Here is a 447456-nt window from a genome sequence, read left to right as displayed (position 1 = left end):
GCGTACTACCCGGGCACCCGGGAGTAGCGCAGGTCGGTGATGTCGCGGCCGGCCGCGAGGCCCTTCCGCTCGAACTTGGTCACCGGGCGCTCGGACCAGCGCTCGGTGACGCCGCCCTCGAGCAGCGGCTCGGCGTCCAGCACCTCGACCATCTGCTCGGCGTAGTCGCCCCAGTCGGTGGCCAGCCGCCACTCGGCTCCGGGCGCGAGCCGGGTCGCGGCGAGGCGGGCGAACGCCGGCGTCACGAGTCGCCGCTTGTGGTGCTTCTTCTTGTGCCAGGGGTCCGGGAAGAAGGTCCACAGCCCGGCGAGGCTCTCCGCCTCGACCAGGTGCTCCATCGACCAGACCGCGTCGACACTGAGCATCCGGACGTTCTCCAGCGCGGCCTCGCCGATCCGGGCGAGCGTGTCCGCGACGCCGGGGCGCCAGACCTCGAAGGCGACGACGTCGTGGTCGGGACGGGCGGCCGCGAGCGCGACCGTCGACTCGCCGATCCCCGAGCCGATCTCGACGACGAGCGGCGCCGTACGCCCGAACATCCCCGCCAGCGTGAAGCCGGGGTCGTCCACCGCCTCGTCGGGCAGCCACCACCGCTCGGCGTACGCCGCCCACGCCTGCGCCTGCCGCGGTGTGAACCGGGCGCCGCGCCGCGAGTAGGTCAGCACCTCGCGCATCGTCCGACCGTCGTCGGTCAGCTTGTGGTGCGGGCGTGCGGGTCGGACGCGCTGTTCGGCCATGTCGTCTATCTTCCCCACCATGATCGATCGCGCCCGCATCGCCGCCCTCCGCGCCACCGAGGAGGACCGGTTCGCCGACCTCCATCCCCGCTCCGCCGCGCTCGCGGAGGAGGCCCGCGGCCCCCTGCTCGCCGGGGTGCCGATGCCGTGGATGACCCGGTGGCCGGGCCGGTTCCCGCTGTTCTTCGACACCGCGGCCGGGGCGCGGCTCGTGGACGTCGACGGCATCGAGTACGTCGACCTCTGCCTCGGGGACACCGGCGCCATGACCGGCCACGCGCTGCCCCAGGTCACCGACGCGATCGCCGCCCGCGCGGCCCGCGGCATCACCACGATGCTGCCGTCCGCGGACGCGGTCTGGGTCGGCGAGGAGCTCGTGCGCCGGTTCGGGCTGCCCTCCTGGCAGCTGGCGATGTCGGCGACCGACGCGAACCGCTTCGTGCTGCGCTTCGCCCGCCACCTCACCGGCCGGCCGCGGGTCGCGGTCATGGACTGGTGCTACCACGGCACCGTCGACGAGACCCTGGCCGTGCTCGACGGCGACGCGGTGGTGGCGCGGCCGGGCGCGCTCGGCCCGCAGGTGCCGGTGTCCGAGACGACCGCGGTGGTGCCGTTCAACGACGCCGACGCGCTCGACCGGCGGCTCGCGGTCGGCGACGTCGCGTGCCTGCTGATGGAGCCGGCACTGACGAACATCGGCATCGTGCTGCCCGAGCCCGGCTACCTCGACGCGGTCCGCGAGATCACCCGCCGGTACGGCGTGCTGCTGGTGGTCGACGAGACGCACACGCTCTGCGCGGGTCCCGGTGGCGCCACCGCTGCCTGGGGACTCGAGCCCGACCTGCTGGTGGTCGGGAAGCCGATCGGCGGCGGGGTCCCGTGCGCGGCCTACGGCATGAGCGCCGAGGTGGCGGGCCGGCTCTCGGGCCCGATGCTCGGCCACGAGATCGACGTCGCCGGCGTGGGCGGCACGCTGACCGGCAACGCGCTGGCGCTGGCGGCCATCAGGGCGACCCTGTCGACCTGCCTGCGCGAGGAGGACTTCGCGGTCGCCGTACCCCTGGCGGAGCGGTTCGCGGACGGCGTGGCCGGCGTGATCGCGGACGCCGGCCTGCCGTGGCACGTGCAGCGGCTCGGCTGCCGCGCGGAGTACTGGTTCTGCCCGCCTCCTCGCGACGGCGCCGCGGCCGCGGCCGCGGTCGACGAGGAGCTCGAGGGCCTCCTGCACCTGTGGTGCCTGAACCGGGGCGTGCTGCTGACGCCGTTCCACAACATGGCGCTGTTCAGCCCGCACCACACCCCCGCCGACGTGGACCGGCACACCGAGGCCTTCGCCGAGGCACTCGCTGCCCTGCTCTCCTGACGCCGAGTCGGCGCAGTCTCAGCTGAGACTGCGCCGACTCGGCGGGCATCCGGACACACAGAAGGGCCCCGACCGCCTTGCGGCGGCCGGGGCCCTTCTGGTCAGTGCTGGATCAAGCCGGGTGGGTCTGGATCACTTGGTGATCTTGGTGACCCGGCCGGCGCCGACGGTGCGGCCACCCTCGCGGATCGCGAAGCGCAGGCCCTCGTCCATGGCGATCGGCTGGATCAGCTCGACGGCCATCTCGGTGTTGTCGCCCGGCATGACCATCTCGGTGCCCTCGGGCAGCGTGACGACGCCGGTGACGTCCGTGGTCCGGAAGTAGAACTGCGGACGGTAGTTGTTGAAGAACGGCGTGTGGCGGCCGCCCTCCTCCTTCGAGAGGATGTAGACCGAGGCCTCGAAGTTGGTGTGCGGGGTCGTGGTGCCCGGCTTGATGACGACCATGCCGCGCTCGACGTCCTCGCGCTTGGTGCCACGGAGCAGCAGACCGACGTTCTCACCGGCCTGACCCTCGTCGAGCAGCTTGCGGAACATCTCGACACCGGTGACGGTGCTCTTCTGCGAGCCCTCGCGGATGCCGACGATCTCGACGTCCTCGCCGACCTTGACGATGCCGCGCTCGATACGACCGGTGATGACGGTGCCACGACCGGTGATCGTGAAGACGTCCTCGACCGGCATGAGGAACGGCTTGTCCGTCTCACGCTCGGGGGTCGGGATCGACTCGTCGACGGCGTTCATCAGCTCCATGATCGACTCGCCCCACTTGGCGTCGCCCTGCAGCGCCGGGAAGGCGGCAACGCGCACGACCGGGATGTCGTCGCCCGGGAACTCGTACTCCGAGAGGAGCTCGCGCACCTCCATCTCGACGAGCTCGATGAGCTCCTCGTCGTCGACCATGTCGCACTTGTTGAGCGCCACGACCAGGGCCGGCACGCCGACCTGGCGGGCGAGCAGCACGTGCTCACGCGTCTGCGGCATCGGGCCGTCGGTGGCGGCGACCACGAGGATCGCGCCGTCCATCTGGGCCGCGCCGGTGATCATGTTCTTGATGTAGTCGGCGTGACCAGGGCAGTCGACGTGCGCGTAGTGGCGCGCCTCGGTCTGGTACTCGACGTGCGCGATCGAGATCGTGATGCCGCGCTGACGCTCCTCGGGAGCCTTGTCGATCTCGTCAAACGCCGAAGCAGCGTTGAGATCGGGGTACTTGTCATGCAGCACCTTGGTAATCGCCGCGGTCAGCGTCGTCTTACCGTGGTCGATGTGACCGATGGTGCCGATGTTGACGTGCGGCTTGGTCCGCTCGAACTTCGCCTTAGCCACTGGGGCTCCTCCTGTGTGGGTTGTTACTTGACTCGTACAAGTTGTTGCAGCCGAGGGTCCTGACGAGGGTTACTCGCCGCGGACCTTCTTGATGATCTCGTCGGCGATGTTCGTGGGAACCTCGGCGTACGAGTCGAACTCCATCGAGTACGAAGCCTGGCCGGAGGTCTTGGACCTCAGGTCGCCAACGTACCCGAACATCTCGGACAGCGGCACGAGGGCGTTGATGACCATGTCACCGTGACGCTCCTCCTGTGCCTGGATCTGGCCGCGTCGGCTGTTGATGTCGCCGATGACCGTGCCGAGGAAGGTCTCCGGCGTGGTCACCTCCACGGCGAACATCGGCTCGAGCAGCACGGGCTTCGCCATGCGGGCGGCCTCCTTGAAGGCCTGGTTGCCGGCGATCTTGAAGGCCAGCTCGGAGGAGTCGACGTCGTGGTAGGCGCCGTCCTCGAGCGTGAACTTCACGTCGACCATCGGGTATCCGGCGAGCACGCCGAACTCCATGGCCTCCTGGCCACCCTGGTCGACCGACGGGATGTACTCCTTCGGCACGCGGCCACCGGAGACGTTGTTGACGAACTCGTAGCCCGCACCGGTGCCGGTCTCGGGGTCGATGTTCGGACCGAGCGAGATGACGACCTTCGCGAACTGACCCGAACCACCGGTCTGCTTCTTGTGCGTGTAGCTGTGGCTCTTGACCTCCTTGCGGAGGGTCTCGCGGTAGGCCACCTGCGGCTTGCCGACGGTCGCCTCGACGCGGAACTCGCGCTTCATCCGGTCGACGAGGATCTCCAGGTGGAGCTCGCCCATGCCGGCGATGATCGTCTGACCGGTCTCCTCGTCGGACTTGACCGTGAAGGTCGGGTCCTCGTCTGAGAGGCGCTGGATCGCGGTGCCCAGCTTCTCCTGGTCGCTCTTCGTCTTGGGCTCGATCGCGACCTCGATCACCGGGGCCGGGAACGTCATCGACTCGAGGACGACCTGGTTCTGCGGGTCGGACAGGGTGTGACCGGTCTTGGTGTCCTTCAGGCCCATGACGGCGACGATCTGGCCGGCGCCGACCGACGCGATCTCCTCACGCTTGTTCGCGTGCATCTGGTAGACCTTGCCGATCCGCTCCTTGCGGCCGTTGACCGAGTTGACCACGGTCGAGCCGGCCTCGAGCTTGCCGGAGTAGACCCGGACGTAGATCAGCTTGCCGAGGTGCGGGTCGGACGCGATCTTGTAGGCCAGGCCGGAGAACGGCTCGTCGTCGGACGGCTTGCGGGAGATCTGCTCCGCCTCGTCCTTGACGGAGTGGCCGATGATCTCGCCGATGTCGAGCGGCGAGGGCAGGTACTTCACGACCGCGTCGAGCAGGGGCTGGACGCCCTTGTTCTTGAACGCCGTGCCGCAGAGGACCGGGTTGAGCTTGTCGGCGAGGGTCGCGCGACGGATCGCGGCCTCGAGCTCCTCGACGGTGAACTCGCCCTCCTCGAGGAACTTCTCCATGATCGCGTCGTCCGCGTCGGCGAGCGTCTCGAGCAGCTTCTCGCGGTACTCGGCGGCCTGCTCGGCCAGCTCGGCGGGGATCTCCTCGACGGTGTAGTCCTCACCCATCGTGGTCTCGCCGCGCCAGGTGAGCGCGCGCATGCCGACCAGGTCGACGACGCCGAGGAAGTCGGACTCGGCGCCGATCGGGAGCTGGAGGACCAGCGGAGTGGAGTTGAGGCGCTCGACCATCATGTCGACGCAGCGGAAGAAGTCCGCACCGGTGCGGTCGAGCTTGTTGACGAAGCACATCCGCGGCACGGCGTACTTGTTCGCCTGGCGCCACACCGTCATGGTCTGGGGCTCGACACCAGCGACACCGTCGAAGACCGCGACCGCGCCGTCGAGGACGCGCAGCGAGCGCTCGACCTCGGCGGTGAAGTCCACGTGGCCGGGGGTGTCGATGATGTTGATCTGGTGGTTCTTCCACCAGCAGGTCGTCGCGGCGGACGTGATGGTGATGCCGCGCTCCTGCTCCTGCTCCATCCAGTCCATCGTGGCAGCGCCCTCGTGGACCTCACCGATCTTGTAGGTGATGCCGGTGTAGAAGAGGATGCGCTCGGTGGTGGTGGTCTTGCCGGCGTCGATGTGCGCCATGATGCCGATGTTGCGGACCTTGTTGAGGTCCGTGGTGATGTCGACAGCCACTGTCTGTGCGTTCCTTAGAAAGTAGGAAGAGCCGGTGGGCGGGAGCGACGTACGCCGCTCCCGCGCAGATCACCAGCGGTAGTGCGCGAAGGCCTTGTTGGACTCGGCCATCTTGTGGGTGTCCTCGCGCTTCTTCACAGCGGCACCGAGGCCGTTGGAGGCGTCGAGGATCTCGTTCATCAGTCGCTCGTGCATGGTCTTCTCGCGACGGTCAGCCGCGTAGCCGACGAGCCAGCGCAGCGCGAGCGTGGTGCCGCGCGTGCCCTTGACCTCGATCGGGACCTGGTAGGTCGCGCCGCCGACGCGGCGGGACTTGACCTCGATGGCCGGCTTGACGTTGTCGAGCGCACGCTTCAGCGTGACGACCGGGTCGGTGCCGGTCTTCTCGCGGCAGCCCTCGAGCGCGGTGTAGACGATCCGCTGAGCGACCTGCTTCTTGCCGTCCTGCAGCACCTTGGAGACGAGCTGGGTGACCAGCTGCGACCCGTAGACCGGGTCGACGTCGATCGGCCGCTTCGGAGCGGGACCCTTGCGCGGCATATCAGCTCTTCTCCTTCTTGGCGCCGTAGCGGCTGCGAGCCTGCTTGCGGTTCTTGACGCCCTGGGTGTCGAGGGTGCCGCGGATGATCTTGTAGCGGACGCCGGGGAGGTCCTTCACCCGGCCGCCGCGGACGAGCACGATCGAGTGCTCCTGGAGGTTGTGACCGACACCCGGGATGTAGGCGGTGACCTCGACGCCGCTGGACAGGCGCACGCGGGCGACCTTGCGCAGGGCGGAGTTCGGCTTCTTCGGGGTGGTCGTGTAGACGCGCGTGCAGACGCCTCGGCGCTGCGGCGATCCCTTCAGGGCAGGCGTCTTGTTCTTCGACACCTTGTCCTGGCGGCCCTTGCGGACCAGCTGATTGATGGTGGGCACCTGTGTGGTTCCCCTTCTTTTCGGCTCTCAGTACGAACGCTCTGCTCGCACGGTGTGCTGCTGCGTGTCCGGGTGGTGCGATCCCAACCGGCGCCGCTCTACCCCCGAGGTCGGGCGTGTCGCCCGGCCCCACGTTCAGCGAGAACTCGCGGTCTCGCCAACGGGGATTTCCGTGCCGGAGTCGGGAACCTGTCCTCCCGACTGCCTCCGGGCACGCGCAACGGCCTGGTTGTCCCAGACACGAGGAAAAAGACTACCTGTGGGCTCAACCGCATGCAAAACGCTGCGAGCACCCCCGCGGAGCCGCGCGTAGACGGCCAGCGCCAAGAGTACTCCCGCGACGGTGAGGGCGCCGCCGATCATCAGGCTCCAGCGCGCCCCGAGGTGCTGCCCGACCCAGCCGATGATCGGCGAGCCGAGCGGCGTACCGCCCATCACGATCGTCATGTACAGCGCCATCACCCGGCCCCGGATGGCCGGGTCGGACTCGAGCTGGAGCGTCGCGTTCGCGGAGTTGAGCAGGGTCAGCGTGCAGAACCCGATCACCGGGCAGAACAATGCGAACGCGAGGTACGTCGGAAGCACGCCGGCGACCATCTCCGCGACGCCGAAGCCGAGCGCGGCCACGACCAGCAGCCGCAACCGGATCCGGACCCGGCGGGCGGCCATCAGCGCACCGGTCAGCGACCCGACCGCCATCGCGGAGCCCAGGATGCCGAACTCACCCGCACCCTTGCCGAACACCTCGGTGGCCATCAGCGCGGAGGTGATCTGGAAGTTCATCCCGAAGGTGCCCGCGAAGAACACCATGATCAGGATCATCACCATCTTGGGCTGGCTGCGGATGTAGCGGACCCCCTCGATCAGCATCCCCGGCGTCCGGGCGCGGAGCTCGGGGGTGTTGAGCAGCGCGATGTTCATCCGCTGCAGCTGGGCGATCACCGCGAGGTAGGACACCGCGTTGATGAGGATCACCCAGCCGGTCGCCTCCGCTCCCCCGCCGAGCGCACCGATCATCAGGCCCGCGAGACCGGGCCCGAGGATCCGGGCGGCGTTGAAGCTCGCCGAGTTGAGGCCGACGGCGTTGGTGAGGTCGTCCTGGCCGACCATCTCCGAGACGAACGACTGGCGCGCCGGCGCGTCGAACGCGGCGCCGATGCCGAACAGCAGCGCGATCGCGTAGACGTGCCACGTCTGGGCCACGCCGAGCACGGCGATCACGCCGAGGACGAGCGCCGCGACCGCCATCGTCGCCTGGGTCAGCTGGAGGAGGCGACGCTTCGGGAAGCGGTCGGCCACCACGCCGGCGTACGGGCTCAGCAGCAGGACCGGGAGGAACTGGAGCCCGGTCGTGATGCCGAGCTCGGTGCCGCTGTTGCCGGGGAGACTGAGCACCAGCCAGTCCTGCGCCACCCGCTGCATCCAGGTACCGGTGTTCGACACCGCACTACCGGCCAGGTACAGCCGGTAGTTGGGGTTGCGGAGGGCGCGGAACGTCGGGCTCGTCGCTATCAGTCCTTCCGGGCGATGTTCTCGATGATGGGGGCGGCCTTGCGGAGGACGGCGCGCTCCTCGGGCGTCAGCTCGCGGAGCCGCTGCGAGAGCCAGGCGTCCCGCCGGTCGCGGTCGGCCAGCAGCCGGGCCCGGCCGGTGTCGGTGATGGCCACGACCACCTGTCGGCCGTCGGTCTCGTGCGGCCGGCGTTCGACGTCGCCGCTCTGCTCGAGGCAGTTGACCGTGCGGGTCATGGACGGGGGCTGGACCCGCTCGCTGCTCGCGAGCTCGCCGATGGTCAGCGCGCCGCCGTTGCGGAACAGGCAGCCGAGCACCGCCATCTGGTTGAGACTCAGCTCGTTGTCGGGGTGGCGCTCGTTCGCGAGTCGCCGCCGCAGGCGCATCACGCTGAGCCTGAGCTCCGAGGCGAGCCCGCCGTCGGTGCGCGCGGCCTTCTCCACTGTCGGCATATCGTTAGCATAACTCATTACCTGTGCTAAGTATTCCGGTCCGGGGTGGTAGGTCCGACCTGGAGGGTGGGCGGCGGCGTGGGCCGCTCGCTGTCGGCCCCCGAGGTCACGGCTTCACCAGGGGATGTGGTCGAACCCGCCCTTCCATGACCTTCCCACCGTGGGAGGTGCAGGCTTCCCTGCTGACCCTGGTGAAGCTGCGACACCCGGGACCGGCCGGCGACACCAGCTGCGATCACTCCGCAACGCACGAGCCGGCGCACGCCACGGGTGGTGGCGTACGCCGGCTCGGCGGCGGTGGGTGAGCTGGGGTCAGGTGAGCCAGCTGGTGATCGGGTGGATGAAGAAGTAGAGGACGAACATGGCGGCGACGACCCACATCAGCGGGTGGATGCCGGCGGCCTTGCCGCGGACCAGCTTGATGAACACGTAGGCGATGAAGCCGGCGCCGATGCCGACCGTGATGGAGTACGTGAACGGCATCAGCACGATGGTGAGGAACGCCGGGATGGCGATCTCGAGGTCCTCCCAGTCGATGCCCCTCACCTGCTGCATCATCAGGAAGCCGACCAGGACCAGGGCGGGGACCGCGGCCTCGGAGGGGATGATCGCGACCAGCGGCGCCAGGAAGATCGCGAGCAGGAACAGGATGCCGGTCACGACCGAGGCGAGGCCGGTGCGCGCGCCCTCACCGACGCCCGACGCGGACTCGATGTAGGACGTGTTCGACGAGACGCCGGCGGCGCCACCGGCGGCCGCGGCGATCGAGTCGACGACCAGGATCCGCTGGGTGTTCGGGGGCGTGCCGTCGGGCTGGAGCAGGCCGGCCTCGGCGCCGATCGCGGTCATCGTGCCCATCGTGTCGAAGAAGTCGGCGAGCATCAGCGTGAACACGAACAGCAGCGCGGTGACCACGCCGGCGTTCTGGAACGAGCCGAGCAGGCTGAAGTGGCCCACGGTGCCGAAGTCCGGCGTGTCGAAGATCTTGTCCGGCCAGGCGGGAGTGGTGAGGCTCCACGCCTTCGGGTCGCCGATCGCCTCGACGATGATCGCGAGGATCGTGGTCGCGACGATCGAGATCAGGATCGCGCCCTTGACGTGGCGCACCCACAGCGCGATCACGAGCAGCAGGCCGACGGCGAAGACGAGCACCGGCCAGCCGGAGAGCTGCCCGGTCTCACCGAGCTGGACCGGGACCGTGGTCTGCGCGGCGTCCGGGATGCGGTGCACGAAGCCGGCGTCGACGAAGCCGATCAGTGCGATGAACAGGCCGATGCCGACCGAGATCGCCACCTTGAGCTGGGCGGGTACGGCGTGGAACACCGCCTCCCGGAACCCGGTCAGGACCAGGACCAGGATGACGAGGCCCTCGATCACGACCAGTCCCATCGCGTCCGCCCAGGTCATCTGGCTGGCGATCGCGAACGCCACGAACGCGTTCAGGCCCAGACCGGTGGCTAGCGCGAGGGGGTAGTTCGCGACCACGCCCATGAGGATCGTCATCAGACCCGCGACCAGCGCCGTACCGGCGGCGATCATCGCGAGGTTCGGGACCGTGCCGCCGCCCAGGAGGTTGCCGTCCTGGTCGGGCGCGTAGCCGAGGATGAGCGGATTCAGCACGATGATGTAGGCCATCGTGAAGAACGTGACCAGCCCGCCCCGGACCTCACGGCCGACGGTCGAGCCCCGCTCAGTGATCTTGAAGTAGCGATCGATGCCGCCGCCGGCGGCCAGGGTCTGGTTGCTCACGGGCCGCAGCATCCCAGAATCGGAGCCCGTCGACTAGCGTGGCGCGCGTGGAGTTCGACGAGGAGCAGCCGAGGACGCACGAGTTCGGCGACCGGACGTTCTTCGTGGCCGACGTCGAGCCCCTCGACGTCGACGGCGTCCGGACCGTCGAGGTCGGTACGGCGCTCTGGCTGATCGGCTTCCTCGCCCTGCTGCCGTTCTACGGCCGGCTCGAGGACTCCGGCAACGAGTGGTGGCTGTGGACCTGCCTGGCCGGCTTCGGCCTCGGCCTGTTCGGCCTGGAGTTCTGCCGCCGGCGGCGCAAGGCACGCACCGAGGTGCGCGACGCCGAGACCGCCTAGCAGAGGCCTAGAAGAGCTCGATCTCGTCGGTGCTGACGGTGTCGAAGACCGGCTCCGGGAGCGGCACCGGCTCGTGCTTCTTGGCGAGCCGCACCTCGCTGTGCGCACCGCAGCCGTGGTCGAAGGAGACGATCCGGCCATCGTCGTTCGCATCGCCGTTCGCGCAGACCCCGAACGTCTCCGCGAGCGGACCGGCGATCCGCATCAGGAAGCCGCAGGTCGTGCACGAGTCCGGGGCGGAGCGGGCCACCGGGGCCTCGGGGCCACCGTCACCGTCGTACCAGCGCTGGGCGGCGAGGTCGCGGCCCTCCGGTGACAGCGTCCGGACCCGGCCCAGGCCGAGGTCCTTGGCGACCGCCCGGACCTGCGCCTTGTCGTCGGCGTCGAGCGGGTCGTCGCCGAAGGAGTACGCCGGGACCAGGCGCGGGTCGTCGTCGTCGACCGGCAGCAGGTCGCCCGGGGAGAGGTCACCGGGCTTGATCCGCTCGCGGTAGGGCACCCACGCCGGAGCGACGATCGCCTCGTCGCCGGGGATCAGCACGACCTCGTCGACGGTCACCGCCTTCTGGCGGGGTGCGCGGGCCACGGTGACGGACCAGCGCCAGCCGATGTATCCCGGCCGCTCACAGGCGAACAGGTGGGTCACCACTCGCTCGTCCTCGACCAGGTGGCCGAGGTGCTCACCGACGTCCTCGGCCGGGACGTTCTCGAGGAGCGCGGCGCGGGCGGCGTCGACCGCCGCCACCGTGGCGGAGTCGGGCTTGGCGCGCGCGATCGTGGTCACAGACGAAATCATGACCCATGGGGGATGGCGATGTCAGGTCGGGTGGCCACCGACCGGGCAGGATGGACTCATGACGGACCTGCCGGACCCCACGGCGCCCGCCGGCTCGAAGGTCGCGCGGGGTCTCGGCGCCACGGCCCGGGCGACCCGTCGGGCGGGCCGCTTCACCATGCGTACGGCGAAGCGCGCGGCCGACGCGCAGGGCGCCGGCGAGTCCGGCCTGTCGCGGCTGATCCAGATGCACTTCTTCAACACCGCCGGCGACGCAGCCGTCGCGATCGCGCTGGCCGGGACACTCTTCTTCACGGTGCCCTCGGGCGAGGCGCGCGGCCAGGTGGCGCTGTTCCTGGGCCTGACGATGCTGCCGTTCGCCATCGTGGCGCCGCTGATCGGGCCGTTCCTCGACCGGTTCGCGCACGGCCGCCGCTGGGCGATCGGCGCGACCATGGCGATCCGCTGCTTCCTGTGCTGGGTGCTCGCCGGCGCCGTGCACACCGACTCCAGATGGCTGTTCCCCGCGGCGCTCGGGGTCCTCGTCGCGTCCAAGGCGTACGGCGTGACCCGCGCGGCCGCCGTACCCCGCCTGCTGCCGCGGGACTTCACCCTGGTCAAGGCGAACGGCCGGGTGTCGATGTCCGGCATCGTCGCCGTCGCGATCTCCGCGCCGATCGCCGGGCTGGCGTCGCTGGCCGGGCCGGAATGGGTCCTCCGCTACGCCTTCCTGCTGTTCCTGGTCGCCACCGTCACCGCCATCCGGCTGCCGAGCCGCGTCGACTCGAGCGCGGGCGAGGGCGACCTGGTGCTGCGCGGCGACGCCGGCAGCGCCCGGACCGGCAGCATGCGGATCCCCCCGGCCGTGTCGTACGCGCTGCGCGCGAACTGCGGGCCGCGGTGGATGTCGGGATTCCTGATCATGTTCATGGCGTTCCAGCTGCGGGAGAACCCGATCGACGGCTGGAGCACCGAGGTCCTGACCGCGGTCGTGGTGGGCGGCGCCGCGACGGGCAACTTCCTCGGCGTCGTCGCGGCGTCCGTGCTCAAGCAGATCAACCCGGCGGTCACGGTCTCGGCCGTCCTCGTGGCCGACCTCGCCGTCGTCGTCTTCGGCTTCCTCCTGTACGGCGTGCTCGCGCTGCTGCTGCTCGGCCTGGTGGCCGGGCTGGGCCAGGCGCTCGCCAAGTTCTCCCTGGACGCGACGATCCAGCGCGACGTGCCGCACCGCGTCCAGGCCAGTGCGTTCGCCCGGAGCGACACCACGCTGCAGCTGGCGTGGGTCATCGGCGGGTTCGTCGGCATCGCGATGCCGATCGACCCGCCCCGGCTCGGCCTCGGCGTCGCGGTCGCCGTGCTCGCGGCGTGGGTCCTGTTCGTCCTGACCCGCCACTCGCCGCGGCTCCGCCGCGAGATGGCCACCGGGAACTAGAGCTCGAGCTCGTCGGCGAGCGCGCGGAGCAGCTTGGCGGTCGGCTTCGCCGTCTTGGGGTCCGGGTACCGGCCGTGGCGGTACGCCTCGCCGGCGCCGTCGAGCAGCCGGATCAGGTCCTCGACGATGGTCGCCATCTCGTCGGGCTTCTTGCGCTTGGCGTCCCGCTGGTTGCGGCTCACCGAGGCGGGCCGGTCGAGGACCCGCACCTGGAGCGCCTGCTCGCCGCGCCGGCCCTGGGCGATGCCGAACTCGACGCGGGTGCCGGGCTTGAGGGTGTCGATGCCGTCGGGCAACGCGTCGGCGTGGACGTAGACGTCCGGGCCGTCCTCCTGCGACAGGAAGCCGAACCCCTTGTCGGTGTCGAACCACTTCACCTTGCCAGTGGGCACGGGTCTGTCCTCTTCCTGCGTACGGGGGATGCTGCTGCAGCGACCGAGTCTAGAGGCGTTCGTTCATCGATCCCGAACGGAATCCGCGGGGATCGACGCCGGCCTCGTCGAAGCCGGCGGCGCGCACGCCCGCGAGCAGCCGCTCCTCGACGTCGGGGGCGAGCGGGAGCAGCCCGGCGTCGATCTCGACCGACGCCCGGGCGCCGAGGTCGCGGACCCTCAGGTCGACCGGCCCGGCACCCAGTGCGGACCGTACGGCGGCCTCGGCGCGCTCCACCCGGCCGAGGCGGTACGGCGTCACCTCGACGCCGTACGCGACCCGGGACGACAGGCACGCGGCCGCGGGCTTGTCCCAGGTCGGCAGGTCCCAGCGCCGGGACGCCTCCCGGACCTGGGCCTTGGTCAGCCCGGCGTCGCGCAGCGGAGCGATCGCGCCCCGCTCGGCGGCGGCCCGGATGCCCGGCCGGAACCCGGCCACGGCGTCGTCGGCGTTCGTCCCCGTGGCGACGTGGGCGAGCCCGCGGTCGGCGGCGATCGGCCCCAGCACCTCGATCAGCTCGGCCTTGCAGAAGTAGCAGCGGTCCGCACCGTTGGCGCGGTAGCCCTCGCGCTCCATCTCGTGGGTCTGCGGGGTGAGCACCTCGACACCGAGCGAGGTCGCGAACCCCCGCGCCGGGTCGCGCTCCACCTGCGGCAGCGAGTGGGAGTAGCCGGTCGCGGCGACGACGTGCTCCGGCCCGAGCGCCCGGACCGCGGCCGCGAGCAGGAAGGCGCTGTCCGCGCCGCCGCTGTAGGCGACCAGCACGGAGCCACGCTCCCGCAGGTCGGCCTCGAGGGCGTCGAGCCGCAGCTGCAGGAGGTGGTCCTCGAGCCAGGCCGGGAACGCGCCGAGGTCGTCGAGCACGACGTGCGTGCCGGCCGCCAGCAGCTCCTCACGGGTGCAGCCGCCGGTGAGCACGGAGACGCTCAGCGCCCCGGCGGCCAGCGCCCCCTCGACGTCGTGGACGTGGTCGCCCACGTAGATCGTGGCTCCCTCGCGGCGCAGCACGTCGGCCTTGCCGACACCCCACACCCAGCCCTCGAGATGGTCAACGTCGAGGGCGAGGTGGTCGAGGTGGAGCCGGGCGTTGGCCGGGTACTTCCCGGTCACGACCAGCACCCGGCCCGCGTGCCGGCGTACCGCCTCGATGGCCTCGTGCGCGCCCGGAAGCACGGGCGTGCCGGTGATCGCGTGGTCGGGGTAGAGCGCGCGGAACCGGTCGCCCGCCGCCGCGATCGCGTCGGGCGCGAGATACGGCTCGAGCAGGAGGTCGAGGGGCGGGCCGAGCTTCGCGGTCATCTCGGCGACCGGGAACTCCACCCCCAGCTCGGCGCCGAGGGCGTGCAACACCTCCGCGAACCCCGGTGCGGTGTCGATCAGCGTCATGTCGAGGTCGAAACCGACGACGAGGGGCGCTGACTGCATGTCCCCAGCGTAGGGAACGAGGTGTGGAGTTCCGAAACGCCTGTCACAATGAGTGGCTCACGTGACAGCAGTGTTCGAGGGGGAACCGTGCGAGCGAGGGCCGCGACCGGTGCAGCTGCGCTGGCGGTCGCCCTCGGCGTCCTGGTCCCGGCGCACCCGGCCACCGCCGCGCGCGGCGCGGAGCTCTACCTGGTCACGCTCGAGGGACCCGGCGCCAGCGGGCTGCTGGGCAGCCTCTCGCTGAGCGCCGAGCAGGACCGGGTGCTCACCGCCGTCGGCGCTCCCGAGCCGGTCTACCGGTGGACCACCGCGCTCAACGGCGTCGCCGTACGCCTCACCGCCGGGCAGGCCGCTGACCTCCGGCGGAACGCCGAGGTGGCGCTCGTGGAGAAGGACGAGGTGCGCCCGCTCGCCGGGCGGACCGGCCGGGCCGGGCTCGTGCCGGGGCTGCCGTCGCGCGACCGGGGCGGCGCGCGCGCGGTGATCGGCGTCGTCGACACCGGGATCGCGCCGGAGAGCCCGGTGTTCTCGACCGTGTCCGGCCTCGGGCGGGCACCGCGCGACTTCCACGGTGCCTGCCAGCCCGGCGACGGGTGGGCGACCGACACCTGCACCCGCAAGCTGGTCGGCGCCCGCTGGTTCGTCGACGGCTTCGGCGCCGACCGGGTGCGCTCGTCGGAGTCGCTGTCCGCGCGCGACGACGACGGCCACGGCACCCAGGTCGCCTCCATCGCCGCCGGCGACTCCGACGTGCCCGCGCGGGTCGCGGACCAGCACCTCGGCACGTACGCCGGGGTGGCGCCGCAGGCCCGCCTCGCGATCTACAAGGCCTGCTGGACCGCCCCCGACCCGCGTGACGACGGCTGCTCCACCGCCGACCTGGTGAGCGCGATCGACGCGGCCACCCGGGACGGAGTCGACGTGCTGAACCTCTCGGTGGGCGGGCCGGCCGGCTTCGACACCGTCGAGCGCGCGCTGCTCGGCGCGGCCGAGCACGACGTCGTGGTCGTCGGTGCGGCCGGGAACTCCCCCGACCGGATCGCCGCCCACGGGTCGCCGTGGGTGACGACGGCCGGCGCGACCACCGGGCCGGTGCGCGAGGGCCGCGTGGTGCTGTCCGACGGGAGGTCGTTCACCGGCGCGATGGCCTCCGCGGACCGGGTCTCCGGCAGGCTGGTGATCGGCGCCGACGCCGCCGCCGCGGACTCGACGAGGAGTGCGGCCCGGGTCTGCACCCCCGGCAGCCTGGACGCCTCGGAGGTCGCGGGCCGGGTGGTCCTGTGCGACCGCGGCGCGATCGGCCGGGTCGACAAGTCTGCCGCGGTCGCGCAGGCGGACGGCGCCGGCATGGTGCTCGCCAACCGCGGCCCGGGATCCGAGGTCGCCGACTTCCACACCGTCCCGACGGTCCACGTCGACGCAGTCGCCGGCCGTGCCCTGCGCCGGTACGACGGAGCTGTGCGGCTGGTCCCGCTCGGCGCGGAGCGGACCCCTCCGCACGTCGCCCGCTGGTCGAGCACCGGCGACCCGTCCGGACCGGTCCTCAAGCCCGACCTGGTCGCGAACGGCACCGGGGTCCTCGGCGCGGTGCCCGGCGATGACGCGTGGGACCTGGCGTCTGGGACCTCGGTCGCCTCCGCCGTCACCAGCGGAGCGGCCGCCCTGCTGGTCGCCCGGCATCCCGACTGGGCGGCCGCGACGGTCCGGTCGGCCCTGGTGACCACCGCCCGCCGGGTCCCGGGCACCGCCGTGCTGAGTGCCGGTGGAGGCAGGGTGGTCGCCGACCCCGCGCTCCGCCCCGGCCTGGCGTACCAGGTCGCGCCCGGCGACTACCGCGCCTGGCTGACCGGCACGCTGGCCGGAGACCTGAACACCCCGTCGATCCTGCTCACCGGGAGCGCGGACACCGCCGTTCGCACGATCACGAACGTGACCGGCCGGCGGCTCTACTTCTCGTCGCGGGCGACCGGGTTCGTCCACCACCGGGTGCGCGTCACCCCGGCGGCGGTCCGGCTCGGCCCGGGCGAGAGCGCGACGTTCACCGTCACGGTCGGCCGCACCTCCGTGCCGCAGCCGGACGACGACGGCTGGATCACCTGGCGCGGCGCGACCGGGACTGTGACCCGGATCCCCGTCGTAATCTCGCGCTGACCAGCAGCACCCCCCGAAGCGGCCGTCGAGTGACGCGAACTGGCTGGAATCCGGGCCGGATCACGACCAGTTCCCGTCACTCGACGGGAGATGACCGGCCTCAGGACAGGCCGAGGGCCCGCGCGGACTCCTCGCGCATCTGGACCTTGCGGATCTTGCCGGTCACGGTCATCGGGAACTCGTCGACGACCATCACGTAGCGCGGGATCTTGTAGTGCGCGAGCCGGCCGTCGACGAAGGCGCGGACGGCGTCCGCGTCGAGCGGCTGAGCACCGTCGCGCAGCTTGATCCAGGCGCAGAGCTCCTCGCCGTACTTCTCGTCCGGTACGCCGACGACCTGGACGTCCTCGACGTCGGGGTGCTGGTAGAGGAACTCCTCGATCTCGCGGGGGTAGATGTTCTCCCCACCGCGGATCACCATGTCCTTGATCCGGCCCACGATGGTGCAGTAGCCGTCCTCGCGCATCTCGGCGAGGTCGCCGGTGTGCATCCAGCCGTCGGCGTCGATCGCCTCGGCGGTCTTCTCGGGGTCGTCCCAGTAGCCGAGCATCACCGAGTAGCCGCGGGTGCACAGCTCACCCGTCTCCCCGCGCTCCACCGTCGCCCCGGACACCGGGTCGACGATCTTCACCTCGACGTGCGGGTGGACCCGGCCGATCGTGGCGGTACGACGCTCCAGGTCGTCGTCGGAGCGGGTCTGGCAGGAGACCGGCGACGTCTCGGTCATGCCGTACGCGATCGAGACCTCCGCCATGTGCATGTCGTTGACGCAGCGCTTCATCACCTCGACCGGGCAGATCGAGCCGGCCATGATGCCGGTGCGCAGCGACGACAGGTCGTGCTCGGCGAACGTCGGATGGTTCTGCATCGCGATGAACATCGTCGGCACGCCGTACACGCCGGTGCAGCGCTCCTCGGCGATCGTGCGCAGGGTGATCTCGGGGTCGAAGCCCGGCGCGGGGATCACCATGGTGGCGCCGTGGCTGGTGCAGCCGAGGTTGCCCATCACCATCCCGAAGCAGTGGTAGAACGGCACCGGGATGCACAGGCGGTCCTGCTCGGTGAAGCCGATCAGCTCGGTGGTGAAGTAGCCGTTGTTGAGGATGTTGCGGTGGCTGAGCGTGGCGCCCTTGGGGTAGCCGGTCGTGCCGGACGTGTACTGGATGTTGATCGGGTCGTCCGGCGACAGGGTCCAGGTCACCACGTCGGCGAGCGATCCCCGCGCCGAGGCCAGGGCGTCCCACTCCGGCGAGCCGAGGTAGACGACCTGCTCGACCGGGGTCTGGTCGACGACCTCGGTGACCATCGCGCGGTAGTCGCTGGTCTTGAACGAGGGCGCCGAGACGAGCAGCTTCGTGCCCGACTGGTTCAGCGCGTACGACAGCTCGTGGGTCCGGTACGCCGGGTTGAGGTTGACCAGGATCGCGCCGATCCTGGCGGTCGCGTACTGGGTCAGGGTCCACTCGGCGCAGTTGGGCGACCAGATGCCGACCCGGTCGCCCTTGCCGATCCCGGCGCGGACGATCCCGACGGCGAGTGCGTCGACATCGCGGTCCAGCTCCGCCCAGGTCCACCGCCGGCCGGACGCCACGTCGACGAGGGCCTCGCGCTCGCCGTACGCCGCGACCGTGCGCTCGAGGTTCGCGCCGATCGTCTCCTCGAGGAGCGGCGGCTGGGTCTCTCCGGCGGCGTAGGACTCCATGGAGGCGAAACTACGCCTGCCTCCTGAAGACCTGGTACTGCACGCCGTTGGAGAACGCGATGCTCTCGGCAAGGGTCAGCTTCACCTTGTCCTCGGCGTCGTCCGGGAACAGCCGGCGGCCGCTGCCGAGGATGACCGGGAAGACCGTGAGCCGCAGCTCGTCGACCAGCCCGGCCACCAGCAGGCTCTGCGTGAGGGCGATGCTGCCGGTCACGTTGATCGGCCCGCCGTCGCCCTCCTTGAGCGCCGCGACGTCGTCGAACGAGATGACCGTGGAGTTGTTCCACGCGGGGTCGGTGACGGTCGAGGACACGACGTACTTGGGCATCGCGTTGAACTTCGCGAAGTAGTCCATCGTGGGCCAGACGGCCGCGAACGCCTCGTAGGAGCGGGCGCCCAGCAGGAGGGCCGCTGCCTCCTCCTGCTCGCGGGCCTTGGCCTCGTAGACGGCCGGGTCGGGCTCGACGTCGAGCGTCCAGCCGGTGTGCCGGTAGCCGGGCTCCCCGCCGGGCGCCTCGGCGACGCCGTCGAGGGAGACGAAGTGGGTGGTGACCAGGGTGCGCATCGGAGTTCCTCCCGTGGGTGTGGATCTGTCAGCAACTCCACGAACGGGCGTGCCCCGGTACGACAGGTCGGGTCAGGACTTGTGCTCGGCCATCCGGACCAGGGCCTCGAGCGCCTTCGGGGTGTCACCCGTGACGATCGGCCCGACGTCGGCGGCACCGGGCCCGGAGAGGTGCGTGCGCACGGTGACCTCCGAGCCCGTGTCGGTGGCCTTGACCTCGTGGTCGATGTGGATGACCAGGTCACCCATCGTGACCCGGTCCAGGAACCGGCTGTTCGGCTCGACGATCTCGAGGACGAACGGCGCCTCGAGGCCACCGACGAGGGTCATCGTCCCCGCGGCGCCCTCGGCGAAGTGGCCCTCCATGCAGACCTGCTGCACGGACGGGTCCCAACAGTGCCAGCTGCCGACGTCCGACCACAGGTGCCAGACGTCCTTCGGAGATGCGCTCGTCGTGACGGTGCCCTCGTACTCGAAGCTCATAGAGGCACGCTACGCATCCACCTCCGTCGCGGGAAGGCCGCGGGAACCACCGGGTCGAGATAGTTCTGGACGCCATGGTCGGCCGCACACGAAGCGATGGGCCCCGCCGATCCCTTGGGGATCGACGGGGCCCATCACGTCATCCGCGTGTCAGCTGGCCTTCGGGGTGTGGACCCGAACGATCATCACGCCGTTCCTCTTGACCTTGAGCACCGTGATCGTGGTCCCGGTCTTCGGCGGGTTCACGCCGATCCAGCCCGGCTTGTACGAGCCGGGGTGGTCGGCCGCACCGTGCTTGTCGCGCGAGTGCCACCAGGTCTGGGTGTCGTCGAACTTCGACACGGCCTTGCGGGCGGGGAGGTTGACCTTCTCGCCGTTCAGCCAGACCGTCTGGGCGTCGGTCTTCCTGACCCCGAACGTGGAGTCCAGCGTCTGGACCTTCGTCCGGAGCAGCTGGTCGCCCAGGTGCACCAGACCCGGGTGGGCGTCGACCGGGAGGATCTGGCCCTCGCCGGGGTGGTCACCCACGTTGTTGTCGCTGTACTCGGTGTTCCAGTACGAGATCAGCGCGCCCGGCTGGAACTTCAAGAAGTCCACCCAGTTCGACATCTTCAGGCTGTGCACGTTGCGGAAGTTGTAGACGTGCGACAGCAGGTTGTCGTTGCCGACGTACTGGCGGTTGTCGACGATGTAGGCGTTCATGAACGACTGCATCTCGTGACCGGTGGTGGTACGGAAGCCGTCGAGCGTCCAGCCCTCGTCGGTCTCGGCGGTGCCCAGGGTGGTGCCGTCGAGCGCCACGTTGTCGACCCGCAGGCCGGTGCCGGCGACAGCCGGGTCCGTGACGTAGTGGAACCGGACGCCGGTCGCGTCGGCCGGGATGTCGGCGGTCAGGTCGACCCACTCGCCGTCGGTGGTGCCCGATGTGCCGTTGTTGTCAGCGTCGTCACTGAGGTTCGTCGGGACCGGCGCCCAGTCCGAGCTGGCGGTCTTCGACTCGACGTACCAGTAGTCGTAGTCCTTCTCGGTGTCGTAGCTGACCTCGGCGGTCAGCTGGCCACCAGCGGCGACGTCGTGGGCCATCGAGGTGCTGATCTCGTTGCCCTTGTCGCTGTAGAAGTACTTCGTCCCGCCGTCGGCGGCCGGGTCGCCCAGGTCCAGCGGGACCTGGCGGTTCGGCAGCATGACGAGCGCGGCCTTCTTGCCGGCGCTGTCGGACGAGTTCGGGTTGATCCGGAACGTCTCGTTCTTGCCGAGGCCGACCTTGCGGTAGTTCAGCCAGCCGAGCTGCAGCTTCTCCCAGGCGCCGAAGGACTGCGGCCGGTCGCCGATGCCCTGGTCGCGCTTGGCGGTGCCGCGGGACTGCGACATCAGCGACCAGTGCTCGACGGTGTTCGAGGCGCCACCGGTGTTGCCGGAGGTGTCGTACAGGTCCGGCAGGCCGAGGTCGTGGCCGAACTCGTGCGCGAAGACGCTCAGGCCGCCGTTCTCGGGCTGGATGGTGTAGTTGCCGACCCACACGCCGGTCGGGTTGTTCGGGATGTCGACCTTCGCGCCGTTCGGGTCGGACAGACCGCCCTCACCGACGTTGACGCCACCGAACTTGCCGCCGTCCGTCGGGCCGGTGCCGTACGGCTCGATCTGCGCGAAGGACTTGTGGCTCCAGATGGCGTCGTTGCCGTACAGCGGGTCGCCGTCGGCCTCGTCGCCGCCCGCGTGGACGATCTGGAAGTGGTCGATGTAGCCGTCGGGCTCGTTGAAGTTGCCGTCCCCGTCGTAGTCGTACCGGTCCTGCTGGTCGAACGACTTGAGGTAGGCGGTGATCTCGTCCATGGTCTTGCCGGCCCGGAGCTGGTCGTCGACCCAGATGGCGAGGGCGTCGCGGATGAGGAAGTACGTGCTGCTGCACACGATGTCGCCGCAGTAGTCGCGTCCGTAGCGGGCCTCGTTGAACGGGACCTTCACCCAGTCGGTGACCGTGCCGTCGATCGAGTAGTGGCCCGAGGACTGCTGCTGGTAGAACTCCTTCATCCGGTTGAAGTAGAGGTTCTGGTAGTGCGACTGGTCGTAGTCGGGCTGCCAGTTGGTGGAGTTGTCCACCTTGCGGTCCGGCTTCGGGATCTGGTTGTGCAGCGGGCCGTCGACGCGCTGGGCGTCGTCCGACTGGCCGGGGTACGCCGAGTGCTGGGTGTTCCCGAACTCGGCGAGCACGACGAAGATCTTGTCGGTCTGCTCGGGGGTGCCGACGCGGCCGTACTTGCCCTTGCCGAGCTTGACCGAGTCACCGGTGCCGCCGGTGCGGATCTGCTTCTCGAGCGCGGCCCGGTTGCGCTCGTCGTACTTCTTCTCCCACGGCTGGTCGAAGACGTCCGAGACGACCTTGCCGAGGGCGGGTGCCCCCGGGTCGGCGTACCGGTCCGTGTCGGACGGCGCCGCGCCGGCCTGCGGGGTGGTGAGCGACAGCGCTGTTGCCGCCGCGATGAGGGTTGCGGTCGCCGTGGCGGCGACGCGGGTCCTTCGCAAGAGATGCCTCCTGAGGTGTCGGGGCGTGGTCCGCCCGGGATTCCTGGCAGAGTCCGACACCGGATCGCAGTGCCGAGTCACTGGTCAGGGGGGAGCAGTTGACACGGCCGGACGCGCCGAGCGGAAGAGCCGGGCCCGTTCGTTATCGGACCGTGACCAAAACCGGGAGATGTCCCGCTCAGGGCTCCCGCGCGACCGACATGATCCGGTCACCGAACCGGACGTGGTCGCCGTCGAGCAGCGTCGTCGGCCGCCCGGCGGTGAGATCGCGCGCGACGCCCTGGCGCAGCAGCACCGATCCGTTCGTGGATCCGCGGTCCAGCACCACCAGCACGCCGTCCGCAAGGACCTGCAGCTGCGCGTGGGTCTTCGAGAGCGACATGTCCTCCGAGCGCAGCGCGACCAGGTGCCCGGGCGTCTCCCCGGACCGCGGCTCGGGCTTGCGGCCGACCAGGGTCAGGCCCTCGACGACGAACGACTCGCCCGAGTCGAAGCTCACCCGCCACCGCGCGACCGGTCCCGGAGCGTCGGGCACCAGCGGGTAGCCCAGCTGCTGCTTCGGCGGGACCGCCTCCCGCACGGCGGCGCGGTGCTGCGGGGGGGCCGCAGGGGCCGGCCCGGGTGGAGTCACCGGCGGAGCCGGCGGAGGAGTCGCCGGTGGGGGCACCAGTCGCATCGCGGTGAGGTTCACGACGTGCCGAGGCCCCACCTCGACCTCCTCCGGCTCCTCGGGCGCCGGGCGTACGTCGAGCACCTCCGAGCCGCACACCCGATCGTGCCAGCCGTGCCGGCGCCCGCTCGGGTCCATCGCCGCGGTCCAGGCGAGGGTCGCGGTCCCGAGGCCGAAGCTCGGCAGCGTGGCGAGCCCCAGGACCAGCTGGCGCAGCAGCGCGGGACCGGCGCCGATCGGGGCGCCGGTGCCGACGCCGAGGACCCGGATGCCGACCACGGCGTTGCCCGGGGAGCTGCCGGTGACACCGAGCACGACGGCGAACCCGGCGTACACCACCAGCACGACGGCCGCGACGGTGGCGACGCCCGCGACGACCCGGCCGTCGTCGACGAGGTAGCGCCACGCGAGGTACGCCGCGACCGCATCGATCGTCCACGCGACCAGCCGGTCGACCGCGAACGCGTAGAACCGGCGGTCCAGGTCGGCCGGTTCGTCGGGCCGGGGGCTCACGGGTTGACGACCTGGATACTCACTCCGTCCCCGAGGTCGAGCACGGCGCCGGGGATCAGCTGGACGGCGACCCCGGCCTTGAGGTCCTCGGGCGGCAGCCCCGGCTGGACGAGGAGGGTGCCGTTCGTGGAGCCGAGGTCGGTGACGACGGCGGAGCCGTGGTCGGCACCCGACCCGGGACGGATCTCGAGGTGGGTCGCGGAGATCTCCTGGTGCGGGCTGTCCACGCGGACCTGGCGCGACTCGTCGCCGGCGCCGGCGCGGGTCTCCGGCGCCCGACCGACCAGGACGACGCGGTCGACGTCGACGGCGTGGCCGCCGGGGAACAACAGCCGGGCGACCGGCCGGGCCGTGACGGCGGGGGCCGGGGGCTGGCCGGGGATGCCGGGCAGCGCCCGCTCGGGGGTCGGGGTGCCACCCTGGGTGAGGCCGTCGTGGTCGACGTCGCTGCGGGCGTCCTCGTCCTGCCACTCGGCGGACGCGATCCGCACCAGGCCACCGGACAGCACCAGGTCCTCGGCGCCGTGCTCACCGGACACCTCGAGGTGGATCCGGTTGACACCGGCGATGGTGCGCTCCACCCAGGTCGTCGCGGAGTCGCCGTCGACGTGCACGACCTCGTCGCCGGCCGCGAAGTGCGCGTACGCAGCGCCCCGGAGCACCACCCGGGTCTCGGCGCCGTCGCGGCTGACGAGCACGAAGCCCGGCAGGTCGCGCAGCCCGGCGGAGATCAGCGCGTCGAGGGTCTCGTCGAAGCCGGCACCGTCGTCGACGAGCTCCCAGACGCCCGCCACCCGTGCCTTCTCCGACGGCGGCAGCACGACGACGGCGTTCTCGCCGAAGATGCCGAACCAGTCGCCGCCGCGGTAGGACCAGCTCACGAGCCGCCCCCCAGCTTCTCCTCGAGGCTGGCGCGCTGGCGCTCGGCGTCGTAGGCCTCGTCGGCGCCATCGGCGGAGATGCCGACGACGTCGACGACGACGGCGGTGGCGTTGTCCTCGCCGCCGGCGACGACCGCGGCCGCGACCAGCCGGTCGGCGGCGTCCCGCGGGTCGGCCGCCTCCGCGAGGATGGTGGCGATCGTGTCGTCGTCGAGCATGCCGCTGACGCCGTCGCTGCAGAGGACGATGCGCTCCGCCTCGGCCAGGGGTACGACGAAGTAGTCGGCCTGCACGCCCACGTCGTCGCCGAGGGCCCGGGTGATGACGTTCCGGTCCGGGTGGGTCGCGACCTGCCCGGGGGTGATCTGCCCGGCCTCGACGAGCTCCTGGACCAGGCTGTGGTCGGTGCTGACCTGGTCGAGCCGGCCGTCGCCGAACCGGTACACGCGTGAGTCGCCGAGGTTCGCGAGCAGCCAGGCCGGGCCGCCGGCCTCCTCGACGAGGAGCGCCGCGACGACGGTGGTCCCCGCGCTGCGGCGCCGTTCGATGCCGTGGCGCTCCTGCTCGTCGGCGTACTCCAGGATCCGGCGCTGCGCCGCGTCGAGAGCGCCGGCCACGGCGTCCCGGCCGCGGGTCGGGTCGTAGCCGGCCTCGGCCATCCGGCCGAACTCCTCGACCGCGATCGCGCTGGCGACGTCACCGCCCGCGTGGCCACCCATGCCGTCCGCGACGACGTACACAGGCGGTACGGCGAGGTAGGCGTCCTCATTGACCTCGCGGACCCGCCCGACGTCGGTCGCGGCACCGTGGTGCAGCTCGACCTGCCTCATCCCGCGCACCCTGCCGGTAATTTGGGAGGGATGTCCACGGGATACCGCTCTCTCGCCGACCAGCTGCGCAGCTGGCCGGACGACCGGCTGTCCCGCCTGCTCATCGACCGTCCCGATCTCGCCACACCGGCCCCTCACGACTCAGGCCAGCTGGCGTCACGTGCGGCCACCCGGTCCTCGCTGCTGCGTGCGCTCGACCAGCTGACACACGCCGAGCTCAGTGTCCTAGATGCCCTCGTGGTCGCCGGCCAAACCACCGGACCCGGGCTCGCGGCGCTCGTCGACGCCGCCCCGGCCTCGGTGGAGGCCGCGGTGGACCGGTTGCTCGGGCTCGCGCTCGCGTGGGAGACACCGCAGGGTCTCCGGGCGCTGAGCGGGGTCGCCGACGCGCTGTCACTCAGCGGGCTGCGGCCGTTCTCCGCCGAGGCGCCGGCGCAGGAAGAGGTGCGCCGACGGCTCGGCGAGCTGTCGGAGCCGGCCCGGGCGCTGCTGGAGCACGTGCTGGCGTCGGGCGGCGAGGCGACGACCGGCACCTCGCGGCACACGGTGCTCCCCGAGGACGCGGAGACGCCCGCGGAGGAGCTGCTCGCGCGCCGGCTGCTGGTGCCCCGCGGAGGCGGCGTCGTGGTGCTGCCGGGCGAGGTCGGTGTGGCGCTGCGGGGTGGCCGGACCACCACCGAGCGCGTCGACGACGTGCCGGAGCCGGCCACCTCGGAGCGGGCGGAGTCGCTGGTCGACCGGGCCGGTGCGGGCGCGGCGTTCGAGGCGGTCCGCCGCGTCGAGCTGCTGCTCGACCACTGGGGGCTCCACCCGCCGGCCGCCCTGCGCAGCGGGGGCCTGGGCGTCCGCGACCTCAAGGCGACCGCTGCCGAGCTGCACGTCGACGAGCCGACCGCGGCGACGCTGATCGAGACGGCGTACGCCGCGGGGCTGCTCGCGACCGCCGCCGACCCGGACGGCAACCCGGTCTGGATCCCCACCGACCTGTACGACCAGTGGGTCCAGCGGCCGGTCGTGGAGCGCTGGGCGACGCTGGTCGCCGCGTGGCTGGAGAGCCCGCGGATGCCGGGACTGGTCGGCGGCCGCGACCCGGCCGGCAAGGTGTGGAACGCGCTCGCGCCCGAGCTGGCCGGGGTGCACCAGGTCGAGAGCCGGCGGATGGCGCTCGCGGAGCTGGCCGCGCTGCCGCCGGGGACCGTGCTGGCGGCCGGCACCGGCGTCCCGTCGCTGGTCAAGCGGGTCGCGTGGGTGCGCCCCCGCCGGCCGCGCACCCGCGCCGACCAGGTCGTGTGGTCGCTGGACGAGGCGGCGGTGCTGGGGCTGGTCTCGCTCAACGGGTTGACGTCGTACGGCCGCGCGTTCCTGGCCGGCGACCGCCCGGTCGCGGAGAAGTCGCTGGCCGCGCTGCTGCCCGAGCCGGTCGACCACGTGCTGCTCCAGGCGGACCTCACGGCGGTGGCCCCCGGGCCGCTGGAGTCGCAGCTGGCCCGCAAGCTGCAGCTGGTCGCCGACGTCGAGTCCCGCGGCGGGGCGACCGTCTACCGGTTCACGCCCGGGTCGGTGCGGCGCGCCCTCGACATGGGCTGGTCGGCCGCGGAGGTGCACGAGTTCGTCGCGTCGGTCTCCCGGACCCCGGTCCCCCAGCCGCTGTCGTACCTCGTCGACGACACCGCCCGGACCTTCGGCACCGTGCGGGTCGGCCACGCCGAGGCGTTCCTGCGCTCCGACGACGAGGCCGCGCTGACCGAGCTGCTGCACCACCCCCGTGCCGGGACCCTCGGGCTGCGACGGCTGGCGCCGACCGTCCTGGTCGCCTCGACGCCGCTGGACGTGCTGCTCCCCCGGCTCCGCGACCTCGGCGCCGCTCCCGTGGTCGAGGCCGCGGACGGCACCGTGCACGTCGCCCGGCCCGACGCCCTGCGCGCTCGGACACCGAGGGAGCACCGCGGCCGCGCCGTCCGCTCCGCGCGGGACGCCGCCCACGTCTCGCACGCCGTGACCGCGATCCGGGCCGGGGACCGCGCGGAGTCCGCCCGCCCCGAGGCGCCCGCGGCGTCGCTGTCGCCCAGCGGCTCCATGGCCGCGCTGCGCGAGGCGGTCGAGTCGCGGTCGACGGTGCTGATCGGGTACGTCGACAACCACGGCACCACCTCCGAGCGGCTCGTCGACCCGCTCCGCGTCGAGGGTGGCTCGCTGACCGCGCACGACCACCGCAGCGACGACGTGCGAACCTTTGCCGTGCACCGCATCACGACGGTGCGGCCGGTAGACGCCTGATCCGTACGATTGAACAGTGGACTTCCTCAAGTACGCCGAGGCCTCGGCCGCGCTGCTGAACGCCGACCTGTCGCAGGTCGACGGCCTGACGGCGTACCTCGAGGGCCGCGACCGGCTCCGCGAGCGGGCGACCGACCGCGACTGCATGCTGCTGCGGAAGTTCCAGCGCGAGCTGCGGCCGGTGTTCGAGGCCGGCCAGGCGGACCGCGTCTCCGAGGTCGTCGGCGGCCTCAACGAGCTGATGTCCCGGCACCCCATCACGCCGCGGATCTCCGACCACGAGCACGGCGACCTGCACCTGCACGTCGCGACCGACAACGCCACCGTCGCCGACCTGGTGGTCGGTGAGTCCCTGCTCGGCCTGGCCACGCTGGTGTGCGACCTCGGCCCCGACCGCCTCGGGGTCTGCTCGGCCGCGCCGTGCACCCACGTCTTCGTGGACACCTCGCCCAACCGGTCCCGCCGCTACTGCTCCGAGCGGTGCTCCTCCCGTGCCAACGTCGCCGCGTTCCGTGCGCGGCAGAAGGCGGGCGTCGTCTCGTGACCCACGACGGTCCCCTCATCGTCCAGTCCGACAAGACCCTGCTCCTCGAGGTCGACCACGAGCGCGCGGCCGAGTGCCGCAAGGCGATCGCGCCGTTCGCGGAGCTGGAGCGGTCACCCGAGCACGTGCACACCTACCGGCTGACGCCGCTCGGGCTCTGGAACGCGCGCGCCGCGGGGCACGACGCCGAGCAGGTCGTCGACACGCTGCTGGAGTACAGCCGGTACGCCGTACCGCACGCGCTGCTCGTCGACGTCGCGGAGACCATGGCGCGCTACGGGCGGCTGCGGCTCGAGAAGCACCCCACGCACGGCCTGGTGCTGGTGTCGAACGACCGGCCCGTGCTCGAGGAGGTGCTGCGCGCCAAGAAGGTCGCCGGGATGGTCGGGGCGCGGCTCGATGACGACACCGTGGTCGTGCACGCGTCCGAGCGCGGCAACCTCAAGCAGGCGCTGCTCAAGATCGGCTGGCCGGCCGAGGATTTCGCGGGGTACGTCGACGGCGAGGCCCACCCGATCGCGCTCGACGAGTCCGAGTGGCACCTGCGCACCTACCAGCGCGAGGCGGCGGAGTCCTTCTGGCACGGGGGATCCGGCGTCGTCGTGCTCCCGTGCGGCGCCGGCAAGACCCTGGTCGGCGCGGCCGCGATGGCGGAGGCGAGGGCGACGACCCTGATCCTCGTGACGAACACCGTGTCCGCGCGGCAGTGGAAGGACGAGCTGGTCCGGCGTACCTCCCTGACGGAGGACGAGATCGGCGAGTACTCCGGTGCCGTCAAGGAGGTGCGCCCGGTCACGATCGCGACGTACCAGGTGCTGACGACGAAGCGGAAGGGCGTCTACCCGCACCTCGAGCTCCTGGACGCCCGCGACTGGGGCCTGATCGTGTACGACGAGGTGCACCTGCTCCCGGCGCCGATCTTCCGGATGACCGCGAACCTCCAGGCCCGGCGGCGGCTCGGCCTGACCGCGACGCTGGTGCGCGAGGACGGCCGCGAGGGCGACGTGTTCTCGCTGATCGGCCCCAAGCGCTACGACGCGCCGTGGAAGGACATCGAGGCGCAGGGCTGGATCGCACCGGCGGACTGCGTCGAGGTGCGGGTGTCGCTGCCCTCGTCGGAGCGGCTGGTCTACGCGACCGCCGAGCCCGAGGAGCGCTACCGGCTGGCGTCCTGCACGCACCACAAGATCGACGTGGTGCGCCAGCTCGTCTCGTCGCACGCCGGCCAGCCGACGCTGGTGATCGGGCAGTACATCGAGCAGCTCGACGAGCTCGCCGCCTCGCTGGACGCGCCGGTGATCAAGGGCGAGACCCCGGTGCGCGAGCGCCAGCGGCTCTTCGACGCGTTCCGCTCCGGTGAGGTGGGGCTGCTCGTGGTCTCGAAGGTCGCGAACTTCTCGATCGACCTGCCCTCCGCCGAGGTCGCGATCCAGGTGTCCGGCTCGTTCGGCTCCCGGCAGGAGGAGGCCCAGCGCCTCGGCCGGCTGCTGCGGCCCAAGACCGAGGGCCGGTCCGCGCACTTCTACACGATCGTCTCCCGCGACACCGTCGACGCCGACTTCGCCCAGAACCGGCAGCGGTTCCTCGCCGAACAGGGGTACGCGTACCGGATCGTCGACGCCGAGGACCTGCCTGCCTGAGTCCGGCCCGGCCCCGGATACCTGCACCGTCGGAGCCCGGCGGGCCCTACGCTGCGCGCATGTCCCAGCAGCAGGCGCCGCAGCCGACGGGGTGGATCCGGCTGACCGTCGCGGGCAACTCCCTGACGAGCAACATGATCAGGCCCGCGATCAGGTTCAACGGCTACCCCGTGCACGCCGGGTACGGCGAGTCGACGCACCCGGTCCCGCCCGGCCGCTGGCACGTCGACGCCCGCTGCCAGTGGCTGCGCGAGTACGGCCAGGCCGAGCTCGACGTCGACGTCGCCGAGGGGCAGGCCGTGGACGTCTTCTACGCGCCCCCGTGGCACCAGTTCTCGCGGGGACGGATCGGGCTGGCCCACCAGCAGCGCCCGGGGCTCTGGGTGTTCGTGGTGACGATGCTGTTCGTGCTCCTGATCGTCGTCGGAGCGATCCTCCTCAGCCTCTGACGAAGACCGTCCGCTCGAACCGCGACCTGCCCAGCTTGAGCTTGAGCGTCAGGGCCTCGCGGCCCTCGGCCACGGCGTCCTTGCGGGTCGGGATCCGGAGCGTGACCTGGGTCCGGCCGGCCTTGAGCTCGTCGAACACGTAGGGGTGGTAGGACCACAGCGGCTTGGTGAGGTCGAGGTCCTCGCCGAGGTGCGAGCGGAGCCAGGTGCGGGACACGTCGCCCGCCGCCGCGTTCGGCGCCGGTCCGCGAACCACCCGGCCGGTGACGAACAGGTCGTAGTCGACCGGCCGCGAGAGCGTGACCTGCCACTCCGCGCGATCGCCCTCGGCGACCGTCCGCTCGACCGGGCGGACGGTGATCCGCGGCGTCGGGTCGTCGTCGAGGACGGTGAGGTCGCCGACGTACGCGTCGGTCATCATGTTGCGCACCGCCCACGTCGAGACCTGCGTGATCAGCTTCGCGAAGTCGTCGCGCCGGTCGGGCTGGTAGCTGATCGGGATGCTGCCCGAGGTCTGCCCCGGCGCCAGGTCGATCGTGAACCGCTGGATGTCGCCGACCTGCTGGCCGACGGTGACCACGGAGAACCGGGCCGGGCGGGTGACCGCGCCGCTCACCGTGAACGGCAGGTGCGCGGTGGCCGTGCCCGGGCCGTCGCCCTCGGGGATGCGGACCCGGCCGACGTCGATGGTCGGCAGCCGCTGCTCGGGTACGTCGGCCAGCGCGGCCGGCGCCGTGCCGAGGTCGGCCACCCACACGCGGCCGCCGTCACTCGCGCTGACCAGGTCGACCTGGGTGATGCGGGTCAGGTCGACGCCGGTCGCGCCGGAGGGGTCGACCATCAGGGTCTGCGCCCAGAGCTTCTCGGTGCCGAGGCCCTGGCCGAGCCCCGGCAGGGTGCCGCCGCCGACGGGGGTCAGTACGGCGGCGTCGCCGTCCGCGTCGGTGACCCGGACCCGCAGGTCGACGTCCCCCGCTTCCGGGTCCACGATCGTGCGCAGCGCGAGCCGGCTCGTGCTCAGGTCGAGGGGGTCGTCGAGGACCATGCCGCCGGACTGGCCCGCCGCCGTCCAGCTCATCTCGAAGAACTCGCGGGGCACCAGCCGCTCGTACTGCTCCGGCCAGTGCGGGTGCACCCCGGCCCAGTCGATGCCGTAGGTGCAGGACGAGCGCTTCGTGGAGTCGTTGACGCCCTGGCACATCCGGGTGCTCGCGCCGTCGGCGAGGTCGAGCGGGGCCGAGCCACCTGGGGTGCGCACGTCGCGGCCGCCCCCGACCGCCTCGCTGAGCACCTGGGCGTCACCGATCGAGGGCACGGTCGCGCGGGAGCCGTCGAACAGCGGCAGCACGGCCTGGTCGTCGTCCGCGAACAGGTGGACCGCGCCGGCGACGTACGCCGTCCCGACCGACTGCTGCTCCGCCGGCGTGAGACGGTCGGGGTTCTTGGTGCCGCACTCGTCGCGCTTCGCGCCGTACCAGTCGTCCCAGGCCGGCGCCTGGGCGAGGCCCGGCGTCCACTCGGTGTTGAAGTAGTTGTGGTTCGCGCCCATCACCAGGACCGAGCTCTTCAGGGACGTGTCGCCCGTCGTGAGATCACGGGAGACGTCGGTGAACCGCTGGCCCTGCAGGTCGCTCACGTCGCCGTCGCAGAACGGCAGGAGCGTCACCGTCGGGACGAACGGCGCGGTCTGGGTGCCGAAGTTCGTCGGCGCGATCAGCACCTGGCCGACGATGCGGTACGGCGCGGTCAGCGGGATCTGGATCGAGGCCCGGTCGACGCCCTCGCCGCCGCGGCTGTGCCCGACGAGCACCACGCGGCTGAGGTCGACCTGGTGGTCGGCGGCGAGACCGACCCAGTGGTCGAGGTGCCGCTCGACGATCTGGGCGCGCGCGTCGGCGCCACCGTCGGGGAGGCGGTAGTCCTGGGCGTTGATGCCGTTCACGCGGATCGACACGGTCGCGTAGCCCTGGGACGCCAGCACCCGCTGGATGTAGTCGTACCCGAGCTGGCTCGGGATCTCCTTCATCGGCGGCTGGCACGGCCACGAGCCCTCGTCGCCGGAGTCGCCGGGGTCGTAGCAGACGCTGTGGCGGCCGTGCAGGAACAGCACCAGCGGTCGCGGGCCGGTCGGGGCGTCGGCCGCCGGCTCGACGACGTGGCCGACCATCTCGATCGGCTCGGGCATCCCGGCGAGCTTGACCGGGTCGAGCTGGTAGTCGCTGGTGGCCACGGCGTACGGGCCCGGGCTCGCGGGGTCGTCCGCGAGTGTGACCGTGCCCGGGAGGTCGAGCGCCTTGCCCGTCGGCGTGCTCCGGGAGGTGACGCGGGCGCGGTTGTCGCCCGTGTCGTCCAGCCGGTCGCCGGAGAGCAGCACGTCGAGGTCCGCCGGGTCGGGGCGGGTCGCCGAGGTGACGACCGCCTGGACGGTGCGCCCGTCCGCGGCGATGGTCGGGGCCCCGAGGAGCATCCCGGCCGGCCCGACGATGGTCGGTCTGTCGCTGCTGAGCGGGAACCGGCCCGGTGAGCGCCAGGCGACCTGGTACCGGTCGCCGCCCAGGGACTGGACCTGCCAGCTTCCCCGGTCACCGGCCACCGTGGCCCGGTCAGGGGCCGCGGCACCCCCGGTGGCGGCGACCGTTGAGGCCGTCGGCGCCAGGATGGTGGTGAGGGCCGCGGCGAACGCGACCAGAACGGCGCCGGTGCGCCTGCGTGCTCCCATGCCGTGCATCATGCCGGTCCCCGCCCTCCACGTCCTGCTGATGATGCACGTACGACGCGCCACGCGCGGATCCGGTTGCAGTCCGCGCCGGCGTCGGCCGGTTTCCGGGTTCCGCCACGACGGCCGGCAGAGCGGTGTCTCCTGGGTGCATGAGCATCCGTACCTTCGTCGCGACCCTCGCGATCGTGCTCGCCGGCCTCGTCTCGGTGCCGGCGCACGCGGCACCGCCGAGCGACGTCAGCCTCCGGCTCACCCACCCCTGCACGCGCACCTCGAGCGGCAGCTGCATCCGAGGCGGCGCGTTCTGCCCCCAGGCGAGCTACGGCCACAGCGGCTGGGACGCCCGCGGCCGGCGGTACGTCTGCAAGGGCGACCACACCCACCCGCACTGGATGAGGCCCTGACGCCGCGTCCCAGCGTTCGGCGGCGTTTCGGCCGCACGCCGGGTCCGACCTAGGCTGGCTGACCGTGAAGGTGTTGTTGCTGGAGAACATCCACCCGGTCGCCGTCGAGATCCTCGAGGCGCGCGGCTTCGACGTGGAGCTGCGGACCGGGTCCCTGTCCGAGGACGAGCTGATCGGCGCGCTGCCCGGGGTCCAGCTCCTCGGGATCCGGTCCAACACCCACCTGACCCGGCGGGTGCTCGACGCGGCCCAGGACCTGCTGGCGGTCGGCTGCTTCTGCATCGGCACCAACCAGGTCGACCTCGTCGCGGCCGCCGAGCGCGGCATCGCGGTGTTCAACGCGCCGTACTCCAACACCCGCAGCGTCGTGGAGCTCGTCATCGGCGAGATCATCGTGCTGGCCCGCCGGCTGGCCGAGAAGACCGAGAAGATGCACGCCGGGGTGTGGGACAAGTCCGCCAAGGGCAGCCACGAGATCCGCGGGCGCACGCTCGGCATCGTCGGCTACGGCAACATCGGGACCCAGCTGTCGAACCTGGCCGAGGCGATGGGCCTGCGGGTGATCTTCTTCGACACCGCGGACCGGCTCGCGCACGGCAACGCCCGCCGGGTGACCAGCCTCGACGAGCTGCTCGCCGAGGCCGACGTCGTGAGCATCCACGTGGACGGCAGGCCCGGCAACGCCGGGATGTTCGGCGCCGAGCAGTTCGCCAGGATGCGGCCGCGGAGCCTGTTCATCAACGCCTCGCGCGGCATGGTCGTCGACGACGTCGCGCTGCGCGAGAACATCCTGTCCGGCCACATCGCCGGCGCCGCGCTCGACGTCTTCCCGGTCGAGCCCAAGGCGCAGGGCGACCCGTTCGAGTCCGCGCTGCGCGGCCTCGACAACGTGATCCTCACACCGCACGTCGGCGGCTCCACCCAGGAGGCCCAGGAGGAGATCGGCTACTTCGTGGCGGGCAAGCTCGGCGGCTTCGCGCTGGAGGGCCGCACGGAGCTCTCCGTCAACATCCCCGCCGTCCAGGCCCCGCAGCTCACCGCCGGCCACCGGATCGGCTTCCTGCACGTCAACGTCCCGGGCGTGCTCGCCAGCGTGAACGGCGTGCTGGCCGACGCCGGCGCGAACGTCACCGGGCAGTACCTCTCCACGCGCGGCGAGCAGGGGTACGTCGTGACCGACACGCTCGACCCGCTGCCCTCCGACGCCCTCGCCAAGCTCGCCGAGGCCGAGCACGCCATCTGGCTCCGGACCTGGGACGCGTGAGCTGCCCCGGGTCCGAGCCTGCGAGGACCCGGAACAGCAGCCAGGTCGAGTAGCCGCCCGGCCGACGCAGGAGGTCGGGACCGGCGTATCGAGACCTGAGCTGCCCGGGTCCGAGCCTGCGAGGACCCGGAGCAGCAGCCAGGTCGAGGGTCTGCGTCCGCAGCTCGACCGTTGCGGCCCGACGTACTGTCGGGGCGTGAGGGCGGTACGAGAGAGGCTCGGTCAGCAGCTGTTCCTGCGCGTCGCGGGACCGGACGGCGCGGCGCACGCCCAGCGGATCCACGGCACGCCGGGGCCGCGGTGGTTCGAGCCGGACAGCCCGATCGCCCGGGTGCACGGCGACGCGGCGATGTTCATCGGCGGGATCCGCGCCGTGCTGCTGCAGACCCTCCACCCGGCCGCGATGCGCGGCGTCGCGGAGCACTCCGGCTACCGCGGCGACATGTGGGGGCGGCTGGCCCGCACCAGCCGGTTCATCGCGGTCACCACGTTCGGGACCGTCGAGGACGCCGAGCAGGCGGTCGCGATCGTGCGCGCCATCCACGACCGGGTCACTGGCAAGATGCCCGACGGGTCGACGTACTCCGCCAGCGACCCGCACCTGCTGGGCTGGGTGCACGCGGCCGAGGTGGACAGCTTCCTGCGGGCGCACGACGTGTACGGCGTGGAGCCGCTCGTCGGCGCCGAGCGGGACACCTACGTGGCCCAGAGCGCGGAGATCGCGGCCCGGCTCGGCGTGGTCGACCCGCCGACGACCGAGGCGGAGCTGGCCGAGGTGCTGACGGCGTACCGGCCGGAGCTGCGCGGCACGCCCGAGGCGCGCGAGGCCGTCACGTACCTGGTGCTGCACCCGGACCTGCCGCTTCTCGCGCGGGCGCCGTACGGCGTGCTCATCGCGGCCGCCGTGGGCCTGATGCCGCGGTGGACCCGGCGGCCGCTGCGGCTGCCCTGGCTGCCGGTCTCGGAGCGGACCGTGGTGCGGGTGCTCGGGGGGCTCGCCACCGGGACGATCCGGTGGGCGATGACTCCCGGCCGGGACGAGCGCGTCTTGAGGAAAGCCTGAACCTTCCTTGCACGGCGGTCCGGACGGGGCTCCCTACGATGAGGCCCATGCGCTCCCCCGCTCGCCGCGTCCGCGCCGTCCTGGTGCTGCTCGTCGCGCTCGTCGCGACGCTGGCCGCCGCCGGTGCCGGCACGCCGGCGCAGGCCGCGGGCGACAAGGGGATCGTGAATGGGGGCATCACCTGTCCGCCCAAGCACTCGAAGTGCCCGGGTCTGAAGCTCCTGTGGTTCGACAGGAACTGGACCTATCTCGGCCAACGAAAGCTCGGCACCGGGGCGCACGGCTACTCGCTGACGCTTCCGGCCGGCACCTACCACCTGCAGTTCGTCGATCAGCGGCCGGCGTACGACGTGACGAAGTACGCGCCCACCGACACCCAGGTGACGGTTCGCCCGAACGACCTCAGTGTCCGGAACGTGACGATGCAGGCGGGCGCCGTCATCACCGGCACAGCCAGGAACGGCCACGGTAGGCCGCTGGGCGGTGCCACGATCGTCGCAGCCAGCAAGGGCCAGCAGTCCTTCTCCACCCAGGCCAACAGCAAGGGCCAGTTCGCCATCGGCGGTCTCCCGCAGGGCCAGTACTCCGTCTTCACCTTCGACAGGTCGAAGACCTGGGTGGGCAAGAGCAGCTGGGCTGGAGCGGTGAAGCCGGGCTCGCCCAAGAACATGACCATCAGGCTCACCAAACGGGCGGGGCAGATGACCGTCTACCTGTTCTCGCCGAATGGTCTCGTGAAGCAGAAGACGACCCTGACTGTCACCAGCAAGCAGACCGGCCAGTGGTGGTCGGCGACGTCCGGCAACGGCACGTTCGTGTTCAAGGGGTTGTACGCAGGGGGCTACGACGCCGAGTTCAAGGGGGCGGGTCCGTGGCTCGCGAAGACCGGCGCGGTGCAGAAGGCCGACGTGAAGCCCAACGGCTTCACGTCCGGCAAGTTCAACGTCACCCGGCACGGGGCCTGGGTCGAGGGCAATGTCGTCGACGCATCCCAGACCGGTCGAACCCTCCAGGGCGCGAGGGTGCAGGTCTGGTCGAGTACGGGGAGCGAGCTGGGTGAAGCCACCACTGACGAGAACGGCTACTTCCAGGTCACCGGACTCATCTACACGCAGTCGGATGTGACCATCGTCGTGCAGCCCGGACCCGATTCCGACTATCTCGGGACGGAGCCGAACCGCTGCCAGTACGTCAGGACCGAGCACGCCGACTTCGACGTCACCGAGAACGAGCACACCTTTGTCGGCGACCTCGGCATCGATCGCCTGTCCCCGCAGACCAAGCCGGGTTGTGAGGCCTAACCGATGACCATGTCGTCGTCGCCCCAGTAGGCGCGCATCGACGTGATCTTCCCGTCGTCGTCGAAGGCCATCACGTCGAACGGCGCGAGGGTGTAGGTGACCCCGTCCGCGAACGTCTGGACCTCGAAGTGGAACGCCGCACCCCCGCCCGCGACCCGCAGCGTGATCAGCCGAGTCTTCTGCTCCAGGCCCTCGAGGCCGGAGTAGAAGGCGGTGATCGCCTCGGCGCCGGTGAGCACGTCGGACCCGACCGGGTCCTCGATCGTCGCACCCTCGGCGTACAGCGCGGCGATCTCGGCGGCGGTCCCGGTCGCGACCAGGCGTACGTACTCGTCCACGACCTCGCGGATCCGCTCCTTGCTCGCGGTCATCGGTCCCCCTGATTTCTGCAACACGTTCTATTGGTCTGGCACACCGTAGCGCCCCGGGTGCCGACCCTGCTTCCATGTCCGTCGTGGACCTCCTGCCGGCCTGGCCGCTGCCCGGCGCCCGCGAGCTCGGCGCGCAGCTCGTGGCGTCGTACGCGCACCCCGACCGCGGCTACCACGATTCCCGCCACCTCGCGGAGGTGCTGGAGCGGATCCACGAGCTGGCGAGCCATGACGAGGACTTCGACCGGATGGCGGTCGTGCTCGCGGCGTGGTTCCACGACAGCGTGTACGACGCCCAGCCGGACGCGGAGAAGCGCTCGGCCGCCTGGGCCGCAGAGGCGCTGCCGACGATCGTCGACCCGGCGACCGTGGCCGAGGTGGTCCGGCTGGTGCTGGTCACCGAGCACCACCGCCCCGCCGACGACGACCGCAACGGCTGCACGCTCTCCGACGCCGACCTGGCGATCCTGGCGGCGCCGCGGGACCGGTACGACGAGTACGTCGCCTCGGTGCGCCGCGAGTGGGCGCACCTCTCCGACACCGACTTCGCGGCCGGCCGTGCGGCGATCCTCCGGGACCTGCTCGACAAACCGCACCTGTTCCAGACCGCCTACGCCCGGGCCACCTGGGAGGTCACCGCCCGGGCGAACGTGGCGGCGGAGCTCGGCGCGCTGCTCGGGTAGTCCCTGCCCGAAATGTCCTCCAACCGGCCTGCGAACGACATTTTCGTCAGGGACTACCGGTCTTGCGACGCCGAAGGCCGGCCTCGCTGAGCAGCCGCACCAGCTCCCGGGACGAGATTGCGGTGGCGCCGGCGGCCACCACCTGGTCGTACCACTCGGCGGGCACGTCGTAGTGGTCGCGGTCGAAGCCGCGCTCGGGGATGCCGATCACGCGGGCGAACGCGTGCAGCTCGTCGTACGACACGTCGCTGGCCAGGTGCGACCAGAGCCGGCCGTGCCCGGCGGCGTTCGGCGGGTCGATGTAGATCATCCGGCAGTGCGCTGCGCGCGCTCCGTCGCGTCGTCGAGCAGCAGCCGCCACGAGCGGACCAGGCCGGCGTCGACGTAGGACCGGTACGACGCGCCGGTGCGCGCCTGGCGCTCGAGCCGGAACTGGCGGACGCCGGCCCGGACGAACCACGGCACCTGCTCGGCGACCAGGCCGCCGCCGGGCATCAGGGTGCGGGCCACCAGGGGGTCGCCGGCAACCAGGGCGAGGAGCTCGTCGTACCCCGCCTCCAGGCCGCGCGGCGAGCCCGCCGAGCAGACCGCGACCAGGTCGGGCAGGTCCGCGAGCCGGCGCCAGGAGCGGCGCAGGTCGAGGGTGTCGTCGACGGCCCGGCCGAAGGTCCACGGGACGTTCGGCAGCTGGCCGGCGAGGTAGCCGCACACCTCGGCGTCCACCTCGAGGTCGGCGTCCAGGAACTCGAAGGACACGCCCGTGGCGCCGGATCCCAGGTAGTCCTCGGCCAGCCCGACCAGCCGGGTGAGCTCGCCCCCGGTGGTGCTCCAGGTGTCGTTCAGGCGCAGCACCACGAAGACCGGGAGGTCGGTCTCGCGGCAGGCGGCCGACACGGTCGCGGGCTCGGGCGACATACCCTCCGGTGTCGCGAGGTGCAGCCGGTCGGCGCCGCCCTCCTGCGCACCGGGGACGTCACGCGGGTCCAGGACGGCGACCTCGAGGAGCGAGGTGTCCATGCGGGCATCGTAGGTCCGCCGGCCGGGCCACGGACGGAGCCGCGCTGGCCCGGTCGCCTTTCCGGCGAGGGGCATGATGGGGGGATGGACAACACCCTGCTGTTCGACGCGCGCGCCCGCGTGCTGGCCGACCTGCAGGCCCGTCAACAGGCGACCGCTCCGGCGGTGTCGGCGCTCGAGGACGCGGTGTCCCAGCGCAAGTGGTGGGCGGAGCAGTGGCCGGAGGGTGCGCAGTACGTCGCCGGGCTGGTCGCCCAGGACGTCCAGGACGCCCTGTTCGAGACCGTCGGCCGCTGGCCGCTGTGCCTGGACTGCGGTGACCGCGCCCCCGTGCACGCGCTGTACATCCAGCCCGACCTCGGCGGTCCCGACCCGGTGTGGGTCTGCGAGGAGACCGGCGACGTCGTCGCCCCCCTGGGCGGGCTGTGAGGGTCTATCCCTCCGAGCCCACCTGGATCCACATCGTGTAGCGGTCCGCCCGGTACACCGTCCGCGACACCTCGACGACCTTCTCGCCCGAGAGCCCGCGACGCGAGTGCCGCAGCACCGGGCCGCCCGTCTCCATCTCGAGCAGCTTGGCCTCCTCGTCGCCGGCGACGTCGGCGTTCACCGAGTCCTCGGCCCAGGTCGGCCGCAGGCCGCGCGACTCGAGCGCGTCGTACAGGCTGGTCGGCATGCCGCTCTGCAGGAAGCCCGGGATCAGCACCTCGTTGAGGTAGGCGTCCTCCACGCACATCGGCTGGCCGTCGGCACGGCGCAGGCGCCGCCAGTGGATGACGGCGTCACCCTCGGTCACGTTCAGCGCCCGGGCGACACCGGGTCCGGCCTGCTCGCGGCGGGCCAGGAGGGTCTGCGACTCGCCCAGCAGGCCGCGGCGCGCCATCTCCTCGGTGTAGCTCGTCAGCCGGCTCGCGGCCCGGCGCGGACGGGCGACGAACGTGCCCCTCCCCGGGATCCGCTCGAGAAGGCCCTCGACGACGAGGGCATCCATGGCTTGTCTCACGGTCATGCGGGCGACCCCGAAGCGGTGCACCAGCTCACGCTCGCTGGGTGCAGGTGAACCGGGTGCCGCCCCCGTGACGAGAGTGCGCACGTATTCGCGCACCTGGACGTGCTTGAGCGCGCGCCCCTCAGTCACCAGCAACTCGTCCACAGGGGGAAATGTAGGTGGCCTAGCCCGGTTTCGTCCCCGGATCGGCGAAACCGCCGGCGCGGCGGCCCCGCCCGCGGTCAGTCGGTCGCGATCGCCCTCAGTACGTCGAGACGCGCGGCCCGGCGCGCCGGGAAGACCGCCGCGAGCACCCCGATGACCACCGCCAGCGCCAGGAAGACGGCCAGCTGCCCGTACGGGACGCTGATCACCTCGAGCCCCTGGTCGCGCACGGCGTACATGAGGGCGACGCCGAAGCCGATGCCCAGCAGCACCCCCAGGACGGCTCCGAGGACGGCGATCACGACCGACTCGAGGGTGATCATCCAGCGCAGCTGCCGTCGACTGACGCCGATCGCGCGCAGCAGGCCGACCTCCCGGGTGCGCTCGATGACCGACAGCGCGAGCGTGTTGACGATCCCGAGCACCGCGATCACCAGCGCCAGGCCGAGGAGGGCGAAGATCATCAGCACGAACTGGTCGATCGGCTCCCGCTGCTCCTGGGCGAACTCGGCCTGGTTCTTGACGGTCACGACCGGCAGGTCGGCGACGACCGCGTCGAGCCGGTCCTGGATGCCGGCCGAGTGGTCGGTGAAGATGATGAGGACGTTGTCGCTCTCGGTGAAGCCGGCGGCGCTGAGGTCGTCGAGGGTCATCAGCACGGGCGCCACCACGATCGGGTTGTCCTCGAAGATCCCCGCGATCCGGTAGGTCCGCTCGCCGACCGGCACGTCGAGGTCGACGTGGTCGCCGACCCCGAGGTCCTCGTCGTCGGCCCAGGACCGCTGGACCAGGACCGAGCCGGTGGCCAGCCCGTCGGCCGCGCCGTCGCTGACGTCGAGCTCGAGCGGGCCGACGTCGCCGGGGGCGAGCGCGGACACCGACATCCGGTCGCCGTTCCGCTCGACCTGCTTGAACCGCTCGCGGACCACGCGCCGGACGCCGTCCACCTGTTCCATCTGGTCGCCGATGGCCGGGGTGAACTCCGAGCCGATCACGTTGCTGACGACGTAGTCGCCGACGAAGTTCTCCTCGATCGACCGGTCCACGCTGGCCTTGGCGGAGTCGCCGACGATCGCCATCGTGCAGGCGAGCGCGAGGCCGATCATCAGGGCCGAGGCCGTGGCGGCGGTCCGCCGCGGGTTGCGCAGGGCGTTCTGTCCCGCCAGGTGGCCGACGGTGCCGAACAGCCGGGCGTACACCGCCCTGGCGACGGCCAGGAACGGCCGGGAGATCACCGGGCTCGCCGCCGCGACGCCGAGCAGGATCGCGAGGATGCCGCCGCCGGTCTGCCAGCCGCCGTGCGGGAGGTCGCCGAACAGGCCGAACCACAGGCACCCCAGCCCGAGCGCCACCAGCACGGCGCCGGCGACGAACCGGCGGCGCAGCGACGACTCCGGGAGGGCCACGTCGTCGCGGAGCGCCTGGACCGGGGCGATCCGGGCGGTGCGCCGCGCGGGGAGCCACGCGGCGGCCATGGTGACCACGATGCCGACGGCGTACGCCGCGAGGAACGTGCGCGGCGCGAAGATCAGCGGCTGCCCGGACAGGTCGAGGCCGAAGTTCGCGAACAGGGCGCGGATGCCCATCGCGAGCAGGACACCGAGGCCGAGGCCGACTGTCGAGCCGACGACCCCGAGCACGAAGGCCTCCAGCTGCACCGACCAGGTGACCTGCCGCTTCGAGGCGCCGAGGGCGCGGAGCAGCGCGAGCTCCCGGCTGCGCTGGGCGACCAGGATCGAGAACGTGTTGACGATCAGGAACGCGCCCACCACCAGCGAGATGCCGGCGAAGATCAGCAGGAACGTGGTGAGGAACGAGATCGCCTTCAGCAGGTCGGAGGCGGACTCGTCGGCCGCGTCGTCCCCGGTGACGGCCTCGGTGCCGTCGGGCAGCTCGGCCGCGACCGCGTCCCGCAGGTCGCCCTGGCTGACGCCGTCGCCGGCGGTCACCCACGCGTCGGTGTAGACGTCCTGCCCGCCCAGGAACAGGTCCTGCGCGGTCCGGGTGTCGAACGCGGCGTACGTCGCGCCGTTGAGCGACCCGCCGCCGGGGAACCCGGCGATGCCGACCAGCGTGGGTTGCAGCCGGGTCGGCGGCTGGAGGGTCTCGCCGGGCTCCGGCACGGACGTCGTGGACGGGATGATCGTGACGGTGTCGCCGACGGCGTACCCGGCCCGCTCGGCGGTCCGCTCGTCCAGGACCACCTCCCCTCGCCCGTGAGGCTCGTGACCGTCGACGATCTCGAGGCCCTCGAGCCCGTGGCCGGCCGGCGCGTCGGACCAGTTGCCGCCGATCGCCGGTGGGCCGAAGCCGCTGACCACCTTGCCGTCGTCGCTGACGACGAAGACGCCGATCGCGCTGACGTTGCCGTCCACCCGGGCCGCGCCCGGGACGTCGCGGAGCTTGTCGAGGAGACTGGCGGGGAGCGTGACGCTGGACGGCGCACCGTCGGCCGTCGTACCGCCCTCGGGGCGGACCACGACGTCGCCGACCGTGGAGGCGAAGAGCGCCGTGAAGCTGCGGTTCAGGGTGTCGGAGAAGATCAGCGTGCCGGCGACGAACGCGACGCCGAGCACGATGGCGAACGTGCTCATCAGCAGGCGCACCTTGCGCCCGAGCAGGCTCTTGAGGGCGGCGCGGATCATGCCGTCGGCTCGGGCGCCCGCTCGGCCATCCGGTTCATGACGTCGAGGACCTGCTCGCGGGTCGGGCTGCGCAGCTCATCGACGACACGGCCGTCGGCGAGGAACACCACGCGGTCGGTGTACGCCGCCGCGACCGGGTCGTGGGTGACCATCACGATGGTCTGCCCGTGGTCGACGACGCTGCGGCGCAGCAGCTCCAGGACCTCCGCGCCGGAGCGGGAGTCGAGGTTGCCGGTCGGCTCGTCGGCGAACACGATCCGGGGCCGGCTCGCCAGCGCCCGGGCCACCGCGACCCGCTGCTGCTGGCCACCGGAGAGCTCGCTCGGCTTGTGGCTGAGCCGGTCCGCGAGGCCCACGGTGTCGACGACCGCGTCGTACCAGGCGTGGTCGGGGTGCCGCCCGGCGATCGCCATCGGGAGCTTGATGTTCTCCTCGGCGGTCAGGGTCGGGACCAGGTTGTAGGACTGGAACACGAAGCCGATCTCGTCGCGCCGCAGCCGGGTCAGCGCCTTGTCCTTGAGCCGGGTGATGTCCTGGTCGCCGATGAACACCTGGCCGGCATCGGCGGTGTCGAGGGCAGCGCAGCAGTGCATCAGCGTGGACTTGCCCGACCCGCTCGGTCCCATCACGGCGGTGAACTCGCCGGCCGCGAGGTCGAGCGTCACGTCGTCCAGCGCGCGGACCAGCGCCTGCCCGGTGCCGTAGGTCTTGGTGAGGTTGCGGACGCGCGCGGCCGGCGGCGAGCTGGGGGGAGCCTCGGTCATGGGGCAAGCCTCCCGTGCACCAGGTCGCCGCGCCACGGGAAATGGTCCCGTCCCGTCCCTGATTTCACCCTGACGGGGTCGAACACGTGTTCGATCGCGGCGTATGCTCGATGCATGGACTTCCAGGGCTCGCTGTTCGAAGCACCGGCCGTCGACGCACCGACGTTCGACGCGATCACCCGCCGCACCCTGACGCGCGGCGCCTGGGTCGACGTGTGCCCGGCCTGGCTGCCCGAGGCGGACGAGGTCTTCGCCACGCTCGTCAGCGACGTCCCGTGGCGGGCCGAGCGGCGGCAGATGTACGACCGGGAGGTCGACGTACCCCGCCTGCTGCACACGTACGGCGTCGGCGAGGCGCTCCCGCATCCCGCGCTCGGCCGGGCCCGGGGCGCCCTGTCGGCGTACTACCGGCCCGAGCTGGGCGAGCCGTTCGTGACCGCCGGGTGCTGCTACTACCGCGACGGCCGCGACAGCGTCGCCTGGCACGGCGACACGATCGGCCGCGGCCGGACCCAGGACACGATGGTCGCGATCGTCTCCCTCGGCGACCCGCGCCGGCTCGCGCTCCGGCCGCGGCTCGGCGGCGGCTCGATCTCCGTCGAGATGGGGCACGGCGACCTGCTGGTGATGGGCGGCTCCTGCCAGCGCACCTGGGAGCACGCGGTGCCCAAGGTCGCCCACGCCGGGCCCCGGATCTCGGTCCAGTTCCGTCCGATCCACGTGGCCTGAGTGAGCTGCCCGGCCCGAGCCTGCGAGGGCAGGGAGCCAGCAGCCAGGTCGAGTTGAGCTGCCCCGGCCCGAGCCTGCGAGGGCTGGGATGCAGCAGCCAGGTCGAGTAGCCGCGCGAGCGAGGAACGAGCTCGCGACCGGCGTATCGAGACTGAGCTGCCCCGGCCCGAGCCTGCGAGGGCAGGGAGCCAGCAGCCAGGTCGAGTAGCCGCGCGAGCGAGGAACGAGCTCGCGACCGGCGTATCGAGACTGAGCTGCCCCGGCCCGAGCCTGCGAGGGCAGGGAGCCAGCAGCCAGGTCGAGTAGCCGCGCGAGCGAGGAACGAGCTCGCGACCGGCGTATCGAGACTGAGCAGCAGCCAGATCGCGACCGAGGACCATGCCGCGACATCGTGTGACTTTCCGCGACGCGGGTACCACCCGGTCATGACCACCCTTTCCGCCGCGGAGACGATGCGCTTCGGTCCGCTCCGGATCGCGTTCGACGGTCGCGTGCTGCGGCCGCGTCCGTGGACGGAGGCCCAGTCGGTGTGGGCGGCGGAGATCCTCGCGAGCGCGCCACCCGGCCCGGTCCTCGAGCTGTGCTCCGGTGCCGGGCAGATCGGGCTGCTCACCGTCGTCGGGTCCGGCCGGCCGCTGGTGTGCGTCGACCTCAACCCGGCCGCGTGCGAGTGGGCCCGGCACAACGCGGAGCAGGCCGGCCTCGCGGACCGGGTCGAGGTGCGCGAGGGGCCGATGGACCGGGTGATCGAGGACCCGGAGCGGTTCGCGCTGGTGGTCGCGGACCCGCCGTGGGTACGACGGGAGGAGGTCGGTCGCTACCCGGAGGACCCGGTGGTCGCGATCGACGGCGGCAGGGACGGTCTGGACGTCGCGTGGTCCTGCGTCGAGGTCGCGCGCCGACACCTGGCACCCTCCGGGACGCTGCTCCTCCAGCTGGGCACGGTGGAGCAGGTCGACGCGCTCCGGGCCCGCCTGCGCGGTGGCGTCTTCACGATCACCGAGGTCCGGTGGTGCGACCGCGGCGTGCTGGTCCGTCTCGACCTCACGTAGGTCGGAGCTTGGCCGGCAGCACCCTGTGGGTGCCGTCGCACCAGGGGAACGACGCCGACCGGTCGCACCGGCAGACCGCCGTGACCGGCCTCGTCGTCTCGTGGGGCACGCCGTCGGCGTCCTCGATGGTGTGCTTCCCGCGCAGCAGCATCGGACCGCCGGGGCAGACCACGACGTCCGGATGCTCGAAGTGCGTTCCCGCGGCGCTCACGCGACCTCCTCCTCCACGCCCCACCGGGCGAGCATCGTCCGGGCGAACCGGTCCTCGAGGTCGAGGCAGGTGAAGGCTCCGAACCACAGGTCCTCCTCGAGCTCCGGCTCGTCCTCCAGCAGCGCGGCGCAGATCGTCCGGACGGCCAGCTGCTCGTGCACCGCGTCCGCCTCGACGTGCTCGGCGTAGTAGTCGACCATCTCGGCCGGGAACTCCAGCCGCTCCAGCCCCTGCGCCATCCGCCGCGACGGCAGCGAGCTGGTCGCCTCGAACGCCGCGAGATGGCCGAGCGCGGAGCCGCGCAGGCGCCGGTGCAGGCCGAACATGCTCAGCGTGTTGTTCTGCTCGAGCACCTCGAGCGGCACCAGGTCCAGGTAGGCGTCGTACGCCGGCTCGAGGCCGCTCGCCCGCATCCCCTCGGCGAACAGGTGGTGGTGGAGGCGGTTCGGGTCGCCGGCGCCGTACTCGTCGTACTGGAGCTCCATGAGCGCGGCCTTGGCGCGCACCCCCAGGCGCGGCACCACCCAGGCGGTCGGGTCGGCCTCCTTGAGGTGGTACAGCGAGCGGAGGCGAAACAGCTCGAGCACCTGCTCGCGGTCGGCGTCGCGCTGGACGTGCCGGGCCAGCGAGGGGCCCTCGTGCCCGTCGATCCAGTCGAAGACGTCCTCCACGAAGGACAGTCCCTCGGGTGCGGTGAACCTGTCCCGGAGCCGGTTCTCGAGGTCGTGCTCGAGGACCCGGCGCACGCGGATCAGCTGCGGGTCCCACTCCAGCTGGTCGGGGACCTCCCCGAAGCCGCGGTAGTGCAGCTCGTGCAGCACCCACAGCGCGAGCGCGGCGTCCTCGCCGGTCGCCGTGGGCGCCGCCGCGAGCACGGCGTAGAAGTCGTCGGTCCCGGACCGGAGAGCACCGAGGAGCTCCTCGGTCAGCGGCCCGCGGGGGTGTGGCAGGTGCATGTCGCGGGAGTACCCACCCCTGCGGCCGGCACACCCAGCACACTGGCCGGTCGAGCAGCGAGCGCCAGCGAGCGTGTCGACCCCCCCGGCCTCGGTACGCCGGTCGCGTCCTCCTTCGTCGGGCGCGCGGCTACTCGACCTGGCGCCCGGCTCAGAACTGCACCTGCGGGGCGTTCTCCTGCCCGGCGGGTGCCTCGTAGAAGTCGCGCTTGTGCACGTTGGCGATGCCGGTGAACAGCATCCAGGGGATCGTCTGGGTCAGCTTGTTCAGCGTCGCGACGGCGTCGTTGTAGTACTGGCGGGCGAACGAGATCTGGTTCTCGGTCTCGGCCAGCTGGCTCTGCAGCTCGAGGAAGTTCTGGTTCGCCTTGAGGTCGGGGTAGTTCTCCGCGACCGCGTTCAGGTTGACCAGAGCGCCCTGGAGCCGGGCGTCGGCGGCGGCCTTGGCCGGGACGTCGTCGCCCTTCGCGGCGGCCTGGACACCGGCCCGCGCGGCCGTGACCTCCTCGAAGACGCCCTTCTCGTGCGCGGCGTACCCCTTGACGGTCTCGACCAGGTTCGGGATCAGGTCGGCGCGCCGGGTCAGCTGGACGTCGATGCCGCCCAGCGCCTCCTGGGCGCCGATGTCGCTGGTGCGCAGCTTGTTGAAGCCGGCGATGACGAAGCCGACCACGGCGACGAGCAGCACGACGATGACGATGATGGCGATGAGCATGTGAACCTCTCAGATGGGTGGGACGAGCCGGGTGGTCACCAGGAGCCGCCGCCCCCGCCGCCGCCTCCGCCACCACCGGAGAACCCACCGCCGCCGCCGGACGACGACGACTTCTGGGTGGCTTCGTAGGAGGAGATCGCGGAGCTGACGGTGGAGTTGAAGTCGCTGACCATCGACGATACGGCGGTGCCGACCGCGGCGCCGCCGTAGTAGCCGGGGAAGTACGACGGGACCGGTGGCTCCGAGCCCATCTCGACCCGGTACTTCTCGGCCCACTCGTCAGCACAGCCGAAGGCGACCGCCCACGGGATGTAGGCCGTGTAGAGGTCCTTGCGGGCCGCGAAGTCGAAGCGCTCCTCGGCCGACGGGGTGGACAGGATCCGGCGGAAGCCGCCGGCGCGCGACCAGACCTCCCGGCCGGCACGGGTGCGGCGGGTGCCGGCGCCGGTCGCCGCCAGGCTCGCGCCGAAGATCACGAACAGGCCGGGGATCAGCCCGAGCAGGGTCATCTCGAACGGGTTGAACCAGACGATGGCGCCGACGACGAGGAGCAGGCCGCCGAGGACGAGACCGCCGCGCCCGCCCAGCCCGCTCTTGACCATCAGGCCCTGGCTTCGCGCCCAGGTCCGGGTGTTCTCCTCGAAGCCCTCGATCTCGGTCTTCAGCCGCTTCCCCGCGGTGACGTCCTTCGGGGTGGCGCTGAAGGACTCGCCGGGCCCGCCGAGCAGGTGGGCGACGCTGCCGGTCACCGGGTCGAGGCCGGACCAGCCGTCCGCGCCGTTCTTGTCGGTGATCGTCCAGGTCTCGTTCGACCGGTTCAGGTCGATGGCGCCCTTCTCCGCGGCATACAGCAGCGTGGCGACGTACTGCTCGGAGTCGACGTCCTCGCTGACGAGGTAGGCCGCCTGCGCAGGCCCGACGCCCTCGGGCGGGGCGTACATCAGTGGGAACTGCGGGTTCCGCTCGCGGGCGCGCCGGGCCAGCACGTAGCCGAGCAGGCCGGCCAGCACCGAGAAGACGAGCACCGCCAGCAGCGCGACGACGCTGGTGCTGAGCACCTGGTCGAACCGGGGCGTCCACGGCACCTTCGTGCCGGGCGGCGGGGTCGCCATGTCCAGGCCGGCCTTGACCGTCACCGGCGTGTTCGGGTCCAGGGCGCCGGTCTGCACGTGGAGGGTCTCGGTGCCCTCGCCCTTCGCCCGGCAACCACCGGTCTGGCCGGCGCCGACCGCGCACTGCACGTCCTGGGCCGCGGTGGGGAGGGTGACGGTGAGGTCGGCCTGCTCGATGGTCTGCAACCAGCCGCCGGGCACGAGGTTCCAGTAGAACTGCGTCTGGTGGCCGCCGGAGCCCTCGGTGAGGACCCCGTCGATGGCGTAGCTGATCTCGTAGACGTGCTCGCCGGGCGAGACCGTGGCGTCGGGGTCGCCGATCCGCACGTTGAGGTAGCGGTCGTGACGGACCGTGGTCTCCTCGGTCGGCACGTCCCCGCCGTCCATGGTGACCTCGACGTCGTGCGGGACGAAGCGCAGGTGGGAGTCGTTCTGGTAGGTCTTGTCGAAGTACCGGAAGATGCCGTGCTTGCCGGACGGGAAGTCGACCGTGAGCGTCTCGACGACGTCCATGTCTCCCTGGTCGTCGACGTCGAAGGTCGCGACGTACGACGTGATCGTGGTGTCCTCGTCGCTGGCGCCCTCGTCGTTCCAGGTGTAGAACGCGGCCGGCGCGAAGAGCAGGAGCAGCAGCACCGCGAGACCGACCAGGTATGCCACCACTCGCTTCATGAGCCGGAGCCTAGGGCCGGGGCGGCTCGCGGCGTCGGAAAACCGCGTGCTCGGTGTCGGTGGCCCCTGTTTGACTGGACACGATGAGCGCTCCGACCTCCACCAGGCCCACCCTCGCCTCGTTCTGGCACGACCTGCCGCGTGAGGGCAAGCTGCTGCTCTCGGTGGTGGTCCTGGAGTTCATCGGCACCGGGCTCGTGCTGCCGTTCCACGTCGTCTACCTCCATGAGGTGCGCGGGTTCGACCTGGGGCACGTCGGGCTGCTCCTCGGCCTGCCGCCGCTGGTCGGGTTCCTCATCGTCGGGCCGGGCGGCTCCGCGATCGACAGGTTCGGCGCGCGCCGGATCCTGATGGGCGCGCTGGTCCTGCAGGTGGTGTCGAACACCCTGCTCGCGTTCGCCGGCACCGAGTACGCCGCCGCGTTCGCGCTCCTGCTGTCCGGCGCCGCGTTCGGGGTGACCTGGCCCGGCTTCCAGAGCCTGGTCGCGACCGTCGTACCCGTCGACCTGCGGCAGCGGTACTTCGGCGTGAACTTCACGCTGCTCAACCTCGGCATCGGGATCGGCGGCATCCTCGGTGGGCTGTTCGTCGACGTCGAGCGGGTGGCGACGTTCCAGGCGATCTACCTCGCCGACGCGGTGTCCTACCTGCCGGCACTGTTCCTGCTGACGGTGCCACTGCGGCACGTCGCCGGCCGGGTCGAGCACCCGCAGGGCCAGGCGCCCGCGAAGGTGAGCTACCTCGAGGTCGCACGTCGTCCGGCGGTCGCCACGCTGATGCTGCTGAGCTTCGTCTCCTCCTACGTCGGCTACTCCCAGCTGAACGCCGGCATGCCCGCCTTCGCCCGCGCCGTCGGCGAGGTGTCGACCCGGGGTCTCGGCCTGGCGTTCGCGGCGAACACCCTCGTCATCGTGGTGCTGCAGCTGTTCGTGCTGCAGCGCATCGAGGGACGCCGGCGCACCCGCGTCATCGCGGTGATGGGCGTGGTGTGGGCGGGATCCTGGCTGCTGCTCGGGGCGACCGGCCTGGTCTCCGGCACCTGGGGCGCGACGCTGCTGGTGGCCGCGTGCGCGTCGGTGTTCGCGTTCGGCGAGACGCTGCTGCAGCCGACGATCCCGGCGCTCGTCAACGAGCTCGCCCCCGACCACCTGCGCGGCCGTTACAACGCGCTCAGCTCCGGCACCTTCCAGCTGGCCGCGATCATCGCGCCGCCGGTCGCCGGCTTCATGGTCGGCCACGGCCTCGGCGCCCTCTACATCGCGACGCTGGTCGTGGGCTGCCTGCTCTGCGGCGCCATCGCGATCCTCCGCCTGGAGCCGCAGCTCACGCCCGAGGTGAACGGCGTGCGCAAGCGCCTCGTCGACGACCCCGCCGAGCTGTCCTCGCCGTCCTCGAAGACGATCAGCGCCGCGACCGACTGACCAGCCAGCGCAGCACCACCAGCGCGAGCAGCAGGCCCGCCGCCTGCTTCCAGTACGTCTTCAGGAGCACCGGCAGCACCGCCGCCCCGAGGTCCAGAGAGTCGTCCTGCGCCGGTGCCGGTGGCGGGGTCGCCGGCGCCTCCGCGACGTGCTTGGGTGCCGGTGTCTCGGGTAGTCCCTGCCCATTCGGTCGTTCGGAGGGCGTCTCGAGAGCATTTTCGCCAGGGAGTACGCCGCCGGGGGCACCCGAGAGGCGCTGCTCGAGGCAGGCGACGAACTGGCCGAGGAGCTTGTCGGAGACGTCCTGCATCACGCCGCGGCCGAACTGGGCGGGCTTCCCGGTGATCGACAGGTCGGTGACGACCTCGACGTCGGTGGCCGTCCCGGACCCGGCCATCGTCAGGGTCACCGTGGCGCCCGCGGTGCCGTTGCCGCGCTTGTCCTTGCCCTTGGCCTCGACGACGAACCGGTGCGCGGACTCGTCCTTCTCCACGAACGTGCCGGAGCCGTTGTAGACCAGGGCGATCGGGCCGAGCTTGACCTTCACCGAGCCCGCGAACGTGTCCCCGTCGACCGACGTGACGGTGGCACCGGGGAAGCACTCCGCCACCGACGCGATGTCGTTGAAGTGCGCCCACGTCTCGTCGACCGACGTCGGGACGGTGAACCGGTGGGTCAGGTCCATCAGGCGGCTCCGGCGGCCGCGAGCACCGCGCGCCGGGTGAGGACCCGGGCGAGGTGGCGGCGGTAGTCGGCGGCGCCGTTCAGGTCCGACGGCGGGTCGGTGCCCTCCGCGGCCTGCTGGGCGGCCGCGCGTACGGCGTCCTCGGTCGCGGGCTGACCGGCGAGCGCGTCCTCCACCGCCCGCGCCCGGACCGGTGTGGAGCCCATGTTCGTGAGCCCGATCCGGGCCTCCGCGATGCTGCCTCCGTCGACCCGGACGGTCGCTGCGACCGCGACGATCGGCCACTGGTGGGCGACCCGCACGAACTTCTCGTAGTGCGCGCCCCAGCCGGTGCGCTTGGGGATCCGGACCGCGGTGAGGATCTCGTCCTCGCCGATCGCGGTCTCGAACAGGTCGACGAAGAAGTCGTCGGCCGCCACGGTGCGGGTGCCGCCCGCGCCCTGGATCACGAACTCCGCGCCGAGCGCCAGCGCCGGTGCGCCGAGGTCCCCGGCCGGGTCGGCGTGCGCCAGTGCGCCGCCGAAGGTCCCCCGGTGCCGGACCTGGGCGTCCGCGAGGTGCTCGATCGCCTTCGCGACCAGCGCGGCGTGCTCCGCGACCAGCGGGTCCGACCCGACGACCGAGTGCGGCGTCATCGCGCCGACCACGATCGCGTCGCCGTCGTCGCGCACCCCGCGCAGCGACTCGATCTTGCCGAGGTCGATGATCATCTCGGGCGCGTTCAGCCGCATCCGGAGCACCGGCAGCAGGCTCTGCCCACCGGCGATGATCTTGGCGTCGTCGCCGTGCTGGGCCAGGGCCGCGAGCGCGTCCTCGACCGAGGTCGGCGCCACGTAGTCGAACGCTACGGGGATCATGCGCCCGCTCCTTCCGTGCTCGAGGTGCCCGGTTGCTCCTGGTTGCCCATCGCGCCGCCGCCCTCGCTCGTGCCGGATGCTTCGGCTTCGCCGAAGTGCGGCATCGCCGCACCCTCCGTCGAGCCACCGGCACCGGCCCCGTTGATCGCCCGCCACACCCGCTCGGGCGTGCACGGCATCTGGATGTCGTTGACCCCGAAGTGGCGTACGGCGTCGACCACCGCGTTCACCACCGCCGGCGTCGAGGCGATCGTCCCCGCCTCGCCGACGCCCTTGGTGCCGAGCGTGTTGGTCAGGCTGGGCGAGGTCGTGTGGTCGATGTCGAAGCTGATCGTGTCGGCCGCGGTCGGGAGCAGGTAGTCCACGAACGAGCCGGACACGAGCGTGCCGGACTCGTCGTACACCGCCTCCTCCCAGAGGGCCTGGGCGATGCCCTGGACCAGCCCGCCGTGCACCTGCCCGCTCACGATCAGCGGGTTGATGATGTTGCCGATGTCGTCGCAGCAGACGTACTTGCGCATCCGCAGCTCGCCGGTCTCGGTGTCGACCTCCATGGCGCACAGGTGGGTGCCGTGCGGGAAGTTGAAGGCCACCGGGTCGTACGTCGCGTCCGAGTCCAGCGACGGCTCGACCCCGTCCGGGAGGTTGTGCGCCGCGAACGTCGCCAGCGCGACCTCGCCGATCGCCATCCCCTGGTCCGTGCCCCGGACCGAGAACCGGCCCCCGGTGAACTCGAGGTCGTCGGCCGATGCCTCGAGCAGGTGCGCCGCGATCGGCTTCGCCTTCTCGATCACCTTGTCCGCGGCACGGACCAGCGCCTCGCCGCCGACCACCAGGGACCGCGACCCGTAGGTGTCCATGCCCTTGGGCGCCACCTGGGTGTCGCCGTGCAGGATCTCGACGTCCTCGAACGCGACCCCGAGGCGGTCGGCGACGATCTGGCTGAACGCCGTCTCGTGGCCCTGGCCGTGCGCCGAGGCGCCGGTCACCACCTCCACCTTGCCGGTGGCGAGCATCCGGACGCCCGCGTGCTCCCAGCCACCGGCGCCGTAGTCGAGCTGGCCCAGGACCCGGGACGGCGCGAGGCCGCACATCTCGGTGAACGTCGAGACACCGATGCCCAGCTGCACCGGGTCGCCCGACTCGCGCCGGCGCCGCTGCTCGGCCCGGAGCTCGTCGTACCCGATCATCTCCTTGGCGCGCGCCGTGGCGGCCTCGTAGTTGCCGGAGTCGTACTCGAGCCCGGCCACCGTGGTGAACGGGAACTCCTCGTGCTTGATCCAGTTCTTCTCCCGGATCTCCAGCGGGTCCACCCCGACCTCGACGGCGAGCTCGTCCATCAGCCGCTCGATGGCGTACGTCGCCTCGGGGCGGCCGGCGCCGCGGTACGCGTCGGTCCAGGTCTTGTTGGTGAGCACGGTCTGCACGGAGAAGTGGTAGGCCGGGAACTTGTAGATCGCGTTGAACATGAACGCGCCGAGCACCGGCACGCCGCCACCGACGATCGCGACGTAGGCGCCGAGGTCGGCGAGCAACTCGACCTTGAGCCCGGTGACCGTGCCGTCCTTCTCGGCCGCGAGCGTGAGCTTCTGCCACTGGTCACGGCCGTGGTGCGCCGACACCAGCGACTCGGAGCGGGTCTCGGTGTACTTCACGGGCTTGCCGAGCCGGCGGCCGACCGCCCAGGCGATCCACTCCTCGGGCGTGGTCTGGAGCTTGCCGCCGAAGCCGCCGCCGACGTCCGGCGCGATCACCCGGATCTTCGACTCCGGTACGCCGGTCGTGGCAGCCAGGGCGAAGCGCAGGATGTGCGGGATCTGGGTGGCGGAGTACATGACGTACTGCTCCCCGGTCGGGTCGACGACGACCGAGCGCGGCTCCATGAACGCCGGGATCAGCCGCTGCTGGCGGTACTCCCGCTCGATCACGATGCCGTCGGCGCGGGCCCTGCTGATCGCGTCCTCGACCGGCGCACCGGTGCCCGCCTCGCCGGAGTCGAACACCCAGAGCGCGGACTTGTTGGTGCCGAGGTCGGGGTGGGCGAGCACCACGTCGGCGGCGGCCGACTTGAGATCCAGGGCGGCCGGGAGCTCGTCGTACTCGACGTCGACGAGCTCGGCCGCGTCGCGGGCCTCGGCCGCGGTGCGCGCCACGACCACCGCGACGATCTCGCCGGCGAACGCCACCCGGTCCGCGGGCATCGGCGAGTGCGTCGGCGTGACCTGCTCCGGCGTGATCGGCCACGCGTTGATGTTGACGCCCAGCGTCTCGCCGAGCTCCGGTCCGGTGAACACGTCGACGACGTTGGTGGCCGCCTTGGCGGCGCTGGTGTCGATGCTGACGATCCTCGCGTGCGCGAACGGGCTGCGCACCATCGCGAGGTGCAGCATGCCGGGCAGCGTCAGGTTGTCGGTCCAGCGGGTGCGCCCGGTGATCAGGCGCTGGTCCTCCTTGCGCCGGCGGTCGCGGCCGATCTCGCGCTCGACCTCCTCCGAGGGGCGCTCCTGGGTGGCGGTCATGACGTCGCCCCCTGGGAAGCGGCGTGCTGCACCGCGCGCACGATGTTGTGGTAGCCCGTGCAGCGACAGAGGTTGCCCTCGAGCCCGAGCCGGATCTCCTCCTCGGAGGGGTTCGGGTTCGTGCTCAGCAGGTCGACGCTCTGCATGATCATCCCCGGCGTGCAGAAGCCGCACTGGAGGCCGTGGCACTCACGGAACGCCTCCTGCACCGGGTGCAGCTGCCCGTCCCGGGCGAGGCCCTCGATCGTGGTCACCTCGGCCCCGTCCGCCTGGACCGCGAGGACGTTGCAGGACTTCACGCTGGTGCCGTTGAGGTGGACCGTGCACGCGCCGCAGTTGCTGGTGTCGCAACCGATGACGGTGCCGGTCTTGCCGAGCTTCTCGCGCAGGTACTGCACGAGCAGCATGCGGGGTTCGACGTCGTCGGAGACGTTGGCTCCGTCGACCGTGAGGCTGATCCGGGTCATGCAGCGCACGCTAGGCGCGGCGGGTTGGCTATACGTTGGCGGCGAGCTCCGGCGCGAGCTTCCGGGCGAGTACGGCGCGCGCGACCTCGGCCGCCTGGGTCCTGATCTCGGGGATCGCCGTGGACTCCCAGAGGGTGCCCTTCCGCGGCGGGCCGACGGCGTACAGGCCGGGGACGACGGTGCCGTCGGCGCCGAGCACCTCGCCGGCCGGCGTCGAGTCGAGGCCGAGCCGAAGCGGGTCGGGCACGATGAGGCCGCGCGCTTGGAGCGCCTGCAGGAGCGGCTCCCCGGACCGGCTGATGTCGGTGAGCGGTCCGGTGCAGTTGACCACGGCGTCGGCGAGGACCCGGTCGCGCAGGTCGGGCAGCACCAGCTCGGCCAGGCCGCCGACCTCGTCGACACCTCCGACGCCGCCGGCGGCGAGCGTCAGCCGGCCGTCGCGGAGATAGCCGCGGATCCGGTCCGCGACCTCGGGCGCCATCCGGTGCCGGCGCACCTCCCAGTCCCGGGCGTGGGCGGCCAGGAACCGCCGCCGCTGCTCGAGGTCGAGCCGTCGCCAGATCGACTGCGTCTGCGGACGCAGCCCGTCGACGACGTTGCGCCAGTCGACGCCGTGGCTGCGGGCGGCCTCGACCTGGCCGCGCACGAAGGCCGCGATCCCGTCGGCGGTCAGCGGCCCCTCGGGCACGTGGCTGACCCAGGCCGTCGACTGCTGCTCGATGTGCGCGTGCGGCAGCAGTCCGTGCCGGCTGACCATCACCGCGCGCCGGCGCGGCTCGTCCTCGAGCAGCGTGATCGCGGTGTCGATCGCGGTGAGGCCGGTCCCGACGATCACCACGGTCGCGTCGCCCGGCAGCGCCCGGATCGCGGCGAGGTCCCAGGGGTCCGCGAGGTGGCCGGGCAGCCCCGCGAGCTCCGTCAGCGGCTGCGGCCTCTGGTTGCCGTGGGCGAGGACCACGGTCGCGGCCGACGTGGAGCGGTCCCGCGTGCGCACCTCGAAGCCGCCGGGCACCGGGACGATGTCGTCGACCCGGCCGGCGCTGATCGTGAGCCGGTGGTCGGCGACGCCGGCGAGCGTGTCCTGGAGGTACGCCGCGAACTCCATCCGCGGCAGGAACCCGAGCGGGTCGGGGTCCCGGCCGGCCCGGACCGCCCAGTCGAGCAGGTCGGACGGCACGTCGGCGTACGCGCTCATGTGCCGCGCGCGGACGTTGAGGAGGTGCCGCGGGTCGGACGTGCCGTAGGCGATGCCGCGGCCGAGCACACCGGTCGCCTCGTGGACCGTCACCGCGAGGGACGAGTCGCCGGTGCTCGACAGCAGCTGGAGCGCCGTGAGCACGCCGCTCGCGCCGCCGCCGACCACCGCGACCCGGTGCCGGTCCGGCACCCCGGCCGCCGTCACTGACTGCTCCACCTCGACCACACCGCCCATGCCTTAAGAGTAGTAAACGAGTCCAGTTAAACCGGCATCGACCCGCTCAGAGCAGCTCGACCACCTGCCCCGCGCGCCCGTGCGCGACCAGGTCGACGACGGTGCGGACGACCGCGCCGACCGGCACCAGGGGGCCCAGCCGAGCCCGCTCGTCCTCGCCGAGGGCGGCCCACTCCACCTGGGCGCGGGGCAGCCCGATCCAGCCCGGGACCACCGCCATCACCCGGGCGCGAGCCGCGGTCCCCGGGTCGGAGAGCGCGGTGGTGAGACGGATCAGGCCGGCCTTGGCCGCGGCGTACTCCGGCGAGCCGTAGCCGTCGGTCCCCACCGCCGCGCTGGAGGCGACGTTGACGACCGCGCCCACGCGGCGCGGTCCCCGGCGCTGGTCCAGGCCCTCGAGGAAGAGCTGGGTGAGCAGCATCGGTGCGCGGAGGTTGAGGTCGAGCGTGCGCGACCAGGCGTCGTACGGCGCCGCGGGGTACTGGTCACCGGCGGTCCAGCCGCCGGCGTTGTTGACGAGCACGTCCGCGCCGCCGAGGTCGCGGGCGCGGTCGGCCAGCGCGCGCAGGTCGGCCTCCTCGCTGACGTCGGCCGGGAACGCCCACCCGCCGACGCGCTGCTCGCGCACCAGCCCAGCGGCCTCCTCGGCGGCCGCCGGGTCCCGGTCCGCGACCAGCACCGCCGTCCCCCGGCGCGCCATCGCCACCGCGACCTCGCGACCGAGCCCGGCCCCGGCGCCGGTGACGACGGCCAGCGCGTAGCGCAGCTCCACTAGCGCCGGGCGGCGGCGAGCCGCCCCTTGAGCAAAGGGACGGCGGGGTGCGGGGTGCCCGCCAGCCGGGCCAGGCAGACCTCGACGACCTCGGTGTCGTACGGCGCGAGGTCGCTGTAGCGCACCACCGCGTCCGGCTGCGGGTCGGCGAGCAGGGCCTCGCGGACCGCGACCGCGACGTACTCGGCGAGCTCGGTGAGGGCCGGGGAGTTGGTCCCGGGCAGCAGGTCCCCGCCGTACGCGTCGACCGCGGCGGCGACCCGGCCGCCGCGGAGCAGCGCGAGCACGAGGTCGACGTCGGTCGCGGCCGGCATCATCAGCCGGTAGGGGCGTGAGGCGAGCTGGCCGCCGAGCGCGGCCCGCAGGTGTGACACCTCGGCCTTCAGCGTGGACAGCGTGACGGCCTGGTCGCCGTACACGAGGGCGTGCAGGTGCTCGAGCGAGAGGCCCTCGGGGTGGATGGCGAGCAGCGCCAGCACCTCGGTCTGGCGCCGGTTGAGCAGCAGCCGCTGGCCGTCCAGCCAGGTCTCGGCGGTGCCGAGCAGCCGCATCACCAGGCCGGGCTCGTCCTGCTCGTCGAGCACGGCCGGACCGGCGTGGGCGCGCGAGGCTGGCATGGCGGTCTCGATGAGCCGCGCGAGCACCCGGGCGGTGGCCAGGCCGATGGGGTGCGTCCGGTCCCAGGTCGTGGAGATGTCGATGACGCCGAGCTGGGTCCCGGTGACCGGGTCGTGCAGCGGCGCGGCCCAGCAGACCCAGTTGTGCACGATCGAGGCGTAGTGCTCGGCGCTGAACACCATCGCCGGCGCGGCGAGCCGGTTCGCGAGGTCGAGCGCGTTGGTGCCGACGGACTCGTCGTCCCAGCGCCCGCCGGCCACGAAATTCACCGTCTCCGCCTTGCGGCGCATCACGCGACCGCCGTACGTCCACAGGATGCGGGTCTCCGGATCGGTGACCGCTACCACGAGGTCGCCGTCCTCGGCGGTACGCCGGAGCTCCGCCTCGACCCGGCCCACGGCGGTCTGCAGCGGCGAGCCGTTCCAGTACGCCGCGGTCTCGGCCTCGTCGGCGAGCGGCGCCTCACGGACGTCGGTGGTGATCGCGGCCTCGGACCGGGTCCAGCTGGTCAGGATCTCGGGGCGGACGGCCGGCAGGGTCCCGTCCGCGTGCTCCAGGAACGAGGTCCAGGCACGGACCGCGTCCATCCTGCGGGTCTGGAGCTCGCTGCGAGCCATGCGGTCGAAGGTAGCACCGGGAGCGTGACGCGGATCACCCTCAGTGGAGGTCGCGGTGGATGCGTCCCTCGAGGGTGCCGAGCCGCTCTCCGGACCCGCCCCAGCGGCCGGCGACGATCTCCGCGGCGATGCTGATCGCGGTCTCCTCCGGCGTCCGGGCACCGAGGTCGAGCCCGATCGGGCTGGAGAGCCGGGCGATCTCCTTCTCCTCCAGCCCCGCCTCGCGCAACCGCTCGAGCCGGTCCTCGTGGGTGCGCCGGGAGCCCATCGCGCCCACGTAGGCGATCTCCGGCAACCGCAGCGCCACCTCCAGCAGCGGCACGTCGAACTTCGGGTCGTGGGTCAGCACCGTGACCACCGTGCGGCCGTCGACCCGGCCCGCCTCTGCCTCCGCCGCCAGGTAGCGGTGCGGCCAGTCCACGACCACCTCGTCGGCCTCGGGGAACCGGCTGTTCGTCGCGAACACCGGCCGCGCGTCACACACCGTCACGTGGTAGCCCAGGAAGCTGCCGACCCGGGCGACCGCGGCCGCGAAGTCGATCGCCCCGAACACCAGCATCCGCGGCTTCGGCGCGAACGCCCACACGAACACCCGCATCCCCTCACCGCGACGCTCGCCGTCCGGGCCGTAGCCCAGCGTCGCGTTGTGGCCCGCCGCCAGCAACCCCAGCGCGTCGTCGTGGACCGCATCGTCCGCGCGCGGCGACCCCAGCGACCCGGCGAGCGGCTCGTCCGGGCGCACGACGAGCCGGCGGCCCAGCCAGGCCGGGTCCGGGTGCTCGATCACTGTCGCCAGGGCCACCGGCCGGCCGGCCTCGACGTCCTCGGCGATCTCCCCGAGCCCGGGGAACGTCTCCCGGTCCACCTTCTCGACGTACACGTCGAGGATCCCGCCGCAGGTCAGCCCGACCGCGAACGCGTCGTCGTCGGAGACGCCGTACCGCTCGAGCACGGGCGTGCCGGACTCCACCACGGACTGGCCGAGCTCGTAGACCGCGCCCTCGACGCAGCCACCCGAGACCGAGCCCACCGCGGTCCCGTCCGGACCGACCAGCATCGAGGCGCCCGGCGGCCGCGGCGCGGACTGGAACGTCGCGACCACGGTCCCGACCCCCACCGTCTCCCCCGAGCGCCACCACGCCAGCAGCTCGGGCAGCACGTCACGCACGGGAGACCACCTCGACCAGCTCGGCGAACGTCGCGAGGGAGTGCCCGGCGACGAAGTCGTCGCAGTGCGGCAGGGCCGCGACGACGCCCTGCTGGACCGGCTCGTAGCCGGCCTTGCCGCGGTGCGGGTTGACCCACACGACCCGGTGCGCGATCCGCCGGAGCCGCGCCATCTGCTCGCCGAGCATGGTCGGGTCACCGCGCTCCCAGCCGTCGCTGAACACCACGACCACGGCGCCGCGGGCCATCCCGCGCTGGCCCCACCGGTCGAGGAAGAACCGCAGCGTCTCGCCGAGCCGGGTGCCGCCGGACCAGTCGGGCACGGTCTCGCCCGCGGCCACCAGCGCCCGCTCCGGGTCGCGGACCCGCATCGCGCGGGTGACGTGGGTGACCCGGGTGCCGACCGTGAACGTCTCGACCGACCCCGACGACCCGGCCGCCTGGGTGAACCGGTGCGCGAGGCGGAGCAGTGCGTCGGCGTACCCGCTCATCGATCCGGAGACGTCGACCAGCAGGACCACGCGGCGCGGCCGGGTGCCGCGGCGCCGCCAGGCGATCTCGGCGGGCTCGCCCATCCGGCGCAGCGAGGCGCGCAGGGTGTGCGAGGCGTCGACCCGCCCGCGGTGCCAGCGCTGGTGCCGGGCAGTGCGCCGGACCGGCGGGCGCGGCCGCAGCGTGGCGAAGAGACCGACCAGGCGGTGCTTCTCGGCGGCCGAGAGCGCGGCGACGTCGCGGTGCCGCAGCACCTCGGTGTCGCTGGCCGTGGCCCGCACGACCTCCTGCTCGTCGGACTCCGCCGCCCCGGTCCCCTCGTCGAGGGGCAGCCCCGAGAACGCGGGCGCCTCCACCCGCTGCTTCGGCCGGGGCAGCGGGAGGCCGTCCCGCGAGCCGAAGTACTCGTGGAACACCTGGTCGTAGCGGGCCAGGTCGTCCGGGCCGGCGCAGAGGGTGGCCCGGCCGGCCAGATAGGCCGCGCGCCGGTCACCGGCGCCCAGCACCGCCGTCGCCGCGAGGAAGCCCTGCGCGCGGTCGTGCGTGACGGGGACGCCGGCGGCGCGGAGCGCGCGCGTGAAGGCGAGCAGAACGACGTCCGGGTCCCTCATGGCCGCAGCATCTGGTCGAGGGCGTGGCGGACCCGCTCGGAGTCCTCGCGGTACTTCACGAGCGCGCCGAGGGTGGCCGCGGCCGTCTCGATGTCGATCTCGGCGGTGCCGAGGTGGTGGAGCGCGCGCGCCCAGTCGAGCGTCTCCGCGACGCCCGGTGGCTTCTGGAGGTCGTCCCGGCCGCGCAGCTGCTGGACGAGCTCGACCACCTGCCGGCGCAGCGTCTCGGACACCTCGGGCGCCCGGCTGCGGAGGATCTCGACCTCGCGCTCCAGGCCCGGGTGATCGATCCAGTGGTACAGGCAGCGCCGCTTCAGCGCGTCGTGCAGCTCGCGGGTTCGGTTCGAGGTGAGCACGACGATCGGCGGGGTCGCGGCGCGCACGGTGCCGAGCTCGGGGATGGTCACCTGGTAGGTCGAGAGCACCTCGAGCAGGAACGCCTCGAACTCGTCGTCGGCCCGGTCCACCTCGTCGACCAGCAGCACCGCCGGGCTCTCCTGGAGCGCCCGGAGCACGGGGCGGGCGAGCAGGAAGCGCGCGTCGTACAGGCTCTTCTCGGCCTCCTCGACGCTCTGCTCGCCGCGAGCGGAGCCGGCGGCCTCGAGCGCGCGCAGGTGCAGGATCTGGCGCGGGAAGTCCCAGTCGTAGAGCGCCTGGGTGGCGTCGATGCCCTCATAGCACTGGAGCCGGACCAGCGGCAGCTCCAGGCTCTCGGCGATGGCCTCCGCGAGCGCGGTCTTGCCGGTGCCGGGCTCGCCCTCGAGCAGCAACGGCCGCTGCATCTCCAGCGCGAGGAAGGCCACCGTCGCGAGCGCGTCGTCGGCGAGGTAGCCGGTGCCGCCGAGGCGGTCGGCCACGGCTGCAGGGGACTCGAGGGCCATGCAGCCAAGGCTACGCGGGGCCTGTTGGTCAGGGGTTGGGGCGATCGACGTCGCGGCCCGACGCCAGGTCGGCGCACTCGACGACCTCGACGTCGTGGCTCGCGAGGTAGCCGCGCGCACCCCGGTCGCCGTCGGTCTCGGCGACCACGCCCGCCCAGTGGTCGCGGCCGATCACCACCGGGTGCCCGACCTGTCCGTCGTACGACGCGCGCCGGAGCGTGGCGGCCGAGGGGGGCGGGTCGAGGAGCCGGCGGACGACGTCCGCACCGACGTCCGGCAGGTCGACGAGGGTGAGGACCACCGCGTCGGCGTCCGTGCCGTCGACCGCGACGAGGCCCGCGCGGAGCGAGGCGGACATGCCCTCGGCCCAGTCCGCGGCGACGACCGCGGTGGCACCGGTGCCGTCGAGCAGCGGCAGCGCGTCCTCGGCCCCGGCGCCGAGCACGGCCGTCACCTGCGAGCACCCGCCGTCGGCCAGCGCGCGCACGGCGGCGACCAGCCACGGCTCGCCGTACCGGTCCCGCACCAGCGCCTTGGGCATGCCCATCCGCGAGCCCGCCCCCGCGGCGAGGAGCAGCCCGGCGACCGTCACCCGAAGGCCTGGTCGTAGAGCGCGGCCAGGTCGGCGGAGTACGGCGCACTGAACCCGCACACGGTCACCTGGCCGTCGCTCGCGCTCACGAGGTACCGCCCGCCGTCCTCGAAGTGCACCGCCCCCACGAGGTCCTGGAGCGCCTCCTCCGGCGCCTGCACGCGGACCAGGTCGGTCGGGCCGCCGGCGTACCAGTGCCCGACGGTGAGCGTGACGACCCGGCCGGCCACGGCGGTGACGGTGCCGTCGAAGGCCAGCGACTGCTGCGCGAGGGTCTCGGCGTTCGGCACCATGCACCTCGCGTCGTACGTCGCCGGGCTGGGCGCGCCGAGCTCGGTGACCGTGGTGTGGTCGGCCGCCGTCGGCGGCGCGGCGGGGTCGTCGTCGTGGCTGACGACGGCGAAGACGCCGACACCGGCGATGATCAGCACCGCCGCGGCCGCGACGAGCCAGGTGAGCGGGCCGCGGTTGCGGGTGCCCGTCGCGCGGTTCTCGGTGGTCAGCTCGGTGCTCATGACGTCCTCCACGAGTCGGGTCGCCCGCTCGGGGCCGGCCGGCGGGAGGGAGGAGGCCGGGTCGGCCGCCCGCAGGCGGTCGCGCAGCTCGTCGTGCTGGTCGTCGTGCTGGTCGGTCACGGTCTTCTCCCCTCTCTCGACTCCTCATGTCCGGACGCGGCGCCGTTCTTTCGCAGCAGGTCCGCGAGCTTGCCGCGCGCCCGGTGGAGCCGGATGCTCGCGGCGTTCGCCGTGATGCCCAGGACGGTAGCGATCTGCGCCGGCGCCAGCTGCTCCCACGCCCACAGGCGCAGCAGCTCGGCATCGTTCGGCCGCAGCGCGGCCAGCGCGGCGGCGAGGTCCTCGTCGCGCTCCTCGGGACCCGGCAGGGCCTCGGCCGGCGGGTCGATCGCGGCGACCTTCGCCGCCACCCGCTCCTGGCGGCGCGCGGACCGCTCGGCGTTCCGCAGGCACATCCGGGCGACGCCGTACACCCACGGCAGCGGGTCCGGGGGGAGGTCGTCGGCCCGCCGCCAGCACACCAGCAGCGTCTCGGCGAGCACGTCCTCGGCGGTGGCGGCGTCGGTACGACGGGCGAGGTAGCGGCGCACGGGCTCGATCAGCCCGGGCGCGACCTGTTCGAAGCGTTCGCGGCGGCTCTCGTCCACGGTCACCACTCTGCCCCACCCCCACCACTCCCGTTGAACCGGCCGGCGGGAGACGGCGAACGGCCCCAGTCCCGGGGGACTGGGGCCGTTCGAACGATGCTACGTGGAGCGGGTCGGACTCAGAAGTCCATGCCGCCCATGCCGCCGGACGGGTCGCCCATCGGGGCGGACTTCTCCGGCTTGTCGGCGACGACGGCCTCCGTGGTGAGGAAGAGCGCCGCGATGGAGGCGGCGTTCTGCAGCGCGCTGCGGGTCACCTTGGCGGGGTCGATGATGCCCGAGGCGATCATGTCGACGTACTCGCCCGTGGCGGCGTTCAGGCCGTGACCAGCGGTCAGGTTGCGCACCTTCTCCGCCACGACGCCGCCCTCGAGGCCGGCGTTGATCGCGATCTGCTTGAGCGGGGCGTCGGAGGCGAAGCGCACGATGTTCGCACCGGTCGCCTCGTCACCCTCGAGCTCGAGCTTGTCGAACGCGGTGGCCGCAGCCTGCACCAGGGCGACGCCGCCACCGGCGACGATGCCCTCCTCGACGGCCGCCTTCGCGTTGCGAACGGCGTCCTCGATGCGGTGCTTGCGCTCCTTGAGCTCGACCTCGGTGGCCGCGCCGACCTTGATGACCGCAACACCGCCGGCCAGCTTGGCCAGGCGCTCCTGCAGCTTCTCGCGGTCGTAGTCGGAGTCCGACTTCTCGATCTCCGCACGGATCTGGTTGACGCGACCAGCGATCTGGTCGGCGTCGCCCGCGCCCTCGACGATGGTGGTCTCGTCCTTGGTGATGACGACCTTGCGGGCCTGGCCGAGCAGCTCGATGCCGGTCGACTCGAGCTTGAGGCCGACCTCCTCCGAGATGACCTGGCCGCCGGTCAGGATCGCGATGTCCTGCAGCATGGCCTTGCGGCGGTCACCGAAGCCCGGTGCCTTGACGGCGACGGACTTGAAGGTGCCGCGGATCTTGTTGACGACCAGCGTGGACAGGGCCTCGCCGTCGGTGTCCTCGGCCAGGATCAGCAGCGGCTTGCCCGACTGCATGACCTTCTCCAGCAGCGGGAGCAGGTCCTTGACCGACGAGATCTTCTGGTTGGCGATCAGGATGTAGGGGTCCTCGAGGACCGTCTCCATCCGCTCGGGGTCGGTGACGAAGTACGCCGAGATGTAGCCCTTGTCGAAGCGCATGCCCTCGGTGAGCTCGAGGTCGAGCCCGAAGGTGTTCGACTCCTCGACGGTGATGACGCCTTCCTTGCCGACCTTGTCCATCGCCTCGGCGATGATCTCGCCGACGGTGGTGTCAGCGGCGGAGATCGACGCGGTGGCGGCGATCTGCTCCTTGGTCTCGATGTCGATCGCCATGCTCGAGAGCTGCTCGGACACGGCGGCGACGGCGGCCTCGATGCCGCGCTTGAGGCCCATCGGGTTCGCACCCGCGGCCACGTTGCGCAGACCCTCGCGGACCATCGCCTGCGCGAGGACCGTCGCCGTGGTGGTGCCGTCACCGGCCACGTCGTCGGTCTTCTTGGCGACCTCCTTGACCAGCTCGGCGCCGATCTTCTCGTAGGGGTCCTCGAGCTCGATCTCCTTGGCGATGCTCACACCGTCGTTGGTGATCGTGGGGGCACCCCACTTCTTCTCGAGAACGACGTTGCGGCCCTTGGGGCCGAGGGTGACCTTGACGGCGTCGGCGAGCGTGTTCATGCCTCGCTCGAGACCGCGCCGGGCCTCCTCGTTGAAAGCAATCAGCTTGGGCATAACTCCTGCGATTCCTCACGCTTAGAGTTCGTGGATCCGGCTCGATGGGTTGCCCGCGACGGACGGCCCCGCTGACCCGGCGAACCCTTTCTCGCCGGCGCGGCGGGCCTCAACTGGCACCGATCCGGTTGTCACTCTCGCTAGGAGAGTGCCAGCGTCATGTTTAGCACTCGACCCCTGCGAGTGCAAGAAGCGGGGCCCTCAGCACAGCCGGGCGGCGGACCTCACCAGGTCTTCGGGTAGGCCCGGGCGGCGACGGCCTCGGCGAACGGCAGGGCGTTCAGCGGGAGGACGTCGAGGTACAGGCCCGGCTCCGTCAGCTCGACCTCGCTGACCACGAGGCGGTCCCGGTAGCGCATCATGTCGACCCGGCCGTAGACGATCTCCTCGCCCAGCAGGTCGACCACGGTGGCGATCGCCTCGGCCGCCAGCGACGCGGCCTGCTCCCCCAGCTCGACCGAGCGCGAGCTGCCGCCGTACTGCTCGTGGACCCGGATGTCATTGGCGCTCGGGGTCTTCTGCGCCTGGCTCACGGGCCGGCCGCCGATCACGAAGACGGAGATCTCGCCCTCGGTGTGGATCGACTCGACCAGCGGCTGCACCACCCAGGGACCCTCGTGACCGTCCTTCGGAAGCCAGACCCGGCCGTCCGTGACGACCTCGAGGCCGCGGCCGCCGGCGCCGACCCGCGGCTTCACCACGGCCAGGCCGAACCCGTCGGCGGCGGCGCGTACGTCGAAGATGGTGTCGGCCGCGACCGTCGGGACGACCGGGAGGCCGGCGTCCTGGAGCTCGATCAGGTAGCGCTTGTCGGTGTTCCAGCGGAACACCGACGCACCGTTGAGGAGCGTCGGGCCGACACCGGACGCCCAGCCGAGGAACTCCCCGAGCCGGCCGTCGTAGTCCCAGGCCGAGCGGACCGCCACGACCTCGGCGGTGCCCCAGTCGACGCCGAGGTCGTCCCAGACGACCCACCGGCTCGCGAGGCCGTGCGCGGCGAGCGCCGCGTCGAGCGCGCCGTGGCCGGGCTCGCCCTCGGCCCACTCGCGACTGGTCGCGAGCAGGACGAGTGGCACCTGGGCCTCACCGCGATGCTCCATGGGCAAATGCTAAGCGGTGGCTCAACTGCTGTCGCGGACGACCAGACGGGTGGACAACATCCGTGCGGCGTGATCGCGCTCGGGCGCGGCCATCGTCTCGAGCAGCAACGCCACCATCTCGCGGCCCATCCGCTCCGGGGACTGGTGCACCGTCGTGAGCGGTGGATGGGCCGACTGGGCGATCGGCGCGTCCTCGAAACCGACCACCGCGACGTCCTCCGGCACCCGTCGGCCGGCGTCGCGGAGCACCTGGAGGGCGCCGACCGCCATCAGGTCGTTCGCGCAGAAGACCGCGTCGAGGTCCGGCGCCTGCTCGAGCAGCGCCCGCATCGCGTCGGCGCCGCTCTGCTGCCCGAAGTCGCCACGCTCGACGAGCCGTTCGTCGACTGCGCGCCCGGCGGCGGCCAGCCCGGCGACGTACCCCTCGTAGCGCGAGCTGCCGGCGACCATGTCGGTCGGGCCGGCGATCGTGGCGATCCGGCTGCGGCCGCGCTCGACCAGGTGCGCCACCGCGAGGCCGGCGCCCTGCACGTTGTCGACGTCGACGGAGCCGTTCGCGACGTCCTCGCGGGGGCGGCCGCCGACCACCACGGGTACGCCGTGCGCACGGATCCGCTCCGGCAGCTCGTCGTCGTCGTGGAGGGAGAGCAGCAGCACGCCGTCGACGTGCTGCCGGGTCAGGTAGCGGTCCAGCCCGCCGCGCCGCTCCGACGCCTGGGCGAGCAGCAGCACCAGCTGCCGGTCGGCCGCGCCGAGGGCGGACCCGATGCCGCGGACGATGCCGGCGAAGAACGGCTCGCCGAACACCCGCTCCTCCGACTCCGCGATCACCAGGGCGACGGTGTCGGTGCGGCGCTTGACGAGGGCCCGGGCCGCGGCGTTCGGGACGTACCCGAGCTGCTCGATGGCCTCCTCGACCGCCCGCCGGGATCGCTCGGAGACCTTCTCGCCCCCGTTGATCACGCGGGAGGCGGTGCCCCGGCCGACGCCGGCGAGGGCGGCGACCTGCTCGAGGGTCGGCTGGGTCATGGCGCCAGTATCCCGTCGAGCAGCGGGCCCGGGACGTCGAGGAGTTCCCGGGCCCGCCACACGGATGGGCCCGCCGCGGAACCGCCGTTCGCGGCAGGCACCCCCACACGTCCGGCCAGGGCCATCATGCGGTCCACCCCCGGTCGGTCGTGGTGAGTGGGAGCGTTCCCATTGCGCTCACTCTGGCCGCTGGCGACGACCCTGTCAAGGGCTCCGGAGCCGGTGTCCGAACGGCACGTCGACGTCCATCCCGAGCGCCTCACGCGTCCGTTCGGGCAGGTCCGGGTGAACGGCAGCTGTCGATTCTGTCAGGCCTCGCCCGTCATCGCGGTGACAGACTCATCCCACGTCGAGAGGAACCACCATGACCACCTACGCCGTTCTCCTCCCCGGTGACGAAGCCACCTGGGAGTCCGCCTCCGAGGAGCAGCGCGCCGCGATGTACGCCCGGCACGGCGAGTTCGCCCGGCTCCTCGGGGAGCGCGGTCACCAGGTGACCGGCGGCGCCGAGCTCACGCATTCGCGCAACGCCAAGGTCGTCCGTGCCAGCGGCGTCACAGACGGGCCGTACGCCGAGACCGTCGAGCAGCTCACGGGCTTCTACCTGGTCGAGACCGACGACCTGGACGACCTGCTCGAGGTCGTGCGCGTGCTGGCCGGCACCGACGGCGCGATCGAGGTGCGCGCGACCGTCGACAACAACGGAGGCGCCGCCTGACCGAGGAACAGCTCGCCGCGGTGCTGCGGGACGAGTGGGGCCGGTTGCTGGCCCTGCTGGTCGCGCAGTTCCGCCGGCTCGATCTCGCCGAGGACGGCCTCGCCGACGCCTTCGAGGCCGCCGCGCGGACCTGGACGGTGCCGCCGGACAACCCGCCCGCGTGGCTGCTCACCGCTGCCCGCCGGCGGATCGTCGACCGGCTGCGCAGCGAGGGCGTCGCGGCCCGGAAGCTGCCGATGCTCGCGGTCGAGGCGTCGGTGCAGGAGGAGGCGCAGGCGTTCATGGCAGATGCCGGTGAGACCGTGGTCGACGAGCGGCTGCGCCTGGTCCTGCTCTGCGCGCACCCGTCGCTGCCGCGGGAGTCGGCGGCGGCCCTGACGCTCCGGCTGGTGCTGGGCGTGCCGACCGACGACATCGCGCGGCTGTTCCTGGTGCCGACGCCCACGATGGCCGCCCGGCTGACCCGAGCGCGCAAGAGGCTCGCCGGCGAGTCGTTCGCAGTACCCGCCGACCTGGCTCCTCGGGTGGCGGTGGTGGCCGACGTCGCCTACCTCGCGTTCACGACCGGCTACGCGCCGGGCTCGGGCCCCGACGTGCTGCGCGCGGACGTGGCCGGCGAGGGGATCCGGCTGGTGCAGGTGCTGCGTTCCGTGCTGTCGTACGTGGACACCGAGCTGGACGCGCTGCTCGCGCTGATGCTGCTCCAGCACTCGCGCCGGGACGCCCGGGTGGACGGTGACCGGCTGGTGCTGCTGCCGGACCAGGACCGCAGCCGCTGGCACACCGCCGAGATCAGCGCCGCGCTCGACCTGCTGCGGCCGTGGGTCGACGCGGCACCCTCGCCGTACCTCCTCCAGGCGCTGGTCGCGGCCGAGCACGCGATCGCGCCGACCGCCTCCGCGACGGCCTGGGACCGGATCGCGGCGCGCTACGAGGAGCTCGAGGAGCTCACCGGCTCGCCGGTCGTCCGGCTCAACCGCGCGGTCGCGGTCGCCGAGGCGTCCGGCCCGGCCGCGGGGCTCGCGCTGCTCGACGGGCTGGTGCTCCCCGGCCACCGGCTGCCCGCCACCCGCGCCGAGCTGCTCGCCCGGCTCGGTCGGTCCGCCGAGGCCGGCACGGCGTACGACGAAGCCATCGGCCGCTGCTCGAACCTCGCCGAGCGCACCCACCTCATCGAGCGCCGCGCCCAGCTGTGACGCGGGATCAGCAGCCGCCCGCGACCGCCGGGATCACCGAGATCTGGGTGCCGTCGGGCGTGGGCGTGGCCAGGTTGTCGAGGAAACGCACGTCGTCGTTGTCGACGTAGACGTTGACGAACCTGCGCAGCTCGCCGGACTCGTCGAGGATCCGGCCCTTGATGCCGCTGTAGTTCCCGTCGAGGTCGTCGAGAACCTCGGCGAGGGTCGCGCCCGAGGCGGTGACCTCGGACTCGCCCCCGGTGTAGGTGCGCAGGATGGTCGGGATCCGGACGGAGACTGACATGCGACTCCCTTTCAGGCGAGGCCGGTGGCGGCGAAGGCGGCGTACGTCGGTGCGATGGTGGCCGCCGGGGCGACCGAGCCGGAGACGGCGTCGAGGGTCTTGAGCCCGTGGCCGGTGTTGATGACGACGGTCTCGAGGGACGCGTCGAGCTGGCCGGTCTCGACGAGCTTCTTGAGTACGGCGACCGTCGTACCGCCGGCGGTCTCGGTGAAGATGCCCTCGGTGCGGGCCAGCAGCACGATGCCCTCGCGGACCTGGTCGTCGGTGACGTCCTCGACCGCGCCGCCGGTCCCACGGCAGATGTCGAGCACGTAGATGCCGTCGGCGGGATTGCCGATCGCGAGGCTCTTGGCGATGGTGTCCGGCTTGACCGGGCGGATCGCGTCGACGCCCGCCTTGTAGGCGCCGGAGACCGGCGAGCAGCCCTCGGCCTGCGCGCCGAAGACCCGGTACGGCTTGTCCTCGACCAGGCCGAGCGCGATCAGCTCCTGGAACGCCTTGTGCACCTTGGTCAGCTGCGAGCCGCTCGCGACCGGGATCACGATCTGGTCCGGCAGCCGCCAGCCGAGCTGCTCGGCGATCTCGTAGCCCAGGGTCTTCGATCCCTCGGCGTAGTACGGGCGGACGTTGACGTTCACGAACGCCCAGCCGTCCTCCTCGCCGGCGATCTCCGAGGCGAGCTTGTTCACGTCGTCGTAGTTGCCGTCGACCGCGACCAGCGAGTCGGTGAAGACCGCGCTGTTGACCTGCTTGGGCTGCTCGAGGTTGCTCGGGATGAACACGACGGTCTTGATGCCGGCGCGGGCGCCCGCGGCGGCGACGGCGTTCGCGAGGTTGCCGGTCGAGGGGCAGGCGAAGACCTTGGCGTGCAGCTCGCGAGCGGCGCTCAGCGCGCAGGCGACCACCCGGTCCTTGAAGGAGTTGGTGGGGTTGGTGGAGTCGTCCTTCACCCACAGGTCGGCGATGCCGAGCTCGGCGCCGAGGTTGTCCGCCTTGAGGAGCCGGGTGAAGCCGGGCTCCATGTTCGGGCTCTGCTCGATGTCGGACGGGACCGGCAGCAGCGCCTTGTAGCGCCAGATGTTCGCGGGTCCGGCCTCGATCTGCTCGCGGGTGACCTCGCCGAACTCGTAGGCGATCTCCAGCGGGCCGAAGCACTCCGGACACGCGTAGAAGGGCCCGAGGTCGACCCGGTGGCCGCACTCCCGGCAGGACAGGGCGACGGCGTTGCCGAACGCGCCCTCACGGGTGGTGGATGCCTTCTCGACGACAGCGGCGCTCATGAGTCCTCCTTCTCATCTTCCCCGGCTGCGACGGTCGCGCCGGGCGGAATTGGCACCGTTTCCGCGAACCGCTTCCCGATGTTCCGGGCGGCGGAGGCTCGCGGCGGTTGCCGGGACTTCACAGGGCCGTATCCCTCTGTCCCTCTGGATGAGCTGTCAGGAACTGTACGCGGGCCGTCTCAGCATGTGCACACCGCATCCGCATGCTGGACGTGCGAACGCGGTAGTCCCTGCCGAAAATGTCGTCGGCACGGCGTGTCGAGAGCATTTTGGGCAGGGACTACGCGGACGTCAGGCGGCGGCGGTGGCGCCCCGAGCCTCGGAGGGGGCGGGGACGAGGGCGCCGCGGACGACGTCGAGCACGTCGCCGACCACGTGCACCGTGACCGACTCGAGCACGTCGGCGGGCACGTCGTCCAGGTCGGGCTCGTTGCGCAGCGGCACGAAGACCTCGGTGAGTCCGTTGCGCTGGGCGGCGAGCAGCTTCTGCTTGAGGCCACCGATGGGCAGCACCCGGCCGTTGAGGGTCACCTCGCCGGTCATGCCGACCTCCGAACGCACCGGGCGACCGGTCGCGAGGGACGTGAGCGCGGTGACCATCGTGATACCCGCGGACGGTCCGTCCTTGGGCGTCGCGCCGGCCGGCACGTGCACGTGGATCGCCTTCTCGAAGAACGCCGGCTCGACGCCGAGCTCGGCCGCGTGGGCGTGGACGAAGGACAGCGCGATCTGCGCGGACTCCTTCATCACGTCGCCGAGCTGGCCGGTCAGGGTGAGTCCGGCGGTGCCTTCCGACGCGGACGCCTCGATGAAGAGCACGTCGCCACCGAGACCGGTGACCGCGAGACCGGTCGCGACACCCGGGACCGAGGTCCGCTCGTGCGTCTCCGGCGTGAACCGTGGCCGCCCGACCAGGTCCTTGAGCTGGGGTACGTCGATGTCGACGTGCGTCTCGCCGGTCGCCAGGCGGGTGGCCGCCTTGCGCAGCGCCTTCGCGAGCAGCCGCTCCATCTGGCGTACGCCGGCCTCGCGGGTGTAGCTGGCGGCCATCTCGCGGAGCGCCGCGTCGGACACGCTCACCTCGTCGGCGGTCAGCGCCGCCCGCTCCAGCTGCCGGGGCAGCAGGAAGTCGCGGGCGATCGCGACCTTGTCGTCCTCGGTGTAGCCGTCCAGCGTGACCAGCTCCATCCGGTCCAGCAGCGCGGACGGGATCTGCTCGACGACGTTGGCGGTCGCGATGAACAGCACGTCCGACAGGTCCAGGTCGAGCTCGAGGTAGTGGTCGCGGAAGGTGTGGTTCTGCGCCGGGTCCAGCACCTCGAGCAGCGCCGCCGCCGGGTCGCCCCGGTAGTCCGAGCCGACCTTGTCGACCTCGTCGAGCAGCACGACCGGGTTCATAGACCCGGCCTCCTTGATGGCCCGGACGATGCGGCCGGGGAGCGCGCCGACGTACGTCCGCCGGTGCCCACGGACCTCGGCCTCGTCGCGGACGCCGCCGAGGGCGACCCGGACGAACTTCCGGCCCATGGTGCGGGCGACGGACTCGCCCAGCGAGGTCTTGCCGACTCCCGGAGGCCCGGCGAGCAGGATGACCGCGCCGGAGCCGCGGCCGCCGACGACCTGGAGGCCACGCTCGGCACGCCGGGCGCGCACGGCGAGGTACTCCACGATCCGCTCCTTGACCTCGTCGAGGCCGTGGTGGTCGGCGTCGAGCACGGCGCGCGCCGCCACGACGTCGTTGACGTCGTCGGTCGTCACGCCCCAGGGCAGCTCGAGCACGGTGTCGAGCCAGGTGCGGATCCACGCCGCCTCGGGGTTCTGCTCGCTGGAGCGCTCGAGCTTGTCGACCTCCTTCAGCGCGGCCTCGCGGACGCCCTCGGGCAGGTCGGCGGACTCGACCCGGGCGCGGTAGTCCTCCGCGCCCTCGGGCTCGCCCTCGCCGAGCTCCTTGCGGATCGCGGCGAGCTGCTGGCGCAGCAGGTACTCGCGCTGCTGCTTCTCCATGCCGTCGCGCACGTCCTCACCGATCTTGTCGGTGAGCTCGGCCTCGGCGAGGTAGTCGCGGGTCCAGCCGATCAGCTTCTCGAGCCGCGACTCCACGTCGGGGTCCTCGAGGAGCTCGCGCTTGCGGTCGATGGAGAGGTACGGCGCGTAGCCGGCCGCGTCCGCGATCGCCGCCGGGTCGGACATCTGGTGCACGGTGTCGATGACCTGCCAGGCCTCGCGGCGCTGGAGCACGGCGACGACGAGCCGCTTGTACTCCTCGGCGAGCTCACGGGCGTGGTCGGTGACGACGTCGTCGACCGGCTCGACCTCGACCCACAGGGCGGCACCGGGACCGGAGACGCCGCTGCCGATGCGGGCGCGGGGACCGGCCTTGAGGACGGCAGCGGGGCTGCCGCCGGAGAATCGGCCGACGCGCTCGACGGTCGCCACGACGCCGTACGACGCGTAGCGGTCCTCGAGACGCGGGGCCACCAGGACCTGGCTGTCGCTGCCGGCGCGGGCGGCGTCGATCGCGGCGTGCGCGGCGTCGTCGAGCTCCAGCGGCACGACCATGCCGGGCAGGACGACCAGGTCAGAGACGAAGAGAACAGGCAGCTTCAGGGACATGCCTCCAGAACGCCCCGGGTGCGGCCGGTGTTCCGGAGAGGCCCTCCTGTTCGCTCAGGACGAACGCGCGTCGGCCGTGAGCCGCCGGAGCAGGTCGAGCACTCCCTCGGGTCCGCGGACCACGACATCGGCGCGCTCGGCCAGCGCGCTCACCTCGTCGGAGGCCGAGCAGACCAGCAGCGTCGGCATCCCCTCCTTGGCCAGGGCGGCGACCGCCTCGAACGCCTCGACGTCGCCGAGGTCGTCGCCGGCGAAGAGGAACGCACCGGCGCCCACCTCCTCGACCAGCGCCTCCACGGCCCGACCCTTGTCCATGCCGGGCGCCCGCACCTCGATCACGTTCCGGCCGGGCTCGAGGACCAGCCCGTTGCGGTCCGCGAGGTCGCGCAGGGGCCCGAGCAGCCGCTGGAACGCCGCGTCGGGATCGGCCATCCGCCGGGTGTGCACCGCGTGGGCGAGGCCCTTGTCCTCGACCCAGGCGTCCGCGGCGTCGGCGTTGCGGAGCGTGCGCGGGAGGTCCCGCAGGAACGTCGCCAGCCCCTGCGGCGGCCGGGGCGAGACGATCCGGCGGCGGGTCGAGCTCCACCGCTCGTTGCCGTACTGCCCGAACAGGTAGAGCTCCTTGCCGTGGTCGCCGATGGTGTTGCCGACCGCCTCCAGCCCGCCGAGGTCGAGGGCCTGGCGCGCGGGGCGCCCGGTGATCACCGCGACGGCGGCGACCACGTCGGCGAGGTCGACGAGGACGTCGCCCGCCTCCGCGTGGATGTGCGCGCGCTCCGGGTCGTCCACGATCGGGGCGAGTGTCCCGTCGAAGTCGAGTCCGACGACCGCCCGGTCGGCGGCGCGCACGAGCGCGGCGTACTTGTGCTCCCCCTCGGGCGAGGTGAACTCCATGCCTCCCAGCCTGTCACCCGGAGGTGAGCTCAGGACAGCGGCCCCGTGAGGATCACCGTCAGCCGGTCGAGCCGCATCGGGTCGACGGCGGGGGCGGTGCGCTTGATGCCCAGGTCGAGGGCGAGCTGCTTCGCGGCGGCCTTGAGCTTGGCCGGGTAGTACACCGTCGTCGCCGGGATGGTGCCGTACCAGTTGTCGGAGCCGACGACCTGCCAGCCGATCCCCGTGGCCCGCTCGCCGACCTGTCCGGCGAGGCCGGTGATGCCGGAGTTGTTGTAGACCTCGACGTAGACCTTGCCGCGCTGCACCTTCGGCGGCTGCGGCTTCGGATCCTTCGACGGGGTGAACGTCGGGGACGGCGTCCCGGTCGGGGTGCCGGTCGGGGCGCCGGTCGGAGTGTCGGAGACGGTGGTGACCTCGCGCTCGGTCGGCTCCGCGCCGCGGGTCGCGACGAAGGCGATGCCGGCCATCGCCACGGCGATCACGCTGAGCATCACGACCGGGGACGGCATCGCGACGCCGCGCTGGTTGCGGGTGCGCACCTCAGACCTCGAAGCCCAGGCGGCGCGCCGACCGCTGGCGCTGGCGGGCGGAGCGGAGCCGACGCAGCCGGCGGACCAGCAGGGGGTCCGCCTCGAGCGCCTCGGGGCGGTCGATCAGGGCGTTGAGGACCTGGTAGTACCGCGTCGAGGACATGTCGAACTTCTCCCGGACCGCGGTCTCCTTCGCGCCGGCGTACTTCCACCACTGGCGCTCGAAGTCGAGGATCTCGCGGTCGCGGTCGCTCAACGCCGGCGTGGCGTCGGCGGCGCCACCGAGAGCGTTCGCGGCGTCCATGCGGTCCTCCGGGATCACGTCCTACAAAGCAGGTCAGGCTTCACTGTAGGTGACGAACCACAACGATGTCATTCGCCTCGCGGGCGCGTCGCTAGTCTCGCCCCATGACGACCCGGTGGGGCATCCTCGCGACCGGCAGGATCGCGCACACGTTCGCGCGCGACCTGGCGCTGGTTCCCGGTGCGGAGCTGGTCGCCGTGGGCTCGCGCCGGCCCGAGAGTGCTCGCGCGTTCGCGGCCGAGCACGGCGGCACGGCGTACGGCTCCTACGAGGAGCTGGTGGCGGACCCCGCCGTCGAGGTCGTCTACATCGCCACCCCGCACGCCCTGCACCTGGACAACGCTCGGCTCTGCCTCGAGGCCGGCAAGCACGTGCTCTGCGAGAAGCCCCTCACGCTGACGGTCGCCGAGGCCGAGGAGATGGTGCGGCTCGCCGGCGTCCACGACCGGTTCCTCATGGAGGCGATGTGGACCGCGTGCCACCCGGCCGTGATCACGCTGCGCGAGCGGCTCGCGTCCGGTGAGCTCGGTACGCCGCGCCAGCTGCACGCCGAGCTGGGGTTCCGGGTCGACGCGCCCCCGGCGGACCGGATGCTCGACCCGGGCCTCGGCGCCTCCGCGCTGCTCGACATGGGGGTCTACCCCCTGACCTTCGCCCACCTGATGCTCGGCGAGGCCCTCTCGCTGGCCGCGACCGCCGAGCTCTCCGACCGGGGCATCGACCTCGACGTCGCAATCGCCGGCCGCTACCCGGCCGGCGCGCTGGCCACCCTGAGCGCGTCGATGACGTCGTGGTCCAGCCGTCGCGCCGGCATCGCGACCGACCTCGGGCGGATCGACGTCGACGACTTCCACCACCCCTCGCGGATCGTGTTCACGTCGTACACGACCGGTGACACCAACGACACCGTGGTGATCGGGGACCCGGAGGCGATCGAGCCCGGCCAGCCGCTCCTGGGCCGCGGGTACGCCCACGAGATCGTGGAGGTCGGTCGCTGCCTGAAGGCGGGACGGCGCGAGAGCCCGCTGGTCCCCCACGCCCAGACGCTGGCGATCATGCGCCAGATGGACGAGGTGCGCGCGCAGGTCGGCGTCAGCTTCCCCGCCTGACGCTGCGCGCGCCGTCAGCTGCGGAGGAAGGCGAGGACCGCGGCGACCCGGCGGTGCTGGGCGTCGTCGTCCGGCGCGAGGCCGAGCTTCGCGAAGATCCGCTGGGTGTGCTTCTCGACCCCGGCGAGCGACACCGTAAGTGCGGCGGCGATCGCGGCGTTCGACTTCCCCTCGGCCATCAGCGACAGCACCTCGCGCTCGCGCGGCGTGAGGTCGGCGATCGGGTCGCGGTGGCGGCCCATCAGCTGCCGCACGACCAGCGGGTCGAGCACGGTGCCGCCGGCGGCGACCGCGGCCACCGAGCCGAGGAAGTCGTCGAGGTCGCTGACCCGGTCCTTGAGCAGGTATCCGACGCCGCCCGTGCCGGCCGCGAGCAGGTCGTCGGCGTAGGACACCTCGACGTACTGCGAGAGCACCAGGAGCTTCGCGTCCGGCCAGGTACGGCGCACCTCCACCGCCGAGCGCAGCCCCTCGTCGGTGTGGCTGGGCGGCATCCGGACGTCGACGATGCCGAGGTCCGGCCGCTCCTCGAGCATCGAGGAGACGAACGCCGGGCCGTCGCCCACGGAGCCGACCACCGTGTGGCCGGCCTCGGTGAGCAGGAGCTGGAGCCCTTCACGGAGCAGCAGCGAGTCGTCGGCGACCACGATCCTCATGCAGGGATCCTCGCGACCAGCGTCGTGCCGCCCCACTCCGGGGAGGTGATCTCGAGGGTGCCGTCGACGGCAGAGAGCCGCTGGCGCAGCCCGGCGAGGCCCAGGCCCTTGGCCGGGTGCGCGCCGCCGACACCGTCGTCCTCGACCCGCACCACCACAGTGCCGCCGTCGAGGACGACCGCGACGTCCGCGGACTTCGCGCCGCTGTGCTTGGCGACGTTGGTGAGGGCCTCGGCGACCACGAAGTAGACCGCGGTCTCCACGTGCGGCGGCAGCTGCTCCGGCACCTCGATCCGGCTCGAGACCGGCACGACGCTGTGCGTCAGCATCTCCTCGAGGGCGGCCGCGAGCCCCCGGTCGACCAGCAGCGGCGGTGCGATGCCGCGGGACAGCGAGCGCAGCTCGGCGACCGTCTCGCGGGCCTGCGTGAGCGCCTCGTCGAGCGTGGCGGCGGCGCGGTCGGGGTCGTCGGCGACCTGCTTCCTGGCCCGGCCGAGGTCCATGGTCAGCCGCACCAGCCGCTGCTGGGGCCCGTCGTGGATGTCGCGCTCGAGCCGGCGCAGCGACTCGGCCTCGGCCAGCCGGGCGGCGTCGCGGCTGTCCTCGACCCGCACCACCTGGTCCTGGAGCTCGGCGCGGCTGCACAGCAGCACCGAGGCCAGGCTGGAGTGGATCAGCGCCGCCAACCGCATGGCGAACGGCAGGGTCACCAGGAGCAGCACCCCGATCGCGAGGTTGAGGAGGCTCTCGGCCGTACGCCCGCTGCCGAGGCCGATCAGCTCGGCCAGGCCCTCGTCGTCCGGGTTGTCCGGGATCCACATCTGCCAGAACCAGTAGGTCAGGCCGGTCAGCATGGCGGCCCACCACACCACGGCGACGGCGAACGCGAGCGTCCCGGTCACCAGGCCGACCAGCGACCAGACGACGTCCAGCCACGACTGGGGGTCCCGGAGCGGGGTCAGCATGCGGCGCCAGAAGCCGGAGCCCTCGGGTGCGCAGAGGTACCGCGGGGCGGGCGCCTCCTTGCCGAGCATGCCGCGCATCCGGATCCGCTCGAACCGCGCGAACCCGCGGGCGACCATGACACCGACCGGGATCAGCAGGACCCCGCCGATCAGGATCGACAGCGAGACGCCGAGCGCGATGTCGAGCAGCACGACGACGAACGCCACCAGGGCGATCACGAACGCCGACAGGTTGTAGCCGGTGTCGTACAGGACACGTCGGACGCCGCGGGGTCTTGCGGACGCCGCGATCGGGAACTGGGTGGGCATGCTGACCGTCTCCGTCATGCCGACAACGCTAGGAACGCCGCGGCCTCGGCACGATCCTGCCAGCCCGAGGACCTCGGTCGGGCGAGCCCGACACCTCGCGCGCGGACTAGGGTGACCGTCGTGGGTGCACCCGGCTCTGCAGACCTCGTCATCGTCGCGAACCGCCTCCCCGTGGACCGCGTGGAGGAGCCCGACGGCTCAGCGGGCTGGCGGCGCTCGCCAGGGGGCCTGGTCTCGGCGCTCGAGCCGGTGATGCGTGAGAACGACGGGATCTGGATCGGCTGGCCGGGCGGCACCGAGCAGGACCTCCAGCCGTTCCAGGACGACGGCCTCGACCTGGTGCCGATGACGATGACGGCCGAGGAGATCTCCGACTTCTACGAGGGGTTCTCGAACGCGACCCTCTGGCCGCTGTACCACGACGTGGTCGCCAAGCCGGAGTTCCACCGGAAGTGGTGGGACGCCTACGTGTCGGTCAACCGCCGCTTCGCGGAGCGCGCCGCGGAGGTCGCCGCCGAGCACTCGACGGTGTGGGTGCACGACTACCAGCTGCAGCTGGTGCCGGCGATGCTGCGCGAGCTGCGCCCCGACCTGCGCATCGGGTTCTACCTGCACATCCCGTTCCCGCCCAACGAACTGTTCTCCCAGCTGCCGTGGCGGCGGCAGCTCCTGGAGGGGCTGCTGGGCGCGGACCTGGTCGGCTTCCAGCTCAGCGGTGCCGCCCAGAACTTCATCCGGCTGGTCCGCAGGCGCGTCGGCCACAAGACGCACCGCGACCTCGTCTACCTGCCCGACGGCCGGATGGTGCGCGCGGCGGCGTTCCCGATCTCGATCGACGCGACGGCGTACGAGGACCTGGCCCGCTCGCCCGAGGTCACGGAGCGCGCCAAGGAGATCCGCGAGGCGGTCGGCAACCCGCGCCGGATCTTCCTGGGTGTGGACCGGCTCGACTACACCAAGGGCATCTACGCCCGGCTGCGCGCGTTCGGCGAGCTGATCGCCGAGGGGAGCCTCGACGTGGAGGACGCCGTGTTCGTCCAGGTCGCGACCCCGTCGCGCGAGCAGGTCGAGCAGTACCGCATCCTCCGCGACGACATCGAGCGCCTCGTCGGCCGGATCAACGGCGACCTCGGGAAGATCGGACAGCCGGTCATCCACTACCTGCACTCGTCGTATCCGCGCGAGGAGATGGCGGCGTTCTTCCGGGCCGCCGACGTCATGGTCGTCACGCCGTTGCGCGACGGGATGAACCTGGTCGCGAAGGAGTACGTCGCGTGCCGGTTCGAGGATGACGGCGCGCTCGTGCTCTCGGAGTTCGCCGGCGCCGCCGAGGAGCTGCGGCAGGCCTGGCTGGTGAACCCGTACGACATCAACGGCATGAAGGCGGCGCTCCGGGAGGCCTACGACGCCGACGGGCGCGACCTCGCCCGGCGGATGCGGGCGATGCGGAAGACCGTCACGCAGCACGACGTCTCCGCCTGGGCGCGGTCGTTCCTGCACGAGCTGTCGTCGGTGCGGCCGTCGCACGGCAAGACGGTCCGCCCCGCGAAGCGCTCCTGACCCGTAGTCTCCCGCCATGGACCTGGTGCCCAAGCCCGACCAGCTGGTCGCCGCCGCGGGCAACGTGGCCCACGTCGTGATGTACGGCGGGCTCGCCGATCTCCGCCCGATGCCGCGCACGCTCATCGACGAGGGCACGCTGCGCGAGGTGTACCACTACCGACCCGCGGTCAACGTCCGCGCCCAGGGCGACCCGGTCCTGCTGGTCACCCCACTGGCCGCGCCGGCGATCTGCTTCGACCTCCGGCGCGGCTGCTCGGTGGTCCAGCACTTCGTCGAGGGCGGGCGGCCGACGTACCTCGTGGAGTACGGCAACGTCTCGTTCCGCGACCGCAACCTCGGCCTCGAGCACTGGGTGGAGGAGGTCGTGCCGACGGCTGTGCGCGAGGTGTCCGCCCACGCTGGCGGGCGCCCCGTGCACGTGGTCGGCTGGAGCCTCGGCGGCATCTTCGCGATGCTCGCGGCCGCGGACGCCCCCGACCTGCCCATCGCGTCGCTGTCGGTGATCGGCTCCCCGGTCGACGTCACCAAGGTGCCGCTGGTCGCGCCGCTGCGGCCGCTGCTCGACCTGACCCGTGGGCACGGGCTGGTGACGCGCGCCTACCGCGCGGCCGGCGGCGCGCCCACGCCGCTGGTCCGGTGGGCGTTCCAGCTCTCGTCGTTCCAGAAGCTCGTCACCAAGCCGATCGCGATCGCCACCCACCTCGACGACGCCGACTTCCTGGCGCAGCTCGAGGCGGTGGACCGGTTCACGGCGCAGATGACGGCGTACCCGGGACGCAGCTTCGGGCAGCTGTACCACCGGTTCGCGAAGGGGAACGCCCTCGCGGCGGGCTCGGTCCTCGTCGGCGCCCACGAGGTCTCGCTCGCCGACATCAAGGCACCCGTCCTCGTCTTCGCGGGCGCCACCGACGGCATCGCCCCGGTCGCGGCGGTCAGGGCCGTCGTGCCGCTCCTGTCCGGCGCGCGGGACGTCCGCTTCGAGATCGTCCCGGGCGGCCACCTCGGCATGCTCACCGGCCGCGCCGCGCGGGGTACGACGTGGCGGGTGCTGGACGAGTGGATCGAGCAGTGGTCGGGCACCGACGATCCGAAGGGCGTCGTGCCGAGGAAGAAGCCCGCGACGCGCAAGAAGGCGGCGCCGGCGAAGAAGGCGGCCCCCGCGAAGAAGACTGCCGCGGAGAAGACTGCGGCGAAGAAGCCCGCCCCGTCCACGGACAGCATCGGCTCGAACCCGAGCCGGCGCTACGGGTCCGGGGGTTCGCGGGCGCTCTCCCGCTGAGGCCCGCTAGTTTGCGGGCATGCCAGCGACCGACAGCCTGCCGCGCTCCGTCCGGGTGGGCTACGGGTCGGGCTCCGTGGCCACCGGCGCCTTCGGCACGGTCCCGGGCCTGATGCTGCTGCCCTACCTCACCGACAGCCTCGGCATCGCCGCGCTCGCGGCCGGGTTCATCGTGTTCCTCCCCAAGGCGTGGGACGTCGTCCTGAACCCGGTCGCGGGCCGGATCAGCGATCGGACGGTCGACCCGCGCGGCCCGCGCCGGCCGTGGTTGCTGCGCGCCGGCCTGGGCCTGGCGGCCGGGTTCGCGCTGCTGTTCGCGGCTCCGGACATGGCGGTGGGACTCGAGGCGCTGTGGGTGCTCGCGCTCTTCCTGGCCTGCGCGACGGCGTACGCCTTCTTCCAGGTGCCGTACGTCGCGATGCCCGCCGAGCTGACCGCGTCGTACGACGAGCGCACCCGGCTGATGACGTGGCGGGTCGCGATCCTGGCCTTCACGATCATGCTCGCCGGCGCGACCGCGCCGGCGATCCGCGACGCGGTCGGTGGCCGGGCCGGCTACCGGGTGATGGGCGTCGTGATGGCCGTGATCATCCTGGTCGGGGTGGTCAGCGCGTACGTCGGGACCCGCCGCGCTCCGGTCACCGCGCCGCAGCCGGGCGCCGGTGGCCTGCGCGACCAGCTGCGCATCGTCGCGACCGCGCGGGACTTCCGCTGGCTGCTCACGACGTTCGTGATCCAGGCGCTCGCCACCGGTTGCATGCTCGCCGGCGTCGACTACCTCGCGAGGAACGTGCTGGGCAAGGACGGGGCCTCGACGATCCTGTTCGTCTGCTTCGTCGGCCCCGCCCTCCTGCTCACGCCCGCCTGGGCAGCGATCGGCACCCGCATCGGCAAGAAGAGCGGGTACGTCGCCTCCTCGGCCTTCCTCGCCGCCGGCGCCCTGCTCGCCGCGACGGCGCAGGTGGCGCCGGCCGCGCTGGTCTACCTCGCGGTCGTGCTCGTCGGCGTCGGGTACGCCGGCTGCCAGGTGTTCCCGATGGCGATGCTCCCGGACGCCGCGGCGGTCGACGCCCGGCGCACCGGCTCCAACCGGGCCGGCGTCTACACCGGCGTGTGGACCGCCGGCGAGACGCTGGGCCTCGCGCTCGGCCCTGCGATCTTCGCGCTCGTCCTCGCGATCGGCGGCTACCGGTCCTCGACCGACGACGAGCACGTCCTCCAGCCCGACTCCGCGCTCACCGCGATCACCCTCGGCTTCTCGGTGCTGCCGGCGGTGCTGGTCCTGGCCAGCCTGTGGTGGCTGCGGAGGTACTCGCTGAGCGCCGACGAGGTCAATGAGAGCGTGCCGGCATGAGCGACGCCCTCGCCCGCCTGCGCGAGATGCAGGCCGCCGACCTCCCGGTGCACGGCGGCCGCACCCTGGCCTACGTCTACGACTCCGGGCTGCCGGACGTCGACCGCATCGGCCGCGAGGCCGTCGCGGCGTACGCCGGCTCGAACGGCCTCGACCCCACGGCGTTCCCGAGCCTGCTCCAGATGGAGAACGACCTGGTCGGATTCACCGCGGACCTCCTGGACGCACCCGGCACCGCGGTCGGCACCGTCACCTCCGGCGGCACCGAGTCGTGCCTGCTCGCGGTGCAGTCGGCCCGCGACAGCCGCCCGGACGTCGAACACCCGCGCATGGTGGTGCCGTCGACCGTGCACGCGGCGTTCCTGAAGGCCGCGCACTACTTCCGGGTCGAGGCCGTGGTCGTGCCGGTCGGACCCGACTTCCGCGTCGACCCGGCCGCGATGGCCGCCGCGCTCGACGACGACCTGCACCGCACCGTGCTCGCGGTCGTGTCCGCGCCGTCCTATGCCCACGGGGTCGTCGACCCGGTCAGCGAGGTCGCGGCCGCGGCGGCCGAGCGCGGCCTCCGCTGCCACGTCGACGCGTGCATCGGTGGCTGGGTGCTGCCGTACGCCGCCCGACTGGGTCGCCCGGTCCCGCCGTGGACGTTCGCCGTCGACGGCGTCACGTCGATCTCGGTCGACCTGCACAAGTACGCCTACGCACCCAAGGGCACGTCGGTCCTGCTGCACCGCACGTCGGAGCACCGCCGCCCGCAGTACTTCGCGCACGCCGACTGGCCGGGCTACACAATGCTCAACTCCACGATGCAGTCCACGAAGTCGGGCGGGCCCCTGGCCGGCGCGTGGGCGGTGGTGCGGTCGCTGGGCGACACGGGGTACGAGCTCCTCTCCCGAGAGGTCTTCGAAGCCGTCGACCGGATCGTGGCAGGCGTCGCCGACATCGCTGCCCTGCGCCTGGTCGTCCCGCCCGACTCCACCCTGCTCGCGCTAGCGACCGACGCGACCTGCGACCCGTTCACCGTCTGCGACGAGATGGCCGCGCGCGGGTGGTACGTCCAGCCGCAGATGGGCCACGGCGGCTGGCCCGCGACCATCCACCTCTCGGTCAGCGCGGCGACGAACGCGCACGTGGACGAGCTCCTCGGCGCGCTCCGCGAGGCGGTCGCGGCGGCCGTCGCCGCGGGGCCCGTCGGCGTCGACCCCGGCGTCGCCGCGTTCATCGAGGCCCTCGACCCGGCGATCCTCTCCGAGGAGGACTTCGACGGGCTGCTGGTCGCCGCGGGTCTGGTCGGTGCCGGCGACCGGCCGGGCGGCCTGGCGCTGCCCGACCGGATGGCTGAGGTGAACGCGATGCTCGACCTGGCCTCGCCGCGGATGCGCGAGGCGCTCCTGGTGGCGTTCCTCGATCGCCTCCAGCGCCCGAACCGCTAGCCGGCGAGGGCCACCACGGTGTCGAGGTCGTAGCTCCCCGCGTCGGTGCCGAGGCCCGTCGCCACCTGCGCGGCCGTCGCGCAGCCGAGCCGGGCAGCGGCCCCCAGGTCGAGACCCAGCGACAGCCCGCGCAGGAACCCGGCGGAGAACGCGTCGCCGCAGCCGGTCGTGTCCACCACGTCGATCGGATACGCCGGCACCTCGATCACCTCGTCCGCGGTGACGACCAGGGCGCCCTTGCTGCCCTGGGTCACCGCCACGCAGCCGGCGCCCGCGTCGACGAGCGCGCGGGCGCCGTCGGCCAGTGACGAGGCGCCGGTGAAGCCCAGCACCTGCTCGTCGTTCGGCAGCAGGTAGTCGGTGTGCGGGAGCGCGTCGCCGATCCAGGCCAGCAGGTCCGGGTCGCCCGGTGCGAGGATGTCGAGCGAGGTCACGGCACCGGTCGAGCGCGCGTGGGCGAGCAGCTTGCCGGCCGCCTCGCCGCCCAGGAACTCCGGCCCACCGAGGTGCACGTGCGTGATGCCGTCCAGGTCCGCCAGGTCCAGGTCGTCGAGGGTGAAGGCGCCGTTCGCGCCGATGCAGTGCCACGCCGGGCGGTCGCCGTTCGGGCGCACCGGGATCACCGACGCCGAGGTCTGGTGGCCGGGCTTGCGGACGAGCCCGCTCACGTCCACGCCCTCGCGGGACAGCAGTGCGAGCAGGGTGTCCGCGATCGGGTCGGTGCCCACGGCACCGAAGGACAGCACCTCGGCGCCGAGCCGGCTGAGCACGACGGCGGTCCCGCCCGCGGTACCTGCCGGGGACATCCGGATCGTCTCGACCAGCTGGCCGTCCGAGCCGTCCGGGATCGACTCGATCCCGATCACGTGGGTGTCGAGGACGTGGACGCCGACGGTGGCGATCTTCATCGGGGGTTCTCCTGGGTCGTGCCGTAGCTGGTCTGCAGGGCCTGGGTGATGACGTCGAGCTGCTGCTGCTCGGTGAGCAGCCGCGGGGTGCCGAGCGCGGTGGCGCGGTGGTGGAGGGCAGCGAGCCACTCGAGCAGCAACGCGTTCTCCACCGCCTTCGCGAGGGTGGCGCCGACCGCGACGGAGCCGTGGTTGGCCATCAGCGCGGCCTGCCGGCCGTGCAGCGCGGCGAGCACACCGTCGGCGAGCTCGGGCGTCCCGAACGTCGCGTACGGCGCGACGCGCACCTCTCCGCCCAGCAGCAGCTGCTGGTAGTGCAGCACCGGCAGCTCGACGAGGACGCACGCCGCCGCGGTGGAGTACGGCGCGTGCGTGTGGACGACCGCGGCCGATCCGCTGCCGGCGTGGACGCCCAGGTGCAGGTCGAGCTCCGAGGTGGGGACGAGTGTGCCCTCGAGCACCTCGCCGGTCGGGGACACGACGGTCACGTCGTCGGCGACGCACTCGCCGAGCACGACACCCGTGCCGGTGACCGCGATCCGGTCGCCCTCGCGGGCCGAGACGTTGCCTGCGGTCCCGATGAGGAGTCCCTCGGCCGCCAGCCGCCGCGACGCGGCGGCGACCTGCTCACGCAGGCTCACTGCCTGACCCCCTTCAGGCCGGCGGGGGTGGCGTAGCGCTCGAGGTAGGCGGTCATCATCGTGATGCCCTCCTCGACGAGGCGCTGGTTCCCGGCGTCGTCGTGCTCGTAGGCGAGCTGGAAGACGCGGTCGCCGACCTCGACGGCCAGGGTCGCGATCTCGAGGTCGATGTCGGGCCGGGCCAGGCCGGAGCCGACGGCGTACTCGAGCAGCATCTTGGCGGTGCTCGCGTTGTGCTCGCGCCCGAACCGGTGCACGGCGAGGTTGGTCCGGCCGCGGAGGTAGATCTCCACGAACGCGGGGCGGCGGCGGTAGACCGCGACGTACGCGCCCATCGTGGTGCGCACCAGGGACGCGACCGACAGCACCTCGAGCGCCGCCAGGTCGTCCGCGACCTGCGTGTCCATCTCGTCCATGTCTCGTTGGGCAAGCGCGAGGAGGACGTCCTCCTTGTCGGCGAAGTACTGGTACAGCGAGGCGACCGGGGCGCCGGCGGCTTCCGCGATGTCGCGGGTCGTCAGGGCCTCGACGCCCCGCTCCACCACCAGCCGCGCCGCCGCGTCGAGGAGACCCTCGACGCGGCGACGGCTGCGCTCCTGCCGCGGGACCCGTCGCTTCGGGGATGTGGTCGGGATCGCAGCCGCAGGCATGGCGACGAGTGTAGGGTACGAAACCGAATCTGACACACGTTCACATTCAACCCCAGGAGCCGCCATGACGCTCACGCGCCGATCCCTCCTCGGCAGTGCCGCCGCCACCGGAGCCCTGCTCGGCACCGGCGCCCTGCACGAGGCCGTCGCCGCCGCCTCACGGCAGGGCTCCCTGCCGAAGCAGGTCGACGCGGTCGTGGTCGGCGGCGGCATCTCCGGGCTCGTCGCCGCGCGCGAGCTCGCCCGCACGGGGCACGACGTGCTGCTCCTCGAGGCCCGCGACCGGGTCGGCGGCCGGGTGCTCAACCACCACCTGTCCGGACCGGGCACCCACGGCGCGACCATCGAGTCCGGGGGCGCGTTCATCGGCCCGACGCAGGACCACATCGCCGCCCTGGCGAAGGAGCTGAAGGTCCCGACGTTCCTGGAGTACAACACCGGGTCGAGCGTCTACGTCTCCTCGACCACCGGCCGGATGGAGTACTCCGGGACCGTCCCCCCGGACCCGACGATCCTCCCCGACGCCGCCGTGCTGCTGCAGCGGATCGACAACATGGCGGCGGAGATCGACGTCGCCGCGCCGTGGACGCACCCGAGCGCGGCCGAGTGGGACGCCCAGACGCTCGGCGAGTGGATCCGCGCGAACGCCGTCAACGGCGAGGGCGTCGAGAACCTCATCGAGTGCTGGACCCAGCCCGGCTTCGGCGCCGACCCCAACGAGCTCTCGCTCCTCTACGTCCTCTGGTACGTCGCGTGCTCGGGCAACGAGCAGAACCCCGGCACCTTCTCGCGCAACTCCGACACCGCCGACGGCGCCCAGGAGCGCCGGTTCGTCGGCGGCTCGCAGCTCATCCCGCTCGGCCTGGCGAAGAAGCTCGGCGACATCGTGACGCTGCGCGCGCCCGTGCGCCGGATCGAGCAGAAGGACGGGCACGTCGTGGTGCACAGCGCCCGCGGCGTGGTCCGCGCGAGGCGCGCGATCGTCGCGGCTCCCCCGCCGCTGGTGCTCGACATCGACTGGTTCCCTAAGCTCCCGGCCAAGCGCCTGCAGCTCCTCCGCCACCTCGACATGGGCCAGCTGATGAAGTGCGACGCCGTCTACGCGAAGCCGTTCTGGCGCCAGGCGGGCCTCAACGGCTTCGGCATCAACGACTCCGGCGCGTGCCGGGCCGTCTTCGACAACTGCCCGAAGGAGGGCGAGCCCGGCGTGCTGCTCGCGTTCGTCGGCGGCGGGACCTGGCGCCAGTACGGCGTGCTGTCCCGGGCCGAGCGCAAGCAGGCCGTGCTCGAGGGGTTCGCCGCGATGTTCGGCGACGAGGCCCTGCACCCGATCGACTACGTCGAGCACGACTGGACCGAGGAGCGCTGGACGACCGGCGGTCCGGTGGCCAACTACGCGCCGGGCACGATGCTGCAGTTCGGCTCGGCGATCCGGAGGCCGTTCGGCCGCGTGCACTGGGCGGGCACCGAGACCTCGACGTACTGGACCGGCTACATGGACGGCGCGGTGCGGGCCGGCGAACGCGCCGCGATCGAGGTGGGGGAGCAGCTGTGAGGCGGCTGCTCGCCGTGCTGGTCGCGGCACTCCTGGTGGCCGCTCCTGCGGCCGCCGTACCTCGAGAGAAGTGGGACACCCAGGTGTTCTCGCTGGTCCCGGCGCCGGGCTACCCGGCGTACGTGCACGTGCACACGAACGGCCGGGTGTACGCCGGCACCTACATCTCGTCGGGCAGCACGGTGCCGTCGAGGGTGTTCGAGTGGACGAAGGACGGCGCCCTGCTGCGGTCCTGGCGGGTGCCCGGCCAGCACCTCGACGAGGACCACGGCGTGCAGGTCGCGAACCAGACGAGGAGAGGGCGGCTGGTTCTCCTGGAGACCTCGACGAGGTCGGTCCTCACCCTCGACGTGACGACCGGGAGGTTCCACCGGGTGGCGACCTTCCCGGAGGGCGCGATCCCCAACTATGCCTCGTGGGGCCCGGGCGGCGCGCTCTACGTCACCGACTACGGCCAGGGCGTGATCTGGCGGCTGCCGCACGGCTCGCACACGCCCCAGCGGTGGCTCGAGTCGCCGGCGCTGGCGGGCGCGATCGGGTTCGGCACCACCGGCATCCGCTACCGCCCCGGCCGGCACGACTTCCTCATCACCCAGCAGACCGTGAGCGACGGCAGCGACCTGCCGACCAACGGGGCTCTCTACCGGCTGCCGGTCCGAGGCGACGGCTCGCCCGGAGAGCTCGAGACGCTGTGGACCTCACAGCCCGGCGACCTGCCGGACGGCTTCGGCATCGGGCGGTCCGGCCACCTGTACGTCGCCCTCGCCGGGCTGTCGAACCAGCTCGTCGAGCTGACCGCAGCGGGAGAAGAGGTGGCGCGCTTCCCGGACGCGCCGCTGACCGGAGACAACGGCTCGCCGATCCCGTTCGACACCCCGTGCAGCGCGACGTTCCTCGGCAAGCGGGTGCTGGTCGCCAACCAGTCCGCTGTCGAGGGCGACAGGACCCACCAGGCGATCCTCGACGTGTACGTCGGCGAGGCCGGGCGTGCGCCGTACCTGCCGAGGCGCGCGACCCTCTAGCCTCCCGGCATGGGCGGCGCACTCGCGGGACTCGTCGACAAGGGGCTGATGGCGCCGGACTGGGCCGAGGCCCTGGCGCCGGTGGACGACCGGATCGGCGCGATGGGCCGGTTCCTGCGGGAGGAGAACGCCGCGGGCCGGGGCTACCAGCCCGCCGGCGACCGGGTCTTCCGGGCGTTCCAGCGGCCGCTGTCCGAGGTCCGCGTGCTCGTCGTCGGGCAGGACCCGTACCCCAACCCGGGCCACCCGATCGGCCTGTCCTTCGCCGTCGACGCCCACGTGCGGCCGCTGCCGCCGAGCCTGGTCAACATCTACACCGAGCTGCGGTCCGACCTCGGCATCGAGCCACCGCCGCACGGCGACCTGACCGCGTGGGCCGACCAGGGCGTGATGCTGCTCAACCGAGCACTGACCGTGCAGCCGCACAAGTCGGCCGCGCACCGCGGCAAGGGCTGGGAGCCGATCACCCAGTGCGCGATCGAGGCGCTGGTACACCGCGGCGGCGCGTGCGTTGCGATCCTGTGGGGCAGCGACGCCCGCAACCTCAGGCCGATGCTCGGCGCGGTCCCGGTGGTCGAGTCCCCGCACCCGTCGCCCCTGTCGGCGTACCGCGGCTTCTTCGGCTCCCGGCCGTTCAGCCAGGTGAACGCGCTGCTCGAGCAGCAGGGCGGCGAGCCGGTGGACTGGCGGATCCCGGCGGCCTGACCAGCGGGACCTTCGCGCGTTCCGGCTGCGCGGGTGCCGCAACGCCTGGCACCCGGGCTGGACTGGGGGTCTGGTCCCGGCGCCACAGGGGAATACAGTTGAAGATACAACCAGTTGAGGTGAACATGACCGACCGGATGCCTGCCCTCTACATCGGCCACGGTGCGCCGCCGCTCCTCGACGACCCGATCTGGTCCGGCCAGCTCGCGGCCTGGGCGCAGGACCTGCCGCGCCCGAAGGCCATCCTGATCGTCAGCGCGCACTGGGAGTCCGCGCCGGTGATGCTCTCCGCGAGCGGCGCGCCCCTGGTCTACGACTTCGGCGGCTTCGACGAGAAGTACTACCGGATGACCTACGAGACGCCGGACGCGTCCGCGCTCGCCGCCCGCGTGGCCGCGATGATGCCGGCGACCGAGCCGGTGCACCAGCACGCCAGCCGCGGCCTCGACCACGGCGCGTGGGTGCCCCTGCGGATCATGTACCCCGAGGCCGACGTCCCGGTGCTGCAGCTGTCGCTGCCCACCCAGGACCCGGTCCGGCTGCTGGCACTCGGCGAGCGGCTCCGGCCGCTGCGGGACGAGGGCGTGCTGATCATCGGATCCGGCTTCCTCACCCACGGCCTCCCCTTCCTGACCGAGTGGCGCATCGACGCGGCCGCGCCGGGCTGGTCCACCGACTTCGACGCGTGGGCCGGCGAGGCCCTGGCGCGCGGCGACGTCGACGCGCTCGCCCGCTACCGCACCGAGGCGCCCGGCATGCCGTACGCCCACCCGACCGTCGAGCACTACACGCCGCTCTTCGTCACCCTCGGCGCCGCCACCGACCCCGAGTCCCCCGGCCTCCAGGTCATCGACGGGTTCTGGATGGGGCTGTCGAAGCGCTCGCTGCAGGTTGCCTGACACGTCGGGTTTCACCGGCTGACCGGAGAAACCCGACCGACACGCCGGGCACCATCGGCGTGTCCGTCGGGTTTCCCCGGACAAGTTCAGCGCGCGGTGACCGCGTCGAGCTCGACCAGGTCGTCCTCGGAGGGCCGCCAGCGCAGCGCCGCGGCGTTCGCGCGGACCTGGTCGCCCGAGGTCGCACCCGAGATCACCGAGGCGACCGCGGGTTGGGCGGCGAGGCCGGCGACGGCCACGTCGAGCGGGGTGAGGTCGCGCGCCGCGGCGTACTTCTCGAAGGCCTCGATGCGGTCCCAGTCGGCGTTCCTCAGCCACGAAGACCGGGCCGGGTCGAGCGCGGCGCGCGATCCCGCCGGCGCATCGGCGCCGCGCTTGTACTTGCCCGTCAGCAGGCCGTACTCCAGCGGGAAGAACGGCAGCAGGCCGAGGCCGAACTGGGTCGCGGCCGGCACGACCTCCGCCTCGACCGTGCGGTCGAGCAGCGAGTAGCGGTTCTGCACCGAGACGAACGCCTCGAGGCCGGCGGAGCGGGCCGTCCAGGCGGCGTCGGCGACCTGCCAGCCGGCGAAGTTCGAGCAGCCGACGTACCGGACCTTGCCCTCGCGGACCAGGTCGGTGAGCGCGGACAGCGTCTCCTCGATCGGCGTCACGCCGTCGGGCTCGTGCAGCTGGTAGAGGTCGATGTGGTCGGTCCTCAGCCGCCGCAGGGACGCCTCGACCGCACGGCGTACGTAGCGGCGCGAGGCGCGCGCGCCGAAGTCGGCACCGTTCGCGCCACGCATGTCCATGCCGAACTTGGTCGCGACCACGAAGTCGTCGCGCTGCCCCTGCAGCGCCTCACCGAGCAGCTCCTCGCTGGCGCCGGCCGGATCGCCGTAGATGTCCGCCGTGTCGAGCAGCGTCACGCCGACGTCGCGCGCCGCGGCCAGGATGCCGCGCACGCCGGCCAGGTCGACGCGCCGCCCGAACGCGTTGCAGCCGACACCGACCGCGCTCACCATGAGTCCCGAGCTGCCCAGCGGGCGGTAGGTCATCTCCACGGCAGCGACAGTACGTCGCGGTGTCACACCCAGTACGTGTCGTGGCGGAGCATGAATTCCGCCCGCTGCTCCTCGGTCATCTGCTCGCCCCTCGCGAGGGTCTCGAAGTAGTCCTCGCGCGGGCCGCCCGGCGCGAACATCAGCAGCATCGACGCCCCGCCACTGCCGCGGAACCCGTGCAGCCCGCCCTCGGGCACGTAGAGGAAGTCGCCGCTGCGCGCGGTGACCCACTCGCGCCCGTCGTACAGCCGCACCTCGCCGGAGAGCACGTAGAACTGCTCGGAGATGGCCCGGTGGAAGTGCGGGTCCGGCCCGGTCTCGGCGGCGCCGAAGGTCCAGCGGTAGAGCCCGAAGCGGCCCGCGGTCTGTCCGCCGGTGGCGAGGTACTCGCACGTCCCGCCGCCGCGGTAGGTGATCTCGGGCGGCTCGTCGTCACGACGCAGCCACGCCGAGACCTCACCGCCCTCGCCGTGGTAGGTGTCGGGCGGGTACGGCCGGGGCAGCGACATGCCCCCAACGTACGACGGTCAGCGGATGCCGGTCTTCCGCATCATCCGCAGCCCGCCGAGCATCCCCTTGACGTACTTGTCGTAGTCCTGGCCGGGCTTCGCGCCCATCACCTGCTTCTTCAGCACGGCGAGGTTCTGGACGTCGGTGTACTTGAGCAGGCCCTGGTCACCGTGCCGCGCGCCGACGCCGGACTGCTTCACGCCGCCGGACGGCGTGCCCTTGGAGGCGAACGCGGTCGCGAGGATGTCGTTGACGTTGACGTTGCCGGACTCGATCCGCCGGCCGACCTGGCAGGCGGTGCTCACGTCGCCGCCCCAGACCGAGGCGTTGAGGCCGTACTCGGTGTCGTTCGCGAGCGTGACCGCCTCGTCGACGGTCCGGTAGGAGTGCAGCGCGACGACCGGGCCGAAGGTCTCGGTGACGCCCGCGAGCATGTCCTTCGTGACGCCCTCCAGGATCGTCGGCTCGAAGAACGCCGGGCCGAGGTCGGGCCGCGGCCTGCCGCCGGTGAGCACCGTGGCGCCCTTGGCGACCGCGTCATCGACGTGCGACTTCACGCGCTCCATGTGGTCGGGCGAGACCAGCGAGCCCATGTCCGGACCGAAGTCGTACGCCGCGCCGATCGTCAGCGCCTCCGTGGCCGCGACGAAGCGGTCGCGGAACTCGGCGTACCGCGACTCGGGCAGGTACATCCGCTCGATGTGCATGCAGATCTGCCCGGTGTTGCCGAACGCACCGAAGATCGCGCCGTGGACGACCTCGTCGAGGTTCGCGTCGTCGAGCACGATCATCGGGTTCTTGCCGCCCAGCTCGAGGCAGCAGCCGATCAGGTTGCGCCCGGCCCGCTCGCCGATCACCCGGCCGGTCGCGGTCGAGCCGGTGAACATCACGTAGTTCGCGTTGTCGATCAGCGTCGGGCCGACGTCCGGGCCTTCGCCGCACACGACCTGGAAGAGACCTTGCGGCAGGCCGGCCTGCTCGAGCATCTGCACGCCGTACAACGGCGACAACGCGGTCTTGTTGTCCGGCTTGAGCACGATCGCGTTGCCGGCCATCAGCGCCGAGATGGAGTCGGAGATGCCGGTCGCGAACGGGAAGTTCCAGGGCGCGATGATGCCGACGACGCCCTTGGGCTGGCGGATCTCGGTGGACGTCGACAGCAGCGGCACCGGCCCGCCCCGCTTGACCGGCGCGAGCAGCTTGGGCGCCCGCTTGAGGTAGTGGCTCATCACCATCACCGGGTCGCAGGTCTCCTCGATCGCCATCCGGCGGTTCTTGCCGCTCTCGGCCTGGATCAGGTCGGTGGTGGTCTGCGCGTTGTCGAGGAACAGGGTGTGCGCGCGCTTGAAGACCGCCAGCCGCTCCTTGAGCGGGCGCGCCGCCCACTCGGCCTGCGCCGCCCGCGCGGTCGCGAACGCCTGCTCGATGTCAGCGGGCGTCGACTGCGGCAGCTCGACGAGGAGGTCACCGGTGTAGACCTCGGTCAGCTTCCACGAGCCCCCGCTGGTCGACGGCACGCGGGCGACCAGGCCCTGGAGGAACGAGTCGGTCAGGGTGGCGGGTCGTTGCAGTGTCATGTCCTAGTGCCCCTTGGATGAGATACGGCCGAGCACGAGGTCGGCGCCGCGCTCACCGATCATGATGGCGGGCGCGTTGGTGTTGCCGCCGGTGATCGACGGCATGATCGACGCGTCGCAGACCCGCAGGCCCTCGACGCCACGGACCCGGAGGTCCGGCGTGACGACCGCGAGCTCGTCCACGCCCATCCGGCAGGTGCCGACGCCGTGGTAGACCGACGTGGCCCGGTTGAGGATCGCGTCCCGCAGGTCCTGGCCCTGGAGCGCGGCGCCCGGGTGGATCTCCTCCTTGACCGCGCCCTTGAACGCCGGGCTCGCGAAGATCTCGCGGGCCATCTCGGAGCCCTCCGCGAGCACCTCGAGGTCGGCCGGGTCGGAGAGGTACTGGAAGTCGATCAGCGGCGACGCCGTCGGGTCCGCGGACGCGAGCCGCACGGTGCCGCGGCTCCTGGGGTAGATCAGCGTGGCCAGCACCGTGAGCGCCGTCCGCTTGTCGACGTCGTGGCGGATCGGCTCGTCCTGGTTGGGCGAGACGTAGGCCCACGGCAGGAGGTGCAGCTGGAGGTCCGGTACGCCGTTGGCCTGCGACGTGCGCAGGAACGCGACGGACTCGAAGACCGAGTTCGCGAGGAAGGTCCGCCCGGGCCGCAACGTCTCCATCAGCACCCCCTTGGCGAAGTACGCCGGGGTGCCGCGCATCTTCGTCGACGTGACGTGGAAGGTCAGCGCGTGGAACAGGTGGTCGTGGAGGTTGTCGCCCACGGGCAGGTCGCCGAGCACGTCGATGCCGTGGTCGCGCAGGTGCTGCGCGGGTCCGATGCCGGACAGCATCAGCAGCTGCGCGGAGCCCACGAAGCCCGCCGAGAGGATGACCTCCCTACCGGCGCGGACGGTGCGCTGCGAGCCGTCCTTGTCGGTGACCTCGACGCCGGTCGCGCGGCCGTTATCGATGACGACCTTGCGGACCAGCACCTCGGTCTGCAGCTCCAGCGTCGGCACGTCGAGGTGGTGGAGGTACCCGCGGGACGCCGAGTAGCGCAAGCCGCGCGCGGCGTTCTGCTGCATCCGGCTGACGCCCTCCTGCGAGGCGGCGTTGTAGTCGTCGAGCACGGGCACGCCGAGTGCCTGCGACGTCGCCTCGAGGAACTGCAGCGAGCCCTCCTGCGGGATCCCGTTGCGGGTCACCTTGATCGGGCCGCCGGCGCCGCGGTAGTCGTTCGCGCCGTCCTCGAAGTCCTCCATCCGGCGGTACGCCGCGTTGACCTCGTCCGCCGACCAGCCGGTGTTGCCCTCGGCCGCCCAGGAGTCGTAGTTCGCACGGTTGCCACGCACATAGACCATGCCGTTGATGGAGCTCGAGCCGCCGACCACCTTGCCGCGCGGCACCGGCATCCTCCGGTCCAGCATGTGCTTCTGCGGGGTGGAGTAGAGGCCCCAGTCCACGCGCGCCTTGAGCTTCGGCTCGGCGTGCATGGGGCCGATCATCCCGGGCTTCTTCACGAGGTACTGCTGGTCGCTCTTGCCGGCCTCGAGCACGATCACGCTCGCCCCGGACTGCGCGAGCCGGCCCGCGATCGTGGCTCCGGAGCTCCCCGATCCGACCACGACGTAGTCGGCCTCGTTGCGGTACGACGACTTCTTCGCCACGTGCTACCTCTGCTTCACATACCGAGAGAATGTGCGGATCGCCATACTGTAACAAGTTCTAGTTCTCCAGCGCGAGAGGATGCACCGGTGAAGATCCTGTCGATCCAGTCCTCGGTGGCGTACGGCCACGTCGGCAACTCCGCCGCGGTCTTCCCGCTCCAGCGGCTGGGTCACGAGGTCTGGCCGGTCCTCACCGTGCACTTCTCCAACCACACCGGGTACGGCGCCTGGCGCGGCCCGCTGCTGGCCCCCGAGGACGTGCGCGAGGTGATCGCCGGGATCGACGACCGGGGCGTGCTGGGCGAGGCGGACGCGGTGCTGTCCGGGTACCAGGGCGACCCGGCCGTCGGAGGCGTCATCCTGGACGCCGTGGCGCGGGTGAAGGAGCTGAACCCGGACGCCGTCTACTGCTGCGACCCGGTGATGGGCGACGTCGGCCGCGGCATGTTCGTGCGGCCGGGCATCCCGGAGTTCATGCGCGACACCGTCGTACCGCAGGCGGACATCCTCACGCCGAACCACTTCGAGCTCGACTTCCTCGCCGGCCGCTCGACCTCGACCCTGCCGGACATCCTGATCGCCGTCGACGAGGTCCGCGACCGCGGCCCGCGTGACGTGCTGGTCACCAGCGTCATCCACGGCGACGTGCCGGACGGGAGGCTGGACATGGTCGCGGTGTCCGGCGACGGCGCCTGGGCCGTCGAGACGCCGCTGCTCCCGATCACCCCGAACGGCTGCGGCGACGTGACCGCCGCGCTCTACCTCGCGCACCTGCGCAGCACCGGCTCCGCCCCGACCGCGCTCGCGCGGGTCGCCGGCACCGTCTTCGCCGTCCTCGAGCAGACCATCGCGGCCGGCACCCGCGAGATCCAGCTGGTCGCGGCGCAGGACGCGATCGCCGACCCGCCGGCGACGTTCGAGGTGCGGCGGCTTCGCTAGCCGTACGGCCCGCTGGACGACTGCCAGAGCCGGCTCGGGCGACAGCCTCCGCTCACGACGCGCTTGTACCGCTCCATCCCGATGACGACCTCGGGGTGCGCGTTCAGCACGTGCAGCAGCGCCGTCGTCCCCGAGCGGGCGAGACCGACGAGGAAGAGGAGCCGTGGCGTGGTCACCGAGGAGGCAGCCTGGGACGACCGCCCACGCACCTTCGGGTCGGGACGAGAGCCGGTGACAGGAATCGAACCCGCGACATCGTCTTTACAAGAGACGCGCTCTACCAACTGAGCTACACCGGCAGCGCGCACATCCTAGGAGACGCTCAGCTCATCCCGCCGTCGTGGGCGATGATCGCGCCGGTGACCATCCGCGCGGCCGGCGACGCCAGCCAGACGATGGTCTCGCCGATCTCCGCCGGCGTGATGGCGCCGCCGGGGAGCATCATCATCAGCCGGTCCGCGACCCGGGTGTCGAGGTCGTCGGTGAGCTTGTGGAACACCTGCTCGACGATCGGGGTGTCCACCGTGCCGGGGCAGATCGCGTTCACGCGGATGCCCTCGGGTGACAGCTCCAGGGCGAGCGCCTTGGTGAGCTGCGTGAGCCCGCCCTTGGCGGCGGCGTACGCCGTGGCGTACGGCTGGGCGACGTTGCCGGCGACCGACGAGACGTTCACGATGTTGCCGCCGCCGGCACGGATGTGCGGCAGCGCCGCCTGGATGAGGAAGAACGGGCCCTTGAGGTCGACCGCGTGCACGCGGTCCCACTCCTCCTCGGTCACGGTCTCGATCCGGCCGAACTGGACGATGCCGGCCACGTTCGCCAGCACGTCGATGCGGCCGTGCACCGCGCAGGTCTCGATCGCGGCGTCGACCGCGGCCCGGTCGCCGACGTTGCAGGGCACGTAGGTCACGCCGTCCGGGACGGTGTCGTTGATGTCCAGACCGAACACGGTGTCCCCGAGGTCGCGGAACAGCTCCGCGGTGGCGCGGCCGATGCCGGAGGCGGCCCCGGTGATGACGACGACGCGGTTGCCAGGCTGGTTCATGCGAGCCCCTTCAGAGGGTGATGGTGAGGTGGTGGTCGAGGTGGCCGGAGCGACCGATGCCGAAGCGGCGCTCCAGGAACTTCCAGCCGCGCTCGCCGCCGATGAAGGTGTCGACGTAGGTGCCGGTGATGATTGGCTGGAGCGGCACGTCGGGCAGCGCCTGGAACACCAGGTACGTCGACGTCACCGTCACGGTGCCGTCCGCGGCCGGCTCGTCGAAGGTGGTGTTCGCGACGACGTGCTGGGTGCCGGGGGTCCCGTCGTCGTGGAGCCTGACCAGGCCGGCGTACAGCCGCTCGACCTCGGCGGCACCCGTGGCGATCGTCGTGCCGTCCTCGGTCCTCAGCACGGCGTCGGCCATCAGGACCCCGACGCCCGCGAAGTCACCGGCGTCGATGAGCCGGCAGTACGTCGCGAGCAGGCCGCGGATGCGGTCGCCGTCGGTGAGCTGCACGGACGGGACGGTACTAGAACAGGTTCTATTTGGGAACTTGAACGATGGTTGAAGTTCCGTCAGGGTGGAACGCATGACGCAGCTGACCATCGGGCACCTCGCCGAGCGCGCCGGGGTGGCGACCTCGGCCATCCGGTTCTACGAGTCCAGGGGGCTGATCTCCTCGGTGCGCACCACCGGCAACCAGCGCCGCTACGAGCAGTCCACGCTGCGGCGGATCGCGTTCATCCGGACGGCGCAGCGCGTCGGCCTCTCCCTCGAGGAGATCGGCGAGGCGCTGGCCACGCTCCCGGACGGGCGGACGCCGACCAAGGCGGACTGGAGCCGGCTCAGCCAGGCCTGGCGGCCGCGCCTCGACGAGCAGATCGAGCGGATCCAGCGGCTCCGCGACCGGCTCGACAGCTGCATCGGCTGCGGCTGCCTGAGCCTCAAGACGTGCGCGCTCAGCAACCCCGGTGACGAGATGGCGGCGTACGGGCCGGGCCCCGTCTTCCTGGAGCCCAGGGGCGCTCGCCGGTGACGCTCCTGCACGAGCCGCACCACGACGGCTCGCCGCTGTACGTCCCCGACGACGCGCCCGCGCCCGGTGCGGAGGTGCTGGTCCGGCTGCGCACGAGCGCCGCCGACCCTGTGGACCGCGTGTGGGTGCGCACGTCGTACGACGCGGAGCCGACGTACCACCCGTGCGTCGAGTCGTCCCGCGACGAGCACACGGTCTGGTGGGAGGCCCGGCTGCCGGTCCACAACCCCGTCACCCACTACCGCTTCCTGCTGGCGACGTCGGCGACCGACGGGCCGGGCCGGCAGCGCTGGCTGACCGGTGCCGGCGTGGTGGAGCACGACCCACCGGACGCGTTCGACTTCCGGCTCAGCTCGCACCGCCCGCCGCCGGACTGGGCGCGGGACGCGGTGGTCTACCAGGTGTTCCCGGACCGGTTCGCGCGCTCGGCGGCCGCGGGCGAGCGCGAGGTCCCGCCGTGGGCCGAGGCGGCCGGCTGGGACGACGAGGTGGTGTTCGAGCTCTCCGACCCGCGCACGGCGGTCCAGTACTTCGGCGGTGACCTGGACGGGATCACCGAGCACCTCGACCACCTCGCCCGGCTCGGGGTGACGGTCGTCTACACGACGCCGGTCTTCCCCGGCGAGAGCAACCACCGCTACAACGCCTCCACCTTCGACGAGATCGACCCGTGGCTCGGTGGCGACGCGGCGTACGCCCGGCTCGCGGCCGCCGTGCACGACCGCGGCTGGCGGATCCTCGGCGACCTCACCACCAACCACACCGGCGACACCCACGAGTGGTTCGTCGCGGCCCGGGACGTGCCCGGGGCCCCGACGCGGTCCTTCTACCACTTCCTGCCCGACGGCTCCTACGAGTGCTGGATGGGGTACGCCACGCTCCCCAAGCTCAACCACGCCGATCCGGCGCTGCGTGCCGCGATGGTCGACGGGCCGGGGTCCGTGGTGGCGCGGTGGCTGCGGCCGCCGTTCGACCTCGACGGCTGGCGCATCGACGTCGCGAACATGACCGGCCGGCTCGGTGCGGTCGACATCAACCACGAGGTCGCGCGGCTGGTCCGCCGGACCGCGGAGGCGGAGCGCGCGGACGCGTTCGTGATCGGTGAGCACAACCACGACGCCTCGGCCGACCTCGACGGCGACGGCTGGCACGCGACCATGAACTACTCCGGGTTCTCCTGGCCGGTGTGGTCGTGGCTGCGCGACCCGGGCTCGCCGGCGAGGCCGTTCGGGCGGCCCGTGCCCGTGCCACGGCGCGACGGCCCGGCCGTGGTCCGCGGCCTGCGCGAGTGGCAGGGCCGGTACGGCTGGCGGGCGACGACCGCGTCCTGGAACATCCTCGGCTCCCACGACAGCGCGCGGATCCGCACCCTCACCGGCTCCGGGGCCGCGCACCGGGTCGCGGCCGGGCTGCAGTTCGCGCTGCCGGGCGTGCCGATGCTGTTCGCCGGTGACGAGATCGGGCTCGAGGGCGTGACCGGCGAGGACGCGCGCCGGCCGTTCCCGTGGGCGCACCCCGAGGCGTGGGACGACGCCACGCTCGCGACGTACGCCGGGCTCGCGCGGCTGCGTCACGAGCAGCCGGCGCTGCGCCGCGGCGGGCTGCGCTGGGCGCACGTCGGCGACGACGTGCTGGTGTTCGCTCGCGAGCACCCGTCCGGGTCCGTCCTGGTCGCCGCGCGCCGCTCGGCCGCGCCCGCCGTGGACCTGCCGGCGGGTCCGCTCGGCTTCGCAGGCGGCACGCTGCTGCTGACGACCGGCGCCGACGGGGACCTGGCCGAGCGCGACGGCGTGGTCACGGTCCCGGCCACCGACGGACCGGCGGTGTCGTTCTGGAGGCTCTAGCCTGAGCGGCATGCGGATCGTCGCGAACCGTGCCGACCCGGCGCTGCTGACCCTGCCGTGGTCGCTGCCGCTGGACCAGTGGACCGAGCACGTCGTGCAGCTGCCGCGCGGCCTGTCGCGGCACGTGGTGCGGATCGTCCGGCTCGGCGACGCGACGTACGCGGTCAAGGAGACCACCGAGGAGATGGCGTTCCGGGAGTACCGGACGCTGCGCGACCTCCAGCGGATCGGGCTGCCGGCCGTGCACCCGCAGGGCGTCGTGACCGGCCGGCTCGACGCGCACGGCGAGGAGCTGCCGTCCGCGCTGCTGACCCAGCACCTGCAGTTCTCGCTGCCGTACCGCAGCCTCTTCGCCCACGGCCTCAGCGCCGACAGCCTGCCGGCCCTGGTCGACGCGATGGTGGTGCTGCTGGTCCGGTTGCACCTCGCCGACTTCTACTGGGGCGACGTGTCGCTCTCGAACGTGCTGTTCCGCCGCAACGCCGGCGGCTTCGCGGCGTACCTCGTGGACGCGGAGACCGGGGAGCTCAAGACGAGCCTGTCCCGACAGCTGCGCGAGTACGACCTGACCGTCGCGACCGAGAACGTCTTCGCCGAGCTGCTCGACCTGCAGGCCAGTGACTCACTGCCCCACGAGGTGCCGGCCCACGACGTGGTGGCCCTGCTCGAGGACCGCTACCAGGCACTGTGGGACGAGTTGACCGCGGCCGAGCAGTTCTCCCCCCACGAGATGTGGCGGATCGAGCAGCGGGTCGCCCGCCTCAACGAGCTCGGCTTCGACGTCGACGAGCTCGACATCGTCACCGACTGGGACGGCGAGCAGATCCGGATCCAGCCGAAGGTGGTCGAGGAGGGCCACCACCGCCGCGAGCTGCAGGCGCTGACGGGGCTGAACGTCGAGGACGCGCAGGCGCAGCGGCTGCTCAACGACATCGCGTCGTTCACCGCGCACTTCGACCTCGGCCGCGAGGACCGCAGCCTGGTCGCGAACCGCTGGCTCACCGAGATCTACGAGCCGGTCATCGACCTGGTGCCGCCCGAGGCCCGCGGCAAGCTCGAGCCGGCCGAGATCTTCCACGAGATCCTCGTGCACCGCTGGTACCTCTCCGAGCAGGCCGGCCACGAGGTCGGCATCTTCGAGACCGCCCGCGACTACATCGACCGGTACCTCATGGAGAAGCCCGAGGAGCAGCTCGCCGCCGACGAGTGACGCCGACCCGGCGCAGTCTCAGCTGAGACTGCGCCGGGTCGGCGTCAGGGACGGCAGACCCGGCAGGGCGTCAGGTGCCCGTTGCTCTCCCCCACCGGGTGCAGGTCGGCGCGGTGCGCGATCAGCGCGCAGTCGCGGCGGTGCATGGTGGTGCCGTCGCCGGCGGTCACCGGCAGGGCCGAGACGTCGACGCCGTCGTCGCGCAGGTTCGCCGAGCGCGAGGTGACGTCCGCGAGGAGCAGGAGGGTGTCCGCGAGCCGGCGCTGCGACTCCTTGGCGTCGGCCGCCAGCCGGGCGAGCCACGCACCGAAGTACAGGAACCCGCCGGTGAAGGTGAGGCCGAGGCCGAGCAGGCCGCCGGAGACCAGGTAGGACAGCTGGTCGTACTGGTACGGCGTGTTGGCCGCGCCGTACCAGCCCAGCACGATCACCACGAGGCCCAGGGGCAGCAGGATCGCGCCCGCCCAGAACAGCACCAGCTGCAGCAGCTGCCAGTGGTTGTCCTTCAGCGGCGCGGCGCCGGACGCGGAGCCGGTGCGGCTCCCGGCCCGCGGGAGCCCGACCGAGAGCCGTTCGGCGTCGGAGGAGGCGACCGGGGTCGTCATGTTCATGGTGGTCATCGGTCAGGCCTTTCGGAGGTCGGGCAGGCCGCTGTCGAGGCCGTGCGGGCAGGAGCCGGCGCCACCGAGGGCGATCACGCCGATCCTGCGGAGCCAGGTGCCGCCGACGGCGGCGAGCGCGATGCCCCCCATCAGGATCGCGCCGGGGATCGAGTAGAGCGGGGGCAGCCCGGAGCCGGTGAGCTGGCTGGGCGGCAGGTCGCCGTCGGCCGCGGGCGTGTCCCCACCCGAGGCCGGTCCGGGCGCGGTGCCGGACGGGGTGCCGCCGCCCGCGGAGGTCGGGCCGGACGACGCGCCGCCGCCGGCGTTGCCGGTCGTGCCCGGGTCGTTGTCCGGCACGGTGGTCGGAATGGTGATCCCGTCCACGGTCTCGACCTGGGTCGTCGCGGTGGCCAGCGTGATCACGACCCGCGGGGACAGTCCGGAGATCGCCTGGAGCGTGCTCTTGAGCTCCTTGGGGTCGTTGGGCAGCTGGTTGATCAGGTCGTCGATCGGCAGCTGGTGCAGCTGCTTCATCAGCGTGGAGGTGTCGATCTGGATCTGCAGCGCGGAGATCGTGCTGCTGGCCGTGTCGCCCTTCTTGTGCAGCTCGGGCTTCGGGAGCACCAGCTTCAGGCCCAGCTGCGCCAGCGCGGCGGCCGCCTGGTCCGGGATCGCCGGCGCGTCCCCGTGCTGCGGACCGGCGCTGTAGCCGGACGGCCCGAAGGAGAACTCCTGGCCGGCGACCGTCATGCCGCCGAGCACCGACCGCCCGGACGCGGTGTTCGCGGACCCGTCGCTGCCGCTGGTGCTCGTGGCGACGATGCCGTCGAGCGTGACCAGTCCGCCGAGCAGGGCGACGTCGCCGAGCGCCGCTCGGGAGACCGTGGTGACCTTGCCCTCCTGGACGACGTTCTGGCTGGACGAGGTGTAGCCCTCGAGGTCGACCAGCGCGGCGAGCTCCGGCGGTACGCCGGGGGTCGTGGGCGCCGGGTCGTCCGCCGGCGCGTCGGCCGAGGCGCTGGACCCGCCGGTGATGGCGGCGCCGAACTGCTGGAGCAGGTCGCCGGCCGACGGGACCCCGGGGAGACCGGGAAGAGTGGGGGCGCCGGGCGTACCTTCGCCCCCACTCCCGTTCCCACCGTCCTTGCCCCCGCCGTCCTGCACCTGGCCGTCGGGGGAGAACCCTGCCTGGGCGATCGTCCTGGTGTCGCTCGCGCTGGTGCGCATCACGGCACCGGGGAACGGCTCGTCGGCCTGCTGCTGCTCGCCGGAGGGCTGTCCCGAGTTCACCTGCACCGGGTAGCCGTTCTCGAACAGCTGCGGCGGCAGGTTGAGCTGCTCGCCGAACGTCTTCGCGCCCTCGCCGACCGGGTCGCCCGGCCACAGCCAGCTGGCCCGGCCCGCCGAGCTGCCGGAGTCGGCCTCGACCTTGGTGTAGCCCATCTCGACCTCGAACTGCGGGTTCGCCGGGATCGGGATGGTGGGCTCGTAGAACTCCATCTTCACCGGGCTCGCCATCGCGACCGAGCTGTACCCGAAGGCCTGGTCCGCAGCGGACGCCGCGGGCGCGCCCGCCGACACCGGCAGAACGATGCCGGCGAGCGCTGCGGCCGAGATGGGGATGAGGATCCGCTTCATGCTGCGCCTCCGAGGATGACGTCGGACATCGTGTCGAGAATCTCCGTGGGCTCACCGGTGGCCACGATCCGGCCGCCGGTCATCACCGCCGCGTAGTCCGAGACCCGCAGCGCCGTGCGCGCGAACTGCTCGATGCACAGGATCGAGACGCCGCTCTGCGCGATCTGCGCGACGGTCTCGTACAGCTCGTCGACGATCAGCGGCGCGAGGCCCATCGACAGCTCGTCGAGCAGCAGCAGCGCCGGGTCGGAGGCGAGCGCCCGCGACATCGCGAGCATCTGCTGCTCGCCGCCCGACATGGTGCCCGCGAGCTGGTGGCGGCGCTGGTGCAGCCGCGGGAAGTAGGAGTACGCCGTCTCGAGGACCGCGTCGATCGCGACGCCGGCGTACGACATCAGCGTGAGGTTCTCCTCGACGGTGAGGTTCGGGAACACCGACCGGCCCTCCGGGACCGTGCACAGCCCGAGCCGGGCCAGCTCCTCCGGTGCCGCACCCTGCACGTGCACGCCGCCGAGGTGGATGTCGCCGGACGTCGCCTTCTTCTGCCCGCTGACGACCTTGACCAGGGTGCTCTTGCCGCCGCCGTTCGGGCCGAGGAGCGCCATCACGGCGCCCTTCGGGACCTTGAGGTCGACACCGCGGAGCACCTCGATGCGGCCGTACGCCGCGTGCAGGTCGACGATCTCGAGGATGGGGACGGTCATCGCACGACCTCCAGCTCCTGGGTGAGGTCGGACGGCTCGGCAGCGGGCTCGGCGTCGGAGTAGCCGAGGTAGGCCTGCTGCACCTGGGGGTTCGCACGGACCTCGCCCGGCGGCCCGGAGGCGATCACCCGGCCGAAGTCGAGGACGTGGATGTCGTCGCAGACCGACATCACCAGGTCCATGTCGTGCTCCACCATCAGGATCCCGCGACCCTCGGCGGCGAGCTGGGCGAGCAGCTCGCCGAACGCGTCGGTCTCGGACTCGTCGAGGCCGGACGACGGCTCGTCGAGGAGCAGCAGCTTCGGCTCGCTGGCCAGGCAGCGCGCGAGCTCCAGCAGCCGGGCGGTGCCGGTGGGGATCGAGTCGGCGCGCTCGTCGGCGTACGCCGCGATGCCGACCTGCTCGAGCAGGCCGTCGACGTCCGCCTGGGCCGGGCGGACCAGGCCGCCGATCCCGCGGGCGATGTCGCGGGCGACCCGGACGTTGTCGCGGACGGTGAGCGAGCCGAACGCCTCGAGGCGCTGGAAGGTGCGGCCCATCCCCCGGCGGGCACGGCGGTGCACCGGCAGCCGGGTGATGCTGCGGCCGTCGAAGCGGACCGTGCCGTGGTTGGGCTTCTGGAGCCCACTGATCACGTTGAAGCAGGTGGTCTTGCCCGCGCCGTTGGGGCCGATCAGGCCGGTGATCCGGCCCGCCTCGGCGGTGAAGGCGGCGTGGTCGACCGCCGTCACCCCGCCGAACTGGACGACGACGTCGTCAACCTCGAGCAGCGACATGCGCGCCCACCTCCTCGTCCTTCGTGCTGTCCGCCGTGCTGTCCGTCGTGCTGTCCTCGGGGAGGCCCGCGGAGACGTCCCCCCGGATCGTGATCTCGTTGAGCGGCACGGCGTTCTCGGCACCGTCGTCGGCCCGGCCGCGCGGGAGCGGCAGCACGGGCACGACCGCGCGCACCCGGTCGCCGAACCTGCGGTCCAGCAGCCGGCCGACGGTGAACAGCTGGTTGGCGAGGCCGTTCGGGTCGCGGCCGAGGGCCACGGCGCCGAAGCCGAGCACCGCGAACACCAGCCCGGCCAGCTCGGGCCGGCTGCTCTGCAGCACCGGCAGCAGCATCAGTCCGACGCCACCGAGCGCCGCGCCGGTCACGGAGGTCACGCCGCAGACCACGGCGAGCAGCAGCAGCGGGAGGCTGTTGAACAGCTGGAAGTCGGCGGCGCCGATGGTCCCTCGCAGGCCGGCGAAGAGCCCGCCGGCCAGGCCCGCCATGCCGGCGGAGAGGCCGAAGAGCGCGACCCGGAACCAGCGCATGTCCAGCCCGAGCGTCCCGCACGCGGCCGGGCTGTCGCGCATCGCGATCAGCACCCGCCCGAGCGGGCCGCGGCGCAGGAGCAGCAGGAACAGCGCCATCAGCACGAAGAACGTCGCCATCACCAGCACGTAGCCGCCGAGGGAGTCGAAGGACCGGCCGAGCACCGAGAGCCGGTCGGCCTTGAGGGTGCCGTTGTAGCCGAACGCGAAGTCCGCCTGGAACACCATCTTGTCCATGAGCACGCCGAACGCCAGCGTCGACAGCGCGAGGTAGAGGCCGGTCAGCCGCAGCACCGGCAGCGCGACCAGCGCGCCGACGATCGCGGCGATGAGCGCGGACAGGAACAGGCCGTACAGGTTGGGCTCGTCGAGCTTGGCGTAGGCGAGGGCCCCGACACCCGCGAAGGTGAACTGCGCGAGCGACACATGGCCGCCGAACCCGGTGAGCAGCACCAGCGAGAGCATCACCATCGCGTACGTCGCGGCGGTGCCGACCAGCAGCAGGTTGGCGTCGGACATCGCGACGGTGAGGAACGCGACGAGGGCGATCAGCGCGATCCCCCAGCCGATCGACCTGGGGAAGGACGGCAGCGGCGCGGACACGATGCCCTTGACCTGGCCGATCCGCAGCTGCGCCTGCGGCATCAGGATGATCACGACGAAGAGGAACAGCGCGGGCACGACCGCCCGCAGACCGGCCAGGTTGCCCTGGCTGGGCAGGTACGCGACCGCGAAGGACTGGAGCACGCCGAGGCCCATCGCGCCCACGAACGTCAGCGGCAGGCTCTTGAGCCGGCCGAGCATCGCCGCGGCGTACGCGTTGATGACGAGCAGCGTCAGGTCGAAGTACGACAGCCCGATCACCGGGGTGAGCAGGATCCCGGCGAGCGCGGCGAGCGAGATGCCGATCGCCCAGGACAGCGACGCCACCCGGTCGGGCTTGCCGCCGAACAGCTGGAGCAGGACCGGGTTGTCGACCGAGGCCCGCATGGCCGTGCCGATGCGGGTGCGGTTGAGCAGCAGGTAGAGCAGCGCCGCGACCACGGCCGAGAGCACGATCGTGATGATCTGGTGGGCGGTGACGTAGGTGCTGCCGATCTGGACGCCCTTGTCGGGCAGGAACGGCGGGAGCGTCCGCGGCGCCGGCGGCCAGATGTACTGGGCGACGCCGATCAGGCCGACGAACAGGCCGACGGTGACCACCAGCGAGACGCTGACCGGGCCCTCACCGAGGCCCCGCGTGACGAACCGCTGCACGAACCAGCCGATGCCCGGCGCGACCACACCCAGGACCAGGATCAGCGCGAGCCAGGTCGGCATCCCCTGCCGCTGGCTGAAGTCCCAGAACGTGAAGGCCATGACCATGCCGAACGCGCCGTGCGCGATGTTGAACACGCGGGTCGTCGTGTAGGTCAGCACCAGTCCGCTGGCCGCGATGGCGTACGCCGCGCCCGTGAAGAGGCCGAGGATGGTGAAGGAGAGGATCGTGGACATCGTCTAGTTCCCGTTCAGGAGCGGGCCGCACTGGAAGCCGGCCGGGGAGACCTGGCTCCACTTGCCGTCGTTCAGCTGGAACACGGAGCCACAGTTGGCGGTGGTCTTCTGGCCGACCTGCTGGGGCACGTGCAGCCCGTTGCCGGTCCAGTTCTTGACCTTGCTGAGCGCGCTCACCAGCGCTGCACGGGTGAGCTTGCCGCCCAGCGCCACGGCCTGCTCGACGAACAGGCGAGCGGCGGACCAGGCGTAGAGGCCGTAGTAGTTCGGCACCGCGCCGGGCTTCACCTGCTGCAGCCACGCGCGGTAGAGCTGCATCTCCTTGACGCTGTAGTCGTCGAACATCTTCGTCGTCGACCAGGTGTAGACGCCGTTGCCGTTGTCGCCGGCCTGGTCGACGAAGTTCTGGTCGTAGATGGTGGCGTCCTGGACGAACGCGTCGAGGTCGAGGCCCTGCTGCTGCATGGCGTCCAGGAGCTTCACGGTGTTCTGGTACGGGCCGATGTAGACGACCAGCTTGATGCCCTTGTCCTTCATCTGCTGGACGTACGGCGCGTAGTTGAACTCCGAGACGTCGATGCCCTGGTAGTAGTCGACCTTCCACCCCGCCCGGTTGTAGGCGTTGCGGAAGAAGGCGGCGTTCACCGCCGCGGCGCCGGCGTTGATGTAGAGCAGCGCCGCGTGCTGCGTCGCGTCCTTCATCTTCGACAGGAAGTACCGCGGCATCGCGCCGTTCACCAGGCCCGGGTCGACGGCCTGGGCGGCGAAGCAGGTCGAGCAGTCGCGGCGCTCGGGGGTGGTCGTGGTGGAGCGGATGTCCGGGAGCCCGCAGGACTGCGCCGGGCCCGCACCGCCGGAGTCGAAGGCCGACATCGACCCCACCGCGGCGAACGCGTCGTCGCAGGCCTTGGTGTAGGCCTGCTGGTCCGCGCCGGCGTCCGCCCGGCTGTCGAGCAGCTCCACGTCGAGCTTGCGACCGCAGATGTCGCTGGTCGAGTTGAAGTACGCGGCGTACGCGCGGGTCGCCTGCTGGGCGGACTCGAAGATGCCCGGGACCGGCCCGGAGATGTCGGCGACGTTCGCGATCGTGATCGTCTTGTCGGTGATGCCGGTCTGGTTCTTGAAGCCGTTGCAGGAGCCGGCCCTGGTGCTGCCCGTCGCGGCGTTGTCGCCGGTGCCCTGGGTGCCGCCGGCCGGTGCGTCGGAGCCGCCGCCGGTGCTCCCGCCTCCGGTCGTGCTCGTGCCGCCCCCGGCGGTGGAGCCGGGGACGGAGCCGCCCGGCGACGTCCCGCCGTCGGAGCCACCCGCCGCGGTGCCCGCACCGCCGACCGCCTGCCCGCCGGTAGCGCTCGCGACCGTGCTCGGGTCGAGCTGCGAGCCGCACGCCGCGAACGCAACGCACAGGGCCGCGGCGGCGACGATCCGGAGCAGGCTACGCATCGGTTTCCCTCCCCGAGCGCTGACGTTTTCTGCCGTTCCAACGACCGGTGGGGGGCGAGGTGACGCGGAGCACAGTCCGGCGGTTCACAGTGTCTAGGCCTCAGCTGCTCGTCGTACCGCTGCAGGTGTACTTGGTGCCGCCGACCGGCACCCAGCGGCCGTGCTCGAGCTGGATGAACCGCCAGCACTCGCCGGTGTGGTGCGGGCCGACGTGCTGGGGCGAGTGCATGCCGTTCGCGGTCCAGTCGTCGACCTTGCGGAGGTCGGAGACCAGGCTCGCGCGCGTCAGCTTGCCGCCGAGGGCGGCGGCCCGCTCGACGAACAGCCGGGCGGCCGACCAGGAGAAGAGCCCGAAGAAGCTCGGCTCGGCGCCGGGCTTCACCTGCTGGAGCCAGCTCATGTACAGCTGGAGCTCCTTGTTGCTCGAGGCCTCCTCGAACGGCGTGAAGTTGATGAACAGCGTCGTGCCCTCGACCGCGTCGCCGCCGCTCTTCACGAAGTCGGTGGTGTACGCGGTCGGGTCGAGCATGAAGACCTCGGGCTTGAAGCCCTGCTGCTGCATCGCCTGGGCGAGCCGCACGAACTGTGCCGTGGCGCCGATCATCTGGACGTACTCGATGCCCTTGTCCTTCATCTGCTGGACGTACGGCGAGTAGTTGAACTCCGAGATGTCGATGCCCTGGACGTAGTCGAAGTGCATGCCGCGCTTGTTCATCGCGGCGACCTGGGTCTTGCCGTTCTCGGCGGCGGCGCCCGCGTTGATGTAGAGCATCGCGGCGTGCGCCGCGGCGTCCGGGTGGTTCTTGATCACGTAGTCCGGGACGGCGTTCTGGAACTCGTTCGCCATCGTGGACTGGGCACCGAAGCAGGTGGTGCACGCCTGACGGTCCGCGGTGACCGAGGCCGACCGGATGTCGGGCAGGCCGCAGCCCTGCGCGGTGCTCGCGCCGCCGGAGTCGAACGCCGACATCGACCCGACCACGGCGAACGTCTCGTCGCAGGCCTTGGTGTAGTTCTGCTGGTCGGCCGCGGCGTCGGTGCGGCTGTCGTACGCCTTGAGCTCGAGCTTGCGGCCGCAGATGTCGCTGGTGGCGTTGAAGTACGCGACGTACGCCTTGACCGCGTCCTGGCTCGCCTCGAAGAGGCCCGGCACCGGCCCCGACACGTCCGAGCTGTTGCCGATCGTGATCGTCTTGTCCGTGATGCCGGTCTGGTTCTTGAACCCGTTGCACGAGCCGGCCCTGGTGCTGCCGGTCGCCGCGTTGTCGCCGGTGCCCTCGGTGCCGCCCCCGGAGCCGCCGCCCGTGGTGGTCGTCGACCCGCCGCCGGTGGCGGTCGTCCCACCGCCCCCGGTCGAGCCGGGGACCGACCCGTCCGGCCCGGTGGCGGTCGACCCGTCGGCGCCGACGACCTGGCCGTCGGAGTTGACGGTCGTGCCGTTCACCTGGGCGACGGTGTCAGGATCGAGCTGCGAGCCGCAGGCGGCGAGCGAGAGCGCGACGAGCACGCCGACGGACGCCACGGCGGCGCGGGAGAACGGGACCACGGGGCCCTCCACACAGATCTAGAACACGTATCAGTTCTGGACCAACGACGCGGGCGCGGAGAGGTGACGCTCGCCACCCCGGGAGCGCCGATCTGGCTATCCCTCCGGATAGGTGAGCGGCACCCAGCTCCCCGTCTGGTAGGTGCCGTCGGTCTGGAGCGTGACCCACTGGATGCCGGCCGGCCGGCCGTCGCGGTAGGTCACGAGGCTGATGTCGGCGGGCCGCCGGGGCTTGCTGCCGAGCGCGATGGCGTACGCCGCGCCGCCCGCGGTCCCGGTCGTGTATGTGTAGCCGACCTCGCCGTCCGGGCCCTCCACCCGGTCCGGCCCGGCGCGCACGTGGGTGTGGCCGGCGAGCACCAGGTCGGCGCAGCCACGCTCCAGCGCCGGCGCGCCGAGGTCCGCGTCGTGGACCAGGATCGTCGTCACCCGCACGTCGGAGTCGCAGGCGGCGTCGGCGATCCGGTCCGCGACCTCGGAGAAGGTCAGGCCGGTCTCGTCGCGCCAGTTGCCGAGGCCGCTGGAGCGCGGGTCGTCCACGCCGAGCAGCGTCGTACCGGCCGGACCGGGCACCACGTCGCCGTCGAGCATGGTCCAGTCGTGCTCGGCGAGGTACTCGTGCACGAAGTCGCCGTGGTCGTGGTTGCCCGCGACACCCCAGCGGTCGAGCCCGTCGAACGCGGCGCTCACCGAGTCGAGCGAGAACGCCTCCCAGCTCTTGCCGGAGGAGGTGTCGTCACCGCCGTCGAACACGGCGGTGGCGCCGCCGGCGTCGGCGATCGCGCGCGCGACCTGGTCCATGCCGATGTTGTCGTGCCGGTCCGAGACGAACGCGACGACCGTGTCGCCCTCCCGCGGGTCGCGCAGCGGCAGGTCCACGGCGCGCTCGGCGGCGTCGGCGTAGAAGGTCTTGCTGGTGTCGTAGGTGTCGATCGCGCTCTCGATCAGACGCTGCGTCGAGGCGGTGGTGACGTCGCCGCGCACCTCGACGCCCTCGAGGCCGTCCGGGAGCGGTACGGCGGGTCCGAGGAACGCCGTCAGCGGCTCCCAGTCCTCCCCCGCCTCGACGGGGTCCTCGCCACCGGACCAGGGCTGCCACAGCGCGAGGGCCAGCAGCACGGCGACCACCAGCGCGAGCATCGCCTGCGGCAGCCCCACCCGGGCGGCCAGCTGACGTCGGCGTACCGGACCCACGAGCACCCAGACCGCGACCGGGACCAGGCCGATCCCCGCGCCGCGGATCAGCGCATCGACGGCCATGCCCCGCACGACGTCGGTGACCTTCTCGACTTGGCCCTCGGGCTGGCTGGCCAGCAGCGCGTAGCGGTGCACCAGGTCGTCGACCGAGGCGGCGTCGGTCTTGCCCAGCCGGATGTCGACGCCGACCGGGCTGCCGCTGTCGACGCGCACGTCCGGCACGACCGGCCCGGTGTGCAGCACCGCCGAGCCGCTGAGGTCCGGCGTGATCACGGCGTCGTGGCTGGCCACGACCGTCGTCCGGCTGGTGGTGAGGAACAGCAGCAGCGCGGCCAGCACGGCGCAGCCGAACCAGACCCCGACCAGGGACAGCCCGTGAGCGACCTGTCGGCGGGTCTCGACACGCCGGTCGCGACCTCGCGAGCTCGGTCCCGCGGCTCGCTCGACCACCATCAGTGGGTCCGCTGCCGCGTCCCCACTAGCGGCGCGCCTCGGCGATCGCGTAGAGGGCGATGGACGCGGCGACGCCGGCGTTCAGCGACTCCAGCGACGAGGCCATCGGGATCGAGACGAGCTGGTCGCAGGTCTCGCTGACCAGGCGGCCCAGGCCGTTGCCCTCGGAGCCGACGACGACCACGAGCGGTCCGTCGCCGAGATCGAGGTCGGGAAGGCTGACGTCGCCGTCCGCGGCCAGGCCGACCACCATCAGGCCGGCGTCCTGGTACGCCTTGAGCTGGCGGACCAGGTTCACCGTCTGCGCCACCGGCGTCCGGACGGCGGCGCCGGCGCTGGTCTTCCAGGCGGAGGCGGTCATGCCGGCCGAGCGGCGCTCGGGGATCAGCACCCCGTGGGCGCCGAAGCCCGAGGCGCTGCGGACGATGGCGCCCAGGTTGCGCGGGTCGGTGACCGAGTCGAGCGCGACGATCAGCGGCGGCTCGCCGTTCGCGGCGGCCGCCTCGAGCAGGTCGTCGGGGTGGGCGTATTCGTACGCCGGGATCCGCGCGGCCAGGCCCTGGTGCACCGCACCGCTGGTCATCCGGTCGAGCTCGTTGCGGGTGACCTCCATCAGGCTGAGGCCGCGGTCGGCGACGATGCCGAAGGCCTCCCGCAGCCGGGCGTCGCGCTCGGCACCCTCGGCGACGTACACGCCGGTCACCGGCACGCCGGCCCGCAGCGCCTCGATGACGGAGTTGCGCCCCGCCACCCACTCGGCCTCCGTGCCCGACTTGCGCTTCGGCCTGCGGGCCGCGGACTTCTCCGCGCGCTTCGCCGACTTGTGCGCCTGGTGGTACTCCCGGTCCTTGGCCTTGGGCGTCGGGCCCTTGCCCTCGAGCCCGCGACGCACCCGGCCCCCCGACCCCGCGGTCGGGTTGCCCTTGCTGCTCTTGCGGATCGCGCCCTTGCGCTGCGAGTTGCCTGCCACGTCAGTGTCCTTTTCGGTGGTCGAGTAGCCCGTGAGGAACGAGCGGGCGTATCGAGACCCCAGCCATTACTTCGTTCCTGCTTCCAGTGACCACGTCGGGCCGTCGGGGGTGTCCGTGATCGCGATGCCGGCGGCCTTGATCTGGTCGCGGATCGCGTCGGCGGTGGCGAAGTCCTTGTCCGCCCGCGCCCGGGTGCGCTGCTCGAGCAGGCCGCGGACGAGCACGTCCACGGCGTCGGTGAGCCGCTGGTCGTCGCTCGAGGCCGGGCCCCAGGCCGGGTCGGCCGGGTTCAGCCCGAGCACGTCGAGCATCGCGAGCACCTGCGCGGCCTGCGGTGTCGGGTCGTCGGCCCGGTTGCCGGCCCGGACGACGTCGAAGAGCACGGCCAGCGCGGCCGGCGTACCGAGGTCGTCGTTCATCGCGGCGACGAACGCCTCGGGCAGCTCGCCGGGCTCGACGGTGCCGGCGCGCTCGAGGAAGCTCTCGATCCGGCGGAACCCGACCGCCGCCTCGTCGAGCGCCTCGAACGAGAACTCGACGTGGCTGCGGTAGTGGGCGGCGACCAGGTAGTAGCGCAGCTCGATGCCGCGGTACTTCTGGAGCACCGCCGGGATCGTCAGCGAGTTGCCGAGCGACTTGCTCATCTTCTCGCCCGCGGTGGTGATCCAGGCGTTGTGCATCCAGTACGACGCGAACGGGCGGCCGGCCGCGCGGGACTGGGCCTGCTCGTTCTCGTGGTGGGGGAAGCGGAGGTCGACGCCACCGCCGTGGATGTCGAACCCGGGACCGAGGTACTTGCCGGCCATCGCGGAGCACTCGATGTGCCAGCCCGGGCGGCCGGGACCCCAGGGGCTCGGCCAGGCAGCCGTCTCCGGCTCGGACTCCTTCTTCCAGCCCTTCCACAGCGCGAAGTCGCGCGGGTCGCGCTTGCCGCGGGGGTCCGCGTCCTCGGCGGCCTCCATGTCGTCGATGCGCTGGTGGGTGAGCTCGCCGTACTGCGGCCAGGAGCGCACGTCGAAGTAGACGTCGCCGGAGCCGTCCTCGGCGGCGTAGGCGTGACCCTTGGCGATCAGCTCCTGGATGAGCACGATCATCTCCGGCACGTGGCCGGTGGCGGCCGGCTCGTACGTCGGCGGCGCGACGTTGAGGGCGTCGTACGCCTGGTCCAGCTGACGCTTCATGCGGGCGACGAGCTCGTACCAGCGCAGGCCCTGGTCGGCAGACTTCATGAGGATCTTGTCGTCGATGTCGGTGACGTTGCGGATGAACGTCACGTCGTAGCCGAGGTGGCGGAGCCAGCGCTGGAGGACGTCGAAGTCGACCCCGGAGCGGACGTGGCCGACGTGCGGCTCGGACTGCACCGTGAGACCGCAGACGTAGACGCCCGCCTTCCCCTCCTCGAGGGGAACGAAGTCACGGACTTCGCGGGTCGCAGTGTCGTACAGCCTGAAGGTCACCGGCCAAGTCTAGGGTTTGCGGGTGCGCCGCCTGACATCCGCGATCGTCGCCTCCGCGCTGCTCGTGCCGGTCGCCACGCCTCCAGCCGACGCCGCCCCCGCGCGAAGGATCGCCCACACGCAGTGGGACTCGCCCGCGGAGCTGCGATCGGGCGCGGCGAGAGACGTGCGCGTCGCGGCGGGACGCGTCTCGCTCGCGACGGGTTCGGCATCGGGTACCTGGACCTCGCCGTGGGCGGCGCCCGGGTTCGCACTGACCCGGCTGATCGCCTCGTGGTCCGCGCGCACGCCCGGCGACAGCTTCCTGCGGGTCCAGGCGCGGGGCCGGTCCGGTTCGCAGCTCTCGAGCTGGGACACGCTGGCGACCTGGGCCGCCGGCGACAGGTTCGTGCGGCGTACGACGTCGTCCGGACAGGCCGACGACCTCGCCTCGGTGAACGTCGACACCTGGGTCGTGCCCGACGGCGTCTCGTCGTACCAGCTCCGGGTCACCCTGCGGCGGGCCGCCGGCCAGGCTGCCTCGCCGTCGGTCGACGCGGTCGGTGCAGTGGCGACGCGGCTGCCCGACGTCTCCACGGTGCCCACGTCGCGGCCGGGGGTCGCCCGCGGGATCGTGCTCGACGTGCCGGCGTACTCGCAGATGATCCACCGCGGCGACTACCCGGAGTACGGCGGCGGCGGCGAGGCGTGGTGCTCGCCGACGTCGACCTCGATGGTGCTCGGCTACTACGACGCGCTCCCGCGCCCGGCCGCCTACGCGTGGGTCGGCGACCGCCCCGACCCGTGGGTCGACCACGCCGCGCGGATGACCTACGACTACGACTACGAGGGCACCGGCAACTGGCCGTTCAACACGGCGTACGCCGCGAACCTCGCCGGGCACGCGTTCGTCACCCGGCTCCGCTCCCTCCGGGAGGCCGAGACGTACGTCCGGGCCGGCATCCCGCTGGTCGCCTCGATCGCGTTCGGCCGCGGCGAGCTCGACGGCGCCCCGATCTCGTCGACCGACGGGCACCTGCTGGTGATCGTGGGCTTCACCGCGTCCGGTGACGTGGTCGTCAACGACCCCGCGGCGGCGTCCGACGCCACCGTGCGGCGCACCTACGACCGCGGGCAGTTCGAGAACGCCTGGATCCCGACGTCCGGCGGCACCGTCTACGTGATCACCGACGACGAGCACCCGCTGCCCTGACCGCACCTAGACCCCGTACCCGCCGTCCACGTCGAGCTTCTGGCCGGACACGAACCCGGCCCGGTCGGAGGCGAGGAAGCAGACGGCCTCCGCGATGTCGTGCGCGGTGCCGAACCGGCGCATCGGGATGTTCGCCCGGGTGATCGCGAGCGCCTCCTCGGACAGCTCGCCCGACGAGATCAGCCGAGCGGCCATGCCGTCGGTCAGCATGCCGGGACCGACGGCGTTGACGCGGACGCCGTACCGGCCCTCCTCGGCCGCCAGCGCCCGCACCATCGCCTCGACCGCCGCCTTGGGTGCCGAGGACAGCCCGTCGCGGACCGGGAAGCGGGTCGTCGCGGCGGTCGTCACCGCCACGATCGAGCCCTCCGACTCGCGCAGGTGCGGCAACGCCGGCTGGACGACGGCGAAGAACCCGGCCGCGTCGGCCGCGAGCTGGGCGGCCATCGTCACCGGCGCGACGGAGGAGAGGTGGGCCATCCGGACGTGCGGGCCGGCCGCGTAGACGAGCGTGTGCAGACCACCGTGGTCGGCGACGACGGCGTCCACGACAGCGGTCGCGTCCGCGGCCGCCAGGTCGAGCTCGTACGCCGAGGCGTGCACGCCCCACTCGCGGGCCGCTTCGACCGCGGCGGCGCCGGCCGCCGGGTGCGAGCGGTAGGTGACGGCCACGTGCGCGCCGCGCTGTGCCAGCAGCCGGGTGATGGCCAGCCCGAGGCCACCGCTGCCGCCCACCACGAGCGCGGCGCCCGTCCGTCCGCTGAAGTCGCCCACGGTTGCTCCCCTCAGTCCGTCGCCTTCACGTGGATCGTGTGCCAGCCGGTGGCGCCGTCGGGGACCGCCCCGTGGACCTCACCGGTCTGCACGGTCCCATCCTTGCCTGTCGCCCGCACCCGCAGCACGCGTTCCCCCGGCTCGAGGTCGAGCGTGACGGCCCACTGCACCCACGTGTCGTCGCTCGGCACCCGTCCGAGCCCGGCGGGCTGCCAGTCGCCGCCGTCGACGTTCACCTCCACCCGCTCGATGCCGGTGTGCTGCGCCCACGCGACGCCGGCGACGCGGGCGCCCGTCGCCGCGATGTCCGTGTAGTCGCGCGGCACATCGATGCGCGAGGAGATCTTCACGGGTCCGAGCTCCGACCAGCCGCGGTCGGTCCAGTACGCCGAGATGTCGGCGAACCGGGTCACCCTCAGGTCCACCACCCACTTGCACGCGGACACGTAGCCGTAGAGCCCCGGCACGATCGTGCGCACCGGGAAGCCGTGGTCGACCGGCAGTGGCTCGCCGTTCATCGCGACGGCGAGCATCGCGTCGCGGTCGTCGGTCAGCACGCCCAGCGGGGTGCCGCAGGTCCAGCCGTCGTCGGACGTCTGCAGCACCGCGTCCGCGCCGTCCTGCACCCCGGCCTCGCGGAGCAGGTCGGCGATCCGGACCCCGCTCCACCAGGCATTGCCGATGAGCGGGCCGCCGACGTCGTTCGAGACGCAGCAGATCGTCACCCAGGCCTCGGTGAGCTGCCGCGCGATCAGCTGCTGGTAGTCGAGCACGATCTCGCGGTCCACGAGGCCGTGGATGCGCAGCTGCCAGTCCTGGGGCCGGATCGCCGGCACGTAGACGGCGGTGTCGATCCGGTAGAAGTCGTCGGCGGGCGTCAGCCACGGCGTCATGTCGGGTACGTCGACGCGCGCGCCGGCCGGCACCCGCGGCACCGTGACTCCGGGAAGTCGCAGCAGCCGCCTGGCCTCCTCGACCTGCCGCCGGCCGAGGCCGACCGCGCGTCCGGCCGCGCCGGCGGTCACGCCCAGGGCGGCGACCACCCCGACCCGGAGCAGGAAGCCGCGGCGGGTGTGCGCGGCCGCTCCGGGGTCGCCGCGGTGCTCGGAGCCCGCTGAGCCCTCTGCTCTGGTGAGCGGCGCGATCAGCAGGGCCAGGCAGGCGAGCCAGGTGAAGAACCCGACCACGAGCGCGACGGCGTCGACGGGGGACGCGCCGCGCTGCGAGCCGACCGCCACCGCGCCGACCAGCGCGAGCCCGGCGTACACGGCGATCGCCGCCCACCACGCCCGGCGCGCGAGCAGGCCCGCCATCGCGAACAGCAGCGCCAGCAGCACCAGCACCGTGACGACCAGCAGCGTCTTGTCGTGCCGGCCGACCAGCTGGATCGCCCGCTCGACGGCCGGTCCGGGCGTCAACCGGATGACCAGCTCCGCGACCGCGCTCACCGGGTCGTCGCGGGTGGTGAGCACCATCGCGACGCAGTAGCTCGCGGCCAGCCCGGCGAACCCGGCCAGCAGGCCGGCCAGCGCCCAGGCGCCGCGAGAGGTCCTCACCCGCCGATTGTGGCCCAGCGGGCGGCAGCGGCGGCCGCTCGGGCATGATCATTCTGTGACGGAACGGATCGGCATCGGCACCGACGTGCACCGCCTTGTCGACGGCGTCCCGATGCACCTGGCCGGGCTGTCCTGGCCGGACGAGCCGCAGGGCCTCGAGGGGCACTCCGACGCGGACGTCGCCGCGCACGCCGCCTGCGACGCGTTGCTGTCCGCGGCCGGTCTCGGCGACCTCGGGTCGAACTTCGGCACGTCGGACCCGGCGTGGGCGGGCGCGTCCGGGACGGCGCTGCTCGCGGAGACCGCGGCCCGGGTCCGGGCCGCGGGCTACGAGATCGGCAACGTCGCCGTCCAGGTCATCTGCAACCGGCCGAAGGTCGGCCCGCGCCGGGCGGAGGCCGAGGCGGCGCTGGGCGGCGCCGTCGGCGCACCGGTGAGCGTCTCCGCCACCACGACGGACGGCCTCGGCCTCACCGGTCGCGGCGAGGGCGTGGCCGCGATCGCGACCGCCCTGCTCACGTCCTGACCCCCCTCAGGCGGCCGCCTCCTTGCGGCCACCGACGTGCACGACCCCGTCGACGACTCGGACGTCGTAGGCCGGGACCGAGACGTGGTCGTCGTCCAGGCACCTGCCGCTGCGCAGGTCGAACGCGTGCTTGTGCGTGGGCGAGGCCACGAACGGCACGCCGTCGCGGACGCCGACGATGCCCCGCGCCAGCGTCGACGCCTTCGCGTACGGGTCGTGGTTGCCGAGGGCGTAGATCCGGTCGTCCGGGGTCCGGAAGAGCGCGACCGCCTGGCCGTGCACGAGCGCGGTCGCACCGCGCTCCACCTCGAGCTCGGCGACCCGGCAGACCGGTTGCCACATGCCGAGAAACGTAGGGGGGCGGTGTCACGCCCCTGTTTCGCCGTGTGACATCCGTGAAAAACTCGGCGGGTGCCTGCCGCCGTCGTGATCCTCGCCGCGGGCGCCGGCCAGCGGGTCGGCGCCGGCGCCAACAAGGTGCTGCTCCCCCTCGGTGAGCTGCCGGTGCTCGCCTGGTCGGTGCGCGACGCGCTCGCCCTCGACGGCGTACGCCGGGTGCTGGTCGTGGTGCGTCCGGGCGAGCTCGACGTCGTGGCCGCGGCCCTCGCGCCGTACCTGGACGAGGCCGAGGTCGGCATGGTCGAGGGCGGCCCGACCCGGCACGCGTCGGAGTGGAACGCGCTGGTCGCGCTGCGCCCGGAGATCGAGGGCGGGCAGCTGGACGTGGTCGCGATCCACGACGGCGCCCGGCCGCTCGCGGGTCGGCAGCTCTTCTCGGCGACCATCGCCGCCGCGCGCGAGCTCGGCGGCGCGATCCCCTGCGTCCGCCTGTCCGGGCTGCTCGCGCTCGACGGCCGCGAGCTGCCCGCGGAGCTGGACGGCGTGCAGACGCCGCAGGCCTTCCGGGCGGCCGAGCTCCTGGCGGCGTACTCCCGGGCCGAGGCCGACGGCTTCGACGGGACGGACACCGCGACCTGCTGGGCCCGGTACACCGACCTCCCGGTGGCGGCGGTGCCGAGCACGCCGGCCAACCTGAAGATCACCTTCCCCGAGGACCTGGATCTCGCGCTCAAGCTCGGGTGAGCGCCTCCAGCACGCGCACGTCCTCCTCGGAGCCGACCCGGCGGGCGGCGGGCGGGGCCTCGACCAGCTCGACCGGGTAGCGGCGACGGAGCTCGGCGACCAGCGCGACCAGGTCGGTCGACGGCAGGCCCCCGAGGGATGCGACGACAGTGGCCGGCAGCACGACCGGCGACGCGACGGCGACCAGGCCCTCCCGGTCGAGGGTCGCGCCGACCAGGCCGTCCTCGACGACCTTGACGGTGTCGGTGACCGGTCGGACGCCGACCACGACGGCCGCGCGCTCGACGGCGCGGGCGACGCACTCGGCGATGAAGGCCGGCGGCGTCATCGGGCACAGCGGGTCGTGCAGCACGAGCGGCTCCTCCGCCTCGACGAGCGCCGCCCACGGCGTACCGGTGTCGATGGGCGTGACCCCGGCCTCGCCGAGCGCCCAGGCCGCGGCTGCCACCAGCGCCTCGCCGTGGATCAGCGCGAACGGCAGGTGGCCGCGGTCCTGCTCCAGGACCGCGCCCAGCGCGGGATGGGGGGCGTCAGGGTCCACGGTGCCCAACCTACAAAGACGACCCGTCATGACGACGAGGCCCCCGGATCGCTCCGGGGGCCTCGTCGGTGGAGATCAGGAGGCGAGCACCTCGTCGAGGAGGGCCTCGGCCTTGTCCTCGTTGGTGTGCTCGGCCAGCGCCAGCTCGGAGACGAGGATCTGCCGCGCCTTCGCCAGCATCCGCTTCTCGCCGGCGGACAGGCCGCGGTCCCGCTCGCGGCGCCACAGGTCGCGCACGACCTCGGCCACCTTCATCACGTCACCGCTGTGCAGCTTCTCGAGGTTCGCCTTGTAGCGACGCGACCAGTTGGTCGGCTCCTCGACGTGCGCGGCACGGAGGACGTCGAACACGCGGTCGAGACCATCCTTGTCGACGACGTCGCGGACACCGACGAGATCGAGGTTGCAAGCGGGTACGCGTACGACCAGGTCCTGCTGGGCGACGATCCGGAGTACGAGGTACTCCCGGTCCTCTCCCTTGATGGTCCGCATCTCGATGTCCTCGATGATCGCGGCCCCGTGATTCGGGTAAACAACCGTCTCGCCGACAGTGAAAGTCATATGTCAGGTACCCCTTCCTAGGTGTCCATTCTAACACGCGTCCGAAGCGGCTCCGACCGCGTTTGCGCAGGTCAGGGGCACAATGCGGGCTTGACAGAACGCGGGTCCATGTGATGGCGACCCTCCCGTCGCGCCGAATCCCGCACGGTTGAGCGGGTCTGGCTGATACTGCGGGGTATGTCGCCGACCCTGCGCCGCCGGAAGGACGCCATCGCCGCCCCCGATGCCGCGTCCCCCTCTCGCGAACGGCGCCGCACCCTGTCGCACACGACCCCGGTGCTGCTGCTCCGCGCCGCCCACCCGCGCCAGGCGCTGATCACCGCGGGCGGCCTGGCGATCGCCGCCGCGATCAGCGGGCGGCCCGGCCGCGAGGTGGGCCTGGTGCTCGCGACGGTGCTGGTCGGGCAGGCGATCCTGGGGTGGCACAACGACCTGGTCGACCGCCGCCGCGACGCCACCCGGCTGCCCAGCGGCAAGCCGATCGCGGACGGCTACCTCGACCCGGGCACGGCCTGGTTCGCGCTGATCTGCGGGGTGCTGCTCGTCGTACCCCTCTCCATCCAGAACGGCGTGCCGGCCGGTGCGGCGTACCTCGCCTCACTCGCGGTCGGCCTGGTCGGCAACGTCGTGCTGCGGCGCGTCTGGCTCTCCTGGCTGCCGTGGGCGGCGGCGTACGCGCTCTACCCCTTCTTCCTGTCGTACGGCGGCTGGGGCGGCGACGCGACCGGCAACCCGCCGGAGGTCCCGCTGGTGGTGCTGGCCGCGCTGCTCGGCGTCGGTGTGCACGTGCTGTGCGCGCTGCCGGGCCTGGTCGCCGACCACGAGGACGGCATCCGGCACCTCCCGCTGCGGATCGCGATGCGCATCGGCGCCACCCGCCTGCTGGTGCTCGCGCTCGCGTGGACGGTGCTCGACCTGGCTGCCCTGCTGGTCGTCGCGAACAGCGTCGGGCTGGCTCAGTAGGCAGGTCCGCCGACCGCTAGGCTGTGGTCCGCACATCGCCGCAGTCGACCGTGAAGGCATTGAAGATGCAGCTCCGCATGTCCGCCCGCGTGCTCGCCGCCGCCGGGGCGCTCGCGCTCGCCACCGTCCTCAGCTCGTGTGGCTTCGACTACGCGACCGACCGCGTCTACACGCCCGGTGCGGGTGTGAACGACCGGGACGCCATGGTCGACGTGCTCGGTGCGGTCGTCGTCTCGGCGCAGGACGGGTCCGGCACCCTGATCGCGTCGTTCGCGAACAACGACCAGGAGAACACCGCCACGGTGTCCTCGATCGCGGGCACCGGGGACGACTCGGACGTCAAGGCCGACTCCTTCCAGCCGATCCAGGTCGACGCGGGCCAGCTCGTCAACCTCGCCACCGACGGCGGCGTCGTGCTCACCGGCGACGCCATCTCCTCGGGCGGCCACGTGATGCTCGAGATCGGCTTCGGCGACGGGGACAGCGTCGAGCTCGACGTGCCGATCGTGCCGCCCTGCTACGAGTACGAGGGCCTGGACAAGTCCGGCGACGGCTCGGCCGCGACCGAGGACTGCACGGTCGAGTCGCGCGACGCGGGCGAGTAGCCGTGAGCCACACCCTGGTCCTGCTCCGCCACGGCGAGAGCGAGTGGAACGCCAAGAACCTCTTCACCGGCTGGGTCGACGTCCCGCTCAACGACAAGGGTCGCGCCGAGGCGGTCCGCGGCGGCGAGCTGATCCGCGAGTCGGGGCTGCTCCCCGACGTCGTGCACACCTCGCTGCTGCGCCGTGCGATCAACACCGCGGCGATCTCGCTCGACGTCGCCGACCGGCACTGGATCCCCGTGCGCCGGTCGTGGCGCCTGAACGAGCGGCACTACGGCGCGCTCCAGGGCAAGAACAAGAAGGAGACCCTCGACGCGTACGGCGAGGAGCAGTTCATGCTCTGGCGCCGGTCGTTCGACGTACCTCCCCCGCCGATCGAGGACGACGGGGAGTGGTCGCAGGCCGGCGACCCGCGGTACGCCGACCTCGGGCCCGAGATGCCGCGCACCGAGTGCCTGAAGGACGTCATCGAGCGGTTCCTGCCGTACTGGGAGTCCTCGATCGTCCCCGACCTCAGGGCCGGCCGGACCGTGCTCGTCGCGGCGCACGGCAACAGCCTGCGCGCCCTGGTCAAGCACTTGGACGGCATCGGCGACGAGGACATCGCCGGCCTCAACATCCCCACCGGCATGCCGCTGGTCTACGAGCTCGACGACACCATGCGGCCCACCGTCACGGGCGGCCGCTACCTCGACCCGGAGGCCGCCGCCGCGGCTGCCGCCGCCGTGGCCAACCAGGGTCGCTGAGTAGCGTCGAGCGACGAAGTCGCTCGATGGTGCGCAACCGTCAGGCGCCGACCGAGGCAGGGTTCTCGCCGGTGACGACGAAGACGACCCGGTTCGCGACCGAGACGGCGTGGTCGGCGATCCTCTCGTAGTACCGGCCGAGCAGCGCCACGTCGATCGCGGCCTCGACGCCGTGCTCCCAGTCCGCGGAGAGCATCTCGGCGAAGGTGGTGCGCCGGAGGTGGTCCATCTCCTCGTCGGCGTGGACGAGGGACCGGGCCTCCTCGACATCGCGGTCGATGATCACCTTCGACACGCGACGCACCATGTCCTCCGCGACCTCGGCCATCCGCTCGATGGTCGGGCGCATCGGTCCCGGTACGGCGACGTTCGGCACGCGCAGGCGGGCGATCTTGGCGACGTGCACCGACAGGTCGCCCATCCGCTCGAGGTCGCTCACCATCCGCAGCGCCGCGACCACGACGCGCAGGTCGCTGGCGACGGGCTGCTGGAGCGAGAGCAGCAGGAACGCGGAGTCCTCGACCCGCTCCCGGGACCGGTCGATCTCGACGTCGCCGCTGATCACTCGCTCCGCGATCGCGGGGTCACCGCTGAGCAGCGCCTCGGTCGCGAGGCGGACGGACGTCTCGACGTCGCCGCAGATCCCCGCGAGATCGTGGAAGATCGCGTCGAGCTGTTCGTGGAAGGCCTCTCGCATGGGCCCGAGCCTAGGTGGGTCAGGTGTCCAGCCGAGGCCGCAGCGTGAACGCCGGGTGAATATCTGGTAGGTGGTCCTCACGTGGCGAGCTCCGGGCGACCTGGCTCGTACGATTGCGGTGTGGATCCGACGACGCAGGCGTTCCTCGCCGCGCTCATCGGAGCCGTTGTCGCCGGCGGCGCCGTGCTCGCGTGGCACGTGAGCGACCGCCAGCAGCACACCGCCGGACCCGTCGAGGAGCCGGTCGTCCCCGTCGGTGTCGCCGCCGTCCTCTCCGTGCTGCGCAGCAGCGCGGTCCTCGTCGACGACAGCGACGTCGTGCTCAAGGCCTCCGCGCCGGCGTACGCCATGGGCCTGGTGCGCGGCACCTCCCTGGCCTCGGCGGAGCTCGCCGAGCTGGTGCGCCAGGTACGCCGCGACGGCCAGATCCGCGAGACCGAGCTGCTGATGAGCCGTGCCGGCACGTCGGCGCGGCACGTGACCGCCCGCGTCGCGCCCCTGGGTGCCCGGATGGTGCTGGCGCTGGTCGAGGACCGGACGCGGGAGCGCCGCGTCGAGGCCGTGCGCCGCGACTTCGTCGCCAACGTCAGCCACGAGCTGAAGACCCCCGTCGGCGCGATCCGGCTGCTCGCCGAGGCCGTCCACGACGCGGCGGAGGACCCGGAGGCGGTCAAGCGGTTCTCCGACCGGATGCTGACCGAGAGCGACCGTCTCTCCAGGCTGGTGCAGCAGGTCATCGAGCTGTCCCGGCTCCAGGGCGACGAGCCGCTCGACGCGCCGATGCCGGTGGACGTCGACGAGGTCATCAAGATCGCCGTCGACACCAGCGCGATCGATGCGGACTCCAAGCGGATCTCGATCGTCTCCGGCGGCACGCCGCACCTGGAGGTCTTCGGGAACGAGGAGCAGGTGACGGCCGCGGTCGCGAACCTCGTGGCCAACGCCGTGTCGTACTCCGAGTGCGACGCCACCGTCCTGGTCTCGACCAAGAGCGACGGCGACATGGTCGAGGTCTCGGTCGTCGACCAGGGCATCGGCATCCCCGCCGGCGAGATCGACCGCATCTTCGAGCGGTTCTACCGGGTCGACCCGGCCCGGCACCGTTCCACCGGTGGCACCGGCCTCGGCCTGTCCATCGTCAAGCACGTCGCGGCCACCCACGGCGGGGAGGTCCGGGTGTGGTCCGTCGAGGGCCAGGGATCCACGTTCACCCTCACGCTCCCCCGACACATCTCGGCCCGAGAGATCCAGGAGGCAGGCCGATGACCCGCGTACTCGTCGTCGAGGACGAAGAGAGCTACAGCGACGCTCTCGCGTACATGCTGCGCAAGGAGGGCTACGAGGTCGCGATCGCGGCGGACGGCAATGCCGCGCTGATCGAGTTCGACCGCAACGGTGCCGACATCGTGCTGCTCGACCTGATGCTGCCGGGCCTGCCCGGCACGGAGGTGTGCCGCCAGATCCGGCAGACGTCGAGCGTGCCGGTGATCATGGTCAGCGCCAAGGACGACGAGGTCGACAAGGTGGTGGGCCTCGAGCTCGGCGCCGACGACTACGTCACCAAGCCGTACTCACCCCGGGAGCTGGTCGCCCGGATCCGGGCCGTGCTGCGGCGCGGCCAGGAGCCCGACCTGGCGCCCGCGACCCTCGAAGCCGGGCCGGTGCGGATGGACGTCGAGCGGCACGTGGTGACCGTGGACGGTGCCGCGCAGCGGCTGCCGCTCAAGGAGTTCGAGCTGCTGGAGATGTTCCTGCGCAACCCCGGGCGCGTGCTCACCCGCGGCCAGCTCATCGACCGCGTGTGGGGCTCCGACTACGTCGGCGACACCAAGACCCTGGACGTGCACGTGAAGCGGCTGCGGGCCAAGATCGAGCCGGACCCCAGCGAGCCGAAGTACCTCGTCACCGTCCGCGGGCTCGGCTACAAGCTCGACCTCTGATCTCGGGGCGGGCGGTTGGCGGGATCCCCGGCTAACCGGGGATGTTGGCGCTTGGCGGGCATTGCAACGCCCCAAAAGCGAGGGGATCCCCGGTTGACCGGGGATCCCTGTGACGGGTGGGACTGGCAGCAAGTCGCGGATACGCGTCCGATTTCCGCGTGTCTGGTGTCGGTGGTGATCCCTAGGCTGGCTCCTGTGACCAGTACGACGACCCCGCCCTCCGCCCCCGACACCAACACGCCACCGGCCTGGCTGCCGGTGACGGCGGTCGCGGTGACGCTGGCGTTCTGGGCGTCGGCGTTCGTCGCGATCCGCCACCTCGCGGACGACTTCTCCCCCGGCGCGCTGAGCCTCGGCCGGCTCGCGGTCGGCGCGGTGTGCCTGGGCGTCGTGGCGCTCAGCCGCGGCCTGCCGCGCCCCACCGGCCGGCAGTGGGTGTCGATCCTGAGCATCGGCGTGCTGTGGTTCGGCGTCTACAACGTCGCGCTCAACGCCGGCGAGCGCCGGGTCGACGCCGGCACGGCCGCGATGCTCATCCAGGTGTCCCCGGTGCTGATCGCGCTGCTGGCCGCGGTGTTCCTCGACGAGCGGTTCACGCTCTACCTCGGCCTGGGACTGGCGCTGGCGTTCGCCGGCGTCGGCCTGATCAGCCTCTCGATGACCGGCAGCGGGGGCAACGACGTGGTCGGGGTGCTCCTCTGCCTGCTGTCCGCGGTCGTCTACTCCGTCAGCCTGATCCTCCAGAAGCCGCTGGTCGCCAGGCTCCCCGCCATCCACGTCGTCTGGCTCGCGTGCACGGTCGGCGCGGTCGTCTGCCTGCCGTTCACGCCGACGTTCCTCGACGAGGCCGCGGACGCGCCGGCGTCCTCGCTCGTGTGGATCGTCTACCTCGGCGTGTTCCCGACCGCGATCGCGTTCACGACCTACGCCTACGCGCTGCGCCACATGAGCGCCAGCAGCCTCGGGGTCACGACCTACCTGGTCCCGCCGATCACGATCGTGATGGGCCTGGTCTTCCTCGACGAGGCGCCGCCCGCGATGGCGTACGTCGGGGGTGCGCTCGCGCTCGTCGGCGTCGCCGTCGCCCGGCGCAAGCCGCGCACCGTCGCCGACGAGGTCTCGCCGCCCGCCTGACCTGCCATGATGCGCGGGTGGACGTCGTCGCGTACGCGCTGGCCGGTCTCGTCGCGGCCCTGCACCTGTACTTCCTGGTCCTGGAGATGTTCCTGTGGAACAAGCCCGCCGGGCGGAAGGCCTTCGGGCTCGACCCGGAGTTCGCCGACGAGACGAAGGTGCTGGCCGCGAACCAGGGCCTCTACAACGGCTTCCTGGTCGCCGGCCTGGTGTGGGGCATCGCCGGCCAGCGCGACGACGTGCTGGCGTTCTTCCTGGCCTGCGTCGTGGTGGCCGGCGTGTTCGGCGCCGTGACGGTCAGCACCCGCGTGCTGTTCGTGCAGGCGGTCCCGGCAGTGCTCGCGCTCGGGGCCCTCGCCCTCGCCCAGTGATCCCCCGCTACGAGGGGTCGATGCCGGACTCGAGCCAGCCGCGGAACGCCTCGAGGTTGTGGGTCGGCTCGCCGCGGAGCTTGCGCCACTCCCACTCCTTGCGGATCGAGGAGGCGAAGCCGAGCTCGAGGATCGCGTTGAACGACTCGTCGGCGTAGGTCAGCACCGAGCCGAGCAGCCGGTCCAGCTCGTCGGGCGTGACCGCCGCGAGCGGCAGCCGGCCGTCGAGGTAGATGTCGCCGAGCCGGTCGACGGCGAAGGCCACGCCGTACATGCGCAGGTTCCGCTCCAGCAGCCAGCGGTAGACGCGCTCATGGTTCTCGTCCGGTTTGCGGCACACGAACGCGTGCACCCCCAGCGCGTGCGATCCGACGTCGAGGCGGACCGCGATCTGCAGCTTCTTCTCGCCGGGCAGCGAGAAGGAGAACACGCCGTCGGCGACCTCCTCGAACTCCACCTCACTCGCGGCGAGGTGGTCGCGGATCACCTGCTGCGGATCGGATGAGCTCACACGGTCTCCCTGAGGTCGGCCCGGGCTCGACCGTAGACCTCCAGGACGCGCTCCGCGGTGCGCTCCCACGAGAACCGCCGGGCCTGCTCCAGGGCGCCCGCCTCGAGGCGGACGCGCAGCGCGTCGTCCTCGACCACCCGCCGCAGCGCGTCGGCCCAGGCGACCGGGTCGTGCCCGTCGACGAGCAGGCCGCTGCGGCCGTCGCGGACCACGGTCGTCAGGCCACCCACGGCGGCCGCGACCACCGGCGTGCCGGTCGCCTGGGCCTCGACGGCGACCAGGCCGAAGGACTCGTTGTACGACGGGACCGCGACGAGCGTCGCGGCTGCGCACCATCGCGCCAGCTCGTCCTGGGCGACCGGCGGGACGAACCGCACCACGTCCTCCAGGCCCAGCTCGCGGGACAGCTGGGCCAGCGACTCGGGGTGCTCGAGCCCGCTGCCGGACGGGCCGCCGACGACCGGCACCACCAGGCGCGAGCGCAGCGACGGCGTACGCCGCAGCAGCTCGGCGACCGCGCGCAGCAGCACGTCGGGCGCCTTGAGCGGCTGGATGCGGCCCGCGAACAGCAGCACCGCCGCGTCGGCGGGCAGACCCAGCCGGGCGCGCACCGTGGCCCGGTCCTGCGGACGGAACACGTCGAGGTCCACCCCGGGGTGGACCACCTCGACCCGCGACGGGTCGGCGTCGTACAGGTTGATCAGCTGCTTGGCCTCGAGGTCGGTGTTCGCGATCAGCATGTCCGCGGCCTCGACCACCTGCTCCTCGCCGATGATCCGGGCGAGTGGCTCGGGGGTGTCACCGGCGGCGAGCGCCTCGTTCTTGACCTTGGCCATCGTGTGCATCGTGTGCACCAGCGGCACGCCCCAGCGGTCGCGGGCGAGCGCCCCGACCTGTCCGGAGAGCCAGTAGTGCGAGTGCACGACGTCGTAGTGGCCCTCGGGCTGCGCGGCCTCGGCGCGCAGCACCTCGCGCGCGAACGCGCAGAGCTGGCCGGGCAGCTCGGCCTTGGTCAGCCCCTCGAACGGGCCGGCGTGCACGTGCCGCACCGTCACCCCGTCGCAGGCGGGTACGACGGGGTCGAGCGCGGAGCTCGTCGAGCGGGTGAAGATGTCGACCTCGATGCCCCGGGCGGCCAGCCGTCGGGACAGCTCGATCACGTAGACGTTCATGCCGCCGGCGTCACCCGTGCCCGGCTGGTCCAGCGGGGACGTGTGCAGGCTGATCATCGCCACCCGCCGGATCGACTCGTCCACGACCATGGAGAACATCCGACCGGTCCGGTTGATTCCCGCCTCAGGCGGCGTGGGAGCCGCGGGACCGTGCGACCGGCTCCGGCCGGCGCGCGAGCGCGGCCACGGACACGACCACCGCCGCGACGCCGGCGACCGCCAGCACGCCCTGGTCGTCGAGGCTGTCCCGGAGCACCTGGAGCACCGAGCCCAAGAGCGCGAGGAAGCAGACGGCGACCAGGCAGCGCAGCCACACCGCGCTCCGGCTCACCAGGCCGGCGCCGGCACCGAGGACGGCCACCGCCAGCAGCACCGCGCCCGGCCACGCCAGGGCGTCCACCCAGGGGGCGACGACCCAGCACAGCCCGCCGAGCAGGCCGGCCACCGCAGCCGCTGCACGCATCGCACCCACCTCCTCCGAGCAAGGACACGGTCGGGATCGCGGGTCAGTGTGCCACGGCATCCCGGGCCCGACCAGAATGGCGCCCATGGACCAGACCCGCACCGCCGTCGTGACCGGGGCGAGCAGCGGCATCGGCGCCGCCACCGCCCGCCACCTCGCCCGCGCCGGGTTCCACGTGTTCTGCGCCGCCCGGCGTACCGACCGGATCGAGGCGCTCGCCGCCGAGATCGGGGGTACGCCGGTCGCCTGCGACGTCACCGACGAGCAGTCGGTCGTGGGGCTGGCGCGGGCCGTCGGGGACCGGCTCGACCTGCTCGTCAACAACGCCGGCGGCGCGTTCGGGTCCGGGCCGGTGGCCGAGGCGGACAGCGACGACTGGCGCCGCACCTTCGACGTCAACGTGATCGGCCTGGTGCAGGTGACCCGCGCGCTGCTGCCCGCGCTGCTGGCCAGCGGCGCCGGCACGATCCTCAACGTCGGGTCGACGGCGGGCCGGATCGCCTACGAGGGCGGCGCGAGCTACACGACCGCCAAGCACGGCACCCAGGTCGTCAACGAGACGCTCCGCCTCGAGCTCTACGACCGGCCGGTCCGCGTCATGGAGATCGCGCCCGGCATGGTGAAGACCGAGGAGTTCGGCCTGGTGCGCTTCAAGGGCGACCGGGAGAAGGCTGAGGCGGTGTACGCCGGCGTCGCCGAGCCGCTCACCGCCGACGACGTCGCCGAGACGATCACCTGGATGGCCACCCGGCCCCCGCACGTGAGCATCGACGAGCTGGTGATCCGGCCCAAGGCGCAGGCCGCCCAGCACAAGGTGCACCGCGTCGTCTGAGAGAGTGGCCCGCATGCAGACCATCGGACTCCTCGGCGGGATGAGCTGGGAGAGCAGCGCGGCCTACTACGAGGGCCTCAACCAGGCGGTCGAGCAGCGGGTCGGCGGTCTCGCCTCCGCGAAGACCGTGATGACGTCCGTCGACTTCGCCGAGGTCACCGCGCTCCAGGCCGAGGAGCGCTGGGACGAGGTCGCCGAGATCCTCGCGGGCGCGGCCCGCGGCGTCGAGGCGGCCGGTGCCGACTTCCTCCTGCTCTGCACGACGACGTTCCACCGGGTCGCGGACCAGGTCGCGGAGGCCGTCCAGATCCCGCTGCTGCACCTCGCCGACGTGGTCGCGGACGCGTGCCGGGCCCAGGGCCTGTCCGAGGTCGGGTTCCTCGGCACGACGTTCGCGATGTCGCGCTCGTTCTTCACCGACCGGATCGCCTCGCACGGCCTGACCGTGCACGTGCCCGACGAGCGGCACCACGAGACCGTGAACCGGGTGATCTACGAGGAGCTCGTGCACGGCAAGGTGCTCGACTCCTCGCGCCGGACCGTGGTCGGCCTCATCGACGAGCTCTGGGACGCCGGCGCCGGTGGCGTGATCCTCGGCTGCACCGAGCTGGAGCTGCTGGTCCGCCAGGCCGACGCCGACATCCCGGTCTTCCCGTGCACCACGCTGCACGTCGCGGCCGCCCTCGACCGCGCGCTCGCCTGACCGACTAGATCAGCAGCTCCGCGATCCGCGCGAGGTCGGGCGTGAGGTGCTGCTCCGCGACCCGAGCGCGCGACCCGCACAGGTCGAAGTCGTAGACGTACCGGTCCGGCTGCGGGTCACCGCCCGGCACCGTCGTGAGGTCGACCCGGTCGACGAGCCCCGACAGCTCCCGCGCCCGCGGGTCGTCACCGTCGAGGTCGACCTCGCCGCCGGCCCGCAATCCGCCGAACCCCCCGGTGCGGCGCACCGCCACCCGGCGGCCGCTCGCGACACCGACCTCCGACCACGCGCGGCGTACGGCGTCGGCGTGCCCGCCCGCCGCCGCCACCGTGGCGGCCGCGAACCCCGCGAAGTCGGTGTCCGGCCCCACCGCGCCGCCAGTCAGCGCGTCGTACCAGACCCGGCCCGCGCCCTCCCAGGTCGTGCCGCCGATGGCGACGGCGGCGAGCTGGAAGGCACGGTTCGGGATGCCGGAGTTGATGTGCACGCCGCCGTTGTCGTCGTCGGTGTCGACGTAGTCGGCGAGGTTGCCCACCTGCGGGTCCTTGCCGAGCGCGGGGTCGTCGTACGCCGTGCCGGGGTTCGCCATGTCGCGCAGGGCCCGTGCCCGGACGCCGGGCAGGAAGATGCCGGCCCCGATCAGCCAGTCGGCCTCCGCCGGCGACTGGCCCAGCAGCCGCTGCTTGAGGCAGGAGGCGAAGACGTCCGAGACCGACTCGTTCAGCGCACCGGGCTGGCCCTGGTAGCGCAGCCTCGCGGTGTGCTCGGTGACCGCGTGGGTGAGCTCGTGGCCCAGGACGTCCACCGGCCGGGTGAACCGTCCGAAGACCTTGCCGTCGCCGTCGCCGAAGACCAGCTGGGTGCCGTTCCAGAACGCGTTGTCGTAGTCGCTGCCGTAGTGGACGGTCAGGTCCACGCGCGCACCGCCGCCGTCGTACGACGCGCGGCCGTAGACGTCCGCGAACAGCGCGAGCGCCCCCGTGATGCCGTCGGCGGCCTCGTCCACGGCCGCGTCACCGGAGGCCGGCTCGCCGGCGGAGCGGACCGTGCGGCCGGGCAGGGTCGTGTCGTGGTCCGCGGCGTGCACGACCCAGGCCGGACCGCCCGGGGCCAGGGCCGTGCGGCCCTCGAGGTGCAGCGCGGTGCGTCGCCCCCGCAGCGTCTCGTCCAGGACGAGGCTCTCGGGGGCCACCCGGCTGAGCAGGTACGGCGGCACGAACCGGCAGTGCGTCACCCCGACAGTGTCACCACAGGTGCAGGCGAGCGGAAGGCTCGCGCACCACGATGGCGTCGGTGTACGCCGTCGGACCGGTGTCGAACCGGACGTAGACCGACCAGGACATCGGCAGCCCCGGGATCGAGCTCATCTCCCAGTCGTAGCTGCAGGTGCTGACCAGCGGGACCGTGGTGGCGTCGGAGAAGTCGCTGGCGTTCGAGATCGTCACGCTGGTGGCGCCGACGGGCGGGCGGACCGAGAGCTGCACGTCCGGCGTGGGGGTCTCCGTCGCACCGCCGTTGATCGTCACGCCGACGGCTCCGCTGCAGCTGTCCCCGCCGACCGGCGCGGACCGGGCCGCGCCCTTCCCGGAGCCGTTGCCCGCCACCACCACGCAGCGCAGCAGCTTGCCGGCGTCGGCGGCTCCGACCGTGTACGTCCGGCCGTTGGCGATGGTGTCACCGTTGCGCTGCCAGAGGTAGAGGTAGGTGATCACCGGGTCACCGGTCCAGGTGCCGGGGTCACAGGTGAGCACCTGCCCGACCGCGGCCGAGCCGGTGATCGCGGGCCGGGTCGCGCTCGCCGGTGCGTGCCCGGACGGCCCGGCGACCTGCGTGCCGGCCGACGTGGAGGCGGTGCTGCCGGAGTCGTTGACCGCGGTGACCGTGCACGTCAGTGTCTGGCCGACGTCCTCGGAGAGGACGACGTACTGGGGCGCGGCGGTCTGCGGGATGGGCGCGCCGTTGCGCGACCAGGAGTAGCGGTACGTCGACGGGTTCCCGGTCCAGGTCCCGGTGCCGCAGGTCAGGGCGGTGCCGACGACGCCGCTGCCGGTGACCGCCGGGACGGCCGTCGCGGTGGGGACGCCGGTCGAGCCGCCACCACCGCCGCTGCCCGGGACGGTGAGGGGGAAGGTCGCGAGGGCGCCCTTGCCGTAGCCATTTGCCACGACGACCAGGCAGACGAGCGCCTTCCCGGAGTCGGCCGACGTGACCGGGTACGTCGTGGCCGTCGCGCCGGCGACGTCCGCGCCGTCGCGCTGCCACTTCGTCGTGTAGACGAGCTCGGGGATGCCGCTCCAAGACCCGGCGTTGCAGGTGAGCGTCTGCCCCACCGCGGCCGTCCCGGTGATCGTGGGCGGCACGTCGTTCGACGGCGCGTGGCCGGACCAGCCCGTGACGGTCGCCGGGGCCGACGTCGCCGACACCGGGCCGGCGGGGTTGGACGCGGTGACGGTGCAGGCCAGGGTCCCGGAGAGGTCACCGGAGAGCACCGTGTACGTCGGCCAGGCCGCCCGCGCGATCGGCGTCCCGTTCAGCTTCCACTGGTAGGCGTAGGTGTTGCCGCTGCCGGTCCAGGTGCCCTGCGTGCAGCTCACGACGCTGCCCGGCGACGCGCCGCCGAGGACCTCGGGCGCCGCGGTGTTGGTGGGCAGGCCGGTCCCGATGACCACCGGGGCCGAGGTCGCGGGGCTGCTCGCCGCCGAGGTCGGCGTCGAGGCCGTGACGGTGCAGGTCAGGCTCTGGCCGTTGTCGGCGGCGACCACCGTGTAGGTGTTCGAGGCGCCGACCGGTGTCGTGCCGCGCTTCCACTGGTAGGTGAAGGTGTTGCCCGTGCCGGTCCACGTGCCCGGGTCGCAGGTGAGCACCTGCCCGACCGCGGGGCTGCCGGTGATCGTCGGGAGCACCGTGTTCGTCGGCCCGCCCGGGTCGCCGCCGCCGGCACCGACGGTCACGGCAGCCGAGTCCTTCACGGTGTTGCCGTTCGCGTTGCTGGCCCGCACCCGGCAGGTCAGCTTGGCGCCGTCGTCGTCCGCGACCACGACGTAGGAGAGGCTGGTGGCCGAGGGGATCGCCGTCCCGTCGCGCAGCCAGCTGTAGGAGTAGAGGACCAGGTCGCCGCCCTCGTCCCAGGTGCCCTTGTCGCACGTGAGTCCCTGACCGACCGCCGGCGTACCGAGGATTCTCGGGGCGGTGACGTTCGCCGGCCCGTCGCCGGTGCTGCCGCCGCCGCCGTTGCCACCGCCACCGCCGCCACCGTTGCCGCCACCGTCGCCGCCGCTGCCGCCGCTGCCGCCGCTGCCGTTGCCGGGCCGGACGCCCTTGGCCCAGAACGTGTAGCCGCCGGTGTCCCAGCGCTGGATCCGGTTGTTGTCGGTGTCGGCGATGAACAGGTTCCCCGACAGGCCGCCGCCGTCCTGCTCGTGCTGGGCGATGGCGCTCGGTCCGTTGAGGCGCCCCGCGGCGCGGCTGGCCCGCGGCGGGTGCCCCAGCGTGCGGTAGAGCGAGAAGTCGTGGTTGGCGTCCAGCAGGTAGAGCGCGTTGTTCGCCATGTCGCTGACGGTCAGCTGGCCGTACTTGTCGACCGCGAGGCCGGCGGGCGCCGGCTTCGCGCCGCCCGACGGCCGCCGGAGGGTGTAGGTGTGCGTGGGCCGCGAGGAGCTGCGCAGGGAGCCCGCCTTGAAGGCGAGCACCTTGCCCTGGTCGGGGACCGCGACGTACACGAACGCGGGGCGGCCGGCCTGCGGGCCGCCGTACGTGATGCCGCGCGGCCGGCCGGGCAGCCCGATGGTCGCGACCAGGTCACCGTTGCGCGCGTACACCGACATGCTGTCGTGGCAGCGGTTCGCGATGTAGACCCGGTTGCCGTTCGCGGTGATGCCGCCGTAGCGCGACGCCGGCGTGCTCGAGTCGCACGAGCGCACCGGGTCGTGGTCGAAGTGCGCCTGCACGCTCCCGGACGGGCCGAGGAGGGAGAACCCGGTCTCGTAGTCGACCCAGATGTCGCCGCCGTTCGTGACGAAGAGCCCGTCGACGGCCTCGTCCTGGTCCAGCGGTACGCCGCCCTTGAGCTTGCCGCTGGACGAGACGCGGACCAGCTTGCCACCGGTGGAGAAGCCGACGTACGACGTGCCGTTGGGCGCCACCCCGATCGCGGTGGGGCTGTCGGAGGTCGCGGCGCTGGCGGCGTCCGGGGTCGCCAAGCTCGCGGTCCCGAGCCCCGCGCAGATCATGGCAAGGCCGACAAGGCGACCCAGGGGGGCTTGGGCGCGCACGCGCCGAGACTAACCGGGCGAGGGCCGTCCGACGGACGGTCTGCGGGGGCTGACTGGACCGCTTTTCAGGCCGGCGCGCGGTCCGGCGGGAACCCGCCGGTCGCGACCGGGCCCCACCGGTCGACCGTGATCCGGATCAGCGACTTGCCCTGGCGGCGCATCGCCTCGCGGTACTCGTCCCAGTCGGAGTGCTCGCCGGCGATGCAGCGGAAGTACTCGACCAGGCCGTCCTCGGCCTCCCGGCCGGGCATGTCGAGCACCTCGGCGGTGCCGTCGACCTGGACCCACGCGTCGTCCCACTCGTCGGAGAGCACCAGCACGGTGGCGGCCGGGTCGCGGCGCAGGTTCGTCGCCTTGGCGCGGTCGGGGTACGTCGAGATCACGATCCGCCCGTCGGCGTCGACGCCGCCGGTCACCGGGGAGACCTGCGGCCGGCCGTCGGCGCGGGTGGTGACCAGGACCAGGTGGTGCCGGGTGCGGACGAAGTCCAGGAGCTGCTGGCGGTCGACGCGGTCGTTCGTGGCGATCCTCGGCATGCCGCCACTGTAGGCAGGCTCAGTGCCGGGGCACGACCGCCGCGGAGCTCGCCTGGTCGGACCCGGACGGGTTGGTGCCGGTGACCAGGCAGGTGAGCCGGTGACCGCGGTCGTCGCCGAGCACCTCGTACTGGTCCTTCTCGGAGCCGCCCAGCGCGGCGCCGTCGCGGCGCCACACGTAGCCGAGGACCGGGGCGTTCCGCCACCGGCCGGGGTCGCAGAAGAGCGCGGTGCCGACCTTGGCCTTCCCGACGATCCGGGGACGTGCGACGTTCTCGGGACGGCCGACGTGACCGGTGCCGCCGCTGCCGTCGTCGACGGCGACCGGGTCGCTGAGCGCGACCTTGCCGGCGCCGTTCCTGTTCACGGCCGCGACCCGGCAGGTCAGGTCGTGGTAGCGGTCGTTGTCGGTGACGAGGTACTCCGGCGCGTTGGTCCCCGGGAGCAGCTGCCCGTCGCGCAGCCAGCCGCGCAGGTACGACGTCGGGTGCCGGCCGGTCCACGTCCCGTTGCTGCACCGCAGCACCGAGCCGGACCGGGCGGTGCCGCTGATCGCCGGACGCTCGAGGACGTACGGCGGCGAGTGGGCTCCCGGGATCGGGAACGCCTCGCTCGAGGTGGGTGCGGAGCTCGCGCCGCTCGCGGCGTGCGCGGTCACCGTGCAGGCCAGCTCGGTGGACACGTCCGCCGACGTCACCGTGTGGTCGAGGTCGTGGGCGCCGGGGATCGGCAGCCCGCCGCGCAACCAGGCGACGTCGTACGACGCCAGGGCGGCGTCCCAGGTCCCCGGGTCGCAGCTGAGCACCCTCCCGGCGTACGGCTGCCCGGTGATGCGGGGCAGCCCGGCGTTGACCGGTGCACCGGGGTCGCCGGGCGGCTGGGCGTCGGCCATCCAGTCGGTGGTGCCGAGGTGGTCCCAGTGCTGGATCCGGCCGTTGCCGGTGTCGGCCACCCAGAAGCCGTCCCGGAAGCTGCCGTCGGCGTTGTCGAACGCGGTCGCCCGGTCGAGGTACCCGCGGTCCGACGCGGCGTCCGGCGGGTGGCCGAGGGTGCGGTAGTACCAGTAGTCCTCGGGGCCGTTGTAGAAGTGCACGGCGTTGTTGGCGACGTCGACGACGGCGAGCTGGCCCTTCTCGTCGGCGGCCAGCGGGCCCGGTGCCGGCTTGCGGTGGCCGGAGAACCGCTTGATCACCAGCGTGCGGGCGGGCTGCGGGTCCGAGCGCAGCGACGCGGTGTTGTAGGCGTAGACCTTGCCCGCGTCCGGCACCGACACGTACATCCGTGCGGGCAGGCCCTTCACCGCCGGCGCGAGGGCGACGTCCCGCGGGTACGCCGTGCCCGGGAGGTCGACGCTCGCCAGCAGCTGCCCGTCGTGGCGGTAGATGCCGACCGTCGCGACGCAGCGGCCGGCGACGTAGACCGCGTCCCCGGTGACCTCGAGGCCGCCGTACCGCGCGGGGTCGTGGGCGCGGTCCACCGAGCAGGACCCGCCCGCCTGGACCGCGAAGTGCGTGAGCACCGTGCCGTCGGTCGAGAGCTCCGACACGCTGGTGCCGTAGTCGACCCAGACGTTGCCGTCGGGCCCGACGTCGAGGCCCGTGACCGGCTCGTCCTGGTCGAGCGGCACCGAGCCGGCGTACTCACCGGTGGCGCTCAGGCGTAGCAGCCGGTCGCCGGCGGCGTACCCGACGTACGACGTGCCGTCGTCGGCGGCGGCCACCGCGATCGGCCGCCCGGTCGACACCGCGACGGCGGGCTCGGCGCGCAGCGCGACCAGGCCTCCGACCACCAACGTCGTCGCGAAGCCCCCCGTCAGCGCACGCCGCAGCGCTCCCCCCACGTGTCCGAGGGTAGGTGTCCGGCCGCTCTCCCCGTGGCGTTTTCCGTGAGGTCGCGGCCCGTCGGGTTTCTCCGGCTGACCGGAGAAACCCGACCGACACGCCGACGCGGTACGGCGTGTCGGTCGGCTTTCCCACGACAAGTTCCGGCGCGCCGGGCCGACTGCCGTCCACAGGAGGGTGCCGACGCACGGCTGTCCCCAGGTCCGGATCCGGCTCGGTACGGCGTCCCGGCATCGCGGGATCTCCACCCCATGATGAATTCACCCCGGATCGTCCTGCACGACGACAACCTGATGACCACTGCCGACCTGCTGGCGATGGGCTACCACGACAAGGCGATCGCCCGGCTCGTCAAGCGCGGGGAGCTCGTCCGGATCCGCCAGGGCGCCTACACCTACGCGGCGCACTGGGAGCAGCTCGAGGAGCGTGGCCGGCACGACCTGCTCTGCCGGGCGGTCCTCCGGAGGGCTGTCAAGCCCACCCTGTTGGCCGGGCCCACGGCCGCGCGCGTCCTCGGTGCGCCCACGTGGGACCTCGGCGAGGAGATCCACATCAACAGCGTCGATCGCAAGGCCGACCGACGCAACGCCGGACGTCGTCCCCATCGCGGAGACCTGCGCGTCGAGGACACCACGATCCGGTCGGGGCTCCCGGTGACCTCGGGCACCCGGACCGCGCTCGACCTGATCGAAATGACCGACGAGGAGCATGCCCTGGTGGTGATCGACGGACTGCTGCGCGCCGGCGAGACCACCCTCGGCCTGCTCGAACGGCGAGCCCCGGGCATGCGCTACGACCCGAGGTCCCTCGCCGTACCTGTCGTCCTCATGCATGCGGACGGTCGCCACGAGTCCGCCGGCGAGACGCGCACAGCGGTCATGCTCCGCCGAGCCAACCTGCCCAGACCAGACCCGCAGTACGCCGTCCGCGACGGCTCCGGCCGCGTCGTCGCCTGGCTCGACTTCGCGTGGCCGAAGCTCGGGGTGTTCCTCGAGTTCGACGGCAAGGAGAAATACCTCCGCCATCGCCGCCCGGGCGAGAGCGTCACTGACTGCGTGCTGCGCGAGAAACGGCGCGAGGAGCTGATCTGCGGCCTGACCGGCTGGCGCTGCATCCGGATCACCTGGGCCGATCTCTACCGGCCGCAGCTCGTCGTCGCTCGAATCGTGGCGGCGATGCGGGGCGAGAACTGGGTCGCCTGAAGCCGAGCTTGTCCGCCGAAACCCGACGGACACGCCGTGGGCTCTCGGCGTGTCCGTCGGGTTTCTCCGGCTGACCGGAGAAACCCGACGTGTCGGGCGTCACCCAACACCGACGATGAGGGCGCGGAGCGCCCCAACAACTAGACTCGATCCTCGTGCCTACCACCGCTCGCACCGATCTGCGCAACGTCGCCATCGTCGCCCACGTCGACCACGGCAAGACCACCCTCGTCGACGCGATGCTCCGTCAGGCGGGCGCGTTCACCGAGCACCAGGCCGAGAGCGTGGCCGAGCGGGTGATGGACTCCGGTGACCTCGAGCGCGAGAAGGGCATCACGATCCTCGCGAAGAACACCGCCGTGCACTACGCCGGACCGGCCGCCGAGGGCAAGCCGATGGTCATCAACATCATCGACACCCCCGGGCACGCCGACTTCGGCGGCGAGGTCGAGCGCGGCCTCTCGATGGTCGACGGGATCGTGCTGCTCGTCGACGCGTCCGAGGGCCCGCTGCCGCAGACCCGCTTCGTGCTCCGCAAGGCGCTGAACGCCGACATGCCGGTGATCCTCGTGGTCAACAAGACCGACCGTGGCGATGCCCGGATCGCCGAGGTCGTGGACGAGACCTACGAGCTGTTCATGGACCTGCTCGACGAGAGCCACAGCCAGGACGCGCTCGACTTCCCGGTCGTGTACGCCTCCGGCCGCGCCGGCGTCGCCGGCCTGACCGCCCCGGAGAACGGCGAGCTGCCGGACTCCGAGGACCTCGAGCCGCTGTTCAAGACGATCCTCGAGACGATCCCGGCCCCGACGTACACCGAGGGCGCGCCGCTGCAGGCGCACGTCACGAACCTCGACTCCTCGCCGTTCCTCGGCCGCCTCGCGCTGGTCCGCGTCCACGAGGGCAACCTGAAGAAGGGCCAGCAGGTCGCGTGGATGAAGCGCGACGGCACGATCAAGAACGTCAAGGTGACCGAGCTGCTCGTCACCGAGGGCCTCGAGCGCAAGCCGGGCGAGACCGCCGGTCCCGGCGACATCGTCGCGATCGCGGGCATCCCGGAGATCACCATCGGCGAGACCCTCGCCGACCCGGAGAACCCGGTCGCGCTGCCGCTCATCCACGTCGACGAGCCAGCGATCTCGATGACGATCGGCACCAACACCTCGCCGCTCGTCGGACGGGTCAAGGGCGCCAAGGTCACCGCCCGCCTCGTGAAGGACCGGCTCGACTCCGAGCTGGTCGGCAACGTCTCGCTGCGGATCCTCCCGACCGAGCGCCCCGACGCGTGGGAGGTGCAGGGCCGCGGCGAGCTGGCGCTGGCGATCCTCGTCGAGCAGATGCGCCGCGAGGGCTTCGAGCTCACCGTCGGCAAGCCGCAGGTCGTCACCAAGGAGATCGACGGCAAGGTCCACGAGCCGACGGAGCGGCTGACCATCGACGCCCCTGAGGAGTACCTCGGCGCGATCACCGAGCTGCTCGCCACCCGCAAGGGCCGGATGGAGCAGATGGTCAACCACGGCACCGGCTGGGTGCGGATGGAGTTCGTCGTGCCGGCGCGCGGCCTGATCGGCTTCCGCACCGAGTTCCTGACCGACACCCGCGGCACCGGCATCGCCCACCACATCTTCGAGGGCTACGAGCCCTGGGCCGGCGAGATCCGCTCGCGCAACAACGGCTCCCTGGTCGCGGACCGCAAGGGCGCGGCCACGGCGTACGCCATGACCTCGCTGCAGGAGCGCGGCGTGATGTTCGTCGAGCCGACCACCGAGGTCTACGAGGGCATGATCGTCGGCGAGAACTCCCGCGCCGACGACATGGACGTCAACATCACCAAGGAGAAGCAGCAGACCAACATCCGGTCCGCGACCTCCGACAACTTCGAGAAGCTGATCCCGCCGCGCAAGCTCTCCCTCGAGCAGTGCCTGGAGTTCTGCCGCGACGACGAGTGCGTCGAGGTCACGCCCGAGCAGGTCCGGATCCGCAAGGTGATCCTCGACCAGAACGAGCGCGCGAAGATCGCCGCGCGGGCGCGCAAGTCGAAGTAGGTAGGGTCGCCCACCGTGAGCCACCCCACCTACGACCAGCTGGTCGACCTCCCGGCGTACGTCGAGCAGCCGGTGCCGATCGCGTTCGAGGACGTCAACGGGCACCTCAACGTGCGGCACTACACCGGCATCGCGAGCGAGGGCCTCGACGAGTCGCTGGTGCCCCTCGGGATCCCGCAGAGCTGGCCGGCGCAAGGCCACGCCTGCTTCTCGGCCGAACACCACCTCACCTACCTCGCCGAGCTGCGGACCGGCGACCGGATGTCGTCCCGGGTGCGGCTGCTGGGCCGGTCGGAGCGGGCGGCGCACGCGCTGGTCTACCTGCTCGACGACACCCACCGGCGGCTGAGCTACGTCATGGAGGAGGTCTTCCTCCACATCGACATGGCGACCCGGCGTACGGCGCCGTGGCCGGAGGACGTCGCGGCGGCGCTGGACAAGCGCATCGCCGAGGACGGCGCGCTCCCCTGGGACGCGGACACCAAGGGCTGCCTGAAGCTGCGCTGAGGCTCACCCGTCTCCGGTGAGGCGGCGGGCCGCCCTCCGGGGCGACACTGCGGGCGTGACCGTCCCCGTGCGACGGCTGCCCGACGACGCGGCGGCCGCGTTGACCGCAGTCGACCTCGTGGTCGGCGCCGTCGCGGTCACGGCGCACCTCGCGGAGTCGACGATCCGCACCCTGCGCCTCGCACCGCTGGTCGCGCGGGGCGCCCGCCCGTTCCTCGACATCGGCCGGACCGTGCGCGAGCGCGTCGTCCGCGAGGCCGACGCGCTCCTGCCGTTCCTCGTCAACGCGGCGGTACGGCGGTACGTCGACGTGGACGGCCTCGTCGCGACCGTCGACCTCGACGCGGTCGCGCAACGCCTCGACGTCGAGGCCGTGATCGAGCGGGTCGATCTGAACGCGGTGGCCGCGCGGATCGACGTCGAGGCGATCCTCGACCGCCTCGACCTGACCGACACGGTGCTGACCCGCGTCGACATGAAGGTCGTGATCGACCAGGTGCTGGCCCAGATGGACCTGCCGGTCCTCGTCGAGGGCGTGCTCGACGAGATCGACCTGCCCGACATCATCCGCGGCTCCACCGGCGCGATGGCGTCCGAGACCGTCCGGGGCGTCCGGACCCAGGGCGTGAACGCGGACGAGGCGGTCACCCGCGTCATCGACCGCCTCCTGATGCGGCACCGGCCCCTGACCGACGGGGTCGAGTGAGCATGTCCGACCACGAGCTGTCCGCGATCCCCAAGGACGCGCGCGCCTTCCAGGGGCACCGCGCCGGCATCGTGACCCGGGTGGTCGCCGCGGCGATCGACAGTGCCCTGGTCGGCCTGGTGCTGGTCGCGGCGTACCTCGGCTTCGCCGGGCTCGTCTTCCTCGTCGATCCCCGCGGCTTCACGTTCCCCGACACGAAGCTGTTCCGGAGCCTGTTGATCGGCGCCCTGGTGCTCGGTCTCTACCTCACCGTCGCGTGGGCGGCCGGCGGCCGGACCTACGGCAACCTCCTGATGGGCCTGCGGGTCGTCGGCGTGTACGGCGGCGACGTCGGCTGGGTCCGGGCGCTGCTGCGCGCGGCGTTCTACGTGCTGTTCCCGATCGGGCTGCTCTGGGTCGTGCTCGACCCGCGGCAGCGCTCCATCCAGGACCGGGTGCTGGCGACGTCGGTCGTCTACGACTGGCAGCCCCACAAGCCGCGCTGACTCCGACACAATCGACCCGTGCTCCTCGACGTCCAGCTCGACGCCCGTCCGGACCTCGCCGCGGACCGCGCCCGCGACCTGGTCGCCGCCGGGGTCGCGGGACTGTTCACGTTCGAGGGACCGCACGACGTGTTCCTCCCGCTGGCCGCGGCGGCGGGAGCGGTCCGGACGGACCTGATGACCAACGTCGCGATCGCGATCCCGCGCAGCCCGATGCATCTCGCGCACACGGCGTACGACCTCCAGCTGATGTCGGGCGGCCGGTTCCGCCTCGGGCTCGGGTCGCAGGTCAAGCCGCACATCGAGCACCGGTACGGCGCCACGTGGAGCCGGCCCGCGGACCGGATGCGGGAGACCGTGCAGGCCGTGAAGGCGATCCTCCGCTCCTGGCAGCACGGCACCCGCCTCGACTTCCGCGGGGAGTTCACGCGGCACACGCTGATGCCGCCGACGTTCGTCCCCGGCCCGAGCCCGTACGGCGTCCCGCCGGTGCTGCTGGGCGCCCTCGGACCGCTGATGACCCGCACCGCGGCGGAGGTCGCCGACGGGCTGCTGGTGATGCCGTTCCACAGCCACCGGCACTTCCGGGAGCGCACGCTGCCCGCCGTCGACGCCGGGCTGGAGGCGGCCGGCCGCAGCCGGGACGGCTTCGCGATCCTGCCGCAGGCGATCGTCGCCATGGGGCGCACCGAGGAGGAGCTCGCGGCCGCCTCGACGGGCGTGCGCGGCCTGCTGGCGTTCTACGGCTCGACCCCGGCGTACCGCCCCGTGCTCGACGTCGAGGGCTGGGCGGAGGTGCAGCCCGAGCTCAACCGGCTGTCCAAGGAGGGCGACTGGGAGTCGATGCTCGGACTGGTGACCGACGAGATGCTGACGACGCTCGCGGTCCGCGGCACGCCGGAGGAGTGCGCGGCCGAGATCGAGCGCCGGTTCGGCGACGTGGCGGAGCGGGTCTGCGCCTACTTCCCCGGGTACGACGCGCCGCTCGACCAGGTGGGCGACCTGGCCGCTGCGCTCAGGTGAGGCGCCGGCGGTTCTGCGGCGACGTCGCCTGGATGGCCACGCCGGCGAACCCGAGCACGAGCAGCAGCACGGTCGCCTTGGAGAGGTACTCCGGCAGCAGGCCGGAGATCGGGAACGTCAGCGCGTGCGCGATCAGCGCGAACGGCACCCACCGGGGCGTGGTCCCCGCGCGCAGCAGCGCGATCGCCAGCAGCACCTCGCCGAGGTAGAGGCCGGCGAGCCAGGCGTACAGGAAGATCGCGAGGCCGGCGTCGGACGCGACGTCGTCGAGGCCCTGGGCCTGGATGGTCTGGGTGTTCACCAGCGCCCGGAAGAAGCCCATCAGCATCGCGAAGCCCGCGGTCCCGATGAAGCCGACCTCCAGGACCACCGCGGCGATGACGCCGATCGTCCAGCCGCGGCGCTGGCACAGCGTCATGATCGCGGGCAGTCCGAGGGACAGGCAGATCGAGGAGATGAACAGGACGACCGCGGCCGCCATCCACTGGCCGCCCTGCTCCTGCACGATCCGCAGGGACTCCGCCGAGCTGTCGGACTGGGGCAGCAGGAAGCCACCGAGGCCCAGCGCGAGCGCCCCGGTGAGCAACAGCGCCGCCGACACCGGCAGCCAGTCCATCCGCACGAGCCGAGGGTAGGACCATGCGGGCACCCGTGACCCGGAAACGCGGCAGTGCGTCAGCCCACCAGCCCGGCCAGCCGGTGCACCTGGTCGACGTCGGCGCTCGTGGGGATCAGCTGGACCTCGTCGGCGCCGAGGTCGGCGACCCGCTCGAGCAGCTCCACGAGCTGGCCGGGGGTGCCCGCGAACCCGGCGGTGGCGGCGAGCGCGTCGACGTACTCGGCGGGGATCCAGTTCATGTAGTGCCGGAGGTGCCGGTGCACCTGCTCGCGGGCGGAGCCGTCGCCGTCGTCGACGGCGAACCAGAAGGACGTGGTGAGCCGCGGCGCCGGGCGCCCGGCGTCGCGCCACGCGTCCCGCGCGAGCGTGAAGACCTTCGCCATCCCCGCGAGGTCGAGGTCGAGCGACATCCCGGCCAGCCCGTCGGCCCAGGCCGCGGCGCCGCGGATCGTGCGCGGGCCGAGCGTGCCGACGAGCAGCTCGGGGCCGCCCGGCCGCACCGGCGGCGGGCCCACGGGTCGTACGGCGTCCACGACGCGCTCGCCCGCCCACACCCGTCGCATGATGGCGACCCGCTCGGCGAGACCCGCGATGGTCCGCGTGCCGAGGTCGGCGTCCGCGGCGCGGTAGTCCTCGTCCCGGCCGCCGACGCCGAGCCCCACGGTGAGGCGGCCGCCGCTGAGCCGGTCGCCGGTCGCGAGCGCCTTCGCGAGCGGCACCGGTGCGTGCAGCTGGGGCACGACCACGGTCGTCACCAGCCGGACCCGCCGGGTCCACGCGGCGGTGGCGCCGAGGAGCGTGAGCGCGTCGGGGTTGTCGAAGGCCATCCGCTCCCCGAAGCACAGCGAGGACCACGGGCCCTCGTCGACCGCGACGGCCCACCGTTCGAGGGTGTCGGCAGCGGCCCAGAGGTCCGGCTCCATGACCGGCAGCGTCATCCCCACGTCCACCTGCCCAGTCTGGCGGAGTCGAGCCGCTGGCGTCGGGCCATGTCCTCACGCGTCGGGGGTGCGTTGGTCGCGATGTTCGCGCTCGTCGTGGTGGTGGCGACCGCCCTGATGTGGGTCGACTTCCGGCACGAGGTCGACGAGACCGCGTCCCGGACGGCCCACGACGCCGGCACCGCCGCCCCGAGTCCGACCGCCACGCCCACCGTCGCGGCGACCGTCCACTCGCTCTGGATCGGCGACGGCTACACCGCCCAGTCGTGCGGCGCGGCCCGGAGGCTCGGCTGGGAGTGCACGCTCGACGCGGAGCAGGGCACCGGCTTCCTCAGTGACGGCGTCGCCTTCGACCCGGACAACGAGACGCTGGCGGACCGGCTGCCCGGGCTGCCGCACCAGGAGCCCGACGTCGTGGTCGTCGACGCGACGGACAGGTCGTCGACCCGGACGGCCAGATCCTCGTCGACACCGCCCTCGCCGACCAGATCCGGGCCTTCGACCTCGCCGTACCGGTGGCGAAATAGAGGTAGTCCCTGACGAAAATGCTGTCGACGCGCCGCGTTGACGACATTTTCGGCAGGGACTACCGGAGTGGAGCGCTACTTGATCGAGAAGACCTTGTCGTTGACGTCGAAGAAGTAGTTGTCGACGGAGCGGACCATGATCCAGGCCGTCCGGGTCTTCCTCTTCGGCAGCTTCACGGTCGCCTTGCCGTCGTTCGCGGTCCTCTTCGCGAGGACGGTCGTCCAGCTCTGGCCGTCGTCGGTCGAGAGCCGGATCTGGACGTCCTTGGCCAGCTTCCGCGTGCCGTTGACCTTCCAGGTGACGTCGACCTTCTTGCCGCCCTTGACCGACGCGCCCTTCTCGCCGAACGACGAGACCAGGAACGGCCCGGCGTTCGGGTCGACCTTGATGGTCACCTGGTCCCAGCCGACACCGCCGCCCTGCGGCACCCGGTCACGCGCGGTGAGCCGGAAGTGCATGGCGTGGGGCGTCATGCCCGGCGTGCCCTTGTACGACGCCGTCGGCAGGAACTCCGAGTAGCAGTTGAGCGGCCGGCGCGGGACCGGGACGTACGGGTCCGTGACGATCTTCACCTTCGGGCACTTGCCGGTCTTGGCGTTGGTGGCGCCCGCCAGGATCTGCGCCATGTCGGGGAACGTCCGGGTCCGGTCCGCGTCGGTGGCGAGGTTCTCGCCGGGCGACTCGTACTCGAGCGTCGCCTTGTCGGTGACGTTGGCGTATACGCCGAAGACCCGGAACAGCGGTCCGAAGATCTTCTTGTTGGCCACCAGGGCGGTGCCGTCGTGGCGCCGGGCGTCGTCGTTCTGCTCCCACAGGTAGATCAGCGGGTCGCCGTCGGCGTCCGTCGCGGAGCCGGTCAGCGTGAACGGCGTCCGGGTCGGGATCGTCCTGCTCGCCGGGGCGGTGACCACCGGGTCGTGGTTGTCGATCGGGTTCACCTGGAAGCCGGTGTTGCCCGGCTCGCCACCCTTGGCGGTCTCACCGACGTGCACGTACGAGGCACCCGGTGCCGTGACCTGGAGGTCCGGCTCGTCCGTGCGGTCGCTGTCGTTGGTGTACGGGTCCGGGTCGCCGGCGAACATCACCTGGAAGCCACCGAGGTTCGGCTCGGTGAGCGTCGCCGGGTAGGTGCCCTCGTCGGTGTAGATGAGGGCGTACGGGTCGTAGCCCCAGCCCGCGACGGTGACGTCCTTGCCGACCAGCGCGGAGAGCTGGGTGGCCATGTTCGCCGCCGTGTACGCCGAGGCGCCGGTCGTGGTGCCGACCACGAACGACTTGGTGCCGACCGCGCCGGGGAACCCGACCGTGACGGTGTCGCCGTTCTCGAGGCCGCGGAACGCGACGTCCTGCACCTCGACCGGGTCGGCCGCGGGGCTGCCCGTGTACCTGTTCACCTCGGTCAGGGTCCGCTGCGAGAAGTACGGGTCGGTGTGCGGCTGGAGGTTGTCCTGGCGGCAGATGCCGGCGTACGCCATCACCGACGAGCCGGAGCCCGGCTCGACACTGGTGGTCGACTCGCGGTTGCCACCCGAGCAGTTCCACTGGTTGCCGTTGAAGGTGTGGTTGCCGCCGAACTCGTGGCCCATCTCGTGGGCGACGTAGTCGATCGCCATGAAGTCACCGGTCGGGTCCGGCAGGCCGGTGCAGCCCATGCCCTTCTCGATGCTGCCGACCACGCCGAGGCCGGCGATGCCGCCTCCGTTGACGCCGAGCATGATGTGGCCGATGTCGTAGTTGGAGGCGCCGATCAGCTGGCCGAGCACGATCTGGTTCCGCTCGAGCGTCCCCACGTCGCAGTAGGCGATCTGGCCCTGCACGTAGCCGCCGTTGGCCGTCGCGTCCGGGTCGTCGACCCAGCAGGGGTTGGCACCGCACGGACCGTCGGGGCCGGTGGCCATGGCGTCCGTGGCGAAGTTCAGCTTGTCCTCGCCGTTGACCAGCTGCATGTTGATCGCGAGGTCGTCGTTGTAGATCTGGTTCACGCGGTTCATCAGCGTGACCTTCTCGGCCATGACGTTCTCGGCGCCGAAGTAGGCCGCGTACGTCGGATCGGTCACCAGCGCCAGCCGATAGACCTTCTGCTGCACCATCCCACCGACCGGCGCCTTGGCGGCGCCCCGGCGGGCGATGGCCTTCTGCACGTCCGGCATCTCGCGCTCGACCATCTGCTGGGCCTGCTTGCCGAGCGAGCCGCCGTAGTAGCTCAGGTGCGTCGTCGTGCCGCGGAGGTTGTACGCCGGGTCGACGTACCAGGAGCTTTGGCCGCCGGCCGGCCGCACGCTCGCGTGGAAGCCCATCGGCGTCAGGTCCATCGCCACCGAGGTGCCGCGGTGGTCGAGGGAGCGGCCCGACCAGGTCTGGATCTCGGGGTGCGCCGCGGCGAGCTTCGGCTGCATCAGCGAGGTGCGCTGGACGGCGAAGTGCTCGACACCGCCGGTCGGCGTCGGGATCGCGATCTCCGCGCTGCCGTCGGCACCGGCGGCGGGCGCGTCGGCGAGGGCCGAGCGGACCTGGGCGGTGTCGACGCGGAACGCCTCGAAGTGGTCCGGGCTGACCCGCACGTGCGGACCCGATGGTCGGAACCCGTCGAGCGAACGGAACATCGCGCCGTCCGGTGCGGCGTTCGCCGAGGTGCTGCCCGGCAGCACGGCAACGGCGAGCGCTGCTGCGGCCAGAGCGGCAAGGGATCTGAGATGACGCGGCATGGCACTCCCTCGTGGACCGAGCCCGCCCGACCGGACGGAACTGGCACTCTAGCCGCGGACGTCCTCCGTGACACCTCTACTTTCGGGGGAAACAGTCCAGCGTCCGAGCAGGGTTCCCGCATGTTCGAGCAGGAGATGGAGCTGCAACGGGACGTCCACCGGTGGGCCCTGGGTGATGCGGGGGTGCTCGCCGCCCACCAGGCGCGGCACGATCGTCGCGCAGAGCTCGTCCACGGCGCCGGCGGCCAGGAGGTCGCGGAGCAGGTGCGGCCCGCCTTCGCAGAGCAACTGGGTGAGCCCGCGCTCGGCCAGCCGCTGCTTGAGCAGGGGGAGGTCGACCCGCTGCGACCCCAGCACGAGGACGTGCTCGTCGCCGAGCAGCCCGCTGGCCTCGTCGAGCAGCTCGGCGGAGGCGCAGGTGGCGAGCAGCACGGAGCCCGGCGTACCGCCGCGCAGCAGGTCGGGCACGTGGCCACGCCGGCTGACCACCACGGTCGGCCTGTCGACCGGCGCGTAGCCCTCGACCCGCGCCGTTCCCGCGCCCACCAGGATCGCGTCGGCCAGGCTCCGCAGCTGGTGGTAGACGACCTTGTCGACGGCGTTGTTGATGGAGCCGCTGCGGCCCGACTCGCCGGTGGCCGCGCCGTCGAGCGTCTCGACCATGTTCACCCGCAGCCACGGGTCCGCGGGGGCGGCGTACAGCTCGGCGAGATCGGCTCCCGGGTCGAGGTCGGGCCCGACGAGGACCTTCACCACTCCCACCTCGCCACCCAGTAGCGGACGCCGTACGGATCGCCCTCGTAGTCGACGCTACAGGCGCAGCCGGCCGGCACGACGCCGTCGAGCTGCGCGATCGCCTCGGTGTCGGCCCAGAGCTCGCGGGCCAGGTCGGCGTCGATCCCGGAGAACGCGCCGGCGCGCAGCCGGCTCCCGAGGTCGTCGTCGAACGGGATCGCTCGCTCGTCGACGTAGCCCGGCGAGGTGTCGACGCGCTTGGCCGAGCCGTTGCCGACCACGAGGTACGACGGGTGCGCCGCCGTCCGGGTGGTGGTCCGGAGCAGGTGGTCGGCGACCCGCCGACCCTGGGGGCCGGCGATCACGGTCACCTCGGTGCCGAGCCACCCGACGGCGTCCAGGCAGGCGGCCCGGATGTCGGCCACCGGGTCCTCCAGGCCGGCGTACTCGGGCAGCAGCGCGAGCACGCCGGGCACCAGCACCGCCCTCACGCCAGGCCCCGGATCGCGCGCAGCGGGGGACGGCGGCCGGCGATCGACCAGGCCATGTCGACCAGGTGCCGGGTCTCGCGGACCTGGTGCACGCGGTGGATCCGCGCGCCGGCCATCGCGGTGATCGCGGTGGCGGCGTAGGTGCCGTGCATCCGCTCGCCCGCCGGCAGCCCGAGCGTCTCGCCCACGAAGTCCTTGTTCGAGACCGAGACCAGGACCGGGTAGCCGGTCGCCACCATCTCGCCGATCCGGCGCGTGACCTCGAGGGAGTGGAAGGTGTTCTTCCCGAAGTCGTGCGCGGGGTCGATCACCACGCTGCGCGGGTCGACGCCCGCGGCGACAGCACGCTCGGCCAGCCCGACCGTCGTCTCGATGCAGGCGGCCACGACGTCGTCGTACTCCTGGCGGAACGGGTCGGTGCGCGGGCTCAGGCCGCCGGCGTGCGTGCAGATGACCGCGGCGTCGTGCTCGGCGGCGACCGCCACCAGGTCGGGGTCGTGGCCGCCCCAGGCGTCGTTGATGACGTCGGCCCCCTGCTCGAGGACCGCCCGCGCGACCTCCGCGCGCCAGGTGTCGACGCTGATCACCAGGTCCGGGTACGCCGCGCGCACGCGCCCGACGAAGGCCGCCACCCGGTCGATCTCCTCGGCCGCGTCCACGTGCGGGCCGTAGCCGGCCCGGACACCGCCGATGTCGACGATGTCCGCGCCCTCCTCGACCACGAGGCGGACGCGCTCCCAGGCCTTGTCCTCGGCGTACGTCGCGCCCTGGTCGAAGAAGGAGTCGGGGGTCCGGTTCACGATCGCCATCACCAGCGGCAGGTCGTCGGTGAAGGTGCGGTGACCGAGCTTGAGGTTCACGGAATCCCCGGCGGCGAGGTGGGTGATGGGGTAGGCATGGGCGGCCGAGCCGCCCGAACAGGAGAAGAGTATGCAGACAGAGCCCGTCGTCCCCGACCTGGACCCGGCCGAGGTCGACGCACTCCTGGACGCGGCGGACACCTTCTACCCCCTGCTGGCCGCCACCACCGAGCGGTACGCCGAGGACCGCGCCGCGCTCCGGCGCGTGGTGACCGACCTCGCCTGGCAGGCACGCGCCCGCGGCCGCGCGGTCCCGCCGGTGCCCGACGAGCTCACCGGCCACGCGCAGCGGGTCGCGCGCTACTACGCGGGCCAGCGACTCCGGTTCGACTTCCGGTTCCGCGAGCTCCAGCGGGTCATCGAGCCGTGGCTCGGGTCCGGCGACGCGCTGCTGACCGCGCTGGCCGGGTTCGCTGCCCTCGGGCGCGGGGAGCCGATGGGCCGCGCGCTGGTCGAGAGGTCGCTGGCGGCCGCCGACGCCGACGACAAGTCCCGCCACGTGTGCCTGCACGCCCTGTGGTTCAGCCGCGATCGGGAGGACCTCACCCTGCTCCTCGCGCTGTCGGAGGAGATGCTCGCGGCCGGGGCCGGCGGGGCGAACGCGCACTACCGCCGGGCCGGCGCCCTCCGGCGCCTCGGTCGGTACGACGAGGCGATGGTCGAGATCGAGCTCGCGATCGAGCGGCACGGCAGCGGGGACACCGCGGTCCACCAGGACTACGTGCGGGAGCGTGAGCTGATCCTTGCGGTGGCGGCCACCGCCGGCGTCGCCGACGCCACCGTGGCCCGGCTCGCCGGCCTCGAGACGCGGCTGGACGAGCGGCTCGGCAAGGCGGAGGACCTGGTCAACGACAGCCTGCTGCGCACGATCGAGATCCTCGGCCTGTTCCTCGCGCTCACCGGCTTCGTTGTCGGGACGTCGACGGCCGCGGTGAAGTCGTCGGACTGGTGGCAGCTCGTGGTCGCCATGGGGCTGCTGGTCGCCGGGTCGGCGGCCTTCCTCCTCATGATGCGCTGGGTCGTGAGCTCCCAGCGCGAGCGCTGACCAGACCGCTCCCCCGAATCCGCCCCACTCCGGACGGAATCGAGGTCTAATCAGCCATGTCCACCTCACAGGGGGAGCCTCGCCGAGGCAGAGGGCGGCCACGCACGCCGGGCGCCGAGAAACGCATCATCGACGCCGCGCTCGAGGAGTACGGCGAGCACGGCTGGTCGGGCTTCACGATGGACGGCGTCGCGCGCCGGGCCGGGGTCGGGAAGTCGACGGTCTACCTGCGCTGGCAGGACAAGGACACCCTGCTGACCGACGCGGTCGGCACCAGCAGCGGGCAGCTGGGCGCCGTGGACACCGGCTCGCTGCGCGGCGACCTCCACCAGGTCGCGGTGAACCTGTTCGAGCACTTCCGCGAGCCGGCGGGCTGGGCCACGCTCCGGATCACCATCGACACCGCGGGCGCCCCGCAGCGGCTGGGCCGCTTCTCCGAGGCGGTCGCCGACGTCCAGGTGGACAACATCGAGAGGATCCTGCAGCGGGCCGGAGCGCGGGGCGACAAGATCGAGGGCGTCTCCCCGAACGCGGTCGCGGAGTGCATCTACGGCTCGGTCATCATGCAGACGCTCGGCTTCCGTCTCGAGGACCGGGAGCTGGACGCGCAGGAGATCGACAGGCGCGCGACCGAGCTGGTCGGGGTCGTCATGGACGGCGCACTCAGCGGTGCCACGAGGACGGACGGGTAGCGCCCACGCGGAGGTCCCGGAGCACGTCCAGGACGTAGTCCTGCTCGAACATCACCTCCTCCCAGGTGAAGCGCGCCACCCGCTGCCCGAGCCGCACGAACGAGGTGTACCGGCGTACGTCCCGGCGCAGGCCGGCGCGGTCGGCGTGGAACTCGAACGAATCGGCCTCGATGACCAGCGCCCGGGCCCGGTCGTGGAGGTCGACGCGGCCCACCCGCCCCACCCACTGCTGCGGCTCGACGTCCAGCCCGGCGTCGATCGCCAGCGCCCGGAGCACGGACTCGAACGGGTTGTCCGCCCGGTCGTCGGCACGCTCGACGACCCGCAGCGCCCGGCGACGACCGGTCCGGGGTGCGTGGCCGGCGACCGCGAGGAGATCGACCCGGTCCAGACCCGCGCGCAACGCCGAGTCGGCGACGGCCAGCGCCACGTCGAACGGGTAGGTCCGCGCGCAGTCGACGACCGTGCGGAGGGGCTCGGTCACCCCGCGGCTCACGTCCTCGCGCCGGAGGTCGGCCCAGTGCAGCTCGACGCCGTCGCTGTCGAGGCGACAGCTGCGCCGCGGGACGGTCACGCACGGAAGCGCGGGCGGCAGCTTGAGCTTCCACCCCCAGTGCTGGGCAGCGCTGAGGTGCGAGACGACGCCCCGAGGCGGGCAGCCGCAGCGCGCGCGTCGTCCACTCCGGGCAGCGCCCACCGGCGTGGGCCGACCCGGACGACCCGTCCCGCACCGACCGCCGACCGCAGCCGACGGCGGCTCGTGCAGCGCAGCAGCTCCTGCGTCGTCGCCACCCCGCCGAGCACGGTGATCGCCTCGACCGCGTCCATGCCGGTCTCCTGCCCCGTCGACCGGTGGTACGGCGCGTCGTCCACAGGCCGATCTCGTGGGCAGTTCACCCGCACGACGCGGAGGTCAGAGCGGGGCGCCGAGCCCGAGCCCGCGAACTGCCCCGGGATTCGGCCGCTACCGGTCGAGGAACCGGCGTACGGCGTCGGCCAGCGCGGCGGCGTACGTCTGGCGTCCGTGCGGGCTGGTCATCCGGTGGGCTTCGGAGGCGTTGCGCATGTTGCCGAGCTCGACCATGACCGTGGGGATGTTCGAGAGGTTCAGGGTGCCCAGGTCGGAGCGGAAGTCCAGGCCGTCGCCGCCGGCGATGTAGTTGGCTACCCGGAGACCGTGCGTCTTGAGCGCGGCGCGGGTGTCGATCGCGAGCCGCTTCGAGGGCCGGTAGATGTCGTGGGTCCAGGGCCGGCGATCGGTCGGCGCGATCACGTGGAAGCCGCGCGCTCCGGCGGCGTACGACCCGTCGCCGTGCACCGAGATCTTGGCGTCGGCGTGGACCTTGTTGCCCGCGCGGCCCCGATCGTCCACGCAGGGGCCCCAGCGGCGCTCGCTGTTGGTGTCGCGGGTCAGCCGCACCTTCGCGCCGAGCCGCTCGAGCCGCGCCTCGAGGGCCCGCGAGACCCGCCACGCGAAGGTCGCCTCGGGGTAGCCGCCGTCGGTGGCGGTCCCCGTCGTGTTGCAGGGCTTGTCGAAGCCGCCGGCGGGCACCGGGCGGTTGATCTCGCGCGGGAAGTTGTGGTTGCCGAGCTGGTGGCCCGGGTCGATGACGACCACCCGGCCCTCCAGCGGCCGCCCCGCGCCGGCGTCGGCGGTCGCGCCGTGCACGGGGGACGCCACGCCGCCGACCAGGAAGGCGGCGGCCGCGAGCCCCGCGACGGCGTACCTCACTCGTAGCCCAGGATCTCCCGGCGCTTCTCGCCCCAGGCCAGCGCGGAGGCGATGGCGTCCTCGAGGCTGAGCTCGGTGCGCCAGTCGAGCAGCCGGGCCGAGCGGTCGACGTTCGCGAACGCACCGACGGCGTCGCCGGGCCGCGGCGGCGCCTCGCGGACCGGCACCTCGTGGCCGAAGACGTTCTGGAACGCCGTCACCAGCTCACGCACGGTGACGCCCTCGCCGGTGCCGACGTTGATGATCACGCTCGGGGCGGCGGCCTCGGCGATCACCTCGTCGAACTTCTCGATCGCGCGGACGTGCGCCCGCGCCAGGTCCCACACGTGGATGTAGTCGCGGATGCCGGTGCCGTCGCGGGTCGGGTGGTCGACGCCGGTGATCGTGAACGCGTCCTTCTGCCCGCGCGCGGCCATCACCAGCTGGCCGAGGACGTGCGACGGCTCCTTGGCGTAGATCCCGGACTCGAGGTCGGGGTCGGAGCCGATCGGGTTGAAGTAGCGCAGGATGATCGCGCGCAGGTCGGTGGCGACCGCCATGTCCTGGAGGATCTGCTCCATCATCCGCTTGGTCCGGGCGTACGGCGAGGGCGGGTCGAGCGCGTCGTCCTCGGTCACCTCGAAGTCGTCCTTGGTCGCATAGAGCGATGCGGAGGAGGAGAACAGCACCCGGGTCTTGCCGAGGTTGTCGAGCTCATCGAAGAGCTCGAGTGACTTGGCGACGTTGTCGCGGTAGTACTCGTAGGGCAGCTCCACCGACTCCGGCACGACGATCCGGGCGGCCATGTGGATGGTGGCCTCGATGTCGGGGTGCTCGTCCACCACCCGGCGCAGCAGGGCGCGGTCGGCGATGTCGCCCTCGTAGAAGGTCCGGTCGCGGACGAAGGCCAGCGGACCGGTCAGGAGGGAGTCGAGGATGACCGGGGTGTGCCCCGCCTCCTCGAGCGCCTTCGCCGTGACCGACCCGATGTAGCCGGCGCCGCCGGTGACCAGAACCTTCATGCGGGCCACCCTAGCCACCGCCCGATGGTCTGTACCGGCACCCCCGAGGGCTCAAGTCGGCGTCCGGGCCGCCGATGGAGAGGGCATGACACGTTCTCTCGGGTCGTGGCTTGCCGCGCTCCGCAGGCAGCCCGCGGAGGCAGAGCTCCTCGAGCGCGGACGCGGCTGGGAGCCGCTGCCCGAGGACGTCGCGGAGTGGATGGGCGCCAAGCCCTTCGACCTCGAGCAGAGCGCCTAGGGTCGCCACCCCGGGTCTCGGCCGATGAAGCCGAGCATCCGGGTCTGCACGTCCGCGTCGGCCGGCACCTCCACGCGCGCGCCGTACTGACCGCTCGACCGCATCGCCTCCTCGATCGGCACCATGCCCTCGAGCAGCGCCGCGCACGTCGCCGGGTCGAGGGTGTCGTCCTGGCCGGTCGCCCGGGCGAGGTCCCACGTGTGCATGAAGACGTCGGCGGTGTAGATCATCTCGACGAGGTCACCCAGCGACCGGCCGCCGAGATACGGGTCGTCGACGAGCACGCCGGCGTCCGGCCCCTCGAGGAGCTCCTGCACGGCCGCGGCGTGGGCCTGCCAGGCGGCGGCAGGATCGGCCAGGTCGACCGGTCCCAGACCGGGCAGCCCGCGGGAGTCGAGGAACTCCGGCAGCCACGTGACGAGGTGGCCGACGACGTCGCGGGCGCGCCAGCCGTCCACCGGCGCGGGTGCGTCCCAGTCGGTGGTGCCGAGGACCGTCGCGGTGAAGACGCCGGCCACCGCGCGGTGGTGCTCGGCGGGGGTCATGCGAGGAGCCGCTCGAGCTTGGCGTAGCCCTCGGTCACGCCGACGTCCATGCCGCTGGACAGGACGAGGTCGCGCACCTCGATCGTCTCGACGACCGACGTACCGACGATCCGGCAGCGGCCGCCGGGCAGCTCCTCGAACGTCATCGTCTCGAGGCTGACGCCGTCCGGCGCGCCCTCCCAGGTGAACGTCTGCACGATCCGCTCGTGCGGCCGGACCTCGTGGAACGAGCCGTAGAAGCCGGTGTCGAGGCCGTCCGCCTCCCGGGTGTTGCGGTAGGCGTAGTGACCCCCGGTGCGCGCGTCCCACGCGGTGATCGTCGTGTCGATGCTGTTCGGCCCGACCCACCGCGCGAACAGCTCGGGGTCGACGTGCGCGTGGAAGACCCGCTCCGCGGGAGCGTCGAACTCCCGGGTGATCCGGATGACCGGGAGGTCCGGCACCGCCTCGATCGTCGTCTCGCTCATGACGCGGCTCCTTCGGCATCGGCGGGCGTGTCGAGATCCTGGGCGAGGACGGCGTCGAGGCGGCGGTACCGCTCCTCGGCCTCCCGGCGGTAGCGCTCGATCCACCTCGTCATGAGGTCGAGCACCTCCGGCTCCAGGTGCACCGGGCGCCGCTGGGCATCCCGGCTGCGGCTGACCAGGCCCGCCTCCTCGAGCACCTTGAGGTGCTTGGAGACCGCCTGGACGGTCACGTCGTACGGCGCGGCGAGCTCGCCGACCGACGCGTCCCCTGCGGACGCGAGCCGCGCGACCAGGTCGCGCCTCGTCGGGTCGGCCAGGGCCTGGAACACCCGCGAGAGCTGGTCCGTCATCTGCCGCCTCCTCAACCTGTCAGTTGAGCACCGACCCTGGCATGGCCGTCCCAGCATGTCAACCGATCGGTTGCACACGGAACTTTCGGCGAATCGCGAACAAGCCGCGCGACGCCGACCCGGCCGCACGGTCCAGTTCTTTCCTCGACGGGCACCCGGTCGGGAGCCCGGTCCCGGTCACCGCGGGCTCGGTCGTCGGACCCGGTGGCACCGGCGGGCCGGCAACGCCAGCCGGGTCGCGGTGCGCTACCGCTCCCCCTGACCGGAGCGGCTGGCACAATCCGTCCATGCCGACTGCGCTCATCACCGGGATCACCGGCCAGGACGGGTTGTACCTGGCCGAGCTCCTGCTCGCCAAGGGGTACGACGTGCACGGCGTGATCCGCGGGCAGAACAACCCGAAGCTCGACCTGGTGCGCGACCTGGTCCCCGACGTACGCCTGCACAACGGCGACCTGACCGACATGTCGAGCCTGATCCGGGCGCTGCGCGACTCCGACCCCGACGAGGTCTACAACCTGGGCGCGGTCTCCTTCGTGGCGTACTCGTGGGAGAACGCCCAGCTCACCACCGACGTCACCGCCAAGGGCGTCCTCAACATGCTCGAGGCGGTGCGGCTGCACACCGGCGACAAGCCGGCCGGGATCCGCTTCTACCAGGCGTCCAGCTCCGAGATGTTCGGCAAGGTGCAGGAGATGCCCCAGCACGAGCGCACGCTGCTGTGGCCGCGCTCGCCGTACGGCGTGAGCAAGGTGTTCGGCCACTACATGACGATCAACTACCGCGAGTCGTACGGCATGCACGCCTCGTCCGGGATCCTCTTCAACCACGAGTCTCCGCGGCGCGGGCCGGAGTTCGTGACCCGCAAGATCAGCGAGGCCGTCGCCCGGATCAAGCTCGGGCTCCAGGACGAGCTGGTGCTCGGCAACCTGGAGGCGGAGCGGGACTGGGGCTTCGCGGGCGACTACGTCGAGGCGATGTGGCTGATGCTGCAGCAGCCGCACGGCGACGACTACGTGATCGCGACGGGCGAGACGCACTCGATCCGGGACTTCCTGGACGCGGCGTTCCGGCACGTCGGGATCGAGGACTGGGCGCCGTACGTCCGCCAGGACCCGCGGTTCATGCGGCCCGCCGAGGTGGACCACCTGATCGGCGACGCGAGCAAGGCCCGGGAGGTGCTGGGCTGGAAGCCGAAGGTGTCGTTCCACGAGCTGGTCGCGCTGATGGTCGAGGCGGACCTCTCCGCCACCCGGCAGGGCTGGTAGATGACGCGCGCCTTCATCACCGGCATCAGCGGCCAGGACGGCAGCTACCTCGCCGAGCGGCTGCTCGCCGACGGGGTCGAGGTGCACGCCCTGGCGCACGCGCTCGAGCCGCCGCCCGAGGCGCCGGGTGTCGAGCTGCACCGCGGCGACCTGACCGACTCCGACGAGGTGCGGGCGCTGCTGGTCGACCTGGCGCCCGACGAGGTCTACAACCTCGCGGCCCTGAGCTCGGTCGCCCGCTCGTGGGAGGAGCCCGACCTCACCGCGCGGGTCAACGGGCTCGCGGCGGCGGCCCTGCTGGACTCCGCGCTGCTGGTGCAGGAGAAGCAGGGCCGGCCGGTGCGGTTCGTGCAGGCGTCCAGCGCGGAGATCTTCGGCGAGCCGGACCGCAGCCCGCAGGACGAGTCGACGCCGGTCCGTCCGGTCAACCCGTACGGCGCCGCGAAGGCCTTCGCCCACCACATGGTCGACGTCTACCGGCACCGCGAGCTGCACGCCGTGAGCGCGATCCTCTACAACCACGAGTCGCCGCGCCGGCCCGACCACTTCGTGACCCGCAAGATCACCTCGACGGCCGCGGCGATCGCGCAGGGCCGTGCGGACGTGCTGGCCCTCGGAAACCTCCACGCGCGGCGCGACTGGGGCTGGGCGCCCGACTACGTCGACGCGATGGTGCGGGCGGCGCGCGCCGACGTACCCCGTGACTACGTGGTGGCGACCGGCGTCGGCCGCTCGGTGCGCGACTTCGTGGCGGCGGCGTTCGCGCGGGCCGGGCTCAGCGACTGGGAGCGGTACGTCGTGGTCGACCCGGAGTTCGTGCGGCCGGCGGACCCGACCGAACTGGTCGGCGACGCGACCCTCGCCAGGACCGCGCTCGGCTGGTCACCGACCGTCGGGTTCGACGAGATCGTCGGGCGCATGGTGGACGCCGACCTGGACGGATGACGCGCTCAGCACCTCCAGGGCATGGCGTACCTCGTAGGCGGTGCCCGCGGTCGGCAGCGCCCTGACCTGGTCGTCGGTGATCGGCGGCACCGGCACGTGCGAGACCAGCGGGTGCTGCGGACGGATGTCGCGCGGCTCGTCGTCGGCGAACAGGTCCTCGTGCATCTTCTCGCCCTCGCGCAGCCCGGTGAACTCGATGCGCACCGGCGTGCCCGACTGCTCCATGAGCTGCTTGGCGACGTCGATGATCTTCACCGGCTCCCCCATGTCCAGCACCAGCGCCTCGCCGGGCCGGCCGATGGCCGCCGCCTGGATGACCAGCTGGCACGCCTCCTCGATGGTCATGAAGAAGCGGGTGACGTCCGGGTGGGTGACCGTCAGCGGGCCGCCCTCGGCGATCTGGCGCGCGAACGACGCGAGCACGGAGCCGCGGCTGCCGAGCACGTTGCCGAAGCGCACCGAGAGGTAGACGCCGTCGGCCTCGCGGGCCTGCTCGGCGGTCATCCGCTCCGCGACCCGCTTCGACCAGCCGAGCACGCTGCACGGGTTCGCTGCCTTGTCGGTCGAGATGTTCACGAAGCGGTCGACACCCACCAGGTCCGCGGCCTCGAGGACCGTGCGGGTGCCGAGGACGTTCGTCTTCACGGCCTCGGCGGGATACTGCTCCAGCATCGGCAGGTGCTTGAGCGCGGCGGCGTGGAAGACGACGTCGGGGCGCCGGGTGGCGAAGATGCGGCGCACGCTCGCCTCGTCGCGGATGTCGCAGAGGATGACCTCGTCGGAGTCCAGGAGCGCGCGGCCGTGGATGGAGAGCTGCACCGCGTGCAGGGCGGACTCGTCGCGGTCGAGCATCATCAGCTCGGCGGGGCCGTAGCGGTGGATCTGCCGGCACAGCTCGGAGCCGATCGAGCCGCCGGCGCCGGTGACCAGCACCTTGCGGCCGGCCAGGTAGCCGGCGATCGCCGCCACGTCGGTGTCGAGCTGGTTGCGACCGAGGACGTCGGTGATGTTGATGTCGCGGAGGTCCCGGATGCCGACGGTGTCGTGCAGCAGCTGGGTCGTCGACGGGAGCACCTTGACCGGCACGTCCGCTACGAGGGCAGCCAGCCGGATCCGGTTGATCGTGGGCGCGGACGCGCTGGGGATCGCGATCACGACCAGGGCGGCGGCCGCCTGCTCGACGCGCCGCTCGACCTCCCGGGTGCCACCGACCACGGGGACACCCTTGATCCGGAGATGCCGCTTGTGCGGGTCGTCGTCGAGGAGCGCGACCGGCAGGTAGCGGCGCTGGGGGTCCCGCAGCATGGAGATCACGAGCTCGCGGGCAGCCTCCCCGGCCCCGACGACGACGGTGCGGACGGTGTCGTCGCCCGCGCCGGTCCGCGCGTCCCTCTCCTGGAGCATCCGCCACGTCGCCCGCCCCCAGGCGGCGAGCACCAGCGCACCGAGGGTCGCGCCCGCCGGGATGCTGCGCGGGATCCACTGGCCGACCAGGTTTGCGACGAAGACCGCGAAGCCCGTGCCGCCCATCAGGACGCCGAGCAGGACCGCCTCCTCCAGGCTCGCGGTGCGCGCCCGCCCCTGGTGCAGCCGGAACGGCACCGCGAGTGCGACGTACAGCGCGGCCGTCACCGCGGCGACCGCCATCACGTCCCGCCACGGCACCTGGGAGGCATCGTTGTCGAGACGAAGCCACGCGAACGCGGCATAGGCGAAGAGCCACGCCCCGACGTCGAAGACGATCGCCAGCGGCGCTCGATGACGCCTCATACGCGCGACCAGGTCGCTCACGATCTCTCCCCCGAATTTCTTGACGCTGTGCTACCCCGGCAGCAAGTGTCACCGACCCGGCCGATCACGTCCTCGGTTCTCGACCCGGTCTAGGCCATGACTTCCCGCCGGCGCGGCAGGACTTGGCACGCTAGCCCCGGACAACAGGCGCGCGCATGGTCCGAGCGGGTGGTTCTCAGGACTGGAGGGACTCACTCCGGCCGTAGTCATCCTCGAGCCGGCAGATGTCGTCCTCGCCCGTGTACGCGCCGCGCTGGACCTCGATGATCACCAGGTCCTCGTCGTGCACGTTCGTGATCCGGTGCGCGGTCCCGATCGGCACCTCGACGGTGTGACCGGGCAGCGCGACGACCGTCTCCCCGTCCAGCAGGCAGGTCGCGGTGCCGGACACCACGATCCAGTGCTCGGAACGGTGCGCGTGCGTCTGGTACGACAACCGCTGGCCGGGGCGCACCTCGATGCGCTTCACCTTGTAGCCGTCACCCTCGTCGAGGACGTGCCACGTGCCCCACGGACGTACTTCGAAGTCACCCATCATGACCAGTCTCCCCCCAACGAACCGGCCCTGTCACCAGTCCGTGACCAACGGTAGCGGCGGATCGCCGACAACGCCGCCGGAACGGCGGATAGTCTTCGCAGGCGGTGCGACGATGGGGAGCGCCCGACCAGGGATGAGGAACGCGTGGAGCTCAAGGACTACTGGCTCACGGTGCGCCGCCGCTGGCGGATCATCGTGCTGGTCGTCGCGGTGTGTGTCGCGGCGGCGGCGGCGTACACGTGGCAGGCGACGCCGCAGTATTCCTCGACCGCCAGCGTGTTCGTCTCCACCAGCCCGTCCGACACGGCGGATGCCTACCAGGGCAACCTCTTCGCCACCCAGCGCATCAACTCCTACGCCGAGCTGGTCGGCAAGCGCAGACTCGCCGAGCGAGTGGCGGGCGACCTGGGCGGCGGCCTGAGCCCGACGACCCTGCAAGGCGCGGTGTCCACGAGCGTGAACCCGGACACCGTGATCCTCGACATCACCGCAACCGACCCCGACCCGGTGCAGGCTCGTGACATCGCCCAGGCCTACGCGGAGGCGCTGAGCACCGAGGTCGCAGATCTCGAGTCGACCGGCGGCAAGGATCCCGTGATCCAGACGTCGGTCGTCGACGATGCCCAGGTGTCGACCTCGCCCGTCAGCCCGCAGCCGGTCCGCAACATCGCCCTGGCGGTCCTCCTCGGCCTGCTGCTCGGCGTGGGCATCGCCGTGCTCCGGGAGCTCCTCGACACCACGCTGAAATCCACCGAAGACGTCGGTGAGGTCACCTCGGCGCCGATTCTCGGCCGCATCAACGCTGACAGCAACGCCGTCCGGAGGACTCCTGCCGAGGCCTTGGCCGATGCCACCCCGTGGTCGGAGTCCTTCCGGGTGCTGCGCACGAACATGCAGTACGTCGAGGTGGACCACGACCAGCGGGTGTTCGTGGTCACCAGCTCCCTGCCGAGCGAGGGCAAGACGACGACCGCCGTCAACCTGGCCGTGACCCTCGCCCAGGCCAACCAGCGCGCCGTGCTCGTCGAGTGCGACCTGCGACGACCGTTGATCGCCGAGCGTCTCGGCCTGGATGGCGGGGTCGGCACCACCAGCGTGCTGATCGGCAAGGTGCACCTGCGCGACGCGCTCCAGAAGTACGCCGACACCGACCTCTGGGTGCTGTCCAGCGGCCCGATCCCGCCGAACCCCTCCGAGCTGCTCCAGTCGAACGCCATGGAGAAGCTGATCGGCCAGCTCCGCGACGAGTTCGACATCGTCATCCTGGACGCACCGCCCCTGCTGCCGGTCACCGACGCGGCGCTGCTCGCGGCGCAGGCCGACGGCGCGCTGATCGTGCTCCGGCACGGCAAGACCACCAAGGACCAGCTCACCCACGCGATCGAGCGGATCGAGGCGGTCGACGCCAAGGCGGTGGGAGTGGTCGTGAACCTGGCCCCGGCGCGCAAGAAGGGCCACGGCTACGGATACGGGTACGGCTATGGATACGGCTACGAGAGCCGCCCTGCTAGCGGCGGGTCAGGGAAGCCAGGGCCGGACGGACGTCGGCGAGGTAGACGCAAGCCGCGATCGTGAACGCCACGTTCACCAGGAAGATCGGCCCCCCGAAGACGATCTGCGCCGCCAACCCGAGCCCGAGGATGATCGTCCAGGCCGGCTTCGTGAGCTTGTTGGCGGCGCTGTAGGCCTCAGCCGAGTAGAGCAGCGAGTTCACGAACGCGAACAGCTTCACGGCGAGGAGCGCCAGCTCGACGATCGTCGTGAAGGTCATCTCGGCCTGGAGCACGTGCAGCACTCCGACAGCGTACGTGTCAGGACGCGCGGTTGCGGAACGCGCTCGGGCCTGTCAGCGACAGCTCGGGCTGCCCTCGGCATCGGCGTTGGCCAGGATGACCGCCTCCAGGACGGTGTCCAGCCCCATCCAGTCGGCGACGTCTGGGTCGTGTGCGACAGCGGTCATGTGCTCACCTCTGCTCGCCACGGTCGCGCGGGTGGAGCCGACGGAAGGCAGACGCCGAGCAATTTCCCCAAAATGGGGTAGGACGCGCGCGTCGGGGCCCGGAGCAGTCGCTCCGGGCCCCGAACGGGAGCCGTCTAGAACAGCGTCAGTTGCTCATCGTCTCTTCAGTTGCCGACCTTCGAGGCCGCGTCGGTGGTGGCCGAGGCGGCGTTCGAGGCGGTCTTCTTGGCCGCGGTCGCGGTCGCCTTCGCGCTGCTCTTCGGCGCCGTCGAGGACTTCTTGGCGGTGGTCGACGCCTTCTTGGCGGTCTTCTTGGCCGTGGTGCTGGTGGCCTTGCTCGCCTGGGTCTTCGTGGTCCTGGCCTTCGCCGTGGTGGTCCTGGCGGACTTCACGGTCGCCTTGGTCGACTCCTGGTTGCGGATCCGGCCGACCAGGATCTCGCCGCGCTTGGCGAGATCGGCGTAGGTGTCACCCACCGACGCGACGTTCTCGTTCAGGGCGCTCTGCAGCTCGGCGACACGCGCCTCGATCGCGGTCCGGCGCGCCTTGGCGTCCTTGGACAGCGCGTCGACGCTGGCGCTGACGACCGTCGCCGCCTGGTCGCGGAGCGCCTTCGGCTCGAGGTCCAGGCCGGTGACCCGGGCCTGCACGTCCTTCTGGACGCCGGCGAAGCGCTTCTGCACGTCGGCGACGTACTCGCGCACGAAGCCCACGGCGAGGTCGGTGACGCCGACCCCGGCGTAGATCGGGCGGGTCGCCTCGGTCTTGATGTCGAACTTGGCCTTGGCCATGTCGTTCTCCTTCGGTTGGGTTGTCACTCGCTGCCCTTGTTGAGGGCGAGGAACGAGGCGTAGACGTCCAGCAGAGACTGCTTCTGCCGCTCGGTGAGCTGGCTGTCGCCGAGGATCGCGAGCTCCACGGAGCCGCCGACGCCGCCCTCGGGATGGACGATGCCGGCCCGCAGGTAGAGCTGCTCAGCGGAGATCCGGAGAGCTTTCGCGATCTGTTGGAGCACCTCGGCGGACGGTCGGCGCAGTCCACGTTCGATCTGGCTCAGGTACGGGTTCGAGACCCCGGCCTGCTCGGCGAGCTGCCGGAGCGACAGGTGGGCGGCCACCCGCTGCTCCCGAAGGTAGTCACCGAGCGACTCGACGGTCTTGCCGACCTTGCCCTTTGCCACGCCTTCATCGTGCTCGCTCGTGCTAGCAACAGCAAGCACTCACGGTGTGCCTTGACTCACAAGCGCGCGATTTTGCCTGACAATTCAAGGGTTTCGTGTGCTAGCAGGCGCAATCAGAGCAGCGGCCGGATCTCCCCGACCGGTTGGCCACCACCGAGCAGCAACGCCTCCCCGGTACGCCGCACCGCAGTCCCGTCGACGTCGGGCTCCGCATCGACCCCCGACTTCCGCAGCGCGGCCGCCATCAGCACCGGCCGCACCCGGGCCGCCCCGTCGTCGGTCTTGAGCGCGAAGGCGCGGCCGTCGCGCAGGGCGACGACGTAGCAGGACTCCGCCCCCGCCTTGCCGATCGCGCCCGGGATCGCCTCCAGCAGGATGCGCTCGTCCCGCCCGGTGCCCGAGACGTGCGCCGGGTGTCGGCGGACTGCGTCGGCGACCCGGCGCTCGGGCCCGTCCTCGGCCACCGCGAGCCGGCGGAACGCACCGGCGAGGCCGACCAGCGAGGTCGGCAGCAGCGGCGCCCCGCAGCCGTCCACGGCGACCAGTGCCGCGCGCTCCCCGGTCAGCTCCTCGAAGGTGGCACGGATGCCCTGCTGGAGCGGGTGGTCTGCCTCCAGGTAGGTGTCGGTGTCCCAGCCGTTCACGACGCAGGTCGCGAGCATCGCCGCGTGCTTGCCGGAGCAGTTCATCTGCAGCGAGGTGCGCCCGCCCCCGGCGCGGAGCACGGCGTCGCGCTCCCCGTCGTCGAGCGGGTAGTCGGGAGGCGTCTGCAACGCGGACTCGTCCAGACCGGCCGACGCCAGGATCCGCCGGACCGCCTCGAGGTGGAAGGGCTCCCCCGAGTGCGACGCACACGCGAGCGCGAGCAGGTCGGGTGGCAGGTCCAGCCCGAGACGGACCATGCCGACCGCCTGGAGCGGCTTGTTGCAGGAGCGGGGCAGCACCGGCTCGGACACCGTGCCGACGGCCCAGTCGACGGCGCCGTCGGCTGCGAGAGCGACCACCGACCCGTAGTGGTGACCCTCGACGAACCCGGACCGGACGAGCTCTGCGACGACGGGGGCAGGTACTGGGCTGGACATGGCCGCAGGGTAACGAGCGGGCGTTTGGCAGGATTGCCCGCGTGCCCCTGCCCCCCGTCCCGCAGTACTGCCCCTCGCCGCGCGAGCTCGACGACCTCGAGCTGCTCGTCACGGGCGCCCTGGTGCCGACGGTGGTCTTCAACGAGCCGGGCAGCCCGGTCACGCTGGAGCTGCCGCCCGCCGTCGCGGAGCTCGCGGCCGAGGCGGGTGCCGTCGAGCTCGTCGACCCCGAGGGACTGCCGCTCGCGCAGGTCGACGTACCGGCCGGCACCATCGAGCCCCTTTCCCACGCGCAGTACGGGCCGTTCCGCGGCTACTACCTGAGCCCTGCACAGACCCGGGACCGGTACGCCGGACGCACGTTCGTCCCGCTCGTCCACGCCCTCACCCACCCGCAGCTCACCGCCCTCGCGACCGTCGGGCCGGTGGTGCTGCTGCCCCTCGTCGGCCACGGCACCCCGGAGCTCTCCCCCGTCGCGCTGATCCGGGCCACGCTCGCCGCGGCGACCCACCTCCCGGACGCGGAGGTCGTCGCGATCCCGCTCGCGTCCCGCGGCGACACCGACGTCGACCACCACCTCGGCGTCCAGGTGGTCGCCAACTACGCCGGTGACGACCCCGTCGTCGGCGTCACCGAGGACCCCTCGGGCAGCTTCACCCCCGAGATCGACGCGATCGTGACGGCCGACCGGCCGGCGCCGGAGGACCAGGGGCTGGTGCTGTTCTTCACCGGCCTCTCCGGGAGCGGCAAGTCGACACTCGCCCGCGCGCTGATGGACCGGCTGCTCGAGCACGGCGGCCGCACGCTCACCAGCCTGGACGGGGACGTCGTGCGCCGGAACCTGTCCGCCGGGCTCTCCTTCTCCAAGGAGGACCGCGAGACCAACATCCGCCGGATCGGCTGGGTGGCCGCCGAGATCTCCCGCCACGGCGGGGTGGCCGTGTGCAGCCCGATCGCGCCGTTCGACGAGACGCGCAAGCAGGTCCGGGCGATGATCGACGACGCCGGTGGCGCCTTCTTCCTGGTGCACGTCGCCACCCCGTTGGAGGAGTGCGAGCGGCGCGACCGCAAGGGGCTGTACGCCAAGGCACGGCGCGGCGAGATCCCCGAGTTCACCGGCATCTCCTCGCCGTACGAGGAGCCCGAGGACGCCGACGTCCGCGTCGACACGACCGGCCGCAGCATCGAGGAGGCCCTCGACGACGTCCTGGTCGCGCTGCGCCACTCCGGCCACCTCGACCTGCTCTCCCCACCGGACCCGGTCGAGGACCCACTCCTCGACGGCCGAGTCGCGAGCGCCAGCGAGCGTATCGAGACCACCACGCCGCCCCCACCCCTCGGTGGTCGAGTAGCGAGCGCCAGCGAGCGTATCGAGACCCATCCGCAGCAACCCGAGCCCGTCGACGCCGGCCTGGACATCCGGGCCGCGGAGCAGGACGACGAGAAGCACGCCGAGGCGGCCGCCGGCTTCGAGCCGCGCGTCCGATCGGCGCCACCCTCGGCGCCGAGCACCAGCACCGGCGGTCACGAGCCGCCGCTGCGGATCCTCTACATCTGTACCGCCAACATCTGCCGCTCGCCGTTCATGGAACTGCTGTCCCGGGACCTGGTCGGGCCGCACGCCGGCGCGACGTTCGCGAGCGCGGGCACGCACGGGTTCGACTCCCGGCCGATGCCCGACGAGATGGCGGCGACGCTGATCGGGCGCGGCGTGCCCGGCGTGGCCCAGTTCCGGAGCCGGCCCTTCACGAGCGACCTGATGCTGAACGCCGACCTCGTGCTGACCGCCGAGACCGCGCACCGCCAGTTCATCCTCGACGACCACCCGGCGACGTTCCGCAAGGTGTTCACGCTCGGCCAGTTCGCGGAAGCGGTGCGGATGGCGCCGCCCGGGCTGGCCGGCCGAGCGCTGCTCGACACCGTCGCCGAGCGACGCGGGACCGCCAATGCCGATTTGGACGTGGCCGACCCGTTCGGGCAGGGTCCGGACGCCGCCGAGGCGTGCGCCAGGTCCCTGGAGGACCTGCTGCGCGTCGTGCTGCCCGCCCTGACCGGATCGAGGAAGATCAGCCCATGAGTGACGTGCTCACCACGACCTTCTTCTCGATCCTCGCAGCCGGCTTCTTCGTCGGCATCGTGGTGGGCCTGACCGGCATGGGCGGCGGTGCGCTCATGACACCGGCACTGATCTTCCTCGGTGTCGGCGACGCGGCCACGGTCGTGACCGCCGACCTGACCGCGGCGGCGATCTACAAGTCGGGCGGCGCGATCGTGCACGCCCGCGAGGGCTCGCCGAACTTCTCGCTCGCCAAGTGGCTGATCCTCGGGTCGGTGCCGCTGGCGCTGCTGGGGCCCTGGCTCATCCATGCCGTCGCCGGGGGCGAACCGGAGTCGATCGACACCCTGCTCAAGGAGTGCATCGGCTTCGCCCTGCTGCTGGCCGCGTCGACGTACGCGCTCCGCCTGTACATCAACCTGCGCCGGGTCCGGCGGGGCGTCGGCGACGCCGACCCCAACCCGCCGATCCGACCCCTCCTGACCCTCCTGGTCGGCGCCGTCGGTGGCCTGCTGGTCGGCGTCACGAGCGTCGGTTCGGGCTCGGTCATCATGATCGCGCTGCTGATGCTCTACCCCGGCCTCTCCGCGGTGCGCCTGGTCGGCACCGACCTCGTCCAGGCGGTGCCCCTGGTGCTCGCCGCCGCCATCTCCAACATCGCGATCAACGGCCTCGACTGGTCGATCCTGGTCCCCCTCGTGCTCGGGTCGGTGCCGGGCACGATCCTGGGCAGCCGGATCGCCCCTCGCGTGCCGCAGTCGGTGATCCGCCGCGGCATCGTGATCGTGCTGACCATGTCGGGCGTGGCCCTCCTCGACAAGGCCGGTTGGGGGCCCCTCGGCAAGGAGGAGACGCACCCGGGCCTGATCGGCGGCATCGGCATCGCCATGGTCGTGCTGCTGCCGCTCGTATGGGGCCTGATCCGCAAGACCCAGGGCCTGCCGATGTTCGGCTCGCCCACCGTCTCGGAGCTCGACGGGGACTTCCCGCGCACCGACCACGAGACAAGACGCCGCGCCCGCCGGGCCTGACCCGTCGTACCGTCGGACCGCGAAGTGAACCAGATCACTCCACTTCGGCGGCGCTTCGTGCCCGGACGTCTCCGGCGGCTACGATGACGGCTGCTGTCCCGACGAGAGGTCCCCAGTCAGTCATGACCGAAACCCATGCCGACTACCGGCTGAGTCAGCTCGACCAGCTGGAGGCGGAGTCGATCCACATCTTCCGTGAGGTCGCCGCCGAGTTCGAGAAGCCCGTCCTCATGTTCTCGGGCGGCAAGGACTCCATCGTGATGATGCGGCTCGCCGAGAAGGCCTTCTACCCGGCCAAGATCCCGTTCCCCGTGCTCCAGGTCGACACCGGGTACGACTTCCCCGAGGTCCTCGCCTGCCGCGACAACTGGGTGAACCGGCTCGGTGCCCGGCTGATCGTGGCGAGCGTCGAGGAGGCCATCAGGGACGGCGTCGTGGTCGACGACGGCAAGACGAGCCGCAACCGCCTCCAGATCGGCACCCTCCTGAACGCCCTCGAGGAGGGCGGCTTCACCGCCGCCTTCGGCGGCGGGCGCCGCGACGAGGAGAAGGCCCGCGCCAAGGAGCGCGTCTACTCCCACCGCGACGAGTTCGGCCAGTGGGACCCGAAGATGCAGCGCCCCGAGCTGTGGAGCCTCTACAACGGCCGCATCCACGAGGGCGAGCACATGCGGATCTTCCCGATCTCCAACTGGACCGAGCTGGACATCTGGCACTACATCGGCCGCGAGGGCATCGAGATCCCCTCCATCTACTTCTCGCACCAGCGCCGCGTGTTCGAGCGCGACGGCATGCTGCTCTCCGAGTCCGAGCACAACCCGACCAAGGGCAACGAGACCGTCGAGGAGCGGACGGTGCGGTTCCGCACCGTCGGCGACCTGACGCTGACCGGCTGCGTCGAGTCCGAGGCCGACACCATCGACAAGATCATCGACGAGATCGCCGTCGCGCGCGTCACCGAGCGTGGCGCGACCCGTGGCGACGACCGGTTCTCCGAGGCAGCCATGGAGGACCGGAAGAAGGAAGGCTACTTCTGATGAGTGACCTCACGAAGGCCGAAGTGGCCGAGCAGACCCGGGAGATGGACCTCCTCCGGTTCGCGACCGCGGGCTCCGTGGACGACGGCAAGTCGACCCTGATCGGCCGGCTCCTGCTGGACTCGAAGTCGATCTTCGAGGACCAGCTCGAGGCCGTCGAGGCGACCAGCCAGTCCAAGGGCTACGACTACACCGACCTCGCGCTTCTGACCGACGGTCTCCGCTCGGAGCGCGAGCAGGGCATCACCATCGACGTGGCGTACCGCTACTTCGCGACGCCGACCCGCAAGTTCATCATCGCCGACACCCCGGGCCACGTGCAGTACACCCGGAACATGGTCACCGGCGCCTCGACCGCCGACCTCGGCCTGGTGCTCGTCGACGCCCGCCAGGGTCTGACCGAGCAGTCCCGCCGCCACGCCGTGCTGCTGTCGCTGCTGCGCGTCCCGCACCTCGTGCTGGCGATCAACAAGATGGACCTCGTGGACTTCTCCCAGGAGATCTACGAGAGGATCCACGCCGAGTTCACGCAGTTCGCGACCAAGCTCAACATCCCGGACCTCTCCGTCATCCCGATCTCAGCGCTGGCCGGCGACAACGTCGTCAACCGCTCCGAGAACATGGCGTGGTACTCAGGCCCCACGCTCATGCACCACCTCGAGCACGTCCACGTGGCGTCCGACCGCGACCTGCAGGACGTCCGGTTCCCAGTCCAGTACGTCGTGCGCCCGAAGTCCGACGAGCACCACGACTACCGCGGCTACGGCGGCATGGTGGCCGGCGGCGTCCTCAAGCCCGGGGACGAGGTCGTCGTGCTGCCGAGCGGCATGACCTCCAAGATCGCCGGCATCGACCTCTTCGACCAGGAGGTCACCGAGGCCTTCCCGCCGATGTCGGTCACCGTCCGCCTCGAGGACGATGTCGACGTCTCCCGCGGGGACATGATCGCGCGGGTCAACAACGCGCCGAAGCCCTCTCAGGACATCGACGCGATGATCTGCTGGATGACCAACGAGCCCCTGCGCCCTCGCCAGAAGCTCGCCATCAAGCACACCACGCGGTCCGCACGGGCGCTGGTGAAGGACATCCAGTACCGCCTGGACGTCAACACCCTGCACCGCGACCAGGAGACCAAGGAGCTCGGCCTCAACGAGATCGGCCGCGTCCAGCTGCGCACCACGGTGCCACTGCTGTGCGACCCGTACTCGAAGAACCGCACCACCGGCTCGTTCATCCTGATCGACGAAGCGACCGGCGTCACTGTCGGGGCCGGCATGATCAACTCAGGAAGCTGAGCAGAGCGACGACGTCCGGGGGTGCTAGTGAACGCGCTCGGATTCCTGCGTGACCCTGACCGCTCGACGGTCATGCACCTCAAAGGCCACGTCGCCCGCGTTCTAACCCATCCGCTCGTTGGCCGCGCCATCGGCGCGGCCGGCGGGGGGATGGTGAGATCCCACGGTATACGGATCGACACCCGGTCCTCCGCGGTCAGCCCCCGAACCCGCGCGATGTTGCGGCTTGGGATCTATGAAGGTGCTGAGGTCCGGCTGGTGCGCAAGCACCTTCGCCCCACTCCCGCCCTCGTCGACCTGGGCGCCAGTCTCGGCGTCCTGTCCTGCGTATCGAGCCAGCTCCTCGCGCCGGGTGCTCGACTTGTGGCGGTCGAGGCCAACCCCGACCTTCTCCCGTGCCTCCGGGCTAACCTGAACCAACATGCCCCCCTCCTCGACCGCGTCATCGAACACGGCGCCGTCGACTACTTCCACGCTCCCGGCGCCGATGTCCTCTTTGGCAGAGGACTGGACCACGCGGGTGCGGCCCGGGCCGACACCGCCGAAGATGGCTTCACCGCGCCTGCTGTGCGACTGTCGGACGTGCTAAGCAAGCACGAGATCGGCGAGTACACGCTGCTCTGTGACATCGAAGGCGCCGAGGTCGACATTCTGTTGTCGGACCGTGACGCGCTTGCCGCGTGCACCGAGATGGTCATAGAACTGCATGACACGACGAGACCAAACGGCAGTTCCTACCTCCGCACCGATCTTGCCGGGCTCATTCGAGAACTGGGCTTCGTCGAGGTAGCGGCATACGGCTCGGTTCACGTGTTTCGCCGCCCGGGCGCAGCGGAGAACCGGCCAACGTACGCCGTCGTGACCACCGCCAGCGCCGAACTCAGCCACCTCGCCGACGGCCTGGGACGTCGACATCGGCTCGCGGCGTACGGCCACTCGATCGTGACGCCGCGGGACCTGCGCGCGCCGCGATTGTTGCCGAGTCGCTTCGAGGCCAAGATCTCGGGACGAGTCGCGCCCCTGCATATCCCACCTGCGCGTCAGCATTCCCTGGCCCCGATCGAGGAGATGCTCCGGTCGGCGCTGCCGCGCCCGCTCGCGGACTCCGCGAAGTCGCTGAGCTACGCCCGGTCCGTCCGGATGTCGCGCGCGGCCGTCGACCTGAGCGGTGAAGTCTTGGTTGTGTCGCACGCGGCCGCCCGAGAGGCGTTCACCCAGACTGGCCACCGGTTGCGGGTGCTGAACATGCCGACCGTTCACCCGGCGTTCAGGAACCGGACAATCCTCGAGGAGGCGGAGCGCTTTCCCGCCCTCGCGAACACCATGTTCGGCAACATCGTCCCCAATCGGCAGTTCGACCGGCTTCGCGAGGAGCTCGACCTCGCGGATGTCGTATTAGCCGGCTCCCGTTTTGCTGCCGGCACCCTGATCGCCGAAGGCGTGGCCGCCGCGAAGGTGGTCGTAAGTCCGTACGGCGTCGCGGCCGTCGATCTTCCTCGACGCCTCCCCAGTGACGGACTCCGCGTGCTGTTCGCCGGTCGGTTGACCCAGGCCAAAGGCTTGGCCTACCTGCTCGAGGGCTACCGGTCCGCAGCCCGACCCGACTGGTCCTTGCGTGTCATCGGACGCCCGCAGGGCAGTACCGAAGGATTTCCTGGAATCGGTGATTGGTGGGTGCCGTCCGCTCCCGTTCCGCGCGGTCAGATGTCAGGGATCTTCTCCAACGCCGACGTTCTCGTGCTGCCGACGCTGTTCGAAGGCCTACCGCTAACCGTTCTCGAGGCGATGTCTCACGGTCTGCCCGTGATCACGACGCCAACTGGAGCAGACGAGGTCGTCGACGACGGTGTCGAGGGATTCCTCGTTGCGCCGCATGATAGCGCCGCGATTGCCGACCGGTTGGAGGCGCTCGACCGAGACCCTGGGGTACGCCGACGGATGGGGGAGGCCGCGATACGGCGCGCCCGGGAGTACTCGTGGGAGGCGTATGTCGAGCGAACCGTAAACGCCGTGGACGAGGCTTGGAAGGCCCGCTCAGCGCAGTGAGCCGAGCCGGTACGTCGGGTTCGGCTCGGTAAGCTCGTAGTAATCGACCTCGAAGTCCCTGAGCATGGCGGCGAGGTCGTCGCGCTCTGCGGCGGTGAACGGCAGTTCGCGCTCACGTCCATAGTCAGGGCTAGCGTGGCGACTCGGCCGGTCGAGGCTCATAAGGGCTTGGCCTGCGTCGAAGTGGTCTAGGACTCCCGCCAATCGTTCTACCTGAGTAGCCGGATCGGCGACGAGGTCCTCGTAGTGGATAACGTTCGCAAGCGTTCTCGAGGACACCTCACGAACTGCCGTCGTGTTGTCGGCGAGCCAGAGGGCCATCAACCACCGGCTCTGAGCCGAGTTGCGGGGAGCGATCTCGTGTGGGTGGACGCCGAGAGCCGCTGCGGCCGGCGGTACGACGTCGTCCCAATCCAGTGCACCCCACGCTCCGCGGTGCATTGAAGCTACGACCGCGAGCGGATGACGGATGATCAGCTGGGTCCTGACCTCAGAAAACTGGCGCTCGATCCAGCCGGCCATCCGATTCGCGCGGACCTCCTTGACGATCAGCTGGTCCGCCGATGGCAAATCGCGCAACTCCAGCTGGGCCGTCGACCACCGGCTGAGGTGGCGCCCGCGGAAGATTCTCCGCAGCAAACCTTCCATGTCCCAGTCGATGTCCGTCGGCGCCAGCCTGGGGTACCCATGTCCGGGAACGACTCTGTCGACGGCGCGGATGACGGACGGCCGCAGCGGTTCGAAGATCGCCGGGGCAGCAGCGCCCACCGACATCGACTCCATCAATGCGGTCGTACCACTTCGCCCCGACCCGAGCACGACTGTCACCCGCGGAGCGGTGCGGGGCGCGAGCAACGGCTCAGCCGCGCGCAGCCCTGCGTTGTAGGCATGCCTGGCAAGGGTCCGGGCTCTCACCTTGCGCCGTCTCCTCGTGATCCCGCAGGGCGCAACTGCGGGACCTCGCGGGGTGGCTTGATGACGTGATTGAGCACAACGATCAGGACCAAAGGGGCGTTCTTCACTAGGAGAAACAGCGGCAGTGAGGCCAGGCTGTCCCGGTAGATCTGGACCAAAGAAGCCGCCAGGAGCAGATACAGGAAGTGCCCGGTTGACCCGAATCCACGCGCGTATGCTCGGCAGAAGGCCCACAGGCTGAAGCGGGCGAGCACAAACGCGCCTACCACGATGCCGAACCAGCGGAAGTCCACATAGAGCGACCCGGGGAGCGTGAGGACCGCGCCCATCGACTTCAAGGGTCGGTCGGGCGTCGAGAGGTCCACGATCGTCTGGTTCGTCGGTGGCTTGTCCGGCCACAGGGGCCTCGGAATCGGAAGGAAGACGAGATCGAGGTAGTTCTGTCCGTATAGCGGTCGCCCGAGACGATCGCTCTGCTCGACCGCGACGCCGAGTGAGTCAAGGCCGTGTTGATCGTTAGCCTGCCCCTTGAGTGCAACCTGGCTTGATTCGGAGATGATTGCGGAGGCGTTGCTGAGGCTCAATTCGTTCGTGCGGAAGGCCGTGCCGAACGAGTCCATGCCCACGAACACGATGAAGAGCGCGGCCATCGCCGCGATTACTCGCAGTGTTGGGACCCGCTTTCCCCGATGGTCCAGCCACATTTGGCACAGCAGGATCGCAGGGAGTACGACGCGGAACCTTCCCTGGCCCTGGAGTGCCATGTAGACGAGATAAGCCGCCAACGGCAGCAGCAACTGCCACTTGAAGCCCTTGATGTAGATCAGAGCCAGAAGCATCAGCCCGGGCCAAGTCACCGCCACGATCTGGTACGACGTAGAGAACTCGATCGAAGCAGTACCGCTACCTTTGCCGTACGTATGGGTCAGCAGGAAATAGAGGCCGATCGGCATCGCAGCCAGCGCGACCGCGTACACCATCGTGGGACGTATGTGCTCGGGGTTGGCGACGGCAAGGTTCCACCCCTTACCGGGTGCGATGCACCAGCCGACGGTGGCGCACGCAAGGAACAAGTCCGCCATGAGGAGGGCCTCGGCGGCGCTTGCAACTGACAGGCCCAGCACCGGCGGCGCACCGCCCTCGATCGTCCACCCGCGATAGGTGAACACCAGAATGTGGAAAATCAGGTAGATGACGCCCGGGTGCGTGTGGCGGAACTGCTTGCTACGTGCGAGAAAGAACCCGCAAATCAGGACCGACGCGGCGTCGACGTACAACGCGTCGCCTAGCGCCAGTGTCATGTCGGGCTCTCCCGCTGCTCATAGTTGCGACTGATCACGGTCGACAGAAGGACCACCGCCGTCGTAGTGGCGCCGGCGAATGTAGCCAGAGCCGCCCCCATCATCCCCCACGGTCTAGCGGCTACGAAGACAATCACGAGCATGATCAGGCCGCCGAACTGCGCGATCATCAGCATCTGGAGCTCCTCCCGCGCTTTGAGAGCCGCCGCGAGAGCGAGACCGCCGACCCGCAACACCGAGCCGAGCAATAGCAGAGTGAGCGGGTCGACGGCTTCTACATACGCCTCGCCGTACAGCAGGCTGATCGCGGGGCGGGCGATCGCCAAGAGGAGGAGGGATGCCACCAGGGCAACCCCGACACCAGTGCCGGCGACAAGGAGGATGCTGCGGGTCGAGTGGCGCCGGGCGACGAATCGCGGGAACAGTACCTGGTCCAGGGTCACGCCCAGGATTTGAACGACAGCCGCAATCGCGGCCGCGACAGAATAGATGCCGAGCAGCGCCGGCGACATCAACAGGCTCATCAAGAGTTGGTCGGCTCGGACGCTAACTCGCTGCGGAAGAGTGGACACGACGAGACGTCGACCGTAGCTGACCACGGATCGGCGATCCTCAGCACTGGTCTCGGGGTCGGCCTTGCCGTACCCGATGAACACGAGCACGGCGGAGGTCAGCGCACTTCCTATTACCATCGCCAGCACCCCGTAGAACACGGTCAGCTGACCGGAGGCGAGAAGCAGCGCCGCACCGATCGCGTAGACCAGCGGTTGCGTCATCCGCACGGTGTTCCAGATCGTCAGCCTCCGCGCAGCCTTGAGCGGGGCTACGCCAAGAAGGTTGACCGAGTTGAGCGGGACGATCAGGCCGACGAGCAACACCGTCGCCCAGGTCTCGGCAGTGGACGGGCGCACGATCTGGATCGCCATTCCGACGAGGACCGCTGTTCCGACCACGGTCTGCAGGATCGCGTCCCCGGTTAGTATCTTGCGGAGGGCCCAAGCCCGCGGCTCACTGCCGCCCGCCTCGAAGATGATGGCTTCGTCCAGCCCGATCAGCGTGAATGAGCCGACTGCGGCGCCCCACACGAGCAGCGACACCAGCTCGCCTCGATCACCGGGTTCCAGGCCTCGGGCCGTGAGTACGCCGCTAACGAGGCCAAGCAGCATCGAGACGGCGTTGACAAGACCGGTGGCTGCGACGGACTTACCGAGGCCCTTGATGGGGGTCGAGAGCGACAACCTCAAGCTCGGCCGCCTCGCCCGTCGCCCATCATTGCCGACGTCACCGTGCGGGCGAAGTGCTGTGCAGAGACCTCATCCGCCGCGCTGGCGTCCGGACGCGAACCGTTGGCCAGCCGCTCGACTGCGTCGGCGATGTCCTCCGGTCTCGAGCAATCGACGACCGCGACACCGCCGGTCCGGGAGGCATGGTCGCGGTAGGCGATCTGATCAGATACCACGACGCGAAGTCCCAGGCTGAGTGCCTCCGAGTATGTCAACGGCGCAGGATCCACGCGCGACGGGATCACGAGGACGTCCCGTCCGTGCAACTGAGGGGCAATCGCGGACAGTCGCTCCGGGTTGCGAACATCGACGAGGCCGGCGGCGCTCTGTCGAAGGTTGTCGCGGTCGGTCCCCCACGCGACCGCGCCCACCCCACGCGGACCCAGGATCCGGGCCGCCTCGACAAAACGGTCAAACCCCTTGCGTGCTGAGTAATCACCGAGAAAAACGGCGCGCGGCGATGCAACGCCAGTGGGGTCCGCGAGGCGGGACAGCTCAACCGGGTTGAGAAGCCGCAGCACCTGCACCTCGCGCCTGGCGAGCTCTCGCACATACTCCTCGCTCGCACCGGACGGGACAACGCAGTACGACGCTGGTGACAGCCAGGATCGTCGAAACGCGACCGCAGGGCGACTCAGATTCTTCGAGGTCAGCCTGCTCGACTCGACCCATGCACCTAATTGGGCCCCCGTCGCGCGGCAGTAGGCGGAGGCTAGAACGGAGGCCGATGTACTCCACCCGGCCGCAAATACGTGCGTCGGCCGAAACCGAGCGAACAAGTGCAGCCCGGGGTGCGCGGAAAACGACCGGTTCCGGATCCGGCGCGGGCGGTCAGCAAGGAACGTGTGCGAGAAATCGAGCTCGTCGTCGGGCGTGAAGAACCAGTCGTCGCGCTCGGCGGGCGAACGTCGGTATTGGTACGCCACCATCCCGGACCCACCAGTGCGGGAGGCGAACTCGTTGAGCATCGCCCGGTACAGATGAGTGCGGTAATACGACGGCAGATTGTTGAGGATCAGGAGCCGAGGCGCCTTCACGGCGTGACATCTCTGGCGACGGACTCTCCATACTGGCGTGCCCGCTCTCGCGGTGACGGCACGGCGGCGGCGACGCGAATCCCCGCGGCGACCTGTTCTGCGAGGACGTCCGGGGTCGCAAGAGCCTTTGCGATGACCTCCGCGGCTGCGACAGGGTCTAGGGGATCGAAGTACGTCGCCGCGTTGCCGCAGACCGTCCGGTTGAAGTCTCGGTCCGACACGAACAACGGTGTGCCCAAAGCCAGAGCTTCGAGCGGAGTGACCGAGCTTGCCTCGAGGAGGCTCGGGAAGATCGCAGCATCTGCCTGCTTGTGCAGCCAGCGAAGCTCAGCGACGCCCACATGACCGCGGTTGTCACACACCGCCCGGAAGGCGTCCGAGCGCTCCTCCCACGCCGGCCCCTGGAGCGTCACCAGGAATCGCGCCTTGATGCGGTGCCGGTTCCAGAGCTCGTGAGCGAGCAGGGGGAGGAACTCGTGGTTCTTGTGCGGATAGTAGGCGGCCGTGTAAAGCATGGTCAGCGACGATGCAAGGGCCAACGGGCCGCGCGTGATCGGGCCACCCTGGACGGCGAGCCGACTGGCCGTGTTCGGAGCGACCACAACAGCCGGCGGGGTCCCGGGTACGCGAGCAACAAGTCGGCGGGCTATCTCCTCCGTCTCCACCACAACGACGTCGTGCCGCGCGATCTCCCTCAGTGCCAAATGTCGACGAAACGCCCGCCTGAGCCGTGTTGGCCACGGCGCCGCGGGCACCCCGGTGGGCCGTTCGTAGAGGCTCGTCACGTCCGCGAATCCGCACACCGAGCGCTTGCGGCGCAGCGGAAACCAGGCGGGCCCGAAAACGACCAACGCAGCGGACTCCCGACGTCGGCGGTCCGCGAGCCACTGCCACGGCGAGAACGGGCGGCGATCGACGATGTCATAGTCCAAGGTCTCCAGCACACCCGTCTCGACGTTCAAGGCGACCTCGGGCGATAGCTCGTAGTGGATGTCAAGCGCGAGCTCGCCGTCAGCGACAAGCTGTGCGAGCTCCCGAACTAGCGACGCAGCAACCTGGACGCCGCCCCCCACATGTAGGTTGGACGCAACCAGCCAGACACTCGTACGACCGGCAATCGCAGTCATGTGAGCCGTTCGCCTCGCTTCCTCATGAGCGCGCCCTAATACCCGCCCAGTCCTGATGACGACCGGCGGTTGACAACAGGAACCGGACGACTCGCCGGCTGGTGTCGGGTACCAGGTAGTCCGTCGGAACGGCGGTGGACGACACGGGGTCTGCCATCACGACCCGGAGCGCTTGAACGAGGTCGTCCGCTACTAGTCCCGTCATCATGAGAGCGCCAGTCTCCAAGGCCTCCGGTCGCTCGATCGACTCCCGCAGAGTCACGGCCGGGAACCCCAGAACAGAGCTCTCCTCGGCGATGGTCCCACTGTCGGACAGGACGCAGGCTGCATTGATCTGGAGCTTGTTGTAGTCCCGGAATCCGAACGGCTCCAGCCATCGGATGTCGCCATCGATGGTCGTGTCCAGTTCCGCGAGCCGCCTACGGGTCCGCGGATGGGTTGAGACCACGATTGGCAGCTGCCAGGTGTCGTGCACTCGTTGCAGACAGTCAAGAAGCATGCGAAGCTGACCGGGCGGATCGACATTCTCCTGTCGGTGCGCCGATACGAGGAAGTAGCCGCTCGGCTCAAGACCGAGCCGCTCAACCGCGTCCGAGGCGTCGATCTGAGGTCGGAAGTACTCGAGCACCTCCCGCATCGGCGACCCCGTGACGATTACGCGGCGCGGGTGCAAACCCTCGGCTAGGAGGTTGCGGCGCGCGTGCTCGGTGTACGCGAGATTGAAGTCTGCAACGTGGTCGATCAGCCGCCGATTCGTCTCCTCCGGGACGTTCTCGTCGAAACACCGGTTGCCGGCCTCCATGTGATACACGGGCACGTGCATCCGTTTGGCCATGACCGCCCCGATGCACGAGTTCGTGTCGCCGAGAACAAGGAAGGCATCAGGACGCTCGGCCTCGATGACGCGCTCCACACCGCCCAAGGTTCCGCCGAGGACCGACCCTAGCGATGAGGTGTCCACGTGGAGGTTGTGGTCGGGAGGGCGCAGTCCGAGATCGTCGAAGAACACTTGGTTGAGCTGGTGATCGTAGTTCTGGCCGGTGTGCACTAGGACGTGGTTAACGGTCTCGTCGAGTCGTGCAATCACTCGCGAGAGACGAATGATCTCGGGCCGGGTTCCGACGACGGTCATGACCTTCACGGTGCGCTCACCTCTACACGCTCGGGGTACTGGTCAGGATCGTGGGGGTCGAGCAGCTGGTCGGCCCAGAACACCGTCACGAGCTCGGAGTCACCGACGTTGGTGATGTTGTGAACCCACATCGTGGGCATGTCGACGAAGGCAGGGGCGTCTCCCGAGATCCGGAAACGCAACACGCCCGTATCGTAGAGACGACGCAGCGAGATCTCCGCCTCGCCGCTCACCACGGCGAAGCGCTCGACCTTATGCAGGTGGTAGTGGTCGCCGCGGGTCGCGCCTGGCAGGGTCGTCGACACGAAGGACTGGCCGGTGCCGCCGTGCGAGCGGACCGTCTCGAACAGCCGTCCACGAGTGTCCTCGTGGAGGTCGGGGCGCATCGGGAACGCGGCGGGGAAGACGAAGGATCGGTAGGTGTTGAAGAGGTCCACGTCGAACGGGTCACCCAGCGAGGGCACCTCGCCCCGACCGGCGTACAAAGCGTGGTAGCTCTGCAGCCGGGCCAGCACGTCGGACACAGTGTGCGACTCAGCAGCGGGACGCACGGTGTTGTCGGGGCCGTCGGCCGCCATGATCAGGGTCGCTGCTGCCCGCTGGGCGTGCAGCAGCGGGACCTCGCGATCCTCGGTCACGGTCGGCACCTCGCCCCGCGCCACAGCGTCCGCGAACGTCGCCACGAAGGAGTTGTACGACGGCCGCCCGTGCTCGCCGAACAGGTTCGGCAGACGAACGTCGACGTACCGTCCACCGACGTCATCGATCGCCTTGGCCAGCAGTTCCCCCGCCCGACGCTTGCCGCGACCGTAAGGGTCGTCGAGGTCGGCCTGGATGGAGTTCGCATAGACGAGCCGAACCGGCCGGGACGCCAGACGGATGGCGTCGGCAGTCCGCTGGGCGACCTCGACATTGCCCTCTTCGACTTCCTCAGACGTCGCCGCCCGGCTGACGCCGGCGAGATGGAAGACGGTGTCGGCTGTTCCGAACGCCGCCGGGTCGAGCGCACCGCGACCGAGCCGGACGGGCGTCATGCCGTGCCTGGCGCGCAGTCTGCACGCCAGGTGCCAGCCGAGGAAGCCTTCGCCTCCGGTGAGGACGACGCTCACGCGAGCTCCCCTCGGACCATGGTCACCACGTGTTCGACGTCTTCCACGGACATCGCGCTCCACATGGGGAGCGAGAACGCCCGCTCGAACTCGCGGGTGGCGACCGGGAACTGCTCCGGGGTGACCCGGTACGTCTCGCGGTAGTACGTGTGCAGGTGGAGCGGGATGAAGTGAACGCTGATCCCGACGCCCGCCTTGCGCAGGCCCTCGATCACCCCGTCCCGGTCCACGATCCGGGATTCGTGCAGTCGCAGCAGGTAGAGGTGCCAGGCGCTGGTGCGGTCCTCTGGGACCGTCGGGAGGTCAACCGCCAAGTCAGCGAACATCTCCGAGTAGCGGGCCGCGATCATCGTGCGGCGCAGGTGCATGTCGTGCGCCCTGCGGAGCTGGACCCGACCGAGAGCGGCGGCGATGTCGGTGAGGTTGTACTTGTAGCCGGGCGCGAGGATGTCATAGCGCCAGGTCCCGCCGCTGTAACGAGCCCATGCTTGGCGCGACAGGCCGTGCAAGCTCATCATCCGGACCCGCTCCGCGACCTCCTCGTCGCGGGTCACGACCATACCGCCCTCACCGGTCGTCAGTGTCTTGGTCGCATAGAACGAGTAGCACACCGTCGACCGGACGTCGTCCGGCGTCGTGCCGACCGGCCGGCCCCGGTAGGTCGCGGGGAATGCGTGCGCCGCGTCTTCGACGACGACAAGACCGAACTCGCGTGCCAGCTCCCAGATCTCGTCCATGTCGCAGCTCACTCCGGCCATGTGCACCGGCACGACGGCCGCCGGCCGCCCAGCCTCAGCGCGGGCCGCGCCCTCGACCAAGGCTCGGAGCGCGCGGACATCGATGTTGAGGGTGTCGGGGTCGATATCGACCAGGACTGGCACCGCGCCGAGATACCGCACCACCTCGGCCGACGCGGCGAAAGTGTACGTGGGCACGTAAACGAGATCGCCGGGCCCGACTCCGAGCGCCTCGAGGCTCAAGTGCAGAGCGGCCGTGCAGGAGTTGAGCGCGACGGCATGGGGAGCCCCGACCGCGACCGCGAACTCTTCCTCGAACGCAGCGGCCTGCGCACCAGTCGTGATCCAGCGGGAGCGGAGCACCTCGGTGACCGCCTCGATCTCGTCCTCGGTGATGTCGGGCAGCGCGAAGGGCACGGCGTGTTCAGACCGGTTCATAACCGAGCCTCTCCAGCGTGCTGTCGATCTCCCTGCTCAGCGTCGTCCGCTCGGCTGCAGTTAGCCGACCCCGCGCCGCGCCGTCGCTCCGGACGATGAGGGTCGCCGCGGCACGAGCGAGCCGGTCGGGGCTCGTCGTGTAGCCGGGCATCTGGTTGAGGATGCCCGCCAGCGTCACCGCAGGCTCGCGTACGAGCGCCTCGTAGCTCACGTCGATCACGCGGGGATGCAGGCCGTCGAGTTCGGCGCTCGCCCGATTCACGCACTCGCTCCACTGCCGTGCGCAGACGGTCAGCACATCACCTGCCCGCACGTCGTCGTCGATGCCTGGATAGCGAGGGCCCCAGCTCTTCACATGCCCATGGTGACCGCGTCGGAAGTTGTTCCGCAGGAACTTCACGCCGTACGACCCCAGGAGGTGAGGTGGGAAGTGCCTCGCCTTCTTGAGCAGATAGCGCTTGTCGGAAGGCGCTTGCCACTGTCGACGGGCGGACTCGACGACATCCACGCCATCCCGGACGAGGTGGACATACGTCGCATCGGGGACGACTGCGTCGACGAACGGGACTCGGAGTGTGTTGCCCACCGTCTTCTCGATGACCCGGCCATCGGCGTCGGCGTACCGGTCGAGGTATCTGCGGACGCGGCCGGCGATCCGCGGCGTCGCGAGCGCGGGTGCCAAGATGTCGTCGGGAGCGGACTCGTTGCCCTGCCGCCACACGAAGCCCACGTCGTACGGCACCGCCGGCACGCCGGCGGCGATCGCGAGGGCGTCACGGCACGCCTTGGTCCCCGACCGCGCGGCACCGATCAGGACGACGGGACGCAGCTCTCCGGCGGCACTCATGGGCGCTGGCTCCGCAGGTAGGCATCGGCGGTCTCTTGCTCCCAAGCCATCTTCCGGACGAACACCTGGTGGCGGCCGAGGATGCCGAACGCGGTTCGCACCAGCACCTGCAGGGCGTAGCCCAAGGAGCGGTTCTCGATGTAGACGAGATCGAGCGCCGCCTTCCGGGCGAGGAGCTCCTCGAGGTAGACCCGCTCAGCCTCCGCTGGATCTCCAGGGAGCGACGACTCCATCGCGTAGTAGTGCAGAGACCCAACACTGGTGACGCCCGGTGGGACGCTCAGCGTCTTCCACATCTGCGCGGTGTAGTGGCCACGCACGATGCTGAGATCCTCTGGCCGGGGCCCGACCAGCGCCATCTGACCATGCAGCACATTGACCAACTGCGGCAACTCGTCCAGCTTGAACCGACGGAGCAAGCGACCGAACGGGAAGACCCGGGCATCGCTGCCACTGGTCACCCGGCCGGAGTCCTCACGTCCCACGTGCATCGTGCGCAGCTTCAACATCGAGAACGGCGTGCCGCCGACCCCCGCCCGCGTCGTTCGGTATAGCACCGGCCCGTGCGAGGTCAGCTTGATCCCGAGCGCGGCCATCACGACGAGAGGCGCCGTCACCACAAGCGCCGCGGCCGCGACCACCAGGTCGAGGATCTTGAGGAGGCGGTCGCCGATCATCAGCGGCCTTCCACCAGAACCGACCAGGTGTCGAGCGCCCGTGACATCGCGAACCGCTGCTCGTACACCGACTTCGAGCGCGCGCGCATGGCAACCAGTCGGTCGCGGTCGACCGCAAGCTTCCCGAGCTGCTCGGCGGCGAGCGCGTGGTCCGGCTGGCGGACGACAATGCCGATGTCCTCGGTCGCGATCATCCGGGCCATCTCGCTGTCAGGCTCGACCAGGGCCAGCACGGGGAGCCCGTGCCGGAGGTAGGTCAGGATCTTGCTCGGGTACGCCGCCTGGATGACACCTTCATTCAGAGAGACGCAGCCCAGGTCGGAGTCCTGGACGAATTCAGCGATCTCGTCCGGGGGCCGGTGCCCGTGGCAGTGGACGCTTGCGGACGACGCGGCCAGGGCTTCGATCTCGGAGCGCATCGAGCCGTCCCCGAAGAAGTGCCACTCGATGCCGTCCAGGTCACGCGCGGCCCGCACCACCTCGACGAGATGCTCGAGGCCCTGGAACCGGCCGAGGTTGCCAGCGTAGACAATGCGGAGGCCGTCGCGGCGACGGCGCTCGATGGTCGGCTCGTCGAGGGCCCACGGGTCGAAGTTGTTCAAGACCATAACCTCGACCGAGTCTCCGCCAGGGCGGCTCCGCGTCGTGCGCGCCATGTCCTCCGAGAGAGTTACGACCCGCCATGCCCGCCGGTCGGTGGCGCCGTCCATCTTGCGCAGCGTCGAGCTGAGGACGCCCCGGGCCGTCGACACCTCCGGCCAGATGTCCTGTTTGTGATAGACGAATCGAGCCCCGCAGGCGCGCGCGATCAGTGAGCACACGAGCGCGACGACGACCGGCGGCGTCGTGGCTGCCATGATCACGTCCGCGCCTCGCCAGTGCCGGCGGCCGACGAGGAGCCGAGCGCAGAACCAGGCGGAGTTGAGCAGCTTGCGTCCCGCCGATCGGCGGTCGTCCAGCACTCGCCAGCGCACGACCCGGTAGTCGTCCACCCGCTCCCTCGCGGCCGCGCGGGCGCGCGATCCGTATGACGGCTGGCAGGTCAGCACGACCACGTCGTGGCCATCATCGGCCAGGCGCGCCGCGATCGCCGACAGCATCGATGCATACGGCGGGGTGTCGGGAACGAAGTACCGGTGGACCAGTACCACGCGACGGGGGCATCGCACAGTCACGACTCGATCAGCGCCCTGAATGCCGGCAGGTTTTTGAGCACATCGACTACCTCGCCGACGCCGAGTCGCAGGGTGTTGTGCGAATGGTAGTCGTCGGCGGCGGACTCCCGGACGTCGCCCTGCTCGAAGTACTCGCCGTAGTTGAGGTCGCGGGCGTCGACGGCGACCCGGAAGTAGTCGCCCTGGTCCTCAGCGCGGAAGAGCTCCTCGCGCGTGGCGAGGGTCTCGTAGAGCTTCTCACCGTGCCGGGTGCCGATCACCTGGATCTGAGGTTCGACGCCGAGGGCCGTGGCCACCGCGAGCGCGAGCGTCTCGACGGTGCACGCGGGCGCCTTGCGGATGAACAGGTCACCTGGGCGTGCGTGTCCGAACGCGTGCTCCACGAGTTCCACCGCCTCGTCGAGGGACATCAGGAAGCGGGTCATGTGCGGGTCGGTGACCGTCATCGGCTTCCCGGCCAGCGCCTGTTCGGCGAACAGCGGGATCACCGAGCCGCGCGACATCATCACGTTGCCGTACCGCACGGTCGAGACCGTCGTTGCGGCAGTGGGGTTGTTGCGGGCGAACGCCTGGGCGACCTTCTCCATCATCGCCTTCGACATGCCCATGGCGTTGACCGGGTAGGCCGCCTTGTCGGTGCCAAGGCAGACGAGGGACCCCACGCCGTTCGCGTTGCACGCCTCGATGACGTTGGAGCTCCCGAAGACGTTCGTCCGCACTGCCTCCAGAGGGAAGAACTCGCAGCTCGGCACCTGCTTGAGCGCGGCCGCGTGGAAGGTGTACGCCACACCCCGGGTTGCTCGGTCGACGCTGTCGTAGTCGCGCACGTCGCCGAGGTAGAACCGCAACCGGGGATCGCTGATCGCCCGCCGCATGTCATCCTGCTTCAGCTCGTCGCGGCTGAGGACGCGCACCTCCGCGACGTCGGTCGTCAGCAGGCGTCGTACCACGGTCGATCCGAAGGATCCCGTTCCACCGGTCACGAGGACGGTCGCGCCCGACCTCGCCGTCGTCTCCGTCACGTCTCCCCCGTCATCGCCACCTGGGCTCCTGGCACTGCGCCGACAGTGTAGGGACTGTCCATGACCCTCAGCAGGCACTCGGCACCGATGCCGAGGAGGAGCTCTCGATCGAGGGAGTCACCCGCAGGTCGGTCGGTCCGGTCTGGTCCGCTCCCGTGACGAGCATCCAGTCGACGTCGACCGTCTCCCCCGGTGTGAGGTAGAGGTACGCCGTGGACACCGGTCGACCGGTGATGTCGATGTCGTCGGGGGGGAAGCCCTTGCCGTTGATCCGGAAGTGCGCGATGACGCCGCCCACGGGCGCGAAGAGGCGAACCGTGACCAGCTGCTTGCCCGGGTCGACGCCGTGGTTCCCGCCGCCGGTCACCGAGGCCGGCAGCTGGGCGGCGTTCCGTGGCGCCGCCGACGTCGCCTCGGCATGGACCTCGAGCCTCTGGGCTCCGTCCGAGCAGGAGGTTGCCTTTGCCGTCACGTCGTACTGGAGGTAGTAGGACATCTTCGAACCGGTCGTGTCGTTCAAGGTCACGTTGACGGCCGGCGTGGACGACCCGTCGGTGACGAACTCGCCCGCGACCTCGGTTCCGGCCAGGGCGGCCTGTTCGTCGGTGTGGAACGAGTGCACGTAGACCCGGCCCTCGCGCGCTCCCCGGGTCAGCTCCTCGAGAACCGTCCGAGGATCGGCGTCGCCCTTCGATACCCGGTCGAAGACGGCGTGGGAGACGTCGGCGAAGAAGGCGTCCTGTCCGGCTGGGTCGAGGCGCAGGTAGGGCATCCGCAGCAACTGGTCGACGGCGTTGTCGGCGGTCAGGGACACCCCGTCCACCGGCACGGTGCCCGTCGCCCGCAACAGGTAGCCGGTCGTGACCGCGTCCAGCGACAGGATCCCGTCGAGTCGCTCAGGATGCTCCTCCTCCCACCTGGCCCGCATCAGGTCAGCGGTGCGCGGGAAGTCGGGCGTGAAGTTCGCGTCCTGGAAATAGGTGCCGAGCTGATGGTTGTAGATCTCGTGCTCCGCCTCCGTCAACGGCAGCACGGGAGTGCCGCGGAACCCAAAGGATCCCGCGGTGACCTGCCGGACCATCTTGATCTGTCCGTGGTCGGATCGGATCAGCGCAATCGCCCCCGGTAGGCCGCCAGTCGCCCGGATCTCGGCGTTGTTCTGGAAGACCAGGAGATAGTTGTGGGGGCCATCGGCGCCCAACATCGCGGGGAGCACGGCGAGGGCGGTGTCCGCCGACCTCATCGTGTGCGCAGCATCGTCGAGCTGGTCCGCGAGGTCGCGGTACTGGTCGCGCAGCAGCTGGATGAAGCCGGAGGGGTCCTGACCCTGCATGCGCGCGTCCGCGCGGTCTAGTGCAGTGGTGGCCTGGGAAACCGGCCCCTGGAGCTCGCGAACCGCGTCGATCGAGACCGTGCCGTCCTTCGGCAGCAACGTGCCGAGCTTGCTGGCGGACTCGACGATCGGCTCCAGTCCATCGTTGCTCAGGTCCGCGATCACCTCGCTCACGACCCGCACCCCTCGCGCGTCGTCCCCCCACCCAGGCAGGTGAGCCAGGGCCGACCACGTGACGCCCCCGGTCCGGTCAGCGGCGTCCGCGCTGTGCACCTGGAGGCTGCCGAGGGCGACGTCGATCTGACTCCGATCCCCGGTCTCGAGCGCCGATCGGAGGTGGTGGGCGTCGGCGCCGGCCGCGGTGAGGTCGTTCTTGACGTGCCACGCCTGCCAGCCCACCCAGAGCGCCGCGAGGACGAGTAGGCCGGCCAGGACCAGGACGATGGTGGTCAGCCGTGACCGGCGGAGGCGCATGGCGCGATGGTAGGTGGACAGCTAGAGCGACAGTGCGTCAATGCTCGAGTGTCCGGCTACCGGCCCTACTTCTTCTTGACCTGGACGTTCTTCGCGCCGTTCGAGCCCTTGCACGCGTTCTGGTTCGACGGGATGAACCGCACCTTGACGACGTACTTGCCCTTGCCGTGGTCGAAGGTCACGTCGAACGAGCGGTTGCCGTCACCGAGGGGCTTCGAGCCGGTCTGGACGGTGTCGTCGCCCTTGGTGACCTTCAGGTCGAACGTGCCTTTGCACGGGTTGCCGTCGGAGGCCACGACGAGCTTGGCGTTGTAGGTCTTGGTCTGCCCGACCTTGGCCTTCCCGGGGCCGCTGACCGTCGTCTGGGTCTTGATCACGCCGGGGTAGCCGTCGTGCGGGCCCGCGAAGGCAGCCGAGCCGGCGCTCGATACGAGCAGTGCAGCACCGGCGATGCCGACGATCAGCTTCTTCATCACAGTCCCATGCGTAGTCGGGGTTTCCGAGGGGCAGTCAACCACACACCCACCCCGTCGCGGTCAGCCATTCGGATGGAAGTGGTCCCATCCGAGCCATGGCCCGGACTAGTCCGGGTCAGGTGATGGTGATGGTGTACTCGTCGTGCGCGCCCTTGCACGGGCTGCGGTACTCCGGGACGAAGCGCACCTTCACGATGTACTTGCCGGGCTCGTCGATCGTGAAGGTGAATACGCGATCCTGGCCGTTGGTGTCCTTGAACAGCTTCAACAGCCGCGCATCGCTGGTCGCCCCCTTCGGAGTGACCTTGAGCATGAACTTCCCGCGGCACGGAGATCCGTTGGAGGCAACGTCGACGCTCGCGCGGACCTCGATCTTCTTGCCCGCTTTGGCCTTGTGCGGGCCGTGCGCGCCCGCGTCGGGCTGCACGACACCGGGATAGCCGTCGTTGGGTCCCGCGAGAGCCGGGCTCCAGCCGAGAGCGATCAGCAACGTGGCGATCGTTGCCAGCAACGTCCTCTTCACGGTTCGTCACCCCACGTCGTCGATCGGCCTGCGTCCCGCATCCCCAAGTTTGGGGAAAGTCAACCACCGACACGGCCGATCGGTCGACCTGTCCGATCGGGCACTTCTGTCCGCGGCGTCCCGCCCGTCCTCCCCGACGGCACGCTCACCATGAGAAAACGGACCGCCGGTCTAGTCCAGCGGTCCGTGATCCCATGAGCTCTGGCTCGTCAGAGTGCGACGACCACCTCGGCCACCGAGCCGACCGCCGCGTGCACCTTCTTGTCCACTGGCTCCGACTTGGGCGCGAGCGTGCGCAGCGTCCAGTCGCCGTCGCCGGCGAAGAACCGGAAGTGCCCGGTCGCCGAGGTCGGGACCTCGGCGGTGAACTCCCCCGTCCGGTCCAGCAGTCGCACGTAGGCGTTGCCGACCGGCTCACCGCCGCGGACCACCTGGCCCTGGACGATCGCCTCCTTCTTGACGTCGATGCCGTCGAGCGACAGGCCGCCTTCAGTTGCTCCGCACATGATTTCGTTCCTTTTGTTGGGTTCGGAGTGGTCTCGATGCGCTCGCTGGCGCTCGATACTCGACCACCGAAGGACGTTGCTCCGGCTCCGCCGGTCGACCAGCGAAGGGCGCTGATCGAGCCTCGCCGGTCGACCACCGAAGGGCGTTGATCAGGCTCCGCCGGCCACCGAGGGCGGTGGTCAGGCCTCGCCGGGCTCGTCGCCGAGGGCGATCGGGACGCCGACCAGCGAGCCGTACTCGGTCCACGAGCCGTCGTAGTTCTTGACCGACTGGTGGCCCAGGAGCTCCTTCAGCACGAACCAGGTGTGCGAGGACCGCTCCCCGATCCGGCACAGCGCGATGGTCTCCAAGCTGTCGTCCAGGCCGGCAGCGCCGTAGATCTCGCGCAGCTCGTCGTCGGACTTGAAGGTGCCGTCGTCGTTGGCGGCCTTGCTCCACGGCACGTTGATGGAGGTCGGGACGTGGCCGGCGCGCTGCGCCTGCTCCTGCGGCAGGTGCGCCGGCGCCATGAGGCGGCCGGCGTACTCGTCTGGGCTCCGCACGTCGACGAGGTTCTTGACACCGATGGCGGCGACGGTCTCGTCGCGGAACGCGCGGATGCTCGCGTCCTGCTCCTGCGCCGTGTACGACGTGGTGTCCCGGCTGGGCACCTCGTCGGTGAGCTGGCGGGAGTCCAGCTCCCACTTCTTGCGGCCGCCGTCGAGCAGCTTGACGTCCTGGTGGCCGTAGAGCTTGAAGTACCAGTAGGCGTACGCGGCGAACCAGTTGTTGTTGCCGCCGTACAGCACCACGGTGTCGTCGTTCGCGACGCCGCGGCTCGAGAGCAGGGCCTCGAACTGCTGCTTGTTCACGAAGTCGCGGCGGACCTGGTCCTGCAGGTCGGTCGTCCAGTCGAGCTTGATGGCGCCCTTGATGTGGCCCTTGTCGTAGGCGGTGGTGTCCTCGTCGACCTCGATCAGCACCACCTTCGGGTCGTCGAGGTGGTCCTCCACCCACTGGGCGGTGACGAGGGAGTTCTCGCGGGTCATTGCATCTACCTTTCTTGTGCGCCGAGGAAGGGGCGCGGGGTCTGGGGTTGTGGTGTGAGCGTGCTGGGTCTCGATACGCCGTCGCTCGTTCCTCGCGACGGCTACTCGACCACCGAGGAGGGCATGCGGCGCGTGGCCCGGCGGAGGAGCAGGTACATCTCGCAGCCGAGGCAGAAGCGGAAGACGGCGTTGAGCAGTGCCGCCGCCAGCGCGAGGCCGACGGCCACGTAGCCGACGACGTCCACACCGCTGACGAAGCCGAGCAGGCCGACGACCGCGAACCCGAGACCCACCGCCTGGGCGAACCGCGGCGGCGCCGGGTCCTCGAGCTCGGCCGGCGGTGCGAGGCGGGGACGCACGAGGGTGCGGAACAGCCAGGAGTACGGCGTGTGCTGCACGCCGCGGGCGGCGCCCACCGCGAAGACAGCGGTCTGGGCCGCCAGCAGCACGAGCGCGGCAGCGGCCGGGGCCAGCAGCAGCGCCAGCACCAGGACGAGCGCGGTGATCGTGGCGGCGAACTGGGGACCGCGAGGGTCGATGCCGGCCGTGGTGCCGGTGGTGGCGGCGGTGCTGGTCGTGGACATGTCTCTCCTGCTGACGGGGGCGGTGCCGGGCGGTTGCAGGTCGCGGCACGCCCAGCGGCGGCTTCCGTCCTGAGTTTAGTTGACTAACCCAGTAGGGATAAGGGAGAAGAGCGCGCGACCGTGCGTCAGCGCATTCGACACAGCGACGAGCGCACGCGGCAGTGGTCGACCGCCCGGCGCCTGGTCAGCAGTGTCGTGGACATGGCTCCCACAGTAGGGAAGGACGTACGCCGCCACCCACTCGACGTCTCGATACGCGAGACAGGCATCCACGATGCGGACATCAGGCCCAGCCCAGGGCGGCGAGCACCTGCTCCTTGCGCGGCGCCCCGGTCGCCCGGGTGACCTCGCGCCCGACGCTGTCGAGCACCAGCGTCGTCGGGGTGCGCAGGATGCCGAGGGCGCGGACGAGGTCCAGGTGGTGCTCGGCGTCGACCTCGACGTGCGCGACCCCCGGCACGGCTTCGGCGACGTCCGCCAGGGTGCGGCGGGTGGCCCGGCACGGCGCGCAGAACGCCGAGGAGAACTGGAGCAGCGTGGCCCGCTCCCCGAGCTCCGCTGCGGGGACCGCGGCGGTGAGAAGGGACCCCGGGGTCTCGATACGCTCGCTGGCGCTCCCTACTCGGCCACCGACCTCCGCTGCTCGACCACCGATGTCATCGACGCCCGATGCTCGACCACCGGCATCCCTGGCGTTCGCTGCCCGACCACCGACGTCGCGAGTCCCGCGGAAGCGGCCGTCGGTCAGCAGCCGGTAGCCGCCGAAGGCCAGCGCGGCCACGACGGCAACGAGGACGACCCAGGCTCCCGTGCTCACATGGGGGGCAACGCGGAGATCTGCGAACCCATTCCGACGCGACCTGCGAGGGTGTGCCGGTGGCAGCACCGACCGTGACCCGTCGACAGCTCGCGCTCGCGCTCGCGCTGTACGGCGTGTTCCTGGCCCTGGTCCTGCTCGCACCGACGTCCGGCCCCCAGTCCACGAGCGCCGGCTGGGTCGCCGACCTCGTGATCGGCGCCGGCGTGCCGGAGCGGATGGCGACCGCGATCCGGGTCGAGTTCGTGCTCAACGCGATCATCCTGATGCCGGTGTCGGCGCTCGGGTCGCTGCTCTGGCCGCGGACGACCTGGCGCGACTGGACGGCGTACGCCTTCGTCATCGCCGGCTCCGTGGAGCTGTTCCAGGGCCTCTTCCTCCCGGCCCGGTCGGCCACCTTCGTCGACGTGGTCGCCAATACCCTGGGCGGGCTCGGCGGCGCTGGGGTGGTCGCAGGCTGGCGGGAGATCAGCCGCCGGCGAACGGCGGGAGGAACTCCACCGACGAGCCCGGGGCCACCAGGACCGCCCCCGGATCCTCGGCGTTGACCGGGCGGTCACCGACCAGGGTCGAGCAGATCTGCAGCACGTCAGGCAGCCGGGTGCCCGGGTGCAGCTCCACCGCACGGCGGACGACCTCCGCGAGGGTGATCGGGCCGTCCACCTCCAGGCTGTCTCCGGCGACCCCGGCCGCAGAGCGGGCGGAGGCCCAGTAGTGGACTTCGATCGGAGCGGCGGCCATGGTTCGGTATTCTTCCCGACCAGACACACCGGCCGAAGCCCAGCGTTGCGTTTCGGTCTCCCCGTCCGTCGGGAGGAGACCAGTCATGAGCACGCTCCTGCTCCTCACCAGCGCCCTGCAGCCTTCCGCCGAGGTGCTGCCCGGTCTCGCCCTGCTCGGCCACCAGGTCCGCATCCTGCCCGCCGAGGGCAGCGCGCTCCTCGAGGCGCCGGACGCCGACCTGCTGCTGGTCGACGGCCGCCAGGATCTCGCCCACGCCCGCGACCTGTGCCGGCTGATCCGCACGACCGGCACCGACGTCCCGGTGCTCCTGGTCTGCACCGAGGGCGGGCTGGCCGTCGTCCACCACGACTGGGGCATGGACGACGTGGTCCTGCACACGTGCGGGCCCGCCGAGCTCGAGGCGCGGATCAAGCTGGCGATCGGCCGGCTGGCCGCCCAGCGCGACGCCGACGACCCCGAGTCCCACGTCATCCGGTCCGGCGAGGTGCTGGTCGACGACGCGACGTACACCGCCAAGGTCGGCGGGCGGCCGCTCGACCTGACGTTCAAGGAGTTCGAGCTCCTCAAGTTCCTCGCCCAGCACCCGGGCCGGGTCTTCTCCCGCCAGCAGCTGCTCCAGGAGGTCTGGGGCTACGACTACTTCGGGGGCACGCGCACCGTCGACGTGCACGTACGCCGGCTGCGCGCGAAGCTCGGCCCGGAGAACGAGACGCTCATCGGCACCGTGCGCAATGTCGGCTACCGGTTCGTGCTGCCGACCAAGGAGCACGGCGGGACGGCCGCGAGGGACGGATCAGAGCCCGAGGAGAGCGCGCGCGTCTGAGGCCGGCATGGGCGTCCGCTGGGCGACCGCGGCGGCCGCGACCGCTCGCTCGACGAGCTGGGCGTTCCGCTCCACCGGGACGCCACGGGCGAGGGTCAGCACGTCCTCCATCCCGACGCGCAGGTGGCCACCCATCGACAGCGCGGCCAGCATCACCGGCAGCGTGCTGCGGCCGATGCCGGTCGCCGACCAGCTCGTGACCTCGGCCGGGAGCATGCCGACGGCGGCCACGAGCGCGGGCGCCGTGCCCGGCATCCCGCCCGGCACGCCCATCACGAAGTCGCAGTGCACGCGGCCGCCGTACGGCAGGCCGTACGTGTCCAGCAGGCGGTGGACGGCGTGCACCTGGCCCAGGTCGAACAGCTCGAACTCCGGCACCACCTCGCGCTCCTGGCTGAGCTGGTAGAGCTCGCACACGAAGGGCCACGGGTTGGAGAAGACGTCGTCACCGAAGTTCGTGGTGCCCATCGTGAGGCTGCACGAGTCGGGCTGGGCGTCGAGGACCTTCAGGCGCTCCTCGAGCGGGTCGTGCACGGAGCCACCGGTCGAGAGCTGCACGACCAGGTCCGTCTGCTCGTGGAGTGCCTGGACGGTGTCGCGGAGCCGGGTCCGGTCGAGGGTGGGCCGGTGCTCGTCGTCGCGGATGTGGACGTGGATCATCGCGGCCCCGGCCGCCTCGCACTCCTGGGCGGTCCGGACCAGCTCCTCGAGCGTCGTGGGCAGCTGCGGGCAGTCCGCCTTCGCTGTCTCCGCCCCGGTCGGGGCGACGGTGATCAGGACCTGGCTGGGTGACGTCGTTGGCACGCAGGCATCGTGCCAGACGCCAGACTGGGCGGGTGCGAGCAGTGATCCAGCGGGTGCTCCGGGCCAGCGTGACCGTCGACGGGGCGGTCGTCGGGGCGATCGACGAGCCGGGGCTCCTGGTCTACCTCGGCGTCACCCACGACGACGGCCCCGGCGAGGTCGCCTGGACGGCGCGCAAGATCTGGGAGCTGCGGCTGCTCCGCGACGAGAGGTCGGCGTCCGAGGTGGACGCGCCGGTGCTCGTGGTCAGCCAGTTCACGCTGTACGGCGACGCGCGGAAGGGCCGCCGGCCCACCTGGCAGGCCGCCGCCCCGGGCTCGGTCAGCGAACCGGCGTACGACGCAGTCTGCGCGGAGCTCGAGCGGCTCGGCGCCCGGGTCGAGCGCGGCGTCTTCGGCGCCGACATGCGGGTCGAGTCGGTCAACGACGGCCCGGTCACCCTGGTCCTCGACCGCGAGGCGTCAGCGCCGTAGCGCCAGCACCACGAGCACCAACGCGATCAGGCCGACCAGCACGATGCCGGCGGTCTCCAGGACCAGCCGGCGACGATGCGCAGCGATCGGATCCAGCTTGCGGCCGCGTCTGGCCACGGGCCCTCACCTCCCCCGAAGATCTGAGCGACGCCAGAATCTCATCCTTGCGTCGCGATCGCGAGCAATTCGGCTCGTGGCCGTGTGAACACCACGTGACGCCGCCCGTAGGGTCGGACCGTGGACACCATCCAGCGGGTGGCGGCGGCGGCCGAGGCGCACGACGGCGCCGCGCCGCTCGACGAGGCGACCTGGCTGGCGCTCCGGCACCATCCCGACTCCGTCCGGTCGTGGGTGCGCGACGATGGCTTCGCGCTGCTGATCGGCCCGGACCTCAGCGTGGTCGTCGACCCGGCCGCTCGCGGTCGTGGCCTCGGACGGTCGCTGGTAGACGAGGCCCTCCCGACAACCGGTGAGGTGCGGGCCTGGTCGCACGGCGACCACCCGGCCGCCGCCGCGCTCGCGCGGTCACTCGGGTTCGAACGCGTGCGTCAGCTCTGGGTGATGCGGCGCGACATGACCGTCCCGCTGCCGGCGTACGACTCCGAGCGGATCCGGAGCTACCGACCCGACGATGCCGGCGAGCTGGTCCGGGTGAACGCCGCGGCGTTCGCCCACCACCCCGAGCAGGGCTCGATGGACGCCGAGAACCTCGCCGAGCGGATGGGCGAGCCCTGGTTCGACCCGGCCGGCCTGCTCGTGGCGACGGACGGCGACCGGATGCTGGGCTTCCACTGGACCAAGCAGCACTCAGCCGAGCTGGGCGAGGTGTACGTCGTCGGCATCGACCCCGCGGCTCAGGGTCGCGGGCTCGGCAAGACGCTCACCCTGGCCGGCCTGCACCACCTGGCATCCCGGGGCGTCGCCGAGGTGCTGCTGTACGTCGAGTCGGACAACGCTCCTGCGGTCGCGCTCTACTCGGGCCTCGGGTTCGGCCACGCCCAGCCGGACACGCACGTGATGTACTCCCGACCTCGTTGAGGCTCACGGGTGCGCGACCACGGACCGGTACACGATGAGCTCCACCCGGAGGCGGTGCGGCAACGGGAGGCCACGAGCCGCGACCGCGGCGGCGTACGCCTCCAGCGCGGTCACCAGCCGCTGCTCTGCCGCCTTCAGAGCTGCTCGACTGTGGGGCACCTCTCGCATCGTGTGGCACGTCTTCCTCGCATCGTCGATGTCGAGCATCAGCAGCCGGAGGTCGACCGGTCGTTGCACTGTCGTCACAGGTACTAGTCAGCATCGCCCAGGAGGGCATGGCCCGCTGATGGAGCCAGGGTCCCCGATTCACGGTAGGCCGCAGGGCTCATCGGCCCGCGGGCGACCGGTCGAGGGTTCTGCTCTCGGCCTCCAGCTGCTCGCGCCGGGACGTCGTCAGTGCCGGCCGGTGATCGTCTCCGTGATGATCCGAGATCAGCGCAGCGGACGGACGTGCAACCCCACCTCGGGGTCGACGAGGACCTCCTGGGCCGCGGGCATGCCCTCGACCGTCAGCTGTGCGTCGAGCGGGACGTTGCGCTTGACCATCGCCAGCGCGATCGGGCCGAGCTCGTGGTGCCGGGCCGAGGTGCCGACGAAGCCGACGACCTTGTCGCCCAGGAGCAGGTCGGCGCCGATGGTGGGCAAGCGGTTCTCCGACCCGTCGAGGTGCAGGAGGGTCAGCCGCCGGGGCGGCCGGCCGAGGGTGTGCACGCGGGCGACCGTCTCCTGGCCGCGGTAGCAGCCCTTGTCGAGGTGGACGGCGGGGCCGACCCAGCCGGCCTCGTTCGGGATCGTGCGGTGGTCCGTGTCCAGGCCCAGCCGCGGCTCGCCGCGCGCGATGCGCAGGGCCTCGAACGCCCAGAGGCCGCAGGCCGGGCCGGCCGCCTCGGCGTACGCGGTGAGCTGGTCGCGCGGGACCAGCTCGTAGCCGGCGTACGGCCCCTCGCCGGCGGCGGACGGGCGCCATGTCACGGCGAGCGCATCGGTCACGTCGGCGACCTCGACCCGCATCATGAACCGCATCCGGTCCAGGAACTCCACGAGCGCCGCGGCAGCGCCGGGCTCGGTGTGGGCGGTGAAGGACTCGCCGTCGTCGTACCCGAAGAAGGCGTGCTCGACGTGGCCCTGGGGGCTGAGGATCAGGACGCCGGTCCACACCTTCGGCGGCAGCGCCTCGAGGTGCTGGGTGGTCAGGGAGTGCAGCCAGGTCAGCCGGTCCGGGCCGCTGACCCGGAGGACGTCCCGGTGCGAGAGGTCGACGAACCCGTCGCCGCTCTCCAGGGTGCGCTGCTCGCCGTTGAACGACCCGTAGTGGGCGGCGACGTCGCGGTCGATCCCGTCCGCGGCGACGGCGCCGGGCAGGTCCAGCAGGGGGCTACGCATCCTTCTCACACTCCACACAGTTGCCGAACACGGCCAGGTGGCCGATGTCGAGCACGAACCCGTGCTCGCCGCGGAGCCGCTCCGCGAGCGGCGCCACCTCGTCAGGGTCAACCGAGATGACCTTGTGGCAATTCCGGCAGACCAGGTGGAAGTGCTCGTGATCGGTGACCGAGTGGTACGTCGGGGCGCGGTCGGACAGGTGGGTGTGCCGGACCAGTCCGAGCTCCTCCAGCACCTCGAGCGTGCGGTAGACGGTCGAGACGTTGACCGCGCTGGACTGCGACTGGACCTCGGCGAGGATCTCGTCGGGAGTGGCGTGGCCGAGCTTCTCGACGGCCTGGAGGACGAACTGCCGCTGCGGCGTCAGCCGGTAGCCGAGGCTGTGCAGACGGGCCGCGAGGTCCTCGCTCATGCCTGCCTCATGACCCGATCACGACTCGTTCACCGCGACCTCACTGGCGCACCAGCCGCGCCCACAGGTGCGGCTGGAGCCCCTGGCCCATCGCGGCCATGTCGAAGGCGTACAGGAGGTCACCCTCGACGTTCCCGTACAGCCTCTTGCCGCCCGTGTACTCCTTGGCCGTCTCGGTGCGGACCACCGCGTCGGTGGTCAGGTCGAGCTTGCCGTCCCCGGCCTCGCCGTACCAGATCTCGGCGAAGCCGGTGTTGTGCGTGAGCAGCAGCTCGACGTGGCCACCCGGCTTGCACCGGAGGAAGCCCGCCTCCTGAGCAGCCTCCCGGACCTTCTCGCCGTGCTCGTCGACGATCCACGACCGGGAGAAGTAGTGGAAGAACGGCCGGCCGTCGTGGGTGAAGACGAGCTCCTGGCCGTACTCGAACTTCTCGATCGTCGGGTAGTCGCCGTGCCCGCGCCCGCCCCAGCGCCCCAGCAGCCAGGCGACCGGGCCGCAGTCGGGATGGAGGTTCTCGGGGAGCTCGAACGGCATGCCTTCACTCTAGAGGCGGCGCGCCTCCCGCATGACCGAGGTGGAGCGGGGGAACACTTGGCCAGGAGGTGAGTGCCATGGCAGGTCCCCACGATCCCGAGATCGCCGAGTGGATGGGCATGGACACCGACCGGGAGGCCGAGATCCTCTCCCTGCCGGGTACGCCGGCCGCCGCGTAGCCTGATCGCGTGCGCCCACTCGTCGTCAAGGTGACCTGCGGCTCCGACGACCCGGAGCGCTGCAACCAGGGGCTGACCGTCGCCGCGACCGCGTTGACCGCGGGCGCCGAGGTGAGCCTGTGGCTGACCGGTGAGGGCGCGTGGCTCGGCGTGGCCGGCCGCGAGTCGTTCGAGCTGCCGCACGCCGCGGCGCCGGCCGGGCTGGTCGGGGCGGTGCTCGCCGGGGGGCGGGTGACCGTCTGCACCCAGTGCGCGGCCCGTCGCGGGATCACCGAGGAGGACGTGCTGCCCGGCGTACGCATCGCAGGCGCCGCGGCGTTTGCCGAGGAAGTGCTAGCGCCGGAGGTGCAGGCGCTCGTCTACTAGCTCCACGCGAGCACGCGGGACCCACACCCGCGAGCGCAGCGGCGGCAGCGCCGGCGGGTTGCACCGCCGGCAACGACGGACGGCGGTGAGCAGCGCGGCGTGCTCGGGCGTGCGGGTCCGACCGCCCACGACCAGCCGGACCATCCGGAGGTTGTGCTTGACGCAGGTCATGCAGGTCCAACGCGGCACCGCCGCTGCCGTCACGGTCGGCTTCGGGATCGACTGCACACCCGCCCCACCAACCCCTAGGCTCTCGGCTGATGGACGACAACGACGCCAGCACCACGCGGTGGTGGCAGCGCAAGCAGGAGGCCCCGGCGGAGCCCGAGGCCTCGGCCCCGAGCGCGCCGCCGCCGGCCGTGCGCACCCCGGCCGACCTCCAGGCGGCGATCGAGCGCGCGGCCGAGCTGCGCCGGCGCGCCGAGCAGGCCGCCGCCGAGCAGGCCGCCGAGCGGCTGGTCGCCGAGGAGGCCGCCACGGCCGCCCACCGGGCGCGCGTCGAGGCCGACGAGCAGGCCGCCGAGCACGCCGCGAAGGCGCAGGAGGCGTACGACGCCCGCCGTGCCGCCGAGGAGCAGGGCGCCGCGCACGCGGCCGAGCGGGAGCGGCTCGAGGCGGCCGCCACCGCCGCCGTCCAGGCGCGCGCCGAGGCCGAGGAGGCGGGCCGCAAGCTCGTCGAGACGGCCAAGGTCGCCACCGCCCTCAGGCTCGCCGCCGAGCAGGCGGCCGCGCAGCAGGCCGCTGAGCGGGCCGAGGCCGAGGAGAGCGCGCGCCTCGCCGCGGAACGCGCCGCCGCAGCGGAGACCGCGCGGGCGTCCGCCGAGGAGGCCGCTCGCGCGCAGGCCGAGCGCGCCACCGCCGACACGCGGGCGCGCGCGGAGGCGGACCGGGCGGCCCGCGAGGCCGCGGAGACCGCCCGCCAGGCACATGCCGACCGCGAGGCTGCCGAGGCGCGGGTGCAGGAGCTCGCCGAGCAGGTCGCGCAGGCCGCCGAGGAGCGCGCCGCCGCCGAGCGCGCCGCTGCCGCACGGGTCGAGGAGCAGGAGGCGGCGTACGCCGAGCGGCTGGCCGCGCTCGGCCGCCGCCTCGACGAGGTCGAGCAGGCGGCGAGCGAGCGCGCCGAGGCACAGCAGGCGGCGCACGCCAAGCGGCTCGCGGCGCTGGCCGCCGAGCACGAGGAGGCGCTGGCCACGGGAGCGGCGGCCCGACAGGCCGCCGACGAGCGGGCGGCCCAGCAGGCCGAGGCCCGGGCCGCCGCCGAGGCCGCGGCCGCGGAGCAGGCGACCGGCCGTGCCGCCTCCGACGAGGCGGCCGCCGAGCAGGCCCGCCGCGCCCAGGAGGCCCACGCGGCCCGGGCGGACGCCGAGGACGCGGCCCGCACCCACGCGGAGCTGGCTGCAGCGGCTGCCGCGGCCCGGGAGACGGCCGACGCCGGAGCCCGCGAGGCAGCAGAGACCGCACGCCAGGCACACGCCGACCGTGAGGCCGCCGAGGCCCGGGCCGCGGAGCTGGCCGAGCAGGTGGCCGCAGCCCGCCGCGGGCACGAGGACTTCGTGCTGGTCTCGCGGGAGGCCCGGGCCGCGGCGGAGCAGGCGGCCGCCGAGCAGGCCGCCGCGCGGGAGGCCGCCGAGGCGAAGGCCACCGAGCAGGCCGAGGCGCGCGCCGCCGCGGACACGGCCGCCGCCGAGCACGCCCGGCTCGCCGACGAGGCGCACAGCTCGCGGCTCGAGGCCGAGCAGGCCGCGCATTCGCAGGCCGCGACCGCCGAGCAGGCGCAGGCCGCGCGCACGGCGGCCGAGGAGGTCGCCCGCGACCAGGCGGCCGCCACCGCCCGGGCCGCCGCGGCCGAGGAGGCCGCGCACCGCACCGCCTCCGAGCTCGCCGAGGCGCTGCGCACCGCCCACGAGGCGCGGATCGCCGCCGACGAGAACGCCCGCACGCACGCCGACCGCGCCCGCGAGGCGCACGAGGCGCGGACCACCGCGGAGACCGCGGCCGCCGAGGCCGCCTCCGCCCGGGAGGCGGCCGAGGCCACCGCCCGGTCCCACGTCGAGGCGGCCACCGAGGCCGTCGCGGCACGCGAGGCCGCCGAGCGAGCCGCGCAGGAGGCCGCCGCCCGCGCCGAGGAGGCGCAGTCCGCGCGCGAGCAGGCCGAGATGCGGGCCCGTGAGCAGGCCGAGGCCGCCGCCCAGGCGGCCACCGACCAGACCTCCGCGCACCAGCGCGCGGAGCACCAGGCCGAGCAGGCACGCATCGCCCACGACGCCCGGGCCGAGGCCGACGTGGCCGCCGAGGCGCACGCCGCCGCCCGCGAGGCCGCCGAGCGGGCCGCCGCACAGGCACTCGAGCAGCGCCGCGCGGCCGAGGAGGACGCGAGGGCGCACGCCGAGCTCGCCGCCACGGCCGCCACGGACCGTCAGTCCGCCGAGGCGCAGTTCCGCGACGCCCTCGCCCGCCTCGACGAGGCGGTGCAGGCGCGCGAGGCCGCCGAGCGCCAGGCCGCCGAGCAGGCGCGGCTCCGGGGCGAGGCCGAGGAGGCCGCGGCGCAGCGGGCCGCGGACCGCAGCGCGGTCGAGGCCGCCGTACGCCGCCAGGCCGAGATCGCCGAGGCCGCGATGGAGGAGCGCGTCGCCGCGGAGGAGAAGGCGCGCGACCTCGCGGTCGAACTGGAGAAGGCCCGCGCGGAGCTGCAGGAGCTGCAGTCGAAGAAGGGCTTCTTCCGCCGTTAGGTGAGCGTGGCCTTGAGCTTCGCGGCGATCGTGGCGTTCGCGGCCCGGCTGGTCCGGCCGACGCCGACGACGTTGAAGAAGCCGTGGATCTGGTCCGCGAACCGGCGCAGCTCCACGTGCACGCCCGCCTCCGCGAGCTTGCGCGCGTACGCCTCGCCCTCGTCGCGGAGCGGGTCGTAGCCGGCGGTCACGACGTACGCCGGGGCGAGGCCGGCCGGCAGGTCGGCGTACCGCGGCGAGACGCGGGGGTCGGTCGGGTCGCTCCCGACGATGTAACTGTCGTTAGCGAGGTCCATGAAGGCCCTGGTCAGGTAGAAGCCCTCCGCGAACGACGCCGCGCTGTCGGTCTGCCGGACCGCGTCGGTGGCCGGGTAGACCAGCAACTGGAAGGCCAGCGGCAGGCCGCGCCGGGCCGCCTCGATCGCGACCACCGCGGCCAGGTTGCCTCCCGCGGAGTCGCCGCCGACGGCGAGGCGCCCGGGGTCCGCGCCGACCTCGGCGGCGTGGTCGACCAGCCAGCGGTGCGCGGCCAGCGCGTCGTCGTACGCCGCCGGGAAGGGGTGCTCCGGCGCGAGCCGGTAGTCGACCGCGAGCACCCGCACGCCCGAGCGGTCGGCGAGGAACCGGCACGCGGCGTCGTGGGAGTCGAGGTCGCCGTACATGAAGCCGCCGCCGTGGAAGAACAGCAGCAGCGGGCCCGACCCCCGCGAGGTGGCCGGCGTGTAGAGGCGGGCGGGCAGGTCGCCGACGACCAGGTCGCGCACGGCGACGGCCGCCGGTCGACCGCCGGTCATCCGGGTGTGCCGCAGGATCGCCTCGCGGCCCTGCGGGATCGGCAGCGTCTCCGCGCCGACCTCGCGGGTGACCCGCTGGAGGCGCAGCATCAGCTGGACGTCGGCCGCCAGGACCTGGCCGTCGTGCACGACCCGGCGGCCGGCCAGGATCCGCTGGGCGCGCTCCGGGAGGCCGAGGGCCGCACGCAGTCCGAGGGTCTCGAGACGTTCCCGGGTGGTCACGGTCGCAACCTACCGTTCACCCGGCGGTGCCAGACTGGGAGGCATGTCCCTCGAGAGCCTGCCGTCGACGTCCGTCCACGGCGAGGGCGTGCCCGAGGAGACGTTCGACGTCGAGCCGCCGTACGTGCCGGACCACGAAGCGCTGAAGGCGGTCGAGAAGTTCGAGGACCGGTTCCTGGACCGGGAGCTGTCCTGGCTGCGCTTCAACCAGCGGGTGCTCGAGCTGGCCGAGGACCCCCAGCTGCCGCTGCTGGAGCGGACCCGGTTCCTGGCGATCTTCACCAGCAACCTCGACGAGTTCTTCATGGTGCGCGTGGCCGGCCTCAAGCGCCGGATCGCGGCCGGGGTCGCCGTACCCGCTGCGTCCGGCCTGATGCCGACCGAGGTGCTGGAGCTGATCTGGTCCACCACGCGCGAGCTGTCCGAGCGGCAGGCGCGGGTGTTCCGCGACGACATCGTGCCCGCGCTGTCGGAGGCGGGCATCGAGCTGGTGCGCTGGGACGACCTGGACCGCGAGGAGCAGAAGCAGTCCAAGCGGCTGTTCCGCGACCGGGTCTTCCCCGTGCTGACGCCGCTGGCCGTCGACCCCGCGCACCCGTTCCCCTACATCTCCGGGCTGTCGCTCAACCTCGCGGTGCTGCTGCGGAACCCGCGCACCGGCAAGGACCACTTCGCGCGGGTCAAGGTGCCGCCGATCTTCGAGCGGTTCGTGCCGGTCGGCAACCAGCGGTTCGTGCCGCTGGAGGACGTGATCGGCGAGCACCTCAAGCGGCTGTTCCCGGGCATGGAGGTGCTCGAGGTGCACACCTTCCGGGTCACCCGCAACGAGGACCTCGAGGTCGAGGAGGACGACGCCGAGAACCTCCTCGCCGCGCTCGAGAAGGAGCTGCTGCGGCGCCGGTTCGGCCCGCCGGTCCGGCTCGAGGTCGAGGAGTCGATCGCGCCGCAGGTGCTCGAGCTGCTCATCTCCGAGCTCGGCGTCTCGGAGGAGGAGGTGTTCAAGCTCCGCGGGCCGCTGGACCTGCGCGGACTGCACAACATCGCCGACCTGCCGCGGCAGGACCTGAAGTACCCGGCGTACCTGCCGACGACCCACGAGCGGCTGGCCGAGGTCGAGTCCGCCGCTCCCGTCGACGTGTTCAAGGCCGCCCGGCGCCATGACGTGCTCCTGCACCACCCGTACGACTCCTTCGCCACCAGCGTGCAGCGGTTCCTCGAGCAGGCAGCGGCCGACCCGCACGTGCTCGCGATCAAGCAGACGCTGTACCGCACCTCGGGTGACTCCCCGATCATCGACGCCCTGATCGACGCGGCCGAGGCCGGCAAGCAGGTGCTGGTGATCGTGGAGATCAAGGCGCGGTTCGACGAGCAGGCGAACATCCGCTGGGCGCGCAAGCTCGAGCAGGCCGGCTGCCACGTGGTGTACGGCCTGGTCGGCCTGAAGACCCACTGCAAGCTCTCGATGGTGGTGCGCGACGAGCCGGACGGCATCCGCCGCTACACCCACATCGGCACCGGCAACTACAACCCGAAGACCTCGCGGCTCTATGAGGACCTCGGGCTGATCACCGTCAACCAGCGGATCGGCGAGGACGTCGCCCACCTGTTCAACAACCTGTCCGGGTGGTCGCGGAACGCGACGTACGACGAGCTCCTGGTCGCGCCGGACTCGATCCGCGACGGGCTCGTCGAGCGGATCCACCGGGAGATCGCCCACCACCAGAACGGCCAGCCCGCGCGGATCCGCCTGAAGGCGAACTCCGTGGTCGACGAGGCGATCATCGACGCGCTGTACCTGGCGTCGCAGGCCGGCGTACCGGTGGAGCTGCTGGTGCGCGGCATCTGTGCGCTGCGCCCCGGCGTACCCGGCCTGTCGGAGACGATCGCGGTGCGCTCGGTGCTGGGCCGGTTCCTCGAGCACAGCCGGATCTTCTGGTTCGACAACGGCGGCGAGCCCGAGGCCTGGATCGGGTCGGCGGACATGATGCACCGCAACCTGGACCGGCGCGTGGAGGTCCTGGTGCGGCTGCCGGGCGAGGACGAGATCGCGGCGGTCGGCGGCCTGCTCGACCTGGCCTTCGACCCGGGCACGAACGCCTGGGAGCTCGACAGCGAGGGCGGCTGGACGCGGAACGGCGGCCAGGTGCACCTGCACGAGCGGCTGATCGAGCGGCAGCGCCGGCGCCGTTAGGCGCGCCCTGACTTGCACGATCCCGCACGCCACCCCCTAGTCTGTTGCGCGTTCTCTTCCTCCTCCTCAGGAGTTATCCGTGGGTTTGCGAATCCGGCCCGTCGACACGTCCTTCTACGACCTCTTCACCAGGGCTGCCCAGCACCTCGTGCTGGGTGCCGCCCTGTTGGCGGAGATGCTCAGCGAGACGGCCGACCACCAGGACGTGGCACGCCGCATGCGCGAGGCCGAGCACATCGCCGACGAGACGACCCACGAGCTGATCCGCAAGGTCAACACGACGTTCGTGACGCCGTTCGACCGCGAGGACATCTACGCGCTGGGCTCCGGTCTCGACGACGTGATGGACATGATGGACGAGGTCGTCGACCTGATCCTGCTGTACGAGGTCAAGGTGCTGCCCCCGGAGCTGTCGACCCAGGTCGAGGTGCTCCAGCGGTGCGCCGAGCTGACCGCGGCCGCGATGCCGAACCTGCAGGCGATGCAGTCGCTCGAGGAGTACTGGATCGAGATCAACCGGCTGGAGAACGCCGGCGACAAGAACCACCGGCGTACCCTCGCCAAGCTCTTCAGCGGTGAGTTCAAGACCATCGAGGTGCTCAAGCTGAAGGACATCGTCGAGTCTCTCGAGGAGGCGATCGACGCGTTCGAGAAGGTCGCCAACATCGTGGAGCAGATCGCGGTCAAGGAGTCCTGACCGCATGGACCTCGCGATCGTCATCGCGGTAGTCGTCGTCGCCCTCTGCTTCGACTACACGAACGGTTTCCACGACGCGGCGAACGCCATCGCCACCTCCGTCTCCACCCGGGCGCTGACGCCGCGGATCGCGCTGACGCTCGCCGCGGTGATGAACTTCGTCGGCGCGCTGCTCGGCCAGAAGGTGGCCCACACCGTCGCCGAGGTCATCTCCACACCCGCGGGCGACCACGGGCTGGTCGTCGTACTGGCCGGGCTGCTGGGCGCGATCACGTGGAACCTCATCACCTGGTACTTCGGCCTGCCGTCGTCCTCCTCGCACGCGCTCATCGGTGGCCTGGTCGGCGCGGCGCTCGCCGCGGGCTCGGCCTCCGGGGCGAGCGTGAACTGGCCGACGATCATCGACAAGGTGCTGACCCCGATGGTGCTCTCGCCGATCTTCGGCTTCGGCGCGGCGTTCGTCGTGATGCTCGCCATCATGTGGATCTTCCGGCACCGGAACCAGCACCGCGTCTACCGCGGGTTCCGCGCCTCCCAGACCGTCTCCGCGGCGGCGCTCGCGCTCGGGCACGGACTGCAGGACGCGCAGAAGACGATGGGTGTCATCTTCCTGGCGCTGACCACCGCGGGCTACTACGTCGACTCGGCGGGCAACCCGCAGGAGAACCTCCCGCTCTGGGTCATCGTGGCGGCCGCCAGCGCGATCTCGCTCGGCACCTACTCCGGTGGCTGGCGGATCATGCGCACCCTCGGCCGCCGGATCATCCACCTCGACCCCGCCCGTGGCTTCGCTGCGGAGTCGGTAGGCGCGGGCGTGCTGTACACCACGGCGTTCGTCTTCCACGCCCCGATCTCCACCACCCACACCATCACCTCCGCGATCATGGGCGCCGGCGCCACCAAGCGCTTCTCCGCCGTCCGCTGGGGTGTCGCCCGCTCGATCGTCGCCGCCTGGGTCCTCACCTTCCCGATGGCCGGCCTCGTCGCCGCCGCCTGCTACGAGGTGCTGCACGCCGCGATCGGTCAGTAGGTCTCTGGTCGTCCGGCCGGGGGTAGTCCCTGCCCGAAATGCTCTCCGCGGGGTCCCTTCACGACATTTTCGTCAGGGACTACCCCCGAGGTCAGGCGATCCGGTGCGCGAGCAGGCGGGCCCGCAGGGCCGAGCTGAGCGCCCGGCGGCCCGCGACCGTCGTGGTCTCGATCCATCCCTCAGGTCGCTCGACGGTCCAGCGACGGTGGTGCGGAGGCCGGTCCGCGGCTCGGTCGTACGCAGCCTTCAGCCGGCGGATGAACGCCGTCGGGTCCGCGACGTCACCCGCCACCATGATGGCTCCCTCCAGCCCGTGCGATCGGAAGGCCTCGTCGCGGTCGACGTCCTTCTCCCGGCGGGAGCGGGTGAGGTGGAGCGCACCGTCGTACTGTCCGAAGACGCCCGACCGAGGATCGAGCAGATCGGGCGTCCCGATGTGGTTGCCCTCGAGATCGAACACGGGGACGTTGTAGAGAGGCGGCGGGAGCTCGGCGTCCAGCACCCACACGTGCCCCATGCCGACCTCGCGCGGCGACCAGGCGTTCTCCGTCGCCAGCGGGATCGCCTCTCGTGCCTTCGGCATCCCCGTCCACCCGCGAAGGTTCGCGCCGTACGCCAGGACCTCGTCGATCGACACCGCATCGTGGAAGCACGCCATCGACAGCGCGATCGCCGCATCGCGCGCATCCCGGGCGTAGCGCATCTCGAACCACGTCGACCGCACCGCGGTCGTCACCCGGACCCCGTCGACCATGACCAGGTCCCTCGGCGCGAGTCGCTCCTCGCTGGTCGCGAAGAACCGTTGCTGCCGGGACCAGCGATTGCCGCCGATGGCCAGCGTCACCGGTCGCGTCCGGCCGCCTCCCCAAGGCGTGCCGTCGAACCAGGTCGAGCCCATCCATCCCAGTGCGGCCCAGCCGGTCACGCCGCCCCACTCCTGCGGCAGCGCGGCCGCTGCCTCCACCACCCGCTGGTCGACCGTCGACCCGTCCACGGAGGAGGGCACGCGGAAGCCGTGGCTAGACGCCCGCCACCGTGGGCCGCGTGCCGCGCCGGGTCGCGGCCCACGCAGTCCCTGGGGGTCGACGGGCAGCGGGACCACCACCCGCCGCGTCACCCCCGAGAGATCCATGCCGGGACTCTTCCCGGTTTCCTGTGGGGCTCGGATCGTCCTCCACAGGCCACCCCGGATTCGGGCTAGTCCCTGGCGAAAATGTCGTCAGCGGGCCCGATCCACAGCACTTTGGTCAGGGACTACCGCGATCGACTCACCCGAAGCGACCCGAGATGTAGGCCTCGGTGGACTCCTCGTCCGGGTTGGTGAACATCTTGTTGGTGGGGTTGAACTCGACGAGGTGGCCGGGCTCGCCGGTGGCCTTGAGGTTGAAGAAGCCGGTGTCGTCGGAGACGCGGGCGGCCTGCTGCATGTTGTGGGTGACGATCACGATCGTGTACTCGGACTTGAGCTCGTGGATCAGGTCCTCGATGGCGGAGGTGGAGATCGGGTCCAGGGCGGAGCAGGGCTCGTCCATCAGCAGGACCTCGGGCGAGACCGCGATCGCGCGGGCGATGCAGAGGCGCTGCTGCTGACCTCCGGACAGGCCCATGCCGGGCTTGCTGAGCCGGTCCTTGACCTCGGTCCACAGGTTCGCGCCCTGGAGCGAGCGCTCGACGATCGCGTCGGCGTCGGACTTCGAGATCTTCTTGGAGTTCAGCCGCATGCCGGCCAGGACGTTCTCGTAGATCGACATCGTCGGGAACGGGTTCGGGCGCTGGAAGACCATGCCGATCTGCCGGCGTACGGCGACCGGGTCGATGCCGGGCTCGTACAGCGACTGCCCCGAGACGATGACCTTGCCCTCGACGCGGGCGCCGGGGATCACCTCGTGCATCCGGTTCAGCGCGCGGAGGAACGTCGACTTGCCGCAGCCGGACGGGCCGATGAACGCGGTGACCGCCTTCGCGCGGATGGTCATGTTGACGCCCTCGACGGCCTTGAAGTCGCCGTAGTAGATGTCGAGGTCGGAGACGTCGATGCTCTTGGCCATGTGATTCTCTCTTCGGTGCGCTCAGCGGCGCCGGTCGGACTTGGGGGCGTAGATCTTCTGCAGGATCCGGGCGGCGAGGTTGAGGATCATCACGATCCCGATCAGCACCAGCGCCGCACCCCAGGCGCGGGCGTAGCCCGGCGGCGGCCCGTCGGTGCCGAAGGCCGGCACCCCGGGCGAGCTGTACTGGCTGAAGATGTAGACGGGCAGCGTCATCATCCGGCCGTTGAACAGGTTCACGTTCACCGAGTCGGTGGCGCCCGCCACGATCAGCAGCGGCGCGGTCTCGCCGATCACCCGCGAGATCGCCAGGACGATGCCGGTCACGATCCCGCCGAACGCGGTCGGCATGACCACCTTCACGATGGTCCGCCACTTCGGCACGCCCAGGGCGTACGACGCCTCGCGGAGGTCGCTCGGCACCAGCCGCAGCATCTCCTCGGCCGAGCGCACGACGGTCGGGATCATCAGCAGAGCCAGGGCGATCGAGCCACCGAAGCCGATCCGGATCGCCGGCCCGAAGACCAGCACCAGCAGGGCGAGCGCGAAGAGCCCGGCGACGATCGACGGGATGCCGGTCATCACGTCGACCAGGAACGTCGTCACCCGGGCGAGCCGGCTGCCCTTGCCGTACTCGACCAGGTAGATCGCGGTGAACAGGCCGATCGGCACCGAGATGACGGTCGCCGCCAGCGTGACCAGCAGCGTGCCCATCAGCGCGTGGTAGATGCCGCCGCCCTCGCCGACGACGCCGCGCATCGACTCGTTGAGGAACGACAGGCTGATCGCGCCGAGGCCGTTCTTGAGCACCAGCCAGACCAGCCAGATCAGCGGGACCAGCACGGCGACGAACGCGCCCCACACCAGGCACGTCGCGAACCGGTCGGCCGCGGCGCGGCCGCCCTCGACCACGCGCGACCAGGTCGGCATGCCGATGACGAACAGGAGGCCGGCGAGGATGGCGCCCCCGACGATGCTCCAGCCCATCACCATCGTGAGCAGGCCGGCGACGGCCAGCGCCATCGCGCCGATGAGGACGGCGGCCCAGCGCGGCAGCTGCGGCTGGACGAGCCCGACGGTGACCGACTCGAAGTCGTGGTCGAGGGGAGTCGTCGTCATCGCGTCACGTTCCGCTCGCTGCGCGCGACGATCAGCCGCGCGATGAAGTTGACCACGAAGGTGACGATGAACAGCACGAGACCGGTGGCGATCAGCAGCGACTGCCGGTCCGGGGTCGCCTCCTTGTAGTTCGCCGCGATGTTCGAGGCGATGGTGGCGGGGTTGCTGTTCGAGATCAGGTTCAGCGTCACGACCGGCGTCGCGGAGAGGACCATCGCGACGGCCATCGTCTCGCCCAGCGCGCGCCCGAGGCCGAGCATCACGCCCGAGACGACGCCGGACTTGGCGTAGGGGAACACCGCGAGCCGGATCGTCTCCCAGCGGGTGGCGCCGAGCGCCATCGCCGCCTCCTCGTGCAGGCGCGGGGTCTGGGCGAACACCTCCCGCGAGATCGCGGTGGTGATCGGGATGACCATGATCGACAGCACGATGCCTGCCGTCAGCATGGTCCGGCCCGTCACCGACGGCGGGCCGGCGAAGAACGGGATGAAGCCCAGGTTGTCGTACAGCCAGTTGATCGAGGGCGTCATCCAGTGGGCGAGCGCGAGGCCGCCCCAGAGGCCGTAGACGACCGACGGGATCGCGGCGAGCAGGTCGATCACATAGGCGATCGGGCCGGCGATCCGCGGCGGCGCGTAGTGCGAGATGAACAGCGCGAGCCCGACCGAGAACGGGATCGCGATCACCAGCGCCACGACCGCGGCCAGCACGGTGCCCCAGACCAGCGGGCCGACGTACGACCAGAAGTCGTCGGCGGGGCGGTAGATGTCCGCGGGAGCGCTGAGCCCGGGCAGCCCCTCGACGACGAGGAAGACGGCCACGCCGGCGAGCGCGACCATGATGAGCATCGCGGCGAGGCGGGCAGTGCCCGAGAAGAGCCGGTCGCCCAGGCGGACGACCGGCTTTCCCGTTGCTTCAGTGGATGAGAGCACGCGGCATCCGTCAGCTGGCCGAGATCGCGCCGACGATCTCCTGCGCCTTCGTGGCGATCGACGCGTCGAGCGGGGCGGAGCCGGCCTGCTGCGCCGCAGCCTGCTGACCCGCGTCCGAGACGATGTAGGAGAGGAAGCCGCTGACCAGGTCCGCCTCGTTGGCGTCGTCGTAGTGCTGGCAGGCGATCAGGTACGACGCCAGCAGCACCGGGTAGGCACCCGACTCGGTCGTGGTGCGGTCGATGTCGTAGGTCAGCATCGTGGCCGTCGCAGTCGGCGCCGGCTTCGAGACCGCGAGCGCCTTGGCGGCACCCTCGGCGGACGGCGCGACGTACTCGTCACCGACCTTGACCGAGGCGATGCCGAGGCCCTGGGCCTGGCTCTCGTCGGCGTACCCGATGGTGCCCTCGCCGCCCTTGACCGCGGCCACGAGACCCGAGGTGCCCTCGGCGGCCTCGCCGCCCTTGATCGGCCACACGCCGTCGGGGTCGTAGGACCAGGCGCCGCCGCCGGCCTTGTTGAGGTAGTCGGTGAAGTTCTGCGTGGTGCCCGAGTCGTCGGACCGGTGGACCGGCGAGATCGCCGTGTCGGGGAGGTCGGCGTCGTGGTTCTGGCCCGCGATCGCCGGGTCGTTCCACGTGGTGATCTTGCCGTCGAAGATCTTCGCGAGCGTCTCGGCGTCGAGGTCGAGCGTGTCGACGCCCGGCAGGTTGAGGACCACCGCGATCGGGCTGACGTACGCCGGGACCTCGACCGGGTCCTCGTCGCCGCACTGCTTCTTGGCCGCGCTCAGCTCGCCGTCGTCGTCGGTGAGGTAGGAGTCGGACCCGGCGAACGCGTAGGCGCCGGAGTTGAAGCTCTCGCGGCCGCCGCCCGAGCCGACCGGGTCGTAGGTGATGGTGGCGTCGGGGTTGTCGGACTGGAAGCCGGCGCGCCACGCCTGCTGGGCGGAGTCCTGGGCGCTCGAGCCGCCACCGGCGAGCTCGCCACTGAGGCCCGTGGCGCTGCCGGTGTCGCCGCCAACGGTGCCGCCGTCGGTCTCGTTGCTGGCACCGCAGCCGGTGAGGACGAGGGCGAGGACGGCGATGCCGGGCACCACGGCCCGGCGGATGGAAGTGCGGATCACTTCGGAGCTCCCTGAGTTCTTCGTGTGATGCTCTGTCGCTAGCGAAGTTAGGGAGCGCAGGTGGACGGCTCCGGGGTCGACGGTGAACGGGCGGTGAACTCGAACCGCCCACTCAGCGACACCGTGTCGGTGCTGAGACGGCCATCACGTGAACAAGGGTCGGGACCCTTGACGTCAGTGGATCTGGTGCACCTCGGTCGCGACGACCTTGCCCTTGCGGAGGTGGGCGACGAGCAGGCCGCCGGGGTCGAGCTTGGCGTCCTCGAGGCCGAGCGCGTCGAACACCGCCGGGAGCACCGGGCGGTGGCTGCAGACGACGACCCCCTCGTCGCGCTGGGAGAGGTCGTCGGTGATGGTGAGGACGCCGTGGGCGGTCGCGTCCTCCTCGCTGAGGCCGTCGTCGAGCTCGAGCTTCCAGCCGGTCACGTCGGAGTACGGGCCCAGGGTCTCCACGCAGCGGGTGCTGCTCGAGCTCACGAGCCGCGTGACGTCGTACGCCGCCAGCACCGGGATCAGCCGCTGCGCCTGCTGCCGCCCCGCCTGGAGCAGCGGGCGGAGCCGGTCGTCCTGGCGGCGCCACGCCTTGCGGGACCTGGCGTCGGCGTGCCGCAGGACGATGAACGCGTGCGTCTTGCGGCGCCTGGGGTACGCCGTGCGCAGCGTGTCCAGGTCGTGCTCGTAGCTCAGCCGCTTGCACGCCTCGGCGTACGGCACCCACTCGACGTGGTCGATCTCGTCGTTGGGGCGGTAGCCGCTCACGTCGTCGGAGCCGACCACCCGGCCGACCCAGTACGACACCGCCTTCATCCGGCCGCCGGCCACCGGGTAGCGCTGCCCCGGCAGCGTCGGCCCGAGCCGGACGTGCAACCCGGTCTCCTCGGCGACCTCCCGCACCGCAGCGGACGTCACGTGCTCGCCGGGGTCGAGCTTGCCCTTGGGGAACGACCAGTCGTCGTACCGCGGCCGGTGGACGAGGAGCACGCGCTTGCCCGGGCGGAAGACCACGGCACCGGCAGCGAGGACGTCCTTCGCGGGCATGCGGCTAGTCTCACACGGTGCGCAGACGCCTGACGATCACGATCGTGGTCGCCCTGGCGGTGGCGCTGGTGGCCGTGGTGGCCGTCGTCGGCCTGCGCTGGTGGCAGGACCGCGACCGGACCGAGCTCGAGCGAGCCACGGCGTACGCGCCGGCCGACGCCGAGCGCCTCTCCTGGACCGACTGGGCGGCCGTGCGCTCCGCCCTCGGGGCGCACCTGGATGCGTCGTCGTCCGGCTCGGAGCTGCAGTCGTTCCTCGACGACGGGTTCGACCGGGACCTGACCTCGACGTCGGCGCTGGTGCAGTCCGCGAAGGTGCTCCAGGCGCGCTTCGGCTTCTCCCCCGCGACCGCCGAGTGGGAGCTGTTCAGCCAGTCCGAGCAGGGTGCGGTGGTCATCGTCCGGATGCCCGACGACGCCGACCTCGGCGCGGTCGGCGACGACCTCGCCCACGGCGGCTTCACCCGGCCCGCGACCGGGGAGACCGACGGCGAGGTCTGGCTCGGCGGCGACGCGCTGCTGCCGACCATCGGGGCGGACCTGACCCCCGAGCTGCAGTACGTCGCGCTGGACGCTGCCGAGCACCTGGTCCTCACCAGCGACAACGAGGCGTACCTCGAGGAGGTCGTCGGCTCGCTCGGCGACAGCGCCCTGCCCGACGGCGTGCAGGACGCGGTCGCGGCGTCCGGCGAGCCACTGACGGCGTCGATCTACGACGGGCCCTATACCTGCTCGGCGCTGGCCATGAGCCACGCCGACCGGTCGGACGAGCAGGAGGCGGAGCACCTGATCACGCAGGCGGGGGAGGTCAACCCGATCGACGGCTTCGCCATGTCGGTCCAGCCGGGCGGTCACGTCCGGGTGGCGATGGCCTTCGAGAGCGACGACCAGGCACGGACGAACGCCGACAGCCGCGCGGCGCTGGCCAGCGGCCCGGCGCCCGGCCAGGGCGGCGACTTCGCCGACCGGTTCTCGGTCGCCTCGGCGACCGCCGACGGCAACGTCGTCACGCTCGACCTGCGGCCCACGCAGGGCAGCTACGTGCTCTCGGACCTGTCGACCGGACCGGTCCTCTTCGCGACCTGCTGACCGCGGTCAGCTCCTCACCAGCCGGGAGATCGCGTCGACCGCCTCGGCGACCTTGGCGCGCGCCTCGTCATCGCCCGCGCGGGCGGCGTCGACCACGCAGTGGTTCATGTGCTCCTCGAGCAGGCCGATCGAGACGGCCTGGAGGGCCTTCGTCATCGCGGCGACCTGGGTGAGGATGTCGATGCAGTACTTCTCGTCCTCGACCATGCGCTGCAGGCCACGAGCCTGGCCCTCGATACGCCGCAGCCGCTTGAGGTAGTCGTCCTTGCGGTGGATGTAGCCGTGCTGGTGATCCGCCATTCCTCCAGCATACCCGGGAGGGGTATAGGGGACGGGTCTCACGCCTCCTGACGAGGCTCCGGGACGACCCCGAGGATCTGGTCGATCTGTCCTTCGGAGAGGTGGTCGTCGGACTCGCTCGCCGCGATGATCAGGTTGGTGGTGAGCTCCACCTCCCCGAGGAGGTCGGAGTCCTCGAGGGTCACGTCGAACTGATCGTGCACCTCATCACTCCTCATGTGCATGCCGGCAGAACCTCCTCGCTAACGAAAACGTTGCCCGACGGTCACGGGTACCAAACGCCCGGCACCCGGATTTGGCCCGTCCGGGCCATGCGACATCCCCCACATGGAAGCGCGGGACGCACAAGAGGCCCCACCCCGAAGGGTGAAGCCTCTTGCTGAAGTCTCAGGTCAGCAGGCCCGAGAGCTCTCCGCGATCAGATGGCGCGAACGTTCTCCGCCTGCGGGCCCTTGGGGCCCTGCGTGACGTCGAACTCGACCTTCTGGTTCTCGTCCAGGGACTTGTACCCCTGGGACTGGATCGCCGAGTAGTGAACGAAGACGTCGTCGCCGCCGTCCTCCTGCGCGATGAAGCCGAAACCCTTCTCCGCGTTGAACCACTTAACAGTGCCCTGAGCCATGTGCTCGATACTCCTTAGTCGGGGCGAGAACCGCCACTTCGACGGTCCGCATCAGATGCGGTGGTGACACGTCGCTCCGACTTTGCGTGAGCCCACGAAAGAAGAAACGCCGTTGGATCACAAACTCCGCGGGCGTCAGACCTGCTGGAACTTGCACCTTCTGCGAGGCACACGTTACCAATGCCTGCCCCGGAGCAAACCATCCGCGACCGGAAATCTCATCAGTCGCGATGATGGCGGGGCGACGCAGGCGTGACAGCCGGGCCTCGCATTCACCGTCGAGTGACGTGAACTGGCTGGAAATCAGGCTGGAAAGCAGCCACCTCGCGTCACTCGACGGGAGATCGCGGCTCGTGCGGGTGGTTGTCAGGACCGGCTGGGCGGATCAGAGTGGAGATGTGGCATCCGCAGCGTCGGAGGAGGTGCTCTGATGACACAGACAACGACCGACCGGACCGACCGGCCCGACCGGATCGAGGCGACTGACCGGACCGGCCGGACCGACCGGGTTACCGCGAGTAGCCGGGGGTTCCGGCTGGCGGCACGTGACCGACGGGCGGTACGACGGCGGATCTGCCGCATCGACGCGCTGTCGGCCCAGCTCGGCCAGCTGCACCTGGTCCGCGGTGTGCTCGAGGACGCCGGTGATGTCGTCGGCAGGGGCTGGGTGCAGGGTGCCTGGTTCTCCGTCGACGTCGGCGGCCGGACCCGGGTCCTGACCGGCGCCGGCATCGGCCTGGTCGCCGACCATCCGGTGACCGGCGCCTGCCTGGTCGGCGCCGTCGTGCAGGCGGGCGGAGGTCCCCGTGCCGTGCGCTCGCAGCCGGTGCAACGAGCACTGGACCTGCTCTGGCACACGCTCAAGGAGGTCCGCGACCAGCCGGTGCGCTGGTGCCCCGGCCCGCCCGCCCGCACGCTGCACGTACTCGACCTGACCCACTGGAACGACGCTCCGGACCGGACCCGCGAGGATGTCCTCGAGCTGCTACGGGCGTCCGTGACGGCGGTGGGCGCCCAACAGGACCGGTGTCGCGCCGAGCAGGCGACGCTGGCTCCCGCCCTCGGCGAGCGTCGGTGAGACGGAGGCGCTGCCCGTCCGGATCATGCCGGTGACGTTGCGACGCGCGGTCACCTCAGGACCGCTGGACCGGCGGCACCTCACGGACGCCGCTCGGCGACGCCCGGCGGCAGGTCGTCGAGACAGACTGCGACCAGATCCGCCGCGTGCTGGCGGTCCTGGTAGACCTTCCAACCCCTGTCGAACGACACCAGCAACAGATCGCCGGCGGCGGTGCGGATCAGCGCCGAGGACGGGATCGCCCCTGAGCCGAACCCGCGCGTCGAGCAGTGATGCCGCTCGATCGCCTGGCGCACCGGGTCGGACGACGTGGTCGGGCTCGGCTCCTGCGGACCGGTGCTGATGGCATCGAGGCGCGTGAGCAGCACGACGGCCAGCATCACGCCCAGAGCGGCACCGACGATCAGGCCGCTCAGGACGCGGCTGGTGAGGTGGACGGGACGTGAGAATCTCGCGTTCAACGTCTCTCTCCTGTAGGTGACGGAACGAGGACCCCCCGTGGTCCCGCTCCCATTCGGCACAACGCACAAGGCGCCGATCCGTGACGGGTCATGACCGAACTCAGGCGTGGTGCTGCTCACGGCTCAGGCGGCTCCAGCGGCCCACCAGCTCAGCTGGACACAGCAGTCCGGCGGCCTGACCCGGCCGCCGCACCGCTACGGGACCCTGACTCCCCAGTCGGGCTGGTAGCCGACGGTGAGCCGCTGGCGGCGGGTGCCGTCGACGTCGGCTCGCATGACGTACGCCGTGCCGGAGGCGTTGTTGGTGAACGCCATGAATCGCCCTGACGGCGACGGCGAGCCACCGGTGTCGCCGTGGCGGGACGCGAACCCCGGGTAGACGATCAGACGTGGCCCCATCACCCCGGTGAAGTCGCCGCGGTCCTGCTCGGTGTAGCCGAACTGGCCGGTGGGTCCGAAGAACAGGTCGGTCCACATCAGGTAGCCCGAGGAGTCGGCACCCGACTGCATGACCTGCGCGAACTCGCCGGTGTCAGGGTGGTACATGGAGATCGCCCAGTCGTAGTAGCAGTCGTTGGTCTTGACGGCGATCTGGGAGCGGCCCGCGACTTCCGGGGACCAGGCGAGGTAGTCGTAGACGAAGAAGGAGTCCGAGCGCAGCGGGGGGTTCTCATCGCAGTACCCGCCCGTGCCGTAGCCGGTGACCACCCGCGGGACCGCGTTGCGGCCGGTGGACGGGACCAGCATCAACGCGCTGGCGGGGTCGGGGTTCGCGGTCGCGGACCCGCCGTACGCGATCGTCCGCCCGTCGGGTGACCAGGTGACTCCTGATGAGGCGACCGTGCCGGGGGCGGTGACGGCGCGCTTGCCGCTGCCGGTCGCGGTCATCACCCACACCGCCCGTCGCCCGTTGACCTCGTGGATGTAGGCGATGCGTCGCCCGTCTGGTGACCACTCGGGCCGGTAGTTCTTGCCCGCGGACGTCAGCTTCACGATGCCCTTCCCGGTCGCGGTCATCGTGTAGATCTGGTTGGCCCGTACGAACGCGATCCGGCCGTCCGCCCCGGGCGCGGTGGCGTGCGCAGCGGGCCCGGCCATCAACGTCGGGGTCGCCGCGACCAGGGTGCCCAGGACCAGGACGCCAGCGGATACGAGTGATCGGAATCGACGCATGACGAGACCTCCTGAGCTCCTCTCGGCGAACGTAGGCCCTGGGCCCACGTCACGGCATGCTCAAGATGCGGTACAGGACCCGGGAGTCTCGCCGGCTGGAAAGTGCGGTCGGCGAGCGCGCGGCGGCCGCGAAGGCCGGGGCCGTCACTGGCGCCGCACGAGCCCGTCGAGGATGAGCTCGAGTCCCCAGGCGAATTCGTCACCGAAGTCGTAGCCGGGCCGCAGGTAGTAGCCGGTGGCCATCTCCACCAGGTGGGGGTACTCGCCGGTCTTGAACCGCTCCATGATCGGCTCAGCCACGTCGCCAACGGAGTCGGCACCGTCGAACGGCAGCCCGGCCTCCTGGAGTGCGAACCCGTACACGTAGCTGTCGAGCAGCGCGTAGGCGTGCGCCGTCAGGGCCGGTGAGAACCCTGCACCCCGCAAGGTCGCGATCACGGCGTCGTGGTGCCGCAGCGTCGCCGGACCGGGACTGGTCCGTGACTCCATCAGCCCGATGGCCCACGGGTGGACTCGCAGGATGGAGCGGGCCGAGTCCGCCCGTCGACGGATCTCGGTACGCCACTCGCCGCCGGCCGCCGGCAGCTCGATCTCGCTGAACACGAGGTCGACGATGCCGTCGAGGATCTCGTCCTTGTTGGCGACGTAGTGGTACACCGACATCGGCTTCACGCCCAGGTGCTGGGCAAGGGAACGAATCGTCAGCGCGTCGATACCGCCCGCGTCGGCAACCGCCATCGCGCCCTCCAGGACGCGCTCCCGGTTCAGCCGCGGTCGCTCCCCGGCTTCCTCGCTCGAACCGTCAGCCATCAGGTGCGTATCCCTTCGCGTCGCCGGCGCCCATAGCGCTTTCGTACATAGTACGATAGCGTGCCGTACTAAGTACGAAACCCATCGACACGAGGACCGTCATGAACCGCACACCCCGAGCTCGGACAGCAGTCGCCCCATCAGCCGGAGGAGGGTGCGCAGCCGCCGACGACCAGATGCGGGCCGTGGTCCAGGACCGGTACGGGACCGCTGCCGTCCTCCGGCTGGAGAACATCGCTCGCCCGGAGGTCGGCGACCAGGAGGTATTGGTTCGGGTGCACGCGGCTGGGCTGGACCGCGGCACCTGGCACCTGATGACCGGCAAGCCCTACCTGATGCGGGTCGCCGGCCTCGGCTTCCGAGGACCCAAGGACCGGGTGCCCGGGCGTGACCTGGCCGGCACGGTCGCCGCCGTCGGGTCCGGCGTGAGCCGGTTCCAGGTCGGGGACGAGGTGTACGGCGTCGGCCGCGGGTCGTTCGCGGAGTACGCCGTGGTCCGCGCGGACAGGCTCGCCCCCAAGCCGACGATCCTGTCGTTCGAGCAGGCCGCCGTCGTACCGGTCTCGGCAGCGACCGCCCTCCAGGCACTGACCGACCACGGCCGTCTCGAGCCGGGGCAGCGGGTGCTGGTCATCGGCGCGTCCGGCGGCGTCGGCAGCTACGCAGTCCAGCTCGCCAAGGCACTCGAGGCGGAGGTCACCGCTGTCGCAAGCAGCGGGAAGCTCGACCTGGTCCGCTCACTCGGCGCAGACCACGTCATCGACTACACGCGCGAGGACTTCGCAGACAGCGGGCAGTACGACCTGGTCCTCGACATCGCGGGGAACCCGGGGCTGCGGCGGCTGCGCCGGGCGCTCACGCCGACCGGCACGGCCGTGATCGTGGGCGGTGAGGACGGTGGGGACCTGACCGGGGGCATGAATCGCACCCTGCGCGCGCTCGTGCTCTCGCGATTCGTCAGACAGCGGTTCGCGAACTTCATCAACAAGGAACGGGCCAGCGACCTCGACCGGCTCACGACGTTCATCGACGCCGGCCAGGTCACCCCGAGCATCGACCGGACCTACCGGCTCGACCAGGTCCCGGAGGCGATGGGCCACCTCGCGGCCGGGAAGGTCCGGGGCAAGGTCGCGATCACCATCTGAACAACAGGGCGCTTTTCACGGCACTCGGACGACTCAACTAGGCCCGCTGCCTCAGATCGGCGGCCGAGGGTCGTACTGGATGCCTCGGCGCACCTCGCGCGCACGGTCACGTCCGGCGAGGCGTGCGACGAGGTGGAGCGCCATGTCGATGCCGGCAGAGACCCCCGCACTGGTGATGAGATCGCCGTCGTCGACGAAGCGGGCGTCGACGTCGGTTCGGACCGTCGGATCGAGCTCGGACAGCAGGTTGAGTGACGCCCAGTGGGTCGTTGCCCGCCTGTTCGTCAGGAGGCCGGCAGCGGCGTACACCAGGCTTCCCGTGGACACCGACGTCATCAGCGAGGTCGTTCCTCTTCGTGAGCGGACCCAGTCGAGGTGTTCCGCGTCCTGCTGGAGCCTGTACGTGCCCTCGCCACCCGGGTGAATGAGGACGTCGAGGTGCGGCGCGTTCTCGAACGAACGCTGGGCTCCGATGCTCAGGCCCTTCGCGCCAGTGACGGGGGTGCCGTCGAGGCTCATGGTGGCAACGGCCCACCCGTCCTCGGGGTGAAGGAGGGTCCAACAGGCGAGGACCTCCCACGGGCCGACAGCGTCGAGCTCCTCGACCTGGTCGAAGAGAAGCAGCCCGATGTTGCGGTTCGTCGATCGGGCCGTCTCCCAGCGTGGGCACCGCGTGGAGAGGTCGCCCCGCGAAGCCGCTGTTCCCGCCCCACATCTGGAAGCTCAAGCCCCTCGTGTCCGGTACCGCCGTCATGCTCGGCGTCTCCGCCATCTTGGTGGGCGCCGTGTTCCTGACCTCGATCTTCCTGCAGACCGTCCTCGGCTACTCCGCCCTCCAGACCGGGCTCGTGTTCCTGCCCTTCGCGGCCGCGCTCACCATCGGCACGGTCGTCGCCCGACACCTGCTCAACCACGTCTCTCCGCGGGGCATCGCCACGGTCGGGCTGCTCATCGCCGTGCTCGCCTCCGGATGGCTCTCCGCCGCCGACGCCACCTCTGAGCTCGCCACTGGCATCCTTCCCGGCCTGGTTCTCCTCGGGTTCGGGATCGGGATGGTGTTCGTCCCTGTCACCGTGACGTCGATGACCGGGATCCCGGCGTCACACGCCGGTGTCGCGTCCGGGTTCTTGATGACCGGCCACGAGCTCGGTTCAGCGTTGGGGGTCGCCATCCTGTCCGCCGTCGCGACATCGGCGGGAATCCTCACCACCGCCGCGGGCGCAGCCGATGCCTTCTCGGCCGGATTCATCGGAGCGGCCGTCATGGCAGCCGGCGTCGCCGTCTTCGCTGCCGTCCGCATGCCCGCCGACCACGCCGTTGGCGGCGGCCACCTGCACATGCACTGATGTCCGACCACCGTCGGACGCTGGCGGCCGGGTCGTCCGCCTCACGGCGGCGCATACAGGTGCGAGAGGCGGACGACCCGATCTCGAGGCCGGCCCGTCCCCACATTGGCGGAGATACCGGGCACACGTGACGCGCCGCCCGCCGCGCCTGTCCCCCCGCACGTCGGTGTCGGTGTCGTCGACACGGCGACCGTCCGTTGGACCTGCTGCCCCAGTCGATCCGACCGCATCTCCCGTCACCGCTCCCGTTACCACGCGGGGCCGCTTCCCATCCGGGCTCCGAGGGCGACGCGGCGGCAGCATCCGAGCATCAGTACACATTGACCGACGAGGGCATGTCCCTGGTACCCGGCGAAGAGCCGGACCTCATGGACGATCCGTGGATCGCGGAACGGAACCACTTCGGATGACGAGAGGAGCGTCCGAGCCGGAGGCCGCACGGCCTTCGGAATCCGCTCTCCCAGAGGTCGAGCTTCCCGATCTCGGGTACGCGGATCTGTTCGGCGTGACAGTCGAGGAGATCGCGGGCTGCTCGGCCTGCCAGGCCGCGATGCCCTCGGACCGTGGTCGCCTCGATGCCGTCGAGCGTCGACCACTCGGCGAATGTCGTCGCACCCTCGGTAGTCGTCCAACAGCACGCAGGACGTCGTCACTCGTCCAGCCTTGCTCCACCTGAGGTCGTTCGCCAGGGCTCGCCCTTCTCGACCATGTAGCGACGCCAGGCGTAGCGCCAAGGGATGACGGCCGCGATGACGACCACGAACGAGCAGTTGACGAGAACCGTGGTGGTCGCGGCGTCCAGGTCGCCGGCAATGGCCGTTGGGAGTGCGACCACGGACAGCCACAGGACCTTCCAGGTCGTCTCCAGCAGGAGCAGTGGGAGGAGCTTGGCCGGGTAGCGCACGCCCAGGAGCGCGAACAGCGACATCGCGGTGAGAACGCATACGGTGACGCCCTCGTACAACGGGAGCGTGTGCGCATCTGGAAGCAGTGGCCACTTCACCACCACGAGCCCAAGGCCCATGAAGAGGTAGCCGGCCCGCATCACGTTCAAGCGACGCACGGACAAGCGGGAGGCGGGAACGACCTCAGTTGGGCGACTGGTCATGCCGACGGTTGGGCCGGTGGTTGAGCCGGTGGTTGTGCTGGTCATGGAGATCTCCTGGGTAGGTGAGGGCTACGGCTTGCGGCTGCCAGTCGTCGGCGAGGAGCGCGTAGCCGACGGTGTCGCCGAGAGTCGAGGGTCGGAGCGCGAGCCGATCGGTGCGGATGGTCCGAGTCAGGGCGGCCGCCAGCGGTTCGTTCGCGGTGCTCCCGCCGCGGTTGGTCGTCGCTGGGGTTGCCGTGCCTGTTGTCGTGCTCATGCCGGTGCTCCCGCGAGCGCGTAGGCGGTTGGGCTGCCGAAGTCGTCTGCTTGACGAGCGTCGAGGTTGGCAGCGGATGGCCCACTCGGCGACGGCGAGGTTGATGACCCAGCCGGCGCCCTTTGCGAGGTCGTCTCGGACGTTTCCGGTGCCGAACAGCGCGCCGCCCAGCGGTTCTGTGAACACCTGGGTCCCGGCTGCGAGGGCGATGGCGTAGGCGCGAATCATCCAGGCACGATGGGCAGGAATGTTGCGCGCTCGGGCGGCCCGTACGCCGAGAACGATGGCGGCCACCATTGCGGAGACGAACAGCAGCCGCAGCGCGTAGAGGACATCCCCGGTGCCGGGCTTCCGGGCGTACATCAGCGTCATCCACAGCGCCGACCCCGCGACCATCAGACCGGCCACGGCGAGGACGTGTCCTGAACGCCGGTGCCAGGTCAGGTGCTTTCGTCGGAACCGAGGCACGAGCTGGAGGACGCTGCCCAAAGCGAAGACAGCGGCGGCGGCGATGTGAACGACGAGCGCGACCGGGAAGCCGCTGAACCGTGCGTCCGCAGGGATGACGGCGGGGCCGCCAGCCAGCTGGATGAGGCGCAGCGTGCCTGCGGTGAGCGGGATGGCGCTCACCGCGACGAGCGCGACCGGTACCAGCCAGCTCGCCTGGGGTCGGGCTCGAACCCCTGACATGGTGCTGCGGGCCGGGTCCGGTATCGCGGCGGAGTTCATCGGTCACCACCGGCGACGTCCCCAGTGTTGTCCGCTGGGCCTGGGTCGATTCGGGCAATCGAGATGAGAGGCATCCCGAAGTCGCGAAGTCGGGCGAGCATGCCGTGCAGGGCGGCCTGGTCTGCCACGGGGCCGCGTAGGACCGTGATGACGCCCTGCCCAGCGCTTGCCTCGCTGTCCCGACTCGGGTTCGGGACGCTGGTGAGAGTCATGCCGTCGAACCACGCCAACCACCGTTCGTGTAGACGCCCTTCGAGGCGGATCTCGTACAGACCGGGCTCGTGGTGGCCAACGGGTGGGGTGTTCACGGGAGTGCTCCTCTTGCTGGTCCTGACGGTTCCAGCGACAGCTGAAGTCGTCCTGATACCGCAAGCTAGGAGCGGGAGCGGTGAGTGGTCGTCACATCATGTGGTGACCTGGGTGGTGACCTTTGCCGCCCGCGTGAGCCCAGAGCCTCAAGGCCGGTGTTCCCACTTTCGGCAACACCGCGGACTCGTGGGTTACACCCGGCTTGCTGTCGGCGTGCCCCTGGACCTTCTCGGCATCCTCGACATGGACGCCGGGGTGTGACAGGCACTCCTCGTGCCCGGCGGCCTCCTCGAAGCGCTGGTACCAGCCATCTGGTTGATCACGAAGGGCTTCCAGCCCCCTCCTCGCGCGCAATCAGCCGCGGCCCCGACATTCGCAGCAACCCCTGGCAGCGGAGCCACGCAGCCACGTCCACGAGTGTCAGCGGGCCCCGGAGCGCCCCAGTAGGCCGAGCTGGTGGGCACGGCTGATCGCGGCGCGCCGGTTGTTGACGCCGAGCTTGGTGTAGATGTGCTTGGTGTGGGTGCGGACCGTGTTCAGGGACACGACGAGCTGGCGTGCGATGGCGGGCCCGTCGAGGTCTGAACCGAGCAGTCGAAGCACGTCAAGCTCGCGGTCGCTCAACGGGTCCACCAGCCCCACCCCAGGTTCGACAGGCGCCGCTGGTTCGGGCGACGGCGCAGCCTGGGAGCCGGCGCCGCGGGCCATCGCGCTCGCGGCACTACCGGCCATCACGGCATTCAGCAGCACCTGGACGTATCCGGGCTCGGCTTGGGCGGTCGAGAGCTCGCGAAGCAGCGGCGTCAGGGCGGACGCGGCGTCGACGAAGACCCGGACCCAGCCGTCGGCTTCGGCGAGGTTGACCGCGTGACGAAGCGCCTCGAGCGCCGCGCCCCGTTCCCCGGTCCCGTCGTATGCGATGGCTCGGAGCACCTCGAGCTCGATGACCGACCCGACCCGGCCGCCGTCGGCAGCTGCGGCAACGAGACGGCCCAGGAGGGCAATCGCGGCGTCCAGGGGCACCGGGGACCCGGTGGCGGCGTGCTCTGCCAGCAGCACCCGGGCGAGGGTGATGTGCTCGTACTCGCGGAAGTAGGACAGCTCGTCGTCCACCGCGACCCCGAGGTCACGCGCCCACGCACGTGCACCGGCCAGGTCGCCACTGGCGGCGAGCACACGCGCGCGGGACGCGTGGACCGGTTGCACGTTCGGGGAGTAGTCGCCGACGTAGACCCGCTCGGCCTCCTCGAGAAGCTCGAGGGCTGCGCCCAGGTCACCCTCGGCGGCCCGCAGTCGGGCCATCCCGACTCGCCACCGGTACGGGTTCTGTGGAAGTGCTCCTGACTCGCCGAGCTCGTCGGAACGACGCAGGTACTCGGCAGCGGCGACCAGGTCGTTGCGGTACCAGGCCATCCGGCTCAGGCCGACCAGCATGTCGGCGGTGCCCCGCATGACACTGGCCCCGGGCGGGGTGTTGGCCTCGGCCAGCCCGAGCGCGTGGGCGAAAGTCTGTTCGGCGTCGCGGAGCCGGCCCAGGCGCAGTTCCATGTCCGCCATCGCGATGGAGCAGCCCAACACGTCCGCGATGTGTCCGGCCCGGGTCAGGGCCGGGATGGACCGCGCATAGCTCGCGTGCGCTGATGCGATGTCCCCGGTCGACCAGGACGCCAGGCCGGACAGCGCCGCTGCTGCCCCGACCGCGAGGTCGTCGCCGTCAACGGCGACGTCGATCGCGCGTTGCGCGCGGGCAATGGCAGCAGGCGGGTCGCCCCCGAGGAGCGCGAGCGCCGCCCGGTACATCTCAACCGCGGCGGGGACCCGGGCGAGCTCGCCGTGGTCGACGACCACGAGGTCCGCCTCCGCCTTGCCGAGCAGGTTCTCGACGTGGTCGAGGCGCTGGTCCACGCCCTCGAACTGGTTGCTCGACATCAGCCCGCCGATGAGTGCGATCGCGAGGACCGGCCGGTTGCTCAGCACCTCGTCTGGCAGCCGGTGCGCCCACCGGCTCAGGAGGTCCTCGCGCCGATCGCGACCCAGGGCTCGAAAGGAGCTCTCGATGAGATCCGCTGTCCGGTCGAGGTCACCGGCCTCCAGCGCGTGCCGGACTGCGGCCTCGACGTGGCCGGCTTCGGCGTACCAGTCGGCGGCTCGCCGGTGCAGCTCGGGCACGTCGCCGGGCCGTTCCTCGAGCAGGTGGGACTGGAGCACGTCGCCGAACAGGTGGTGGTATCGGTACCAGGTGCGGCGCCCGTCGAGCGGAACGAGGAACAGATTCTCCCGGTCCAGCAGGTCGAGCATCGCCTTGCCGCTGCGCCCACCTGCAGGTGGAGGAGGGCTGACCGCGTCGCAGAGCGGTCCGGTGAGTCGCGCGAGGATGGAGGTGTCGAGCAGGAAGCGGCGTACGTGGTCGGGTTGGCGGCTGAGGACCTCGTCGGCGAGGTAGTCGACGACGAAGCGGTCATCGCCGGCGAACCCGGCGATGAAGGCGGACTGGTCGTCGCGGTCGCGCAGCGAGATGGCGGCGAGCTGGAGCGCCGCCACCCAGCCCTCGGTTCGCGCCTCCAGCGAGGTCATGTCGGTCGCGGTCAGTCCGAAGCCGTGGAGGTCGTTGAGGTAGGAGGCAACCTCGTCGCCTGTGAAGCGGAGGTCGGACGCACGGATCTCCACAAGCTCTCCGCGTGCTCGCAGCCGCGACAGCGGCAGTGCGGGATCGGCGCGGGTGCTGATGACCAGCCGTAGTTGTGGCGGCATGTGGTCCACGAGGAACGTCATCCCCGCCGCGACCTCGACACTGTCAGCGAGGTGGTAGTCGTCGAGGACCAGCGTGACATCGCCAGGCTGGACGCTGAGCTCGTTCACCACCCCGGCGAGCACGGACTCGACCGAAGCCTGCCCCGACTGCAGCAGGGTGAGTGCGGCATCACCGGAGCCCGGGACCGCCCGGTCGAGGGCCATAAGGACGTAGGTCCAGAACGACGTCGCGTGACGGTCCCGGCCGTCGAGTGACACCCACGCGACGGGGTGTTCGCTCGCTGAGGTGTCCGGTTTGTTGCTCATCCAGGCCGCGAGGAGCGATGTCTTCCCGAACCCGGCGGGCGCAGAGACCAGCGTGACCGGCGAGCCGGACACATGCTCGAGCATGCCGACGAGCCGAGGCCGCGCGACGACGTCGCGTCGTGGACTCGGCTGGAGCAGCTTCGTCTCCATCAGAGGGTCGGCCATGCGGCTCCCTTCCCGGGCGTCGGACCCGACGCCCTCCCGAGCGTAGGGCCCGAACAGGGTCCTCGGCGGGGGGCCGACCAACGACTCGACGCCCGCCGCGTCAGTGCGCGGACTCGGATGTGCTGGCGTGGGTGTGCATCCGTTCGCCGGGGCGCCCGAAGATGCTGAGGACCTCGGCGGGGCCCTCGCCGGTGCTGCCGAACCAGTGCGGCACCTGGGTGTCGAACTCGGCGGCCTCGCCGACGCCCAGGACGATGTCCTGGTCGCCCATGACGAGTCGCATCTGCCCGGACAGCACGTAGAGCCATTCGAATCCGTCGTGAGTGCGCGGCTTCGGCTCCGACTGGGACGTCGGGATGACGATCTTCCACGCCTGGATGCCACCCGGGTGGGTCAACGGAAGCACGGTGCGCCCGTTGACCCTGCGTGGCTTCAGCCGGATGCGCGGGTCCCCCACCTCCGGGGCGCCGACCAAGTCGTCGATGGGCACCCGGTAAGCCTGCGCCAGCGGCAGCAGAAGCTCCAGGCTCGGGCGCCGCTGCCCGTTCTCGAGCCGCGACAACGTGCTCTTCGAGATGCCTGTCATGTGAGCAACCTCGGTCAGGGTTACACCCCTCTGCTCACGCACCCGCCGCAGTCGGGGACCGACCAGGTCCAGTGCCGCCGCCATCGACGACATGGCACCTGAGGTGACAGAGGAAACCGGGTTGGCGGCGGCGCTCCGAGTCGTTGCCATGGAGACATTGCACCGCGCCGTTCCCGGAATCAGCAACAGCTGTTGTCGTCAGCCTGTAACGGGGTCACTCTCGTGACATGAACACATACGACGTGGTGGTAGTCGGTGGAGGCGCTGCCGGCCTCTCAGCAGCCCTGGTCCTCACCCGCGCCCGCCGGCGCGTCGCAGTCGTCGACGCGGGCCAGCCGCGCAACGCACCCGCCGCCCACATGCAGGGCTTCATCGGCTCCGACGGCCTCCCGCCGTCCGAGCTCCTCGCCGCGGCCCGCGTCGAGGTCGCCGGCTACGACGGCCACCTGATCCCCGGAACGGTCGCGTCCATTACCGCCTGCCCGCCCGCCAACGCTCACACCCGCCGCGGGCTCGAGGTCAGGCTCGCGGACGGCTCCTCGCTGACGACGCGTCGCGTCCTTGTCACGACCGGGCTCCGCGACGACATCCCGGACGTCCCCGGCGTGCGGGCGCGGTGGGGACGCGATCTGCTCCACTGCCCGTACTGCCACGGCTACGAGGTCCGCGACCAACCTCTCGGCGTCCTCGCAGACGCCGACGGCGACACCGAGACGCTCGAGCAGGCGCTCGCCCACGCCCACCTGGTTCGGCAGTGGTCCGACGACGTCGTGTTCTTCGCCAACGGCCAGACCGTGAGCGCCGCGGCACGCGAAGAGCTCGTCGCACGGGCCATCGGCCTCGTGCCGGAGAAGGTCACCCGACTCGTCGTCGACGAAGACCGCCTCACCGGCGTCGAGTTCGCCGACGGACACTTCGTGCCGCGTTCAGCGGTGTTCGTCCGCCCACGGTTCGTCCCCAACGACATCCTGCTCACCGACCTCGGCTGCGCCACCAACACCACCGGGTGGGTCGCGGTCGACGCGACCGGGCGAACCAGCGTCCCGGGCGTGTGGGCGGCCGGCAACGCCGCGAACCCGCGCGCTCAGGTCATCACCGCCGCCGGCGAAGGATCCGCGGCCGCCATCGCCATCAACAACGACCTCGTCGACGAGGACCTCCCCATCGCGGTCACCAACTTCCGACTCGGCCTCCCCATCATCTGAGCCCCTCGTCCGAGCTCATCTCTGACTCAGTCCCACAGACACGCGGCGCCGGGCGCGCAGGTCCGGACCAGCACCCCGCTGGCCCGGCGTTCCACCCTCGACTCCGAAGGAGCTTCACCATGTCCGACCCCACCCCCTACGCCGACGTCAGCTCGTCCGCCGGGGCGGCCCGACCGGTCGGGCCGCCCTCCAAGCACCAGCTCGCGCTGATGATCTGGATCGCGGTCTTCCCGACCCTCACGGTGCTGAACCTGACCATCGGCCCGTCGCTCAAGGACACGAACCCGGTCCTGCGGACGTTCGTCCTGGCGACCATCGCGGTCCCCATCGTCATCTACGGGCTCATGCCGCGCCTGCACAAGGCCCGCGGCCACTTCCTCGCCCGCCGCGCCGCCTGAGTGGGTCACCCGCCGCGGACCATCCTCAACGCGGAGCGACACCAGCGCCCCCGGTTCCACTCCTGTGGAGCCGGGGCCGTCTCACGTCCGCCCGACTCGCGCTGCCGGAGCTCGACCCGGAAGAGATCACCACGCGGCTCACCACGTCTGGTGACGACCGCTCACCACGTCGCCACCTAGCTTCGCGGACCAGAGAAGCACCCGCTCGATCTCCGAGAGGCACGACCATGGACAGGCTCACCGGCGGCATCACTGCCCCGCATCACACGACCTCCCCGCCAGTCGTTCGACCAGACTCCAGCGTGCCTCGGACCGTCCGAATCGTTGGCGTCCTCTTCCTTGCGGGCTACTTGGCATACGGCGTCGGCAGCCTGATAGCGCAGGGCGTCGTCGACTCCCGTGACCGCAGCGGCTCCACCGCGTTGTTCGCCACCGGCGCCACGCTGATGCTGCTCAACTCGGCATTCGTGATCAGCATCGGTGTACTGATGTTCCCGATCCTGCGACCCCACAACAAGGCCATAGCTGCCGGCTACCTGGGCACGCGGATCTTCGAGGGCGTCGTTCTGGCCATCGGAGTCGTGAGCCTCATCGTCCTCACCGGCTCCGACGCCATCGACGCGAATGCCGTTTTCTACAGCCTCGCCGAGGCCGGGCTCGGTATCGGAAGCCTCTTCTTCTGCGCCCTCCTCTTCCGCACCGGGCTCGTGCCGCGTTGGCTCGCCGGCTGGGGTTTCATCGGCTACGCGTGCTTCGCCGGGGGCAACCTTCTGGAGCTGTTCGGCGTCCCGGGCGCAGGGGTCGTCGGCGCCATCCCCGGTGGCTTGTTCGAGCTGACGTTCGCCATCTGGTTGATCGTCCGAGGGTTCGCCTCCACTGCGACCGTCCGCTCGCACTCGAGCACCTGACTGACGGGGCGTTCCCCTCCAGTCGGACGCGGCCGGCGTACTCCATTCGACGGAGTCAGCCGTCGAGGAATCACCACCCAGCTCACCACGTGTGGTGAGGACTGCTCACCACGTCGGTTCCTACGTTCACAACCAACAGGCAATCCCACAGCCGCAGCCGCGCAGCCCGACAGACAACTCGGAACGGGCAACACCACCGCCGGCCACCACACCTGAAAGGCACGACCATGAACCGAATCACCCGCGCCATGGCGATGGCCAGCGCGAGGCACCCGTGGCGCACGATCGCGAGTTGGGTATTCGCCCTGGTCGCCGTCTTCTTCCTCGCCGCCGTCGGCGGCGGCACGTTCGTCGACGACTTCTCCGCACCCGGCAGCCAGAGCTCCCGAGCGATGGACCTCGTCAACAGCAACTTCCCCGAGGCCGCCAAGGGCAACGCCCTCGTCGTGTTCGAGGCACCGGACGGCACCACCCTCGAAGAGGACCAGGCAGACGTCACCGCCGTCCTGGAGAAGGTCGCCGGGCTCGAGCACGTCGCGTCGGTCACCGACCCGTTCCAGGCCGGCACCGTCTCCGACGACGGTCGCATCGGCTACGCCGTGCTGACCCTCGACGTGCCGGAGCGTGAGATGGGCAAGCCCGCCTTCACCACGCTCTCGGAGGGCGTCACCAACATCAACGCCGAGGACGTTCGGGTCGAGCTCGGCGGTGACGCGGTGTTCCTCAACGCCGAGGACAGCAGCTCCGGCCACGTCGGCATCGGCCTCCTCGTCGCTCTCCTGGTCCTCCTGGTCGTGTTCGGCACGTTCGTCGCCGCGGTGCTGCCCATCGGGCTGTCCCTGGTCGCGGTCGGGGCCGGCATCGGCGGCATCACTCTGATGGCCGGGTTCATGAACGTGTCCGTCTCCGCCATCCCCGTCGCCGGCCTCGTCGGTCTCGGTGTCGGGGTCGACTACGCCTTGTTCGTCGTCGCCCGCTACCGCGAGAACCGCACGGCCGGTCGCGACAACAAGGCCGCGCTCGCGGCCGCGATGGGCACCTCTGGTGCGGCCGTCGTGTTCGCCGGCGGCACCGTCGTCATCGCCACCTCCGCGCTCGCCATCACCGGCGTCGGTGTCCTGACCTCCATCGGCCTGGCGACCGCGATGATGGTGTTCTCCTCCGTGGTCGCGGCCATCACCCTGCTCCCCGCCCTTTTGAGCCTGCTCGGTGACCGCATCGACAAGGGCCGCATCGGCCGCCACCACCGCCCCGTCAAGGCCGTCGAGGACACCGCCTGGTGGCGCTTCGGGCACCGCGTGTCCGCCCGCCCGTGGCCGTACCTGCTCGGCTCTGTCGCGGTCCTTCTGGCCATCGCAGCGCCGGCACTGTCCATGCAGACCGCGTTCCCCGCCGCCGGCGACGCACCGGAGGAGACCACCCACCGCCAGGCCTACGACCTGCTTACCGACGGGTTCGGGGAAGGGATCAACGCACCCCTGCTGGTCGTCATCGACCTCAACTCCGGCGGCGTCGATGCGGCCGGCGTGGAAGACGTGACCGACGACATCGCATCGGTGCCCGGCATCGTCTCGGTCAGCGACCCGCAGACCTCCGAAGACGGGGACACGGTCGTGTTCACTGCCACCCCGACTACCGGACCGGCCGACCCGGAAACCTCGACCACCATCGACCAGGTCCGCGACGTCATCCCCGGCAACGTCTACATCTCCGGCATCACCGCGGTCACCGACGACCTCAACGCCCAGCTTTCAGCGAAGCTGCCGCTGTTCATCGGCGCCGTCATCGCCGTGTCGTTCCTGCTCCTGATGCTGGTGTTCCGCTCCATCGCGGTCCCGGCCAAGGCGGCTGTGATGAACCTGTTGTCCATCGGCGCCGCCTACGGCGTCATGGTCGCGGTCTTCCAGTGGGGCTGGGGTGCTGAGGTTCTCGGCCTCGACGGACCGACGCCCATCACGTCCATCATCGTCGTCATCATGTTCCCGATTCTGTTCGGGCTCTCGATGGACTACGAGGTGTTCCTGCTGTCGCGCATCCGCGAGGAGTACGACCGCACCGGCGACAACACCGAGTCGGTCGCCCGCGGTCTCGCGGGCACGGGCCGGGTAGTGACCTCCGCGGCGCTCATCATGGTTGCGGTGTTCTCGAGCTTCATCTTCAGCCCGGTCCCGTCGCTGAAGATGCTCGGCCTCGGCCTCGCGGTCGCCATCTTCCTCGACGCGACCGTCGTGCGGATGATGCTCGTCCCCGCGACCATGGCACTGCTCGGCAAGGCCAACTGGTGGCTCCCTGCATGGCTCGACCGGCTCCTGCCGCACGTGGCCGTCGAGGACCACGAGCAGACGGCGCCGACCACGTCGCTGAACGGGACCCCGTCCGAGCCGAGCGAGCTCATCGCTCGCTGAGCAATCAAGACACGCCGCCCTTCGAGTCCTCACTCGAAGGGCGGCGCACTCACGTGCCCGATGCTGATCTCGACGCTCAGTCCACAGCTTGGTGAGGGCCTACTCACCTGCTGGCTGTGCCGCGTCAGCGGGCGACTCTCAGGTATCGACGGTGTTTGCGCCGCTACTTCACCAGACCTGCGTGAGTTAGTTCCGCGGCGCCTCATTCGATCGTTTTCTGCACAGTCCGCAACTCGGCGGACGTCGCTCGCGTATCCCGCTCGAGGGCGCCTTCCCAGGACTCACGGCCGCGGTTCGCGACGGAGACGGCGCCGAGCTGGCGAACCTACAGGCTCGGCTCTCGGCGGCTGTCCTCGCAGCCGAGCCCTGCTTTCGGGTTCTCGCAGCTGGCGTCGGCCGCGTCCGGGCGTTCCTTTGTTCAGCCTGGACGTTGCACCGTCGCCGTGCTCATGCTGGCGTCGGCGCTGGATAGACCTGGTACCCGCGGATGCGTTGAGCCATAGGTCAATCAACCTGGCGACTCAGGGTGCGTCGTTCGGACGGCCGGGTGGCGTACTCGACCGCGAACGAGGGGAATGGCTCGTGAGGGTCCGCCCGCGCTGTACGGCGTGGTTCTCCCGACGAGGGGCCAGTTCGGGGGCCAGGAGCCGGACGAGACCGGGAGGTCGACGCGAACCGAACGTATGCGCCGGTCCCGTGCTGCTGCTCCGTCGGCAGGGTGCCCCTCGTCCGGGCGGGGCTGTGGAGGCCCGCCCGGAGCGGACGGACAAACCGTCGACTCCGGGCGGAAGCACTCCGGCGGCTAGGAGGTGAAGGTCTTGCTTGCCGTGCTGGCGTTGAACACGCTGTCGCCGGCGTACGAGACGCTGACCGTGTGCGTGCTTCCGGTGGGGAACGTCGCGGTGAACTGAGCCTTGCCCACTGCATTGAGGGCGAACACCTGTGGTGCCTGGGTGTCGACCACGAAGGTCACGGTGCCGGACGGGACTCCCGTGGCGGGCGCGACGGCCGTCAACGCGACGGCGATCGTGGACTTGCCAGGGGTCGTGGTGCTCGGCGTGACCGTGAGTGTGCTCAGGCTGGCGGCCTTCGCGACCGTGACGTCCACCGTGGACGTGCTGGCCTCGAAGGCTGACGAACCCGCGTAGGAGGCGGTGATCGTGTGCTTGCCCAGCGGCAGACCGCCGGGGATCGTCAGCTTGGCTGTCTCGGTCGTGCCGACGAGGACGAGGGCCGCCGTTCCGAGCGTGGTCGTCCCTTCCTTGAAGGTCACCGAGCCGGTCGGCTTGGCCGTTCCGGACGTCTGCTTGACCACCGCCTTGAGCTTGACGTCCTGACCGGGGCCCGGCGCCGGTGTGCTGCTGCTGGCCGTCGTGGTCGTGGCGGTCTTGCCCACCGCGATCGTGATGCTGAGCGACGTGCTGGACGTGAAGTCGGTGGACCCGTTGTACGTCGCGACGAACGTGTGGTTGCCGGCGGTGAGCGTCGTGAGATCGAGCTTGGCCGTCTGCACCGTGCCGACCAGCGCGAGGTCGGCCGTACCCACGGTGACCGTACCTTCCCGGAACGTGACGGTTCCCGTCGGCTTCGAGGTGCCGCTGACGGGCTTGACCACGGCCTTGAGCTTGGCCGTGCCGCCGACGCCGATGGCCGGTGTGCTGGTCGTCAGCTTGGTGTTCGTCGGTGATGCAGCAGCCGCGGGTCCCACGACTGCGAACGTCGATGCGGCGACAACGCCGGCACCGAGGAGAGCGAGCCAGCGGCGGCTCGCGTGCATGGCGAGGCTCACGCTTCTTCCCTTCCGTCGGGCGCTGGCTCGCGGGCGAGCCGAACGCATCCCTCCGTCCACATGTCAGGAGCGGTAGTCGGTCGCCGTGGACGCGCGCGACAAGTCCCATCAACACATCCCGCGCCATCGCTGCCGACGGATCCGCGGGAAGATGGCTGATCTTGGGTACGCCCGGCGCAGGCGCAGTGCCTCGTCGACCACTGCCTCCTGTCGAGGACGCACCGGACGTAGAGCACGACGGCGTCGACCATCCCGGACGCCGTGGCGCCGTGCCGCTCGAGGTCCTGTTCGAGGCTGGCGACGCGATGGCCGCGGACCCGGACATCCGCCGGGCGGCCATCGGCCACGTGCTCGACGACGACGCGACAGGATCGCCAAGCCGCGCGGAGCCGCTCGTTCGCCTGCCGGAAGCGACCAGGAGCGCCGGCGCGACAACCTCCCGAACCTGCTTCCTTCTGCACGACGGTCCGCTGGCGGAGCAGGGGTACATGGGTGGCGGCTTGAAGCGAGGGTGGACGAAGTGCCGGACGTCACGGTCGCCTGCCGGCGACCGTGGACCCCGGACGGTCCATCCCCGTGCTGAAGGCTATGGTTCTCGTGGCTCAGGGTTGGGCAAACTACACGGATGTTCTCCTGAGGTTTCTCCCGACTAATCCCCTGATCTCCGGGCCCCTAGCTCAATTGGCAGAGCGGTGGACTTTTAATCCATGGGTTGTGGGTTCGAGTCCCACGGGGCCCACCGCTGGCGAACCGGTCTACTCCACTCGGTGAAGTTGCCGGGAACCGCTCGCGCACGAAAGCCCGCTACCCCTAACCTCACGGCTGTTGAACCGTCGGTGACCCGAGACGCCGGCGGTTCACTCTATTTCCGGCCGATGTCGACTGGTCCCGGCTGGACCAGACCACGACGGTCGCGGCATAACGCCGCCGCGGTGGGCGGCGTTCTCCGGGTGGCAGACGGATCCTGCTGCAGCCGCCCGGTCTCCGGAGGACGGGGCGGACGGGGGTCGGCGAGCGCCCGCGGTCACGCGGGCGCTTGCCGTGTCCTCGGCAGGTCGATCCAGTAGCGGCGCTTGCCCTTGCGGATGTCCTCCTGGACGCCGCCGGCCCGCTCGATCACGCGCCACGAGGCGACGTTGTCGTCGTCCGCGGTGATCAGCACCCGCTCGAGCCCGAGCGCGGCCGCCTCCTCCAGCGCGAGGGCGAGCGCCCGCGACGCGTGGCCCTCCCGGCGGCGCGAGGGTCGTACGCCGTACCCGATGTGGCCGCCCTCCTCGAGCAGCCAGGCGGTCAGCCGGTGCCGGAGCGCGAGGTAGCCGACGAACTCGTCCCCGTCGGTGATCCAGAAGTAGGTGCAGGGCACCCGGTCCTCGGGCAGCTCGGCGTCCGGATCAGCCTGGGCGAGGAGGTACTCGATGACCGGTGCGGCGCCGGCCTCGCTGGTGTCCAGGTCGTCGAAGGCCCACAGCCCGGAGCCGTGCATGAAGTCCCCGGCCTCGGAGAACTCGGCGACGGCCTCGGCCCAGGAGGCGCGGAGGCGGAGGCTGGGGCGGGCGAGACTGGTCATGCGACATTCCAGCAAATGGAACGTGTTCTAGCATCTCATTTCGTGGCTGGATACGTGCGCGACGAGATCACCGACGACGAGCTGGACCGGCAGAAGGAGCTCTACGTCCCGTTCACCGAGGCGGTGCGGGCGCTCGTGGACGCCACGATCCGCACCGAGGTGGACGAGGACGAGGTGCGCGCCGTCCAGGCGGAGGTCGAGGCGCTGACCGAGCGGCTGCGCCGGCGCCAGCTCGCGGGGGCGTACGGCGTCCGCTTCAGCAGCAACGGACGCGGCCGGCCGTGGGGCAACCCGGTGGTCGGCATCCGCAACCCCGCCGCGCCGCCCGTGCTCGTCGAGCGCGACCCCGCTGGCAAGGCGTGGGCCAGCTTCCACCTCGGTGCGGCGTTCGAGGGCCCGCCGGGACTCGTGCACGGCGGCGTCTCCGCGATGGTGCTCGACCAGCTGCTCGGCGAGGCGACCGGGGCGGGCGGGAAGCCCGGCATGACCGGGACGCTCACGCTCCGCTACCGCCGCGGCACCCCGCTCGGCGACCTGCGCGCCGAGGCCTGGATCGAGCGCTCCGAGGGCATCAAGACCTGGGCGCGGGGCCACCTGATGGACGCGGACGGCGTGACCGTCGAGGCGGAGGGCCTCTTCATCCTGCCGCGCTGGGCGCGCGAGCGGACGGAGCCCGAGAACCCGCGCTACTTCGAGTAGGCGTCAGACGCGCTGCTCTGCGTTGACCCCACGCTCGCGCGAGTCCGTGAGCCGCGCCTCCTCGGCCGCCTGGGCCTCGAGCTCGGCGCGCCGGGTCGTCTCGAGCAGCGCCCGCGCGGCGTCGTACGCCCCCGGGTCGGACACCAGGTCCGCAGCGCCACGCTTGAGCCGCCCGAGCGCGCTCCGCGCGAAGATCTGCTGCTCGGTCGTCGTGCGCTCGGAGCTGCCGCGGCCGATGAACGAGACGGCCCAGTGCAGCAGCGCGGTGATCCGGTTCTTGAAGCCGGTGATGTAGATCAGGTGCAGCGCCAGCCACATCAGCCAGGCGATCACGCCCGTGAACCGGAGCTTGCCGATCAGCGCGACCGCGCGGAACCGGCTGATGATCGCCATCGAGCCCTTGTCGAAGTAGTGGAACGGGCCCTGCGAGGGCTTCGACTTGAGCCGGTGGTCGATCTCCTTGGCGGCATACTTCGCGCCCTGGATCGCGACCTGCGCGACGCCCGGCAGGTTGTCGAGGGCGATCATGTCGCCCACCACGAACACCTCGGGGTGCCCGGGCAGCGTGAGGTCCGGGTTGACGGCGATCCGGCCGGCCCGGTCCAGCGGCGCGCCGGTCTGCTCGGACAGCGTGCGGCCCAGCGGGTTCGCCGCCACGCCGGCGGCCCAGATCTTGGTGACGCTGTCGACGCGCTCGACGCGGCCGTCCTTGAACTTCATCTCGATGCCGCGCTCGTCGACGTCGGTCACCATCGCGCCCAGGATCACCTCGACGCCGAGCTTCTCGAGCTCCTCCTTCGCCTTGGCGCCGAGCTTCTGGCCGAACGGCGGCAGCACCTGCGGCGCGGCGTCGACCAGGATCACGCGGGCCTCCCGGGAGTTGATCGCCCGGAAGTCCTTCTTGAGCGTGCGGTGGGCGAGCTCGGCGATCTGGCCGGCCATCTCCACACCGGTCGGGCCGGCGCCGACGACGATGAACGTCAGCAGGTGGTCGACGTTCTCGCCGCGGGTCGCGCCGATCTCGGCGAGCTCGAACGCGCCGAAGATCCGGCCGCGGAGCTCGAGCGCGTCGTCGATGTTCTTCATGCCGGGGGCGAACTCGGCGAACTGGTCGTTGCCGAAGTACGACTGGCCCGCGCCGGCGGCGACGATCAGCGAGTCGTACGACGTGACCGTCTCGCGGCCGAGCACCTGCGAGGTCACCGTGCGGGCCTCGAGGTCGATGCCCGTCACCTCGCCGAGCAGCACCCGGGCGTTGTGCTGGCCGCTGAGGATCTCGCGGGTCGGGGGCGCGATCTCGCCCTGCGACAGGATGCCGGTCGCGACCTGGTACAGCAGCGGCTGGAACAGGTGGTGGGTCGTCTTCGCGATCATCGTGACGTCGACGTCGACCTGGCGGAGCGCCTTGGTGCCGAACAACCCTCCGAACCCGGATCCGATCACCACGACCTGGTGACGGGTGGACGAGCCAGCTGCCTCGATGGCTGCCATGGGAGACCTCTCATACGCGCTGTGGACCGTGTGGGGACAACACCCCTGCGGTACCCCATTGTTCCGCCGGGACCACCACGGCGCGCAATCGGGGGCGTCTCCTCGGTCACACGGATACCGGACCTGTCACGCCGGGCCGTCCAGACCAATCAAGGGCGCGCGGCGGGCGACGTTTCGCAGTGAAAATCGGCGGGTACACGAGCCGTCGATGGCATCGCCGCCAACAACAGCTCGTCGGACCGGAGACCACGATTCCGCTGAACAGGCCCGCCCTGTCGTTGGGCACGGGGCCCCGCGGTGTGCAGGACGCACGCCGCTGGGTGGTCGAGACCTGCCATGACATCGGTCGCAGCGACCTGGTGGAGTGCGCCGAGCTCGGCGTCTCGGAGCTCGTGACCAACGCCCTGCTGCACGCCGAGCCGCCGCTCACCGTCCGGGTCCGCGGCACCCGCGAGCACCCGCGCGTCGAGATCCGGGACGGCACCGTGGAGCTCCCGGTGCTGCCCGGCGCCGACCCGCACAGCGACGACGACCTGCTGCTGACCTTCGGGCGGGGGCTGAGCATCGTCGCGCGCTGCTCGGCCGCCTGGGGCGTCGAGGTCGAGGAGGACGGCAAGATCCTCTGGTTCGTCCCCTCCCCGCAGAGCGGCGACGAGATGGTGCCCGGCGTGGTGACCGGGGAGCCGGCGGCACCCGCGCGGGAGCCGTCCCCGGACGAGATCCAGATCGACGTCGTCGGCGTACCGCTGCGCGCGTTCATGGAGTTCCAGCGGCACTACCGCGAGCTGCGTCGCGAGGTGCGGCTGCTGGCGCTCGCGCACGAGGACGAGTACCCGCTGGCGCGGGACCTCGCGGACCTGTTCGGGCAGCTCGAGACCGACCTGCGCGAGGGGATCGGCGCCCGGCAGATCGACGAGGCCCTCCGGTCCGGCACCGCCGCGACCGACCTGCACGTCGCGATGCCACGACCGACCGCTGCCACGATCGGCCGTTTCCTCGAGCTCCTCGACCTGGCCGACGCGTTCTGCCGCGAGGAGCGGCTGCTCTCGCTGGCCCGCACGCCCGAACAGCAGCAGTTCCAGCGCTGGTTCCTCGGAGAGTTCGTGCGGCAGGAGAAGGGAGAGCCGCCGGTCGCGTGGCAGGATTCGCCCGTGTCCAGGCGGCAGAGCAGCGTCTCGTGAGCGACGGCCCCACACCGCGGCTGCTGGCCGCGGTGGCGGTCGGTGGCGCGCTCGGCGCACTGGCCCGGTGGGGGCTCACCCAGGCCTTCCCCGCCTCGGCGGACGAGTTCCCCTGGGCGACGTTCGGCATCAACGTGGCCGGCTCGTTCGTCCTGGCGCTGCTGCCGGCGTTCGTGCTCGTACGCCGGCACCGCGAGCTCGCCGTCGGGCTCGGACCCGGCGTGCTCGGGGGCTTCACGACCCTGTCGGCGTACTCCGAGCAGACGCGGGCGCTGCTCGACGCCGAGCGGACCGGCGTCGCGCTCGCCTACCTGCTCGGCACCCTGGCGACCTGCCTGGTGGCCGTCGCGGTCGCCGACCACTGGTCGACGCTCGCGGACCGCAGGACGTTCGAGGAGGAGGGCGGCGACGAGTGACGGCCGTCCTCATCGCCCTCGGCGCCGCGGCCGGCGCCGCGCTCCGGTTCCTCGTCTCGTCGCGGCTCGACGGCCACTGGCACCGCGGGACCCTCGTCGTCAACGTCACCGGGTCGTTCCTGCTCGGGGCGTTCTCCGCGCTGGCGCTGTCCGGCGATGCGACGGCGCTGCTCGGCACCGGCTTCTGCGGCGGGTTCACGACGTACTCCTCGTTCGCCGTGCAGACCCACGGGCTGGGCGTACGCCGCGGGGCGGCGTACGCCGGCGCGACGATCGTCCTGGCGCTCGCGGCCTGTGGCCTCGGCTTCTGGCTCGGGGGTCAGGCGTAGCCGAGGTCGTGCAGCCGGTCGTCGTCGATGCCGAAGTGGTGGGCGATCTCGTGGACGACGGTGATCCGGACCTCCTCCTCGAGCTCCTCGACCGACCCGCACATGTCGAGCAGGTTGTTGCGGAAGACGAAGATCCGGTCGGGGAGCTCCATGAGCGGGTCGCCCCAGCGCTCGGTCAGCGCGATGCCGTCGTAGAGGCCGAGGAGGTCCGGGTCGTCGTCCGGGGCATCGTCCTCCACGAGGACCACGACGTTGCGGACCAGCCGGGCGATCTCGTCGGGGATGCCGTCCAGGGCTCGGTCCACGAGGGCGTCGAAGTCCTTCGGGCTCATCTCGACCGGCATGCGCCCATTGTGGCGGGTCAGTCCGCGGCCACCCACGCGCGTACGTCGGCGGCCAGCCGGGCCAGCAGGTCGTACCCGTGCCCGGTGCCGACGGGCGCGAACCGGCTGCCGCGCGGCGCGTGCGCGACGATCCGTCTCGCGCCGCGCACCTGATCCGGACCCTCGTCCCGCGCCATCGCCACCAGCACCGGGACGTCGATCGAGCGGCCGCCGCCGACCAGCTCCATGCCGGGCCAGTCGACCGGCCCCGACAGGTCCACCGCGGCGTCGATGCCGTCGAGGGTCGAGGCGGCCATCAGCGCGACCGATCCCCCCATCGATGCCCCGATGACCACGACCCGGTCCGCGTGCATGACCCGGCGCGCGTGGCTGACCGCCACCCGCACGGCGGCGGTGGGGTCCACGCCGCGGTGACAGCGCGCGCCGCCGTACTGGCACAGGTCGACCGCCAGGACGGCGATCCCCGGCTCCGCCACCAGGTCCGGGACGTGCTCGAGCCAGCCGCACAGGCCGTTCCCGTCCGTCTGGTGGAGGAGGACCGCGACCGTGCGGCCGCGGCCCGCCGAGACCGACGGGATCGAGCCCACCCCGGGGTCGTGCAGCACCCGGTAGTGCAGGTCCGCCTCGACGGCGCTCGCGGGCTGCGGACCGCAGCGCCCGAGCGGCCCCCGGATCGTCTGCCAGGGTTGCTCGGTCACGCTGGGCGACGGCGTGGGCACCGGGGTCGGCGCTGCTGCCGGGGCGTCCTCGCCCGAGCCGCACCCGCTCAGGAGCAACAGGGCCAGGAGCAGTGCGGCGCGTCTCATGGCCCCGAGACTAGTACGACTCCGTACTATTCAGCCATGGATCTCCCTCCCCGACAGGTCGGCGCGGCCGACGGCAACGTCGTCCTCGACCTGTTCGTGCTCCAGCAGCGGATCGGGGAGCTGATGGAGCTCGCCCTGACGGGCACCGCGGTCCGGCCCGCGGAGTACGCCGTCTACAGCCAGCTCGGCATCGCGGCCATGACCCCCCGGGATCTCGCGGCGCGCCTCGGCGTCACGCCGTCGACCCTGACCGGGCACCTGGCCGCCCTCGAGCGGCGTGGGCACACCCGGCGTACCGCCAACCCGACCGACGCCCGCTCTGCGGTCGTCGAGCTGACCCGGGACGGACGGGCCGCCCTGGCCACCTGCCGGCGCGGCTTCCGGCGGATGCTGACGATGCTCGAGTCGGCGTTGCCCATGCCGCCCGAGCAGATGCGGGCCCTGCTGCTGGAGATCGACGGCGCGGCCGCAGCCGTGGTCACGGCCCTGAGATGAGCGATGCCCCGGATCTCGCGATCCGGGGCATCGGCTGGCGACCCCGACGGGACTCGAACCCGCGGCCTCCGCCGTGACAGGGCGGCGCGCTAACCAACTGCGCTACGGGGCCAGGTTTGCTTCCTGCGGAAGCGGTGGAACTCTAACCCACCCACTGCCGAGCGTCCCAATCGGCGGTGGATCCGGCCGTCGCCCGACATCCCGGATGAGGACGTCCCGGCGTGGTCAGCCGCCCCACCGCTTCTCGGGGGACAGGAAAACGATGGGGCGGTACGTCCATGGTAGGCACGCCACGGCCGACGAAACTCGTCCGAACGACCCAGCCCCCGGCGACCTGATCGCCGAGGGCCGGGGCCAGCTTGGTCGCCCTGTGCGAGTGTTCTGCGTGATGAGGCACCCGAGAGTGGTGATCGTGAACTGACGCGTTTCTTGTTCCCGGTTACGACTCGGCTATGAGCGGTCCGACGGATCTGTCTCGCCGGGGCGCCCGACGTCGGCGTCCCCGAGTGGCACCTCGAACGCGTGCTCGAACATCCACAGGACGGCCTGGCTGCGGCTGGTGACGCCGATCTTCCGGTACGCCGACCGGACGTAACTCTTCACCGAGTTGATGCTGAGGTAGATGTCATCGGCAATCTCCTGGTTGGTCTGTCCGGCAACGACGCCAGCCAGGACGTCGAGCTCCCGGCGCGTCAGCCCGTGGATCGACGTGTGGCGCTCCGGACCGCTCGCCTGATCGGGCGCGGGGCTCGGCGGACCGCCCGCGGCGGAGGCCGAGTCGAGGATGGCGGTGAGGATCTCGTCCGCGGTCGACCGGATCGAGACGAACCGACTGACTCCGTGCGCTCGCGCCAACGCGCGCAGCCTTTCTGCCGCAGCCTCTTCACGGTCGTGCTCGATCCCGGCGACGACCGCATTGCCGGCGACCAGGTGGCGCAGGTCGTCCCCGCCGCCTTCGAGAGCGCACAGGTCGTAGAGCACCACGTCGAGCGAGCAGAGATGCCCGTCCTGGGTGGACACGTCCCGGACCTCGACCAGATCACAGTGTCGGCGAAGGGCATCGGCGAAGCCCGCTCTGACGATGTCGAACGGACTCACCACCGCTGCCGTGACCGGCTTCCCCACAACCAGCAGTTTTGCCACCCGCCAGCGAATCGAAACCGGCGTGGAACGCAGTTCCAGGGCCATGTCGGCGGAGCACCCCCAACGGGATTCGAACCCGTGCTACCGCCGTGAAAGGGCGGGGTCCTGGGCCGCTAGACGATGGGGGCCGGACTGCACGGAGAAGCATAGGGTCGGCCGTCCGGACGCTCCAAAGACGCGGACGCCGTTTTCACCGGCCCTCGACGACTGTTGTAGGGTGACCGTCGCTCGGGCAGGTAGCTCAGTTGGTACGAGCGTCCGCCTGAAAAGTGGAAGGTCGGCGGTTCGACCCCGCCCCTGCCCACGAGCACGCAGGGCTCTGACCTGCCAGAAGGCCCCCGCCGGGTTCCCGGCGGGGGCTCTTCACATCCCGCACCTCGCTGTGAGGTCGGTCGGGCTTCGTGGTCCGGCGGGCGCGCCGCGGTCCCGAGTCAGGTCACTCCCGGGCCCGGGTGCTCGCTTCGCGCAGCTCGCCGCACACGCCGGCGACCGCCGCGCTGAGCCGCTGCACGGCGTCGTCGAGAGCTCGGATCGACCGGCGCTGGTCGGCGGGAAGCTCGTCGATCTGTCCGCGCAGGAGCTCGGAGTGCCCCACCACGACCGTCAGCGGGGTGCGGAGCTGATGATTGATCGAGGCCGCGAGCAGCACGAGGTCGTGGTCATCGGGACGGCCCGCCGGACTGTCACTGGCGTCGCGACACTGCTCGTGCCCGGGCTCGACCTCTGAGCGGCGGGGCGACTCCCCCGCCCTCATGGCATCGGCCCGGCAGTGTCTGCCGGTCGTGGTGCAGCGCTGGGGGTGATGGGGGACGGTCCGAGCCCGAGCTCCACGGCGCCCACTCCTTCTACTGGTGTGATTCGTTCCAGGACGGTCGGTACCAGTTCAAGGCTCGCTCCTCGTCGTGGGCCGCACCACCAGGTCGCCACGCACGCAGCGCCTTCCGGTCCCGGTGCCGCGCAATGCGGACACCGAACAGCCCCGGCCCTGCAGAGGATCGTCGGCAGCCGGGGTGTTGGTCGAGGACGGCGGCGGCGCCCGGCGACGGACCTGCTCCTCGGTGCGCCCTGCTGGGGCCGCCAGGGCTATGGGACTATTCAGTCCATAAAGCGCGGGCATCGTGGGGAACTATCCGGTCAGCGCTGCGCCGCACCCCGCGCCTTGGGCGCTCGTCGTTGCAGACCCGAATGCTGTCGACGAGCAGGGCGCACTGCCGCGGGCCCATCCCGCGGCGGCGGGAGCGAGTCGTTGGTGGCACCGAGGAGGGCGTACGACGTTGGGGACGTGGTTCGGGGCGAGTTCGCGCCCGGTCGCCGGAGCCAGGTGCTCGACGCACGGGTCACGGTCCCAGGGGACGTGCGTGCCGGGTCCGTGCGACAGATCGCATGGCCGTGTCACGGCTCCCAGACGCTGTCGTGTCCAAGGCTGAGCGGACCGGCGTCGGGGACCGGGCGTACAGGCGACGCGCGCTGGGCCCGGAGGCGGCGGAGCGCCTGCTCTCGGACTCCTACTTTCCCGTCCGCGTCCTGCCCCAGGGAGCGCCGGAGGAGTTCGTGATGGAGACGGCCGAGGCCCGGATCGGTCGGGTCACGGCGGCGGTGATCTCCATCAATGCCGCGGCCAGGATCATCACCGCCGAGACTGACCACGTCAGGGTGATGATGACGCTCCGCGGGCGTTCGGTGTGGTACGGCAACGCAGAGGATGCCATCGTCGCTCGCTCCGGAGATGGCGTCGTGCTCAATGCTGAGCAGGCCGCCGACACCTGGTTGTCGGACGGTTGTGCCTGCTTGTGCGTGATGGTGCCGCAGGAGGCCCTGCACCAGGAGCTGGAGGCGCTCAGCGGGCGTCCGCTCGGTTCCCCTCTTCGCTTCACCCCGCGACTTCGACTCAAGGACGGCTCGAGCGGTCTGCTGGCGCCGGCGCTGAGGCTTCTGGTGACCGGACTCCACGACGCGGACTCTGCGTTCCGTTTACCGCGAGTCGGGCGCCATGTGGAGGGCCTCGTGCTGGACGGACTGTTGTTGGGTCACCAGCACAACCACTCGAGCCTGCTGGACCGGCCGACCCGGGCGGGGAAGTCGCCCGTCGCCCGTGCCGTCGAGCTCTTGGAGGAGCATCCGGAGCTTCCGTGGACCACCGTGGCTCTCGCCCACGACGTGCACCTGAGTGTGCGGGCCCTGCAGGAAGGGTTTCGTCGTGAGCACGACCTGACGCCGATGGCCTACCTGCGCGCGGCGCGGCTTCGCGAAGTGCACCGAGACCTGGCGGACGCAGTGCCCGGCAGCATTCGAGTGCGGGACGTCGCGCTGCGGTACGGGTTCGTCCACCTCGGCCGGTTCGCCGCGGCCTATCGGCAGCAGTTCGGGGAGAAGCCCTCCACCACACTGGCCCGCGTTCCGTAGCGGCGGCCCGGGGAACGCCTCAGGCGGTCCGCTCGTGCGGCACCTCGAGCCGCGGCACGCCGCCGAGGCCGAGCCGGTAGCGCACGTGGTCTGCGTACTGGTCGAGCGTGCGGTAGAGCACCTGGTGCGCCGACCAGGGCAGCGGCTCGGCGCCGTCGTACCAGCTCTCGCCGAAGGCGATCCACACCGGCGTCCAGTCCGCGGCGTCGTCCCAGGCGCCGCGCTTGCCGATCAGCAGCCGCCGGCGGACCTGGAACGCCCGGCGCGGGCCGTCGTCGCAGATCGGGGCGGTCGCGACCGGCCAGAGCCGCAGGTCGAGGGACATCAGGTGCACCTCGAGCTGGGGCAGCACGCGAGGATCGACCAGGACGGTCGCCACGTTCTCGTGCGGCTCGCGCATCATGACCGCACGCTCCCCGCACCACCCGGCCGGCGTCAACCCTCCGTTCGGGCGAGGCCGGTGGCGGTCAGTCGCGCAACCGGGCGTAGCCGTGCTGGAGGAAGTCCGACAGCGCCGAGACGGTGAACACCGCGGCCCAGGTCCTTGCCGCCCGGGGGGCGAGGGCGAGCCCGGCGACGTACGCCGTGCCGATCCACACGCCCAGGCAGAAGGGGCAGGTGATCAGCTCGCCCACCGTGTGGCGCAGGCCGTGCTCGCCGCGCGCGGACTCCCGGTGCTCGGCGTTGCCCGCCGGCCCCTCGAACTCCGTGAACGGCGCCCGGAGCGGGCTGGTCACCGAGCCACGGGCGACCAGCCGGCTGAGCTTGTGGGTCGCGACGCCCCCGAGGACCAGGTCGCGGACGGCGTACCGCTCGGGCAGGGCGGTGCCGCTCCGTCGTGCGTACGCCGTGACCGCTGCGGAGGCGAGTGCGTAGGTGGCGAGGCTGCCCGAGAACCCGGGCAGGTCGACGTCGGCGTCGGGGTCGTAGTCGCGCATGCGCACCGGTGTCCCGTACGGCGGGTGTTCACGCGTGTGACGTGCGCCGCCGGTCGGCGGCTACCCCACCGCCCGGCGGCGGAGCCCGAGCGCGGCGGCACCGGCGGCGACCAGGCCCACGCCGGCGCCGGCGCCGAGGATCCAGGCGTACGGCGGTCCGTCGCCGGGCGCGGGGTACGCGACCGCGGAGGCGGGTGGATGCGCCGGGCCGGTGACCTGCCGCAGCCGCTCGACCCGGGCGGGTCCGGCGGGCGCCGTACCGCCGCACAGGTTCGCGGTCAGCTCGCGGTCGCCGTTCGCGTAGACGACGTACTCCTGGTCGACGGTCATGTTCTCCAGGCCGCACGAGGCCCCCGACACCGCCGAGGTCACCCGCGCGTTCACGGGCGCGTCGCCCTTGAGCACCTCGTGGACGTCGAAGTGGTAGGTCGCGGGGTCGCCGCTCGACATGATCACGCGCCGCGGCGGCGGCTCGACCTCGGTGAGGGTGCCCGTGAACACGACGTCGGCATCCTGCAGGTGCTGCTCGGTCGAGCCGACGACGCACGAGCACGCGAGGGCGGCGGCCGGCGTCATCGCGACCAGGGCGAACGCGGCGAGCAGGCCGGCGAGCAGGGTCCGCAGGGTCGTCATGCGGGTACGACGCGGGCGACGACCCGGCGGTTCCTCACTTCCGCAGCATCTCCGCGAACGCCGGGCTCAGCAGGCCGCCGGCGGAGTTGTCGGGCACGGGCGGGAGGTTGAGTCCGCCGTACGCCGGGGAGCCGTCGGCCTTGCCGTACCGGAGCCACGTCTCGGCGGGCCCCTGTCCCTGGCCGGGGACGGACCAGTCGCAGACGCCGTGCGGGAAGGTCGCCTCCAGCGTCGCCCACTCCGCGTCGCTGAACGGGACGAGCATGAAGGAGAAGTCGTCGCGGACGAGCGGCTTCAGGTGGCAGGCGACGTTGTCGTTCGCGACGGGTCCGCCGGCCTCCTGGCGCGGGGTCGAGAGCCGGGTCTGGAGGACCTGGAGCTCCGAGACGTCGCAGGCGTCGGCCGCCTGGGCGACCACGCAGCGGTCGGTGACGTCGGCCGGGCGGTCGGCGGCGACCTTCTCCGCGAGCGGCTCGCGGGAGCCGTCCGCCTCGACCGCGGCCAGCCAGCGGTCCATCGCGACCAGCGCCTCGTTCGCCCAGCTGACGTCGCCGATCAGCGGCGTCGGGCCGAACCACATCACCCGGTTGTCGGTGTTGCCCTGGTCGGCCATCAGCCGCTCCTGGGTCCAGAACGCGTGCGCGTAGTCGTGCGCGATGCCGGGGTCGGGACCGCCGTGGTTGATCATCGCCACCTCGTCGAGGTGGTTGGCCTCGTTGATCAGCCCGGTGCGATAGGCGTTCGCGATGGCCCCGGGGTCGCCGGTGATCCGCGTCGGCGTCGGCGCCGCGTCGACGTCGAGGCCGCCGAGCTTGGCGTTCAGGTCCACGAACTGCGCGGCCGTGATCGTGCCCGCCTTCAGCGCGGACAGGCCGTAGAGGACGCCGTCGTTCGAGAACGGGATGCCCCCGAAGCCGTGCCCGGCCGCCTTCTCCTGCGGCGTCCACACCGACTCCGGGCGCCGGCCGAGCTGGTTGACGAGCAGGTCGAGGACCGAGCAGCGGACGCCGCCGGGGTTGGTCTCGGAGTCGTACCGGGTCGACGGGTCGCCGGCGACCGGGTCGAGGGTGCCGGAGCACGCGTTCTCGGGGTTCAGGGCCGCCTTGAACAGGCCCTCGTCGGCGACGACCGCGTTCAGGTGCGAGGCGTGGCCCTCGACCTGGGCCATCTGCGGCTCGGTCCACACGACGCCCGGCGCCCAGCGCGACGGGTCCTCGAAGTAGAGCCGCAGCAGGTGATAGTCCGCGAACTGCGCACCCGCGGTGAAGGTGTCCGGGTAGGAGCAGCTGGTGATCAGGCCCTGGTAGATGCCCGGGTAGGCGTTCGCCACGGTGTGCTGGGCGATCGAGCCGCCGGAGCATCCGGTGCCGATCGTGTACCGCAGCGCACCGTACCGCTCCACGAGCCGCTCCTTGGCCATCAGCACCGACTCGGCGTTCATCGCGACCGAGCAGTTGTGGCCGGTGTTGTCGAGCGCGGTGGACAGCACGGCGAAGCCCAGGCCGAGCGCGGTCACGTAGCTCGGCGTGACGCCCGGCGCCCCCTCGAGGGTGCCGGAGTAGTCGGCGGTCGGTGGCGAGCCCGGGGCGTACGACGCGCCGCAGCCGCCGCCGTGGGTCACCAGCAGCTTGTGGTTCCACTGGTCCTGGGGCGCCCACGCCCGCCAGGGCGAGCCGGGACGGAACAGGGTGAGGATCGTGTACCGGTCGCGGTCCTGGAACCCCTGCTCGCGGCGTACGACGAACGGCACCTCGACGCCCTCATCGGTGGTCGTGGTCGCGACGTCGGAGGGCGGGTTCTCCGGGTCGTAGGGCTGCAGGTCGGTGGTGAGCGGGTCGGTCGACCGGTAGAGGTAGTCGTAGGTCGCCGGCTGGTCGCACTGGTCGTCGACCGCGCCCTCCTGGCAGCGGTAGTGCTGCGTCTGCGGGCCCGAGAACACCGGGCCGCCGTTCGGGTGGTTCACGATCGCGATCCGGCCGGCGCGGGCACCCGGCGCGCTCGCGCGCAGCACGGTGCGGCCGACGTCGAGGCCGGTGACCAGCCCCTCGAACCGGCCGTCCTCGCGGACCGCGAAGCGCTTCGTCACATCGGTGCCGCCGGCCGTCACCCGGACGTCGCCGGGGTCGACGTGCTGCGGGACCTGCACGGCGACGAGCACGTCGCCGCCCGACACGAGATCGGCGCGGTTCGACAGGACCTGCACGACCAGGCGTGGGTGCGCCGCGGCCTCGGTGGGCGGGGCGACCACGAAGGGCACGACGAGGGCGATCAGCAGGAGCAGGCGCAGGCGCATGTGACGTCAACGAACGGCGTCACCGCATGTAACGCGGGGTCACGCGGGGTCACGCGGGGTCGTCCAGCGCGAGCAGCTCACGCACCCGCGGCACCACCTGGGTGCCGTAGAGCCGGATCGACTCGAGCCGCTCCTCGTGGGGCAGCGTGCCGACGGCGTACTTGAGCTGGAACCTCGACAGCCCGAGCGTCCGCATCGCCCACGCGATCTTCGTCGCGACGGTCTCCGGTGCGCCGACGAACAGCGCGCCCGTGGGGCCGGCGCTCTGCTCGAACTGGAGGCGGGAGTACGGGCCCCAGCCGCGCTCCCGCCCGATCTTCGTGAACGCCGCCGCCTGGTGCGGGTACAGCTGCTCGCGCGCGAGCTCGTCGGTGGCCGCCACGTGGCCCGGGCTGTGCATCGAGATCGGCCGGGTGCCGTGGCCGTAGTGCTCGAGCGCCCGGTGGTAGAGCTCGACCAGCGGCACGAACTGCTCGGGCGAGCCGCCGATGACGGCGATCACCAGCGGGGGGCCGTACGACGCGGCGCGGGCCACCGACTCCGGCGTACCCCCGACGCCCACCCACGCGGCCAGCCCGTCCTCGGTGCGGGGGTAGACCCGGACCTCCTCCAGCGGGGGCCGGACCGAGCCCTCCCACGAGACCGGCTCCTCGGTGAGCAGCCGCGCGAACAGGTCGAGCTTCTCGGAGAAGAGCCGCTCGTAGTCGTCGAGGGAGAGGCCGAAGAGCGGGAAGGACTCGGTGAAGGAGCCGCGACCCAGGGTGACCTCGGCGCGACCGCGCGAGACGGCGTCCAGCGTGGCGAACCGCTCGAACACCCGGATCGGGTCGTCGGAGCTGAGCACGGTGACCGACGTGCCGAGCCGGATCCGGCGGGTGCGCCCGGCGATGGCGGCCAGCACGACGTCCGGGGCGCTGACCGCGAAGTCCGGCCGGTGGTGCTCGCCGACCCCGAAGAAGTCCAGGCCGACCGCGTCCGCCAGCTCGGCCTCGGCCACCACCTGGCGGACCGCCTCGGCCTGGCTCAGCGGCTCGCCGTCCGGGCCGAGCGCGACGTCGCCGAAGGTGTCGAGCCCGAAGGTCGGGTCGTGGGGCGTGCCGAGCAGTGAGAGGTCCATTGCGTCATCATCGGACAATGACTCGGCGTGTGCTGCTCCTGGCCCTGCTCCTGACGCTCCTCGTCGGGGCGGTGCCGGGTGCGGCCAGCGCGGAGGCGATGCGCCTCCGGGCCGCCGTGCGCGCGCTCCCCGTGGCCGCCGAGACACCCGACGGCTACGACCGCGACCTCTTCCGGCACTGGGTCGATGCCGACCACGACTGCCAGGACACGCGCGAGGAGGTGCTGGTCGCGGAGTCGCGGGTGCCGGTCGACGGCTGCACGATCAGCACCGGCGAGTGGTTCTCCTGGTACGACCGCGAGACGTGGACGCAGTCCTCGGACGTCGACATCGACCACCTGGTGCCGCTCAAGGAGGCCTGGGACTCCGGCGCGCGCGGCTGGGACGCCGACACCCGCGAGCGGTACGCCAACGACCTCGGCGACGCCCGCGCGCTGGTCGCGGTCACCGACAACGTGAACCAGTCCAAGGGTGACCGGGACGCCGCCGAGTGGCTGCCCGACTTCAGCGTGTGCCGGTACGTGCGGGACTGGACGGCCATCAAGCTGCGCTGGGGGCTGGCCGTCGATCCCGCCGAGAAGACCGCGCTCCGTCACCGGGCCCGGCACTGCCGCAACCGGGTGGTCGACTTCGCACCCGCGGGCGCCGGGCGCGGGGTAGGAATGGGGACATGACCTCGGACGGGAGCGACGCGAGCCGGTACTTCGCGCTGATCCCCGACGGGCTCTGGGTCTTCGACGACCAGGGCGTCACCACCTGGGCGAACGACCGGATGGCCGAGCTGCTGGGCCGGCACCCCGACGAGATGGTCGGGCTCTCGGTGTTCGACACGCTCGACGAGCAGGGCCGCAAGGACTTCGCCGGCAGCCTGGCGGAGATGGTGCGCACCGGGCAGCCGCGCGACAACGTCGACTCGTACTTCGTGCGCCCGGACGGTACGGCGGTCTGGGGACTCGTCAGCTTCCGCCCGGTGCTCGACGACCAGGGCCGGCGCACCGGCTGGCTGCACCGTGTCACGCCGTACACCGAGCGCAAGGAGCTGCTCGACGCGCTCGAGTCGCGCGAGCACCAGCTCGCCATCGCGCAGCGCATCGCCCACATCGGCAGCTGGTCGTGGGACGTCGAGGCGGACCGGGTCACCGCGTCCGAGGAGACGTTCCGGATCTTCGGCGTGGAGCCCGGCGCGCTGGACACGTTCGCCGACTACGTCGCCCTCATCCATCCCGACGACCGTGAGCTGACCGAGAGGTCCGCCGCGGCGGGCGACGGCGAGGAGTACTCCTTCGACCACCGGGTGATGCGGCCGGACGGTCAGGTGCGCTGGATCCGCGAGCGCGGCATCGTGGAGCGGGACGACGACGGCGAGCGGGTGCGGGTGAGCGGCACCTCGCAGGACATCACCGAGCTGCGCGCCGCCGACGAGCAGGCCGCGGAGGCCACCCGGCGGCTGGTGCTCGTCCAGCAGATGGCGATCGCGGCCAACCGGGCCGACACCCTGCGGGAGGCGCTGGCGGTCGCGGCTGCCGGGGTTCCCGAGCACACGACGTGGGCGGGTGTGTGCGCCTACTTGTACGACGCGCCCGGCGAGCCGGAGCTCCTGGACATCCGCGGCGAGCTCCCGGTCCAGTGCGACCCCGTGCTCGCCGAGCGGGCCCGGCTGAGCGGCGAGATCACGATCGGCACGCCGTCGGCCATGGCGGACTCCCACAGCCTGGTCGCGCTGCCGGTGAGCATCGGCTCCGAGGTGATCTGCGTGATCGAGCTGATCGCCGACGAGATCCCGCCGGACGAGGACTCCTACCAGCTGATGCGGCAGATCGCCGGGCAGCTGGGCGTGGTCGCCGAGCGCGAGCGGAGCGCCGCCCAGCTCGCCGAGGCGCGCGACGACGCGATGGAGGCGTCGCGGCTGAAGTCGGAGTTCGTCGCGACCATGTCGCACGAGATCCGCACGCCGATGAACGGCGTCATCGGCCTCACCGACCTGCTGATGCGCACCACCCTCGACGAGCACCAGCGCAAGCTGACCGAGAACCTCCAGGGTGCGGGGCTGACCCTGCTCGGCATCATCAACGACATCCTCGACCTCTCCAAGATCGAGGCCGGGAAGCTCGAGCTCGAGGAGGTCGACTTCGACGTGCGGCAGGTCTTCGACCAGGCCGCGTCCGTGCTCGGCGGGCCCGCGCACGAGAAGGGACTCGAGCTGGTCGTGGCGTGCTCACCCGACGTACCGCGGCAGGTGCGGGGCGACGCCGTCCGGTTCGGTCAGATCGTCACGAACCTCGGGTCGAACGCCGTGAAGTTCACCGACCGCGGCGAGGTGCTGATCCAGGCCCGGGTCGAGGCCCACAGCAGCACCGACGTCGTCCTGCGGGTCGACGTCACCGACACCGGCGTGGGCATCACCCCCGACCAGCGGGGGCGGCTGTTCGAGGCGTTCACCCAGGCCGACCCGTCGACGACCAGGCGGCACGGGGGGACCGGGCTCGGGCTCGCGATCTCGCGGCAGCTGGTCGAAGCGCTCGGCGGCGAGATCTCCGTGACCAGCGAGCTCGGCCGGGGCAGCACGTTCTCGTTCACCGCACGGCTCGGCGCCGCCGCGGGGACCGCGGCCGCGCCGCCCGCAGGCGACCGGGAGCTCCAGGGCCGGCGGGTGCTGGTCGTCGACGACAACAGCACCAACCGGCTGATCCTGACCGAGCAGCTGGACGCGTGGCAGATGCGCTCGGTGGCCGTGGCGTCCGCCGCCGAGGCGCTCGCCACGCTGCGCGAGGCGGCCCGGTCGGGGCAGCCGTTCGAGGTCGCGGTCCTGGACCTGGTGATGCCGGACACCGACGGGCTCGAGCTGGCCGCGCGGATCCGGGCCGAGCCCTCGCTCGCCGCGCTCCGGCTGCTGCTGCTGACCTCTGACCAGTCGGTGACGCGGCGGGAGGTCGAGGACGCCGGCATCCGGACGTCGCTGAACAAGCCGGTGCGGCACACCGAGCTGCGGGCGACCCTGCTGACGCTCCTCGGCGGCGCCGCCAGCGCACCCGCGCCGCGGGAGAAGACGACACCGGGGCTGGGCATCCGGGTCCTCGTCGTCGAGGACAACCGCGTCAACCAGCTGGTCGCGACCGGCATCCTGGAGAACCTCGGCTGCACCGTGGACCTCGCCGACGACGGCGTCGCGGCGGTGGAGCTGCTGACGAGGCCGCACGAGTACGCCGTGGTGCTGATGGACTGCCGGATGCCCCGGCTCGACGGCTTCGACGCGACCCGGCGGGTCCGCGAGAGCGAGCAGGCCGGCCGGCGAGTGCCGATCATCGCGATGACGGCGTCCGTGCTCGAGGGCGAGCGGGAGCGCTGCCTGGCGGCCGGGATGGACGACTACCTCACGAAGCCGGTGGACGCCGCCGAGCTCGAGCGCGCCCTGCGCGCGTGGGTCCGGGCGCCCGCGCCGGCAGCGGATGCCCTCCCCCAGGTCGAGCCGCTGCCCGCGCCGCGCACCACCACCGAGCGCGGGGTCCTCGACCCGGACCGGATCACGATGCTCGACGAGCTGCGCAAGGACGGCGTCAGCTTCTTCGAGCGCACCGCGGCGTCGTTCATGGGCCGGGTCGGCAGCCAGCTGGTGGCGATCCGGGAGGCGGTCGACCGGGACAGCCCGACCTCGCTGCTGACCTCCGCGCACCAGCTCAAGGGCAGCGCGCTGAACCTCGGGCTCCCCCGGGTCGCGGCGGCCGCCCAGAAGCTCGAGTCGCTCGGCATCGCCGGCACCACCGAGGGCTCCCGGCAGCTGCTGCGCGACCTGACCGCCGAGGTCGAGATCGCGGTCGCCGCCCTCCAGCGGGCGACGACCGGACGCCCTTGAGGTTCGAGCGCGCCGGCCGGCGCCGGCCGGTCGACCTGGTCGTGCCCGGCTCGACGCTGGCCGAGGTGGTGGCGCCGTACGCCGCGGCCACCGGCCCGTCGTCGGTGTCGCTCGCCTCCGGTCCGGACCGGCTGGTGGCGCGGTACGACGGCGCCGCGGCCTGGCTCGAGGTGACCAGCGGTGGGCGCACCAGCCGGCACCGGTCCCGGCGGCACGCGCGCGCGGAGGGTGCCCGCGAGGTCGGGCTGGCGCTCAGCGGGACCCACGCGACGGTGCTCACCCGCGGTCCCGGCCCGTGGCTCGCGCGCGGGCGGGTGGACCTGCGCGACCGGATCGACACCCGCTCCGAGGAGTGGCTGGCCGGCCTGACCTCCGACGCACCCGTGGCCGGCCGGTTCGGGCAGCTGGGGCTGCGGGACGTCAGGCTGGTCTCCGGCGTACCGGACCGCGTGGTGCTCTCCGCGACCAGCGCCGGCCCGGGGTTCTTCGACACCGCGCACACGTCGCTGTGGGAGCTGGAGCCCCGCAGCCTCGGGCTCACCCATCTCTCCGACGTCTTCTTCCGGCGGCCGGACCGGCCCGGGGTCTACGGCGACCACGCGACGCACGTGCTGCGCGACGGCGACGGCTGGCTGGTCGCGACCAGCACGTGGGGCGACTTCGACCGGCGGACGCCGGCCGTGGCGGTCACGCTCGCCCGGACCACCGCCGACCTGCTGTCCGGGGTGCACCTGCTCGACACGACCCCGCTCCCGCTGCCGGTCGACGGGCTCCGGTCGGTGGGCGTCTGGGACCCGCACCTCGTGCACACCGGGGACGAGTGGCTCGTGGGCTTCGTGAGCGCGACCAGGTTCTTCCGGTTCCACCCCGCGGTCGCGGCGGGGCCGGCTCTCGACGCCCTGGCGCTGCGCGGTGCCGCGACCGACCTGACCCAGACCGAGGGCACCACGCTCACCCGGCTGGACGGGGAGTGGCGGGTGCTGGCCAGCGACGGTAGGGCGAAGCAGTACCCCGTGTTCGACCTCGCGATGGCGCGCACGGGCAGCCTGGAGGCGCCGTACCCCTCGAACATCCCGTGGCCGACGCTGGTCCCGGACGGCGACGGTTGGCTGCTCGTGGGCTTCAACGGCCGCCGGTCCGGGGGGCCCCTCCCGGGGTACGGCACGCACGGGGACGTCGTCTTCGCGAGGTCGGTGGCCGGGGGTTAACGTGTGAGTCAGGACACGGCGCCACCCCTGCCGTGCCCCACCTCGCCACACCACCCCGTGGCCGACCACAGAAAGCAGGGCCATCCATGTCTGCGTCCCCCTCCGTCGACGTGTTCGACCTCGGCTCCGAGCACGAGCAGGTCGTCTTCGCGAACGATCCCGCCACCGGGCTGCGGGCCGTGATCGCGATCCACTCGACCGCCCTCGGTCCCGCCCTCGGCGGCACCCGCTTCCACCCCTACGCCTCCACCGCGGACGCGGTGACGGACGTGCTGAACCTCTCGCGCGGGATGTCCTACAAGGCCGCCCTCGCCGGGCTCGACCTCGGCGGCGGCAAGGCCGTGATCATCGGGGACCCGAGGACGGCGAAGTCGGAGCCGCTGCTGCGGTCCTACGGCCGGCACGTGCAGTCGCTCGGCGGTCGCTACTACACGGCGTGCGACGTGGGCACGTTCTCGGCGGACATGGACGTGATCGCACGCGAGTGCTCGTTCGTCACCGGCCGCACCGTCGCGCACGGCGGTGCGGGCGACAGCTCGGTCCTGACGGCGTACGGCGTCTTCCAGGGCATGCGCGCGAGCGCGGCCGCCGCCTGGGGCGGACCCTCGCTGGAGGGCCGGACCGTCGGCGTCGCCGGCGTCGGCAAGGTCGGCCACCACCTGGTCCGCCACCTCGTCGAGGAGGGCGCCGCGGTGATCGTGACCGACGTCGACCCGGCCGCGGTCGAGCGGGTGCGCGAGGAGTTCCCGTCGGCCCAGGTCGTCCCGACCACGACCGCGCTGGTCGCCTCGCAGCTCGACGTGTACGCCCCGTGTGCGCTCGGTGGCGCGATCACCGACGAGGTCGTCGAGACCCTGAGCGCGAAGATCATCTGCGGCGCGGCGAACAACCAGCTCGCCCACGCCGGCATCGAGAAGATGCTCGAGGAGCGCGGCATCCTCTACGCGCCCGACTACTGCGTGAACGCCGGTGGCCTCATCCAGGTCGCCGACGAGCTCGAGGGCTTCTCGTTCGAGCGGGCGCAGCAGCGCGCCACCGGGATCTACGACACCACCCGGATGGTCTTCGAGCTGGCTGCCTCGGACGGCGTACCGCCCGCCATCGCCGCGGACCGACTGGCCGAGCGTCGGATGCGCGAGGTCAGCCAGCTGCGCGGCATGTGGCTGACCCGCTGACGCGACGCGTCGGGTTCCCCCGGTCAGCCGGCGGAACCCGGCGACACGCCGGGTGTGACTGAGATCAGTCGCGCGAGTCGGAGTAGTCCGACCACTTCTCGAGCACTTCCGGCTCGAGCTGGTCGGTGTCGTCGTTCGGGCTCTGCCCGTGCAGCTCGTTGGCCAGCGCCCCGAAGTCCGTCTCGTGAGTGCGGTACTTCAGGTCGCGTGCGACCTTCGTCTGCTTCGCTTTTGCTCGGCCGCGCCCCATAGGGTCAGCCCCCTCGCACACTCGGCCGGGGCTCGATGGCGCCCGGACTGTCTCATAGAGTTCTCGTGGCCCCAACGCTACCTGTTGGGTGGGTGTTCCCGCACATCGGATCGCGGAAGATCACCAACCGGGATGCTGACCGACCAGCTCCACCCGGCCGCCGACCCCGGGATCGGTCGAGCCGGCGACGTGGACCTCGCCGGCCACCCAGGCCCGGACGCCGTGCTCGCCGAGCACCGCGATCGCGGCGTCCGCGTCGTCGGGCTGGGTGAGGGCGACCATGCCGACGCCGCAGTTCAGCGTCAGCTCCAGATCCGATTGGGGCACGTCGCCCACCCGGCGGACCAGGTCGAAGACCGGCTGCGGGGTCCAGGTCGAGCGGTCGACGCGGGCGCCGAGCTCGACCGGCATCACCCGCTCGAGGTTCGCCGCCAGGCCACCGCCGGTGACGTGCGACATCGCGTGCGTCCGGGTCCGGTCGGCGAGCGCGAGGCAGGCCTTCGCGTAGATCCGGGTCGGCTCCAGCAGCTCCTCGCCGAGCGTGCGGCCGAGCTCGTCGACGTGGCGGTCCAGCGACCAGCCGGCACCCTGCCGATCCGGGGGGCCGAGCAGCACGTGCCGCACGAGCGAGTAGCCGTTCGAGTGCAGGCCCGAGGACTCCATCGCGACGACCACGTCACCGGGTCGGACCCGGCCGGGCCCGAGGAGCCGGTCGGCCTCGACCACGCCGGTGGTCGAGCCCGCGACGTCGTACTCGTGCTCGCCGAGGAGCCCGGGGTGCTCTGCGGTCTCGCCGCCGATCAGCGCGCAACCGGCCTCGACGCAGGCCTCGGCGATGCCCTTGACGATCGCCGCGATCCGCTCGGGCACGACCCGGCCGGTCGCGATGTAGTCGGTCAGGAACAGCGGCTCGGCCCCGCAGACGACCAGGTCGTCCACGAGCATGCCGACCAGGTCGAAGCCGATCGTGTCGTGCTTGTCGAGCGCCTGGGCGATCGCCACCTTGGTGCCGACGCCGTCGGCGGAGGTCGCGAGCAGCGGTCGCTCGTAGTCCTTGAGCGCGGAGGCGTCGAAGAGCCCCGCGAAGCCACCGATCCCGCCGATCATCTCCGGGCGCCGCGCCTTGTCGATCCAGACCTTCATCAGCTCGACGGCCTTGTCGCCGGCCTCGATGGAGACGCCGGCGGCGGCGTAGGCGTTCTCGGACGCAGGCTCGGGCACGGGCTGGGACACGGGGCTCCTACGGGTTGTTGAGGACGGGGAGCGCCTTGCCGAGCGTCGGCGCCTGGAGCGAGCTCTCGAGCAGGTGCTTCCCGAGCAGGCTCTCGTCCGGGAGCGCGATCGGGTACTCGCCGGTGAAGCAGGCGCGGCAGAGCCGGTCGTCGGTCTGCCCGGTCGCGTCGATCATGCCGTCCAGCGAGATGTAGCCGAGGCTGTCGGCGCCGATGCTGGCCGCGATCTCCTCGGGCGTCAGCCCGTTCGCGATCAGCTCGGCACGGGTCGCGAAGTCGATGCCGTAGAAGCAGGGCCACTTCACCGGCGGGCTCGAGATGCGGACGTGCACCTCCCGCGCGCCGGCCTCACGGAGCATCCGCACCTGGGCGCGCTGGGTGTTGCCGCGGACGATCGAGTCGTCGACGACCACGATCCGCTTGCCGCGGATCATGTGCTCCAGGGCGTTGAGCTTGAGCCGGATGCCGAGCTGGCGCAGCGTCTGGCTGGGCTGGATGAAGGTGCGGCCGACGTACGCGTTCTTCACGAAGCCCTGGCCGAAGGGGATGCCGGACTCCTCGGCGTACCCGGCGGCGGCGGGCGTGCCCGACTCCGGGACCGGGATGACCAGGTCGGCCTCGACCGGGAACTCGCGGGCCAGCCGGCGGCCCATCTCGACCCGGGACTCGTGCACGCTGCGGCCGCTGATGGTGGCGTCCGGGCGCGCGAGGTAGACGTACTCGAACACGCAGCCCTTGGGCTTCGGCTCGGCGAACCGGTGGGACCGGAGGCCGTTCTCGTCGATCACGAGCATCTCGCCGGGCTCGACCTCGCGGACCACGCTCGCGCCGATCGTGGCGAGCGCGGCGTCCTCGCTGGCGACGACCCAGCCCCGCTCGAGGCGGCCGAGGACCAGCGGCCGGATCCCCTGCGGGTCGCGCGCGGCGTACAGGGTGTTCTCGTTCATCCACACGAAGCAGAACGCGCCCTCGAGCTGCGGCAGCACCTCCAGGGCCCGCTGCTCCAGGGAGGTGTCCGGGTGGTGCGCGAGCAGCGCCGTGACCAGGCCGGTGTCGTTGGTCGAGGACTCGAGCGGCCGGGTGTGCAGCTCCAGCTCGTCCTCGGGACCGGGGAGGTCGGTGACCATCCGCTGGAGCTCGTGGGTGTTGATCAGGTTGCCGTTGTGGCCGAGCGCGATGGAGCCGTCGGCGGTCGGGCGGAACGTCGGCTGCGCGTTCTGCCAGGTGCTGGCACCCGTCGTCGAGTAGCGGGTGTGCCCGATCGCGAGGTGGCCGTTGAGCGAGGCCAGGGTCGTCTCGTCGAAGACCTGCGAGACCAGGCCCATGTCCTTGTAGACGAGGATCTGCCGGCCGTTGCTGACCGCGATGCCGGCCGACTCCTGGCCGCGGTGCTGCAGCGCGTAGAGGCCGAAGTACGTCAACTTGGCGACGTCCTCGCCGGGGGCCCAGACACCGAAGACGCCGCACGCGTCCTGGGGTCCCTGCTCGTGCGGGTCGAGGGCCGCCGTCAGACGGCCGTCCCCACCCCTGCGGGGGTTGCTCTCGAAGGGCACGACCAAAAGTCTAGAGGTGTTCTCCTCGGCGTGTCCCATCCACGTCCTGCGTCGTTGGGATGCCGAGACCGCTGAACGTGGCCGACGTAACATGGGGGGCCGCGCCCACGAGACGAACGAGGACCGATGTCAGGGGAGACCGATGCTCGTCCTGCCACCAGCGGGGCGACTCAGTGGTCGGACGCGCCGTCCCGGGACGCGCTCCAGCTGATCGCCGAGGGCGTGACCAAGGTGGCCGGCTTCGGCATCGCCGCGATCAGCGTGGTCCGCAGCGACGGCAAGCTCGAGGTGATGGCCGTCGCCGGCAGCGACGAGGCGGGCGAGTCCCTCAAGGGCCGGCGTACGCCGATCGACCAGCTCTCCCGCGAGATCGCCAAGGCCGACGACTGGGGCCTGTTCCGCTTCGTCCCGCACGAGCGGCTCGACCCGAGTGCCGGCGAGCAGTGGGGCTGGGTGCCGGACATCGACCCGATCGACGACGCTCCCGACGCCTGGCACCCGCTGGACCTGCTGACCGCGCCGCTGTACGACGACGGCGGCGTGCTCCGGGGCACCCTCGCCATCGACCTGCCCGTCGACGGCCGTCGCCCCGGCGAGGGGCAGCGCGGGGTCCTGAACACCTACGCCGAGCAGGCCCGTCAGGCCGTCATCGTCGCGCTCGAGCGGGAGACGCTGTCCGAGCAGGTGCGGATGGCCGAGACGGCCCGCCGGATCGTCCGCCGCGCGACCGCGCAGCTCAGCATGGACCGGGTCGTCGAGGACAGCCGGGAGGCGCTGGTCGAGGGCTTCAACGCGGCCGGCATGTGGCTGCAGACCTTCGACCAGGACGGCCACGGCGCGATCTACTCCGCCGTCGGCCGCGAGATCGAGCTGAGCCCGGCGATGGTGCAGATCGCGGAGACTGCGGCCCGGATCGCCTGGGACCAGCAGCAGCCCGCGGTCGTCGCCCCGGACCGTCCGTTCGGACCCACCATCACCGACGAGCAGGGCGAGCTGATCCTCGCGTTCCTCGCGGAGATCGGCGTCCAGTCGCTGCTGTTCACCCCGCTCGGCGCCGGGCCGGAGTGCCTCGGCAACCTGGTGCTGACCCGGGTCGAGGGCGCGGCCGAGTGGACCGAGGCGGAGGCCACCAGCGCCCTGGACATCGGCCACGACCTGGGGCGCGCGATCCTCAACGCCCGCACCTTCGAGCGCGAGCACCAGCTCGTCGAGGAGCTCCAGGAGCTCGACACCTACAAGGGCCAGCTGATCGCGACCGTCGCCCACGAGCTCAAGAACCCGCTCACCTCCGTGATGGGCCACCTCGAGATGCTCGAGTCGTCCCCGGACTTCTCCGGCACCACCAGGAGCTCGCTCAACGCGATGGAGCGCGGCACCCGGCGGATGGTGCGGGTCATCGACGACCTGCTGCTCCTGTCCAAGGTCGGCGACGCCGACAACCCGGTGATCCCCGTGCGCGTCGACCTCCGCAAGATCGTGGACGAGGCGGTCGACCTGATCACGGTCGCGGCCGGCCAGAAGGGCCTCGTCGTCCGCATCGACGCTCCGGACGAGCCGGTGCTCGCGCTGGGCGACGCCACCGAGCTCGACCGGGTCTGCGCGAACCTGGTCAGCAACGCCGTCAAGTACACCCCCGACGGCGGCGCGGTGACCGTCTCGCTCGCCCGGGCGGAGGGCGAGGTCGTCCTGACGGTCGCCGACGAGGGCATCGGCATCTCCGAGGCCGACGTCGCGCGGCTCGGCACCGAGTTCTTCCGCTCGTCGAACCCGGAGGCGGTCGCCCAGCCCGGCACCGGGCTCGGCCTCGCCATCGTCAGCCGCGTGGTCGCCCGCCACGGCGGGCGGATGTCGATCCGGTCGGCGCTCGGCGAGGGCAGCACCTTCCGCGTCTTCCTGCCGTCCGGCTGAACCGCCCCTAGACTCCCCCCGATGCCCGACGCCGATTTCGTGCGTCCGGTCCGCGGGTCCCGCTGGTCGGACAGCCAGTCGAGAGACGCCCTCCAGGCGATCGCCGAGGGTGTGTCCCAGATCGCCGGTTTCGACCTGGTCGGCATCTCCGCCGCGCGCGACGACGGCTACCTCCACACTCTGGTGGTCGTCGGCCCCGAGGAGGCCCGCGCGACGCTCCTCGACAGCCTCGCGCCCACTCAGGCCCTGCTCGACCAGCTCGCGCTCGCCGAGGACTGGGGCCCGCTGAAGTGGATCCCCCACGACAAGCTCATCCTCGACATCGACACGTGGGGCTGGTTCTCCGACGCGCCGCGCGAGAACGTGCCGGACGGCGCCTGGCACCCGGAGGACTCGCTGGTCGCGCCGCTGGAGGACGACGACGGCCGGTTCCTCGGCTTCCTCGGCATCGAGCTCCCCCGTGACGGCCTGGTCCCGGACGCCGAGAAGCGCCGGCAGCTCGAGGTGTACGTGCGGCTGGCCACCCACGCGATCAGGGCGGCGCTCGAGCGGGAGCGGCTCGCGGAGCAGGTGCGGCTCGCGACCGCCGCCGCCGACATCGTCCGGATGGCGTCCGGCAGCGACACGGCCGACGAGATCCTCGCCGTCTGCGGCCGCGAGATCACCAAGGGCTTCCGGGCGGACTCGCTGTGGCTGCAGCGGATCGGCCTCGACCGGCGCTGCGCCGGACCCTTGTACGTCGACGGCGGCCCGACCGTGCGGCTGCCCGCCGGCGTCCGCGCCCTCGTGACCGCGCACGCGCAGCGCGCGTGGGAGCGCCAGTGCGTCGGCGTCATCGCTCCCGAGCGGCCGGTGCCAGGCGCGCTGGCGGCCGACCAGGTCGAGACCGTGCTCGAGTTCCTCGCCGGGGTCGGGGTCGAGTCGCTGTTGTTCGTGCCCATCGGCGCGGGCCCCGACTGCTTCGGCGTGATCGGGCTGACGCGGGGTCACCGCGGCGCGGAGTGGAGCGAGACCGAGGCCGCGACCGCGCTCGAGATCGCCCGCGACCTGGGTCGGTCGATGCGGGAGCACGAGCTCGTCAACGAGCTCCGCCAGGTCTCGGACTACCGCGCCCGGATGGTGGCCACCGTCGCCCACGAGCTGAAGAACCCGGTCAGCGCCGTGCTCGGGTACGCCGAGCTCCTCGACGGCGACCCGGACCTCGGCGAGTCCTCGCGCACGGCGGCCGCCGCGATCCGGCGTGGCGGCGAGCGCCTGGCCCGCGTGGTCGACGACCTGCTGGTGCTGCACAGCACCACGGAGACCGAGCCGGTGACCGGTGCCAGGGTCGACCTCGGCGCGCTGGCCCGTGAGGTGGTCGAGCTCAACGCCGCGCTGGCGGCCGGCCTCGGGATCGACCTGCGCGTCGCCGTACCGGACGCGCCGGTGGTCGTGTGCGGTGCCGACGGCGAGATCGAGCACGTCGTCTCGAACCTGGTGAGCAACGCGCTGAAGTACACCGACCGGGGCGGCTCGGTGGTGGTCACCGTCGCGGTCCTCGGGGACGAGGCCGAGCTCACCGTCGCCGACGACGGTATCGGCATGTCGGCCGAGGACTCCGCCCGCGTGTTCGAGGAGTTCTACCGCTCGTCCGACCCCGCCGCGACAGCCAAGCCCGGCACCGGGCTCGGGCTGGCGATCGTCCGGCGGGTCCTGGAGCGGTACCGCGGCCGGATCGAGGTCGAGTCGGAGCTCGGCCGGGGCAGCACGTTCCGGGTCGGGCTGCCGCTCGGCTGAGCTGCCGGGCCTCGACCCCCGGGTCACATCCGGCGCTCGCCCTGCGCGATCGCCTCCCGGATCCGGGTGTAGGTCCCGCACCGGCAGATGTTGCGGATGCCGTCGAGGTCCGCGTCGGTGATCGACCGGCCCTCCCGGCGCACCTTCCGCACCAGCGCGACCGCGGCCATGATCTGCCCGGGCTGGCAGTAGCCGCACTGCGGGACGTCGCGGTCCAGCCAGGCCTCCTGCATCGGGTGCAGGTCGGCGCCGACCGTGTCCGGGAGGCCTTCGATGGTGGTGACCTCGTCGGTCGGGGCCAGGTCGCCGACGCGCACCGAGCACGGGTTGAACGCGCGGCCGTTGATGTGCGAGGTGCACGCCTTGCAGACGTTGATGCCGCAGCCGTACTTCGGCCCGGTCACGCCGAGCAGGTCTCGTAGCACCCAGAGCACGCGCACGTCGTCGTGCACGTCGACGGTGACGCTGCGGCCGTTGAGGATGAAGGTCTGCCGGGGCATGTCAGTACACCTTCCTCAGTCCGTTGGTCGGCGACTGCGGGATCGGAGGGACCACCGGCTTGGGCCGGAAGCGCAGCGGGTCGCGGTGGTTGACCGGGAAGTACGCCGGGACCTCGCCGACCGCTCGCGCGTAGGCGCACGCGACCGCGGCGAACGTCGCAGCCACTCCCGCCTCGCCCGCCCCGCCGGGCTGGCCGCTGTCGGACGGCATCACGACGACCTCGACCTCCGGCGGGGTGTTCCACTGCCGGGTGTAGAAGTAGTTGTCCCAGCTGGCCTCGAGGAAGTGGCCGTCGCGCAGGTGCAGGCTCGACGTCAGCGCCAGCGCGATGCCGTCGTTGATCCCGCCCTGCATCTGGGCCTCCAGGCCACGCGGGTTCACGACCAGCCCCGCGTCGATCGCGAACACGACCCTGGTCACGCGCGGGCCGCCGACGCCGTCGCGGATGTCCCGCTCGGTCTGCCGCGGCCGGCAGTCGATCTCGACCAGGCACGCACTGGCGCCCTTGTACTCCTTGTGGATGGCGATGCCCTGCGCCGTGCCGGCCGGCATCGAGCGACCCCACCGCCCGATGTCGGCGACCTTGTCGAGCACCGCGCGGACCCGGTCGCTGCGCAGCTGCGCGCGGCGGAACTCGTACGGGTCCTGCTTCATCGCCTTCGCGAGCTGGTCGACCATCAGCTCGCCCGCGGCGCGCACGTCGGGAGAGTAGATGTTGCGCATGCTGCCGGTGTTGAACCGGTCGTCGGTCTCGACGAGCGTCTGCACGACGGCGCCGAAGTCGTACGGCACCTCCTGGGTCAGCTCGAAGACCGTCTCGGAGAACCCGAGGTTGCCGAGCCCGGTCGGCAGGTCCGCGGCCATCGCGGTGACCAGCTCCCCGAGCCCGTGCCGGAAGTCGGTCTCCACGCTGGTGTGCGCCTGCTGGAACGACAGCACCTGGTCGCCGGCCACCACCGCGCGCACCCGGCTCGTGGCCAACGGGTGGCCCCGGCCGACGCGGGCGTCGTCGGCGCGGTGCCACATCAGCTTGACCGGCTTGCCCATCGCCTGCGAGATCTTCGCGGCCTCGAGCGCGCCGTCGAAGAACAACCGCCGGCCGAAGGAGCCGCCGGCCTGGACGACATGCACGGTCACGGCGTCCTGGCTCATCCCGAGGGCCTCGGCGATCCGCTGCTGCGCGGTGATCGGGGACTTGAGGCCCGACCAGATCTCGGCGCGGTCGGCCCGGACGTCGGCGACCGCGGAGTTGGTGTCCATCGCGGAGTTGCTGCGGAAGTAGAAGAGCACGTCGAGCTCGAGGGTCCGCGCGAGCGGGGTGTCCGGGAGCGACGGCAGCGGCTGCTCCGCCGCCTTCAGCTCGGCCACGATGTCGTCGTCGGAGAGCCCGGCCACCGGGCCGTCGGCCCAGTCGACGTGCATCGCCCGGATCGCGTCGATGCACTGGCCGAAGGTCTCGGCACGCACGGCGACCCCGGTGTCGACCAACGCCACGTCGGTCACGCCCGGCATCGCGAGGACCTCGGACCGGTTGCGCAGCCTGCGCGGCGTGCCGTTCAGCGTGGGCGCCCGGCACACCATCGTCGGCAGCGCGCCCTCCACCTGCAGGTCGGTCGCGTACTGCTTGCGACCGGTCACGGCCTCCAGCGCGTCGACCCGCCGCTGCCCGGTGCCGACCACCCGGAACTCGGCCGGGTCCTTGAGCCGGACGTCGACCCGGCGGGTGGTGCGGCTCGCGGCCGCGCGGGCGAGCTGGCCGTACGTCAGCGAGCGACCGTCGGGCGCCTGGATCACGCCGCCCCTGGCGACCAGGCTCGCGACCGTGTCGCCGAGCTGGACCGCGGCGGCCTCGAGCAGCGCGCCCTTGGCGACGGCGGCGGCGACCCGGATCGGGGTGTACGTCGAGATCGTGGTGTTCGAGCCGCCGGTGAGCTGGTTCCACAGCAGCTCGGGGCGGGCGTCGGCGAGCGTCACGCGGACCTTGTCCAGCGGCAGCTCGAGCTCCTCGGCGATCAGCATCGCCGTGGAGGTGGTGATGCCCTGCCCGACCTCCATCCTCGGCAGCTCGAAGGAGGCGGTGCCGTCCTCGTGGACGGCCACCGTGATCAGGTCGGCCGTGGGCATCGTGGCCTCGGTGAGCATGTCGTTGAGGTCGTAGCCCTCGGCCGGCTGCGGGGTGCCGGGCACGGCGTGCGCGGGCGCGGGGAGCAGGTCGGCGGCGGCGACGAGCGTCGTGCCGCCGATCACCCAGCCGACGAAGGAGCGTCGTCCGACGGAGACCGTCGTGAAATCAGTCGTCACACGGGGTGCAACGACGCCGCGTGACCGCCGTCACGCGGTCGCGGCGACTATCCGAGATTGCGGAGCAGCAGCGCCTCGGCCAGCACGACGCGCTCGAACTCGGCGAGGTGCAGGCCCTCGTTCGCGCCGTGCGCCCGGGTGTCCGGGTCCTCGACGCCGGTCACCAGGACGCTCGCCTCGGGGAACGCCTCGAGGAACTCCGCGATGAACGGGATCGAGCCGCCGACCCCCATGTCCACGGGCTCGGTGCCGTCCCAGGCCTCGGTGAACGCGGCCCGCGCGGCGTCGTACGCCGGGCCGGTCGCGTCGATCTGCGTCGCCTCGCCGGTGTCGACGAGGGTGGTCGTGAGCGTGGCGCCCCAGGGCACGCTCGCCTCGAGGTGGCGGACCAGGCAGTCGAGCGCATTGGCGGTGGTGTCGCCCGGCGCGATCCGCATCGAGATCCGGGCCCGAGCCGCGGGGACGAGCGTGTTGCTGGCGCCGGCCACCTTGGGGCCGTCCAGGCCGGTGATGCTGAGCGCCGGCCTGGTCCAGAGGCGCTCGACGGTCGAGCCGCTGCCGATCCACTCGATGCCGGGCGCGGCTCCGGACTCCGCGCGCAGCCGCTCCTCGGGGTACTCGACGTCGGCGGCCGGGCCGGCGTGCAGACCGGCGACCGCGACGTTGCCCTGGTCGTCGTGCAGCGTCGCGAGCACCCGCGCGAGGGTCATCAGCGCGTCGGGGACCAGGCCACCCCACATGCCGGAGTGCACGGCGTGGGTGAGCGTCCGGACCTCGACGTCGAGCCGGACCAGGCCGCGCAGGCTGGTGGTCAGGGCGGGCACGCCGATGTCCCAGTTGCCCGAGTCGGCGATCACGATGACGTCCGCCTTCAGGCGGTCCTGGTACTCGGTGAGCAGCGCGGTGAGGGTCTCGGAGCCGATCTCCTCCTCGCCCTCGATGAACATCGTGACGCTGACGGGCAGGTCGTCGCCGTGGACGCGGAGCGCGCCGAGGTGGGCGGCGATGCCGGCCTTGTCGTCCGCGGCCCCGCGGGCGTACAGCCGGTCGCCGCGCTCCGTCGGCTCGAACGGCGGGGAGTCCCAGTCGGCGTGGTCGTTCTCCGGCTGCACGTCGTGGTGGGCGTAGAGCAGCACCGTCGGCGCGCCCTCCGGGCCGGCCTTGTGGGCGATGACGGCCGGCAGCCCGCCCTCGATGCTGACGATGTCGACCTGGTCGAACTTCTCGGCACGGAACAGCTCGGCCACCGCCTCGGCGCTGCGGCGGACCTCGTCGTGACGGGCGGGGTCGGCGCTGACCGACTCGATCCGCACCAGGTCCTCGAGGTCCGCGCGGACGCCGGGGAGGACGGCCTGGACGCGGTCGCGCATGTCGCTCATGTCGCCAACCTATGCCAGCGGGAGGTACGGCGAGAGATCGGCCCGCTCGCCGCTGGCACGCAGCCGGCCCGCCGCCTCGGCGTCGTGCCAGCCGAGCTCGCCGGTCGCCAGCGCGAGCCAGGTGGGGGCGTCCATCTCGACCACGGCGGGCGGCGTGCCTCGGGTGTGCCGGACGCCCGGGATGACCTGGACGGCGGCGTACGGCGGGACCCGGACCTCGACCGAGTGGCCCGGCGCGCGCTGCTCCAGGACGGCCATGAAGTGCTTGGTGAGCAGCCGGAGGTCGCCGTCCTCGAACGCGGCCGCGAGCTGCTCGGGAGTGGCGAGGCGGAGACGGGCCGGCATCAGGTGCGGTCCCCGGGGTAGGGCTGGAGCACGGAGAACCACAGGTAGGTGCTGCGCTCGGGGTCGCGGCCGCGGGTCGTGTCCATCCAGCGGGTGACGACGGCGTCCAGCTCGGCCGCGAGCTCCAGCGCCTCCTCCCGGGTGAGCCGGACCGCCTGCTCGGTGACCGTGCGGAAGGTCTTCGGGTCCCGGCCCTCGTCGCTGTACGCCGCGTCGACGACGTGGTGCCCCCAGCTCGCGGCGTGCTGGCGGAACACGACGGACGCGGCCTGCCCGCCCGGCTGCTTCTCGAGGTCGGTGAGGTTGATCGACACCCCGTCCGGCGAGGCCGGCCGCCAGACCCGGTCGCGCTTGTCGCGGGCGGCCTCGGGGTCCTCCTCGACCAGGCCGTACTTGGCGAGCTGGCGCAGGTGGAAGCTCATCTGGTTGGCCGGGAGATCGAGCTCCCGCGCCAGGTCGGCGGCGCGCATCGGGCCGCTGGCCGCGAGCTCGGTCAGGATCCGGTTCCGCACCGGGTGTGCGATCGCCCGCAGCATCTTGGGGTCGTGGACCGCCTGGCTGCGGTTGGGGTAGGTCACGCCGGCCAGACTACCGCGAATCCCGCACGAACCATTGCGCAACATCAGTTGCGCACTATATGTTGCGGATGTGCCGTCGTACCGCTCGCTCGCCCGCAACCACGACTTCACCGCGCTCTGGGTCGGCCAGACCGTGAGCGAGATCGGCAGCCGGATGACGATGTTCGTCTTCCCGCTGATCACGTTCGCGATGACCGGCTCGGCGGTGCTCGCCGCTGCGGCCGAGGCGCTCTACCTGCTGGGGGTCGCCGGCACGCTGCTGCCGGCCGGCGTCCTCGCCGACCGGTACGACCGGCGCCGGATCATGATGATCGCGAGCGGCACCGGCGTCGTCCTCTACGGCTCGCTCGCGGTCGCGGGGATCCTCGGCGGGCTCACCGTGCCGCACCTGTTCGCCGTCGCGCTGCTGACCGGCATCGGCGCGGGCCTGTTCGCGCCCGCCGAGATCTCCGCGGTCCGGACCGTCGTCCCGGCCGACGAGCTGCCGACCGCGCTGAGCCAGAACCAGGCCCGCCTGCACGTCGCCTCCCTGCTCAGCGCTCCGCTGGGCGGCGTGCTCTACGCGATCACGCGGTGGCTGCCGTTCGCCGTGGACGCCGTGACGTTCGCGGTGTCCTTCGTGCAGCTCGGCCGGATCCGCGCCGACCTCTCCCCCGAGCCGTACGACGGTCCGCGCCGGCGGCCGGTGCACGACCTGCGCGACGGGGTGCGGTTCGTGGCGTCGCGCCCCTTCTTCCGGGTGCTCACCGTCTGGAGCGGCCTGGCCAACCTGGCGGTGAACGCGCTGTTCTTCGTGGCGATCCTGCGGCTGATCGAGGGCGGGTTCGGGTCCTTCCAGATCGGTCTGGTCGAGGCCGCGGCCGGGCTCGCCGGCCTCATCGGCGCCGTGCTCGCGCCGTGGGTGATCGAGCGGATGGCGACCGGCTGGCTCACGGTCGCGATCGCCTGGTGCTTCGTGCCCCTCGTCGTACCGATGGCGCTCTGGAACGAGCCCGGGGTCGTGGCGGCCGCGATCGGGCTCGGGATGCTGCTGAACCCCTCGGGGAACGCCGGCATCGGGTCGTACCGGATCGCGGTCACCCCGCCGGAGCTGCTCGGCCGCGTGCAGTCGACCTCGCAGTTCGTGTCGTGGTCGATGATGCCGCTGGCCCCGGTCCTCGCCGGCGCCCTCCTCGCGACCGTGGGCGGCCGGACCGCGATCCTCGTGCTCGGCCTCCTCACCGCGCTGGTCGCCTGCATCCCGACGTTCTCCCGCTCGGTGCGGGCGGTCCCGCGACCCGACCGGTGGGAGCGCTACGAGGTGCCGGTCCCGGCTGCCTGCGCCTGAGCGAACCGGGATGCCGCCGATGCGACCGCCGCGCGCAGCTCGTCCGGCCCCTCGACCTCGAACGCCGCGTCCATCCGTGCCAGCACCATCAGTGGCCAGTCCAGGGTGTCGGTCGGCATCCACACCCGGCACCACCCGGCGCCGTCCGGGGTGACCGTCGCCCAGCGGCCGATGTCGGCCTCGACGACGGCGGCGGGCAGCGCGATCCGCAGGCGCACGTCGTACCGCGTCGCCATGGAGCGGATGCCCGCGGTCACGAACGACGGCGCATCCTCCGCGGGCAGCTCGCGGGGCCGGAAGCGCTGCCCGCTGGTCGTGACGTCCGCGATCCGGTCGACCCGGAACGAGCGCCAGTCCTGGCGGTCGCGGTCGTAGGCGACGAGGTACCAGCGGTGGCCGACCGAGACGAGCCGGTGCGGCTCCACCCGGCGCCGGCTGGCCTCACCGCCCCGGGCGACGTACTCGAACGCCACCGGCTCGTCGTCGCGGCAGGCCTGGGCGAGCGTGGTGAGGACGCCCGCGTCGAGGGCCGGGCCGCCGGCCCACGGGACGCCGTCGGTCTGCGAGCGCAGCGCGTCCATCCGCCGGCGCAGCCGCGGAGGCATGAGGGCGATCACCTTCGTCAGCGCCTGGAGCGAGGTGTCCTCGCCGCTCGAGGTCGCGGTCCGCAGCGCCACCGCGATCGCGACCGCCTCGTCGTCCTCGAGCAGCAGCGGCGGCAGCTGGCCGCCGGCCCGCAGCTGGTACCCGCCGGCCACGCCCCGCACGGCGTCGACGGCGTACCCGAGCTCGCGCAGCCGGTCGATGTCGCGGCGCAGCGTCCGCGGGCTGACCTCGAGCCGCTCCGCCAGCTCCCCGCCCGGCCAGTAGCGGTGGGTCTGCAGCAGCGAGAGCAGCCGCAGCATCCGCGCGCTCGTGCTCATGCTCCCGACCGTACCCCCGTATTGAGGTCAGGTTCCGGCCGCATTGGCGTAGTCCCTGCCGAAAATGTCGTGATCGGGCCCCGTCGAGGACATGGTGGGCAGGGACTACCGTGCTCCGGTGACCCAGAGCGACGGCGAGGAGCTGGCCACCTGGCTGGAGGAGCTGGGGTTGGCGGAGCAGCTCGCGGAGGCGGGACTGCCGACCTTCACCCGGGACGCCGGGGGGCGGGCCGCGTGGACCGAGCCGGACCGGCTCGAGGAGCTCGAGCGCGAGCTGCGCAGCGTGGGTGAGGAGCCCGAGCACGCCGTACCCGTCGGGCTGGTCGTGCTCCGCCGCCAGGCGCGGCTGCGCACCCAGCTGCTCGCCACCTCGTGGCACACCTACGAGTCGCTGGGCGCGATGCGCGGGACGTCGGCGGACGCCACGCGGTTCGCGGTGCACAAGGCGGCCGCCGAGCACCGGCTGCTGGTGGTGCCGGTCGAGGAGCGGGCCGTCGTGCCGGCGTTCCAGCTCGGCCCGGACGGCGAGCTGCGCGCGGAGCTCGCCCCGGTGATCGGGCCGCTGCTCACCGCCGGGATGGACCCGTGGCGGGCGTGGGCCTGGCTGACCCAGCCGGCCGCGCTGACGCTCGGCCGCGCACCGGAGCAGGCGGCGGCGAGCGACCCGGACCTGGTGCAGGTCGCCGCGGAAAGACTGGCGGAGAGGCTGTCGCACCGGGCGTAGCGCGCTCGTGGACCAGCTGAAGGCAACCCACTCACCCGGGAGCTCGCCATGACCACGATCGCCCTCACCCCCCGCTAAGCCCGGCCAGGTGCGCCAGCGTCCGGGCCCACGCGTCGGAGTCGGGGTCGACCACCACGAAGTGGTCGCCCTCGACCTCGACCAGCTCGGCGGCACCGCCGGCCGCGCGGGCGGCCTCGACGTACGACCGCGACTGGCTGACCGGCACCGTGTCGTCGTCCCGGCCGTGGACGCACCAGACCGGCACGCCCAGCGGCACCATCCGGACCGGGTCGACACCCGCGTCGGCCGGGCCGGGCGGTCGGCCGAGGAACCGCTCGACCGCGCCGCCGCCGAGCCCCTCGTCGTACGCCGCCCGCAGGTCGAGCACCCCCGCCTGGCTGACCACGTGCGTGAGCCCGCCGCCCGCCGCCGCCCACGTCGCGAGGTGGCCGCCCGCGGAGTGGCCGATGCCGACGACGACACCGGCGCCGACCGGCAGCGCGTCGATCGCCGCCCGTACGTCGGCGAGCGTGTTCGCGGCCCCGGTCCCGCGGCGGTACTCGATCGCCCAGGTCGCCCACCCTCGCCCGACCAGGCTCGGGGCCAGCGGCCGGGCGTACTCGATGCCGTACTCGGGCTTCCAGAAGCCGCCGTGCACCAGCACCGCGACACCGCGCGGCTCGCCGTCGGGCAGGGTCAGCTCGGCGTACTGCGCCGGGTCGTCACCGTAGCTGTGGCGTCCAGTGCTCACGGGCGATCCGGATCGGTCAGCCCAGCGCGGCCGGCAGCGTGGCCGTCCAGGTGTCGCGCAGCTCGGCGAGGGGCACCTCGAACTGGCCGTCGACGGCGAGGACGTCACCACCGGTCACGCCCAGCGGGATGATCGGAACGCCGTGCCGGGCCGCCAGCTCGACCAGCCGCTCCGCCTCGCCGTCGGGCACGGTCACCAGCACCCGGCCGGTGGACTCGCTGAACAGCCCGACGAACGCGTCGCCGTCCATCGAGACAGAGGCGCCGACGTCGTGGCGCAGCGCGCACTCGACCAGGGCCTGGCCGAGACCGCCGTCGGAGAGGTCGTGGGCGGAGGTGAGCAGGCCGACGCCGTCGTGGAGGAGCCGGGCCAGGGTGGCCTCGCCCTCCAGGTCGACGCGCGGCGGCAGCCCGCCGAGGTGGCCGTGCACGACGTGGGCCCACTCGGACCCGGACAGCTCCTCCCGGGTCTCGCCGAGGAGGAACACCCGCTCGCCCGCCGCCGACCACGCCGACGGCGTACGCCGGGTGACGTCCTCGATCACGCCGAGCACCGCCACGACCGGGGTCGGCAGGATCGCGGTCTCGCCGGTCTGGTTGTACAGCGAGACGTTGCCACCGGTGACCGGGATGCCGAGCACCGAGCACGCGTCCTTGAGCCCGCGGCAGGCCTCCGCGAACTGCCACATCACCGCCGGGTCCTCTGGCGAGCCGAAGTTGAGGCAGTCCGAGATGGCGAGCGGGGTGGCACCGCCGGTCGCGACGTTGCGGTAGGACTCGACCAGCGCGAGCTGGGCGCCGGCGTACGGGTCGAGCAAGGCGTACCGGCCGTTGCAGTCGGTCGACACCGCGACGCCGAGGTTCGTCTCCTCGTCCACGCGGATCATGCCGCTGTCGCTCGGCTGGGCGAGCACGGTGTTCCCCCGGACGTAGCGGTCGTACTGGTCGGTGATCCAGGACTTGTCGCAGAGGTTCGGGCTCGCCACGAGGGTGAGCAGCGTCTTGCGCAGGTCGTCGCCGGACGCGGGCCGCGGCAGCGACTCGGCGGCGTCGGCCTGCAGGTCGTCCTGCCAGTCCGGGCGGGCGAACGGGCGGTGGTACGTCGGGCCGTCGTGCGCGACCGACCGCGGCGGCACGTCGACGACCCGCTCCCCGTGCCAGTCGATGTGCAGCCGGCCGGTGTCGGTGACCTCGCCGACGACGACCGCCTCGACATCCCACTTCGCGCAGATCGCCATGAAGGCGCCGACGTCGCCGGGCTCGACGACCGCCATCATCCGCTCCTGCGACTCGCTCATCAGGATCTCCTCAGGAGCGAGCGTGGAGTCGCGCAGTGGCACCCGGTCGAGCTCGACGTGCATGCCGCCGTCGCCGGCCGAGGCGAGCTCGGAGGTGGCACAGGAGAGCCCGGCGCCGCCGAGGTCCTGGATGCCGGCGACCAGGCCGGCGGCGAAGATCTCCAGCGTGCACTCGATGAGCAGCTTCTCCATGAAGGGGTCGCCGACCTGGACGCTGGGGCGCTTGGCCGGGCCGTCGGCGTCGAACGTCTCGGAGGCCAGCACCGAGACGCCGCCGATGCCGTCACCGCCGGTGCGGGCGCCGTACAGGATCACCTGGTTGCCGACGCCGCTCGCCTTGGCGAGGTGCAGGTCCTCGTGGCGCAGCACCCCGACGCACAGCGCGTTCACGAGCGGGTTGCCGAGGTAGGTCTCGTCGAAGACCGCCTCGCCGCCGATGTTCGGCAGGCCCAGGCAGTTGCCGTAGCCGCCGACGCCCGCGACGATCCCGGGCAGCACCCGGCGGGTGTCGTCGGCATCCAGCGGGCCGAACCGCAGGGGGTCCATCACGGCGACCGGGCGGGCACCCATCGCGAGGATGTCGCGGACGATCCCGCCGACGCCGGTCGCGGCGCCCTGGTACGGCTCGACGTACGACGGGTGGTTGTGGCTCTCCACCTTGAACGTCACCGCGTAGCCCTGCCCGACATCGAGGACCCCGGCGTTCTCACCGATGCCGGCCAGCATCTTGCCGGCCGGCGTCTCCTGGCTCAGCTCGGAGAACTGCTTGAGGTGGACCTTCGAGCTCTTGTACGAGCAGTGCTCGCTCCACATGACCGAGTACATCGCCAGCTCCGAGCTGGTCGGCCGGCGCCCGAGGATCTCGCGGATCTCGGCGTACTCCTCGGACTTGAGGCCGAGGTCGGCCCACGGCTGGTCTCGCTCGGGGTCCTGGGCGGCGACGGCGACGGTGTCGAGCACGGCAGCAATCTACCGGCCGCGTCACCGCGGCCCGCAGGGTCATCCACCCAGGGCCGGGAAGTCGATGGTCACCAGGTTCACGTCGGTCGGCAGCCCGGGCCCCGGCAGCCACTTCCCGGGCAGCTGTGCGCCGGGCACGACGACGCTCGCGAGCTCGTCGGGGACGTGCAGGCCGACCTGGGCCTGGTACGGCGCGGCGCCGTCCCGATGCACCTGGAGGATCAGGCCGGACGCGGGCAGCCCGGCCTGCGTGAGCTGGCCGAGCGGGAACACCGCCGACACCTCGACCGTGCACGGCCGGCCGTCGCGGATGATCTCCTCGTAGGTGTACGTCCCCTTGTTGGTCGTGACGACGCCGCTGGTCCCGTCGTCGCTCTGCAGCAGGATCGGCGCCGGCGGCACCTCGTGCTCGAGGTCCAGCGCGATGTCCTGCGGGTCGTCGGGGTCGACGCGCACCGCGACCGCGGCGCCGCGCTCCATGAGCTTCGGCAGGTAGACCTGGGGGACCGGGTGGGTGCAGATCGCGGTGTAGGAGTCGGAGCCGTCCAGCGGCACGACCTCCACCGTGACCTTGCAGACGATCCGCGCGCCGAGGCCCTGCTCGGCTCGGCCGGTGCTCATCGACGTCGTGTCGACGTCCTTCACGTTGCCGCGCGCGAGCACGCCGGTCTCGATCAGGTGCTGGTCGACGCCACCCAGGGCGCCCTTCGCCTTCTTGAACAGACCCACGACGCGGCGCTCCTCTGACCCGAGGGATCGGTCCGAGAGCCCGACCGTCGGGCACCTCAAACTAGTCCAGTCGGGGCCGACCTGCTCCGGCTACTTCAGGAGCCCGTCCGCGACGACCTCGAGCATCGGGCGTACGGCGGCGGGGTCCAGATCGCTGTTGTCGGCGATCGTGGCCACTCCGCCGACCAGGCGGGTGACCTGGATGACGTCGACGCCGTCGCGCAGCGCCCCGTGCGCACGGAGCTCATCGAGGACGCGGCCGTTGGACTCGGAGAGCACCTGGCACTTGGTCCGGATGGGCGAGACCGGGTCGCCCATGGCGGACGTCAGCTTGGCCGGGCCGCCCTTGTGCTGGCTGATCAGGCCCACGTAGTCCTCGAACCAGTGGATCAGCAGGTCGCGGTCCGAGCCCTCGTAGGCGAGCGCCTTGTCGGTGGTCTCGGTGACCTTGTCGACCCACGACTGCATGATCGCGTCGAGGAGGTTCTCCCGCTTGGGGAAGTGCCGGTAGAGGGTGCCGGGGCCGACTCCGGCCCGCTTCGCGACCTCGTCGAGGGAGGCGTCGTACCCCTGCTCGCGGAACACCTCGCGCGCGACCTCGACGATGCGGTCGTAGTTGCGCCTGGCATCGGCACGCACGAAATCTCACCTCAGGGGTTGCTAAACGGAGACACTCTCCGTATTGTTCTTCAGGAAGCGGAGTCATCCTCCGGATCTACTGTACCTCGGCCCACCCGGCCAGAACAGGACCTCATCACATGTCCCTGAACGTCACCTCCCGTGCCCGGGAGCTGCCGACCGACCTGCCGCCGAACGCCGGCCGCGTGGCCGCCGGCATCGCGATCGTCCTGGTCGCCCAGCTCATGCTCGTGCTCGACGCCACCGTCGTGAACGTGGCCCTCCCGCGCATCGGCGCGGACCTCTCCTTCGGACCCGCCTCGCTCTCCTGGGTCCTCAACGCCTACACCCTTGCCTTCGGCGGCCTCCTGCTCCTCGGCGGTCGGCTGGGCGACGTCCGCGGCCGGCTCCGGCTCTTCGAGATCGGCCTCACCGTGTTCGTCATCGCCTCGGCGCTCGGTGGGCTCGCCCAGACGCCCGGCCAGCTGGTCGCCGCCCGGGCCGCCCAGGGCGTCGGCGCCGCGATGGCCGCACCCAGCGTCCTCGCACTGCTGACCACGAGCGCTCCCGACGAGGCGGCACGCAACCGCGCGCTCGCGCTCTTCGGTGCCGTGTCCTCCGGTGGCGCCTCGATCGGCCTGCTGCTCGGCGGCGCGCTGACCGACGTCGGCTCGTGGCGCTGGACGCTGTTCATCAACGTCCCGATCGGCATCGCCGTACTTCTGCTGGCGCCGCGGTTCGTCACCGAGACCCGGCGCCGCCCCGGGAAGTTCGACGCGGTCGGCGCGCTGACCGCCACCCTCGGCGCGGTGTCCATCGTCTGGGCGCTGATCGGTACGCCGGAGCACGGCTGGCTCTCCGCCCGCACCATCGGCGGCTTCGCGCTCGGCCTGGTCCTGCTCGCGGTCCTGGCCCGCACCGAGGTGCGTCACCCGCACCCGCTGATCCAGCCGCACCTGGTGCGCAACCGGAACCGGGTCGCCGCGCTCGCGGTGATGGCCCTGATGATCGGCGCGAACCTGTCGATGTTCTTCCTGGTCGTGCAGTACGTGCAGCGGGTGCTCGGCTTCGGCCCGATGGCCTCGGGCGTCGCGTTCCTGCCGTTCAGCCTGGGCATCTTCGCGATGTCGCGGGTCACGCCGCGCCTGATCGGCACGCTCGGCCCGCGCACGATGATCCTCGTCGGCTCGGGCGCACTGGTCGTCGGCTACGCCTGGCTCAGCATGCTCGGCACGACCGACACCTACTTCGGCTCGGTGTTCGGCCCGATGACCATCGCCGGTCTCGCGACCGGACTCGTGTTCATGCCGATCACGGCGATCGTGCTCGGCGGTGTCGAGCCGGAGCACGCCGGCTCCGCGTCCGGCCTGCTGCAGACCACGCAGCAGCTCGGCAGCGCGGTCGGCGTCGCGGCCATCGTGTCGGTGTACGCCGCCGGCGCGGTCCCGGGCGAGTTCGTGCCCGGCCTGAGCGCGGCCTTCCTCACCTCGGCGGCATTCGCCGCCGCGGGCCTGCTGGTCGCGACCTTCGTGCTGCGACCGGCGCCCCGGCAGGCCAAGGTCGGCGTGGTCGAGTCCGACGAGGACCTCGTCGAGGCGGTGGCCGCCGAGGCGGCCTGACCACCGGCGTGGACTCAGCCGGCCCCTGCGAGAGCGGGGGCCGGCGTCCATGCGTAGCCGTCCCACCACCAGTGGCCGTCGGTGCTCACCAGCGGCACTCCCTCCACCGGGTCGGCGTGGAAGTGCGGCACCAGGCCGAGGAACGGCTCGACGCTCCAGCTGTCGTCACTCATGATCGTCTCTCCCCCCGCAGATGCGGATCCTCCTCTCACCAATGTGAGCTCATCGGGGGCGGTCGGCGCCGACTTGAGGAAACCTTGCGCGAACTTCGAGCCCGTCGTTGTCGGCGATCCCTGTTACTGGTGTGACTGTTGAGGTTATGGTGGCCGAGCTTCCCCGCACCCTTGGAGTTCCGTATGTCTCGCCCGGCTCGCACCCTGCTGCGCCGCACCTGTGCCCTGCTCACCGGCGGCGCGCTCGCCGCCGCCACGCTCGTGGCGCTCTCGACACCGGACGGTGACGCCGTACCGGCCGCGAAGACCGCCCGCCGGGCGAACGTCGTGACGCCGGGCAGCCTCACCGGCTACGGCTTCGACCAGTGCCACACCCCCGACCAGGCGCAGATGGACCGCTGGCTGCAGAGCTCGCCGTTCTGGGCGGTCGGCGTCTACATGAGCGGCGCCTCGCGCGCGTGCCGTGACCAGCCGAACCTGACACCGGGCTGGGTGAGCGCGCAGCTCCGCAAGGGATGGCGGATCCTGCCGATCACCCTCGGGCCACAGGCGTCCTGCCAGCCGCGATTCCCCCGGTACGGCGACGACCCGACGATCATCCCCAGGCCCGGTGCCGACGGCCGGTACGGCAAGGCCCGCAAGCAGGGCAGCGCCGAGGCGGCCAGGAGCGTCGGGACGGCCCAGGACCTCGGCATCGTCGCGGGCAGCACCCTCTGGTACGACCTCGAGGGCTTCGACCTGCGCAACACCCGGTGCCGCGAGTCGGCGCTGGCGTTCCTCAGCGGCTGGTCCTGGCAGATCCGCCAGCTCGGGTACGTCTCCGGCGTCTACTCCAGCGCCGGCTCGGGCATCAAGATGCTCGACGACGCCCGGTACAACAAGCGCCCCGACGTCGCGCTGCCGGACCAGATCTGGGTGGCCCGCTGGGACGGTCGCGCGAACACCGACACCGAGGCGCAGTACCTGCGCTCCGACGGCTGGCGCCCGCACGCCCGGATCAAGCAGTACCAGGGCGGCCACGACGAGACGTGGGGAGGCGTCACGATCAACATCGACCGCAACTTCCTCGACGTCGGCACCGGGTCGGTCGCCGTACCGGAGAACCACTGCGGCGGCGTGAAGATCGCCTACGGCGTCTACCCCGTGCTCCAGCCGGGCACCGGCAACAACACGCCGCCGGCCGCGAAGGTGCAGGTCGTGCAGTGCCTGCTGCACGAGCAGGGGCTCTACGACGGCAGGGTCAACGGGATCTACAACGCCCGCACCCAGGCCGCCGTCCAGGCCTGGCAGACCAAGAAGGGCTTCCCGGTCTCCACGACCTGGAACCGGCGGAACTGGATGTCGCTGCTGGTCGCCGGCGACCGCCCGGTGATCAAGTTCGGGTCTGCCAGCCCGGCGGTGCGCCGGGTGCAGCGGGCACTCAACGCCGTCACGGACCGCTCGGTCCCGATCCGGGCCACCGGCGTCTTCGACAGCCAGACCACGACCGCGCTCGCGGCGTACCAGGACCGGGTCGGCCTCGACCCGAACGGTGTCGTCGCCGCGCCCACCTGGAAGGCGCTGGCGGCCGGTCGGCGGGGGTAGTCCCTGGCGAAAATGTCGTAGAACCGGTCGTTCGACGACATCCTGGGCAGGGACTACCCGGCCGGCGGGCCGACCAGGAGGGCGAGCCCGGTGAGGGCCAGTACCGCGACGAGGCCGGCGATCGCGCCGCGGACCGGGTTGCGGACCAGCCACGCGACGAGGGCCTCGACGCGGCCCGAGGGAGCCGAGCCGCGCAGCCGCCACGAGGACCCGAGGGCGGAGCGCCGCTCGGCGTACCTCTCGAAGACGACCGTGCAGAACGGCGGGACCGAGGCGGCCAGGCCGAGCAGCAGCCGGCCGCGCGACCAGCGCTGGTCGACGGCCAAGAGGAGGGTCGTGAGGCAGTACGCCACGAACACGATCCCGTGCAGCATCCCGAAGACCCGGACGCCGATGTCGGTGACGTCGGTGTACTTGAGCACCATGCCGGTGAGCAGCAGCGCCCAGGTGACCGCCTCGGCGACGGCGACGCGGCGGAAGAGGCTCCCGGGGTCCTCGAGCGGGCTCACGAGAAGACGGACTCGGCGAGGCTGGTGAAGAAGCCGAGCCCGTCGGTGCCGGCGCCCGTCAGCGACTCGACCGCGTGCTCGGGGTGCGGCATCAGGCCGACCACGTTGCCGCGGTCGTTGGTGATGCCGGCGATCTCGCGCAGCGAGCCGTTCGGGTTGTCGCCGAGGTAGCGGGCGACGACGCGCCCCTCCCCCTCGAGCCGGTCGAGGGTCTCGGCGTCCGCGACGAACCCGCCCTCGCCGTTCTTGAGCACGATGGCGACGACGTCACCCTCGGCGTACGCCGCGGTCCACGGCGTGCGGTTGTTCTCGATCCGCAGCGACTGGTCGCGGCAGACGAACTTGCGGTGGTCGTTGCGGATCAGCGCCCCGGGCAGCAGGTGGGACTCGCAGAGGATCTGGAACCCGTTGCAGATGCCGAGCACCGGCATCCCCCTCCCGGCGGCGTCGATGACCTCGGTCATCACCGGGGAGAAGCGCGAGATCGCGCCGCAGCGTAGGTAGTCGCCGTACGAGAAGCCGCCCGGCAGCACGACGGCGTCGACGCCCTGCAGCTCGTGGTCGCCGTGCCAGAGGGCGACGGCCTCGTGGCCGCCGACGCGGACCGCGCGCTGCGCGTCGACGTCGTCCAGCGAGCCGGGGAAGGTGACGACCCCGACCTTCACGCCCCCTCCTCCACGCGGACCGTGAAGTTCTCGATGACCGGGTTCGAGAGCAGCGTCTCGGCCATCTTCTCGACCTCGGCCAGCACGTCGTCGGTCACCTCGCCGTCGAAGGCGAGCTCGAACCGCTTGCCCTGACGGACGTCGGTGACCCCGGAGAACCCCAGCCGGGGCAGCGCACCGTGGACGGCCTTGCCCTGGGGGTCGAGGATCTCGGGCTTGGGCATCACGTCGACGACGACTCGGGGCACGCGCCCAGTCTAGAAGACTGCGGCAGACTGTCCGCATGAGCATGCCCACCGGACTGCCCGGCGCCAACCCGCTCCGTCTGGAGTACCCCCAGTCGCTGGCCGTGTACGACGACTACGCGGCCGCGCAGAAGACCGTCGACTTCCTCAGCGACAACAAGTTCCCGGTCCAGCACCTGATGATCGTCGGCACCGACCTCAAGCGGGTCGAGCGGATCACCGGGCGCCTGACCACCGCCCGGGTCGCCCTCGGCGGCGTGCTGTCCGGCCTCTGGCTCGGACTCTTCGTCGGGCTGATCTTCTCCTTCTTCGTCGACGACAGCATCCTCGCGATGCTCGTGTCGACGATGCTGCTCGGCGCCGTGTTCGGCGTGACCTGGGCGCTGCTCGGCTACGCCCTCACCCGCGGCCAGCGCGACTTCTCGTCGGTGACGCAGGTCGTCGCCACCCGCTACGAGGTCCTCGTCGAGCACAAGGTCGCCGCCGACGCCCGCGAGCTGCTCGCCAAGCTGCCCGGCGCGCTTCCCAACCCGTTCCAGTGACGCCCCGGTCGGAGCACCCATGACCCACACCACCGCCCACATGTCGGTGTCCCTCGACGGCTTCGTCGCCGGCCCCGGGCAGACGTACGACGACCCGCTGGGCCGGGGCGGGATGGCGCTGCACACGTGGCACATCGGGTCCGACCTGCACGAGGTCGACCAGCGCTGGACCGACCGGCTGCTGCGCGAGCGCGGCGCGTACGTGATGGGGCGCAACATGTTCGGCCCGGTCCGCGGCGGCTGGGACACCTGGGACTCGGAGTGGCGCGGCTGGTGGGGCGACGAGCCGCCGTACCACGCGCCGGTGTTCGTGCTGACCCACCACGAGCACGCGCCCATCGAGATGCAGGGCGGCACGAGGTTCCACTTCGTCACCGGTGGCATCGTGGAGGCGCTGCGGCTGGCCCGCGAGGCCGGTGACGGCGACGTGGACGTCGCCGGCGGTGCGTCGGCGGTGCGACAGGTGATCGCCGCGGGCGAGCTCGACGAGCTCACCCTCGACATCGTCCCCGTGGTGCTCGGCGACGGCGAGCGGATCTTCGACGGCAGCGTGCGGCCCGCGCTCGAGCAGCTCGAGGTCGAGCACTCACCGCTCGCGACGCACGCGCGCTACCGGGTCAGCTGAGCTCGCGCTTGAGGATCTTGCCGGTGGAGGTCATCGGCAGCGCCTCGACGAACTCCACGAGGCGCGGGTACTTGTAGCTCGCCATCTGCTCCTTGCCCCACGCCACCAGCTCGTCCTCGGTGATCGCGGCGCCGCCGTTCAGGATCACGACCGCCTTGATCTCCTCGCCGTGGCTCTCGTGTGGTACGCCGATGACCGCGGCCAGCGAGACGGCCTCGTGGGTCATCAGGACCTCCTCGATCTCGCGCGGGTACACGTTGTAGCCGCCGCGGATGATCATGTCCTTGGACCGGTCGACGATGTAGTACCAGCCGTCCTCGTCGCGGCGGCCCAGGTCGCCGGAGCGGAACCAGCCGTCGCGGATCGCCTCGTCGGTGGCGTCGGGCCGGCCGTAGTAGCCCTTCATGATGTTGTGGCCCTTGATCGCGATCTCGCCGATCGCGTCCGCGCCGGTCACCTCGTTCCACTCCGGGTCGATGAGCTTCATCTCGACGCCCGGGATCGGCGCGCCGACCGAGCCGACCCGCACCGGCTCGCCGTACTTGGAGAACGACGCCACCGGCGAGGTCTCGGAGAGGCCGTAGCCCTCCAGGATCGTGACGCCGAACTTCCGCTGGAAGTCCTTGTGCACCTCGACCGGCAGCGCCGAGCCGCCGGCGACCGCGACGCGGAGGTTCTGCGCGAGCGCCGAGACGTCGAGGTCCGGGTCGTCGGCGAGCGCACCGAGCAGACCCCAGTACATGGTGGGAACTCCGGCGAAGAACGAGATCTGCTCCTTCAGCATCAGCTGGAGGGCGGCGTGCGCCTCGAAGCGCGGCAGCATGACGACCGTGCCGCCGTACGCGAAGGCGCCGTTCTGGCAGACGGACTGGCCGAACGAGTGGAACAGCGGCAGCACGCAGAGATAGGTGTCCGGGTGGTCGGGGTTCGCGCCGAACAGCGCTTCGCCGGACAGCGCGTTGTCGCGCATGTTGCGGTGCCGCAGCTCGGCGCCCTTGGGCTGACCGGTCGTCCCGGAGGTGTAGAGGATCACCGCGGTGTCGTCCTCGTCGGTGCCGACGGTCTCGAACTCACCGGACTGCACCGCGAGGGCCTGGGCCACTGTCTCGGTGCCCGCGATCGGCGACGGCGCACCTAGGTCGGCGGTGATCGTGAAGAAGTAGCGGCAGTCGTCGGCCTGCTGGAAGCCGGCGTAGCCCTCCTGCGCCATCGGCAGGTCCGGGGTGCCCTCGAAGCAGAAGTAGGCCTTGGCGTCCGAGTCGTTCAGGTGGTAGCCCACCTCCCGGCCCTTGAGTAGCACGTTGAGCGGTACGACGGTGGCGCCGGCCTTCAGGATGCCGAAGTAGACCACCGTGAAGTACGGCAGGTTCGGGCAGGTCAGCGCGACCTTGTCGCCGGGCTGGATGCCACGGGCGACGAGCAGGTTCGCGACCGTGCTGGCGAACGAGTCCACCTCGGCGTACGACATGCGCGTGTCCCCGAGGACGATCGCGGTGCGGTCGGGGTACTGCGCGGCGCTGTCCTCGAGCAGGGACGCCAGGTTGTACGTCGTCATGCGTGCAACCTACTGCGAGATCACGCTCGCGGCCCGGCGCAGGTCGGCACGGACGGCGTACGGCGCGAGCAGCCGGAGGGGGAGGACGGTGTCCACCGTCGCCGTGACCTCACAACCGGTCGCCGTCTCCGCGAAGTCGAGCGTCAGCGCCGCGCTGATGCCGTGCCAGGTGCCGCGCTCGGTCCACCGGCGGGGCCGGTCGAGCTCGGTCGTCTCCATCAGCGGGCGGAGACCGGGACGGGTCACGTCCACCCAGGTCTGCCCGACCCGCGGCTCGCCGTCGACGTCCGCGACGCGGGCCAGCGACGACTGCCACTCGGCCCGGTTGCGCGGGTCGACGAGGTAGTCGAAGGCGACCTCGCGCGGCACCGGGAACGCGACGACTACCAACGCTCTCCCGTCAGGAGCTCGTACGCCTCCAGGTAGCGCGACCGGGTCTGCTCGACGACCGCGTCGGGCAACGGCGGCGGGGGCTCGCCGGAGGAGCGGTCCCACCCGGACTCCGGCGAGAGCGCCCAGTTCCGCACGATCTGCTTGTCGTACGACGGCTGCGACCGTCCCGGCCGCCACTCGTCGGCCGGCCAGAAGCGGGACGAGTCGGGCGTGAGCACCTCGTCGGCGATCACGGTCGTCCCGTCCGCCCGGGCGCCGAACTCGAGCTTGGTGTCGGCCAGGATGATGCCGCGCTCGCGGGCGATCTGCTCGGCCCGGCCGTAGACCGCGAGTGTCAGGTCGCGCAGCTCCGCCGCCCGGTCGGCGCCGATCGTCCGGACCACGGCGTCGTACGACACGTTCTCGTCGTGGTCTCCGAGATCGGCCTTGGTGGCGGGGGTGAAGACGGGCCCGGCGAGCCGGCTGCCGTCCTCCAGGCCCGCCGGCAGCGGGATGCCGCAGACCTCCCCGGTCGCGCGGTAGTCGAGCAGGCCGGAGCCGGTGAGGTAGCCGCGGGCCACGCACTCGACCGGGTACATCTCGAGCCGCTCGCAGCGCACGGCGCGGCCACGCACGGACGCGGGCACGTCGGTCGAGACCACGTGGTTGGGCGCCAGGCCCGCGAGCTGGTCGAACCACCACAACGACATCCGGGTCAGGATCTCGCCCTTGTCCGGGATCGTCGTCTCGAGGACGAAGTCGAAGATCGAGATCCGGTCGCTGGCGACCATCAGCAGGTCGCCGTCCGGCAGCTCGTAGAGGTCGCGCACCTTGCCGCTGTGCAGGTGGGTCGCGCCCTCGACGGTCGGCGCGGGCGGGATGTTGAGCACGGGATCACTCTAGAAGGACCGCTGTTTGATGTATTCCTATCGGGTTACTGTAGTTCCGTGCATCCCGACTTCCTGATCGTCGGCGCCCCCAAGGCGGGAACCACGGCGCTGCACGCCGCACTGTCCCAGCACCCCGAGGTGTTCGTGACGACGCCGAAGGAGCCGAAGTTCTGGCTCTGCGACGGCGCCCCTCCCCCGGCCTGGCGCGGGCCGGGCGACGCCCACTCGCAGCGGGAGTGGGTGTGGCGGGCGGACGAGTACGCCGCGCTCTTCGCGCCGGCCCGACCCGGACGGGCGCGCGGCGAGAGCACGCCGTTCTACCTCTGGAGCCGCGGCGCGCACCGGCGGATCGCCGAGGCGCTGCCCGACGTACGCCTGATCGCCGTCGTGCGCGACCCGATCGACCGCGCGTACTCGAACTGGATGCACCTGTGGTCCGACGGCCTTGAGCAGGTGGCGGACTTCGACACGGCGTTCGCCCTGGAGGACGAGCGCGTGCGCGCCGGCTGGGCGCCCTTCTGGCGCTATCGCGAGCTCGGACGGTACGGCGAGCAGCTCGACCACCTGGTCCGGTACGTCGATCCCGATCGGGTGCTGGTGATGCGGTACCGCGACATCGTCGACGACCCGCCGGCCGCGGTGGACCGGGCGTGCCGGTTCCTCGGCATCACGCCCGGGATGGTCGCGACGATCCCGCGCGACAACGCCCGGTCGTTCGTCGAGCCGGGCTGGCGGCCGCGGGTCCTGGGCCCGGCGGTGCGAGCGGGCGCCTGGGCGGGCCAGTTCGTGCGACCCGAGGTGTGGCGACGCGCGAGCGAGCCGTTCGTGCGCCGGTTGACCGGCCCGGGAGCCGGTCCGCGCCCGCGCCTGAGCGAGGAGCAGCGGGCGCGACTGCTCCCGGCGTTCGCCGACGACGTCGCACTGCTCTCGGAGCTGACCGGCGAGGACTTCTCGGACTGGCTGTCGACCGAGAGCCGCGGCTCGTTCGACGAGCGGCGCAAGGGCGCCTAGCGTACCAGCGTCACCAGGTCGTGCGCGCCGTCCGGACGGGCCGCCTCGACGTAGAAGCGGGTGCGCCCGTCGGGCAGCGGTACGGCCGACGCGTAGCGCCACGCGCCGTCGGAGAACGGCGAGGCCACCGGGTCCTCGTCGTCGGCGACCAGCCGGATGCCGTCCCACCGGGCGACGCCCGTGGTCTCGTGCCAGTTCGACGCGGCATCGGGCCGGCCGTCGTACAGGACGGTCAGCGGCTGCTGCGCGACGACCGCGGTCACCCGGGCACCGCGGGCGTCCCACCTGCCCGGGCGGCCGGCGAGCACCTCGCCCTGGTCGTCCCACGCCAGCCCGTCGGCGCTGGTGAGCAGGCGCGTGGCCATCCGGTCCTCCTGGCCGGCCTCGGTGAGCGGGTGGCAGCACAGCCACATCTGCCAGCCGCCGGGCGTCTGCTCGACGACCGGGTCCTTCACGGCCAGCGCGTCGTCGCCCGGCAGCACCACCTGGCGCTCGCCGGACGGCAGCCCGTCGGGCGACGCGGCCGTGAGGCTGTCGACCCACCAGTGCTTGGAGTCCGGTGTCGCGCAGGACAGGTAGAGGCGCCAGCGGCCGTCCGGCAGCGCGACCAGCACCGGGCGCTCGAAGGACTCGCACCCCAAGGCCTCGCGATGCACCTCCGCGACCGGCTCGAGCGTGACGCCGTCGGCCGAGCGCGCCACCACCACCGACACGCCCCGACCCTCGGTGAGCGGTCGCCGGACCCGGTAGGTCAGCCAGAAGGTGCCGTCGACGAGGACCGCGCTCGCGGCGCCGGCCCAGTTGCCCGGGCCGGCGTCCGGCGCCGGCACCACGACCCGGACGCCCTCGTCGTACGACGGGACGGGGGGCAGCGTCTCCACGGACATGCGACCAGCATAGTCGACTCTTCGAGTCGACTATGGGACCGGCGGCCGGAGGAGGTCCGGCCGATGCCGGGGGTGCCGGTGAGGGCGCGCCCCGGCGTTTGGCACAGTGAGGCCCATGCCGGAGTCAGCTGACGAGGTCTACGCCCGGGTCCTGGCCGCCGCAGCGGACGGGCGACTGCCCGTCCCCGCGATGAGCAGCTGGGACATCTACCCGTGGGAGAGCGCCGGCGGCGGCGTGGTCCCGAAGCAGCTGCGCGCACCGGGGACCGAGCAGCCCCGGGAGGGCGAGCCGGGCGGGAAGCCCTGCTGGGCCTGCGACGGGTTCTCGCCGGAGCGGATCGTCTGGGAGGACGAGCACTGGGTGCTGACGTCGGAGCCGGAGCCGAGCGGCCTCCCGCTGGTGCTGGTGCTGTGGACCCGGGAGCACTACGACGTCGGGGACTTCGACGACGAGCACGCCGCGGAGCTCGGCCGGATCGCGAACCGGCTGGTCCGGATCGTGGAGGCGATGCCGGGCATCGGCCGCGTGCACGTCAACCGCTGGGGCGACGGCTCCTCGCACTCCCACGTCTGGTTCTTCGCCCGTCCGCAGGGGTTCGACCAGATCAAGGGGTCCTACGCCGTGGAGTGGGACGAGATCCTGCCGCCGGTGCCCCGGGACGTCTGGCGCGCGGACCTGCACACCGTCGCGACCAAGCTCGCGAACTGGGGCGGCACCGCCCGCGCCTAGTACCGGGTCCGGAACTCCGTCGCCCCGGTGTCGGACGCCGGCCGCGCCTCGACGTGGTCGACGTGCGCGAGGCTCGGGCCGTCGCCCGCCCAGCGGACGAAGTCCTCGACGGCCCCCTCGCCGCCCTCGACGTGGATCGCGACCGAGCCGTCGGGCTCGTTGCGCACCCAGCCGGCGACCCCGAGCCGGGCGGCCTCGCGCTCGGCGTACATCCGGAACGAGACGCCCTGCACGCGGCCGGTCACGGTGAGGTCCAGGGCAGTCCGCATGCCGCCATCCTGCCGCGGGAACCCTGACCGGGTGGACGACGAGGGGGCGCACCCGGAGCGCTGGCGGATCCTCGCCGTCTCCCTCGTCATCGGGTTCATGGCCCTGCTCGACGTCACGATCGTCAACGTCGCGATCCCGTCGATCCAGTCGGGGCTGGGTACGTCCGCCGCGACCGTGCAGTGGGTGGTGTCCGGCTACGCGCTCGCCTTCGGCCTGACCCTGGTGACCGGCGGCCGCCTCGGTGACGCGTACGGCCGGCGCACGATGATGCTCATCGGGCTGGCCGGGTTCCTCGCGGCCAGCGCCGGCGTCGGCCTCGCCCCGACGGCGATCTGGGTGGTCGTCGGCCGGCTCGTGCAGGGCGCGAGCGCCGGCCTGCTGACCCCGCAGAACTCCGGGATCATCCAGGAGCTGTTCCGGGGCCGGGAGCGGGCGCGCGCGTTCGGGATGTTCGGGCTCGTGGTGTCGATCTCGTCGGCCACCGGACCGGTGCTCGGCGGGCTGATCATCGCGGTGTTCGGCGAGGAGCACGGGTGGCGCTACATCTTCCTGGTCAATGTGCCGATCGGGCTGGTCGCGATGGTCGCGGTCTGGCGGATGGTGCCGCAGCGTCCCCGCGACCAGCGCGAGACCGGAGCCCGGCTCGACCTGGCCGGCGCGGCCCTGCTCGGCATCACGGTGCTGTGCATCCTGCTGCCGACCGTGAACGCCGAGGGCGGCCACCTGCTGCCGCTGGTGCTGCTGCTCGCCGTGCCGGTCTTCGGCTGGCTGTTCGTGCGCCGGGAGGCCGGGCTGGTACGCCGGGGCGGCGCACCCCTGCTCGACGTCGGCCTGCTGCGGCGTACTCCCGGGTACGCGAGCGGCGTCGCCGTCGGGACCCTGTACTTCACCGGGTTCACCGGCTTCTTCCTCGTGCTGTCGGTCTACTACCAGGACGAGCTCGGGCTGTCGGCGCTGCAGGCGGGTCTGCTCCTGTGCCCGTTCGCCGTCGGGTCCGCGATCACCGCGCCCCTGTCCGGACGCGTGGTGTCGGACCTCCACCGCCGGGTCACCGTGGCCGCGATCTCGGTGATGATGGCGGGCGTCGTGCTGGTGGCGGTGCTCGTGCCGGCGGTCGTGACCGACCGGCTGTGGCTGGTCGCGGTGCCGGTGACGTTCCTGGCCGGTCTCGGCGGCGGAGGTGTGGTGTCGCCGAACATGACCCTGTCCCTGGAGGACGTGCCGCCCCGCATGGGCGGAGCGGCCGGCGGCGCCCTCCAGACCGGCCAGCGGATCGGCTCCTCCATCGGAGCCGCGCTGTCGATGACCGTCTACCAGCTGACGCTCTCAGCGGTCGACGGCGGCGCGGCGCTGCGGGCCGCTCTCGGCACCGGGCTGGTGCTGCTGGCGGCCGCGCTCGCGGCCGCGGTCGCCGCGGCTAGAGGATCGCGCCCGGCGAGTACGCCGCAGCCGCAGGATGCCGCGCCGTGACCTCGGCGACCCGGCGTACGACGGCCTCGACCTGGTCGACCGCCGCACCGGTGAAGGTGATCGGCTCCGCGACCAGCGTCGTGAGCTGGTCGGCGGTGAGGCCGAGGCGCTCGTCGGCGGCCAGCCGCGCGAAGACGTCGTTCTCGGCCTGGCCCTTGCGCATGTCGAGGGCGGTGCCGACCGCGGCCTCCTTGATCGCCTCGTGCGCGGCCTCGCGGCCGACGCCGTTGCGGACCGCGGCCATCAGCACCTTGGTGGTCGCCAGGAACGGCAGGTAGCGGTCCAGCTCGCGCTGGATCACGGCCGGGAACGCGCCGAACTCGTCGAGCACGGTCAGGAACGTCTCGAACAGGCCGTCCGCCGCGAAGAACGCGTCCGGCAGGGCGACCCGGCGTACGACGGAGTCCGAGACGTCGCCCTCGTTCCACTGGTCGCCGGTGAGCTCGCTGACCATCGAGAGGTGGCCGCGGAGCACGACCGCCAACCCGTTGACCCGCTCGCAGGAGCGACTGTTCATCTTGTGCGGCATGGCCGACGAGCCGACCTGGCCCTCCTGGAAGCCCTCGGTTACCAGCTCGTTGCCGGCCATCAGCCGGATCGTGGTCGCCAGGTTCGAGGGGCCCGCCACCAGCTGCACGAGCGCGGAGACCACGTCGAAGTCGAGGCTGCGCGGGTAGACCTGGCCGACGCTGGTCAGCACGTGCTCGAAGCCCAGGTGGTGCGCGACCCGCTCCTCGAGCTGCTGGAGCCGCGCGGTGTCCCCGTCGAGCAGGTCGAGCATGTCCTGCGCGGTGCCCATCGGGCCCTTGATGCCGCGCAGCGGGTAGCGCGCGAGCAGTTCCTCGACGCGGGCCAGGCCGATCAGCATCTCGTCGGCGATCGTCGCGAATCGCTTGCCGAGCGTGGTCGCCTGCGCCGCCACGTTGTGGCTGCGCCCGGCCATCACGGTGGCTTCGTGCTCCGCCGCCAGGCGGGCAAGACGGGCCAGGGTCGCGACCGCGCGGTCGCGGACCAGCGCGAGCGACTGCCGCACCTGGAGCTGCTCGACGTTCTCGGTGAGGTCGCGGCTGGTCATGCCCTTGTGGATGTGCTCGTGACCGGCGAGCGCCGAGAACTCCTCGATCCGCGCCTTCACGTCGTGCCGGGTCACCCGCTCGCGGGCCGCGATCGACGCGAGGTCGACCCCCTTCTCCCCGAGCTCGACGACGCCCCGGTACGCCTCGACGACACCGTCCGGCACCTCGATGCCGAGGTCGCGCTGCGCCTCCAGCACCGCGACCCAGAGCTGCCGCTCCAGCACGACCTTGTGCTCCGGCGACCAGATCTGCGCGAGCCCGGCAGACGCGTAGCGGGTGGCGAGGACGTTGGGGACGGTCACGGGGCGTCATTCTCCCACGCGCGTCGAGTCACGACTCGACGTGGGCGGCGATGTCGGAGCGGTGCTGGGCGCCGGGGAACGAGATCGCGGCGACACCGTCGTACGCCGAGGCGCGGGCCGCCTGCACGTCCCCACCGGTCGCGACCACGGCGAGCACCCGACCGCCCGCGGTGACCAGGTCGGCACCGTCGAGGGCGGTGCCGGCGTGGATGACGTGCACCCGGTCGAGCGACCCGGCGGCGTCGGTGCCGGTGATCACGTCGCCCCGCGAGGCCGACTCGGGGTAGCCGGCCGAGGCCATCACGACCGCGACGGCGGCGCCGTCCTTCCACACCGGCGCCGGCACGGCCGCGAGGGTGCCCGTCGCGGCGCCCATCAGCAGCGGGGACAGCGGCGCATCGAGGAGGGCCAGCAGCGGCTGGGTCTCCGGGTCGCCCCAGCGCGCGTTGAACTCGATCACCCGGGTGCCGCGCGAGGTCAGCGCGAGGCCGGCGTACAGGAGACCCGAGAACGGCGTGCCGCGGCGCGCCATCTCGTCGACGGTCGGCTGGAGCACGTCGCGCAGCACCTCGCCGACCAGGCCCTCGGGCGCCCACGGGAGCGGGGTGTAGGCGCCCATCCCCCCGGTGTTGGGGCCGGCGTCGCCGTCGAAGATCCGCTTGAAGTCCTGGGCCGGCTGCAGCGGGTAGACGGTCGTGCCGTCGGTGATCGCGAACAGCGAGACCTCGGGGCCGTCGAGGTACTCCTCCACCACCACGCGGTCACAGCCGGCGGCGTGTGCGAGCGCGTCCTCGCGGGAGCTCGTCACCACCACGCCCTTCCCGGCAGCCAGGCCGTCGTCCTTCACGACGTACGGCGGTCCGAACCGGTCCAGGGCCGAGGCGACCTCGCTGACCGAGGAACAGAGGACAGCTGCGGCCGTCGGCACCGAGGCGGCCTCCATGACGGCCTTGGCGAACGCCTTCGACCCCTCGAGCTGCGCGGCGGCACCGGACGGGCCGAACACCGCGATCCCCTTGTCGCGCACGGCGTCCGCGACCCCCGCCACCAGCGGGGCCTCCGGACCGACGACCACGAGGTCGACGCCGAGGGACACCGCGAGCTCGGCGACGGCCGGGCCCGACATCGGGTCGACGTCGTGCAGCGTCGCAACGGCGGCGATGCCCGGGTTGCCCGGGGCGGCGTGCACCTCGGTGACGCCGGGGTCGTGCGCGAGCGCGCGGGCGAGGGCGTGCTCGCGGCCGCCGGTGCCGATGAGGAGGGTCTTCACGTGCGACAACCCTAGGTGCGGCGGTCGATGGACTCGGAGTAGGCCGAGGGGCGATACCGCAGGATCGGGTCGTCGGAGAGCTCGATCCCGTCGACGACGCGGGCCGGGTCGAACACGACCGGGTCCTGGTCCGGCAGCTCCCCGGTGACCTCGATGGTCCCGCCGAGCAGCTCGCGGGCGTGCTTCCAGACCGACACCGCGCTGTGCGGGTCGTCGCCGTCGCCGGCGACCTGGAGGCGTACGTCGAAGCGCACCGGCCCGCTCGCGAGCCTGGCCGCCATCTCCTCGAACAGCCGGTCGGGACCGGCGTACGTCCCGCTCGGCGGCCCGGCGTGCTGTGCGACGAACCGGTAGCGCACCCAGCTCAGCCGGTCGTCGGCGTCGCGCCAGCCGTACGCGTGGATCGGGTAGTACGTCGGCTGGGTGAAGCTCGTGTGCGAGGCGACCGCCTTGCTGCGCAGGCCGTCCAGCATCGCGCCCGCCATCCGAGGGTGCCGGAGCATGAACAGCGGGACCAGCACGGGCTTGCGCGACGCCTCGGTCATCGCGACGAACTCTTCCGGGCTGTCGGTCGGAAACCGCCGCGCGGTCTGGCCGAGCAGGTCGGTCTCCGTGCCGTCGGGGAGCCGGAACTTGACGGCCATGCCCCGGATGTCGGGCGCCTTGTCCGGCACCTCGGCGTCGCCGCCGGCGTTCGACCAGCGCACCAGTACCGGCACCGGCTCACCCGTCAGGTGCCCGGCGCGGCCGAGGGCCGCGGCCTCCGGGGCGGCGGTGAAGGTGCCGGCGTAGAAGCGACCTTTCGCGTGCAGCGTGCGGTGCCGGTCCGGGCCGCGGAACGCGGCGCGCAACCGGTCGATGGCGACGACGGGGTCGAGCATGTCCCGGACGCTAGTGGGTCAGACGAGCTCGTGTCTCACGACGGTCGCTTCGCGCGACGGCCCGACGCCGACGGCCGAGATGCGTGCTCCGGACATCGCCTCGACGGCCTCGACGTACGCACGCGCGTTCGCCGGCAGGTCCTCGAACGTGCGCGCGGCGGAGAGGTCCTCCCACCAGCCGTCGAGGTACTCGTAGATCGGTACGGCGTGGTGGAAGTCGGACTGGTTGACCGGCATCTCGTCGTGGCGGGTGCCGTCGACGTCGTAGGCCACGCACACCGGGACCTTCTCGAGGCCGGTCAGCACGTCGAGCTTGGTGAGCACGAAGTCGGTGACGCCGTTGACGCGGGCGGCGTACCGGGCGATGACCGCGTCGTACCAGCCGCAGCGGCGCGGCCGGCCGGTGGTGGTGCCGTACTCGGCGCCGACCTTGCGCAGGTGCTCACCGGCGTCGTCGTTCAGCTCGGTCGGGAACGGGCCCTCGCCGACGCGCGTCGTGTACGCCTTGACGATGCCGATCACCTGGTCCAGCCGGGTCGGCGGGATGCCGGAGCCGGTGCAGGCGCCGCCCGAGGTCGCCGACGACGAGGTCACGAACGGGTAGGTGCCGTGGTCGACGTCCAGCAGCGTGGCCTGCCCGGCCTCGAGCAGCACGATCTCGTCGCGGTCGAGCGCCTGGTTGAGCAGCAGTCCGGTGTCGCAGACCATCGGGGCGAGCCGCTCGGCGTACGCCCGGAGCTCCTCGACGGTCTCGTCGACGGTCGCGGGCCGGCGGTTGTAGATCTTGGTGAGCACCTGGCCCTTGAGGTCGAGGACGCCCTCGACCTTCTGGCGCAGGATCTTCTCGTCGAAGATGTCCTGGATCCGGATGCCGATCCGGTTCATCTTGTCGGCGTACGTCGGCCCGATGCCGCGCCCGGTCGTGCCGATCCGGCGCGAGCCGAGGAACCGCTCGGTGACCTTGTCGAGGGTGCGGTTGTAGTCGGCGATCACGTGCGCGTTCGCGCTGATCCTCAGCCGCGACACGTCGACGCCGCGCGCGACGAGGCCGTCGAGCTCCTCGAACAGCACGGCGAGGTCGACGACGACGCCGTTCCCGATCACCGGGGTGCACCCCGGCGTGAGGATGCCGCTCGGCAGCAGGTGCAACGCGTACTTCTCGCTGCTGCCGTCCTCCTGGCCGATGACGACCGTGTGGCCGGCGTTGTTGCCGCCGTTGAACTTCACGACGTAGTCGACCCGGGAGCCGAGGAGGTCGGTCGCCTTGCCCTTCCCCTCGTCGCCCCACTGGGCACCGATGATGGCGATGGCGGGCATGTGCTGCCTCCTGCGAAACGAGAGAAGCTCCGGCACAACAGCACCGGAGCTCTTGCGGCCAGAGGCTACCAAAGGGTGACCAGACCGTTCGAACGCTCGGATAGGGTCCGCCACGTGGACCCCCTCCTCGTCATCACCAACAGCGAGGCCGGCACCGCGGACGAGGAGAACCTGGCCGCTGCGCTGGCCGTCCTGCGCGAGCGCACGTCCGTGGAGGTGGCTGCGACCTCCAACCCGGGCGAGCTGGACGGCGTCCTGCACCGCGCCGGCTCGCGACCGGTCGTCGTGGCGGGTGGCGACGGCAGCCTGCACGCGGTGATCGCGGCGCTGCACCGCCGGCGCGACCTCGAGCACACCGTGCTCGGGCTGCTGCCCCTGGGCACCGGGAACGACTTCGCCCGCGGCATCGGCATCCCCCTCGACATCGAGGAGGCCGCGAACGTCGTGCTCCGCGGCCGCTCCCGGCCGATGGACCTGATCGTGGACGAGGTCGGCGAGGTGGTCGTCAACAGCGTGCACGTCGGCGTCGGCGCCGAGGCGAGCCGGCGGGCCGTGGGCCTGAAGGAGCGGCTGGGCAGGTTCGGCTACCCGCTGGGTGCGCTGCTCACCGCGCTCGACCCGCCGCTGGTCCGGCTGCGGGTGGAGGTCGACGGCGAGGTCGTCACCGATCTGGACGACCCGGTCCTGATGGTCGCCATCGGCAACGGCTCGTCGGTCGGCGGCGGCACCGAGCTGACGCCGGACGCCGACCCGAAGGACGGCCTGGTCGACGTGCTCGTCTCGCGGTCGACGGGACCGCTGGCCCGGGTGCTGTACACCGTGCGGCTCGGGTTCGCGACCCACCACCACCGCGAGGACGTGTCGTACCGCCGGGGGCGCACGGTCTCGGTCTCGGGAGGCCCGTTCTGGTGCAGCGCGGACGGCGAGATCTACGGCCCGGAGCGGCAGCGGACCTGGCACGTCGAGCCGGCCGCCTACTCGATGCTGCTGCCCTGAGGCGGATCTGGGCAGCTCAGATCCAGCCGCGCCGGGCCGCCTCGACGCCCGCCTGGAAGCGGGAGTCGGCGCCGAGCTCGCTCATCAGGTCGGCGACCCGGCGGCGCACCGTGCGCAGGCTGATCCCGAGCTTGCGGGCGATCTGCTCGTCGCGCTCGCCGGCGGCGAGCTGCTGGAGCAGGAAGCGGCGGCGGTCCGGGCGCCCGGCGACACCGCCGGCGGGTACGGCGGCGCGCTCCCAGAGCAGCTCGAACCACTGCGCCATCGCCTCCACGACCCCCCGCTGCCGGACGACCGCGAGCGGCATGTCGGCGTACCCGAGCGGTTCAGGGAGGACGGCGTGCGAGTCGCCGATCACCAGCATCCGGGTGGGGACCTCGGGGAGCACGCGCACCTGCTCGCCGACCGCGGCCCGGGCCGAGAGCACCTTCGGGTCGCCGACCGCGTGCACCGGATAGATCGCGCGGGACGCCCGGCCGTTCCCGCGGAGCGCCTCGCCGACGAGCCCGGCCATCCGGTCCTCCCGGGGTCCACGCCACTGGTCCGGGCGCAGCCACAGCAGGTCGCCGCTGCTGCCCAGGACCAGCGACCGCACCAGATCGTAGATCTCGGCGCGGTCCGCCGCGGTCACGACCTCGCCGTCGATCGGCAGGCGGCCCTCGTGCTCGGACGGCACCGCCGGCCCCTCCTCCGCCGCGAGAAGCCCGACCGCGTCGGTGATCCCCTCCAGCTGGCGGCGCAGGCGCTGGGCATGCACCGCCTGCGCGGCCACCAGGATCCGCAGCGCCTCGGCCGGGGGCTCCACGAACAGCTGGTCGCCGTCGCGCCGCACGATCCCCGCGCGCAGCAGCGGCGCGATCTCGTCGAGCAGCTCCGCGGGCGTGCGCAGCATGGACGCCGCGAGCCGCTCCAGGTCCCGGCCGGACTGGCTGCGTAGCCGCTGGTAGGTGCGGTCCACCTGCGCCGAGAACCCCAGCGCGGTGAGGACGGACGTCGAGCCGGGCCGGGGCATGGGCGCAGCGTAGCCCGATTGGCAGGTTGGTGACAGCGTCCTCTTGTCCCCCGATGGCAGGGACCGGTCAGTGCGACGATGCGCGTCGCGTCGACGGTCGCGCGCCTCTCGGGGCGCGACGGTCCCGCCACGACCCACATCGGGGGATCGGTCGTGCCGGGGGACGCACAGGACGGGGGCGCCGGTCCGCCACTCGGCGGCGGTTCCGGCGCCCTTCTCCTGGTTCGGTAGCGTGCCGCTGTCCCCGAACCCCCACAGCAGGAGCTGCGACCGCGATGGCACGAGGCAACCAGGGCGACCCCACCGACTGGGTGACCCGGGCGGCCGACGACACGATCCGCCACGCCCAGCAGCAGTACGGCGAGGGTCTCGCCGGGCACGTCATCACCTGCGCGTCGGGGGCGAGCCCGAGCGGGCCGATCCACCTCGGCAACCTGCGCGAGTTCATCACCCCCCACTTCGTCGCCGAGGAGATCCGCCGCCGCGGGATCGCCGTACGCCACCTGCACAGCTGGGACGACTTCGACCGCTTCCGCAAGGTCCCGGCGGGCGTCGACCCCTCCTGGAGCGAGCACATCGGCCGACCGCTCTCGGCCGTCCCCGACCCGTGGGAGTGCCACGACTCCTGGGCAGAGCACTTCAAGGCACCGCTGCGCGCGGCGCTCGCGGAGCTGGGCGTGGAGATGGAGGAGGTCTCGCAGACCGAGCAGTACCGCGCCGGTGCCTACACCGAGCAGGTCCTCCACGCGATCCGGCACCGCGACGTCATCGAGGAGGTGCTGGCCCGGCACCGCACCAAGAAGGCGGAGCCGGCACCGGAGAACGAGCAGGAGGCCGAGGCGCTGGCCGACTCCGTCGCCGACGACGAGGACGACCAGCCGAGCGGCGCGGGCACCCTGGCCCGGTTCCCGTACAAGCCCTACTGCCGCCAGTGCGGACGCGACACCGTGGTGGTCACGGCGTACGACGACGAGACGACCGACCTCTCCTACACCTGCACCTCGTGCGGCTTCACCGGCGTCACCAACGTGGCGACCCAGCACGAGGGCAAGCTGGTGTGGAAGGTCGACTGGCCGATGCGGTGGGCCTACGAGGGCGTCGACTTCGAGCCGGGCGGGCTCGACCACTCCACCCCGGGCTCGTCGTACACCGTCGGCAAGGAGATCGTGAAGCGCGTCTTCGACTTCCGGGCTCCGTCGTACGTCGCCTACGCCTTCGTCGGCTTCGCCGGGGTGCAGAAGATGTCCTCCTCGGCCGGTGGCGTGCCGACGGCCGCCGACGCGCTCACGATCCTCGAGGCGCCGATCCTGCGGTGGCTCTACGTCCGCCGGCAGCCCAAGCAGGCGTTCAACATCGACTTCGGCGCCGAGGTCGTGCGCCTGTACGACGAATGGGACGCGCTCGGCAGGAAGGCCGCCGATCCCTCGCGGCGCGATGCCCAGGTGCTCGCGTTCGAGCGGGCCTCGGCGACCTCGAGCGCGGGGACCCTGCCGACCCCCGCCGTGGTCGCGCCGTTCCGGTTGCTCTCGTCGGTCGCCGACGTCACGGCGGGCAGCGCCGAGCTGATCAGCCGGATCGTCGGCGACGTCGGCCACGAGCACGCGTCGGTCCAGGACCTCGAGCCGCGGCTGACCAAGGCGATGACGTGGGTGTCGGACTACGTGCCGAGCGAGGACCGGACGACCGTCCGGTCGTCCCCCGACACCGAGCGGCTCGCCGCGCTCAGCGAGGACGAGGAGATCTGGCTGCGCCAGCTGCTCGACCGGCTGCCGGACCAGCTCGAGCTGGACTCGGTCACGGCGCTGATCTACGGCGTGCCCAAGCTGGCGCGCGGGCTCGGCCTCGACGACGCGCCGACCGACGAGGTGAAGCAGGACCAGAAGGACTTCTTCCGGCTGCTCTATCGCCTGCTCGTCGATGCCGACCGCGGGCCGCGGCTGCCCACGCTGTTCCTCGCCCTCGGCGCCGAGAAGGTGCGGGACCTGCTCACTCCTCGCTGAGCAGCTCCGCGTAGCCGGTCGGGCTGGAGTCGCGCAGGAACTCCGCGCAGCGCTCCCACTCGGCGTCCTCGCCGATCGCGCGGGCCGCGAGGGCGAGCAGCGCGAGGCAGGTGAGGAAGCCGCGGTTCGGCTCGTGCTCCCACGGCACCGGCCCGTGGCCCTTCCAGCCGTTGCGGCGCAGCAGGTCCAGGCTGCGGTGGTAGCCGACGCGCGCGTACGCGTAGATCGTCACCGGGTCGTCCTCGGCCTCCGCGGCGAGGGTCGCCAGCGTGGCCCAGGCGAGCGGCGACTCGGGGTGCCGGCGTACGACGTCCATCGCGTCGGCGCCCGGGACCAGGTCGGCCGCGGCCGGGTCCTCGGGGAGGTGCGTGGGCGGGGGTCCCGCCATCAGGTCCGATCCGCTGAACGAGCTCATGGGAGCAATTGTCCACGGTCGGGTGTTAGGTGGACCCGTGACCCAGTCAGCTCCCCCCACCACCACCGACCCGACCGGCGGGAAGGAGCCGTGGCCGGCGCTGTTCGCGCTGTGCATCGGCTTCTTCATGATCCTCGTCGACACCACGATCGTCTCGGTGGCGACACCGGCGATCATCGAGGACCTGCACGCCAGCGTGAACGACGTCGTCTGGGTGACCAGCGCCTACCTGCTGGCCTACGCCGTACCGGTGCTGATCACCGGCCGGCTCGGCGACCGGTTCGGTCCCAAGAACCTCTACATGCTCGGCCTCACAGTCTTCACGCTGGCGTCGCTGTGGTGCGGCCTGACCGGCTCGATCGAGATGCTGATCGCCGCGCGCGTCGTGCAGGGCCTGGGCGCCTCGATGATCACGCCGCAGACGATGGCGATCATCACGCGCATCTTCCCGCCCGAGCGGCGCGGCGCGGCCATGGCGCTGTGGGGCGCCACCGCGGGTGTCGCCACCCTGGTCGGCCCGATCCTCGGCGGCGTGCTCGTCGACGGCTTCGGCTGGGAGTGGATCTTCTTCATCAACGTCCCGGTCGGCTTGGTCGGCTTCGTGCTCGCGCTGCGGCTCGTGCCGAAGCTCCCGACCCACAGCCACCAGTTCGACTGGCTCGGCGTCGCGCTCAGCGGCGCCGGGATGTTCCTCCTCGTCTTCGGCATCCAGGAGGGCCACCAGTACAGCTGGAACGCCACGATCTGGGCGACGATCATCGCCGGCCTCGTGGTGCTCGGCCTCTTCGTGCTCTGGCAGTCCCGCAACCGCAACGAGCCGCTGGTGCCGCTCGGGCTGTTCCGGGACCGCAACTTCTCGCTGGCGAACGTCGCGATCTCGGTGATGGGCTTCTCGATCACCTCGCTGTCGATCCCGATCATGATCTGGGCGCAGGTCGTCCGTGGCCTGAGCCCGACCCGGTCCGCGCTGCTGCTGGTGCCGATGGCGCTGATGACGCTCCTGCTCGCGAAGTTCGTGGGCGGCCTGACCGACCGGCTGCACCCGCGGCTGCTCACCGCGTTCGGCTTCGGCTGCCTGTTCGTCGGCCTGTTGTGCCTGACGTTCGCGATGACGCCGGACACCTCGATCTGGTGGACGGTGCCCCCGATGCTCGTGTTCGGTGTCGGCAATGCGTTCGTCTGGGCGCCGAACAGCGCGACCGCGACCCGCAACCTGCCGGTCCAGCTGGCCGGCGCCGGCTCGGGCGTCTACAACGCCACCCGCCAGGTGGGCGCGGTCCTCGGCTCCGCGGCGATCGCGGTGCTGATCGACTCGCGGCTCGCGGCCGAGGGCCTGCCGTCGTTCAGCGGGGCCGAGGGCTCGGGCTCCGGCGCTCCGCTGCCCCCGGCCGTCGCCCAGGCCTTCAGCGACGCGATGGCCACCGCGGTGCTGCTCCCGGTCGCGGCGTTCGTGCTCGGCTTCCTCGCGGTGCTGTTCTTCGAGAAGCCCCGCCACTCCGGCTACACCGGCGTACCCGCCGCCGGGTCTGCTGCGACGTCCTCGGCCGACTGACCAGCTGGACCTCAGCCCAGCGACTTCCCCGCGGAGCGGAGGTTCTCGCACGCCTCGACGACGCGGGCGGCCATGCCGGCCTCGGCGGCCTTGCCCCAGGCACGGGGGTCGTAGGACTTCTTGTCGCCGACCTCGCCGTCGACCTTGAGGACGCCGTCGTAGTGCTGGAACATGTGCCCGGCGACGGGGCGCGTGAAGGCGTACTGGGTGTCGGTGTCGACGTTCATCTTCACGACGCCGTAGTCGACGGCCGCGCCGATCTCCTCGGCGGACGAGCCGGAGCCGCCGTGGAAGACCAGGTGGAACGGCTTCGAGCCGGGCTCGAGGCCGAACTCGGTGACGACCGCCTCCTGGGCCTCCTGGAGGACCTCGGGACGCAGCTTGACGTTGCCCGGCTTGTAGACGCCGTGCACGTTGCCGAAGGTCAGCGCGGTCATGTAGTAGCCACGGTCGCCGTACCCGAGCGCCCGGGCGGTGGCGATGGCGTCGGCGGGGGTCGAGTAGAGCTTCTCGTTGATCTCGTGCGCGACGCCGTCCTCCTCGCCGCCGACCACGCCGACCTCGATCTCGAGGATCACCTTGGCCTTGATGCAGCGGTCCAGGAGCTCCTCGGCGATGTGCAGGTTCTCCTCCAGGGGTACGGCGGAGCCGTCCCACATGTGCGACTGGAAGAGCGGCGCCTCGCCACGCGCGACCCGCTCCTCGGAGATCGCCAGCAGCGGCCGGACGAAGCCGTCGAGCTTGTCCTGGGGGCAGTGGTCGGTGTGCAGCGCGATGTTCACCGGGTAGTTCTTCGCGACCTCGGCGGCGTACGCCGCGAACGCGACCGAGCCGGCGACCATGTTCTTCACCGTCGGCCCGGAGAGGTAGTCCGCGCCACCGGTGGAGACCTGGATGATGCCGTCGGAGCCGGCCTCGGCGAAGCCCGCGAGCGCCGCATTGAGGGTCTGGGAGGACGACACGTTGATGGCGGGGAACGCGAAGCGGTTCTCCTTGGCCGTGTCGAGCATCTCGGCGTACTTCTCGGGAGTCACGATGGGCATGCTCCGACCCTACTAGCGTCGAGGCGCGGTGCTCACGGGTCGGACGGCGGACGCGGACGCCGCGATCGAGGAAGTCGCGCGGCTCCTGACAACGGATCGGCCGCCTGCTCCGTCCTCCTGACATGGACACCGACATCCGCGACGAGATCGAGCACTCCTTCGGCGACGGGCCGGCGCACCCGCCCGTCGAGGACCAGCTGGCGGCGGGCCGGCGGGCGCTGCGGCGACGCCGGGGTCTCGTGGCGACGGCCGCGTGCGCCGCGATCGTGGCGCTCGGCGCGTCGTACGCCGTCGCCGGCTCCGGGGCGCGCGACGACGCCGGCACGCACATCGCGAACGACCCGACGGGCTCGGCCTCCCCGACGCCGTCGCCCTCCGACGCGGGCTGGGAGGACGACGTCCCGTTCCGCTACGTCGACGGGAAGCTGCAGCTCCGGCCCGGGGTGGTCGTGCACCAGCGCATCGAGAACCCGTACGACTACCAGCCACCGAAGGGGTCAGACGCCCTCGATCTCACCTGGCGCGGCCAGCGCAGCTGGGTCCTCGCGGACCACACCGGCCGCGGCTTCGGCTACAGCGCGACCGTGCCGAGCAACGGCTGGGCGAGCTTCGCCGCCTGGGTCGCCGACCAGGTGGGTGCGGCCGTGCCCGGTGACGACGGGTGGCCCGAGACCGTCCGGCTCGACGACCGGGATGAGGTGGTCGCAGCCGCCGGCGCGCGGATCGTGCAGCGCACCGACGAGCCCCGTCTGGGCGAGAGCTTCGCTTCGCCGGGGACGCGCACCGGCGCCGCGGTCGTCACCGTCGACGGCGACGAGAGGTCCTACTTCGTGGTCTGGCGCGTCGTCGACGGCGAGCTGGACGTGATCACGACGCCGCCGCGGGATGTCGTGGGCGCCACGTTCGAGGAGCTCCTGACATACGCCCGGGCGCAGTACGCCTCGGGCGAGGGCCTCCGGTGAACCGCTCGGCCCGGGACGCGGCGTTCACGGAGTTCGTCCGGGCCCGGCGCACCCACCTGCGCCGGATCGCCTACGCGATCTGCGGCGACTGGCACCGCGCCGACGACCTGGTGCAGACCGCGCTGGTCAAGCTGTACGTCGCCTGGCCGCGGCTGGACCGCGAGGGCCGGGAGGAGGCGTACGTCCGCACCATTATCGTGCGCGCCGACATCGACGAGCACCGGCGGTCCTGGCGGCGGGAGCGGGCCGGCCTGCCCGAGGTCGAGCGGCCGGCCCGGGAGGAGCTGCCGGCAGAGGAGCGGTCCGCGCTGTTCGACGCGCTCCAGGCCCTGCCGACGATGCAGCGGAAGGTCGTGGTGCTGCGGCACTGGCTCGGCCTCTCGGTCGAGGAGACCGCGCACGAGCTGCGGATCAGCCAGGGCACGGTGAAGAGCCACTCGTCCCGTGGGCTGGCGGCGCTCAGGGAGACGCTGGCGGCTCGGGACTGAGTGTCCACCCGGTCACGAGCCGCCCCTCCAGGCCGCGCCGTCGGAGAGGTCGGCGTGCTCGCGCACCCAGGCGTGCATCGCGATGGCGGCGGCAGAGGACGCGTTGATCGACCGCGTGGAGCCGAACTGCGCGATCGAGAAGGTCCCGTCGCACGCCGTCCGCGCGCCCTCGGACAGCCCGGGACCCTCCTGGCCGAAGAGGAAGCAGACCCGGCGCGGCACCGTCGTCGTCTCGAGGTGCAGCGACCCCGGCAGGTTGTCGATGCCGAGCAGCGTCACCTCCCGGTCGTGCAGGTACGCCGCGAGCGCCGGCACGTCGGGGTGGTGGCGGACGTGCTGGTACCGGTCGGTCACCATGGCGCCGCGGCGGTTCCACCGGCGGTTGCCCACGATGTGCACCTCCGCGGCGAGGAACGCGTTCGCGGTCCGCACGATCGTCCCGATGTTGAAGTCGTGCTGCCAGTTCTCGATCGCGACGTGGAAGTCGTGCCGCCGCGTGTCCAGGTCGGCCACGATCGCCTCGACCGTCCAGTACCGGTAGCGGTCCACGACGTTGCGCCGGTCGCCCTCCGCGAGCAGCCGCGCGTCGTACTGCTCCCCCTCCGGCCACGGCCCCTCCCACGGACCGACGCCGACCTCGGGCGGACCGTGCGGCATCGGGTCGTACGGCGCGCGCTCCTCCACGCCGGACACGGTAGGGGATGCTTCATGTCGCGTTCACGTCCGACGGGTACCGTTGTGACGTGATCCCCGCCCTCGTCCCGGCACCGTTGCTGTTGGGCATGGACTGGATGGACCCCAACTGGCTGCTCGACCAGTTCGGCGGGGCCTTCTACTGGATCAGCCTGGTCATCCTGTTCATCGAGTGCGGGCTGTTCTTCCCGTTCCTGCCGGGCGACACGCTGCTGTTCGCCCTGGGGTTGTTCCTCAACTCCGGCCGGATCGACGTGTTCGGCACGCCGCCGGTCGTCGAGGTCCTGATCGCGTTCGTGCTGCTGACGGCCGCGGCCTTCCTGGGCAACGTGGTCGGCTACGAGATCGGCCGGGCGATCGGGCCACCGCTCTACGAGCGCAACGGCCGGCTGCTGAAGAAGAAGTACTTCGACCAGACGGCCGCGTTCTTCGACCGGCACGGCAACAAGGCGCTGGTGATCGGCCGGTTCGTGCCGTTCGTCCGCACCTTCATCACCGTCGTGGCGGGCGTGACCCGGATGGACCGCCGCCGGTTCTTCCTGTGGAGCGCGGTCGGTGCGGTGCTGTGGGTCGGCAGCATCCTGTTCGCCGGATTCACGCTGGGCCACGCGTTCCCGAGCCTCGGCGAGAACATCGACAAGGCGATCCTGGTCATCCTCGCCTTCACGGTCGTCCCGATCGCCTGGGAGCTGTGGCAGCGCAGGCGGCACCGCTCGCGGCGTCGGGCCGACCCGAAGACCTCCGGCGAGCCGACCGCGGCCGAGACCACCGAGGTCTGACTAGGCCCCCTGCGCCGCGTCGAGCTGCGCCTTGGTCAGCACCGCGCGCACCTCGAGCCCGGCGTCGGCCAGCGGGTTCTCACCGACCGGGCTGCGGTCGATGGCGCACACCACGACCTCGACCGTGGCGCCGGCCGCCCGCAGCGCGTCGGTGGCGTCGCGCACGGCGCCGCCCGTGGTGATGACGTCCTCGATCAGCGTCACCCGCCGGCCGGCGACGTCCGGGCCCTCGGCGAGCTTGCAGGTGCCGTACTCCTTGGCCTTCTTGCGCACGAAGAGCGCCGGGCGTCCGGTCAGGCTGCTCACCATGGTCGCGATCGGGATCCCGCCGAGCTCGAGCCCACCGAGCAGGTCGGTGTCCGGCGGCAGCAGCCGGACCATCTCCCGCGCGACCCGCAGCAGCAGGTGGGGGTCGGCCTCGAAGAGGTACTTGTCGAAGTACTCCGTCGCCTGCTGTCCCGAGCGGAGCGTGAACTCCCCGGTCAGTCGGCTGATCGCGTCGATGTCGGCTGCCAGCGTCTCGTCCACGGGCCCGACAATATCGGCGCTACTGTCGGCCGCATGCTCGCCCACCGTCTCGACGGCATCCCGCCGACGATCTTCTCGGCGATGTCCGCGCTGGCCGTCCGGACCCAGTCGGTCAACCTGGGCCAGGGGTTCCCGGACGCCGACGGCCCGCCCGAGGTGATCGCCCGCGCGGTGCACGCGCTGGAGAGCGGGCTCAACCAGTACGCACCGGGCGCCGGCGTGCCCGCGCTCCGCCAGGCGATCGCCCGCCACCAGCTGCGCCACTACGGGATCGAGCTCGACCCGGACAGCCAGGTCGTCGTCACCACCGGGTGCACCGAGGCGATCGCGGCCGCGCTCCTCGGCCTCGTGAACGAGGGCGACGAGGTGGTCGTGCTCGAGCCGTACTACGACTCCTACACCGCGATGATCCAGATGGCGGGCGGCGTACGGCGCCCCGTCACGCTGCGGGCGCCACACTTCCGGCTCGACGTGGACGAGCTGCGCGCGGCGGTCACCCCGCGGACCCGGTTCGTGCTGCTGAACACCCCGCACAACCCGACCGGCACCGTGCTGACGCGCGAGGAGCTGCAGGCCGTCGCCGACGTCGCGCGCGAGCACGAGCTGGTCGTGATCACCGACGAGGTCTACGAGCACCTGGTCTTCGACGACGGCGAGCACGTGCCGATCGCGACCCTGCCCGGGATGTTCGAGCGGACGCTGACCCTGTCGAGCGCGGGCAAGTCCTACTCCTTCACCGGCTGGAAGGTCGGCTGGGCGACCGGGCCGGCCGAGCTGGTGAGTGCCGTGCTTGCCGCCAAGCAGTGGCTGACGTTCACCTCCGGCTCGCCGCTCCAGCCGGCCGTGGCGTTCGCTCTCGACGAGGAGCCCGACTTCCCGGCCGCGCTCGCGGCCGACCTGCAGGCCAAGCGGGACCTGCTCTGCGCGGGGCTCGCCGACGTCGGCCTCGACGTGCGGGTGCCCGAGGGCACCTACTTCGCCACCACCGACATCTCGCACCTCGGCTGGGACGACGGCACGGCGTTCTGCCTCGCGCTACCCGAGCGGGCAGGCGTCGTCGCGATCCCGACCCGCGGGTTCTACGACTCCGGCGCCGGCCGACATCTGGTGCGCTGGGCGTTCTGCAAGGAGCGCTCGGTGATCGAGGAGGGGCTCAGCCGGCTGGCGGCCGCGGACCTGGCGGCCGGCTGAACCACGCCCGGGCCTCCGGGCGCAGCAGGAGGGCGAGGGTCACCACGCTGGCGACCAGCGTCAGCGCGAGGAGGAACGCGCCGATCGCCGTACCGATCAGGGACAGCGCGGCCGCGGCGGCCGTCGAGACGATGAGCACGACGCGCGCCCACTCGGTGCGCCGGAGCACCAGGACCGCCAGGACCGCGGCCGAGGCGCACCACAGCACGATCCCCGCGATCATCGCGAAGGTGACGCCGACGAGCAGGTCGTCGGACACGCCCTGGGTTGCGAGCTCCGGGTTCTGCCGGTGCACCTCGTCGAGCAGCGTGTCCGGCTCCAGCGCGAGCAGCACACCGGTGGCGACCATCCCGAGCGCCGTGAACCCGGTGGCGATCCAGGTCAGCGTGCACGCGACGGTCACGCCGGCCGGCCGCGGCTGCGCCGGCGCCGTAGGCACCGGGACGCCCGCCCGAGGCTGCGCCGTTGCCGGCACGGAGGCCGCGGCCGGTACGGCGGTCGCCTGACGGGTCACCCCGTCGAACCAGTCCCGGGCCGGCTGCAGCCACAGCATCACCGCCGAGGCCGCCACCAGCGACGACACGAAGCCGCCGGTCACCATGCCCGTGAAGAACAGCGGGACCGCGAGCACCGTGAGGCCGAGCCGGGCGCTGCGGCTGCGCCGGAGCACCTGGTAGCCGAGGATCGCCGCCGCGGTCGCGCACCCCGCCGCCACCATCGCGAGGGTCCGGATCGCCGACAGCACCCCGTCGACGCCGACCCCGAGGTCGCTGCCCGGCGGCTCGGCGAGGAACTTCTCGACCGACTGCCGGGTGTCGAGCGTGTGCAGGCCGGCGAGCCGGTCGAAGACCAGCAGCACGACGAAGGCGGAGCCGACCATCGTCAGCCACGCGACCAGGGTGACCTGGCGCGGGCGGCTTTTCGGGGTCGGCTCGCTCACGGGTCCCATTGCATCACGGGCGCGCCCGTGGGACGCACTCGCCGACGGGTCGTGGTCAGTCCGCCAGCAGCAGCAGCCCGTCCCCGTCGGGCGCGCGGTCCACGGTGACGCCGGAGCCGTCGGCCACCTCGCCGGAGATCAGCATCTTCGCGAGCGGGTCGCCGATCGCGCTCTGGATCAGCCTCCGCAGCGGGCGGGCGCCGTACGCCGGGTCGTAGCCGGTGTCGGCCAGCCAGCGCCGGGCGTCGTCGGTCACGCTGATCGTGATCCGGCGGACGGCGAGCCGCTTCTCGAGCAGGCCGAGCTGCAGGTCCACGATGTGGGTGAGCTCGTCCTGGGTGAGCGCGTCGAACAGGACCACCTCGTCGAGCCGGTTGAGGAACTCCGGCTTGAACGCCGCGCGGACGGTCGCCATCACCGACTCGCGCTTCTTCTCCGGGTCCAGCGTGGGGTCGACGAGGTACGCCGAGCCGAGGTTGCTGGTCAGGATCAGCAGCGTGTTCCGGAAGTCGACCGTGCGGCCCTGGCCGTCGGTGAGCCGCCCGTCGTCGAGCACCTGGAGCAGGATGTCGAAGACCTCGGGGTGGGCCTTCTCGACCTCGTCGAGCAGCACCACGCTGTACGGGCGCCGGCGGACCGCCTCGGTGAGCTGGCCGCCCTCGTCGTACCCGACGTAGCCCGGGGGCGCGCCGACCAGCCGCGCGACGGAGTGCTTCTCGGAGTACTCGCTCATGTCGATGCGCACGATCGCGCGCTCGTCGTCGAACAGGAAGTCCGCGAGCGCCTTGGCGAGCTCGGTCTTGCCGGTGCCGGTCGGGCCGAGGAACAGGAACGAGCCGGTGGGCCGGTTCGGGTCGCTGATGCCCGCGCGGGAGCGGCGCACGGCGTCGCTGACGGCGGTGACCGCGGTGCGCTGACCGATCAGGCGCTCGCCGATCACGTCCTCCATCGTCAGCAGCTTGGCGGTCTCGCCCTGGAGCATCCGGCCGGTCGGGATGCCGGTCCAGGCCTCCACGACCTCCGCGATCTGCTCGGCACCGACCTCCTCGCCGACCAGGGGGTCGACGGTGGACGTCGCGGTCTGGGCGGCGTGCTCGAGCGCCTTCTCGAGCTCGGGGATCTTGCCGTAGAGGATCTCGCTGGCCTCGTCGAGCCTGCCCTCGCGCATCAGCTTGTCGGCCTGCACGCGCACGGTGTCGAGGCGGCGGCGCAGCTCGCCCTCGCCCTCGAGCGAGGACTTCTCCCGCTCCCAGCGGGCCTCGAGCGCGCGCAGCTCCTCCTCGCGGTCGGCGAGGTCCTGCTGCAGGACGTCGAGCCGCTCCCGGGAGGCGTCGTCGTGCTCCTTCTGGAGTGCGAACTCCTCCATCTTGAGGCGCTCGACCTGCCGGCGGAGCTGGTCGATCTCCTCGGGCGAGGACTCGATCTCCATGCGCAGCCGCGAGGCCGACTCATCGATCAGGTCGATCGCCTTGTCGGGCAGCTGGCGGCCGGTGATGTAGCGGTCGGACAGGGTCGCGGCGGCGACGAGTGCGGCGTCGGTGATCCGGACGCCGTGGTGGGCCTCGTACTTCTCCTGGATGCCGCGCAGGATCTGGATGGTGTCCTCGACGCTGGGCTCGCCGACGAAGACCTGCTGGAACCGGCGCTCCAGGGCCGGGTCCTTCTCGATCCGCTCGCGGTACTCGTCGAGCGTGGTCGCCCCGATCATGTGCAGCTCGCCGCGGGCCAGCATCGGCTTGAGCATGTTGCCGGCGTCCATGGCGGAGTCGCCGCCGGCGCCCGCGCCGACCACCGTGTGCAGCTCGTCGATGAAGGTGATGATCTGGCCGCCGGCGTCCTTGATCTCCTCGAGGACGGCCTTGAGCCGCTCCTCGAACTCGCCGCGGTACTTCGCGCCGGCCACCATCGCGGCCAGGTCCAGGCTCAGCACCCGGCGGCCCTTGAGGGAGTCGGGCACGTCGCCCGCGATCACCCGCTGGGCCAGGCCCTCGACCACGGCGGTCTTGCCGACGCCGGGCTCGCCGATCAGGACCGGGTTGTTCTTGGTGCGCCGGGACAGCACCTGCACGACCCGGCGGATCTCGGCGTCGCGGCCGATGACCGGGTCGAGCCGGCCCTCCTCGGCGGCCTGGGTGAGGTCGACGGAGTACTTCTCGAGTGCCTCGTACGTCGACTCCGCGTCCTCGCTGGTCACCCGGCGGTTGCCGCGCACGGCGGTCAGCCCCTCGCGCAGCCCGGCCTCGGTGATGCCGACATCGGCGAGCAGCTTCTGGGCCGAGCTCTCGGTGCCGGCGATCGCGATCATCAGGTGCTCGGTCGCGACGTAGTCGTCCTTCATCCCCGCGGCGAGGTCCAGCGCGCCGGCGAGCACCCGCGTGAGCGCGGCCGACGCGGCGGGCTGCTGGACGGTGGCGCCGCTCGCGGTCGGCAGCGAGCCGAGCGTGGCCTCGGCCCGGGCGGTCAGGTCGGCGGCGTCCACCCCGGCCTTGGCGACCAGGTTCCGCGCCGTACCGTCCTCCTGGCGCAGCAGGGCGACCAGCAGGTGGATCGGCTCGGTGTGCGTGTTGCCGGCGGTCGTGGCGGCGAGCTGGGCGGCCTCGATGGCCTCCCGGCTGCGGGTCGTGAACTTCTCGGCCCCGAACTGGCTCATGGGTGTCATTCTCCTGCGCGATGGTCGGCTCGGACACCACCGGTGCCCGACACCTGCTTCAACGGATCCAAAGTTGAGTCTGTTCCACTCAACTCTGAGAATTTTCGTGTCCTGCCGCCCCCGGAGTCCGCCGAGCCCTAGTCTCGGCCCATGCTGGCCCACGGGGTGCACGCCGCCCTGGTGATGGCCGGCCTGGCCGGGCTCGGGCCACTGCTGGCGCCGACCCTCGCCCTCCACCGACGCCCCGCGGCATGACGGCGCCGCGCGTAGTGCTGGTCGACGACACCGAGGACCTGCGCCTGCTGATGCGGATCGCGCTGCGGCGCGCCGGCTACGAGGTCGTGGGCGAGGCGGGCGACGGCGCCGCCGGCATCGAGGTGGCCCGGACGGAGCTGCCCGACCTGGTGGTGCTGGACCTGTCGATGCCGGTGATGGACGGGCTCGAGGCGCTGCCGCACATCCGGGCGGCGCTGCCCGACGCCACCATCGTCGTGATGTCGGGCTTCGGCTCGGCCCAGATGGGCGAGAAGGCGATCGCCGGTGGCGCCGACGGCTACCTCCAGAAGGGCGCGCCGCTGGCATCGGTCGTCGCGTACCTGGGCGCGGCGATGGACCGGCGCGGAGGGGTCACCACCGAGCTGCTCACCACGGCCCAGGTCCGGCACGGCACGCTGACGCCCCAGCTCCGCGACGTGCGGCCCGCCGACGTCGTCGTCGCAGTGCTCGCCGGGCGGTACGACGCCGGGGTCGAGGTCACCGACGAGCGGCTGGTGCACGCCGACCCGCTCCGGTTGGAGCAGATGCTCAGCAACCTGCTGTCCAACGCGCGCAAGTACGGCCGCCCGCCCGTCGACGTCCGGGTCCGGCCCGCCGGACCGTGCGTCGCGATCGACGTGGCCGACCACGGCGACGGCGTACCGGAGCACTTCCGGGACCGGCTGTTCCAGGAGTTCGAGCGTGCCGACACCAGCACGGTCACCGGCGCCGGCCTCGGCCTGCACGTCGTCCGCACGCTCGCCGAGGCCCAGGGCGGCACCGCGACGTACGCCCCCGGACCCGCCGGCGGCGCGGTGTTCACGATCGAGCTGCCGGCGGTCTGAGCTCGTCGCGGCCCCGGGTCTCCGTCCCACGCCTCTGTCCCGCGCCCGAACGACTCAGCGGTTGCGGCGCCAGACCACCACGGACTGACCGGGGACGGGGGTGTGCAGCACCGGCAGCTTGTTCGCGGGCCCGTCGGTACGCCGCGTCGCGAGCGCCTGGCGCAGCGCCTCGCGGGTCGCGTCGAGCTCGGCGACGAGCTCCTCGTTGCGCGCCGCCAGCGCGAGGACCCGGTTCTGCAGGTCGAGGATCCGGCGGACCCCCTCGATGCCGATACCCGCGGAGGTCAGCTCGGAGATCTGGCGCAGCAGGTCGATGTCACGCGGGGAGTAGCGGCGACCGCCACCCCCGGTGCGGCCCGGGGTGATCAGGCCCATCCGCTCGTAGGTGCGCAGCGTCTGCGGGTGCAGCCCGCTGAGCTCCGCGGCGACGCTGATCACGAAGACCGCGGCGTCGGGGCCCGGCGGCTCGAACGGGTTGCTCGGCACGGCGTCAGGCCTCCTCGAACAGCCTCGAGCGCAGCGGCTTGTCGGCGGTCGCGGACCGGTAGGCCTCGATGGCCTCGCGGGCGGCCGCGTCGAGCACGGCGGGCACCTGGACGTCGACGGTGGCGAGCAGGTCGCCCTTCGTGCCGTCGGACCTGGTCGCGCCCTTGCCGCGGACCCGGAAGGTGCGCCCGTTGGGCGTGCCGGCCGGGACCTTGAGCGTCACCGGTGCCCCGCCGAGGGTCGGCACCTTGATCTCCGCGCCGAGCGCGAGCTCGTCGAAGGAGACCGGTACGTCGAGGGTCAGGTTGTCGCCCTTGCGGCCGAACAGCCGGTGCGGCGAGACCTTGACCGTGACGAACAGGTCGCCGGCCGGGCCGCCGTTCTCGCCGGCCGCGCCCTTGCCGCGGAGCCGGATCCGCTGGCCGTCCTTGACGCCCGCGGGGATGCGGGCCTGGATCGACCGGGCGGACATCCCGCGACCGCTGCCGTGGCAGGTGGGGCAGGCCTCGTCGTAGACGAGCTGCCGGCCACCGCACATCGGGCAGGTCTCGTTGATCGAGAACGCGCCGCCGGCCGACGCCACGACGAACCCGGCGCCCTCGCACTCCGGGCAGACCCTCGGCTTGGTGCCGGGCTTGCCGCCGGTGCCCTTGCAGTCCGGGCAGGGTGCGTCGGAGGTCAGCCGCAGCGAGATCGTCACGCCGTCGAGGGCGTCCTCGAAGCTGATCGTCGCCGCGGTCTCGACGTCCGCGCCCTTCTGCGGGCGGACGGTGCGCTGCTGGCGCCGGCCGCCGAAGAGGTCGCCGAACATGTCGCCGAAGCCGCCGCCACGACCGGCCTGCTCGCGCAGCAGGTCGTCGAGGTTGAAGCCACCGCCGCCCTGGCCGCCGCCGCCGCCGAAGCCGCCACGGAACGCACCGGAGCCGTAGAGCTCACGCATCTCGTCGTACTTGGTGCGCTTCTCCGGGTCACCGAGGACGTCGTACGCCTCGGCGACCGACTTGAACTTGTCGTGCTTGGCGGTGTCGCCGGGGTTGGAGTCGGGGTGGTTGGCGCGCGCGAGCTTGCGGTAGGCCTTCTTGATCTCGTCGGCCGTCGCGTCCTTCTTCACACCGAGCTCGGCGTAGAAGTCCTTCTGGGCCCAGTCGGCCCGGAAGCCGTTGTCAGTGCTGCTCATCGCGCACCTCCCTCCCCGTTCCTGGCTGTCTCTGTCACGGTTGCTTCGTTACTCGCTGCTGGCCGGATCGACCACGAGGACCTGCGCGGCGCGTACGACGCGTTCGCCGATCCGGTAGCCGGCCTTCGCGATCACCTTGCAGGTCGTCACCTCGACCTCGGGGTCCTCGCCGATGTGGCTGAGGGCCTCGTGGATCGTGGGGTCGAACGCGTCGCCCGGTTCGCCGAACTTCGTGAGCCCGACCCGCTCGACGGTGCGCTCGAGCTGGTCGGCGACCGCCTGGAAACCGGGGTCGAGGTCGCCGTGCTCGCGGGCCCGGTCGACGGTGTCGAGGACCTCGACGATCGGGGCGAGCGCGGCGTACGTCGCGTTCTCCTTGACCAGCTGGCGGTCCCGCTCGACCCGGCGCTTGTAGTTGACGAACTCCGCCTGGAGCCGCTGGAGGTCGTCGGTCCGCTCCGCCAGTGCCCGGGCGGTGCGCGCCAGCTCGTCCTCGGGCTCCGGCTCCGGCTCGGGCTCGGGCTCGAGGGCCGGCTCCCCGGCCTGAGGAGCAGGGGTCTCCTGCTCCTCGGGCTCGGGGATCAGCTGCTCGTCCTGGAACGGCTCGGTCACTTGGCCTCGTCCTCGGGGCCCTCGTCGACGATCTCGGCGTCGACGACGTCCTCGTCCGACTCACCGGTGGAGCCGTCCGACCCGCCTGCCGCTGCGGCGTCAGCCTCCGCGGCGGCGTACATGGCGGCGCCCATCTTCTGGCTGGACTCGCCGAGCTTGGTCACGCCGGCCTGGAGCTCCTCGGCGGTCGCGTCCTCCTTCTCGAGGATCACCTTGAGCGCGTCGACGTCGGCCTGGACCTCGGTCTTCACGTCCTCGGGCAGCTTCTCGCTGTTGTCGGCGAGGAACTTCTCGGTCGTGTAGACGAGCTGGTCGGCCTGGTTGCGGACCTCCACGGCCTCGCGACGCTTGGCGTCCTCCTCGGCGTACTGCTCAGCCTCGCGGACCATCCGGTCGATGTCGTCCTTCGACAGCGCGGAGCCGCCGGAGATCGTCATCGACTGCTCCTTGCCGGAGGCCTGGTCCTTCGCGGTCACGTGGACGATGCCGTTGGCGTCGATGTCGAAGGTGACCTCGATCTTCGGGACGCCCCGCGGCGCCGGCGGCAGCCCGGTCAGCTCGAAGTTGCCGAGCGGCTGGTTCTGCGACCACATCTGGCGCTCGCCCTGGGCCACCTTGATCTCGACCGACGGCTGGTTGTCGTCCGCGGTGGTGAAGATCTCCGACCGCTTCGTCGGGATGGTGGTGTTGCGCTCGATCAGGGTGGTCATCACACCGCCCTTGGTCTCGATGCCGAGGCTCAGCGGGGTGACGTCGAGGAGCAGCACGTCCTTGACCTCGCCCTTGAGGACACCGGCCTGCAGCGCGGCGCCGACGGCGACGACCTCGTCCGGGTTCACACCCTTGTTGGGCTCCTTCCCGCCGAGCAGCTCTTTGACCAGCTCGGTGACTGCGGGCATCCGGGTGGAGCCGCCGACCAGGACGACGTGGTCGATCGCGGAGACCGCGACGCCGCCGTCCTTGAGGACGTTCTGGAACGGCGCCTTGGTGCGGTCGAGCAGGTCGGCCGTCAGCTTCTGGAACTCGCTGCGGGTCAGCTTCTCCTCGAAGTGCAGCGGGCCCGACTCACCGTGCGTGATGTACGGCAGGTGGATGGTGGTCTCGGAGGACGACGACAGCTCGATCTTCGCCTTCTCCGCGGCCTCCTGCAGCCGCTGCTTCGCGATCTTGTCGGCACCCAGGTCGACGCCGTTGTTGTCCTTGAACTTCTTGACCATCCAGTCGACGACCCGCGAGTCCCAGTCGTCACCGCCGAGGTGGTTGTCGCCCGAGGTCGCCTTGACCTCGACGACGCCCTCGCCGATCTCCAGGAGGGACACGTCGAAGGTGCCGCCACCGAGGTCGAAGACGAGGATGGTCTGGTCGTCACCCTTGTCCAGCCCGTAGGCCAGCGCCGCCGCGGTCGGCTCGTTGACGATGCGCTGGACGTTCAGCCCGGCGATCTCACCGGCCTCCTTGGTGGCCTGGCGCTGGGCGTCGGAGAAGTACGCCGGGACCGTGATCACCGCGTCGGTGACGGTCTCGCCGAGGTACGCCTCCGCGTCCCGCTTCAGCTTCTGCAGCACGAACGCGCTGATCTGCTGCGGGGTGAAGGTCTTGTCGTCGATCTGCTGCTTCCAGTCGGTGCCCATGTGGCGCTTGACCGAGCGGATGGTCCGGTCGACGTTGGTCACCGCCTGGCGCTTGGCGACCTCACCGACCAACACCTCTCCGGACTTGGCGAACGCGACGACCGACGGGGTCGTCCGGGCGCCTTCCGCGTTCGCGATGACGGTGGGCTCGCCGCCCTCCAGGACGGCGACGACGCTGTTCGTCGTGCCGAGGTCGATGCCGACCGCTCGTGCCATGGTGCTACCTCCGGGGAAATTGGGTCAACGCTCTGTGGTCCGGAGCCATCGTGCCGCTCTGCCGGCCCTGGCTCCAAACTAGTTGAGTCCGATCGACTCAACTTCTATCACTCGGCTCAACGCAGCCCGGCGCCGGGGTTGTTCCCGGATCAGCCGACGAACTTCGCGACCAGCGGCTCGCGGACCAGGCCGGGCACCTCGGCCAGCGGGAACCACCGCGCCTCGTCGGTCGTGCCGCCCACCTCGGCGGCGAGGTCCCCGCCGGTGACGGTGCCCTCGTAGACGACCCGCACGTTCTTCTGGAAGCGGTCCCCGGCCGGGACGTACCGGCGCTCCGGCGGCGTCACGCGGGTGTCGACGCCGAGCAGCCGGCCGAGCACGACGTCGTACCCCGTCTCCTCGCGGACCTCACGGACCGCACCGTCCTCGAGCGCCTCGTGCAGCTCCACGCCGCCGCCCGGCAGCGTCCAGGTCGGGACCTCGGGCTCGTTCCAGAGCGCGAGCAGCACGAGGCCGTCGCGGACGATCACGGCGTACGCGCCGAGGCGGGTGTCGTAGTCGGTGAACTCCATGCGGGAATGATCCGGCCCCCGAATGGTGATTGCACAGGTATGACCGTCCCGACCATCGCCCTGAACAACCAGACGACCATCCCCCAGCTCGGCTTCGGGGTCTTCCAGGTCCCGCCCGAGGAGACCGCCGAGGTGACCGGGCAGGCGCTCGAGGTGGGCTACCGGCACATCGACACCGCGCAGATGTACGGGAACGAGGCCGGCGTGGGCGAGGCCCTCCGGACCTCGGGCCTGCCGCGGGAGGACGTCTACGTCACCAGCAAGCTCAACAACGGCTTCCACGAGCCGGACGACGCGCGTCGCTCCTTCGACGAGACGCTCACCAGGCTGGGACTCGACCGGATCGACCTGTTCCTCATCCACTGGCCGCTGCCGACCCGGTACGGCGGGGACTTCGTCTCCACGTGGCGCGCGCTCGCGGAGTTCGTGGAGGACGGGAGGGCGACCTCGATCGGCGTCTCCAACTTCCAGCCGGACCACCTGGATCGGATCGTCGACGAGACCGGCGTCGTCCCGGCCGTCAACCAGATCGAGGTGCACCCGTACTTCGGCAACGAGGCGGCCCGCGCCGCCTCGGCGAAGCTGGGCATCGCCGTCGAGGCGTGGTCGCCGATCGCCCAGGGCGCCGTCCTCGACGACGAGGTGATCACCGGGATCGCCGCCGCGCACGGGCGGACCCCGTCGCAGGTGACGCTGCGCTGGCACGTCCAGCGCGGCGACATCGTGTTCCCGAAGACGACCCACGTCGAGCGGATGCGCGAGAACTTCGGGATCTTCGACTTCTCGCTCACCGCCGACGAGATGGCCGCCATCACCGCGCTCGATCGTGGCCAGGACGGCCGGCGTGGGCCGAACCCGGACAACATGGACTGGATCCCGGACTGATCGCCGCCCCGTCACAGCCAGCGGTCAGGCGTCGAGCGCGCGGCCCCACTTCTCCAGGAGGTGGGCCAGCCGGGCCCTCTCCAGCTCGTCCAGCAGGCCGACCAGACGGTGCTCGTTGGCCAGGTGGGCGTCGAACGCGCGGTCGATGAGGTCCCGTCCGTCGTCGGTCAGCGCGACCACCCGGCCCCGGTGGTCGCGGTCGCTGACCCGGCGGGTCACCCACCCCTGCTCGACGCAGCGGTCCACCCGCTTGGTGACCGCCCCCGAGGACACCATCGTCCAGCGAGCCAGGTCGCTGGGCGCCAGCTCGTACGGCGCGCCCGCCCGGCGGAGCGTCGCGAGCACGTCGAACTCGCCCTCGCCGAGGCCGTACTCGCCGTACACCGCGACCAGCTCCTCGGTCAGCCGCCCGGCCAGTCGGTGCAGCCGGCCGATCACGCCCTGCGGGGAGACGTCCAGGTCCGGGCGCTCCCGGTGCCACTGGGCCATGATCCGGCCGACATGATCGAGGTCGCGCTCCTCGGCTGCTGCCATGGCTGGAATATATCTCACTCGGAAACTATTATGTCTTCCGTGGAAACCAGTTGGCGCACGCTGAGCCTTGCCGCCCTCGCCCCGATCGCGTGGGGATCGGGCTACTACGTCACCGAGACGTTCCTCCCGCCGGACCGACCGCTGTTCGGCGCGATGGTCCGGGCGCTGCCGTTCGGACTCCTCCTGCTGGCCTTCCGGCCCCGGCTCCCGCACGGCATCTGGTGGTGGCGCGCGCTGGTCCTCGGCACGCTCAACATCGGGGCGTTCTTCGCGCTGATCTTCGTGGCGGCGTACCGCCTGCCCGGCGGCATGGCCGCCACGCTGACCGCCACCGCACCGATCATGATCATGCTGATCGCCTGGGCCCTGGTGCGCGAGCGGCCCCAGGTCGCCTCGCTCGCGGGTGCCGCGGTCGGCGCCGTCGGCGTCGCGCTGCTGGTGCTGCGCGCGGACTTCACGGTCGACCCGGTCGGCGTCGCCGCGTCGTTCGGCGCCGTCGCCATGTCCTCGCTCGGCTTCGTCCTCGTGAAGCGCTGGACGCCACCGGTCGACCTGCTCACCTTCACCGCCTGGCAGCTGGTCGCCGGCGGGCTGGTGCTGCTGCCGATCGCGCTGATCGTCGAGGGCGCCCCGCCGCCGCTGGACGTCTCCGCCGCGGGCGGGTTCCTCTACCTCGGCCTCGCCGCGACGATCCTGGCGTACGTCGTGTGGTTCCGCGGCCTGCGCAGGCTGCCGGCGGCGGCCGTCTCACTGGTCGGCCTGCTCAACCCGGTCTCCGGCACGATCATCGGCATCGCACTCGCGGGCGAGGCGTTCGGCGCCACCCAGGCGCTCGGCATGCTGCTGGTCCTCGGCGGCATCGTCGCCGGCCAGCCGGCGGTCATCTCGAAGCTCCGCCGCACCCCTCGGGCGTCAGCCGATCGTCACCCGGATCTCGTTGGACTGGAGTCCGCTGTCGGAGTCGACGACGCGGAACCGGTTGGGTCCCGGCTGGCTGGTCTGCACGGGGATCTGGAACGCCTCGCCGCTCACGGAGCCGGTCGCCGGGAAGTCCTGCCATGACCCGTCCTGGAACCGCTGCACCGTGAGGATCGCGCCCTCGCCGCCGGGGTAGACGCCGGTCAGGTTGAACTGCTCCATCGGTGCCGCCTGCGTCGTGGACGACGACAGCGAGATCTGCTTGCGCGAGGACTTCGTCGCGGTCGGCTTGTTGCTCGGGGTGCTCGAGGCGGTGGACGACGACTCGTCCTCCGGAGCGAGCGTGATCTGCGGGGCGGTCTCGGTCGGCGTCTTCTGCGGCCTCGGCAGGTACATCGACCGTCCGCCACTCGAGCTGCCGCTGTCGCTCCCACCGTCCAGGCCGAGCACCTTGGTGCCGGCCAGCACGACGAGCCCGAGGATCAACCCGACGGCGACCGTGACCCCGATGAGGGCAGCCAGACCTGCGGCGATCGGGTGCTCGGGACCCTCGGGCAGCTGCTCGGACATGGACCCATTGTTGCTCAGCGCGGCGTCAGCACCACGTCGGGGATCTCGCGCTCGGTCCACCCCGTGCTCAGAGGCCCCGCTTCCAGACGATCTCCTCGTGCAGCTTGCGGCTGCGCCAGCCGTCCGGCGTCCGCACGAGCGTGTGGTGGTAGAGCCCGCCGAACTCGACGACCCTCTCGCCCCCCTGGCCGCCCTCCCCGTCGGACACCGTCATCGGCATCGGGTTGTGGAAGTACGCCGTGGCAACCGCCTCGTCGCCGCTCCGCCCGTCCTCGGGGAACGTGATCGCGACCTGGGCGAGGGAGTGCATCCGCTTCGGGAAGAACGCCGGCAGCACCTCGGCCAGCCAGCTCTTCACGGAGGGGTAGGTGTCGGCGATGCCGCCGGACTCGGTGTAGTCGATCTCGGCATCCGGGGTGAAGACGCTGTCGAGCAGGTCCCACTCCCCCGTGTCGATGCCGCGGGTGTACCGGATGAGCACACCCTCGATCTCCATCCGGTCGCTGATCTCCTGGAGGTCCACGGTCGAACTCTGGCACAAAACTGGAACACGTTCTAGTGTGAGCGCATGCGATTCAGCTACGCCGAGGCGATGACGCAGGCGACGTACTACGCACCACTCGCCCAGGCGGCGGAGGCGGCCGGCTACACGAGCATGACGGTGGCCGACAGCGTGATCTACCCGCAGGACTCCGACTCGAAGTACCCCTACACCGACACCGGCGACCGGGAGTTCCTCGACGGCAAGGAGTTCATCGAGACCATGGTGCTGTGCGCACACCTGTTCGCGCACACCACGACGCTGCGATTGACGCCGTTCGTCCTCAAGCTCCCGATCCGCCCGCCGGTGCTGGTCGCCAAGCAGGCCTCGTCCCTGGCCTTCCTCTCGAACAACCGACTCGGGCTGGGCGTCGGCATCTCGCCGTGGCCCGAGGACTTCGATGCGATGGGCGTCGACTGGGCCAGGCGCGGCAAGCGGATGGACGAGTGCATGGACATCCTGCGCGGCCTGACGACCGGCGAGTTCTTCGACTACCACGGCGACTTCTACGACGTCGACGCGCTGAAGCAGTGCCCCGGCGCGACGGAGAAGATCCCGCTCCTCGTGGGCGGGCACGCGGACGCGGCGCTGCGCCGCGCGGTGGTCAAGGGCGACGGCTGGATGCACGCCGGCGGCGACGGCGAGGAGCTCGACCGGCTGCTGAGCCGCCTGGCGGAGATCCGCGCGGAGGAGGGCGACACCCGTGACGACTTCGAGGTGCACGTGATCTCGTACGACGCCTACACCCTCGACGGCATCAAGCGCCTCGAGGACAAGGGCGTGACCGACTGCATCGTCGGGTTCCGGGTGCCGTACATCAAGGGCCCGGACACCGAGCCGCTCGAGAAGAAGGTCGAGCACCTCGAGAAGTACGCCGAGCAGATCATCCACAAGCTCTGATGTCCGACCTGACGAAGCCGCTCCAGGACGCCATCGCCGAGGCCGAGAAGCTGATCGAGGGCGCCCCCTTCATCCGCACCGAGCAGGACCTGCTCGAGGGCTACGACTATCTCGCCGGCCGGATCCGGATGGCCATGCAGATGGCCTTCGACCACGACCTCGACCGGCCGGTGTTCATCAACCCCACCCACCAGTACTCCCGCCAGGGACTGGACAACCCGGACGCGATCTACTTCAACGCCTACCTCGAGGAGGGTGTCGAGTACGTCGTCCGCGGGGTGCGCGGCACCAGCGCCGACCTGTCCTTCCAGGTCATGGGCGGGGCGTACACCGCGGACTCGGCCGCGACCTCGATGCTCGCCTTCGACGACCGCGAGCTCGACATCGAGGACGACGGGTCGTTCGAGTTCACCTACGTCGCCGAGCCTGGCGCGAAGACGATGATCGTGCGCGAGGTCTTCAACGACTGGGACACCGAGACCCGTGGCCGGCTCTGGATCGAGCGCACCGACACGGTCGGCGTCGCCGCGAAGCCGCTGACCCGCGAGCGGCTTGCGCGGAGGTACGAGGTCGCCGCGAAGCTGCTCACGGGCTCCATCCAGACGTGGTTCGCCTTCCCGCAGTTCTTCGAGCGCAAGGAGCCGGTCAACCGGCCGACCGCACCGCAGTCGACCCCCGGCGGGCTCTCCTCGCAGCGCTCCTCGATCGGGCACTACGAGCTCGCCGACGACGAGGCGCTGATCGTCACGGTTCCCGAGTGCACCGACTGCTCGTACCAAGCCATCCAGATCGGGTCGGACTGGTACATCTCGACCGACTACGAGACCCACCAGACCTCGCTCACCAAGGCGCAGGCGGTCGTCGACCCGGACGGGAAGATGCGGTTCGTGATCTCGGAGCAGAACCCCGGTGTCGCCAACTGGCTCGAGTGCCTCGGCCACCGCACCGGCTCGCTGATGCTGCGTTGGCAGCGCATCGAGCGCGACCTCGGCCCCGACGACGGCCCGGTCACCGAGGTGGTCAAGGTCGCCGACGTGCCCGACAAGCTCCTGTACTTCACCCCCATCACCACCGAGGAGTACGCCGCGCGGATCGCCGCGCGACAGCGCGCGGTGGCCCGAAGGATGATCAGCTGACGGATTCCACGCGGCGGGCGGCTCAGACCTTCGACAGGATGCCCGCATCGACCGGGAGTGCCACACCCGTGATGTAGCGCGCCTCGTCCGAAGCGAGGAAAAGGACGGCGTTGGAGACGTCGCGTGGCTCGACCCACGGCACCGGCAGCGCGTTCGTCGCGGTCGAGACGTCGACGATGTCCTCGCGGCCGGGAGACTCGAGGTCGGGCCGGAACATGCGGAAGATCTCGTCGTTCATGATCATCGGCGTGTCCACCTGGGTCGGGTTGACGCTGTTGACCCGGATCCAGTGCGGCGCCAGCTCGTTGGCGAAGCTCCGCATCAGGCCGGTCACGCCGTGCTTGGCGGCCACGTAGTGGGCGAGGTTCGGCGTGCCCTGCAGACCGGCGGCCGAGCTCGCCAGGACGACCGAGCCGCCGCGACCTGCGGCGATCAGGTGCGGAACCGCGGCCTTGACCGTGTGCCAGGTGCCGGTGAGGTTGATGTCGATCATCTCCTGCCAGGCGGCCTCGGAGATCTCGTGTCCCGGCGCATAGCTCGCGATGCCGGCGTTGGCCACCACGATGTCGAGCCCACCCAGGCTCTCGATCCCGGCCCCCAGCTGGCGGTCCAGCACGTCGAAGTCACGGACGTCGACCTCGGCTGCGTGGACCCGGCCGCCCGCGGCCCGCACCAGCTCGCAGGTCTCCTCGAGGTCATCGCGACTCGCCATGTCGTAGCTCACGGAGGCGACCGGGGCGCAGATGTCGAAGGCGATGATCGACGCGCCCTCCTCGGCCAGCCGTACCGCGTGGCTGCGCCCTTGTCCCCGGCCCGCGCCGGTCACCAGAGCGACCTTCCCCTCCACTCGTCCCATGCTCGAGCCTCCTTCGTCAGCGGACGCCCACGATCGCCTCGGCGATCGAGAGGTATCGGTCGAGCAGCGGGTCGAAGCTCAGCGGAGCCTCGGGGCGGTACCACGTGGCCACGCCGGCGCACATCGAGGTGATGGCCCGGGCCGCGTCACCCGGGTAGGGCGTGTCGAAGACACCGCTCGACACTCCGAGGTCGATGACCCCGTCGAGCATCACCTGCAGCTCGTCGCGCCGCTCGAGGTACTTGCGGCGGTTGCCCGGCTCCAGGCTGCGCAGCTCGCTCGTGGAGACGATCGCGCCCTTGCGCCGGTACACGTGGAACAGCAGCATGCTCGACACCAGGGCGTCGAACTGCGCACGCGGGTCGTCCGCGGCCTCCGCGACCGCGAACCGGCTCCGCTCGATCAGCTCGTCGACGATCACGGTCATCAGGTCGAAGAGGATGTCCTGCTTCGACTTGTAGTGGTGATAGATCCCGGGCACGGACAGCCCGGAGCGGTCGGCCAGCTGGCGCGTGGTCGTCCCGTGGTAGCCCTTCTCGGCGAACACGTCGAGGGCGGCGCTCAGCACCCGCGGCAGGTCCTGCTCGTGGTAGATGCGCCAGTCCTCGTACGCGTCCGTGGGCAGGACCGTCGAGGCGACATCCGAACCGTTGCGCTTGTTGGCGAAGTCGATCATCCACTTCAAGGCCTCGACGTCGTCGACGGCGCCCATGCTCGCGACCCGCCGCGGTGCCGCGCCCTGCAGGATGCGCTTGATGGGCACCTCGAGGCGCTTGCCCGTGCGTGTGTGGGGCAGGCGCGGGACCACGATGATCTCGTCGGGGACATGACGGCGGGAGGTGCGCCCCGCGATCGTCTCGACGATCCGCGAACGCAGCTCGGCCTCGTCCCCGACCGGGTCCACCACGACGAACAACGGCATCCAGTAGCCGCGCTTCGGGGAGCTCCACCCCCACCACCAGGCTGTCCGTCACCTCGGGCAGCGACTCGACGGCCTCGTAGATCTCGGCGCTGCCCAGCCTGACGCCGTTGCGGTTGAGCGTCGAGTCGGTACGCCCGTGGATCACGATGGTCCCGCGCTCGGTGACGGTGATCGAGTCCCCGTGTCGCCACACCCCCGGGAACACGTCGAAGTACGCGTCGCGGTAGCGCTCGCCCTCGGGGTCGTCCCAGAACGCGATCGGCATCGACGGCATCGGCCGGGTGATGACCATCTCGCCGGTCTCGCCGTCGGGCAGCCGATTGCCCTTGTCGTCCCAGACCTCGAGGGCGACGCCGAGCGCCGGCCCACTGATCTCCCCGTCGTACACGGGCAGGTTCGGGGCGCTGGCGACGAAGATGCCGACGATGTCGGTGCCGCCGCTCATCGAGCCGACCTGGAGATCCCGACCGACATGGTCTCGAACCCACTGGTTGCTGCTGGCCGGCAGCACCGAGCCGGTGACACCGATCAGCTGGAGTGCCGACAGATCGAGGTCGCGGCCGGGCTCGACGCCGTCGCGGGCGCTGGCCTGGAGATAGCCCGGACTGGTGCCGAACACGGTGACGCCCAGGTCCTGCACCACCCGCCACAGCAACCCGGTGTCCGGGTGCGTCGGGCTGCCGTCGAAGAGAACGATGGTCGCACCGTGCAGCAGCCCGCAGATCTGGGCGTTCCACATCATCCAGTTGGGCGTGGTGAACCAGAAGAAGACGTCGTCCTCGCCGAGGTCCATGTGGAAGCCGGGCGAGACCAGCTGTTCGAGCAGCGCCCCTCCGTGGCCGTGGACGATTCCCTTGGGTCGCCCGGTCGTTCCCGAGGTGAACAGCACCCACAGCGGATGGTCGAACGGCACGTTGATCGCGGCGTTCACCGGCTTGCTGAAGCGGTGGAGCTGTTCCCACGTGATGTCGCACGGAGTGGTGTCGTCCCGTAACACGCCACCGGTCTCGATCGAGACGACGAGCGCATCGACCGGGAGCAGCACACGCAGCTCGGCCACGGCCTCACGACGATCCTGCTGCAACCCCTTGAACAGGTAGCCCGTGCCCGCGATGAAGACGGTCGGGTCGAGCTGCCCCAGGCGGTCCATCGCCGCGGCCGGCGCGTAGTCCATACCGGTCTGGGACCACACCGCCCCCAGGGTGGCGGACGCGAGGAAGGCGACGACACCCTCGATGCAGTTCGGCAGGTAGGCGACCACGCGATCGCCCTCACCGACACCCCGGTCGGCCAGGCCACCGGCCACCGCCGCCACCTGCTCCCGGAGCTGCCCGAAGGTGATCGACTCACGATGCCCGTCGTCTCGCACCAGGACGATGGCCGTCCGGTCCGCCGCCCCGTTCTTGAGCATCTCGCGGGCGAAGTTCATCGACGAGCCCTGGAACCACCGCGCGCCCGGCATCTCGTGCGCCGAGAGGACCTCGGTGGCCTTCGCCCCGAAGTCGACACCGAAGTACCTCGCCACCGACTCCCAGAACCGCGCTGGCTCCGAGGCCGACCACGCCTGCAGCTCGCGGTAGTCGCGCGGGTCGGCGAGCGTGACGATCCCTTCGGTCCCGAGCCATCGGGCGAAGTCGACCACCCGGGAGCCGTCGATCTGCTCCGCCGTGGGAGCCCATCCAGGTTCACCGCTCACGTCCGCACCTCCGCTCTCACTCCGGTACCTCGCCGTCTCGCTGGTCATCGGCGGTTCGGCAGCAGCGAGCCACGGGTGATCACGACATCGATCGCAACGGCAAGGATAAGGACGCCTCCGGTCGCGAAGCTCTGAACCTCGGTGGACAAGCCCAGGAGCTGGACACCGTTGTTGATGGACCCGATCACCAGCGCACCGAGCAGCGCGGCCCACACGGTGCCGCGGCCACCGAAGAGACTGGCGCCACCGACGACGGCGGCCGCGATCGCGTTGAGCATGAGTGGCCCGCCTCCCGAGGAGTTGGAGACGGCCAGGAGCCGGGACGCCTCGACGATGCCGGCGACCGCGGCGCAGACCCCGAGCACCAGGAACGAGTAGACGACCATGCGGGAGACGGGGATACCAGCCCGCTGGGCTGCCTCCCGGTTGCCGCCGACGGCGTACAGGTGGGTGCCGTAGCGGGTCCGGCTGGTGAAGTACCAACCGATGAGGAGCATGCCGACCAGGATCAGCACCGGGAGCGGGAGTCCGCGGCCCTCGCTCAGGACCGCGACGGCTCCGAAGACCGCGGCACCGCTGACGACCGCCGGCACCCCCAGCCACAGCAGGGCGGACGAGGTCGCCGAGGCGCCGCGCCTCCGGTGGCTGCGATAGCGCGCCACGCAGAAGAGCAGCCATCCGACACCGGCGATCGCAAAGCTCCATCCCGCCGGGACGTAGGTCGAGGAGATCTTGGCGTAGTCGGTGCCACCGATGTTGATCGCGAACTCCGGCGGCAGCACGACCAGCAGGAGTCCTTGGAGGATGACCATGCCGCCCAGCGTCACGATCAGCGAGGGCACCCCGAAGATGATGACCAGAGCCTCGGCGAGCACGAAGAGCAGACCGACGACGACGCCACCGCCGATGGCGACCCACAGCGGCCAGTCGCTCTTGATGGCCAGCTGGGCGGTGACCGTCGCACACACTCCCGACAGCATGGCCGACGACAGGTCGATCTCACCGACGAGCAGCACGAACACCACGCCGAGCGCCAGGATCGCGGTCGTGACGATCTGCAGCGTGAGGTTGGTGATGTTGGTCGTGGTGAGGTACGCCGATTTCTGGGAGTAGAAGTAGAGCCAGATCAGTCCGAGGACGATCAGGACGGGGATGCTGCGGTACGGACCGCTGAGGCCCGCGACGATGCGCCCGCGCAGCGGCGTGGGCAGGTCGCCCGGAGAGGCCACGGACACGGGCACCGCCGACTGCTGGACACTCATCGGTCTCCCTCACTGGGTCGGGGGGCGTCATGGGCTCCGGTGATCGCGGCGACCAGGTCGCCCGAGGAGTACTGGCCGCGCGCGAACTCGGCCACCTTGCTGCCGAGCCGCATGACCACGATGCGGTCCGCCACCTCCTGGACGTCCTTGAGGTCGTGCGAGATGACCAGGACCCCTCTGTTCTGCGACCTGAGGCGGACGATCAGCTCGAGCACCTCGGTGCGCTGCGAGACCCCCAGGGCGGCGGTCGGCTCGTCCAGGAGGACGAGGCTCGGGTCCGAGATCAGCGCACGGCCGATGGCGATGCCTTGACGCTGCCCGCCCGAGAGCCCGCCGACGGGCGTGCTCATCGAGCGAACCCGGACGGCGAGGCTGTCGAGCACGGTGCGCGCCGCCGCCTCCATGCGGTGCCGGTCGAGCGGCCGGCCGCGCAGGAGACTGCCGGTCAGCTCCTGACCGAGGAAGACGTTGCGAACCGCGTCCAGGTTGTCGCACAGCGACAGGTCCTGGTAGACGGTGTGGATGCCGGCGGACTGCGCGGCTCGAGGCGTCTCGAGTCGTACCGGCTCACCGCCCACCCGGACTTCACCCGAGTCGGGGTGCTCCACGCCGGAGATGACCTTGACCAGTGTCGACTTCCCGGCTCCGTTGTCCCCGACGAGGCCGACGACCTCGCCGCGGTACAGCTCGAGGTCGACCTCGTGCAGCGCTCGAACGCCACCGAAGTACTTGGAGACGCCGCTGAGCTCGAGCAACAGCTCACCGCGGGTCGCGGGCACGGCGCTGGCGTCCGCAGCCACCTCAGGCATGGGTCTTCCTCTCGTGGTGCGGGGTGGCCGCCCGGTGGGCGGCCACCCCGGATCGTGGTGGGTCAGCCGACCTTTGCCTTGCACGTGGGAGTGTCGGCAGCGGGACCACCGTCACAGATCTGCTCCCACGTGAAGATCCCGAGGTCGACGGCCTGCTGCACGACCTCGCCCGGGTCCTTCCCGTCCTCGAGGTGGATCAGCGTGGTGTCCAGCTTCGCGGTCGGGATGTCGTCGGTGCCGTTGTTGACCGAGTCCTTGACGAGGTCGGACGGCGGGTCCTCGCCGTTGATCGCGGCCAACGCGATCTTCGCGGCCGCATCAGCCTCCACGGAGAAGGCCTTGAGCACGTCGTCCTGCTGGTCGCCGGTCAGCATGTACTGCAAGCCGGTGAGCTCGGGGTTCTGACCGCCGTACACCGGGATCTCGACGCTCTTGCCCTGCAGGGCCGCGATGATGCCGGACGCGTTGCCGTCGTAGAACCCGAGGAACACGTCGATCTGGTTCTGGGTCTTCGTCAGGCACTGCTCGGCGGCCTGCTGCGCGTTGTCGGGCGCCCAGTCCTTGATGTAGTCCTCACAGACGACCTGCACGGTGCCGTCGTCGATGAGGGGCTGCAGGACCTCGTTCTGGCCGCGCAGCATCTCGGTCGTGTACACGTCGCCCTTGTTGCCGTACTGCCGGGCCAGGTCGACCGTGCCGTCGCCGAAGGCGCCGGCATCGACCTGGCTCTTGAAGTACTCGCCCTGCTGGAGTCCGACCTTGTACGGGTCGAAGATCACCTGTGCATACATCGGACCGTTGAGCGGCGGGTTCTCGTAGCCGATCACCGGGACGTTGGCGGCGCCGGCTGCCTGGAGCAGGCCGGCGCTCGTGTTGGGGTCCGCGGCCACGACGACCAGGGCCTTGGCCCCGGCAGAGATCGCCGCGTTCGCCTGGGACAGCTGGGTGGCCGAGTCCCCTCCGCCGTTGACGAACTTGACCTCGATGTCGGGGTCCAGCGCCTCGAGCGCCTTCTTGAAGTCAGGCCCGTCCTGCTCGATGTAGCGGGTCGGCGTCGTGTTGGGCGCCATGAAGTAGACGAGCTGCTTGCCGCCCGAGGACGAGCCGCCATCCGAGTCTCCATCGTCCCCGCCACAGGCGGCCGCCACCAGGCTGAGCCCGCAGAGGATCGCCACCATGCCGACGGCCGACCCCCTCCTCTTGCTGCTGACCTTCATCACTTCTCCTTTGACGATGCACCCCGGACCTCGTGGTCCGGGTGTGAGTGAGTGCTGTGATGGCAGCCCTCATCGGATGACCGTGCGCGGCTGGTTGGAGCGCGCCGTTCACGGCCGGTGGTGCAGAGCCCCGAGAGACCCGTGGGGACCTGACGCCGCAGCGTCAGGACGGTGAGATCCCGGCCTGGTCGGCGGTGATCTGTAGTGCCAGGTGCTTGGAGTAGATGCGGACCCAGGCGAGCGGGCCGCCCATGTACCAGAACCCGTCCTGGCCGGTGCGGCGGTAGAGGCCTCCGATCTCCCCGTCCGCCCCGACGCCCAGGACGAGCGGCAGCTTGTCGGCCACCTCATTGCCGAACAGCCGCCGCGCCGTCTCGCGCATGTTGGAGTAGCCGGTGGCCAGCACGACGAGGTCGGCGTCCAGCTCGCGACCGTCCGCAAGCCTGATCCCCGACTCGGTGAACTCCGCGAGGCCGGAGCCCTGGGCCAGCGCGATCCGGCCGGTGGCGATCAACCCGGACGCGCCGACGTCGATGTAGTAGCCGCCGCCCTTGGCCAGGGCGAAACCCATCAGGCCGGTGCCGTCGGGGCCGTCGTTGAGCTTGAAGCCGACCGCCTCGAGCGAGGAGAGGAGCGCGGCGTCCTTCTCGGCGGTGTCCTTGACTCCCTGCTTGGCGGCTTCGAGCACGAGCGGCCAGGGAAAGGCGCTGGCCAGGAGGTCCGAGTACTCCGTCGGGGGGCCGGCCTCGGTGAAGTTGGCGCCGAAGATCGCCGGGATCCCGTGCACCTGACTGATGATGTGGGTCGAGGACCGCTGCACCAGGGTGACGTCGGCGCCTGCCTCGTAGAGATCCTGCGCGATGTCGTGGCCGCTGTTGCACGCCCCGACCACGACGGCCTTCCTGCCCGACCAGTCACCGCCGGAACCGTGCCGGCTGGAGTGGTAGACGGTGCCCTCGAACCGGTCCCTCCCGGGGAAGTCGGGCACGTTGGGCTCGCCGGCCGCTCCGGTGGCGAGGACGACGTCGCGCGTCGTGATCGTGCGTTCGCCCTGCGGCGTCTGCACCGTCAACGTCCACCGGCGCGAGGCCTCGTCGTACGCCGCAGCCGTCATGTCCGCCGAGCACCAGACGTTGAGCTCCATGGCCTGCGCGTAGAACTCGAACCAGTCGGCGATCTTGTCCTTCGCCGAGTAGATCGGCCACGACTGCGGGAACGGCAGGTAGGGCAGGTGGTCCGCCCACACCGGGTCGTGCAGCACGAGGGAGTGGTAGCGCTTGCGCCAGCCGTCGCCGATCCGGCCGCTCTTCTCGAGGACCAGCGCGTCCACGCCCATGAGGCGGAGGTTGGCCGCGAGTGCGAGACCGCCCTGACCGGCACCCAGGACGACCACCTCCGGATCCCGGTCACGGTACGCCGCGGATGCCTCTCGCTGGTCCTTCCAGTTGCGCTGGGTGGTGGCGCCGACCTCGTGCCGGGGACCCGTCGGCCGGCGCGCGCCGAGCGCGCGCTCGTGCCCCTTCAGGTCCTCCATCCCGGTCATCACGGTCCAGGCGCTCCACACACCGTCGACCTCTCGGATGCGCGCGACACCGCGGCACCACGCCTGCGGCGTCTGGAAGGTGAAGAAGCCCTCGATCGTGCCGCCGCCGTCGTCCTCCGCGACGAACCGCGGACCGAAGTCGGTGACCACGGTGAGGTCGGTGACGCCGGCGCGCTTCAGGTGGTCGTCCAGCAGGCCCGAGATCCGCTCGGTGCCGTGGTAGGTCCCGAGGTCCCAGCTCAGCGCCAGCAGGTCGCGCCACCAGCAGTCGGCGTCGAGCAGGTCCAGCACTGCGGCCCCGTCCCCGTCCTGCATCGCCTTCCCGAACGCGTCCGACCAGCTCCGGAACGCGGCCGCCACCTGACCCGGCGACGACTCCACTCCAACCGTCACGGCAACCCTCTCTGGCTCCACGGCGGTTGAACACTGCGGCTGATCAACCGACCGAGCGATCGCTCGGTTGCGAGAGTGTTGCACACGTCACAACGCCTGGGAAGCCCTCTCCAGAGGGAACTTCGGCCCGCTCCCCCGGCGGATCTGCCCCGCGGGGAGCGCACCGCTCGACCAAAACTGAAACAGGTTCTACTCTGGGCGCGTGACCACAGAGCTTGGATACGCCGACTCCCACGACACCTCGATCGAGGAGCGGTACGCCGCCGTACCGCTGCTGAGCGGAAAGGTCCTGGTCGTCTCCGGCATCGGCCCGGGCCTGGGCCGCTCGCTGGCCGAGGAGGCCGCGAGGATGGGCGCGGACCTGGTCATCGCCAGCCGCACCGAGTCCCGGCTCCTCGAGCTGCAGGCGGAGCTCGAGGGCCACGGCGGCAAGGTGGTCAGCGTGGTCGCCGACGTGACGGACGAGGACTCGCGGGTCAACCTGCGGGACCGGACCCTGGAGGCGTTCGGCCGCGTCGACTGTGTCATCAACAACGCCTTCACGATCCCGCCGATGGACCCGATCACCCAGATCGAGCCCCGCAAGCTCGCGAAGGTCAACGAGACCAACGTGTTCGCGCCGTTGCGTCTCTCGGCGCTGTTCGCCGACGCGCTCGCGGAGAGCAAGGGCTCGATCATCATGCTCAACTCCTGCGTGGTGTTCTCCTCGCAGCCCGAGTACGCCGGCTACAAGCTGTCCAAGGGCACCCTCGAGCACCTCGCCTCCTCGCTGGCCACCGAGCTCGGACCGCGCGGGATCCGCGTGAACAGCGTCGCGCCGTCGTACATCTACGAGGACGTCAACCGCGGCTACTTCGACTTCCTGGCGGCCGTCGAGGAGAAGACCCATGAGCAGGTGTACGCCGAGAAGGCGGCGCCGACCGACCTGAAGCGACTGGCCTCCCCGCGGGAGGTCGCCCGGGCCGCGCTGTTCCTCGCCTCCGACCTCGCATCGGCCGTCACCGGCCAGATGCTGACGGTCGACTGCGGCGAGTTCCACGACTGACATGTCCGACAACGTCATGACCCGGGAGCGCCCGGACGTCGGCAGCTACGAGGACATCGTGGCCGCCGCCGTCCGGACCACGGGCATGAGCGACTTCGGCGACGGCGCCCACGAGGAGGGCCTGCGGGTGCTCACCGAGGACCTGTCGTCGGCGGAGGCCGGGCTGACCCCGCGGGGCAACTACTTCCAGCGCTCCGAGGTCAAGAGCGCGCTGGTCGGCGTGCTGCTGACCCAGGCGCAGTTCGCCGCCCATCCCGAGCACCGCGACGTGCCGATCGAGCGGCCCGTCTTCGTGATGGGCCTGCCGCGGACGGGGACGACGGCGCTGCACCGGCTGCTGCACGCGGACCCGATGGCGCAGGGCCTGGAGATGTGGCTGACGCAGTACCCGCAGCCGCGGCCGCCGCGCGAGACCTGGGTGTCCGACCCGATCTTCGGCGCCATGCAGCAGGCGTTCTCGGCGCACCACGTCGAGTCGCCCAAGTTCATGGGGATCCACTACATGGACGCGACCACCGTCGAGGAGTGCTGGCGGCTGCTGCGGCAGACCGGCAAGTCGAACTCCTACGAGTCGCTCGCCAACGTCCCGCGCTACACCGCATGGCTGCGGGCGCAGGACTGGACCGACGCGTACGCCCGGCACAAGGAGAACCTCCAGCTCGTCGGGCTCAACGACCCCGAGAAGCGCTGGGTGCTCAAGAACCCCTCGCACATGACGGCGCTCGACGCGCTGATGACGGTCTATCCCGACGCGCTGATCGTCTACACGCACCGCGACCCGGTCGTCTGCATCGCGTCGTCGTGCTCGCTCTCGGCGGAGACGACCGACGGGCACTCGACGACGTACGTCGGGCGCACGATCGGCGAGACCCAGCTGGACCTGTGGTCGCGGGCCTACCACGCGTTCCACGACGCGCGGCCGCGCTACGACGCCGACCAGTTCGTCGACGTCGCGTTCTCGGACCTGCGCTCCGACCCGCTCGGCGTCGCGCGCGGGGTCTACGAGACGTTCGGCCTGGACTGGACCCCCGAGGTCGAGGTCGCGATCACCGAGCTGGACGCGGAGTCGAGGTCCGGGAAGGCCGCGCCCTCGCACTCGTACACGCTCGACGACTACGGCCTGACCGAAGCCCAGGTCCGTGCCGCCTTCGACCGATAGGACACTGATGAAGAAGCGCGTGGTCGTCTGGGGAACCGGCGTCGTCGGCTCGATGGTGATCGCCGAGATCCTCGACCACCCGGCGTTCGAGCTGGTCGGGGTCGGCGTCACCCGCTCCGAGCGCGCGGGGCAGGACGTCGGGACCCTGATCGGCGTGCCTCCCACCGGCATCGTGACGACGACGTCGGTCGACGAGCTCATCGCCCTGGAGCCGGACGCGCTGGCGCACTACGGCCCGACGGCGCAGTACGCCGACGAGAACATCCGCGTGATCTCGGCGTTCCTGCGCGCCGGCATCGACGTCTGCTCGACCGCGATGACGCCGTGGGTGTGGCCGGACCTGAAGCAGGTCCCGGGCGACTGGCGCGACCCGATCACGGCCGCCTGCGAGGAGGGCGGAGCCAGCTGCTTCACGACCGGCATCGACCCGGGCTTCGCGAACGACCTCTTCCCGCTGACGCTGATGGGGCTGTGCGGCCGGGTCGACTCGGTGCGCGCGTCGGAGCTGCTCGACTACACCGACTACGAGGGCGACTACGAGGACGAGATGGGCATCGGCCGGCCGCCGGGGTTCACGCCCCTGCTGGAGATCCCCGAGCTGCTGATCATGGCGTGGGGCGCGACGGTGCCGATGATCGCGCACGCCGCCGGCATCGAGCTCGACGACATCACCACGACCTGGGAGAAGTGGGTGACGCCCACCGACCGCAAGACCGCCAAGGGCGTGATCGAGGCCGGGAACGTCGCCGCCATCCGCTTCACGATCAACGGCGTGTACGCCGGGCGTGAGGTGATCACCCTCGAGCACGTCAACCGGATCGGGCTGGACGCCGCCCCCGACTGGCCCGCCGGCTCGGCGGACGACGTATACCGCGTCGACATCGCCGGCTCACCCTCGATCAGCCAGGAGACGGCGTTCCGCTTCACCGACGGCTCGGGCCGAGCGCCGGCCGTGGCCGGGTGCCTCGCGACCGGCCTGCGCGCGCTGAACGCGGTGCCGTACGTGAACGACCTGCCCGCCGGCTGGGTCACCGCCCTCGACCTGCCGCTGGTCCCGGGCGTCGGCACGATCAGGTAGCCAGCCACTCCCGGACGCGGTCGAACGTCTGCGGTCCGGCGTCCTGGAGCACGCCCGCGGCCAGGTCGGCGATCGTGACGGCTCGCAGCGACTCGCGCCACGCCTGCTCTGCCAGCTGCATGACGCGGTTGACGCCGCACGGGCGCTGGCAGACCTGGGGGCTGGCCGGGAGCGGCCCGTTCTGCCGGATCTCGGTGCAGCGGAACGCGGGCTCGCGGCCCTCGATCGCCTGGACGACGTCCAGCACGGTGATCTCGTCACCGGGCCGGGTCAGCAGGTAGCCGCCGACCCGTCCTTCCGTCGAGGTGACCAGGCCGGCGCGCGACAGCTGCTGGAGGTGCTTGGCGAGGTAGGTCCGCGAGATGCCGTGGAACTCCGCGAGCCGCTGGGTCGGCACCGGTCCCTCGGCCTGGCTGAGCACGACGCAGCAGTGCACGGCCCACTCGACACCGCCGGACAGCTTCATGCCGGCCATCCTACGCGAATTCGTGGATGACAAGTATCCGAGTTAGTGATCTAATCGTGGATAGAAGGTATCCGAGTTACAGAACAGAGGAGCAGACCATGAAGATCGCCATTGCCGGCGCCACGGGCCGGATCGGCGCCCAGCTCGCCGCCCTTGCCCGCTCGCAGGGCCACGACGTCGTCGAGATCGCCCGCGAGACCGGCTTCGACCTGCTGGCCCCGGTCGGCCTCGAGGACGCGCTGGCCGGCGCCGACGTCGTCGTCGACGTGACCGCCGCCCCGCTCGAGGTGGCCGGCGACTTCTTCCCCGCCGTCGCCCGCAACCTGGGCGGCGCTGCCGCCGCGGCCGGCGTGCCGCGCACCGTCGTGCTCTCCATCGTGGGCGTGGACAGGAGCCCCGACTACGACTACTACGTCGCCAAGCTCGAGCAGGAGGAGGCGTACCGGGCGACCGCGCCGGGCGTGGTCGTGCTGCGGGCGACGCAGTTCCACGACTTCGCCGGCCAGATGCTGGAGTGGAACACCCAGGACGGCGTCGCGCACATCATCGACGTGCCGACCCAGCCGGTCGACACCCGGGAGATCGTGAAGCTGCTGCTGGAGGTCGCCACCGGGGAGGTCGAGGGCGACGTCGACCTCGCCGGCCCGGAGCAGGAGAACCTCGTCGAGCAGGTACGCCGCCTCGTCGAGCGCGCCGGCTCCGACGTCAAGGTCGAGGCCGTCGACGGCCCGCCGAGCATGATGGGTGGCTCGATGCTGCCCGGTCCGGACGCGCTGCTGCGCGGCCCGAGCTGGGCCGAGTGGCTCGAGCAGGAGGGGTAGGCGGGGAGCGCCGGCGTGGACCACCATCCGGTCCTGGCGCGTTTCGCCCTCGCCGGGCCGGGTTACGGTGGTCCGTGCCCTCGATCCGCCCGCTGGTGCTGCTCGCCGTGCTGTTGGGGCTGTCCGGGGTGTTCGCAGTCACGGCACCGGCGTACGCCGACGACGATCCCCGCGTCGTGCGCGTCGGCACCGAGGGCGTGTACCCGCCGTTCTCCTACCGCGACCCGGACACGAACCAGCTGACCGGCTTCGACATCGAGGTGATGAAGGCGGTCGGCGAGGAGGCCGGCTGGGACCTCCGGTTCGTGGAGGCGCCGTTCGACTCGCTGTTCCCCGCGCTCGACTCCAACCGGATCGACGTCATCGCGAACCAGGTCACGATCACCGGCGAGCGCAAGGCGCGGTACCTGTTCAGCACGCCGTACACGTACTCGCACGGCGTGATCGTCACCGCGAAGGACAACGACGACATCACCTCGCTCGCCGACCTGAAGGGGAGGACGACCGCGCAGACGGCGAGCAGCAACTGGGCGCAGGTGGCGAAGGACGCCGGCGCGAAGGTGCAGTACGTCCAGGACTTCGGCCCCGGGGTGCAGCTCGTGGAGCAGGGCCGGGTCGACGCGATCGTCAACGACAACATCGCGGTGCTCGACTACCTCGCGACGTCAGGCAACGACAAGGTCAAGATCGCGGGGGACGCGGGCCACGACGTGCTGGAGCAGGCGCTGGCCTTCCGGAAGAGCGACCCGCAGCTGCAGCAGGAGGCGGACGACGCGATCGCCGCGCTCACGAAGGACGGCACGCTCGCGAAGATCTCCGAGAAGTACTTCGGCGCCGACGTGACGGTGCAGGGTGGGTCGAAGGACGTCGACGTCAAGGCCTCCGACTCGCGCACGAGGTGGCAGGTCGTCAAGGACACGGCGTGGCCGATGTTCGTGGGGCTGGTGAAGGGCAACATCCCGCTCACGATCTTCAGCTTCGTCATCGGCATGGTGCTCGCCGTCGCGGCGGCGCTCGCGCGGCTGTCGTCGCTCCGCGTGCTCGACTGGATCGCCCGCGCGTACATCTCGGTCATCCGCGGCACCCCCCTCCTGGTGCAGCTGTTCATCGTGTTCTTCGGCCTGCCGGCGATCGGCCTCGACTTCGACCCGTACCCGGCCGCGATCGTCGCGCTCAGCCTCAACGTGGGCGGGTACGCCGCGGAGGTCGTCCGTGGCTCGATCCTGTCGGTCCCGAGCGGGCAGTACGAGGCAGCGACCGTGATCGGCATGGACTACTGGCAGTCGATGCGGCGGATCATCCTGCCGCAGGCTGCGCGGATCGCCGTACCGCCGCTGGGCAACACGCTGCTGTCCCTCATCAAGGACTCAGCCCTCGCCTCGCTGGTGCTGGTGCCCGAGCTGTTCCGGGAGGCGCAGGTGACGGCCGCGGCGACCACGGAGTACCTGCCGCTCTACACGATGGCGGCGCTCTACTTCTGGGTCGTGTGCTACCTCGTCAGCCTGGCGCAGGGTCCGCTCGAACGACGACTGAGCAGGTACGCCACATGACCGACCTGATCGAGGTGCACGGGCTGGAGAAGTCCTTCGGCCCTCACCACGTGCTGCGCGGGGTCGACTTCGCTGCCCCCGCCGGCTCCGTCACCGTGCTGCTCGGCCCCTCCGGCTCGGGCAAGACCACGATCCTGCGGTCGATGAACGTGCTGGCGACCCCCGACGCCGGTGTCGTCCGGATCGGCGACTCCTCGATCGACTTCTCCCGTCCGCCGGACCGCCGCGCGATCAAGTCGCTGCGCGCCCGCAGCGGCATGGTCTTCCAGGCGCACAACCTGTTCCCCCACAAGACCGTCCTCGGCAACCTCATCGAGGGGCCGGTGCAGGTGCAGAAGCGCTCGCCCGACGAGGCGGCCGCCGACGCCCGGGCGCTGCTGGAGCAGGTCGGGCTCTCGGGGCGCGAGGACGCCTACCCCTCGCAGCTCTCCGGAGGACAGCAGCAGCGCGTCGGCATCGCCCGCGCCCTGGCCCTGAAGCCCGAGGTCCTGCTCCTCGACGAGCCCACCTCCGCCCTCGACCCCGAGCTGGTCGGCGAGGTCCTCGCCGTCATCCGCGACCTCGCGGCGGAGAACTGGACACTCGTCATCGTCACCCACGAGGTCCACTTCGCCCAGGACGTCGCCGACCAGGTGCTGTTCCTCGACGAGGGCGTCGTGGCAGAGCGTGGTGGCGCCGAGGTGCTCACCGACCCGCAGGAGGAGCGGACCCGACGGTTCCTGGCCCGGATGCTGGACGCCGGCTGAGCCTCCGGCCTCCTCCGTGGCCCGCTCAGCCGGAGGAGGCGACCTGCTGCTCGACGATCGATCGGGCGTCGGGGTCGACGACCCAGCTGGCGAAGTCGGTGCGCCCGAAGTGCTGGTCCGACGCCCCGGCGCCGGCGGTCTTGTTGCCCAGCGTGAGGTTCCGGCTGTTGCTGACGGCACCCGGGTTCCACACCAGCGAGGTGACCACCCCGTCGACGGTCACTCCCACCGCACCGTCGTCCCGCCAGCAGACCGCCGTGTGCCACGCACCGTCGTCGACGTTGACCGTGGAGGTGATGAGCCGGGCCCCCGTGGTGCCCTTGACCCGGCAGTCGACGGTGCCCTGGGCGGGCGAGACCAGCTGGAGCTTGACCTGCCCCGGGTCGCCGAAGAGCCCCTTCTGCATCAGGTTGCCGCTGTAGCTGCTGGTGTTGGGGATCGGTTGCGACGTGAAGACGATCCCCATCGCGAAGTCCTGCGTGCCGGGGTTGTCGTACCGGCTGTTGGCCGCCGTCCCCAGGGAGGGTGCCCTGGTGAACTCCACGGCGCCGCCGACCTTGCCGGGCACCGACCCGATGCCCTGTCCGGTGAAGGTCACCGGCTGGGTCCCGTCGGCATCGCGGACGACGCCGTTGCTGAGGTCCATGCTCCAGGAGTTGCCCGGCGTCGCCGCGAAGGCCGCAGGCACCACGGACAGCGCGGCTGCAGCCGCGATCGCCACCGCTGTGGCACGAGCCTTGGACATGAGTCGCTCCTGTCGCCGGTAGTGCGGTCCTACACCCCCCACGGCCGTCGGCAGAAGGAGCGGAGGACAGGATCACCACGATTGATGAGACCGGTCAGGGGCGCACCGTCGCCGGCTGCGGGCAGCGCGCGGACCGTCCAGCGCCGGCGCCTGAGACGTCAACGCTGGACGGCGGGGCCCGGTCAGCAGTGGTGGCCGGCCCGGGGTGACCCCGTGCACTGCCCACGGAGTCCCCTCGGGAACGCCCGCCCGGATAGGGACGATCTCGGATCAGGCCAATGGGCATCACGAGCCCGAGATCACGAGCGCTGGTTCAAGAGTAGGCGCCAGCCCACTCACCCGCCCTCGCCCGAACTGGGGAAGTTCCGAGCCCGGCTAGTACCCGCGCGGGCGGGCGGGGGTGTACAGCCAGCGGCGGAACATCCGGTGCAGTCGATCACCCGAGATGCGTTCGCTGAGCCCGATGAAGCCATGTGTGGACGCCCCGCCGTGCCGGTGCAGTCTCGCCCAGCTCCGGAGAATGTCGAAGAAGTGGTCGGTCCCGACGCGCTGCCGCAGGACCTGCAGCGTCATCGCGCCTCGCAGGTAGGCGGGACCGAACAGGTCGGCCGGATCCGAGAGCGCGGCCGGTGCCGGCTTCCAGAGATCTGACTTCGGTCCGTTCTGCCGGTACAGCGCGCGGAACGTCGCGCGTGTCGAGTCTCCGCCGTGGGCGGCCGTCCAGAGCCACTCGGCGTAGGTGGCGAACCCCTCGTTGAGCCAGATGTCGCCCCAGTCGCGGGGCGTCACCGAGTCGCCGTACCACTGGTGGGCGAGCTCGTGGACCAGCACGCCGACGCCCGGGCCGCCCGGGTAGACCGGCCGGTCCTGGGTCTCCAGCGCGTAGCCGACCGACAGCTCGTGCGCGACCATGCCGGTGCTGTCGAAGGGATAGGCGCCGAAGCGGCGCTCCTCCCAGCGCACGATCCGGGGCACGAGGTGGCGCGCCCCGCGCTGCGGCCCGAGGCTTCGCTCGACGAACGACCAGACCGGCAACCGGCGGCCGCCGACGGTGCGCATGGTCGACCGGAACACCCGGTAGTCGCCGATCGAGATCATCGCGAGGTAGCTCGCCATCGGCTCCCCTTGGCGCCACGTCCACGTCGTTCGCGCTCCGTGGCGCGACCGGTCCACCAGGATGCCGTTCGCGACGACCGCCCGGCGGCTCGGGGCGGTGACCTCGAAGGTGTAGCGCGCCTTGTCGCGCGGGGTGTCGTTGTCGAGGAACCAGGTCATCGCACCCACCGGTTCGTTCACCGTGGTCGCCCCGTCGGCGGTGGCGATCCACCCTTCCGACGACCCGTCGGGATCGGTGTGGCTGTGCGGGGTGCCGTGATAGGCGACCCTGGCGGCGAAGGCGCCGCGCACGGGCCGCACCGGCGTGATGACGAGCTCGTGCCCGTGGCGACGGAACGTCGCCTCGCGACCATCGACGCGCACCTGCTCGACCCGGAGCCCCTCGAGGTCCAGGGAGAACGACGACAGGGGGTGACGCGCCCGAGCGGTCAGCCGGGTCGATGCGGAGATCGAGCCGTCCCGCCGGTAGTCCAGCACGATCCGGTAGCGCTGGGCGTCGTAGCCGCCGTTGCCGGCCTGCGGGAACAGCGAGTCGCCCGACCCGGTCGAACCCGGAGCCGGACCGGGCCCGGGCGCCGCTGCGAGAGGACCGGCCGCGCCGCCGACCACCACGGCCGTCGTCACCGCGGCGCACACCATGCCCTTCAGGGACGAGATCGCCGCCATCCAGCGACCCTAGGGGCGGCACCGCGCACGCACAACGGCGTCGTCGCAGCGAGGCCGACAGCCGCCGGATCTTCACCAATTGTGACGTGTCGCGACGATCCGGGCGGTGTGATGATCAACGCGACGACCGACCTGTCGGCCGTGCCACACCTTCATCATCGCGTTCATGCCTGGGGAATCTCGGTCAGCCACGGCAGCGCGGCCCGGTTCGAAGCCACGTTGCACGCCCGTCGGGGACAGCCCCGTGAGTCTTCTCGATCGGGGATGGTCACCCATGTGGAGCAAGCGTCGTCGTGTCCTGGTTGCCACGCTGTCGGCGGGGGTCCTCGCCATCGGTCTCGGATCGACGGCCGGCACGCCGTCGGCCGGGGCGGCACCGTTCAACCTCCACCACCTCAACAAGATCCAGAGCCGGCTGGTCTCCGGCGAGCTGCACGCCGCGCTGAGCGGGCCGGGAGCCTCCACGAACTCCGTCCCCGGCGGCGGCGACGGGGACCAGGACCACGGCGCCGACGGCGCGGCGAACACACCGCCGGACAGCATCGGCCCGAGCGTCGGACAGGGCGGCCTGCCGGCCAACGTGGCGCCCGCCGGCACCGGAGCGTGCAGCCAGCGCTTCGGCAGCAACGTGAAGGTCAACCAGAACTGCCTGAACATCTCGGACCCGGACCTCCAGGGACGCGGTCAGGCCAACAACGAGAGCTTCATCGCGCAGGACCCCTTCGACCGCCGCCACATCATCGCCTCCGACAACGACTACGTCCGCGGTGACGGCACCTGCGGCTCGGCGTACTCCCTGGACGGCGGGCGGTCGTGGAACAACTCCACGGTCCCGGACGTCTTCACCCGGGGCGGCGGGGCCAACGCCCGTCAGTACTGGCAGGCGGGCGGGGACACCTCCGTCGCCTGGGACACGCGCGGCAACGCGTACCTGTCCTGCCAGCTGTTCAACCGCGGCCTGGTCGCGTCGAGCGACCCGGACCAGTCGAGCTCGTTCGTCGTCTTCCGCTCGACGGGGAACAACGGCGCATCGTGGAACTTCCCGGGCCGCTACGTCGCCGCGACCTTCGACCAGCCGGGCACCGCGGGAGTCCTGGAGGACAAGCAGCTGATCGCGGTCGATGCCTCGCGGACCAGCCCGTACCGCGACCGCGTCTACGTCACCTGGACCGAGTTCGCCGCGGACGGGACCGCGTACATCTACGAGGCGTACTCCAGCGACTACGGCGAGACGTTCAGCCCGCGCGTCCTGGTCAGCGCCGACAGCGACCTGTGCCCCACGACGTTCGGCGTGGCGACCCCCCAGGGCCGCTGCAACGAGAACCAGTTCTCCGACCCCTTCGTCGGGCGGGACGGCACCCTGTACGTCACGTGGTCGAACTTCAACAATGCGGTCACGGCCCCCGACAACCGCAACCAGGTGCTGCTGGCCAGGTCGACCGACGGCGGTGCCACGTTCAGCGCGCCCGTCAAGGTCAGCGACTACTACGACCTGCCGGACTGCGACACCTACCAGGGTGACGGCGCGGATCCCGGGCGCGCCTGCGTGCCCGAGAAGGGGTCGTCCACGAAGTCGGTCTTCCGGGCCACGAACTACCCCTCGGGCGCGGTCGACCCGACCAACCCGAACAAGGTCGTCGTGACCGTCGGCTCCTACATCAACCGCAACTCGAACGAGTCCCACGGGTGCACGCCGGCGGGCGTCTCCCCTGACACCGGCCAGGACCTCTACACCGGGGTCAAGACCGGCGGGTGCAACAACGACATCCTGGTCAGCGTCTCCCGCGACCGCGGCGCGTCGTTCACCGGCACCACGACAGACCCGCGGGCGATGACCTCCGTGACCCAGGAGCGCCGGCAGTCCACGACCGACCAGTTCTGGCAGTGGGCGGCGTTCAGCTCCCACGGGACCCTGGCCGTCGACTACTACGACCGGCAGTACGGCTCGGACGAGCGCACCGGCTACTCGGACCTCAGCCTCTCGGGGAGCCGTGACCTCGCCGGGTTCGGGACCACGCGCGTGACGACGAGCTCCATGCCACCCCCGACCCAGTTCCCGGGACCGAACGGCGGCCAGTTCTACGGTGACTACACCGGGCTCACCGTGACCGACGAGCGGGCCCACCCCGTGTGGAGCGACACCCGCCCCGTGGACGTGTTCCTCTGCCCGGACAGCGCCACCGGACCGGGCGACCCGCCGCGGTTGTGCACGGCGACGGAGACGAACGGGCTTCGGGCCAACGACCAGGAGATGTTCACCGACTCGGTGGCCATCCCCACGGGACGCCACTGGCACCATCCTCCACGCACCTGACCTCGGCGAGGGTCGGACCGGGCACCGGACCCGGCCCGGCCCCGCACGGGGAGCGTCGGACCAGCGAGCTCACTGCTTGGCCGCGGCCACCTGCAGCAGCGTCGTGCCCTCGCACGTCTCCGAGCTCTTGATCGCCCAGGTGCCCGAGTAGCCGTTGCCGGACCAGGTCGCCTCGGCGTCGTCGTGCTCGGCCTCGCCCTGGGTGGCGACGAAGCCGGCTTCCTCGAGGTCGTGCTGCATGAACGGCAGCACTCCCTCGAAGCTCGACCCGACCTGGGCGGTGACGGCCAGGCCGCCGCCGGGCACCGGCTCGGTGCCGGTGACCACGGTGCCCGGCGGGAAGGGCCAGGCCGTCGGGAAGGTGCCGTCGCTGGGGAGCGAGGCCGGGGAAAGACTGCTCATGCACGACGGGGCCGGTGAGTCGGTCGCCTCGTCGCTGTCACCCCCGCACGCCGACGTGAGCGCCAGGCCCAGCGTCGCCAGGGCGAGCCCGACGGCACGGGACCGGATGGCCGCCCTCATCTGTCGTACTTCGCGAACAGGGTCTTGCCGCTCAGCTGCCGGACGATCGCGCCGTGGTTGACCAGGCCGTTGGCCGACACCGTGTCGCTGGCGACGCAGTCGCTGGCCTTGTCGAGCGCAGGACCCACGCAACCGTCGGCGAGGCCGACCATCACGTGGCCGGTCCGGTCGATCGTGATGGCGTCGAAGTCGAGCAGGTTGCGGCAGGGGTTGCTGCCGCCGGCGTTCCAGATGCACCCGCGCTGCACGGGGTCGCCGGGGGTCGCGTCGACCATCTTCCACGTGGCGCCACGGTCGTAGGTCGTGGCTATGTAGAGATGCCACGCAGCACCGGTGAAGGTCTTGCCGTCGGCGGACTTGCCGAAGGACGCCGCCTGGGTCGATCCGGGCGTCCGGGTGCCGAGGAAGGCCACCGAGGCACGGTCGCCGTCGCCGGCCACCACCATCGCGAACTCGGTGTTGCGGATGCCGGCGAGGCTGCCGATGTTCAGGTTGCGGGTCCAGGTCCTGCCGTGGTCGCGGGAGATGGCCACGCGAGCCTCCCCGGTGCCGTCGGCGTAGGAGACGTAGAGCGTGTTGTCCTTGCCGATGCCGACGTACGGGTCGGACTGGCCGGCGATGCTGCCCGGGATGGTGCGGACCGTCCAGGTCTGCCCGCCGTCACGGGACACCGCGACGCCCTGGTGGTTGCCGCAGACGGCGTTCGGCACGTAGGCGGTGCCGTCGGGGCCGACCTGCACGTGACCGTGGATGCCCGAGCACTCGGTGCTCCACAGCGCCACCGGCGCGCCGAAGGTGACACCGCCGTCGTCGCTGCGCGAGCAGTAGGCCTTGCCGAGCACCAGCGCTCCGCCCTGGCTGCAGTAGTAGACGGCGTGCGGGTAGCTGCCCGACATGCCCTTCGGGTAGGGGCCGCCGCCGATGGTCTGGTGGTCGAAGCCGTTGATGCCCGTGCCGCAGCCCTGCGAGGGTCTGCCCGGCGTCGTGAAGTCGTCGTCGGAGTACGCCGTCGCGGAGCAGGCGAGGTACAGCTGGCTGACGATCGTGCGACCGGTGGTGTGGTCGGTCCAGCCGATCGGGTCGAGCGAGATCTTGTTCGAGGGGTCGGTCGGGTCGGTGTTGACGTTCTTCCACGTCGAGGTGCGCGCCCGGTCGTCGAAGTGGACGACGTACTCGTCGGTGTTGGAGGTGAAGAGGGTGTTGCCCGACTTCCAGTTGCTGCCGATGCTCGGCTCGCCCGCGTTGTCGGCGACACCCGCGGGAGCGCTGAACTGGTGATAGGTCGGCGCCTTGGCCTTCGAGGCCGCCACCTTGCGCGGCTTGATCGTGTACGCCGTGGCCGTGCCGGTGTAGGCGGTGCCCGTGGGCGGGTTCTGGAACGCGCACACCAGCACGTTGTAGGTGCCGGGCACGCGCGAGGTGACGTTGATGCCCTCGAGGTTCTGCGAGCCGTCGGAGGCGGCCACGAGCTTGCCGTCGGGGCCGTAGAGATACATCGCGAGGTCGTTGGTGGTGTTGGCACCGGCGTCGTCGGTCCACCTCACCGAGAACCTGACGAGGGTCTCGTAGCGCCGAGGCAGGTCCTTCGGGAACGACACGCGCACCTGGTGCTGGCTGTTGAGGCTCGGGTTCGCCGGGTCGCAGGCGCCGGTGGGGTCGTCGACGCCGAGCTGGCCCCACACCAGGCCCGAGTTGCCGTTGTTGAACGGCGCGTTGCCCTGCCACGAGGTGCTGGCGTGCCCCGGCGCTGACGGCACGCTGACCTCGGAAGGGCCCGAGGCCGGTGCGGACGAGGCGTTCGCGACCAGGCATGCGCAGGCGGCGGCGACGGCCGCGGCTCCGATGAGGAGGCGGCGTTGGAGAGCAGGCATGCTGGGACAACGACACCGGCCCGGCGCGGTTACCGGCGGCCGGTTCAGCAAGCGGCCACGTGTGGCAGTTCCGGGTGTCCAAGCCTGAGGAAGGCGGCGCCGACACCGGCCTGACCGACCATCAGGTCCGGGCAGACTGTCGACAGTTCCTCGGATGGCCAGCCGCCAGGGGTTCGAAACAGCATGAGGCTCTCACCGAGACGACGTGCGTTCTGCAGGATGGTGTCGTCCCCGGTCAGCTGCCAGAGGTCGATGAGGATGTCGGCGTTGCCGGCGAGTCCGTGACACTGCGTCGTGCCGTGCCAGGTGCGCGCGGCCGTGGCTCGCGCGGCGGCCAGGGCGCCGTCGAGGTACTCATCCGCGCCGGCTGCTTCATAGGCTCTGGCAAGGAAGCGTGCGATGCCAGGCGCACCGTGGCACCACCCGCTGAAGTTCGAGGGAGCCTCATTGGCCCGCGTACCCCACGTGAGCCCGCTCTCGTCGATGAGGCAGCTGACCCCCTCCGCCAGGGTCCGATCGGCCACCCGTCGCACGGTCGCGCGCACGGCGTCCGAGTCGGTCGCCACCGCACACTCCGCAAGGAAGAACCCGATGCCCGCCGACCCGTGAGCGAAACCGAGATACGCGTTGCCACTGAGCGATTCGTGGCCGGCGGGAACAACCCAAGCGGCATCGGCTGCGGCGACTGCATCCATCAACTGATCTGCATGGTCGAGGGCACGTGCCAGGAACGTGTCGTTGCGCGTCGCCTTCCACAAGGCCAGGTTGTAGAGACCGGTGCCCGCCGTTCCCGTGAGGAGATCCGGCGAGTGTGCGCGCATCGATGCGGCTTCATCGCTCACCGTCTCGGCGCGGGCGAGCCACCTCTCGTCGCCGGTCGCCTGGTGGAGGCGCAGAAAGAGCAGACCCGGCCCGCAGACGCCGAAGTACAGGCCCGGCATGTCTCCCTCGCGCGGAACGGCCGGCTCCGTCCTGTCCAGCCAGTTCGCGCACGACACGACCGCACGCAGGTAGTCGTCTTCCCCGGTCGCGCGATGCAGCTGGAGAAGGAAGAGCGCCGTGCCGGACGAGCCCGCGTAGAGATCCCGTCCGGCGATGCCTCCGACGATCGGATGTGGCGACACCCACGACGTGCCGTGGCTGTCGTGCACCGCCGACGCGGTGAGGAGCTCACCGACTTCGGTAGCCGCCTGGAGGAAGTCTGTCGGTTCGCGCCTTGGTGACGGCCCGGGGCTCGCGGACCACTCATCGAGGGAGGCAGCGAGGATCTCGGCGACGGCTGACGCATCACGGGGCCGGTCGGCCGGGTCATCGGCCAGGCATCGCTCGATGAGCGGGAAGATCGGGCTCGACGGATCACGGGATCGCTCGAGTGCAGCGACGGCTGCGGGGGCTGGGAGCATGGCGCAGTCGACGGTCGTCGCTACGGCGAGCAGGGTCGCGCCAAGCGCGAAGATGTCGTCCTGCTGAGTTCGTGAGACCGCGCTGTCGGCCTGATGCGGCGACACGTAGCCGCGGGTCCCCATCCCGCCCACGAGCGCTTCGTCGAGCTGGCCGCCCAGCTCGAGATCGATGAGGTTGAAGCCGGTCTGGGTCATGATCAGGTTCGCGGGTTTGAGGTCTCCGATGACGAAGCCCTCTCGATGAATCGTCGACACCACGCTGCACACCTGTTCCGCCCAGTGCGCGATGAGGAGCGTCGTCGGGCGCGTGCCTGCCGCTGCGAGTCCGTTGAGGACGCTTCCGAGCGGCTCGCCGTCGATGAACTCGTAGACGAGGTAGGCGGCATCCGGGGTCTCCCAGTAATCACGGAGCCGAGGCACGGCTCCGGTGTCGGCGAGTCGCTCCAGGCATCGCGCTTCCTGTCGAAGGCGCGCCCGGGCGTCGAGTCCGTCGCTCGCCTCCATCACGTGTGCGTAGGCCTCCTTGACGACGACGAGGAAGTCGCCGCGCTCTTCGATGTCGAGCGCAATGGACGTCGCACCCTTCGGCGACGCGTGCAGCCGTTGAACCCGTACGTACCGGTTCTCCAGCAGGTGGCCAGCAGGCTCGCCCGCATCGCGTGCGCCATCGGGAAGCGCGACATGCCCCGGCGGGGGGCTGGGCTCGGCCCTGTCGTCGACTTCCAAGACTCCCGTGGCGGTCACCCGTGCAGGGACGATCCGCCCAGTGAGCAGCTGGAGGCGTCGACTCGTGAAGCCTCCGTAACGAACGTGTACGAGGCTCGAGTCCGCGTAGCGCTGCTCCGAGCGGATCTGCGGACCGGCGAGACCATCGGTGGCCAGGTGCAGCTCGGCGGCGAGCTCGGCGGCGGCGGTGTCGTGCGGAGGGTAGGCGGTCAAGAACTTGCCGACCTGGGTGATGCCGCCTCGGCCGCTGGAGAGAAAGGCGAGCTCGTGCAGCGTGGAGGCGTGCTTGAAGGGGACCCTTCGCCTGACGAGCAAGGGCAGGCAGCGTTCGAGCACGTCGCCCGCGCTGCCGACGCTCGCCGAGACGTGGAGCTTCAGTCCGATCTCGGGAAGGCTCTGTCCCCTCGGCCGGTATTCGGTCCAGAACGTCGCCGAGCTCTCGAGTTGGCTGGTGTCCCAGCCCGCGAACAGGCCCGCCGCGCGCGCGGAGGCGATGGTCTGTTGTATCGGGTCGTCCCCTGCCGCTGACACGTCAGCCCGTTCATGCCTGCGTCTGCGCCGCAAGAGTGGTGGTGCGCTCGAGCTGCATGTCGATGATGCCGTGCTCGACCCCTTTCAGCGGGACGCGGAGCATGCTGGCCGCGCCGTACCGCCATTTCGCGGCATCCCCGTCGATGACAGCGCGCAGGTCGCTGACCTCGGCGAGGGCCTCACGAGAGCGCCCCTGCGACTGGTCGACCCTGGCGACGTTCGATGCGAGATGGATCAGCTTGACCGTGAGATAGCCATGGCCGAACTCTTCCGCGAGCACCCGTCCCGCATCGAGCGCTCGGGTCAGGTCGGCGATCGCAGCCTCGCTGTTGCCCTCCTTCCAGTGCACGAGCGCGTGGACCGGAAGCGTCGAGAGCTCGCGCGCCGCGCTGAGCTCATCATCATCTGGCAGCTCGATCGCATCGACGGCTGATAGAAGTCGCCGAGCTTCGAGGAGATCGCCGGCCTTTGCGTGCTGCGCGGCTTCCTGGCCGTAGTCGAGGAGCACCTGCAACGTGATGATGTCCTCAGGATCGTGTCGGGAGGACATCGTCGTGAACTGGTCCGCGATGAACTGCCGGCCGGCGCGTAGCTCCGCCTCCCGGAGGGTGGCGACATCCATCGTCGCACCGACCTGCGACTCGTCGAATCTGCGAGACATGAGGTGCCCCCGATGGCCGCGCGTCACTTTCCTTGTCGACCGGCTGCCTTCGTCGGCGCTGCAACCTCGCGTCCGATCAGGACCTCGAACGGCACGGGGTTGCGTCGCTCGTCTGCCAGGTTGGTGATGTTGGTTCCGATGCAGCTGGTCACGCAGCAACTGGAGCAGCAGCAGTCCCAGGTCCACAGGCCCAGACTGCCGCCGAAGTTCGGTGCTTGGAAGTCCTCCGCGGCCATGGCGATCGCCATCGGAGCAGCGACACCACGCTCGAACAGCACCGAGGCGAATTCTTCGGGGCTGGACCTGACGCGCTTGTTCAGCTCTTCGTCGTCGTCGCACTCCTGCTTGAGGTTCTTCACCTTCTGCAGCGACGACCTGTAGCTCGCGATCTGCTTCTGGACGGTGCCCAGGATCCTGTGGGTTGCTTCGAGCTCGTCCGGCTCAGCATTCCTGTCACGGGAATAGTTCGGCATGATGCCCCTCCGTTGCCGACATCGGATGCGCATTCTCTCTTCGACAATCACCACATCGGAGACCCGAATGCATGGTCGGGGCCGTTTCGCACGGCCGTGTCCGTCGGACCGGCCTCGGGCCGGTGTTCCCTTCCTTGCTACGCGTGGCGTCGGCGGTAGTCCATAGCGCAGAGGTGCTCTTGACAGGTGGTGAGCTCGATTGCGAAGGCGTACGAAGCCTTGGTCCGCTCGGGCACACCCGGGCTCTTGTGTGAACTCGCCGGCGCAGGTCCACTGGTACGGGCGCACAAGACGGTCGCGGTGCCGAGGATCGATCGACGGAGACGAACGTGGACGACATCGAGGTCACGACACTGTTCCGCAAGGCGATCGCCGACAACGACGACGTAGCGATGCGCCGAGGCATCGAGCAGATGCTCGGCCTCAGCGACGGGGGCGCGCTGTCGGCGGAGAAGGAGTACCTGCTTCGCCACCCCGAGTACGTGATGGAGATGCCGCAGTCGAATGAGCGCATCCGTGGGCGCGACGCCATGCGCGCGATGCAGGAGTCATTCCCGACCCCGCCCGAGGTCCAGCTGCGACGAGTCCATGGATCCGGCCGGACCTGGGTCGTCGAGGGCGTCAACGACTACGACGGTGACGTGTGGAACGTCGTGCTCATCCTCGAGCTGAACGACGACGGGTTGATCGTTCGAGACACGCGCTATTACGGCCAGCGTTCCGAGCCTCCGCAATGGCGATCTCCTTGGGTCGAACCGATCGAGTGAGCGTCGGGGCCCACGGCCGGTCCTCCGTCGCAGCATCCTGACGCAAGGGTCTGTTCGCACCATTGACGCCGAGGGCAGCATCAGGCGACGAGCGTCCACACTCCGTCGTCGACCTGCCGGTAGGTGCCGGCGCGCAGAGCGAGCAGGGGTGGGGCGTGGGAGGTGTAGGTGTGGCCGGTGGGGGTGGTGATCTCCACGGCGTGGCCCCGGGCCTCGGGCGAGGGTCGGGCTCGCCAGCCGGGGGCTTCCTTGGCGTAGTTGCAGGTCGCGCAGAGTCCTTGGCCGGCCGCGGCGGTCGTGGTGCCTGCGTCGGCGGCGCGGACCACGTGGTCGCGGTGGCGGATCGGGGCGTTGCACCAGGGTGTGCGGCAGAACTGGTCGCGCAGCTCGAGGAACTCGCGGAGCCGGCCGCGGAAGAGGCGCTGGTGGGAGTCCATCGCGACCAGCTCACCGGTGTCCGGCGACGCGTAGAGGCGGCGCAGCCAGAGGCGGGAGCCGGTGTCGAGGTGGTCGGCGACCAGGGACCGGGCGAGCTCGGCGGGGATCGGGCCGTGGCCGGGCAGGTGGGCGGTGTCGGGGGCGCCGGCGAGCAGCGCCGCGTCGGTCATCACCAGCCCGAGGGTGACCGGGACGACGGGGCGGCCATCGACCAGCGGCGCACCGGTGACCCGGGCGACGAGCGTGTCGGCCATCAGCTGGCCACGGCTGCGCGGCTCCCCGGAGGCCACCGCGGTGTCGGCCTGGCGGGTGAGGGCGGCGTAGCAGGCGACCGCCTGGGCGACGGGCAGCAGCACGGTGAGGTACGCCATCGTGTCCGGAGCGGGGCGGACGGTCACGCACCGCTCGGACTCGGCGCGGCGCCGGCGCTCGGCGACCGAGGCCGGGTCCAGCCGGGCGGCGAGCTTGCGCAGCTCGCCGAGCACGACCCGGTCGGAGTACGACTCCACGGCCTCGGCGTCGCCGGCGATCGCCCGGTCCACGGCCCGGCGGTCCTGCAGCGACAGGCAGGCGGTCTCGCGCGCGATCAGCGTCGCGCGCCACTCGGCGATCCGCCCGGCACGGAACGCCGCGCGGGTGTGCGGCAGCTCGAGCAGCACCCGCGCCAGCGCGAGGTGCTGCTGGCCGCGGTGCGGTGACTCGCGGCGGGCGAGCGCCACCTGTGCGGCCGCGCCGCGTCCCTCACCGAGGGCGGCGGCGAGCTCGGCCTGGGCGGCCTCGGCGGCGCACTTCAACTTCTCGAGCTCGCGGATCACGTCGACCCGCTCGGCGTCCGTCATCCCGGCGGCGTCGAGCGACTCGATGCAGTACCGGAATGATTCGAACATGTGTTCGATTATACGCTTCTCCTATGCCGATGGCAAGCCCCGGACTCACATGATTGTTGCCACCGCACGCGGCCTGCGTCTGGTCTGCAGGTCGGCATCCTGGGGCCAGTACGGCGGAGGCAGGCCGTTGGTGTTCTCGCTGGTGCCGCATCGCCTGGGGCCTTGCGACGCTGCCGCTGCTCCACCGTGAACCGTGCTCCAGGCACGCGCCGCAACCTCCACCTGACGGGCGACTTCGTCTAGAGCCCGCCCGGCGTGCCGCACGTGCCGGTCAACACCAGCGACGAACTCCCCACCTGACGGGCGATCTCTGATCACGAGGCTCCGGTCGCGAGCCGATCAGCGAACCCGGATCCGCGCGCCGCGCCGCGGGACGCTGGTGATGTTGCGGACCTTGGGCTCGTCGTCGCCGACGGTCTCGACGGCGTACGACGCGAACACCTCGCGCAACACCGCCACGCCCTCCATCTGCGCGAAGCCGGCACCGATGCAGCGGCGCACCCCGCCGCCGAACGGGATCCACGTGTTGGGCGGCGGGTTCTGGCCGAGGAAGCGTTCCGGCTTGAATGCCCACGGGTCAGGATGGTTCTCGTCGCGCTGGTGGGCGAGGATGATCGACGGCCCGACCGTGGCGCCGCGCGGCAGGTCCCAGCCGCCGATCGTGGCCGGCTCCATCAGCGTGCGCACCACCATCGGGATGATCGGGTGCAGGCGCATCGACTCCTTGAAGACCGCTTCGAGGTACTCGTCGTCGCCCCCTGTTGCGGCCGTGCGACAGCGCGCCAGCAGCTCCGGGTCGCGGCCGGCCTCGTAGAGCGCCCACGCCAGCGCGCTCGCCGTGGTCTCGTGGCCGGCGAGCAGCAGCGTGACCAGCTGGTCGCGGAGCTCGGTGTCGCTGAGGGCGTCGCCGTCCTCACCCTGCACGATCAGCCGGGACAGCACGTCGGTGCGGTCCGCGAGGTCGGGAGCGGTACGCCGCTCGCGGATCTCGGCGTACATCAGCCGGTCGAGCTCGAGCTGGTTCTCGATGGTGTCCTTCCAGATGCTGAACCGCTGCAGCCACGGGTAGCCCCAGCCGAGCAGCACGGCCGGGCTGATGTTCACGGTCTTGTTCACCCGCGGGCGCAGCTCGGCCAGCCGCTGCTCGTCGGTGACGCCGAAGACCACGCGGAGGATCACCTCGAGGGTGAGCCGGTTCATCCGGTCGAGCGAGCGGAAGTCCTCGCCCGGCGTCCAGGTCGCGACCTCGGCCCTCGCGACCTCGGTGACCAGCGCCTGGTACTCCCGCAGCGCGTGCCCGTTGAACGCCGGCATCAGTAGCTTGCGGGCGCGCTTGTGCTCGCCGGAGTCCTGGAGCAGCAGCGAGTGCTCGCCCATGATCGGGCCGAGGATGCCGTTGGCCTTGCCCGCGTGGAAGATCTCGGGGTCGCCGGCGAAGATCTCCTTCGCGTGCTCCGGCCGGGTGAAGAACACCAGCGGCCGGCCGCCGGGGGCGAGCCGCACGCTGAAGACGTCGCCGTACTTGCGGCGCAGGTACGGGTGGAACCGGTGCCGGAACCGCAGCAGCCCCACGGTCTGGATCAGCACCGGCCACCTCGGTCCCGGCGGCAGGCCGGTGCCGTCCACCGGCGGGAGCTTGTCCTGGTTGCCCGGGCTCATCCGGCGGAACCGCTCGCTGGTCAGCCTGCTGACGTCGTCGAGGGTGGTCACCTCCCGGAGGCTACGCCCGCTATTGAAAATGCGTCAATAACCTCGGCGTGAGGTGGCGGCGCAGGAACGCCACCTGGTGGCGTACGGCGGGCTCGTGCCACTCCTTGCCGGGCCAGACGTCGAAGTGGTCGCAGGGGTAGTGGCGCACCTCGGCCCGGCCGGCGAACGCCGCCTTCGCGGCCGCGTGCGGCGGCGCACTCCGGTCCAGGTCGGCGATCTGCACGAGCAGCGGAGCGCGCACGTGCCTGGCCTGCTTGCCCGGGCGGTGGTTGCCGAGCTCGAGCCCCACGGTCGCGTCCACCTCGTTGCGCCACGTCGGCCCGGCGATCGCGAGGTAGTCCTCGAGGCAGCCGTCCAGCGTGAGCGCGCCGAGCTCGCCGGGCCGGGCGACCACCGGCATCATCCGCGCGCGCCCCAGCCGCGAGCGGATCCCGAGGGCCGTGGACCGGAGCATCGCCGAGGGCTTGTGGTGGGCCAGCGCGTGCCGGCCCGCGGCCATCCCGTCGACGAGCGGCGTCAGCGAGACGACCCCCGCGACGTCGTCGCGGTGCGCGGCCGCGGCGAGCACGTGGCCGCCCGCGAGCGAGACACCCCAGAGCACCAGCCGCTCCGGGTCGGCGCCCGGGAGCCGGGCGGCCGTCGCCATCGCGGCGCGGTAGTCGTCGAGCTGGTCGGCCATCGACACCGTCTGCCGCGGCGCGCCGCCGCTGGCTCCGAAGCCGCGGTAGTCGAAGGCCAGCACATCGAGTCCGGCGGCGGCCAGCGCCTCGGCGAACGGCTGGAGCCCGGAGTCCTTGGTGCCGGCCAGGCCGTGCGCCATCACGACCACCGGCCGGCCCGCGTCGGTCGCGAGCACGTCGCCCTCCCCGGTGAAGTGCCAGGCGTGGCACTCGTCGTCGCCGGACCGGAAGGTCAGCTCCTGGTACTTCATGCGTCCCTCCCGTAGATGGCGGCCAGCCAGACGTGCACGACCGACTCCAGGTGCGTGTCCCAGTCGAAGCCCTCGGGGGCGCGCACCAGCCGTTCGAGGGTGCGGTCGTTCAGGTCGAGCAGCGCGGTCGCGATCGCGTGCGCGTCCGGCCCGTCCGGCGCCGCACCGGACGCCCGCTCCCCCGCGACCAGCTCGGCGACCAGGTCGACGTACGACTGCTGGAAGGCGTCCCACTGGTCGCGTACGGCGGGGCTCGCGGCGCGGGCGTCGAGGATCGCGCGGTAGAGGTGGGTGCGGTTGCCCCAGCCGACGAAGATCGCGCGGATCGCCGTGGAGATCCGGTCGTGCACGCTGCCCTCGCCGCCGAGCACCTCGGCCGCGACGAAGCCCTCGGCGTACATCTCCTCGTAGAGCGCGGCGACGGCCGCCGCCTTGTTGTCGAAGTAGAAGTAGAAGGCCGACCGGGTCACCCCCGCCCGCCGGGAGATGTCGGCGATGTTGATGTCGTCCAGGCTGGACCGCTCGAGGTACTCCTCGAGCGCGGCCAGCAGGGCCGTCCGGCGCTCGTCGCCCTTGGTCGCGCTCATCGGCCGGCCCTCGCACGCTTGAGGCCGTTCGGGATCTCCCGCGTGCGCATGTCGTGCTCGTAGAGGAAGTAGTCCAGCTGCTGGGTGTGCCGGGCCGTCGGGACCATGTGGCCGGTGTACTTCCGGGTCTCCTCGACGATCACCCGCTCCATCTCGGCGACCGGCGGCAGCCGGTAGTGGCCGGCGGCGTACGCGCCGAGCAGCCGGGCCTGGCACTCCACGAACGGGAACAGCGTGGGCGTCGCCTGGGCGAACCCGGCGAAGACGAGGTCGTCGATGCCGGGCTTGAACATCCGCTTGTAGAGGTCGATCCGGTTGTCGGGCGCGCTGAGGAACCCGGGGTCGAAGAAGGGGAAGGTGATGTTGTAGCCGGTCGCGTAGACGATCACGTCGAAGTCCTGGCTGGATCCGTCCTCGAAGTGCACGGTCTCGCCGTCGAGTCGGGCGACGTTCCCCTTGGCGACCACGTCGCCGGAGCCGAGCCGCAGCGGCAGCTCGACCGACTGGGTCGGGTGCGCCTCGAAGAACTTGTGGTTCGGCGCCGGCAGTCCGTAGTCCTCGGGCCGTCCTGCGGTCACCGGCTGCATCACCTGGACGAACTTCCGCTGCCACTTCAGCGGGATGTAGGGCGAGGTCCGGTAGTACTTGTCGGCCGGCTTGCCGGCGAAGTACTTCGGCACGATCCACGCGCTGGAGCGGGTTGACAGCACGACCTCGTTCTCGAGCGCCCTGCTGGACAGCTCGACCGCGATGTCGGCGGCGCTGTTGCCGATCCCGACGATCAGGATGCGCTGCCCGGTGAAGTCCATCGGCGTGCGCGGGTCGATGTAGTGGTGCGAGTGCAGGGTGACGCCGGTGAACTCGCCGGGGAAGTCCGCGAACCGCGGGTTCCAGTGGTGCCCGTTCGCGACGACCAGCAGGTCGAAGCGCCGGTGCTCGCCCGCCTGGTCCAGGATGTCCCAGCCGCCGTCGGCGAGCCGCTCGGCGTGCACCACGCCGTTCTGGAACTCGATGTGCTCGCGCAGGCCGAATGCGTCGGCGTACCCGTCGAGGTAGTCCTTGATCTGGGTGTGGTGGGGGAAGTCCGGGTAGTCCTCGGGCATCGGGTAGTCCCGGAAGGACAGCTGGTGCTTCGAGGTGTCGATGTGGAGGGAGCGGTACGCCGAGCTGTGCCCGTTCGGGTTGCCGAACGCCCAGTTGCCGCCGACCCGGTCGGAGGACTCGAACGTGGTGTATGGGATGCCGTAGTCGTCGAGCATCTTGCTGGCCGTGAGCCCGCTGATGCCCGCCCCGATCACCGCAGTCGTGGGTCGCGCCATGCGCGGGACGCTAGTGTCCGGACTTGACACGCGTCAACAATCCCTTCGGAGGAGCCATGGAGCAGGGCCGGGTAGCGGTGGTGGTGGGCGGCGCGTCGGGCATCGGGGCGGCGATCGCGACGGCGTTCGAGTCCGACGGGTGGCGGGTGGTCGTCGCCGATCTCCCGGCCACCGACGTGACCGACGAGGACTCGGTCGCGGCGATGCTGGACGGCGTCGTCGCGTCGCACGGCCGGCTCGACGTGGTGGTCAACAGCGCGGGCGTCTCCACGCTCGGCAACGTGGTCGACCTCGCCGTCGACGAGTGGCGCCGCGTGGTGGACGTCTGCCTGACCGGCGCGTTCATCGTGACGAAGCAGGCAGGCCTCCGGCTCTCCGCGGGCGGCGCGATCATCTCGCTGTCCTCGCTGAACGCGCGCCAGCCCGGCGCCGGGCTCGCGCCGTACTGCGCGTCGAAGGCCGGCCTCTCGATGCTCACCCAGGTCGCGGCGCTGGAGCTCGCACCGCGCGGCATCCGCGTGAACGCGATCGCTCCCGGCCTGGTCGTCACGCCGCTGACCCAGCCGGCGATGGACATCCCCGGCATCGAGGACGACTATCTCGAGAACACCCCGCTCGGCCGCTCCGGCCGGCCCGACGAGATCGCGTCCGCCGCGCTGTACCTGGCGACCGCGGAGTGGGTGACCGGCGAGGTGCTGGACATCAACGGCGGCGCGCACCTGATGCGCTACCCGGACCTGCACAAGCACGTGCTGGCGGCGTTCTCGTAGATGCCTCCGTCCCCCGCCGTCGTCAGGCTCGCCTGACCGCGCTGAGGAGGTCGTGCCGCGGCACCGGGTTGTCGCGCTGCGCCTTGCAGGTCAGCCGGGCCGCGGACGCGGGGTCGTGGGTGGTGCGCACAGCCACGTCGTACCTGCCGCCGGCAACGCCGAAGGTCGCGGTCGTGACGTCGCCGTCGCGCGACTGCCCCAGCAGCACGACGTCGTCCTCGCGGGTCGCCCCGAGCTCGCGACGCAGCTCGACCTCAGCAGCCTGGACGGCCATCGGGTACGACGCGCGGCCGCGCAGGTGGTCGAGGTCCAGCTCGCCGGCCAGGTGCGCGCCCGCGACGGCGATCGAGGAGACCGGGTCGAGCCGGCCGTAGTAGAGGCCGTGCGGCAGCACCACGAGGTTCGCGGCGAACCGGTCGCCGCCGATGTGCGAGACCTCCCAGGTCTCCTCGGGGTGCGCGGCGTCGAGCGCCTTCGCCACGGGCCGGCCGCGCTCGGCGCAGCAGGCGTCGTGCCGGCCGTTGGTGCACACGCAGAACAGTGACCCGTCGTACGCCGTCAGCCCGCTGGACCCGCCCTCGCGGAACGCGGTGAGGTCGAGGTCGAGCACCTCCCGCTCGTCGCCCAGCACGCCGGTCTCGATCCGCGGCCGGGCCGCGTCGGCGTACGCCGCGAACACCCGGACGCCGTCGCCGTCGGGCTTCGAGCTGAACCGGCGGATCAGCAGGATCTTGGCGCGGTAGGCCTTCGCCTGCTGCTTGAGTGCCGCCCCGAGGCCGTCGGGGAGGCGGGCGTCGAGGAGCGCGTCGTCACCCCACGGCCCGACGTGCTCCAGCAGCAGCCAGGTGCGGACGTGGGTCGCGGTGCCGGCGACGCGCTCGTCCCGCAGGAGGCTCTCGGCCGCGCAGCGCCACGCCCGATGCTGGGGGGTCACCCGATCGCCAGGAGCCCTTCGCGCACCAGGCGCCGGCAGAGGACCAGGTTGCTCTGCGGGTCCAGGGGCAGGTCCGCGGGCGTCAGCTCGTCACGGGCGCGGATCTCGTCGAGCGCCGGCCGGATCCAGGCGGGGACCGTCATCGCGCGGTCGCCGAGGAGCACCTCGAGCCGGTCGCCGCGGTCCAGCAGCACGCAGGGGTGGCCGGTCCGGCGGCGGAGCACGGTGTCGGCATTGACCTCGCCCAGCACGTCGTGCAGGCCGCCCGGGAGCCGGGGCGGGCGGCTGGTCAGGAACCGGCGGATCTCCGCCTCGACGGCCGCGGGCGCGTCGACCCGGCGTACGGCGTCGGCCACCGCGGCCAGCCGGTCGGCGAGTGCCGCGGAGAGCTCGCCGGGATCGTGCAGGTAGCCGGCCGGCAGGTGCTCGTCCGGTACCGATGCGACGACGTCCTTCAGCGAGCGCTCGACGAGCCCGCGCCAGGTCAGCTGGTTGATCCCGAGGGTGACGTGCAGCGAGACGGTCTGCTGCGCGCGGGCGGCGTGGGGGGTGCCGCTGGGCAGGTACATCGAGAGCCCCGGCTCGAGGAGCACCTCCTCGGGACCGTCCTGGCCGTGCACCTCCCACAGCTTGGAGCCCGCGGTCTGGAACACGAAGACGTCGTGGGAGTCGGAGTGGACGGCGAAGCCCTGGGAGCCCGGCGGCGTGAGGTAGGCGTTCGCCTGGCAGGGGTGGCCGAGCTCCAGCTCCAGCTCGGCGACCAGCTCGGTGAGCGGTGGCCAGTAGCGCTGCAGGCCCTGGAACACGACGGTCGCGCCGTCGTGGAACAGCGCGAGCGCCTTGCGCCCGTCGACCAGGCCGGACAGCGACTTGCCGGCGAGCGTGGCGCTGCGGGTGTACGCCGACTCCGGGAGCACCGCGCCGTCCTTGGCCATCCGGATCGACGGCGTGCGGATCGCGGTCGAGGTGAGCAGGTGGTCGGCGTCGTCGAGCGAGAGCAGCCCGACCAGGGCGTCCGGATCGGCCCGGTGCAGGTGCGTGCGCGACGCCCAGACCTTCGTGAGGAAGGTCTGGGCGTCACCGCTGAGCAGGTCGAGAGCGCTCAGGAGGCGTCCCCGTCGGTGCCGTCGCTGTCGCCGCCGTCGGTGCCGTCGCTGTCGCCGCCGTCGGTGCCGTCGCTGTCGCCGCCGTCGGTGCCGTCGCTGTCGCCGCCGTCGGTGCCGTCGCTGTCGCCGCCGTCGGTGCCGTCGCTGTCGCCGCCGTCGGTGCCGTCGCTGTCGCCGCCGTCGGTGCCGTCGGCGTCGCCGCCGGTCAGCGGGTCACCCGCCGGAGCAGTCGTCATCTCGTCGTCGCTGAGGGGCTCTTCGGGTGTCATGCGTCCTCCTGTGTGCGTGGGTGATCGCCAGTCTGCTGCGCGGCGGTCCGGCGGACAAGCGGTACGCCTGGCTCGTGGGCGCTACACCAGCCCCCGGCGCCGTGCGATCGCCGCCGCCTCGGTCCGGCCGGAGGCGTCCAGCTTGCCCAGGATGTTGGACACGTGGACCGAGACGGTCTTCGCGCTGATGAACAGCTGCTTGGCGATCTCGCCGTTCGACCGGCCCTCCGCGACCAGCGCCAGGATCTCGGTCTCGCGCGGGGTCAGGGCGTCGGGTGCGGCCTCGGCCCGCACCGGCGTGGTGCCGATCGCACGCAGGTCCTCGAGCAGTCGTACGGCGCCGAGCCGGTGCGCGGCGTCGCGCGCCCGGTCGCCCAGCGCGCGAGCCGCCGCGACGTCACCGGTCGCGCGCAGGATCCCGGCGAGCGCGGTGCGGACCCGGGCCAGCTCGTGCACGTGGCCGAAGTCCTCGTACAGCGCGATCGCGTCGCGCCAGGTGTCGACGAGGGCGTCCTGCGGCGGCGCGTCGATCCCGGCCAGCCAGCGGAACCGCAGCGTCTCCGCGTCGAGCCGCTTCATCCACGCGCGACCCTCGGGTCCCCAGTGGCCCGAGGGGTCGGAGTACCGGTCGAGCACGACGTGGCCGTCGGCGTGGATGCGGTCGACCTTCACGGCGTACGCCGTGCGCTCGGCCGTGGAGAGGCTCGGCACGGCACGGTTGACCGCGGCGACGGCGAGCGCGCCGAGCCGGATGCGCGCGCTGAACCACTCGTGCCAGATGCGGCTGAGCACGGCGACGACCCCGTCGTACGCCTCCACGGCGCCGGCCGCGTCGCCGCGGTAGCCGGCGGCGTCGATCTCGACCGCGGCGGCGTTGATCGCGACGCCGCCCTCGCGGGCCCAGAACTTCCGCAGCGACCGGGCGTCCGGGGCGATGTCCTCGCCGCGCGCGAGCCGGATGTGCAGCCGCAGCGGCTCGAGCAGCGCGCGCGGGATCGGCGGCGGGTTGTCGGCCGCGACGTCGGTCAGCGCCATCGCCTCGTCCCAGCGGCCGAGCACGTCGTACACCCAGGCGAGCTGCCAGCGGGCCTCGAACGCCCACGGCGCGAACGGGATCCCGGCGGCGGCGCCGCGGTCGACGGTGCTGCGGAACCACTCCTCGGTCTCCTCGAACTCCGCCCAGTCCTCGTAGGAGCGCCCGAGCAGGTAGCGGGCCCGCAGCTCGGACGAGAGCGCCCCGGACTCCTCGGCGCGGGCCACCGCGTCGCCCAGTGCCTCGCGCAGGCCCTCCTTGGGCCCGGCCTTCTTCAGCCCGGAGAGCGTGGTGATGACGTCGGAGGCCAGCTCGCTGAGGTCGAGCTTCTCGGCGAGGGTGAGCGCCTCCATGCCGACGCTCTGCGCCTCGTCGTAGCGGCCCGTGTTCGCGAGCACCCGGGCGTGGTTGGCGAGCACGCGGGTGCGCAGCCCGGTCTCGCCGTCGGGGCACCAGCGCGACCGCGTCCTCGGAGATCGCCGCCGGGTCGTCCTTCCCCTCGATCATCGTCATCAGATGGGCCTGCGTGGACAGCATCCGCGCGCGCCAGGCGGTCGGGGCGTCGGTCGGGAGCCGGTCGACCTGCTCGACGATGACCTTCACGGCGCGCTCCGGGTCACCGCTGGCCGAGAGGGCCTCGGCGGCGCTGACCACGAGCTTCGACAGATCGAGGTCGACCTGGGCGCAGCGGCGCGGGTCGACGAGGAGCTCGAGCGCCTGCTGGTAGTGGTAGGCCGCCTCGTCCGGGCCGCCGACCTGGCTGGCCTCGTTGCCGGCCTGGATGCTCGCGGTGAGCGCGGTGTCCAGGTCGAGCGCGAGCCGGGCGTGCCGCGCGAGCTCGGCTGCCGTCCCACTGCCGGCGCCGGACTGGAGCGCGGCGGCGTACCGCTCGTGCAGGCGGACCCGCTCGCCGGGCAGCAGGTCGTCGTACACCGCCTCGCCGAGGAGGGCGTGCCGGAAGTTGTAGCGACCGTCGGTCGCGACCAGGATGTTCATCTCGACGGCCTTCCGCACGCCCTCGTCGAGCTCGTCGGCACCGAGGCCCGAGACCTCGACGAGCAGGTCGTGGGCGACCTTCCGGCCGGAGACGCTGGCGGCGCGGACCACCTGCCGCGCGTTGTCGTCGAGCCGGTCGAGGCGCACGAGCAGCACGTCCGCGAGGTCGGCCGGCACCCAGCGCCCGGGCCCGGCCGCGGCGCTGGTGAGCTCCTCGACGAAGAACGCGTTGCCCTCCGCGCGGCCGACGATGTCGGCGAGCTCCTTCTCGGACAGGCCGTCGGGGACGAGCTCCGCGATGAGGGCGCGCACCGCGTCGTCGGACAGCGGCGACAGCGCGACGCGGCGCACGCCCCGGAGGCGGGACCACTCCGCCACCTGGCGGCGGAGCGGGTGGCGGCGGTGCAGGTCGTCGGAGCGGTACGACGCGACCAGGGCCACCGGGCCGCCGAACGGGCGGGAGAAGAGGAAGCTGAGCATGTCGCGGGTCGACTGGTCGGCCCAGTGGAGGTCCTCGATGACGAGGAGGAGCGGCGCCTTGGCGGCGGCCGCCTCGAGGAGCGCGTGGACGGCCTCGAACAGCTCGCCGCGATCGAGCGCGTGGCTGTCGTCGCGGGCCTGGCCCATCATCCGGCGGCCGGGCTGGAGACGGGCGAGCGCCGGGTAGGCGGTGGCGACCTCGTCGACGACGTCGGGCAGGTCGGCGGCGACCCGGCCGAGCACCTCGGAGAACGGGAGGTACGGCAGGGCCGAGTCGCCGAAGTCGAGGCAGTGGCCCGCGAACACCTGCCAGCCCTCCGTGAAGGCGAGGTCGCGGAGCTCGGTGAGCAGCCGGGTCTTGCCGACGCCGGCGTCGCCCGAGAGGAGCACGGCGGTCGTCTCGCCGTTCACCATCTCCACGGACGGCCGGACGCCGAGCAGCGAAGCGACCTCCGCCAGCTCGGCGTCTCGGCCGACCAGGGTCCGGCTGGTGTGTGTCACGCCGGTGATTGTCTCCTCTTCCGTGGTCGTGTGCTGGATCAATTCCGGGGCCATCACGGTGCGCCTGTCAGCGCACCGTCGTCCAGCCCGCTTCCCCGTCGTCCCGGCGACGCAGCTGCTTGCGCCGGCGCCGGCCCGTGAACTCGTCCCGGATCCGGTCCAGGCGGTACTCCAGCTCGGATTTCACGTAGTCACGGTGGATGGTGTTGTCGTACATGGTGGGCTCCTCAGCTCCTCGGTGGTGATCACGAGGTTCGTCGGCTGAGGTAGGCCCGCACATCGGGCAGGTGCCTTATCTCCCGGGGACGGGTGCCTTAGGCGCCCGACGTCGACACCGGCAGGACGCAGAACTCGTTGCCGGACGGGTCGAGGTAGGTGCGCCACGGCAGGTCGCCCCAGCCGGGGTGGATCCGCCGTCCACCACGCTCGGCGATGCGGGCCTCGACGTCGTCGGGGTCCTCTCCCGCGTCGAGCCGGACGTCGAGGTGCAGCCGGTTCTTGGCCGTCCCCTTGGGCGCCTGCTCGGGGCAGAGCTCGAGCAGCAGGCCGCGTCGCGAGGGGTGGCGCAGCGACCGCGGCGCGACACCGTCGGTGGCGGTCCAGCCGGTCAGCCAGGACCAGAACGCCGCATCCCGCTCCGGGTCGGCCGAGTCGAGCGGGAGCGCCGCCACGGGTCCGGTCCCGGCGTACGCCGCCCGGTCCTCCATCACGCAGCACGGGTTGCCCTCCGGGTCGGCGAGCACCACCCAGGGCACGTCGCTCTGGCCGATGTCCAGGTGCCGTGCGCCCAGCCCCAGCAGCCGCTCGACCTCCTCGGCCTGGCGGTCCCCACCCGCGAGGTCCAGGTGCAGCCGCGGCGGCCCGGGCGCCGGCTCGGCGACCCGCTGGAAGCACAGGTCGAGCACCGGCCCGCCCTCGACGGCGAGCCGCGTCTCGAAGCCCTCGGGCACGTCGGTCAGCCGCTCGCCGCCGACCACCGCCTCCCAGAAGCGGCCCAGCCGCTGCGGGTCGACGGCGTCGAAGACGAGGTTCTCCAGGTACATGCCTCCACCGTAGGTCGAGACGCTCAGCCTGGTCGCCCGGCGATCCAGGTCTGGACGACGAGGGGGACGCCGGGGCGGTACGCCAGGTGCACGTGGGTGGGGGCGTCCAGGACCGCGAGGTCAGCCCGCCGGCCGACGACCAGCGCGCCGACGTCGTCGCGGTCGAGCGCCTCCGCGCCGCGGTACGTCGCCGCGTGCACCGCCTCGGCCGGGGTCATCCCCATCTCGCGCACGGCGAGCGCGATGCACAGCGGCACGGAGCTGGTGAAGCAGGAGCCGGGGTTGCAGTCCGACGCGATCGCCACCCGCACCCCGGCGTCGATCAGCCGCCGGGCGTCGGGGTAGCGCTGACGGGTGGAGAACTCGACGCCGGGCAACAGGGTGGCGATGGTGCCGCTGTCCCTGAGCGCGTCGACGTCCTCGTCGGCCAGGTAGGTGCAGTGGTCCACGGCGAGCAGGCCGAGCTCGGCGGCGAGCCGGACGCCGTCCCCGTAGCCGAGCTGGTTGGCGTGCAGCCGCCCCCTCAGGCCGGCCCCGGCGCCGGCCCCGAGGATGGCGCGGGCCTGGTCGGCGTCGAACGCACCGCGCTCGCAGAACACGTCGATCCACCGGGCGTGCTCCCGGGCCGCGTCGAGCATCGGGCCGGTCACGAGGTCGACGTACTCCCCCGGGTCGCCGTCGGGGACGACGTGCGCACCGAGGTAGGTCGTCTCCTCGGTGAACTGCCGGGCCACCGCGAGGCTCCGGGCCTCGTCCTTCACGGTGAGGCCGTAGCCGCTCTTGATCTCGACGGTCGTCGTGCCCTGGCGACGCATCTCCTCGACGAGCCGGGCGACGTGGCTGGTGAGCTGCTCGTCGGTGGCCGCCCGGGTGGCTGCGACGGTCGTGCGGATGCCGCCGGCAGCGTACGGCGTGCCGGCCATCCGCGCGGCGAACTCCTGGGCCCGGTCGCCGGCGAAGACCAGGTGGGAGTGGGAGTCCACGAAGCCGGGCACGACCGCGCGGCCGCCGAGGTCGACGCGCTCGTCGGCGTCGGGTGCGTCGGCGGCCCGGCCGGTCCAGGCGATCCGGCTGCCCTCGACGACGAGCGCGGCGTCCTGGACCAGGCCGAGCAGGTCCTCGGCCTCCGGGTCGTTGGTGACGAGCTCGCCGATGTTGGTGATCAGGGTCGTGGTCACGGTGCTCTCCCCCAGAGTGTGCTCAGCGCCTCGTCGAGCTCGCGCCCGATCTCCTCGTGGTGGTCCCTGGTGGCGACCACCCGGCCGCTCGCGACCACGTGGGTGACGTCGGCTGCGGTGGCGGCGAAGACCGCGGTGTTCTCGTCGGCCCCGGTGCCGGCGGTGCGCGGCCCGGTCGTGCCGATCGTGACCAGGTCGGCGCGCTCCCCGACCGCGATCTGCCCGCCGGCGCCGATCGCGAGCAGCTCGGCCGCCGACCAGTGGCCGCGCACCTGCGTCGCGAGCCGCTCGTCCATCTCGAGCCCGCGCAGCTCCTCGAACGGGTCGATCACCGCGTGGCTGTCGCTGCCGATGCTGATCCGGCAGCCCGCCGCGACGAGCCGGCGCGCCGGGCCGATGCCGTCGGCCAGGTCGCGCTCGGTCGTCGGGGTGATGCAGGCGTTGGTCCCGGTGCTGCCGAGCAGGTCGACGTCCTCGTCGGTCAGGTGGGTCGCGTGCACGACCGTGGTGCCGGGGCCGAGCAGCCCCTCGTCGTGGAGGAGCCGGGTGGGGGTGACGCCGTACGCCGCGAGGCACGCCTCGTTCTCCGCCACCTGCTCGGAGAGGTGGACGTGCAGCGGCGCCCGGCCCCGGAACACGTGCAGCTGGTCGCGCGGGACGGCCCGGACGGAGTGGATCGCGGCGGGCCCGTCGCCGACCCGCTCGGCCCACCGCTCCGCCGTCCCGTCGCTCCAGCGGAGCTGGACGCCCTCGGGGGGCGCGCCGAAGCCGCTGCTGAGGTAGCAGGTGTCGAGCAGCGTGATCGCGATGCCGGCCTCGGCTGCCGCTGCTCGCAACGCGTCGCCCATCGCGGGCTCCGGGTCGTGGAGGTAGTGGAACTCGCTGACGCTCGTGTAGCCGGACGCCGCCATCTCGCGGTAGGTGGCCCGCGCCAGGGCGAAGTAGCTGTCCGGGGTGAGCCGCTCCGCCACGGCGTACATCTGCTCGCGCCAGGTCCAGAACGTGCCGCGCTCCCGCTGGGTCCGGCCCCGCAGCGCCCGGTGGAACGCGTGGCTGTGGTCGTTCGCGAGGCCCGGGATCGTGAGGCCGCGGAGGGTGGCGGCGTCTCCGGTCGGGTTCCTCCGGTCGGCCGGAGAGACCCTCGCGAAGCAACCACCCTCGATCTCGACGAGCACGTCGTCCCGGACGGCGCCGTCGACCCAGGCCCGCTCGAGCAGGTAGGAGGTCACCGGGCGAGCCGTTCCAGGGTGTCGGCGAGGGCGGAGACGCCGACCAGGCAGTCGGGCATCTCGGCGTGCTCGGCCGGGGAGTGCGAGACGCCGGTCGGGTTGCGCACGAAGAGCATCGCGGTCGGGATCCCGGCCGCGGCCAGGATGCCGGCGTCGTGCCCGGCCTGGGTCGGGATCACGGGCCAGTCGCCGCCCTCGTGGTCCGCGGCGACGAGCGCGGCCAGCGTCGGGTCGAACGCGACCGCGCGCGACACCGACTCGGGCGTCATCGTCAGCGTCGTCCCGTCGCGGGCGGCCCGGTCCGCGGACTGCGCGGTGATCGCCTCGACCAGCTCCTCCAGCTCGGCGTCGCTCGCGCACCGCGCGTCGAGCCACGCCCGGACCAGGGACGGTACGGCGTTGGTGCCGTTCGGCGTGACCTCCACCCGGCCGAACGTCGCCCGCTGCCCGGCCAGGCGCGCCTGCTTGTTCGCCCCGAGGGCCGTGAACGCGTAGGTGAGCATCGGGTCCACGCGGTCCTCCATCCGCGTGGTACCGGCGTGGTTCGCGGCGCCGGCGAACTCGAAGCGGTACCTCCCGTGCGGCCAGATCTCGCTCGCCACCCCGATCGCCTCGCCGCGGTCGACCAGGTCGCGGCCCTGCTCGACGTGCAGCTCCACGAACGTGCCCACCGACGACAGCAGGGACGACGTGCCGCCGGGCACCACGTCACCGAGCGCCACGCCGTCGCGGTCCGTCAGCTCCCGGGCGCGGTCCCACGCCATCGCGCCGGTCGCGAGCCGTGAGCCGAGGCAGGCCAGCCCGAAGCGGGAGCCCTCCTCCTCGGCGAACACCGAGACCCCGATCGGTCGCGCCGGCGTGAACCCGCGCGAGCGCAGCAGGTCGACGGCGGCCAGCGCGGAGACGACGCCGAGCGGGCCGTCGTACGCCCCACCGTCCAGCACGGAGTCGAGGTGCGAACCGGTCAGCAGACCCGGGCCGGAGCCGGCGTCCCACCACGCGACGACGTTGCCGAACCCGTCGGCCTCCACCCGCAGCCCGCGCGCCGCGCACTGGGCCTCGAACCAGGCGCGGAGCTCCTGCTCGGGAGCGGTGAACGGCTGCCGGAAGTAGCCGCCGGACGTGGCCGACCGCCCGACCGGGGCGAGGTCGTTCCACATCCGCTCGAAGTCATCCGGCACAGTTCCTCCCATGGAGTTCCAGGACGTGGTCCGCCGCCGCAAGATGGTCCGCAACTACTCGACCGAACCGGTCGACCCGGACATCGTGGACCTGGCGCTGCGCAACGCGACCCGCGCCCCGAACGCCGGCTTCAGCCAGGGCTGGGCGTTCCTGCTGCTGGACACTCCCGAGGACGTCGCGCGGTTCTGGGACGTGACCGCGGACGACGCCGCCCACCCGGACACGTGGCTCGCCGGGATGATGAAGGCGCCGGTCGTGATCCTGCCGTGCTCCAGCAAGGCGGCGTACCTGCGGCGGTACGCCGAGGGCGACAAGGGCTGGACGGACCAGGACGAGGCCCGGTGGCCGAAGCCGTTCTGGGACATGGACACCGCGATGGCGGCGCTGCTGATGCTGCAGACCGCGACCGACCACGGCCTCGGCTCCTGCTTCATCGGCATCCCACCCGTCCGCGAGGACGCGGTGCGCGCGGCGTTCGCGATCCCGGACGACTTCGACCCGGTGGGTGTCGTGACCATCGGCCACGCGGCCGAGACCGTCGGGGCGGCCGGGTCGTCGACCAAGCGGCCGCGCAAGCCGATGGACGGCCTGGTGCATCGCGGGCGTTGGTGACACGGGACCAGTCCATCGGGGCGACGTCCCGCGGTCAACGACCGCGCCGTACCGCGGGTCTCGCATCCGAGACGGACTAGCCTCGGGCCGTGACGCACCGCGGAGTCGAGAAGCTGCAGGCCCTGGTCCGGATCCCGACCGTCTCGCACCGCGACCGCAGCCTCGTCGACGTCGGCGTGTTCGACGCGTTCCTGGCCGAGCTGGCCACGCAGTTCCCGCTGCTGCACGAGCGGCTCGAGCCGACCCCCGTCGACACCCACGGCCTGCTGTTCCACTGGCCCGGGCGGAGCGCCGACCGGCCGGTGGTGCTGATGGCCCACCTCGACGTCGTACCCGTCGACGACGAGGAGCGGTGGACGCACCCGCCCTTCGGCGCCGAGATCCACGACGGCGCGGTCTGGGGCCGCGGGACCCTGGACGACAAGGGTCAGCTGGTCGCGGCGTGCGAGGCGGTCGAGACCCTGCTCGAGCAGGACTTCGTGCCCGCGCAGGACGTCTGGCTGTCCTTCGGCTGCAACGAGGAGGTCTCGGGCGACGCGGCTCCGCTCGCCGTGGCAGAGCTGGAGCGGCGCGGCGTACGCCCGTGGTTCGTCCTCGACGAGGGTGGCGCGATCGCGGCCGAGGCCTTCCCCGGCGTGGCCGCCCCGATCGGCGTGATCGGCGTGACGGAGAAGGGGGTGACCTCCCTCGAGCTGCGGGTCGAGGGCCGCGGCGGGCACGCGTCGACCCCAGCCAGGAACGGCCCGACCGCCCGACTGGCGCGTGCCATCACCCGCCTGGACCGCCACCAGATGTCCGCGAGCACCCCCGAGCCGACCGTCGAGCTGCTCCGCCGGCTGGCGCCGCACGCGTCCGCCGCGCTGCGGCCGCTGATGGCGAACGCCGGGCGGCTGGGCCCGCTGCTGACCCGGGTGCTGATCGCGGCCGGCCCCGAGCCGGCCGCCATGACCCGGACGACGTTCGCGATCACGACGCTGTCCGGGTCGCCCGCGCTCAACGTCATCGCGAGCACGGCGCGGGCCGGGGTGAACGTCAGGATCATGGTCGGCGACACGGTCGCCTCGGTCCTCGAGCACGTCCGGCGGACGATCGACGACGACCAGGTCCGGGTGAGCGTGGTCGACCAGCACGAGCCGAGCCCGGTGTCGCCGATGGACGAGGCGTTCGGGCTGCTCGAGGCCACGATCCGCGAGGTGTTCCCCGACGCCGTACCCGCGCCGTACGTCATGATGGCGGCCACCGACTCGCGCTTCTTCACCCGGATCTGCACCCGGGTCTACCGGTTCGCGCCGTTCCGGATGACGAAGGCTCAGCGGGAGTCGATCCACGCGTACGACGAGCACCTCGGGGTCGACGCCTTCGTCGACGGCGTGCGGTGGTACCAGCGCCTGATCGAGAGGATCCCCGAGTGAGCATCACGGCCGACCCCCGGGCGCGGAGCCTCCTCGCGATCGTCGGGTTCCTCGTCTGCGTCGAGCTCGCCAGCGGTGTGCTCCAGGGGTTCTACACGCCCATCTACAGCGACATCGCCGACCACCTCGACATCAAGGACGCCGACGTCAACTGGTTCGAGGCGGCCCAGCTCATCGTGTCCGCGCTCGTCGTACCTCCGCTGGCCCGGCTCGGCGACCTGGTCGGCCACAAGAAGGTGCTGCTGCTCTCCACCGCGGTCACCGCGCTCGGCTCGTGGATCCTGGCGTTCGCGCCGTCGTTCACGACGTTCCTCATCGGCTTCGCCGTCCAGGGCGCGTACGTCGTGTGGCTGCCGCTCGAGGTCGCGATCATCCACCGGCGTACGGCCGACACCGGTCGGCAGAACCTGCTCACCCGCCGGGGTGCCGCCGTCCTCGTCGGGGCCCTCGAGCTGGCCGTGATCATCGGCGCGGTGACCAGCGGCGCCCTGGTCGAGGCGACGTCGATGACGTTCCTCCTGGCGTTGCCGGCGATCGTCGTGACGGTCGTGCTCGTGGTGATCTGGTTCGGCATCGAGGACGCTCCCGGTACGTCGACCGGCGGGCTCGACCTCGGCGGCCTGGCCCTGCTGACGGCCGCGCTCGGCCTGGTGATGGCCGGCCTGATCGTGATCCGCCTCGACGGCCCCGGCAGCGTGCCGGCCTGGGGCCTGGTCGTCCTCGGCCTGCTGGCCCTGGTGCCGTTCGTCCGCTACGAGGAGGCCCAGGAGCAGCCGCTGGTGGACATCGGCCTGCTCCGCGCGCCCGGTCAGTGGCCGGTGCAGCTGACGGCGTTCCTGTTCGGCATGTCGGTGCTCGGGGCGCAGATCCCGCTGTCGACGTTCGCCCGCACCGACCCGGACGTCGCCGGCTACGGCCTCGGCGCGACCGCCGGCTTCGTCTCGACGTTGATCGGGGTGTACGTGATCTTCCTGGCGGTCGGCGCGTTCACGCTGCCGCTGACGACGCGGCTCCTGGGCGCGCGCGGCGCGCTGGTGACGTCGGCGCTGCTGGTCGCCGTCGGGTACGCGCTGTGGCTGCCGTTCCACGACCACACCTGGCAGGCGCTGATCAACATGGCCGTCGCCGGTCTCGGCTCGGGCGCGCTCGTCGCGGCGCTGCCGGCCACCGCGGCCGCCGCGGCACCGCCGGAGCGGACCGGCTTCGCGACCGGGATGACGAACGCGACCAAGACCGTCGGCGGCGCAATGGCCTCCGCGATCTTCGCGATCGCGCTCTCGGCCACCGGCTCGATCGCGGACCCGGCGAAGGGACATGCCCCGCTCTCCGGCTACCTCACCGTCTGGACCGTGTGCGCCGTCGCTGCCCTGCTCGCGGCGTTCGCCCTCCTGATGCTGCCCCGGCACGTCGCCGAGGAGCCCACGCCCGCCCTGCGGTAGGCGGTTTCCGGTAGTCCCTGGCGAAAATGCTCTCGATCGGCCCGGCCGGGAGCAGTTTCGGCAGGGACTATCGTCGAAGAGTGCCCGAGAGCGAGGAGAGGTCGGAGGGCCGTCCGGAGCGCGGTCCCGAGCGCAGGGACGTGCCCGCGTCGGGATGGGCGGCCGCCCGGGCGCGCATCGAGCAGCAGCAGACCTGGGTGGACCTGCAGATCCGGCAGGCGATGGAGCGTGGCGAGTTCGAGAACCTCCCCGGGGCCGGGAAGCCGATCGAGGGCCTGGGCGAGCACCACGACCCGGACTGGTGGCTGAAGAAGCTGGTCGAGCGGGAGCGGATCACCGTGCTGCCGCCGAGCATCGCGCTCCGCAAGGAGGACGCCGAGCTCGACGACGCGCTGGACAAGCTGTTCTCCGAGGGGGAGGTGCGCCGGCACGTCGAGGACTTCAACGCCAGGGTGGTCCGGGCCAGGTACTCCCTGCACCCTGGCCCGCCGCTGATCACGATGCCGCGGGACGTGGAGGCCACCGTGGCCGCCTGGCGGGAGCGTCGCGAGGCACGACGGAGCCGGCGTACGGAGCCCGCCGTACCTCCCCGCAAGCGGCGCTGGTGGAATCTCCGGAGGAGACGTCCCGAGGGAGGGTCATGAAGAACGTGGGTGTGGTCGGCGGCGGCCTGATGGGCTCCGGCATCGCCGAGGTCAGTGCGCGCGCCGGCCAGGACGTGGTGGTCGTCGAGTCCGGCGAGGAAGCGGCGAAGGCCGCGCTCGGCCGGCTGGAGAGGTCGCTGGAGCGCGCCGCCGCGAAGGGCAAGATCGACTCGGTCGACGAGGTCCTGGGCCGGGTCCGGGTCGTCACCGACCTGGACGCCGTCGCCGACCGCGACGTCGTGGTCGAGGCGATCGTCGAGGACGAGGCCGCCAAGGTCGCGCTGTTCCGGCAGCTCGACACGATCGTCACGACCCCGGACGCGATCCTCGCCTCCAACACCTCCTCGATCCCGATCATGAAGCTGGGCGTGGTGACCTCGCGGCCCCAGCAGGTCATCGGCATCCACTTCTTCAACCCGGTGCCGGTGCTCCAACTGGTCGAGCTGGTGCCCTCCCTGCTCACCTCCGGCGACACGACCGAGCGGTCGCGGGCGTGGGTGCAGGACGGGCTGGGCAAGCAGGCGATCGACTGCCAGGACCGCGCCGGCTTCGTGGTCAACGCGCTGCTGATCCCGTTCATCCTCTCCGCGATCCGGATGTTCGAGTCCGGCTTCGCCTCCGCCGAGGACATCGACCGCGGCCTGGTGCTCGGCGCCGCGCACCCGCAGGGTCCCCTGGCGCTGGCCGACCTGATCGGCCTGGACACCACGAAGGCGGTCGCGGAGTCGTTGTACGAGGAGTTCAAGGAGCCGCTGTACGCCGCCCCGCCGCTCCTGCAGCGCATGGTCGACGCCGGCCTGCTCGGCCGGAAGACCGGCCGCGGCTTCTACACCTACGGCTGACTGTCAGATCCGTCATACCGACGGGTAGCGATCCGCTGCTACGTTCCGGCGCATGAGCGGATCTCGCAGCGCGAAGGACTTCTTCCGACCCCTGGCGGTGGGCGCACCGACCCCCCTCACGGAGATCCCGGCGCGGCCCAGCCGGGCGATCCACTTCTTCGACCCGAGCAACCCGAAGATGGCCGCGAAGGTGCCGGACATGGTGGGCACCGTCGACGTGCTGCTCGGCAACCTCGAGGACGCGATCAAGGCAGACAACAAGGTCGCCGCCCGGGACGGCCTGGTGAAGATCGCCCAGGAGACCGACTTCGGCCCGACTCAGCTGTGGACCCGCGTCAACGCGCTCGACAGCCCGTGGGTCCTCGACGACCTCACCACGCTCGTCCCGCAGATCGGCGACAAGCTCGACGTCGTGATGGTGCCGAAGGTGCAGGGCGCCGAGGACATCCACTACGTCGACCGGCTGCTCGCCCAGCTCGAGGCCAGGGCCGGCCTGCAGAAGCCGGTCCTCGTGCACGCGATCCTCGAGACCGCCCGCGGCGTCGCGAACGTCGAGGAGATCTGCGGCGCCAGCCCGCGCATGCAGGGCGTCTCCCTGGGCCCGGCCGACCTCGCCGCCGACCGGCGGATGAAGACCACGCGGGTCGGCGGCGGTCACCCCGGCTACCTGGTCCGCGAGGACCCGCCGAGCGAGAACGGCGTGGCGAACATCGAGGCCAGCCGCGCGACGTACCAGCAGGACCTGTGGCACTACACGATCGCGCGGATGGTCGACGCGTGCGCGATGCACGGGATCTACCCCTACTACGGCCCGTTCGGCGACATCACCGACGTGGTCGCCTGCGAGGACCAGTTCCGCAACGCCTACCTGCTCGGCTGTGTCGGCGCCTGGAGCCTGCACCCCAAGCAGGTCGCGATCGCCAACCGGGTCTTCAGCCCGAGTGTCGCCGACGTCGCGCACGCTCGGCGCGTGGTCGCGGCGATGGGCGACGGCACCGGCGCGGTGATGCTCGACGGTAAGATGGAGGACGACGCGTCCCTCAAGCAGTGCCTGGTGATGGTCGAGCTCGCGGAGCAGCTCGCCGCGATCGACCCCGAGCTCAAGAAGCAGTACGACGAGGTGGAGGCGTGAGCGACTTCGTGCCCCTCCGCAGCGTCCTCTACATGCCGAGCTCGAACGAGCGCGCCCTGGAGAAGGCGAAGTCCATCGCCTGCGACGGCCTGATCCTCGACCTCGAGGACGCCGTCGCCCCGGACGCCAAGCCAGCGGCGCGCGAGGCCGCCTGCGCGGCCGCCGCCGGCGGCGAGTACGGCGGGCGCACCGTCACCATCCGCGTCAACGGCATCGGCACCGAGTGGCACGAGGCCGACCTCGCGGCCGCCGCGCAGGCCGGCCCGGCCGCGGTCGTCGTGCCCAAGGTCGACAGCGCCGCCGAGGTGCAGCAGCTCGTCGACGCGCTCGAGCGGTACGGCGCCCCGGACCACACCACCGTCTGGGCGATGGTCGAGACGCCGGTCGCGATCCTCGACGCGCTCGCGATCGCCCGCGCGTCCGAGCGGCTCAGCACGCTGGTGATGGGCACCAACGACCTGGTCAAGGAGCTGTACGCCGAGCACGTGCCCGGCCGCGCCCCGATCCTCCCCAGCCTGCACACCGCGCTGCTGGCAGCGCGCGCCTCCGGCATCGCGATCCTCGACGGCGTCTACAACGACGTGCAGGACACCGACGGCTTCCTCGCGGAGTGCCGGCAGGGCCGCGAGATGGGCTTCGACGGCAAGACCCTCATCCACCCCGGCCAGGTCGACGGCGCCAACGCCGCCTTCGCCCCCTCCGAGCAGGCCGTCGAAGACGCGCGCGGCCTGATCGCCGCGTTCGAGGACGGGCAGGGCTCTGGCGTGGTCACCTACAACGGCAAGATGGTCGAGAACCTCCACGTGGAGTCCGCCCGTCGCACGCTCGCGATCGACGAGGCGATCCGGGCCCTGGGCTGATCCACCGGAAGGTTTGCGGCGGACGCCGCGCTGGGTACGCACCTCCTGGGACACTCACAGGGAGGTACGGAAATGGTGATTCTCGGTCTGATCCTCTTGATCATCGGCCTGCTGGCGAACATCCCGGTGCTCACCACCATCGGCGCGATCCTGCTGGTCGTGGGCCTGATCCTGAACCTGGTGCCGATGGGCGGCACCCGGCGGAGGGTCTACTAGCGCTCCGCGCGCTCCAGGAAGTCGAGGACCTTCGCCGCGGGCATCTCGCACGGGCGGAGCTCCTGGGCCACCGTCGTCAGGTACGCGTTGGTGCTGACCACGTCGGAGCCGTCCAGGGCCTCGGCGTACAGCGACACCGCACGGCCGCCGGCACGCAGCGTCTTGGTGACGCCGTACCGGCGGCCGTCGTACGTCGCCTCGGACCAGCCCTCAGGGAACCGGTCGAGGAGCTCGACGAGGCTTCGGGAGCCGCTCAGTCCTGGCCCCGGCGCAGCTGCTCGTCCAGCCAGAGCTTCACGCTGCCGAGCACTCCGGCGACGTCGTGCACCATCTTGCCGAGCGCGTCCTGGCTCTGCCTGAAGGCGTCGGAGTAGCTGCGCGCCGCCTCGGCCGCGGCCTCGGTCACCTTCGCCTGGTCGTCGTCCTGCCGGCGGGGGTACTCACCCGTGAGGATCCGCGTGTACTCGCCGGAGTCGACCCACTTGCGGAGCTCGCTCGCCCGCACCACGGCGAACGGGTGCGAGCGGTTCTCGATCAGGAGCAGCTTGAGCACGGAGTCGCGCAGGTCGGCGTCGTCGTACTCCTGGCCCTGGGCGAAGAACGACGTCGTGTCCAGGTCGTCGAGGTGACCGCCGCTGGCGAGCTGCATGTGCACGCGAAACGCCGTCGCCGGGTCCTGGGTCGCGAGCAGGCCGGCGCGGTCGGCGGACAGCTCGGCCTTGCGCGACCACTCGTACAGCGCCGCCATGATCGCGCGCAGCCCGAGGCCACCTGCGGGGATCGCCGCGAGCACGCCGCTGAGCTGGATCATCCGCTGCAGCAGGGTCTGGTAGACCGCGTGGCCGCTCATCGCGTGGCCGAGCTCGTGGGCGACGACGAAGCGCAGCTCCTCCTCGTCGAGCAGGTCCACGAGTCCCGAGTTGAGCACGATGAACGGCTTGTTCATGCCGATCGTGAGGGCGCCGAACGCCGGGTTGGCGACGACGTACAGCTCGGGCAGCTCCGGCGCGTCGAGCGTGCGGCCGACCTCGCTGAGGATCCGGTGCAGGTTCGCGAACTGGCGCTCGTCCGCGCGGACGGCCGAGCCCAGGAACACCAGGCGCACGGCGCGCTCGTTGAAGAGCCCGGCCATCGCCTTGAGGATCGTGTCGAAGCCCTTGAGCTTCCGCAGCGCGACCAGCGCGCCCCGGTCGGCGGGGTGCTCCCACGCGCGGGAGCTGATGTCGGTCAGCGTGGCCCGGGACCGGACCGGTTGGGTCGTCACGCGCTCACTCTGACACGGGAATCCGAACGCCGCGGTCGTTCGCGACCTCCACCGCGCGGTCGTAGCCGGCGTCCACGTGGCGGATCACGCCCATGCCCGGGTCGTTGGTGAGCACCCGCTCGATCTTCTCGGCCGCGAGCGGGGTCCCGTCGGCGACGCAGACCTGGCCGGCGTGCAGCGAGCGACCCATGCCGACGCCACCACCGTGGTGGAACGACACCCAGGTCGCGCCCGACGCGGTGTTCACCAGCGCGTTCAGGATCGCCCAGTCCGCGATGGCGTCCGAGCCGTCGAGCATCGCCTCGGTCTCGCGGTACGGCGACGCGACCGATCCGCAGTCGAGGTGGTCGCGGCCGATCACGATCGGCGCCTTCAGCTCGCCCGACGCCACCATCTCGTTGAACTTGAGGCCGGCGATGTGGCGCTCGCCGTACCCGAGCCAGCAGATCCGCGCCGGCAGGCCCTGGAAGTGGACCCTCTCCTGGGCCATCGTGATCCACTTCCGCAGCCGCTCGTTCTCCGGGAAGAGCTCGAGGATCGCGCGGTCCGTCGCGGCGATGTCGGCGGGGTCGCCGGACAGGGCGGCCCAGCGGAACGGGCCCTTGCCCTCGCAGAACAGCGGCCGGATGTAGGCCGGGACGAAGCCCGGGAACTCGAAGGCGCGGTCGTAGCCGCCCTTGCGCGCCTCGTCGCGGATCGAGTTGCCGTAGTCGAAGACCTCGGCGCCCCGGTCCTGGAACTCGACCATCGCCCGGACGTGGGTGGCCATCGAGGCCTGGGCCTCCTTGGTGAAGCCCTCGGGGTCGGCGGTACGCCGCGCCTCCCACTCCTCGAACGGCACCCCGGCCGGCAGGTAGAAGAGCGGGTCGTGCGCCGAGGTCTGGTCGGTGACGACGTCGATCGGCGCGTCCATCTCGAGCAGCCGCGGCAGCAGCTCGGCCGCGTTGCCGAGCACCCCGATCGAGAGCCCGCGACGCTCGTCCCGCGCGGCGACCGCCAACTCGACGGCCTCCTTCAGCGAGGCGGCTCGGACGTCGAGGTAGCGGTGGTCGATCCGGCGCTGGATGCGCGAGTCGTCGCACTCGATGCAGATCGCGACGCCGTCGTTCATGGTCACCGCCAGGGGCTGCGCGCCGCCCATCCCGCCGAGGCCGGCGGTCACGGTGACAGTGCCGGCCAGCGTCCCGCCGAACTTCTTGTCGGCGACGGCCGCGAAGGTCTCGAAGGTGCCCTGGAGGATGCCCTGGGTGCCGATGTAGATCCACGACCCGGCGGTCATCTGGCCGTACATCGTGAGGCCGAGGTCCTCGAGCCGGCGGAACTCCTCCCAGTTCGCCCAGTCGCCGACCAGGTTCGAGTTCGCGATCAGCACCCGCGGCGCCCACGGGTGCGTCCTCATCACGCCGACCGGCTTGCCGGACTGCACGAGCAGCGTCTCGTCGTCGCCGAGCGTCGTGAGGGTGCGCACCAGCGCGTCGTACGCCTCCCACGAGCGGGCGGCCTTGCCCGTGCCGCCGTACACGACCAGGTCCTCCGGGCGCTCGGCCACCTCGGGGTCGAGGTTGTTCATCAGCATCCGCAGCGGGGCCTCGGTCTGCCACGACCGGGCGGTCAGCTCGGTGCCACGGGCGGCACGTACTTCCTTCACGACAGTTCTCCGATCACGGACTCGGCGGCTGAGAGGACGGCGCCCGACGCGACCAGCCCGACGGCGGTCTCGATCTCGGGCGACAGGTGGCGGTCGGGGCCGGGGCCCTCGATGCCGGAGGAGCGGAGCAGGCCGACGACGGCAGCGGTCGCCGGCGACGGCACCAGCGGCGCGCGCAGGTCGAGCGCGCGGGCGGCGGTCAGCACCTCGATCGCGACCACCCGGGTCAGCCCGTCGACGGCGCGACGGAGCTTGCGCGCGGCGGACCATCCCATCGACACGTGGTCCTCCTGCATGGCGCTGGAGGGGATCGAGTCGACCGAGGCGGGTACGGCGAGCCGCTTCAGCTCGGACACGATCGCGGCCTGCGTGTACTGGGCGATCATGTGCCCGCTGTCGACGCCCGGGTCGTCGGCGAGGAACGGCGGCAGCCCGTGGTTGCGGGCCTTGTCGAGGAAGCGGTCGGTACGCCGTTCGCTGATCGAGGCCACGTCCGCGGCGACGATCGCGAGGAAGTCGAGCACGTACGCCACGGGCGCGCCGTGGAAGTTGCCGTTCGACTCGACGCGGTCGCCGACGACGACGGGGTTGTCCACGGCCGCGGCGAGCTCGCGGCCGGCGACGAGCGCGGCGTGGTCCACGGTGTCGCGTGCGGCGCCGTGCACCTGCGGCGAGCACCGCAGCGAGTAGGCGTCCTGCACCCGGTTGCAGTCCGGGCCCCGGTGCGAGGCGACGACGCCGGAGTCGGCGAGCAGTCGCGTGAGGTTGGCGGCGGACAGTGCCTGGCCCGGGTGCGGCCGGATCGCCTGCAGCTCCGGTGCGAACACCCGGTCGGTGCCGAGCTGGCCCTCCACCGACATCGCCGCGGCGATGTCCGCGGTGCGCAGCAGCATCCGCAGGTCCTCGATCGCCAGCACCAGCATGCCGAGCATGCCGTCGGTGCCGTTGATCAGCGCCAGCCCCTCCTTGGCGGCGAGCTCCACCGGCTCCAGACCGGCCGCGGAGAGCGCCTCGGCGGCGGGCAGCAGCGCGCCGGAGGCGTCGCGCACGCTGCCCTCGCCCATCAGCGCGAGCGCACAGTGCGAGAGCGGTGCCAGGTCGCCGGAGCAGCCGAGCGAGCCGTACTCCCGCACCACCGGCGTGATGCCGTGCGCGAGCAGGCCGGCGAGCAGCTGGGCGGTCTCCACCCGGATGCCGGTGCGACCGGTCGCCAGGGTCGACAGCCGCAGCAGCATCAGCGCGCGCACCACCTCGCGCTCGACCTCGGGCCCGGAGCCTGCGGCGTGCGAGCGGACCAGCGAGCGCTGCAGCTGGGCGCGCATCCCGGTCGGGATGTGGCGGGTCGCCAAGGCGCCGAACCCGGTCGAGACGCCGTACGTCGGGGTCTCCGCCGCGGCCAGCTCCTCGACGACGTCGCGAGCGCGGGCGATCGCCGCCAGCGCATCCTCGCCCAGCTGGACGGGCTGACCGTCGCGGGCGACCGCCACGAGCTCCTGGGGCGACACCGGCCCCACTCCTACAGTGACCATGCCGCCATCCTCCTGCCCGCCTCGGCACCCCACCAGAGCGCCGCCCCGGCCGATGTCTGGCATCCGAGACGTGCGTCACGCCGGCATAACGCGGGTATGGAACGGTCCGTTGGGGGGAACAACAGCCACACACCAGACGACTCGGCGTCGGGGACCTGCACGGGGGACGCCGCGACCACAGGGAGCACCAGCAGATGACACGCCTCACCAGAACGGCCGCGGTGATCGCCGCTACGACCCTACTGACCGGTGGCCTGACGGCCGCCTCCGGCACGGCCACGGCGCAGACGGCCGTCGAGCGCAGCAGCCGCGAGGCCGGCTTCGCCCTCAAGGCCGCGGGCTACGGCACGCGCGCCAGCGGCGGCCAGGTCCCCGCCGGCTCGCGCGACACCGCCTTCATGGCGATCGGCTGTGGCACCAAGGTCGGGATGGAGCGCGAGAACCACGAGGCGCAGGCGGACCTGCCGGGCGGCGCCGGCACGGTCAGCGGCGTGCGCACCGACCTGTGGACCGCCCGCAAGGACGGTGGTGTCCACTCGTACGCCCGCAACCGCACCGCGAACGTCGTCCTCGCCCAGAGCGGGCTCGGCACGCTCCGGATCAGCGCGATCACCTCGCTCGCCCACGCCTGGCACGACGACAAGGGTTTCCACGCCGAGACCAAGGTGAACCTCGGCGAGCTGCAGTTCGTGTCGCCGACCGGTGACGCGCAGGAGCTGGAGCTGCCGACGCCCGGCCAGCCGGTCGAGATCCCCGGCCTGGCCAGGATCACCGTCGGCCAGTCCAAGAAGACCGTCGCCGACAGCGGGGCGACCGCCGAGTCGAACGCGCTCCGGGTCACCTTCATCCCGTCGGCGACCCGGCTCACGGTCGGCCACGCGGCGGCCCAGGCGCTCGACGGCATCAAGCACGGCACGTTCCACGGCTACTCCTCGGCCACCCGGTCGAAGGCCGCGGACGACAGCGTCACCAGCGGGCGGACCCCGCTCTCGCTGATGCCCTGCCAGGGCACCGACGGCGAGGTGCACACGAAGGCGATCGCCGACGTGGACCTCGGCGACCAGATCATCGTCCAAGGCCTGCGCAGCCAGCAGTCGGGCAAGCAGCTCCCGGGCAAGAGCGTGGCGATGGAGCGCGGCTCGGTGGCCGGTCTCGACCTCGGTGACGGACAGCTCGTCGTCGACGCCGTCGTCGGACAGGCCAACGTCACCCGCCAGAACGGCAAGACCACCTCGAACACCGACGGCACGACGCTCGGCACCATCACCGCCAACGGCGAGCCGCAGAGCTTCCCCGACTCCGACGTCATCGAGATCCCGGGCGTGGCGAAGCTCGAGCGCAACATCGTCCAGAAGTCGAAGTTCGGCATCTCCGTGGTGGCCCTGCGGATCACGCTGCTCGACGGCACCGGCGCGGTGATCGACCTGGGCGTGGCCCAGGCCAAGATCCGCTGACGGCTTTCTCACACACCACTCCACGAGACGCGGCGCCGTACGCCGTGCGCGGGAGAGTTGACTGGGTCGGGTGACCCAGACGCTCGGCCCCGCGCACGCCGTCGGCGCCGCGCGTCGTTGGGCGATGCTGGCCGCGAGCACGTTCGCCCAGACCGCGACCGCGGTGATGGTGCACGGCCCGGCGTTCCTCATCCCGGCGCTGCACGCGAGCGGCCTGACCCTCGCCGAGGCCGGCCTGGTGGCCGCGTCACCGACGCTCGGCGTGATGCTCACGCTGGTGGCGTGGGGCGCGGTCGCGGACCGGCGCGGCGAGCGCTTCACCCTCCTCACCGGGCTCGCCGCGACCACGGCCGCGGGGCTCGCGGCGGCCCTCTCCGGCGGTACGGCGCTGCTCGTGGTCACGCTGTTCCTCGCCGGCGCGGCCGCCGCGAGCACGAATGCCGCCGGCGGGCGGGTGGTCGTGGGCTGGTTCCCGCCCGAGCGGCGCGGGCTCGCGATGGGCGTCCGGCAGATGGCGCAGCCCGTCGGCGTCGGCGTCGCCGCCATCTCGATCGCCGTCGTCGCCGACGGCGCCGGCGTGCACGCCGCCATCTGGGTGCCGACCATCGCATGCGCCCTCGCGGCCCTCGTGGTCGCGGTCGTCGTCGTCGACCCCCCGCGACCGGAGCGGTCGGCGGTGGCCGCGGCGGAGAACCCGTACCGCCGCGACGCCTACCTCGCCCGCATCCACGGTGTCTCCGTGCTGCTCGTCGTGCCGCAGTTCCTCGTCTGGACCTTCGCCCTCGTCTGGCTCGTGCAGGACCGGGACTGGTCGCCCGCCGCGGCGGGCACCGTGGTCGCGGTCGCCCAGGTCGTCGGCGCGCTCGGCCGGATCGGGGTGGGCCACCTCTCCGACGTGGTCGGCGGCCGGATGCGGCCGCTGCGCTGGGTGTCGGTCGCCGCGGCCGCGACGATGGCGCTGCTCGGCCTCACCGCCGCGCTCGACCTGGCGGTCGCCGTCCTGCTCGTCGTGGTGGCGACGCTGGTGACCGTCGCCGACAACGGGCTCGCGTTCACCGCGGTTGCGGAGCGGGCCGGCCCGTTCTGGTCCGGGCGCGCCCTCGGCATCCAGAACACCGCCCAGTTCCTGGCCGCCTCCGCCGTCCCACCGCTGGCCGGGCTGGCCGTCACCCACGCCGGGTACGCCGCGACGTTCGCGCTCGCGGCGGCCTTCCCCCTGGCCGCCCTGCCGCTGGTGCCGGTCCGCGAGGAGCGTGAACTGAGCTGACAGGGGGTACGGCGTCGTCGGGGACCAGACAGAGGGAGAACAGATGAAGGTCATCGTGTGGATCATCGTGATCGTCGTGATCCTGGCGATCATCGCCGCCGTCGTCGTGACGGTGAACCGGCGCCGCCAGGAGCAGAACCGCCAGCGGGCCGCAGAGCTGCGCACCAAGGCCGCCGCCCACGAGCCCTCGGTCGACGTCGCGCGCCAGGAGGCCGCGGAGGCCGAGGCCCGCGCGGAGATCGCCCGCGCCGAGGCGGAGCGCGCCGAGCAGCGGGCGACCGAGGCCACCCACGGCCTGCACCAGGAGGAGGCCCGCCAGGAGGACGTCCTGCGTGAGGCCGAACAGATCGACCCCGAGGGACGGCACCGCTCGAGCTAGGGCCCTAGTCTCGCGCCATGAGCCAGGTGCCCGCTGCGACCAGGGCGCTGCGGGTGCTGCGGTTCCTGGCCGGCCAGCCCGACCCGGTCCCGCTCGACCGGATCATGCGCGCGTGCGAGCTGCCGCGCAGCACGACGTACCACCTCCTCCACGTGATGGAGGAGGAGGGCTTCGTCGTGCACCTCGCCGACGAGCACCGCTTCGGCCTCGGCCCGGCGGCGTTCGAACTCGGCAGCGGGTACGCGCGCCAGGAGCCGCTCCAGCGCATCGCCCGCCGTCCACTCGCCGACCTCGTCGACCGGGTCGCGCAGTCGGCGCACCTCGCGATCCTGCACGGCCGCGAGGTCCTGTACGTCGTCGAGGAGCGCGCACCGCGTCGCCCGCCACTGGTGACCGACGTCGGGGTGCGGCTGCCGGCCCACCTGACCGCGAGCGGGCGCGCGATCCTCGCGAGGCTGCCCGCCAGCCAGGTGCGGGCGCTGTACCCGTCGGCCACGGAGTTCGTGGAGCGGCACGGCCGCGGGCCGGCTGCCCCCAGCGCGCTGCGGGCGCTGCTGTCCGACACCCGGCAGCGCGGGTACGCCGTCGAGGACGGCGAGGTCACGCCCGGGCTCGCGAGCGTCGCGGTCGCCGTGCTCGACCACAACCGGCACCCGGTCGCCGCCGTGGCGGTGACCTACCCCGACGACTCGGACGCCGACGGCCTCCCGGAGGCCGTCACACACACCGCCGGCCTGCTGACCCGTCGGATCAGCGGGACGGTGACGCCGCCGGGCTAGACCTCGGTTCGCCGGGGGCGGGCACCGGGAACCATCACCCGGTCCCGCTCCGCTCGTTGGAGGGGCACTCGCACGCGAAGGAGCTCCGCCGGTGACCGTCCGCCCCACCACCCGCCGCCTGATCTGGGCCACGCTGGCCGGCACGACCGCCGTGGCCGTGGCGATCTCGCTCGGCGGCGCCACCGGCCTGCGCGCGGGCGGGCTGAACCAGCGCTACGCCTTCGCGCAGAACGCGCTCGGCAGCCTCGAGGCCGACAAGAACGCGATCTCGCGCGCCGGCGAGCTCGGTGACGTGACCAGGGACCCGACCACCGCCGCCGAGAAGGCTGCTGCCGCGGCGTACGTCGAGCGGGAGCGCGAGCTCCCCGACCCCCAGCTCACCAGCGTCCCGGTGACGGAGAAGCGGCTCCAGCACCCGGAGGACCGGTACGCGCTGGCCAACGGCTGCTACTCGCTCACCCCCGGCGGCGAGCCGCTCTACTTCAAGCCGACCGACCTCGGCCGATACCTCATCTACGACGCCGACCGTCGCTTCGTGGTCGCCGAGGGCGACCGACCGGACGCGCCGAGCGCCGAGACCGTCTGGCGGATCGCCAGGGTCGGCACCGGTCGCTACTCGTTCCAGAACGCGACCGGCGCCCTCGAGGTCGACGGCGCCCGCAGCTTCCGGCCGACGCTGACGACGGGCTGCACGGCGTACCCCGAGTCGCAGATCGACGTCCGCGGCCGGCCGCACGCCGGCATCACGTCGTACCAGGAGGTCCGGGGGTACGTCGACGCGCACACCCACGGCATGGCCTTCGAGTTCCTCGGCGGCGACGCGCACTGCGGCAAGCCCTGGGACCAGTACGGCGCGCCGTACGCACTGGTCGACTGCCCCGACCACACCGCCACCGGCGGGTACGGCGGCGTGCTCGAGTCGGTGCTCTCCGGCGAGCCGCACCACGACCCGGTCGGCTGGCCGACGTTCAAGGACTGGCCGGCGCCGAACTCGCTCACCCACGAGGGCACCTACTACCGGTGGCTCGAACGGTCCTGGCGTGGCGGGCAGCGGATCTTCGTGAACCTGCTGGTCGAGAACAACCAGCTGTGCCAGCTCTACCCGATCAAGCACAACTCCTGCGACGACATGGACTCGATCCGGCTCCAGGCGTCGGACATGTACCAGATGCAGGATTACATCGACGCCCAGTTCGGCGGCCCGGGCAAGGGCTTCTACCGGATCGTCCACAACCCATGGCAGGCCCGGAAGGTGATCAACGCCGGGAAGATGGCCGTGATCATGGGCATCGAGACCAGCGTCCCGTTCGGCTGCACGTTCAAGGCCGAGCCCGGCGGCGACGTGCCGGCCTGCGACGTCGACGACATCTCCCGCCAGGTCGACGAGGTGAAGAAGCTCGGCGTCCGCCAGATGGAGCTGGTCAACAAGTTCGACAACGCGCTGTCCGGCATCGCCGGCGACGAGGGCGAGGTCGGCGCCGCGGTGAACTCCGCGAACTTCCTCGAGACCGGGACGTACTGGGACATGCAGCACTGCGACCCCGACATCCCGGGCGCGCACGACCACAACCAGCTGGCGGCCCCCGACATCTCAGCCGGCCAGCAGGACGCGCTCTTCGGGGCGGTCGCCGAGCTGTTCGGCCCGCTGAACCTGCCGGCGGCGCCGGTCTACCCGCCCCCGGACCACTGCAACTCCCGCGGCCTGACCACCCTCGGCGAGTACACGATCCGCAAGCTCGCCCGGGAGCACATCATCTTCGACCCCGACCACATGAGCGTGAAGGCGCGGACCGCGGCCCTCGACCAGATCGACGACCTTGGCTACCACGGCGTCGTCTCCAGCCACTCCTGGTCGACGCCGGACGCCTACCCGCGGATCTACGAGGAGGGCGGCTTCATCACGCCGTACGCCGGCGACTCGACCGGATTCGTGGAGAAGTGGAAGGCGCACGTCGGCTGGGCCGACCCGCGCTACTACTGGGGCATCGGGTACGGCGCCGACATGAACGGACTCGGCGCACAGGGCGACCCCCGTGGCGCCGACGTGCCGAACCCGGTCACCTATCCGTTCACGGGCCTCGGCGGCGTGACCGTCGAGCAGCAGCACGCCGGCGAGCGGGTCTACGACATCAACGTCGACGGCGTCGCGCAGTACGGCCTCTACCCGGACTGGATCCAGGACCTCACCGAGGTCGCGGAGTCCGAGCAGAAGGGCGACGGCGCGCGGATCGAGGCCGACATGGAGCGTGGTGCCGAGGCGTACCTCCAGATGTGGGAGCGCGCGGAGGGCATCGCACCCGACTCGTGCCGCAACCCCGAGCTGCGCAAGGGCGTCGACCGGGCGACCGCGTTGATCCACCGGGGGATGACGACCAAGCAGGTGATGGAGGCGGTCGGGCAGCCGTACGAGCGGCTCGGCTCGACGTACTCGTTCTGCGCGAAGGCGCCCGGTGACCCGAAGGTGACGGTCACGGTGACGTTCTCCGGCACCGGCCGGGTGACCGGGCTGCGCCGGACCTGAAGTTACCAGCCGGTAGGATCCTTCTCACGTCCTCCGGGCGCTGACGTGGCCGGAGCCGGCGAATAGGCTCACGGTCGCGCACCCCGGCGCGACCGAACGACCAGCCGACAGGGAGTCGACGAGTGACTGCAACGCTGATCCTGGGCCTCGTGATCAACGCGATCGCCCTGCCGATCGCAGGGAAGCGGATCTGGTTCCTGTACCGGCTGATCACGTCGGGCCAGCCCGCCCCGGACCGGGTCGCGGGCGTGACCGGGCGCCTCGGCGCGGCGGTCAAGCGCCAGGTCGTCGAGGTGTTCGGTCAGCGGAAGATGCTGAAGTGGACCGTGCCGGGCACCGCCCACTTCTTCGTGATGTGGGCCTTCTTCATCCTGGCGACGGTCTACCTCGAGGCCTACGCGGTCCTGCTCACGCGCAACCCGGAGTGGAGCTGGTTCGTCTTCGGCAACTGGGCCGTGCTCGGCTTCCTGCAGGACTTCATCGCGGTGATGTGCACCCTCGGCCTGGTGGTCTTCTGGGCGATCCGGCTGCGGAACCAGCCCCGGCAGCTGGGCCGCAGGTCCCGCTTCTTCGGCTCGCACCTCGGCCCGGCGTACTTCACGCTGTTCATGATCTTCAACGTCGTGTGGACGATGTTCCTGTTCCGCGGCGCCGTCCAGGCGCGCGACATGGGCACCGGCAACGGCTACGGCAAGGCGGCGTTCGTCTCCTACGGCCTCGGCACGGTGCTGCCGGACAGCACCGCCCTGATCGGCATCGGCCTGCTCCTGCACATCGGCGTGATGCTGGTGTTCCTGATCTTCGTGCTGAACTCCAAGCACCTGCACATCTTCATGGCGCCGATCAACGTGCTCTTCGGTCGCGAGCCGGTCGCGCTCGGTGCGGTGAAGCCGCTGGTCTCGGCCGGCAAGCCGGTCACCCTCGACGACATCGACGACCTCGACGAGGACGCGAAGCTGGGCGTCGGCGCGGTGGAGGACTTCTCCTGGAAGGGCGTCCTGGACTTCGCGACCTGCACCGAGTGCGGTCGCTGCCAGTCCCAGTGCCCGGCCTGGAACACCGAGAAGCCGCTGTCGCCGAAGCTGCTGATCATGGCCCTGCGCGACGCCACCTTCCGGAAGGCGCCGTACCTGCTGGCGGCCGAGGACAAGCGCGAGGCCACCCTCGAGGGCAACGACACGCTCACGCTGGAGGTCGAGCGCCCGCTGGTCGGCGACACGGGTGACGACTGGTTCTACATGCCCGACAGCGGCGCCGGCGTCATCGACCCCGACGTGCTGTGGTCCTGCGTCACCTGCGGCGCGTGCGTGCAGCAGTGCCCGGTCGACATCGAGCACGTCGACCACATCGTCGACATGCGCCGCTACCAAGTGCTGGTCGAGTCGAACTTCCCGAGCGAGCTCAACCAGCTGTTCCGCGGCCTGGAGAACAACGGCAACCCGTGGAACATGTCGCCGAAGGCGCGCATGGACTGGGCCAAGGACCTCGACTTCGAGGTCAAGGTCGTCGGCGACGACCTCGAGTCGCTCGACGAGGTCGAGTGGCTGTTCTGGGTGGGCTGCGCCGGCGCCTACGAGGACCGGGCGAAGAAGACCACGCGTGCGGTCGCGGAGCTGCTCGACATCGCCGGCGTGAGCTTCGGCGTCCTGGGCAACGGCGAGACCTGCACCGGTGACTCCGCGCGGCGGGCCGGCAACGAGTTCGTCTTCCAGGGCCTGGCGGCGCAGAACGTCGAGACCTTCAAGGAGTTCAAGGTCAAGAAGGTCGTCTCGACCTGCGCTCACTGCTTCAACACGCTCAAGAACGAGTACAGGGAGTTCGGCATCGAGCTGGAGGTGGTGCACCACACCCAGCTGCTGAACCGGCTCGTCCGTGAAGGGAAGCTGACGCCGGTCCGCGACGGCGAGGGCGCCAAGAAGCGCACGATCACCTACCACGACCCGTGCTACATCGGCCGCCACAACGGCGTCTACTCGCCGCCGCGCGAGCTGCTCCAGGTGCTGCCGGGCGCGGAGCTCGTCGAGATGGAGCGGAACAGCGAGCGGTCCTTCTGCTGCGGCGCCGGTGGCGCCCGGATGTGGATGGAGGAGAACATCGGCGAGCGGATCAACGTCAACCGCACCGTCGAGGCCGTCGGCACCGGCGCGGACCAGATCGCCGTCGGCTGCCCCTACTGCCGGGTGATGCTGTCCGACGGGCTGACCGCCCAGCAGGCCAAGGGCGAGGCGCGCGAGGAGGTCGAGGTCCTCGACGTCGCGCAGATGCTGCTCGCCTCGGTCAAGGGTGAGCGGGCGACCAGGCTCGCGCCCGGCGCCGGTGGCGCCCCCGCGGCTCGCTCGGCCGGTACGACGGTCGAGACCAAGGCCGAGCCGGAGGCCGGCGACGAGACGCAGACCGCCGACACCGTCACCGAGACCGCGGACGTCGGTCCGGCGGCCAAGGCGTCCGGCGGCTCCTCGCTCTTCGACACCCCGGCCGACTCGGAGACCGCCACCGAGGACAAGTCGGTCGCCGAGGAGGCGCAGGCCGCGAAGCCGGCGTCCTCCGGAGGCTCCCTGTTCGACCTGGGCGGGGACACCGACGCCACCGCGGAGGCGAAGCCGACCGCCGAGACCCAGACCGAGGTCACCCAGGTCGCCAGCGACACCGCCTCGGTGGGCTCGCTGTTCGACATCGCCGGCGACACCCCGGAGTCGGAGCGGTCGACGGTCGGGTCGCTCTTCGACATCGCGACCGACGAGCCTGCCGCTCAGGAGGCGAAGGCAGAGCCCGCGCCGGAGGCAGCACCGAAGGCAGCACCGAAGGCGGCACCGAAGAAGGCCGAGCCGACGGCAGCGGCGCCCGCGACCGCGGAGATCGCCGAGGGCGGGTCGCTCTTCGACATCGCCGCCCCCGAGCCCGCGGCGGCCCCGGAAGCCGAGGCCCCGAAGGCCGAGGCCCCGAAGGCCGAGGAGCCACAGGCCGAGCAGGAGCCCGAGCCCGAGCCTGAGTCGGAGGAGAAGCCGAAGCCGTCCGCGAGCGGCGCGGCGCAGCAGCCGAAGACCGGCGTGGACATCAACGAGTCGGGCTCGCTCTTCGACCTCTGACAGGTCACACCTGGCGGTCCAGCCATGGGCGGTGAACGCTAGGAGGGTGGACCCCGGCGAGTACTTCGACGCGCGCTGGCACTCGCTGGTGCGCGCGGCGGTCGACCTCGGCGTCCCGGACGAGGAGGCTCCGGCGGTGGTGCAGCGGGTCCTGGACGGGAACCGCCGGTCGATCAGACGCGCCGAGGACCCCGACCCGCTCGTCCTGGACGCCCTGCACGACGCGGTCCTCGGCGCCACACCGCGTGACGACACCCGGCGTCGGCTCGGGGTCGGCGCCCTCCTGGCAGTCGTCGCAGCGATCGCCCTGGTCGTCGCCGTGACCCGGCCCGAGCAGCCGCTCCCCGACCGACTGCGCGGTGACCAGGTCCCGTCGCTGTTCGGGTACGACGGCGCCGACGCCGAGGACTTCCTGGAGAGCCGCGGTTTCGACGTGACCGTCGAGGGGGCGCGCGACTGCGAGGTGCTCGGCAGGGTGGTGGCGAGCGACCCGGCCCCGGGCACGGCGTACCACCGTGGGGACCCGATCACCGTCTACACGTCGCTGCCGGCGAGCCTGACCTGCCTGACCGACTACCAGGACCGCGCGACGGCGTGGCAGCTGCTGGACTTCGCCAACGGCCGCGGCGGGCCGCCGCCGTTCGCCGACCGGGTCTTCGTGTTCGCCGGGGACGCGACCCCGGTCGTCCTCGACCGCAGGGACGCCGAGCGACCGGAGGCGTGGGCGGGCACCGGCGTGCTCAGCGGCCTGGCGAGGGCCTCGGACCAGGTCGCGATGGTCACCGAGCACCCGCTCCGGTACGCCATCCCCGCGATCCGGATCGCCCGCACCGACGAGGGGCTCGGCAGCTGCGGCGTACCGGACCCGTCCGTGGCAGGTACGGCGGACGCGTTCTCGGTCCTGGTGCGGTCGCCGGACCGCACCGGCTGTCCGGTGCGGCTCGACGTGTACCGCGAGGGCGACTCGATCGTCGCCCTTGCCTACTACCCCGCGTCGTGACCCGGGTCGTGACCCGGGTCGGCGGGAGGCTCGGTCTCGTCGACCTGGACCACCACCGGGCGCCACCGGGCCCAGGTCACGAAGGCGATGCCGAAGACCAGCATCATCAGGCCGGCCCAGAGGTTGGCGTTCACGTCGCCGGTCTTGTCGCCCTCCTCGTCACCGAACAGCCCCATCAGGGTGAGGATGATCCCGTAGAGGCCGATCAGGCCGCCGATGACGTTGCGGATGTCGAAGACCCCCGCAGTGTGCTGAATGCGTGCCATCCCAGCCTCCTCAGAAGATCACGTTCAAGATGATGACCAGCACCAGCGAGATGCCCGCGAGCGGGAGCGTGCGCTGGTACCACGGGTACGTCTTCTCGTGCGGGTCCACGAGGTCCTCGCGCGGGGTCTCGGAGTAGACGAGCCCGCGCAGCTCATCGGCGGGTTTCGGCTCGGTGAAGCCCGAGACGACGACGCTGAGCACCAGGTCGACGACGAAGGCGGCCCCGGCGGCGACGAACGACGCGCCCTGGCCGCTGATGCCGATCCAGCCCTGGCTGAGCGAGCCGAGTGCGTCCTCGCTCGCGATGCCGACGATGACCGCCGCGAGCGTGCCGGACACGAGCCCGACCCAGCCGGCCGTGGGCGTCATCCGCTTCCAGAACATGCCGACGATGAACGTGGCGAACAGCGGTGCGTTGAAGAACCCGAAGAGCGTCTGCAGGTAGTTCATGATGTTCGTGTAGTTCGACGCCAGGCCGGCGGTGAAGATCGCGATGACCACGGCCGCGACGGTCGCGATCCGGCCGACGACGAGGTAGTAGCTGTCCTCGCGGTCCTTGACGATGTACCGCTGCCAGAGGTCGTAGCTCCAGACCGTGTTGAACGCCGAGACGTTCGCGGCCATGCCGGCCATGAACGCGGCCAGCAGGCCGGCGATCGCGACACCGAGCAGCCCGTTGGGCAGTACGTCGCGCATCAGGTAGAGCAGGGAGTCGTTGAACGTGACCCCATCGCCCGACGAGCCCCCCGCGACCGATTCGCCGGCCTTGACGTGAGCCACCTCGGTGACGAGGACCGCGGCGATCATGCCCGGGAGGATCGTGATGAACGGGACGAACATCTTGGGGAAGGAACCGATGATCGGGGCCTTGCGCGCCGAGGACAGCGAGTTCGACGCCATCGCTCGCTGGACCTCGACGAAGTTGGTCGTCCAGTAGCCGAAGGAGAGCACGAACCCGAGGCCGAACACGATCCCGACGACCGAGAGGAAGTCCGAGGAGAAGCCGGTGAGCGCCGTACCGGGCCACGAGTTCAGCTGGTCGGCGGCCGGCGCCATGGCGTCGGGGTGGGCGTCGGCGGCGCTGGTGATGCCGTCCTTGAGGCCGCTCCAGCCACCGATGCGGTGCAGGCCGATCAGGGTGAGGGGCAGCAGCGCCGCCACGATCACGAAGAACTGCAGGACCTCGTTGTAGATCGCGGCGCTCAGGCCACCGAGCGTGATGTAGGAGAGCACGATCGCGGCAGCGATGATGAGGGTCAGCCACTGCGGCCAGCCCAGCAGCGCGTGCACGATGCTGGCCAGCAGGAACAGGTTGATGCCCGCGATCAGGAGCTGCGCCACCGCGAACGAGATCGCGTTGACCAGGTGCGCCCCGGTGCCGAACCGCCGGAACATGAACTCCGGGACCGACCGCACCTTGGAGCCGTAGTAGAACGGCATCATCACGACGCCGAGGAAGAGCATCGCGGGGATCGCGCCGATCCAGAAGTAGTGCACCGTGGGGATGCCGAACTGGGCACCGTTCGCCGACATGCCCATGATCTCCACGGCGCCGAGGTTGGCGGAGATGAACGCCAGGCCGGTGACCCACGCGGGCAGCGAGCGGCCCGAGAGGAAGAAGTCGAGGGAGTCGGAGATCTGCCGCCGGGCCAGCAGGCCGATGCCGAGCACGACGGCGAAGTAGAGGAAGACGATCAGGTAGTCGACCGGGCTCGCATCGATGATGGTGCTCGCCAGGACTGTCGGACTCAGCATGGGGACGCCTTTCACACCCGAGGGAAGACCATCGGTGGACGTGCCCCGATGTCGCGGACGACAAACCTCGGCACCAGCGCGGCGTCGTCGTGACGTCATCTGGTGTCACATCGTGCTTGACATGATGTCAGCGTGATGTCAGAGTGATGCGCATGGACATCACGCCGTACGTCGAGAGCCTCCGCCGGGACCTGGTCGCCGCCGCCGAGGCCGCCGGGCCCGAGGCCCGCGAGGCCACCGAGCGCCTCGCGTTCGCCCTCGACCCGGCCGCCCGGCTCGCGCTCATGGAGGCGGTCAGCCAGGCCGCCGCCGAGATCACCGCCGAGATGGCGAACGGCGGGGTCGACGTCCGCCTCAGCGGTCGCGAACTCGACTTCGTGGTGCACACGACCGAGGCCGCACCGGCCGAGGCGGCCCCTCCGGCACCGGCCGCGACCGACGAGTCCGACGAGTCCGACGGCAACGTCGCCCGGATCACCCTCCGCATCCCGGAGTCGGTCAAGACCCGGGCCGAGGAGATGGCCGCGCGCTCCGGCCACTCGCTCAACACCTGGCTGGTCAACGTCGTCCGCGCCGCCACCCGCGGCGAGGGCGCGATCAACGTCGACATCGACCTGTCCAGCATCCCGTTCCTCAGCGGCAACGACCCCTTCGGCGGCAAGCGCGCGAACCGCCGGATGACCGGCTGGGTCTAGCACCCACCCCCACCCGAGCTCGCGGGTCCGGCAAGCAGGCCGGACCCGTGGACGAGCACACCCTCATCCCAGGAGACAGCCATGTCCGAGTACCACTTCGAGACCCACCAGCCCGTCCGCCTGTTCACCGAGATCGGCAAGGGCGCGGTGCGGGTCACGGCGACCGACACGACCCAGACCCATGTCGCGATCTCCGGTCGGGACGCCGCCGAGGTCCAGGTCCGCCAGGACGGCGACCACATCAGCGTCATCGGGCCCAAGCAGCGGGGCGGGTTCTTCGGCACCGACAACCGCCTCGAGGTCACGGTCGAGCTGCCGACCGGCAGCGAGCTCTCGATCCGGACCGGCAGCGCCGACATCACCGTCACCGGCACGGTCGGCGTCGCCCAGATCAAGAGCGGCTCCGGTGACGTCGAGGTCGACACCGCCGATGGTGCGCTCGTCGTCGAGACCGGGTCCGGGGACATCCGGGTCGAGGAGGCGCACGCCGAGCTCAAGGCCAAGAGCGGCTCCGGCGACGTCCTCGTCGTGGACGCCGGCGCGACGCTGATGGTCAGCACCGGCTCCGGCGACGTCCAGCTCTGGACCACCCACGGGCCGGTCGTCGTCAAGACCGGCTCGGGCGACATCAAGGTCGGCGAGGCCGGCAGCGACGTCAGCGTGACCACCGGCTCCGGCGACGTCGTCGTGAGCACGGCGCGCCGCGGGCGGATGACGGCCAAGGGCGCGTCGGGCGACGTCCGCGTCGGCGTCCCGGCCGGCGTACCCGTGTGGACCGACATCTCCACCGTCTCGGGCGAGATCCGCTCCACCCTCCAGGGCGCCGGTCAGCCCCAGGAGGGCGCCGACCACGTCGAGGTCCGGGCGAAGGTCGTCAGCGGCGACATCGTCCTGACCCAGGTCTGACCACCACCAACCCACCAGCACGAGCACCGAGGAGCAACGTCATGGAGTACGGAAACCTGGCCCTCGAGTCCGAGGCCAACCGCCAGCAGCTCGCCGAGCGGATCGCCCGCGCCAGCGCCCCCAAGATCCCCGCGACCGCCCACCGGCACCTGCTCGCGCAGCGGCTGCGCCGGTTCGCGGACCGGATCGAGGGCTGAGCACGTCGGCCGGGCCGACGAGCCGGCCTCAGATCCGCGTGCGGTGGAAGTTCTGGAACGACTTCGACGGGGTCGGGCCGCGCTGGCCCTGGTAGCGCGAGCCGTACTTCTCCGAGCCGTAGGGGTGCTGGCTCGGCGACGTGAGCCGGAAGAAGCAGAACTGCCCGATCTTCATGCCCGGGTAGAGCTTGATCGGCAGCGTCGCGACGTTCGCGAGCTCCAGCGTCACGTGCCCGCTGAAGCCCGGATCCACGAAGCCGGCCGTCGCGTGCGTCAGGAGGCCGAGCCGGCCCAGCGACGACTTGCCCTCGACCCGGGCGGCGATGTCGTCGGGCAGCGTCACCACCTCGTACGTCGACCCGAGCACGAACTCGCCCGGGTGCAGGATGAACGGGTCGTCGCCGTCCGGCTCCACCATCCGGGTCAGGTCGGACTGGTCCGCCGCGGGGTCGATGTGCGGGTACTTGTGGTTCTCGAACACCCGGAAGAACCGGTCCAGCCGGACGTCGATCGACGACGGCTGGAGCATCTCGGGGTCGTAGGGCTCGAGGGCGACCCGGCCGGCATCGATCTCGGCCAGGATGTCGCGGTCAGACAGCAGCACGCTGGCACCCTACCGGCGCTCCGCCCGGCGCCGTCCGGACCGGCCGGTCGGGCGGCGACGGGCTCGACCCGAAGCGTCCGACGCTCTGGCCTATCGACTAGTATCTCCGCGACCCCAGCGGTCATGCGGATGTAGCTCAGTTGGTAGAGCGCGACCTTCCCAAGGTCGATGTCGCGAGTTCGAGTCTCGTCATCCGCTCCACACCCCGGCGCTCGCGAGCGCGACACTCTGCCCGACGTCGATGTCGCGAGTTCGAGTCTCGTCATCCGCTCCACACCCCGGCGCTCGCGGGCGCGACACTCAGCCCGACGTCGATGTCGCGAGTTCGAGTCTCGTCATCCGCTCCACACCCCGGCGCTCGCGAGCGCGACACTCAGCCCGACGTCGATGTCGCGAGTTCGAGTCTCGTCATCCGCTGCACCTCCGACCCTGAGGTCAGCACGACGCGCCCCCACGCCACCGTGTGACTGGTGGTGCACTTGACTATTCAAGTGGCGAGAGGTGACAGTGGAACGGCTCCCTTCCCCCTGTGAGTCTCGAGGTCCTCGATGTCCCGCCGCAGCATCGTCATCGTCGTCGGCGCCCTGGCCCTGCTCCTCGCCCTCACGCCGTTCATCCCACGCGGCGACGACGACGGCTCGCTCGTCCCGTCCGGCGACGGCAAGGTGGGCGCCCTCCGGCCGGCCGACACTGCCGGCTTCTCGGCGGTCACGCCCGCCATGCAGGCCGAGATCGACCGCGTGGTCGCCGCCGGCCGCAGCCTGGCCCGCGTGTCCGGGAAGGCGTCGCCGGAGCAGCTGGCCGCGTCGCTGGTGCGCTGCGCGGACCTCGACGGCCAGCGGTACTGCCTCGGCGCCGGCTGGACCGAGGACACCGAGGCGCAGGTCCGGTCCCGGGTCTCGACCGCAGCCCGGATGGCGGCCCGCTCGGCCGGTACCGTCGAGAACACCGGCGACCTGTCGCCCGAGGCCGCGCTGCTCCGCGAGGCCCGGATGAGCCCGGCCACCCGCGCCGCCGCCGACCGCGCCGAGCTGACCATGGCCGCCCGCTCCGTCGCGAAGGTCTGGCTGCTGCGGCACCAGATCGAGGGCGTGCCGCTGCCCGCCGACTTCCTGGCGAACCACCCCGAGGCGCGCGCCGCCGTACCCGTGGCCCGGAAGACGTCGACCCCCAACACCGCGATGCCGACCCCGACCAAGTCACCCACCAAGTCGCCCACCAGCTCACCGACGCGGACGCCGACGCAGCCGAGCGCCAGCGCGACCAAGTCGGCGGTGAAGCCGATGAGCGCATACCCGCCGCGGTCGGCGATCCTCGACCCCAAGGACGTCGCCGCGCAGACCCGCACGTACTGGTGCGGCCCGACCTCGATGCAGATGATCGTGTGGGGCTGGCGGCACAAGCGGCAGCCCCAGGGCTGGTGGGCCAAGCGCCTGCACACCACGACCAGCGGCACCTCGATCAACGACATGGCCCGCGTCGTCAACCAGTCGACCGGCTGGGACAAGCAGTCGCACGCCGGCCCGTACATCGTGCTCGACATCGGCCACTACAGCTTCTCCCAGTGGATGCTGCTGATGATGCGGCACATCCACGACTACAAGGCGCCGGTGGTCCTGCACCCGATCCTGCTCAAGCGCTTCTACCCGTATCTCGACGACGACGCCTCCGGGCACTTCCAGGTCGGCCGCGGCTACGCGAAGCTCGGCAAGAAGCCGGACGTGCTCGGCTACTTCGAGCCTTGGAACCAGCAGCGGTTCGACCCGTCCGAGCCGTACATCGACCGCGTCCAGTGGCGAGACGCGTACAAGAGCTACCGCGCGAACGAGACCCACTACGCCCACAACGTCGGGGTCTGATGCTCGCCGCCCGGTACGCCGGCGCCGCGGCTCTCGTCCTCGCGCTGGCCGGCTGCAGCAGCGACGGCCGCGAGGCCGAGCGGGCGCCGGGGCCGTCCCCGACGGCGTCGTCGTCGCCGAGCGCGCCGCAGGCCACGGCGTCCTCGTCGTCCCCCGCCAGCCCGGCGCACGACGAGCTCGACTGGGAGCCGGTCGACGGCCCGGTACGCGACAGCGTCACCACCGACGGACCCTGGACCCTGACCGTGGAGAACAACGGCGGCACCTGGTCCCTGGACGGCCCGCGCGACGAGAGCGGCGGGCCCACGTCCGGCTTCCGGGTCAGCGACGCGCTGATGGACGCCGACTGGGCGGTGGTCGTGCTCCAGGACCGTACCGAGCAGCAGCCCAGCCGGGCGCAGGTGACCGACCTGAGGACCGGCAAGACGTTCACGATCGACGGGACGTCCGACGTCCCGACCACGAACGGCGGCACGTGGGCACTCGGCCAGGGCCGGCTCCTGCACGCCACGGTGAGCAAGGGCTCGTACTGCGTCGCCGAGGTGGACCTGGCGACCCGCCAGTCGCAGGTGGGCTGGTGCGCTCCCCGGCGGACGGGCTTCAACGGTGCCCACATCACGCCGGCCGGCGCCTCGGTGCTGAGCTTCGACTCCGGCCGGCCGTCGTGCCGCACGCTGCTGTCGCTGGAGGACACGGCCGGCACGCCGTTCCCGGGGGTGCCCGACTGCACCGCCTGGGACGGCCTGCTCACCGACGACGGGGCGGTGTGGTCGGTGATCCCGAACGAGCACCGCATCGAGCAGGCGCACTTCTACGCACGCTCTGCCGACGGCGAGGCCGATCTCGGCCCCGGCACGGCCGGCACGCTCGTGTGGTGCGGGGACGCCGCGTGGTTCGTGCGCGACCCCCAGCAGGAGGGCGATCCGGCCGCGCTGATGCGCTGGACCGCCGCCGACGGGCTCACCGTCGCCTACGAGTCGCCCGGCGGGCGGGCGTTCCTCTCGGCGCCGCGCTGCGGTGGCGAGGCGATCACCGTGACCGCGATGGCCGAGCAGGGCGACGAGCAGGTCACCGCCGTCCTTTCGTGAAGAAAACGTCCCGGAGCCCGTCACGCATCCGGATCGGTTGCGTTGGACGGTGTGTCGGAGCATGGGGTTCCGATGGAACGGCGGGGTGGCAGCGCCGCAGCGGGCGCGGCCATCCCGTCTCGTACTCTCGGGCGGGTGAGTGCATCCTTCGACGGCTTCCCGGTCGCCGCCCTCGACTTCTACGACGACCTCGAGGTCGACAACACGAAGGCGTTCTGGGAGAAGCACAAGGCCGTGTACGACGAGGCCGTCAAGGCGCCGATGAGCGCGCTGTGCGCAGCCCTCGAGCCGGAGTTCGGCAGCGCCAAGATCTTCCGGCCCTACCGGGACGTCCGGTTCGCCAAGGACAAGACGCCGTACAAGACCCATCAGGGCGCGTTCGTCTCGCGTCGGCGAGGCGACCGGCTGGTACGTCGAGGTGTCGCCGCGCGGGGTTCGCACCGGTGCGGGGTTCTACGAGGCGAGCGGTCCGCGGCTGGCGGCCTTCCGCCAGGCCGTCGCACACGACCGGTTCGGTCGCGGCCTGGAGCGGGTCCTGGCCACGCTGGAGAACCAGGGCTTCGAGATCGGCGGCGACCGGCTCAAGACCAGCCCGCGCGGCTACGACGCCGACCACCCACGCATCGAGCTGCTCCGGCACCGGTCACTGACGGCCGGCCACCCGCTCGGCTTCGAGCCGGTGATCCACACGCCCGAGCTGCTCGAGCTCGTTCGCGCCGACTGGCAGCGGCTCCGCCCGCTCGTCGACTGGGTCGCGGAGCACGTGCGGGTCTAGCCCTTGGTGAAGGTCGCCATCGTGCGGTCCGGCTCCCAGTAGGCCTTCATCGAGGCGACGCGGCCGTCGTCGTTCACGACGTAGACCATGATCAGCTCGGTGGTCGTGTGGCTGCCGTCGGGGAACGACGTGCGGATCCGGCCGATGTTCGCGCAGGTGTTGCTGCCCGGGTTCGCGAACGAGTCGTGGATCTCGAACTCGAACTTCGCGATCGGGGCGATCGCCAGGTTCCAGAACGCCGCGATGCCGTCGTGCCCGCGGTGGCCCTTGCCCTCGGGGTCGAACATCGAGGGCCCGACCGGGTCCTCGAGCACCGCGTCCTCGGCGTAGACGGTCAGCCACTCGGCGAGGTCGCCCTTCGCCACGGCGGAGTAGGACCGCTGGGATGCCGTCCGGGCCGGGTGCTCGTCGTTCGGCGCGGTCCAGGTGATGGCGTCCGAGGTGATCATGGCGCCATGGTAGAACACGTTCTACCGACGTCGTCCGGCCCGGCCGGCTCAGTGCGGCTGCCAGGCGTCCTCGTCGGCGGTCCGCGAGGTGACCTCGACGGGCAGCTTGCGGTCCGCGAGGTCCTGGATCGACACGCTCTCGAAGACGTCACGCAGCGAGCGGCGGGCCGCGATCCACACGTGCTGGAGGACATCGGCGGTGTCGTTGTACGTGACCGCCTCGGGGCGCAGGCCGTAGACGGAGACCAGCGGGCCGTCGACCGCACGGATCACGTCGGCGACCGAGACGTCGGTCGAGGCGCGACCCATCCGCCAGCCACCCGACTGGCCGCGTTGGGACATCACGATGCCCGCGCGGCGCAGGTCCGCGAGGATCGCCTGGAGGAACCCGTGCGGGATGTCCTGGAGGCGGCCGAGCTCCTCCGCGCTGACCGCGCGACCGTCCGCCCGCGACGTCATCTCGATCAGCGCACGCAAGGCGTAGTCGGACTTCGCGGAAACTCGCATGCGTCCAGTGTGTCAGATGTGTCGACTTGCTCACTCGATCTTGGGGGCTACCGGTGCCAGGAGAATCGCCGACCGTCCCGTCGCCGCACCGGTGTCGTACGCCACCCGCCCCCGGACGTTTGCGCGGGAGCGGTTGCGGGGTTACTGACCAGTACGTACCCTTGTTGTTACCGACGAGTACGAATCTGCACCGATCTGGCGAAGGTGGGGCCGTGAGCCACTACAAGAGCAACATCCGCGACATCGAGTTCAACCTCTTCGAGGTACTGCGCCGCGACGAGGTCCTCGGCACCGGTCCGTTCGGCGAGGTCGACACGGACACCGCCCGCGAGGTGCTCGCCGAGGTCGACCGGCTGGCCCGCGAGGAGCTCGCCGCATCGTTCGTCGAGGCGGACCGCACCCCGCCGGTCTTCGACCCGGCCACCCACACCGCGCCGGTGCCGGAGGCCTTCAAGAAGAGCTACGAGGCGTGGATGGCCGCGGAGTTCTGGCGCCTGAACACCTTCGCCGAGCTCGGCGGCACGCCGGCGCCCTCCAGCATCTGCTGGGCGATGGGCGAGCTGGTGCTGGGCGCCAACCCGGCGATCTGGATGTACGGCGCCGGCCCGATGTTCGCGGGCGTGCTGCACCGCAACGGCAACGAGCGGGACCGCAAGATCGCCCAGCTCGTGGTCGACCGGGGCTGGGTCACGACCATGGTGCTCACCGAGCCGGACGCCGGCTCCGACGTGGGCGCGGGCCGCGCCAGGGCCACCCAGAACGACGACGGCACCTGGAACATCGAGGGCGTCAAGCGCTTCATCACCTCCGCCGAGAGCGACCTCAGCGACCAGATCATCCACATGGTGCTGGCCCGGCCGGTCGGCGTCGAGGGCGCGGGCGGCCCCGGCACCAAGGGACTGAGCCTGTTCATCGTGCCGAAGTACCACTTCGACCTCGAGACCGGTGAGCTCGGCGAGCGCAACGGCGCCTACGTCACCAACGTCGAGCACAAGATGGGCATCAAGGTGTCCAACACCTGCGAGCTCACCTTCGGCGACCCGGGTGTCGGTGGCGGCGAGCCCGCCGTCGGCTACCTCCTCGGCGAGGTCCACAACGGCATCGCGCAGATGTTCCAGGTCATCGAGAACGCCCGGATGATGGTCGGCACCAAGGCGATCGCGACCCTGTCGACCGGCTACCTCAACGCGCTCGAGTTCGCCAAGGAGCGGGTGCAGGGCGCCGACCTGGCGAAGTCCGGCGACAAGACCGCGCCGCGCGTCACGATCACCCACCACCCCGACGTACGCCGCTCGCTGATGACGCAGAAGTCGTACGCCGAGGCGATGCGCGCGCTGGTGCTCTACACGGCCTCCTGGCAGGACCAGGTGATGATCGCCGAGCACGCCGGCGAGCGGGACGAGCTGGCGGAGAAGGTCAACGACCTGCTGCTGCCGATCGTCAAGGGCTACGGCTCGGAGCGTTCGTGGACGCTGCTCGGCACCGAGTCGCTGCAGACCTTCGGTGGCTCGGGCTTCCTCACGGAGTACCCGATCGAGCAGTACGTCCGCGACGCGAAGATCGACACCCTCTACGAGGGCACGACGGCCATCCAGGGCCAGGACCTGTTCTTCCGCAAGATCGTCAAGGACCAGGGTGCCGCGCTCGGCCATCTCGCCGGCGAGATCCAGAAGTTCCTCGACAGCGAGGCCGGCAACGGCCGCCTGAAGAACGAGCGCGAGCTGCTGGCCCGGGGCCTCGAGGACGCCCAGGCGATCGTCGGCCACATGATCAACGAGCTGATGTCCGCGCAGGACGAGGTCCGCAACATCTACAAGGTGGGCTTCAACACCAGCCGCCTGCTGATGGTGCTCGGCGACGTCGTCTGCGCCTGGCTGCTGCTGCGCCAGGCCGAGGTCGCCCTCGAGAAGCTGGGCGGCGAGCCTGGCAAGGACAAGGCGTTCTACGAGGGCAAGGTCGCCGGTGCCCAGTTCTTCGCACAGAACGTGCTGCCGAGGATCGCCGCCGAGCGCGCGATCGCCGAGTCCGTGGACCTCGCGCTGATGGACCTCGACGAGTCGTCCTTCTGACCCACCCGACGCCGAGTCGGCGCAGTCTCAGCTGAGACTGCGCCGACTCGGCGTTTCGGGGGCGCGCAGGCTGGACCGCGCGGATCGGCGTACGGCGTCGGTGAGCCGGTCGAGCACGGGTGAGTCGAGGCGCCAACGCTGCCAGTGCAGGGGTACGTCGACGTGCAGCCGGCCGGCCAGCGGGACCACCCGGCCGGCGGCGACCGCCGGACCCAGCTGCGGCTCGGGGACCATTCCCCAGCCCAGGCCGAGGCAGACCGCCTCGAGGAAGTCCGCGGATGTCGGGACCCGGTGCACGACCGGTGGCTCGGAGACGCCCCGCCCCGCGAGCACGTCGTGCTGGAGCGCGTCCTTCTCGTTGAACACCACCATCGGCATCGCGGCCCAGTCGGGCCCGCGGCCCCGCCGCCAGCGCTCGGCCAGCGCGGGCGCGGCCGCGGGCACGTAACGCAGGGTGCCGAGCCGCTCGACCGAGCAGCCCTGCACGGCGCCCGGCTCGGAGGTGACCGCGGCGAGGACGTCGCCGCTGCGCAGCAGCCCGGCCGAGAACGCCTGGTCCTCGACGTGCAGCCGGAGCGCGACGTCGACCCACCCCGCGACCTCGCCGACGACGCCGCGGAACCAGGTCGCCAGCGAGTCGGCGTTCACGGCGACCGGGAGGTCCACGTTGGTCGCGCTGTGCGCGAGCGCGTCGTTGACCTCGTCGTGCAGCAGCTGCACCTGACGGGCCAGCCGGAGCAGCACCTCGCCGTCGGGGGTCGGCCGGCACGGCGTGGTCCGCTGCACGACCACCCGGCCGATCGAGGACTCCAGGGCGCGGATCCGCTGGCTCACCGCGGACGGCGTCACGTGCAGGTGCCGCGCGGCCGCCTCGAACGTGCCGTGGTCGGCGATCGCGACCAGCGCGGCGAGCTGGGACGGCACGAGGTCCATGAAGCGATGCTAAACCTTCTACAGAATCTTTCGTTGGCCTTCACGTGACCGGCGCCCTAGCGTGGCCGCGTGCTCGACTCCCTGGCCGCCGGCCTCGTCACCGGCCTGTCGCTCATCGTCGCGATCGGCGCGCAGAACGCCTTCGTGCTGCGCCAGGGACTCGCGCGCGAGCACGTCGGCCTGGTCGTCGCGATCTGCACGCTCTCGGACGTGGTGCTCATCGCCGCGGGCGTGGCCGGGATCGGCACGATCATCGAGCAGGCCCCGTGGGCGCTGGACGTGGTGCGCTGGCTCGGCGTCGCCTTCCTCACGTGGTACGGCGTCAGCTCGCTGCTGCGGGCACGCACGCCGGAGGCCCTGCGCGCGTCGAACGGGGGCCCCGCCAGCAGCAGCCGGCGGGTCGCCGTCCGCGCCCTCGCCCTGACCTGGCTGAACCCGCACGTCTACCTGGACACCGTGCTCCTGCTCGGCTCGATCGCCAACCACCACGGCGACGTCGGCCGCTGGTGGTTCGCGGTCGGCGCCTGCGTGGCGAGCACGATCTGGTTCGCCGCGCTGGGGTACGGCGCGCGCGCGACCGGCGGCGTCCTGGCCCGGCCGCGGGCGTGGCAGGTCCTGGACCTGCTGATCGGGGCGACCATGCTCCTGATCGCCATTTCCCTTGCTTTGGGGTGAGCCGCGAATCCGGCCGGGCCGCTAGCGTGCGGAGGTGCAGTCCGACCCGCCGCTCGACCGGTACGCCCGGATGGTGCGCCAGTCGCTCGGCGTCGCGGACGCGCGGGTGTCACTGACGTCCACCGACGCCTGCGCTCGACCAGTGGTCGAGGCCCAGGGGCCGGTCGTCGGCGAGGAGTACGCCGGCTGGCCGATCACCGACCACACCGGCGCGATCGTCGGTACCCTGTGTGCGGTCCCCGGCGAGCCCCGCACGTGGTCGGCCGGCGACCTCCAGCTGCTGGAGGACCTCGCGAGCGCCTGCTCCACCGAGCTCTCCCAGCAGGATCTGGCGCACCGCAGCCGGGTGCTCCTCGCCCTCAGCGAGGCACTGTCCGCCACTCGCACCCTCACCGACGTCGCACGTGCGGTGGAGCGCACCTCGCTCGAGCACCTCGGGTGCCTGCGCGCCGGGATCTGGCTGTTCGACGTCGACGAGGGCCGGCAAGCGGCTGCGCTACGTGGACTACCCCGGCGGCGGCTGGACCTCCGCGCACAACAACCGCGACCTCCCGCTGGACGAGACCAACCCGCTCGGCTCCGCGATCCTGCGCCGGCAGCCGCTGCACTTCGCCGACAAGCGGATCCAGAACGAGCTCTACCCGCACCTCGACACCACCGAGCAGGTCGGCGACGCGCGCTCGTTCGTGCCGCTGGTCAGCCGCGACGAGGTCCTGGGCAGCCTGGTGCTGCTGTGGCAGTCCACCCGGGAGCTCTCGGAGGAGGACCGGGTCACGATCGACGCGCTCACGTCGTACGCCGCCCAGGCCCTCCAGCGCGCGCAGCTGGTGCAGGAGCGGCTCGACGCCCTCGTCACCCTCCAGAACTCCCTGCTCCCGCGGCTGCCGCAGCCCGACTCCCTCGAGCTCGCCGCCCGCTACCACCCTGCGGCCTCGCGCGACCAGGTCGGCGGCGACTGGTACGACGCCGTGGTGATGCCGTCGGGGGCCACCGCCCTGATGGTCGGCGACGTCGTCGGCCACGACATCGCGGCCGCCGCGATCATGGGCCAGCTGCGCAACATGCTGCGCGCGATCGCGTGGACGGTGGACGATGCGCCGTCACGCAACGTCGCCCGGCTCGACCAGGCGATGCACGACCTCGCCGTGGACGGGATGGCCAGCCTCGTCTACGCGCGCATCGAGCAGGACGGGCACGGCGGCCGCTCGCTGCGCTGGACCAACGCCGGGCACCCGCCGCCGCTGGTCGTGGGCCCGGACGGCGTGCCCCGGCTGCTCGAGCAGGGCACACCCGACCTGATGGTCGGCGTCCAGCCGTCCGCCGACCGCGCGGACAACCGCGCCACGATCGACCCGGAGTCGGTGCTGCTGCTCTACACCGACGGCCTGGTCGAGCGCCGCGGCGAGGACCTCTCCGACGGTCTCGAACGGCTCCGCGAGGCCGCCGCGCGGCACCACGGCAAGCCGGTCGAGGAGTTCCTCGAGGCCGTGCTTGTTGACCTGGTGCCCGGCCGGCTCGAGGACGACGTCGCCGTGCTGGCGGTGAAGTTCCTGATCTAGGGTCGGACGCATGACCGACCAGCAGCTGCTCAGCGGGTACGTCGACGTCTGGTGGCAGGCCATCAACGACTTCACCGACCTCCTCGAGGAGCTGGGCCCGGAGGACTGGTCCGCGCCGACCGACCTCCCGGGCTGGGACGTCAAGGCGGTCGCCTCCCACATCGCCCATCTCGAGGGCATCCTCGCCGGCAACCCCGAGGAGACCGCCGAGATCGGCGACCCGGAGCACGTCACCGGGCCGATGGGGCTCTACACCGAGATCGGCGTCGTGAACCGCCGCGACGCCGACCCGGACGCGATCATCAACGAGATCCGCGCCGCCGCCACCGCCCGGCACACCGCGCTCGTCGCGGACCCGCCCACCGACGGGGACGCCCGGCCGGAGCGGATCTTCGGCGGCGTCCCGTGGAGCTGGCGCACCCTGCTGCGCAACCGGCCGCTCGACGTGTGGATGCACGAGCAGGACGTACGCCGGGCGACCGACCGCCCCGGCGGCCTGGACTCGCCCGCCGCCCGGCACACGGCCGAGTACCTCGCGGAGAGCCTCGGCTACGTGCTCGCCAAGCGGGTCGGCGCGCCCGCGGGCACCACGGCCGTCCTGGAGATGGAGGGCAGCGCGTCGTTCGCGTTCGCCGTGACCGACGCCGGCCGGGGTGAGCGGCTGCCCGACGCGCCGGACGCGCCCGACGTGTGCCTGCGGATGGACCGCGAGGCGTTCATCCGGCTCGCCGGTGGCCGGTGCGAGCCCGAGCCCGGCACCCTGCTGGTCGACGGCGACGAGACCCTGGGGAAGAGCATCCTCGACGCACTCGCGACCACACCGTGAAGACCGCGACCGACCCCTGGACGCCGGCCGACCTCCCCGGCCTGGCCGGCCGGACCGCCCTGGTGACGGGACCGACCGTCGGCGGGCTAGGATTCTTCACCGCGCTCGAGCTCGCCCGGCACGGCGCCCGCGTGGTGCTGGCCGGACGCCGACCGGAGCGGACGGCCGAGACGCGGGCCGCGATCCTCGCCGAGGTGCCGGACGCCGGGCTGGAGGAGCTCACCGTCGACCTCGCGGACCTCGCCTCGGTGCGCCGCGCGGCCGTCGAGGTCGCGGGCCTCGGCCCGATCCACGTGCTGGTGAACAACGCGGGGGTGATGGGCACGCCGTACCACCGCACCGCCGACGGCCTGGAGCTCCAGCTCGCGACCAACCACTTCGGCCCGTTCCTGCTGACCGGCCTGCTGCTCCCGCAGCTGGCCGCGAGCGAGGACGGCCGTGTCGTGACGGTGTCGTCGCAGATGCACCGGGTCGCGCGGACGGCACCGCTGGAGGACCCGCGGGTGCAGCGGGGGCGCTACCAGCGCTGGCCGGCGTACGCCCGGACGAAGCTCGCCAACCTGCTCTTCACCTACGAGCTGAACCGCCGGTTGCGCCGTGCCGAGCTGCCGGTGAAGGCCCTCGCCGCGCACCCCGGCTTCGCCTCGACGCACCTCGCGGCGAACGGCCAGTACGGCCGCGCCAGTGGCGGCCGCGCCTCGATCCTGGACGCGGCGATCAAGGCCGTCTCGCCTAACTCCGCGGACCAGGGAGCCTGGCCGACGCTGATGGCCGCCACCGCCGACCTGCCCGGCGCGACGTACGTCGGGCCGGACGGCTTCCTGGAATGGGGCGGCCGGCCCAAGGTCACGACCAGCACCAGGCTGTCGTACGACGAGGCCGCGCAGGGCCGGCTGTGGCAGCTCAGCGAAGAGGTGACCGGGATCCGCTACCCCTGACCGGTCCCGTCAGTCCCGGTCGTGCACCCGCACGAACCCGCCCAGCACCGGGACGTACGCCGAGCCGTCCGGGCCCAGCGCGACGGCGCCGCCGTGGTTGTCGCGCAGCACGCCGAGCCCCGTCCGCCGCGCCCAGACCGCGCGACCGCTGTCGAGGTCGACCGCGGTGAGGTACCACGCGTCGACGCCGAGCCAGCTGTGCCGCTTCGTGTAGACGTAGGCCAGCCCGGCCTCGGTCGAGATCGCCGGAGCGCCGCTCGGTGCGTCCAGGTCCGACTCCCAGCTGACGGCGCAGTGGTCGTCGACGCGCGCGATGCCGCCGGTCGTCGTGCGGCCGAGGGCGGTCGACAGCGGTCCGGCGTACCCGTGCGAGTTGAGGACGAGCACGCCGTCACCGGCGGCGACCATCCCGCCGTCGGTGGCGCTCTCGTCGTCCTCGAACAGCTCGACCCGGCAGACCACGTCGCCGGTGTCGCCGCGGTGGAGCACGACCTGGAGCCGCGGGTCGCGGTCGTCGGCGACCGCGACCAGCCCGGACGGCAGCACCACCGGAGCGCTGCCCCGCTCGCCCCCGTCGTACGCCGACGACCAGGCCAGGACCGGCTTGCCGCGTGCGGCGATCACCTTGTGCAGCGCGTCCGCCCCGGCGACGTACACGGCGTCGTCCGCGATCGCGAGCGGCCGGTCGACGTGGTCGTCGAGGTCCAGCGTGCGAACCCGGTCGCCGTCGACGAGCCCGACGGCCCCGTCGGCGGCCGAGAACCAGGTCCGGCCGTGCGCGTCGGCGCCGATGCCGGTGAGGCAGCCGACGTCGGGCAGGTCGACGGTGGCCGCGGTCGTCAGGTCGGGGGCGCCCTCCGCGTCCGCGGTCGCGACGGCGAGCAGCTGCCCGCCGGCCGCGACCAGGGCGCGGGCGCCGACCACGCCGAACGCCGGTGGGCAGTCCGTGCCCAGGTCCTTCGACGCCAGCTGGCGCAGGCTCTCCGGGTCCAGCAGGCGCAGCGTCCCGCCGCACGTGGTGACCAGCCGGCCGTGGGTGTCGAACCCGATCTCGCGGCAGTCGGAGGTGCCGTACGACTTCGTCGTCACCCGCGGCGACTCCCCCAGCGGCGCGGTGACCCGACCGGTGGTCACGATCGCGGGCCTGCCGACGTACGACGGGGCGACGAGCGCGCCCGCGCCCGGCGGGATGCGCACCCAGCCGTCGGGCACGGCGTACGCGAGCACGGCGACCGCCGCCACGGCGACGGCCCACCGGACGACGACGCGGCGGGTGGGCCGGAGCCACTCCCGGACCCGGCGGAAGTACAGCGAGCCGGCGGCCAGCAGCAGGACGACCGGGCCGAACGCCCACCACAGCAGGGCCACGCCCAGCAGGGCGGCCGCACGCGCGAACCTCATCTCCCCGACAGGCTAGGTCGTGGACGGCCCTTGGTTCGCGAGGCGCGACGACGCAGAGTAGGACGACATGAAGCGACTCTCGGACGTGAAGCGGATCGGGTACGGCGCCATGCGGCTCTCGGGTCCCGGGATCATGGGGCCGCCGGCCGACCCGGACGAGGCCCGGCGGGTGCTGCAGCGCGCGATCGAGCTCGGCGTCGACCACATCGACACCAGCGACTACTACGGGCCGTACGTCGTCAACGACCTGATCCGGGAGTCCCTGCATCCCTATCCGCCCGAGCTGGTGCTGGTCACCAAGGTCGGCGCGCGCCGTACCGACGACGGCGCGTGGCTGCCGGCGTTCGCGCCCGACGAGATCAAGGAGGCCGTGCACGACAACCTCGGCCGGCTCGGCGTCGAGCGGCTCGGCGGCGTGAACCTCCGCTTCATGGACGGCGTCGAGGGCGGGTTCGAGGAGCAGTGGACGGTGCTCGCCGACCTGCAGTCGCAGGGGCTGGTGTGCGAGCTGGGGCTGAGCAACTGCACGCCGGAGCAGGTGAAGATCGCGCAGGACATCGCGCCGGTCGCGATGGTGCAGAACGCCTACAACGTCGCGCACCGCGAGGACGACGACTTCATCGACGAGCTGGACTCCCAGGGCATCTGGTACGTCCCGTTCTTCCCGCTCGGCGGCTTCAGCCCGCTGCAGCTGTCGGCCGTCTCGGACGTGGCCGAGCGACACGGGGCGACGCACATGCAGGTCGCGCTGGCCTGGCTGCTCCAGCGGTCGCGGAACATCCTGCTGATCCCCGGCACCTCGTCGGTGGCGCACCTGGAGGAGAACCTCGCGGCGTCCCGGCTGAAGCTGGACGAGGAGGACCTCGAGGTGCTGGACGCGATCGGCTGACGGTCAGGCAGGTACGGGTACGGGCACGGGAACGGGCAGGAGGCCCTCCCGCCGGGCGACCAGGGTCGCCGCGCCGATCGTCGCGACCACCGCCAGGGCGTTGAGCAGCAGCATCGAGACGCCCTTGACGAGCACGAAGGTCTGCAGCGACTGGGACTCGAGCAGCCACAGGGTCGCGACCGCCTTCGCCAGGCACAGCAGCGCCCACATGAGGGTGAGGTACCAGAACAGCCGCCGGATCCGCGGCCTCAGGTGCAGCTCGTCGTCCATCGGGTAGAAGTCGCCGGCCAGGCGCGCGACCATCGGCCGCGCCGAGGCCAGCGTCGCGATGAAGGCCGACGCGATCAGCCCGTCGCTGATGATGGGCTGGAGGAAGTACAGGTAGGTGCTGTCGGTCAGCAGCGCGACGAGCGTCCGGCCGGTCATCACGAGCGCGGTGAGAACCAGCAGGCCCGAGGCCCGTCTGCGGGTGAGGGCACGCCACGCGATCGCGCCGTACGACCAGGCGAGCGCGGCGAAGATCGCGGTCCACACGCCCTCGAGGCGCACGCACGCGTAGAAGAGCGCCGCCGGGACCGCGCAGGCGACGAGGAGGCTGAGGGCGACCCGCCTGATCACGGCGGGGAGGGTCGGGTGGGTGGTGGTCCCGGTGGAAGGCATGGGGTCCCGTCGTCACGAAGATCGCGAGAGCGCCCCGCGCGCCCCACAGTACGCCAGCCCGGCCGAGCGCGGCACTCGCGGCGACAGTGCATGATGGCGCCATGAGCGACCCGCGCGCTGGTAAGCCCGCCGAGCCCTCGGACCTCGTCGACGTCGCGCACCTCGTGACGGCGTACTACACCGGGGTCCCGGACCCCGACGACGTCGACCAGCAGGTCGCGTTCGGCACCAGCGGGCACCGCGGGTCCTCGCTGCGGACGGCGTTCAACGAGACGCACATCCTCGCGACCACGCAGGCGATCGTGGACTACCGGACGTCGCAGGGGTACGACGGCCCGCTGTTCCTCGGCCGGGACACCCACGGGCTGTCCGAGCCGGCGTGGGCGAGCGCGCTGGAGGTGCTGGCGGCCAACGACGTGACCGTGCTGGTCGACGACCGCGACGGGTACACGCCGACGCCCGCGGTGTCGCACGCGATCATCCGCGCCAACCGCGGCGGCGGCACCGCCGACGGGATCGTGGTCACGCCGTCGCACAACCCGCCGTACGACGGCGGGTTCAAGTACAACCCGCCGCACGGCGGGCCGGCCGACAGCGACGCGACGTCGGTGATCGCGGCGCGGGCGAACGAGATCATCCGAGACGGGCTGGCGGACGTGAAGAGGGTGCCGTTCGCGCGGGCCCGGGCCGCGGCTGCGCCGTACGACTTCCTGGGGATCTACGTCGACGACCTGCCGCACGTGGTGGACCTCGACGCGATCCGCGCGGCCGGTGTGCGGATCGGGGCGGACCCGCTCGGCGGCGCGTCGGTGGCGTACTGGGGCGAGATCGCGGAGCGGCACCGCCTGGACCTGACCGTGGTGAACCCGCTCGTGGACGCGACCTGGCGCTTCATGACGCTGGACTGGGACGGCAAGATCCGGATGGACTGCTCCTCGCCCGACGCGATGGCGTCGCTGATCGCGCAGCGCTCGTCGTACGACCTCGCGACCGGGAACGACGCGGACGCCGACCGGCACGGCATCGTCACGCCGGACGCCGGGCTGATGAACCCGAACCACTACCTCGCGGTGGCGATCGGCTACCTGTTCGGCGGGGCGCGGCCGGAGTGGCCGTCGACCGCGCGGATCGGCAAGACGCTCGTCTCCTCCTCGATGATCGACCTGGTGGCCGCCGATATCGGCCGCGAGCTGGTCGAGGTGCCGGTCGGGTTCAAGTGGTTCGTGCCCGGGCTGATCGACGGGTCGTTCGGGTTCGGCGGCGAGGAGTCCGCCGGCGCGTCGTTCCTGCGCCGCGACGGCTCGGCGTGGACCACCGACAAGGACGGCATCATCCTGGCGCTGCTGGCCTCCGAGATCCTCGCGGTGACCGGCTCCTCGCCCTCGGCGCACTACGCCGATCTGGTCGCCCGGCACGGTGAGCCGGCGTACGCCCGCATCGACGCGCCGGCCACGCGGGAGCAGAAGGCCGCCCTCGCCGCGCTCTCGCCGTCGGACGTGGCGGCGACGTCGCTGGCCGGCGAGGAGATCACGGCGAAGCTGACCGAGGCGCCCGGCAACGGCGCGAAGATCGGCGGCCTGAAGGTCACGACGGAGTCCGCGTGGTTCGCGGCCCGGCCGTCCGGCACCGAGGACGTGTACAAGATCTACGCGGAGTCGTTCCGCGGCCCCGAGCACCTGGCCCAGGTGCAGGACGAGGCGAAGGCGGTCGTCGGCGCCGCCCTCGGGAGCTGACGTCCGCTCAGGTCGCTCAGGTCGCCCAGGTCACAGGTGGTCGGGCACGGTCAGCGTGTCCGGGTCCTGCCGGGGCGGCAGGCACTCGAGCGCGAGCTTCACCAACGCCACCCGGGCGGTGACCAGCGCCTTGCGCCGTACGCCGCGCTCCTCGCCCATCCGCTCCTCGACGGCCGCGGTGATCTGCTCGTCGGTGTACGCCGGCTTCTCCCCGGTGGCCACCTCGACGTCCGGGAGCGCGACGAGGGCCGGCAGCAGCTGGTCACCGAGGCCGTCGAGCACCACGAACCGCTGGTAGCGGCCGAGCGACTCCCACAGCTCGTCCTCGGTGCGCCGGCCCTTGCGCACGTCCTTGTCCTGCACGGCCAGCACGTTCTTGGCCACCCCGGTCAGGGCGACCGTCAGCTCGTGCTCGGTGAATCGCATGGGGCAAGCATGCCGCGTGCTCGTCACTGCCCGGGCCGGGGGTTGCCGGGGGAAACCCGACGACACGCCGCGTGCCTCCCGGCGTGTCCGCGGGTTTCTCCGGTCAGCCGGAGAAACCCGCCCTCGACCTCAGGCAGCCGCCGCCTGCTTCCGCGCCTGCTGCTGCAGCCGGGCCGCGGCGGCGCGGCGCACCTTCGGGCCCTTGGTGGTCATCGCCCAGAGGAGCTTGGCCTGCGAGGGCAGGTTCTTCGCGTTGGTGGTGGCCAGCCAGCCGTTCGGCAAGGAGAGCCGGACGACCTTGTGCCAGGCCGAGTAGACCTGCTGCGGCAGCGGCGCCGCGTGGTAGTTCAGGTCGTACTTCTCGAACAGCGCCTGCACCCGCGGGGCCACCTCGGCGTACCGGTTGCTCGGCAGGTCCGGGAACAGGTGGTGCTCGATCTGGTGCGAGAGGTTGCCGGTCATCAGGTGCATGGCCTTGGAGCCGGAGATGTTGGCGGAGCCGAGCATCTGCCGCAGGTACCACTCGCCGCGCGTCTCGTTGTCCGGGATCGCGCTCCGCTCGAACGTCTCGACGCCTTCGGGGAAGTGGCCGCACATGATCACCGAGTGCGACCAGACGTTGCGGACCAGGTTCGCGGTGAAGTTGGCCGCCACCGTCGGCAGGAACCCACCGAACGGGATCGCCAGCGCGGGGTTGACGACGTAGTCCTTGGTGGCCTGCTTGCGGATCTTCTTCAGCGTCTTCTTCGCGTTGGCCTTGAAGGTCTCGCTGCGCTTCTCCTTCGGGACGGACAGGTTCTTGCCCAGCTCGAGGTCGTACGCCGCGATGCCGTACTCGAAGAAGCACGCGTTGATGAAGTTCCAGAGCGGCTGGGCGAGGTACATCGGGTGCCAGCGCTGGTCCTCGTCGACGCGCATGATGCCGTAGCCGAGGTCGTTGTCCTTGCCGACGATGTTCGTGTACGTGTGGTGGATCTCGTTGTGGGAGTGCTTCCAGCCCTCGGCGGTCGAGGCGTTGTCCCACTCCCAGGTCGTCGAGTGGATCTTCGGGTCACGCATCCAGTCCCACTGGCCGTGCATCACGTTGTGCCCGATCTCCATGTTCTCGAGGATCTTGGCGACGGAGAGGCCGACGGTGCCGAGCACCCACAGCGGCGGCAGCGCGGAGCCGAGGAGCACTGCGCGCGAGGCCAGCTCGAGGCGGCGCTGCACGTCGACGATCCTGCGGATGTACGCCGCGTCGCGGGCGCCCCGGTCGTCGAGCACGTCCTGGCGGATCGCGTCGAGCTCGATGCCGAGCTGCTCGATGTCCTCGGGGGTGAGGTGGGCGGTCGGGTTCTCGGGCTTCTTGGTGATGGCGGTCATGGTGTCTCCTCGCGATCTCTCAGTGGTCGAGGTGGCACGGCCCCGCGGCCGCGTTGATGCAGGTCTGGATCGGTACGCCGCCCGGGCCGGTCTCCCCCGGCACCGCGACGGTGATCGCGCCGTTGCGGAGGTCGCGGACGGCGCCCTCCTTCATCGGCAGCACGCAGCCCATGCAGATGCCCATCCGGCAGCCGCTCGGCATCAGGACGCCGGCGCCCTCCGCGGCGTCCAGGATCGGGGTGGCGCCGTCGGCGTCGACGGTGCGACCGTCGGCGAAGGACACCGTCCCGCCCTCGCCGGGCTCGACCGTGACCGGCCGGAACCGCTCCGTGTTGAGCAGCAGCTCACGCGACGCGTAGTGCTCCTCGAGCGCGTCGAGGAGGCCGGCGGGCCCGCAGGCGTATGCGGTCCGCTCGGCCAGGTCGGGCACCAGCTCGTCGAGGTCAGCGACGTCGAGCAGGCCATGCCGGTCGGTGTGCAGCTCCACCAGGCGGATCAGCCCGCGCGCGGCGTACCCGCGCAGCTCGGGCCCGAAGATCACGGCGTCCCGGGTCATCGCCGAGTGCAGCAGCACGATGTCGCCGCGGCACGGCTCGGACCGGCTGAACAGGTTGCGCAGCATCCCGATCACGGGGGTGATGCCGGAGCCGGCGGTGACCAGCAGCAGCTTCGCGGGCACCGGCTGCGGGAGGACGAACTCACCCTGCGCCTGGGCGAGCTGGATCATCTGCCCGGGACGCGAGCGATGGACGAGGTAGTGGGACACGACGCCGTCGGGGATCGCCTTGACGGTGATGCTGATGCATCCGTCCGGGCGCGGCCCGTGGGTGAGGGAGTACGTGCGCCAGAGGCGGACCCCGTCGACGTCGACGCCCATCCGGACGTACTGCCCGGGCTGGTGGCCCGCCCAGTCGCGGCCCGGCTTGATGACGATGGTCGCGGCCTCGGTGGTCTCGGGCCGCACCTCCACGATCCGCCCGCGCAGCTCCGCGCCGCGGCGCAGCGGGTGGAACACGTCGAGGACGTCGTCGATCTCCAGCGGGGTGACGGCCGCCTCGACAACCCGGCGCAAGCCCTGGCGCAGGTTGAACCCGCGGCTCGACCGGGCGCGACCGGACGGGACAGCGATGCTCATGGGTCCAGTGTGCTACACGCAGGGCGTAACATCATGACCACTGGACGTGAAGATCCACGTCACATTTGTTCGGGTCGAACAATTCGAGGGTCATATGGAACGACGTACGCCGCGGCGGACCGCCGACCACGGGCTCCGGCTCCCGGCTCCGGCGGTCGAGCAGATGCGCGCCGAGCTGCCGGGCGTCGCCGAGCACGTGGTCGCGGCGATCATCGACGAGGTGCCCAGCTACACCGACGCGTTCAGCGGGCAGATGGGCGAGACCATCCGGAACGCGGTGCAGCTGGCGCTGGCGGGCTTCCTGTCGCTGGCCAGCGGCCGTCGCGGCGCCGACGCCGGCACCCCCACCGCGCCCGCGGTCGAGGGCTCCTACCAGCTCGGCCGCGGCGAGGCCCGCAGCGGCCGGACCACCGAGGCGCTGCTCGCGGCGTTCCGGATCGGCGCCCGCGTCTCCTGGCGGGAGATGTCGATGACGGCCGTCGACAACGGTGTGGACGGCGAGGCCCTGGTCGGGTTCGCGGAGCTGGTGTTCGCCTACATCGACGAGCTCTCCGCCGCGGCCGTGGCGGGCCACACCGACGAGCTCGAGACGAGCGGCCGGGTCCGGCAGCGGATGCTCGAGCGGGTCGCCCACCACCTGCTGCGGGAGTCGCCGGTCGACCAGGTCGTGGCGGCCGCGGCCCGGGCCGGCTGGGAGCCGCCCGAGACGCTCACCGCCGTGATCGTGCCCGAGTCGCAGGTGCGACCGGTGCTCTCGTCGGTCGCGCCGGCGACCCTCCAGGCCGCCGACCTGCCCGAGCTCGAGGACGGCGTGCTGCTGCTCGTCCCCGACGCCCACGGGCGCCGGCGCCCCGGCCTGCTGCGGGCGCTGGCCGACCGCGGCTCGCTGGCCGGTCCGGCCCGGCCGTGGCTGGAGGCGCGGGCGTCCTACGACCGCGCCCTCCGCGGGCGCGCCGCCGGCTTCGAGCTGGACACCGAGGCGCACCTGGTCGAGCTGGTCCTCGACGCGGACGCGCCCGCGCGCGCCGACCTGCGCGACCAGCTGCTCGCACCGCTCGCCGACCTGCGCCCCGGCACCGCCGAGAAGCTCACCGACACCCTCCGTTCGTGGCTGCTGCACCAGGGCCGGCGCGACGACGTGGCGGCCGCGCTGTTCGTGCACCCCCAGACCGTGCGCTACCGGATGGGGCAGCTGCGCGAGCTGTACGGCGAACGGCTCGACGACCCCGAGACCGTGCTGGCGCTCACGGTCGCGCTCGGTTGAGGATTGGACCAATCCGGTCTGGGCCGGGTTCCGAACCACAGGTGTCCATGACACACCCTCGGGAGGGAACCCCATGTCCATCCACCGCACCGTCCTCACCTCCGCCGCCGGCCTCGCGGCCGCGGCGCTCGCCGCCGCCACGTTCGCGGGCCCGGCTCCGGCCCAGGCCGCGGCCGCCAAGCCGACGAGCATCGCCCAGGTCCTCGCGGCCGACGGCCACCGTTTCGACCGGAACTGGAGCGACTTCGACATCCTCGACGCCGCCGTCGGCGCAGTCCTGGAGGCCAAGCCCGACAGCCCGGTCGGCGTCCTGGCGAAGGGGAGGACGAAGCTCACGGCCTTCGCGCCCACCGACCGCGCGTTCCGGAAGCTGGCCCACACGCTGACGAAGTCGTGGCCGAAGACCGAGAAGGCGACCTTCAACGCGATCGCGAAGGCGGCCGGGATCGACACCGTCGAGCAGGTGCTGCTCTACCACGTGGTGCCGGGACGGACGCTGACCGCGGCGAAGGTCGTCAAGGCCGACGGCAGCAAGCTCGCGACGGCCCAGGGCGGCACGATCACCGTCCACGTCGGCAGCAAGCAGGTCACCCTCGGCGACGCCGACCCGGACCGGCCGAACCCGCGCGTGATCGCGACCGACATCAACAAGGGCAACCCGCAGATCGCCCACGCGATCGACCGGGTGCTGCTGCCGATCGACCTCTGAGCGTCACCGGCGACCCGCGTCACCGAGCAGCACCAGCTGCCGGGTGGCGCGGGTCATCGCGACGTAGCGGTCGACCGCGCTCCACGACTCGGGGTCCACGAGCACCACGAGGTCGAACTCGAGCCCCTTCGCGAGCTCCGGGGTCAGCGAACGGACCCGCTCGGTGTCGGCGAGTGTCGGGTCGCCGATGACGCAGGCCGTCCCCTCGGTGTGCTGCGCGAGGACCCGGGCGAGCTCGTCGTACGACCCGTGCACGACCGGCAGGCCGCTGGTGCGGATGGAGGTCGGCACGTTCGCGTCCGGCAGGGCGGCCCTGATGACCGGCTCGGCCTCGGACATCACCTCCTCGGGCGTGCGGTAGTTGATGGTGAGCGACGACTCCCGGATCTCGTCGAACCCGATCCGCTCGAGCCGCTCGCGCCACGACTCCGGGAACCCGCGCCGGGCCTGGGCGCGATCGCCCACGACCGTGAAGCTCCGCGACGGGCAGCGCAGGAGCAGCATCTGCCACTCCGCGTCGGTCAGCTCCTGCGCCTCGTCCACGACGACGTGCGCGAACGGTCCGGCCAGCAGGTCCGGGTCGAGGGCCTGGGTGCCCTCGTCGGCCAGGACGGCGCTCAGGTCCTGCCCGCGCAGCATCCGCATCACCATCATCTCGGAGTCGTCGGTCTCGATCAGGTGGTCGACGACGGCGTCCATCTCCTCGCGCCGGGCGGCGACGGCGGCCTCCTGTCGACGCCGCCGCCGCGACGCCTCCGGGTCACCGAGACGCTGCCGGGCCGCGTCCAGGATCGGCAGGTCGGCCACCGTCCACGCCTGCGGGTCGCTGCGCTGCAGCCGCCGTACGTCGTCGGCGTCGAGCCAGGGCGCGCACCGGCGCAGGTACGCCGGGACCGACCACAGGTCGCCCACGAGGTCGGCCGCGTCGATGCGCGGCCACGCCCCGCCGAACGCGTCGACGAGCGCCTCGTCCTGCGCCAGCGCCCTTCTCAGCTGCTGGGGCGGGACGTCGGCCTCGCACTTGTCCACCAGGATCGCGACGAGCGCGTCCCAGACCTCGTCGCGCGCCTCGTTGTGCGGCGTCCCGGGGTCGGCGGCCGCGAACGCCTCGGCCCAGTCGTCGGCACCGAGCCAGATGTCGGCGTACGGCGTCTCGACCAACATGCCCTGCGTGGGCGGCTCCTCGTAGAACCGGACCGCAGGCTCGACCGCCGCGACCACGGCCGCGGACGCCTTCAGCCGCGCCACGTCCGGGTCGGTCTCGGCCACGGCGGCCTCGCCCTCGGGCAGCAGGTCGCGCAACGTGCAGGTCTGCACACCCTCCTCGCCGAGGCTCGGCAGCACGTCGGCGACGTAGCGGAGGTAGGGCCGGTGCGGGCCGACGAACAGCACGCCGCCGCGACCGGCGCCGAGCCGCGGGTCGGCGTAGAGGAGGTACGCCGACCGGTGCAGGGCGACCACGGTCTTGCCGGTGCCCGGGCCCCCGTCCACGACCAGGGCGCCGCGCGAGCTCGCGCGGATGATCGCGTCCTGGTCGGCCTGGATGGTGCCGAGCACGTCGCGCATCCGCGGCTCCCGGCTGCTCCCGAGGCTGGCGATGAACGCCGAGTCGTCGTCGAGCGCGACGTCGCTGTCGAGTGCGCCGGGGGTGAGCACCTCGTCCCAGTAGTCGGTGACCCGGCCGCCGGTCCAGCGGTACCGGCGGCGGCTCGCCAGGCCCATCGGGTCGGCCGGGGTCGCGGCGAAGAACGGCTCGGCCGCGGGCGAGCGCCAGTCGACCAGCAGCCGGCGGCCGGTGCGGTCGGTGAGCCCGAGGCGCCCGACGTACACGGGCTCCGGGCCGTCCGCCCACACCATCCGGCCCAGGCAGAGGTCCAGGCTGAACCGGCGCAGCGTCCGCAGCCGCGTCGTCAGCCGGTGCACCTCCTGGTCGCGCTCCAGCGCCTGCTGCCACTTCCCGCCGGGCGCCCGGCGTTCGGCGTCGAGGCGCTCGGTCAGGTCGGCGATCGAGTGCTCGAGGCTCGCCGCCATCGCGGCGAAGTGCAGCTCGTCGGTGGTGACGAGCGCCGGGGCGGCCTTGGCGGGGTGGGCATCGAGTGCGAAGGCGGTCACGACGGCCCATGGTGAGGCCGGACGGGGGCCTTGCCGCAAGGCCCCCACTCCGCTATACGTTGTAGATGCCGGGGAAGGTGCCCGGAAGGGGGTCCTCCCCCACGAGTCCGTCGACGGACTCCCGGATCAGGTCGGCATGGCCGACGTGCCGGCCGTACTCCTCGATCAGGTCGAAGACCAGGCGCCGCACGCTCGGGTGGTTGCCCTCGTCGTCGGAGACGTCCGCCGCACCGTCGAGGCCGCCGTCGGCGACCGCCTCGGCGAGCAGCGCCCGGCCCTTCGCCACCGACTCCACGTAGAGCCGCTCCAGCGACTCGGCGGTGTCGTCGTCCTCGACCCGGAAGTGCCAGTCCTCGTCGTCCCAGTCGGCCTGGTCGAAGGGCGCGAACGGGGCGCGCCCGTGCAGCTTCCACGAGAGGGTGATCGCCTCGACCACCGCGAGGTGCTTGAGCAGCCCGCCGAGGGTGAGGGTCGAGCGGCCGAGGGTCGTCCTGAGGCCCGCGTCGTCGAGGCCGCCGCACTTCCACAGCAGGTAGCCGCGCAGCCGGTCCAGCGAGCCGACCAGCGCCTCGACCTCGGTGCCGGCGAGCGGTGGTTCCTGTCCGATCTTGATCTCCATGTGCGCGACACTAGGACCATTCCCGGACGATCCACTTCCCCGACGGCCCGAGCACTTCTCGCGCTCGAGCTGATCCAGGCGCGCCCCGGCATCACAGCCGACGACCTCGGCGCGGGCCTCGGCGTCACCGGGCGCGCGGCCCGGCGGTACGTCGCGATCCTCCGCGAGGCCGACCTGCCGATCGAGTCGGCCAGCGGGCCGTACGGCGGCTACCGCGTCGGCCGCGGGCTCCGGCTGCCGCCGCTCATGTTCACCGCCGCCGAGGCGACCGGGCTGGTGATGGCCACCCTCGAGGGGCACCGCGGCGCCGCGGACCCGGCCGACGTGGTGGGCGGCGCGCTCGCGAAGATCCTGCGGGTGCTGCCGGACCGGGTGGCGCCGCCCAGGCCCGAGCCGACCGGCGCCGGCGACGTCGCCTCGGCCGAGCACCTGGACCGGCTGCTCGCGGCCTGCGAGTCCGGCCGGCTGCTGCGCGTGTCGTACCGGATCGGCGAGCGCACCTCGGAGATGCACGTCGAGCCGTGGGCGGTGGTGCTGCGGCACGGCCACTGGTACCTGCTCTGCTGGTCGCGCAGCCGCGACGCCCAGCGGGTGCTGCGGGTCGATCGCATCGCGGGGGTGCAGTCGCTGCCCGAGACGTTCCCGCCGCCGGAGGGGCTGGACGCGATGGCGGTCGTCGAGGCGCACTTCTCCCAGGGGTGGCGGTACGCCGTCGAGGTGCTCGTCGACGCTCCCCCGGTCTGGGTCCGGCGCTGGGTGTCGCCTAGCCTCGCGCGGCTCGAGGAGGCCGAGGGCGACCGGACCCGGATGGTCGCCACGACCGAGGACCCGGACTGGTACGCGCGGCAGCTCGCCGCGATCCCGGTGACCTTCCGCGTCGTCGACGCGCCCGAGCTGTCCGCTGCCGTCGAGGAGCTCGGCCGGCGACTCTCGGCGGCGTCGGGTCCTGGCTGACTAGAGACCCTGCCAGTCGGGCTTCTCGGCCCAGATCTCGCGGTAGTACGCCGATCGCTCGAGCCCGGAGGCCGCCGCCTCGTCGAGCAGCACCGTCGCGTGCGGGTGCAGCTGGAGCACCGACGCCGGACAGCTCGCCGAGAGCGGACCCTCCACCGCAGCCGCGACGGCCTCCGCCTTGGCCTCGCCGGCGGCGAGGAGCAGCAGGTGCCGGGCGCGGAGGATGGTGCCGAGTCCCTGCGTCAGCACGTGCCGCGGCACCGCCTCCACCGAGTCGAAGAACCGCGCGTTGTCACGGCGGGTGCGCTCGGTGAGCGTCTTGATCCGCGTCGACGACCCGAGCGAGGACCCGGGCTCGTTGAACGCGAGATGCCCGTCGCCGCCGATCCCGAGCACCTGGAGGTCGACGCCACCGGCGGCGCGGATCGCCTCCTCGTAGCGGGCTCCCGCTCGCCGCAGGTCGGACGGGTCCGGGCTGCTGACCCGGTCGCGGTCGATCCCGAGCGCATCGGTGAGCTCGCGGAGGATCGTCTCCCGGTAGGTCTGCGGGTGGCCCGCGGGCAGCCCGACGTACTCGTCCAGCAGGAAGCAGCGCACCTCGCCGTACGACGGACCGGTCCCGGCGCGGTGCCGCCGGACCAGCTCCCGGTACGCCGGGAGCGGGCTGGAGCCGGTCGCCAGGCCGAGGACAGCAGCGGCGTTGCGGCGGACGAGCGCCTCGATCGCGTCGGCGGCGAGCGTTGCGGCGTCGGAGGTGATCACGACCTCCATCAGCCGAGCTCCAGCTCGACGGTCTCCTCGCGCGGCGGGAGGCCGAGCAGCCGCAGCGGGGTGCTCGTCGCGGTGGCGACCGCCTCCTCGCGCGAGCAGCCGGTCTGCGCGACCAGCAGCCGCAGGCAGTCGGCGAGGGAGGCGGCCGAGCCGGCGAGGGTGCCGTCCACGAGCCGCACGGTACCGCCGGAGACGACGACGTCCTGGTCGCCGAGCCGGGCCGGACCGTCGGGGAGGCCGAGCGCCGCGGTGGTGTCGGACACCGACAGGAACCGGTCCGGGCCGAGCGCACGCCACGCCGTCCGCACGAACAGCGGGTCCAGGTGGTGGCCGTCCACGATCAGCCCGGCGACCAGGTCGCTGCCGCCGAACGCCGCGCCGACCGGGCCGGGCTCGCGGGGCAGCAGGGGCGGCATCGCGTTGCCGAGGTGGGTGACGACACGGGCGCCGGCCTCGACGGCGGACGCGACCTCCGCGGCGGTCGCGTCCGTGTGACCGACCGAGACGAGCACGCCGTTCGAGGTCAGCCGCTCGACGACCTCGAGCGCGCCGGGGAGCTCGGGCGCGATCGTCGCCAGCACCACCCCGGCCTCGCGGGACCAGCCGTCGACGAGGTCGAGGGACGGCGGCCGCAGCCAGTGCGCGGGGTGCGCCCCCTTCCGCGCCGGCGCGAGCATCGGCCCCTCGAAGTGCAGACCGAGCGGCTCGGCCCCGGACCAGCCGGCGGGCGGGCCCGCGCGGAACGTCGCGAGCGCGGTCGTCCGCGCCGCGGGGTCGGCGGTGATGACGGTCGCCACGAACGCCACCACGCCGTACGCCGGCAGGGCGGCCGCCACCTCCCAGAGGCGGTGCGGCTCGGCGGTCAGGTCGATGCCGGCCGCGCCGTTGACCTGCAGGTCGACCAGGCCCGGGACCTTCATCGGCTCCCCCTCATCGGCTCCCCCTCATCGGCCCAGCAGCGCGGCACCGACGGCGGCCACGGGGTAGTTGGCGGGCACCACCCGGAGCCGGCCGGCCAGGTCGAGCGAGGCAAGGAACGGCGAGGACGCGGCCTGGTCGAGCAGGGCGCCGGCGACCGCGACGCGGAGCTGCTCGCCGAGCTGCGCGACACCGCCGCCGAGGACGACGGTGCGCGGGTCGACGGCGAGCGCGAGCACCCGGATCGCCGAGGCGACGCCGGCCGCGAACTCGTCGCGCAGCGCGATCGCCTTCGGGTCGCCGGACTGCGCGGCGCCGAACAGCGCCTGGGCGGGCGCGACGTGGCCCGCCGACGGCCAGGCGGTGGCGAGGGCCGAGCCGGATGCGATCGTCTCCAGGCAGCCGCGCTGGCCGCACTCGCAGACGATGCCGTTCGGGTCCACCGGGATGTGCCCGACCTCGCCCGCGGCCCCGTGGTCACCGCGCCGGAGCCGGCCCTCCAGCACCAGGCCGGCCGCGAGGCCGGTCCCGATGCTGACGTAGACGAGGTCGTCCTCGCCGCTCATGGCGACGGCGCCGAGGGTGGCGACGTTGACGTCGTTCTCGACGACGACCCGGACACCGAGCCGGTCGGCGAGCTGCGCGCCGAGCTCGAACCAGTCGCCGTCCAGGCCGAGGTTCACCGCGTGCTTCACCGCGCCGCGCTCGTGGTCCACGAGGCCGGGGATGCCGACGCCGACCGGGCCCGTCAGCGGCTGGCCGGTCGCGGCGCGGAGGGCGTCCACGACGCGCGCCGCCGTACGGACGACTCCCTCGGTGCCGGGCTCGGTGGCCTCGCGCACCTCGGCGAGGATCTCGCCCGCGTCGTCGATCACGACCCCGAGGGTCTTGGTGGCCCCGATGTCCAGGCCGACGTTCACCGCTCCCACCCCGCCTTCCTCAGCAGCTCCTCGACCACGACTGCCCCCGGCCGGGAGTACCCACGCGTGCAGATCCTCGGCGGCCCGCCGTCGTACGGACCGGGCCAGCCCCACTCCACCACGACCGCGGCACCGGTGACGTCGATCTCGGGACGCCGGTGCGCGTCGCGCACCTGGAGGACCACCGAGCGGTCGACCGCCACGTGCTGCCCCGGGCGTACGACGCGGTCCGGGGCCAGCCCCCACGGCACCTCCCCGACAGCGATGTTCGCGGCGGTCGCGACGCTCACGACCTCCGCGCCGCGCAGGTCGGGCAGCTCCCCCTCCACCGTCGTCGCAGCCCGCGCTCCGACCAGCTGGGCAGCAATGTCGAGGCGCCCGGGGGTCCCGGCACCCCGCGGCATCCGGGCGATCCGGTCGACGGCGTCGCGCAGCCGCGCCTCGTGCAGCCGGCCGGTGCGCACGGCGGCCGCGATCGCGGCCTGGATCTCGCGGACCAGCCCGGTGTCCTTGTCGGCGCCGATGCACAGCAGGTCGGCGCCCGCCAGCAGCGACAGCACCGCGGCCTCGGGGATGCCGCGCCCGGCGCACGCGCCGGCCATGTCGAGGGCGTCGCTCACGATCACGCCGTCGTACCGCATCCGCTCACGCAGCAGGCCGAGGACCGGCGCGCTCAGGGTCGCGGGCAGCACCGGGTCGACGGCGGGTACGACGATGTGCGAGGTCATCACGGACGCGATGCCGCAGCGGACCGCCGCCGCGAACGGCACCAGCTCGCGGGCTTCGAGCACCGCCAGCGGCACGTCCACCGTCGGCAGCTCGAGGTGGCTGTCCTGGGCGGTGTCGCCGTGGCCGGGGAAGTGCTTCGCACAGGCCGCGACGCCGGCGGCCTGGAGTCCCTCGACCCAGGCGACGACGTGCGCGGCGGCGTCGGCCGGGTCCGCTCCGAAGCTGCGGGTGCCGATCACCGGGTTCGCGGGATCGGTGTTGACGTCGGCGACCGGACCGAGGTCGAGGTCGATGCCGGCGGCCGCGAGCTCGGTGCCGATGGCGTGGCCGGTGGCGCGCGTCAGCGCCAGGTCGTCCGCGGCGCCGAGGGCGGCCGGGCCGAGCACCGGGCTGCCGGTCGTCGCGTGCAGCCGGGTGACGTCCCCGCCCTCCTCGTCGACGGCGACGACGGCGTCCGGAGCGATCGCGCGGATCGCGGCGGTGAGGTCGGCGACCGCCGCGGGACCGTCGGCGGTGTTGCTGCCGAACAGGCACGCACCGCCGAGGCCCTCGCCGAAAAGATCGGCCCAGTCGGCGGGCAGCGTCGTACCCGGGAAGCCGGGGAGCAGCACCTGCAGGGCGAGGCGGTCGAGGCTCATCCCTTCACCGCCCCGGTCGTCAGGCCCGCCACCATCCGGCCCTGGACGACGAGGAAGAACACGACGACCGGGATCGCGATCAGGGTGGAGCCGGCCATGATGCCGCCCCAGTCGGTGCCGCGGTTGACGTCGGTGAAGGTGCTCAGCCAGAGCGGGAGGGTACGCCGGTCCTCGCGGGTCATCACGACCAGAGCGAGGGTGAACTCGTTCCAGGCCTGGATGAACCCGAAGACGCCGGTCGCGACGAGGCCGGGCGCGAGCAGCGGGAACGTCACCCGGAAGAACGCCTGCACCCTCGAGCAGCCGTCCATCATCGCGGCCTCCTCGAGCTCGTACGGGACACCGGAGACGAAGCCGCGCAGGGTCCAGACCGTGAACGGCAGCACGGCGGCGACGTACACGATCGACAGGCCGACCACGGTGTTCAGCAGGTTGACGCCTTCGAGCATCTTGTACTGGGAGATGAAGAGCCCCTCGACGGGGATCATCTGGATCACCAGCAGCGCGACCACGAACGACTTCATCCCGCGGAACCGGAACCGGGACACCGCGACGGCCGCGACGAACGCGAACGCCAGCGCGACCACGATGGTGAGCACGGTGACCATCAGGCTGATCTTGAGGGCGTTGAGGAACTGGTCGCCCTCGAAGACGGTCCGGTAGTTGTCGAGCGTGCCGCCGAGGGGCAGCCAGGTCGGGTCGGGGTTGCGGATCCTGTTCCGCGGCAGGAACGAGCTGTTGACCATCCAGTAGACCGGGAACGCGCAGAGCAGGAACGCGACCACACCGGCGAGGTTCGCGGTGACCTTGAGGGACCGGCGGACAGGGCGCGGCATGTCAGTCCTCCTCCTTCTTGAGCATCGCGCGGACGTAGGGGCCGGTCAGGATCACGGTGAGGACCAGCATGAAGATGGCGACCGCGGAGGCCACGCCGAACTTCCCGCCGCCGATGCCGAGCCGGTAGATGTAGGTGCCGAGCAGGTTCGTGTCGTGGGTGGAGCCGCCGGCCTGCTGGAGCACGTAGATCTGGGTGAAGACGCGCAGGTCCCAGATCACCTGGAGCAGCGCGACCACGAGCAGCACGTCGCGGATGCTCGGCAGCACGATGTGGCGCAGCCGCTCGACGGGGCCGGCGCCGTCGATCTCGGCGGCCTCGACCAGGTCCTCGGGCACCTGGGTGAGCGCGGCGTACACGGTGAACGCCACGAACGGCACGCTCATCCAGACCACGATCACCGTGGCGACGAAGAAGAACGAGAGCGGCTGCAGCAGCCACGAGTGGCCCTCGTAGTCCATCCCGATCCTGGTCAGCGACCAGTTGACGATGCCGTACTGGGTGTCGAAGAGCCACTGCCACACGGTCAGCGACGCGACCACCGGCATCGCCCAGGCGAGCAGCAGCGCGCTCTGCACCGCGATCCGGACCGGCTTCGACATGTGTCGCATCAAGAGCGCCAGGCCGACGCCGAGCACCAGGGTGGCGACCGCGTTCACGAGGCAGAACACCAGCGAGCGCAGGGTGACCCGCCACAGGTACTCGTCGGTGACGAGCTCCCGGTAGTTGTCGAGGCCGATCCACTCCGGCGGGCGGCCGAACTGCTGGGCCAGCCCGTAGTCCTGGAACGAGAGCAGCACCTGGCGGACCAGGGGGTAGCCCAGCGCGAAGCCGAGGGCGAGGACGGCGGGCAGGACCAGGAGGTACGGCAGCGCCGTACGGCGGGGGCGGGGCGCGGTCTCGCTCACGGTTCCTCCTTCCTGGACCTCTCAGGGGCGAGTCTCGGGCATGGCACGGCCGGGGCGGCGGCTTGCACCGCCCCGGCCGGGCTCGCGTCGCTGCGCAGCGCCGCTAGCCGTTGAGCTGCGAGTTCATCTGCTCGTCGGCCGCGGCCGCGAGCTCCTTGACGTCGCCGCCCTGGGCGATCTTGCTGAACAGGTCCTCGAGCACCCGCGAGCCCTCGACGTTCGCCCAGCCCGGCGCCGCCGGGGTGAGCTTGGCGTTCGACGCCGCCGCGATCGTGGCCTGCGCGAACATGTCGTCGCCCAGGAGCGAGGCGAGCGAGCTCTTGGCCGGGGTGAGGCCGTTCTTCGCGAGGATCGTCTGGTAGTCGTCGCTGAGCATCAGGGCGACCGCCTTCTGGGCGAGCTCCTGGTTCTGCGACTTCGCGGCGATCGCGATGTCGGAGCCGCCGAGCAGCACCGGCGCGGGCTGGCCGTCGGAGCCCGGAAGGGCGAAGACGCCGACCTTCTTGGCGAGGTCCGGGCAGCCGGTCTTCGGGTCGTTGAGCAGGCCCATCACCCAGCCAGGGGTGGACATCATGCCGGTCTCGCCGGCGCAGAACGGCGTCCACGGGTCGGCCTCGTTGCCGTCCTTGGCCGCGCCCGACGCCTGCTCGAAGAGCTTCTGCGCGGTCTCGAGGCCCGCGATCGAGGCGTCGTCCCCGAGGGCGCCGCTCCACTCGCCGCCGTCGTCCGTGGCCAGGTCACCGCCGGCGTCCCAGATGAACGCGGCCCCGTTGCGCCAGTCCTGGCCCGGGAACCAGAAGCCGGAGAAGTTGGCCGGGTCGGGGTTGGCGTCCTTCAGCTTGATCGCGTCGTCGACGAACTCGTCCATCGTCGTCGGCACGTCGGTGATGCCGGCCTTCTCGAACAGGTCGGTGCGGTAGAAGATGTACTTCGAGCCGGCGTAGTAGGGGACGGCGTACGTGTTGCCGTCCACGGTCGCGCCGTCGACGAAGCCCTGGAGCAGGTCGTTACCGCCGAGCGAGTCGAGCTGGTCGGTGAGGTCCGAGAACGCGCCCGCCGAGGTGAACGTGGGCGCCTGCGTGTTGCCGATCTCGACCACGTCCGGCGTCTCCGACTCGCTGGACAGGGCCGTGGTCAGCTTCTCGACGAGGCCGTCCCACTCCTGCTCCTCGATGGTGAGGGTGGAGCCAGGGTTCTGCTCCTCGAAGGCCTTCTTCAACCACTGCCGGGCCTCGTCCGGCGTGTCGGTGCCGTTGAGCCAGACCCGGATGTCGGCGGCCTGGGGGGCGGAGTCGCCCGACGAGCCTTCTCCGTCGCTGCTGTCGCTGCCGCAGGCAGCGAGGGCGGTGAGGGCCAGACCGGCCAGCGCAGCACCCGCAAGTGTCTTCTTGATACGCACCGCAGTGTTCCTCTCTTGCGAACTTCTCTGTTGGGGTCGGCCCGAGACGGGACTTTCAGGAGACGCCGAGCTGTCCGGAGAGGACGAGGACGGCGGCGCCGACGAGGACGACGTCCTCGCCGAGGGTGGAGGCCCGGACGACCAGGCCCTCGGAGCTCACGGGCATGGTCCGGGAGCGGATGCTGCGGTCGACGGCCTCACGGAGAGGTCCGTCCAGCAGCTCCTGCGGGCCGCTCAGCACGAGCTCCTGCAGGTTCAGGGTGCCGACCACCGGGGCCAGCGCGGCGCCGAGCTGCTCGCCGACGCGGGTGAGCACCTCCTCGGCGTCCTCACTCTCGGCGAGCCGGCGGCGCAGCCGCGGCACGGCGAGGATGGTCTCCAGGCAGCCGGTCCGGGAGCAGGCGCACAGCTCGCCGTCGGGGTCGACGACGACGTGGCCGATCTCGCCTGCGGCGCCGCGGTGGCCGTGCAGCAACGAGCCCTCGAGCACCAGGCCGGCGCCGACACCGGTGCCGACCCGCAGCACCATCAGGCCACCGGTCCCGGTCTCGCCGAACGTGTGCTCGCCGAGCACGGCGGTGTTCGCGTCGTTCGCGACGAACACCGGGAGGTCGAAGGCCCGGGCCAGGCTCGCCGAGAGCGGGGTGTCGGCCCAGACCAGGTTCGGGGCGTCGATGACCGTGCCGGTGGCGTCCACGACACCCGGACTGCCCACGCCGATGCCGAGCACCGGGCGGTCGGTCAACGCGATCAGGTCGGCGGCGAGCCGGTGCACCTTGTCCACGGCGGCCTGGCCCGACGCGCCGTCGATCGTCACCTCGGCCCGGGCCTGCACCTGGCCGAGGAGGTTGATGACCGCGCCGGTCATCCGGTCGTCGTTGGAGAGGTCGATGCCGACGATGTGCGTCGAGTCGGCGGCCAGTCCGACCAGCATCGGCGGCTTGCCGACCCGGCTCCCGGCCGGTGCGCCGAGCTCCTCGACCAGGCCGTCGGCCATCAGCTCACCGATCAGGTCGGAGGTCGTGACCCGGGTCAGCCCGGTGCTCCGGGCCAGGTCCGCCCGGCTCGCCGGCCCCTCCCGGAAGAGCTGCTGGAGCAGCAGCGACCGGTGGTGCCGTCGGGTGTCCTCCTGGAGGAGCTTCCCGCGCGGCCGGAGCGGCCGGCCCACCGGTGAGATCGTCGTCACGTTTGTTAGTTCAGCGCACTTACATATTCCCCGTCAAGAGGTCGCGCGACATTCGATCCGTTGAGTCGGGAGTTCTGACTCGACCCTCAGGGGACCAGCGCGGGATCGGTGGGGAGCGACAGGGTGAGGATCGCGTCCTCGATGAGCTGGTCCAGCTCGATGTCGGCCTCGACCTGGTGCAGGCGTACGGCGAGGTGCGGCTCGGGGTCGTCGCCGGTGAGGTCGACCGCGGCGACGACGAAGAGCCGCTGCGGGCCGACGTACTCGACGTGGAGATAGGTGATCCGCTCGATCGCCGGGTGCTCGAGCAGGTTGGCGATCACCCGGGACCGCATCTCGGGGGTGAGCCCCTCGCCCAGCAGGTAGTCCATGTTCCGGCGCATCAGGAAGACCGCGACGAACGCGAGCAGCACCCCGACCGCGATCGAGCCGACCGCGTCCCAGACCGGGTTCCCCGTGAGCTGGTGGAGCGCGATCCCGCCGCCGGCGAGCAGGATGCCGAGCAACGCGGAGAAGTCCTCGAAGAACACCGCGCGCAACGTCGAGTTGGAGGTCCGGGCCACGAAGCGCAGCGGGTGCAGGCCGAACCGCTCGGCGGCACCATGCACCTGCCGGGTGGCCTGGAGGAACGAGATGCCCTCGAGCACGAACGCGATGCCGAGCACCACGTAGTTCACGAGGAAGCTGGCCTCGGTGGAGTCGGCGGCGAGCTCGCTGATGCCGTGCCAGACCGACACGACCGCACCCGCCGTGAACAGGCCGAACGCCGCGACCAGCGACCAGATGTACGTCGAGCGGCCGTAGCCGCGCGGGTGCTCCTCGTCGCGGGGCCGCCCGCCCCGCTGCTCGGCGACGAGGAGGAACACCTCGTTGCCGGTGTCGGCCCACGAGTGCGCGGCCTCGGCCACCATCGAGGCGGAGCCGGTGAGGGCCGCGGCGACGGACTTCGCGAGCGCGAGCAGCCCGTTCGCGACCAGGGCGACGACGACGGTCAGCAGCGACTGGTCGTCGGCGGGCTCGCGCGGGAGCGAGGAGGTGGCGGACATGGGTGCCCCGTACCCACGCTGCGGGCTCCCGCACCTCGCACGTACGGTCGTGGCATGCGCCGGCTCCTCGTCCTCCCCGTGCTGGTCGCGGCGCTGACGGCCTGCAGCGGCAGCGACGGCGGCGACCGGCCGGTGGCGGCGCCCGCGCGGACGACCGGGTCACCGGCCCAGGCGCCGACGAGGTACGACCAGTACGTTGCCCTGGGCGACTCGTACACGGCCGCGCCGCTCGTGCCGCCGACGGACACCAGCACCATCTGCCTGCGCTCGGGCGTGAACTACCCGGCCCTGGTCGCGCAGGCGATGCCGGGCACCGCGCTGACCGACGTGAGCTGCAGCGGCGCGAGCACCCGGAACACGTTCAGCCCGCAGGTCGGCCGCACCGGATCGGTGCCGCCGCAGTTCGATGCCCTCCGGCGCACGACGGACCTGGTCACCATCGGGCTCGGCGGGAACGACGGCCAGCTGTTCGGCGGGGTCCTCGGCCGGTGCATGCAGATCGCGCGCACCGATCCGAGCGGCGACCCGTGCACGCGGTCGTTCCGGCGGGACGACCCGGACCTCCTGCACACGACGTTCGCCGGGATCGAGCGGCACATCGCCGACGTCGTCCGCGGCGTGCGCGAGCGCTCACCGCACGCCCGCATCCTGGTGGTCGGCTACCCGCAGATCATCCCGGAGACCGGCACCTGCGACCTGCTGCCGCTGGCCGACGGCGACTACCCGTTCGCCCGCAGCATCAACGAGGGCCTCGACCGGGCGGTCCGGCGCGGCGCGGTGCAGGGCGATGCCGAGTACGTCGACCTCTGGCACCTCACCGCCGGTCACGACATCTGCGCCGACGACCCGTGGATCAACGGCCGGGTGACGAGCGCCGAGACGGCGCTGGCCTACCACCCGCTCGCGGTCGAGCAGGAGCAGGCCGCGCAGGCGATCCTGGACCAGCTCAGCTGAGCGTGTCGTGGACCGGCACGCCGGCCACGACCGTGTACGCCGACGCCATCGCGCGCAGCGCCGTACCCACCGACGCGGTGTCGCCCTCGAGGGCCAGCGGGTTGCGGTCGAGCAGCACCAGGTCGCCGCGGGACCCCGGCTGCGCCATCGGCTGCCCGTCGACGGACGCGGCCAGCGCCTCGCGCACGGTCAGCGCCTGCTCGCCGTGCCACGGGTCGCGGTCGTCGGCGGTGCGGTGCACGGCGGCCGCCATGGCCAGCCACGGATCGAGCGGCGACACCGGCGCGTCCGAGCCCAGCGCCAGGTCCACCCCGTCGTCGAGCATCCACCGGAACGCGAAGCACCGCTCCGACCGCTCGCCCCAGACCCGCTCGGTCAGGTCGCGGTCGTCGAGCAGGTGCGCGGGCTGCACGCTCGCCCGCACCCCGAGCGCGGCCATCCGGCGCACGTCGTCCCGCCGGGCCATCTGCACGTGCTCGACCGAGCCACCGGCGCCGGTCTCCGCGAACGCCGCGAGCGCCTCCCCCACCGCCGCGTCGCCGATGGCGTGGCAGGCGACCTCGAGGCCGCTCGTGCGGGCGCGGGCGAACAGCTCCCGGAGCTCGGTGCCGTCGAGGTTCGGCTGGCCGGCGGGGTGCTCCAGCTTGTGCGCGTCGCCGTACGGCTCGCAGCACCAGGCCGTCCGGGTGTTGAGCGACCCGTCGCTGATGATCTTGAGCGGTCCCATCGTCAGCCGCGGGTCGCAGGCCAGCGGGTCGCCGGTGCGCAGGCCCGCGGCGATCACGTCGTCGAGGGTGTCGGCGTACGTCGCCCAGCGGATCCGCAGGCTGTCGCAGCCCTGCGTCCAGCGCTCGGCCCACTCCTCGCGGCTCGCGCCGAACTCGAAGTCGACCATGCCGGTGATGCCCTGCGCGGCGGCGTCGTCGAGCATCCGGCGGTACGCCTCCGGCGACGTGCCGTCGTTGCCGACCAGCGTGACCAGCCGCGGGTACGCCGCGAACCACTCCGTCTCGCGGACCACGGAGTCGCGGACCGGCATCGCGAAGTGCATCAGCGCCCGGGTGTTCAGCCACGCGTGGTGAGCGTCACCGCTGATCAGCACGACCGCGGTGTCGCCGGACGCAGCGTCCAGCTCGGCCACGGTCGCCTCGCGGTCCCAGCCGCCGGAGCGGTGCCCCCAGCCGACGACCGGGAGATCGGGGTACGACGCGATCCGCTCGGCCACCGCGCGCGTGACGTCCTCGGGCGAACGGGCGCCGGCGAGGTCGAGGCGCTGGGAGGCGAGCGTCCACTGGGCCAGGTGCGTGTGCTGGTCCCAGAGGCCCGGGATCAGCCAGCGGCCCGCGGCGTCCACCTCGGCGACACCCGCCGGGCGCTCGAGGCCCGCGCCGACCGCCGTGACCTCGCCCTGCTCGACGAGCACGTCGACGGGTCGGTCGGGTGCGCGGTCGCCGTCACGGAGCGGGACCAGCCGGGCGCTGCGGATGAGGTGGCTAGACACGATGGGCACGCTAGTGGGACGCCGGTTTACCCCAGCGCCGCCCCCGGGCATGATCGGCCGCGGAGGGTGAGAAGCAGAGAGGCGGACCATGGCTGACTCGTTCTACGACGCATTCACTCCGGAGGAGATCGCGCGGATCAGTGCGGCCGGCACCCGCGTGCACGTCCCGGAGGGGTGGTCGCCGATCTGGGAGCGGACGCCGGCGGACAAGGCGTACCTGATCCTCGACGGCAGCGTCTCGGTGCGGCAGCACGGCTCCGAGATCGCGCAGCTCGGCCCCGGCGACATCGTCGGCGAGGCCGCGATCGTCAACCACTCGCTGCGCACCGCGTCGATCGTCGCGCTCACGCCGCTGGAGATGATCCACTTCACCGACGAGGCCGTGCGGGCGCTCTGCGAGGAGATGCCGTCGTTCAAGTCCGCACTCGAGGCGGTCGCGGTCGAACGGTTCGGGGCCAGGTAGTTGGACCTCGAGCCGCTGCTGCTGGGCGGCCGACCGACGCTCAACCGGGTGGAGGTCGCCGCGCGCGCCGGCGTACCGCTGGACCTGGCGCAGGAGCTGTGGCGGCTGCTGGGCTTCCCGCGGACCGGTGACGAGGACGTGGCGTTCACCGAGGCCGACGTCGACGCGCTTCGCCAGGCGCGCGAGCTGATGGAGCTCGGCGTGATCGGGCCGGACTCCCAGTCGGCGCTGGTGCGGACCTGGGGGCGGAGCTACGCCCGGCTCGCGGAGTGGCAGGCGTCGCTGCTCGCCGCCATCGACCCGTCCGACGAGCTCGCCCGGGAGGCGCTGCCGCGCGTCGAGGCGCTGCAGTCCTACACCTGGCGCCGGCACCTCGCGAGCGCGTCGGCGCGGGTCGCCGCCGCCGGGGAGGGCGGTACGACGAGCGCACTCGCCGTCGGCTTCGTCGACATCGTCGGCTACACCTCGCGGAGCAAGCACCTCGAGGAGCGCGAGCTCGTGGAGTGGCTCGAGCACTTCGAGGCCGCGACGACCGGGCTGGTCGTCGACTACGGCGGCCGGATCATCAAGACGATCGGCGACGAGGTGCTCTTCGTGGTCGACGGCGCAGCACCCGCTGCCGAGGTGGCGCTGCTGCTCACCGAGCGCGAGGAGCCGTTCCCGTCGGTGCGGGTCGGGCTGGCGTACGGCGACGTGGTGAGCCGGCTGGGCGACGTGTTCGGCCCCACGGTGAACATCGCGTCCCGGCTCACCGGCGTGGCCCGGCCGGGCAGCGTGCTGGTCGACCGCGGCTGCCGTGACGAGCTGGCCGCGGAGCCGGCGTACACGCTCCGCGAGATGCGGAGGACGCCGGTGAAGGGCTACGCCCGGCTGCACCCGTTCGTGCTGCGACGAGCACCTGCCGACGGTCCCGGGAAGTGAAGGCGCTCGGCCGTTGCCGACGGGGGATACGACAACGACCGAGCCCCGCGAATGTACGTGTCGGGAGGCGGCGCACACAACTCTGTGGACGCGGCGAGTCGCGATCTCAAGGACAAATCAACGGAGCGTGACCTGACGGTTCGCGAGCCCCGAGCGGGCGGCGCGCTCGTCGGTCGTCAGGTCGGAGCCGTCGGCGAGGGCCTCGGCCAGGTCGGCGGCGAACTTCTCCGCCGGCTCCTCGAGCGGCTCCGGGCCGGTGCCGAGCGGCAGGTCCCACACCGGGGCGAGCAGTCCGTGAGCGCGGAACATGCCGACGAACCGCGACCCCTCGACCAGCCGGTCCCGGCCGGCGGCGTGCAGACGCGCGAGCGCGTCGAGCAGCGGGCCCTCCGGCTCGGGCATCACCCAGCGCAGGTGCTCCTTGGTCCCGACGTTCGTCCAGTACGCCGCCTCGACGGTCGTGAGCCGCGCGGTCGGGGACGCGGCGGCGTTCGCGTGCTCCAGCGCCGCGGCCATCCCGGCCCGCTCGGACTCCTCGACGTCCGCGATCCAGAAGTCGAAGCCGTCGTGCACCGTCACCGCCAGCGCGTCGCCGGCCACGAGGTCCTGGAGGCGCGGGCCGTCGCCGGGCTGGTCGGTGAGGCCGACGATCCCCGGCTCGGACTCGAGCGCCCGGAGCAGCACGGCGCCGAGGTCGCGGGCCGGGTCGCCGAAGTGGTGCTGCACCTGGAGACCGAGCCAGATCTCGCCGCTGTCGCGGACCATCGCCGGCGCGGCCATGGGCAGCAGCGTGCAGAGCTGGACGGTGCGGTCGGCGTGCTCCGTCAGGGCGAGCGGCGCGGTCGCCGCCGGCACCAGCTCGCGCATCGCGACGACGTCGCACTCGGACGGCAGCCCCTCGAAGGGCCGGCTCACGAACGGCGCGGGCGCGCCGCCGGGCGCGCCGTGGCAGGCCTTGTAGCGCTTGCCGGACCCGCACGGGCAGGGCTGCCGCGGGTTGACCTCGCCCTCGACCGGCTGGTGGGGGCGGGCCTTGGTGCGGGACTTCTTCGCCATGCGGGCGAGGCTATCTGTCGCGTTCCTCGAGCAGGTCGAGCAGGTACGCCGGCCGGTCCGTGATCACGGCCTTCGCGCCGAGCCGCAGGCACAGGTCGAGGTCGGCCGGGGTGTTCACGGTCCACACGTGCAGGTCGTGGCCGGCCCTGGTGATCCGCGGGCCGAGCTTCTTGTGGTCGGCGAGCTCACGGATCCCCGGGCCGACCAGCCAGTCGGCGCCGATCACCTTGCTGAGCATCGGCCAGTGATGCGCCTTCTCGACCAGCTGGACCAGGGGTACGCCGGGGGCGAGCCGCTCGACGCGCTGCAAGGCGGTCCAGCTGAAGCTCATCACCCGGGCGGGCGACCCGGCCCGGTCCCACCCGAAGTGGCGCAGCAGGTCGACCACGCGACGCTCGACGAGGCCGCCGTACCTGGTGGGGTGCTTGGTCTCGACCGCGATCTCGATCCGGCGGTCGTAGTCGGCCACGGTCTCGAAGAGCGTGCGCAGCGTCAGCACCCGGTCGAGCCGCTCGTCGCGGTCGGGTGCCTCGTCGTCGAGGTCGGCCCACGGGTTCTTCCAGGCCGCGAAGTCGAGCTGGTCGAGCTCCGCGAGCTCCATGGTCGACACGATGCCCCGGTTGCTGGCGATCCGCCGCAGGTCCCGGTCGTGTACGCAGACCAGGTGCCCGTCCGCGGTCAGCCGGACGTCGCACTCCAGCCCGTCCGCCCCGTCGTCGAGCGCGGCGACGTACGCCCCGAGGGTGTGCTCGGCCTTGTCGTGGCTCGCGCCCCGGTGCGCGACGATCTGGGGTCTCACCGCAGCCGGTGCTCGACCAGGCCGACGAGGTTGCCCTCGGTGTCGCGGACGAACGCCTGCCACTCGTCGGTGCCGGCCGGCCCCAGGCTGTCGTCGTCGTGCTGGAAGATCACGTGCGGCTCGGACTCGAGGTGCTCCTGGAGCCGCTCGACCGCCGCGTCGATGTCGCCGACCCGGAGGTAGATCGTCGCCGGCGCGCTGCCGGTGCTGATCATCAGGCGCACCCCGCCGAGGTCGAAGAACACCAGGCCGGGCGGGTCGTACGTCGCTCGCGGGCCGGTGCCGAGCAGGGTCGTGTAGAAGGCGGTCGCCCGCTCGAGGTCGTCGGCGTGCTGGGCGATCTGGACGAGGTCCACGTCCCGATGATGTCAGGCCCGCAGGCACATCAGCGAGAGCGCAGGAACTTCCCGAAGTGCGGGACCGTGAAGGCCACGCTCCCCCGCTCGGCCGAGTAGACGAGGCCCTTCTTGATCAGGCCGTCGCGGGCCGGGGAGAGGGACTGCGGCTTGCGGACCAGGTGCCGCGCCACGTCGGCGGTCGCGACGGCGCCGTCGCCGTGCTCGGCGCCCAGGTCGGCCATCGCGGACATGTAGTCGCGCTCGGCCGGGGTCGCGCGGTCGAACCGGGCCCCGAAGAACCCGACCGCGAGCTCGGCCTCCGCCTCCGGCGCGGCCGCACGTACGTCGGCGACCGTGATCAGCGACTCGAGGGCGACGTCCCAGGTGACCTTGCCGTACGCCTGCACGAAGTAGGGGTAGCCGTCGGTGAGCCGGTAGAGCTCGTCGAGCGCGTCCGGGGCGAAGGCCACCCCCTCCTCGGCCGCCGGGCGCCGCCAGGCCCGGTCGGCCATCTCCCGGGGCAGCCGGTCGACGGAGACGTAGCGGAACAGGCGCTCGGCGTACGACTTGGAGGCGGCGAGCGCGACGGGGAGGTGCGGGAGACCGGCGCCGACGACGACCAGGGGCGCACCCTGCTGGCTGATCTCGTGGCAGGCGCCGCAGAGCGCGGCGAGCTCGGGCAGCGCGATGTCCTGCATCTCGTCGACGAAGAGCGCGATCCCGACGCCGAGGTCGCCGGCGAGGGTGGCGACGTCGGTGAACAGCTCGACCAGGTCGAGCTCGAGGTCGCCGGAGTCGGCGCGGCCCCGGCTGGCCGGCACGTCGACCGGCGGCGTCCAGCGCATCCCCTTGCGGTCATCGAGCGCGGTCCTGGTCCCGAAGCTCTTGAGCACGCCGGCGACCGCGTCGACCCGGTCGGGGTCGCGGTGCCGGTGCGCCACCTCGCGGACCGCGGCGTGCACCGCCTGGGCCACCGGGATCCGGATGCTCTGGTCGGGACGGGCCTCGATCTTGCCGGTCCCCCACGCCCGTCGTACCGCCTGGCCCCTCAGGGCGTTGAGGAGGACGGTCTTGCCGACGCCGCGCAGGCCGCTGAGGACCATGCTCCGCTCCGGCCGCCCCGCCGCGACCCGCTCCAGGGTGATCTCGAACTGCTCCAGCTCGCGGTCGCGGCCGGCCAGCTCGGGCGGCCGCTGGCCTGCTCCCGGCGCGTACGGGTTCCGGATCGGGTCCACGCGGGGACGCTACCCGGCTGTCTAGCGGATTCCGTAGAAACGCTCCCGCGCCGTGCGGGGCGGGTCAGGCGGACTCGACGGCGCCGAGCCGGTCGCGGGCCTGCTCGTAGGAGTGCACCAGGCCCTCGCGGAGCACCTCGATCAGCGCCGGGACGTCCTCGATGCCCAGGCGGAACGAGCCGGCGCAGACGTTCTGGCGCCACAGCGAGAGCACGACGATGCCGGACTCCTCGTGCCAGGACACCCGGAGGGCGCGGTCGCCGCCGCGGGCGTCGAGGTAGATCGACCCCGTCTGCGGGAGCGGGCGTACGGCGGGCACACCACCATCATGCGCCCGACAGGAGCAGCCTGTCACCGGTTCCTGCCTAGGATCGGGTCGTGCCCGAGCTGCCCGAGGTGGAAGCGCTGGCCCTCGACCTGAAGGGCCGGCTGGACGGGCACGCCTTCGCGAAGATCCACCTGGCCCAGTTCAGCGCGCTGAAGACCTTCGACCCGCCGCTGACCGCGATGGAGGGGACGCTGGTCGACGACGTGAGCCGGCACGGCAAGTTCCTCGACATCGAGGCGTCGGGGGTCCACCTGGTCCTGCACCTGGCCCGCGCGGGCTGGGTGCGGTGGCGCGAGGAGGTGCCGACGATCCCGCCGAAGCCGAGCCCGAAGTCCACGCTCGCGCTGCGGGTGGTGCTCGACGACGGGTCCGGGCTGGACGTGACCGAGGCGGGCACCCGCAAGAGCCTGGCGGCGTACGTCGTCCGCGACCCCCAGGACGTGCCCGGCCTCGCCAGCCTCGGGCCGGACCCGCTGACCGACGAGTTCACGATCGAGCGGTTCAAGGAGATCCTCGAGCGCGAGGGCGGCAAGCAGCTCAAGGGCGTCCTGCGCCACCAGGGCACCATCGCCGGCATCGGCAACGCCTACTCCGACGAGATCCTGCACGCCGCGAAGATGTCGCCGTTCAAGCCTGCCGGCAACCTCACCGACGACGAGCTCCACATCCTGTACGACGCCCTCCGCACGACGCTCGGCGACGCGGTCGACCGGTCGCGCGGGCTCGCGGCCAGTGAGCTCAAGGGCGAGAAGAAGTCGAACCTCGCGGTGCACGGGCGCACCGGTCAGCCGTGCCCGGTCTGCGGCGACACCGTGCGCGAGGTGTCGTTCGCGGACTCCAGCCTCCAGTACTGCCCGACCTGCCAGACCGGCGGCAAGCCGCTGGCCGACCGACGAATGAGCAGGCTCCTCAAGTGATCCCCACCGTGACGATCGACGGCGTCCCCGACCCGCTCCCCGAGGGCCTCGTCGTGCTCGACGTGCGCGAGCCCGTGGAGTGGCAGTACGGCCACATCGAGGGCGCGCTGCACATCCCGATGTCGGAGCTGCCGGCCCGGCACGCCGAGCTCCCGGACGCGCAGACGCTGGTGGTCTGCAAGGTCGGAGGCAGGTCCGCGCAGGCGGCGATGTGGCTGCAGCAGCAGGGGCACGAGGTCGTGAACCTCGCCGGCGGGATGCTCGACTGGGCGGCAGCCGGCCGCTCCATGGTCAGCGAGTACGACGGGCCGCCGCAGGTCGTCTAGACGGTATGACGTGACCCGGTCGTGGTGACAAGGCTGTGTGCCGGGTCCTCACCAGGCCCCGCCCAGGGCAGGAATGCCGGTCGTCAGCTCACTGCAGCTGCTCGATGACCAGGGTGGCCGCCGATGCTCCCGTGCCCCCGGAGAACGGCGTGATCGTGAGAGCGGAGCCGGAGGTCGAGTTCCGGACCGTCAGCACCGTGTTGACGACCGTGGCCGTCACCAGCGCCTCACCGGCGATCGCCGTGGTGCCGGTGGGCCGCCCCACGAGCGTGTACGGCACATCGACTCCGTCGAGGGTGACGACGAGCTGGCCGGGCTCGACGACCGGCACCGAGAACGACACCCGGTAGGTCCCGATGCGCGGCAGGACGAACGAGTCGGTACCGGCCCGCACGATGGAGCCGGTGCTCGGGCCGTCCTGGGGGAAGTCGACGTCCCCGCCGATCGCCACCGTGGCCGGGTTGTCGGGCGGCATGAGCGCGAAGAACTCCGCGTACTCGGAGATCGCGTCGGCACCGTCCGCACCGTCGGCACCGTCCGCGCCATCGGCACCGTCGGCACCGTCGGCACCGGGCAGTCCGGGCGGACCTGCGGGTCCTGCCGGACCGGCGGGGCCGGCCTCACCCGCCACGCCCTCGGGCCCGATCGGACCTCGGGCTCCGGCCACGCCTTCGACGTTCCACCCGATCTTCTTCGCGCCGGGTGGGCACGGCTCACCGACCTGCGTCCGGCTCAGGACCCGGGTGCCGGGGTCCACGCACGCGTAGATGTGACGGGCCGTCGGCCAGGGACGATCACCACCCTGACGACCGGCAACGGCGTACGCGACACCACCGGCGGCCACGAGCAGGGCAACTGCCAGGACCACGGCGACGTGAGGCCGCAGGAAGATGCGCGACTTCGACATGAGCAGACCTCCAGGACCGACGGGCTCGTGCGCGGGTGCCGCCGAATCGACGACCGCACGCTAGCGCGCGCCCTGGAGGTCCGGGCGGGATCGAGCAAACTCCTCCCGATCAGCTCGCACTCGACGTCGGCAGGTCGAGCGGGCAGTTGTCGGTCGTCCAGCTGTTGAACGCCTTCCCGTCCGCCTGGTCGGCGTCGCTCAGGCCCTCGTCGAGCTGCTCGAGGTCCTGGAGGGTGGCGTCGTCGTCGATGCCCTTCGCCTGCTCGACGAACAGCTCGAAGCCGTGCCGCGCGTCGTCCGGCATGTCCGCCGGCGCACCGACCTTCTCGATGTCGACGGCCCACGACTTGAACGCCCGGACCGTCGCCGCCGAGTCCGCTGCGTCGGCGCCGAGCACCTCGTCGAAGAGGTCGTTGAAGGCGGCGCAGAAGTCCGCCGTCGACGCCTCGGCGCCGTCGCGGCCGTCCGAGTCCCCGTTGCAGCCGGTCAGCGCCGCGACGAGCGCGAGGCCGCCGGCGACGGCGACCGCGCCGACCCTCGTCATCCGAGCGACCCGCACTCGTCCCCGAGGTAGGAGTCGAAGGCGTCGGCGTCCTTCTGCTCGGCGTCGCTGAGGGTGTCCGCGAGGCCGCTGATGTCCTCGGCGCTCGCGTCGTCGGGCAGGCCGCCGAGCGCGTCGAGGGTGACCTCGAGCCCGTGCCGTGCGTCGTCCGGGATGTCCTCGGGGGTGCCGGTGGACCGCATCTCCGCCACCGCGTCCTTCAGCGTCTTCACCGCGGAGGACGGGTCCGCCTTCGGGTCCAGCTGTCCGAGGTCCTCCGCGAGCGACCGGAAGTTCGCGCAGAAGTCCTCCTTCGACGCGGTGGTCGGCATGCTGCCGCTGCTGCCGCTGCTGCCGCTGCTGCCGGTGTCCCCGTCACTGCTGTCGTCGCTGTTGCAGCCGACGAGGCTGCCCATGACGAGCACGAATCCGGCGAGCGCGAGTGCTGTCCTCATGGACCCACCCTGCCCCCTGGGGGGCGGTTCGCGCGACCGAAGTCCGGCGCGGGGACCGCGAGCGCTGCCGGCAGGAGGCGCAGGTACGCCGCCCGCGACACCTCGACAGCGCCGAGCGAGGCCAGGTGCGGGGTCAGCCACTGCACGTCGAGGACCCGCTGGGCGGCGTGCGCGTCGGAGAGCACCTCGACCAGGGCGAGCAGCGCGACCTTCGACGCGTCGCGCTCCACGTGGAACATCGACTCGCCCGCGAACAGGCCGCCGATCGCCACGCCGTACAGCCCGCCCACCAGTCGGCCCTCCCGCCAGGCCTCCACCGAGTGCGCCCAGCCCAGCCGGTGCAGGCGCAGGTACGCCGCGGCGATCTCGCCGTCGATCCAGCCCGAGGGACGGGACGGGTCGGCGCACCCGGCGACGACGTCGGCGAACGCCGTGTCGACGCGGACCTCGAAGTCCCGCGCCGACCGGCGCAACGACCGCGACACCCGCAGCCCGTCCAGGGGGATCACGCCGCGGCGGACGGGGCAGAACCAGAACATCGGGTCGCCCGCCTCGCCCGACGGCATCGGGAAGAGACCGCGCCGGTAGGCCGCCAGCAGCGTCCCCGGCTCCAGGTCGGCGCCGACCGCGACCAGGTCGTCGAGCGGGTCGTAGCCCGACGGATCGCCGAACGCCCAGCGCGTCGGCGGCGGTTCGGCGGGCATGGCTCGACCCTAAGGCGGCCACCGTACGATCGACGGCATGGGCGTGGTGACGAGTGCCGGACGGTTGGTGACCCAGCGCGTCGCGCCGCGGGTCCCGCACCTGGCCCCGGACCTGACGCACTCGTTCGTCAGCGAGGCGCTGCACCGCGCGATCGACGGCCTGGGCCCGCTGAAGCCCGCGGCCGAGAGTGCGGACAGGCTCGGCTCCGTGCACGAGGTGGTCGAGACCCATGTCCGGTACGCCGGCGCCCAGGGGCTGCTCACCGGCCTCGGCGGCGTGCTCACCGCGACGGTCACGATCCCGGCGAACCTCGCCGGCCTCGCACTGGTGCAGGCCCGGATGGTGGCGTGCATCGCGCACCTGCGCGGCTACGACCTCGGCGACCCGCGGGTGGAGAACGCCATCCTCACCTGCATGCTCGGCCGCGAGGCCGTGGACCGCAAGGTCAAGGAGCACCAGCTCCCCGGCCCGCCGATGGCGATCGCGACGGCACCGGTCCACGACCCCGACCTGTCCCGGGTGCTCACGGCCGAGGTGGCCACCGACCTCATCCAGCGGGTCGGCGGGAAGCGGCTGGCGATCAGCATCGCCCGGCGTACCCCGATCGTCGGCGGCGCCTTCGGCATGGGTGCCGACGGCTGGGCGACCTGGCGGGTCGGGATCTACGCGGCGCGCGAGCTGCGGCCGCGCAACCGCCGGTAGGCCTTGAGCAGGCCGCGGCCGGTCGCCCCGGTCTGCAGCCGGCGGACCAGCTTCTCGCGCCAGCGGTACGTCGGGCGCAGGTAGGAGCGCTCGAGCGCCCGCTGGGTCTCCTCGAGCTCGCGGCGCAGCCGCTCCTCGGACTGCCGCAGCCGGGCACCCTCCAGCAGCAGCGCCTTGACCGCGTCGAGGGCCGCGGCGGCCACCTGCTTCTCCGACGGGTGGTCCGGGTCGGCGTACCGCACCACCGGGGGCGCGCCGTCGAGGTCGTGCAGGTCGCCGACCACGTCGTACCCCCGCCGCTCGATCTCGGAGATCCACGACCGGGTGATCTCACCGACCCAGGGGTGCGCGTCCGGCGGGAGCGCCAGCCGCGGCGAGCGGGTACGCCGCGAGAGGGTCTGGTGCGCGAGGAGCTCCCGGACGAGCGGGCGGTAGTCCGCCGGGTTCAGCTCGCGGTTGGCGGCGCGGTTGATCCGCCGGACCAGCGCGGTCTCGGGTGCGCCCAGCGACGGGTTGGACCGCTCGCCCTCGAGCTCCAAGTCGATCCCGTCGAGCCCGAATGCGAGGCTGAAGCGCTTCCACAGCAGCTGCTGCGGCCCGCCCGCCGGCGGCACCGTGACCAGGTGGATGCGCTCGGGCGGCAGGTCGTGCCCCCACCGGTTGAGGATGTCCGGCAGCTCCTGGACGCCCCAGAACCAGGTGGCGATCCGGCTCTGCCGCTGGGGGTCGCGGATCTGGTCGAGGAAGGCGCCGTACGTCAGCGACGCCCGGTGCTTGACGTTCTCCTGCCACTCCGCGGGGATCTGGCGGACCAGGTCGCGCACCGACAGCACCAGGTGCACCTCCGCGCCGGCGCCGTGGCCGAGCGACTCCAGCGCGCGGCCGGCCTGCGCGCGCGAGGCGGTCGCGAGGATCTCGTGGCTGATGATCGAGGTGCCGCGGTGGTGGCGCACCTGCTCGGCGAGCGCGTCCCAGGCCCCCACCGCCTCGGACTCCAGCCCTCCCCACGGCAGCCGCATCAGGTCCAGCGCGGCGAGGAAGTGGGCGTCGAAGCGGTCCGCCGGATAGAGGATGTCGTGGCCGGCGAGGGTGCGCCGGTTCCGGAACAGCACGTCCTGGAGGTACGACGTACCGGTCTTCGGGGTGCCGACGTGCAGCAGGACTCGTTTGCTCACCAGGCTCTACTTCTCTCCGGGCTCCAGCAGCAGGCGCATCGCCAGCGCGAGGACCCCGGCATCCGACGGCTCGGGAACCCCGGCCCGTTCGACCGGCAGCAGACGGTCGGGGTCACCGTGGACAGCGTAGCCAGCACGGAGCAGGCCGTCGCGGACCCGCACCGCCCGCGCGTGCAGCCAGTCCGCGTGCTCCGGGGGTACGACGAGCGGCGGCCCCCCGACGGCCACCAGCCTCGGCAGCAGGGCCTGGTGCACGAGCGCCCGCTTCCGGCCCGGGGATGCGAGCAGCCCGAGCACCTGGCCGACCCGGCGAGCCAGGTCGGTGGCGTCGGCGGACAGCGGGTGGGGGCCCGGCAGCGGTCGGCGTACCCCGACGAGCCGGGGCACCTCGGCGGCGTCCAGCACCACGCGCACCCGCTCGGGGCCGACGCGCTCGGCCCAGGCGCGGGCGGTGCGGAGCAGGTCCACGCGGCGGGGCAGCGCGCGGCCGCGGGCGCGTCCGGCCAGCCAGTCCCGCCAGGCCGGCGCTCCGTCGGCAAGGCTGCCCGCGGTCCAGGCGTGGGTGAGCATGGTGCCGGCGTCGGTGCCCAGCACCAGCACCGTCGAGCCGCGCCCGCCCGGTGGCCGACCCTGGGCGACCAGGGCGGCTCGCATCGGGTCGGCGAGAACCGGGTCGCCCACGAGGCGGTACTTCGTGCGCCAGAGCCGGGGCCGGGCCTGGTGGCGCTGGTCCGGCAGCCCGGCCGCGACCACATCCTCGGCGAGCACGTTGGCCGCGACCCGGATCAGCTCGTCGTCGGGCAGGCGTGCGGGATCGACGGGCGGCGGTCCGAACGCCAGCCGTTCCACGGCGCCCTCGAGCTCGAGGTCGGGGCGGCCGCGTCCGGGCGCGCTCGCGTCGAGCACCCGGCCGGCGAGCCCGGCACCGGGCCGGCCCGTCGCGTTGAGCCGCCGGAGCAGCTCGAGCTGCTGCGCGCCGGGGAGGTACCGGCCCCGCGGCGCGCCCTCCTCGGTCCAGTCGTGCCACGGCGTCGTGCCGCCCTCCAGGAGGTGGGCGGTCCAGCCCCACGCGCGGCGTACGCCGGGAGTGTCCTCGCTCATCTCTCTCGGACCCGCTGGACGCCGGCGCGCACCCGTTGGCCGAGCTGGCGCTCGGGGTCGGGGCGGCGCGCGGCCTCGCGGGTCATCGCGGCGAGCGCGTCCAGGGCGGTGCCGAGCTGCCGCTTCGCGCGCACCCTGTCGGGATCGCGCCAGCGCTCGGCGGGGTCGTGGGGGGCGGGTCGCAGCTCCTCGACGTCGCCGACGACGTCCACCCCGCTGCCGACGATCCACTCGATCCAGCGCTCCGCCTGCTCCTCGGCCCAGGCGTGCCGCTCCGGCGGCAGCGTCACCGCGGCCGACCGCCGCCGGACCAGCTCGCCCTGGGCGAGCATGTCGCGGATCAGCTCGTCGTACGACGACTCGCGACGGGCCTGGCGGTCCATCCGGCGGTTCAGCTGGCGGATCACCTGGGTCTCGGCGATGCCGAGCGAGCGGTTCGACCGGTCGCTGTCGAGCGGGGCCCACGCCGGGTCGATGCCGAGCACGCCGCACATCCGCCCCCAGAGCGGGTCGGCGGTCTGGTCGCTCGCACCGGAGGGCGGGACGGTGACGACGTGCACGTGCTCGGGCGGCAGCCCGGCGCCCCACGTGCCGAGCACGCGCGGCACGTCGAAGGCCCGGTAGAACCAGGTCCTGCCCTTCTCGAACCGGTCCAGGAACCGCTTGTAGCTCCACCGCCGGCCCTGCTTGACGCTCTCCTGCCACGCGGCCGGGACCTGTCGGCCGAGGTCCCGGGCGGTGTAGACGACGTGGATCTCGCTGCCGGCCAGGTCGCGCATCGCGCGCGCCACCTGGGCGGGCGTGGCCGGGGCGAGGATCTCGTGGCTGATCACCACGGTGCCGGAGCGCCGGCGCACCCGGCGTACCAGCGCCTCCCAGCTGCCGTCGGCGTGGCCGGGGGCGCCGCCCCAGTCCTGGCCGAGCAGGTCGAGCGCCCCGCGGAAGTGCGCGAGCCCGGGGCTGACCAGCGGTGACGTGGTCGGGAAGTGCACGCCGTGCGCGCTCAACGACCTGGCGTTCAGGGCGAGCCGGTCCTGGAGGTAGGTCGTCCCCGTCTTCGGCGCACCGACGTGCAGGTAGACCCTCCGGCTCATGCCCCGGATTCTGCCAGTGCCCTGACGACGGCGGACGGGCTGGGGCGCCCGAGGTGGCGGGCCATCCAGACGCTGGTCGCCACGACCTCGCCGAGGTCCACCCCGTGCTCGATGCCGAGCCCGGTGAGCATCCACACGAGGTCCTCGGTGGCGAGGTTGCCGGTGGCGCTCTTCGCGTACGGGCAGCCACCCAGGCCGCCGGCGCTCGCGTCGAACGTCGTGATGCCGGCCTGCAGCGCCGCGAGGGTGTTCGCGAGCGCCTGGCCGTAGGTGTCGTGGAAGTGCATCGCGAGCTGGCCGGTGGCCGTCCCCGCGGCCTCGAAGGCGGAGACCAGGGCGGTCACGTGGCCCGCCGTACCGACGCCGATGGTGTCGCCGAGGCTGAGCTGGCTGGCGCCGAGGTCGATGAGCCGCTTGCCGACGCCGACCACCTGCTCGACGGGTACGCCGCCCTCCCACGGGTCGCCGAAACACATGGAGACGTAGGCGCGGACGTCGAGCCCGGCGTCGCGGGCGCGCCGCACGGTCGGCTCGAACATCGCGAACTGCTCGTCCAGGCCGCGGTTGAGGTTCTTCTGCGCGAACGTCTCGGTCGCGGAGCCGAAGACGGCGATGTGCCGCGCGCCCAGCTCGAGGGCGCGGTCGAGGCCGCGCTCGTTCGGGACCAGAACCGGGCAGTCGCGACCGGCCTCGCCGAGCAGCTCCATCAGCTCGGCCGCGTCGGCGAGCTGGGGCACCCACTTCGGGTGCACGAAGCTGGTCGCCTCGACGACCGGCAGCCCGGCCGCGAGCAGCCGGGTCACGAACTCCGCCTTCACGCCCGTGGGCACGAGGGTCTTCTCGTTCTGCAGGCCGTCGCGGGGTCCGACCTCGTAGATCGTGACCCGCTCGGGGAGGCCGTCCGCGCGGACGGTCATCGGCAGCTCACTCATGCGGTTCCACCTCCAGCAGCGTGTGGCCCAGCGCGACCTGGCCACCGGTCGTGGCACTGAGCCCGGAGACCGTGCCGTCGAACGGCGCCTTCAGCGACAGCTCCATCTTCATCGCCTCCAGGACGACGAGCACCTGGCCCGCCTCGACCAGCTCGCCGTCGGCGACCCGGACGTCGAGCACGGTGCCGGGCATCGGCGCGGTGATCACGCCGTCGCCGACGTCGACCGCGTGGTCGCCGAAGACGTCCGGGCGCTCGAACACGAAGCGCTGGCCGCGGTACGCCACCTCGGCCACGTGCGGCTGCACGTTGACGACGGCCGTGCGCAGCTCGCCGCCGACCTCGAGGGTGAGCGTGTGGTTCGCGCCGTACACCTGGCGGACGGGCAGGTCGTCGACGCGGCCGGCGTACCGGTCCACGACGACCGGCCGGTCCAGCTCCACGATCGTCGGCGCGGGGTCGGCGCCGGAGCGCCAGCCGTCGGACCGGAACGGCTGGTCGCCGTCCTCGAAGGCCGCGAGCATCGCGCTCACCCATGCGACGAACACGCGGGGCAGCTCGTCGTCGGGCGCCGGCACGGTGTTGCGGTCCAGCCAGGCGGTGTCGATGGTCGCGTCGCGGAACTCGTCGCTCGCGGCGAGCGCGCGGAGGAAGCCGACGTTCGTCGTGAGGCCGAGGATCGCCGTGTGGTCGAGCGCCGCGACCAGCGCCCGGCGCGCTGCTTCACGGTCCGACCCGTGCACGATGATCTTGCCCAGCATGGGGTCGTACGACGTGCTCACGACCTGCTCGGGCTCCAGGGCGTGGTCGACCCGGACGCCCTCCGGCCAGCGGACGATCGACGTGCGGCCCGCCTGCGGGAGGAAGCCGTGGAACGAGTCCTCGGCGTACACCCGGGCCTCGATCGCGTGGCCGGTGGCGGTCACGTCGTCCTGGGTGATCGGCAGCGGCTCGCCGTCGGCCACCCGCAGCTGGAGCTCCACCAGGTCCACGCCCGTGATCGCCTCGGTGACGGGATGCTCGACCTGGAGGCGGGTGTTCATCTCGAGGAAGTAGGCCTCGCCGGTGGCGTCGTCCAGCAGGAACTCGACGGTGCCGGCGTTGCGGTAACCGACGTGCTTCGCGAGCGTGACGGCGCTGCCGGTGACCAGCGCGCGCACCTCGGGGGTGATCGTCGGCGCGGGCGCCTCCTCCAGCACCTTCTGGTGGCGGCGCTGGGTCGAGCAGTCCCGCTCGAAGAGGTGGACGACGTTGCCGTGCGCGTCGGCCAGCACCTGGACCTCGATGTGCCGGCCGCGCTCGACGTACTTCTCCACGAGCAGGGTGTCGTCGCCGAAGGCGCTCAGCGCCTCGCGGGCCGCCGCCGCCTTCGCCTCCTCGAGCTCGGACTCCTCGCGGACGACCCGCATGCCCTTGCCGCCGCCGCCCGCGGCGGCCTTCACGAGGACCGGGAACCCGGCGTCCTCACCACGCGGCACCACGGGGACCCCCGCAGCGACGGCGATCTCGCGCGCGGCGTCCTTGCGGCCCATCGCGTCCATGACGTCGGCGGACGGGCCCACGAGGGTGATGCCGGCCGCCTCCAGGGCGCCGGCGAACGCCGCGCGTTCGGAGAGGAACCCGTAGCCGGGGTGCACGGCGTCGGCACCGGCTGCCTGCGCGGCCGCGACGACCGCGTCGATGTCGAGGTAGCTCGACACGTGGCGCGCCTCGTCGGCGGCGCGCACGTGCGGCGCCGTCGTGTCGAGGTCGGTGTAGATCGCGACGGTGCGGATGCCCAGGCGGGCGGCGGTCCGCATGACGCGCAGGGCGATCTCGCCCCGGTTGGCGACGAGGAGCGTGTGCATCGCCATCACATCCTGAAGATGCCGTAGGAGGGCGCCGGCGTCGGGGCGTTGGCGGCGGCCGCGAGGCCCATGCCGAGGACGCGCCGGGTGTCGGCCGGGTCGATGATGCCGTCGTCCCAGAGCCGCGCGGTGGAGTAGTACGGCGAGCCCTGGGTCTCGTACTGCTCCCGGATCGGCGCCTTGAACTCCTCGTCGTCGGGCCGGCCCGCGACCGTCGCGAGGACGGACGCGGCCTGCTCGCCGCCCATCACCGAGATCCGGGCGTTCGGCCACATCCAGAGGAACCGCGGGTCGTACGCGCGCCCGCACATGCCGTAGTTGCCGGCCCCGAAGCTGCCGCCGATCACGATCGTGAACTTCGGGACGACCGAGCAGGCGACCGCGGTGACGAGCTTGGCGCCGTCCTTGGCGATGCCGCCGTTCTCGTACTCCTTGCCGACCATGAAGCCGGTGATGTTCTGGAGGAACACCAGCGGGATGCCGCGCTGGTTGCAGAGCTCGATGAAGTGGGCACCCTTGAGCGCGGACTCGCTGAAGAGGATGCCGTTGTTCGCGACGATGCCGACCGGGTGGCCCCAGACGTGCGCGAAGCCGGTGACCAGGGTCTCGCCGTACAGCTTCTTGAACTCGTGGAACCGGCTGCCGTCGACGACCCTGCGGATCACCTCGCGGACGTCGTACGGCGTCCGGGTGTCGGCCGGGACCACGTCGTACAGCGTGGTGGGGTCCTCGTGCGGCTCCTCGACGGGGGCGAGCTGGTACGGCGCGCCCGCCGGCCGCCGCTCGAGGGTCCCGACGATGCTGCGGACGATCGCGAGCGCGTGCGCGTCGTCCTCGGCCAGGTGGTCGACGACGCCGGAGGTGCGGGCGTGCACGTCGCCGCCGCCGAGCTCCTCGGCGGTCACGACCTCGCCGGTCGCGGCCTTCACCAGCGGCGGGCCGCCGAGGAAGATCGTGCCCTGGTTGCGCACGATCACGGTCTCGTCCGACATCGCGGGGACGTACGCGCCGCCGGCGGTGCAGGAGCCCATCACGCTGGCGATCTGCGGGATGCCGCGGGCGGAGAGGTTGGCCTGGTTGAAGAAGATCCGGCCGAAGTGCTCGCGGTCGGGGAACACCTCGTCCTGCATCGGCAGGAAGGCGCCGCCGGAGTCGACGAGGTAGACGCACGGCAGCTGGTTGTCGGCCGCGACGGTCTGCGCGCGCAGGTGCTTCTTGACCGTCATCGGGTAGTAGGTGCCGCCCTTGACGGTCGCGTCGTTCGCGACCACCACGACCTCGCGACCGCCCACCCGACCGATGCCGGTGACGACCCCGGCGCTGGGCACGCCTCCGCCGTACATGTCGTACGCCGCCAGCGGGCTCAGCTCCAGGAACGGGCTGCCGGGGTCGAGCAGCCGGTCCACCCGGTCGCGCACCAGCAGCTTGCCCCGGCCGGTGTGCTTGGCCCGGGCCGCCTCGCTCCCGCCCTGCCGCGCGGCCGCCATCCGGTCGCGAAGCTCCTCCACCAGCTCCTTCATGTGGCTCACGGGCTCAGGTTAGCGATCATTAACCAAGCGGTCCAACGTTCGATCCGGACTCGGCGGAATGCGGGGAGGGGGCGGGTCGTTGGGAGAGGCATGAGCACCACCACCCTGACCTCCGACACCTTCGAGCAGACCGTCGTCGAGAACGACATCGTGCTCGTCGACTTCTGGGCGTCCTGGTGCGCACCGTGCCGGCAGTTCGCGCCGGTCTTCGAGGCCGCTGCGGAGCGGCACGAGGACGTGGTGTTCGGCAAGGTCGACACCGAGGCGGAGGGGTCGCTGGCGGCAGCGGCGCAGATCACCTCGATCCCGACGCTGATGGCGTTCCGCGACGGCATCCTGGTCTTCGCCCAGCCCGGCGCCCTGCCGGCGCCCGCGCTGGAGCAGGTGATCACCGCGGTCAAGGACCTGGACATGGACGACGTACGCCGCCAGATCGCCGAGCAGGCGACCGAGGGGCAGCCGCAGCACGACTGACCCCGGATGAGAGCAGCCGTGGGGCGGAGGACCTGGTCCTCCGCCCCACGGTCAGCTCAGCCCGGGATCACTTCGGCGGCGGCGGCACCCGGCAGGCCACCGGGTCCGAGGTGTTGCCGCTGAAGTCGGTCGCGAAGACCTCCGCGTCGCCGGTTCCGGTGATCTTCCAGATGCCCCCCGGCATCTGCTTGATCGACGGCTTCGCGTTGTTCTCCGTGTACTTGACGTCCTGCCCGGACGCGAACGGCCCCCAGACCGTGCCGCTGCCCGTGTCGCGCAGGAACACCCTCGGCGCCGTGTCGACGGCGTCGGTCCCGACCAGCTCGAAGAACCCGTCCGGGTTGTGCGAGCCGGGCACGTGACCGCCGGGGTTCGGGCCCTCCGGGCAGCCGACGGACGGCGCCGTGGTGTCGCGGACCGTGATCGTCCCCGTGCCGGTGCCGGTGTTGCCGGCGGCGTCGGTCGCCTGGCAGGTCACGGTCGTCGCGCCGAGCGCGAACGTGCTGCCCGAGGGCGGCGTGCACGCCGGCGTCAGCGGACCGTCGACGTTGTCGACCGCGCTGGCGTCGTACGACACGCTGGCGCCGCTCGGCGAGGTCGCCTCGACGGTCTTGCTCTCGACGGTGACCACCGGTGGTGTGACGTCGTTGACCGCGATCTCGACCGTCTGCACGAACTCCGGGCCCGGGAGCCCGCCGTTGACCAGGAAGCTGGTCGTGCAGGTGACGGTCTGTCCCTGCGGTGCGTCGCCGGCGAGCGTGATGGTCTCGTCGAACGTCGTGGTGTCACCGGAGGTGACCGTCCTGGCCGGCTGGTCGAAGGACAGGCTGACGCCCGGGTCGCAGGTCGTGTCGTGGGTGACGACCGCCGGCAGGTTCCGCAGCGCGCTCAAGATGGTGGCCGCGACCTGGTCCGGGTCGGCGGCCGCCAGCGATCCGCCGGTCGCCGCGGTGACCCGCGTGGCCTGCCCGGAGCTGTCGAGGTGCGCGCCGTTCTGGCCGTTCACGTTGATCGCGATCACCTGGACCCCCGCGGCCACGAGGCCGCTCGTCGCGCTGCCCTCGGTGAAGCCGAGGGACGGGTCGTGGCTCGGCGCGTCGCCGAACATCACCAGCACTCGGGTGCTGTCGGGGCGGAACGAGATCGTCGACGGGACCCGGCCGAGGGCCCCGAGCCAGGCCTCCGGCTCGTCGCCACCGCCACCGGCGGACCACGCGTTGATGCCGGTGACCGCGGCGGCGGCACTGCCCGTGAGCGGCTGGTCGACCCGGTAGGCGAACGGTGAGGTCGACTCGTCGTCCTTGTACTCGGCGACGGCGAACTGCGCGGTCGGCTGCGCCGCCTGGACCTGGCCCAGGATGGAGCCGGCGTTCGAGCGCACGTTGGCGATGCTCGACCCCATGCTCCCGGTGGTGTCGGCCATCAGCACGATGTCCGGCTGCGGCGGGATGGGCGGTGTCTCCACCGTCTTGGTGATCGTCACGTACCCCCCGGGATCGAGGGCGTGGGAGTAGTGCGCCGGACTGACGCCCGGGCTGGCGACGGCCGCGGCGGCGGTCGCGATCGAGAGGACGGCCGCTCCGGCCGATCCCCACGCGAGACGAGACTTCATGATGGTCCTCCGAGAGACAGGGTGGCGCCGTTGCCACCGCTCTCGGACGTTACGGACGGACGCTGTCAGTCGGCATGACACAGGCGCACCGGTTCCAGGCCCCGTCCGCGGCAGCACGAACGTGCTACCACGACAGTTAGTGAACGCTAACCTTGACCGCGTGAGCCGCCGGAACCAGATCCTCGAGACCGCGGCGGAGCTGTTCGCCAGTCGTGGGTTCCACGGCGTCTCGGTCGCCGATCTCGGCGCCGCGTGCGGGATCTCCGGGCCGGCGCTCTACAAGCACTTCCCGTCCAAGCAGGCGATGCTCGCCGAGATGCTGGTCTCGATCAGCGAAGAGCTGCTCCGCGTCGGCCGGGAGCGGGTGTCGGCCGCCGACGGGCCGTCGGCGGCCGTGGCCGCGCTGGTCGACTGGCACGTCGACTTCGCCCTCCGGCACCGCCCCCTGATCGTGGTCCAGGACCGCGACTGGGAGTCGCTGCCGGCGGACGCGCGCGAGCAGGTGCGCGCCCTCCAGCGGGAGTACGTCGATCTGTGGGCCGCCGAGCTGGGGACCCTCGACCCGTCGCTCGACCGGGCCACCGCGCGGGCGATGGCGCACGCAGCCTTCGGGCTGATCAACTCGACCCCCCACAGCGGCCTGCTCCCGGACGACCAGATGCGCAGCGTCCTCACCCAGATGACGCTGGGCGCCCTGGGTCCGCAGCGTCGCTGAGCAGCCGGGCCGCGTAGAGCGCGGCCTCGACGGCGGCGTCCAGGTCGGGGCCCTCGTCGTCGTCCTCGTCGGGCTCGCTCCGGGCGTGCAACCGGGCCAGCAGGTCGTCGCGCGCCAGTCCGCGCAGCTGGAGCAGCACGAACGGGTCGGCCTCCACCAGCCACGCCAGCTGCTGGAGCACCGCGAGCGCGTGCGTGCACGGGTCGGCCCAGTGGTCGCAGGTGCACGTCGAGCCGAGCTCCCCGCCGTACGGGAGCAGCTCGACACCAGCCTCCTCGGCGTGCTCGACGAGCGTGTGCGGGAGGTCGCCGGCGAGCAGCGCGGCGACCCGGCCGGACTCCGCGGCCACGGCCTCGACGAGCGCGTCGACGTCACGCGGGTCGAGGACGGGGATCGTGCCCTCCACCGTCCAGAGGCCGGTGCCGTCCTCGACCGCGGCGACGTAGCGCCCCGGCTCGGTGGCGATCTGGCCGACGTGGCCGCCGCGGGCCAGCGTCCGGGCGGCGCGCAGGTCCGACTCGGCGTACGCCGCCTCCTCGACCGCGCGGACCCACGCCTTGCCCCACCAGGTGCCGGCCCGCGCGGCCGCGCGCCGGGGCGGGACGCGGGCGTGCAGGACCGAGGACATCAGTCCTCCCGGTAGGCGACGAGGTCGCGGAGCTCGTCGTTGCTGAGCTCGGTGAGGGCCGCCTCGCCCCGGCCCAGCACGGCGTCGGCCAGTGCCCGCTTGCGGTCCAGCAGCTCGGCGACCTTCTCCTCGATCGTGCCCTGCGTGATCATCCGGTGCACCTGGACCGGCCGGGTCTGGCCGATCCGGTAGGCGCGGTCGGTCGCCTGCTCCTCCACGGCGGGATTCCACCAGCGGTCGACGTGCACGACGTGGTCGGCGCGGGTCAGGTTCAGCCCGGTGCCACCGGCCTTGAGCGACAGCAGGAACACCGGCACCGCTCCTGCCTGGAACCTGTCCACCATCGCCTCGCGCTCGCGCACGGGCGTCCCGCCGTGCAGCAGCTGGTGGGGTACGCCGGCGCGGTCCAAATGTCCCTCGAGCAGCCGGGCCATCGCGACGTACTGGGTGAACACGAGCACCGCGCCGTCCTCGGCGAGCACCGTGCCGACCAGCTCGTCGAGGAGGTCGACCTTCTCGGAGCGGCCGGACAGCCGCGCGCCCGACCGCTTGAGGAAGTGGTCGGGGTGGTTGCAGATCTGCTTCAGCCCGGTGAGCAGCATCAGCACCAGCCCGCGGCGGCTGTCCTCGTCGGCCCGCTCGATGCGCGCCATCGTGTCGCGCACGAAGGACTCGTAGAGGACCACCTGCTCCCGGGTCAGCCGCAACGGGTGGTCGGTCTCGGTCTTGGGCGGCAGCTCGGGCGCGATCCCCGGGTCGGACTTGCGGCGCCGCAGCAGGAACGGCCCGATCAGGTCCGCGAACTGCCGGGCCTTGCTCGGCTCGAGCCCCGACTCGATCGGCGCGGCCCACACCTTGCGGAACGCGTTGCGGCTGCCGAGCAGGCCCGGCGTCGCCCAGTCGAGGATCGCCCAGAGCTCGGTCAGGTCGTTCTCGACGGGCGTGCCGGTGAGCGCGACGCGGGCCGCGCTCCCGATCGAGCGGAGCGCCCGGGCCGTGGCGGTGCGCGGGTTCTTCACGTGCTGCGCCTCGTCCGCGACGACCAGGCCCCACCGCGTACCCAGTAGGCCACCACCTCCGCAACCACCCTCGTCGGCCACCTCGAGTGCTACGGACCTCCGCATGGTGCCGTACGTCGTGAGCACGAAGCCGCTCCCGGCCGCCTGCAGGTCGCGGGACGTGCCGTGGAACCGGACGACAGGTACGCCGGGCGCGAACCGGCGCACCTCGGCCTCCCAGTTGCCGAGCAGGCTGGCGGGGCAGACGACGAGGGTGGGCCCGCCCTGCCCGGTCCCGGCCCGGTGCAGGTGCAGGGCGATCAGCGTGACGGTCTTGCCGAGGCCCATGTCGTCGGCGAGGCAGGCGCCGAGGCCGAGCCCGGTCATCTCGGCCAGCCAGGTGAGGCCGTGCCGCTGGTAGTCGCGCAGGGTCGCCGTCAGCGCGGCCGGCGGCTCGACGGGCTCGCGGGTCGCGGCGGTCAGCAGGCGTTCGCGGACCTTCAGGAGCGAGGCCCCGACGACGACCTGCTCCTCGCTCTGCTCGCCACCGGGCGCGGCGACCTGCGCGGTGCCGGTCAGCGCGGCGGCGACCGCCTCGGCCGGCTTGACCGTGCGGATCAGCCGCTTCCTGGCCTTCCCGGCGATCGCCGGGTCGACCACGGTCCAGCTGCCCCGCAGCCGGAGGAGGGGGCTGGCGGCGTTCGCGAGCTGGTCCATCTCCTCGGCGGAGAGGGGGTCGCCGTGCAGGGCGACCTGCCAGTTGAACGCGAACAGCGCGTCCCGGCCGAGGGTCGGGTCGTTGAGGGGCTCCTCCCGGCTGCCCGGCCCCGGCGCCGCTCGGTCGAGGACGGCCGTGGCGGTCAGGTCGCGTCCCAGGCTCCGCGGCCACAGCACGTCGACGCCCGCGGCCCGGAGCGCCCCGACCCCCTCGTCGAGCAGGCTCACGATCTCGTCGGTGTCGAGGGTGATCTCGTCGGGGACGCGCAGCTCGAGCAGCCGGTCGAGGACCGGCCACGCGTCGGCGGCC

434 protein-coding genes, 6 tRNA genes, 5 pseudogenes and 1 riboswitch (2 of these 446 cut by a window edge) are annotated in these 447456 nt (G+C 71.8%); of the genes and pseudogenes, 165 read left to right on the top strand and 280 right to left on the bottom strand.

The genetic code is table 11. The features are described 5' to 3' along the window. A protein-coding gene (locus ACVW2K_RS06760; RefSeq protein WP_028636422.1) for a LacI family DNA-binding transcriptional regulator crosses the window boundary here: on the top strand, positions 1-40 show its 3' portion. 980 nt of this gene lie to the left of the window's left edge; 40 of the gene's 1020 nt are visible here — the last part of the coding sequence; its start codon lies beyond the left edge, outside the window; it ends in the stop codon at positions 38-40. Here the strand turns inward: ACVW2K_RS06760 and trmB are convergent. Beyond that, positions 6-737 (bottom strand): tRNA (guanosine(46)-N7)-methyltransferase TrmB, encoded by a 732-nt coding sequence (trmB, locus tag ACVW2K_RS06755; protein ID WP_036569534.1) that lies wholly within the window; start codon positions 735-737, stop codon positions 6-8. The two genes, ACVW2K_RS06760 and trmB, sit on opposite strands and share 35 nt — an antisense overlap. A gap of 19 nt (positions 738-756) precedes the next feature. Here trmB and ACVW2K_RS06750 point away from each other — a divergent pair, with 19 nt between their 5' ends. Further along, on the top strand, positions 757-2100 hold the full coding sequence (locus ACVW2K_RS06750; protein WP_457201999.1) for an aspartate aminotransferase family protein: 1344 nt from the start codon (positions 757-759) through the stop codon (positions 2098-2100). Positions 2101-2232: 132 nt separating this feature from the next. Here ACVW2K_RS06750 and tuf read toward each other — a convergent pair whose 3' ends face one another. The 6 genes from tuf to ACVW2K_RS06720 all read right to left on the bottom strand — a co-directional run bounded on the left by tuf (position 2233) and on the right by ACVW2K_RS06720 (position 8487). Continuing rightward, positions 2233-3426, bottom strand: a complete 1194-nt coding sequence (gene tuf / locus ACVW2K_RS06745; protein ID WP_028636425.1) for an elongation factor Tu — start codon at positions 3424-3426, stop codon at positions 2233-2235. Between the two features lie 69 nt (positions 3427-3495). Further along, positions 3496-5607 carry an elongation factor G gene (fusA, locus tag ACVW2K_RS06740; RefSeq protein ID WP_028636426.1) on the bottom strand — a complete coding sequence of 704 codons (2112 nt, stop codon included), beginning with the start codon at positions 5605-5607 and terminating at the stop codon, positions 3496-3498. A 69-nt stretch (positions 5608-5676) separates the two neighbouring features. Continuing rightward, positions 5677-6147, bottom strand: coding sequence for a 30S ribosomal protein S7 (gene rpsG, locus ACVW2K_RS06735; protein WP_028636427.1), 471 nt, complete (start codon positions 6145-6147; stop codon positions 5677-5679). A 1-nt stretch (position 6148) separates the two neighbouring features. Beyond that, positions 6149-6523: a 30S ribosomal protein S12 gene (gene rpsL / locus ACVW2K_RS06730; RefSeq protein WP_028636428.1), complete on the bottom strand. Its 375-nt coding sequence runs from the start codon at positions 6521-6523 to the stop codon at positions 6149-6151. A gap of 135 nt (positions 6524-6658) precedes the next feature. Then, positions 6659-8035, bottom strand: coding sequence for an MFS transporter (locus ACVW2K_RS06725; RefSeq protein ID WP_036569537.1), 1377 nt, complete (start codon positions 8033-8035; stop codon positions 6659-6661). Next, positions 8035-8487: a MarR family winged helix-turn-helix transcriptional regulator gene (locus tag ACVW2K_RS06720; RefSeq protein WP_051548805.1), complete on the bottom strand. Its 453-nt coding sequence runs from the start codon at positions 8485-8487 to the stop codon at positions 8035-8037. Before ACVW2K_RS06720 ends, ACVW2K_RS06725 begins: the two co-directional genes overlap by 1 nt. 146 nt (positions 8488-8633) lie before the next feature. Here ACVW2K_RS06720 and ACVW2K_RS06715 point away from each other — a divergent pair, with 146 nt between their 5' ends. Continuing rightward, complete coding sequence (locus tag ACVW2K_RS06715) at positions 8634-8792, top strand: hypothetical protein (protein WP_457201998.1); 159 nt, start codon at positions 8634-8636, stop codon at positions 8790-8792. Positions 8793-8799: 7 nt separating this feature from the next. Here ACVW2K_RS06715 and ACVW2K_RS06710 read toward each other — a convergent pair whose 3' ends face one another. Then, the gene (locus ACVW2K_RS06710) at positions 8800-10248 is read right to left on the bottom strand and encodes an NCS2 family permease (protein WP_457201997.1); all 1449 of its coding nucleotides are present in this window, start codon (positions 10246-10248) and stop codon (positions 8800-8802) included. Positions 10249-10283: 35 nt separating this feature from the next. Between ACVW2K_RS06710 and ACVW2K_RS06705 the strand changes: the two genes are divergently transcribed. Then, positions 10284-10577 (top strand): DUF2530 domain-containing protein, encoded by a 294-nt coding sequence (locus tag ACVW2K_RS06705; RefSeq protein ID WP_457201996.1) that lies wholly within the window; start codon positions 10284-10286, stop codon positions 10575-10577. Between the two features lie 7 nt (positions 10578-10584). On the opposite strand, the gene ACVW2K_RS06700 is transcribed toward ACVW2K_RS06705, so the two are convergent. Continuing rightward, on the bottom strand, positions 10585-11370 hold the full coding sequence (locus ACVW2K_RS06700) for a DUF3027 domain-containing protein (RefSeq protein ID WP_028636433.1): 786 nt from the start codon (positions 11368-11370) through the stop codon (positions 10585-10587). Positions 11371-11431: 61 nt separating this feature from the next. Between ACVW2K_RS06700 and ACVW2K_RS06695 the strand changes: the two genes are divergently transcribed. Next, on the top strand, positions 11432-12784 hold the full coding sequence (locus tag ACVW2K_RS06695; RefSeq protein ID WP_457201995.1) for an MFS transporter: 1353 nt from the start codon (positions 11432-11434) through the stop codon (positions 12782-12784). Here the strand turns inward: ACVW2K_RS06695 and ACVW2K_RS06690 are convergent. Both ACVW2K_RS06690 and ACVW2K_RS06685 read right to left on the bottom strand, forming a co-directional pair. Further along, a complete protein-coding gene (locus ACVW2K_RS06690) occupies positions 12781-13176 on the bottom strand; it encodes a cold-shock protein (RefSeq protein WP_028636435.1) in 396 nt (131 codons plus the stop codon). The genes ACVW2K_RS06695 and ACVW2K_RS06690 overlap by 4 nt on opposite strands. Before the next feature lie 49 nt (positions 13177-13225). Then, the gene (locus ACVW2K_RS06685) at positions 13226-14641 is read right to left on the bottom strand and encodes an HAD hydrolase-like protein (protein ID WP_457201994.1); all 1416 of its coding nucleotides are present in this window, start codon (positions 14639-14641) and stop codon (positions 13226-13228) included. Between the two features lie 87 nt (positions 14642-14728). On the opposite strand from ACVW2K_RS06685, the gene ACVW2K_RS06680 reads away from it, so the two are divergent. Beyond that, positions 14729-16792, top strand: coding sequence for a S8 family serine peptidase (locus ACVW2K_RS06680; RefSeq protein ID WP_457201993.1), 2064 nt, complete (start codon positions 14729-14731; stop codon positions 16790-16792). A gap of 100 nt (positions 16793-16892) precedes the next feature. Here the strand turns inward: ACVW2K_RS06680 and ACVW2K_RS06675 are convergent, their stop codons facing one another. The 7 genes from ACVW2K_RS06675 to ACVW2K_RS06645 form a co-directional block, all read right to left on the bottom strand. Next, positions 16893-18494, bottom strand: a complete 1602-nt coding sequence (locus ACVW2K_RS06675; RefSeq protein WP_457201992.1) for an AMP-binding protein — start codon at positions 18492-18494, stop codon at positions 16893-16895. A gap of 10 nt (positions 18495-18504) precedes the next feature. Continuing rightward, positions 18505-19059 carry a dihydrofolate reductase family protein gene (locus ACVW2K_RS06670; protein WP_457201991.1) on the bottom strand — a complete coding sequence of 185 codons (555 nt, stop codon included), beginning with the start codon at positions 19057-19059 and terminating at the stop codon, positions 18505-18507. Between the two features lie 72 nt (positions 19060-19131). Further along, positions 19132-19542, bottom strand: coding sequence for an SRPBCC family protein (locus ACVW2K_RS06665; RefSeq protein WP_457201990.1), 411 nt, complete (start codon positions 19540-19542; stop codon positions 19132-19134). A gap of 150 nt (positions 19543-19692) precedes the next feature. Further along, on the bottom strand, positions 19693-22065 hold the full coding sequence (locus ACVW2K_RS06660; RefSeq protein ID WP_457201989.1) for an immune inhibitor A domain-containing protein: 2373 nt from the start codon (positions 22063-22065) through the stop codon (positions 19693-19695). Positions 22066-22243: 178 nt separating this feature from the next. Continuing rightward, entirely contained in the window at positions 22244-23248 is a 1005-nt protein-coding gene (locus ACVW2K_RS06655; protein WP_457201988.1) for an RDD family protein, read from the bottom strand. Further along, on the bottom strand, positions 23245-24129 hold the full coding sequence (locus ACVW2K_RS06650; protein ID WP_457201987.1) for an FHA domain-containing protein: 885 nt from the start codon (positions 24127-24129) through the stop codon (positions 23245-23247). The genes ACVW2K_RS06655 and ACVW2K_RS06650 overlap by 4 nt, the downstream gene beginning before the upstream one ends. Continuing rightward, positions 24126-24959: a PP2C family protein-serine/threonine phosphatase gene (locus ACVW2K_RS06645; RefSeq protein WP_457201986.1), complete on the bottom strand. Its 834-nt coding sequence runs from the start codon at positions 24957-24959 to the stop codon at positions 24126-24128. Before ACVW2K_RS06645 ends, ACVW2K_RS06650 begins: the two co-directional genes overlap by 4 nt. 30 nt (positions 24960-24989) lie before the next feature. On the opposite strand from ACVW2K_RS06645, the gene ACVW2K_RS06640 reads away from it, so the two are divergent. Genes ACVW2K_RS06640 through ACVW2K_RS06625 form a run of 4 tightly spaced genes read left to right on the top strand, consistent with a single transcriptional unit; the run spans position 24990 to position 29869 of the window. Then, positions 24990-27236: a helicase-associated domain-containing protein gene (locus tag ACVW2K_RS06640; RefSeq protein WP_457201985.1), complete on the top strand. Its 2247-nt coding sequence runs from the start codon at positions 24990-24992 to the stop codon at positions 27234-27236. A 16-nt stretch (positions 27237-27252) separates the two neighbouring features. Further along, entirely contained in the window at positions 27253-27780 is a 528-nt protein-coding gene (locus ACVW2K_RS06635; protein ID WP_028636443.1) for a CGNR zinc finger domain-containing protein, read from the top strand. Beyond that, positions 27777-29420, top strand: a complete 1644-nt coding sequence (locus ACVW2K_RS06630) for a DNA repair helicase XPB (RefSeq protein WP_457201984.1) — start codon at positions 27777-27779, stop codon at positions 29418-29420. Before ACVW2K_RS06635 ends, ACVW2K_RS06630 begins: the two co-directional genes overlap by 4 nt. Before the next feature lie 59 nt (positions 29421-29479). After that, positions 29480-29869: a hypothetical protein gene (locus ACVW2K_RS06625; RefSeq protein ID WP_028636445.1), complete on the top strand. Its 390-nt coding sequence runs from the start codon at positions 29480-29482 to the stop codon at positions 29867-29869. Here the strand turns inward: ACVW2K_RS06625 and ACVW2K_RS06620 are convergent. Further along, positions 29859-32588, bottom strand: coding sequence for a hypothetical protein (locus ACVW2K_RS06620; RefSeq protein WP_457201983.1), 2730 nt, complete (start codon positions 32586-32588; stop codon positions 29859-29861). The genes ACVW2K_RS06625 and ACVW2K_RS06620 overlap by 11 nt on opposite strands. Before the next feature lie 149 nt (positions 32589-32737). On the opposite strand from ACVW2K_RS06620, the gene ACVW2K_RS06615 reads away from it, so the two are divergent. The 4 genes from ACVW2K_RS06615 (at position 32738) to ACVW2K_RS06600 (ending at position 36620) form a co-directional block, all read left to right on the top strand. Then, positions 32738-32992 carry a hypothetical protein gene (locus ACVW2K_RS06615; protein WP_457201982.1) on the top strand — a complete coding sequence of 85 codons (255 nt, stop codon included), beginning with the start codon at positions 32738-32740 and terminating at the stop codon, positions 32990-32992. Positions 32993-33056: 64 nt separating this feature from the next. After that, positions 33057-34256: a phosphoglycerate dehydrogenase gene (serA, locus tag ACVW2K_RS06610; RefSeq protein ID WP_457201981.1), complete on the top strand. Its 1200-nt coding sequence runs from the start codon at positions 33057-33059 to the stop codon at positions 34254-34256. Between the two features lie 196 nt (positions 34257-34452). Continuing rightward, on the top strand, positions 34453-35319 hold the full coding sequence (locus ACVW2K_RS06605; protein ID WP_457201980.1) for an oxygenase MpaB family protein: 867 nt from the start codon (positions 34453-34455) through the stop codon (positions 35317-35319). Further along, complete coding sequence (locus tag ACVW2K_RS06600) at positions 35271-36620, top strand: MSCRAMM family protein (protein WP_457201979.1); 1350 nt, start codon at positions 35271-35273, stop codon at positions 36618-36620. The genes ACVW2K_RS06605 and ACVW2K_RS06600 overlap by 49 nt, the downstream gene beginning before the upstream one ends. Here ACVW2K_RS06600 and ACVW2K_RS06595 read toward each other — a convergent pair. Further along, entirely contained in the window at positions 36617-36991 is a 375-nt protein-coding gene (locus ACVW2K_RS06595; protein WP_457201978.1) for a nuclear transport factor 2 family protein, read from the bottom strand. The two genes, ACVW2K_RS06600 and ACVW2K_RS06595, sit on opposite strands and share 4 nt — an antisense overlap. A 74-nt stretch (positions 36992-37065) precedes the next feature. On the opposite strand from ACVW2K_RS06595, the gene ACVW2K_RS06590 reads away from it, so the two are divergent. Continuing rightward, positions 37066-37674, top strand: a complete 609-nt coding sequence (locus tag ACVW2K_RS06590) for an HD domain-containing protein (protein WP_457201977.1) — start codon at positions 37066-37068, stop codon at positions 37672-37674. A gap of 46 nt (positions 37675-37720) precedes the next feature. Here ACVW2K_RS06590 and ACVW2K_RS06585 read toward each other — a convergent pair whose 3' ends face one another. Next, on the bottom strand, positions 37721-37984 hold the full coding sequence (locus tag ACVW2K_RS06585; RefSeq protein WP_457201976.1) for a DUF4031 domain-containing protein: 264 nt from the start codon (positions 37982-37984) through the stop codon (positions 37721-37723). Then, a complete protein-coding gene (locus tag ACVW2K_RS06580; protein ID WP_036569543.1) occupies positions 37981-38691 on the bottom strand; it encodes a copper homeostasis protein CutC in 711 nt (236 codons plus the stop codon). Before ACVW2K_RS06580 ends, ACVW2K_RS06585 begins: the two co-directional genes overlap by 4 nt. 84 nt (positions 38692-38775) lie before the next feature. Between ACVW2K_RS06580 and ACVW2K_RS06575 the strand changes: the two genes are divergently transcribed. Then, positions 38776-39120, top strand: a complete 345-nt coding sequence (locus ACVW2K_RS06575) for a hypothetical protein (RefSeq protein WP_028636452.1) — start codon at positions 38776-38778, stop codon at positions 39118-39120. A gap of 4 nt (positions 39121-39124) precedes the next feature. Here the strand turns inward: ACVW2K_RS06575 and ACVW2K_RS06570 are convergent, their stop codons facing one another. From ACVW2K_RS06570 to ACVW2K_RS06560, 3 genes are all read right to left on the bottom strand, one after another. Next, positions 39125-39829: a GntR family transcriptional regulator gene (locus ACVW2K_RS06570; RefSeq protein WP_231496143.1), complete on the bottom strand. Its 705-nt coding sequence runs from the start codon at positions 39827-39829 to the stop codon at positions 39125-39127. A 92-nt stretch (positions 39830-39921) separates the two neighbouring features. Beyond that, positions 39922-42489, bottom strand: coding sequence for an ABC transporter permease (locus tag ACVW2K_RS06565; RefSeq protein WP_457201975.1), 2568 nt, complete (start codon positions 42487-42489; stop codon positions 39922-39924). Then, positions 42486-43253 (bottom strand): ABC transporter ATP-binding protein, encoded by a 768-nt coding sequence (locus ACVW2K_RS06560; protein ID WP_457201974.1) that lies wholly within the window; start codon positions 43251-43253, stop codon positions 42486-42488. Before ACVW2K_RS06560 ends, ACVW2K_RS06565 begins: the two co-directional genes overlap by 4 nt. A gap of 114 nt (positions 43254-43367) precedes the next feature. Here ACVW2K_RS06560 and ACVW2K_RS06555 point away from each other — a divergent pair, with 114 nt between their 5' ends. Further along, positions 43368-43982, top strand: a complete 615-nt coding sequence (locus ACVW2K_RS06555; protein WP_028636455.1) for an alpha-ketoglutarate-dependent dioxygenase AlkB — start codon at positions 43368-43370, stop codon at positions 43980-43982. Between the two features lie 425 nt (positions 43983-44407). After that, positions 44408-45034, top strand: coding sequence for a methyltransferase (locus tag ACVW2K_RS06550; RefSeq protein WP_457201973.1), 627 nt, complete (start codon positions 44408-44410; stop codon positions 45032-45034). On the opposite strand, the gene ACVW2K_RS06545 is transcribed toward ACVW2K_RS06550, so the two are convergent. The 4 genes from ACVW2K_RS06545 to ACVW2K_RS06530 form a co-directional block, all read right to left on the bottom strand. Then, positions 45027-45245 (bottom strand): CDGSH iron-sulfur domain-containing protein, encoded by a 219-nt coding sequence (locus ACVW2K_RS06545; protein WP_028636457.1) that lies wholly within the window; start codon positions 45243-45245, stop codon positions 45027-45029. The two genes, ACVW2K_RS06550 and ACVW2K_RS06545, sit on opposite strands and share 8 nt — an antisense overlap. Next, positions 45242-46201: an iron-containing redox enzyme family protein gene (locus tag ACVW2K_RS06540; RefSeq protein WP_457201972.1), complete on the bottom strand. Its 960-nt coding sequence runs from the start codon at positions 46199-46201 to the stop codon at positions 45242-45244. Before ACVW2K_RS06540 ends, ACVW2K_RS06545 begins: the two co-directional genes overlap by 4 nt. A 151-nt stretch (positions 46202-46352) precedes the next feature. Further along, on the bottom strand, positions 46353-46916 hold the full coding sequence (locus ACVW2K_RS06535) for a LemA family protein (RefSeq protein ID WP_028636459.1): 564 nt from the start codon (positions 46914-46916) through the stop codon (positions 46353-46355). Between the two features lie 35 nt (positions 46917-46951). After that, on the bottom strand, positions 46952-48700 hold the full coding sequence (locus tag ACVW2K_RS06530) for a DUF2207 domain-containing protein (protein WP_457201971.1): 1749 nt from the start codon (positions 48698-48700) through the stop codon (positions 46952-46954). A gap of 83 nt (positions 48701-48783) precedes the next feature. Between ACVW2K_RS06530 and ACVW2K_RS06525 the strand changes: the two genes are divergently transcribed. Continuing rightward, entirely contained in the window at positions 48784-50121 is a 1338-nt protein-coding gene (locus tag ACVW2K_RS06525; RefSeq protein ID WP_457201970.1) for an MFS transporter, read from the top strand. Here the strand turns inward: ACVW2K_RS06525 and ACVW2K_RS06520 are convergent. From ACVW2K_RS06520 to ACVW2K_RS06445, 16 genes are all read right to left on the bottom strand, one after another. Then, positions 50102-50806 carry an SRPBCC family protein gene (locus tag ACVW2K_RS06520; RefSeq protein WP_457201969.1) on the bottom strand — a complete coding sequence of 235 codons (705 nt, stop codon included), beginning with the start codon at positions 50804-50806 and terminating at the stop codon, positions 50102-50104. The genes ACVW2K_RS06525 and ACVW2K_RS06520 overlap by 20 nt on opposite strands. After that, positions 50806-51663 (bottom strand): FAD binding domain-containing protein, encoded by an 858-nt coding sequence (locus tag ACVW2K_RS06515; protein WP_457201968.1) that lies wholly within the window; start codon positions 51661-51663, stop codon positions 50806-50808. Before ACVW2K_RS06515 ends, ACVW2K_RS06520 begins: the two co-directional genes overlap by 1 nt. Next, complete coding sequence (locus ACVW2K_RS06510) at positions 51660-54182, bottom strand: xanthine dehydrogenase family protein molybdopterin-binding subunit (RefSeq protein WP_457201967.1); 2523 nt, start codon at positions 54180-54182, stop codon at positions 51660-51662. The genes ACVW2K_RS06515 and ACVW2K_RS06510 overlap by 4 nt, the downstream gene beginning before the upstream one ends. Further along, complete coding sequence (locus ACVW2K_RS06505; RefSeq protein WP_028636465.1) at positions 54179-54649, bottom strand: (2Fe-2S)-binding protein; 471 nt, start codon at positions 54647-54649, stop codon at positions 54179-54181. Before ACVW2K_RS06505 ends, ACVW2K_RS06510 begins: the two co-directional genes overlap by 4 nt. A 28-nt stretch (positions 54650-54677) precedes the next feature. Then, positions 54678-56081 (bottom strand): FAD/NAD(P)-binding protein, encoded by a 1404-nt coding sequence (locus ACVW2K_RS06500; protein ID WP_457201966.1) that lies wholly within the window; start codon positions 56079-56081, stop codon positions 54678-54680. 46 nt (positions 56082-56127) lie between these two features. Further along, positions 56128-56853 carry an SDR family NAD(P)-dependent oxidoreductase gene (locus tag ACVW2K_RS06495; protein ID WP_051548819.1) on the bottom strand — a complete coding sequence of 242 codons (726 nt, stop codon included), beginning with the start codon at positions 56851-56853 and terminating at the stop codon, positions 56128-56130. Beyond that, positions 56853-58088 (bottom strand): transcriptional regulator, encoded by a 1236-nt coding sequence (locus ACVW2K_RS06490; protein ID WP_457201965.1) that lies wholly within the window; start codon positions 58086-58088, stop codon positions 56853-56855. Before ACVW2K_RS06490 ends, ACVW2K_RS06495 begins: the two co-directional genes overlap by 1 nt. 40 nt (positions 58089-58128) lie before the next feature. Beyond that, on the bottom strand, positions 58129-59256 hold the full coding sequence (locus tag ACVW2K_RS06485; protein ID WP_457201964.1) for an XdhC family protein: 1128 nt from the start codon (positions 59254-59256) through the stop codon (positions 58129-58131). Then, complete coding sequence (locus tag ACVW2K_RS06480; protein ID WP_457201963.1) at positions 59249-60358, bottom strand: vWA domain-containing protein; 1110 nt, start codon at positions 60356-60358, stop codon at positions 59249-59251. Before ACVW2K_RS06480 ends, ACVW2K_RS06485 begins: the two co-directional genes overlap by 8 nt. Then, positions 60355-61239 carry an AAA family ATPase gene (locus tag ACVW2K_RS06475; RefSeq protein ID WP_028636469.1) on the bottom strand — a complete coding sequence of 295 codons (885 nt, stop codon included), beginning with the start codon at positions 61237-61239 and terminating at the stop codon, positions 60355-60357. Before ACVW2K_RS06475 ends, ACVW2K_RS06480 begins: the two co-directional genes overlap by 4 nt. A 28-nt stretch (positions 61240-61267) precedes the next feature. After that, positions 61268-61831, bottom strand: a complete 564-nt coding sequence (locus ACVW2K_RS06470; RefSeq protein WP_028636470.1) for a nucleotidyltransferase family protein — start codon at positions 61829-61831, stop codon at positions 61268-61270. Continuing rightward, complete coding sequence (locus tag ACVW2K_RS06465) at positions 61828-62466, bottom strand: hypothetical protein (RefSeq protein WP_457201962.1); 639 nt, start codon at positions 62464-62466, stop codon at positions 61828-61830. The genes ACVW2K_RS06470 and ACVW2K_RS06465 overlap by 4 nt, the downstream gene beginning before the upstream one ends. Beyond that, positions 62463-62993, bottom strand: a complete 531-nt coding sequence (locus ACVW2K_RS06460; RefSeq protein WP_457201961.1) for an RNA polymerase sigma factor — start codon at positions 62991-62993, stop codon at positions 62463-62465. Before ACVW2K_RS06460 ends, ACVW2K_RS06465 begins: the two co-directional genes overlap by 4 nt. Before the next feature lie 119 nt (positions 62994-63112). Further along, a complete protein-coding gene (gene groL, locus ACVW2K_RS06455) occupies positions 63113-64738 on the bottom strand; it encodes a chaperonin GroEL (protein WP_028636473.1) in 1626 nt (541 codons plus the stop codon). A gap of 224 nt (positions 64739-64962) precedes the next feature. Next, positions 64963-65838, bottom strand: a complete 876-nt coding sequence (locus ACVW2K_RS06450) for an ATP-grasp domain-containing protein (RefSeq protein WP_028636474.1) — start codon at positions 65836-65838, stop codon at positions 64963-64965. 21 nt (positions 65839-65859) lie between these two features. Beyond that, a complete protein-coding gene (locus tag ACVW2K_RS06445; RefSeq protein ID WP_457201960.1) occupies positions 65860-66867 on the bottom strand; it encodes a LacI family DNA-binding transcriptional regulator in 1008 nt (335 codons plus the stop codon). Between the two features lie 364 nt (positions 66868-67231). On the opposite strand from ACVW2K_RS06445, the gene ACVW2K_RS06440 reads away from it, so the two are divergent. After that, positions 67232-67585 (top strand): YciI family protein, encoded by a 354-nt coding sequence (locus ACVW2K_RS06440; protein ID WP_028636476.1) that lies wholly within the window; start codon positions 67232-67234, stop codon positions 67583-67585. Between the two features lie 20 nt (positions 67586-67605). Further along, positions 67606-68781, top strand: a complete 1176-nt coding sequence (locus ACVW2K_RS06435) for an RNA polymerase sigma factor (protein ID WP_457201959.1) — start codon at positions 67606-67608, stop codon at positions 68779-68781. Between the two features lie 7 nt (positions 68782-68788). Here ACVW2K_RS06435 and ACVW2K_RS06430 read toward each other — a convergent pair whose 3' ends face one another. The 6 genes from ACVW2K_RS06430 to ACVW2K_RS06405 form a co-directional block, all read right to left on the bottom strand. Then, positions 68789-69067 carry a MoaD/ThiS family protein gene (locus ACVW2K_RS06430; RefSeq protein ID WP_028636478.1) on the bottom strand — a complete coding sequence of 93 codons (279 nt, stop codon included), beginning with the start codon at positions 69065-69067 and terminating at the stop codon, positions 68789-68791. 11 nt (positions 69068-69078) lie between these two features. Continuing rightward, complete coding sequence (gene thrC, locus ACVW2K_RS06425; RefSeq protein ID WP_457201958.1) at positions 69079-70347, bottom strand: threonine synthase; 1269 nt, start codon at positions 70345-70347, stop codon at positions 69079-69081. Positions 70348-70356: 9 nt separating this feature from the next. Next, a riboswitch (SAM riboswitch) is annotated at positions 70357-70502 on the bottom strand. Between the two features lie 136 nt (positions 70503-70638). Next, positions 70639-72960: an endopeptidase La gene (gene lon / locus ACVW2K_RS06420; protein ID WP_457201957.1), complete on the bottom strand. Its 2322-nt coding sequence runs from the start codon at positions 72958-72960 to the stop codon at positions 70639-70641. Between the two features lie 54 nt (positions 72961-73014). Continuing rightward, on the bottom strand, positions 73015-73854 hold the full coding sequence (gene otsB / locus ACVW2K_RS06415) for a trehalose-phosphatase (protein ID WP_028636481.1): 840 nt from the start codon (positions 73852-73854) through the stop codon (positions 73015-73017). A 29-nt stretch (positions 73855-73883) separates the two neighbouring features. Continuing rightward, positions 73884-74396, bottom strand: coding sequence for a LytR C-terminal domain-containing protein (locus ACVW2K_RS06410; protein WP_457201956.1), 513 nt, complete (start codon positions 74394-74396; stop codon positions 73884-73886). Position 74397: 1 nt separating this feature from the next. After that, entirely contained in the window at positions 74398-74691 is a 294-nt protein-coding gene (locus tag ACVW2K_RS06405; protein WP_028636483.1) for a DUF3263 domain-containing protein, read from the bottom strand. Positions 74692-74795: 104 nt separating this feature from the next. On the opposite strand from ACVW2K_RS06405, the gene ACVW2K_RS06400 reads away from it, so the two are divergent. Next, entirely contained in the window at positions 74796-75800 is a 1005-nt protein-coding gene (locus ACVW2K_RS06400; protein WP_457201955.1) for a Gfo/Idh/MocA family protein, read from the top strand. 14 nt (positions 75801-75814) lie between these two features. Here the strand turns inward: ACVW2K_RS06400 and ACVW2K_RS06395 are convergent, their stop codons facing one another. Next, positions 75815-76456 carry a LuxR C-terminal-related transcriptional regulator gene (locus tag ACVW2K_RS06395; protein WP_028636485.1) on the bottom strand — a complete coding sequence of 214 codons (642 nt, stop codon included), beginning with the start codon at positions 76454-76456 and terminating at the stop codon, positions 75815-75817. Beyond that, a complete protein-coding gene (locus ACVW2K_RS06390) occupies positions 76453-77748 on the bottom strand; it encodes a sensor histidine kinase (protein ID WP_457201954.1) in 1296 nt (431 codons plus the stop codon). The genes ACVW2K_RS06395 and ACVW2K_RS06390 overlap by 4 nt, the downstream gene beginning before the upstream one ends. Positions 77749-77850: 102 nt before the next feature. Between ACVW2K_RS06390 and ACVW2K_RS06385 the strand changes: the two genes are divergently transcribed. From ACVW2K_RS06385 to ACVW2K_RS06370, 4 genes are read left to right on the top strand one after another with little or no spacing between them, the layout of a single operon-like run. Next, positions 77851-79290, top strand: coding sequence for a trehalose-6-phosphate synthase (locus ACVW2K_RS06385; RefSeq protein ID WP_028636487.1), 1440 nt, complete (start codon positions 77851-77853; stop codon positions 79288-79290). Between the two features lie 16 nt (positions 79291-79306). Next, a complete protein-coding gene (locus tag ACVW2K_RS06380; RefSeq protein WP_457201953.1) occupies positions 79307-80572 on the top strand; it encodes an alpha/beta fold hydrolase in 1266 nt (421 codons plus the stop codon). A gap of 19 nt (positions 80573-80591) precedes the next feature. Then, positions 80592-81926, top strand: coding sequence for an MFS transporter (locus tag ACVW2K_RS06375; protein WP_457201952.1), 1335 nt, complete (start codon positions 80592-80594; stop codon positions 81924-81926). Beyond that, complete coding sequence (locus tag ACVW2K_RS06370) at positions 81923-83359, top strand: pyridoxal phosphate-dependent decarboxylase family protein (protein ID WP_457201951.1); 1437 nt, start codon at positions 81923-81925, stop codon at positions 83357-83359. Before ACVW2K_RS06375 ends, ACVW2K_RS06370 begins: the two co-directional genes overlap by 4 nt. On the opposite strand, the gene ACVW2K_RS06365 is transcribed toward ACVW2K_RS06370, so the two are convergent. From ACVW2K_RS06365 to ACVW2K_RS06355, 3 genes are read right to left on the bottom strand one after another with little or no spacing between them, the layout of a single operon-like run. Next, positions 83356-84267 carry a carbohydrate kinase family protein gene (locus tag ACVW2K_RS06365; RefSeq protein WP_457201950.1) on the bottom strand — a complete coding sequence of 304 codons (912 nt, stop codon included), beginning with the start codon at positions 84265-84267 and terminating at the stop codon, positions 83356-83358. The genes ACVW2K_RS06370 and ACVW2K_RS06365 overlap by 4 nt on opposite strands. Continuing rightward, positions 84264-84908 carry a class II aldolase/adducin family protein gene (locus ACVW2K_RS06360; RefSeq protein ID WP_457201949.1) on the bottom strand — a complete coding sequence of 215 codons (645 nt, stop codon included), beginning with the start codon at positions 84906-84908 and terminating at the stop codon, positions 84264-84266. The genes ACVW2K_RS06365 and ACVW2K_RS06360 overlap by 4 nt, the downstream gene beginning before the upstream one ends. After that, positions 84905-85558: a TetR/AcrR family transcriptional regulator gene (locus ACVW2K_RS06355; RefSeq protein ID WP_457201948.1), complete on the bottom strand. Its 654-nt coding sequence runs from the start codon at positions 85556-85558 to the stop codon at positions 84905-84907. The genes ACVW2K_RS06360 and ACVW2K_RS06355 overlap by 4 nt, the downstream gene beginning before the upstream one ends. A gap of 64 nt (positions 85559-85622) precedes the next feature. On the opposite strand from ACVW2K_RS06355, the gene ACVW2K_RS06350 reads away from it, so the two are divergent. From ACVW2K_RS06350 to ACVW2K_RS06335, 4 genes are all read left to right on the top strand, one after another. Further along, the gene (locus tag ACVW2K_RS06350) at positions 85623-87113 is read left to right on the top strand and encodes an FAD-dependent oxidoreductase (RefSeq protein WP_457201947.1); all 1491 of its coding nucleotides are present in this window, start codon (positions 85623-85625) and stop codon (positions 87111-87113) included. Further along, entirely contained in the window at positions 87110-88135 is a 1026-nt protein-coding gene (locus ACVW2K_RS06345) for a hypothetical protein (RefSeq protein WP_457201946.1), read from the top strand. The genes ACVW2K_RS06350 and ACVW2K_RS06345 overlap by 4 nt, the downstream gene beginning before the upstream one ends. Before the next feature lie 9 nt (positions 88136-88144). Then, positions 88145-88840 carry a uracil-DNA glycosylase gene (locus tag ACVW2K_RS06340; RefSeq protein WP_457201945.1) on the top strand — a complete coding sequence of 232 codons (696 nt, stop codon included), beginning with the start codon at positions 88145-88147 and terminating at the stop codon, positions 88838-88840. Between the two features lie 125 nt (positions 88841-88965). After that, on the top strand, positions 88966-89739 hold the full coding sequence (locus tag ACVW2K_RS06335; RefSeq protein WP_457201944.1) for a dioxygenase family protein: 774 nt from the start codon (positions 88966-88968) through the stop codon (positions 89737-89739). A gap of 86 nt (positions 89740-89825) precedes the next feature. On the opposite strand, the gene ACVW2K_RS06330 is transcribed toward ACVW2K_RS06335, so the two are convergent. From ACVW2K_RS06330 to ACVW2K_RS06315, 4 genes are read right to left on the bottom strand one after another with little or no spacing between them, the layout of a single operon-like run. Continuing rightward, the gene (locus tag ACVW2K_RS06330) at positions 89826-90776 is read right to left on the bottom strand and encodes an aldo/keto reductase (protein ID WP_457204051.1); all 951 of its coding nucleotides are present in this window, start codon (positions 90774-90776) and stop codon (positions 89826-89828) included. A gap of 29 nt (positions 90777-90805) precedes the next feature. Beyond that, positions 90806-91291 (bottom strand): cupin domain-containing protein, encoded by a 486-nt coding sequence (locus ACVW2K_RS06325; RefSeq protein ID WP_457201943.1) that lies wholly within the window; start codon positions 91289-91291, stop codon positions 90806-90808. A gap of 18 nt (positions 91292-91309) precedes the next feature. Beyond that, complete coding sequence (locus ACVW2K_RS06320) at positions 91310-92869, bottom strand: succinic semialdehyde dehydrogenase (RefSeq protein ID WP_457201942.1); 1560 nt, start codon at positions 92867-92869, stop codon at positions 91310-91312. Positions 92870-92872: 3 nt separating this feature from the next. Then, positions 92873-94516, bottom strand: coding sequence for a GMC family oxidoreductase (locus tag ACVW2K_RS06315; protein ID WP_457201941.1), 1644 nt, complete (start codon positions 94514-94516; stop codon positions 92873-92875). Between the two features lie 87 nt (positions 94517-94603). Here ACVW2K_RS06315 and pdxY point away from each other — a divergent pair, with 87 nt between their 5' ends. After that, entirely contained in the window at positions 94604-95455 is an 852-nt protein-coding gene (gene pdxY, locus ACVW2K_RS06310; protein WP_457201940.1) for a pyridoxal kinase PdxY, read from the top strand. Here the strand turns inward: pdxY and ACVW2K_RS06305 are convergent. From ACVW2K_RS06305 to ACVW2K_RS06290, 4 genes are all read right to left on the bottom strand, one after another. Continuing rightward, positions 95452-95631 carry a sulfotransferase gene (locus ACVW2K_RS06305; protein ID WP_457201939.1) on the bottom strand — a complete coding sequence of 60 codons (180 nt, stop codon included), beginning with the start codon at positions 95629-95631 and terminating at the stop codon, positions 95452-95454. The genes pdxY and ACVW2K_RS06305 overlap by 4 nt on opposite strands. A gap of 50 nt (positions 95632-95681) precedes the next feature. Beyond that, positions 95682-95754, bottom strand: a tRNA-Thr gene (locus ACVW2K_RS06300). A 23-nt stretch (positions 95755-95777) separates the two neighbouring features. Continuing rightward, positions 95778-96500: an SDR family NAD(P)-dependent oxidoreductase gene (locus ACVW2K_RS06295; RefSeq protein WP_028636503.1), complete on the bottom strand. Its 723-nt coding sequence runs from the start codon at positions 96498-96500 to the stop codon at positions 95778-95780. 10 nt (positions 96501-96510) lie between these two features. Beyond that, positions 96511-96954: a nuclear transport factor 2 family protein gene (locus tag ACVW2K_RS06290; protein WP_457201938.1), complete on the bottom strand. Its 444-nt coding sequence runs from the start codon at positions 96952-96954 to the stop codon at positions 96511-96513. Positions 96955-97027: 73 nt separating this feature from the next. Between ACVW2K_RS06290 and soxR the strand changes: the two genes are divergently transcribed. Genes soxR through ACVW2K_RS06275 form a run of 3 tightly spaced genes read left to right on the top strand, consistent with a single transcriptional unit; the run spans position 97028 to position 100528 of the window. Further along, complete coding sequence (gene soxR / locus ACVW2K_RS06285) at positions 97028-97474, top strand: redox-sensitive transcriptional activator SoxR (protein WP_457201937.1); 447 nt, start codon at positions 97028-97030, stop codon at positions 97472-97474. After that, positions 97471-99318: an alpha-amylase family glycosyl hydrolase gene (locus tag ACVW2K_RS06280; RefSeq protein WP_457201936.1), complete on the top strand. Its 1848-nt coding sequence runs from the start codon at positions 97471-97473 to the stop codon at positions 99316-99318. Before soxR ends, ACVW2K_RS06280 begins: the two co-directional genes overlap by 4 nt. Positions 99319-99328: 10 nt before the next feature. After that, positions 99329-100528 (top strand): DUF4032 domain-containing protein, encoded by a 1200-nt coding sequence (locus tag ACVW2K_RS06275; RefSeq protein ID WP_036569550.1) that lies wholly within the window; start codon positions 99329-99331, stop codon positions 100526-100528. A gap of 44 nt (positions 100529-100572) precedes the next feature. Here the strand turns inward: ACVW2K_RS06275 and ACVW2K_RS06270 are convergent, their stop codons facing one another. The 10 genes from ACVW2K_RS06270 to cysS form a co-directional block, all read right to left on the bottom strand. Beyond that, the gene (locus tag ACVW2K_RS06270) at positions 100573-101148 is read right to left on the bottom strand and encodes a hypothetical protein (RefSeq protein ID WP_457201935.1); all 576 of its coding nucleotides are present in this window, start codon (positions 101146-101148) and stop codon (positions 100573-100575) included. A 3-nt stretch (positions 101149-101151) separates the two neighbouring features. Continuing rightward, the gene (locus ACVW2K_RS06265; RefSeq protein WP_457201934.1) at positions 101152-102768 is read right to left on the bottom strand and encodes a choice-of-anchor P family protein; all 1617 of its coding nucleotides are present in this window, start codon (positions 102766-102768) and stop codon (positions 101152-101154) included. Further along, on the bottom strand, positions 102765-103472 hold the full coding sequence (locus ACVW2K_RS06260; protein WP_028636510.1) for an ABC transporter ATP-binding protein: 708 nt from the start codon (positions 103470-103472) through the stop codon (positions 102765-102767). Before ACVW2K_RS06260 ends, ACVW2K_RS06265 begins: the two co-directional genes overlap by 4 nt. Continuing rightward, the gene (locus tag ACVW2K_RS06255) at positions 103469-104248 is read right to left on the bottom strand and encodes an ABC transporter ATP-binding protein (protein ID WP_028636511.1); all 780 of its coding nucleotides are present in this window, start codon (positions 104246-104248) and stop codon (positions 103469-103471) included. Before ACVW2K_RS06255 ends, ACVW2K_RS06260 begins: the two co-directional genes overlap by 4 nt. Beyond that, positions 104229-106271, bottom strand: coding sequence for a branched-chain amino acid ABC transporter permease (locus ACVW2K_RS06250; RefSeq protein ID WP_457201933.1), 2043 nt, complete (start codon positions 106269-106271; stop codon positions 104229-104231). The genes ACVW2K_RS06255 and ACVW2K_RS06250 overlap by 20 nt, the downstream gene beginning before the upstream one ends. A gap of 3 nt (positions 106272-106274) precedes the next feature. Continuing rightward, positions 106275-107711 (bottom strand): ABC transporter substrate-binding protein, encoded by a 1437-nt coding sequence (locus ACVW2K_RS06245; protein ID WP_457201932.1) that lies wholly within the window; start codon positions 107709-107711, stop codon positions 106275-106277. Between the two features lie 100 nt (positions 107712-107811). Then, a complete protein-coding gene (locus ACVW2K_RS06240) occupies positions 107812-109257 on the bottom strand; it encodes an ABC transporter substrate-binding protein (protein ID WP_028636513.1) in 1446 nt (481 codons plus the stop codon). A 96-nt stretch (positions 109258-109353) separates the two neighbouring features. After that, the gene (locus ACVW2K_RS06235) at positions 109354-110907 is read right to left on the bottom strand and encodes a metallophosphoesterase (RefSeq protein ID WP_457201931.1); all 1554 of its coding nucleotides are present in this window, start codon (positions 110905-110907) and stop codon (positions 109354-109356) included. A gap of 25 nt (positions 110908-110932) precedes the next feature. Further along, positions 110933-111877 (bottom strand): 23S rRNA (guanosine(2251)-2'-O)-methyltransferase RlmB, encoded by a 945-nt coding sequence (gene rlmB / locus ACVW2K_RS06230; protein ID WP_457201930.1) that lies wholly within the window; start codon positions 111875-111877, stop codon positions 110933-110935. A 66-nt stretch (positions 111878-111943) separates the two neighbouring features. Then, positions 111944-113335, bottom strand: coding sequence for a cysteine--tRNA ligase (gene cysS / locus ACVW2K_RS06225; RefSeq protein WP_457201929.1), 1392 nt, complete (start codon positions 113333-113335; stop codon positions 111944-111946). 22 nt (positions 113336-113357) lie between these two features. Between cysS and ACVW2K_RS06220 the strand changes: the two genes are divergently transcribed. Then, positions 113358-114527 carry a C39 family peptidase gene (locus ACVW2K_RS06220; protein ID WP_457201928.1) on the top strand — a complete coding sequence of 390 codons (1170 nt, stop codon included), beginning with the start codon at positions 113358-113360 and terminating at the stop codon, positions 114525-114527. Between the two features lie 6 nt (positions 114528-114533). Here ACVW2K_RS06220 and ACVW2K_RS06215 read toward each other — a convergent pair whose 3' ends face one another. Both ACVW2K_RS06215 and ACVW2K_RS06210 read right to left on the bottom strand, forming a co-directional pair. Further along, entirely contained in the window at positions 114534-115301 is a 768-nt protein-coding gene (locus ACVW2K_RS06215; RefSeq protein WP_457201927.1) for an SDR family NAD(P)-dependent oxidoreductase, read from the bottom strand. An 11-nt stretch (positions 115302-115312) separates the two neighbouring features. Continuing rightward, positions 115313-116857, bottom strand: coding sequence for a molybdopterin-dependent oxidoreductase (locus tag ACVW2K_RS06210; protein WP_457201926.1), 1545 nt, complete (start codon positions 116855-116857; stop codon positions 115313-115315). 55 nt (positions 116858-116912) lie between these two features. On the opposite strand from ACVW2K_RS06210, the gene ispF reads away from it, so the two are divergent. Further along, positions 116913-117383: a 2-C-methyl-D-erythritol 2,4-cyclodiphosphate synthase gene (ispF, locus tag ACVW2K_RS06205; RefSeq protein WP_457201925.1), complete on the top strand. Its 471-nt coding sequence runs from the start codon at positions 116913-116915 to the stop codon at positions 117381-117383. A 6-nt stretch (positions 117384-117389) separates the two neighbouring features. Here ispF and nirD read toward each other — a convergent pair whose 3' ends face one another. Beyond that, positions 117390-117725 carry a nitrite reductase small subunit NirD gene (gene nirD, locus ACVW2K_RS06200; protein ID WP_457201924.1) on the bottom strand — a complete coding sequence of 112 codons (336 nt, stop codon included), beginning with the start codon at positions 117723-117725 and terminating at the stop codon, positions 117390-117392. Positions 117726-117794: 69 nt separating this feature from the next. Here nirD and ACVW2K_RS06195 point away from each other — a divergent pair, with 69 nt between their 5' ends. Next, entirely contained in the window at positions 117795-118466 is a 672-nt protein-coding gene (locus ACVW2K_RS06195) for an IspD/TarI family cytidylyltransferase (protein ID WP_457201923.1), read from the top strand. Here ACVW2K_RS06195 and ACVW2K_RS06190 read toward each other — a convergent pair. Together ACVW2K_RS06190 and ACVW2K_RS06185 are read right to left on the bottom strand one after the other, a co-directional pair. After that, a complete protein-coding gene (locus tag ACVW2K_RS06190) occupies positions 118453-119007 on the bottom strand; it encodes a 2-C-methyl-D-erythritol 4-phosphate cytidylyltransferase (RefSeq protein WP_231496145.1) in 555 nt (184 codons plus the stop codon). The genes ACVW2K_RS06195 and ACVW2K_RS06190 overlap by 14 nt on opposite strands. A gap of 75 nt (positions 119008-119082) precedes the next feature. Beyond that, complete coding sequence (locus tag ACVW2K_RS06185; protein WP_028636525.1) at positions 119083-119568, bottom strand: CarD family transcriptional regulator; 486 nt, start codon at positions 119566-119568, stop codon at positions 119083-119085. A 177-nt stretch (positions 119569-119745) separates the two neighbouring features. Between ACVW2K_RS06185 and ACVW2K_RS06180 the strand changes: the two genes are divergently transcribed. The 3 genes from ACVW2K_RS06180 (at position 119746) to ACVW2K_RS06170 (ending at position 121882) form a co-directional block, all read left to right on the top strand. Then, positions 119746-120531, top strand: coding sequence for a UbiA family prenyltransferase (locus ACVW2K_RS06180; protein WP_457201922.1), 786 nt, complete (start codon positions 119746-119748; stop codon positions 120529-120531). Positions 120532-120596: 65 nt separating this feature from the next. Next, the gene (locus tag ACVW2K_RS06175) at positions 120597-121136 is read left to right on the top strand and encodes a hypothetical protein (RefSeq protein ID WP_457201921.1); all 540 of its coding nucleotides are present in this window, start codon (positions 120597-120599) and stop codon (positions 121134-121136) included. Between the two features lie 2 nt (positions 121137-121138). Then, complete coding sequence (locus tag ACVW2K_RS06170; protein WP_457201920.1) at positions 121139-121882, top strand: phosphoglyceromutase; 744 nt, start codon at positions 121139-121141, stop codon at positions 121880-121882. Between the two features lie 40 nt (positions 121883-121922). On the opposite strand, the gene phoU is transcribed toward ACVW2K_RS06170, so the two are convergent. After that, positions 121923-122579, bottom strand: coding sequence for a phosphate signaling complex protein PhoU (phoU, locus tag ACVW2K_RS06165; protein ID WP_457201919.1), 657 nt, complete (start codon positions 122577-122579; stop codon positions 121923-121925). 120 nt (positions 122580-122699) lie between these two features. On the opposite strand from phoU, the gene ACVW2K_RS06160 reads away from it, so the two are divergent. The 4 genes from ACVW2K_RS06160 to ACVW2K_RS06145 all read left to right on the top strand — a co-directional run bounded on the left by ACVW2K_RS06160 (position 122700) and on the right by ACVW2K_RS06145 (position 126024). Then, positions 122700-123845 carry a sensor histidine kinase gene (locus tag ACVW2K_RS06160; protein WP_457201918.1) on the top strand — a complete coding sequence of 382 codons (1146 nt, stop codon included), beginning with the start codon at positions 122700-122702 and terminating at the stop codon, positions 123843-123845. Continuing rightward, positions 123842-124519, top strand: a complete 678-nt coding sequence (locus ACVW2K_RS06155) for a response regulator transcription factor (protein WP_028636530.1) — start codon at positions 123842-123844, stop codon at positions 124517-124519. Before ACVW2K_RS06160 ends, ACVW2K_RS06155 begins: the two co-directional genes overlap by 4 nt. Positions 124520-124714: 195 nt before the next feature. Beyond that, positions 124715-125653 (top strand): DMT family transporter, encoded by a 939-nt coding sequence (locus tag ACVW2K_RS06150; protein WP_457201917.1) that lies wholly within the window; start codon positions 124715-124717, stop codon positions 125651-125653. 17 nt (positions 125654-125670) lie between these two features. Beyond that, entirely contained in the window at positions 125671-126024 is a 354-nt protein-coding gene (locus tag ACVW2K_RS06145; protein ID WP_028636532.1) for a DUF1304 domain-containing protein, read from the top strand. Between the two features lie 7 nt (positions 126025-126031). Here the strand turns inward: ACVW2K_RS06145 and ACVW2K_RS06140 are convergent, their stop codons facing one another. Genes ACVW2K_RS06140 through ACVW2K_RS06130 form a run of 3 tightly spaced genes read right to left on the bottom strand, consistent with a single transcriptional unit; the run spans position 126032 to position 128170 of the window. Further along, complete coding sequence (locus ACVW2K_RS06140; protein WP_457201916.1) at positions 126032-126535, bottom strand: YbjN domain-containing protein; 504 nt, start codon at positions 126533-126535, stop codon at positions 126032-126034. Next, the gene (gene mshA, locus ACVW2K_RS06135) at positions 126532-127797 is read right to left on the bottom strand and encodes a D-inositol-3-phosphate glycosyltransferase (protein WP_457201915.1); all 1266 of its coding nucleotides are present in this window, start codon (positions 127795-127797) and stop codon (positions 126532-126534) included. The genes ACVW2K_RS06140 and mshA overlap by 4 nt, the downstream gene beginning before the upstream one ends. A gap of 34 nt (positions 127798-127831) precedes the next feature. Beyond that, a complete protein-coding gene (locus ACVW2K_RS06130) occupies positions 127832-128170 on the bottom strand; it encodes a hypothetical protein (protein WP_457201914.1) in 339 nt (112 codons plus the stop codon). Positions 128171-128255: 85 nt separating this feature from the next. Here ACVW2K_RS06130 and ACVW2K_RS06125 point away from each other — a divergent pair, with 85 nt between their 5' ends. Continuing rightward, positions 128256-129002 carry an SDR family NAD(P)-dependent oxidoreductase gene (locus ACVW2K_RS06125; protein WP_457201913.1) on the top strand — a complete coding sequence of 249 codons (747 nt, stop codon included), beginning with the start codon at positions 128256-128258 and terminating at the stop codon, positions 129000-129002. A 13-nt stretch (positions 129003-129015) separates the two neighbouring features. Further along, complete coding sequence (locus ACVW2K_RS06120) at positions 129016-129705, top strand: aspartate/glutamate racemase family protein (protein ID WP_028636537.1); 690 nt, start codon at positions 129016-129018, stop codon at positions 129703-129705. Positions 129706-129709: 4 nt separating this feature from the next. On the opposite strand, the gene ACVW2K_RS06115 is transcribed toward ACVW2K_RS06120, so the two are convergent. From ACVW2K_RS06115 to ACVW2K_RS06100, 4 genes are all read right to left on the bottom strand, one after another. Next, entirely contained in the window at positions 129710-130939 is a 1230-nt protein-coding gene (locus tag ACVW2K_RS06115; RefSeq protein WP_457201912.1) for a protealysin inhibitor emfourin, read from the bottom strand. Between the two features lie 10 nt (positions 130940-130949). Further along, complete coding sequence (locus tag ACVW2K_RS06110) at positions 130950-133976, bottom strand: hypothetical protein (RefSeq protein WP_457201911.1); 3027 nt, start codon at positions 133974-133976, stop codon at positions 130950-130952. A gap of 65 nt (positions 133977-134041) precedes the next feature. Then, a complete protein-coding gene (locus ACVW2K_RS06105) occupies positions 134042-134512 on the bottom strand; it encodes a PPOX class F420-dependent oxidoreductase (protein ID WP_457201910.1) in 471 nt (156 codons plus the stop codon). Between the two features lie 19 nt (positions 134513-134531). Continuing rightward, a complete protein-coding gene (locus ACVW2K_RS06100) occupies positions 134532-136352 on the bottom strand; it encodes a hypothetical protein (RefSeq protein ID WP_457201909.1) in 1821 nt (606 codons plus the stop codon). A gap of 252 nt (positions 136353-136604) precedes the next feature. Between ACVW2K_RS06100 and ACVW2K_RS06095 the strand changes: the two genes are divergently transcribed. From ACVW2K_RS06095 to ACVW2K_RS06070, 6 genes are all read left to right on the top strand, one after another. After that, the gene (locus ACVW2K_RS06095; RefSeq protein WP_457201908.1) at positions 136605-137555 is read left to right on the top strand and encodes a type IV toxin-antitoxin system AbiEi family antitoxin domain-containing protein; all 951 of its coding nucleotides are present in this window, start codon (positions 136605-136607) and stop codon (positions 137553-137555) included. A gap of 155 nt (positions 137556-137710) precedes the next feature. Further along, the gene (typA, locus tag ACVW2K_RS06090; RefSeq protein WP_028636543.1) at positions 137711-139600 is read left to right on the top strand and encodes a translational GTPase TypA; all 1890 of its coding nucleotides are present in this window, start codon (positions 137711-137713) and stop codon (positions 139598-139600) included. A gap of 15 nt (positions 139601-139615) precedes the next feature. Beyond that, a complete protein-coding gene (locus ACVW2K_RS06085; protein ID WP_051548825.1) occupies positions 139616-140107 on the top strand; it encodes a thioesterase family protein in 492 nt (163 codons plus the stop codon). Between the two features lie 55 nt (positions 140108-140162). Continuing rightward, positions 140163-140813: a hypothetical protein gene (locus tag ACVW2K_RS06080; protein ID WP_051548827.1), complete on the top strand. Its 651-nt coding sequence runs from the start codon at positions 140163-140165 to the stop codon at positions 140811-140813. 2 nt (positions 140814-140815) lie between these two features. Further along, positions 140816-141298, top strand: coding sequence for an RDD family protein (locus tag ACVW2K_RS06075; protein WP_457201907.1), 483 nt, complete (start codon positions 140816-140818; stop codon positions 141296-141298). An 18-nt stretch (positions 141299-141316) separates the two neighbouring features. Beyond that, positions 141317-142321, top strand: a complete 1005-nt coding sequence (locus ACVW2K_RS06070) for a TIGR03617 family F420-dependent LLM class oxidoreductase (RefSeq protein WP_457201906.1) — start codon at positions 141317-141319, stop codon at positions 142319-142321. Here the strand turns inward: ACVW2K_RS06070 and ACVW2K_RS06065 are convergent. Continuing rightward, the gene (locus ACVW2K_RS06065) at positions 142314-142943 is read right to left on the bottom strand and encodes a hypothetical protein (RefSeq protein ID WP_155991978.1); all 630 of its coding nucleotides are present in this window, start codon (positions 142941-142943) and stop codon (positions 142314-142316) included. The genes ACVW2K_RS06070 and ACVW2K_RS06065 overlap by 8 nt on opposite strands. Positions 142944-142996: 53 nt before the next feature. Further along, positions 142997-143890 (bottom strand): LLM class flavin-dependent oxidoreductase, encoded by an 894-nt coding sequence (locus ACVW2K_RS06060; RefSeq protein ID WP_457201905.1) that lies wholly within the window; start codon positions 143888-143890, stop codon positions 142997-142999. A gap of 39 nt (positions 143891-143929) precedes the next feature. Between ACVW2K_RS06060 and ACVW2K_RS06055 the strand changes: the two genes are divergently transcribed. Continuing rightward, positions 143930-144421 (top strand): hypothetical protein, encoded by a 492-nt coding sequence (locus ACVW2K_RS06055; protein ID WP_457201904.1) that lies wholly within the window; start codon positions 143930-143932, stop codon positions 144419-144421. A 62-nt stretch (positions 144422-144483) separates the two neighbouring features. Here the strand turns inward: ACVW2K_RS06055 and ACVW2K_RS06050 are convergent, their stop codons facing one another. The 4 genes from ACVW2K_RS06050 to folP are packed head-to-tail and all read right to left on the bottom strand — an operon-like array spanning position 144484 to position 149200. Continuing rightward, positions 144484-147114: a reprolysin-like metallopeptidase gene (locus tag ACVW2K_RS06050; protein ID WP_457201903.1), complete on the bottom strand. Its 2631-nt coding sequence runs from the start codon at positions 147112-147114 to the stop codon at positions 144484-144486. Between the two features lie 48 nt (positions 147115-147162). After that, positions 147163-147867 (bottom strand): dihydrofolate reductase family protein, encoded by a 705-nt coding sequence (locus tag ACVW2K_RS06045; protein ID WP_051548899.1) that lies wholly within the window; start codon positions 147865-147867, stop codon positions 147163-147165. Beyond that, complete coding sequence (locus ACVW2K_RS06040; protein WP_028636551.1) at positions 147864-148340, bottom strand: class III extradiol ring-cleavage dioxygenase family protein; 477 nt, start codon at positions 148338-148340, stop codon at positions 147864-147866. Before ACVW2K_RS06040 ends, ACVW2K_RS06045 begins: the two co-directional genes overlap by 4 nt. Then, complete coding sequence (folP, locus tag ACVW2K_RS06035) at positions 148337-149200, bottom strand: dihydropteroate synthase (protein ID WP_028636552.1); 864 nt, start codon at positions 149198-149200, stop codon at positions 148337-148339. Before folP ends, ACVW2K_RS06040 begins: the two co-directional genes overlap by 4 nt. Positions 149201-149270: 70 nt before the next feature. On the opposite strand from folP, the gene ACVW2K_RS06030 reads away from it, so the two are divergent. Both ACVW2K_RS06030 and ACVW2K_RS06025 read left to right on the top strand, forming a co-directional pair. Further along, complete coding sequence (locus ACVW2K_RS06030) at positions 149271-150245, top strand: hypothetical protein (RefSeq protein ID WP_457201902.1); 975 nt, start codon at positions 149271-149273, stop codon at positions 150243-150245. Between the two features lie 56 nt (positions 150246-150301). Further along, positions 150302-150937 (top strand): TetR/AcrR family transcriptional regulator, encoded by a 636-nt coding sequence (locus ACVW2K_RS06025; RefSeq protein ID WP_051548832.1) that lies wholly within the window; start codon positions 150302-150304, stop codon positions 150935-150937. Here ACVW2K_RS06025 and ACVW2K_RS06020 read toward each other — a convergent pair. The 3 genes from ACVW2K_RS06020 to galE all read right to left on the bottom strand — a co-directional run bounded on the left by ACVW2K_RS06020 (position 150909) and on the right by galE (position 153670). Next, positions 150909-151511: a hypothetical protein gene (locus tag ACVW2K_RS06020; RefSeq protein ID WP_457201901.1), complete on the bottom strand. Its 603-nt coding sequence runs from the start codon at positions 151509-151511 to the stop codon at positions 150909-150911. The two genes, ACVW2K_RS06025 and ACVW2K_RS06020, sit on opposite strands and share 29 nt — an antisense overlap. 390 nt (positions 151512-151901) lie before the next feature. After that, on the bottom strand, positions 151902-152669 hold the full coding sequence (locus ACVW2K_RS06015) for an N-acetylmuramoyl-L-alanine amidase family protein (RefSeq protein WP_457201900.1): 768 nt from the start codon (positions 152667-152669) through the stop codon (positions 151902-151904). Continuing rightward, complete coding sequence (galE, locus tag ACVW2K_RS06010) at positions 152666-153670, bottom strand: UDP-glucose 4-epimerase GalE (RefSeq protein WP_457201899.1); 1005 nt, start codon at positions 153668-153670, stop codon at positions 152666-152668. Before galE ends, ACVW2K_RS06015 begins: the two co-directional genes overlap by 4 nt. Positions 153671-153755: 85 nt before the next feature. On the opposite strand from galE, the gene ACVW2K_RS06005 reads away from it, so the two are divergent. Continuing rightward, complete coding sequence (locus ACVW2K_RS06005) at positions 153756-153908, top strand: hypothetical protein (RefSeq protein WP_155991979.1); 153 nt, start codon at positions 153756-153758, stop codon at positions 153906-153908. Here the strand turns inward: ACVW2K_RS06005 and ACVW2K_RS06000 are convergent. The 3 genes from ACVW2K_RS06000 to ACVW2K_RS05990 are packed head-to-tail and all read right to left on the bottom strand — an operon-like array spanning position 153905 to position 155270. Continuing rightward, positions 153905-154453, bottom strand: a complete 549-nt coding sequence (locus ACVW2K_RS06000) for a maleylpyruvate isomerase family mycothiol-dependent enzyme (protein ID WP_457201898.1) — start codon at positions 154451-154453, stop codon at positions 153905-153907. The genes ACVW2K_RS06005 and ACVW2K_RS06000 overlap by 4 nt on opposite strands. Further along, the gene (locus tag ACVW2K_RS05995) at positions 154450-154920 is read right to left on the bottom strand and encodes an SRPBCC family protein (protein WP_457201897.1); all 471 of its coding nucleotides are present in this window, start codon (positions 154918-154920) and stop codon (positions 154450-154452) included. The genes ACVW2K_RS06000 and ACVW2K_RS05995 overlap by 4 nt, the downstream gene beginning before the upstream one ends. Next, positions 154917-155270, bottom strand: a complete 354-nt coding sequence (locus ACVW2K_RS05990; RefSeq protein WP_028636557.1) for an ArsR/SmtB family transcription factor — start codon at positions 155268-155270, stop codon at positions 154917-154919. Before ACVW2K_RS05990 ends, ACVW2K_RS05995 begins: the two co-directional genes overlap by 4 nt. Before the next feature lie 287 nt (positions 155271-155557). On the opposite strand from ACVW2K_RS05990, the gene gmd reads away from it, so the two are divergent. Together gmd and ACVW2K_RS05980 are read left to right on the top strand one after the other, a co-directional pair. Beyond that, complete coding sequence (gene gmd, locus ACVW2K_RS05985) at positions 155558-156538, top strand: GDP-mannose 4,6-dehydratase (protein WP_457201896.1); 981 nt, start codon at positions 155558-155560, stop codon at positions 156536-156538. Further along, positions 156539-157483, top strand: coding sequence for a GDP-mannose 4,6-dehydratase (locus tag ACVW2K_RS05980; protein WP_457201895.1), 945 nt, complete (start codon positions 156539-156541; stop codon positions 157481-157483). It begins immediately after the preceding gene. On the opposite strand, the gene ACVW2K_RS05975 is transcribed toward ACVW2K_RS05980, so the two are convergent. Beyond that, positions 157421-159253 (bottom strand): polysaccharide biosynthesis protein, encoded by a 1833-nt coding sequence (locus ACVW2K_RS05975; protein WP_457201894.1) that lies wholly within the window; start codon positions 159251-159253, stop codon positions 157421-157423. The genes ACVW2K_RS05980 and ACVW2K_RS05975 overlap by 63 nt on opposite strands. Positions 159254-159449: 196 nt before the next feature. Then, the gene (locus tag ACVW2K_RS05970) at positions 159450-159809 is read right to left on the bottom strand and encodes a phosphomannose isomerase type II C-terminal cupin domain (RefSeq protein ID WP_457201893.1); all 360 of its coding nucleotides are present in this window, start codon (positions 159807-159809) and stop codon (positions 159450-159452) included. A 147-nt stretch (positions 159810-159956) separates the two neighbouring features. Here ACVW2K_RS05970 and ACVW2K_RS05965 point away from each other — a divergent pair, with 147 nt between their 5' ends. Beyond that, positions 159957-161387 carry a polysaccharide biosynthesis tyrosine autokinase gene (locus tag ACVW2K_RS05965; protein ID WP_457201892.1) on the top strand — a complete coding sequence of 477 codons (1431 nt, stop codon included), beginning with the start codon at positions 159957-159959 and terminating at the stop codon, positions 161385-161387. On the opposite strand, the gene ACVW2K_RS05960 is transcribed toward ACVW2K_RS05965, so the two are convergent. From ACVW2K_RS05960 to ACVW2K_RS05945, 4 genes are all read right to left on the bottom strand, one after another. Next, complete coding sequence (locus tag ACVW2K_RS05960; protein WP_457201891.1) at positions 161320-161607, bottom strand: DUF2516 family protein; 288 nt, start codon at positions 161605-161607, stop codon at positions 161320-161322. The two genes, ACVW2K_RS05965 and ACVW2K_RS05960, sit on opposite strands and share 68 nt — an antisense overlap. A gap of 329 nt (positions 161608-161936) precedes the next feature. Continuing rightward, positions 161937-162563 (bottom strand): hypothetical protein, encoded by a 627-nt coding sequence (locus ACVW2K_RS05955; protein WP_457201890.1) that lies wholly within the window; start codon positions 162561-162563, stop codon positions 161937-161939. A 23-nt stretch (positions 162564-162586) separates the two neighbouring features. Next, the gene (locus ACVW2K_RS05950; RefSeq protein ID WP_028636563.1) at positions 162587-162952 is read right to left on the bottom strand and encodes a helix-turn-helix domain-containing protein; all 366 of its coding nucleotides are present in this window, start codon (positions 162950-162952) and stop codon (positions 162587-162589) included. A 113-nt stretch (positions 162953-163065) separates the two neighbouring features. Continuing rightward, a complete protein-coding gene (locus ACVW2K_RS05945; RefSeq protein ID WP_457201889.1) occupies positions 163066-164034 on the bottom strand; it encodes an asparaginase in 969 nt (322 codons plus the stop codon). Positions 164035-164075: 41 nt separating this feature from the next. Between ACVW2K_RS05945 and cysC the strand changes: the two genes are divergently transcribed. The 5 genes from cysC (at position 164076) to ACVW2K_RS05920 (ending at position 171500) form a co-directional block, all read left to right on the top strand. Then, a complete protein-coding gene (gene cysC / locus ACVW2K_RS05940) occupies positions 164076-166112 on the top strand; it encodes an adenylyl-sulfate kinase (RefSeq protein WP_457201888.1) in 2037 nt (678 codons plus the stop codon). After that, positions 166109-167122, top strand: coding sequence for a sulfite exporter TauE/SafE family protein (locus tag ACVW2K_RS05935; protein WP_457201887.1), 1014 nt, complete (start codon positions 166109-166111; stop codon positions 167120-167122). Before cysC ends, ACVW2K_RS05935 begins: the two co-directional genes overlap by 4 nt. 122 nt (positions 167123-167244) lie before the next feature. Then, on the top strand, positions 167245-168159 hold the full coding sequence (gene cysD / locus ACVW2K_RS05930; protein WP_457201886.1) for a sulfate adenylyltransferase subunit CysD: 915 nt from the start codon (positions 167245-167247) through the stop codon (positions 168157-168159). Beyond that, complete coding sequence (cysN, locus tag ACVW2K_RS05925; RefSeq protein WP_457201885.1) at positions 168159-169454, top strand: sulfate adenylyltransferase subunit CysN; 1296 nt, start codon at positions 168159-168161, stop codon at positions 169452-169454. The genes cysD and cysN overlap by 1 nt, the downstream gene beginning before the upstream one ends. A 27-nt stretch (positions 169455-169481) precedes the next feature. Continuing rightward, the gene (locus tag ACVW2K_RS05920; RefSeq protein ID WP_457201884.1) at positions 169482-171500 is read left to right on the top strand and encodes an FkbM family methyltransferase; all 2019 of its coding nucleotides are present in this window, start codon (positions 169482-169484) and stop codon (positions 171498-171500) included. Here ACVW2K_RS05920 and ACVW2K_RS05915 read toward each other — a convergent pair. The 19 genes from ACVW2K_RS05915 to ACVW2K_RS05825 form a co-directional block, all read right to left on the bottom strand. Beyond that, the gene (locus ACVW2K_RS05915) at positions 171489-172283 is read right to left on the bottom strand and encodes a hypothetical protein (protein ID WP_457201883.1); all 795 of its coding nucleotides are present in this window, start codon (positions 172281-172283) and stop codon (positions 171489-171491) included. The two genes, ACVW2K_RS05920 and ACVW2K_RS05915, sit on opposite strands and share 12 nt — an antisense overlap. A 128-nt stretch (positions 172284-172411) precedes the next feature. Continuing rightward, positions 172412-173716, bottom strand: coding sequence for an O-antigen polymerase (locus tag ACVW2K_RS05910; protein ID WP_457201882.1), 1305 nt, complete (start codon positions 173714-173716; stop codon positions 172412-172414). Next, a complete protein-coding gene (locus ACVW2K_RS05905; protein WP_457201881.1) occupies positions 173713-174960 on the bottom strand; it encodes a lipopolysaccharide biosynthesis protein in 1248 nt (415 codons plus the stop codon). The genes ACVW2K_RS05910 and ACVW2K_RS05905 overlap by 4 nt, the downstream gene beginning before the upstream one ends. Beyond that, positions 174957-176036: a glycosyltransferase family 4 protein gene (locus ACVW2K_RS05900; protein ID WP_457201880.1), complete on the bottom strand. Its 1080-nt coding sequence runs from the start codon at positions 176034-176036 to the stop codon at positions 174957-174959. Before ACVW2K_RS05900 ends, ACVW2K_RS05905 begins: the two co-directional genes overlap by 4 nt. Then, positions 176033-177163 carry a glycosyltransferase gene (locus ACVW2K_RS05895; RefSeq protein ID WP_457201879.1) on the bottom strand — a complete coding sequence of 377 codons (1131 nt, stop codon included), beginning with the start codon at positions 177161-177163 and terminating at the stop codon, positions 176033-176035. The genes ACVW2K_RS05900 and ACVW2K_RS05895 overlap by 4 nt, the downstream gene beginning before the upstream one ends. Before the next feature lie 22 nt (positions 177164-177185). Next, positions 177186-178295: a non-hydrolyzing UDP-N-acetylglucosamine 2-epimerase gene (gene wecB, locus ACVW2K_RS05890; RefSeq protein ID WP_457204050.1), complete on the bottom strand. Its 1110-nt coding sequence runs from the start codon at positions 178293-178295 to the stop codon at positions 177186-177188. 5 nt (positions 178296-178300) lie between these two features. Beyond that, positions 178301-179404, bottom strand: a complete 1104-nt coding sequence (locus tag ACVW2K_RS05885) for a polysaccharide biosynthesis C-terminal domain-containing protein (protein ID WP_457201878.1) — start codon at positions 179402-179404, stop codon at positions 178301-178303. Continuing rightward, on the bottom strand, positions 179401-180579 hold the full coding sequence (locus tag ACVW2K_RS05880) for a DegT/DnrJ/EryC1/StrS family aminotransferase (protein ID WP_457201877.1): 1179 nt from the start codon (positions 180577-180579) through the stop codon (positions 179401-179403). The genes ACVW2K_RS05885 and ACVW2K_RS05880 overlap by 4 nt, the downstream gene beginning before the upstream one ends. Beyond that, positions 180566-181426, bottom strand: coding sequence for a sulfotransferase (locus ACVW2K_RS05875; protein WP_457201876.1), 861 nt, complete (start codon positions 181424-181426; stop codon positions 180566-180568). The genes ACVW2K_RS05880 and ACVW2K_RS05875 overlap by 14 nt, the downstream gene beginning before the upstream one ends. After that, positions 181423-182103 carry a sugar transferase gene (locus tag ACVW2K_RS05870; RefSeq protein ID WP_457201875.1) on the bottom strand — a complete coding sequence of 227 codons (681 nt, stop codon included), beginning with the start codon at positions 182101-182103 and terminating at the stop codon, positions 181423-181425. The genes ACVW2K_RS05875 and ACVW2K_RS05870 overlap by 4 nt, the downstream gene beginning before the upstream one ends. Next, on the bottom strand, positions 182103-183203 hold the full coding sequence (locus ACVW2K_RS05865; RefSeq protein ID WP_457201874.1) for a glycosyltransferase family 4 protein: 1101 nt from the start codon (positions 183201-183203) through the stop codon (positions 182103-182105). The genes ACVW2K_RS05870 and ACVW2K_RS05865 overlap by 1 nt, the downstream gene beginning before the upstream one ends. A gap of 71 nt (positions 183204-183274) precedes the next feature. After that, positions 183275-184300: a polysaccharide biosynthesis protein gene (locus ACVW2K_RS05860; RefSeq protein WP_457201873.1), complete on the bottom strand. Its 1026-nt coding sequence runs from the start codon at positions 184298-184300 to the stop codon at positions 183275-183277. 67 nt (positions 184301-184367) lie between these two features. Continuing rightward, a complete protein-coding gene (locus ACVW2K_RS05855; protein WP_457201872.1) occupies positions 184368-186107 on the bottom strand; it encodes a DUF4012 domain-containing protein in 1740 nt (579 codons plus the stop codon). A gap of 65 nt (positions 186108-186172) precedes the next feature. Continuing rightward, positions 186173-186580, bottom strand: a complete 408-nt coding sequence (locus ACVW2K_RS05850; protein WP_457201871.1) for a hypothetical protein — start codon at positions 186578-186580, stop codon at positions 186173-186175. A gap of 118 nt (positions 186581-186698) precedes the next feature. Then, positions 186699-187073, bottom strand: coding sequence for a hypothetical protein (locus ACVW2K_RS05845; RefSeq protein ID WP_457201870.1), 375 nt, complete (start codon positions 187071-187073; stop codon positions 186699-186701). A 242-nt stretch (positions 187074-187315) separates the two neighbouring features. Continuing rightward, on the bottom strand, positions 187316-187612 hold the full coding sequence (locus ACVW2K_RS05840) for a DUF1416 domain-containing protein (protein ID WP_457201869.1): 297 nt from the start codon (positions 187610-187612) through the stop codon (positions 187316-187318). Between the two features lie 180 nt (positions 187613-187792). Next, on the bottom strand, positions 187793-188641 hold the full coding sequence (locus ACVW2K_RS05835) for a sulfurtransferase (protein ID WP_028636570.1): 849 nt from the start codon (positions 188639-188641) through the stop codon (positions 187793-187795). A 101-nt stretch (positions 188642-188742) separates the two neighbouring features. After that, positions 188743-189225, bottom strand: a complete 483-nt coding sequence (locus ACVW2K_RS05830; RefSeq protein ID WP_457201868.1) for a DUF4395 domain-containing protein — start codon at positions 189223-189225, stop codon at positions 188743-188745. Between the two features lie 283 nt (positions 189226-189508). Continuing rightward, positions 189509-190042: a TlpA family protein disulfide reductase gene (locus ACVW2K_RS05825; protein ID WP_457201867.1), complete on the bottom strand. Its 534-nt coding sequence runs from the start codon at positions 190040-190042 to the stop codon at positions 189509-189511. Between the two features lie 59 nt (positions 190043-190101). Here ACVW2K_RS05825 and ACVW2K_RS05820 point away from each other — a divergent pair, with 59 nt between their 5' ends. Continuing rightward, on the top strand, positions 190102-190590 hold the full coding sequence (locus ACVW2K_RS05820; protein ID WP_457201866.1) for a VanZ family protein: 489 nt from the start codon (positions 190102-190104) through the stop codon (positions 190588-190590). Here the strand turns inward: ACVW2K_RS05820 and ACVW2K_RS05815 are convergent. Further along, complete coding sequence (locus tag ACVW2K_RS05815) at positions 190511-190783, bottom strand: MoaD/ThiS family protein (RefSeq protein WP_028636573.1); 273 nt, start codon at positions 190781-190783, stop codon at positions 190511-190513. The genes ACVW2K_RS05820 and ACVW2K_RS05815 overlap by 80 nt on opposite strands. 85 nt (positions 190784-190868) lie before the next feature. Between ACVW2K_RS05815 and ACVW2K_RS05810 the strand changes: the two genes are divergently transcribed. After that, positions 190869-191609 (top strand): response regulator transcription factor, encoded by a 741-nt coding sequence (locus ACVW2K_RS05810; RefSeq protein ID WP_036569572.1) that lies wholly within the window; start codon positions 190869-190871, stop codon positions 191607-191609. Here ACVW2K_RS05810 and ACVW2K_RS05805 read toward each other — a convergent pair. Next, entirely contained in the window at positions 191580-192413 is an 834-nt protein-coding gene (locus tag ACVW2K_RS05805) for a BKACE family enzyme (protein ID WP_036569575.1), read from the bottom strand. The two genes, ACVW2K_RS05810 and ACVW2K_RS05805, sit on opposite strands and share 30 nt — an antisense overlap. A 32-nt stretch (positions 192414-192445) precedes the next feature. On the opposite strand from ACVW2K_RS05805, the gene dtd reads away from it, so the two are divergent. Next, positions 192446-192886: a D-aminoacyl-tRNA deacylase gene (gene dtd, locus ACVW2K_RS05800; protein WP_457201865.1), complete on the top strand. Its 441-nt coding sequence runs from the start codon at positions 192446-192448 to the stop codon at positions 192884-192886. On the opposite strand, the gene ACVW2K_RS05795 is transcribed toward dtd, so the two are convergent. Then, positions 192875-193003, bottom strand: coding sequence for a hypothetical protein (locus ACVW2K_RS05795; RefSeq protein WP_269320322.1), 129 nt, complete (start codon positions 193001-193003; stop codon positions 192875-192877). The two genes, dtd and ACVW2K_RS05795, sit on opposite strands and share 12 nt — an antisense overlap. A 120-nt stretch (positions 193004-193123) precedes the next feature. Here ACVW2K_RS05795 and mshD point away from each other — a divergent pair, with 120 nt between their 5' ends. Then, on the top strand, positions 193124-193924 hold the full coding sequence (mshD, locus tag ACVW2K_RS05790) for a mycothiol synthase (RefSeq protein ID WP_457201864.1): 801 nt from the start codon (positions 193124-193126) through the stop codon (positions 193922-193924). 3 nt (positions 193925-193927) lie between these two features. Here mshD and ACVW2K_RS05785 read toward each other — a convergent pair whose 3' ends face one another. From ACVW2K_RS05785 to ACVW2K_RS05770, 4 genes are all read right to left on the bottom strand, one after another. Further along, a complete protein-coding gene (locus ACVW2K_RS05785; RefSeq protein WP_155991981.1) occupies positions 193928-194170 on the bottom strand; it encodes a hypothetical protein in 243 nt (80 codons plus the stop codon). Between the two features lie 186 nt (positions 194171-194356). After that, positions 194357-195307 carry a CAF17-like 4Fe-4S cluster assembly/insertion protein YgfZ gene (ygfZ, locus tag ACVW2K_RS05780; RefSeq protein WP_457201863.1) on the bottom strand — a complete coding sequence of 317 codons (951 nt, stop codon included), beginning with the start codon at positions 195305-195307 and terminating at the stop codon, positions 194357-194359. Next, positions 195300-195719, bottom strand: coding sequence for a Fur family transcriptional regulator (locus ACVW2K_RS05775; protein ID WP_028636579.1), 420 nt, complete (start codon positions 195717-195719; stop codon positions 195300-195302). The genes ygfZ and ACVW2K_RS05775 overlap by 8 nt, the downstream gene beginning before the upstream one ends. Positions 195720-195759: 40 nt before the next feature. Continuing rightward, on the bottom strand, positions 195760-196254 hold the full coding sequence (locus ACVW2K_RS05770; protein ID WP_028636580.1) for a nitrobindin family protein: 495 nt from the start codon (positions 196252-196254) through the stop codon (positions 195760-195762). A 188-nt stretch (positions 196255-196442) separates the two neighbouring features. On the opposite strand from ACVW2K_RS05770, the gene ACVW2K_RS05765 reads away from it, so the two are divergent. Together ACVW2K_RS05765 and ACVW2K_RS05760 are read left to right on the top strand one after the other, a co-directional pair. After that, on the top strand, positions 196443-196799 hold the full coding sequence (locus tag ACVW2K_RS05765; RefSeq protein WP_457201862.1) for a DsrE family protein: 357 nt from the start codon (positions 196443-196445) through the stop codon (positions 196797-196799). 260 nt (positions 196800-197059) lie between these two features. After that, the gene (locus ACVW2K_RS05760; protein ID WP_457201861.1) at positions 197060-199528 is read left to right on the top strand and encodes a hypothetical protein; all 2469 of its coding nucleotides are present in this window, start codon (positions 197060-197062) and stop codon (positions 199526-199528) included. Here ACVW2K_RS05760 and ACVW2K_RS05755 read toward each other — a convergent pair. Continuing rightward, entirely contained in the window at positions 199525-200544 is a 1020-nt protein-coding gene (locus tag ACVW2K_RS05755; RefSeq protein ID WP_457201860.1) for an alpha/beta hydrolase, read from the bottom strand. The genes ACVW2K_RS05760 and ACVW2K_RS05755 overlap by 4 nt on opposite strands. 43 nt (positions 200545-200587) lie before the next feature. Between ACVW2K_RS05755 and ACVW2K_RS05750 the strand changes: the two genes are divergently transcribed. The 3 genes from ACVW2K_RS05750 (at position 200588) to ACVW2K_RS05740 (ending at position 204462) form a co-directional block, all read left to right on the top strand. Continuing rightward, on the top strand, positions 200588-202735 hold the full coding sequence (locus ACVW2K_RS05750; RefSeq protein ID WP_457201859.1) for an RNA degradosome polyphosphate kinase: 2148 nt from the start codon (positions 200588-200590) through the stop codon (positions 202733-202735). 79 nt (positions 202736-202814) lie between these two features. Continuing rightward, entirely contained in the window at positions 202815-203432 is a 618-nt protein-coding gene (locus ACVW2K_RS05745) for a DUF47 domain-containing protein (protein WP_028636584.1), read from the top strand. Positions 203433-203436: 4 nt separating this feature from the next. Continuing rightward, positions 203437-204462 (top strand): anion permease, encoded by a 1026-nt coding sequence (locus ACVW2K_RS05740; RefSeq protein ID WP_457201858.1) that lies wholly within the window; start codon positions 203437-203439, stop codon positions 204460-204462. A gap of 91 nt (positions 204463-204553) precedes the next feature. Here ACVW2K_RS05740 and ACVW2K_RS05735 read toward each other — a convergent pair whose 3' ends face one another. The 6 genes from ACVW2K_RS05735 to ACVW2K_RS05710 all read right to left on the bottom strand — a co-directional run bounded on the left by ACVW2K_RS05735 (position 204554) and on the right by ACVW2K_RS05710 (position 210725). Next, positions 204554-205468: a hypothetical protein gene (locus ACVW2K_RS05735; RefSeq protein WP_457201857.1), complete on the bottom strand. Its 915-nt coding sequence runs from the start codon at positions 205466-205468 to the stop codon at positions 204554-204556. A 262-nt stretch (positions 205469-205730) separates the two neighbouring features. After that, complete coding sequence (gene pstB / locus ACVW2K_RS05730; protein WP_028636586.1) at positions 205731-206510, bottom strand: phosphate ABC transporter ATP-binding protein PstB; 780 nt, start codon at positions 206508-206510, stop codon at positions 205731-205733. Between the two features lie 21 nt (positions 206511-206531). Further along, positions 206532-207629, bottom strand: a complete 1098-nt coding sequence (gene pstA, locus ACVW2K_RS05725; protein WP_457201856.1) for a phosphate ABC transporter permease PstA — start codon at positions 207627-207629, stop codon at positions 206532-206534. Then, on the bottom strand, positions 207626-208561 hold the full coding sequence (pstC, locus tag ACVW2K_RS05720) for a phosphate ABC transporter permease subunit PstC (RefSeq protein ID WP_028636588.1): 936 nt from the start codon (positions 208559-208561) through the stop codon (positions 207626-207628). Before pstC ends, pstA begins: the two co-directional genes overlap by 4 nt. Before the next feature lie 10 nt (positions 208562-208571). Beyond that, the gene (gene pstS, locus ACVW2K_RS05715) at positions 208572-209687 is read right to left on the bottom strand and encodes a phosphate ABC transporter substrate-binding protein PstS (RefSeq protein ID WP_457201855.1); all 1116 of its coding nucleotides are present in this window, start codon (positions 209685-209687) and stop codon (positions 208572-208574) included. A 174-nt stretch (positions 209688-209861) separates the two neighbouring features. Further along, positions 209862-210725: an NUDIX hydrolase gene (locus ACVW2K_RS05710; RefSeq protein ID WP_457201854.1), complete on the bottom strand. Its 864-nt coding sequence runs from the start codon at positions 210723-210725 to the stop codon at positions 209862-209864. 17 nt (positions 210726-210742) lie between these two features. On the opposite strand from ACVW2K_RS05710, the gene ACVW2K_RS05705 reads away from it, so the two are divergent. Continuing rightward, positions 210743-211813 carry a hypothetical protein gene (locus ACVW2K_RS05705; protein ID WP_457201853.1) on the top strand — a complete coding sequence of 357 codons (1071 nt, stop codon included), beginning with the start codon at positions 210743-210745 and terminating at the stop codon, positions 211811-211813. 6 nt (positions 211814-211819) lie between these two features. Here ACVW2K_RS05705 and ACVW2K_RS05700 read toward each other — a convergent pair whose 3' ends face one another. From ACVW2K_RS05700 to cspE, 3 genes are all read right to left on the bottom strand, one after another. Further along, positions 211820-212113 carry a metal-sensitive transcriptional regulator gene (locus ACVW2K_RS05700; RefSeq protein ID WP_028636592.1) on the bottom strand — a complete coding sequence of 98 codons (294 nt, stop codon included), beginning with the start codon at positions 212111-212113 and terminating at the stop codon, positions 211820-211822. Between the two features lie 38 nt (positions 212114-212151). Further along, entirely contained in the window at positions 212152-212316 is a 165-nt protein-coding gene (locus ACVW2K_RS05695; RefSeq protein ID WP_231496148.1) for a hypothetical protein, read from the bottom strand. A 215-nt stretch (positions 212317-212531) separates the two neighbouring features. Further along, positions 212532-212735, bottom strand: coding sequence for a transcription antiterminator/RNA stability regulator CspE (gene cspE / locus ACVW2K_RS05690; protein ID WP_028636594.1), 204 nt, complete (start codon positions 212733-212735; stop codon positions 212532-212534). 430 nt (positions 212736-213165) lie between these two features. On the opposite strand from cspE, the gene ACVW2K_RS05685 reads away from it, so the two are divergent. Then, on the top strand, positions 213166-213813 hold the full coding sequence (locus ACVW2K_RS05685; protein WP_457201852.1) for a DUF6197 family protein: 648 nt from the start codon (positions 213166-213168) through the stop codon (positions 213811-213813). An 80-nt stretch (positions 213814-213893) separates the two neighbouring features. On the opposite strand, the gene ACVW2K_RS05680 is transcribed toward ACVW2K_RS05685, so the two are convergent. From ACVW2K_RS05680 to ACVW2K_RS05670, 3 genes are all read right to left on the bottom strand, one after another. After that, positions 213894-214193 (bottom strand): hypothetical protein, encoded by a 300-nt coding sequence (locus ACVW2K_RS05680; protein ID WP_457201851.1) that lies wholly within the window; start codon positions 214191-214193, stop codon positions 213894-213896. 276 nt (positions 214194-214469) lie between these two features. After that, entirely contained in the window at positions 214470-215447 is a 978-nt protein-coding gene (locus ACVW2K_RS05675) for a hypothetical protein (RefSeq protein WP_457201850.1), read from the bottom strand. Between the two features lie 144 nt (positions 215448-215591). Then, complete coding sequence (locus ACVW2K_RS05670) at positions 215592-216257, bottom strand: TetR/AcrR family transcriptional regulator (protein WP_457201849.1); 666 nt, start codon at positions 216255-216257, stop codon at positions 215592-215594. A gap of 176 nt (positions 216258-216433) precedes the next feature. Between ACVW2K_RS05670 and ACVW2K_RS05665 the strand changes: the two genes are divergently transcribed. Then, positions 216434-217402 carry an NAD(P)-dependent alcohol dehydrogenase gene (locus ACVW2K_RS05665; protein WP_457201848.1) on the top strand — a complete coding sequence of 323 codons (969 nt, stop codon included), beginning with the start codon at positions 216434-216436 and terminating at the stop codon, positions 217400-217402. Positions 217403-217453: 51 nt separating this feature from the next. On the opposite strand, the gene ACVW2K_RS05660 is transcribed toward ACVW2K_RS05665, so the two are convergent. Continuing rightward, positions 217454-218026: a DJ-1/PfpI family protein gene (locus tag ACVW2K_RS05660; RefSeq protein WP_457204049.1), complete on the bottom strand. Its 573-nt coding sequence runs from the start codon at positions 218024-218026 to the stop codon at positions 217454-217456. Here ACVW2K_RS05660 and ACVW2K_RS05655 point away from each other — a divergent pair. Then, a pseudogene (locus ACVW2K_RS05655) lies at positions 218023-218748 on the top strand (MFS transporter); the annotation flags it as partial. The gene ACVW2K_RS05660 and the pseudogene ACVW2K_RS05655 overlap by 4 nt on opposite strands. A gap of 649 nt (positions 218749-219397) precedes the next feature. On the opposite strand, the gene ACVW2K_RS05650 reads toward ACVW2K_RS05655, so the two are convergent. The 5 genes from ACVW2K_RS05650 to ACVW2K_RS05630 all read right to left on the bottom strand — a co-directional run bounded on the left by ACVW2K_RS05650 (position 219398) and on the right by ACVW2K_RS05630 (position 225108). Then, on the bottom strand, positions 219398-219901 hold the full coding sequence (locus ACVW2K_RS05650; RefSeq protein WP_457201847.1) for a hypothetical protein: 504 nt from the start codon (positions 219899-219901) through the stop codon (positions 219398-219400). Next, complete coding sequence (locus tag ACVW2K_RS05645) at positions 219837-220742, bottom strand: DUF2306 domain-containing protein (RefSeq protein WP_457201846.1); 906 nt, start codon at positions 220740-220742, stop codon at positions 219837-219839. Before ACVW2K_RS05645 ends, ACVW2K_RS05650 begins: the two co-directional genes overlap by 65 nt. Before the next feature lie 95 nt (positions 220743-220837). Next, on the bottom strand, positions 220838-221149 hold the full coding sequence (locus ACVW2K_RS05640) for a hypothetical protein (RefSeq protein WP_457201845.1): 312 nt from the start codon (positions 221147-221149) through the stop codon (positions 220838-220840). A gap of 421 nt (positions 221150-221570) precedes the next feature. Further along, the gene (locus ACVW2K_RS05635) at positions 221571-224372 is read right to left on the bottom strand and encodes a LuxR C-terminal-related transcriptional regulator (protein WP_457201844.1); all 2802 of its coding nucleotides are present in this window, start codon (positions 224370-224372) and stop codon (positions 221571-221573) included. Positions 224373-224472: 100 nt separating this feature from the next. Next, complete coding sequence (locus ACVW2K_RS05630; RefSeq protein WP_331279515.1) at positions 224473-225108, bottom strand: helix-turn-helix domain-containing protein; 636 nt, start codon at positions 225106-225108, stop codon at positions 224473-224475. Between the two features lie 77 nt (positions 225109-225185). On the opposite strand from ACVW2K_RS05630, the gene ACVW2K_RS05625 reads away from it, so the two are divergent. From ACVW2K_RS05625 to ACVW2K_RS05610, 4 genes are all read left to right on the top strand, one after another. Further along, complete coding sequence (locus ACVW2K_RS05625) at positions 225186-226163, top strand: NAD(P)/FAD-dependent oxidoreductase (RefSeq protein WP_457201843.1); 978 nt, start codon at positions 225186-225188, stop codon at positions 226161-226163. A gap of 119 nt (positions 226164-226282) precedes the next feature. Beyond that, positions 226283-226561, top strand: coding sequence for a hypothetical protein (locus ACVW2K_RS05620; RefSeq protein ID WP_028636606.1), 279 nt, complete (start codon positions 226283-226285; stop codon positions 226559-226561). A gap of 227 nt (positions 226562-226788) precedes the next feature. Next, a complete protein-coding gene (locus ACVW2K_RS05615; protein WP_457201842.1) occupies positions 226789-227469 on the top strand; it encodes a DUF4386 domain-containing protein in 681 nt (226 codons plus the stop codon). Between the two features lie 227 nt (positions 227470-227696). Further along, a complete protein-coding gene (locus ACVW2K_RS05610) occupies positions 227697-229874 on the top strand; it encodes an MMPL family transporter (protein WP_457201841.1) in 2178 nt (725 codons plus the stop codon). A gap of 802 nt (positions 229875-230676) precedes the next feature. On the opposite strand, the gene ACVW2K_RS05605 is transcribed toward ACVW2K_RS05610, so the two are convergent. Then, entirely contained in the window at positions 230677-231663 is a 987-nt protein-coding gene (locus ACVW2K_RS05605; RefSeq protein ID WP_457201840.1) for an Ig-like domain-containing protein, read from the bottom strand. A 666-nt stretch (positions 231664-232329) separates the two neighbouring features. On the opposite strand from ACVW2K_RS05605, the gene ACVW2K_RS05600 reads away from it, so the two are divergent. Then, positions 232330-232402, top strand: a tRNA-Lys gene (locus tag ACVW2K_RS05600). A 285-nt stretch (positions 232403-232687) separates the two neighbouring features. On the opposite strand, the gene ACVW2K_RS05595 is transcribed toward ACVW2K_RS05600, so the two are convergent. Next, entirely contained in the window at positions 232688-233230 is a 543-nt protein-coding gene (locus ACVW2K_RS05595; protein WP_457201839.1) for a GNAT family N-acetyltransferase, read from the bottom strand. A gap of 42 nt (positions 233231-233272) precedes the next feature. Here ACVW2K_RS05595 and ACVW2K_RS05590 point away from each other — a divergent pair, with 42 nt between their 5' ends. Next, positions 233273-233929 (top strand): PaaI family thioesterase, encoded by a 657-nt coding sequence (locus ACVW2K_RS05590; protein ID WP_457201838.1) that lies wholly within the window; start codon positions 233273-233275, stop codon positions 233927-233929. Between the two features lie 3 nt (positions 233930-233932). On the opposite strand, the gene ACVW2K_RS05585 is transcribed toward ACVW2K_RS05590, so the two are convergent. Beyond that, positions 233933-235420 carry an NAD(P)/FAD-dependent oxidoreductase gene (locus tag ACVW2K_RS05585; protein ID WP_457201837.1) on the bottom strand — a complete coding sequence of 496 codons (1488 nt, stop codon included), beginning with the start codon at positions 235418-235420 and terminating at the stop codon, positions 233933-233935. A 299-nt stretch (positions 235421-235719) separates the two neighbouring features. On the opposite strand from ACVW2K_RS05585, the gene ACVW2K_RS05580 reads away from it, so the two are divergent. Genes ACVW2K_RS05580 through ACVW2K_RS05570 form a run of 3 tightly spaced genes read left to right on the top strand, consistent with a single transcriptional unit; the run spans position 235720 to position 237346 of the window. Then, positions 235720-236601 carry an ATP-binding protein gene (locus tag ACVW2K_RS05580; protein ID WP_457201836.1) on the top strand — a complete coding sequence of 294 codons (882 nt, stop codon included), beginning with the start codon at positions 235720-235722 and terminating at the stop codon, positions 236599-236601. Beyond that, on the top strand, positions 236598-237017 hold the full coding sequence (locus ACVW2K_RS05575) for a fluoride efflux transporter FluC (RefSeq protein ID WP_051548850.1): 420 nt from the start codon (positions 236598-236600) through the stop codon (positions 237015-237017). Before ACVW2K_RS05580 ends, ACVW2K_RS05575 begins: the two co-directional genes overlap by 4 nt. Further along, positions 237014-237346 (top strand): fluoride efflux transporter FluC, encoded by a 333-nt coding sequence (locus ACVW2K_RS05570; protein ID WP_457201835.1) that lies wholly within the window; start codon positions 237014-237016, stop codon positions 237344-237346. Before ACVW2K_RS05575 ends, ACVW2K_RS05570 begins: the two co-directional genes overlap by 4 nt. Here the strand turns inward: ACVW2K_RS05570 and ACVW2K_RS05565 are convergent. Continuing rightward, a complete protein-coding gene (locus ACVW2K_RS05565) occupies positions 237337-237690 on the bottom strand; it encodes a metallopeptidase family protein (protein WP_028636615.1) in 354 nt (117 codons plus the stop codon). The two genes, ACVW2K_RS05570 and ACVW2K_RS05565, sit on opposite strands and share 10 nt — an antisense overlap. 17 nt (positions 237691-237707) lie before the next feature. Further along, the gene (locus ACVW2K_RS05560) at positions 237708-238496 is read right to left on the bottom strand and encodes an alpha/beta hydrolase family protein (protein ID WP_457201834.1); all 789 of its coding nucleotides are present in this window, start codon (positions 238494-238496) and stop codon (positions 237708-237710) included. Positions 238497-238532: 36 nt separating this feature from the next. On the opposite strand from ACVW2K_RS05560, the gene ACVW2K_RS05555 reads away from it, so the two are divergent. Then, positions 238533-238991 carry a MarR family winged helix-turn-helix transcriptional regulator gene (locus ACVW2K_RS05555; protein WP_457201833.1) on the top strand — a complete coding sequence of 153 codons (459 nt, stop codon included), beginning with the start codon at positions 238533-238535 and terminating at the stop codon, positions 238989-238991. 35 nt (positions 238992-239026) lie between these two features. Here the strand turns inward: ACVW2K_RS05555 and ACVW2K_RS05550 are convergent. The 3 genes from ACVW2K_RS05550 to ACVW2K_RS05540 form a co-directional block, all read right to left on the bottom strand. Beyond that, positions 239027-239103, bottom strand: a tRNA-Asp gene (locus ACVW2K_RS05550). A 338-nt stretch (positions 239104-239441) separates the two neighbouring features. Next, complete coding sequence (locus ACVW2K_RS05545) at positions 239442-240179, bottom strand: helix-turn-helix transcriptional regulator (RefSeq protein WP_081790315.1); 738 nt, start codon at positions 240177-240179, stop codon at positions 239442-239444. Positions 240180-240189: 10 nt separating this feature from the next. Continuing rightward, positions 240190-240262, bottom strand: a tRNA-Glu gene (locus ACVW2K_RS05540). 102 nt (positions 240263-240364) lie between these two features. Between ACVW2K_RS05540 and ACVW2K_RS05535 the strand changes: the two genes are divergently transcribed. Next, positions 240365-240438 (top strand) — tRNA-Phe (locus ACVW2K_RS05535). A gap of 132 nt (positions 240439-240570) precedes the next feature. Here ACVW2K_RS05535 and ACVW2K_RS05530 read toward each other — a convergent pair. Further along, on the bottom strand, positions 240571-240888 hold the full coding sequence (locus tag ACVW2K_RS05530; RefSeq protein ID WP_081790316.1) for a histidine kinase dimerization/phospho-acceptor domain-containing protein: 318 nt from the start codon (positions 240886-240888) through the stop codon (positions 240571-240573). A gap of 206 nt (positions 240889-241094) precedes the next feature. Here ACVW2K_RS05530 and ACVW2K_RS05525 point away from each other — a divergent pair, with 206 nt between their 5' ends. Beyond that, entirely contained in the window at positions 241095-242537 is a 1443-nt protein-coding gene (locus ACVW2K_RS05525; RefSeq protein ID WP_457201832.1) for an AraC family transcriptional regulator, read from the top strand. 19 nt (positions 242538-242556) lie between these two features. Here the strand turns inward: ACVW2K_RS05525 and ACVW2K_RS05520 are convergent, their stop codons facing one another. The 5 genes from ACVW2K_RS05520 to ACVW2K_RS05500 all read right to left on the bottom strand — a co-directional run bounded on the left by ACVW2K_RS05520 (position 242557) and on the right by ACVW2K_RS05500 (position 247518). Further along, complete coding sequence (locus ACVW2K_RS05520) at positions 242557-242940, bottom strand: hypothetical protein (protein ID WP_028636618.1); 384 nt, start codon at positions 242938-242940, stop codon at positions 242557-242559. Between the two features lie 64 nt (positions 242941-243004). Beyond that, on the bottom strand, positions 243005-243475 hold the full coding sequence (locus ACVW2K_RS05515) for a DUF1360 domain-containing protein (RefSeq protein WP_457204048.1): 471 nt from the start codon (positions 243473-243475) through the stop codon (positions 243005-243007). A gap of 60 nt (positions 243476-243535) precedes the next feature. Then, on the bottom strand, positions 243536-244108 hold the full coding sequence (locus ACVW2K_RS05510) for a hypothetical protein (protein ID WP_457201831.1): 573 nt from the start codon (positions 244106-244108) through the stop codon (positions 243536-243538). 34 nt (positions 244109-244142) lie between these two features. Continuing rightward, positions 244143-246401, bottom strand: coding sequence for a DUF6351 family protein (locus tag ACVW2K_RS05505; RefSeq protein ID WP_457201830.1), 2259 nt, complete (start codon positions 246399-246401; stop codon positions 244143-244145). 49 nt (positions 246402-246450) lie between these two features. Beyond that, positions 246451-247518 carry an LLM class flavin-dependent oxidoreductase gene (locus tag ACVW2K_RS05500; RefSeq protein ID WP_457201829.1) on the bottom strand — a complete coding sequence of 356 codons (1068 nt, stop codon included), beginning with the start codon at positions 247516-247518 and terminating at the stop codon, positions 246451-246453. A 17-nt stretch (positions 247519-247535) separates the two neighbouring features. On the opposite strand from ACVW2K_RS05500, the gene ACVW2K_RS05495 reads away from it, so the two are divergent. The 4 genes from ACVW2K_RS05495 to ACVW2K_RS05480 all read left to right on the top strand — a co-directional run bounded on the left by ACVW2K_RS05495 (position 247536) and on the right by ACVW2K_RS05480 (position 253751). Further along, a complete protein-coding gene (locus ACVW2K_RS05495) occupies positions 247536-248192 on the top strand; it encodes an HNH endonuclease family protein (protein WP_457201828.1) in 657 nt (218 codons plus the stop codon). After that, a complete protein-coding gene (locus tag ACVW2K_RS05490) occupies positions 248189-251368 on the top strand; it encodes a response regulator (protein WP_457201827.1) in 3180 nt (1059 codons plus the stop codon). The genes ACVW2K_RS05495 and ACVW2K_RS05490 overlap by 4 nt, the downstream gene beginning before the upstream one ends. Then, on the top strand, positions 251365-252576 hold the full coding sequence (locus ACVW2K_RS05485) for a hypothetical protein (protein ID WP_457201826.1): 1212 nt from the start codon (positions 251365-251367) through the stop codon (positions 252574-252576). The genes ACVW2K_RS05490 and ACVW2K_RS05485 overlap by 4 nt, the downstream gene beginning before the upstream one ends. 86 nt (positions 252577-252662) lie before the next feature. After that, entirely contained in the window at positions 252663-253751 is a 1089-nt protein-coding gene (locus ACVW2K_RS05480; protein WP_457201825.1) for a Glu/Leu/Phe/Val family dehydrogenase, read from the top strand. Positions 253752-253815: 64 nt separating this feature from the next. Here ACVW2K_RS05480 and ACVW2K_RS05475 read toward each other — a convergent pair whose 3' ends face one another. The 3 genes from ACVW2K_RS05475 to purF form a co-directional block, all read right to left on the bottom strand. Further along, positions 253816-254001 carry a DUF3073 domain-containing protein gene (locus ACVW2K_RS05475; protein WP_028636625.1) on the bottom strand — a complete coding sequence of 62 codons (186 nt, stop codon included), beginning with the start codon at positions 253999-254001 and terminating at the stop codon, positions 253816-253818. 120 nt (positions 254002-254121) lie between these two features. After that, the gene (gene purM / locus ACVW2K_RS05470) at positions 254122-255234 is read right to left on the bottom strand and encodes a phosphoribosylformylglycinamidine cyclo-ligase (RefSeq protein WP_457201824.1); all 1113 of its coding nucleotides are present in this window, start codon (positions 255232-255234) and stop codon (positions 254122-254124) included. A 7-nt stretch (positions 255235-255241) separates the two neighbouring features. Further along, positions 255242-256825, bottom strand: coding sequence for an amidophosphoribosyltransferase (gene purF / locus ACVW2K_RS05465; RefSeq protein ID WP_457201823.1), 1584 nt, complete (start codon positions 256823-256825; stop codon positions 255242-255244). 87 nt (positions 256826-256912) lie between these two features. Here purF and ACVW2K_RS05460 point away from each other — a divergent pair, with 87 nt between their 5' ends. Together ACVW2K_RS05460 and ACVW2K_RS05455 are read left to right on the top strand one after the other, a co-directional pair. Then, the gene (locus ACVW2K_RS05460; RefSeq protein ID WP_457201822.1) at positions 256913-258694 is read left to right on the top strand and encodes a sensor histidine kinase; all 1782 of its coding nucleotides are present in this window, start codon (positions 256913-256915) and stop codon (positions 258692-258694) included. A gap of 21 nt (positions 258695-258715) precedes the next feature. Further along, positions 258716-260470, top strand: a complete 1755-nt coding sequence (locus ACVW2K_RS05455) for a sensor histidine kinase (RefSeq protein WP_457201821.1) — start codon at positions 258716-258718, stop codon at positions 260468-260470. 23 nt (positions 260471-260493) lie between these two features. Here ACVW2K_RS05455 and ACVW2K_RS05450 read toward each other — a convergent pair whose 3' ends face one another. The 5 genes from ACVW2K_RS05450 to ACVW2K_RS05430 are packed head-to-tail and all read right to left on the bottom strand — an operon-like array spanning position 260494 to position 265574. Beyond that, a complete protein-coding gene (locus tag ACVW2K_RS05450) occupies positions 260494-260970 on the bottom strand; it encodes a (2Fe-2S)-binding protein (protein ID WP_457201820.1) in 477 nt (158 codons plus the stop codon). Between the two features lies 1 nt (position 260971). Further along, positions 260972-263272: a molybdopterin cofactor-binding domain-containing protein gene (locus tag ACVW2K_RS05445; protein WP_457201819.1), complete on the bottom strand. Its 2301-nt coding sequence runs from the start codon at positions 263270-263272 to the stop codon at positions 260972-260974. Positions 263273-263319: 47 nt separating this feature from the next. Continuing rightward, positions 263320-264651 carry a M20/M25/M40 family metallo-hydrolase gene (locus ACVW2K_RS05440; RefSeq protein ID WP_457201818.1) on the bottom strand — a complete coding sequence of 444 codons (1332 nt, stop codon included), beginning with the start codon at positions 264649-264651 and terminating at the stop codon, positions 263320-263322. 9 nt (positions 264652-264660) lie between these two features. Continuing rightward, positions 264661-264996, bottom strand: coding sequence for a sterol carrier family protein (locus tag ACVW2K_RS05435; protein ID WP_457201817.1), 336 nt, complete (start codon positions 264994-264996; stop codon positions 264661-264663). Further along, positions 264996-265574 (bottom strand): winged helix-turn-helix domain-containing protein, encoded by a 579-nt coding sequence (locus ACVW2K_RS05430; RefSeq protein WP_028636633.1) that lies wholly within the window; start codon positions 265572-265574, stop codon positions 264996-264998. Before ACVW2K_RS05430 ends, ACVW2K_RS05435 begins: the two co-directional genes overlap by 1 nt. A gap of 70 nt (positions 265575-265644) precedes the next feature. Between ACVW2K_RS05430 and ACVW2K_RS05425 the strand changes: the two genes are divergently transcribed. Beyond that, complete coding sequence (locus ACVW2K_RS05425) at positions 265645-266901, top strand: MFS transporter (protein ID WP_457201816.1); 1257 nt, start codon at positions 265645-265647, stop codon at positions 266899-266901. Here the strand turns inward: ACVW2K_RS05425 and ACVW2K_RS05420 are convergent. Beyond that, a complete protein-coding gene (locus ACVW2K_RS05420) occupies positions 266868-267824 on the bottom strand; it encodes a helix-turn-helix transcriptional regulator (RefSeq protein ID WP_457201815.1) in 957 nt (318 codons plus the stop codon). The genes ACVW2K_RS05425 and ACVW2K_RS05420 overlap by 34 nt on opposite strands. A gap of 118 nt (positions 267825-267942) precedes the next feature. On the opposite strand from ACVW2K_RS05420, the gene ACVW2K_RS05415 reads away from it, so the two are divergent. After that, entirely contained in the window at positions 267943-268548 is a 606-nt protein-coding gene (locus tag ACVW2K_RS05415; RefSeq protein ID WP_457201814.1) for a hypothetical protein, read from the top strand. Between the two features lie 64 nt (positions 268549-268612). On the opposite strand, the gene ACVW2K_RS05410 is transcribed toward ACVW2K_RS05415, so the two are convergent. The 4 genes from ACVW2K_RS05410 to ACVW2K_RS05395 all read right to left on the bottom strand — a co-directional run bounded on the left by ACVW2K_RS05410 (position 268613) and on the right by ACVW2K_RS05395 (position 272924). Next, the gene (locus ACVW2K_RS05410) at positions 268613-269299 is read right to left on the bottom strand and encodes an alpha/beta hydrolase family protein (protein WP_457201813.1); all 687 of its coding nucleotides are present in this window, start codon (positions 269297-269299) and stop codon (positions 268613-268615) included. A 16-nt stretch (positions 269300-269315) separates the two neighbouring features. After that, positions 269316-271556, bottom strand: a complete 2241-nt coding sequence (purL, locus tag ACVW2K_RS05405; RefSeq protein WP_457201812.1) for a phosphoribosylformylglycinamidine synthase subunit PurL — start codon at positions 271554-271556, stop codon at positions 269316-269318. Positions 271557-271595: 39 nt separating this feature from the next. Then, positions 271596-272285, bottom strand: a complete 690-nt coding sequence (locus ACVW2K_RS05400) for a hypothetical protein (protein WP_457201811.1) — start codon at positions 272283-272285, stop codon at positions 271596-271598. A 90-nt stretch (positions 272286-272375) separates the two neighbouring features. Further along, on the bottom strand, positions 272376-272924 hold the full coding sequence (locus tag ACVW2K_RS05395) for a TetR/AcrR family transcriptional regulator (RefSeq protein ID WP_457201810.1): 549 nt from the start codon (positions 272922-272924) through the stop codon (positions 272376-272378). Positions 272925-273043: 119 nt separating this feature from the next. Here ACVW2K_RS05395 and ACVW2K_RS05390 point away from each other — a divergent pair, with 119 nt between their 5' ends. Continuing rightward, complete coding sequence (locus tag ACVW2K_RS05390) at positions 273044-274522, top strand: MFS transporter (protein ID WP_457201809.1); 1479 nt, start codon at positions 273044-273046, stop codon at positions 274520-274522. 14 nt (positions 274523-274536) lie between these two features. Here ACVW2K_RS05390 and ACVW2K_RS05385 read toward each other — a convergent pair whose 3' ends face one another. Beyond that, positions 274537-274695: a hypothetical protein gene (locus ACVW2K_RS05385; protein WP_155991985.1), complete on the bottom strand. Its 159-nt coding sequence runs from the start codon at positions 274693-274695 to the stop codon at positions 274537-274539. 183 nt (positions 274696-274878) lie between these two features. Between ACVW2K_RS05385 and ACVW2K_RS05380 the strand changes: the two genes are divergently transcribed. Beyond that, positions 274879-276279 (top strand): glycoside hydrolase domain-containing protein, encoded by a 1401-nt coding sequence (locus tag ACVW2K_RS05380; protein ID WP_457201808.1) that lies wholly within the window; start codon positions 274879-274881, stop codon positions 276277-276279. 53 nt (positions 276280-276332) lie between these two features. Here the strand turns inward: ACVW2K_RS05380 and ACVW2K_RS05375 are convergent, their stop codons facing one another. Genes ACVW2K_RS05375 through purS form a run of 3 tightly spaced genes read right to left on the bottom strand, consistent with a single transcriptional unit; the run spans position 276333 to position 277701 of the window. Continuing rightward, positions 276333-276788: a DUF3817 domain-containing protein gene (locus ACVW2K_RS05375; RefSeq protein ID WP_457201807.1), complete on the bottom strand. Its 456-nt coding sequence runs from the start codon at positions 276786-276788 to the stop codon at positions 276333-276335. Further along, positions 276785-277453 (bottom strand): phosphoribosylformylglycinamidine synthase subunit PurQ, encoded by a 669-nt coding sequence (gene purQ / locus ACVW2K_RS05370; RefSeq protein WP_457201806.1) that lies wholly within the window; start codon positions 277451-277453, stop codon positions 276785-276787. The genes ACVW2K_RS05375 and purQ overlap by 4 nt, the downstream gene beginning before the upstream one ends. Then, complete coding sequence (gene purS / locus ACVW2K_RS05365) at positions 277450-277701, bottom strand: phosphoribosylformylglycinamidine synthase subunit PurS (RefSeq protein ID WP_028636642.1); 252 nt, start codon at positions 277699-277701, stop codon at positions 277450-277452. The genes purQ and purS overlap by 4 nt, the downstream gene beginning before the upstream one ends. Positions 277702-277736: 35 nt before the next feature. On the opposite strand from purS, the gene ACVW2K_RS05360 reads away from it, so the two are divergent. Both ACVW2K_RS05360 and ACVW2K_RS05355 read left to right on the top strand, forming a co-directional pair. After that, on the top strand, positions 277737-278240 hold the full coding sequence (locus tag ACVW2K_RS05360) for a general stress protein (protein WP_036569599.1): 504 nt from the start codon (positions 277737-277739) through the stop codon (positions 278238-278240). Positions 278241-278259: 19 nt separating this feature from the next. Then, positions 278260-278865 (top strand): dihydrofolate reductase family protein, encoded by a 606-nt coding sequence (locus ACVW2K_RS05355; RefSeq protein WP_457201805.1) that lies wholly within the window; start codon positions 278260-278262, stop codon positions 278863-278865. Here ACVW2K_RS05355 and ACVW2K_RS05350 read toward each other — a convergent pair. The 3 genes from ACVW2K_RS05350 to ACVW2K_RS05340 are packed head-to-tail and all read right to left on the bottom strand — an operon-like array spanning position 278858 to position 281682. Next, positions 278858-280420, bottom strand: coding sequence for a long-chain-fatty-acid--CoA ligase (locus ACVW2K_RS05350; protein WP_457201804.1), 1563 nt, complete (start codon positions 280418-280420; stop codon positions 278858-278860). The two genes, ACVW2K_RS05355 and ACVW2K_RS05350, sit on opposite strands and share 8 nt — an antisense overlap. Positions 280421-280429: 9 nt before the next feature. Further along, the gene (locus ACVW2K_RS05345) at positions 280430-280810 is read right to left on the bottom strand and encodes an SRPBCC family protein (RefSeq protein WP_028636646.1); all 381 of its coding nucleotides are present in this window, start codon (positions 280808-280810) and stop codon (positions 280430-280432) included. Next, positions 280804-281682 carry a phosphoribosylaminoimidazolesuccinocarboxamide synthase gene (locus tag ACVW2K_RS05340; RefSeq protein ID WP_028636647.1) on the bottom strand — a complete coding sequence of 293 codons (879 nt, stop codon included), beginning with the start codon at positions 281680-281682 and terminating at the stop codon, positions 280804-280806. Before ACVW2K_RS05340 ends, ACVW2K_RS05345 begins: the two co-directional genes overlap by 7 nt. 57 nt (positions 281683-281739) lie before the next feature. Between ACVW2K_RS05340 and ACVW2K_RS05335 the strand changes: the two genes are divergently transcribed. Then, complete coding sequence (locus tag ACVW2K_RS05335) at positions 281740-282693, top strand: sulfotransferase family protein (RefSeq protein ID WP_036569601.1); 954 nt, start codon at positions 281740-281742, stop codon at positions 282691-282693. Here the strand turns inward: ACVW2K_RS05335 and ACVW2K_RS05330 are convergent. Continuing rightward, positions 282690-283580: a hypothetical protein gene (locus ACVW2K_RS05330; RefSeq protein ID WP_457201803.1), complete on the bottom strand. Its 891-nt coding sequence runs from the start codon at positions 283578-283580 to the stop codon at positions 282690-282692. The two genes, ACVW2K_RS05335 and ACVW2K_RS05330, sit on opposite strands and share 4 nt — an antisense overlap. A gap of 115 nt (positions 283581-283695) precedes the next feature. Between ACVW2K_RS05330 and ACVW2K_RS05325 the strand changes: the two genes are divergently transcribed. Further along, entirely contained in the window at positions 283696-284310 is a 615-nt protein-coding gene (locus ACVW2K_RS05325; protein ID WP_457201802.1) for a hypothetical protein, read from the top strand. Here ACVW2K_RS05325 and ACVW2K_RS05320 read toward each other — a convergent pair. Then, positions 284307-284579, bottom strand: a complete 273-nt coding sequence (locus tag ACVW2K_RS05320; protein WP_457201801.1) for an acylphosphatase — start codon at positions 284577-284579, stop codon at positions 284307-284309. The two genes, ACVW2K_RS05325 and ACVW2K_RS05320, sit on opposite strands and share 4 nt — an antisense overlap. 31 nt (positions 284580-284610) lie before the next feature. On the opposite strand from ACVW2K_RS05320, the gene ACVW2K_RS05315 reads away from it, so the two are divergent. Next, on the top strand, positions 284611-286050 hold the full coding sequence (locus ACVW2K_RS05315) for an MFS transporter (RefSeq protein ID WP_457201800.1): 1440 nt from the start codon (positions 284611-284613) through the stop codon (positions 286048-286050). On the opposite strand, the gene purB is transcribed toward ACVW2K_RS05315, so the two are convergent. The 4 genes from purB to ACVW2K_RS05295 are packed head-to-tail and all read right to left on the bottom strand — an operon-like array spanning position 285998 to position 290896. After that, on the bottom strand, positions 285998-287428 hold the full coding sequence (gene purB / locus ACVW2K_RS05310; protein ID WP_457201799.1) for an adenylosuccinate lyase: 1431 nt from the start codon (positions 287426-287428) through the stop codon (positions 285998-286000). The two genes, ACVW2K_RS05315 and purB, sit on opposite strands and share 53 nt — an antisense overlap. A gap of 28 nt (positions 287429-287456) precedes the next feature. Further along, on the bottom strand, positions 287457-288698 hold the full coding sequence (purD, locus tag ACVW2K_RS05305) for a phosphoribosylamine--glycine ligase (RefSeq protein WP_457201798.1): 1242 nt from the start codon (positions 288696-288698) through the stop codon (positions 287457-287459). A gap of 11 nt (positions 288699-288709) precedes the next feature. Next, complete coding sequence (locus ACVW2K_RS05300) at positions 288710-289579, bottom strand: catalase (RefSeq protein ID WP_457201797.1); 870 nt, start codon at positions 289577-289579, stop codon at positions 288710-288712. A gap of 18 nt (positions 289580-289597) precedes the next feature. Then, positions 289598-290896, bottom strand: coding sequence for an adenylosuccinate synthase (locus ACVW2K_RS05295; protein ID WP_028636655.1), 1299 nt, complete (start codon positions 290894-290896; stop codon positions 289598-289600). A gap of 114 nt (positions 290897-291010) precedes the next feature. Between ACVW2K_RS05295 and ACVW2K_RS05290 the strand changes: the two genes are divergently transcribed. Beyond that, complete coding sequence (locus ACVW2K_RS05290; RefSeq protein WP_028636656.1) at positions 291011-291892, top strand: diacylglycerol/lipid kinase family protein; 882 nt, start codon at positions 291011-291013, stop codon at positions 291890-291892. Between the two features lie 16 nt (positions 291893-291908). On the opposite strand, the gene ACVW2K_RS05285 is transcribed toward ACVW2K_RS05290, so the two are convergent. After that, entirely contained in the window at positions 291909-292904 is a 996-nt protein-coding gene (locus ACVW2K_RS05285) for a LuxR C-terminal-related transcriptional regulator (protein WP_457201796.1), read from the bottom strand. A 275-nt stretch (positions 292905-293179) separates the two neighbouring features. On the opposite strand from ACVW2K_RS05285, the gene lysS reads away from it, so the two are divergent. Next, complete coding sequence (gene lysS, locus ACVW2K_RS05280; protein WP_457201795.1) at positions 293180-294904, top strand: lysine--tRNA ligase; 1725 nt, start codon at positions 293180-293182, stop codon at positions 294902-294904. Here the strand turns inward: lysS and ACVW2K_RS05275 are convergent. Next, the gene (locus tag ACVW2K_RS05275; RefSeq protein ID WP_028636659.1) at positions 294891-295319 is read right to left on the bottom strand and encodes a DUF3151 domain-containing protein; all 429 of its coding nucleotides are present in this window, start codon (positions 295317-295319) and stop codon (positions 294891-294893) included. The two genes, lysS and ACVW2K_RS05275, sit on opposite strands and share 14 nt — an antisense overlap. A gap of 37 nt (positions 295320-295356) precedes the next feature. Here ACVW2K_RS05275 and ACVW2K_RS05270 point away from each other — a divergent pair, with 37 nt between their 5' ends. Further along, entirely contained in the window at positions 295357-296871 is a 1515-nt protein-coding gene (locus ACVW2K_RS05270; RefSeq protein ID WP_051548869.1) for a DHA2 family efflux MFS transporter permease subunit, read from the top strand. 11 nt (positions 296872-296882) lie between these two features. Here ACVW2K_RS05270 and fbaA read toward each other — a convergent pair whose 3' ends face one another. After that, entirely contained in the window at positions 296883-297914 is a 1032-nt protein-coding gene (gene fbaA / locus ACVW2K_RS05265) for a class II fructose-bisphosphate aldolase (protein WP_028636660.1), read from the bottom strand. 122 nt (positions 297915-298036) lie between these two features. Between fbaA and ACVW2K_RS05260 the strand changes: the two genes are divergently transcribed. After that, on the top strand, positions 298037-298876 hold the full coding sequence (locus ACVW2K_RS05260; protein ID WP_457201794.1) for a hypothetical protein: 840 nt from the start codon (positions 298037-298039) through the stop codon (positions 298874-298876). Further along, on the top strand, positions 298873-299364 hold the full coding sequence (locus ACVW2K_RS05255) for a SigE family RNA polymerase sigma factor (RefSeq protein WP_028636662.1): 492 nt from the start codon (positions 298873-298875) through the stop codon (positions 299362-299364). Before ACVW2K_RS05260 ends, ACVW2K_RS05255 begins: the two co-directional genes overlap by 4 nt. 12 nt (positions 299365-299376) lie before the next feature. Here the strand turns inward: ACVW2K_RS05255 and ACVW2K_RS05250 are convergent, their stop codons facing one another. After that, complete coding sequence (locus tag ACVW2K_RS05250) at positions 299377-300021, bottom strand: TrmH family RNA methyltransferase (RefSeq protein WP_457204047.1); 645 nt, start codon at positions 300019-300021, stop codon at positions 299377-299379. Between the two features lie 86 nt (positions 300022-300107). On the opposite strand from ACVW2K_RS05250, the gene ACVW2K_RS05245 reads away from it, so the two are divergent. Then, positions 300108-300836 (top strand): DedA family protein, encoded by a 729-nt coding sequence (locus ACVW2K_RS05245; protein WP_231496151.1) that lies wholly within the window; start codon positions 300108-300110, stop codon positions 300834-300836. Here ACVW2K_RS05245 and pyrE read toward each other — a convergent pair whose 3' ends face one another. Next, positions 300837-301364 carry an orotate phosphoribosyltransferase gene (pyrE, locus tag ACVW2K_RS05240; RefSeq protein ID WP_457201793.1) on the bottom strand — a complete coding sequence of 176 codons (528 nt, stop codon included), beginning with the start codon at positions 301362-301364 and terminating at the stop codon, positions 300837-300839. Positions 301365-301397: 33 nt separating this feature from the next. On the opposite strand from pyrE, the gene ACVW2K_RS05235 reads away from it, so the two are divergent. Next, positions 301398-302555 carry a pyridoxal phosphate-dependent aminotransferase gene (locus ACVW2K_RS05235; protein WP_457201792.1) on the top strand — a complete coding sequence of 386 codons (1158 nt, stop codon included), beginning with the start codon at positions 301398-301400 and terminating at the stop codon, positions 302553-302555. Here the strand turns inward: ACVW2K_RS05235 and ACVW2K_RS05230 are convergent. Both ACVW2K_RS05230 and clpB read right to left on the bottom strand, forming a co-directional pair. Next, positions 302518-303495 (bottom strand): hypothetical protein, encoded by a 978-nt coding sequence (locus tag ACVW2K_RS05230; protein ID WP_457201791.1) that lies wholly within the window; start codon positions 303493-303495, stop codon positions 302518-302520. The genes ACVW2K_RS05235 and ACVW2K_RS05230 overlap by 38 nt on opposite strands. A 55-nt stretch (positions 303496-303550) precedes the next feature. After that, positions 303551-306145: an ATP-dependent chaperone ClpB gene (gene clpB, locus ACVW2K_RS05225; protein ID WP_457201790.1), complete on the bottom strand. Its 2595-nt coding sequence runs from the start codon at positions 306143-306145 to the stop codon at positions 303551-303553. Between the two features lie 251 nt (positions 306146-306396). Here clpB and ACVW2K_RS05220 point away from each other — a divergent pair, with 251 nt between their 5' ends. Further along, positions 306397-307245, top strand: coding sequence for a response regulator (locus ACVW2K_RS05220; RefSeq protein WP_457201789.1), 849 nt, complete (start codon positions 306397-306399; stop codon positions 307243-307245). A 54-nt stretch (positions 307246-307299) separates the two neighbouring features. Here ACVW2K_RS05220 and ACVW2K_RS05215 read toward each other — a convergent pair whose 3' ends face one another. The 5 genes from ACVW2K_RS05215 to ACVW2K_RS05195 form a co-directional block, all read right to left on the bottom strand. Next, positions 307300-307731, bottom strand: a complete 432-nt coding sequence (locus ACVW2K_RS05215; RefSeq protein ID WP_028636669.1) for a heat shock protein transcriptional repressor HspR — start codon at positions 307729-307731, stop codon at positions 307300-307302. 4 nt (positions 307732-307735) lie between these two features. Beyond that, positions 307736-308908, bottom strand: coding sequence for a molecular chaperone DnaJ (gene dnaJ / locus ACVW2K_RS05210; protein ID WP_457201788.1), 1173 nt, complete (start codon positions 308906-308908; stop codon positions 307736-307738). A gap of 48 nt (positions 308909-308956) precedes the next feature. After that, positions 308957-309520, bottom strand: coding sequence for a nucleotide exchange factor GrpE (gene grpE / locus ACVW2K_RS05205; protein ID WP_457201787.1), 564 nt, complete (start codon positions 309518-309520; stop codon positions 308957-308959). After that, complete coding sequence (gene dnaK, locus ACVW2K_RS05200; RefSeq protein WP_457201786.1) at positions 309517-311367, bottom strand: molecular chaperone DnaK; 1851 nt, start codon at positions 311365-311367, stop codon at positions 309517-309519. The genes grpE and dnaK overlap by 4 nt, the downstream gene beginning before the upstream one ends. A gap of 149 nt (positions 311368-311516) precedes the next feature. After that, entirely contained in the window at positions 311517-311939 is a 423-nt protein-coding gene (locus ACVW2K_RS05195) for an NUDIX hydrolase (RefSeq protein ID WP_028636672.1), read from the bottom strand. Between the two features lie 39 nt (positions 311940-311978). Between ACVW2K_RS05195 and ACVW2K_RS05190 the strand changes: the two genes are divergently transcribed. Next, positions 311979-312824 carry an aldo/keto reductase gene (locus tag ACVW2K_RS05190; protein ID WP_457201785.1) on the top strand — a complete coding sequence of 282 codons (846 nt, stop codon included), beginning with the start codon at positions 311979-311981 and terminating at the stop codon, positions 312822-312824. Between the two features lie 24 nt (positions 312825-312848). Here the strand turns inward: ACVW2K_RS05190 and ACVW2K_RS05185 are convergent, their stop codons facing one another. After that, positions 312849-313358, bottom strand: coding sequence for a MarR family winged helix-turn-helix transcriptional regulator (locus ACVW2K_RS05185; protein ID WP_457201784.1), 510 nt, complete (start codon positions 313356-313358; stop codon positions 312849-312851). Positions 313359-313397: 39 nt separating this feature from the next. On the opposite strand from ACVW2K_RS05185, the gene ACVW2K_RS05180 reads away from it, so the two are divergent. Continuing rightward, a complete protein-coding gene (locus ACVW2K_RS05180; RefSeq protein WP_457201783.1) occupies positions 313398-314420 on the top strand; it encodes an EamA family transporter in 1023 nt (340 codons plus the stop codon). Between the two features lie 493 nt (positions 314421-314913). On the opposite strand, the gene ACVW2K_RS05175 is transcribed toward ACVW2K_RS05180, so the two are convergent. Then, entirely contained in the window at positions 314914-315369 is a 456-nt protein-coding gene (locus ACVW2K_RS05175; RefSeq protein WP_457201782.1) for a nuclear transport factor 2 family protein, read from the bottom strand. Between the two features lie 45 nt (positions 315370-315414). On the opposite strand from ACVW2K_RS05175, the gene ACVW2K_RS05170 reads away from it, so the two are divergent. Together ACVW2K_RS05170 and ACVW2K_RS05165 are read left to right on the top strand one after the other, a co-directional pair. Further along, the gene (locus ACVW2K_RS05170) at positions 315415-316287 is read left to right on the top strand and encodes a TIGR03619 family F420-dependent LLM class oxidoreductase (protein WP_457201781.1); all 873 of its coding nucleotides are present in this window, start codon (positions 315415-315417) and stop codon (positions 316285-316287) included. Further along, positions 316287-317423 (top strand): hypothetical protein, encoded by a 1137-nt coding sequence (locus ACVW2K_RS05165; protein WP_457201780.1) that lies wholly within the window; start codon positions 316287-316289, stop codon positions 317421-317423. The genes ACVW2K_RS05170 and ACVW2K_RS05165 overlap by 1 nt, the downstream gene beginning before the upstream one ends. 22 nt (positions 317424-317445) lie before the next feature. Here the strand turns inward: ACVW2K_RS05165 and ACVW2K_RS05160 are convergent, their stop codons facing one another. From ACVW2K_RS05160 to ACVW2K_RS05125, 8 genes and pseudogenes are all read right to left on the bottom strand, one after another. Beyond that, positions 317446-318279 (bottom strand): mycofactocin-coupled SDR family oxidoreductase, encoded by an 834-nt coding sequence (locus tag ACVW2K_RS05160; RefSeq protein ID WP_028636678.1) that lies wholly within the window; start codon positions 318277-318279, stop codon positions 317446-317448. Between the two features lie 16 nt (positions 318280-318295). Next, complete coding sequence (locus tag ACVW2K_RS05155) at positions 318296-318955, bottom strand: TetR/AcrR family transcriptional regulator (protein ID WP_457204046.1); 660 nt, start codon at positions 318953-318955, stop codon at positions 318296-318298. A 108-nt stretch (positions 318956-319063) separates the two neighbouring features. Beyond that, positions 319064-319219: pseudogene (locus ACVW2K_RS05150) on the bottom strand (hypothetical protein); the annotation flags it as partial. Positions 319220-319274: 55 nt separating this feature from the next. Then, positions 319275-320945: pseudogene (locus ACVW2K_RS05145) on the bottom strand (acetoacetate--CoA ligase); the annotation flags it as partial. Then, positions 320942-322159, bottom strand: coding sequence for a sugar ABC transporter permease (locus ACVW2K_RS05140; protein ID WP_457201779.1), 1218 nt, complete (start codon positions 322157-322159; stop codon positions 320942-320944). The gene ACVW2K_RS05140 and the pseudogene ACVW2K_RS05145, both read right to left, overlap by 4 nt. Next, positions 322156-322968: an ATP-binding cassette domain-containing protein gene (locus tag ACVW2K_RS05135; protein WP_457201778.1), complete on the bottom strand. Its 813-nt coding sequence runs from the start codon at positions 322966-322968 to the stop codon at positions 322156-322158. The genes ACVW2K_RS05140 and ACVW2K_RS05135 overlap by 4 nt, the downstream gene beginning before the upstream one ends. Positions 322969-323030: 62 nt before the next feature. Beyond that, positions 323031-324185, bottom strand: coding sequence for a substrate-binding domain-containing protein (locus ACVW2K_RS05130; protein ID WP_457201777.1), 1155 nt, complete (start codon positions 324183-324185; stop codon positions 323031-323033). A 163-nt stretch (positions 324186-324348) separates the two neighbouring features. After that, a complete protein-coding gene (locus ACVW2K_RS05125; protein ID WP_457201776.1) occupies positions 324349-326121 on the bottom strand; it encodes a flavin-containing monooxygenase in 1773 nt (590 codons plus the stop codon). 202 nt (positions 326122-326323) lie between these two features. Between ACVW2K_RS05125 and ACVW2K_RS05120 the strand changes: the two genes are divergently transcribed. From ACVW2K_RS05120 to ACVW2K_RS05110, 3 genes are read left to right on the top strand one after another with little or no spacing between them, the layout of a single operon-like run. Then, positions 326324-327166 carry an SDR family oxidoreductase gene (locus ACVW2K_RS05120; protein WP_457201775.1) on the top strand — a complete coding sequence of 281 codons (843 nt, stop codon included), beginning with the start codon at positions 326324-326326 and terminating at the stop codon, positions 327164-327166. Position 327167: 1 nt separating this feature from the next. After that, a complete protein-coding gene (locus tag ACVW2K_RS05115; protein WP_457201774.1) occupies positions 327168-328325 on the top strand; it encodes a sulfotransferase family protein in 1158 nt (385 codons plus the stop codon). 7 nt (positions 328326-328332) lie between these two features. Then, the gene (locus ACVW2K_RS05110) at positions 328333-329403 is read left to right on the top strand and encodes an NAD(P)H-dependent amine dehydrogenase family protein (RefSeq protein ID WP_457201773.1); all 1071 of its coding nucleotides are present in this window, start codon (positions 328333-328335) and stop codon (positions 329401-329403) included. Here ACVW2K_RS05110 and ACVW2K_RS05105 read toward each other — a convergent pair. Beyond that, entirely contained in the window at positions 329396-329869 is a 474-nt protein-coding gene (locus ACVW2K_RS05105; protein WP_028636684.1) for an RrF2 family transcriptional regulator, read from the bottom strand. The genes ACVW2K_RS05110 and ACVW2K_RS05105 overlap by 8 nt on opposite strands. Before the next feature lie 98 nt (positions 329870-329967). Between ACVW2K_RS05105 and ACVW2K_RS05100 the strand changes: the two genes are divergently transcribed. The 3 genes from ACVW2K_RS05100 to ACVW2K_RS05090 all read left to right on the top strand — a co-directional run bounded on the left by ACVW2K_RS05100 (position 329968) and on the right by ACVW2K_RS05090 (position 332986). Beyond that, positions 329968-330690, top strand: coding sequence for an SDR family oxidoreductase (locus tag ACVW2K_RS05100; RefSeq protein ID WP_457201772.1), 723 nt, complete (start codon positions 329968-329970; stop codon positions 330688-330690). A gap of 74 nt (positions 330691-330764) precedes the next feature. Then, positions 330765-332240 (top strand): ABC transporter substrate-binding protein/permease, encoded by a 1476-nt coding sequence (locus ACVW2K_RS05095; RefSeq protein ID WP_457201771.1) that lies wholly within the window; start codon positions 330765-330767, stop codon positions 332238-332240. Positions 332241-332245: 5 nt separating this feature from the next. Beyond that, on the top strand, positions 332246-332986 hold the full coding sequence (locus ACVW2K_RS05090; protein ID WP_197025260.1) for an amino acid ABC transporter ATP-binding protein: 741 nt from the start codon (positions 332246-332248) through the stop codon (positions 332984-332986). A gap of 25 nt (positions 332987-333011) precedes the next feature. Here the strand turns inward: ACVW2K_RS05090 and ACVW2K_RS05085 are convergent, their stop codons facing one another. Both ACVW2K_RS05085 and ACVW2K_RS05080 read right to left on the bottom strand, forming a co-directional pair. Continuing rightward, a complete protein-coding gene (locus tag ACVW2K_RS05085; protein WP_457201770.1) occupies positions 333012-333731 on the bottom strand; it encodes a LamG domain-containing protein in 720 nt (239 codons plus the stop codon). Positions 333732-334106: 375 nt separating this feature from the next. Then, positions 334107-335513, bottom strand: a complete 1407-nt coding sequence (locus tag ACVW2K_RS05080; RefSeq protein WP_457201769.1) for a M1 family metallopeptidase — start codon at positions 335511-335513, stop codon at positions 334107-334109. Between the two features lie 274 nt (positions 335514-335787). On the opposite strand from ACVW2K_RS05080, the gene ACVW2K_RS05075 reads away from it, so the two are divergent. Continuing rightward, on the top strand, positions 335788-337827 hold the full coding sequence (locus tag ACVW2K_RS05075) for a sialidase family protein (RefSeq protein WP_457201768.1): 2040 nt from the start codon (positions 335788-335790) through the stop codon (positions 337825-337827). 69 nt (positions 337828-337896) lie between these two features. Here the strand turns inward: ACVW2K_RS05075 and ACVW2K_RS05070 are convergent, their stop codons facing one another. From ACVW2K_RS05070 to ACVW2K_RS05050, 5 genes are read right to left on the bottom strand one after another with little or no spacing between them, the layout of a single operon-like run. Further along, a complete protein-coding gene (locus ACVW2K_RS05070) occupies positions 337897-338349 on the bottom strand; it encodes a hypothetical protein (RefSeq protein WP_457201767.1) in 453 nt (150 codons plus the stop codon). Beyond that, complete coding sequence (locus tag ACVW2K_RS05065) at positions 338346-340220, bottom strand: hypothetical protein (protein WP_457201766.1); 1875 nt, start codon at positions 340218-340220, stop codon at positions 338346-338348. The genes ACVW2K_RS05070 and ACVW2K_RS05065 overlap by 4 nt, the downstream gene beginning before the upstream one ends. Before the next feature lie 44 nt (positions 340221-340264). Then, positions 340265-342880 (bottom strand): lanthionine synthetase LanC family protein, encoded by a 2616-nt coding sequence (locus ACVW2K_RS05060; RefSeq protein ID WP_457201765.1) that lies wholly within the window; start codon positions 342878-342880, stop codon positions 340265-340267. Positions 342881-342890: 10 nt separating this feature from the next. Further along, the gene (locus tag ACVW2K_RS05055) at positions 342891-343541 is read right to left on the bottom strand and encodes a hypothetical protein (protein ID WP_457201764.1); all 651 of its coding nucleotides are present in this window, start codon (positions 343539-343541) and stop codon (positions 342891-342893) included. Positions 343542-343564: 23 nt separating this feature from the next. Continuing rightward, positions 343565-344014: a hypothetical protein gene (locus tag ACVW2K_RS05050; RefSeq protein ID WP_028636693.1), complete on the bottom strand. Its 450-nt coding sequence runs from the start codon at positions 344012-344014 to the stop codon at positions 343565-343567. A 329-nt stretch (positions 344015-344343) separates the two neighbouring features. Between ACVW2K_RS05050 and ACVW2K_RS05045 the strand changes: the two genes are divergently transcribed. After that, complete coding sequence (locus tag ACVW2K_RS05045) at positions 344344-344781, top strand: nuclear transport factor 2 family protein (RefSeq protein ID WP_457201763.1); 438 nt, start codon at positions 344344-344346, stop codon at positions 344779-344781. An 80-nt stretch (positions 344782-344861) separates the two neighbouring features. On the opposite strand, the gene ACVW2K_RS05040 is transcribed toward ACVW2K_RS05045, so the two are convergent. From ACVW2K_RS05040 to ACVW2K_RS05020, 5 genes are all read right to left on the bottom strand, one after another. After that, complete coding sequence (locus tag ACVW2K_RS05040; RefSeq protein ID WP_457201762.1) at positions 344862-346106, bottom strand: HNH endonuclease; 1245 nt, start codon at positions 346104-346106, stop codon at positions 344862-344864. A gap of 339 nt (positions 346107-346445) precedes the next feature. Next, positions 346446-347816 carry a cytochrome P450 gene (locus ACVW2K_RS05035; protein ID WP_457201761.1) on the bottom strand — a complete coding sequence of 457 codons (1371 nt, stop codon included), beginning with the start codon at positions 347814-347816 and terminating at the stop codon, positions 346446-346448. A gap of 19 nt (positions 347817-347835) precedes the next feature. Next, positions 347836-348747 (bottom strand): alpha/beta hydrolase, encoded by a 912-nt coding sequence (locus tag ACVW2K_RS05030; protein ID WP_028638047.1) that lies wholly within the window; start codon positions 348745-348747, stop codon positions 347836-347838. After that, a complete protein-coding gene (locus ACVW2K_RS05025; protein ID WP_457201760.1) occupies positions 348744-349334 on the bottom strand; it encodes a TetR/AcrR family transcriptional regulator in 591 nt (196 codons plus the stop codon). The genes ACVW2K_RS05030 and ACVW2K_RS05025 overlap by 4 nt, the downstream gene beginning before the upstream one ends. Beyond that, positions 349331-350653, bottom strand: coding sequence for a flavin-containing monooxygenase (locus tag ACVW2K_RS05020; protein ID WP_457201759.1), 1323 nt, complete (start codon positions 350651-350653; stop codon positions 349331-349333). Before ACVW2K_RS05020 ends, ACVW2K_RS05025 begins: the two co-directional genes overlap by 4 nt. Positions 350654-350676: 23 nt before the next feature. Here ACVW2K_RS05020 and ACVW2K_RS05015 point away from each other — a divergent pair, with 23 nt between their 5' ends. Beyond that, positions 350677-351423: an SDR family NAD(P)-dependent oxidoreductase gene (locus ACVW2K_RS05015; protein ID WP_231496239.1), complete on the top strand. Its 747-nt coding sequence runs from the start codon at positions 350677-350679 to the stop codon at positions 351421-351423. 22 nt (positions 351424-351445) lie between these two features. Here ACVW2K_RS05015 and ACVW2K_RS05010 read toward each other — a convergent pair whose 3' ends face one another. The 9 genes and pseudogenes from ACVW2K_RS05010 to ACVW2K_RS04970 form a co-directional block, all read right to left on the bottom strand. After that, complete coding sequence (locus ACVW2K_RS05010; RefSeq protein ID WP_457201758.1) at positions 351446-352357, bottom strand: sucrase ferredoxin; 912 nt, start codon at positions 352355-352357, stop codon at positions 351446-351448. Then, complete coding sequence (locus ACVW2K_RS05005; protein ID WP_457201757.1) at positions 352354-353292, bottom strand: JmjC domain-containing protein; 939 nt, start codon at positions 353290-353292, stop codon at positions 352354-352356. The genes ACVW2K_RS05010 and ACVW2K_RS05005 overlap by 4 nt, the downstream gene beginning before the upstream one ends. Positions 353293-353459: 167 nt before the next feature. Beyond that, positions 353460-353732: a hypothetical protein gene (locus ACVW2K_RS05000; protein WP_457201756.1), complete on the bottom strand. Its 273-nt coding sequence runs from the start codon at positions 353730-353732 to the stop codon at positions 353460-353462. An 81-nt stretch (positions 353733-353813) separates the two neighbouring features. Beyond that, a complete protein-coding gene (locus ACVW2K_RS04995) occupies positions 353814-355184 on the bottom strand; it encodes a LuxR C-terminal-related transcriptional regulator (protein ID WP_457201755.1) in 1371 nt (456 codons plus the stop codon). 1069 nt (positions 355185-356253) lie between these two features. Further along, a pseudogene (locus ACVW2K_RS04990) lies at positions 356254-356796 on the bottom strand (ATP-binding protein); the annotation flags it as partial. Between the two features lie 260 nt (positions 356797-357056). Continuing rightward, a complete protein-coding gene (locus ACVW2K_RS04985; protein WP_457201754.1) occupies positions 357057-357785 on the bottom strand; it encodes a VOC family protein in 729 nt (242 codons plus the stop codon). A gap of 23 nt (positions 357786-357808) precedes the next feature. Then, positions 357809-358963, bottom strand: a complete 1155-nt coding sequence (gene hutI, locus ACVW2K_RS04980; protein WP_457201753.1) for an imidazolonepropionase — start codon at positions 358961-358963, stop codon at positions 357809-357811. Next, on the bottom strand, positions 358960-360192 hold the full coding sequence (locus ACVW2K_RS04975) for a formimidoylglutamate deiminase (protein ID WP_457201752.1): 1233 nt from the start codon (positions 360190-360192) through the stop codon (positions 358960-358962). Before ACVW2K_RS04975 ends, hutI begins: the two co-directional genes overlap by 4 nt. Continuing rightward, positions 360189-361373, bottom strand: a complete 1185-nt coding sequence (locus tag ACVW2K_RS04970; RefSeq protein WP_457201751.1) for an allantoate amidohydrolase — start codon at positions 361371-361373, stop codon at positions 360189-360191. The genes ACVW2K_RS04975 and ACVW2K_RS04970 overlap by 4 nt, the downstream gene beginning before the upstream one ends. 10 nt (positions 361374-361383) lie before the next feature. Between ACVW2K_RS04970 and ACVW2K_RS04965 the strand changes: the two genes are divergently transcribed. From ACVW2K_RS04965 to ACVW2K_RS04930, 8 genes are all read left to right on the top strand, one after another. Continuing rightward, on the top strand, positions 361384-361986 hold the full coding sequence (locus tag ACVW2K_RS04965) for a nitroreductase family protein (RefSeq protein ID WP_028638036.1): 603 nt from the start codon (positions 361384-361386) through the stop codon (positions 361984-361986). A gap of 89 nt (positions 361987-362075) precedes the next feature. Continuing rightward, positions 362076-363398 carry a M20 family peptidase gene (locus ACVW2K_RS04960; RefSeq protein WP_028638035.1) on the top strand — a complete coding sequence of 441 codons (1323 nt, stop codon included), beginning with the start codon at positions 362076-362078 and terminating at the stop codon, positions 363396-363398. Then, positions 363395-364837: an MFS transporter gene (locus ACVW2K_RS04955; RefSeq protein ID WP_457201750.1), complete on the top strand. Its 1443-nt coding sequence runs from the start codon at positions 363395-363397 to the stop codon at positions 364835-364837. Before ACVW2K_RS04960 ends, ACVW2K_RS04955 begins: the two co-directional genes overlap by 4 nt. 80 nt (positions 364838-364917) lie before the next feature. Next, entirely contained in the window at positions 364918-365481 is a 564-nt protein-coding gene (locus ACVW2K_RS04950; RefSeq protein WP_457201749.1) for a DnaJ family domain-containing protein, read from the top strand. Beyond that, positions 365478-366323: a 3-hydroxybutyryl-CoA dehydrogenase gene (locus ACVW2K_RS04945; protein WP_457201748.1), complete on the top strand. Its 846-nt coding sequence runs from the start codon at positions 365478-365480 to the stop codon at positions 366321-366323. The genes ACVW2K_RS04950 and ACVW2K_RS04945 overlap by 4 nt, the downstream gene beginning before the upstream one ends. Before the next feature lie 52 nt (positions 366324-366375). After that, entirely contained in the window at positions 366376-367455 is a 1080-nt protein-coding gene (locus ACVW2K_RS04940) for an HpcH/HpaI aldolase/citrate lyase family protein (protein ID WP_457201747.1), read from the top strand. Then, positions 367452-368315: an HpcH/HpaI aldolase/citrate lyase family protein gene (locus ACVW2K_RS04935; protein WP_457201746.1), complete on the top strand. Its 864-nt coding sequence runs from the start codon at positions 367452-367454 to the stop codon at positions 368313-368315. The genes ACVW2K_RS04940 and ACVW2K_RS04935 overlap by 4 nt, the downstream gene beginning before the upstream one ends. 72 nt (positions 368316-368387) lie before the next feature. Beyond that, entirely contained in the window at positions 368388-368531 is a 144-nt protein-coding gene (locus ACVW2K_RS04930) for a hypothetical protein (RefSeq protein WP_197025357.1), read from the top strand. Here ACVW2K_RS04930 and ACVW2K_RS04925 read toward each other — a convergent pair. From ACVW2K_RS04925 to hutH, 4 genes are all read right to left on the bottom strand, one after another. Further along, on the bottom strand, positions 368528-368668 hold the full coding sequence (locus ACVW2K_RS04925) for a hypothetical protein (protein ID WP_231496238.1): 141 nt from the start codon (positions 368666-368668) through the stop codon (positions 368528-368530). The genes ACVW2K_RS04930 and ACVW2K_RS04925 overlap by 4 nt on opposite strands. 116 nt (positions 368669-368784) lie before the next feature. Next, entirely contained in the window at positions 368785-369795 is a 1011-nt protein-coding gene (locus ACVW2K_RS04920; RefSeq protein ID WP_036570727.1) for a M48 family metallopeptidase, read from the bottom strand. Between the two features lie 4 nt (positions 369796-369799). After that, positions 369800-371443: a urocanate hydratase gene (gene hutU, locus ACVW2K_RS04915; RefSeq protein WP_457201745.1), complete on the bottom strand. Its 1644-nt coding sequence runs from the start codon at positions 371441-371443 to the stop codon at positions 369800-369802. Further along, entirely contained in the window at positions 371440-372972 is a 1533-nt protein-coding gene (hutH, locus tag ACVW2K_RS04910; protein ID WP_028638027.1) for a histidine ammonia-lyase, read from the bottom strand. Before hutH ends, hutU begins: the two co-directional genes overlap by 4 nt. 194 nt (positions 372973-373166) lie before the next feature. Between hutH and ACVW2K_RS04905 the strand changes: the two genes are divergently transcribed. The 7 genes from ACVW2K_RS04905 to ACVW2K_RS04875 all read left to right on the top strand — a co-directional run bounded on the left by ACVW2K_RS04905 (position 373167) and on the right by ACVW2K_RS04875 (position 383458). Further along, on the top strand, positions 373167-374426 hold the full coding sequence (locus tag ACVW2K_RS04905; protein ID WP_457201744.1) for a choice-of-anchor P family protein: 1260 nt from the start codon (positions 373167-373169) through the stop codon (positions 374424-374426). A gap of 70 nt (positions 374427-374496) precedes the next feature. Next, entirely contained in the window at positions 374497-375693 is a 1197-nt protein-coding gene (locus ACVW2K_RS04900) for an MFS transporter (RefSeq protein WP_457201743.1), read from the top strand. 43 nt (positions 375694-375736) lie between these two features. Further along, complete coding sequence (locus tag ACVW2K_RS04895) at positions 375737-376072, top strand: hypothetical protein (protein WP_457201742.1); 336 nt, start codon at positions 375737-375739, stop codon at positions 376070-376072. Positions 376073-376089: 17 nt separating this feature from the next. After that, entirely contained in the window at positions 376090-376851 is a 762-nt protein-coding gene (locus ACVW2K_RS04890; RefSeq protein WP_028638024.1) for an IclR family transcriptional regulator, read from the top strand. A 91-nt stretch (positions 376852-376942) separates the two neighbouring features. Next, the gene (locus tag ACVW2K_RS04885; RefSeq protein ID WP_457201741.1) at positions 376943-379372 is read left to right on the top strand and encodes a hypothetical protein; all 2430 of its coding nucleotides are present in this window, start codon (positions 376943-376945) and stop codon (positions 379370-379372) included. A gap of 122 nt (positions 379373-379494) precedes the next feature. After that, on the top strand, positions 379495-382458 hold the full coding sequence (locus tag ACVW2K_RS04880) for a heterodisulfide reductase-related iron-sulfur binding cluster (RefSeq protein ID WP_457201740.1): 2964 nt from the start codon (positions 379495-379497) through the stop codon (positions 382456-382458). Between the two features lie 46 nt (positions 382459-382504). Next, on the top strand, positions 382505-383458 hold the full coding sequence (locus tag ACVW2K_RS04875) for a PASTA domain-containing protein (protein ID WP_457201739.1): 954 nt from the start codon (positions 382505-382507) through the stop codon (positions 383456-383458). Here the strand turns inward: ACVW2K_RS04875 and ACVW2K_RS04870 are convergent. Both ACVW2K_RS04870 and ACVW2K_RS04865 read right to left on the bottom strand, forming a co-directional pair. Next, positions 383443-383724, bottom strand: a complete 282-nt coding sequence (locus ACVW2K_RS04870; protein WP_051549336.1) for a hypothetical protein — start codon at positions 383722-383724, stop codon at positions 383443-383445. The two genes, ACVW2K_RS04875 and ACVW2K_RS04870, sit on opposite strands and share 16 nt — an antisense overlap. Positions 383725-383734: 10 nt before the next feature. Continuing rightward, positions 383735-385480 (bottom strand): sodium:solute symporter family protein, encoded by a 1746-nt coding sequence (locus ACVW2K_RS04865; protein ID WP_028638021.1) that lies wholly within the window; start codon positions 385478-385480, stop codon positions 383735-383737. Positions 385481-385632: 152 nt separating this feature from the next. On the opposite strand from ACVW2K_RS04865, the gene ACVW2K_RS04860 reads away from it, so the two are divergent. The 3 genes from ACVW2K_RS04860 to ACVW2K_RS04850 all read left to right on the top strand — a co-directional run bounded on the left by ACVW2K_RS04860 (position 385633) and on the right by ACVW2K_RS04850 (position 387278). Beyond that, positions 385633-386175, top strand: coding sequence for a toxin-antitoxin system HicB family antitoxin (locus ACVW2K_RS04860; protein WP_457201738.1), 543 nt, complete (start codon positions 385633-385635; stop codon positions 386173-386175). An 81-nt stretch (positions 386176-386256) separates the two neighbouring features. Continuing rightward, positions 386257-387081 carry a DUF4097 family beta strand repeat-containing protein gene (locus ACVW2K_RS04855; RefSeq protein WP_457201737.1) on the top strand — a complete coding sequence of 275 codons (825 nt, stop codon included), beginning with the start codon at positions 386257-386259 and terminating at the stop codon, positions 387079-387081. A 41-nt stretch (positions 387082-387122) separates the two neighbouring features. Further along, entirely contained in the window at positions 387123-387278 is a 156-nt protein-coding gene (locus ACVW2K_RS04850) for a hypothetical protein (protein ID WP_155992126.1), read from the top strand. A gap of 28 nt (positions 387279-387306) precedes the next feature. Here ACVW2K_RS04850 and dcd read toward each other — a convergent pair whose 3' ends face one another. Continuing rightward, a complete protein-coding gene (gene dcd / locus ACVW2K_RS04845) occupies positions 387307-387882 on the bottom strand; it encodes a dCTP deaminase (protein ID WP_028638019.1) in 576 nt (191 codons plus the stop codon). A 125-nt stretch (positions 387883-388007) separates the two neighbouring features. Here dcd and ACVW2K_RS04840 point away from each other — a divergent pair. From ACVW2K_RS04840 to ACVW2K_RS04825, 4 genes and pseudogenes are all read left to right on the top strand, one after another. Then, a tRNA-Gly gene (locus ACVW2K_RS04840) sits at positions 388008-388083 on the top strand. Between the two features lie 347 nt (positions 388084-388430). Beyond that, the gene (locus ACVW2K_RS04835; protein ID WP_457201736.1) at positions 388431-389741 is read left to right on the top strand and encodes a hypothetical protein; all 1311 of its coding nucleotides are present in this window, start codon (positions 388431-388433) and stop codon (positions 389739-389741) included. Further along, positions 389741-390829, top strand: a complete 1089-nt coding sequence (locus tag ACVW2K_RS04830) for a hypothetical protein (RefSeq protein WP_457201735.1) — start codon at positions 389741-389743, stop codon at positions 390827-390829. The genes ACVW2K_RS04835 and ACVW2K_RS04830 overlap by 1 nt, the downstream gene beginning before the upstream one ends. Positions 390830-390901: 72 nt before the next feature. After that, positions 390902-391604, top strand: a pseudogene (locus tag ACVW2K_RS04825) (DUF2461 domain-containing protein). On the opposite strand, the gene ACVW2K_RS04820 reads toward ACVW2K_RS04825, so the two are convergent. Continuing rightward, positions 391601-392053: a nuclear transport factor 2 family protein gene (locus tag ACVW2K_RS04820; RefSeq protein ID WP_051549334.1), complete on the bottom strand. Its 453-nt coding sequence runs from the start codon at positions 392051-392053 to the stop codon at positions 391601-391603. The pseudogene ACVW2K_RS04825 and the gene ACVW2K_RS04820 sit on opposite strands and share 4 nt — an antisense overlap. Before the next feature lie 48 nt (positions 392054-392101). Further along, on the bottom strand, positions 392102-392560 hold the full coding sequence (locus ACVW2K_RS04815; protein WP_028638014.1) for an RrF2 family transcriptional regulator: 459 nt from the start codon (positions 392558-392560) through the stop codon (positions 392102-392104). A gap of 212 nt (positions 392561-392772) precedes the next feature. Between ACVW2K_RS04815 and ACVW2K_RS04810 the strand changes: the two genes are divergently transcribed. Continuing rightward, on the top strand, positions 392773-394629 hold the full coding sequence (locus ACVW2K_RS04810) for an acyl-CoA dehydrogenase (protein WP_457201734.1): 1857 nt from the start codon (positions 392773-392775) through the stop codon (positions 394627-394629). A gap of 27 nt (positions 394630-394656) precedes the next feature. Here ACVW2K_RS04810 and ACVW2K_RS04805 read toward each other — a convergent pair whose 3' ends face one another. Then, positions 394657-395562 carry a LysR family transcriptional regulator ArgP gene (locus ACVW2K_RS04805; protein WP_457201733.1) on the bottom strand — a complete coding sequence of 302 codons (906 nt, stop codon included), beginning with the start codon at positions 395560-395562 and terminating at the stop codon, positions 394657-394659. A gap of 69 nt (positions 395563-395631) precedes the next feature. Between ACVW2K_RS04805 and ACVW2K_RS04800 the strand changes: the two genes are divergently transcribed. Further along, positions 395632-396237: a LysE/ArgO family amino acid transporter gene (locus ACVW2K_RS04800; RefSeq protein WP_457201732.1), complete on the top strand. Its 606-nt coding sequence runs from the start codon at positions 395632-395634 to the stop codon at positions 396235-396237. A gap of 21 nt (positions 396238-396258) precedes the next feature. Here the strand turns inward: ACVW2K_RS04800 and ACVW2K_RS04795 are convergent, their stop codons facing one another. Then, the gene (locus ACVW2K_RS04795) at positions 396259-396444 is read right to left on the bottom strand and encodes a hypothetical protein (RefSeq protein WP_457201731.1); all 186 of its coding nucleotides are present in this window, start codon (positions 396442-396444) and stop codon (positions 396259-396261) included. Between the two features lie 293 nt (positions 396445-396737). Between ACVW2K_RS04795 and ACVW2K_RS04790 the strand changes: the two genes are divergently transcribed. From ACVW2K_RS04790 to ACVW2K_RS04780, 3 genes are read left to right on the top strand one after another with little or no spacing between them, the layout of a single operon-like run. Further along, positions 396738-397796 (top strand): GAF domain-containing SpoIIE family protein phosphatase, encoded by a 1059-nt coding sequence (locus ACVW2K_RS04790; protein ID WP_457201730.1) that lies wholly within the window; start codon positions 396738-396740, stop codon positions 397794-397796. A 10-nt stretch (positions 397797-397806) separates the two neighbouring features. Continuing rightward, complete coding sequence (locus ACVW2K_RS04785; RefSeq protein ID WP_028638011.1) at positions 397807-398622, top strand: maleylpyruvate isomerase family mycothiol-dependent enzyme; 816 nt, start codon at positions 397807-397809, stop codon at positions 398620-398622. Next, the gene (locus ACVW2K_RS04780) at positions 398619-399560 is read left to right on the top strand and encodes an oxidoreductase (RefSeq protein WP_457201729.1); all 942 of its coding nucleotides are present in this window, start codon (positions 398619-398621) and stop codon (positions 399558-399560) included. Before ACVW2K_RS04785 ends, ACVW2K_RS04780 begins: the two co-directional genes overlap by 4 nt. A gap of 9 nt (positions 399561-399569) precedes the next feature. Here ACVW2K_RS04780 and ACVW2K_RS04775 read toward each other — a convergent pair whose 3' ends face one another. After that, on the bottom strand, positions 399570-400961 hold the full coding sequence (locus tag ACVW2K_RS04775) for a hypothetical protein (protein WP_457201728.1): 1392 nt from the start codon (positions 400959-400961) through the stop codon (positions 399570-399572). A 67-nt stretch (positions 400962-401028) separates the two neighbouring features. Here ACVW2K_RS04775 and ACVW2K_RS04770 point away from each other — a divergent pair, with 67 nt between their 5' ends. Continuing rightward, on the top strand, positions 401029-401850 hold the full coding sequence (locus ACVW2K_RS04770; protein ID WP_457201727.1) for an oxidoreductase: 822 nt from the start codon (positions 401029-401031) through the stop codon (positions 401848-401850). 3 nt (positions 401851-401853) lie between these two features. Here the strand turns inward: ACVW2K_RS04770 and ACVW2K_RS04765 are convergent, their stop codons facing one another. Beyond that, positions 401854-402510 carry a VC0807 family protein gene (locus tag ACVW2K_RS04765; RefSeq protein ID WP_457201726.1) on the bottom strand — a complete coding sequence of 219 codons (657 nt, stop codon included), beginning with the start codon at positions 402508-402510 and terminating at the stop codon, positions 401854-401856. A 101-nt stretch (positions 402511-402611) separates the two neighbouring features. On the opposite strand from ACVW2K_RS04765, the gene pgm reads away from it, so the two are divergent. Then, positions 402612-404243 (top strand): phosphoglucomutase (alpha-D-glucose-1,6-bisphosphate-dependent), encoded by a 1632-nt coding sequence (gene pgm / locus ACVW2K_RS04760; protein WP_457201725.1) that lies wholly within the window; start codon positions 402612-402614, stop codon positions 404241-404243. Between the two features lie 30 nt (positions 404244-404273). On the opposite strand, the gene ACVW2K_RS04755 is transcribed toward pgm, so the two are convergent. The 3 genes from ACVW2K_RS04755 to ACVW2K_RS04745 form a co-directional block, all read right to left on the bottom strand. Beyond that, a complete protein-coding gene (locus ACVW2K_RS04755; RefSeq protein ID WP_028638006.1) occupies positions 404274-404669 on the bottom strand; it encodes a hypothetical protein in 396 nt (131 codons plus the stop codon). A 129-nt stretch (positions 404670-404798) separates the two neighbouring features. After that, the gene (locus tag ACVW2K_RS04750) at positions 404799-406034 is read right to left on the bottom strand and encodes a fatty acid desaturase family protein (protein WP_457201724.1); all 1236 of its coding nucleotides are present in this window, start codon (positions 406032-406034) and stop codon (positions 404799-404801) included. 19 nt (positions 406035-406053) lie between these two features. After that, positions 406054-407169, bottom strand: a complete 1116-nt coding sequence (locus ACVW2K_RS04745) for a ferredoxin reductase (RefSeq protein ID WP_457201723.1) — start codon at positions 407167-407169, stop codon at positions 406054-406056. A 94-nt stretch (positions 407170-407263) separates the two neighbouring features. Between ACVW2K_RS04745 and ACVW2K_RS04740 the strand changes: the two genes are divergently transcribed. Continuing rightward, positions 407264-408433: a PucR family transcriptional regulator gene (locus tag ACVW2K_RS04740; RefSeq protein WP_457201722.1), complete on the top strand. Its 1170-nt coding sequence runs from the start codon at positions 407264-407266 to the stop codon at positions 408431-408433. A 73-nt stretch (positions 408434-408506) separates the two neighbouring features. After that, positions 408507-409142 (top strand): fasciclin domain-containing protein, encoded by a 636-nt coding sequence (locus ACVW2K_RS04735; RefSeq protein WP_457201721.1) that lies wholly within the window; start codon positions 408507-408509, stop codon positions 409140-409142. 3 nt (positions 409143-409145) lie between these two features. Here the strand turns inward: ACVW2K_RS04735 and helR are convergent, their stop codons facing one another. Both helR and ACVW2K_RS04725 read right to left on the bottom strand, forming a co-directional pair. After that, positions 409146-411254 (bottom strand): RNA polymerase recycling motor ATPase HelR, encoded by a 2109-nt coding sequence (helR, locus tag ACVW2K_RS04730; RefSeq protein WP_457201720.1) that lies wholly within the window; start codon positions 411252-411254, stop codon positions 409146-409148. A 52-nt stretch (positions 411255-411306) separates the two neighbouring features. Beyond that, entirely contained in the window at positions 411307-411873 is a 567-nt protein-coding gene (locus ACVW2K_RS04725) for a mycothiol transferase (protein WP_457201719.1), read from the bottom strand. On the opposite strand from ACVW2K_RS04725, the gene ACVW2K_RS04720 reads away from it, so the two are divergent. Beyond that, positions 411874-412827: a helix-turn-helix transcriptional regulator gene (locus tag ACVW2K_RS04720; RefSeq protein ID WP_457201718.1), complete on the top strand. Its 954-nt coding sequence runs from the start codon at positions 411874-411876 to the stop codon at positions 412825-412827. On the opposite strand, the gene ACVW2K_RS04715 is transcribed toward ACVW2K_RS04720, so the two are convergent. The 9 genes from ACVW2K_RS04715 to ACVW2K_RS04675 all read right to left on the bottom strand — a co-directional run bounded on the left by ACVW2K_RS04715 (position 412828) and on the right by ACVW2K_RS04675 (position 422177). Next, on the bottom strand, positions 412828-413598 hold the full coding sequence (locus ACVW2K_RS04715; protein ID WP_457201717.1) for a glucosamine-6-phosphate deaminase: 771 nt from the start codon (positions 413596-413598) through the stop codon (positions 412828-412830). Then, positions 413598-414518 (bottom strand): N-acetylglucosamine-6-phosphate deacetylase, encoded by a 921-nt coding sequence (locus ACVW2K_RS04710; RefSeq protein ID WP_457201716.1) that lies wholly within the window; start codon positions 414516-414518, stop codon positions 413598-413600. The genes ACVW2K_RS04715 and ACVW2K_RS04710 overlap by 1 nt, the downstream gene beginning before the upstream one ends. A gap of 24 nt (positions 414519-414542) precedes the next feature. Then, the gene (locus ACVW2K_RS04705) at positions 414543-415445 is read right to left on the bottom strand and encodes an ROK family protein (RefSeq protein ID WP_028637996.1); all 903 of its coding nucleotides are present in this window, start codon (positions 415443-415445) and stop codon (positions 414543-414545) included. Beyond that, positions 415433-416803, bottom strand: coding sequence for a glycoside hydrolase family 3 protein (locus tag ACVW2K_RS04700; RefSeq protein WP_457201715.1), 1371 nt, complete (start codon positions 416801-416803; stop codon positions 415433-415435). The genes ACVW2K_RS04705 and ACVW2K_RS04700 overlap by 13 nt, the downstream gene beginning before the upstream one ends. Then, the gene (locus ACVW2K_RS04695; RefSeq protein ID WP_028637995.1) at positions 416800-417639 is read right to left on the bottom strand and encodes a carbohydrate ABC transporter permease; all 840 of its coding nucleotides are present in this window, start codon (positions 417637-417639) and stop codon (positions 416800-416802) included. The genes ACVW2K_RS04700 and ACVW2K_RS04695 overlap by 4 nt, the downstream gene beginning before the upstream one ends. A 1-nt stretch (position 417640) precedes the next feature. Continuing rightward, entirely contained in the window at positions 417641-418546 is a 906-nt protein-coding gene (locus ACVW2K_RS04690) for a carbohydrate ABC transporter permease (protein ID WP_457201714.1), read from the bottom strand. 103 nt (positions 418547-418649) lie between these two features. Beyond that, positions 418650-419945: an extracellular solute-binding protein gene (locus ACVW2K_RS04685; RefSeq protein WP_457201713.1), complete on the bottom strand. Its 1296-nt coding sequence runs from the start codon at positions 419943-419945 to the stop codon at positions 418650-418652. Positions 419946-420000: 55 nt separating this feature from the next. Beyond that, positions 420001-421131, bottom strand: a complete 1131-nt coding sequence (locus ACVW2K_RS04680; RefSeq protein ID WP_457201712.1) for an ROK family transcriptional regulator — start codon at positions 421129-421131, stop codon at positions 420001-420003. A gap of 86 nt (positions 421132-421217) precedes the next feature. Further along, positions 421218-422177 (bottom strand): cation diffusion facilitator family transporter, encoded by a 960-nt coding sequence (locus ACVW2K_RS04675; protein ID WP_457201711.1) that lies wholly within the window; start codon positions 422175-422177, stop codon positions 421218-421220. Between the two features lie 54 nt (positions 422178-422231). Between ACVW2K_RS04675 and ACVW2K_RS04670 the strand changes: the two genes are divergently transcribed. Further along, on the top strand, positions 422232-423131 hold the full coding sequence (locus tag ACVW2K_RS04670) for an SGNH/GDSL hydrolase family protein (protein WP_457201710.1): 900 nt from the start codon (positions 422232-422234) through the stop codon (positions 423129-423131). On the opposite strand, the gene ACVW2K_RS04665 is transcribed toward ACVW2K_RS04670, so the two are convergent. Beyond that, positions 423124-424632, bottom strand: coding sequence for an amidohydrolase (locus ACVW2K_RS04665; protein WP_457201709.1), 1509 nt, complete (start codon positions 424630-424632; stop codon positions 423124-423126). The genes ACVW2K_RS04670 and ACVW2K_RS04665 overlap by 8 nt on opposite strands. 88 nt (positions 424633-424720) lie before the next feature. On the opposite strand from ACVW2K_RS04665, the gene ACVW2K_RS04660 reads away from it, so the two are divergent. Continuing rightward, positions 424721-425095, top strand: coding sequence for a Crp/Fnr family transcriptional regulator (locus ACVW2K_RS04660; RefSeq protein ID WP_028637988.1), 375 nt, complete (start codon positions 424721-424723; stop codon positions 425093-425095). After that, positions 425096-426016, top strand: a complete 921-nt coding sequence (locus ACVW2K_RS04655; RefSeq protein WP_457201708.1) for an adenylate/guanylate cyclase domain-containing protein — start codon at positions 425096-425098, stop codon at positions 426014-426016. Between the two features lie 117 nt (positions 426017-426133). Here the strand turns inward: ACVW2K_RS04655 and ACVW2K_RS04650 are convergent, their stop codons facing one another. The 5 genes from ACVW2K_RS04650 to ACVW2K_RS04630 all read right to left on the bottom strand — a co-directional run bounded on the left by ACVW2K_RS04650 (position 426134) and on the right by ACVW2K_RS04630 (position 429763). Further along, the gene (locus ACVW2K_RS04650) at positions 426134-427072 is read right to left on the bottom strand and encodes a DUF5926 family protein (RefSeq protein ID WP_457201707.1); all 939 of its coding nucleotides are present in this window, start codon (positions 427070-427072) and stop codon (positions 426134-426136) included. A gap of 10 nt (positions 427073-427082) precedes the next feature. Beyond that, complete coding sequence (locus ACVW2K_RS04645; RefSeq protein ID WP_028637985.1) at positions 427083-427871, bottom strand: glycerophosphodiester phosphodiesterase; 789 nt, start codon at positions 427869-427871, stop codon at positions 427083-427085. Beyond that, on the bottom strand, positions 427868-428227 hold the full coding sequence (locus ACVW2K_RS04640) for a VOC family protein (protein ID WP_028637984.1): 360 nt from the start codon (positions 428225-428227) through the stop codon (positions 427868-427870). Before ACVW2K_RS04640 ends, ACVW2K_RS04645 begins: the two co-directional genes overlap by 4 nt. A 29-nt stretch (positions 428228-428256) precedes the next feature. After that, complete coding sequence (locus tag ACVW2K_RS04635; RefSeq protein WP_028637983.1) at positions 428257-429444, bottom strand: ATP-binding protein; 1188 nt, start codon at positions 429442-429444, stop codon at positions 428257-428259. Between the two features lie 64 nt (positions 429445-429508). After that, the gene (locus ACVW2K_RS04630; RefSeq protein ID WP_051549328.1) at positions 429509-429763 is read right to left on the bottom strand and encodes a hypothetical protein; all 255 of its coding nucleotides are present in this window, start codon (positions 429761-429763) and stop codon (positions 429509-429511) included. A gap of 59 nt (positions 429764-429822) precedes the next feature. On the opposite strand from ACVW2K_RS04630, the gene ACVW2K_RS04625 reads away from it, so the two are divergent. Continuing rightward, positions 429823-430689 (top strand): Fpg/Nei family DNA glycosylase, encoded by an 867-nt coding sequence (locus ACVW2K_RS04625; RefSeq protein WP_457201706.1) that lies wholly within the window; start codon positions 429823-429825, stop codon positions 430687-430689. Further along, a complete protein-coding gene (locus tag ACVW2K_RS04620) occupies positions 430686-431015 on the top strand; it encodes a rhodanese-like domain-containing protein (protein ID WP_457201705.1) in 330 nt (109 codons plus the stop codon). Before ACVW2K_RS04625 ends, ACVW2K_RS04620 begins: the two co-directional genes overlap by 4 nt. An 88-nt stretch (positions 431016-431103) precedes the next feature. Here ACVW2K_RS04620 and ACVW2K_RS04615 read toward each other — a convergent pair whose 3' ends face one another. The 4 genes from ACVW2K_RS04615 to aat all read right to left on the bottom strand — a co-directional run bounded on the left by ACVW2K_RS04615 (position 431104) and on the right by aat (position 433622). Continuing rightward, positions 431104-431922 carry a hypothetical protein gene (locus tag ACVW2K_RS04615; RefSeq protein WP_457201704.1) on the bottom strand — a complete coding sequence of 273 codons (819 nt, stop codon included), beginning with the start codon at positions 431920-431922 and terminating at the stop codon, positions 431104-431106. A 109-nt stretch (positions 431923-432031) separates the two neighbouring features. After that, on the bottom strand, positions 432032-432466 hold the full coding sequence (locus ACVW2K_RS04610) for a hypothetical protein (RefSeq protein ID WP_457201703.1): 435 nt from the start codon (positions 432464-432466) through the stop codon (positions 432032-432034). Next, positions 432463-432918 (bottom strand): hypothetical protein, encoded by a 456-nt coding sequence (locus tag ACVW2K_RS04605; protein WP_457201702.1) that lies wholly within the window; start codon positions 432916-432918, stop codon positions 432463-432465. Before ACVW2K_RS04605 ends, ACVW2K_RS04610 begins: the two co-directional genes overlap by 4 nt. Continuing rightward, on the bottom strand, positions 432915-433622 hold the full coding sequence (gene aat, locus ACVW2K_RS04600) for a leucyl/phenylalanyl-tRNA--protein transferase (protein ID WP_457201701.1): 708 nt from the start codon (positions 433620-433622) through the stop codon (positions 432915-432917). Before aat ends, ACVW2K_RS04605 begins: the two co-directional genes overlap by 4 nt. Positions 433623-433659: 37 nt before the next feature. Here aat and ACVW2K_RS04595 point away from each other — a divergent pair, with 37 nt between their 5' ends. Then, positions 433660-434325, top strand: a complete 666-nt coding sequence (locus tag ACVW2K_RS04595; RefSeq protein WP_457201700.1) for an EcsC family protein — start codon at positions 433660-433662, stop codon at positions 434323-434325. On the opposite strand, the gene ACVW2K_RS04590 is transcribed toward ACVW2K_RS04595, so the two are convergent. The 6 genes from ACVW2K_RS04590 to ACVW2K_RS04565 are packed head-to-tail and all read right to left on the bottom strand — an operon-like array spanning position 434286 to position 441993. After that, positions 434286-435500, bottom strand: a complete 1215-nt coding sequence (locus tag ACVW2K_RS04590) for a hypothetical protein (protein ID WP_457201699.1) — start codon at positions 435498-435500, stop codon at positions 434286-434288. The genes ACVW2K_RS04595 and ACVW2K_RS04590 overlap by 40 nt on opposite strands. Before the next feature lie 6 nt (positions 435501-435506). Further along, positions 435507-436601, bottom strand: a complete 1095-nt coding sequence (locus ACVW2K_RS04585; RefSeq protein WP_457201698.1) for a hypothetical protein — start codon at positions 436599-436601, stop codon at positions 435507-435509. Then, positions 436598-437695 carry a hypothetical protein gene (locus ACVW2K_RS04580; RefSeq protein WP_028637974.1) on the bottom strand — a complete coding sequence of 366 codons (1098 nt, stop codon included), beginning with the start codon at positions 437693-437695 and terminating at the stop codon, positions 436598-436600. The genes ACVW2K_RS04585 and ACVW2K_RS04580 overlap by 4 nt, the downstream gene beginning before the upstream one ends. Then, positions 437692-438627 carry a hydroxymethylglutaryl-CoA lyase gene (locus ACVW2K_RS04575; RefSeq protein ID WP_457201697.1) on the bottom strand — a complete coding sequence of 312 codons (936 nt, stop codon included), beginning with the start codon at positions 438625-438627 and terminating at the stop codon, positions 437692-437694. Before ACVW2K_RS04575 ends, ACVW2K_RS04580 begins: the two co-directional genes overlap by 4 nt. Continuing rightward, positions 438620-440473, bottom strand: a complete 1854-nt coding sequence (locus ACVW2K_RS04570; RefSeq protein ID WP_457201696.1) for an acetyl/propionyl/methylcrotonyl-CoA carboxylase subunit alpha — start codon at positions 440471-440473, stop codon at positions 438620-438622. The genes ACVW2K_RS04575 and ACVW2K_RS04570 overlap by 8 nt, the downstream gene beginning before the upstream one ends. A 5-nt stretch (positions 440474-440478) precedes the next feature. Then, positions 440479-441993: a carboxyl transferase domain-containing protein gene (locus ACVW2K_RS04565; protein WP_457204045.1), complete on the bottom strand. Its 1515-nt coding sequence runs from the start codon at positions 441991-441993 to the stop codon at positions 440479-440481. 99 nt (positions 441994-442092) lie between these two features. On the opposite strand from ACVW2K_RS04565, the gene trxA reads away from it, so the two are divergent. Continuing rightward, on the top strand, positions 442093-442476 hold the full coding sequence (gene trxA, locus ACVW2K_RS04560) for a thioredoxin (protein ID WP_028637970.1): 384 nt from the start codon (positions 442093-442095) through the stop codon (positions 442474-442476). 67 nt (positions 442477-442543) lie between these two features. On the opposite strand, the gene ACVW2K_RS04555 is transcribed toward trxA, so the two are convergent. Then, entirely contained in the window at positions 442544-444088 is a 1545-nt protein-coding gene (locus ACVW2K_RS04555) for an HYR domain-containing protein (protein WP_457201695.1), read from the bottom strand. Positions 444089-444248: 160 nt separating this feature from the next. Between ACVW2K_RS04555 and ACVW2K_RS04550 the strand changes: the two genes are divergently transcribed. Beyond that, a complete protein-coding gene (locus tag ACVW2K_RS04550; protein ID WP_231496234.1) occupies positions 444249-444803 on the top strand; it encodes an SACE_7040 family transcriptional regulator in 555 nt (184 codons plus the stop codon). Here the strand turns inward: ACVW2K_RS04550 and ACVW2K_RS04545 are convergent. Beyond that, on the bottom strand, positions 444760-445431 hold the full coding sequence (locus tag ACVW2K_RS04545; RefSeq protein WP_051549323.1) for an SWIM zinc finger family protein: 672 nt from the start codon (positions 445429-445431) through the stop codon (positions 444760-444762). The two genes, ACVW2K_RS04550 and ACVW2K_RS04545, sit on opposite strands and share 44 nt — an antisense overlap. Continuing rightward, positions 445431-447456, bottom strand: the 3' portion of a protein-coding gene (locus ACVW2K_RS04540; RefSeq protein WP_457201694.1) for a DEAD/DEAH box helicase. 683 nt of this gene lie beyond the right edge of the window; the window shows 2026 of its 2709 coding nt (coding positions 684-2709); its start codon lies off the right edge, out of view — the gene reads right to left on this strand; the stop codon is at positions 445431-445433. Before ACVW2K_RS04540 ends, ACVW2K_RS04545 begins: the two co-directional genes overlap by 1 nt.

This window comes from Nocardioides sp. HB32, assembly GCF_054058995.1.
The sequence above is the reverse complement of the archived record's forward strand: the minus strand, read 5'-3'. Positions and strand labels throughout refer to the sequence as shown.

Excerpts from the sequence above, each read along its gene's own strand:
- trmB (WP_036569534.1), bottom strand. The coding sequence starts at position 737 with ATGGCCGAACAGCGCGTCCGACCCGCACGCCCGCACCACAAGCTGACC.
- ACVW2K_RS06750 (WP_457201999.1), top strand. The coding sequence starts at position 757 with ATGATCGATCGCGCCCGCATCGCCGCCCTCCGCGCCACCGAGGAGGAC.
- rpsG (WP_028636427.1), bottom strand. The coding sequence starts at position 6,147 with ATGCCGCGCAAGGGTCCCGCTCCGAAGCGGCCGATCGACGTCGACCCG.
- ACVW2K_RS06720 (WP_051548805.1), bottom strand. The coding sequence starts at position 8,487 with ATGCCGACAGTGGAGAAGGCCGCGCGCACCGACGGCGGGCTCGCCTCG.
- ACVW2K_RS06715 (WP_457201998.1), top strand. The coding sequence starts at position 8,634 with ATGACCTTCCCACCGTGGGAGGTGCAGGCTTCCCTGCTGACCCTGGTG.
- ACVW2K_RS06710 (WP_457201997.1), bottom strand. The coding sequence starts at position 10,248 with ATGCTGCGGCCCGTGAGCAACCAGACCCTGGCCGCCGGCGGCGGCATC.
- ACVW2K_RS06695 (WP_457201995.1), top strand. The coding sequence starts at position 11,432 with ATGACGGACCTGCCGGACCCCACGGCGCCCGCCGGCTCGAAGGTCGCG.
- ACVW2K_RS06685 (WP_457201994.1), bottom strand. The coding sequence starts at position 14,641 with ATGCAGTCAGCGCCCCTCGTCGTCGGTTTCGACCTCGACATGACGCTG.
- ACVW2K_RS06675 (WP_457201992.1), bottom strand. The coding sequence starts at position 18,494 with ATGGAGTCCTACGCCGCCGGAGAGACCCAGCCGCCGCTCCTCGAGGAG.
- ACVW2K_RS06670 (WP_457201991.1), bottom strand. The coding sequence starts at position 19,059 with ATGCGCACCCTGGTCACCACCCACTTCGTCTCCCTCGACGGCGTCGCC.
- ACVW2K_RS06665 (WP_457201990.1), bottom strand. The coding sequence starts at position 19,542 with ATGAGCTTCGAGTACGAGGGCACCGTCACGACGAGCGCATCTCCGAAG.
- ACVW2K_RS06645 (WP_457201986.1), bottom strand. The coding sequence starts at position 24,959 with ATGAGGCAGGTCGAGCTGCACCACGGTGCCGCGACCGACGTCGGGCGG.
- ACVW2K_RS06640 (WP_457201985.1), top strand. The coding sequence starts at position 24,990 with ATGTCCACGGGATACCGCTCTCTCGCCGACCAGCTGCGCAGCTGGCCG.
- ACVW2K_RS06625 (WP_028636445.1), top strand. The coding sequence starts at position 29,480 with ATGTCCCAGCAGCAGGCGCCGCAGCCGACGGGGTGGATCCGGCTGACC.
- ACVW2K_RS06620 (WP_457201983.1), bottom strand. The coding sequence starts at position 32,588 with ATGGGAGCACGCAGGCGCACCGGCGCCGTTCTGGTCGCGTTCGCCGCG.
- ACVW2K_RS06615 (WP_457201982.1), top strand. The coding sequence starts at position 32,738 with ATGAGCATCCGTACCTTCGTCGCGACCCTCGCGATCGTGCTCGCCGGC.
- ACVW2K_RS06595 (WP_457201978.1), bottom strand. The coding sequence starts at position 36,991 with ATGACCGCGAGCAAGGAGCGGATCCGCGAGGTCGTGGACGAGTACGTA.
- ACVW2K_RS06590 (WP_457201977.1), top strand. The coding sequence starts at position 37,066 with ATGTCCGTCGTGGACCTCCTGCCGGCCTGGCCGCTGCCCGGCGCCCGC.
- ACVW2K_RS06585 (WP_457201976.1), bottom strand. The coding sequence starts at position 37,984 with ATGATCTACATCGACCCGCCGAACGCCGCCGGGCACGGCCGGCTCTGG.
- ACVW2K_RS06580 (WP_036569543.1), bottom strand. The coding sequence starts at position 38,691 with ATGGACACCTCGCTCCTCGAGGTCGCCGTCCTGGACCCGCGTGACGTC.
- ACVW2K_RS06575 (WP_028636452.1), top strand. The coding sequence starts at position 38,776 with ATGGACAACACCCTGCTGTTCGACGCGCGCGCCCGCGTGCTGGCCGAC.
- ACVW2K_RS06565 (WP_457201975.1), bottom strand. The coding sequence starts at position 42,489 with ATGATCCGCGCCGCCCTCAAGAGCCTGCTCGGGCGCAAGGTGCGCCTG.
- ACVW2K_RS06560 (WP_457201974.1), bottom strand. The coding sequence starts at position 43,253 with ATGACCGAGGCTCCCCCCAGCTCGCCGCCGGCCGCGCGCGTCCGCAAC.
- ACVW2K_RS06555 (WP_028636455.1), top strand. The coding sequence starts at position 43,368 with ATGGACTTCCAGGGCTCGCTGTTCGAAGCACCGGCCGTCGACGCACCG.
- ACVW2K_RS06550 (WP_457201973.1), top strand. The coding sequence starts at position 44,408 with ATGACCACCCTTTCCGCCGCGGAGACGATGCGCTTCGGTCCGCTCCGG.
- ACVW2K_RS06540 (WP_457201972.1), bottom strand. The coding sequence starts at position 46,201 with ATGCACCTGCCACACCCCCGCGGGCCGCTGACCGAGGAGCTCCTCGGT.
- ACVW2K_RS06535 (WP_028636459.1), bottom strand. The coding sequence starts at position 46,916 with ATGCTCATCGCCATCATCGTCATCGTCGTGCTGCTCGTCGCCGTGGTC.
- ACVW2K_RS06530 (WP_457201971.1), bottom strand. The coding sequence starts at position 48,700 with ATGAAGCGAGTGGTGGCATACCTGGTCGGTCTCGCGGTGCTGCTGCTC.
- ACVW2K_RS06525 (WP_457201970.1), top strand. The coding sequence starts at position 48,784 with ATGAGCGCTCCGACCTCCACCAGGCCCACCCTCGCCTCGTTCTGGCAC.
- ACVW2K_RS06520 (WP_457201969.1), bottom strand. The coding sequence starts at position 50,806 with ATGGACCTGACCCACCGGTTCACCGTCCCGACGTCGGTCGACGAGACG.
- ACVW2K_RS06515 (WP_457201968.1), bottom strand. The coding sequence starts at position 51,663 with ATGATCCCCGTAGCGTTCGACTACGTGGCGCCGACCTCGGTCGAGGAC.
- ACVW2K_RS06510 (WP_457201967.1), bottom strand. The coding sequence starts at position 54,182 with ATGACCGCCACCCAGGAGCGCCCCTCGGAGGAGGTCGAGCGCGAGATC.
- ACVW2K_RS06505 (WP_028636465.1), bottom strand. The coding sequence starts at position 54,649 with ATGACCCGGATCAGCCTCACGGTCGACGGAGCCAACGTCTCCGACGAC.
- ACVW2K_RS06500 (WP_457201966.1), bottom strand. The coding sequence starts at position 56,081 with ATGGGCGGTGTGGTCGAGGTGGAGCAGTCAGTGACGGCGGCCGGGGTG.
- ACVW2K_RS06490 (WP_457201965.1), bottom strand. The coding sequence starts at position 58,088 with ATGGCTCGCAGCGAGCTCCAGACCCGCAGGATGGACGCGGTCCGTGCC.
- ACVW2K_RS06480 (WP_457201963.1), bottom strand. The coding sequence starts at position 60,358 with ATGAGGGACCCGGACGTCGTTCTGCTCGCCTTCACGCGCGCGCTCCGC.
- ACVW2K_RS06475 (WP_028636469.1), bottom strand. The coding sequence starts at position 61,239 with ATGGCCCTCGAGTCCCCTGCAGCCGTGGCCGACCGCCTCGGCGGCACC.
- groL (WP_028636473.1), bottom strand. The coding sequence starts at position 64,738 with ATGCCCAAGCTGATTGCTTTCAACGAGGAGGCCCGGCGCGGTCTCGAG.
- ACVW2K_RS06450 (WP_028636474.1), bottom strand. The coding sequence starts at position 65,838 with ATGGAGCATCGCGGTGAGGCCCAGGTGCCACTCGTCCTGCTCGCGACC.
- ACVW2K_RS06445 (WP_457201960.1), bottom strand. The coding sequence starts at position 66,867 with ATGACCCAGCCGACCCTCGAGCAGGTCGCCGCCCTCGCCGGCGTCGGC.
- ACVW2K_RS06440 (WP_028636476.1), top strand. The coding sequence starts at position 67,232 with ATGACCACCTACGCCGTTCTCCTCCCCGGTGACGAAGCCACCTGGGAG.
- ACVW2K_RS06430 (WP_028636478.1), bottom strand. The coding sequence starts at position 69,067 with ATGTCAGTCTCCGTCCGGATCCCGACCATCCTGCGCACCTACACCGGG.
- thrC (WP_457201958.1), bottom strand. The coding sequence starts at position 70,347 with ATGAGCGCCGCTGTCGTCGAGAAGGCATCCACCACCCGTGAGGGCGCG.
- lon (WP_457201957.1), bottom strand. The coding sequence starts at position 72,960 with ATGTCCCTGAAGCTGCCTGTTCTCTTCGTCTCTGACCTGGTCGTCCTG.
- otsB (WP_028636481.1), bottom strand. The coding sequence starts at position 73,854 with ATGGAGTTCACCTCGCCCGAGGGGGAGCACAAGTACGCCGCGCTCGTG.
- ACVW2K_RS06405 (WP_028636483.1), bottom strand. The coding sequence starts at position 74,691 with ATGGACGCCGCGAACGCTCTCGGTGGCGCCGCCGACGCCACGCCGGCG.
- ACVW2K_RS06400 (WP_457201955.1), top strand. The coding sequence starts at position 74,796 with ATGACGACCCGGTGGGGCATCCTCGCGACCGGCAGGATCGCGCACACG.
- ACVW2K_RS06395 (WP_028636485.1), bottom strand. The coding sequence starts at position 76,456 with ATGAGGATCGTGGTCGCCGACGACTCGCTGCTGCTCCGTGAAGGGCTC.
- ACVW2K_RS06390 (WP_457201954.1), bottom strand. The coding sequence starts at position 77,748 with ATGACGGAGACGGTCAGCATGCCCACCCAGTTCCCGATCGCGGCGTCC.
- ACVW2K_RS06380 (WP_457201953.1), top strand. The coding sequence starts at position 79,307 with ATGGACCTGGTGCCCAAGCCCGACCAGCTGGTCGCCGCCGCGGGCAAC.
- ACVW2K_RS06375 (WP_457201952.1), top strand. The coding sequence starts at position 80,592 with ATGCCAGCGACCGACAGCCTGCCGCGCTCCGTCCGGGTGGGCTACGGG.
- ACVW2K_RS06370 (WP_457201951.1), top strand. The coding sequence starts at position 81,923 with ATGAGCGACGCCCTCGCCCGCCTGCGCGAGATGCAGGCCGCCGACCTC.
- ACVW2K_RS06365 (WP_457201950.1), bottom strand. The coding sequence starts at position 84,267 with ATGAAGATCGCCACCGTCGGCGTCCACGTCCTCGACACCCACGTGATC.
- ACVW2K_RS06355 (WP_457201948.1), bottom strand. The coding sequence starts at position 85,558 with ATGCCTGCGGCTGCGATCCCGACCACATCCCCGAAGCGACGGGTCCCG.
- ACVW2K_RS06350 (WP_457201947.1), top strand. The coding sequence starts at position 85,623 with ATGACGCTCACGCGCCGATCCCTCCTCGGCAGTGCCGCCGCCACCGGA.
- ACVW2K_RS06340 (WP_457201945.1), top strand. The coding sequence starts at position 88,145 with ATGGGCGGCGCACTCGCGGGACTCGTCGACAAGGGGCTGATGGCGCCG.
- ACVW2K_RS06335 (WP_457201944.1), top strand. The coding sequence starts at position 88,966 with ATGACCGACCGGATGCCTGCCCTCTACATCGGCCACGGTGCGCCGCCG.
- ACVW2K_RS06330 (WP_457204051.1), bottom strand. The coding sequence starts at position 90,776 with ATGACCTACCGCCCGCTGGGCAGCTCGGGACTCATGGTGAGCGCGGTC.
- ACVW2K_RS06325 (WP_457201943.1), bottom strand. The coding sequence starts at position 91,291 with ATGTCGCTGCCCCGGCCGTACCCGCCCGACACCTACCACGGCGAGGGC.
- ACVW2K_RS06320 (WP_457201942.1), bottom strand. The coding sequence starts at position 92,869 with ATGACACTGCAACGACCCGCCACCCTGACCGACTCGTTCCTCCAGGGC.
- ACVW2K_RS06295 (WP_028636503.1), bottom strand. The coding sequence starts at position 96,500 with ATGAACCAGCCTGGCAACCGCGTCGTCGTCATCACCGGGGCCGCCTCC.
- soxR (WP_457201937.1), top strand. The coding sequence starts at position 97,028 with ATGACGCAGCTGACCATCGGGCACCTCGCCGAGCGCGCCGGGGTGGCG.
- ACVW2K_RS06275 (WP_036569550.1), top strand. The coding sequence starts at position 99,329 with ATGCGGATCGTCGCGAACCGTGCCGACCCGGCGCTGCTGACCCTGCCG.
- ACVW2K_RS06270 (WP_457201935.1), bottom strand. The coding sequence starts at position 101,148 with ATGACCACCATGAACATGACGACCCCGGTCGCCTCCTCCGACGCCGAA.
- ACVW2K_RS06265 (WP_457201934.1), bottom strand. The coding sequence starts at position 102,768 with ATGAAGCGGATCCTCATCCCCATCTCGGCCGCAGCGCTCGCCGGCATC.
- ACVW2K_RS06260 (WP_028636510.1), bottom strand. The coding sequence starts at position 103,472 with ATGACCGTCCCCATCCTCGAGATCGTCGACCTGCACGCGGCGTACGGC.
- ACVW2K_RS06255 (WP_028636511.1), bottom strand. The coding sequence starts at position 104,248 with ATGTCGCTGCTCGAGGTTGACGACGTCGTCGTCCAGTTCGGCGGGGTG.
- ACVW2K_RS06250 (WP_457201933.1), bottom strand. The coding sequence starts at position 106,271 with ATGTCCACGATCCTCTCCTTCACCATCCTCGGCCTCTTCACGGGCGCG.
- ACVW2K_RS06245 (WP_457201932.1), bottom strand. The coding sequence starts at position 107,711 with ATGCGTAGCCTGCTCCGGATCGTCGCCGCCGCGGCCCTGTGCGTTGCG.
- ACVW2K_RS06235 (WP_457201931.1), bottom strand. The coding sequence starts at position 110,907 with ATGGTGGTCGAGCGAGCCGCGGGACCGAGCTCGCGAGGTCGCGACCGG.
- nirD (WP_457201924.1), bottom strand. The coding sequence starts at position 117,725 with ATGTGGCAACCGGTCTGCCGGGTCGCCGAGCTCGAGGTGGAGCGCGGT.
- ACVW2K_RS06185 (WP_028636525.1), bottom strand. The coding sequence starts at position 119,568 with ATGACTTTCACTGTCGGCGAGACGGTTGTTTACCCGAATCACGGGGCC.
- ACVW2K_RS06180 (WP_457201922.1), top strand. The coding sequence starts at position 119,746 with ATGTCGCCGACCCTGCGCCGCCGGAAGGACGCCATCGCCGCCCCCGAT.
- ACVW2K_RS06175 (WP_457201921.1), top strand. The coding sequence starts at position 120,597 with ATGCAGCTCCGCATGTCCGCCCGCGTGCTCGCCGCCGCCGGGGCGCTC.
- phoU (WP_457201919.1), bottom strand. The coding sequence starts at position 122,579 with ATGCGAGAGGCCTTCCACGAACAGCTCGACGCGATCTTCCACGATCTC.
- ACVW2K_RS06155 (WP_028636530.1), top strand. The coding sequence starts at position 123,842 with ATGACCCGCGTACTCGTCGTCGAGGACGAAGAGAGCTACAGCGACGCT.
- mshA (WP_457201915.1), bottom strand. The coding sequence starts at position 127,797 with ATGGTCGTGGACGAGTCGATCCGGCGGGTGGCGATGATCAGCCTGCAC.
- ACVW2K_RS06130 (WP_457201914.1), bottom strand. The coding sequence starts at position 128,170 with ATGCGTGCAGCGGCTGCGGTGGCCGGCCTGCTCGGCGGGCTGTGCTGG.
- ACVW2K_RS06125 (WP_457201913.1), top strand. The coding sequence starts at position 128,256 with ATGGACCAGACCCGCACCGCCGTCGTGACCGGGGCGAGCAGCGGCATC.
- ACVW2K_RS06120 (WP_028636537.1), top strand. The coding sequence starts at position 129,016 with ATGCAGACCATCGGACTCCTCGGCGGGATGAGCTGGGAGAGCAGCGCG.
- ACVW2K_RS06105 (WP_457201910.1), bottom strand. The coding sequence starts at position 134,512 with ATGCCGAGGATCGCCACGAACGACCGCGTCGACCGCCAGCAGCTCCTG.
- ACVW2K_RS06095 (WP_457201908.1), top strand. The coding sequence starts at position 136,605 with ATGATGAATTCACCCCGGATCGTCCTGCACGACGACAACCTGATGACC.
- ACVW2K_RS06075 (WP_457201907.1), top strand. The coding sequence starts at position 140,816 with ATGTCCGACCACGAGCTGTCCGCGATCCCCAAGGACGCGCGCGCCTTC.
- ACVW2K_RS06055 (WP_457201904.1), top strand. The coding sequence starts at position 143,930 with ATGTCCTCACGCGTCGGGGGTGCGTTGGTCGCGATGTTCGCGCTCGTC.
- ACVW2K_RS06050 (WP_457201903.1), bottom strand. The coding sequence starts at position 147,114 with ATGCCGCGTCATCTCAGATCCCTTGCCGCTCTGGCCGCAGCAGCGCTC.
- ACVW2K_RS06030 (WP_457201902.1), top strand. The coding sequence starts at position 149,271 with ATGCAGACAGAGCCCGTCGTCCCCGACCTGGACCCGGCCGAGGTCGAC.
- ACVW2K_RS06025 (WP_051548832.1), top strand. The coding sequence starts at position 150,302 with ATGTCCACCTCACAGGGGGAGCCTCGCCGAGGCAGAGGGCGGCCACGC.
- galE (WP_457201899.1), bottom strand. The coding sequence starts at position 153,670 with ATGAAGGTTCTGGTCACCGGCGGCGCCGGCTACATCGGGTCGGTCACG.
- ACVW2K_RS06005 (WP_155991979.1), top strand. The coding sequence starts at position 153,756 with ATGACACGTTCTCTCGGGTCGTGGCTTGCCGCGCTCCGCAGGCAGCCC.
- ACVW2K_RS06000 (WP_457201898.1), bottom strand. The coding sequence starts at position 154,453 with ATGACCCCCGCCGAGCACCACCGCGCGGTGGCCGGCGTCTTCACCGCG.
- ACVW2K_RS05995 (WP_457201897.1), bottom strand. The coding sequence starts at position 154,920 with ATGAGCGAGACGACGATCGAGGCGGTGCCGGACCTCCCGGTCATCCGG.
- ACVW2K_RS05990 (WP_028636557.1), bottom strand. The coding sequence starts at position 155,270 with ATGACGGACCAGCTCTCGCGGGTGTTCCAGGCCCTGGCCGACCCGACG.
- gmd (WP_457201896.1), top strand. The coding sequence starts at position 155,558 with ATGCCGACTGCGCTCATCACCGGGATCACCGGCCAGGACGGGTTGTAC.
- ACVW2K_RS05980 (WP_457201895.1), top strand. The coding sequence starts at position 156,539 with ATGACGCGCGCCTTCATCACCGGCATCAGCGGCCAGGACGGCAGCTAC.
- ACVW2K_RS05975 (WP_457201894.1), bottom strand. The coding sequence starts at position 159,253 with ATGAGGCGTCATCGAGCGCCGCTGGCGATCGTCTTCGACGTCGGGGCG.
- ACVW2K_RS05970 (WP_457201893.1), bottom strand. The coding sequence starts at position 159,809 with ATGGGTGACTTCGAAGTACGTCCGTGGGGCACGTGGCACGTCCTCGAC.
- ACVW2K_RS05955 (WP_457201890.1), bottom strand. The coding sequence starts at position 162,563 with ATGGCCAAGGCCAAGTTCGACATCAAGACCGAGGCGACCCGCCCGATC.
- ACVW2K_RS05945 (WP_457201889.1), bottom strand. The coding sequence starts at position 164,034 with ATGTCCAGCCCAGTACCTGCCCCCGTCGTCGCAGAGCTCGTCCGGTCC.
- ACVW2K_RS05935 (WP_457201887.1), top strand. The coding sequence starts at position 166,109 with ATGAGTGACGTGCTCACCACGACCTTCTTCTCGATCCTCGCAGCCGGC.
- cysD (WP_457201886.1), top strand. The coding sequence starts at position 167,245 with ATGACCGAAACCCATGCCGACTACCGGCTGAGTCAGCTCGACCAGCTG.
- cysN (WP_457201885.1), top strand. The coding sequence starts at position 168,159 with ATGAGTGACCTCACGAAGGCCGAAGTGGCCGAGCAGACCCGGGAGATG.
- ACVW2K_RS05915 (WP_457201883.1), bottom strand. The coding sequence starts at position 172,283 with ATGGAGTCGATGTCGGTGGGCGCTGCTGCCCCGGCGATCTTCGAACCG.
- ACVW2K_RS05910 (WP_457201882.1), bottom strand. The coding sequence starts at position 173,716 with ATGACACTGGCGCTAGGCGACGCGTTGTACGTCGACGCCGCGTCGGTC.
- ACVW2K_RS05895 (WP_457201879.1), bottom strand. The coding sequence starts at position 177,163 with ATGACTGCGATTGCCGGTCGTACGAGTGTCTGGCTGGTTGCGTCCAAC.
- wecB (WP_457204050.1), bottom strand. The coding sequence starts at position 178,295 with ATGACCGTCGTCGGAACCCGGCCCGAGATCATTCGTCTCTCGCGAGTG.
- ACVW2K_RS05880 (WP_457201877.1), bottom strand. The coding sequence starts at position 180,579 with ATGAACCGGTCTGAACACGCCGTGCCCTTCGCGCTGCCCGACATCACC.
- ACVW2K_RS05875 (WP_457201876.1), bottom strand. The coding sequence starts at position 181,426 with ATGAGTGCCGCCGGAGAGCTGCGTCCCGTCGTCCTGATCGGTGCCGCG.
- ACVW2K_RS05870 (WP_457201875.1), bottom strand. The coding sequence starts at position 182,103 with ATGATCGGCGACCGCCTCCTCAAGATCCTCGACCTGGTGGTCGCGGCC.
- ACVW2K_RS05865 (WP_457201874.1), bottom strand. The coding sequence starts at position 183,203 with ATGCTGTCGGCGATCGCGGCGCGCCTGGCCGATGATGGCCACGACGTG.
- ACVW2K_RS05855 (WP_457201872.1), bottom strand. The coding sequence starts at position 186,107 with ATGCGCCTCCGCCGGTCACGGCTGACCACCATCGTCCTGGTCCTGGCC.
- ACVW2K_RS05850 (WP_457201871.1), bottom strand. The coding sequence starts at position 186,580 with ATGAAGAAGCTGATCGTCGGCATCGCCGGTGCTGCACTGCTCGTATCG.
- ACVW2K_RS05840 (WP_457201869.1), bottom strand. The coding sequence starts at position 187,612 with ATGTGCGGAGCAACTGAAGGCGGCCTGTCGCTCGACGGCATCGACGTC.
- ACVW2K_RS05835 (WP_028636570.1), bottom strand. The coding sequence starts at position 188,641 with ATGACCCGCGAGAACTCCCTCGTCACCGCCCAGTGGGTGGAGGACCAC.
- ACVW2K_RS05830 (WP_457201868.1), bottom strand. The coding sequence starts at position 189,225 with ATGTCCACGACCAGCACCGCCGCCACCACCGGCACCACGGCCGGCATC.
- ACVW2K_RS05815 (WP_028636573.1), bottom strand. The coding sequence starts at position 190,783 with ATGGCCGCCGCTCCGATCGAAGTCCACTACTGGGCCTCCGCCCGCTCT.
- ACVW2K_RS05810 (WP_036569572.1), top strand. The coding sequence starts at position 190,869 with ATGAGCACGCTCCTGCTCCTCACCAGCGCCCTGCAGCCTTCCGCCGAG.
- ygfZ (WP_457201863.1), bottom strand. The coding sequence starts at position 195,307 with ATGCGTAGCCCCCTGCTGGACCTGCCCGGCGCCGTCGCCGCGGACGGG.
- ACVW2K_RS05775 (WP_028636579.1), bottom strand. The coding sequence starts at position 195,719 with ATGAGCGAGGACCTCGCGGCCCGTCTGCACAGCCTCGGCTACCGGCTG.
- ACVW2K_RS05770 (WP_028636580.1), bottom strand. The coding sequence starts at position 196,254 with ATGCCGTTCGAGCTCCCCGAGAACCTCCATCCCGACTGCGGCCCGGTC.
- ACVW2K_RS05760 (WP_457201861.1), top strand. The coding sequence starts at position 197,060 with ATGGACGACAACGACGCCAGCACCACGCGGTGGTGGCAGCGCAAGCAG.
- ACVW2K_RS05750 (WP_457201859.1), top strand. The coding sequence starts at position 200,588 with ATGTCCCTCGAGAGCCTGCCGTCGACGTCCGTCCACGGCGAGGGCGTG.
- ACVW2K_RS05740 (WP_457201858.1), top strand. The coding sequence starts at position 203,437 with ATGGACCTCGCGATCGTCATCGCGGTAGTCGTCGTCGCCCTCTGCTTC.
- pstB (WP_028636586.1), bottom strand. The coding sequence starts at position 206,510 with ATGGCCAAGAGCATCGACGTCTCCGACCTCGACATCTACTACGGCGAC.
- pstA (WP_457201856.1), bottom strand. The coding sequence starts at position 207,629 with ATGACGACGACTCCCCTCGACCACGACTTCGAGTCGGTCACCGTCGGG.
- ACVW2K_RS05710 (WP_457201854.1), bottom strand. The coding sequence starts at position 210,725 with ATGCCCGCGAAGGACGTCCTCGCTGCCGGTGCCGTGGTCTTCCGCCCG.
- ACVW2K_RS05700 (WP_028636592.1), bottom strand. The coding sequence starts at position 212,113 with ATGGCGGATCACCAGCACGGCTACATCCACCGCAAGGACGACTACCTC.
- cspE (WP_028636594.1), bottom strand. The coding sequence starts at position 212,735 with ATGGCTCAGGGCACTGTTAAGTGGTTCAACGCGGAGAAGGGTTTCGGC.
- ACVW2K_RS05685 (WP_457201852.1), top strand. The coding sequence starts at position 213,166 with ATGACACAGACAACGACCGACCGGACCGACCGGCCCGACCGGATCGAG.
- ACVW2K_RS05680 (WP_457201851.1), bottom strand. The coding sequence starts at position 214,193 with ATGCTGGCCGTCGTGCTGCTCACGCGCCTCGATGCCATCAGCACCGGT.
- ACVW2K_RS05675 (WP_457201850.1), bottom strand. The coding sequence starts at position 215,447 with ATGCGTCGATTCCGATCACTCGTATCCGCTGGCGTCCTGGTCCTGGGC.
- ACVW2K_RS05670 (WP_457201849.1), bottom strand. The coding sequence starts at position 216,257 with ATGGCTGACGGTTCGAGCGAGGAAGCCGGGGAGCGACCGCGGCTGAAC.
- ACVW2K_RS05665 (WP_457201848.1), top strand. The coding sequence starts at position 216,434 with ATGCGGGCCGTGGTCCAGGACCGGTACGGGACCGCTGCCGTCCTCCGG.
- ACVW2K_RS05650 (WP_457201847.1), bottom strand. The coding sequence starts at position 219,901 with ATGACCAGCACAACCACCGGCTCAACCACCGGCCCAACCGTCGGCATG.
- ACVW2K_RS05635 (WP_457201844.1), bottom strand. The coding sequence starts at position 224,372 with ATGGCCGACCCTCTGATGGAGACGAAGCTGCTCCAGCCGAGTCCACGA.
- ACVW2K_RS05630 (WP_331279515.1), bottom strand. The coding sequence starts at position 225,108 with ATGGCAACGACTCGGAGCGCCGCCGCCAACCCGGTTTCCTCTGTCACC.
- ACVW2K_RS05625 (WP_457201843.1), top strand. The coding sequence starts at position 225,186 with ATGAACACATACGACGTGGTGGTAGTCGGTGGAGGCGCTGCCGGCCTC.
- ACVW2K_RS05620 (WP_028636606.1), top strand. The coding sequence starts at position 226,283 with ATGTCCGACCCCACCCCCTACGCCGACGTCAGCTCGTCCGCCGGGGCG.
- ACVW2K_RS05615 (WP_457201842.1), top strand. The coding sequence starts at position 226,789 with ATGGACAGGCTCACCGGCGGCATCACTGCCCCGCATCACACGACCTCC.
- ACVW2K_RS05610 (WP_457201841.1), top strand. The coding sequence starts at position 227,697 with ATGAACCGAATCACCCGCGCCATGGCGATGGCCAGCGCGAGGCACCCG.
- ACVW2K_RS05595 (WP_457201839.1), bottom strand. The coding sequence starts at position 233,230 with ATGACCAGTCTCGCCCGCCCCAGCCTCCGCCTCCGCGCCTCCTGGGCC.
- ACVW2K_RS05585 (WP_457201837.1), bottom strand. The coding sequence starts at position 235,420 with ATGGCAGCCATCGAGGCAGCTGGCTCGTCCACCCGTCACCAGGTCGTG.
- ACVW2K_RS05565 (WP_028636615.1), bottom strand. The coding sequence starts at position 237,690 with ATGCCGGTCGAGATGAGCCCGAAGGACTTCGACGCCCTCGTGGACCGA.
- ACVW2K_RS05560 (WP_457201834.1), bottom strand. The coding sequence starts at position 238,496 with ATGAGACGCGCCGCACTGCTCCTGGCCCTGTTGCTCCTGAGCGGGTGC.
- ACVW2K_RS05555 (WP_457201833.1), top strand. The coding sequence starts at position 238,533 with ATGGATCTCCCTCCCCGACAGGTCGGCGCGGCCGACGGCAACGTCGTC.
- ACVW2K_RS05545 (WP_081790315.1), bottom strand. The coding sequence starts at position 240,179 with ATGGCCCTGGAACTGCGTTCCACGCCGGTTTCGATTCGCTGGCGGGTG.
- ACVW2K_RS05530 (WP_081790316.1), bottom strand. The coding sequence starts at position 240,888 with ATGAGGGCGGGGGAGTCGCCCCGCCGCTCAGAGGTCGAGCCCGGGCAC.
- ACVW2K_RS05525 (WP_457201832.1), top strand. The coding sequence starts at position 241,095 with ATGCGGACACCGAACAGCCCCGGCCCTGCAGAGGATCGTCGGCAGCCG.
- ACVW2K_RS05520 (WP_028636618.1), bottom strand. The coding sequence starts at position 242,940 with ATGATGCGCGAGCCGCACGAGAACGTGGCGACCGTCCTGGTCGATCCT.
- ACVW2K_RS05515 (WP_457204048.1), bottom strand. The coding sequence starts at position 243,475 with ATGCGCGACTACGACCCCGACGCCGACGTCGACCTGCCCGGGTTCTCG.
- ACVW2K_RS05510 (WP_457201831.1), bottom strand. The coding sequence starts at position 244,108 with ATGACGACCCTGCGGACCCTGCTCGCCGGCCTGCTCGCCGCGTTCGCC.
- ACVW2K_RS05505 (WP_457201830.1), bottom strand. The coding sequence starts at position 246,401 with ATGCGCCTGCGCCTGCTCCTGCTGATCGCCCTCGTCGTGCCCTTCGTG.
- ACVW2K_RS05500 (WP_457201829.1), bottom strand. The coding sequence starts at position 247,518 with ATGGACCTCTCACTGCTCGGCACGCCCCACGACCCGACCTTCGGGCTC.
- ACVW2K_RS05495 (WP_457201828.1), top strand. The coding sequence starts at position 247,536 with ATGACTCGGCGTGTGCTGCTCCTGGCCCTGCTCCTGACGCTCCTCGTC.
- ACVW2K_RS05490 (WP_457201827.1), top strand. The coding sequence starts at position 248,189 with ATGACCTCGGACGGGAGCGACGCGAGCCGGTACTTCGCGCTGATCCCC.
- ACVW2K_RS05480 (WP_457201825.1), top strand. The coding sequence starts at position 252,663 with ATGTCTGCGTCCCCCTCCGTCGACGTGTTCGACCTCGGCTCCGAGCAC.
- ACVW2K_RS05475 (WP_028636625.1), bottom strand. The coding sequence starts at position 254,001 with ATGGGGCGCGGCCGAGCAAAAGCGAAGCAGACGAAGGTCGCACGCGAC.
- purF (WP_457201823.1), bottom strand. The coding sequence starts at position 256,825 with ATGGGACACGCCGAGGAGAACACCTCTAGACTTTTGGTCGTGCCCTTC.
- ACVW2K_RS05460 (WP_457201822.1), top strand. The coding sequence starts at position 256,913 with ATGTCAGGGGAGACCGATGCTCGTCCTGCCACCAGCGGGGCGACTCAG.
- ACVW2K_RS05455 (WP_457201821.1), top strand. The coding sequence starts at position 258,716 with ATGCCCGACGCCGATTTCGTGCGTCCGGTCCGCGGGTCCCGCTGGTCG.
- ACVW2K_RS05450 (WP_457201820.1), bottom strand. The coding sequence starts at position 260,970 with ATGCCCCGGCAGACCTTCATCCTCAACGGCCGCAGCGTCACCGTCGAC.
- ACVW2K_RS05440 (WP_457201818.1), bottom strand. The coding sequence starts at position 264,651 with ATGAGCGACATGCGCGACCGCGTCCAGGCCGTCCTCCCCGGCGTCCGC.
- ACVW2K_RS05435 (WP_457201817.1), bottom strand. The coding sequence starts at position 264,996 with ATGCCGGCCCGTCTCCGCCTCGCCACTCCCGAGCAGCTCGCGGCCGCG.
- ACVW2K_RS05420 (WP_457201815.1), bottom strand. The coding sequence starts at position 267,824 with ATGAGCACGAGCGCGCGGATGCTGCGGCTGCTCTCGCTGCTGCAGACC.
- ACVW2K_RS05390 (WP_457201809.1), top strand. The coding sequence starts at position 273,044 with ATGTCCCTGAACGTCACCTCCCGTGCCCGGGAGCTGCCGACCGACCTG.
- ACVW2K_RS05385 (WP_155991985.1), bottom strand. The coding sequence starts at position 274,695 with ATGAGTGACGACAGCTGGAGCGTCGAGCCGTTCCTCGGCCTGGTGCCG.
- ACVW2K_RS05380 (WP_457201808.1), top strand. The coding sequence starts at position 274,879 with ATGTCTCGCCCGGCTCGCACCCTGCTGCGCCGCACCTGTGCCCTGCTC.
- ACVW2K_RS05360 (WP_036569599.1), top strand. The coding sequence starts at position 277,737 with ATGAGCATGCCCACCGGACTGCCCGGCGCCAACCCGCTCCGTCTGGAG.
- ACVW2K_RS05355 (WP_457201805.1), top strand. The coding sequence starts at position 278,260 with ATGACCCACACCACCGCCCACATGTCGGTGTCCCTCGACGGCTTCGTC.
- ACVW2K_RS05350 (WP_457201804.1), bottom strand. The coding sequence starts at position 280,420 with ATGACGACGTACAACCTGGCGTCCCTGCTCGAGGACAGCGCCGCGCAG.
- ACVW2K_RS05330 (WP_457201803.1), bottom strand. The coding sequence starts at position 283,580 with ATGTCCGTGGAGACGCTGCCCCCCGTCCCGTCGTACGACGAGGGCGTC.
- ACVW2K_RS05325 (WP_457201802.1), top strand. The coding sequence starts at position 283,696 with ATGCCGGAGTCAGCTGACGAGGTCTACGCCCGGGTCCTGGCCGCCGCA.
- ACVW2K_RS05320 (WP_457201801.1), bottom strand. The coding sequence starts at position 284,579 with ATGCGGACTGCCCTGGACCTCACCGTGACCGGCCGCGTGCAGGGCGTC.
- ACVW2K_RS05300 (WP_457201797.1), bottom strand. The coding sequence starts at position 289,579 with ATGCTCGACCCCGTCGTCGCCATCGACCGGTTGCGCGCCGCGTTCCGC.
- ACVW2K_RS05295 (WP_028636655.1), bottom strand. The coding sequence starts at position 290,896 with ATGCCCGCCATCGCCATCATCGGTGCCCAGTGGGGCGACGAGGGGAAG.
- ACVW2K_RS05285 (WP_457201796.1), bottom strand. The coding sequence starts at position 292,904 with ATGCCCCGGCCCGGCTCGACGTCCGTCCTCACCGCGCTGGGGTTCTCG.
- lysS (WP_457201795.1), top strand. The coding sequence starts at position 293,180 with ATGGCACGAGGCAACCAGGGCGACCCCACCGACTGGGTGACCCGGGCG.
- ACVW2K_RS05275 (WP_028636659.1), bottom strand. The coding sequence starts at position 295,319 with ATGAGCTCGTTCAGCGGATCGGACCTGATGGCGGGACCCCCGCCCACG.
- fbaA (WP_028636660.1), bottom strand. The coding sequence starts at position 297,914 with ATGCCCATCGTGACTCCCGAGAAGTACGCCGAGATGCTCGACACGGCC.
- ACVW2K_RS05260 (WP_457201794.1), top strand. The coding sequence starts at position 298,037 with ATGGACACCGACATCCGCGACGAGATCGAGCACTCCTTCGGCGACGGG.
- ACVW2K_RS05250 (WP_457204047.1), bottom strand. The coding sequence starts at position 300,021 with ATGCCGCACGGTCCGCCCGAGGTCGGCGTCGGTCCGTGGGAGGGGCCG.
- ACVW2K_RS05235 (WP_457201792.1), top strand. The coding sequence starts at position 301,398 with ATGCTCGCCCACCGTCTCGACGGCATCCCGCCGACGATCTTCTCGGCG.
- clpB (WP_457201790.1), bottom strand. The coding sequence starts at position 306,145 with ATGAGCCAGTTCGGGGCCGAGAAGTTCACGACCCGCAGCCGGGAGGCC.
- ACVW2K_RS05220 (WP_457201789.1), top strand. The coding sequence starts at position 306,397 with ATGACGGCGCCGCGCGTAGTGCTGGTCGACGACACCGAGGACCTGCGC.
- dnaJ (WP_457201788.1), bottom strand. The coding sequence starts at position 308,908 with ATGAGCAGCACTGACAACGGCTTCCGGGCCGACTGGGCCCAGAAGGAC.
- dnaK (WP_457201786.1), bottom strand. The coding sequence starts at position 311,367 with ATGGCACGAGCGGTCGGCATCGACCTCGGCACGACGAACAGCGTCGTC.
- ACVW2K_RS05195 (WP_028636672.1), bottom strand. The coding sequence starts at position 311,939 with ATGGAGTTCACCGACTACGACACCCGCCTCGGCGCGTACGCCGTGATC.
- ACVW2K_RS05190 (WP_457201785.1), top strand. The coding sequence starts at position 311,979 with ATGACCGTCCCGACCATCGCCCTGAACAACCAGACGACCATCCCCCAG.
- ACVW2K_RS05185 (WP_457201784.1), bottom strand. The coding sequence starts at position 313,358 with ATGGCAGCAGCCGAGGAGCGCGACCTCGATCATGTCGGCCGGATCATG.
- ACVW2K_RS05170 (WP_457201781.1), top strand. The coding sequence starts at position 315,415 with ATGCGATTCAGCTACGCCGAGGCGATGACGCAGGCGACGTACTACGCA.
- ACVW2K_RS05165 (WP_457201780.1), top strand. The coding sequence starts at position 316,287 with ATGTCCGACCTGACGAAGCCGCTCCAGGACGCCATCGCCGAGGCCGAG.
- ACVW2K_RS05160 (WP_028636678.1), bottom strand. The coding sequence starts at position 318,279 with ATGGGACGAGTGGAGGGGAAGGTCGCTCTGGTGACCGGCGCGGGCCGG.
- ACVW2K_RS05155 (WP_457204046.1), bottom strand. The coding sequence starts at position 318,955 with ATGATCGACTTCGCCAACAAGCGCAACGGTTCGGATGTCGCCTCGACG.
- ACVW2K_RS05140 (WP_457201779.1), bottom strand. The coding sequence starts at position 322,159 with ATGAGTGTCCAGCAGTCGGCGGTGCCCGTGTCCGTGGCCTCTCCGGGC.
- ACVW2K_RS05135 (WP_457201778.1), bottom strand. The coding sequence starts at position 322,968 with ATGCCTGAGGTGGCTGCGGACGCCAGCGCCGTGCCCGCGACCCGCGGT.
- ACVW2K_RS05130 (WP_457201777.1), bottom strand. The coding sequence starts at position 324,185 with ATGAAGGTCAGCAGCAAGAGGAGGGGGTCGGCCGTCGGCATGGTGGCG.
- ACVW2K_RS05115 (WP_457201774.1), top strand. The coding sequence starts at position 327,168 with ATGTCCGACAACGTCATGACCCGGGAGCGCCCGGACGTCGGCAGCTAC.
- ACVW2K_RS05110 (WP_457201773.1), top strand. The coding sequence starts at position 328,333 with ATGAAGAAGCGCGTGGTCGTCTGGGGAACCGGCGTCGTCGGCTCGATG.
- ACVW2K_RS05105 (WP_028636684.1), bottom strand. The coding sequence starts at position 329,869 with ATGAAGCTGTCCGGCGGTGTCGAGTGGGCCGTGCACTGCTGCGTCGTG.
- ACVW2K_RS05100 (WP_457201772.1), top strand. The coding sequence starts at position 329,968 with ATGAAGATCGCCATTGCCGGCGCCACGGGCCGGATCGGCGCCCAGCTC.
- ACVW2K_RS05085 (WP_457201770.1), bottom strand. The coding sequence starts at position 333,731 with ATGTCCAAGGCTCGTGCCACAGCGGTGGCGATCGCGGCTGCAGCCGCG.
- ACVW2K_RS05080 (WP_457201769.1), bottom strand. The coding sequence starts at position 335,513 with ATGGCGGCGATCTCGTCCCTGAAGGGCATGGTGTGCGCCGCGGTGACG.
- ACVW2K_RS05075 (WP_457201768.1), top strand. The coding sequence starts at position 335,788 with ATGTGGAGCAAGCGTCGTCGTGTCCTGGTTGCCACGCTGTCGGCGGGG.
- ACVW2K_RS05070 (WP_457201767.1), bottom strand. The coding sequence starts at position 338,349 with ATGAGGGCGGCCATCCGGTCCCGTGCCGTCGGGCTCGCCCTGGCGACG.
- ACVW2K_RS05065 (WP_457201766.1), bottom strand. The coding sequence starts at position 340,220 with ATGCCTGCTCTCCAACGCCGCCTCCTCATCGGAGCCGCGGCCGTCGCC.
- ACVW2K_RS05055 (WP_457201764.1), bottom strand. The coding sequence starts at position 343,541 with ATGTCTCGCAGATTCGACGAGTCGCAGGTCGGTGCGACGATGGATGTC.
- ACVW2K_RS05050 (WP_028636693.1), bottom strand. The coding sequence starts at position 344,014 with ATGCCGAACTATTCCCGTGACAGGAATGCTGAGCCGGACGAGCTCGAA.
- ACVW2K_RS05040 (WP_457201762.1), bottom strand. The coding sequence starts at position 346,106 with ATGTTCGAATCATTCCGGTACTGCATCGAGTCGCTCGACGCCGCCGGG.
- ACVW2K_RS05030 (WP_028638047.1), bottom strand. The coding sequence starts at position 348,747 with ATGAAGTACCAGGAGCTGACCTTCCGGTCCGGCGACGACGAGTGCCAC.
- ACVW2K_RS05025 (WP_457201760.1), bottom strand. The coding sequence starts at position 349,334 with ATGAGCGCGACCAAGGGCGACGAGCGCCGGACGGCCCTGCTGGCCGCG.
- ACVW2K_RS05020 (WP_457201759.1), bottom strand. The coding sequence starts at position 350,653 with ATGGCGCGACCCACGACTGCGGTGATCGGGGCGGGCATCAGCGGGCTC.
- ACVW2K_RS05005 (WP_457201757.1), bottom strand. The coding sequence starts at position 353,292 with ATGGCCAAGGACGGCGCGGTGCTCCCGGAGTCGGCGTACACCCGCAGC.
- ACVW2K_RS05000 (WP_457201756.1), bottom strand. The coding sequence starts at position 353,732 with ATGACACCCGAAGAGCCCCTCAGCGACGACGAGATGACGACTGCTCCG.
- ACVW2K_RS04985 (WP_457201754.1), bottom strand. The coding sequence starts at position 357,785 with ATGTACCTGGAGAACCTCGTCTTCGACGCCGTCGACCCGCAGCGGCTG.
- ACVW2K_RS04965 (WP_028638036.1), top strand. The coding sequence starts at position 361,384 with ATGGAGTTCCAGGACGTGGTCCGCCGCCGCAAGATGGTCCGCAACTAC.
- ACVW2K_RS04945 (WP_457201748.1), top strand. The coding sequence starts at position 365,478 with ATGAAGAACGTGGGTGTGGTCGGCGGCGGCCTGATGGGCTCCGGCATC.
- ACVW2K_RS04940 (WP_457201747.1), top strand. The coding sequence starts at position 366,376 with ATGAGCGGATCTCGCAGCGCGAAGGACTTCTTCCGACCCCTGGCGGTG.
- ACVW2K_RS04930 (WP_197025357.1), top strand. The coding sequence starts at position 368,388 with ATGGTGATTCTCGGTCTGATCCTCTTGATCATCGGCCTGCTGGCGAAC.
- hutH (WP_028638027.1), bottom strand. The coding sequence starts at position 372,972 with ATGGTCACTGTAGGAGTGGGGCCGGTGTCGCCCCAGGAGCTCGTGGCG.
- ACVW2K_RS04905 (WP_457201744.1), top strand. The coding sequence starts at position 373,167 with ATGACACGCCTCACCAGAACGGCCGCGGTGATCGCCGCTACGACCCTA.
- ACVW2K_RS04895 (WP_457201742.1), top strand. The coding sequence starts at position 375,737 with ATGAAGGTCATCGTGTGGATCATCGTGATCGTCGTGATCCTGGCGATC.
- ACVW2K_RS04890 (WP_028638024.1), top strand. The coding sequence starts at position 376,090 with ATGAGCCAGGTGCCCGCTGCGACCAGGGCGCTGCGGGTGCTGCGGTTC.
- ACVW2K_RS04870 (WP_051549336.1), bottom strand. The coding sequence starts at position 383,724 with ATGGCACGCATTCAGCACACTGCGGGGGTCTTCGACATCCGCAACGTC.
- ACVW2K_RS04865 (WP_028638021.1), bottom strand. The coding sequence starts at position 385,480 with ATGCTGAGTCCGACAGTCCTGGCGAGCACCATCATCGATGCGAGCCCG.
- ACVW2K_RS04860 (WP_457201738.1), top strand. The coding sequence starts at position 385,633 with ATGGACATCACGCCGTACGTCGAGAGCCTCCGCCGGGACCTGGTCGCC.
- ACVW2K_RS04855 (WP_457201737.1), top strand. The coding sequence starts at position 386,257 with ATGTCCGAGTACCACTTCGAGACCCACCAGCCCGTCCGCCTGTTCACC.
- ACVW2K_RS04850 (WP_155992126.1), top strand. The coding sequence starts at position 387,123 with ATGGAGTACGGAAACCTGGCCCTCGAGTCCGAGGCCAACCGCCAGCAG.
- ACVW2K_RS04835 (WP_457201736.1), top strand. The coding sequence starts at position 388,431 with ATGTCCCGCCGCAGCATCGTCATCGTCGTCGGCGCCCTGGCCCTGCTC.
- ACVW2K_RS04830 (WP_457201735.1), top strand. The coding sequence starts at position 389,741 with ATGCTCGCCGCCCGGTACGCCGGCGCCGCGGCTCTCGTCCTCGCGCTG.
- ACVW2K_RS04820 (WP_051549334.1), bottom strand. The coding sequence starts at position 392,053 with ATGATCACCTCGGACGCCATCACCTGGACCGCGCCGAACGACGAGCAC.
- ACVW2K_RS04815 (WP_028638014.1), bottom strand. The coding sequence starts at position 392,560 with ATGCGAGTTTCCGCGAAGTCCGACTACGCCTTGCGTGCGCTGATCGAG.
- ACVW2K_RS04805 (WP_457201733.1), bottom strand. The coding sequence starts at position 395,562 with ATGGACCTCGTGCCGTCCCAGCTCGCCGCGCTGGTCGCGATCGCCGAC.
- ACVW2K_RS04785 (WP_028638011.1), top strand. The coding sequence starts at position 397,807 with ATGACCGACCAGCAGCTGCTCAGCGGGTACGTCGACGTCTGGTGGCAG.
- ACVW2K_RS04775 (WP_457201728.1), bottom strand. The coding sequence starts at position 400,961 with ATGAGGTTCGCGCGTGCGGCCGCCCTGCTGGGCGTGGCCCTGCTGTGG.
- ACVW2K_RS04770 (WP_457201727.1), top strand. The coding sequence starts at position 401,029 with ATGAAGCGACTCTCGGACGTGAAGCGGATCGGGTACGGCGCCATGCGG.
- ACVW2K_RS04765 (WP_457201726.1), bottom strand. The coding sequence starts at position 402,510 with ATGCCTTCCACCGGGACCACCACCCACCCGACCCTCCCCGCCGTGATC.
- pgm (WP_457201725.1), top strand. The coding sequence starts at position 402,612 with ATGAGCGACCCGCGCGCTGGTAAGCCCGCCGAGCCCTCGGACCTCGTC.
- ACVW2K_RS04755 (WP_028638006.1), bottom strand. The coding sequence starts at position 404,669 with ATGCGATTCACCGAGCACGAGCTGACGGTCGCCCTGACCGGGGTGGCC.
- ACVW2K_RS04750 (WP_457201724.1), bottom strand. The coding sequence starts at position 406,034 with ATGACCGCCATCACCAAGAAGCCCGAGAACCCGACCGCCCACCTCACC.
- ACVW2K_RS04745 (WP_457201723.1), bottom strand. The coding sequence starts at position 407,169 with ATGAGCATCGCTGTCCCGTCCGGTCGCGCCCGGTCGAGCCGCGGGTTC.
- ACVW2K_RS04740 (WP_457201722.1), top strand. The coding sequence starts at position 407,264 with ATGGAACGACGTACGCCGCGGCGGACCGCCGACCACGGGCTCCGGCTC.
- ACVW2K_RS04735 (WP_457201721.1), top strand. The coding sequence starts at position 408,507 with ATGTCCATCCACCGCACCGTCCTCACCTCCGCCGCCGGCCTCGCGGCC.
- ACVW2K_RS04725 (WP_457201719.1), bottom strand. The coding sequence starts at position 411,873 with ATGGAGATCAAGATCGGACAGGAACCACCGCTCGCCGGCACCGAGGTC.
- ACVW2K_RS04715 (WP_457201717.1), bottom strand. The coding sequence starts at position 413,598 with ATGGAGGTCGTGATCACCTCCGACGCCGCAACGCTCGCCGCCGACGCG.
- ACVW2K_RS04710 (WP_457201716.1), bottom strand. The coding sequence starts at position 414,518 with ATGAAGGTCCCGGGCCTGGTCGACCTGCAGGTCAACGGCGCGGCCGGC.
- ACVW2K_RS04700 (WP_457201715.1), bottom strand. The coding sequence starts at position 416,803 with ATGAGCCTCGACCGCCTCGCCCTGCAGGTGCTGCTCCCCGGCTTCCCG.
- ACVW2K_RS04695 (WP_028637995.1), bottom strand. The coding sequence starts at position 417,639 with ATGCCGCGCCCTGTCCGCCGGTCCCTCAAGGTCACCGCGAACCTCGCC.
- ACVW2K_RS04675 (WP_457201711.1), bottom strand. The coding sequence starts at position 422,177 with ATGTCCGCCACCTCCTCGCTCCCGCGCGAGCCCGCCGACGACCAGTCG.
- ACVW2K_RS04670 (WP_457201710.1), top strand. The coding sequence starts at position 422,232 with ATGCGCCGGCTCCTCGTCCTCCCCGTGCTGGTCGCGGCGCTGACGGCC.
- ACVW2K_RS04660 (WP_028637988.1), top strand. The coding sequence starts at position 424,721 with ATGGCTGACTCGTTCTACGACGCATTCACTCCGGAGGAGATCGCGCGG.
- ACVW2K_RS04650 (WP_457201707.1), bottom strand. The coding sequence starts at position 427,072 with ATGGCGAAGAAGTCCCGCACCAAGGCCCGCCCCCACCAGCCGGTCGAG.
- ACVW2K_RS04615 (WP_457201704.1), bottom strand. The coding sequence starts at position 431,922 with ATGTCGAAGTCGCGCATCTTCCTGCGGCCTCACGTCGCCGTGGTCCTG.
- ACVW2K_RS04610 (WP_457201703.1), bottom strand. The coding sequence starts at position 432,466 with ATGACGAGGGTCGGCGCGGTCGCCGTCGCCGGCGGCCTCGCGCTCGTC.
- ACVW2K_RS04605 (WP_457201702.1), bottom strand. The coding sequence starts at position 432,918 with ATGAGGACAGCACTCGCGCTCGCCGGATTCGTGCTCGTCATGGGCAGC.
- aat (WP_457201701.1), bottom strand. The coding sequence starts at position 433,622 with ATGCCCGCCGAACCGCCGCCGACGCGCTGGGCGTTCGGCGATCCGTCG.
- ACVW2K_RS04595 (WP_457201700.1), top strand. The coding sequence starts at position 433,660 with ATGGGCGTGGTGACGAGTGCCGGACGGTTGGTGACCCAGCGCGTCGCG.
- ACVW2K_RS04585 (WP_457201698.1), bottom strand. The coding sequence starts at position 436,601 with ATGAGCGAGGACACTCCCGGCGTACGCCGCGCGTGGGGCTGGACCGCC.
- ACVW2K_RS04580 (WP_028637974.1), bottom strand. The coding sequence starts at position 437,695 with ATGAGCCGGAGGGTCTACCTGCACGTCGGTGCGCCGAAGACGGGGACG.
- ACVW2K_RS04575 (WP_457201697.1), bottom strand. The coding sequence starts at position 438,627 with ATGAGTGAGCTGCCGATGACCGTCCGCGCGGACGGCCTCCCCGAGCGG.
- ACVW2K_RS04570 (WP_457201696.1), bottom strand. The coding sequence starts at position 440,473 with ATGCACACGCTCCTCGTCGCCAACCGGGGCGAGATCGCCCTGCGCGTC.
- ACVW2K_RS04565 (WP_457204045.1), bottom strand. The coding sequence starts at position 441,993 with ATGAAGGAGCTGGTGGAGGAGCTTCGCGACCGGATGGCGGCCGCGCGG.
- trxA (WP_028637970.1), top strand. The coding sequence starts at position 442,093 with ATGAGCACCACCACCCTGACCTCCGACACCTTCGAGCAGACCGTCGTC.
- ACVW2K_RS04555 (WP_457201695.1), bottom strand. The coding sequence starts at position 444,088 with ATGAAGTCTCGTCTCGCGTGGGGATCGGCCGGAGCGGCCGTCCTCTCG.
- ACVW2K_RS04545 (WP_051549323.1), bottom strand. The coding sequence starts at position 445,431 with ATGTCCTCGGTCCTGCACGCCCGCGTCCCGCCCCGGCGCGCGGCCGCG.